Genomic DNA, 452154 nt, shown 5'->3' with positions numbered 1-452154 from the left:
GACCGGTAGGGAATGTGCACGAGAAACGTTCCGGTCAGCGACTTGAAGTACTCGCCGGCAAAATGCGCGCCGCTGCCCATGCCCGCGCTGCCGTAGCTCAGCTTCCCGGGATTCTTTTTCGCATACGCGATGAAATCGGCCAGCGTGTTCGCGGGTATGTCCTTCTTCGTGACGATCTGCAGGCCATAGGTGGCTGCCATGCTGACCGGCGCCAGCGCATTCGCGGGATCGAAGGCAATCTTCGGGTCGACCACCGGGAGGATGCTGTAGCTCGAATTGGTGAACAGCAGCGTCGTGCCGTCGCCGGGCGCCTTGATGACGGCCTCGACACCGAGCCGGCTGCCGGCGCCGGGCCTGTTGTCGATGATGATGACCTGGCCGAGCTGGCGGCCCATGTGCTCCGCCATGATGCGCGCCACCTGGTCGGTGACGCCGCCGGCCGGAAAGGGCACGACCATCTTGGTTACGTTCGGCTGTGCATGGGCCATGCTGGTCATGGCAACCATGGCGATCGCGGCAAAAAGCAAGTAAAGCCACGCGGGGCGAAGCTGTTGCTTCATTTCTGTCTCCTGGTTTTTCTGGAAGGCGTCAACCGAAGGCGGGCGCCAGCCCGTCCCAGCAAAGGTACTTGATCTCGAGGAATTCCTCGATGCCATGGTGCGAGCCCTCGCGGCCAAGGCCGCTCTGCTTCACGCCGCCGAAGGGGGCCACCTCGTTGGAGATCAGGCCGCAGTTGATTCCGATCATTCCCGATTCGATGGCCGAAGAGGCGCGCCAGATGCGGGCCGCGTCGCGGCTGTACAAATAGGCGGCCAGGCCGAATTCGGTGGCATTCGCAAGCGCGAAAGCTTCCTCGTCATGTTCGAAGCGGAACAACGGCGCAAGGGGCCCGAAGGTTTCCTCGCGAGCCACGGCCATTGCCGGCCTGGCGCCCGCGATGATCGTCGGCTCGAAGAACCGGCCGCCGAGCACGTGGCGTTTGCCCCCATGCAACACGGTGGCGCCATGGGCAAGCGCGTCGGCGATGTGCTCCTCGACCTTGGCCACCGCCGCATCGTCGATCAGCGGTCCCAGTTGCACGTCCGCTTCCAGGCCGTTTCCGACACGCAGCCTGGCCACCCGCTCCACGAGCTTGGCCGCGAAGGCGTCGTACACACCCGCCTGGACCAGCACCCGATTGGCGCTGATGCAGGCCTGCCCCGTGTTGCGGAACTTCGCTGCGACGACACCGTCGGCTGCCGCATCGAGATCCGCATCGTCGAAGACGATGAACGGCGCATTGCCGCCCAGCTCCATGGAGCACTTCTTGACCGTTGCCGCTGCCTGCGCCAGCAGCAGGCGGCCGACTTCCGTCGAGCCCGTGAAGGTGATCTTGCGCACGAGCGGATGGCTGGTGAGCGTGTGACCGATGGCGCGCGTGTCGTTGCCCGTGACCACATTGAACACACCCGGCGGCACGCCGGCGCGCTGCGCCAGTTCGGCGAGCGCCAGCGCCGTGAGCGGCGTCTGGCTGGCGGGCTTCACGACCATGCTGCAGCCCGCCGCCAGCGCCGGCCCGGCCTTGCGCGTGATCATCGCAGCCGGGAAGTTCCAGGGCGTGATCGCCGCGCAGACGCCGATCGGTTCCTTCAGCACCACGATGCGCTGGGTGTCCTTCGGTGCCGGGATCACATCTCCGCGCACCCGCTTGGCTTCCTCGGAGAACCACTGCAGGAAAGAGGCCGCGTAGTCGATCTCCACCTTCGCTTCGGCGAGCGGCTTGCCCTCTTCCAGCGTGATCAGCGTGGCAAGGTCGTCGCGGTGCCGGATCATCAACTCGTACCAACGGCGCAGCACGTCCGAGCGCTGCCTGGCCGTGGTCTTGCGCCAGGACAGGAAAGCCTTGTGCGCCACTTCGACGGCGTTGCCAGTCTCGGCCTCCTTGAAGCGTGGAAGCTCGGCCAGGACAGTGTTGTCGGCCGGGTTGCGCAGCGTATAGGTGCCGTGCGGCGTGGCGCCGATCCACTCGCCGCCCACGTGGGCGACGGCGCGAAAGAGTCCCGGGTCCTTGAGGCGTTGGCGCATGATGCCTTCCTTCAGCACGGGTGGCGGCCGACCATGTAGGCGCTGTCCGGGTCCTTGGTGACCGGCAGGCCGGACGCCACCAACCCCTGGCGCAGCATCTTCATGAGGCGGTCAGGCACACGCATCGCCGGCGCGCGCAGGGGCCCGCCATTGAAGCCTGCCAGCCAGTCCTGGTATTTCCACATCGTGCGGTTCAACACGCCGGTGCCGCCCGCGTAGCTCTGTGCGGCGGCGCCGTTGGCGCTGCGTGCCGGGTTGGCCTTCCAGTACAGCGCCATGGCGGCCTCCCACTCGCCCTTGCTCGCCAGGTCGAAGGCGCGGGGGTAGTAGGTGCTCATCCATTGCGTGTTGCTGGTGCCGGAGAAGGGAATCTTCATCACGCTCATGAGCGGAATGGCATCGCCTTCGATGGGGCAACTGATCACCACCTCGTCGCGAAAGTGGTGGTACATCTCGCACAGTCCCGCGGGCAGCGGAAACCCCTGCTCCGACTTGATGGCGGCGATGTTGGGGCAGTCCTTCAGCAGGCGGCGCACCAGCTCGACCGACATGCCGGCCGGGTGGACGCGCTCGAAGCCCCAGAGCGGAATCGGGAACAGCATCACGGCCAGGTTCGTTGCGTCGCAGAACTGCTTGGTGTAGTCGTAGATCTCCTGCTCGGTCGTCGGCCAGAACTGCGGGGGATAGGACAGCAGCACGATGTCCGCGCCTGCCTTCTCAGCGAGCTTCACGGCCTCGATGTTTTCCGCCAGCGTGCCGAAAGCCGCATGAAAAAAGAGACCCAGGCCACTGCCCGCCGTGTCGCGCGCCCAGGCCGTGAACTGCGCGTTCTCTTCGGGCGTGATCGCCACTTCCGCGCAAAGCAGCGTGTAGGTGTAGCCGAATTCCTTCGCAAGCGCGATGTCGTGGCGAATGCCCTTTTCGTTGAGCTTGCGAAGGTCTGCGGAGTAGCTGGGAATGGTGACGGCGGAGCAGCCGGCGAGGTGTTCGCGCGCCCAGGCGCGGGCGTCCTTGCGTTGATAGTTGGGCATGGTTTTCCTTGGGTTTGAATTACTTGGCCACCGGCACGATGCTGTGGGCGAGTTCGGTACCGACGCCCATGGCGCGAGCGCGCGCCAGCAGCATTTCGGCGGTGATGACGTCCTGCAGCGCGGAGCCGACGGACTTGTAGAGAACGATGTCTTCCGGCTTTCGCACGGCCCTGCCTCCCACCAGGTCGGCCAGCGAGACCAGCCTGGCGGCGAAGGCCAGGCCCGCGCGTGTCGCTGCCAGCATGTCGCCGGTGTCGTGGGCGACTTCATCGGGCATGTCGGCCACGATCAGCGACGCGCGGGCGATGGTCTCTTCATCGACCTCGCGCTGCTCGGGCAGCGTGGAGCCGATCGACACCACGGTCATGCCGGGCATCAGCCATTCACCGCGAATCACGGGAGACTCGTCGCGGCTGCGCGCGGCACAGAGCACCACGTCCGCGCCATCGATCGCTTCCCGCGCCGACGCAGCGGCTTCGATCCGGAGGCCGTACTCCGCCTGAATGGAAGAGGCAAACTTCTGCCGGTTCTCGGGCGTCGGGCTGAAGACACGAACGCGCGCGACGTCTCGAACGGCAGCCAGGGCCGCGAGAAGTCCCTTGGCTTCGAAGCCCGACCCGATCACCGCCACGTTCAGCGGCTTGCGCGGCGCCGCGGCATCGACCGCGACCGCGGCGGTGACGGCGGTGCGGATGCCCGTGATGCGGTTGCCGTCGATGAGCGCGGCCAGGCCCATCGTCTCCTGGTCGAAGAGCGAGACGAGGTAGCTGGCACGACGCGCCTTCATGCTGGCCGAGATCAATTTGCAGCCCATGTGCCTGCCGCTTGGCGACACGGCCGTGAGTCCGCGCAGCCAGGTGCCGTCGCCGCGCGCCATGGAGCGCGGCGGCACCATGGCCGCGGCCACGGTGCCGGCGTACGCAGCCCGCAAGGCATCGAAGGCAGCGCGCCAGTCGGTCAGCCGTGCAACGTCGGCGTCCGTGAGGAAAAGGGTCGGCGGCACCTGGATGGTGTCCGCGAAGAGGGGGGTGCCCAAAGCGATGTCTCCTGTAATGGACACGATCGTAGGCAGCCGCCCTCCCCCTGGCGACCCGTCGGCGACGAAAGCAGCTTTCCCGAACCGGGATATCTGGCTAGCTCTGCCGTGCCGACTTGAGCATGGCTGGCGCCATGGCCTTCAGCAGCCGCATGACTTCCCAGGTTGCCTTGGTGTGCGCACGGTGCTGGGTGATCCCGAGGACGATCGCCCGCGACAGCACGGGGCGCACGATGCGAATGGCCGCGAGCCGGCGCGCCTCGTTGGCCGTCAGCGTGCCTGCCGTGATGGCAAAGCCCCCGCCGCTCGCCGTGATCTCGTGCTGCAGCCGGATCGAGTCGGCTTCCAGCACCTGCGTGATCGTCACGCCCTTCTGCCGCGCGAGTTTCGCAAGGCGTGCGCGCAGCGGGTGCGGCTCGCTCGGCAGCACCAGGGGCAGCCTGGCCACGTCCTCGAAGTCGATCGTCTTGCGCGCTGCCAACGCGTCCTTGGCCGGCACCACCAGGTACAGCGGCAGACGCGTGAGCACGGTCTCTTCCGGCGCGGCGGTGTCTTCTTCCCGGAGCAGCAAGGCAAGGTCGAGCCGCCCCTGGACCAGCCACTCTTCCAGTTGCGCACTCGACCCTTCGGTGAGATGCAGCCGGACCAGGGGCCACGACTTGCGGACGGTGGAGAACAAGGGACCGGCCAGCATGCCGACCGTGGAGGGCAGCAGCCCGACGCGCACGTCGCCGACAGGTGTGCCGCTGCTCGTGCGCATGTCGTCGGCCAGTTGCTCCGCATCGCGGATCAACGCCGTCACGCGCGGGTAGACCTGTTGCCCGAACTCGGTCAGCACGACGCCGCGGCCCGTCCGCCGGAACAGGCGCGTGCCCGACTCCTGCTCCAGCCGCGTGATGTGCCGGCTCACCACCGACTGCTGCATGTCGAGTGCAAGCGCGGCACCGGAGACGCTACCGGCGTCCGCCACCTTGACGAACAATTGCCATTTGGGATCCAGGATGTTCTGCACGTGCGCATTGTGCACAGGACAACCACCCCACCTTGCACGCCGGGATTTGAGAACCTGTCTATGCAGCGAACGCCCCGGACAATGCTCGTGCCAGATCTTCCCGCAGATCTTCAGCGCTCTCCAAGCCGATGGAGAAGCGCAGCAGATGCCCGGCATAGCTCTGCTTGCCGCTGCGGATGCTGCCCATGTCATAGGGCATGACCAGGCTCATGGGACCGCCCCATGAGAGGCCGATTCCGAATAATCGAAGACCATCACAGAAAGCATCGAGTTGTGCAGGGCTATGGGACTCGTCGACAAGAACCGAAAAGAGTCCAGCGGCTGCGCCGCAATGCGACGCCCAGTGCTCGTGCCCGGGACAGGATTCCAGGGCGGGATGCAGGACCCTGCGAATCCCGTGCTGTTCGGCCAACCATGCGGCGAGCTCCCGCGCCGTGGCGTCGTGCAGGTCGTAGCGAGCCTTGATGGATGCCAGGCCGCGAAGCACCAGTTCTACATCGTTGGCGCCCACGCCCATGCCCAGGTCCAGGTAGGCGGTGCGGAGCTTTTCATGCAGCTTGTCGTCGTTGGTGATGATCGAGCCCATCAGGACATCGGCACCGCCTGAAGGGTACTTGGTCAGGGCGTGAACGCTGATGTCCACGCCCATCTCGAACGGCGCGAATGCGATGCCCGCCCCCCAGGTGTTGTCGAGAGCCACGACCGCGCCCGCGCTTTTGGCCGATGCCACGAGTGAGCGAAGGTCCGGAAATTCCATCGTGATCGATCCCGGCGCCTCGACCCAGACCAGCTTGGTACGCACGCTGAGCCTGGCCTGCAGATCGGAAACATCCAGGGGGTCGTAGCACTGATGCGTGATGCCCATCTGTGAAAGGGTCGCGCGCGCATGGCGCAGCGAGGGCCCATAGACATTGGTGGGCAAAAGCACCTCGTCGCCGCTCGACAGCAGGCCGAGATTGACCAGGGCAATGGCCGCCTGCCCGCTCGGGCAGAGCAGGCAGTGCCGGCCCCCTTCCAGCGTGCACAGGCGCTGTTCAAGGGTGTACGTCGTCGGTGTGCCATAGAGGCCGTAGCTGTACCCGTCGCGGTGACCGAATGCCTTGGCACGCTCGCGCACCGTTGCCGCGTTGGGAAACAAGACGGTCGACCCCTTGAACACGCCGGGGGGAACTGCCTGGTAGCCGGCCGGCGGGACGTAGGCGTGGTGGATCAGCCGGGTGCTGATGTCTTGAGACATGGCGGGAGTTCTTCATGCAGGATCGGGAGCTTCAATGTATCGGAACATGAGGCGGGCACCGGTGCCGCCGCCCCCGGCAAATCCGCACGCCGGGTTGCGCCGATGCGGCAAGGCGTCCTCACGAACGCATGTCGGCTAGCCGCGCGGCGCCGCGTCCACAGGGCCGTTGAGCCATTCCTGCTTCGACTCGAAGAGCCGATGGAGATATTCGGTGACCGCCCGGATGCGGGCCGAGTATTGGAGGTCATGGTGCACGCTCACCCAGAGCGTCCGCGTCACCTTCGCCGTGTTGGCAAGCACCGGAACCAGCGTGTCCTCCTTCACCACGGAGAACTTGGGCAGCAGCACCAGGCCGAGCCCCGACGCCGCGGCGGCCATCTGCGCCAGCATGCTGTTGGATTGGAAGCTCATCGAGGGTCTTGCGACCAGCTCATCGAGCCAGCGGACCGCGTCGAGCTGGATCAGATCGTCGAGGTATCCGACGAACTGGTGCTTGGGCAGATCGGACAGACCCGCGGGCACTCCGTGGTTCTCGAGATAGTTCGGCGAACCGTACAGGTACAACGCGAACGAGCCCGCTGGCTCGCACGCCAGGCCCTGGCCGATCGGCTTGAAAAAACTGACGAAGACATCGGCTTCCCTGCGGCTCACGTTGACGATGGAGGAAGACGTCACCAATTCCAACCGCAGCCGGGGGTACGTCCGCAGTAGCGGCGCGAGATGGCGGGCCACGAACATGGCGCCGATGCCCTCCATCATGGCAATACGCACGCTGCCCGACGGCTCCCGATCGGTTCCGCCGAGCTCCTCCTGCAGCGACAGGACGGCGCGCTCCATGTTCTCGGCCTGGAGGGCAAGGACATGGGCCAGCTCGGTGGGCTTGAGTCCAGTGCGGTGGCGCTCGAACAGCGGACCACCGAGGCAGAGTTCCAACTGCGAGAGCCTTCGGCTGACCGTGGAATGATCGATGTGAAGCTGCCTGGCTGCCTGGGAAAGACTCCCGGTCCGGTTGATATGCAGGAACAGGCGCACATCGTCCCAATCGAGGTTGGCGAGGGGTACCTTCTTGGTCGTCATGCGGCCTTCTCGTGCGTTGTCGTATGCAATCCTGCTCCATCGGCCCGGCGGGCCGGTTGTTCCTGGATAGCATTTCACAACGAGATGCGCAATACAAGGGAAAGCGAAGCGGCGCACGGCCGCTTCCCGTTTGAACCCGGCGCCTGGAAGATTGCCTGCGCGAACTCAGCCCGTCGGCTGCTCGACGTGCGCCTGGCGCCGATAAAGGAAGTCCATCAGTGCGCGCCTGCACTCCGCATAGGTCGGATCGGTCGCCAGGCTGACGCGGTCGCGCGGTCGCCCGATCGGCACGTCCAGGATCTCCCCGATACGTGCCGCGGGACCGTTGGTCATCATGACGATGCGGTCTGCAAGGAGCACCGCCTCGTCCACGTCGTGCGTGACCATGACGACGGTGCTTTCGGTTTTCTGGACGATGCCGAGCAGTTCGTCCTGCAGCTTGGCCCGCGTGAGCGCGTCGAGCGCGCCGAACGGCTCGTCCATCAGCAGGACCTGCGGTTCCATCGACAGTGCCCTGGCGATTCCGACGCGCTGCTTCATGCCGCCGGAGATTTCGCTGGGCTTCTTGTGCGCTGCCTGAGTCAGGCCGACCATGTCGAGCGCCGCCTGGGTGCGGTGATCGACCGCGGAAGCGGACTCTGCCCGAAAGACGCTGCGCACGGCCATGCGCACATTGTCGAAGCAGCTGAGCCACGGCAGGAGCGAATGGTTCTGGAACACCATCGCCCGCCGAGGGCCCGGTCCCTGGATGATCTCTCCGTCGCACGAGAGGGTTCCCGCGGTCGGCGATGCCAGGCCGGCGAGCAGATTGAGGAGCGTGGATTTGCCGCAACCGGAGTGGCCGATCAGCGCAACGAACTCGCCTCTGCGGATCTCCAGGTTGATCTCGCTGAGCGCCGGAAAATCGCCCTTGGGCGTGCTGAAGGTCTGCCGCACACCGCAGACGCGCAGAAACCCGGGCGTGGCCGTGGAGGCCGTGGAAACAGGGGAGAAAGTTGGCCGCAACATGGTCTGCCCCTTCATTCACGGAAGCTCAGGTGCTTCATCAATGCACCGAGCAACTGGTCGAGCACCAGGCCGACGACGCCGATCATCACGATGGCGACGATGATGCTTGAGATCTGCAGGTTGTTCCACTCGTTCCACACGAAGAAGCCGATGCCGCTCTGGCCCACGACCATTTCCGCCGCCACGATCACCAGCCAGGCGATGCCGATCGAGATGCGCATGCCCGTGAGGATCATCGGCACCGCCGCCGGAAAGACGATCTTGCGCGCGCGCTCCAGCGGCGTGAGTCCGATCACGCGGCCGACGTTGGTCCAGTCCTGGCGCACGCTCGCGGTGCTGTACAGGGTGTTGATCAGGATGGGCCAGATCGAACAGATGAAGATGATGAAGATCGCCGAGGCGCCGCTGTCCTTCAGCGTATAGAGCGCGAGCGGCATCCAGGCCATGGGCGAGACGGGCCGCAGCAGCTGGATGAAAGGATTCAGCGCCTGGCCCAGCCAGGGAACCAGTCCCAGCAGGAAGCCCAGGGGAACGCCGACCAGCACGGCCAAGGCGTAGCCGCTGAACACGCGCCTGAGCGAATCGAGCAGATGCCAGGCAATGCCCAGGTCGTTCTCGCCGTTGCGGCGGAATGGGTCCGCAAACAGTTCGCCGGCGCGCTTGAACACGTCGATGGGGGTCGGAATGGCCGAGCGCTCCACGGAGACACCGGGGCTCTTGCCCATCAGCTTGTCGTAGTCTGAAAGCTCCACTGGGGCGCTGCCGCCGCCGGTGGAGGCGAGTGCCTGCCAGATCGCCAGCAAGAGCAGGCCGATCGCCAGGGTGGCCAGCCAGGAGCGTGAGGTCGAGATCGCGCCTTGCATGATCAGGCCTTGCCCAGCGACTTCAGATAGTCGGCGGGACGGTCGGAGTCGAAGCTCTTGCCCAGGATGGTTTCCTTGCGGAATCCAAGCTCGGGTGCCTTGCCGCCGCGCTCCTCGATGAGGCGCTTTGCATCGGTGGCCAGCATGACCTGGCGGGCAAGGCCCTTGTAGTCCAGGTCCTCCTTGATCATGTTCCATCGGCGCATCTGGGTCAGCAGCCAGACGGCGCTCGAGTAATGCGGAAAGGGCTGGAAGTCGATGCGGCGCGGCAGGCTCTTCACTTTGCCCAAGCCATCGGCGTACTTGCCGGTCAGCACCTGGTCAACCACAGTTTCGGGTTGATTGAGATACTGCGGCTGGGCAAGGATCTTGGCCATCCCCACACGATTCGCGGGCTCGGACACATGCAGGCTCGCCGCGATGATCGCGCGGTAGGCGGCCATGAAGCTGTTCGGATGCGCCTTGATCCAGGCCTCGGTCGCCGTCACCGAGCAGCAAGGATGCTCCGGCCAGATCTCGCTCGAGACCAGGTGAATGAAACCCGCGCCTTCGTACACGGCGCGCTGGCCGCCCGGCTCCCCGCCGAAGAAACCATCGATGTTGCCCACGCGGAGGTTGGAGACGTATTCGGACGGAGGAACGACGCGGTAGGACACGTCGCGGTCCGCGTCCAGCCCTGCCGATGCGAGATAGTGGCGCAACTGGAGCATCTGATGGGATTGCTCGAACGGCACGGCAAACCTGAAGCCCTTCCAGTTCTTAGGATCGCGGTTGTCCTTGTGCTTCATCGCAAGGACCAGCGAGTTGCCGTTCTGGTTGAGCACCGTCATCACACGGGCCGGGATGGGAGCGCCGCCGATGCCGGCCGACATGGCCAGCGCAACCGGCATCACCTGCTGGGAGATGTCCAGTTCACCGTTGACCATCTTGTCGCGGATCAGCGCGATGCCGGCGATCTTCTGCAGGCTCAGCTCCAGCCCCTCGCGCGGAAAGAGTCCGAGCTGCTCCGCATAGATCAGCGGCGTTGCGCAGGTGATAGGCAGGAAGCCGACGGCGAGCCGCTTTTTCTCCGGCGCGCCTTTGCTGTTTCGCTCCTGCGCGACGGCGGCAAGCTGGGTCAGCGGCGTGAGCGTGGTGAGTGCGGCCAGCGCCCCTGCCCTCCCCAGCGTCTTCACGAAAGCCCGCCGCAGGCTGCGCTCGGGAAAGAGGCCGTGCAGCATGCCCTGGGCCATGGCGCCGGCCAGCGCATCGTCGGCGTTTGCAGGCTGCCCCGCGAGGCACTGCTCATCGTCACCGTGGGCACTGCCACAGGCGCAGAGGCCGGTGCGGGAAAGGCGAACATACTCGTGCGATGGGTCCATGGGCCCTCCAGGTGGGTTGAACGGATCAGGTCCGCGACATGGCAATGGTGAGCATGTTCCGCGCAAATAGCCCCGGGAAAATTCGCAACCCGCTGTGCGCAGATCCTGCATGGAACCGTGGAGCCCGCAAAAATGCACCTCTTGTTGCGTTTTTCGAGCATCTGTGCAGCTGTACCGGCCACTATCCTGTGGGCCTCAGCAACGCACAGCGAGTACCTGACATGAGTTCATTGCCCCGGGTGAAGGTTGCCGCCGCCCACGCAGCGCCGGTGCTGCTCGACAAGACCGCCACGACCGAGAAGGCCGTGTCCATCATCAAGGAGGCGGCCCTTCATGGCGCGCAGGTGATCGCATTCCCGGAGACGTACATCCCGGCGTTCCCGGTGTGGGCGGCCCTGTGGGCGCCCATCTACAACCACGATCTGTTCGAGGCCATGGTCGAGAACAGCGTGTATGTGCCGGGGCCCGAGATAGCCTTGATTGCCGCGGCCGCCAAGCGCTTCGGCGTGTGCGTGTCGATGGGCATCAGCGAACGCAGCACCGTGAGCGCCGGCTGCATCTGGAACTCGAATATCCTGATCGGCGAGTCGGGTGAATTGCTCAACCACCATCGCAAGCTGGTGCCGACCTTCTATGAGAAGCTGGTCTGGGCCTCGGGCGACGGACAGGGGCTTCGCGTCGCCGAGACCCGCTTCGGGCGCATCGGCGGGCTGATCTGCGGCGAGAACACCAACCCGCTCGCACGCTTCTCGCTCATGGCGCAGGCAGAGCAGATCCATGTTTCCAGCTGGCCGCCGATGTGGCCCACGCGCAAGCCCTCGGGCGGCGGCAACTTCGACAACGTTGCGGCAAACCGCATTCGGGCGTCCGCCCATTCGTTCGAAGCGAAGGCGTTCGGAATCATCTGCGCGAGCTTCATGGACAAGGCGATGCGTGACTTCCTGGTGGACCGCGATCCGGCGGTGGCAGAAGTGGTCGACGGCACGCCGCGCGCCGCATCGATGTTCGTGGACCCCACCGGCACGCAGATCGGCGACACGCTCCAGAACGAGGAAGGGATTGCCTATGCCGAGTTCGACCTGAACAAGTGCATCGAGCCGAAGCAGTTCCACGACGTGGTGGGCTACTACAACCGGTTCGACGTCTTCTCTCTGGGCGTCGAACGCCGCCGCCACGAGCCGGTCGCGTGGTCAGGGCCGTCCGATCCGCAGTTTCCGCGGCTGCTCGACGATGAAATGACCGCCGGGGTGCTGGATGAATAGCGCCGCGTTCCTTCCGCCGCTGCCCGAAGGCGTGGAGCGCTCGGTCGTCGATGGCCGGTCTCCGGGGTTCCATCTGAAGCCGCCACCTCCTCCTGCAGCGCTGCGCGACTTCATCACCTCGGATGCGCAGCTCTTCGAGACCATCCACATGGGCTCGGTGGACGTCGATGCGAAGCGCTGGCGCCTGCAGGTCGACGGGCTCGTCCGCAGACCCTTCTCGATCGGGCTGGAAGGTCTCAGGCGGCTGCCTTCGGTTTCCGTCACCGCCTTCCACGAGTGCTTTGGCAGCCCGCTGGTGCCGGCCGACGGCAACCTCTGGCGGGTCGGCAACGTCCGCTGGACCGGTGTGCCGCTGGCGGTGCTGCTTGAGCAAGCCCAACTCGAGGCGGGTGCCTCCCATGTCTGGTCGGACGGCCTCGACAGCGGCGAGTTCGGCGGCCGAAGGATGAACCGGTACCGCAAGGACCTGCCGATCTCGAAGGCGCTGTCTCACGAGGTGCTCGTGGCCTACGAGATGAATGGCGCACCGTTGACGCGCGAGCGAGGCGGCCCGGTTCGCCTCGTGGTGCCTGGCTGGTTCGGCACCAACATGACCAAGTGGCTCTGCCGGCTGTCGGTCAGAGGCCGGCGTGCGAACTCCCCCTTCACAACCGTCTGGTACAACCGCGACACCGAGCAAGAAGGCAAAGTCGATAGAGAGCCGGTGTGGGCCGTCGAGCCCAATTCGATGATCATCCATCCTGCCCCCGGCGACACCATCTCCACGGACAAGGTGGAGGTCATGGGCTGGGCCTGGAGCAACAACGGCATCGGCGGCGTGGCGCTCAGCACCGATGGCGGTGCAACCTGGCAAGAGGCCGAGGTCCGGCCCCGACGAGAATTCGAGTGGCAGCAGTTCGCGACGACGCTTGCGCTGCCGCTGACGCCGGGCCCGGTGAGCATCATCGCGAGAGCATGGGACCGCGATGGGTCGCCCCAGGCATTGGGTGGGACACGCAACGCGGCCCATTCGGTCCAGATCCAGCGGGTTCTAACGGGCTCCTAGGAAGGACTCGTTCAGCGCTCGGCTTCGCTCACCGCCCGGCGATCACCGCTGCCAGAACGCGCATCCCCTGATCGATCTCCTCCACCGTCAGGCTGGCGTATCCGAGGATCAGTCCGGCCGGCCGGGGCTGCATGCGCGAAGGCGGCTTGGCGAACAGCGGCGACACCGGGTAGACGCCCACGCCCTTGCTGCGGGCGGCAGCCGCCAGCGTGGGCTCGTCCTGCGGACGCAGGAATGGCAGCCAGAGCACCACGTGCAGCCCGGCCGCCGCGCCGATGACCGTGGCGCTCGCAGGCAGGTGGCGCGCAATGGCATCGAGCAGCGCCGCGCGGCGACGCTCGTGCTCGCGGCGCGTGCGCCGAACGTGGCGCTCGTAGGCGCCGCCGTCGATCAGCAAGGCCAGCACGCGCTGCTCCAGCACCGGTGCATGGCGGTCGGCCAGCCGCTTGGCCTGCCGGAACACCGGCACCAGTTCAAGCGGCAGCACCAGGTAGCCGAGCCGAAGCTGTGGCGACAGCGCCTTGGAGAAGGTGCCGATGTAGATCACGCGTCCATCCGTGTCGACCGACTGCAGTGCGTCGATCGGGCGCTGGCCGTAGCGAAACTCGCCGTCGTAGTCGTCCTCGACGACCCAGGCGCGGTGTGTTCTCGCCCAACGGAGCAGTTCCAGGCGCCGCCCGATGGGCAGCACACCGCCCAACGGAAACTGGTGTGAAGGCGTCACATAGGCCAGGCGGGTGTGATCGTCGTTTGGTAGCATGGCGGTGTCCAGGCCGTGGGCGTCCACCGGAATCGCCAAGGCATCCGCGCCGGTGGCCTCGAAGCACCGGCGCGCCATCAGGTAGCCGGGCTCCTCGAAAACGAAGGTGTCGCCAGGACCGAGCAGAAGCCGCGCACACAAGTCGATGGCCTGCTGCGAGCCGTGCACCATGACGATCTGCTCGGCATCGCAGGCCAGGCCTCGCGCACGCCGAAGGTATCCCTGCAGGGAGCGGCGCAGCGACGCGTCGCCTTCGGGTGCGACGTAGTAGAGCCTGCGTTGATGGCGCAGCAGTTCAGCCTGGTAGGCACGCCGCCAGGCCAGCGCAGGAAAGTCGCGAGAGGCCACAGCGCCATACAGGAAGTCGATGCGGCAGGGTTCCGCAGGAGCAAGCCCGGGCATGTCGATCGCCGCCACGCGACGGCCGAAGGCCGAGAGCGTCGGTGCAGTCCGGCCGCGCTGCTTCGGCTTCGCATCGGAATGTGCGGGCGCAGCCAAGGGACTCGCGACGCGGGCAACCCGCCCCGCCGACGTGGCAAGAAAGCCCTCGGCCGCGAGCTGCTCGTAGGCAGCGGTGACGGTGGTGCGCGACACCCCCAGGTCTGCCGCCAGGGCACGCGTGGACGGCACCTGCGCGCCCGCGGTGAGCGTCCCATCGGCGATCTGGGAACGTAGCAGGTCGTAGATGCGGCGTCCGGCCCTGTTGGCGCCGGAACTTCGGCTCGATGGCGTTGAAAACTGGTCCATGCAAAAGGAGTGAAACTGGACCTTCCCATTGTGCCGGTTTCGCGCCACAGTACCAGTTGCCCACACCATTCCCGCCCTCCCCCGATGTACCTCCCCACGCACTTTGCCGAAACAAGACCCGAGGAATTGAGCCGGATCATTCGCGACCATCCGCTGGGTGCGCTGGTCACGCACGGGACCTCGGGACTGGATGCCGATCACCTCCCCTTCGAGTTCGATCCCGACGTGGGAACGCATGGCTTGCTGTCGGCGCATGTCGCCCGCGCCAACCCGCTGTGGCGGCGCTGCCCCACCGGGACTCCGGTGATGGTCATCTTTGGCGGCGCGCAGGCCTACATCTCGCCCAACTGGTACCCGTCCAAGCACGATGCGCATCGGCAGGTGCCGACCTGGAACTACGAGGTGGTGCACGCGCACGGCGTGCTCACCGTGCACGACGACGAGCGCTTTGCGCGCGGCATCATCGCGCGCCTGACGCGGCGCCACGAGGCAGCCGAACCGAAGCCCTGGAAGATGGGCGACTCCGCACCCGAGTACATCGACAGCATGGTGCGCAACATCGTGGGCATCGAGATTGCCGTCACCTCGCTCGTGGGCAAGGCCAAGCTCAGCCAGAACAAGGAATCGCGGGACCGCCTCAATGCCGCAGAGATGTTGAAGGCGCGTGGATACGAGGAGATGTCGGAATTGATGCGCAACGCCAGCGGAGCGAGCTGACGAGGCCTGCACGACCCATGTACACGTCCACCTTCACTTTCGCAAAGGGCGAGTTCGACGACGAGTTCCATGCCCTGGACAGCGTCATTGCCCAGCTTGCCAAATCCATCCCAGGCTACCTTGGCGAGGAGACCTGGGAGAACCCTGCAGCAGGGCTTGTCTGCAACGTGTACTACTGGAAGACGATGGAGGCGCTGGAGGAACTCACCGGGCACCCGGAGCACATCGCCGCAAAGCAGCGCCAGGCGCGTTGGCTCAATGGCTACCAGGTGGTCATTGCACGGGTTGTCCGCAGCCATGGCGATGGCGGCATTCCGCATCCCCTGGCCAACTGAACATAGCATTCCGTCAGGAAACACCATGGCGATCGAAACACTTGACCGGCCGCTGCGGTATTTCCTTTGCATCGCGGAGCTGGGCTCGCTCTCCAAGGCCGCCGACAAGCTCGACCAGACACAGTCGGGATTGAGCAAGCAATTGGGCACGCTCGAATCGAACCTTGGCCAGCCCTTGTTTGTGAGGACGGGCCGCGGCGTCGAGTTGACCGAAGGTGGCACGAAACTCTACGACGCTCTGGCGCCGGCCTTCAGAGAGATCGACCGCGCGGTCGACAGCGTGCGCCGGCAAGGGGTTACGCACGGCACGGTCCGCTTGGCGACGGTTCATACACTCAGCTACTACTTCGTCGCCGAGGTGTTCTCGCTCTTCGTCAGCACACACCCGGATGTGAATCTCTCGCTGTTGAGCCGCAGCTCGCCCGAAGTCGTCGCTCTCGTCGAGAACGGCAAGGCGGACCTGGGCTTCGTCTACGACTCCGCGGTGGACTGCGGGTCCTTGGCATCGAAGCCGCTGTTCGAGGACGAGATGGCGCTTGTGGTCCTCGACAGCAGTCCCCTGGAATCCCCCCAGGACCTGTCGACGCTCGGCCTGCGCCTGGTCGGCTTTCCTGCGCACTACGCTCTGAGGAGGATGATTCACAGCGCCGGACTGCAGGCCACCTATGTTGCCGAGGCCGAAACCATAGACGCCATGCTCAAGCTCGTTTCCTCCGGCGTCGGCCATTGCATCTTGCCTTCGCGCATTCCCGACAGACTGCTTGCCGACTACGGGCTTCGCAAGGTGTCCATCGATCGCCCGGCGCTGCGCCGTCGCGTGGTGGCCATCTCCCATACGGGAAAGGCGATGGCACCGTTGACCTCGGACCTGCTCGCTTGCGTCTTGCAGGTCGCCGAACAACTGCAACGCTCGACCTGATGTTTTCGGTTCCGGGATGCTCCAATGCCGCGCTGCTACAGCAATGAGTCCAATGCCTGACGAAGGTCGGCGAGGATGTCATCCACATCTTCCAACCCGACAGACAAGCGGATGAGGTCCATCGTCACGCCCGGCGCTGAGGCGCGCGGCAGGCTCGACCTTCCGGCGCGCCAGGATCAGGGTGCCGGGATGGGTGATCAGGGTTTCGGTGTCGCCCAGGCTGATGGCCCTGGAGATGAGCTGCAACCGATCGATCATCGCAATGGCGCCGTCGCCACCGGTGTGCAGCTCGAACGAGAGCATCCCGCCTCCCGCACTCATCTGCGAGAGGCCGAGCGGCCGATCCGGGCTGCCTTCGAGATAGGCATACCGCACGAGCTTGACCGCCGGGTGGGCTTCCAGCATGCGGGCGACCTTCAATGCGCTCTCGCTGTGCTGGCGCATTCGCAGCGTCAGCGTCTTCAGTCCGCGCAGGACCAGGAAGCACAGCATGGGCGAGAGCGTCGCGCCAGTCATGTACTTGAGGCCTGCCGACCTGATGCGCTGGATCGTGGGCAGATCGCCGAGCACGACTCCGGCGAGCAGATCGCCGTGCCCGTTGATGTACTTCGTCATGGAGTGCACCACGAGGTCGGCACCGTGCTCGATCGGCCGCTGCAGCGCGGGCGAGCCGAAGGTCGAATCCACGAGCACCCGGACGCCGGGACGGCTGTGTGCCACGTCGGCCAGCGCCTTGATGTTCAAGAGCTGAGCCGTCGGGTTCACAGGCGTTTCAAAGTACACGATCCGCGTGCGATCGGACAAGGCCTCCTCGAGGTTCCCGGGTTTGGTGAGATCGACCTTGGTGACCTTCACCCCAAAGCGCGGCAAGCCCTCGTCGACCAACGAGGTCGCCGTCGAGTACATCGTGTGATGCACGATCAACTCGTCGTCGGCCGAAAGAAGCGTGAGCAAGGTGGAGCAGATGGCCCCCATGCCGGAGCCGGTGGCCAGCGCGGCCTCGGCACCTTCGAGCTCTGCGAGCCTCGTCTCCAGGAGGTGCTGTGTGGGGTTGTGCTGCCGGCCGTAGACGTACCGGTCGCTTTCTCCGGAGAACACCGCTGCCGCCTCCGCCGTGTTGTCGAAGGCGAAGGTGGACGTCATGTAGATCGGCGGAGAGACGGCGCCATAGGGATCGGATCTGTCGTGGCCATGGTGCAGCGCGCGGGTCTGGAACCCGAGGCCTTGCGAATCCTCTTTCATGCTTACATCTTTCATTCTTGAATCCGTCGATAAAAACAAACCGGCTTGCTGGAGGCGGCGGCAGCGCCTAGTGGACGATCTGGTTCAGGAACTGGCGGGCGCGATCTGTCCGCGGCTTGCCGAAGAACAGCTCGGGAACGTTCTCTTCGACGATCTCCCCGCGGTCCATGAAGATGACCCGGTCCGCCACCTTGCGGGCGAAGCCCATCTCGTGCGTCACGCAGAGCATGGTCATCTTCGTTTCCTCGGCCAGGCTCACCATGACGTCGAGCACTTCCTTGACCATCTCCGGGTCAAGCGCCGAAGTGGGCTCGTCGAACAGCATGACCTTGGGCGACATGCACAGCGACCTCGCTATCGCAACACGCTGCTGCTGCCCGCCGGACAGCTGGCCGGGGTACTTGTGCGCCTGGTCGGGAATACGAACCCGCTCCAGGTAGTTCATTGCGACCGCCTGCGCTTCGGCCAGCGGTTTCTTGAGGACCCAGGTCGGCCCCAGCGTGAGGTTCTCCAGCACGGTGAGGTGAGGAAACAGGTTGAAGTGCTGGAACACCATGCCCACCTCCCTCCTGACGGCGTCGATACGCTTCAGGTCGTGGATCAGCTCGACGCCATTCACCTCGATGCGCCCCGACTGATGTTCTTCGAGTCGGTTGATGCAGCGGATCATCGTGGACTTGCCCGACCCGGAAGGTCCGCAGATCACGATCCGCTCCCCCCTCTGCACGTTCAGATCGATGTCTTGCAGGACATGAAAGTCCCCATACCATTTGTTGACCTTCTGCAGACTGACGATGACTTCGCTCATTGATATTCCCCTGGCAGGTTAGCGCTTCAGATTCCGTTCGAGGGACCGGCTGTACCTCGATATGGAATAGCAGAAGATGAAATAGATCAGGCCGATGAACAGGTACGCCTCGACACCGAAGCCGGTCCAAGCCGGGTCCGACAGAGCCGCTTTCGCTGCTTGCGTGAGGTCGAAGATTCCGATGATCACGACGAGCGAGGTGTCCTTGAAAAGCGCGATGAAGGTGCTCACCAGCGGTGGGATCACCACCTTGAGGGCCTGGGGCAGCACGATCTTCCCCGTCTGCTGCCAGTAGCTCAATCCGATGGACTCGGCGCCCTCGTACTGGCCCTTCGGAATGGCCTGGAGTCCGCCACGGACAATTTCCGCGATGTAGGCAGCGGCAAAGAAGATGATCGCCAGCTGTGCCCTCAACAGCTTGTCGATGGCGAAGCCCTCAGGCAAGAACAAGGGCAGCATCACCGACGACATGAACAGCAGGCTGATCAGGGGCACGCCGCGTATCAGCTCGATGTATGCAACGCACATTGCCTTGATCGCCGGCATCCGGGAGCGGCGTCCCAGGGCGAGCAGGATGCCGATGGGAAAGGCAAATGCGATTCCGAACGTCGACAGGATCAGCGTCAGGGGCAGGCCGCCCCAGCGCGTGTTCTCAACAAAGGCCAGGCCCAGGAATCCGCCCCACATCAAGGTCGCCACCGCACCGATCGTGAACACCCACAACCCGACAATCTGGAGACCGGCCAGCCGGCGCGCGGCGGTCCAGACGATCGACGCCACGAGCAGCGCCGTGGCGAGCAATGGGCGCCATTGCTCGGCGTGCGGGTAGGTACCAAAGAGAATCAACCGATACTTCTCCCGGATGAAAGCCCAGCAAGCCCCGCCTGCGTCCCTGCAGGCCTGTGCGTCGGGGGCCTGGAAGCTGGCCTTGACCAACAGCCACTGCACGAGTGGCGGTGCCAGCATCAGGACGAGCCAGATCGTCAGGATCGTCAAGACCGCACTTGCCGGAGATTGGAAAAGACATTGGCGCAGCCTGGTCGCCAGCTTGGCCCGGACTCTGGGCGGCGCCAGCAAAACGGGCTGGTCCGTGTGGGTGGTGGTGCTCATCTTTCCACCAGCGCGATGCGCTTGTTGTACCAGTTCATCAACAGCGAAACCGTCAGGCTCACGGTCATGAAGGCCGCCATGATGATCAGGACGCCCTCGATCGCCTGGCCGGTCTGGTTGAGGACGGTGTTGACGACGGAAACCAGGTCGGGGTAGCCGATTGCGACGGCGAGCGAGCTGTTCTTGACCAGGTTCAGGTACTGGCTCGTCGTGGGGGGAACGATGACGCGGAGCGCCTGGGGCAAGATCACGAGCCGAAGCACGCGCGACCTGGGAAGCCCGAGCGTCTGTGCCGCCTCCCATTGGCCATGGCTCACCGATTGGACGCCGGCACGGACGATCTCCGCAATGAACCCCGCGGTGTAGGTGACGAGCCCGACCAGCAATGCGAACAGCTCGGGAGAGAGCGCCCAGCCTCCCTCGAAGTTGAACCCGCTCCGGTGAGGAATGCTGAGATGAAATTCGCGCCCTCCGAGCAGCCAGCCGACCGTCGGCATCAGCAGCAGGAACGTCAGCGCAATAGGCCACAGTCTGGCTGGGACACCGGTCTGGCGCCGTCTGGCGCGCTGCCATCGGCTGACCGCGAAGATGGCGATTGCGGCGAGCACCAGTCCCCAAAGAATTCCCGTCACGGCCGGTCCGTCCACCGATGGCATCAGCATGCCTCGGTTGGACAGGTAGATACCCGGAAGCGGATGAAAGGCCGCCTTCGGACCCGGCAGCAGTTCACCGATGACGGCATACCAGATCAACAGTTGCAGCAGAAGCGGCACATTGCGGATCAGTTCCACGTATGCACTTGCCAGCCGCGCGACGAGCCAATTGCTCGACAACCTCGCGATCCCGACAATGACGCCGAGCATCGTGGCCAACACCAATGCGACGGCGGAGACCCGCAGCGTGTTGGCGAGTCCCACGAGAATGGCGCGGGCGTAGGTGTCCGATGGGGAATACTCGATCAGCGACTCGCCGATGGCGAAACCCGCTTCTCTTTCCAGAAATGCAAAACCAGTCGCGATGTTGCGCGTCGCGAGGTTGTGCAAGGTGTTGGAGACGAGGTAGTACGCCAAGAGGGCGGCCAGCCCAACGACGACGAACTGATAGGCAAGTGCCCTGAACTCCGGGTTGTTCCAGCTGAACTTGAGCGGTGCGCGATGGTGTGAACTCATGGGGAGGTCGAGTGCCTGTCGCTCGAGCGTGGGCTAGCGAATAGGCCACCCGTACATCAGCCCGCCCTTCGTGTACAAGGCATTCAGGCCGCGATCGAGCTTCATCGGACTCCCTGCGCCCAGGCTGCGGTCGAACATCTCACCGTAGTTGCCAACCTGCTTGATGATGTTGTAGGCCCACTTGTCGTCAAGCCCGAGCCCCTTGCCCATGCCGGGCGAGGTACCGAGGATCCGCTGGATGTTGGGCGGGATGCTGCCCTTTGCGATCTCGTCGACATTCTTGGACGTCAGGTTGTATTCCTCCGCCTCCAGAAGCGCATTGAGCGACCAGCGCACGACGTTGAACCAGGCTTCGTCGCCTTGGCGCACCATCGGTCCGAGCGGCTCCTTGGACAGGGGCTCCGGCAAGATCACATACTTGTCCGTGTTTCCGAAAGCGATACGCGCCAGCGCCAGCTGCGACTTGTCCATCGTGATGCCATCGCAGCGGCCCGCCGCGAATGCGCGCTTGATCTCGTCGACGGTGTCCAGCAGCACCGGCTTGAAGCTCTGCTTGAGGCCGCGAAACCAGTCGGTGAGGTTCAGTTCGGTGGTGGTTCCCGGCAGGACGCAGATGGTGGCGCCCGCCAGATTCTTCGCACTGCTGACGTTGGCATCCTTGGTCACCATGATGCCCTGGCTGTCATAGAAGTTCACGCCAACGCCAATGAGGCCCAGGGTGGTGTCGCGCGACATCGTCTGGGTGGTGTTGCGCGTCAGGACGTCGACCTCGCCGGACTGCAGCGCAGTGAAGCGTGCTTGCGTGGTGAGCGGGATGACCTTGAACTTCGTCGCATTGCCGAACATCGCGGCGGCAATCGCACGGCAGGTGTCCACGTCGATGCCCTGCCACTCCCCCTTGCTGTCGGTGAATGCGAATCCGGGGAGGTTCGTCGAGACACCGCACTGCACGAAGCCACGCTTCTTCACCGTGTCGAATGTTTGGCCGGCATGGCCCATGCCGGAGAGACAAAGGCCGATCAGGGCGGCGGCCGCAAGGCGAACGAGTTTCATGGCGATCTTTCTGTGGGAAACGGAGTTTTTCAGCGCCGAGCGCTGGGCATGGAAAGCAGGCGGGCGAACGCGGTCCGGGACGTACATGCCGGATGCATGCCCGCCGGATGCGAGACGCAGAAGTCGGGCGGCGCTCTAGGGACGAGGCCGGCCGTCGAGCGGCGGCGCCGCGCCTGCTCCGGCCTGCCGGCACCAATAGTCGAAGGTGCTGTTCACGATCGAAGGCTTCAGCAGATAGTCGTGCGCCTCGCGGGCCAGCGTGTCGTCCACCGGCGTCAACGGGCCGAATGCGGCTTGGGCCCGCAGCTGCATCCGTGCGGCACGCTCGAGATAAACAGACAGATAGGTGGCTTCCTGTGTCGTCCTTCCGGCCGTCAGGTAGCCGTGGTTCGCCAGGATGATGGCTCGCTTCGCTCCGAGCGCCCGCGAGATGATGACGCCTTCATCATCCGCAATGGGCACCCCCGGCCACTCGGCAAGGAACGCGCAATCGTCATGCAGGGGCGTCATGTCCATCTGGGCGATGACCAGCGGCTGCCTGGCTGCAGCGAGCGCGGAGGCCCAGGGCGAATGCGTGTGGACGATGGACTGAACGTCGGGCCGCGCCTCGTACACCCATAGATGGAAACGCGTCGCGGGGTTCGGCATGCCGCTGCCCGTCAGCGTGTTCAGGTCGCCATCGACTTCAATGAAGTCGTCCGGCGTGGCTTCGTCGAAGCCGAGCCCGAACCTGAGCGTCCAGTACGCGCCTGCTCGCTCGGACCGTGCGCTGATCTGGCCTGCAAGACCCGCTTCCTGCCCCGTCATGGCAAGGATCCGGCAAGCACAAGCCAGGTTTTCCTTCAAGGTCCGGCGAGGTGACGCCAGGTGCTTGGCCATCTCCCGGGTGGCACGATCGTCGAAGTAGTCCTTGGACCGCAAGTCTTCAGCCATGTGGTGTGTCTCCATGTCTTGTAATGACACAAAGTATCCTGGGCTGCCGCACAAGAAACCATGCAGCACAGCTCATAGCAGCTATGAGCTTTGCGCGACGGCGTCGCGAATGAATGGACCTGCGCTCACTCCCACTTGAGGGAGCGCTCTACCGACATGTCCGGATCACTGCAGACTTCGATCAACACCGGTCCCTCGATGCGCATGGCTTGTTCGACGATGCCTGCGGCATCCCTTGAGTGCTCGATCCTGTACCCACGGGCACCGAATGCCTCGGCAAGTTTTGCGAAGCCCGGATTGGCCAGGTCGGTGCCGCTGACGCGATGGGGAAAGTGCCGCTGCTGGTGGGTGCGGATGGTGCCGTATGACCCATTGTTCGACACCACCACGCGCAGGTTCAGCCCTCGGTCGACCGCAGTGATCAGTTCGTTGCCGTTCATGAGAAATCCGCCGTCGCCGACGAAGGCGAGGACTTCTCGCCCCGGATGGCGCAAGGCAGCCGCGATGCCGGCCGGGACCCCCGTTCCCATGGCGCCGCAAGCCGAACCGAGCAGCCGGTTCGCCGGCGTCATCTTGAAGATGCGGTGAACCCAGGCTGCAAAGTTGCCGGAATCGGTGGTCAAGACCGCATCGCTGCTGGCGAGCCGTGCAAGCGCCATGATCGTGTGGCCCAGGACATCGTTCGCCACCACATTCTGTGGCTGCCAGCCGTGCGCACGGTCGGCCGCCGCGCGCACCCGCTCGAGCCACTGGCTCGACACCACCCCGGAGCCGCCATGGCGCAATGCGGCGCGCACGAAGCCATGCGCCGTCGAGACGATCGGCAGTTCCGCCGAAAAATGGCGCCCGATCATGGACGGATCGGGGTACACGTGAACGAACTTCTGCGCATTGGTGCCTTGCCGCGGAAAGGCGAACCCCAGGGACGACACGTCGCCCATGCGGCTGCCGATCGCGACGATCAGGTCGGCCTCGCTGAAGAGCGCGGTGTGCGCGGGCGAGGTGAAGAAGCCCAGTTGGCCCACCCAGTGAGGGTCCGTGTTGGAGTACTGGTCCTGGTTCTTGTTGGTGACGGCAACGGGAATGTTCCACCGGCCGACGAGCGCGTGGAGATCGTTGCGGAAATCATCGGTCCGGCACTCACCACCCACGATCAGGATCGGCCGGCTGGCCCTGGAGATCAGCTCGTGCACGCGCGCCGCATCCTCCAGGGTCGCCTCGGCGAATGCCACTGCGTGAACCCGCGCCGGCTGCCGCTCGACCAGCTCGGTCAGCACGTCTTCGGGCAGCTCGACGGCGACCGGCCCCGGTGTTCCCGATGCGGCCACGGCAAAGGCGCGGGCCATCACTTCGGCAACGGCCGCTGCCTTGTCGATGCGCCCCGACCATTTCAGCAAGCCGGAAAAAGCTTTGCCGGAATCGATTTCCTGGACGGCGCCGCGGCCCAGGTTGGGCGTTTCGACCTGGCCGATCAAGAGGATCAGCGGAACCGCTTCTTCGGCCGCCACGTGGACGCCGATCGCGGCATTGAAAGCCCCCGGCCCTCTGCTCGCCATGACGATGCCGGCGCGGCCCGTCAGCTTGGCGTCCGCGATCGCGGCCAGGGCCGCGGATCCTTCGTGCCGGCATGTCACCAGATCGAAGTCCTCCCGCGCGTGAAGCGCATCCAGGAGCGCAAGGAAGCTCTCGCCGGGAACGCTGAATGCGCGGTCCGCGCCGTGCGCGACCATGCTGTCGACGATGGCCTCGGCAACTCTGTAGGTCATGAACGTCCTTCTTTCAAGACGCGTTCACATCGACGACCACGCGGCCCCGGATCTCGCCCCGCATGAGCCGGGCGGCTGCATCGATCGCTTGCGGCAGCGCGATCTCGGCCGCTATGTCTTCCAGGATCGAGCCATCCAGGTCGCGCGCCAGCCGCTCCCATGCGGCGACACGGTCTGCCTTGGGCCGCATCACGCTATCGATGCCGATGAGACTTACACCACGGAGGATGAATGGCGCCACCGACGCAGGCAGGTCGAGCCCCTGGGCCAGGCCGCATGCAGCGACCACGCCGTTGTATCGAAGCTGCGCGCATACGTTGGCCAGCGTGTGGCTGCCAACCGAATCCACGGCAGCGGCCCAGCGCTCCTTCTGCAGCGGCTTGCCCGCCTCGCTCAACTCCTTGCGATCGATCAAGTCGCTGGCCCCGAGCCGCCGCAGATAGTCGGATTCGTCCATTCGCCCCGTGGACGCGGTGACCGTGTACCCGAGCTTGGCCAGGAGCGCGATCGCAACGCTTCCCACGCCGCCGTTCGCCCCCGTCACGAGCACCGGCCCATCGCCTGGCTTCAGCCCGTGCCGCTCCAGGGCCATCACGCACAGCATGGCGGTGTACCCCGCGGTTCCGATGGCCATGGCATCCCTGGTACTGAAGCGCTTCGGCAGCGGAATCAACCAGTCGCCCTTCACGCGCGCCCGCTGCGCAAGCCCGCCCCAGTGCGCTTCGCCAACGCCCCAGCCGTTGAGCACCACCGTGTCGCCCGGCTTGAATCCGGGATGGTCGCTCTGCTCCACGACGCCCGCAAAGTCGATGCCCGGCACCATGGGAAAGCTCCGGACTACGGGCCCCTTTCCGGTGATGGCCAGGCCGTCCTTGTAGTTCAGCGTGCTGTATTCGACGCGGACCGTGACGTCGCCTGGGGGCAGGCGGTTTTCATCAATCTCGGCCAGCGAGGCGCGGTAGCCTTCCGCGTCTTTTTCCACAACGATGCCTTTGAACATAATTTTCGCTCCAATAAAAAAAATCAGTGATCCGCCGCATGGCGGGGCGAGGCCTGGGCGCACGCACCCAGGCTGGACAGATATGCCTCGATGAAGGTGACCAGGGGCCGGTCCGACTGCACCAGCCTGGCTCGGAGCACGGCACCCTCCCAGGCGATCCAGAAGAACTCGGCGAGCTGCTCGACATCCAGCGTCGCCGAGATGGTTCCTGCGGACTGAGCCTCGCGCAGGCAGGAAGCCACCCGCTCCTGCCAGCCGACAAGGATGGCGTCGAGGCGTTCGCGAAAATCCACAGGCAGGGCCCCCAGTTCCTGGCTCAGGTTCCCGACAAGGCATCCCCGCGTGAAGCGGTGCTTGCGCATGCCTTGCGATGCGTCGGCAATGAAGTCGGCTAGCCGATCGAGCGGTGCACGTTCCTGGTTCAGCAGCCACCGGTCGAGCTTGCGCTTGAAGTAGTCGTCGTACGCCTCCATCACGGCCGCTCCGAACGCGTCCTTGTTCGCGAAGTAGTGATAGAACGAGCCCTTGGGCACGGTCGCCCGCTTCAGCACGGCATCCAGGCCCGTCGAACTGAAGCCCTGCTCGGTGAGCAACTCCATCCCGCATCGGATCAGTACATCACGCGTTGCCGCATACGCCGGCGAAGGCCGCCTGCCGCGCGCCACGGCCGTTCTGTGTTTTTCTGTCATGCGACAATTCTAGACCGATCGTTTAGAAATCACCCACTGCTTTCTCCTTCGCTCGCAGGCCCAAGTCTTGCTCTCGAAAACCCTGATACGAGTCCTAGTTGACACAATGTGTCCTGAGACCAATACTTCGACCACCTCCTCACTTCTGCAGAAGGAAGCCTCATGAAGCCCCACCCCATCAAGAATTGGCTTGTCGCCGCCGCCCTTGCCTGCCTGGCCACCACCCCCGCGCTGGCCGACGAGCCGTATCCGTCAAAGCCGATCAAGCTCGTTGCGGGTTTTCCACCGGGGGGGCCCACGGACATCATTGCCCGCGTGATTGCGCAGGGTCTCGGCAAAGAGCTCAACGGCACGGTCATCGTCGACAACCGCGCAGGTGCCGGCGGCGTCATCGGCGCCGATGCGGTCGCAAAGTCGAAGCCGGACGGCTACACCTTGCTCGTCGCGGTGGAGTCCTCGCAAACGCGCGGGCAAGCCCTGAATCCGACGCTTTCCTATGACCAGCTCAAGGACTTTGCCTACGTCAGAAACGTCGCCAAGCAGCGAAATCTCGTCGTGGTGAATCCCGACGTGCCGGTCAACAGCATCAAGGAGCTCATCGCCTATGCCAAGGCGAACCCCGGCAAGCTGAATTTCGGCGGCACCTTCGGCGCGACATCGCACATCGGCGGAACGCTGTTCGATGCACGCAACGGCACGCAGCTCACGTTCGTGAACTACAAGGGCGGCGCGCAACCCATCACCGATCTCATGGCCGGCGTGGTGCAGGTCGGCTTCTTCACCGAGGCGACAGTCGCCCAGCACATTCGGGCCGGAAAGATCAAGGCTCTGGCAGTTGCGGCGCCGGAGCGCTCGCCCGCGTTCCCGGACCTGCCCACGCTGCAGGAAGCCGGCAGCAAGCCGATCGATCTTTCGCCTTGGTTCGGCATTGCGGCGCCTGCCGGCACGCCGGGTCCCGTCGTGCAGAAGGTTGCGGCGGCGCTCGACAAGGTGGTGACGAGCCCCGAGTTCCTGGCGCAGCTGGAGACGCTCGGCGCCGTTCCGGTGAAGGTGTCCACACCCGACCTGTATACCAGGCAGGTGGCCAAGGAGATCGTGTTCTGGAACGATTGGGCGAAAACGATGACGACGCCCTTGACCCGCTGAGCAAGTGCCGAGTATCGATCCCGATGAACTTCTACGACCTCTACGACGAGAGACTGTCCGCGGCGGAGCGAGCGCTCGTCCAGGCCGCGAGCGACTTCTGCCGCGGCGAATTCAGCGCCCACCTCCTGGAGTCGCATACGCAGGGCCGCGCCTACGATGCCTCCTGGATCCACAGATGGGCCAAGGAAGGCTTCCTGGGACTTCAAGTGCCAAGGGAATTCGGCGGCCACGATGCCTCGTTCCTCTGCAAGATCCGCGTGGCGCAGACGATGGCGGAGCATGGCTTCGCCGCCGCCTTCGCGATCAACAATCTGCAGGGCTCCGTAACTCGCGTGGCGCGCTTCGGCTCCGAAAAGCACCGTGCCGAGCTCCTGGGCGCCATGCTGGGTGGGCGAACGCTGTGCGCCCCCGCCATGTCCGAGCCCGACGGCGGCAGCGACCTGGCCGCGCTGAAGACAAGGGCACGGCGCGTGGACGGCGGATGGCTGATCAGCGGCACGAAGTCATGGATCACCAATGGCTCGATCATCCAGTGCGCCAACCTGCTTGCAAGAGTTGAAGACCCGGTCGGCGCGGAGCCCGGCGACATCGCGTCTTTCCTGGTGCCGCTGGTTGACGGGCCAACGCTGCGAAGGGACGAACCCGTGATGCCGGGCGCCTGCTCCTTCCGCCTCGCATCCCTGGTTTTCCAGGATCATTTCGTTCCCGACTGGTGTCTGTTCGACCCGCCAGGGCAGGCGTTCAAGTCTTCCATGGCATCGGTCAATGCCGCACGCGTTCATGTCGCGGCCATGTGCGTCGCCTCTGCCAGGGCGGCCTTGGCAGAGGCGGTCGGCTACGCGGAATCAAGGCAAGCTTTCGGCAAGCCGCTGCTCAGGCACCAGGGATTCGGATGGGAGCTCGCCGAAGTTTCCCTCCGCCTGGAAGCAGCCAATGCCCTCGTGCTGCGCGCGGCGATCGCCGTGCAAACGGGAAAGGCAGCCCAGACGTTGGCCGCCCAGGCAAAAAAGTTCGCCGTCGACATGGCCGTCTGGGCACTCGATCAATGTCAGCGTTCAATGGGCGCCACCGGCGCGAGCGCCGGTCACCGCCTCGCCATGCTGTCGAGCGAAACACGGCTGGCGGCTTTCGGCGACGGCACCAGCCAGATGCTGCTGGACCGCATCGCCAAGGGCCTGGCCAAAGACTACGGGCCCTCACCCGCGCAAAAGGAATCCGATCGATGAGAAATGTGGTCGTCAAGGATGCGAACGCCGCGGTAGCGGGCTTGCGCGACGGAGACACGGTGATGGTCGGCGGCTTCGGCGGCGCGGGCGTTCCGCGCGGGATGATCGAGGCGGTGCTGGACCTCAAGGTGCGCGAACTGACCGTCATCTCCAACAACGCAGGCTCCGGCGGCCAGGACCTCTCGATGTGGTTTGGTGCACGCATCGTCCGGAAGATCATCTGTTCCTATCCGAGAAGCGCGGACGTGTTCGCCGACCAATACCGGGCCGGCGATGTCGAACTCGAGCTGGTCCCGCAGGGCACGCTGGTCGAGCGCATCCGGGCCGGCGGCGCGGGCCTTGGCGGCTTCCTCACGCCGACGGGTGTAGGCACCGTGTTCGAGAAGGGCAAGCAGAAGGTCGTGGTCGATGGCCGCGAGTTCCTTCTGGAGAAGCCCTTGCGTGCGCAGTTCTCGCTCTTGAAGGGCCGGCAGGCCGATGTGCTCGGCAACCTGAACTACAACAAGACGGCACGAAATCACTCTGTTGTGATGGCCACTGCCGCAGCGGTGGTCGCAGTGGAAGTCGACCAACTCCTGGCGCCGGGCGAGCTCGACCCCGAAGGCATCGTCACCCCCTGCATCTTCGTCGACCGCGTCTTTCTCTCGAGGCCCGCATGAACTCGCTGTCCAGACTGGAACTCGCGCGCCTGGTCGCCCACCAGCTTCCCAGGCAAGGCTTCGTCAACCTCGGCATCGGAGCGCCGACGAGGGTGGCGGACTACCTTCCCTCCGATACCTCGGTCATGCTCCATAGCGAGAACGGCATTCTCAACGTCGGGCCCAAGCCTGCCGAGGGAGAGGAAGACCTGGACCTGATCAATGCGGGGAAGATGCCCGTCACGCTTGCCCGCGGCGGCTCCTTCTTCGACTCCAGCCTGTCGTTCTCGATGATGCGTGGAGGCCACCTCGACATCGCCATCCTCGGTGCGTTCCAGGTTTCCCGGCACGGCGACCTCGCCAACTGGACCACGGGCGACCTGAATGGTGCGCCGCCCGCCATCGGCGGCGCCATCGATCTTGCCGTGGGAGCCAAGCAGATCTGGGTGATGATGGAGCACACCACGCGCGACGCGCAGCCGCGCCTGCTCGAGCGTTGCACCTTGCCCCTCACGGCGGTTGGGGTCGTGGCCAAGGTGTTCACGAACCTCGCGATCATCGACGTGACCGCCGATGGATTCGTGGTGCAGGCGCTTTTCGAAGGTGCTTCGCTTGAATCCGTACAGCAGCTCACCGGAGCGCCGTTGAAGCCGGCGTCCACGCTGCGGCGTTTCTCTTCGGACGGGGTGCTCACGCCGCCCCTTTGAGGCCGAGGTGGAGGCCGAGAGGTGACCCGCGCCCCAAGACCTACGCGGTGGCGGCAATCACGACCAGGGCCGACGCCGGTTCGTCGGTAAGCGCCGTGAGCTTGTGCGGAATGGTGGAGTCGAACTGCACGCAGTCGCCCGGCTCCAACTGCTCCTTGCGTGCCCCGATCTGCATCTCGATGTGGCCGGTGAGAACGAAGAGGATTTCCTCGCCCTCATGGTGGCTCATGATCCGGCCGCGCTTCTGGGTTTTTCCCGGGCGCACGATGAATGCCCGCATCACGCGGTCGTTGCGAAGGCCCGCGACCAGCGAGAGATGCGTCGTGGGATCTCCCGCAATGGACCCGTTGCCCCGGACGATGGAAACGACGTCTTCCTCCGGCTGTTGCCCGAAGAGCCGGTCCACCGTCACGCCCAGGGCCTTGGCAATATTGAGCGCAGATTCGATCGACGGGGTGGATATGCCACGCTCGATCTTCGACAAATAGCTGCGCGTGAGCCCTGAGTCTCGAGCCAGATTCTCCAGCGTCAATCCGCTTTGGACGCGCAGGTACTTGAGGTGTAGTGCCAAGGCTTTGAACGGGTCTGCGGCAGGCCGATCGGCTGCTCGCAAGCCACTGGAAATTGCTGCGGGTCCCGATTCTGGCACGAGTGTGTCGCCCGCTGCCTAGATGTCGAGCACCAGCCGAGGCCCCGCACACCCGGCGACGCAGACGATCACTTCATGCGCGCGCTCCTGAGCGCTCAATACCCTGTCGCGATGAATGGGCGGTCCCTCGGTCCAGCGTGTGCGGCACGCCCCGCAGATGCCGCCTGCGCATGAGACGGAAATGTCCGCGTCCATCGCCTCCAGGGTGGCAAGAAGGCCCACCTCGGGCTGCACCTCCATCGCGCGTCCGCTCCTGGCCAGCACGACGCTGTACGGCTGCGCGTTCACGGTTGGAACGAACTTCGGCGCGGTGAATCGCTCCACGTGCTTGCGGCTTTCGGGCCACTCGGCCACAGCGGATTCGAATGCGTCGAGCATTCCGGCGGGTCCGCAGCAAAATGCCTTCGCGTCCGGGCCGACGAACTCCACGATGGATTGAATGTCGGGCCGATTGACCTCGAGCGTGTTGTACAAGTGGACCCGATCACCCTGTACCGCCGGCTCCAGCATGTCGATCAGGCTCGGCTCGCCCATGCTGGCCCAGTGCAGCCGGTAGTTGGACTTGCCTTGTCGCTCCAATACCCGGATGGCTGAGATGAATGGTGTGACGCCGATGCCGCCCGCAACAAAGATGTTCATTCCGGTGGACGAGAGCTCCAGCCCGCTGCGCGGTACCGAGACACCAATGACTTCGCCGGCACGAAGCTCGTCGTGTATGTGGCGGGACCCGCCGCGCCCCTCCTCTTCGCGTTTGACTGCAACAACATATCTCCTGCTGTCGGCAGGATCGTTGCACAAGGAATAGGTACGCACGAGCCCATTGGCCAGATGGAGATCGATGTGCGCTCCGGCTCTGAAGGCAGGCAGGCGCCAACCGTCGTGGTCGGCCAAGACCAGCCGCTTGACCCCCGGCGCAGGCTCATCGATTTCACGAACGACAGCTTGAAGATGCTTGATCGCGTTCGGCATCTCACGCCTCGCGGACAGCGTCGCCCACGCGGACGACACCGCCCCTCAGAATCCGGCAATTGAGCCCCGACCTGTTGATCAATGGATCGAACACAGCCTTGCCCAGGATCTCCTCGATGTGGCGGCATGGCGTGGACAGGCGGGTGGCTTCGAGCAGCGTCTCCCCGACCCAGAACCGGCGGCCTACGAGATGGTTGAGCGGCACGCCTTGGACGGTCACGTTTCTGCGATGTTCCTCTGGCAGCATCTGGATCTTCGCATCGCGCGCCAATGCCTCCAGCGTCTCGATCTCGAACAGCGTGACCTGCCGCCCCTCCTCCGGCTTGTGGGAGTAGAAGCCGGACTCCCTGCCAATCATGTACCGGTCCCCTTCGATGCCCTTGCCAGGCACGAGCGTCAGCTGGTCGAACGCCTCCATGGGGAGGAAGGCGCGCGGCGTGATGTGAAGATATCGAACGACACCCGCCCAGGCAGGAACAACTTCCCGACTGCCGAACTGCTGTTGGTGAGTTGCTGCAGCAAGCATGTAACACGCTCCTTGGAAACGATGGCTCGACCGGCCCGATGAGGGAACCTCATTATAAGACACTTTGTGTCCCATAGGACCCGCCATGCACCACGAGAACCGGGCTCCGACAAGGCGGCGTCATTCCGCTGTCAGCGCTCCTGGTCCTTGAAAAGCCCAATGAAGAGATTCCGCATCCAGTGGTGCGCGGGATCGGACTCGAACCGTCGGCTCCAGTGCAGCGACACGGTGAAGGCGCTGCGGGGAAGCTCCGCCGGAAGCACCGCATAGCGCTTCGGCTCGATGAACCTGCGCGCGATCGCCTGCGGCATCACGACCGCGAAGTCGGTGCGCGCAATGATCGCCGGCAGCGCAAGAAAATGCGCCGAGTTGAGCACCAGCCTTCCGTCCAGCCCGAGCTGCTGAAGGATGCGGAAGGTCTCCGAATGCGAGCGCACGGCGACGTACTCCAGGCGCCGCAGGTCCTGGATGGCCACGCGGGCATTCGCCGCTTTCGTGCCCTTGGCCATCGGATGCCCTGCCCGCACCACCACCGCGTAGCGGTCGCGCAGCAGTTCGACGCGCTCCGTACCGCTGACCGAAGGCAGAAACCCGAGTGCGAAATGGATGGCACCGGTTTCGAGGGCATCGGTGATCTCCCCATGGGGCAGCGGCGTCGTGTGCACGCGTATACCGGGTGCCTGGCGGTGCAAGGCTTCCATCAGTTCCGGGAGCAGCCGGGCCTCGCCGATGTCGTTCATATGGAGCCGGACCGTCATCTTCGAGCGTGACGGATCGAAGGTGTCTTCGTCCCGCAGCACATCCTCGATGGCGGCCACTGCCGGCTGAACGACGCTGGCGAGCCGCTCGGCGCGCAAGGTCGGTCGCATGCGCCCGTTGGCGCGCACGAACAGCGCATCGCCCAAGGCAAGCCGCAACCTTGTCAGACCCTGGCTGGCCGCCGGCTGCGACAGCCCCAGCGCATCGGCCGCACGGCTGACGCTGCCCAGGCGGTACACCGCCTCGAACAGCCGGAGCAGGTTCATGTCCAGCTTTTCAGTATGCATCTGTCTTATTTTGCTTTAGATATTTCATTGTATTGATGAATACCAGCCGAACCGCAAGACTGCGGGCCTCATCTAGGAGCATTCATGGATCGACACGTCGAACTTCCCGCGCAAGCGCCTCTCCCGGCCGGCAGCACCCTGACTGTGCGAGACGCGGTTTTCAGGCTGCTGCGCGCATTCGGCATGACCAGCGTGTTCGGCAACCCGGGATCGACGGAACTGCCGATGTTCATCGACTTTCCGGAAGACTTCCGCTACGTGCTCGGGCTGCAGGAGTCCGTGGTCGTGGGCATGGCGGACGGCTACGCGCAGGCCACCCACAACGCGGCATTCATCAACCTGCACTCCGCCGCCGGCGTCGGCCATGCGATGGGCAACATCTTCACGGCCTTTCGCAACCGCACGCCGCTGGTCATCACGGCCGGGCAACAGGCGCGATCGATCCTGCCCTTCGAGCCCTTCCTCGGGTCCACGCAGGCGCCCGAGCTGCCGAGGCCGTACGTCAAGTGGAGCGTCGAGCCGGCGCGGGCCGAGGACGTTCCGCTGGCGATTGCGCGGGCCTACTACATCGCGATGACGCCGCCGCGGGGCCCCGTGCTGGTCTCGATCCCGTCGGACGACTGGGATGTGCAGACCTTGCCGGTCGACGCGCGGGAGGTCAGTCGGCATGTGCGCGCGGACCCCGACCTTCTCGCGCGCATCGCCGCGGCCCTCGATGGCGCCCGCTCCCCCGCCTTCGTGGTCGGTGCCGCGGTCGATCGGGACGAGGCCTGGAAAGAGGCGGTCGAATTGGCCGAGCGGCACAACGCCCGTGTGTACGTCGCGCCCATGTCCGGCCGATGCAGCTTTCCGGAAGATCATCCGCTGTGGGGAGGCTTCCTGCCGCCGATGCGCGAGCGCATTGTCGAGCGGCTCGCCGGCCACGACCTGGTGTTCGCGCTCGGTGCGCCGGCGTTCACCTACCATGTGCCGGGCCAAGGGCCCCACCTGCCCGAAGGATGCGAGCTGGTGCAGCTGACGGACGATCCGCAGGTGGCAGCCTGGGCTCCCACAGGAACTTCCGTGGTCGGCAGCATCCGCCTGGGATTGCTCGACCTGCTCGAGTGCAGCACGCCGCGCAATCGTCCGGCACCACCTGCCCATGTGCGGCCACCGCGCGTTGCAGAGCCGGAGCCGGGCGAGCGCCTGCCGGTGGCGTGGGTCCTGCAGACGCTGGCCGACGTGCGCGCGCGCGACAGCATCCTGGTCGAGGAAGCACCCAGCGCACGGCCCGTGATGCACGGCCACCTGCCGGTCTTCGAGTCGGAAACCTTCTACACCATGTGCAGCGGCGGCCTGGGCTTCGGCCTTCCAGCCGCGGTGGGGGTGGCGCTGGGCAAGCCTGGCGCGCGGGTCATCGCATTGGTGGGCGATGGCTCGGCGATGTATGCCATCCAGGCGCTGTGGAGTGCAGCCCAGCTGGCGCTGCCGGTCACGGTGCTGATCCTGAAGAACCGCCGCTACGCCGCGCTTTACGAGTTCGCCCGCATCTTCGGCTACCGGCCCGACGCGCATGTTCCGGGCACCGACCTGCCCGATCTCGATTTTGTTGCGCTGGCTCGCGCACAGGGCATGAAGGGGCTGCGCGTCGACACGGCGGAGCAGCTGCGTCCCGCCTTGCACCAGGCCCTGCAATCGACCGCGCCGATGCTGGTCGAGATCGAAGTGGCCTGAGAGTTTTTCGCTTTTCCAAATCTACAAGGAGACAAGACGATGGGCACGATATCGATGTTGATCAACGGCGAGGACCGCCAGGCTGCCGACGGTGCCACCTTCGAGCGGCGCAATCCGCTCGACGGCGAGGTGGCGACGATCGCGCCGGCCGCCACGAAGGCCGACGCCGTGGCAGCGGTCGAAGCCGCCGCGGCCGCGTTTCCGGCCTGGTCCCGCACGGGCCCGGGCGAACGCAGAACGCTGCTGCTGAAGGCTGCACACGCCATCGAGGCGAAGGCCCAGGCCCTGACGGATGCCATGGCCTGCGAGACCGGTGCCGGCGCCCCGTGGGCCGGATTCAACGTGCACCTGGCCGCCGGCATGCTGCAGCAGGCGGCGGGCATGACCACCCAGATCAGCGGCGAGGTCATCCCCTCCGACGTGCCCGGCAGCCTGGCCCTGGGCCTGCGCCGTCCGGCCGGCGTGGTGCTCGGCATCGCGCCCTGGAATGCGCCGGTGATCCTGGGCGTGCGTGCGATCGCCACACCGCTGGCCTGCGGCAACACGGTCGTGTTCAAGGGCTCGGAACTCAGCCCTGCGACCCACGGCCTGATCGTCGAAGCGTTCAAGGATGCCGGCTTCCCGCCGGGTGTCGTCAACTTCGTGACCAATGCGCCGGCGGATGCGGCCGAGGTGGTCGAAGCGATCATTGCCCATCCGGCGTTGCGCCGCGTGAACTTCACCGGCTCCACCCGCGTCGGCAGGTTGATCGCGCAGACCTGCGCGAAGTACCTGAAACCGGCGGTGCTCGAGTTGGGCGGCAAGGCTCCGCTGGTCGTGCTGGACGATGCCGACCTCGATGCGGCGGTCAACGGCGCGGCCTTCGGCGCTTTCGCCAACAGCGGCCAGATCTGCATGAGCACCGAGCGCATCATCGTCGACCGCCGGATCGCGGACGCCTTCGTCGCGAAGCTCGCCGCCAAGGCCGTGCAGCTGCCGCTGGGCGATCCGCGCAAGGGGCCGGTGGTGCTGGGTTCGGTGGTCGATGCGAGCACCGTCGAGCGCTGCAACGCGCTGATCGACGACGCACTTGCAAAGGGTGCGAAGCTCGTGTGCGGCGGCAAGGCCGACAGCACGCTGATGCCCGCGACGCTGCTCGACCACGTCACGCCGCAGATGCGCATCTACCATGAAGAAAGCTTCGGTCCCGTGAAACCGGTGGTGCGTGTCGACGGCGTCGACGAGGCGGTGCGCGTGGCCAATGACAACCCCTACGGACTGTCCGCCGCCGTGTTCGGGCGCGACATCGCCCGTGCCTGGGACGTCGCCAACCGCATCGACTCCGGCATCTGCCATGTGAACGGCCCGACCGTGCACGACGAGGCGCAGATGCCCTTCGGCGGCGTGAAGGATTCGGGCTACGGCCGCTTCGGCGGCAAGGCCGGCATCGACGCCTTCACCGAGTTGCGTTGGCTCACGGTGCAGACCACCGAACGCCACTATCCGTTCTGATGAACAGCAGGAGACAGCCCATGAAATCCCTGCTCGCAACCGCGGCCCTTGCACTCGGCCTCGGGCCGTGCGGCATCGCCCAGGCCCAGGACTGGCCGAAGCAGCCGATCAAGATCATCGCCAACTTCGCGCCCGGCGGCGCGGCGGACCAACTGGCCCGCGTGATCAGCGCACCGCTGCACGAAGCCCTGGGCCAACCGGTGCTCGTGGAGAACCGGGGCGGCGCTGGCGGCAACCTCGGTGGCGATTTCGTCGCCAAGTCGCCGTCCGATGGCTATACGTTCCTGATGAGTTCGGGCGGCATGGTGTCGATCAATCCGCACATCTACGCAAGGATGCCCTTCGACCCTGGGAAGGATCTCGTCCCGGTCGCATCCGTCGCACGCGTGCCGTTCTACCTGGTGGTTCGTGCCGACAGCCCGGTCAAGGACTTCAAGGGCCTGGTCGCCGACCTGAAGGCGAACCCGGGCAAGCGCTCGTTCGGATCGCCCGGCAACGGGAGCTCGCCTCACCTCGCAGCGGAGATGATGACGGGCCAGACAGGGACCACGGCCATCCACGTGCCGTACCGCGGCGCGGCGCCCGCGCTGACCGACCTGCTGGGCGGCCAGATCGACTTCCTCTTCGATCCGGGCATCAGCATCCAGCACGTCAAGACCGGAAAGCTGCGCATGCTCGCGGTGGCAAGCCTCAAGCGCGCGCCCCAGATGCCCGAGGTGCCGACGCTCGACGAACTCGGGCTCAAGGGCTTCGACGCCGACGCGGTATTCGGCCTCTACGCACCCGCCGGCACTCGGCCGGCGGTGATCCAGCGGATCAATGCCGAAGTCAACCGCGCGCTGGCACTGTCGGCTGTCAGGGCAACCATCGAAACCCTCGGCAACGTGCCGGAGCCGCTGACCCCCGCAGCTTTCGGGGACAAGGGTGCGGCCGACTTCAAGCGGCTTGGCGCCGTGATCCGGGAGCGCGGCATCCGCGCCGACTGATGCATGAAGAAGAAAGACAGCCGATGACCGCCACGCCCCGGCCCGATGCCGGCCACCCTCCCCTCATTGCCACGGACGTGCTGATCGCCGGCGGCGGTCCCTGCGGCCTGATGTTCGCCAACGAACTCGGGCGCCGCGGCATCCGCTGCCTGCTGGTCGATGCCAAACCAGGTACGGCCTTCAACCCGCAGGCCAATGCGACCCAGGCCCGAACGATGGAGCATTTCCGGCGGCTCGGGTTCGCGCACGAGATCCGTGCGCTGGGCCTGCCGGCCGACCACCCGACGGACATTGGGTACTTCACGCGCTTCGCCGGTCATGAACTGGCGCGCATCAACCTGCCCACGGCCGCCGAGGCCGCGGTCAAGGTCAAGTCGATGACCGGGTCCTGGAGCGCCGCCGAGCTGCCGCATCGCGTGTCGCAGAAATTCGTCGAGCAGGCGCTGCGCCGCCATGCGCAGGCCTGGCCTTCCGCCGATGTGCGCTATGGCTGGCGGCTGGAGCGGTTCAGCGACGAGGGTGGATCGGTGAGCGCCACGGTGCGGCCGGCCGAGGGCGGCCCTGCGCAGGAGGTTGTCGCAAAGTTCCTCGTCGGTGCCGACGGCGCGCGCAGCCTGGTGCGGCAACAGCTGGGCATCGAATGGGGCGGCGAGAGCGGCATTCGGCGCGAGTTCATGGGCGGCAAGATGTTTGCCATCTACCTGCGCGCGCCGCGGTTCCTCGACGTGCTGCGCCATCCCAAGGCCTGGATGTACGTGGCCGTCAACCACGAAAGGCGAGCCTTCATGGCCTCGGTGGACGGCGTGTCCGAGTACGCCTTCCATGCGGCGCTGCGCCCCGGCGAAGATGCCGACGGCTGGACCGAGGCCGACGCGCGCCGCGTCTTCACCGAGGCGGTGGGCGCCGACGTGCCGATCGAGATTCTCTCCATGGGCACCTGGCTCGCGGGGCACGCGCTGGTGGCGCAGCGCTTCCAGCAGGGCCGGGTCTTCATCGCAGGCGACGCGGCGCACCTGTTCACGCCCACCGGTGGACTGGGCTACAACACGGCCGTCGAAGACGCGGTCAACCTGGGCTGGAAGCTCGCGAGCGTGATCCGCGGCCAGGCACCGCTGGCGCTGCTCGACAGCTACGAGGCCGAGCGCAGGCCCTTGGCCGAGCGCAACACCGGCTATGCGCGCAAGTTCGCCGACTCGGTGGGGCTCTTCGCGGCAAAGCCTGAATTGGAAGAAGCCTCCCAGCGGGGCGATGCCGAGCGCAAGCTCGCGGGCCTGCACTTCGATGCGCATGCCCGGCTCGAATTCAATATCCCGGGCGTGACCTTCGGCGGCCGCTACGACGGCTCGCCGATCATCCTCGGCGATGGGGCCGTGCTGCCGCTCGACGAGCCGAACGCCTACACACCCACCGCCAGTCCGGGCGGGCGGCCACCGCATGCGTGGCTCGATGACGGGCGCTCGCTGTTCGACCTGTTCCACACCGAATGGACCCTGCTGGCGCTGGGGCCTGATGCCCCCGCCACCGACGCCTTCGAAGCCGCGGCACGAGGTCTGGAAATGGACCTGCGCGTCGTGAGGCTGGCACAGCCGTCCCTGCGCGAACTCTACGAAGCGCCGCTTGCGCTGGTCCGCCCGGACCAAATCGTGGCATGGCGCGGTGCGGCCCCGGACGATGCGGCAAATGTGCTGTCTCGCGTCACTTCAATCCCTTCAACAATCCCCGTCGATGCGACGGGAGGAGACCCGGCATGAAAGTCCACACCCCGCTTCTTCGCCTCGCTGCCTTTGCAATGGCCCTGGCCATGGCGCCTTCGGCATTCGCGCAGGCTTGGCCCACCAAGCCGGTCCGCCTGGTGGCGGCTTTTCCGCCGGGCACCCCGGGCGACGTGATCGCGAGGCTGATACAGCCGGCGCTTCAGGCCGCCTGGAATCAGGCGGTTGTCATCGAGAACAAGACCGGTGCCGGGGGCAACCTGGCGGCCGGGGAAGTCGCGCATGCCCGGGACGGCCACACCCTGCTGGTCGGGCCCGACACGATCCTCACCATCAATCCCCATCTCTACAGGAAGCTGGGCTTCGACCTGAGGGCTTCGCTCAGGCCGGTGACGTACTTCGCGAGCTTCAACCAGACCCTTGCCTGCAATCCCGCGGCCGATGTGCCGTCCCTCGCGAAGTTCGTCCAGTTGCCCTCGACGCGTCTGTACGCCTCCGGCGGCGCGGGCACGCCCAGCCACATGGCCATGGAGATGCTGCTGGCCACGACCGGAACCAGGCTCACCCATGTGCCCTACAAAGGTCCAGGCCCTGCCGCGCAGGACGTGATGGGCGGCCATGTGGACTGCGGCTTCATCGTCTCCTCCATCGTGCTGCCACATGTCCAGAGCGGGCGGCTGCGCGCGATCGCGGTGTCCGGCAAGGAACGATCGGGCCTGCTGCCCGAGGTTCCGACGATCGCCCAGAGCGGACATCCGGGATTCGATGCCACCTTCTTCGAGACCCTGATGGCACCGTCCAGCCTGCCGGCTGCCACGGTCGAGAAAATCCAGCGCGACGTGCGCGCCGCGCTCCAGGCGCCTGCCGTGAAGACACGGCTGGCGGAGATGGACCTGCGTGTCGAGGGCTACAGCACGCAGGAGGCAGAGCGGCGCAGCCAGGAGGACTTCGCCAAGTGGGGCACGGTCGCGCAGCGGACCCAACTGCAGCTGGACTGAAGGAGAGCCCTCATGCGCAATCTGGACCATCACACCATCACCGACGCCGTGCTTGCGCGGCAGGCAGAGGCGCCGGACCCGCGGCGGAGGCGCATCATGGACAGTCTCGTGCAGCACCTGCATGCCTTTGCACGCGAGGTGGCGTTGACCGAAGAGGAGTGGCTCGAGGGCATCGAGTTCCTGACCCGCTGCGGCCACATCACCGACGACAAGCGACAGGAGTTCATCCTGCTGTCGGACGTGCTGGGCCTGTCGATGCTGACGGTGGCGCAGAACAACGACAAGCCCGCCGGCTGCACCGAGGCGACCGTCTTCGGCCCGTTCCACGTGGAAGGCGCGCCTCGCTACGAACTTGGCGCAGACATCTCCAACGGAGCCCGGGGCATTCCGTGCCTCGTGCGCGGCACGGTGCGCGGCATCGGCGGCGAGCCGGTCGCCAACGCCCGCATGGACGTTTGGCAATCCGACGAAGACGGCCTGTACGACGTGCAGCATCCGGAGATCGACCATGCGCAGGCACGCGGCATCGTGCACGCCGACAGCGAGGGGCGCTACCACTTCCGCTCGATCCTGGCCGTTCCATACGCCGTTCCGCACGACGGCCCGGTGGGCGATCTCCTGAAGGCAACCGGCCGGCATCCGTGGCGTCCCGCGCACCTGCACTTCCTGATCGAGGCCGAAGGCTACGAGAAGCTGATCACGCACGTGTTCCGCAGCGACGATCGGTACCTGGATTCGGATGCGGTGTTCGGCGTGCGCCAGTCGCTGATTGCCGACTGGAAGCAGCAAGCCGACGGCTCCTACCTTGTCGAGTACGACTTCGTGCTGAACCCCGCCGGGCAGGAGCCTGCGGATGCCTGACATCCTGCCATTGCCGAGCATGAAGGATTTCGTCTACAACGGCCAGCCTTCGCGGGTGGTGTTCGGGGCCGGCGCCCTGTCGCACCTGGAGCGCGAGATCGAGCTTCTCGGGGCGCGCCGTGCGCTGGTGCTGTGCACGCCCGAGCAGCAGGGCCAGGCGCAGATGGTCGTCGAACGTCTGGGCGATCGCGCGGCGGGCATCTTTGCGCGCGCCGTCATGCACGTGCCCATCGAGACGGCACGCGAGGCCCGCGACGAGGCGCGGCGCCTGGGCGCTGACTGCGCCGTAGCGATGGGAGGCGGCTCGACGATCGGTTTGGGCAAGGCCATCGCACTCGACTCCGGTTTGCCGATCCTTGCGATCCCGACGACTTACGCGGGAAGCGAGATGACGCCGATCTACGGCATCACCGAGGCCGGATTGAAGAAGACCGGCAAGGACGCACGCGTGCTGCCTCGCACGGTCATCTACGACCCGGCGTTGACGCTGACGCTGCCGGTTTCCTTGAGCGTGACGAGCGGCATGAATGCGATCGCACACGCGGCGGAAGGTTTGTATGCGCGCGACGGCAATCCGGTGATGAGCCTGATGGCCGAGGAAGGCATCCGTGCCATCGCCAGGGCGCTGCCAGCCATCCGCCGGCGCAGCGACGACATCGATGCGCGCGCAGACGCGCTGTACGGTGCGTGGCTGTGCGGGACGGTACTTGGCAGCGTGGGCATGGCGCTGCACCACAAGCTGTGCCACACCCTTGGCGGCAGCTTCAACCTGCCCCATGCCGAAGTTCACACGGTGGTGCTGCCCCAGGTCATTGCCTTCAACGCACCGGCAGTGCCTGGCGCCATTTCCTGCATCGAGCGCGCACTCGGGCCGGCAGAGCCGCGCAGCGCCGCGGCCAGCCTTTTCGACCTGGCACGAGACAACGGCGCGCCGGTGGCGCTGCGGGACCTCGGCATGAAGGAGGTCGACCTCGACCGCGCTGCGGATCTCACCGTGAAGAACCCTTACTGGAACCCGCGAGAGATGGGTCCAGCGCAACGCAACGAGATCAGGCAGCTCCTGCAAAAGGCCTTTGACGGCCTACGACCCGCGTAATCAGGCTTCGTGCGCCCGGCGCGGGTAAACGCTATATGGTTGGTATTGCAACCAGTTGAGATTGCAATGAAAATTCCAGGACTCGAGACGCACATGACGGCCGAGCCTTGAACGCAATCCATCTGGAGACCCACCATGAAATTCAACCGCCGTGCCATCGCGTGTGCGCTCTTCGCCTCCGCCGCTTTGGCGTTCGCCTCCCCCGGGGCCATGGCGCAGGCGGTCAAGGTCGGCATCATCGGCCCCTTCTCCGGCCCCTTCGCCCACTACGGCTCGCTGTTCAAGGCGGCCGCGGAGAGCTATGTCGCCAGCCAGGGCGGCAAGCTCGCCGGGAAGGACGTCGAATTCATCTATCGCGACACCGGCGGACCCAATCCTGCGCTGACCAAGACCCTGGTCCAGGAGCTGCTCGTCAAGGACAAGGTCGACTACCTGGGCGGCTTCGTCTTCACGCCCAATGCGATGGCCGTCGCACCGCTGATCCAGCAGTCCAGGACGCCGACCGTGATCTTCAACGCCGCGACCTCGGCCATCACCGAGAAGTCCGAGTACTTCCTGCGCAGCAGCTACACCTTGTGGCAAGTCACCGTGCCCGCGGCGCAGTGGGCCGCGAAGCAGGGAGTGAAGAAGGTCGTCACGGCCGTCACGGACTTCGGGCCGGGCATCGACGCCGAGACGGCCTTCAAGAGCGAGTTCGCCAAGCAAGGCGGCACGGTGGTGGAGAGCATCCGCATGCCGATCGCCACCACGGATTTCGGGCCTTTCGTGCAGCGCATCAAGGCGAGCGGCGCGCAGGCGGTCTATACCTTCCTTCCGGGCGGCCCGCCCAACCTCGGCTTCGTCAAGGCCTACAACGAGAACGGGCTGGCGAAGGCCGGCGTGCAGTTCCTCGGCTCCGCCGAAACGGACGAGTACGACTTGCAGAAGTTCGGTGATTCGGCCGTGGGCTTGACGACCGCCTTCCACTATTCGGGTGCGCACGACTCGCCCGAGAACAAGAAATTCATCGCTGCGCTCAAGAAGCAGGACCCGAATGCAGTGGCCAACTATGCGTCCGTTGGCGCGTGGGACGGCATGTACCTGATCCACAAGATGATCGAGGCGACGGGCGGACAGAAGGATGGACCCAAGGCCCTGGCCGCGGCCCGCACGCTCAAGTGGGAGAGCCCGCGCGGCCCGGTGAGCATCGATCCCAGGACACGCCACATCACACAGAACGTCTACCTGCGCAAGGTCGAGAAGGTGGGCGACCAGCTCGTCAACAAGGAAATCCAGAGCTTCGGGCTCCAGACCGACTTCGGCCTGGAGAAGTGAACGGCCGGCCGCATCGCCCTGCCTGAGTTCGAACCCGTGAACACCTTCCTCAACATCCTGATCGACGGGCTGGCCTACGGCATGGTGCTGTTCGTCATTGCCGTCGGCCTGTCGGTCACGCTCGGGCTGATGCGCTTCGTGAACCTGAGCCACGGCGCTTTCGCCATGGTGGGCGGGTACTGCGCAGCCCTCCTGACGCGGGAGGCGCAGTGGAGCTTCTGGCTGGCCGTGCCAGCCGCGGTGCTCGCCACGGCGGCGCTCGGTGCCGCGCTCGAAGCCCTGGTACTTCGCCATCTCTACCGCCGCAAGGAGCTCGACCAGGTGCTGTTCACGATCGGGCTGAGCTTCGTGCTGATCGCGACCACCAATGCGCTGGTCGGCCCGCAGGTGCAGTTGATCCCGCTGCCGCCTCTGCTCGCCGGATCGGTGGACCTGGGCTTTCGCACGCTGCCGGCCCAGCGCCTGCTGGTGATCGCGGCCGGCCTCGCGGTGGCGGGCCTCGCTGCGTGGACGGTCACCCGCACGCGCTTCGGCATCTGGCTGCGTGCGGCAGTCGATCACAGCGGCACGGCGTCCGCACTGGGCATTCCGATCCGAACGGTGCAGTGCGTGAGCTTCGCGGCAGGCGCGGCGCTGGCCGGCCTGGGCGGCATCCTGGGCGCCGAGCTGATGCCGCTGGAACCCTTCTATGCGCTCAAGTACCTCGTGCTGGTGCTGGTGGTCGTCGCGGTCGGCGGCATGGGCAGCATCGCCGGGTCGCTGGCAGCCGCCGTGCTGCTGGGGGTGATCGAGACGGCCAGCAAGTACCTGGCCTCGGACTGGGGAAGCCTCTTCTTCTTCGTCGCCATGGCCGTCCTGCTGGCCTGGCGTCCCAACGGCCTGCTGAAGCAATGAACACGATGACATCCCTACCCGCGCCCAGTGCGCGATCCGAGGACGCCTCGGCACCGCGCTTCGCCCCCGCCTGGCGCGCGCCGCTCGTGGTCCTGCTGCTCGGTTTGGTGGCCTGTGCCGCCATGCCGGATCAATTGGGATTGATGACGCGCATCTTCATCACCGCCCTCTTCGTCCTTTCGCTCGACCTGGTCGTCGGTGTCGCGGGCCTGGCGACGCTCGGCCATGCCGCCCTTTTCGGCATGGGGGCGTACGCAGCGGGCATCTTCGCGCTGCACGTTCATCCGGATCCGCTGGTGGGGCTTGCCGTGGGCATTGCAGCCGGTGCGGGCCTGGCCGCGTTCTCGGGCGCATTCCTGCTGCGCTACCAGGGGTTCACCTTCCTGATGCTCACCATCGCGGTCTCGCAGATCCTGCTGAGCCTGGCGCAGAAGGCTCGCGGCTGGACCGGGGGCGACGATGGCTTGTCCGGCTTTGTCATGGGTCCGGTTCTGGGCCGATTCGACTTCGACCTCGAGGGCCGCGTCGCCGCCGTGTACGCACTGGCCGTTCTTGCCGTGCTGCTTTATGCCGCGCGCCGCATCGTCGACTCGCCGTTCGGCCTGGCCGTTCGCGGCATCCATGAGAACCGCGCGCGGATGGCGGCGTTGGGCACCCCCGTGCTGGCTCGCCTGTGGATGCTCTACACCGTCGCAGGCGCCCTGGCCGGAGCGGCCGGTGCGCTGTCGGCGCAGACCAACGCCGTGGTCGGCATGGACAGCCTGTCGTTCGCACTGTCGGCCGAGGTCCTCGTTATGCTCATCCTGGGCGGCGCAGGCCGGCTCACCGGCGCGCTGGTGGGAGCCACGGTGTTCACGGTGCTGCACCACACGGCGGCCTCCATCAACCCGTACCACTGGCTGTTCGTGGTCGGCGCGTTGCTGATGCTGGTGGTCCTCGTGTCGCCCGCCAAGGCCTGGGCCTGGCTGCGTCGCCGAGCCGGAGGTGCACGATGAGCGCGCTGCTGGAACTGCAGTCCGTCGACAAGCGCTTCGGCGGACTCCATGTGACGCGTGGCGTGTCGTTCGCCCTGCATGCCGGTGACCGTCTGGCCTTGATCGGTCCCAACGGTGCGGGCAAGACCACGCTCGTGAACCAGATCAGTGGCGTGCTGGCTTGCGACAGCGGAAAGATATCGCTGCTCGGCGAAGACGTCACGCGGCTGAGCCAGGCCCAGCGGGTGCGCGCCGGATTGGCGCGAACCTTCCAGATCACGACCCTGGCGCCGCACTTCCCCGTGCAGCGGCAGATCGAGCTTGCGCTGTTCGAACGCGAGGGGTTGACGGGCCGGATGTGGCGCAGCGTGGATGCCTATCCCACCCTGCAAGCCGAAGCGCAGGGCATCCTCACGCGCTTCGGGCTGCGCGTGCACGCCGGCACAGCGACCGAGGACCTCGCGTACGGCGAACAGCGCCTGATCGAAATGGCACTTGCCCTGGCGCTGCGCCCCAAGGTCGTTCTGCTGGACGAACCGATGGCCGGCGTGCCGAAGGGCGACGGGAACCGCCTGCTGGCGGCGCTGGACTCGCTGCCGCGCGACCTGGCCGTACTCATCATCGAGCACGACATGGACCTGGTATTTCGCTTCGCCAACCGGATCGTCGTGCTGGCCGAGGGCGCGGTGATCGCCGACGGTTCTCCCGACGCGGTGCGGCGCGACCCTCGGGTGCGTGCCGCTTACCTGGGGAATTGAAATGGCCCAGCCGATCCTGAAACTGGAAGGCGTGGTGGCCGGCTACGGTCCGACCACTGTCCTGAACGATCTCTCCTTTGAAATGAAGGCGCAAGACCGCCTGGCCATCGTCGGGCGCAATGGCGTGGGCAAGACCACGGCGCTGCGCGCCATCATGGGGCTGGTGCCATTGCGCAGCGGTACCGTCAGGTTCATGGGCCAGGACATCTCCGCGCTGGCACCCCATCACCGTGCGGAACTCGGACTCGGCTACGTGCCGCAGACGCGCGACATCTTCCCTTCGCTGACCGTCGAGGAGAACCTGCTTGCCGGCCTCAAGCGGAGGCCTCGTGGCGCCCTGGACGAGGCGTATGCATTGTTCCCGAGACTTGCCGAGCGCCGCCGCAACGGAGGCGCTCAGCTCTCAGGCGGCGAGCAGCAGATGCTGTCGGTCGCGCGGGCCTTGCTCGGCCAACCTTCGCTGCTTCTGCTCGACGAGCCACTGGAAGGACTCGCGCCGTTGATCCGCCAGGAACTGCTGCGCGCGTTCGCCAACCTCAGCGAGCAAACCGGCATCGCCGTCGTCATCGTCGAGCAGCAGGTGGACGAGGCGCTGGGCTACGCGGAGCGCGCGTTGATTCTCGACCATGGGACGGTGGTGCATGGCGGCCGCGCCGCGGAGCTCCTGAACGATCGGGAAGCGCTCGAGCGGTGGGTCGGCATGGCCGTGCATTGAAGCTCGAGGCATTGCGCATGACGAACCCAATTCCAACATCACCATGACGAATGAACTGACCGTGCGCGTCGCCCGGCGCTTGCAGGAAGCCGAGGACATCTGCAGCTTCGAGCTCGTGCCGCATGAAGGCGACGTGCTGCCCGCATTCTCGGCCGGCGCCCACATCGATGTGCATGTGGCGCCGGGCCTGATCCGCCAGTACTCGCTCAGCAACGATCCCTCGGAGCGGCATCGCTACCGCATCGCCGTGTTGCGCGAGCCGGCTTCGCGCGGCGGATCGGCGGGCATGCACGACCGCGTGCAAGCCGGCGACGTCCTCTGTGTGAGCGCCCCCCGCAACCACTTTCCGCTGGCAGCCGCGCCGCGCAGCCTGCTGCTGGCGGGGGGCATCGGCGTGACGCCGATCCTGGCCATGGCGCGCGCCTTGCACGCGCAGGGCAGTCCCTTCGAAATGCACTACTGCGGCCGGTCCGCAACCCGCATGGCCTTTCTCGACGAGATCAGGTCGTCGGGGTTTTCCGGCCGGGTGGCCCTGCACGCGGACGACGTGCCCGCCCAGAAGCTGGATGCGAAGCGCGTGCTGGCCGAGCCGCGCGAAGACACGCACCTCTATGTGTGCGGTCCGGCCGGCTTCATGGACCACGTGCTGGAGACCGCCCGCGGCCAGGCCTGGCCCGAAGCGCAACTGCATCGCGAGTACTTTGCCGGCAACCCGACCGCATTGGCCACCGATGGCAGCTTCGAGGTTCGCATCGCCAGCACCGGCCTGAGCTGCCAGGTGCCTGCGGGCCAGACTGTGATCGAGGTACTGGCCGCACATGGCGTGGAAGTGCCGTCGTCGTGCGAAGCCGGTGTCTGCGGAACCTGCCTGACGCGTGTGCTCGAAGGGACGCCCGATCACCGCGACGCCTTCCTGACCGACGCCGAGCGTGCGGCCAATGACCAGTTCACGCCGTGTTGCTCGCGAGCAATTTCTCCCATCCTTCTGCTCGATCTTTGAGCCGACCGTCTTCCCTTCCCAGGAGAGCATCCAATGACCGCGACCTGCATTCCCATCAAGAACCTGACCCGGACAGCCGATGCCGTCCGCTATCCGCTGGACCAGTGGTACGTGGCCGGCTTTTCGTCCGAGCTCACCGACAAGCCGATCGCCCGAACCTTCCTGAACCAGAAGGTGGTTCTCTTTCGCACCGGCGAAGGCCAGGTCGCTGCATTGGAAGACCGTTGCTGCCACCGGTCGCTGCCACTGTCGTGCGGCACTGTCGAAGGCGCTGGCGTGCGTTGCGGCTACCACGGACTCCTGTACGCGCCGAACGGACAGTGCATCGAGATCCCTGGCCAGGAACGCATTCCCTCCAAGGCCAGGGTCAAGGCATACCACGTCGTCGAGAAGAACAGGATCATCTGGATCTGGATGCCCCGTGAAGAAGGTGCCGAGCCCACCCGCCTGGCGTCTGACTATCCGTTTCACGACGACCCCCGCTACAAGTTCGGCAGCGGCAACTATCACTACAAGGCACCCTGGCAGCTGATCCACGACAACCTGCTCGACCTGAGCCACCTCGGCTATGTTCATCTGCACACCATTGGAGGCGACGCGAAGCTGCACATGAACGCACCGATGACGGTCAGCTCGGAAGGCGACCAGGTCAAGGTCGTTCGCCTGATGCCGGATTCCTCGCCGCCGCCCACCTATCGCGCCGCTTGGCCGTTCGGCGAAAAGTGCGAGCGCTGGCAGGAGATCGAGTTCGACCTCACGCACCTGCGCATCTGGACCGGGGCAGTGGAGCCCGGCACCGACGCCATCGACGATCCGGACCGCGGCGGCTTCCACATGCGCGGCTTCCATGGCATCACGCCCGAGACCGGGGAAACCTGCCACTACTTCTGGAGCATGTCGAGCACCAAGCACCCCGACATGCCGGACAACATCGAGGCCGTGATCCAGCAGACCGCCTTCACCTTCGATGAAGACCGCACCATCATCGAGGCCCAGTACAGGAACATGCTCGAATTCGGCGAGAAGGCCGGCTGGGTGGACATCCACGTCGACGCCGGTGCGAACCGGGCGCGGCGCATCGTCGCGGAGCTTCTGAGGAAACAGGCCACCGCCGAAGCGTCGGAGTCGTAGCACCACAATGCAACGAGCCGTGGCATGGACGATTCCCGGCTGCGTCCAGGCAGTTAAAGTTGACGTATCAACCACCCTGCCCACGTGATGCCTCGCACCAAGTCCACCCCACCGCCCGAGTCCGCTCATCAGACAGGTCGCAGCCGCCCCGGGCGTGAAGTCATCGATCTCAACAACTACGCCCCGGCCTACCTCACCTGGATCGCCAACAAGCTCTCGAGCGGGGCATCGCAGGCCTACCTGGCCGCGTTCGATGTCGGCATCGAGAGCTGGCGCGTCCTGGTGCTGCTGGCAATCGAAGGATCGATCTCCGCGCAGAAGGCCTGCGGCATCATCGGCATGGACAAGGCATCGATGAGCCGCTGCTTCAAGAGCATGCAGGCACGTGGCTTCATCGAGCTCGCGCTCGACCCGCAGGACGGCCGGGCACGCATCGCGACGTTGACGCCGGCGGGCCGGGCCATGCACGACCAGATACGCGACATCGCGATTGCGCGCGAACGCGTGTTCCTGTCGGTACTCACGCCAGCCGAGCGCAAGGTGCTCCTCGATTTGCTTCGGCGGCTGCATGAGAACCTGCCAGCGGTCGAGAGTGCAACGCGTGACCACCTGGGCCGGCATCACCCTCATGCGTTGCAACGCAGGAAGAGCGCGGAATCTGCGCCTCGTTCGGAGGCTGGGAAGCGAACGTAGCCAGCTGCGGCTTCCCCACCCTCTGCCATCATCGCGACATGAACGGCAGCCTGGCCTTGAGCAGGTCCACAAAGGCTTCCATGGCCTCGGAGTCTTTCGAGCCCCGCTTCGTGATGCGGTAGAAAGCGAGCTCGACCTTGGGCGAGGCGAGCAGGTCGATGTCGACTTGATGCCGTTTGCAGGCCGCCATGGCGAAAGTGGGCATCACGGCCGTGCCGAAGCCTGCTTCCACCATCGAGATCAAGGTGCCGAAGAAGCTCACCGACTGGCCTTCCGGGTTCTCGATGTTCAGCTTGCCGAGCTGCGCATCGATGACCTTCTGGATCGGATTGCCCGGGGGCAAGCCGATGAGCCGTGCCGACTTCAAGGCCGACCACGGCACCCGTCCGACCTCCCTCGGCGCACCTTCGGCAGGGGTCACCCGCATGAGCTGGAAATTGGCGACTTCGGTCCTCGCGAGCCCCGGCGCGGCCTTGAAGAAGAACCCGAGCCCCAGGTCCGCCTCGTTGGCCAGCACGGCCTTTTCGACGTCTTCCAGCGCGGCATCGAGCAGGCGCACCTGAACGTGGGGCTGCGTCTGCCTGAACATCGACAGCAACTGCGGCAGCAGCTGGGATGACACCAGCGGCGTGGCGGCAACGCGCAGGGTCTGGCGCGCCGCATCGCCCAGCGATTCGATTTCCTCGGTCACGCTGTCGAGTTCGGTGAGCACCCGTTCGATCACCGGCGCCAGCCGCCGCCCCGCCGCCGTCAGCTGCACCGCGCGCGTGGTGCGGTCGAACAGCCGCACACCGAGCTGCCGCTCCACCTCGCGGATGAGGATGCTCAGTCCGGCCTGGGTCATGTGCGTGAGCTCCGCCGCCCGCGTGAAGCTGCCGGTGCGGGCCACCTGGCGAAATGCGCGCATCTGCCGTGTCGTCAGATTCATATCGAGTCCTTATGAATCCATGTCACATCTAAATTTCCAATATTTTTCCATTTTCCGCCTAATGACGGACCCGGCATCCGCGGCGACGCGCCGCGGGGATTCAAAGAGAACCGAACATGAGCACCAACCAAGACGTCATCATCCTGGGCGCCGGCATCGGCGGCCTCACACTGGCCCTCAGCCTCCACCAGGCCGGCATTCCCTGCCGTGTGTACGAAGCGGTCCCCGAGCTCAAGCCGCTCGGCGTGGGCATCAACTTGCTGCCGCACGCCGTGCGCGAGCTCAGCGAACTGGGCCTGCTGCCCGCGCTGGATGCGATGGCGGTGCGCACCAAGGAAGCCGTTTTCTTCACCGAGCACGGCCAGCTGGTCTTCACGGAGCCCGCAGGCACCGCGGCCGGCTACGACTGGCCCCAGTTCTCCATCCATCGCGGCGACCTGCAGACCGTGCTGCTGGCTGCGGTGCGCGAACGGCTGGGCGATGACGCCGTGCGTTGCGGCCATCGGTGCGTCGATGTCGACCAGGACGAGACGGGCATCACCGCCCACTTTGCGGATGCCTCGGGCGAGGCGATCGCCAGCGTCCGCGGCGCGGTCGCGATCGGCTGCGATGGCATCCATTCGGTGCTGCGCAAGAAGTTCTATCCGGACGAGGGCGCGCCGCGCTATTCGGGTGTCAACATGTGGCGAGGCACCACCCGCTGGAAGCCGATCCTCTCGGGTGCAAGCATGATCCGCGCGGGCTGGCTCGCGGTCGGCAAGATGGTGATCTACCCGATCCGCGACGCGATCGACGCCGAGGGCAACCAGCTCGTGAACTGGGTCGCCGAGATCGAGGCCGAGCAGCCCGCGGTGCGCGACTGGAGCCGCGAAGGCCGGCTGGAAGATTTCCTGCCGGCGTTCGAGAACTGGCACTTCGACTGGCTGGACGTGCCGGCGCTGATCCGCGCGGCCGACTCGATCCTCGAATACCCGATGGTCGACCAGGACCCCTTGCCGCGCTGGACCCATGGCCGCATCACGCTGCTCGGCGACGCCGCGCATCCGATGGTGCCGCGCGGCTCGAACGGTGCCGGCCAGGCCATCATCGATGCGCGCTGCCTCGCCGGACACCTGAAGAAGCAAGGCGTCGGCCCCGTAGCCCTGGAGACCTACGACCAGGAACGGGTGCCGGCCACGGCCAACGTCGTGCTCACCAACCGTCGCACGCCCCCCGACGCGATCCTGCGGGAGGTCTACGAGCGTTCGGGCGGCAAGCCGTTCGCCAGCATCGACGACGTGGTGCCGCAGGCGGAACTCCAGGCCATTTCCGATGCCTACAAGCGCGTGGCGGGCTACGACCCCGCGCAGCTCAAGAAACGCCCGTCCTTCGTTTGAAGCCGGTCCAGAAGCAACCCCGACAACGATTGAAGGAGACTCCCATGGTCGCAAGATGGATCAAGACCCTGTTGCCCGCCGCGGCGCTGTGCATCGCCGCGTCGGCAGCCTCGGCCGCATGGCAGCCGACCCAGCCGATCACGCTCGTCGTGCCCTACACCCCGGGTACCGGCATCGACATGATCGCGCGCCAACTCTCCGCGCACCTGCCGGGCGCGCTGGGGCAGCCGGTCATCGTCGAGAACGTCGCGGGCGCCAGCGGCAACATCGGGAGCGAACGCGTCGCCAGGGCCAAGCCGGACGGCCACACGCTGCTGGTGCAGGTCAACACCCTCGTCATGAACAAGAGCCTGTACAAGAGCCTGTCGTACGACCCCGTCGGCGACTTCACGCCGGTCGCCCAGACCTCCTGGGGAACCCTGCTCCTGGTCGCCAACCCGAACGTGCAGAAGGCCGCCACCGTGAGCGACGTCGTGAATGCCGCCAAGGCGAGGCCCGGCCAACTGACGTACGCCACGCCCGGCGTCGGCACGCCCCATCACCTGTCGATGGCGCTGTTTCTCCAGCGCAGCGGCGCGGAGATGCTTCATGTCCCCTACAAGGGAACCGCCGGCGCCGTCACCGACCTGCTCGGCGGGCGGATCGACTACATGTTCCTGCCCGTGCATGTGGCACTGCAACACATCCAGGCCGGCAAGCTGAAGGCCATCGCCACCGGCAGCGCCAGGCGGCTGCCGCAGCTGCCCGACGTGCCGACGCTCGCGGAGGCCGGCGTCACCCCGGACAACATCGACATGTGGTACGGGGTGCTGGCCCCGAAGGGAACGCCGCCCGACGTGGTGCAGCGCCTGAACCTGGAGATCGCCAAGGTCCTCAGGCAGCCGGAAGTCGCGAAGTCCTTCGAGTCCCAGGGCATGGTCCCGGCGATCTCCACGCCCGCTGCCTTCGGCGCACTGGTCGCCAAGGATGCGCAGCGCTGGGCCGAGGTGGTGAAGAAGGGCAACATCACCGCGGATTGAATCGCGCGCGCCTTCGACGGGGCGACCCGCGAAAGACCGGCAGCTCGGCCGGGCCGTCATGAGGTGGAGAATCGGCCCCTCACCTCTTCCGACGAGCACGAGCAACCCTTGGCCACCTTCCCGACCGCCGGTGCGACCGGCGCCTCCCGCGACCTGCTGCTCAAGGTGACGCCGCCGCGCGTGCCGCGCCACCTGGTGCCGCGCGCGCGGCTGCTGTCCGGTGCCGATGCGCTGCGCGACCACGCGGTGTTCGTGGTGCGGGCGCCGTCGGGCTTCGGCAAGACCTCGCTGCTGGCGCAATGGCGGCTCGAATACCTGGCGATGGGCATGCCGGTGGCCTGGGTCTCGGCGCAGAACCACGACGATCCGGGCCGGCTGGTGCAGAGCCTGGCGCTGGCGCTGCGGGTCGCCACGGGGCGCCCGGCCTTCGGCCGCAGCGTGCTCGAGGACGACCGGCCGGGCAACCTCGGGAGCGTCACCGCGCTGCTGTCCGAACTGGCGCAGGCGGCGCTGGACGTGGTGCTGGTGATCGACGAGGCCGAGCGGCTGCCAGAGGCCTCGCGCGAGACGCTGGCCTATCTGCTGCACAACGCGCCCTCCAACGTGCGCACGCTGATCGCCACCCGCCCCGATGGCAGGCTGGACACCGAGGATCTGGTGGCGTACGGCCAGTGCCTCGAGATCGGTCCGGCGCTGCTGAAGTTCAGCCTCGAGGAAACCCTGCAGCTCGTGCACGCCCGCTTCGGCGCACGGGTCGACCGCAACACGGCCGCGCGGCTGCACCAGCTGACGGAAGGCTGGCCGCTGGGCCTGCAGCTGGCCACCACGATCATCTCGCGCGGCGCCGACCCCCACGCGGCCTTGTCGGGAATGTCCGGCATGTCCGGCGCGGCCGGCGAGCTGCAGGGCGAACTGGTGCGGCTGCTGCTGGTCAACCTGGACCCGGACGACCGCGATTTCCTGGTCCGCATCGCCGTGCTCGACCTGCTGCATCCCGAGCTTTGCCGCGTGGTGTCCGGCGCCGAGGACGCCGCGGTGCGGCTGGCACGGCTGAGCAGCGAGACGCCGGTGTTCGCCGCCGCCGAAGGGGGCGACTGGCTGCGCATGCATGCGCTGGCGCGCGACGTGCTGCGCCAGCGCTTCGGCGCACTGGACGCCGCCGAGCAGCTCGCGGCGCACGCGCGCGCTGCGCAGTGGCTGGCCGCGCACGACCTGCTCGACGAGGCGGCGCACCATGCGCTCTGCGCCGGGCAGCACCAGACCGCCTACGAGCTCGCGGAGCGCAGCCTTTACGAGTCCCTGATGCGGCGCGGCCGGCAGGGTGCCGTGCTCGAATGGCTCGTGCAGCTGCCCGCCGATGAACTCGACCGTCGGCCGCGCCTGCTGCTGGCGGCGGCGTGGACGCTCGCATCGAGCGAGCGGCACGAGGAGGCCGGCCGCTTCGTGGCGCGCATCCTGGCGCAGCCCGACGCCGGCGATGCCCTGCGCTGCGAATGCGCGCTCATCCTCGGCGGCGCCGCCGCTTTCGCGGACGACCCCGACCGCTTCGTCGCACTGCACGCGCCGTGGACCGACACCGTGCCGCTGACCGACCCGCTGCTCGTGCAGTCGCACGCCAACCGCATGGCCTACTGCGCGCTGCTCGAAGGCGAGCCCGCGCTGGCGCGCCTGCGCCAGCAGCAGGCCGCACGCGGACACGCCGGCCAGGGCATCGACTACATCCGGCGCTGGAGCGAACTGGTCATCGGGCTCAGCTATGCCTGGGAGGGGCAGGTCCTGCTGGCCGAGCGGCTGCTGCGGCCTGCCGTGGCGGGCGCCGAGGCCGAGCTCGGGCGGCGCCACCGCTTCAGCTGCAACCTGGCCGCACTGCTGGCCGCGGTGGCCTGGGAGCGCGACCTGCCGGGCGACGCCGCCACCTTGCTGGCCGACCGCCTCGACGTGCTCGAACACAGCGGCCTGCCCGAATCGCTGCTGCTCGCCTACGGGACCGCCGCGCGCATTGCCGCGGCCGAAGGCGCGGAGCACCGCGCGCTGGAACTGCTGGACGCACTGGACGCGGCCGGCGCCGCGCGGCGCCTGCCGCGGCTGCGCATCGCCAGCCTCGCCGAGCAGGTTCGCCTGCACGCGCAGCGCCACCGCGCCCAGACCTGCCGCGACCTGTGCGGGCGCATCGACGCGATCTTGGCCGACCCCGCACTGCCGCCGGGCCCGCTCTGGCGGCGCAGCGTGGAAACGATGCGGGACGTGGCCCGCGCGCACGCGGCCATTGCGGCGCGAGACTGGCCTGGCGCCGTTGCCCTGATCGCCCATGCGGACGACATGGCGCGCCAGCGCAAGCAGGGCGGCCTGCACATCGAACTGCTGGGCCTGCGCGCGCTCGCGCTGGAGCGCTGCGGCCAGCCCTCGGAGGCGCTGCTGCGCGAGGCGATGGACCTGGCGCGCGCCTACGGGCTGCAGCGCGTGTTTTCCGATGCGCACCCCGAACTCGGCGCCTGGGTCGGCACGCTCGCGGCCGAAGGCGCACAGCCCGAGATCGCCATCGCACCGCCCACGCCCTCCGCGCCCGCGCAGGCGGCGGCGCACGGCGCCGTGCTCACGCCCAAGGAAGCCGAGGTGCTGACGCTGCTGGCCCGAAACCTGTCGAACAAGGAAATAGCACGCGCCATGCAGGTGGGCGAGACCACCATCAAGTGGCATGTGAAGAACCTGTTTTTCAAGCTGGACGCGGGCACCCGCACGCAGGTGGTCCAGCGCGCGCGCATCCTGGGACTGCTCGCCCCCGAGCGCTGAGCAAGGGTTCTCCCTCCCCTCCTGGCGCGCCATCCCCTCCCACGAGGAGGGGGCGCGCAAAGCGATGGCGGCCTATTCTTGGCCCCAAGCACGGTCACCGCCCACAAGCGGCATCCCAAGACCGGCACCAGGAGACAAGACCATGGCTTCCACGATCCCGACAGGCCTCTCGAACGAGGCACCCGCCGCGCTGACGCGCGGCATCCAGGTCCACCCCGTGACCTGCGCCATTGGCGCGGAACTGCGCCAGGTGTCGCTGGCCGATGCCTCGCGCGATGCCGGCCTGGCGGCCGAGATCCGCACGCTGCTGGTCAGGCACAAGGTGCTGTTCTTCCGCCAGCAGGAACTCACGCGCGCCGAGCACGTCTCCTTCGCCCGCCACTTCGGCCAGCTCGAGGACCACCCGGTGGTCGGCAGCGATCCCGAGCACCCGGGGCTGGTGCGCATCTACAAGAATCCCGACACGCCGGTCGACCGCTACGAGAACAGCTGGCACACCGACGCCACCTGGCGCGAGAAGCCGCCCTTCGGCTGCGTGCTGCGCTGCGTCGAATGCCCGCCGGTCGGCGGCGACACGATGTGGGCCAACATGGCGCTGGCCTTCGAGAAGCTGCCCGCGCACATCCAGCAGCAGATTGCGGGGCTGCGCGCGCGCCACAGCATCGAGGCCACCTTCGGCGCCGCGATGCCGGCCGAGAAGCGCCTGGCGCTCAAGGCCCAGTTCCCCGACGCCGAGCACCCGGTGGTGCGCACCCACCCCGACACGGGCGAGAAGATCCTGTTCGTCAACGGCTTCACCACCCACTTCACCAACTTCCACACGCCGGCCAACGTGCGCTACGGGCAGGACTTCCAGCCCGGCGCCGCCATGCTGCTCGCCTACCTCGTGAGCCAGGCCCAGATCCCCGAGTACCAGGTGCGCTGGCGCTGGCAGCCGGGCGACGTCGCCATGTGGGACAACCGGTCGACCCAGCACTACGCCGTCATGGACTACCCGCCCTGCCATCGAAAGATGGAACGCGCGGGCATCGCCGGCGACGCGGTTTTCTGAGCGGGCGCCGCCGCGCCCTCCTCTTCCTCTCTTCCTCTCTTCCTTCCAGTTCTACCGAGGTCCCTGCCATGAATTTTCTCGACGGCCACCTGTTTCCCGAGCACCAGCAGCCGCTGGTCATCACCGCCGCGCCCTATGCGCCTTCGTGGGTGCCCGGCGATTTTCCAGAGGACATTCCCGTCACGATGGCCGAGCAGATCCAGAAGGCGGTGGACTGCTACAACGCCGGCGCGACGGTGCTGCACCTGCATGTGCGCGAACTCGACGGCAAGGGCAGCAAGCGGCTGTCCAAGTTCAACGAGCTGATCGCCGGTGTGCGCAAGGCCGTGCCCGAGATGATCATCCAGGTCGGCGGCTCGATCAGCTTCGCGCCCGAGAGCGAAGGCGCGGCCGCCAAGTGGCTGTCCGACGACACGCGCCACATGCTGGCCGAGCTCGACCCCAAGCCCGACCAGGTGACGGTGACCATCAACACCTCGCAGATGAACGTGGTCGAGCACTGGGACGACGCCGACACCAAGGGCACCTCGATGGAAGACCCCGAGGTCTACCGCGCCTACAAGGAGATGACGGTGCCCGCGCAGCCGGGCTGGGCCGAGGAACACATCCGCCGCCTCAGCAAGGCGGGCATCCAGAGCGCCTTCCAGTGCTACAACATCAACAGCTTCGACTCGGTCGAGCGGCTGATGCGCCGCGGCGTCTACAAGGGCCCGCTGGTGATGAACTGGGTGGCCATCGGCGGCGGCATGGACGTGCCCAACATCTACAGCCTCGCCAACTTCGTGCGCGCGGTGCCGGACGGCGCGGTGCTCACGGTGGAAAGCTCCATGCGCAACGTGCTGCCCGTGAACATGATGGGCATCGCCATGGGCCTGCACGTGCGTTGCGGCATCGAGGACAACATCTGGAACCAGTCGCGCTCCGAGAAGATGGGCACGGTGAAGCAGGTCGAGCAGCTGGTGCGCATCTCGCGCGAGTTCGGCCGCCCGATCGCAACGGCGCAAGAGGCGCGCGACATCTCCAAGATCGGTGTCTTCTACGACACCGTCGAGGAAACGCTGCTGGCCAACGGATTCGCCCCCAACCGCGCGGGCGCCCAGCAGGGCTTCCTGCGCAAGGCCGCCTGAGCGCGGCACCGAGGACGCACGATGCCCAACGACACCCCCGTCACGCCGATCTGCGACGCCATGCGCGAAGCCGGCCAATGGAACCAGGACTGGCAGCCGATGGCCGAGCTCGACGCCGACTGGACCGAGAAATTCATGGCCATGGTCAGCGCCCCGCTGAACGCCGGCGTCATCGACCCCAAGACCTTCGAGATGCTGGCCATTGCCGTCGATGCCTCGGTGACGCACATGTACGGCCCGGGCGTGCGGCGCCACATCCGCCGCGCGCTGGCGCTGGGCGTGACGCCCGAGCAGATCACGGCCGTGCTGCAGCTCACCGCCACGCTCGGGCTGCACACCATGAGCCTGGGCGCGCCGATCCTGGTGGAAGAAATGGAAAAGCACCGGCGCAGCCTCTTCGGCGACGAGAGCGAAGGCTGAACGGACCATGACCAGGATCACCACGATGACCACACCCGCACCGCATCTCTCGCGCCGCGCCTGCGTGCTGGCACTGCTTTCCGCCTGGGCCGGCGCCGGCGCCCGCGCGCAGGGCACCGCCTGGCCGAACCGGCCGATCCGGCTGCTAGTGCCGGCGCCGGCCGGCGGCGCTTCGGACATGATCGCGCGCACCTTCGGCGAGAGCCTGCGCGCAGGCACGGGCCAGGCCGTGGTGGTGGACAACAAGCCGGGCGCCGGAGGCATCCTCGCGGTGGAAGCCATGCTGTCGGCGCCGCGTGACGGCTACACCTTCGTGCTCTCGCCCAACTCGCTGGTGACCGAAGCGCCGCACAGCTACAAGTTCCGCTTCGACGTGTTCAAGGACCTGGCACCGGTCGCCGAGGTGGCCAAGGTGGCGCTGGTGCTGGTGGTCGATCCGCGCCTGCCGATCCGCAGCGTCGCCGAGATGGTGGGCTACATCAAGGCGCGTCCGGGCAAGACCGCCTACGCTTCCTACAGCCAGGGCTCGCTCTCGCACATCGAGGGCATGCAGTTCAACAAGGCCGCAGGCCTGGACATGGAACACGCGGGCTACAAGGGTTCGCCGCCCGCACTGGTCGACGTCATGGGCGGCCAGGTCCAGTTCATGTTCGACGGCATGGGCACGTCGCTGCCCCTGATCAAGGGTGGCAAGCTGCGCCCGCTGGCCGTGACGTCGCCCGCGCGCTCGCCCTTCCTGCCGGACGTGCCCACGCTCGCCGAGCTGGGCTATGCAGGACTCACCCAGACCATGGGAACGGGCGTGTGGTCCACGCCCGACGTACCCGCCGACATCCGCGACAAGCTGCGTGCCGAGCTGCTCAAGGCCGTGGCCTCGACCGCGGTGCGCGAACAGCTCCAGGCGCTGGGCATGGACACGGCCAGCCCGACGCAGAGCCTCGAAGCCTGGCGCCAGGCGCTCAGGCGCGACCACGAACACACCGGACAGGTCCTGCGCGCGATCGGCGACAAGTCCTGAGCCGCGGCAACGGCCTTTCCTTCATTCATCTTTCTCCAGGCACTCCCATGACACGCTTCTCGCGCCTCGCTTCCCTGACGATGGCCATTGCCGCTGCGCTGTACGCGCCGGCCGGCCTCGCGTTCACCGACAAGCCGGTGCGCCTGATCGTGCCGGCGCCGCCCGGCGGCACCATCGATGTCATCGCGCGAATCATCGGCGACCAGCTGTCGCAAGAAATCAAGCAGCCCGTGGTGGTCGAGAACAAGCCGGGCGCGGGCGGCGCGATCGCCGTCAAGTACGTGCTCTCGCAACCGGCCGACGGTCAGACGCTGATGGTGACGGCCAGCAACGTGCTGTCCGAGATTCCCCATGTGCTGAAGACCGGCTTCGACCCGCTGAAGGACGTGAAGCCGATCGGCATCATGGCGCGCTCGGCGCTGCTGTTCATCGCGGCGCCGCAGTTTCCGGCCAAGGACGCCAAGGAGGCCATCGCCTACGTGAAGGCGCATCCGGGGCAGGTCTCGATCGCCTCGTACAGCGCGGGCACAGCCTCCCACTACGCGGGTGCAATCCTGAACCAGAAGGCGCAGCTGGACATGCAGCACGTGCCCTTCGCCGGCTCGGCACCTGCGCTGGCGCAAGTCATGGGCGGGCAGATCCCGCTCATGTTCGACGGCACGGTCACCTCGAAGAACCTGGTCGCGGGCGGGCGTGTGCGCCTGCTGGCCGTGGCCTACAAGACGCGCCTGCCCGACTTCCCCAACGTGCCCACCATGGCCGAGATCGGCTACCCCGACCTGGACTTCAGCAACTGGACTGGCGTGATCGCCTCGTCGCAGATGTCTCCCGCGCTGACGGAAAAGATCCACGCGGTGCTCGAGAAGATCGCCGCGACGCCGGCCTTCCGCGGCCGCCTCGTGAGCGCCGGCTTCGAACCTGTCGGTCCGCGTTCGCTGGCGCAGGCCGCCGCCGAGCTGCGCGAAGAGCACGCACGCAACGCCGAGATCGTGAAGACCTTCGGCATCCAGCTCAACTGATCACCGCGCAAGGAAGAAACACCATGCCCCAAGCCATCCGATTCCATGAAACCGGCGGTCCCGACGTGCTGAAGCTCCAGGACGTCGAGGTCGGCGAGCCCGGCCCCGGCCAGGCGCGCGTGCGCCACAACCTCATCGCGGTCAACTTCATCGACATCTACTTTCGCACCGGGCGCTATCCGCTCGCCCTGCCCAATGGCCTGGGCTCCGACGCCGTGGGCGTGGTCGAGGCCGTGGGGCCCGGCGTCACCGACATCCGCGTGGGCGACCGCGTGGGCTACCTGATGGGTCCGCAGGGTGCGTATGCGCAGGTGCGCGTGATGCCGGCCGACGTGCTCATTCCGCTGCCCGATGGCATCTCGGACCGCACCGCCGCCACGCTGATGATGAAGGGCATGACGGCGCAGTACCTGTTCCGCCAGGTCTATCCGCTGCAGGGCGGCGAGACCATCCTCTACCACGCCGCGGCTGGCGGCGTCGGCCTGATCGCCTGCCAGTGGGCCCGCGCGATGGGCGTCACCATGATCGGCACCGTCAGCACCGACGAGAAGGCCGCCATTGCCAAGGCCGCCGGCTGCACCCACGCCATCGTGACCTCGCGCGAGAACATCGCCGAGCGCGTGCGCGAGATCACCGGCGGCAAGGGCGTGCCGGTGGTGTACGACTCGGTCGGCAAGGACACGCTGGAAGCCTCGCTCGACTGCCTGCAGCCGCGCGGCACGCTGGTAAGCAACGGCACCTCGTCGGGTGCCGTGGTCATCGATTCGCAGGTGCTGGCCGCCAAGGGCTCGATCTGGCTCACGCGGCCGGCGATGGTGCACTACATCCATCCGCGCCCGCACATGCTGGCCATGGCTGGCGAGCTGTTCGGCCATGTGCTGGCCGGGCGCATCGTGAGCGAGCCGCAGCAGAGCTTCGCACTCGCCGACGCGGCCGAGGCGCACCGCGCGCTCGAAGGCCGCAAGACCACGGGCGCCACCGTGCTCGTGCCCTGATCGAAGAACAACGAACCCACAAAGAGCCTCCCATGAACGGATTGATGATGGATCGGCCGCTGCTGATCTCCTCGCTGCTCACGCACGCCGAAACCCAGCACGGCGAACAGGAGATCGTCTCGCGCCGCGTCGAAGGCGACCTGCATCGCACCACCTACCGCGCACTCGGCCAGCGCGCGCGCCGGCTCGCCAACGCACTCGCGGCACTGGGCGTGGCGGGGGGCGACCGCGTGGCCACGCTGGCCTGGAACGGCTACCGCCACATGGAGCTGTACTACGCGGTCTCCGGCTCGGGCGCCGTGCTGCACACGCTGAATCCGCGCCTGCACCCGGACCAGGTGCGCTGGATCGTGGACCATGCCGAAGACCGCGTGCTGTGCTTCGACCTGAGCTTCCTGCCGCTGGTGGAAGCCATCGCGCCGCATGTGCCCGGCGTCAAGGCCTTCGTTGCGATGACCGGCCGGGCGCACATGCCCGCGTCGTCGGCGGTCCCCAACCTGCTGTGCTACGAAGAGCTGCTCGAGGCGCAGTCGCCGCAGTTCGAATGGCCGGACTTCGACGAGCGCACCGCCTCGTCGCTGTGCTACACCTCGGGCACCACCGGCAACCCCAAGGGCGTGCTGTACAGCCACCGTTCCACGGTGCTGCACAGCTATGCCGCGGCCCTGCCCGACGCGCTGGATTGCGCCAGCGCCGACACCATCCTGCCGGTGGTGCCCATGTTCCATGTGAACGCCTGGGGCCTGCCCTACATCGCGTGCATGGTGGGCGCCAAGCTGGTGTTCCCCGGCCCGTCGCTCGACGGCAAGTCGCTGCACGAGCTGTTCGAGTCCGAAGGCGTGACCGTCTCCGCCGGCGTGCCCACCGTATGGCAGGGGCTGCTGGCGCACGTCGAGAGCCAGGGCCTGAAGTTCTCGACCATGCGCCGCACCATCGTCGGCGGCTCGGCCTGCCCGCCGGCGATGATGCGCGCCTTCCAGGAGCGCCACGGCGTGCAGGTGCTGCATGCCTGGGGCATGACCGAGATGAGCCCGCTGGGCACCGCCGGCGCGCTCAAGCCCGCGCACCGCGCGCTCGATGCCGAACAGCGCATGGCCATCCAGTCCAAGCAGGGGCGCGCGGTGTTTGGTGTCGAGATGAAGATCGTCGACGCCGACGGCACCGCCCTGCCCCATGACGGCCGCAGTGCCGGCGAGCTGATGGTGCGCGGCCCGTGGATCCTCTCGCGCTACTTCAAGGGCGAGGCAGACAGCCCGCTGGTCGGCGGCTGGTTTCCCACCGGCGACGTGTCCACCATCGACGCCGATGGCTTCATGCAGATCACCGACCGCAGCAAGGACGTGATCAAGTCCGGCGGCGAGTGGATCGGCTCCATCGACCTGGAGAACATCGCGATGGCGCATCCCGCCGTGGCAATGGCCGCCTGCATTGCGGCGCGCCATGCCAAGTGGGACGAGCGTCCGCTGCTGGTGGTGGTGCGCAAGCCCGGCGAGGCGCTGGCGCGCGACGAACTGCTGCGCTTCTACGACGGAAAGATCGCCAAGTGGTGGACGCCGGACGACGTGGTGTTCGTCGACAGCATCCCGCTGGGCGCGACCGGCAAGGTGCAGAAGAACCTGCTGCGCGAGACCTGGCGCGACCACCTGCTGGCCGCGGCCTGAACCGCATCGGCGAACAGAACAACAAACCCGGAGAAGACCCCATGAAGAAACGATCCCTCATTGCCGCCGCGGCCGCCCTGGCCGCGGGCCCCTGCCTCGCCCAGTCGTCGCTCACCCTGTTCGGCGTGGTCGATGCGGGCGTGAGCCACTATCGCACCACCAGCACGTCGTACAACCCGTTGCGGCCCGCCGAGCAGCGCCAGAGCCAGACGGTGCTGTCGCCCTCGGGCAATGCGTCGAGCCGCCTCGGCTTCCGCGGCACAGAAGACCTCGGCGGCGGCCTGGCCGTGGGCTTCTGGCTCGAGGCACCGCTGAACAACGACACCGGCGGCGGCATCGCCAACTTCGGGCGCCGCTCGACGGTCAGCCTGAGCGGAACCTTCGGCGAAGTGCGCCTGGGCCGCGACTACACGGCCTCGTTCTGGAACGACGCCGTGTTCGACCCCTTCATCGTCAATGGCGTGGGCACCAACCTGATCGCCGTGGTCAACAGCAACATCGCGGCGTCGCGCGCGCTGGCCACGGGCGGCCTGTTGAACGGCGGCCTCTCGGCGGGCACCGACAGCTACCTGCGCACCAGCAACGCCGTCAGCTACTTCCTGCCGCCGAACCTTGGCGGCTTCTATGGCCAGGTGCAGTACGCGCTGCACGAGAACACCAAGGTGAGCAACCTGCCGGACAGCCCTTCCACGCGCGGCCGCTACGTGGGCGGGCGCATGGGCTGGACCAACGGTCCGGCCGACGTGGCGCTGGCCTACGGCGAGAGCACGCTGTCCAGCACCGCTGCGCTGGGCGAGAAGATCAAGAGCATGAATCTCGGCGGCTCGTACGACTTCGGCCCGGTGAAGGTGTTCGGCGAATGGTCGCGCGTGCGCGACGTGCGAAACAGCGCCACCGCGTTTCCCGGCGGCTCGCTGCGCCTGAGCGACCGCTATGACGGCCTCATGGCCGGCTTGAACGTGCCGCTGGGCGCCGGCATGCTCCGGGCCTCGTATGCACGCGTGCGCTTCGTGAACGGCCTCGACCTGCCGGACGGCAACGCGTCGGTGAACAAGCTCGCGCTGGGCTACGTGCACAACCTGTCCAAGCGCACGGCGCTGTACGCGTCGGTGTCACGCATCCACATTGCCAACGGCCGCAACAACCCGACCGTGATGGGCGTGACGCCGCTGGTGCTGAGCCTGCCGGCGATCTTTCCGCAGCCGGGCTACGCGACCACCGCCGGCATGCAGCCGCGCAGTGCCCTGGGATACGATTTCGGCTTGCGCGTGAGCTTCTGAGATCCACTAGGTGTGAAGCTTCAATAGGTTGTATCCGGTGTTCATCCGGATTGGGTTTGAGAGACTGGAAGTCGCCAAACACCCAATCCACTCAGGACGCCCAACCGGATGAACACCCATAAGCATGCCCGACTTACCTTTGCCCGCCGAATCGAGATGGTCAAACAGATGACCTTGGAAGGCCTGGATGCCGTGCGAGCCGCAGCCGCACACGGCGTCACTGCGCCAACGGCCAGGAAGTGGCTCGGTCGCTATCTGGCCGGCGGCGAAGCCGCGTTGGCCGATGCATCCTCCAGGCCCACGCGCTCGCCCAGGGCCATCGATGCAGGCAAGGCCTTGCTCATCGTCGAGCTGCGCAAACGCCGGATGCTGCAGGCTCGCATCGCACGCAGCGTAGGCGTCTCGGAGTCCACGGTCAGTCGCGTCCTGGCGCGAGCGGGCATGTCCAAGTTGAGCGACCTGGTGCCCGTCGAGGCCGTTGTCCGCTACGAGCACGAGGCGCCCGGCGATCTGCTGCACATCGACACCAAGAAGCTTGGGCGCATCGTGCGGCCCAGCCACCGTGTCACAGGAAACCGGCGCGACTCGGTCGACGGAGCAGGCTGGGAGACGCTGTTCGTGGCCATCGACGACCACGCCAGGCTGGCATTCACCGCCATGCACCCGGACGAGAAGCAAGCGCAGGCGGTCCTGTTCCTGCGCAATGCGGTGGCCTATTACGCCCGCCTGGGCATCATCGTCAAGCGGTTGCTCACGGACAACGGCCCAGCGTTTCGCTCGCGCGAGTTCAGGGCAACCTGCACGGAACTGGGCATCAAGCACAGCTTCACGCGCCCCTACCGGCCGCAGACCAATGGCAAGGCCGAGAGGTTCATCCAGTCCGCGCTGCGAGAGTGGGCCTACGGCTGGACCTACCAGAACTCGGCCCATCGAACCGATGCCCTGGCAAGCTGGCAGCACCACTACAACTGGCATCGCCCACACAGCGGCATCGGCGGCGTCGCGCCCATCTCCAGAATCAACTCGTCAAGAAACAACCTCTTGACGCTTCACAACTAGGCCGCATGCGGCGAGAGTTTCGCCCAGTCGAAACTCACGCCGATCCCCGGCGCGTCGGGCGCGACCGCACGCTGGTTCTCGATCACCAGCGGGCGCACTGTGTACTCGTCGATCGGGAAGCTGTGAATCTCCAGCCAGCCTGCATTGGGCTGCGCCGCCAGCAGGCTCACATGCAGCTCCTGCATGCCGTGCGAACACACCGGGATGCCGTGGCGGCGCGCGCGTTCGGCCACCTTCAGCCAGCCCGTGATGCCGCCGCAGTTCGAGGCATCGGGCTGGATGAACGAGAGCCCGGCCTGCTCGAACGCATGGTCGAACTCATGGATCGTGTGCAGGTTCTCGCCCATGGCCAGCGGGACGCCGGTGGCCTCGGCGATGCGTGCATAACCGCGATAGTCGTCGGGGATGGTCGGCTCCTCGAACCAGTACACGTCGAAGGGCTCGAAGCGCTTGCCCGCGGCAATGGCCTGGTCCACGCTCATTGCATAGTTGGCATCGACCATCAGCGTGACGCCGTCGCCGACGAGCGCGCGCACGGCCCGGATGCGCGCGATGTCTTCCTCCAGGTCCGGCCGACCGATCTTGATCTTGACGCCGTTCACGCCCTTGGCCAGATAGCCGCGCACGTTGTCCAGCAGCCTGTCGAGCGGGAACGCGAGGTCGATGCCGCCGCAATAGGCCTTGCAGGTGTTCGCTGCGCCGCCGGCCAGCTTCCAGAGCGGCGCCCCGGCGGCCTTGCCGCGCAAGTCCCACAGCGCGATGTCGATGGCGGAGATCGCGAACGAGGCGATGCCGCCGCGCCCCACGTAGTGCACATGCCACTCGCTGAATTCGTGGATGCCTTCGACCTCCGCCGCGTCCCGTCCGATCAGCGCAGGCGCCAGGTCGTGGTCGATCATGGCCTTGATGGCATGGCCGCCCTTGCCGCCGGTGTAGGTGTAGCCCGTGCCCTGGCTGCCGTCCTCCAGTTGCACCGTGGCGGTGACCAGCTCGAAATGCGTGTGCGCGCCATGCTTGGCGTCCGTCAAGGTTTCGGCAAGCGGAACCCTGAAGAGCCGGCACGCGATCCTTGCAATGGAACGCATGGAACCTCTCCTCGAAAACTACGATTGCGCAATGAAGACGAAGCTGCCTTCGTGCAGTTCCTCGGGCTGCCCCGGGGAGCTCGCGGCCCCCTGCACGGGGACCATGCGCAATTCGACCAGATCGCGGCCCGCAAATCCAGGAATCTCGACCGTCATGCCCGCGGTGTGGTCGTCGATCACCCGCAGCAATTGCTTGTCGGCCCAGAAGATATAGCCCGGCAATTCCTTCAGCTCGCCGATGCGGCCGGTCCTCGCTCCCTCCAGCCTGGCCGTCGAGTCCGGGGATTCGTTGGTGCAGACCCAGCGGCTGCCCACGCGTGCGCGCCAGGCGTCGGGCAGCGGCGCGTCCAGTGGCGGCAGCCGCTCGCCCAGCATGGTGCCGGCCCAGTATTGCTGGCTGCCCGAGAGCGCGTGCGACACCATGTAGGGATGTCCCTTGACCGTCGGGAAGCGAATGTAGGCGGAGGCATATTCGTCGGACCACCAGGCGCCGTCGCTTCGCTCACGCATATCCCCGATTCCCGCCACGGGCTCCCACCGGCCAGCCGGAGACCAGACGTTGAGCCTCAACGAACCGTCGCCATTGTCCAGCACCTGGAGTGGCCGCGATTCACTGGCATAGATGCCGGCGAGCTTCGAGATGTCCGCCGACGAAGACACCACCGGCGGCACCGCCCGGGCCATGCTGGGCGGCAGGGCCTTGATCGCGCCGCGCTCCTGGGCCGCGCGCAACATCGCGCCCTGCACCAGCGCCACGGCGCCGTAGTCGAAGCCGTTGCCGCTGATCATCATGGCCAGCCGCGGCTCCGGCAGCACGATGAACCGGGACGCGAAGAAAAAGGAGTCGCCGCCTTTCTGCCAGGCCTGCAAGCCCCCGGCCGCCACGCCCTGCTCCCGGACGTCGTCCCACCCGAGTCCCCAGGTCGTGGACGAAGCCGCCGGATTGGCGATGCGCACATAGGCGGCCTGGTCCACGCCCATCTCGCGGATGGCGTCCGCCGAGACGATGCGCCGGCCCTGGTACGTGCCCTGGTCCAGGAACAGGCGCGCGAGCTTCAGCAGGTCGGTGGGCGTGGAGAACGCACCGCCGGTGGCATGGCAGGGCATCATCTCCTGCGGCTGCCGCTGGCCTTCGTAGTAGGGATGCACGAAGGTCCCTTCGGGCAGGTACCCGAGGGGATAACCGGACAGGCTCATGCCCAGGGGGTCGAAGATCTCCTGCTGGACGAAGTCGGTGAAGCTCTTGCCCGTGAGCTCGCGCACCAGTGGTTCGACCAGGGTGAATCCATCGTTGCAATACACCGAGAGTTCGCCCGGCTCGTGCTTCAGGTGCGACTGCGACAGCGCATCCATCGTGTCCTGCAGGTAGCCGGGGACGGGCGCAAAACCGAAGGCGTTCCGGTAGTTGGTGCCCGGCACCCCCGATGCATGGGAAACCAGGTGGCGCACCGTGATGCGCGTGTAGTTCGGCGAGAGCATGCGGAAGGAAGGCAGCAGCTCGACGACCGGTTGCTCCAGCGCCAGCTTGCCGCGGTCGCGAAGGATCATCACGGCCAGCGTCGCGAACATCTTCGAGACCGAGCCGATGTTGACGCGCATGTCGGGCGTGGCCAGGAGTCCGCGCTCGCGGTCGGCAAGGCCGAAGGCTTCGCGCCAGATCACGCGGTCCTCGGCCAGCATGGCGACGGAGATCGCCGTGGTGGCGCTGCCGCTCTTGCCGAGGGCCGCCTGGATGGCCTCGCGGCACCAGCGCACCGCCTCGGAACTCGAGGAGTCGGCCGAGAGCGAGGCCGCGCCGCCCCCGTTCGAGTCGCCTCCGCCGCAGGCTTGCAGCAGCGGCGCGACCAGTCCTGCCGTGGCCAGGCCCAGGCAATGGCGGCGCGACATGCGCAGGGAAGAAGCGTGGAGGCTCGCGGGGTCGTGGGTTGCAGTCATGGTTCCTTTGCGTGGTGCGAGCCATCCCGCGGGTGGCTGCAACAACCTCTTCTTGTGGATCGATCGAGCTTAAGCGCTCTGCAGTGAAACGAGGCCGCCGGGAAGCGTGTTTGCGCGTCCCGGCGGATTACCAATGAAACTTGAGCGCCCGCCCGCGCGAGGGATGGCCAGAATCCCGAAGGGTCGCGATGCGCCTGAGAGACGCTCTTGAACATCGAACCCTGAACGCGCGAACGCGCCACCCACATGACACACAAGCCCCGATTCGAACTGCCGCAGCTCGCCATGGCGATGGCCTTCACTTTGTCCCTGGCCGGATGCGGCGGAGGAGGAGGCGGCGGCGGCATCGCAAGCACCCCCGGCCTCGTGCCTTCGACCGCTGCACCCGCCGCGCCCGCAACGCCCCCCGAGGCCGCCGCACCGCCGGACGCAACGGCAGCACCCGTTGCTACCAGCCCCAAACCCACCTGGCGCGGCGTGAGCCTGGCCGGCGCGGAGTTCGGCGAAAGCAAGCTGCCCGGCATCCACGGCCAGGACTACATCTACCCGGCCAACGACAGCGTCGGCTACTACAAGCGAAAGGGCATGAACCTGGTCCGCCTGCCCTTCCTGTGGGAACGGCTGCAACCGCAACTCAACCAGGAACTGGATTCGAACGAACTCGAACGATTGAAGAGCTTCGTCGCCGCTGCCACGGCCGGCGGCACCGATGTATTGCTGGACCCCCACAACTACGCGCGCTGGCACGCCAGCGTCATCGGCTCGGCCGAAGTGCCCCAGGCGGCGTTTGCCGACTTGTGGCGGCGCCTCGCGCTCCAGTTCAAGGACAACCCCCGCGTCCTGTTCGGACTCATGAACGAGCCGCACGACATGTCCACCGAGACCTGGGTCGCGGCCGCCAATGCCGGTATCGCCGCCATCCGCGCGACCGGCGCCGCAAATGTCATCACCGTGCCGGGCAACGGCTGGACAGGCGCGCACAGCTGGTTCGCGAACTCCTACGGCACGCCCAATGCCGAGGCCATGCTTGCCGTGACCGACAGCGGCAACAACCTCGTGTTCGAAGTGCACCAGTACCTCGATGGCGACAGCGCGGGCAAGCTGGACACCTGCGTCAGCGAGACCATCGGGGTCGAGCGCCTGCGCGATTTCACCGGATGGCTCAAGACCCACGGCAAGCGCGGCATGCTCGGTGAATTCGCGGGTGGCAACAACGAGACCTGCCGCCTCGGGATCACCGCGATGCTGCAGCACATGAAGGACAACGACGCGCAGTGGGCCGGCTGGGCCTGGTGGGCGGGCGGTCCTTGGTGGGGCTCCTACCCGTTCTCCATCGAACCGCAGAGCAGTGGCGATCGTCCGCAGATGAACTGGCTCACGCCCTTCCTCAACTGAACCGCAGAAAAAAAAGCGCCCGGCCCTGGGAGGGCCGGGCGCTCGCAGCGGTTATTGCCGGGTTTCGAGTGCTAGAGCAGATCGACGGGGCTGGTCGTGTTGAAGTAGTTTTCGACCTTGTTGCCCGTCTTGGCTTGAACCGGAACAATCTGCCTGCACCATGCAGCCGAATTGGCGTGGAGCGCACCGCTCGCATTGACCACGCTGCAGGCCAGCGGATCTACGAGGTCTGCCGGCGCGATGGGCGCACATGCCGTGTTGCTCGAATCGATCTTGCATGCGGCAAAAGGCTTCTTGACCGTGAATTTGTATTCGTTGCTTTTCGCATCGGTGAAGTGCACCTCCAAAGGATAAGCAGACGGCGTTCCAACTCTGAATCCCATGATTCGCGTGTTGGTTGGCATGATGACGTCGCCACCGCAATCCGCCTTCCCGCCCACCAGTGCGCAGGCACCGTACTTCTTGATCACCGGAATGTTTTCAGGGCCGTCCGGTCCACCCGTGCTTACTGAAAACCCGTCGACATAGTTGAACGCAGCTTCGTTCTCAAGGCCGTTGGTTCCGCCGACGTTGAAGACAAGTCCGTCTCCCAATTCGCTCATGAAGCCTACCGAGTCGTCGACTGAAAATCCGTAGGCAGCCATGTCGAGGTCCTTGTGTATCAGCTTGACATAAGGATTGAAAATCCGATCTGCGGGCGGCGTGGGCGTTTGATCGTAGTTGTATTGCAAGTTCTGGATATATTCCAGTTGGACCTTGGCATGATCCCAGCCCGGGGTCTCGGCCAACGCGTTCACGCCCGCGCCGCAACGTTCATTGAATGGAACCCAACCGTAGATGTGCGAAAGGGCGGTCAGGAAATTGAAGGGGGTCGGCGGGAACTCGGTCGCATCGCACGTCGAAGCGTAGAGCCCGACGTACTTTGCCTGGTTGGCCTGGAAGAACTGCTTCACCTCTTCCATGGTCGATTTCAAGTTGTCCGGGCATACGGGCTGGGCATCCACATGCTTGCTGATGTCCTCGGCACCCCAATTGACACATGCGCCCCACAGGTTCTGCATGCGTTGGACCCCCACTCCGAGCTTCTTGCTTTCTTCCGGCGTACATGCCGAAGAAAAGCCATCATTCCCGGGCACACACCTCGACGGGACCAGGGTAGGCCGCAAATTGCCGGTACCAACCGGCACGTCGGGCTCTGCGTTCTGGTCGCCCGTACGCTGTGCAAACGTGTTGTAGGCACCAGGCAATTTCAACTGGCTCAGGTTATAGACCGGCCAGAAATCGCCGTTGGTTGTCAGGAACGACCTGAGGGTTTGCCTGAAGGCATCCAAGGCTTGCGCCGACCCGCTGAAACCGATGTACGGGTTGCTTCTGACGCCGATGGCCACGGGCATATAGACGTGATCGACGTATGAAATGTTGTATCCCACGTTCTCGGGCTTCAACAACCGCTTCGGATCGCCCGGCGGGAATATGGACGCACCAAAGGTGTACTCCGACAACTGGGCGTACACGTTCTCTGGCAGCCCCACGACGCTTGAATAGGTCGTCAGGTTGCACCCGGCGGTGCAACTGATTCCGACGGGATCCGGCAGTTTGACGTCTTCGGCGGCGCGCAATCTCGCATTGTTATCGGCCAACAAGACACGTCCACCGTTCCACCAGGTGATGTAGCGGTCCTCTTCCTTGGACAGCACGCTGAAGAGTGGAAGCGTGATCGTGACCGAAGCCCCTTTCGCCAGTCCCACACCCTCGTTCACATAGAGCTTGTAGACAAACTTTGTCGGGTACGGCTTGCTGGTGTCGCGGAAACACGCCTGGATCCATTCATTCGTCGCATTCTGGCTGGTTGCCAAGACAGGATAGATCGTGCCTGCCGTGTTGTTGTTGATGGTGATGGTCTTTGCCTTGACATTCATCTTGCTCCCATCGATGTCCGTGCACGCGACGTCGGCGCCGGGTCCCGGCCCCGCAGCGGGCGGTGCCGCAGGCGGCGGGGCAGTCGGAAAGAACGCCGGCAGGCTCGCGCTGTTGTCGCCGCCCCCGCAGCCGGCCAATGCAAGCACGAGCAGGAGCGCACCGGCACCGGGCAACGATGCCGGGACACGGCGGCCCGCCATTCCTCGTATCTGGAAATTCATCTGATTCCTCGTTGAAAAATTGAGCATCTCGTGTGGACGAAACTGCGCTGGATTCTGCGGCGGCACGGCGAATAAAGGGCCCGCTTATTGCATATGAAACGAAAGCCGGTCCGGCGCCAGCCCTTCGCATGCCGCCCGGGCCACGCGGCCGAGCCGCTTTTCATGAGGGCGTGGCGCATGCGCAGGCCCGTGCTTCCCGCGGCGTCATGTCGAAGCGCTGGCGAAAGAGCTTGCTGAACACGGCCTGGTCCGAGAAGCCGCATGCATACGCGATGGCGCCGATGCTCAGGCCGCCGCTTTCGGGCTGCTTCAGGTAGCTCATGCTCTTGGCGAGGCGCTCTTCGCGCAGGGTGCCGTGCACGCTCTTGTCCTGCGAGGCGAACAGCCGATAGAGCTGGGCGCGCGAGATGCTGGTGCCGTGCGCGATGTCGGCCACGCTCAGGTCGTGGCGATGCAGGTTGCGCTGTATGTGCCGGCGCACCGCTTCCAACCGGTCGCCGGCATGCGAGCTGCCGCTCTCGGGCCGGGTCGCGAAGGCCGACCTGAGCAAGGTCTCGGAAATCCGGAAGATGCCCCCGAGCACCGTTTCCAGGTCCAGCGGGGTCAAGCCCGCACCATGCGCCGCGAGCATCTCGAGGTGCGAGGCGAGGAACGGGGCGAGCCCCAGGTGTTCGAGCGTCTCGACCGCGCGCGGCCGCGGCGGGGGTGCATGGCCCAGCAGTTCCATGAGCCGTTGCCTGGAGGGACGGATGTAGCCGAAGCGCGAGTGTTCCCAATGGCCGCGCAGCGGCTGCGAGAGATCGCACAGCAGCACGCTGCCGGCACCGAACCGGGCCTGGACGCCATGGTCCTGCTCGATGCCGAGCTGGCCCCGCTCGATCAGCCAGATGCACAGGTCGGCTTCGCGGGGCGCGCTCGAGGGCGGCCGGACCGACCGGACCTGGGAAGGCGGCACCTCGCAGTGCCCGACCGATCCCTTGGCGTCCTCGCACAGGAAGCTGCGGCCGCGCACCGATTGGTCGGACACGAGCTCCAGGTTCATCGATGCCAGGATGTGGCCCGGGAAATCGCCCTGCCGCGGCGCCGCGGCGGAAACGTCGGAGGAGAACAGGCGAAGCCCGTCCGGCGGCGGCGGCAGTCCCGCTTCGGCGGATGCGCCCGGCGTCATGGCAAGCACGGTGACCGCTCCCGGGCGGTCCGGGACGCTGGGTCCACACGGCCGGTGAGTCGAAATGGGCAGGTCACATCAGGCATGAAGACAGCGCGATTCTTTTGAACGTAATGGCCGCGCAATTCTGTTGCGTGCGAAGCGCCGCTGCAAATTACCGATGTAGTGAAGATGTACGGAAAAAAGTGCAAGTTCCGCGCTCGCAGGCAAGCGCTTTTCGCGGCCTTCTCGCGCGGGCCGCATTACCGATGAAACTTAAGCACCAGCCAGCGGGCCGGAACGCGAGAATCGAACGGATCTCGACGATGCGGTACGGCCGCATGGCGGCGCCAGGAGCTTGCGCGAAGAGTCGATCACCAACCCCCTCACCGGCTCCATGACAACAATCCCACGCGCAGCGGCCGCCGCCCTCCTCGTCCTTCTTGCAGCCTGCGGCGGTGATGGCAACGGCAGCAGCGGCGCCGCGAACCTGAGCTTCGCCGCACCGGAATGCCCCGCCGGCCAGGTGGCGCTCGAAACGGGCTGCATGGATGCGGCCCCGACGGCGGAACGGGTGCGCCGCATCGTGCGCGACGCCATGGTCGAACTCGACTTGCGATCGGCCATCGTGAGCGTGAGCGTGGGCGACACGCCGCTCCTGACCGAAGCCTGGGGCGAGTCCGCACCGGGCCAGCCGGCCACCATCGACATGCACTGGCGCAGCGGCTCGATCGCCATCGCCTACCTGACGACCGCGCTGTTGCAGTTGCAGGACCAGGGCGTGCTCGGCATCGAGGACAAGCTCTCCAAATGGCTGCCCGACTTTCCGCACGCCGACGAGATCACGCTCGCGATGCTGGCCAACTCCACCTCCGGCTATGCGGACTACGTGGACCTGAAGGTTCTCCCGCTCTATGAAGATGTGCATCGGCAATGGACGCAGGACGAGCTGCTTGCCGCCGCCTTTTCGCAGCCGATGAAGTGCAAGCCCGGCACCTGCTTTTCGTACGCGCACACTAACTTCGTCGTGCTCGGCCGCGTCATGACGATGGCCAGCGGGCGCCCGGTGGCGGACCTGATCCGCACCGGCATCCTGGAGCCGCTGGGCCTGCGCGAGACGCGCAGCGACTCGACCGCGTTCATTCCGGCGCCGGTGCTGCACGCCTTCTCCACCGACCGCGGCCAGTACGAGGACAGCACCGACTGGAACCCTTCGTGGACCATCGCCGAAGGCTCCATCATGACCAGCACCGTCCCCGACGTGATGCGCTCGGCGGCCGCGATCGCCACCGGGCGCCTGCTCTCGCCCAAGGGCTTTGCACAGTTCCTGGAGCCGCGCACCGCGTCGTTGGCACCGATGAACAGCCAGCGCTACTACGGCCTCGGCATCCTGGTGTCGAACGGCTGGATCCTGCAGAACCCGAGCTTCTTCGGCTATTCGGGCCTCATGGCCTACCTGCCCTCGCAAAAGATCGCCATCGCCGTCACCACCACGATGGGTCCGGCCTCGCCCGAAGGCAACATGTCCGACCGGCTGTACCGCCGCATCGCGGAGCGCCTTGCGCCCTCCCACGTGCCTTGATCCGCGCTTCGCGCCAGACTTTCCTCCAACCTGCCGCTCCATGACCAGTGACTTTCTCCAAGGCCTGAATCGCCGCCGCTGCCTGCAACACGCAGGCCTGGCGCTGCTGGCACCGATCATCCTGCCCGCGTGCGGCGGAGGCAGCAACGGCTCTGCGCTCGGCGCGTATTCGAGCGCCTCGGCAAGCAGCACACCCGCCGTCGACTGGGGCCGCGAGGCCATCACGAACGCCATGGCCAAGAGCGGAACCGGCGCCGTGTCGGTGGCGCTGTGGAGCAACGGCCAGGTGGTGTGGCAGGAAGCCTTCGGCTGGGCCGACCGCGAGGCCCGCATCCCGGCCGGCACGCAGACGCGCTTCAACATCGGCTCGGTCAGCAAGGTGCTGGCGGCCCTGTCCATCATGATCCTGCGGGACCGCGGGCTGGTCGCGCTGGACACACCCGTGGTCCAGTACCTGCCGGAATTCCGCATGCTGTCCGACGGCTACCGCCGCATCACGGTTCGGCACCTGCTGAGCCATTCGTCGGGCGTGCCCGGCACGCACACCCGCAACATCTTCGCGTTTGCATCGCACACCGACTACGCCGCCAATACCGAGGCCGCGCTGGCCGACACGCACCTCAAGCACGAGCCCGGCGAGCTGGCGGTGTATTGCAACGACGGCTTCACGATGATCGAGCGCGTGGTGCTGGCGATCACCGGCAGGAGTTTCACGGAGTTCGTGCGCACAGCCATCCTGGAGCCGCTCGGCATGAACCAGTCGGCCTACACCCTGGCGCCTTTCGCCGAGGGCAGTTTCGCCCACCCGTTCGACGGCAAGCAGTGGCCGGAGGAATTTGTCTCGGCCTACGCCACGGGCGGCCTGGCCAGCACGCCGGGCGACATGCTGCGCCTGGGCCGCATGTTCATCGGCGGCGGCGTGTTCGAGGGCAGGCGCATCGTCTCGGCTGCCGGCGTGGCCGACATGGGCACCAACCAGACCACCAAGCTGCTGATCAACCCGGTCCCCGAATTCCAGTTTGGCCTCGGCTGGGACAACGTGCGCCAGTTCGGCATGAACGCCGTCGGCCAGACCGCGTGGCAGAAAAACGGCGGCACCGCATTCTTCGGCAGCGAGTTCTACGTGCTGCCCGAAGCCGACATGGTGCTGATGCTGACCGGCAACAGCCTCGGCTACGGCGCCTCCGTGCTGGCCGAGCGAATCATGCTGCACGCACTGCAGGACCGCCGCGCAATCCCCTCGCTGCCCGAGCCCGTGAGCCATGCGCCGCCGGCCGCGGCCGCCGTGGCGGTGCCGGACCCCTCCGTCGCCGGTATCTACGGCAGCTACCGCGGGCCGATCCAGGCCGCCTTCGCCGACGGCCGCCTGAACCTGCGGCGCTGGGAGGCCGCAGGCTGGACGCCGATGTACGAGGGCCTTGCGCTGCGCAGCGACGGCAGGTGGTGGAGCGAGACGGGCGATGGCTCCTCGTTCCAGTTCGTCGTGCTGCGGAGTTTGCGCTACCTGATTCAGCGCCGGCCCGGCGGCAACGGCCATTACTGGGCGACGGCGCCGCTCGGACAACAGCTCGCGCCGCTGCAAGGCCCCCTTTCGCCAGCCTGGCAGGCCCGCGTCGGCACCCACTGGGAAGTGGCGAACGAAGCGCCCGATTCGGTCGCCGTGCGCGATGGCCTGCAGCGCGCCACGTTGAGCCTGCTGCCCGAACTGCCCGGCTACCTGATGTGGGCCGATGCCGACCTGTTGCGCCCGCTGGACGACACCCGTGCCGGCATGACGGTGAAGGTGCCGGTCAACGACGGCCGCGATCTCACAGAGCTGGTGTTCCGCACCGTCGATGGCGCAGAGCAGATCACCAGCAACGGCTCGATCTTTCGCCGCATCGCTGCCCCGTCCTGAAACCGTCAGGGCGCCCTGGCGCCGTCGCGTGCGGATTCGAGGGTGTCGTTGTGGAAGCGCGCGATGCCCATGAAGTTGCCCTGCCCGCGATGGTAGGTCCACTCTTCCATCGGCACGCATTGCTGCACAAGCACCTGCTGGGGCGGCATGCCGGGGTGGTACGAGGGTGCCCAGGCCATCTGCGGTCGCTGTATGCAGACGGCTTGCCTGAACATCGGTTCGCCGCAGCGTTGCAGCACCGCGAGCTTCGAATCGCCGACGCCGAAGAACCCGCCGCCGCAGTTCAGCGACTGCGCCGCAACGTGGCCCGCGTGCAGGGTCGACACGAGCAGCAGCGCCGCGGCCACGCAGGCGCGCACGATACCGCCGAGTTGGCCGGCCGGGCTTGTGCACCGTTCATTCACTGCACGCCTTCATGCGCTGGATCCTGCGCTGCCGCTCGCGGCGTTCGCTCGAGCTCAGCGAGATGCTGTTCGCGGAAACTTCTTCGTTCCTGATGTCCTGCGCCGAAGGGCATGGGCGCTGTGCGACGCGCGTGTTCTGCGAGGTCTGCACCGAGCGCACGATGCCGTCCTCGGTGTAGACATGGAGGGTGGCGCCGGGCCGTTGGTAGGTGCGCCGCTCGGTATAGCCGCCCTCGTAGTCGCCCGTGTCGACGCGCACCGGGTCTCCCATGGCCGACTGGAGCTCGCCCAGGGTCATGCCGCGGACCGGGTAGCGCCCGGCGATGGCTTCGTTGACCGATGGGCCCTGCACGCCGGGGCGTTCAGCCGGCACCGGCGGTGCTGCAGGCGAGGCGAATGTCCGCACTTCGGTCTGCTTCTCGACCGCCGCGCAAGGTACCTCCTGGAAGCTGGTTCTTCCGTCGGCGCCCTGGCACTTGTAGACGGCGGCCGCGGGAAAAGCGAGCGCAATCAAGGGCGCGGCGAGAAGGAATTTCATCCACGGACTATAGGGCCCTTGCGTGCAAAAAGCATGCTTCGACGAACGCATGTGCAGCATCGGCCGAAGCCGCGCGAGCCCACTCAATAGAGCTTCCACAGCCATGCCGATATGGTGCCGAAATCCTGGAACACCGGCGGGATGTCGTCGACGCTTGAGATCACGCCCACGTCGTTGACGGCCAGCGTGAACGCGAGGTGGCGGCCGTTCTTCGTGTCGATGTAGCCGGCCAGCGCCTGGGCCCGAAGCACCGGTCCCTTGTCCGACCCGGAAACAAAGGTGCCGGTCTTCGCATGGACCTGGCCGCGCGCGCCGGCCAGTGCCGGATCGGCCGCGAAGTCGTTCACGAACCCGAGCGAACCGTCGATGCCCAACTGCGGAAGCGCATCGCGGAACTGCGGATAGCTCGGGCGCCGGCGCATGCCCGCAAGCAGCGAAGTCACGGCTTCATTGGTCGCGGTGGTGAGGCCACCGCCGCTGCCGTCGACAAAATGCATGGTCTCGGGCGCGATGCGGAACTGGTCCGCCAGCACGGCGGCTTCGGCCACCTGCGAAGCGGCAAGGCTGCTCGCGCCGCGGGTCAGGCCGAACAGCACCAGGCTTGCGTCGGCGCCCAGGTTGTAGCTCACCTTGAGCACGTACCGGGCAAAATCCTTGTAGGGATGGGACGCCAGTTCGGCCACGCGCGTCTCGGGTGCATAGGGAGAGCCCGCCGCGAGGCTGGGCAGCCGGCGCGAGGGATTGAGGGCCACGGCCGGTGCCGAGGTCGTGACGCCGGCACGCGCGAGCGCCTCGATGAGCACGGTGCGCGCATAGGTCGACGGGTCCACGATCCGGAAGGTGCGCACGAGCGGAAAGCGGCCCGTGAACGGCGGAACGAAGTCGGATGGCAGCGTGCCCGCCACGCGGCCATGGCATTGCGCGCTGCCAAGGCATGAAGGCAGCTCCGGTTCGAGCGAGATGTCGAGCGCGCTGCCGGGAGCGCCGACCGCAAGGCCGGACTGGACACTGAAGGCCTGCGACTTCGCGCGCCAATCGACGCTCGCGTCCTTGCCGATCACGACGTCGACCACATCGTCGTTCACGAACATGGGGCCGGCCTTGAACTCGCCGCGGAAGTCGAAGTGCTCGAACAGCCGGTCGTCGACGATCACCTCGCCCGCGATCTGGCGGATGCCGGACGCGGCCACCTGGGCGGCGAGCCGGTCGAAGCCCGCGAGCGGGTCGGGCGCGGGAAGCGTCGCATTGCCAAGCGCGTTGGCTTCGTTGTGGTCCTCGTCGGGAAGCGCGAAGCTGCCATCCGGATTCGTGCGGCCGCCCATGGCCAGGTCGCCGCTCGCCACCACGACGAGATCGCCCTGGAGCACGCCGGCCCCGTCGATGGCGCCGCGGCGGTAGACCGGCGTGCGAAACACATGCTCGGGCCCCAGCGCCTCGAGGGCCAGCCCGACCGAGAACAGCTTGCGCACCGAGCCGATCAGCATCTGCTGCCCGGCGCCAAGGTCGTGGATCACCCGGCCGGTGTCGAGGTCGACCACTCTCAGGGCCCAGCGGGCGTCGCGGTACACGGGCTTTTGCAGGATGCTGGCGATCTCTGCGGGAACCGGTTGCGCCGGAAGACTGGCGGCAGAGGTGTTGCCGCCGTCGCCGCCACCGCAGCTTGTGAGCAGCATGGACGCCAGGGCGAAGACGGCGGCGCTTGCGTGGTGAATCGGTTTCATGGCCTGTTTCGGTTCAATGGAGACGATGCCGGCGATCTGCGCCGGTGCGTTGCGCTCAATGCTGCTCCTGCTCCGGCGGCCGGGACCTGGCTTGCCTCGGCGTGATGCCGAAGCGCTGCCGAAAGAGCTTGCTGAACACGGCCTGGTCGGAAAATCCGCAGGCATGCGCGATGGCACCGATGCTCAGGTGGTCGCTCTCCGCGCGATGCAGGTAGCTCCACCCCCGCTGGAGCCGCTCCTCCCGCAGCGTGCCATGCACGCTGTTGGCCTGGCCGTCGAACAGGCGGTACAGGTTGGAGCGCGAGATGTTGCTCCGCTCTGCGATCTCCGCCACGCTGAGTTCTTGCCGGTGCAGGTTGCGCTCGATAAAGCGATGGACCGCACCCAGCCGTTCGGGAACATGCGCGGCTGTCTCCTGCGGCAGAGGCACCAGCGCCGTCTTCAGCACGGCCTCGGCGGTCTGGAAGATGCTGTCGATGACGTGTTGCCGGTCGGCCGGCGCCAACATGGCACCGTGGCTTTTCAGCATGCCGAACTGCGCGCCGAGGAACGGCGCCAGGCCATGGCGAAGCGGCTCGATGCTTCGCAGCGCGCCGCCGGGTTCGCGGCCGAGCACTTGCGCGAGCCGCTGCCTGGACGGGCGCACGTAGCTGAAGCGGGCGCGATCCCAGTGGCCCCGCAGTGCATGTGCGCTGAAGCACAGGAGCATCGCACCAGCGCCGAAACTGGACGCCATGCCATTGTCCTGCTCGATGCAGAGCGCGCCGCTCTCGATCATGAGGATGGAAGTGGCGCCATCGTGCGGGCCGCGTGACGACACGGCGCCCGGGTGCTGCTCGCTGGGTGCGACGTCGCAGTGCCCGACCGCACCCCGGCCGTCCTTCCACAGCACACCTTGCGCGGCGCCAATCGATGCCAGCACATGGGCCGCCGTGCCGGCCCCGGGCTCCGCATGGGCGATGCCCTCCGCAGCCCGCAGCCCGCCGACGCCTGGAGACGGCGGCTGCTGCGTTCCGGCGAAGAATGAGGTGGCGCCGAGGGGATTCAAGGGAGTTGGTGCATCGTTTTTTTTACGATGCAAAGATAGGAGCCACCCGCCACTCAGGCAAGTGTTGCGGCTGCCACCGCACTATCCCAGCGCGCCAAGCAGCGCCGGCTAGTGACCGCGTTCCTGCCGGAAATCCGCCGGCGTCTTGCCGGTCCAGCGCTTGAAGGAGCGGAAGAAGGAATTGGGTTCCGAGAAGCCCAGCAGGTAGGCGATCTCGGTCAGGCTCGCGCGGCCGGCCGAGAGATAGCGCTGTGCCATCTCCATGCGGGCTTCGTCCAGCAGCCGGGTGAAACGCACCCCCTCCTCCGCGAGCCGGCGCTGCAGCGTGCGGGCGCTGAGGGACAGCGCAGTCGCCACGCCCTCGATGTCCGGGGCGTCGCCGCGCAACTGCTCTCGCAAGATCTCGCGCACCGCCCCCGCCGTTCGACCGCCCGCAGCGCCATGGGCCCGCAGGTCGCGCTCGGCCGCGTTGTCGAACAGCGCGGCCACGTGGGGATTGGCGCTCACGAGCGGCAAGTCGAGGTCGGCGCGCCGGAACACGATCGCGTCGTGCGGCTGGTCGAAGAGCGCCTCGCAGCCGAAGGCCTTGGCGTAGTGCGCGTGGTAGGGCGGCAGCTCCGTCAGCATCACGCGCAGCGGCACGATGGCCTGTTCGGTGAACATGCGGCCGAAGGTCAGCAGCGTCCCCATCTGGATGTCCAGCCGCGAGCGGCCGTAGGGCCGCGGCGGCCCGTCGTAGCGGATGCGGACTTCGCAGGCGTCGGCGTCCGAAACGATGTCTATCTGGCAGGCCGATACCAGTGCGTTGTAGCGCGCGATGCGTGCGAGCGCGGCGCCGAAGTCGGGGCTGGTCATGGCGGAAAACCCCACCACCCCGAACAGCTCGGCGCGCATCGGCTGCAGCCCGAGCGCCAGGCCCGCGGCGGGGTTGTCGACCGTCTCGTAGATCACGACGAAGACCCGGTCGGCCTGCTCGGGCGTGAGCGGCTTCTTCAGGTCGCCGGGCGCAAGGCCGGCGCGCACGGCCACCTTGGCCAGGTCGATGCCGGCCTTCTGCAGGCCGTCGAGCATGTTGAAAGGAAGCAGAGCCGGCGGCATGGGGTTCATCCAGGATGCTCGCTTCTCGAAGACCCGAGTCGCGCGGTGAGCCTAATGTATCCGGATATTTCCGGTCAGGTGAAGCTCAGTCTTCTTCCGCTTCGGCCGGCCGCGCCTCCCGGGGCGTCATGCCGAAGCGCTGGCGAAAGAGCTTGCCGAACACGGCCTGGTCCGAGAACCCCGAGGCGTGCGCAATGGCGCCGATGCTCAGGCGGCTGCTCTCCGGCTGCTTCAGGTAACTGAGGCTCTTGGCCAGTCGCTCCTCGCGCAGGGTGGCATGCACGCTCTTGTCCTGCGAAGAAAAAAGGCGATAGAGCTGGGCGCGCGAGATGTTGGTTCCGCGCGCGATGTCGTCCACGCTGAGGTCGTGGCGGTGGAGGTTGCGCTGGATGAAACGGTGCACCGCCTGGAGCCGGTCGGCGCCCGGCGCCCCACCGGATTCGGGCACCGGGGTGAACACCGACTTGAGCAGCACTTCGGCGGTCTGGAAGATGCCGGCGAGCACGGTGTCGAGGTCGGCCGGCGCCAGGGTGGCGCCATGGCTTGCGAGCATGTCGAGCTGGGAGCCGAGGAACGGCGCGAGACCGTGGTGCTGGATCGTCTCGGCCAGGCGCCCGCGCGCGGGCGGCGTCCGGCCCAGCACCTGCATTAGCCGCTCCCTGGACAAACGGATGAAGGCGAGCCGCGAGCGATCCCAGCGGCCGCGCAGCGGATGGGCAAGGTCGCACAGCAGGAGGCTGCCCGCGCCGAACTCCGCGGGGATGCCGTTGTTCTGCTCGAGCGTGAGCTGGCCCCGCTCGACGAGCCAGATGCACACGTCGGCATCGCGCCCCACGCCGAGGCCCGGCACGCTCGCGTGCATGTCGGACGGCGGCAGCTCGCATTGCCCCACCACGCCGGCCGTGTCCTCCCAATAGACACCGAGCCCCTGGAAGGGCTGGTTCGGCGTGATCTCCAGCCCCATCGAAGCGAGGATGCGTGCCGAGGAATCGCTGCGGCGCACGACGTGGGCCGAACCGTCGGACGTGATCAGGCGCCGGCCCATCGCAGGCGGCGCGTCCTCGGTGCCGGCAGCGCGTGCCATCAACGCGACCGGCGGGCCGGCCGGGGCCGGCTGGCGCCCCGGCTCACCGCCCCTTCCCACGACCGGGCCGCCTTTCGCACGCGAGGGCGCAGCCTTGCGCAAGTGCGCGAGAAGCAGGCACAGAGGTACGCTCGGCATGCGTTCGCTGGCGTGGGCGTCAGGGCGACCTGGTGAAGACACCGTGCGCGAGGTCCTGCGCGTAGTACTCCATCTGCACGCTGGCGGCCAGGCCCGAAGGGCCGGGCGTGAAGTCGATCTTGGAGACGGACCCCGGCTCCGCGTTTTCGCCCGACAGGTCGATCACGAAAGTGTTGCCGCTCCAGTGGCGCAAGGGGAACGTCCTGATGCCGCCCGGCCCCATCTTCAGCACCATGCCCGCGGCGCCCGCCTCGACCACCGCGTTGCCGTAGTAGCTGTTGGCATAGGTCCCGACGTAGGCGTTGGCGCCCAGGGGCGCCACCGGCTGGGCTGGCGGCGGCTGGCCGGCCAGCGAGCCCTCGGGGGCGTACAGCGGCTGCATCAGGCCCTGGTAGGCAGGGAACCAGTCGCGCGTGACCCTGCCGAACTCGACGAGATCGTCGAAGGCCGCGTTCATCGCTTCCGCGGCGCCCACAGGCGCGGCGTTGGTGACCGTGACGATCGCGACGCCGGCCGATGGAATCATCGAGAAGGCCGTGCCCGCGCCCAGCAGGAAGGCGCCCGAATGCGAGAGCTTCACGCGTCCCGACGGCGAGGTGCCGACATTGAAACCGTAGCCGTAGAAGCTCGCGCGCGTGTTCGAACTGGACGAAGGCGTGGAGACCATCTGCGCACTGATCGCGGGCAGCAAGGCCTCCGGCTTGATGAACGGACGGCCTTCATGGCTGCCGTTCTGGAGCACCATGGCCATCCAGCGCGCCACGTCGTTCACGCTGGCGCTCACGCCGCCGGCGGGCGACTGCGCATCGGGCTGCCGCTGATAGAGCGGCTGGTAGCTTCCATTGCGCATCACGTGCGGCGATGCGCGGTTGCCGCGCTGCATGAAATCGGCGAAGCGCGAGCTCGTGGACGTCATGCCCAGCGGCTGGTAGAGCGTGCGCTCGGAGAGCGTCGCCCAGTCGAGCCCCGACGCCACGGCAGCCGCTTCGGCGCCCGCGGTCAGGCCGAAATTCGTGTAGGCGTAGTGGGTGCGAAAGCCTTCGAGTGGCACATGGCGAAGCCGCTGCAGCACCTCCTGCCGGCCATAGCCCAGGTCTTCGAGTTGATCGCCCACGGACTTCGAAAGCCCCGAGCGATGGGCATAGAAATCGCCGATGGTCGCGTTCCGTCCGATCCAGTCGTCCGAGAGCGTGAAGCCCGGAAGCTTGTCCGCGACCGGCGTGTTCCAGGACACCACGTTCCTGCCCACGAGGCCCGCGACGACGGTCGCACCGATGGACTTGGACATCGATGCGAGCTGGAACACCGTGTCCGCATCGACGGGCTCGGGCGAGCCGATGCGGCGAACGCCGAAGCCCTTGGCGTACACCGTGCGGCCATCCTTCACCACCGCCACGGCCATGCCGGGCACGTTCGAGCGGCGCATCATTTCTTCGGCCAGCTCGTCGATCCTGGCGATGGCCGCGTCGACCTGTCCCGGCGGGATGGTCGTCGCGTAGGTCTGCGCGGGCGAGCCTTCGGCCGAGGGACCGGTGGCGGCGCCCACCGGCAGCACCACGGTGGCGCCATTGCCGCCAGCGCAACCGGACAGCGCGAGGCTCCCGCACGTGAAGGCAATCGACACCATCTTGCGCAGCCTGGCTGCAGGGAGCGGCTTTCCAGGCCCCACGGGATCGTCGGTTCGTGAAAGAGCAATCTTCTTGATGTTCATGGCAATGTGGGATAACAACAACGAAAAGTCTTGGGCTACGGCGATGCGGCGGGCTTGACCAGCGCGTCGAACATCGCCTGCAGGGTCTGGGGCGATTTGCTCCGGCTCTCGGCGCTCCAGCAGCCGCCGATGCGCGGCGGCACCGAGACCTGGAGCAAGGGTTCGCCCTGCGCGCCGGGCGCGCGGATGTCCACCAGCGCCTGGGCTTCGCTGAGCTGCCGGGCGGTGAGCCGCTGCCTTTCGGCGCCCATCTCCTGCTGGTCGCGCGCCAGCTTGGCGATCTGCGCCTGCGCATCGAGCAGCGCATCCTGGCCCTGCAAGTCATAGCGAACGCTGATCTTTGCGACCTTCAGCGTGTCGAGCCTCGCGCGGCTCTGCGGGAAGTCGGCGGCGCCGAAGTCGTGCGTGCCGTCGCGGAAGTCATTGACGAAATCGGCCACGCCCGTGGCACCCGGATAGCGCCGGACCAGCGTGAGGTCGCCGATCTTGATCTCGAGCGATGCCTCGCCGCACTGCGCTGGGCTCCACGCGAGCTGCTCGGTCACCGGAAAGTTGAAGTTGTTGATGACCTTGGCCGCGGCGGCGCACTTGAGCGTGAGCGTGGTGAGGTAGGGCTTCACCGTCGCTTCCGGATTGACGCCGGTCGGCTGCGCGGTGATGGTCAGCTGCAGCGGCGCCACGCGCAGCGCGTCGGCCTTCTGCTTGGCCTCCGCAAGGCGCGCGTCGATGGCCTGCAGTGCCTGGCTCGACTCCAGCTGCCGCTTCTCGCCGTCGGCCGCCCGCTTGCGCTGTGCGACTTCCAGCTGCTGCTGCGACACCATTTGCTCGACGCGCTTGTTGACCGCGCCATTGAGCATGGGCAGGAAGGCCGGCGTCACCGGCAGCGTGTAGCCCCGGGTCTCGACCATGCTGAAGCGCGTGGCATTGCGGTGCAGGAACGGCTTGGCCGCACCGTCGGCAAAGGCCCAGACGGTGCCCTGCGCGCCGAACAGCTGGTCCATGATCTGGGTCATGGAGGTCGCGCTCTGCAGCGGCCACATCACGCCGGTCTCCCAGTCTTTCTGCAGCGCGCAAGAGGCCTGCTGCTCCACGTAGCTCAGCAGCAGGTGCAGCGGGCCGCTCGCGAGTTTCCAGACCACGCCGCTTTCGGGTGTGTCGAATCCGGAACCCTGTTTCAGTTCGCTCATGGCATCGGCCGCCACCCGCAGCTTGGACGACTGCACCGCCGCATCGATGCCGTAGGCGTGGAAGTCGGCCGCCAGCGGCAGCGCCTTGCCGGCGCCGTCGAGCGCCTCGCGCATCACCGCATCGAGGCTGACGTTGTATTGGCGCAGCTGCTGGCGCAGCGCAAGGTCGCGCCGCAGCGTGTCGCGGCCCTGCGGCAGGCTGGTCGATACCTGCTGGAGCGCGCGACCGCCCACGGCGTTGATCGAACTGAACAGCGATGCCGCCTGGCTGCCGGCCACCAGCCCGCCGATGCGCGCCTCGCCCTGCAGCCGCGACAGCGTGCGCGCCAGCAGCAGCCATTGCGGCAGCTCGTCGTCGGGCAAGGCCTCGAACTCGCGCCGCAGCCGGTCGGCCAGCATCGCGTACGGGTCCTGGCCGTTGGCGACGCGCACCAGCGTGGCGCGCCACGCGTCTTCGCCGGCGATCAATTGCTCGCCGGCCGGAAAGCGCGCGGCGAACTGGTACCAGGCGTTGGCGCGCTGCAGCTTGTACCAGGCGTTGAACTGCTCGCGCGCACGCTCGAACTTCGGCCGGTCCTTGACGCTCTCGGCCATGCTGTCGAGAAAGTCGTCGATGGCCCGCTGGCCCGCGGCCGTGAAGGCCACCGGCACGCGCACCTCCGCCAGCTCCGGCGCCAGCTTGGCGTCCATCGGCCCGGCGCCCGCACGGGACAGGGGCTGCCAGAACGACGCCAGCGTGACGTCCTCGCCCAGCAAGGCATCGGCCGGCAGGTCGCGCACCCACGAGAACGGCGGCTGGCTGGCGTAGGCCTGCTGGCTCAGCAGCGCCTGCGAAGAGGCCAGGTGGCTGTCCAGGAAACCGTCGTCGGCAGGATGCCAGGCGATGTAGGACACCTCGAGCCGGGCGAGCCGGCGCACGGTGTCCGCCTTGACACCGTTCGCGGGGTCCGCCGGCAGCAATCCCGGAAGCTCGGTGAGCTGGGCTTGCGAATCGCCCGCCATGCGCCTCTGGATGTGATGGATATAGCGCACCAGGTTATGGATGCGGCCGGCCCGCAGCGCCTGCACCGGCAGCGTGCTCTTGGGGCCGGGCTCCTGGAAGGCGGCATAGCTGCCCCGCTCGACATACTTCTGGAAGTTGGACACGTAGCTGCGCTGCAGGCGCGTCTCGAGCTCGCCGACCTCGCTCGTCGCGACCATCCACTCGGCCACCCAGCGGTCGTTGCGCTTCTCGACGACGGAGAGCGATTCGCTGATGCGCTCCAGCGTGCGGGCATCCTCGTCGAGGTTGCCGACGAACTTCGCGTCCAGCGGGTAGGTGTCGCGCACCAGCGCGATCGTCTCGCGGTTGTGCTCGAACGCGGCCGCCATCAGCAGGGCCGCCGCCAGGCACAGCGCCAGCCACGCGAGCAGGCCCATGTGGCGCGTGGCGCGCCGCCAGCGGTTGACCAGCGCGGCCGGCAGGCTCGCGTTGCGGTCGGTCGGCAGGATGCGGCCGAAGAAGTCGTGCAGGAACAGGCCCACATGCGAGGCGCGGTGCGCCGGCACCGGCGGCAGGTCCGGCAGCAGCGTCGAGACCGCCCCGCCCTCCTGTGCGCCGCTGCTGAAGAACAGGCCGCGCAGGAACGGACTTTCAAAGTACGGGTGGTCGCTGAAGCAGGCGTCCAGGAACAGGCGCAGGCCCGCCTTGATGTTCTCCAGCTCGCTCGGGAACATGAGCAGCGCCGGCGTGGCGCCCGGGGCGCGCGCCGCCAGTTGCAGGCGCAGCAGGCCCAGGCGCTGGCCGATGCGGTTGAACGCGCGGTCGACGAAGCCGCTTTCGCTGTGCGGCACCAGGTAGCCCATCGCGTGATCGAGCGCACCGGGCTCCAGCCGGCCCGACCATTCTTCCCAGCCGTAGATATGGTCGCACTGCGTCACCAGCACGTAGATCGGAAAGCGCTTGTCGAAGAGGCGGATCAGCTGCTCGATGCGCTCGCGCAGCGCACGGCCCTCCTCGGCCAGGCTGTCGCGGTCGGGTTGCTGGAGGCGCCGCACGTCGATCGCCAGCACCAGGCCGTTGATGCCCTCGCGCGGCCGGTAGCGCGCGAGCTGGTCCAGCACCACGCCCCATTCCGCGCGGTCTTCGGCCGAGCCTTCGGACTCCACGTAGCGGCCGGCGCAATCGACCACCACGGCATCGTCGAAGAACCACCAGTCCACATTGGCGGTCTGCTCGATGGGCGCATTGCGGTCGATCTGCTGCAACGGGGAACTGAGCCGCGACCGCGTGAGCGCCGTCGTCTTGCCTGCGCCCGAGCGGCCGACCATCATGTACCAGGGCAGCACGTCGAGCGGGTTGCCGTGCCGGCGCAGCGCCGAGCGCCGCAGCGTGTCCGCGGCCGCCTTCCAGCGCCGCTTGAGCACCGCCTTGGGCGACATGGCTTCGGTGCGCTGGCGCTGCTCGGCCTCCGGCAGCGCGATGGCGCTGCGCGAACGCGCGGCGACCACCAGCCTGCGCGCGAAGCGATAGAAGAAGTAGAGCCCGAGTGCGCCGGACACGATGGCGATCGCGCTCCACCACGGCCAGCCGAGATAGAGCGTGACCGCCCACCCGAACACCGCGAGCAGGAAGAGGACCAGGACCCAGACGATGAACTTGCGCAGCGATTTCATCGGATCAACGGCAAGATCGCGTGGACCTGCTGCCTCAGGATCGAAAAGAAGACCAGGTAAAGGACGAGCAGCGTCAGCACCGAGATCGACAGCACCGCCACGCTCAGGCGCGACGGCATCCAGCGAGACCGGCGCACCGCGGCGCCGCGCGCAGGCTCCGCAGGCTTGGCGCCCGGGAACACCAGCGTCTCGGCCTCGGACACGCCATTGGCGCTGGCATGGGCCAGCACGCGCCGCATCGCGCGCAGCCGGATGTCGGCCAGCTCGCGGGCGTCGCCGCCATGGCCGAACCGGCCCTTGAATCCCAGCGAAAGGCACAGCACGTAGACCTCCGCCACGTCGGCGCGCCCGTCGCCCAGCTCCGCGAGCCGCTGGAAGAAGGCGACGCCCGCATTGGAGACGCCGAAGAACTGCCGCTGCAGCAGCAGGCGCTGCCAGGCTTCGGCGGCCGGCCAGTTGCAGGTGAGCAGCGCTTCGTCGACCCAGGCGGAGACTGCGAACAGCGCGCTGCGCACATCCTCTTCGGAAGCGCCGAGCGCGAGCCCGTCATGCTGCGCGGTGGCAAGCAGGGGCTGCAGGCGGGCGGCGAGCACGGGCGCGTCGTCCGCCGGCGCATCGGCGAACTGGCGCACCACCGCCAGCGCAGGAATGAAGCAGTCGACCAGTCTCATCGCCTATCTCCGCACCACGGCGATCTCGGCGCGCAGATCGGCGGGGGCGTCGATCCAGAACAGCGCCACCAGCCCGTCGCGCGTGATCGACTCCCACTGCCGGCTGATCTGCTCGATGCGGAAGTAGTGCGAGTTCGGGCGCTTGGGCAGGCCCTGCGGCGCCACCGGCAGGTGGATCAGCTCGAGCCCCGGCAGCGCCAGCGACAGCAGCTTGGCCATCTCGCCGGTGGGGCCCAGGCGCGCATCCCGCGTCACGCCTTGCGCAATGGCTTCGCGGCTGGCTTCGCTGTGGATCAGCAGGTAGAAGCGGTTGTGCTCGCTGAACAGCCGCTTGGGAAGCTCGCCGACCTGGAACTGGCCCTCCGGCTTGAGCTGCACGATGAACTCGGCGCCCACGGTGATCTCGTTGAGCATGTAGCTGATGAGCGCATGCGCCCGCGCGAAGCAGCGGCCGATCTGCCGGTGGTCGTAGGGCGGCACGCCGGGCGTCCCGTCGTCGGCCTCGCCGAACATGTTGAAGCGGTCCGAGAACGAGCTCAGCTCGCCCACCAGCTGGCGCAACACGCCATAGACCGCCCACGGGTGCAGGTTGTCGTCCTCGCTCAGGTGCTGCAGCTGCGGGCTGAAGCGGTTCATGGTGCGCAGGCCCAGCAGGAACACGAGGTCGGTCGTATCGAGGCCGCCGAGCTGCATGTCGCCCGCGCGCTTGTAGGCCTGCAGCTGCCGGGCCCGGCCCGCGAGCTCGTCGCGCACGTCGCGGATCTGCTGCTGCAGCGCCTGCGAACCCGACAAGGCGTAGCAAGGCGGCACGAAGTCGTCGACCAGCCGGATCAGGCTGCCGTCGCGCACGAGGCAGGCGATCGGCACCAGTTCGTAGTCCTGCAGGCTCTCGAGCTCGCTCTCGAAGAAGATGCGCGCCACGAACATCAGCGAGCGCACCTGCGCGGGCGGCGCGTTGGAGTAGAGGTCGGGCACTTCCTCTGCCGCGTAGGTGGTCGCATAGCGCGTGGACGCCAGCGCGGCCTCGCTCAGTTCGCCCACCGTGCTCACGTTGGAGTCGGTCGCATGCAGGCGGCGAAGCCCGAGGTAGACCGTCACCGGCCTGTCGCCCTCGACCATGTCCGCGGTGAAGGCCCGTCCCGCGATCACCGCGTTGCCCGGGTACTCGACGTACGAGCGGTCCTGGAACAGCACCCGCGCCGACTGGACCTCGATGCGCATGTTGGCGACGGCCCCACTTGAAAGCGCCAGCTCGCCCACGCCCCAGAAATGCGGCTGCAGGTTCTCCAGCGCCGGCTTGCGCTGGAACTGCTGGTGCAGGTCGGACTGCTGGAAATGCTGCGGCTGCAGGAACATGCCCTGCTGCCAGTAGATGCCGGCTTTTTCGTTCATTTTTTTCAGTGCCTGCTCAGAGTTTGCGGGCCGCCGGATCGGCGTCGCCCGTCTTGGGTGAAAGGTCGATCTCGCGGCCCCCGCCATCGAGCGGAATCCACGCCATGTCCTTCTTGGGCACCGGGTAGGTGTTGAGGCTGCGCGCGTCCACGATCGACTGCGCGCCCAATTGCAGGCGCACCGCGAGCTGCACGGGCTCGGCGCTGTAGGTGGTCGAGAACCAGCCCTTGCTGTCGACCGACAGCGGCACCTCGAAGAGCCGCGCGGTGCCTTCGGCGTCGAGCTGGTAGTAGCCCGCCACGATGCCGACATAGCGGCCCTGCTGCACGCGATCGAGCGCCAGCAGCGTGCGGCGGCCCGGCGACACCACGTAGCGGCTCAGCTGCAGGAAGGCCGGGCCGGCCTGCCCCGTTTCCAGCGCACGGGCCATCTGCTGCGGGTCGGCCACGAGCTTCTGGAACGCGGCCGAGTCGCTCATCTGGAACACCGTGAGCAGCAGTGTGTGCGGCAGGTTCTGGTAGAGGTTGAGATCGGTTGCCGCGGTGATCTCGAGCAGCACGCCGTCCTTGCCGCCGTCCCAGGCGACTTCGGCCCGCGCCTGCTTGACGGTGTTGCCGCCCATGGCCGAATTGGCCGCGGCGCAGCCTTGCAGCAGCACGACGGCAAGCGCGCACAGCGGCAGGCACCAGCGTGCGGAGAGTGGCCAGGCGTAGCTCATCGCGGCGCGCTCCTCATGTTGCGTATGAAACATGGCAGGCGCCGCGCGCGGTGGCGCAAGGCTGCGCGAGCCTCTACCATGGCGGGCACCTTCCGCCTCCGCAGTCCATGCCCCCACACTTCGCCTGCCTTGCCTCCCGCGCCGGGGCCGCCGCGGCTGCCGCCTGCGCGGCGCTGATCGTCGCGGGCTGCGCCCAAAAGCCGCAAAGCCTCCCGCCACCGGCCGCCCAGCCCGAGGTGGCCGCGCGCGCGAGCGCGCCGGAAATCGTCGACCCCGTCACGGTCGCGACCGTGCTCGAGGTCTACCGCACGCAGCCGGTCGAAAGCATCGCGCAGGATCGCTGCGGCGAAGCGATTGCACCGCCCCCGCCCAGGTCGCTGTGGTCGCGCATGTTCTCGTCCGCGCCATCCAGGAACGACGTCGAGATGCCCCCGCCGGTGTTCGTGCCCGAGATCGCCTGCGACAAGGTGGCCGTCCGGCGCTACGACCTCGCGCACTACCGCATCGCCTATCGCTTCGAAGGCGAGCTCTACATGGTCGACCTCGACTACGACCCGGGCAGCGCCGTGCGCGTGGACGGCACGGGACGCGTGCTCGGTCGCGCCGAGCTGCCCTGAACGGGGGGCGCGTTCAGTCGAGCGCGAGCAGCGTTGCCTGGGCATCGTCTTCCTCCGTGTAGGGCATCCACAAGAGCGCCTCGGGCCGGCCGCGCACCCGCGCGTAGTACGAGACGGGGCCCGCGTCGGTGGCGCCCACCGTGTTGCGCAGCGCCCAGCCCGTGAACTCGCGGCCCGCGCTCTCCAGCTTCAGGCCCGACTGCCCATAGGCGATCACGGATTTCTCCGGCAAGCCGCCGCCCGGGCCGGTGGCCTGGAAGTCGATCGACGCGCCCTCGCCCGCCACCGCGAACATCAACCCCGGCCATGCGCCTTCGGCCGGCGCGAGCTCGATCCACTGGCCGAGCTGCTCGTTGCCATGCACCGAGACGCGGTCCGGCTGCAGTCCGTCCGAGGCGCGCGCACGGTGCACGCGCGCGACCACCTTGGCGGCCCAGGCGTCGCCGGCCTCGAACACCAGCGCATCGCGCAGCTGTGCCGGCAACGCCGGACGCTCCGGGCCGGGCGCGCCGGACCAGAGCACCGCGACCGGCAGGTCCGCGCCCAGCGCAGCGCGCAGGCTCGAGGCCATCAGGTTCAAGCCGTAGCGGACCGCCGGGTCGGCCATGGCCTTGTCGTCGGCGGCAACCAGCCAGAACGACGCGCCCTGCGCGACGAAGGCATCGGCCATCGGCCGCCAGTCGAGGGTCACGACCTTCTCGGCCGTGGTCTCCCAGACGCCGCCCGCGGCACGCAGGCCATAGCGCCCGAGCGTGGCGCCCAGCGCGGCCAGGCGTGCGTCGTCGGCCGAAAGCGCGGTGACTGCAATGGTTTTCATGGTTGTGTTGTCTCCGCAGGATCAGCTCAGGATCATCACTTTCGACTGGCTCGGCGCGAGCACCGCGCCCATCGCATTGCCCGCGTTCTGCTTGGTGGGCGTCGAGAGCCGGACGGCGGGATTGCCCTCGAACTTCACCTTGGCGCTGCCGGCGATGAACTCGACCTCGCCCATGATCTTTCCGGACACCACGCCGCCGCTGGCGCCGACCTGGTCGCCGTTGGTCAGCGGAATCTTCGAGGCCTTGGTCAGCGCGGGCATGCCCGAGACCAGCACCTTGGTGGTCGGCGAATCGCCCATGGGCGGCATGCCGATGTTGGGAAAGGGCGTGGGCACCGGCCCCGCGGGCGTGGGCACGTTGCAGATGTCGGGCGTGGCCATGCACTGGCCGCCGGCAAGGGTGACTGCGAACATTTTTTTGCTTCTCCTCAGCCCAGGTCGATGCGCTGGCCGTCGATCTTCACGGTGCCTTCGGCCAGCACCGTGGCCTGGCGCGCATGCAGCTGGGCGTGGCCCTCGACCTCCCAGCGCGTGCGGCCGGCGTGCAGGTCGTCGAGCTCTTCGACCGTGCGGAAACTGCTGCGCGCCTTCTGCACCAGGCGGCCGACCTGCGAACTGAGGTTGCGCGCGAACAGCTGCAACTCGCCGATGACGCCCGTGAAGCTGCCGGCCGACGCGTTCGCGTGGCCGAAGCGAAGGTCGCCGCGAACCGCCTCCAGCGTGAGCTGCGGCGTGCGTGCAGACAGCCCGGCCGAGGCCGCGATCTCGACTTGCCGCCCTTCGATGCGCAGGCTTCCGTCCTGCGCGACGAGCCGGGCGCCACCGGGCAGCTGCACCGTCGCCGCTGCCGCTTCGGCGCGCGAGAGAACGGCCAGGATGTGTTGATGGCAAGGCAGCGTGCGCATGGCGCCTTCACGCGGCTCGGCCGACGGCATGCCGGGCGCGAGGCACAGCAGCACCACGTCGCCGTCTTCAGGCGCCAGCAGGCAGCTGGGCGCGACCTGTGCGCGCTGCTCGCCTTCGCTGCTGTGCACGAACAGCCACGCACCGGCACGGCCGCAGACCGTGCCGGTGATGAGGCGCGGCGCGGACGGCGCGCCGCCGGGCACGAAGGCTGCAAGGGAAGGATCGTTGCTTGACATGGGTGGGCTCTCAGGAAAGGGTGGCCGGCGCCGGGCGCCAGTCTTCGGCGCGCGCGCGTTCGGCATCGGTGCCGTAGCTGCCGCGGCGCACGGCGTCGGTCCAGTTTGTGCCGCGCTCGGCCACGCGATGCAGGTTCGCGCCGCTGAAGTCGGCATGGCTGCAGTCGGCGCCGGAAAGATCGGCGTTGGAGAAGTCGCTGTGGACGAACACGGCACGCGTCATCTGCGCGGCCTGGCAGCGGGCGCCGGAGAAATTCGACCGGGACGCGCGCAGTTGCGTGAGCCGCGCGCCCGCAAGGTCGGCACGCGCGAAGTCCGACATCTCGAAGCTGGCGTCGTCCAGCAACGCGCGCGCCATGCGGGCATCGCCGAAGCGCACGTGCAGGCCGGCAGCGCCGCTGAACACCGCGCCTTCGAGCGTGGCGTGCTGGAACTGGGCCTGTTCCAGCTGCGCCTTCGAAAAGTCGGCGCCGGAAAGATCGGCGCGGTTGAACTGCGCCATGCGCAGCACGCAATTGCCCAGCCGCTGGCCTGCGAGCCTGGCGCCCGCGAGGTAAGCCTGCGTGAGGTCGGTGGCATCGAAGCGCGCGGCGCCCAGCTCGGCATCCATGGCCGTGAAGCGCTGCAGCACGGCGCGGCTGAAGTCGGTGCCTTCGAAACGGCACTGGTGTGCATCGCTTTGCAGCAGCGCGGCATCGGCAAAGTTGGCGGCCGACAGGTCGCACTGGTCGAACATGGCGTGCGTCCACTGCGCGCCCGCGGCATCGGCGCTGCGCAGGCTGCACTCGCTCATCGAGATGCGACTGCCGTGCGCGGTGCGCAGCACGGCGCCTTGCAGGTCGCAGGCCTGCCACTGGGTTGCCGTGAGATTCGCGCCGGCGAGCACGGCGGCGGGCAGGCTGCAGCGCTCGAACACGGCGCCTTCGAGGTTGGCGCCTTCCAGCCGCGCCTTCGCCAGGTCCACGTTGCGCCAATGCACTTTCGAAAGATCGCGCCCGCCGAAGTCGAGGCCGGCCACGCGGGCATCGGCAAGCCGGCGGCCACCCTGCGCGATCGCGGCGAGCGCGGCATCGGCATCCGTGAAGGTCGCTGGTCCGTCCATGCTCATGCCTTCACCGCCTCGGGCCGGCCCGGGATCTGCATCAGCGTGCCTGTGGTTAGCGCGCCCATGGTGTGGGCCTGCACGATGTCGGAGCCGTAGCAGTCGCTGGCATGCAGGTTCGCACCCGCCAGCCGCGCGCCGGCAAGTTGCGCAAGGCGCAGCGAAGCGCCCATCAGGTTGGCACCCGATGCGTCGGCGCCGCCGAGCGCGGCGCGCGAGAAATTCGCGCTCCTGGCGCTGGCGCCCGCCAGCATGAGGCCGGCCGCCTGCGCGCCGCCCAGGTCGGCACGCTCCAGCGAGGCCGACTGCATGGCCGCGCCCTGAAGGTCGACGCCATCGCTCCAGGCCGCGCCATCGAGATGGGCACCGCGCAGGTTCGCGCCCGCGAACACGGTGCCTGCACCGGCCCGCGCGCCACGCAGGTTCGCGCCCGCGAGGTCCGCCTGCCGCGCGTCGGCCTGGTACCACTCCGAGCGCTCGGCATCGACCGAGCCGAGCAACGCCTTGCCGATGCGCGCGAGGTCGAAGCGCGCCGCGGTCAGGGTCGCGCCCTGCAGGTCGGCCGCCTCCAGCGCACATTCGCTGAAGTTCGCGCGCTCGGCCCGCAGCTTTGCACCACGCAGCTTCGACATCTGGCTGCCACTGAAGTCGGTCCGCGCGCACTGGGCCTCCTGCAGGTTGGCGGCCGAGAAATCGCTGCGGCTGAAATCCGCCGCGCCCAGGTTGGCGCCCGTGAGCGTGGCGCCGGCGAGTTGGCTGCCGGCCGCGCGCACCGACTGGAAGCTGGCCTTGGTCGCGTCGGCGCCCGCAAAGCTCGCCCCTTGCAGGATCGCCTTGTCGAAGCGGGTGCCGGCCAGGCGGCTGCGGTCGAAGCGTGTCTTCTCGAGGGTCGCGGCGCTGAAGTCGGCGTTGGGCAGATCGAGATCGCTGAGGTCCAGGCCGTCGAGCTTGAGTCCCGCAAAGCTCCGGCCCTGGGCCTGCCAGGCGATCACTTCCTCGCGGTTGGTGGGCGGATGCGGGGCCGGCGCTGCCGCGGCTGCTGCCGCCGCCGGGCCTGCTGCTGCGGCGGCGCCTGCGGCTGCCGACGCTGCGCCCGCAGCCGACGCAACGACCGGTCCCGCACCACCGGCCGACGCGAGCAGCGCCGAGGCTGCCGGTCCAAGCACCGACGTGGCGGCGGACCCCGCGAGCGATGAAGCTGCCGCGCTGGCAATGCCCTTGGTGTTCGATGCGTGGGCCGGGGCAGCGCTGGCAGCGGCCGGCGGCGAGGCGGTCCGCGACGCGGGAGCCAAGCTGGAAACCGGTGCCGCCAGCGCCGGAAACTGCCGCATCAGTTGCACCGCTTCGTCGCTGGCGCCGCGGCTTTGGAGGTAGTCCGCCACGTCGTTGTGGTCGATGCCGTTCTCGCGCATCAACTGCTCGGTCTGCAAGCGCATCTGCTGCGTCTGTGCCTCGATGTCCGCCAGGCTCACGTCGGCCGGCGCCGTCTCGCCCTGCCGCGATCGGATGTAGCCGTCCACGTCGGCCTGGGTGAGGCCGTTCTGGGCCAGCAGCGCCGCATGCTCCGCCTCCATCTTCTTCGTCATGGCCTCGATCTCGGCCAGCGACACCTCGCGCTGCGGCGGCGGCTGCATCATGGCGTCGATCTGCGAACGCGGGATCCCGTGTTCGGCCAGCAGGCGTTCGGTCTGCGCATTCATCTGCGCGGTCATGCGCTGGATCTCCGCCAGCTGCGGGTCCGCTGAAGGCAGTGCGTCGGCGGCTTGCGGCTTTGGCGCTCGCCCCGGCGGTGCCGAAATGTCCAGGGCGCCGGCTGGCGGTGCCGCGGTGTTCGCGTCGTGCGCCTTCGCGGCGCGGTGATCGGCAGCAGCCTTCACGGCCGCGCTCGCGAGCGCCGAAGCGCCAGCCGAAACCGCTGCATGGCCGACCATGCCCGCAACACTGGCGGACGCGCCAGCGGCAGCGGCCGACGCTGCGGCCGCGGGCATGCCGGCAGCAGCGGCAACGACACCTGCCGCTGCCGCTGCCGGTCCGGCTGCCTTGGCTGCCGCGGCGGCGGCTGCCGCTGCTGCCCCCGCCCCTCCCGGTGCCGGCGTCGGGGCCGGAAGCTGGTCGCGATAGTGGGCTTCAGGCAGCGGCGCATCGCGCATCCGGCTCCCAGTCCGCGACCACGCAGGCAACGTTCTGCGCCTCTTCGTCGTCCACGTCGAGCGTGCCGCGGTACAGCACGGCGCCCAGGCCCAGGCCCGGCATCAGCCAGACCGTCTCGGCACGGGTCTCGATTTCCTTGAACACCGCGTCGGCGCCCTTGCCGCGCAGCGCGAAGCAGCGGCCGCGCAACGCAGGCAGCGCGCTCTCGATGCGTGGCTGCTCAGGATGCAGGTGGCTCAGCTCGATGGCCTCGTTGCCCACGAAGAAGCCGGCCATGCGCTGGTCCGGCGGCGCGCTCTGGAAGTAGCCGCCGGCCGTGTCTTCGGGCAGGTGCGGCCAGGTCTTCTGAAGCCACGGTTTGCCGACGGCGCCCAGATGGCTCTGGCGCTGCGGCGCGCTGCTGTCGACGCCCCAGTAGCCGGCCGGTGCCGGATGGTCGTCCTTGAAGGTGATCGGCTGGCGCGGGTCTTCGACATTGGGCAGCGCCGGCGCGGCCTTGCCGAGCGGATTCACCGCATCGCCCGGCCCGCCGAAGGCGGTGGCCGGCACGATCGGCATGCGCGTGAAAGGCGCGGCGGACGACAGCGTGCCGAGCGCGCTCCAGCGCCGGTCGCCATGCACGATCAAGGGCTTGTCGAGGCTACCCACGCGGGCGCGCACCGCGAGCTCGCCCACCGCTTTCCCGCCCGGCGCACAGGCCTCGCCATACAGCAGGAACTCGGCCTGTGGCTTGGGATAGCCCTCGTCGAGCACCGCCGGCGCGCCGGGCACCTGCGGCAGGCGCTGCCAGAGTTCGGTTTCGGGGCGCAATGCATCGAGGCCCGGCGACGCCAGCGGGAACAGCGCGACCAGGCCCACGCAAAGGCGATCGTGGCCCTGCAGGCGCAGTGCGCGATGCACGACGGCCATGTTGTCGGGTTTGAGGATTTTCATGGACCGTTGTTTTTCATGAGGCGATGCGGGTCCATGCGTCAGCCGAGCTTGATCAGGTTGCTGTTGATGCGGGTCGAGATCGCCTTGAAATCCGCCACGGCCGTGTTCACGCTGAGCGAAATGCCCTGGCTGCTGATCTGCATGCCGACTGTCCCCTGTGTCAACGAAATGAGCTGGTTGTCGATCGTGATTCCGCTGGCCATCGGCGACAGCGCGACCTTCGCTTCGGCCTTGGCCAATGCCGCGCTCTGCTGCTTCACCAAGTCCCTGGCAACCACTTCCAAAGCCCGGTTCGTCGCCAGGGTGGCCTCCAGCGGATCGAGCACGAGCGCGTCGGCATCCAGATCCTTGGCAGTCTTGAGCGCTTGCTCGGCTGCCACCACGCTCGCACCCGCCCCTGTCAACGACAACATCGCCGCATCCAGCCCGGCCTGGGCCGCAAGGCGCTGCGGATTCATCAGCGTCCTGGGCCCGATCTCGATCGTAGGTGCCGCAAGCTGGAGCGATTGCGCATCGGCCACCAGCTTGGAAGCCGATGAGCCGAAGACGCTCTTGTCATCGGCGCCGGAGTACGCCATGCCCACCTGCGTGCCGCTGTCGCGCATGGCGCCAAAGGGCGCATCCATGCTCATCACGTCGCGTCCCCTGAAAATATGCGACCAGGCGTCCAGGTCGATGTAGCCCTCGGCCCACGCTTGGCGCCATGAGGCACGCGAGCCGGCCTTCAACTCGATGCCGCTGGTCGGGCTCATCCGCACTTCGGAGCGAACCAGGGAAGCCGGCACCGGCGGCGCGCTTTCGCCATTGACCGACTGCACGATGCCCGTTTCGCCCAAGGTCATTTCGCTGACCACCTTGAGCTGCTTGATCAGCTTCGCAATCTTTCGCGCATAGACCTGGAAGGCAGCCATCACGGCCACATTGGAGATGGCATCGAAGCCGAACTTCGTGATGATGCCGGGCCATCCCTGCAGGGTCTTGCGATCAGGATTCGAGGGAGCGGCCTGCGCCGCGGCCCTGTTCTTGAACTTGTCGTCGATCGCCTTTTCCTCGCGCCGTCTCCATGCCGCTTTCTCTTCATCGGTCTTGTACTCGGCCGGCGGCTCCTTTTTCTCCAGCGCCGCTTTCTCCTGCTTCTTCAGCTCGGCCTCGTCGGCCGCGAACTTCAGATCGGCGTCGTCCTGCTTGCTCTTGGCGCCCTTCTGGTCGATCGCCTTGTCTTCCAGCAATGCACCGTTGTCGCTGGCGTTCACGGCCATTCCGAACAAGGTGGACTGGGTGAAATTCACTGCCGTGTAGGCCGAGATCAATCCTCTCATCCACTTCAAGGAAGTCTCGAGCTTGATCGCAGACACCTCCGATGCCACCGCGCCAGCGGAGATGGTCGCGGTGCCGCTCGAAGATCCACCGAACGAACGCGAAAGCTTGACGCTGCTCGAATCATCGATCGAGACGTTCATCAGTCCGTCGGACCAGCTCCCCAACTGGCCCAGGTTCGCCTTCCAGGCGACACTGGAGGAGAGGTCGATCCCGATCTTGGTGCCTACCGACACGTCGTTGGTGAAGGCCGCGCTGATGGAGGCCTTGGTGCCCAGGGACAATGCATTCGAGGTCCCGAAGCTCATCGAGTTGCTGTGCCCGAAGGACACCGAGTCCTTGCCCCCGGTGGTCGCCTCGTAGATGCTGCCGCCCCCCTCCGGATGCACCGAGCCGATGCCGATGCTGCTCTTGTGGAACGGAGAGTTGAGCCAGATCACCTCCTTGCCCTTGGTGTCGGCCATGAGCATCTGGTTGCCGCCCTTGGTGCTGATCAGGTTGTCGTGCGGGTTGCGCTGATCGACGACGTTCGGCGTGACCGAGTTGGGCACCGCCCCGAGGATCACCGGCTGGTCCGGATCGCCATCGGCAAAGGACAGCAGCACCTCGGTGCCCTTGTGCAGCGGAAAGTGCATGCCGTGCTCGCTGCCCGCATACGGCGAGGCCATGCGCACCGGCGCGGAGCCTTTGGCCGCACCCTTCTCGGTGCGGTCGAACGGGATCTGGACCTTGTACTGGCCGTGCTCGTCGAGCTCCGCGTACTCGCCCGATCCCTCGGCGTCCACGGTGGCGCTCATGGTGCCTGCGACGCGCGGCTTGGGCGTGCTGCGCGCGGGGCGGAACTGCGTGGCCGCGGGCAGCGCCACGAAGCTGTTGCGATAGGCCGTCTGCCCTTCGCGCTCGTTGAACGGCGTCTTGAGGCCGGCCAGCAGCGCGCCGGCCTGCGAGCCTTCGTGCGTGATCTCGGTGACGAGGTAGCGGCCGTTGAAGTCGTCGCGGTAGTGCTGCGTCAGTTCCATGAAATGACCACTGCGCAGGCCAACCGCCGTAGCTTCGCCGCTGAAGGCGCGGCCACCGCAGCGCAGCTCCTCGGCACGGATCGACGCGTAGCGCTGGCCCTCTTCCTCGGTGCGGAAGTTCTCGCCGTAGAGCATCTCTTCGCCGATGCCGCTGGTCGACACCTCGGCCTGCGCCACCAGCGGCATGCTCGCGCGCCGGTGGTTGTAGTCCTGCAGCACCAGCGTTTTCGGCAGCGGCCGCGTGCGGCACACAAAGCCCTGCACCGAGTCGGGTGCTAGCCCCACGTCGAGCTCGTCGGCCGGCCGGTAGTTCACCGCCACCGCCGCTGGCGGCTGCGCCACCTTGTCGTCGATCAGCACCAGCTTGTCGGCGTCGCCGCCCTGCTCGAAGTAGTAGTAGATGCCTTCGCGTTCCAGCCAGCGCGAGACAAACGCGAGCGGCGTCTCCTGGTACTGGCACACGTAGCTGCGCGGCCGGTACTGGCCCTTGAGCTTGAGCGTGTAGTCGTTGGCGGGGTTGAGCCGGGCTCCCTTCAGGATGCCTTCGACGATCTCGGGGATCGTCTGCTCGTGCAGGTAGACCTCCGAATTGCGGTACAGCGACAGCTGCCACAGGCGCGGCACCAGCACCGCGCGGTAGAAGGTGAAGCCGCCCACCTGGTGCAGCTGGTCGAACTCGGCCAGCATGCCGGCATAGGGCGTGGCCTGCCGGGTGTCGTTGGGTGCGAGGATCTTCAGCAAGGCATTGGCCGCCAGCACGCGCGCCAGGTCGATGCGCGCATCGTCCGAGACCAGCACCAGCTCGAAGCGGTAAGGCCGCGAGATGGCCTCGAAGCCGCTCATGCGGACCACGGCGAAGGTGTCGCTCGGGCAGGCCTGGCTGCTGAACTCGAAGCGGCGGTCGGCGGGAAGGCGTTGGGCGATGGTGCTCATGGCATCAGCCCAACCTGATCAGGTTGGCGACAAAACTCATGCCCACCGGGTCCAGCTTCAGCTCCGTGCTGCCGAGCTTCATGTCGATGCTGGCACTCGCGACACTGAGCGATCCGGATGCATGGGTGAGAGAGGTGGCGGCCGCGTCCACCTGCAGGCCGTTGAGATACTCGGTCGGCGCAGGGAGTTGGGCGCGCTTCAGCTTGATCGAATTCAGCTTGTCGCTCTCTGCCTTCTGGGTATCCGAAGCGGTGTACCAAGCCTCCAGTGCCGAGCTTTTGGCAAGCTCGCTCGATGCATTTTCGTAGGTGGAGAAGAGCCTGTCCGCAACGCGGGTCGCGGCGTCCAGCAACTTCTGCGCTGCGAGCTCCTGGGCCCCCAGAATTGCTGCGCGCGGGTCAGGCACCACGAGTCCGTGGCCGACACTGATCGTTCCCGAGATGAGCGTGGTGGCGTCACCCTTCAGTTCCAGCGAAGACTTCGAGGTCTCCGCACGCACTGTCTTGTTCTGCTCGTCGATCGTGATCAATGCAGGGTTGCCTTGGTCACCGCGGCGCCCCAGTTCGACCGTTGGCGAACTCAGTGACATTGAATTTTTGGCTTCGATGCTTGCCACGCCACGGCTTTGGACCGAAAAACCATCGCTGATTGCTTCGATACCCTTGCCGCTCAGTCGGAACCGAGCGTCCTGATTTCCGCCTTCATCGAATCTCTGGTCGATGCCCTCGTCATTCAAAGTGATGCGGCTAGCGTTCTTGATCTCTTGGATCCTCTCAGCCAGCATCTTCGCGTACAGCTGAAAGCTGAGCAGCGCATTGACATTGACTACTGCATCGACGCCAAACTTGCCCAGCGCGCCTGGCCATCCCATGAGCCCGGTCTCTTGCATGGGATCCTTGCCGCTTTTCTGGTCGTCCGCGTGCTGATTCACGTCCTGAGCGGGCGCGAGGGCGCCCCCGGCCGAGCCGTTCACAGCCATCCCAAAAACAGCGGACTGCGCAAAGTTGGCCGCCGTGAATGCCCCGGCCAGCGTTCGCATGATTTTGAGATGTGTCTGCAGAGACCACATGTCCGCTCTTGCGCCGCGGCTCACACCGGCGCTCAAGGACACCGAGTTCAGCGCTGTGGTGCTCACCGCGTTCTTGAACGTCACCGCATCAGAATCGTCGATCGTCACGTTCTTGCCTACGCTCGCAAACGGCGCGAGATTCATGTTCCACTTGAACTCGTTGGCCATGTTGATGTTCAGGGATGCACCCATGGTCACCTTGTTGGCCAACGAGGCCACCAGGCTCGCCTCGGTGCCCAGCGACAGCAGGTTCTTGCTGCCGAAGTTCATGACGTTCGCATTGCCGAAGGTCACGGTATCGCTGCCGCCCTTGGTGGCCTGGAAGATGTTGCCGACCGGCGTGGGCGATGGCGCAGCCCCCTTCGCAGCCTTGTCGCCGGAAGAAGCCGGCGCCGCGGACGAGCCCAGCACGCTGGCCGCGCAACCGATGAACAACGCCGAGTCCTGGTACGGCGAACGCAGCCAGATGCCTTCATTTCCCCGCGTGTCGTCGAAGCCGATCTCGTTGCCACCCTTGGTCCGGATCATGCTCAGTTGCGGATTCGTCGAATCGACCACACTGCGGTTGTCGGAGTTCGGCACCGCCCCGAGGATCACCGGGCGGTCCGGATCGCCATCGACGAACGACAGCAGCACCTCCGCCCCCTTGTGCAGCGGAAAGTGCATGCCATGGTCGCTGCCGGCATAGGGCGAGGCCATGCGCATCGGCCTCGATCCCTTGGCGGCGCCCTTCTCGGTGCGGTCGAAAGGGATCTGCACCTTGTACTGGCCATAGGCATCGAGCTCGGCGTATTCGCCGCTGCCTTCGGCATCGATGGTGGCATTCATGGTGCCGGACACGCGCGGCTTGGGCGTGGTGCGCGCGGGGCGGAACTGGGTGGCCGCGGGCAGCGCGACGAAGCTGTTGCGATAGCTCGTGGTCTGGCGCTCGCCCTCGTTGAATGGCGTTTTCAAGCCGTCCAGCAGCGCGCCGGCCTGGGAGCCTTCGTGGGTGATCTCGGTGACGAGATAGCGGCCATTGAAGTCGGCGCGATAGTGATGCGACAGCACCATGAAATGGCCGCTGCGCAGGCCCACGGCCGTTGCTTCGCCGCTGAACACGCGCGCGCCGCAGCGCAATTCCTCGGCGCGGATCGTCGCGTAGCGCTGCCCTTCTTCTTCACTGCGGAAGTTCTCTCCATAGAGCATCTCCTCGCCCAGGCCGCTGGCCGACACTTCGGCCTTGACCTCGAGCGGGAGGTTGGCGCGGCGGTGGTTGTAGTCCTGCAGCACCAGCGTGCGGGGCAGCATGCGCGAGCGGCAGACGAAGGCCTGCACCGAGTCGGGCGCCAGGCCCACGTCGAGTTCGTCGGCCGGCCGGTAATTGACGGCCAGGGCCTCTGCCGGCTGCGCCACCTTGTCGTCGAGCAGCACCAGCCGGTCGACGCCGCCGTCCTGCTCGAAGTAGTAGTAGATGCCTTCGCGCTCGAACGAGCGCGAGACGAAGGCGAGCGGCGTTTCCTGGTACTGGCACACATAGCTGTGCGGCCGGTACGTGCCGGTGAGCTTGAGCGTGTAGTCGCGGCTGGCGCTGAACCTCGCGCCGACCAGCAGGCTTTCGACGATCTCCGGAATCGTCTGCTCGTTGAGGTAGACCTCCGAGTTGCGATACAGCGACAGCTGCCACAGGCGCGGCACCAGCACCGCGCGGTAGAAGGTGAAGCCGCCCGCCTGGTGCAGCTGGTCGAACTCGGCCAGCATGCCCGCGTAGGGCGTGGCGCGCGTGTGGTCGTCGGGCGCGAGGATGCGCAGCTGCGCCCCTGAGCCGACCATCTTCGCGAAGTCGATCGCCGCATCGTCCGAGACCAGCACCAGCTCGAAGCGGTACGGCTTCGAGATCGCTTCGACGCCACTCATCCTCACCACGGCAAAGGTGTCGGCCGGGCAGGCGTCGCTGCTGAACTCGAAGCGGCGGTCCGCGGGCAGGCGTTGGGCGACAGTGCTCATGGATGCGGCGTTCGATATCAGGGGGTGGCGTCGCCGGCAAAGCTCACCGCGAACTCACCCTGGGCGTCGACATCGAGGTGCACGACGGCGGCCGGCTCGCCGCTGCCCATGCGCTGCAGGATCTGCTGCGACATCAGCGGCAGCACGTTGCCGCGCAGGATGAAGTCGATGTTGCGCGCGCCGGTCTCCACCTCGGTGCAGCGCGCGGCAATGCGCTCGACCACCGCTTCGGCATAGGTGAAGCGCATCTTGTTGTTGCGCGCGAGCCGCTGCACGATCCGGTCGAGCTTGAGGCGCACGATGCCGCCCAGCGCCTGCGCATCGAGCGTCACGTAGGGCACGATGGTCATGCGCGCCAGCAGCGCCGGCTTGAAGTGGTTCGACAGCAGCGGCCGTATGGCGCCGGCGAGCACGGCCGCATCGGGCTTCTCGCCGCCCTGCGTCATCTCGGTGATCACGTCGGTCGCCAGGTTCGAGGTCAGAAAGATCACCGTGTTGGCAAAGTCGATTTCCTTGCCCTCGCCGTCGGACAGCATGCCCTTGTCGAACACCTGGTAGAACAGGTTCAGCACGTCCAGGTGGGCCTTCTCGACCTCGTCGAGCAGCACCACGGAATACGGGCGCTGGCGCACGGCCTCGGTCAGCAGGCCGCCTTCGCCGTAGCCCACGTAGCCGGGCGGCGAGCCGATCAGGCGGCTCACGTTGTGGCGCTCCTGGAACTCGCTCATGTTCACCACCACGGTGGATTTCTCGTCGCCGAACAGCAGGTCGGCCACGGCCAGCGCGGTCTCGGTCTTGCCGACTCCCGAAGGGCCGACGAGCAGGAAGACGCCCAGCGGCTGGCGCGGATCGTTGAGGCCCGAGCTCGCGGTCTTCACGATCTCGGCCACCTGGTCGAGCGCGGCGTCCTGGCCGCGGATGCGGCGCTTGAGCGCATCGGCCAGCCCGAGCGCGGTGCTCGCCTGGTCGCGCTGCATCTTGCCGACGGGCACGCCGGTCCAGTCCGACACCACCTTGGCCACCACGTCGGGATCGACGTCGATGCGCACCAGCGCTTCGCTTCCCTGTGCCTCGGCAAAGGCGCGCTCGGCCTGCAGCAGCGTGTCTTCCAGCGCCATCAGCGCGGGCGAACCCGCGTTGGCACCGGCTTCGCCGCGCGCCGTGCCGTAGGCGCCGCGCGCCTCCAGAAGAACCTGGGCTGCGTCGCGCTGCGCCTGCCATCGCGCGCGAAGATCGTCGGCCTGGGTGGCGAGCGTGTCCAGCAGCGTGTCGATGTCGGTGAAGCGCTGCGGCTCGATGGCCTGGCGGTTGTCCACATCCTGGCGCAGGCCCCGCTTCTCGCGTTCGAGCGCCTGCATGCGGCGCTCGGTGTCCTCGAGCAGGTCGGGCTTGGCGTTCTTCAGCACCTTGACGCGCGCGCAGGCGGTGTCGAGCAGGTCGACCGCCTTGTCGGGCAGCTGCCGGCCGCTGATGTAGCGGCTCGACAGCTCGGCGGCGGCAACGATCGCGTCGTCGCGGATCGCGACCTGGTGCACTTCCTGGTAGCGGTCGCGCAGGCCGCGCAGAATCTGCACCGCGGTCGCCACGTCGGGCTCGTCGAGCTTCACGAGCTGGAAGCGGCGCGCCAGCGCGGCGTCTTTTTCGAAGTACTTCTTGTACTCGGCCCAGGTGGTGGCGGCGATGGTGCGCAGCTCCCCGCGCGCCAATGCCGGCTTGAGCAGGTTGGCCGCATCGGAGGTGCCGGCCTGGCCGCCGGCGCCGATCAGCGTGTGGGCCTCGTCGATGAACAGGATGATCGGCGTCGCCGAGGCCTTCACTTCCTCGATCACGCCCTTGAGCCGGTTCTCGAACTCGCCCTTGACGCTGGCGCCGGCCTGCAGCATGCCCATGTCCAGGCCCAGCAGGGTCACGTCCTTGAGCATGTCGGGCACGTCGCCCTCGACGATGCGCAGCGCCAAGCCCTCGACCACCGCGGTCTTGCCGACGCCCGGATCGCCGACGCAGATGGGATTGTTCTTGCGGCGCCGCGCCAGGATGTCGACCATCTGGCGGATCTCCGCATCGCGGCCGAACACCGGGTCGATCTTGCCGCTGCGCGCCTTCCCGGTGAAGTTCTCGCAGTACTTCGCGATGGCTCCGCCGGGGGCTCCGCCTGCCTGCGCGCCCTCGCCGCCGCCGCCACCGAGCGCCGCGGCGGGGTGGCCTTCGATCGACCCCGCGCACACGGTGGGAAACTGCGACAGCAGCGTTTCCTTGACCAGCGGCGAGAGCAGCGGACCGATGCTGCCGCCCGCATAGAAGCTGGCGCGCGCCACCAGCGCCACCAGCACCGCGCCCGATCGGATCAGCGACTGCCCGAGATCGACGGAACCCAAAAGCCAGGCGTCCTGCAGCAGCTCGAGCAGCAGCGGAGAGAAGGCCGGCCGGCCGGCGTTGCCCGTGCGCATGTCTTCCAGCACGCGGTCCACGCCCTGGCGCAGCACCACCGCCTCGACGCCGTTCTGGCGCAGCAGCAGCGGCAGGTCGGCCTGCGGCTCGTCGAGCAGCCGGTGCAGCAGGTGCTCGACCGTGATCTCGTAGTGCCCGCGCGAAACGCACAGCCCGACGGCGTTCTCCAGCGATTCCTTGCAATAGCCGTCGAGGCGGCCGACGAGAGGCTTGAGGTCAACCAGCAGCATGGGAATTCCTTGTGGGCGAAACGAGTTGCGGCGCAAGCCGGAAGCGGGCGGGCGATGCGCCCATGGCCTGTTCGCCAGAGAGCCAGGTGTCCAGGCCCAGGCGCGACCATGCGGCGGCGCCGGTGCAGGCACCGCGGCCTTCGCCTTTGGCAAGGCGCAGTTCGACGGAGACCTGCAGCGGCCGGGTGAGATAGAAGCGCACGAGAAACTGCAGCGTCCGGTGCCCGTCCGCGCCGGGCAGCAGCTGCTGGAACAGGGCCTCGGGCAGTTCGCCGATCACGATGTGCAGCAGGTTGTCGCTGTCTTCGACCTGCGTGCCCAGCGGGCAATCCTCGCCGAGCACGTTGGCCTGCAGCCCGAGCCGCAGGCGCTGGTCCTGGGGAATCGGCACCCACTGCGGCTCGCACGACTCGACCTCGATGGTGGCGGGCGCGAACGCATCGGCCAGCAGCGTGCGCAGGCCCATCGCCGAGCGGGTGCGCTGCGCAAAGAGATTGAGGTAGCGCAGCAGCCCGTTGGCGCCCGGGAGGCTGTCGCGCTGCTGCGCGGAGCCCAGGCCGGCAAAGGCATACAGCATGTCCAGCGCGTCGGGATCGCCCTCTTCCACCGCGCGCAACTGGAGGCGGTACTTGCGCCATGCCTCGAACAGCTGCGGATAGAGCGCGCCATGAAGAATGTCGAGGAACTCGCGCCGGGCATGCCGCCCTTCGCGGTGGTCGTCGATCAGGTCTTCGGTGTAGAAGGTCGGCAGCGGCGACGACACGCCGTACAGCCCGAAGAAGTTGGCCGTGACGCGGTAGGTATCTCCCGTGGCGTGGGCGCCCTCGCCGCCTTCGGTGGTCTCGGGTGCCGGCAGCCGCTCGATGGCGTCGATGTCGGTGTCCGGAAAACCCAGGCTCAGGTTCGGCCGCACGCGGATGCGCGAGGCGCCCGCGCGCCGCATCAGCCGGATGGCCTGGAAATAGGAATACCGGGTGCCGCGGGCCAGCAGGTCGTCGCTCAGAGAAGGCATTGCCGCCCCAATCTCGCGGGCCACTCGAAGACCGCGCCGGTGTCGGCGTCCTTCAGCTCCAGCCGCGTGTAGGCGTTGATGGCGGCGTAGTCGCCCAGGAAGCGTTCGATCACGCAGCCGAACACATAGAGGCCGCCCAGGCTCGCGAAGTGGCTGCTGCGGCAAAGCAGGCGCAGGCGCTGGCCGCTGAGCATGCGGCGTCCGATCAGGCGCGTTTCGGGCTCCGCCTCGAGCGACTCGATGCCCGCGATGCGGTGGCGGTTGGCGATCTCGCGGCCATGGTCCTGGCGCTCCGAGAACACATACAGGTCCAGCATCATCTTGAGGTTGGCCGCATCGGCCAGCGACAGGAAGTTCAGCGAGATGTGCGAGATCATCCGCCACAGCAGGTGCTCGTCGGCCGGCGGATTGAGCTGCGGCGTCACCGCGCGGATGTTGCGAAAGCCCAGCCGCTCCGGCGAGCTGCTGGTGGGCTGGCTGATGTCGCCGAGCTTGAGGCTCTCGGGCAACTCGGCATTGGTGCAGGTGAGCGTGATCGACAAGGTCTCGGACTTGAGCGCCTGCTGCCGCGGCGTGGCGATGGAGAGGAACAGGTCCTGCCCACGGCCCACGGTGGCGGCCCGGCGCGACAGGCTGTAGCTCGCCTGTTCGCGCGCCGCCTGGCCCGTGCGCACCGGCAAGGCGGCCATGCCGAAGGGCGTGTAGAAGCGCTCTTCGCTCTCGCCCTGCGTGTAGCCGCAGACGCGGTCGACCGAGAAGATCTGGTAGTGGCCCTTCTTCTCGTTCTCCGGGCGCACCCGGTATTCGCTCGTGAGATGCTCGTTCTGGATCGGCTCGGCCGCGTGCTGGAACAGGTTGAGCGCCGGCACCACGTTCAGCAGCAGGCTGTGCTCGCGCAGCTCGGGCGCCCATTCGGGAAGGTCCGTGAGCGTGAGCCAGACGCTGAACTGCATGCCGCTGCGGCCGGTGCGCCAGCGGTCCAGGCCGCCGAGCTCCACGAACAGCAGCTTCTCGGGCAGCGCGAAGTATTCCTGGATGATGCGAAAGCCGGGGAACGCGTGTTCGGGGTAGGCCAGCATCTCGTGGTCGAAACCCGCGCAGCGCAGCGCCTGGGGGCCGAGCGCGAAGCGCGCGCCGGACTGCTGCGGGCCACCGGCCACCACCTCGACCTGCGCGACCTTCGTCATCAGCAGCATCAGCAGGTTGCTCGCCTCGGCATAGCCGGCGCCCAGGAACAGGCGGACCGACGCGGCCTGCCACTGCGAAAGGTCGATGCCCTGCAGCCCGAAGTCCATGCGCAGCGCGGGTGCGCGGCCGGCATGCTGCACCAGCTCGAAGCCGCGCAAGGCGAGCGGTTCGACCTGCAGCGCATGGCTGGTGCGAAAGCGGCAGCGCGTGCCGTCGATGGGCAACGATGCAAGCTCCACGCCCGCGGGCACGTGCATCGGCTCCGAGAGCATGCCCTTGGGCTCGAAGGCGACCAGCGTCGATGCCGGCACCGGCCGCAGGTAATGGGGAAAGAGCTGGGTCGCGAGCTCCTGCAGCAGCTCGGGAAATTCGTCGTCGAGTTTCTGCCGCGTGAGGCCATTGAGAAAAGCCACGCCTTCGAGCAGCCGTTCGACATCCGGATCGCTCGACGGTTCGGCCAGCATCGGCGCCAGCGCCGGATTGCCGCGCGCAAACTCCACCGACAGCTCGCGCAATTGCTGCAGCTGATCCTGGTAGTAGCGAAGGAAGTTGGCTTTGCTCATGAAGACGGAATTGGCGGGGGCAGCGAACGCGGCGCGCTCAACGCCTCAGGGCGTGGTCGGGCACGCTGACTTTTCCGTTGCTGCCGACGATGGTCGACAGGTGCAGCGGAATGTCCTGGCCGTCGACGTCGAGCCGCCCGTCGACATCGAAGCGAAGGGACATCGGGTCGTTGGCATCGGCATGCAGCACCACCTGCGGCGAACGCAGGCGGGGCTCGTAGCGCGTGATCACCTCGCGGATCGACACCTCGATGTCGCGCACCGACCCCGACGAGAGTCCGCCCGCGAGGTTGGTGAAATCCGGCACGCCGAACCTGGCGTCCAGCGGCACGCTGCCCTGGCGCGTGTTCAGGATGCAGCGCAGGTGCGCAATGACGGAGTCGATCAGGAGGGACGCCCGTGCGGCGTTGCTGCGCGCGGTACCGCTTTCCCAGCGGGCCAAGCGTTCGAGCAAGCGGAACTCATTCACGGGATTCGATCGACTCCCGCCGATCAGGACTTGGGAGCGAGCCAGGAGTCCTCGGCCTCGATGCCATCGGGATCGAAGGTCCAGGTGATCTTCTCGTAGGTGAAGGCCACGTCTTCCATGTGCCCCATCTGCTTGTTGTCGGGGTTCAGGCAATTGGGCGTCCACGAGCGGATGCTCGTGAGGATGGCGTTCTCCAGCTTGACGGTGTAGTACTTCTCCTCGGTGCCCTTGGGCGAGATCCGGTAGAACTCGAGCACCACCGACTTCATCTGCTCGCCCGAGGTCAGCGCCTGGAACAGCTTGGGCGACGACTTGTCGATTTCCTTGGTGACGGTGCTCGGACCGTGGACGCGCTTGCCGGTGGGCAGGCCGGTCTGCGGGCTCTTCGGGATCTCGATGGTGTGCTCGACGGCTTGCACCAGGATTTTCCCGTCATGGCCCTTGACCTTGGTCGAACCTTCGATTTTTCCCTGGTTTTGACCTTCGAGGGTCATGTAGCACGGCATTGGCATCTTTAGCTTTCTGTTGATCGGCAATTCAATTGCCAGTAATCCAGGCCCGGTAAATAAAATACGCGTCATTTCCTTGGAATTGAATTCCTCGGCGCAACCCCGGGACTGGTGAATGGCTGCGTTGGATCAATTGTCTTGCGGCGCAATGTCCGGATCATTTCGTTTGGCCATTTCCAGGTTACGCCTGAAACAATGGCCTCCGAACGCCGGATCCGGCCGTTATTTCTTTTCGAGCTTGCCCACGAGCGACAGCGTGAACGAGGCGCCCATGTACTTGAAATGGGGCCGCACCTTGAGGTCGACCCGGTACCAGCCCGGCTCGCCTTCGACGTCCACCACGTTGATCTCGGCCTGGCGCAGCGGCCGGCGGCTGCGAACGCCCTCGGCCGGGTTGTCCATGTCGGCCACGTACTGGCGGATCCAGAGGTTGAGCTCCTTCTCCAGGTCGGCCCGTTCCTTCCACATGCCGATGTTTTCGCGCTGGATCACCTTGATGTAGTGCGCCAGCCGGCTCACCACGAAGATGTAGGGCAGCTGGGTGCTGAGCTTGTAGTTGAGCTCGGCTTCCTTGCCTTCCTTGCTCTGGCCGAAGAACTTCGGCTTCTGTGCCGAATTGGCCGAGAAGAAAGCCGCGTTGTCGCTGTTCTTGCGCATCGTCAGCGCGATGAAGCCCTGCTCCGCCAGCTCGAACTCGCGCCGCTCGGAAATCAGGATGTCGGTCGGGATCTTGTTCTGGATCGCGCCCATCGACTCGTACGAGTAGATCGGCAGGTCCGACACCGTTCCGCCGCCCTGCGGGCCGATCACGTTGGCGCACCAGCGGTAGTCGGCAAAGCTGTCCGTCAGGCGCGAGGCGAAGGCGAACGCCGCGTTGCCCCAGAGGAAGTCCTTGTTCCCGCCGGTCACGCTCTCCTGGTAGTTGAATTTCTTGCTGGGCACCGTCTCGGCCCCATAGGGCGTGCGAAGCAGGAAGTGCGGCAGCGTGAGGCCCACGTAGCGCGCGTCCTGGCTTTCGCGGAAGGCGTTCCACTTGACGAACTGCGGCCCCTCGAAGACGGACGACAGGTCCTTCAGGTTCGGCAGCTGCTCGAAGGCATCGATGCCGAAGAACTGCGGGCCGGCCGAGGCGATGAACGGCGTGTGCGCCATGGCGGCGGTGCTGGCCGCGTACTGCAGCAGCTTGATGTCCTGCGCGCCGGGGCTGAACTCGTAGTTGGCCACGATGGCGCCGAACGGCTGGCCGCCGAACTGCCCGTATTCCGCGGTGTACAGGTTCTTGTAGAGGCCCGACTTGGTGACGTCCGCGGCGTCCTCGAAGTCTTCCAGCAGCGTCTGCTTGCTGACGCTCAAGATCTGGATCTTCACGTTCTCGCGGAAATTGGTGCGGTCGACCAGGAACTTCAGCGAACGCCACGCCGATTCCATGGCCTGGAACTCGGGGTGGTGGAGGATGGAATCGACCGCGCCGCAGAGCTTCTTGTCCAGCCCCGCGATCATGTCGTCCACCGTGGCCTGCGTCACGCGCTCGACGGCGTTGTTGGGTTCCAGCAGGTGCGAGATGAACGCCTGCAGGCCCTGGCGCGTGATGGGATAGGCGTCGTCGCCGGGCTTGACGCGGGCCGACTCGACAAGCTGGTCCAACAAGGACGCAGTGGCGGCGGCGGCGGCCGGCGCTTCGGCGCCGGGCTGGATCTGTTCTTCTGCCATGGTGCGGTTCGCCTTCAGTTACTTTTCTTGGATGCCGAGTTCGCTCAGCAGGCGTGCGCGTACCTGTTCGTCCTGGACCAGCTCCTGGACGCGCTTGCGGAAATCGGGGATGTTGCCGAGCGGACCCTTCAGCGCCTTCAGGGCGTCGCGCAATGCGATCAACTGGCGCAGCTCGGGCACCTTCTCGACGATGGCGTCGGGGGAGAAATCGTCGATGGAGTCGAAGCCCAGCTTCACCGGCAGCTGCGCGCCCGCTTCCGCGGTGGGATCGAGCTGGCTGTCGATGCCGATGCTGAGTTCGAGCTTCTGTGCCTTGAGGACCTCGTTGAAGTTGTCCTTGTCGACGGAGATCGGCTTCATTTCTTCGACCGGCACGTCGCTCGGGCGCAGCGTGAAGTCGCCCAGCACGAGCAATTTCAGCGGCAGCTCGACTTCGGCCTGGGCATCGCCCACGGCCGGGCGATAAACGATATTGACGCGCTCCTTCGGAGCGACTGATCCTTCGGCTGCCATTGAAATCTCCTGAAAGTTGATGGACGACACCCGCTGGAATGGCCTGAAAAAGAGCTTGCGGCGCAACTTCAGATCGCACGTTTTTTCTTTTGCGAGCGTCAAATCGGCGGTCGAAAAGCAACGTCCGGCGTCCAGGACCGAGGGGCGTCCCGAGCGCTGAAGTTTCTCGTTAAAAAGTATTTCACCGTTAGTCGATTCATCTCAACTTTTTGTCTAGGCGTCTCATCTTTCACCGAAATGTTTCAGTGCAGTTAGAGTGCGGCTCCAAAGGCAATAGTTACCGATGAAAGACTCGCGGTCCGCGGACCTCCGCATCGCAAATCCGTTGATTCCGGCCGATGCGGGCCGAAATTCCAACGCCATCCCGCCCCTCGCAAGCTCGGGCGCGGGCATGCTGGGCTGCGCCGGTCTTTCGCTGCTGCTGGGCCTTTCATACGGGTTCGCGTCGAGCGCCGGGCTCAACACCGACCCCGACACATCGCTCTCGGCCCTCGCGTGGCCGGCACCCGCCATCGGCGTGGCGCTGCTGTGGCGCCGCCGTCCGCGCGAATGGCCGGTCTACCTGCTGGCCGCGGCCGTGGCACTGGCGCTCGTGGGCCCTGCGGTGGGGCAGCGGCCGACCGCCATCGATGCGGCGCTGGCCGCCATCGGGCTGGCCGAGGTGGCCCTGGGCGCGTGGCTGGGCAGGCGCTGGGTTGCGCCCGATGGCCAGCTCGACTCGTCCGGCCGCCTGCTGCTGTTCACCCTGCTGCTGCCGGTGGCACTGTCGATGCTGCATTCGGTGCTCATGAGCGCCGTGCTGCGCTGGGGCGGCGACGCCGAATGGATCGAGCCCTGGCGGCGCATCTACGTGGCCAACGCGCTGGCCATGCTGACCCTGGTGCCCGCGCTGCTGACCCTGGGCTCGCCCGGCGTGCGTGCCGTGTTCCACGACCGCGGCAACTGGCTGCCGATCGTTTGCGCCCTTGCGTGCCTTGCACTGGCCTTCGTGCCCCACATGCATGACGAGGTGGTGCGCACCGCGCTCACCCTGCCCTTGTGCTGGGCGGCCGTGCGCAGTGGCATGCTGCTGGTGGCGCAGCTGAATGCGGCGATCTCGGTCGGCATGATCGCCCTCACGCTTGGCGGCCATGGGCCCTACGTCGAATACGGCTATGGCCTGTGGACCTTGCAGGTGGACCTGATCGGCATTGCCGTGCTGTCGCTGATGCTCGCGGTCACCATCGGCGAGCGGCACCGCCTCACCTTGCGGCTCGAACAGGGGCGGCGGTTCGAGTCACTGGGCTTTTTGGCCGGCGGCATCGCCCATGACTTCAACAACGTGCTGGGCACCATCCGCGCCTGCGCCGAGATCGCGTCCGACCGCATGCCCGCCGGCAGTCCGGGCCGCGCCGAGATCGCCCAGCTGGAGCGCGAGACCGAGCGCGGCATCGACATGACGCAGCAGATCCTGCTCGCGGCCCGGCAGGGCGACCCGGCCCGCGGCTGCGTCGACCTGGGCGACCTGGTCGACGAGGTGATGCAGATGGCCGCGCCGCTGTGCCCCGCGCACGTTCGCATCGCGCGTGCGCCCGGCGCGGGCGGCGCACCGCTCCTGGTGCTCGCCAACCGCGGACAACTGGTGCGCGCGGTGCAGAACCTGCTGCGCAATGCGGTCCAGGCCACGCGCACCCGGGTCACGCTCACGGTGGGCCGGCAGGTCTCCGCGGGGCAGCGCCACGGGCACTTCGACGTGCTGCTGGGCGACCCGCAGGCCGCGGACGGCGCGCGCGGCTGGGTCGAGGTGGCCGACGACGGTCCCGGCATCGATGCCGCGCACTGGCCGCACCTGTTCGACCCGTTCTATTCGACCCGCCTGGCGCAGGGCGGCTCGGGCCTGGGCCTTGCCATCGTGGCGGGCATTGCCAGCGGCCACGGTGGCTTCGTCGGCATGCGCACCCACGCAGGCCGCGGCACCGTCTTCCGGCTCGAAGTGCCGCTCTTCGATGCCGCGGCCACACAAGGCGATGCCGCCTTGCCAAAAATACACCAGCATGAAGGAGTGACGTCTTGAACACGCAACCCCGCGCGCCGGTCCTGATCGTGGACGACGACGGATCGCTGTGCAACCTGTTGAGCAGCTATCTCTCCGGACACGGCATCGAGAGCCACATGGCCTGCAACGTGACCGAAGCGCTCGAAGCCGCGGCAAAGCGCGAATACAGCATGGTGCTGCTCGACCTGGGCCTGCCCGACGGCGACGGCATCGACCTCACGCGGCACTGGCGCAAGGAGCACCGCTTTCCGATCATCTGCATGAGCGGACGGCAGGAAGAAGCCGACCGCGTGATGGGCCTCGAACTGGGCGCCGACGACTACGTGATCAAGCCCTTCTCGCTGCGCGAAGTGCTGGCGCGCATGCGCGCCGTGTGGCGCCGCAGCGAAGCCGTGCGCAGCCCCGTGACGCGCGGCAAGCACCCGCGCGCCTACCGCTTCGACGGCTGGGAGCTGAACCTCAACACGCGCCGGCTGTTCTCGGCCGACGGGCGCAACGTCTCGCTGTCGCCCAGCCAGTTCAACCTGATGGTGCTGTTCCTCGGCGCGCCGCGAAAGATCGTCACGCGCGAAGAACTCATCGAACGCACGCGCGCCTTCGACGACGTGTACGACCGATCGATCGACGTGCAGATGCTGCGCCTGCGCCGCAAGATCGAGGCCGATCCCAAGCAGCCCGCGCTGCTGCGCACCGAGCGCGGCGCCGGCTACTACTTCGACGCCCTGTCGGTCGAAGAGATATGGGACTGAACGAGGGACGCGACAACGTGAATCTGGAACTGTTCAACGGCATCGGGCGCCAGCCCGTCAATGCCGTGCGCCCCGCGGGCGGCGACGTGCGCGACGATCCCCGCTTCGAAGCCCTGCAGCTGGAGATCGGCAAGCTCTCGAGTCCGGGTGCCGACGGTCAGACCGACTGGCAGCGCGTGAGCCAGCTGGCGTCGGTGCTGCTGGCCGACAAGGGCAAGGACCTGCTGGTGGCGGGCTACCTGAGCGCCGCGCTGCTGCAGGCCGACGGACTCCCGGGCCTTGCCGCCGGGCTCGAGATCGTGGGCGACCTGCTCGAGCAATTCTGGGACGGCATGTTCCCGCCACTCGCGCGTTTGCGCGCACGCCGCAACGCGCTGCAGTGGCTGCTGGACCGCGCCGCGCTGAGCGCCGAGGAGCAGCAGTGGAGCGAGCTCGAGCCGCAGCCTGCCGCGCTGGTCGATGGCCTGCTCGCCGCCGCGCGCCGCATCGATGAAGTGCTGCGCGCCAAGGACGAGGAGGCACCTTCGATGCGCCCGCTGATCGGGCTGATCGAGCGGGTGCCGGTGGCGCAGGTCGAATCGGAAACGCCCGCGCCCGACCCTGCATCGGCAGCATCGCCTGCGGCCCCCGCCGCCGCGACTGCAAAGCCCGCGCCCCGCCCTGCCGCTCCGACCGAACCGGTGCTGGCGGGCAGCGGCGCCGACGCATTGCCGCCGGCCCTCGACCACCTCGGCCGCGTGGCCGACGCCATGATGTCGGCCGACCCCTGCGATGCCCGCGCCTACCGCGTCAGCCGCTTCGCCAACTGGGCGGGCCTGGACGCGCTGCCCCCTTCGGCGGGTGGCCTGACGCAGATCTCGCCGCCCATCGCGCAGGTGGCGGAAGCCCTGCAGCGCATGCAGGACGAGAGCGCGCCGCCGCAGGACGCCATCGGTTTTGCCGAGGCGCAGCTGCCGGCTTTTCCGCTCTGGCTGGACCTGCAGGCACTCGCGGCCGATGGCCTGGCCCGCCTCGGCGAGAAAGGCGCGAGCGCGCTGGCCGAGGTCGAGCGCGCGACGCGCGACCTGTTGCAGCGCTTGCCAGGGCTCGACCTGCTGTCGTTCGCCAGCGGCATGCCCTTTGCCAATGCGCGAACGGCCGAATGGATCGGCAGCCTGCCGGCGGCGGCGGATTCCGCGGCAGCGCCCGCGCGGAGCCCGCAAGCCAGGAACGACGAGCTCGGCACCGCGGTGTCGCAGGCGCGCGCACTGATTGCCGATGGCCAGCTGCAGCCGGCCGCCGCGCTGATGCAGCAGCTGATCAACCGCACGCCCGACGCACCCACGCGCCTGCGTGCGCAGATCCATCTCTGCCAGCTGCTGGGCACCGGCCGCGAGGGCCGCGTGCCGGCGGCTTTTGCGCAGCTCATTGCCGAGCAGATCCGCCACCACGACCTCGACCGCTGGGACCCGGCGCTGGCGCTCGAAGGATGGTCCGCGGCCTACGACGTGCTGCTGAACCAGCAGGACGCCGATCCGGCCGCACGCGACGCCGCGCTGTCGGCCATCGCGCGGCTCGATGCGGCGCGGGCCGTCGCGCTGCTGTGAGTCCGGGTTGCCGGTAGCAACCCCGGGCCGCGCGCACCGCGCTACAGCGCCACCGGCCTGATCTTCGCGGCCATGCCCGCTGCGCCGAAGGCCTGGAAGCGGTCGATGCACAGGTCGCGCGCAGCAGCGGTCGCTTCCTTCAGGAACTTGCGCGGATCGAACTCGCTGCGGTCGCTGCCCATGGCGCGGCGCATGGCGCCGGTCATGGCCAGGCGGATGTCGGTGTCGATGTTGACCTTGCGCACCCCGTGCCGGATGCCCTCCTGGATCTCCTCGACCGGCACGCCGTAGGTCTCCTTGATGTCGCCGCCGTGCTCACGGATCACCGCGAGCCATTCCTGCGGCACCGACGAGGAACCGTGCATCACGAGGTGCGTCTGCGGGATGCGCGCATGGATGTCCTTGATGCGGTCGATCGCGAGGATGTCGCCGGTCGGCTTGCGGCTGAACTTGTAGGCGCCGTGCGAGGTGCCGATGGCGATGGCCAGCGCATCGACGCCGGTGCGCGAGACGAAATCGGCCGCCTGCTGCGGGTCGGTCAGGAGCTGGTCGTGCGACAGCACGCCCTCGGCGCCGCTTCCGTCTTCCTCGCCGGCCATGCCGGACTCCAGCGACCCGAGGCAGCCCAGCTCGCCCTCGACCGAGACGCCGACCGCACGCGCCATTTCGACCACGCGGCGGGTCACGTCCACGTTGTACGCGTAGCTGGCGGGCGTCTTCGCGTCTTCCATCAGCGAGCCGTCCATCATCACGCTGGTGAAGCCCGAGCGGATGGCCTGCATGCACATCGACGGGCTGGCGCCATGGTCCTGGTGCATCACGATCGGGATCCCCGGGTACATCTCGACTGCCGCCTCCACCATCTTGCGCAGGAAGGGCTCGCCCGCGTACTTGCGCGCGCCGGCCGAGGCCTGCAGGATGACCGGGCTGCCGGTCTTCTGCGCGGCCTGCATGATGGCCTGGATCTGCTCCAGGTTGTTGACGTTGAACGCCGGCACGCCGTACTGGTGCTCGGCCGCGTGGTCCAGCAATTGACGCAGCGAAATCATGGCCATGGGGAAAGCTCCTGGGGATGTTGGAAATGTGGTTGCGGTCGTGTCAGTGGCGCCGGTCCTGCAGCGCCTTGACGGCCGGCAGGCTCTTGCCTTCGAGGAACTCCAGGAAGGCACCGCCCGCGGTGGAGACGTAGTCGATGCACTCCTCCACCTCGAACTGGTTGATGGCGGCGACGGTGTCGCCGCCGCCGGCCAGCGAGAATGCATCCATGCGCGCGATGGCGTTGGCCAGCGTGCGCGTGCCGTGCGAGAACTGCTCGATCTCGAAAACGCCCAGCGGACCATTCCAGACAATGGTCTTGCACTGGCCGAGCATGGCGACGAGCTGCGCGACCGACTCCGGTCCGAAGTCCAGGATCATGTCGCCCGGCGCCACGTCGGCCACGGCTTTCACTGTCGCACGTGCGCACGCTGAAAACTCGGTGGCGGTCACCACGTCGGTCGGCATGAACAGCCGCGCACCGCGCGCCGACAGCGCCGAGGTCACGGCACGCGCCGTCTCGACCATCTCGGGCTCGCACAGCGATCGCCCGACCGGATGACCGGCCGCCAGCAGAAAGGTGTTGGCCATGCCGCCGCCGACCACCAGCCATTCGACCTGCGCCGCGAGTGACTCCAGGATCGACAGCTTGGTCGATACCTTGGACCCACCGACGATCGCCGCCAGCGGCCGTGCCGGGTTCGCGAGCGCACGGCCGAGTGCGTTGAGCTCCGACGCCATCAGCGGCCCAGCGCAGGCAATGGGCGCGAGCCGGGCCAGCGCTTCGGTGGTGGCTTCGGCGCGGTGCGAGGTGCCGAAGGCATCGTTCACGTACACATCGCACAGCGCCGCCATGCGCCGCGCCAAGGCTTTTGCGTTGGCTTTCTCGCCGACATTGGAACGGCAATTCTCGAGCAGCGCCACGTGGCCGGGCGCCACGTCGAAAGGCCGTTCGATCCAGTCGCTGACCAGGTTGACCGGCGTGCCCAGCAACTCGCCAAGCCGCACGGCCACGGGCGCGAGCGACTCGCCATCGGCGAGCCCGCCTTCCTTCGGCCGTCCGAGGTGTGAAGTGACCATCACCCGCGCCCCCTGCGACAGCGCATGCCGGATGCCGGCGAGACTGGCGCGGATGCGCGTGTCGTCGCTGATGCGGCCCGACGCGTCGAGGGGCACGTTAAGGTCGCAGCGAATGAACACGCGCTGCCCGCGCAGGTCGACCTGGTCGAGCGTGTTGAACGTCATGCGGGCTCTTTCACATGAACCGGCTCGGCGTTCGCCAGCAGCCGGCGAGCCCGCTCGGCCACCACATCGGCAGTCAATCCGAACAGCTTGAACAGTTCGCCCGCAGGCGCCGATTCGCCGAAGCGGTCGATCCCGACGACATCGCCGTCTTCCCCGACGTACTTCCACCACAGGCCGGTGCTGCCGGCCTCCACCGCCACGCGCGGCAGATGGCGCGGAATCACCGATTGGCGCCAGGCCTTGTCCTGCCGTTCGAACACGTCCATGCAGGGCACCGACACCACGCGCGCGGCAATGCCCTCTTCCGCCAGCAAGGCGGCGGCGGCCAAGGCCACGCCGACTTCGGAGCCGCTCGCCAGCAGCGCGACGCATTCGTTCTGCGGGCGCCGCAGCACATAGGCGCCGCGCGCAATGGATTCGATGCGCTCTTCGTCGCCGCCCGCATGCGGCAGCGCCTGGCGCGTCAGCAGGAGGCAGCTCGGGCCGTCCACGCGGCGCAAGGCCTGGCGCCACGCGACAGCCGTTTCGGTGGCATCGGCCGGACGCCAGACATCGACCTCGGGGATCAGCCGCAGGCTCGAGGCGTGCTCCACCGGCTGGTGCGTCGGGCCGTCTTCACCGAGCCCGATGGAGTCGTGCGTGAACACGTAGACCACCGGCAGCTTCATCAGCGCCGACATGCGCACGCCGTTGCGCGCGTAGTCCGAGAAGGTCAGGAAAGTGCCACCGAACGGACGGAAGCCGCCATGCAGCACCAGCCCGTTCATGATGGCCGCCATGCCGAACTCGCGCACGCCGTAGTGCACGTGGTTGCCCGTGCCCGTGCCCTTGAGCGCGCGGTGGCCCTTCCAGTCCGTGAGGTTCGATCCCGTGAGGTCGGCCGAGCCGCCGATCAGTTCGGGCATCGCGGGCCCGACCTCGTCGAGCACCCCCTGCGACGCCTTGCGCGTGGCGACGGAGGCCTTGCGCTGCTCTGCACCCGACGCGGCCGAGGCCAACGCCGCCTCGACCTGCGCCGTGAGCGGCGCATCGTTGCGATGGCGCCGCAGCAACTCGCGCGCGAGCACCGGAAACTCCTCCGCATAGGCGGCAAAGCGCTGCTGCCAGGCCTTGTGCAGCGCGGCGCCCGATGCGCGCGCCGCCCACGCCTCTGCAATGGCCGGCGGCACCTCGAACGGAGCGGCGTTCCAGCCCAGGGCCTCCCGCGTCAGCGCAATCTCGGCATCGCCCAGCGCCTCGCCGTGCGCCTTGGCGGTGCCGGCGCGGTTCGGCGAGCCCTGGCCGATGCGCGTCTTGCAGCACACCAGCACCGGCCGGTCGGCGGTGACGGCGCGGGCGATGGCCGCGTCGAGCGCCGCGGCATCGTGGCCGTCGACGTTGCGCAGCACGGTCCAGCCGTAGGCCTCGAAGCGAGCGGGCGTGTCGTCGCTGAACCAGCCGCCGACCTCGCCGTCGATCGAGATGCCGTTGTCGTCGTAGAACGCCACCAGCTTGTTGAGGCGCCAGGTGCCCGCGAGCGAGCACGCCTCGTGGCTGATGCCTTCCATCAGGCAGCCATCGCCGAGGAACACATAGGTGCGGTGGTCGATCACCTCGTGGCCCGGGCGATTGAATTCGTCGGCCAGCAGCTTTTCGGCCAGGGCCATGCCCACCGCGTTGCTGATGCCCTGCCCCAGCGGCCCGGTGGTCGTTTCCACGCCCGGCGTGACGCCGACTTCGGGATGTCCCGGTGTGCGCGAATGCAGCTGGCGGAAGCGGCGCAGCTCGTCGATCGGCAGCGCATAGCCGCTCAGGTGCAGCAGCGCATACAGCAGCATCGAGCCGTGGCCGTTCGAGACGACGAAGCGGTCGCGGTTGATCCAGCGCGGGTCGGCCGGGTCGTGGCGCAGCCGGTGCCGCCACAGCGCCTCCGCGATGTCGGCCATGCCCATCGGCATGCCCGGGTGGCCGGAATTGGCGGCTTGCACGGCGTCCATGGCCAGTGCGCGGATGGCATTGGCGCATTGCGTGCGCAGGGCGAGGTTGTCGATCGTCATGCCGAGGGATCCTGGTGAGAGTTGTGCGGTAGCCGGCGGGTGCACGGCGCGTCAGATCGCATACGACTTCTTGCGGCGCTCCATGAGCCGCAGGATCATCGGCGTGAAGATCAGCTGCATCGCGAGCTCCATCTTTCCGCCCGGCACCACCAGCGTGTTGGCGCGCGACATGAAGGAGTCGTGCAGCATGCTCAGCAGGTACGGAAAGTCGAATCCCGCAGGGTTGGCGAAGCGGATCACCACCAGGCTCTCGTCCGGGCTCGGAATGGTGCGCGCAATGAAGGGGTCGGAGGTGTCGACCACCGGCACGCGCTGGAAGTTGATGTGCGTGCGCGTGAACTGCGGGCAGATGTAGTGCACGTACTCGTTCATGCGGCGCAGGATCACGTCGGTCACGGCCTCGGTCGAGTAGCCGCGCGTGTTCTTGTCGCGGTGCAGCTTCTGGATCCATTCGAGGTTGATCACCGGCACCACGCCGATCAGCAGGTCCACATGGCGCGCGATGTCGACCTTTTCGGTGGTCACGCCGCCATGCAGGCCTTCATAGAACAGCAGCTCGCTGTCGGGCAGCGTCTCCCACGGCGTGAAGGTGCCGGGCTCCTGCTTGTAGGGCGCGGCTTCCGTGGCGTCGTGCAGGTACTTGCGGCTCTGGCCCACGCCCGCTTCGCCGTAGTCGCGGAACAGCGCCTCGAGTTCGGCGAACAGGTTCGCGTCCTCGCCGAAGTGGCTGAAGTTCCGGTTGCCCGCGGATTCGGCCTCGGCCATCGCCACCTTCATGGTCGTCCGGTCGTAGCGGTGGAAGCTGTCGCCCTCCACGATGGCCGCCTTGACGCTCTCGCGCCTGAAGATGTTCTCGAAGGTTCGCGTGACGGACGTGGTGCCCGCGCCGGAAGAGCCGGTGATGGCAACGATGGGATGTTTGGCTGACATGGTGGCCTCGGGGAGATAAAGAAATTCTTGCGGGGCCGCTCGGGCTCGGCCCCGTGGGTGGGTGGGTGCCCTGCCGTTCAGGCCGCCGTGGCAAAGAGCCCGCGCTTGCCGAACAGCGGCGCCTGGTAGGTGTCCTGCGGCGCTTCGTTGTGATAGGCCTCCACGCGCGCCACCTCGTCCGCGGACCCGAACACCAGGCCGATGCGCTGGTGGATCGACTCGGGCTCGACCGTCATCAGGCGGCGCCGGCCGGTGCTGGCCATGCCGCCCGCCTGCTCGATCAGGAAGGAGATCGGGTTGGCTTCGTACAGCAGCCGCAGGCGCCCGACACGGCCCGACTCCTTGCTGTCGCGCGGGTACATGAAGACACCGCCGCGCATCAGGATGCGGTGCGTCTCGGCCACCAGCGAGGCGATCCACCGCATGTTGAAGTCGATGCCGCGCGCGCCTTCCTTGCCGGCCAGGCATTCGTCCACATAGCGCTTCACGGCCGGCTCCCAGAAGCGGCTGTTCGACGCGTTGATCGCGAACTCGTTGGCCTGCCTCGGAATGCGCAGGTTCGGATGGCTCAGCACCCATTCGCCCAGTTGCGGGTCGAGCGTGAAGGCGTGCGTGCCGTTGCCCAGCGTGAGCACCAGCATGGTGGACGGCCCGTAGATCGCGTAGCCAGCGCCGACCTGCTCGGTGCCCGGCTGCAGGAAGTCCTCGGGCCTGGCGTCGGCTTCGGGCGTGGGCGCGCGCAGGATCGAGAAGATGCTGCCCACCGACACGTTCACGTCGATGTTCGACGAGCCGTCGAGCGGATCGAACAGCAGCAGGTACTTGCCGCGCGGGTACTGCCGCGGCGGAAGGTACGGCTCTTCCATCTCTTCCGACACCATGCCCGCGACATGGCCGCCCCACTCGTTGGCGCGCAGGAACATGTCGTTGCTCACCACATCGAGGGTCTTCTGTTCCTCGCCCTGCACGTTCTGCGTGCTGGCACTGCCCAGCACGTCGCCCAGCGCGCCGAGCGCCACCTTGCGCGAAATCGCCTTGCAGGCAAGGGAGACGTCGGTGATGAGCGCATTGAGAGCGCCCGTGGCCCCCGGATGGCGGCGCCGTTCCTCGATGATGTACTGGGTCAGCGTGGCCTTGCCTGCAATGGGCATGATCGTCTCCTGTTTGGTTTCAATATCGGATCGTTGTCGTCGTTTCTTCATTCGGGCGCACGGTGCGCGACTCGCGCACCGCCAACAGCAGCTGCTGCGGCGTCGCGACACGCCAGGCCGGCGCCACGGCGGCCGCGTCCGACGCCGCATGGCCGCCATAGCCCCACGCCACCAGCGCCGCCGGCGACCCCGCCGCTTGCGCGGCGAGCAGGTCGGCCGGGCCGTCGCCGACCATCAGCAGGCGCGAAGGTTCCACGCCCAGCTGGCGCGCCGCGGCCTGCAGCAAAAAGGGAGCGGGCTTGCGCTCTGCAGCCGCGTCGGCACCGAAGACCCCGGCCATCGGCTGCAGCAGGCCGGCTGCATCCAGCACGGCGCGTGCCAGCGGCGTCGGCTTGTTGGTGACCACCACCATCGGCAGCGCGCGCCGCAGGCCCGCAATGAGGTCGGCGATGCCCTCGAACACGCTGCCATGCTTCAGCGGGGCCGCCAGCGTGGCCGCGTCGAAGCTCTTGCGCAGCCGTCTGCGCAGCGTCTCGCTGCCGCCGAGGTCCTGCCGCCGCAGCGCCTGCAGGATCAGCGCATCGGGGCCGTCGCCGATCCATGCGCGCAAGGTGTCCAAGTCGAAGCGTTCGAGTCCGGCTTCTTCGAGCGCGGCATTCAGGGCCACGCGGATGTCCGGCGCGCTGTCGACCAGCGTGCCGTCCAGGTCGAAGGCGATGGCGTCGATGCCGCCCAGGTCTTTCGTCATGCGGGACGCCCTTCCATGTCGCGCCGGCCCTGCAGCGCCTGCGTGCGGATCGCGTCGATGGCCTCGCGGTAGCGGCCGCCGCTGAACACCGCCGAGCCCGCCACCAGCGTGTCGGCCCCCGCGGCGCCGATGCGCGCGGCGTTGCCGGGCTTCACGCCGCCATCGACCTCGAGCCAGATGTCGCGCCCGGTCGCATCGATGCGGCGGCGCACCGCCTCGATCTTCGGCAGCACGCTCTCGATGAAGCTCTGCCCGCCGAAGCCGGGGTTGACCGACATCAGCAGCACCAGGTCGAGCTGGTCCAGCACATGGTCGAGCACCTGCAGCGGCGTGGCGGGGTTCAGCACCAGGCCGGCCTTGCAGCCGCTGGCCGCAATCAGCCGGATCGTGCGGTCGATGTGCTCGCTGGCCTCGGGGTGGAACGAGATGATCGAGGCGCCCGCCTCCGCGAACATCGGGATCAGCGCATCGACCGGCTTGACCATCAGGTGCACGTCGATCGGCACCGTCGCATAGGGCTTTATGGCTTCGCACACCAGCGGACCGATTGTCAGATTCGGTACATAGTGGTTGTCCATGACATCGAAATGGATCAGGTCGGCCCCGGCCTGGATGACGGCCGTGACCTCTTCGCCGAGCCGTGCGAAGTCGGCCGACAGCAGGCTGGGGGCGATCCGCAGGGTCTCGTTGTTCTTCTGCATCTAGCTGTCCTCGCGGTAAAGCGCCTGCACGGCATTCAATGGCGGCGCCGCACTGGCCAGGCGCAGCAGTTCCTCGATGCCGAGCCACGCGGCAGACGAGAGGCGCCCGCCGGGCTCGCCGGGCAGCGGCTGCGCGGGGTCGCCAAGGCTGGGCAACACCAGGCCCGCGCCGCTGAAGTCGCTGCCCTCGGTCCAGAAGGTGGGCGTGACCAGCGTCCAGAGGCCGGCGCCAAGGGCCGCATGCAGTCCGTTCACCGAGTCCTCGATCGCAATGGCGCGCTCGGGCGCCACGCCGAGCGTGTCGAGCGCCAGCAGGAAGATGTCGGAGGCCGGCTTCTTCGCGCGCACCTGGTCGCCGCAGGCGATCACGTCGAACATCGCGAGGCCGCGCGCGCCGAGCGTGGCGTGCAGCAGCGCGTCGATGTTGGCGGCGGTGGTGGTGCTGGCAATCGCCAGCCGCAGCCCCACGTCCTGCGCTTCCTGCAGCAGGCGCAGCACGCCGGGGCGCAGCTCGATGCCGCCGCGCCGTGCGATGCCGGTGTAGTGCCGCGTCTTGGCCGCATGGATGGCGGGCACCCGCTCGTGCAGACGCTTCCTGTCCGGTCCGCCAAGCGGCAGCGAATCGATGTACGTCTTCATGCGCTCCTTGCCGCCCGTGACCGACAGCAGCGCGCGGTACTCGGCCTGCGTCCAGTGCCAGCCGAGACCGAGCTCCTCGAACGCGAGGTTGAAGGCCATGCGGTGCACTTCCTCGGTGTCGGCCAGGGTGCCGTCCACGTCGAATACCAGGGCTTCGATGCTCATCGCGGGGCTCTTTCGGAAGGAAGATTGAAGACGCGGCTCGCGAGGATGTCCTGCGCCTGCAGCGTGCAGAGCTGCTCGCGCGTCAGGGCCTCTTCGCTGCCGAAAAGGCGCGTGGCGTGGCGCAGCCGGATGCGGTCGAGCGCGTTGCGGATCGATCGCGCATTGGCAAAGTGCGGCTGGCCGCGCCGCAGGCTCACGTAGCGCGAGAAGGTGGTGGCCGCGCCGTCGTCGAAGCTGTAGTTCAGCCGCCCCAGCATGAGCTGCGCGATCTGCATCAGCTCGGCCTCGCTGTAGTCCGGAAAATCGATGTGGTGCGCAATGCGCGAGGCCATGCCCGGGTTGCTGCTGAAGAAGGTCTCCATGCGGTCCTTGTAGCCCGCGAGAATCACGACCAGGTCGTCGCGCTGGTTCTCCATCACCTGCAGCAGGATCTCGATCGACTCCTGGCCGTAGTCGCGCTCGTTCTCCGGCCGGTAGAGGTAGTACGCCTCGTCGATGAACAGCACGCCGCCCATCGCCTTCTTGATCACTTCCTTGGTCTTGGGCGCCGTGTGGCCGATGAACTGCCCCACCAGGTCGTCGCGCGTCACCGCCACCAGGTGGCCCTTGCGCACGTACCCCAGCTGCTTGAGCACTTCGGCCATGCGCATGGCCACCGTCGTCTTGCCTGTGCCGGGGTTGCCGGTGAACGACATGTGCAGAGAGGGCGGCTGCGACTGCAGCCCCTGTTCCTGGCGCAGCTTGTCGATCAGGAGCAGCGCCGCGATGTCGCGGATGCGGCCCTTGACCGGCGCCAGCCCGATCAGCTCGGCATCGAGCTGGTCGAGCAGCGCCTTCACGCCCGAAGACTCGAACAGCTGCTTCGGCGCCGTGGCAACGGCCGCGGCGGCGGGGGTTTCGGTGGCGTCCATGCGTGCCTCTGGCAAAGTGCGTTCGACGGTTCGGCTCAGTACCGGCTGCCTTCGGGCCGCGCCTGCGCCGCGTAGCTCTCGATGCTGTAGCGGATCGTGCGGCCCGGCTCTTCGGTGCGGATGAGGCGAAAGCCCGGCTCGTTGGTCGGCCGGTTGACGATGAAGGACATCACCACCGACTCGGTGCCGTGCGTGGAGTCGAACGCGGTCACGCGGATGTACTGCTGCGGAAAGGTCTTGCGGCAGGACGCGAGTTCGAGCATGACGCCGGCGGCATCCTTGATGTCGAACATCGGGTTGCCGAACATCTCCCAGAAGGTGTTGCGCGGATGCGGGTCGTCGGTGTATTCGAGCCCGATGGCCCAGCCCTTGTCGAGGCAATACTCGACCTGGCGGCTGATCTGCTCGTCGCTCAGGTCGGGCAGGAAGGAAAAGGTGCCTTGTGTGATTCGCATGTCTGTTGCTCCTGGAGAACTGCGGAACGGGGGAACGTGTGTTCAGGCCACCGACGGCGTCGGCACGTAGTCCGACGTATCGGTGGAGGCGTAGTTGAAGGAGATCTCGCCCCAGGTGTCGAGCGCGGCCGCCAGTGGCGTGCACCACTTGGCCGCGTTGCGCAGGATCTGCGGCCCCTCGTTGGCGATGTCGCGGCCCTCGTTGCGCGCCAGCACCATCGCTTCGAGCGCCACGCGGTTGGCCGTGGCCCCGGCCTGGATGCCCTGCGGATGGCCGATGGTCCCGCCGCCGAACTGCAGCACCACGTCGTCGCCGAACAGGTCGAGCAGCTGGTGCATCTGCCCCGCATGGATGCCGCCCGAGGCCACCGGCATCACCTTGCGCAGCGCGCCCCAGTCCTGGTCGAAGTAGATGCCGCGCGGCAGGTCGACCTTGGTGTGCGTGTCGCGGCACACGTTGTAGTAGCCCTGCACCGTCATCGGGTCGCCCTCGAGCTTGCCCACGGCCGTGCCCGCATGGATGTGGTCCACGCCCGCCAGGCGCATCCACTTGGCGATGACGCGGAAGCTCACGCCGTGGTTCTTCTGGCGCGTGTAGGTGCCATGGCCCGCGCGGTGCAGGTGCAGGATCATGTCGTTCTGGCGGCACCAGTGGCTCATCGACTGGATCGCCGTGTAGCCGACCACCAGGTCGATCATCACGATCACCGAGCCGAGCTCCTTGGCGAACTGCGCGCGCCGGTACATCTCCTCCATGGTGCCGGCCGTGACGTTCAGGTAGCTGCCCTTGACCTCGCCGGTGGCGGCGCTGGCCTTGTTGACCGCGTCCATCACGAACAGGAAGCGGTCGCGCCAGTGCATGAAGGGCTGCGAGTTGATGTTCTCGTCGTCCTTCATGAAGTCGAGCCCGCCGCGGAGGCCCTCATACACCACGCGGCCGTAGTTGCGGCCCGAGAGCCCGAGCTTGGGCTTGGTGGTGGCGCCCAGCAGCGGGCGGCCGAACTTGTCGAGCCGCTCGCGCTCCACCACGATGCCGGTCGGCGGACCCGGGAAGGTCTTGACGTAGGCGACCGGAAACTTCATGTCCTCCAGCCGCGCCGCCTTCAGCGGCTTGAAGCTGAAGACGTTGCCGATGATGGACGCCGTCACGTTGGTGATGGAGCCCTCTTCGAACAGCGAGAGGTCATATGCCACATAGCAGAAGAACTGGCCCGGGTTGTTGGGCACCGGCTCCACCTTGTAGGCCTTGGCGCGGTACATGTCGCAGGCGGTGAGACGGTCGGTCCACACCACGGTCCAGGTCGCGGTGGACGATTCGCCGGCCACGGCCGCGGCCGCCTCGACCGCATCCACGCCGTCCTGCGGCGTGATGCGGAACAGCGCGAGGATGTCGGTGTCCTTGGGCTGGTAGTCGCCGTCCCAGTAGCCCATCTGCGCGTACTTCAGCACACCGGCCGAATAGCGCTTCTTGGCGTCGGTGATCTGGATTGCTTCGTTCATGTTGCCCATGGAGTGCCTCTCGAGTGAAGGGGTTTGGTGCCGTGTGGTGAAGTGAATGTAGGCCGCTTGAAAGATAAAGAAAAATTAAATCTTTTGACATTCACATTTGCTAAACCTAATATCGTTTCCATGCCCCTCACCAAGCACGCGAGCTTTCGACAGCTCGCCGCCTTCCACGCCGTGGCGCGGCTCGGCAGCGTTTCACTGGCCGCGGACGAAATGCACCTGACCCAACCCGCGGTGTCGATACAGATCGGCACGCTCGAGGAGTCCGCCGGCACGCCGCTCTTGCAGCGCACGGGCCGCGGCATCCGGCTCACCGAGGCCGGCGAGCTGCTGGCCGGCTATGCCGGCCGCATCCTCGACCTGTGGCGCGAGGCGGGCGACGAGATGGCCATGCTGCAAGGCGTGTTCTCGGGCACGCTGCGCGTGGGCGCCATCACCACGGCCGAGTACCTGCTGCCGCCCATCCTCGTGAACTTTGCCAAGGAACACCCGAAGGTGAAGGTCAAGCTGCAGGTCGGCAACCGCGACGAGATCGTGCGCATGCTCGCGGGCCAGGAGATCGACATCGCCATCATGGGCCGCCCGCCCGCGGAGCTGAAGACCGATTCGAGCGCCTTCGCCAAGCATCCGATGGCCTTTCTCGCGGCGCCTTCGCACCCGCTGATGTCGGCGGCCAGGCCCACGCTGGCGATGCTGTCGGACACGCGCATGCTGGTGCGCGAGCGCGGCTCGGGCACGCGCACCACGGTCGAACGCTTCTTCAAGGACCAGGGGCTGCCGCTGCGCATCGGCTCGGAGCTGTCGAGCAACGAAGCCATCAAGCAGATGTGCGCCGCGGGCTTCGGCATCGCCTTCCTGTCGATGCACACCTGCGTGCTCGAGATGAACGCGGGCCTCCTGGGCGTGCTGCCGGTGCCTGGCAATCCGGTGGTGCGCGACTGGTACGTGATGCATCTCGCGTCGCGGCAGCTGCCGCAGGTGGCGCTGGCTTTCGAAGACTATCTGCGCACGCACGGCCAGGCGCAGATCCAGCACCAGCTCGGCACGCTGCCGGCCGCGCGCCCCGCCGCGAAGAAGCGCGGTGCCAGGCGCGCGGCCTGATTGCGGTGCGCGGGTTCAGGCCCCGAGCTGCACCCGCACCCCGACCCATACGGCGCGCGGCGCGCCTGGCGCCACGAACTGCCCATTGCGCCAGGCATCGGGCGCCAGCACCGCACCGCTCGCATCGAAACCGTTGCGTCCCAGCTGGCCGGCGGTGGCATAGCGGCGATTGAACACGTTCGCCACCTTGGCGAACAGCTCCACGTTGCGCCCGAGCTTCCATCGCGTGGTGAGGTCGAGCAGCGCATAGCCGCCGATGCGGCCGCTGCCGCTGAAAAGATCCCCGTCGGGTGCGTGCAGGCCGTTCTCGTTGCCGCGCACCGTCTGCCGCGAGTAGGCGCGGTACTGCGCGCCGAGGGTCCAGCCGGGGGTCACGCGCCAATCGACGTTGAACTTGAGCGAATGCGCCGGCAGGCCCGGCAGGCGATCGCCGCGCCGCACCGCGATCTCGCCCTCGCCGGTGCAGGCGGGATTGGTCTCGGCGCTGCTGTTCGCCTCGGCCACCAGGCACGCCGGCGAGCCGTACCGCGCGCGCAGGTAGCTGTACGACACCGACCAGTCGACACGCTCGGTCTGCTGCGAGAGGCCGAGCTCCACGCCCTGGCGCAGCGTGCGTCCGAAGTTGCTGAAGTAGCCCCGCGACAGCCCGCTGCTGACGAACAGCAGGTCGTCCTTGTTGACCGTGCGGAACACCGATGCGTTCCACCGCAGGTCCTTGGCGAAGGTCCCGCGCAGGCCGGTCTCGAAGGTCTGCGACACCACCTGCTTGAGCGGCGGGTCGGACTGCAGCGCATTGGGCAGCACGCAGGCGTTTGCCGGATCGGAGCAGCCCAGTTCGATCGGGCTCGGCGCGCGGCTGCCCTGGCTCCAGCCCGCATAGGCCGTGAGCTGCGGCGTCGCCTGCCACGTGAGGCCGATCGCGGGATTGAACTTCCTGTAGCGCCCTTCGCCATCGAGCCGGGTCGAAAGGCCGAGCAAGGCGCGCCCGTCGTCGCGGGTGGTCACGCGGGTGTCGTTGTAGCGGCCCGAAAGGCTCAGCTGCAGGTCCGGCCGCAGCGTCACCAGGTCTGAAAAATAGAGGCTCGCGGTGCGGCTCTTGCCCGCGAGCAGCGCATCGACCTGCGCTTCTTCCTGCGGCACCACGGCGCGGGTGGCGTCCAGCAGGCCTTCGGCTTCCGTCTGCAGGAAGTGCGTTCGCGCGCGGTCGATCGAAGCACCGAAGGTGAGCTGGTGCATGCCCACGGCATAGGTCGATTGCAGCGCGACGCCTTCGCCGTGCTGGCGCGTGTAGGTGCGGTTTTCCACGCCCGAGTTCAGGCTGTCGGGCGGACTGAAATCGTCGTTCAGGTCGCCGTTGAGCGTGCTGTAGCGCGAGCGCCGCGCGTAGGCGGTCATCGAGATCGTCTGCTGCTCGTTCAGCCGGTAGCTGCCATTGAGCGTGAGCATCGACATGCGGTTGCCGGTGCGGTCGGGCCGCGTGTAGACCTGCTTGCGGTCCTGCATCAGCATCGATTCGGGCAGCAGGCCGTTGCCCACCAGCCGGTTGTCGCCATGGGTGAAGCTCAGGTCCCAGGAGAGCTTGCCGCTGTCCTGCCCGACCTTGGCGAAGAGCTGGCGCACACGCGACGGCGAATGGTTGCGCCACCCGTCCTCGTTGAGCCCGCCAAAGGAGAGAAACAGGTGCCCGCCGTTCGCCAGCTTGCGGCCGTGCGACAGCTCCGTGCTCACGCGGCCGAAGGAGCCGGCCTGGAACTCCAGCTCGGTGCCCGGATGCGTGTCGCCGCGCTTGGTCTGCAGCGACAGCGCACCGCCCAGCGTGTTGAGGCCGAACAGCGGGTTGGAGCCCGGCAGCAGCGTGATGCTCGAGATGGCCGCCTTCGGAATCAGGTCCCAATTCACCACGTCGCCGAAGGGCTCGTTGATGCGCACGCCATCCTGGTACACCGACAGGCCCTGCGGCGTGCCGAGCACCGGGCTCGCGCTGAAGCCGCGGTAGTTCACGTCGACCTGGTACGGATTGCCCTGGATCTCGTTCACGTTCACGCTCGGCATCTGCGTGGCGAGAAAGTCGGGCAGGTTGAGGCTCTGCGCGCGGCGCAGGTGCGCATCGTCCGCCGTCTGCACATTGGACGGGATCTGGTCCTTCGGCACCTCGATGCCCGGCACGGGCGTGGTGCTGACGACCTCCACGGTCGGCAGGCTGCCCGCCTGCGGCGCGCTTTCCTGCGCCTGCCCAGCCGCCGGCAAGGCGGCAGCGGCCACGGCCAGGCCGATCAGGCGGCGGTTCGTCGTCTGCTTCGATCGGATCACGGATTCTCCTCCTCAAGTGCCGGTGCGCGCGAGCCCCAGCTTCTCCACCATGGCACGCTCCTGCGCGAAGATCTCGCGGCACGATTGCGCGTACGCCTCCGGCCCGAGGTAATCGACCTCCTGGTCGTACTTGGCCAGTTCGTCCCTGAAGCGCGGATCGAACATGGCCTTCTTGAAAGCGTCGTGCAATACCGTGACCACGCCGCGCGGCAGGCCCCGCGGCCCGGCCAGGCCGAAGGGCGACTTGGCCACGATGTCGAAACCCAGCTCGCGCAGCACGGGCACCTGGGGCCATCGCCTGGAGCGCTCGCCCGAGAAGATCGCCAGCAGCCGCAGCGTGCCCGAGTCGACCGCGGGCCCGAAGCCGGTGGAGTTGACCCCGGCCATCACCTGCCCGCCGGCAATCGCATTCAGCTGCTCGGCCGTGCCCTTGTACGGCACGTGGATGTAGCGCAGGCCGCGCGCGGTGAACAGCGCCTCCAGCACCATGTGCGGCGTGGTGCCGATGCCGTTGGTGGCAATGGTCAGCTCGCCGGGCCGTGCGCGCGCGAACGCGAACATGTCCTCGAGCGAACGAAAGCCGCTCGCGGCCGCCACCAGCACGCCGAAGGTCACGCTGGACACCTGGATGATGGGCGTCACGTCGCGGATCGGGTCCCACAGCACCTTCTGCGTGTGCGGTGCGCGGAACACCGTCTGCGGCATCTGCGCGATGGTGTAGCCGTCGGGCCGCGCCTGCTGCAGCACCGGCATGGCCAGCGTGCCGCCGGCGCCGCCGCGGTTTTCCGTCAGCACCGGTTGGCCGAGCGCCACCGAGGCCAGCTCGGCCAGCACGCGCAGCGAGATGTCGGTGGCACCGCCCGCGGGCCAGGGTACCCACAGCGTGATGGCGCGCGAGGGAAACGGCTCGGTCGAAGCCGCCGCGCGCGCCAGCGCCGACGCGCCGAGCGCCAGGGCCGCCGCATCGCGCAGCCAGCGGCGCCGGCTGCAGGCACCCTGCCCGCTCATGGCGGGCCTCCGCCGCGCTTGGTCAGGCCGCCGAAGCCGCGCTGCGGGTCGTACCCCCAGCATGCGAGGCCGAAGAAAACCGCGAGGCAGCCGAGCACCACATAGGGCGCCAGGCCCGGGTCCTTGCCGTAGAGCGCGAAGCGGACCCACTCCACCGCATAGGTGAAGGGGTTGAAGCGCGCGAGCTGGTACACCCACTCGGCGCCGGATTCCTGCAGCTTCCAGAGCGGATACAGCGCGGTCGACAGGAAGTACATCGGGAAGATGACGAAGTTCATCGTGCCCGCGAAGTTTTCCAGCTGCTTGATGTGCACCGACAGCAAGAGGCCCAGCGCGCCCAGCATCAGCGCGCCCGCGGCCAGCGCCACCAGCGCGTGCAGGCCGGCCAGCGACACGAGCGGCAGCTCGGTGCCGATGAGCACGGCCACGATCACGAAGGCCAGCGCCTGCAGGACCGACAGCAGCGCCGTGGCGCACAGCTTGGAGAACAGCAGCCAGGGCCGCGGCAGCGGCGCGGTGAGCAGGAGGCGCATCAGCCCCATCTCGCGGTCGTACACCATGGCCAGGGACGACTGCATGCCGTTGAACAGAAGCACCATGCCGACCAGGCCCGGCACGATGTAGACGTCGTACGGAATGTAGGTGTCGTAGGGCTCGACGATCGCCACGCCGAACACGTTGCGAAAGCCCGCCGCGAACACCGCCAGCCACAACAGTGGACGCACCAGCGCCGACACCAGCCGGCCGGTCTGCTGCGAGAACTTGAAGAGCTCGCGCAGCACGATGGCGCGCATGGCCTGCAGCGCGTGCGCCGCGCCGCGCCGTGCGAGCGGCTCGGCGCTATCGCCCACGGGCGTCTTGGCGGGTTTCAGCGTGCGGTCGGACATAGCTTCTCCGGTGCGTCGGCGCCCAGCGTGTCGAGCACGTCGCGCGGGTGCAGCATGCCTTCGGCCGGGGCCTGCGAGATCACGCCCTGCCCGTCGCTCAGGAGCATGGGCTGGCGCAACTGGCCGTCCCAGGCGCGGAAGCTCAGGTTGGTGCCCTTGGAGCCGTCGAGCGTGCCCTTGGCGATGGCCTGGGCCCAGGCCGTGGCCGGGCCCTTGGGCGCCGCGATGGCCGCAGCGGCAAGGGCCTTGCCCGCCATCCACGCCGCCCAGTCCTGCGCGGTCATCGGGCGCCTGGCGGCCTTGGCAAAGCGCCGCGACACCTGGGGCGCGCCATAGCGTTCGAACTGCGCGTGCCAGGCCAGCGCCACCAGCCCGCCGTCGCCCACCACCGGCCGGGGCAGCACCGTGCGGTAGGGCAGCGTGCGGGCGAATTCGCCGTCGCTGTCGACCACCCACACCGCGTCGTAGCTGTTGCCCGCGGTGAGCAGCAGCGGGTTGGCCAGGTCCCGCTCGCGCGGATCGGCCGAGAGCTTGAACGGCTTGGTGGCCACCACCTGCAGGCCGTAGCGCTTGATCGAGGCCTGCACGGTGGCGGCGCGGAGGGCGTCCTGCGGACTGCCGCCCACCAGCAGGAGCAGCTTGCTCCATTTGCGTGACACCAGCGTCTGCGCCAGCGCGTCGCTGCGCATGCGTTCGCTCGGAATCAGGTGGAACAGGCGGGCCCGGCAGTCCTGCTGGCGCAGCCGGTCCGACGGGTCGCCGAGGTTCAGCACCGGCAGCTTCACGGCATCGGCCACGGCCAGCGTCCAGTCGGCCGGCAGGTCGGTCAGCAGCACCGCCGCACCGGCCTTCTCGGCCGCCACCGCCGCGGCGCGCGCCGCATCGAGCGATGCCGCGGGGGCAGTGGCCAGCGTCACCTCGGCACCGGCCGCGTCGAGCTCGAACTTCGCCTCGTCCAGGCCCACCTCGACCGCTTCGGCGAGCGGGCCGCCAGGGTGTCCGAGGTAGGCGCGCTCGACGCGCGAGCGCTCCAGCCGCGGATCGTCCGCGGGCGTGATCAGCGTCGCCTTGAGCACGGCCGCGCCCGCGCCCGAGGTGGCGGCGAAGAGCGCGGCCAGCGCCGCACCCCGGAACCGCATTGCCTTTGCGCGCATCCTCATTCGACGATCACGAGCCCATAGGGCACGCGCCCCACCGGAACGCTCTTCACCGCCTTGGCGCCCGCCACGTCGACCACCGTGACGTCGTCGCTGAGCCCGTTGACCACGTACAGCCGCGCCTGGGCCTTGTCGAGCGTGACGTTCCAGGCCCGCTTGCCGACCAGCACCAGCGCGCTCACCTTGCGGCCGGGCACGTCGACGAAGGCCACGTGGTTGGCGCGGCCCAGGCCCACGAAGGCGCGCTTGCCGTCGCTCGTCATCTGGATGCCGACCGGCGTGATGTCTTCGGCGCGCGCGCCCTTCACCTCGAACTTCAGGGTGTCGGTGACCTCGTGCGTGGCGGTGGACACGATGCTGACGCTGGCGCCCAGCTCGTTGGTGACCCAGAGCTCCTTTCCGTCCGGCGTGATCGCCATGCGCCGCGGGCGTTTGCCGACGCGGATGTTCTTCACCACCTTGCCGCTCGCGGTGTCGATCACGTGCACCAGGCTTGCCACCTCGGACGTGACGTACAGCGTCTTGCCGTCGGCGCTGACCTTGACACCCTCGGGCTCGGCGCCCACCTTGACCGAGCGCAGCTTCTTGCCGCTGGCCGCATCGATGAAGCTGGCCTCGCCCGCGTCTTCGTTGGAGACATAGATGACCTTGCCGTCCGGCGACAGGTCGAAGGCCTCCGGCTCGTCGCCGAGCGGAATGCGCCGCACCGACTTGCCGCTCGCGGGGTCGATCACGTCGGCCTGGTTGGCGTCGGTGCAGGCCACCATGATCTGGCGCTCGGGCGTGAGCTGGATATGGCGCGCGCGCTTGCAGGTCGGGATCGTGCCTTTCACGGCGAGGGTCTTCAGGTCGATCATCGTCAGCGCGCTGTCCTTTTCGCTCGACACGTAGGCGGTGCCCTGCGCCGCCGCGGCACCGCTGGCCGCGGCCAGCACCAGTGCGAGCGCGCCGGTGCTACAGGCCGCACGGATGAGCGTGCCCGGGAACGAAGGGAAAGGGACTTGCGGCATTCGATGTCTCCATTTTTTTGTCTCGGATTCTTTTTGTTTCATGCGGTGCGCGCGATGAAGCCGGCCTCCAGCGTCGCGCCGCCCAGCAGCCGGCCCACCTCCGCCGGCGTGCCGTCCGCCAGCAACGAGCCCTTGTGCAGCACGAGCACCCGGTCGGCCCCCTCGGCCTCTTCGACCCGGTGCGTGGCCCACAGCACGCACACGCCGCGCTCGCGCACGTCGGCATGCAGCGCGGCCAGCAGGTCCTGGCGCGACTTCGGGTCGAGCCCGACCGTGGCCTCGTCCATCAGCAGCACGGCGGGCCGGTGCAGGCCGGCGCGCGCAAGCTCCACCTTGCGGCGGTTGCCGCCCGAGAGTTCGCGCACCTTGCGGTCCAGGTCGGCGTCGATGTTTAGGCGCTCGCAGGCCGAGGCGATGCGCTCTTCGGCCAGGCGCCGCGGCAGGCCGTGCAGGTCGGCCTGGAACAGCAGGTTGCGCCGGATGCTCAGGTCCAGGTCGAGCGACATCTGCTGGAACACCACCCCGATGTGCCGCAGCGCAGCCGTGGCGGAACGGCGCAGCGAATGGCCCGCCACCTCGACCTCGCCCTCGTCGGCCGCGAACATGCCGGTCAGCACCTGGAACAGCGTCGACTTGCCCGCGCCGTTGGGTCCGAGCAGCGCCACGAACTGGCCCGCGGGCAAGCGCAGCGACAACGACTGCAGCGCCGTGCGCGTGCCATAGCGCTTGGTTAAGTCGATGGTTCGCAGCATGTAGGCCGATGAAGAATTTCGAGCAGTTCGGGCTCCGTGGGTACTTGCAGTTTGTATTCGATCCGCAAATTCTGTGCCTCTGCCGCGCCAAGGGTTTTCACTGTGCCGCGCTGCGCCTCGGCGACCGCGCAGGCGCCTTCGCGCTCCCTGTGCACCGGACACCCGTACTTCGCACGAGACACTTTGCGTCAAATTTGGATGCGCACAGCTTGCGGCGCTGCGCCAATGCGCCGTGCCCGGCCTCGAAGGACGCGTCGAACGCCCGGGATTTCCCTAGGTCCGAATCCACTCCGGCACGCTGCGGCGAGCCGCCCGAGGGCCGTTTTTTGCGCGCCTCCTGCGAGTGGCGCTGCGTGTCTTCGCATCGAACACAAGCCGGCCTTCGAACTGCTCCACCCTGGAACCGGCAGGCATGGATGTTGCGGACCGCAGCATTCGCCAAAGCGATCGAAAGATCCGCGGGTGCTGCCATGATCGTGTTCGAAACCCACTGAAATGTGAGGAGACATTTATGAAGTTTTCCAGGCAGATCGCCGGCCGTCTTGTACGGCACATCGGCGTCGCGATGCTGGCTCTTCCGGCTTTGGCGCTTGCCAATGCCGACGTGGAGAAAAACATCGCCAACTCCAAGAACTGGGCCACGCAAGCGGGCGATATGTTCAACCAGCGCTACAGCAAGTTGAACCAGATCACCAAGAGCAACGTGGGGAAGATGCAGGTCGCATGGACCTTCTCCACCGGCGTGCTGCGCGGCCATGAGGGTTCGCCCCTGGTGGTCGACGGGACGATGTACCTGCACTCGCCGTTTCCCAACAAGGTGTACGCACTCGACATCGAAACCCAGAAGATCATCTGGAAGTACGAGCCCAAGCAGGACCAATCGGTCATTGCCGTCATGTGCTGCGACACCGTGAACCGCGGCCTTGCCTATGCCGAGGGCAAGGTGTTCCTGCAACAGGCCGACACCACGCTGGTGGCGCTCGACGCCAAGACCGGCAAGGTGGCGTGGACGGTGAAGAACGGCGACCCGAAGGTCGGCGCCACCAACACCAACGCGCCCCACGTCTTCAAGGACAAGGTCATCACCGGCATCAGCGGCGGCGAATTCGGCGTGCGCGGGTTCCTTGCGGCCTACAACATCAAGGACGGCAAGCTGGCCTGGAAGGGCTTCAGCACGGGTCCCGACGAGGAAATGCTGATCGATCCGGCCAAGACCATGACCTGGACCGACGGCAAGCTCGCGCCGGTCGGCAAGGACTCTTCGCTGAAGACCTGGAAGGGCGACCAGTGGAAGATCGGCGGCGGCACCACCTGGGGCTGGTACAGCTACGACAAGGCGACCAATGCCGTGTACTACGGCACCGGAAACCCGTCGACCTGGAACCCGTCGCAGCGGCCCGGCGACAACAAGTGGTCGATGAGCATCTTCTCGCGCGACGTCGATACCGGCAAGGTCAACTGGGTCTACCAGATGACGCCTTTCGACGAATGGGACTTCGACGGCATCAACGAAATGATCCTGGCGGACATCAACGTCAAGGGCAAGCCGACCAAGGCGCTGGTGCACTTCGACCGCAACGGCTTCGCCTACACGCTGGACCGCGTGACCGGTGCGCTGCTGGTGGCCGAGAAGTACGACCCCAAGGTGAACTGGGCCACGCACGTGGACATGAAGACCGGCCGCCCGCAGGTGGTTGCCAAGTACTCCACGGCGCAGAACGGCGCGGACGTCAACACCAAGGGCGTCTGCCCCGCGGCGCTCGGCAGCAAGGACCAGCAACCCGCCTCCTTCGACCCCAACACCAAGCTCTTCTACGTGCCGACGAACCACGTCTGCATGGACTACGAGCCGTTCAAGGTCGAGTACACCGCGGGCCAGCCGTACGTGGGCGCCACGCTGTCGATGTATCCCACGCCGGGCAGCCATGGCGGCATGGGCAACTTCATCGCCTGGGACGCGGGCACCGGCAAGATCGTGCAGACCAAGGCCGAGAAGTTCTCGGTGTGGAGCGGTTCGCTGAACACCGCGGGCGGGATTTCCTGCTACGGCACGCTGGAAGGCTACCTGAAGTGCGTCGATGCGAAGGACATCAACAAGGAGCTGTTCAAGTTCAAGACCCCGTCCGGGATCATCGGCAACGTGTTCACCTACGAGCACAAGGGCAAGCAGTACATGGGCGTGTTCTCGGGCATCGGCGGCTGGGCCGGCATCGGCATGGCCGCGGGCATCGACCCCGAGAAGAGCACCGAAGGCCTGGGTGCCGTCGGCGGCTACAAGGAGCTGGCCCAGTACACCGAACTGGGCGGCTCCCTGACTGTCTTCGCATTGCCCAAGTGATGCGTTATCACCGAGGCGTCATCGACTCTTAGATAGACGCAACATGCGGACCGGGAGAGCACTCGACCGAGGGCTCTCCCCCCGTACTTTCAAAAGATACCGGAGACCCAGGAGCCATGAAATTTCGTAAGTCAACGTTGCTGCCTTCCCTCGTACTGCTTGCCGGCGTGGCCTGCACACTGGCCGTCGCCGCCGCGCCGGACCCGGCGCCCTACAAGGTGACCGACGGCTACAAGGTGGACCCCGAGACCATGAAGGGTTTCCGCACCTGGCGCTCCGCGGCCTGCGACCGCTGCCACGGTCCCAACCAGGAAGGCATGGTCGGCCCCTCGCTCATCAACAGCCTCAAGACCATGAAGAAGGAAGACTTCATCAAGACCGTGCGCGACGGGCGGCTCGACAAGGGCATGCAGAGCTTCGGCAACAACCCGGCCGTGATGGAAAACATCAACCAGCTCTATGCCTACCTGAAGGGCCGGTCCGACGGCGCCATCACACGCGCCCGCGTGGAAGAAAACAAATGACCGCCCGGCCGCGCGCTGGCAGGCTCTTTCCCCTCGGCGCTCGCCTGCGGGCGGGCCTCCTGGGCGCGGCATGCTGCTGCGCGGTGGTTCCCGCGCTGGCCCAGGAGACGCCTGCACGCAAGGAGTTCCGCGTCTGCCAGGACCCCAACAACATGCCCTTCTCCAACACCAAGGGAGAAGGCATCGAGAACCGCATCGCCGAGCTGTTCGGCAAGACGCTGGGCCTTCCGGTCGTCTACTACTCGTTTCCGCAGCGGCTGGCGTTCTTTCGCAACACGCTGCGCTACAAGCTGCCCGGACAGGACTACCCCTGCGACATCGTGATGGGCGTGCCGGTCGGCCTGGACGAGGTCTCGGTCACCAAGCCCTACTACCGCTCGACCTACGCGCTGGTCTTTCCCAAGGGGAAGGGCATGGACAACGTGGCTTCGGCGGAAGATTTCCTCAAGCTCGATGCGGCCAAGCTCAAGTCGCTGCGCATCGGCATCTACGACCGCTCCCCGGCCTCGCAATGGCTCAACAAGCACGGCCTGCTCGAACAAGGCGTGCCCTACAAGCTCATGAGCGCCGACCCCGCGCAGTACCCGGGCGAGATCGTCGAGAAGGACCTGGCCGAGGGCAAGCTCGATGCGGTCGTGGTCTGGGGCCCGATCGCCGGCTTCTTCGCCCGGCGCGTGAAGAACCCCGCGCTCGTCGTGTTGCCGCTCAAGTCCGAGAAGGGCCTGCGGCTGGACTACCAGATGGCCATGGGCGTGCGCTACGGCGAACGCGAATGGAAGCAGCAGATCGAAGGGTTGATCGAAGCCAAGGCACCCGAGATCCAGGCCATCCTGAAGGAATACGGCGTGCCGCTGGTCGACGCCTCGTTCGGAGTGCCCAACAACTGACCAGGCCATCCATGCGCTTCGCCATTGCTTTTCCGATTCGCCTTTCGCTCTGCGCCCTGCTCTGTGCTCCCCTGGCCCCGCATGCCGAGGCCGACAAGCGCGACTTTTCGGCCGCGGAACGCCTCTTGTTCATGACGCCGCAGCTGCAGGGGCTGCAGGCGCCCACGCTGCTGCGCTACAGCTTCGGCAAGACCGGCAGCTTCGAGGAGGCCTTTGCCGACCAGGTCACCGTGGCGCTGATCGCCAAGGCCGACGGCGGCTGCTGCGACGCCCGGGGCGTGTTCCTGAGCGGCGCGCGCAAGCTCGCGGTGCCCGAGGTGCCGGCCGCCGAGGGCAACCCCGTCATCCTGTATTTCCTGGAGCACGACGTGCGCGAGATGAAGCGCCTCACGCGCGGCTCCGAGTACCACTTCCGCAAGCGCATCCGCATGGCCATCTACCAGGATGCCGAGGTGCGCGAGGTGTCGCTGCGCTACCAGGGCCGCACGGTCAAGGGCAAGGAGATCGCGTTCAGCCCCTTCCTGGACGACCCGAACCGGCCCAGGTACGAGAAGTTCGCGGGCAAGACCTACCGCTTCACGCTGTCCGACGCGGTGCCGGGCGGCGTCTACGGCATTCGCACTTCCATTCCGGGCGAGAGCCCCGCGGCCCCGCCCCTGCTCGCCGAAGAACTCCTGATCGACGGGGCCAGGGCGCCGGCGCGCTGATGCCGCTTTTTCCTGACTCCAACGCGAACGCCATGAGAAAAACAATCCGCCTCCTGTGTCTTCTGGGCCTTCCGATGGCCGTGCATGGCGCCCCGCAGCGCGCGAATGACTTTCCCACCGTCGACCGCGTGCTGTACGTGCAGGAATGCATGGCCGCGCACCCGGACGCGGGCCGCTTCGAGATGACGAACAAATGCTCCTGCGCGGTCGATGCCATTGCCAGGGAGATCAGGTATTCGGAATACGTGGACCTGAGCACCGCCGCCAAGGCCACCACCATCGGCGGCGAGCGCGGCGGCTACATCCGCGACTCCGAAAAGCTCCAGGCCGACATCAAGCGCTACAAGGCGCTGCAGGCCAAGGTGAACAAGGGCTGCTTCATCGGCCCTCCCACCGCGCGCTGAGCGCCGGCCGGGGCACATGGCCATGACCGGGACCGCGGCACCTGTGCGCACCGGGCTCGCGGCGGCCCTGCTCTGCTGCGCCACGGCGTGGGCGGCGCCCTTCGCCTACATCACCAACCAGGGCAGCCACGACGTGTCGGTGATCGATGTCGCGTCGCAGCAGGTGGTGGCCACCGTGCCGGTCGGCCGGTCGCCCGCGGGCGTGGTGGCCTCCAGCCGCGCCGGCCGGGTGTTCGTTTCCAACCCCGACAGCAAGACGATCTCGGTCATCGACATGCGCGCCCAGAAGGTCGTGAACACGCTGGCGGCCGGCGACGGTCCGGTGGGCATCGACGCCTCGGCCGACGGCAAGCGCCTGTACGTGGCGGACTGGTACAGCAGCCGGCTGCTGGTGTTCGATGCGGCGGCCACCGATGCGGCCAAGCCCCTGGCCTCGGTCGCGGTCGGCCGCGCGCCGGCCGGCGTGGCCGCGCACACCGACGGCGCCACGGTGTTCGTGGCCGAGCGCGACGACGACAGCGTGGCCGTGGTCGATGCGCGTGCAAAGCGGGTGCTGGCGCGCGTGCGCGTCGGCAGCCATCCGTTCGCGCTGCTGCACGATGCGCCGCGCGCCCGGCTCTATGCGCTCAACGTGCAGAGCAACGACGTCTCGGTGGTCGATGTGCGCGACCCGCGCCGGCCCGCGGTCGTTGCCACCGTGAAGGTCGGCAAGGCGCCGTACGGCGCGGCGCTGGCCCAGGGCGGCGCGCTGCTGTACGTGACCAACCAGCACGAAGACACGGTCAGCGTGATCGATGCGGCTTCGCTCAAGGTGCTGCGCACCCTCCCCGGCTTCGGGTATCCCGAAGGCATCGCGGCGCACGGCGACCGCATCTATGTCGTGAACTGGATGGACGACAACGTGCAGGTGCTCGATGCCGCGAGCGGGCAGAAGCTCAAGACCATTGCCACGGGACAGAACAGCCGCGGGTTCGGCGCCTTCATCGGCGCGCCGGTGGAACACTGAATCCTCCATGCCGACCGACCTACCTTATTTCCTCATCACGGACGTTTCCATGCCGACACATCCTCCTGCCCGACGGGCCTTCTGCGTCCTTCTTGCATCCGCTCTCCTCGCGGCCTCGGCCCCTGGCCTCGCGCACGGGCCCACGCGCCAGAAGGTGAGCGAGAAAGTCACCATCGAGGCGCCGGCCGATGCCGTGTGGGCCAAGGTCAAGAACTTCAACGCGCTGAAGGACTGGCATCCGGCCGTGGCCGAAAGCCCTTCCGACAAGGGCAATGCCGAAGGTTCGGTGCGCACGCTCAAGCTCAAGGGCGGCGGCACGCTGGTCGAGACGCTCGAGAGCTACGACGACGCCCAGAAGAAGTACAGCTACCGTGCCAAGGACGGCGGCGCGCTGCCGGTGACCAACTACACCTCGACCCTCTCGGTGGTGGCCGACGGCGGCAAGTCCGTCGTCGAGTGGCGCGGCGCCTTCTACCGCGCCTTTCCGAACAACAATCCGCCGCCCGAGCAGAACGACGAAGCCGCGCTCAAGGCCGTGACCGAGGTCTACCGCGGCGGCCTGGCCAACCTGAAGAAGATGATGGAGTCGAAGTAGCCCGCGGCAGCGCGCGGCACGGGTCAACACCATGGGCAACCAGGAACAACTCGAAGACTGGCGGCGCCTCGCATTGCGCGTCGAGAGCGAAGTCGCAAAGGCGGTGATCGGCCAGGCCGGCACGATCCGGCTCATCAACGTGGCGCTGTTCGCGCGCGGCCATGTGCTGCTCGAAGGCGACGTGGGCGTCGGCAAGACCACGGTGCTGCGCGCCTTCTCGCGCGCCATCGGCGGCGACTTCGAGCGCGTCGAGGGCACGGTCGACCTGATGCCGGGCGACCTCATCTATCACACCTATGTCGATGCCGAGGGCCGGCCGCGCATCGACCCCGGTCCCCTGCTGCGCCACGGCGAGCGCCTGGTCACCTTCTTCTTCAACGAGATCAACCGGGCCCGGCCGCAGGTGCAGTCGCTGCTCCTGCGCGCCATGGCCGAGCGCACGGTCTCGGCCTTCGACCGCGAGTACAGTTTTCCGCACATGACGGTGTTCGCCGACCGCAACAAGGTGGAGCGCGAGGAGACTTTCGAGCTGGCCTCGGCCGCGCGCGACCGCTTCATGTTCGAGCTGAACATGCCCAAGCCGAGCGACCGCGCCGTCCGGAAATCGCTGGTGTTCGACACCGCCTACCACGACACCGAAAGCCTGATCGACAAGGTGGCGCCGGGCATCCTGCCGTGGGAGCGGCTCAACGCCATCGGCGCCGAGGTGCAGCGCAGCGTGCGCGCCAGCGAGACCATCGAGCGCTACGTGCTCGATGTCTGGGAAGCCACCGAGACGCCGCAGAAGTTCGGCATCCGGCTGGACAACGTGGACATGGACCGCCTGATTCTTGCCGGTGCCAGCCCGCGCGGCATGAGCGCGCTGCTGCGCGCCGCGCGCACCGTCGCCTGGCTCGAGGGGCGATCGCACCTGGAGCCGGCCGATCTTGCGGCGGTGCTGCCCTCGGTGCTCGGGCACCGCGTGTTCTTCACGCCGGTGTACGAGCTGCGCCGGGCCGAGCTGTCCGAAGCGCTCGTCACCCAGATCATGGACAAGATCGCGGCGCCCTGACCACGTCCCGACACACCGAGCCGGCCATGGAGCGCGTCGATGAATTCCACTACCAGCTGCCGCGCCGCTTCGGCGGCTGGCGGCCGGGTGCGCAGCGTGGATCGAGCCAGGGCAGCGGACAGGAATTTGCCGCCCACCGGCGCCTGTTCGATCATCCCGACCCTCGCCGCATCGACCTGCGCGCCAGCGTGCGCGACGGCCGGGGCGACTGGCTGGTGCGCATCCACCGGCTGCGCGTGGCCATTCCCGTGCACGTGGTGGTGGACGTCTCGGCATCGATGCATTTCGGCGCCGAGCGGCGCAAGCTCGACGTGGTGGCCGACCTCGTCGAGGCGCTGGGCTACAGCGCGTTTCGCGCCGGCGACACGGTCGGCCTGCTGGCCTTCGACCAGCGCGAGCGCGAAGACCTGTTCGTGCCCGCGCGCCACAGCCGCGGCAATGGCAGCCTGATGGCGCGGATGCTGCGCGAATGCCGCGCAACGCCCGGTGCCCCGCCCACGGACGCGAGCGCACTGGCGGGCCTGCGCCGCGCGACCGAACGGCTGGTCGGCCGCGGCGGACTGGTGTTCCTCGCGTCCGACTTCCACTGGCCGACCGCGGCGCTGGGCGAACTGCTCGCGCAGTTCGCCCCGGCCTGCGTGGTGCCGCTCGTGGCCTGGGACCCGGCGGAGACCGAGCCGCCGGAGGCGCGCGCGCTGGTCGCGCTGAGCGATGCCGAGACCGGCGTGCGGCGCAGCCTCTGGATGCGCGAATCGCTGCGCACGCGATGGCGCGATGCGGTCGCGGCGCGCCGCGCCGAACTCACCGCCTTGTTCAACGCGCACGGCATGCCGCCCTTCCACCTGCATGGCCGCTTCGATGCCGAGGCGCTCACGCGCTACTTCATGGAGACGGCGGCATGAAGCGGCTGCCTGCGGCCTTGCTCGCACTCGCCATGGCGGCCGGCGCGGCGGCTGCCTCCACCGTGGAGCAGCCGCGCGCCTTCGGCCACGTGATCGGCGACCTGCTCACGCAGCGCGTGCTGCTCGAGCAGGACGGCCAACCGCTGCAGCCCGCCGCGCTGCCCGCCGCGGCGCGCATCGACCTCTGGCTCGAACGCCGGCCGCCGCGCATCGAAAGCGATGCCGAAGGCCGTCGCTGGCTGGCCATCGACTACCAGGTCATCAACGCCCCGCGCGCGCTGACCGCGATCTCGCTGCCGGCGCTCAGCATCGCGACCGCATCGGGCGTGCCGCTTTCGCTGCCCGCATGGGCGGTCAGCATCGGGCCGCTGACACCGGTCGATGTGCTCGGCGAAGGCGACCTGCAGCTGCTGCGGCCGGACCGCCCGGTCGCGCCGCTTCCGACCCATGCCGCCGAGCAGCAGATGAAGCTCTCGCTGCTTGCGCTGCTGGCGGTGATCGCCGCCTGGTTCGGCTGGTGGGCATGGCGCAACAGGCGCGAGGCGCAGCAGCTTCCGTTCGCCAGCGCCTGGCGCGAGCTCAGGCGGATCGGCGACCCCACCAGCCCCGAGGCATGGCGCGTGGTGCATCGCGCGCTCAACCGCAGCGCCGGCCGCGTGGTGCATGGCGCCAGCCTGCCGCAGCTGCTGGCCGATGCGCCGTACCTGCGCCCGCTGCAGCCGCGGCTCGAAGACTTCTACCGCGAGTCGACGCGGCGCTTCTTTGCCGAGAGCGCCGGCGCGCCCGCAGCGCCCACGGCGCCCACGGCGCGCAACGCCGCCTATCCGCTCAAGCCGCTGTGCCGCGCGCTGCGCGACGCTGAAAAACGCCACGGGCATTGACGGCCATGCGCTTCGACCTCGCCCAGCCCTGGATGCTCCTGCTGCTGCCGCTCGCGCTGCTCCCGCTGCTGCGCCGGCGCAGCGACACGCTGGGCTTCTCCTACCTGGCCTGGCTGCCGTCGGACCGCATCGGCCGCGTGGTGGGTTTCATGTGGCGCGCGTTTGCGGCCGGCGCCATGGCGTTCACGGTGCTCGGGCTCGCAGGGCCGGGGCAATCGGGCGCCGTGGTCGAGCGTGCCGGGCGCGGCGCGGAGGTGCTCATCCTCATGGACCGCAGCAGCAGCATGGACGCGACCGTCCATACCAACGGCCTGCAGACGGCGGGGCGCATGTCGCAGGAGCCCAAGGCCAAGGTCGTACGCGACCTTCTGGGCGAATTCGTCGCCAAGCGGCCGGACAACCGCTTTGCCTTCATGACCTTCAGCACGGTGCCGATCGTGGCGGTGCCCTTCACGCAGAAGACCGACACCGTGCAGGCCGCGCTCGCCGCCACCGCCATCGGGCGCGGCCTGCCCGAAACACGCATGGGCGCCGCACTGCTGGCCGCCATCGAGGAATTCGAAGGCCGCGCCTATTCGGGGAGCCGCGTGATCCTGATCGTCTCGGATGGCGGCGCCCAGCTCGACGAGGCCACGCGCCAGCGCGTCCACGCCGGCCTCGCGCGCGAGAAGATCGGCCTGTACTGGATCTACGTGCGCAGCGGCCCGAACTCGCCCAACCTCAACACCGAGACGGTGTCGGCCTACGGGCTTGGCGAAGAATTGGCGCTGCACCAGTTCTTCAAGACGCTGGCCACGCCCTACCGGCTCTACCAGGTGGACGATTCCAATGCCATGGCCGCGGCCATGGCCGAGATCGACCGGCAGCAGAATTTTCCGCTGACCCTGCATGAGCGGGTGCCGCGGCGGGACCATGGCGCGGCGCTCTATCTTGCCGCGATGCTGTGCTGCGCGGGCCTGCTCGCGTGCCGTGCGGTGCAGCTGCAAAGCTGGCGGAAGACCCCGTGAAGCGGCGCACGGTGCACCTGGTCTTCGGCGTGCTGGGCCTGTGCTGCGCCGGCGCGGCGCTGGAGCGCGGCCTGCGCCTGCAGCGCACGCAAGCCCTGAACGCCGAGGTCGCCCGCATCGCGGCCACCCCGGCCGGCGCGGATGCCACGCCCGCGCCCGTCTCGGCACCGCGCCAGCTCCAGCTGGCCCAGGCCATCGCGCTGTCGAAGGCCGGGGCACACGACGCCGCGCTCAAGGGCTATGCGGCGCTGATCCAGGGCGGCGAACGCGACCCGGTCGCGCAGCAGGCGCTGTTCAACCTGGGCAACATGTACCTGCGCCAGGGCATGGCGCAGGACGCCGGCGCGCTGCCCCTGTTCGAACTGGGCAAGCAGCGGCTGCGGGACCTGCTGCGCGCCGCGCCCGAGGACTGGGACGCGCGCTACAACCTGGAGCGCGCCCTGCGGCTCGCGCCCGAAGACCAGGAAGCCTTTTCCGCCGAGCAGCAGCCGGCGCACGAGCAGCGGCGCGTGCGGGTTCCGGGCTTCGTCGCCGGAGACCTGCCGTGAAGCCGTCGCCGGTGCGCCGGTGGCTGTCGGCATCGCGGCGCCTCTTCGGCGGCACCGGCAATGGTCCGTTGCTGCTCGCGATGCTGCTGCTGGCGCTCGCGGTCTGGCCGCCGCGCGTGCAGCTGCAGCGGCCGGTGTTCAACTGGCAGGTGAGCTTCGACATCACGCAGAGCATGAACGTGGAAGACGTCGAGCTGAACCACGCGGCCGTGAGCCGGCTCACGCTCGCGCGTGCTGCCATGCGCGAGGTGCTGGGCGCACTGCCCTGCGGCTCCAGGGTGGGCTGGAGCATTTTCGCGGACTACCGGTCGGTGGTGATCCTCACGCCCGTGGAGGTTTGCAGCCACTATGAAGAACTGCTGGCCTCGCTCGAGCGCATCGACGGGCGCATGCGCTGGGCCAATGCCAGCAACGTCAGCAAGGGCGTGACCTGGGCCGTGCGCGGCGCCCGCAGCATCGGGCCGGACACGCGCTTCGTCTTCATCAGCGACGGCCAGGAGTCGCCGCCCCTGCGCATCAACGAGACCCCGCCGATGACGGACATCAAGCCCGGCGACGTGAAGGGCTGGCTGGTCGGCGTGGGCGGCGACGTGCCGGTGCCCATTCCCAAGACCGGCAGCAACGGCGAACCTGCCGGCTACTGGCGCGCCGACGAGGTGGTACAGGGATCGGCCATGGGCGGCACGCTGAACCACGAGCATCTTTCCGAGCTCAGGCAAGACCACCTGCGCGCGCTGGCCGAGCTGGTGGGCGTGAACTACCGGCGACTGAACACGCCCGAGGCGCTGATGACGGCCATGCTCGACCGCCGCTATGCCGAACTCGTGCCCACGGACACCGACCTGCGCTGGATCCCCGCGCTGCTGGCGCTCGCTCTGCTGGCGTGGCGCTTCGCGCCCGATTTCGGCTGGCTTCGCGAGCGGCGTCCCGCGCGGGGCGAGAAGAAGGCGATCGACCGCACGCCGCCGCGCGGCCTCACGCGTCCGGCGTGACGAGCGCGGCCGAGAGCCGGCGCGAGTTGGCCGGATCGCGGAACACCAGCGGATGCTCGACCGGCGCCGCCGGGTCTCTTGCGGCGGCGCGTTCCACCGCATCCACCACGCGCTGGTGGTCGGGACTCTTGGCGCACACCGGGTCGGCGGCTGCGGCATCCTGCGCCAGCAGGTAGGCCTGGCAGCGGCAGCCGCCCAAGTCCTGTTCGCGCTGGTCGCAGCTGGCGCAGGGCTCCTTCATCCAGCCGGTGCCGCGGTAGCGGTTGAAGCCTTCGGAGTCGAACCAGATGTCGCGCAGGCTCTGCGCCTTCACGTTCGGAAACTCGAGGCCCGGCAGCATCTTGGCCGTGTGGCAGGGCAGCGCGGTGCCGTCGGGCGCCACCGTGAGGAACATGCTGCCCCAGCCGTTGACGCATTTCTTGGCCTTGCCCTCGTGGTAGTCGGGCGCCACGAAGAAGATGCGCATGCGCTCGCCCAGCCGCTTGCGCCAGGCGTCGGTCACCGCCTCGGCATGGCGCAGCTGCTCGTGCGTGGGCAGCAGCTGGTCGCGGTTGACGAAGGCCCAGGAGTAGTACTGCGTGTTGGCGAGCTCGAGGTACTCGGCCCCCATCTCGTGCGCCATCTCGATGATGCGGTCGATGTGGTCGATGTTCATGCGGTGGATCACCACGTTGAGCACCATCGGCCAGCCCTGGTCCTTGATGATCTTCGCCACCCGGTTCTTCAGCTCGAAGGTCTTGGTGTGCGAGAGAAAGTCGTTCATCTCGCGCGTGGAATCCTGGAACGACAGCTGCACGTGGTCCAGCCCCGCGGCCTTGAGCGCCGCGGCGCGCTGTGCCGTGAGGCCGACGCCCGAGGTCAGCAGGTTGGTGTAGTAGCCCAGCCGCGCGGCCTCGGCAATGATGACTTCGAGGTCGTCGCGCAACAGCGGCTCGCCGCCCGAGAGGCCGCATTGCACCGCGCCGAGCTCGCGGCCTTCGCGCAGCACGCGCAGCCAGTCTTCGGTGCCGAGCTCGTTCTCCTGGGTCGCGAAGTCGACCGGGTTGAAGCAGAACACGCAATGCAGCGGGCAGCGGTAGGTCAGCTCGGCCAGCAGCCAGAGCGGCGGTCCGGGGCGCGGAGGCGTTGTGGTCATGCCGGGTCCCAGCGAAGCCAGTTCTGCTGCGCCGCCATTTCGACGAAGCCGCGCACCTCGGGTTCGAGGCCGGTGGTGTCGAAGGCCTGCTCCAGGTCGGCCACGATCTGCGCCACGCTGCGCTCCCCGTCGCAGCGCTTCATGATCTCGCCCGCGCTGCCGTTGAGCCGCACCATGCCCTCGGGGTAGAGCAGCACATGGCATTCCTGCGCCGGCTCCCACTGCAGGCGAAAGCCGGGGCCGATGCGGGGTTTGCTCTCGGCGCCGAGCATGGTCCTGTTTCCGCTCATGCCGTTCCTGCGGCCGCCACGCCGTAGCGCGTGGCCATCGCGTCGTTCATGGCCCAGAGGATGTCGAGCTTGAACTGCAGCACCTCCAGCGCGCGCTCCTGCAGCGCGCGGGTGTCGAAGTGCGCGAGCGTGATGGCAAGGCCCTGCTCCACGTCGCGCCGGGCCTGGCTCACGCGGTTGCGAAAGTAGCTCAGGCCGCCCGGCTCGATCCAGCCGTAGTGCTCGGGCCAGGTGGCCAGGCGCTGCTTGTGGATCTCGGGCGCGAAGAGCTCGGTGAGCGACGAGCACACCGCCTCCTGCCACGGCGCGCGGCGCGCAAAGTTCACGTAGGCATCGACGGCGAAGCGCATGGCCGGCACCACGTGGCGCAGGTCGAGCACTTCGTCGCGCGAAAGGCCCACCGCTTCGGCCAGGCGCAGCCAGGCCTCGATGCCGCCTTCGTCCTTGACGCCCCCGAGCTCGAAGCCGTCGTGGTCGAGGATGCGCTGCACCCAGCCGCGGCGCACCTCGAGGTCGGGACAGTTCGAGAGCACCGCGCCATCCTTGATGGGGATCGCGATCTGGTAGTAGAAGCGGTTCGCCACCCAGCCGCGGATCTGCTCGGGCGTGGCCCGGCCGCTGTTGAGCATGACGTTGAATGGATGGTGGATGTGATAGCTGCGGCCGCGCTCGCGCAGCTTGGCTTCGAATTCCTCGCGGCTCCAGGCCGGTGCGGATGCGGGGCTGCCCGCGGCCGTGCGAAAGGGGTCCTGGATTCTGTCGGCGTGCATGGTGTGGCGCTGCGGCGCTTGTCCCGGTCAGAGTTGAATGGCCATGCCGTCTTCGCACGGCTCGATGCCTGCGCGCCGGAGCGCCGCATGCTCTTCGGAATCTTCGTCGAGGATCGGGTTGGTGTTGTTGATGTGGATCAGCATGCGCCGCCGGGTGGTCGGCGGCAAGCGGGACAACCACTCGATCATTCCGCCCTCGCCCGACTGCGGCAGGTGGCCGATCTCGCGCGCATGCTTGCCGCTGACGCCCAGGCGAACCATCTCGTCGTCGGTCCAGAAAGTGCCGTCCACCATCACCGCATCGGCATTGGCCATGGCGTCGAACACGGGCGGCGTGATGGCACCCAGGCCCGGCGCGTAGAACAGGCTCTTGCCGCTCCTGCGGTCGAAGATGGTCACGCCGATGTTGTCGCCCTCCACCTGCTGCTCGCGGTGCGGCGAATACGGCGCGGCCTTGCCGGTCAGCGGCATCGCGCGAAAGCTCAGGCCGGGCACGCCCGGCACTTCGAATGCGCTGCCGTCGAGCGCGATCGCGTGGCGCGCCACGCCGCAGTAGTGCGAGAGCACGCGCAGCACGGGATTACCCTGACTCAGGTCCTCGGCGACGGGGTCGGTGCACCACAGCGGCAGCGGCGAGCCGCGCTCGCGCAGCATGAAGAGGCCGGTGGCATGGTCGACCTGCCCGTCGATCAGCACCACGCCGGCAATCGCGGTGTCGCGCATCTTGCGGGCCGGCTGCAGCACCGGGCTGCTGCGGATCTGCTCCAGGATGTCGGGCGATGCGTTGAACAGCACGCCATCGGCGCTGTCGTCGGGCCGCACGAAGATCGATGACTGCGTGCGCGGCCTGGCGCGCACCGTGCCCGCGCGCACACCGGCGCAGTTGGGGCAGTTGCAGTTCCACTGCGGAAAGCCGCCGCCCGCGGCGGAGCCCAATACGGTGATGCGCATCGAGGGACGAAAAGAAGAGGAAGAAGGTTCGAAACAACCCGCCCCGCAATGGACGGGACGGGTTGTGACGAGGCGCGCAAATCAGCGTGCGCTGACGTACATCGTGATCTCGAAGCCGAAGCGAAGATCAGTGGCCGTCGGGGTTTCCCATTTCATGTAGTGTCTCCTGCAGAGTTGCACAGCGCCACACGGCGGCTGCGGGAACTTCGTGTGCTCCAGGACGCATATTGAACCCCTGGCCCCGCAGGACCTAGCCGTGAAATCATGAATGGGACTTCATGATTTTCATGAATAGCGGCCGTGGGGCCACCGCGTACCATGACGCCCGTGCTCCCTACCGGCCTGTACCCCGAATCCCCGCCCTGGCGAACCCACGCATTGCCCGTCTCGCACGGCCATGTGCTGCATGTAGAAGAAAGTGGTGATCCGGAGGGCATCTGCGCCGTGCTGCTGCATGGCGGCCCCGGATCGGGCAGCTCGCCGCTGCTGCGCCGCTTCTTCGACCCGGCGCGCTATCGCGTGATCGCCATCGACCAGCGCGGCGCCGGCCGGAGCCTGCCGCGCGGTGCCACGGCGCACAACCGCACGGCCGACCTGCTGGACGACCTGCGCCAGGTCCGCGAACACCTTGGCGTGCCGCGCTGGCTCGTGGCCGGCGGCTCGTGGGGCGCCACGCTGGCGCTTGCGCATGCGGCCTCCGAACCCGAAGCCGTGGCGGCCCTGCTGCTGCGCGCGGTGTTCCTGCCGCGGACCGAAGACATCGCGGCCTTCTTCCAGGACACGGCCGGCCGCGCACCGGCCGCATGGGCACGCTTCGCGTCGGTGGCGCCGGCCGATCGGCGCCACGACATGCTGGGCTTTCTCGCGCACGGGCTGCTGGACGCGCCGCCAGGCGATGACGACCTGCCGCGCCGCCTCGCGCTCGCATGGTGGCGCTGGGAACAGACCCTGGCGCGCGGCACGAACCTGCCGGACGAAGCGCCCCGGCCCGCCGAACCCGACCGCGCCACGCTCAACGCGCTGCTCGACCGCTACCGCGTGCAGAGCCACTACCTGCGGCACCGCTGCTGGCTCGACACGCCGCCGCTGCTCGAGCGCCTCGGCGCACTGCCGCAGGTGCCCACCCTGCTGCTGCATTCGCGCGACGACCGCGTCTGCCGCCCCGAGGCCGCACAGGCGGTGCACGACCGCATCCCGCACAGCCGGCTGCAGTGGGTCGATGGCGCCGGACACGATCCCTCGCACCCGGCCATGGCCTTCGCGATGACCGGCGCACTCGACAGCTATGCGCGCCACGGCCGGTTCGCAGGCGGGCCGGCGCCATGACGCTGCGCCTGAAGATCAATCTCATCGTCAGCCTGCTGACGATGCTGTTCGTCACCGCGATGCTCGCGCTGCAGCTGCGCGCCATGCGCGAATCGGTGCACGAGGAAGTCGTGGCGGCCAACCGCGTGGCCGCGCAGCTGCTCAACCGCACCGCCTGGCTCTACGCAGCCCAGGGCACGCCCGCGATGCTGTCGTTCCTGCAGGGCGTGGGGCGCGTGCGCTCCAACGACATCATGCTGCTGGACAGCGACGACAAGGTCCTGTACAGCTCGCCGACCTCGGTCTACAAGGCCGGCCGCGATGCGCCGGACTGGTTCGCCAGCCTCGTCTCGCCGCCGCCCTCGAAGCTGTCGATCGCCTTTCCGGGCGGCCAGCTGGTGGTGCATTCGAACGCCTCGCGCGCGGTGCTGGATGCGTGGGACGACTTCGTGCTGCTGACGCTCAGCGCGCTGGGCTTGCTCGCGGTGGTCAATGCGGGCGTGTTCTGGCTCGTGGGCCGTGCGACGCGGCCGTTCGGCGACATCGTCGATGCGCTGAACCAGCTCGAGAGCGGGCGCTTCGACGTGGCGCTGCGCGCCCTGCCCGGCACCGAAGCCGCCGCCATCGGCGCCGCCTTCAACCGCATGGTCGGCATGCTGCAGCAGCACATCGAGACCGAGCGGCGCGCGGTGCGGGCCGAAAGCCGCCTGTCCGAAAGCCGCGAGCTGGGCCGCTGGGTCGACCAGAAGATCGAGCAGGAGCGCCGCCTCATTGCGCGCGAGCTGCACGACGAGCTCGGCCAGTCGGTCACCGCGATGCGCAGCATGGCGCTGTCGATCGCGCAGCGCGTGCAGTCGCTCGACCCGCAGGCGGAGCAGGCGGCGCGGCTGATCGCGGAAGAATCGGGTCGGCTCTACACCGCCATGCACGGCATGATCCCGCGCCTGACGCCGCTGGTGCTCGACAAGTTCGGCCTGGTGGCCGCGCTCGAAGACCTGGTGGAACGCACGCGCAACAGCCATGGCGAGGTCGAGGTCGAATGGCACCTCGCCATCGAGCTCGACCGCCTCCGGCTGGACACCGACACCGCGCTGGTGCTGTACCGCGCTGCGCAGGAAGGCATCACCAACGCGCTGCGGCACGGCGAGGCACGCCGGATCGTGCTGGCGCTCGAGGGCGACGAGCACACGGTGGACCTCACGCTCACCGACGACGGCCGCGGCCTTCCCGGCCCTGAAGCCGCAAGGGAAACCAGCGTCGGGCACTATGGCCTGCGGTGGCTCGCCGAGCGCATCGACAGCCTGGGCGGCGAGCTGCGCCTTGAACCCGCCGCGCCAAGCGGCGCCCGATTGAAGGTGCGGCTGCCCCTGCCGGCAGCCGCCACGGAGAATGCATGAACCAAGCGGAGCAGACGATTCGAGTGATGCTGGTCGACGACCATGCGCTGGTGCGCATGGGCTTTCGCATGCTGCTGGCCGATGCGCAGATCGAGGTGGCGGCCGAGGCCGACACCGGCGAGCAGGCCTGCCAGGACTATCCGCAGGTGCGGCCCGACCTGGTGGTGATGGACCTCTCGATGCCCGGCATGGGCGGGCTGGAGGCGCTGCGGCGCCTGCTGGCCCACGACCCGAAGGCGCGCGTGCTGGCGTTGTCGGCGCACGAGGACACGATCCATCCGCGCCGCGTGCTGCGCGCAGGCGCGCTGGGCTACCTGGCCAAGCGCAGCGCCCCCGAGGCGCTGATCGCGGCCGTGCGGGCCGTGGCGCGCGGCGAGCGCTACATCGACGCGACCACCGCGCAGGCGCTGGCCACGGCGCAGATCGAAGGCGAGGCCAATCCCGCCGACCTGCTCAGCGAGCGCGAGTTCTCGGTCTTCATCCAGCTCGCGCGCGGCATGACGGTGGCGCAGATCGCGAGCACGCTGAACCTGTCGCTCAGCACCGTGGGCTCGCACCTGTACCGCGTGAAGCAGAAGCTGGGCGCGGTCAACCAGGCCGAGCTGACCTGGGTGGCGCTGCGCTGGGGGTTGATCCAGGTTTAGTGCGCCCGCGCCCAAATGGCGCTTTTTGGGAGCCGCAGCCCTGGGTCGGCAGTTATGGCCATCCAGGAATTGTTGTACGCCGCCTTCGGCCGCTTGGCCGCTGAAGTGCTGAATGGCCGCACAGGCGGCGGATTTACCGCTGCCGGCCTGGATGCCGGCTTCTGTAGCGCTGTGGAGGGGTTGCACGCTGGCCGCGAGATGCCCGAAGCGGCAGCCGTGTTCTGAGTCTGGCAGTTCGCCAGCAAGCGAAAAGCGACACGGAGCGTGACAAATTGACCTCTCGCAATGGGTGCTGGCCGCCGCTCTCAATGAAAACGCCTCGCTCCCGCATACAAGTCTTCATCCTCAAAACTTGGAGATTCTCAGATGGAGCGAAAAGTCATTGTCGTGGGCGATCCACCGGCCCCGGGCGGGGCGGTGCTGCCCTATGACGGCCCCACAATGGACGTCTACGGGCATCGGATCGCGCTGATCGGCGGACGTGCCTACTGCGAAGGCTGCAACAGCGTCGGCATCATAGCTAAAGCTGGCGGCCCTCGCAGAGGCCTCTTCTACGGGGCCGAAATAGCGCTGGAAGGCGACGTGGTGATGTGCCACTGCCCGGTTCCGCCGCCGATCATTGCCACGTTGGTGCACACGGTGATCAATGATGATCTCCTAGGTGGTGGTGTGAGGGCCTTCAGCGCCAGTTTTGCAGCGCTGCCGGGTTGGTTCTCCGGGGATTCGACGAGCGTTGCCGCGAGCAAGAAGGTGGTTGATGAGTTGGTGGAGCACCCACCGGAAGCCGAGCAGACCGAAAACATCTGCCCGAACATGACAAATAGGGAGTTCTGCGATCTGATGATGAAAGTTCGAGACAGGGCGGTTGAACTCATTACCAAGAAACGTCTCCCCGAACTTCAACGTTGGAACAATGCTGACCAAGCTCGCGTCGCTCAATGGTTTGGCAACAATGACCCCTCCGTCAGAGAGTATCTACACAATGGCCTTTCGGCTTGCGAGCGGGTGTTGCGTGGTCTGGAAGGAAAGAATTTTGTGCGTTACTCGCTCACGGCTCTGAAGCATGTGGGATGCACTATCGAATCTCCGAGGGGAGTTGTCGCAGCCGTCTGCAAACCCGACACTCAATCGCGCACCATCGCCATCCACATTGACTTTTGCCAATTGCGACGGACGTCTGCAAAATTCGACTCGCAGCTATCAACACTCGTGCATGAGGTAACGCATTTCAACGATACCTTTGGCAGCTTCGACACCATCAATCACCTCGGCGCTTCTCTGCAGGCGGCAAAAACCGCACCCGAGAGCGTGAAAACCAATGCCGACAGCATTGCCGGCTACGTCGTATGGGACGAACCTTATGAAGGCTAGATTCGTCGCGCTGCTGCCCTTGATCCTGGTTGCAGGGCGAGCGGTGGCATGCAGCTATATCGTTCAAACCCAAGTGAGCTTTGAAAGCGGCTCAGCCGCGCTGGATCGGTCGCAGGTCATCAAGCTCTCGGAGTGGCTGGAGCGCTCTTACACAACTTTTCCCACGTACACGAGCGCCTCTGTAGAAGTTGGTGCGTCCGGCCCCGCTCCCCTCAAGGCAAAGGCACTGGCTGAACTGCGTGCGACCAATACCGTAAGAGCACTGCGCATGTTGTTGCGAGTCGATCTTCCGGTAGTGACAGTCGCTCAGGCATACCATTCGCCCAAGAACAGTTTCGGAGAGAGCAACGACTTCGCCTCGCTCCAACTCTATCCCGATGTCAAGGACCTGAAACTGCCGGACTGCAATCCGGTACCGAATCCCGGCGTCCAACGGTGACCAAAGGCCCAACATGAGCAATCATCGGCAGGCCGTTCTTGGATACCTGTTGGCATCGTTCCGGGCTCGTGCTGCAAATGGTCCGATGAATCAGTAGCGCTGAACAAGCAGCGGTGAGTCCATTCGCCGACTACTCATTTGGACTTTGACCATGAATTCGGCCCTACGATTGTCGGTGCCAAAAGGCAGACCCTCTCTTACAAGTAGTCGCCGCAACGATAAGGCGCGCAGTTGGACTGCGCGCTTGGTGCTGCTTTTTACGGTGCAACGAATCCTTGCAGCTACTGAAATTCAGATGAGCGCATTTGTCGCGTAGTCTGCGGCCAATTTATCGCGGGCCGCATCACCTTGCGGCTCAGCTGCGTTCGAGCACCGGCCAGCCGGCTTTCAGCGCATGCGCGCGCAGCCGCGGGTCCGGCGCGACCGCCACGGGGTCAGAGACCGCCTCCAGCAGCGGCAGGTCGCTGGCCGAATCCGAATAGAACCACGACCTCTCGAGCGCATCGAGCCGCGTGCCGTGCAGCGCCAGCCACTGCGCGACGTGTCCCAGCTTGTGCGCGCCGAAGCACGGGTCGCCGTCGATGCCGCCGTCGAGCGCATCGCCCGTCACCCGAGAGCGCGTCGCCAGCACGTCGGCCACGCCGAACACCCGGCCGAAGGGCTCGGCGATGAAGCGCGTGGTGGCGGTCACGATGGCGCAGAGGTGGCCCGCGTCCTGGTGCTTCTTCACCAGCGCACGCATCTGCGCCGGCACCTGCGGCGCGACTTCAGCCTCGAACTCCGCGGCCCATTGCCTGAGCCGGGCCATGCCGAAGCTTGCCAGCGGCAGGACGCTGACGCGATGCAGCTCGCGGATGTCGAGCGTGCCGTCCACGTACTGCTGGCAGTAGCCCAGGTAGACGGTTTCGGCATCCGCCGGCAGCACACTGCGCGCCACCAGGAAGCGGGTCCAGGCCATGCCGCTGTCGAACGGAATCAGCGTGTGGTCCAGGTCGAACAGCGCGAGCTTCATCGCAGCAAACGGAACCGGAGATCGCGTCCGGCTAGGCGGCCGAAGCCGCCGGTGCCTTCGGCTGCGCCGGCGGCCGCAGCCGGGGCGGCACCTGCGGCAGCTGCAGCTGCGCGGGCAGCACGCCGCGCAGCGCATTGCACACCACCAGCTTCTGTGCCGCCTTCAGGTCGTCCAGCGAGAGACTGCGTTCCGTGGCCTCCCAGATCGAGTCCTCGATCAGCACGCCGCGCATCACGCCGGGCAGCGCGCCGTCGGCCACCGGCGGCGTCCACCAGCGCCCGCCGATGCGCGCGAACACGGTGCTGCGCCCGCCTTCGACCAGCCGCCCGTCCTCGGTGAAGAACAGGCTGTCGAAGGCGCCGACGCGCTCTGCCGTGCGCACGCCGGCATCGTAGTGCTGGCGCACAGTGGTCTTGTGCGCGGCCAGCGGGTTGGCATTGGGAAGGCGCTGGCTTGCAATGAGCAGCTTCACCGCACCGGGAGGCAGCGGCGGCAGCGCCGAGTGCGTGATGCCGATGCGCCCATCGTGCGCAAGCGCCAGGCGCAGCCGCGAGGGCTGGTCGGGTGCCAGCGTGGGCAACGCATGGCCGAGCGCCTCCATCGCGGCCTCGCGGTCGAATTCGAAGCCCAGCACGCGCGCGCTGCGCGCCAGCCGTGCCAGGTGCCGCTCCAGGTGGCGCAGGCCTTCGCCCGGCGTGGCCAGCATGGTTTCGAAGAGCTCGAAGCCCGGGTCCAGGGCCGTGAGAAAACGGGCCTTGAGCAGGCATTCCTCGAACTCGTCGGCCGCGTTGCTGTCCTGCACGATGCCGGCACCGATGCCCAGGCGCAGCGGCCGCGCGCCCCCGGTTTCCGCACCCAGCGTGAGCGTGCGAATGGCGACCGAGAGGCAGAAATCGCCGATCGATGCGCCCTCTGCCGGCGCACCGATCCAGCCGATGGCGCCGCAGTAAAGACCGCGTGGCGTGCTCTCCAGCCGGGCGATCCATTCCATGGTGCGGTGCTTGGGCGCCCCCGTGATCGAGCCGCACGGGAACACCGCGCGCAGCAGCTCGGGCATGCCCACGCCGGGGCGCAGCGCCGCCTGCACGGTCGATGTCATCTGGAACACCGTGGCATAGGGCTCGATGGCAAAGAGCGTGGGCACCTTGACCGACCCGGTGCAGGCCACGCGGCCGATGTCGTTGCGCAGCAGGTCGACGATCATCACGTTCTCGGCGCGGTTCTTGGTGTCCACCGACAGCAGCCGGGCCATCTCGCTGTCGCCTTCGGGCGCGCCGGCGCGCGCCGCGGTGCCCTTCATGGGCCGCGCAGTGAGCACGCCGGCGTCGTTGGCGCAGGAAGAGCTCGGGCGAGCACGAGAGCACGTGCGTGACGGCGTCTTCGCCGCTTTCGGGCAACGCGATGAGCGCGCCATAGGCCACGGGCTGCCGCTCGCGCAGGCGCCGGTACAGCGCCACGGGCGAGCCGAGGCTGCGGCCATGCAGCCGGTAGGTGAAGTTGACCTGGTAGGTCTCGCCCGCGGCAATGGCCGCGTGGATGCGTGCGATGGCTTCAGTGAATTCGGCCTCGTCGATGCTGGGCTGCAGGTCCATCACGCCGGCGGGCTGCGGCTGGCCGGCGTCGGGCGCACCCTCCTGGCTCGCGAGCCAGCACGCGACTTCTGCGGCCGAGAGTTTTTCGCAATCGCGGTACATCAGCACGCGCAGGGCCGAGGCGTCGTCGGCCGCGAGCCGCGCCTGCCCGGCATGCAGCAGCTTGGCGCCCCATTCGTAGTCGGCCAGCAGCACCGCGTGCAGGCCTTGCCGCAGGTCGGCATCGACGCGCGCCCACATGCCGTCGAGCCCGGCCGCGTCGGTGCACCGGTGCTCGCGCACGAAGCCGGTGTGCAGGCGGCTGGTGGGCTGCCCGGGCGTCGAGCCGCAGTCGTCGAGGAGCGCGAAGCAAGGCACGGTCAGCTCCAGTCGTCCATGTCGTGCTTGATGCGGTGGCGGTTGGCGATCAGCTCGTCGACCGTCGGCTCATTGCGCAGCGCGCGCCGGATCGCGAGCTTGGTGGCTTCGTAGTTGGTGCGGTACATGTCTTTCTTGTCCAGGTCCTCGTGTTTCGCGCAGCGCGGATCGATCCACACCAGGCTGATGATGCACAGCGTATTGGCATGCTCCCTCGGAATGATGCCCTCGATCAGGCAGTCGACCACCGCATCGGCCGTGGCGCTCTGCACCACGCCGCCGAACAGGTCGATATTGGCCACGTCCTTGAGCGTGACCTTGGGCACCATGATGGTCGCGGGCCGCACGAGCTGGTTGCAGGCGCGGATCGCGAACATCGCGGTGTGGCCCTTGCTCTGGGCCATCATGTTGGCAAAGGCCTGGCCCACCGGGCCATCGGTCGCGCCGATGAGGATCTCGGGCATGGCGTCGGTGAACTGGCCTTCCCTCGCGAGCACGGTGGCTTCGCCGGCATGGAAAAGATAGGGATGTGTCATGGGCACTCGCGGTTGAAAGTTGGGAAGGGAGTCACAGGCACAGGATCAGCTCGCCCTTGCCGTCGGCCGACAGATCGCCCAGCCGCCGCTCGATGCGGCGTGCCGGCAGGTCGCTGAACAGGCCGCCGTGGCGCGCGAGGTCTCGCGCCAGCAGCGCCCAGAACACCGGCGTCGCGGCCCGGTTGGCAACGAAGGTCAGCGAGGTTCCGATGCCTTCCGGCAAGGCCGCACCAGCCTCCGCCAGCACGATGCTGCCGCGCCGCATGCCGAAGCCCGCATGCGCGCCCACGCGGCCGCCCACGCCGATCGTACCCGCCACCATGCGCGAACCCAGGAAGGCCCCCGCGCCGCCATGGACCAGCGCGGTGCCGCGGCGCATGCGGTCGCCGAAGCGCTCGCCCGCATTGCCGTGGACCACCAGCGTGCCGCCGCGCATGCCGTCCATGCTGCCGGGCAAGGTGCTGGCGGCAAAGTCGCCGACGTCGCCCTTGACGTCGATGCGGCCGCCGGCCATCTCGCAGGCCGCCAGGAGGCCCGCATGGCCTTCGATGCGCAGTTCACCGCCGCGCATGCAGCCGCCCGCGTAATGGCCCGCATGGCCTTCGACGTGGATGCTGCCGCCGTCCATCTGCCAGCCGATGCGGTCGAAGCGCTCCAGGCTGCCCTCAAAGCGAAGCACGCCCTCCTCGCCCGGTGCCATGTCGAACAGCTCGGCCAGCGCCAGTGTCTCGTTGCCGTGGGCCACGGGCAGCTGCTGCACCTGCGCGGCCGGGAGTGCCGAAAGCGACGCCGGCGTGATGCCGCGCAGGTCGACGCGCAACGGGGGCGGCTGGCGCAGCCTGAAATGCCATCCGCTCATGGGGCCTCTCCCGCGTTGCCGAGCAGCTTGTGCAGGTGAAAGTGGAACGGGCCCAGCTTGCCGCCATAGTTGCCGGCCGAGATGCGCAACAGCCCCCCGGCCGGGCCGATGCCGATCGCCGCTTCCATCCCCACGCGCATGGCCGCCGCCACGTCGCCCTCGGTCAATCCGTCGATCACGATCTCCATCACGCAGCCGATGTCCTGTGCGGATTCGCCGCCGCTCGCCAATTCGCTGCGGGGCACCAGGCCGACGAGGCTGGGGCAGAACGCATCGTTGGTCGAGGCGCTGAGGTTCGCATAGCGGCTGCCGACCTTGGAGCCCGAGCGCACCACGCCACCCGGAAAGGGCATGACCACGTTGCGCAGCCGCTTCATCGCCGCGACCGCGGCTTCGGCGGCGGCCAGTGCGCCGTCGGTGTCGCGTGCCAGCAGCAGCAGGTTGCCGCCGCCGACAGCCTTGACCACGGGCGTGTCTTCCTCGGCGACGAACTCGCCGTCCATCACCGGCACGCGCCAGTAGCGCACGCCGTCGATCACCTTGGAGATCTGCCAGCCGTCGCCGAAGAAGCGCAGGTTCTTGCCGAGCGCGGCCACGTCGCTGCCCATGCCCTTGGGCAGCCCCGCGAACACGGCGGTGGTCGGGCAGGTCAGCACGCACTGGCCGACGCGCCTTTCGAGCTGCTTGCCGAGTTCCTTGCCCGACATGGAAAAGATCAGCACGCTGACGCCCGGCCGCCCATCGGGTGTTTCATGCAGGCCGAGTTCGCGCTCGATGCCGGCCTCGCAGCCGCAGGCGATCACCGAGGTGGCGAAGCCCGTGGCCGAGACGCCGGCGTGGCGCGCCCATTCCATGGTGTGCGCCGTGACGAGGATGCGGGTGGCCTTCATCGGAAAGGCCTCGGCGAAGGTGTCGTCGATGACGACGCCGTTGCGCTGCACGGAGCCTGCCGCCGCCGCCATCATGGCGACGCGTCCTGGAAGCAGGCAGCCGGCAGCAGGCGCCCGCCGTTGCAGCACTGGCACAGCTCGTCATGGCCGATGGCGATGTGGTCGAAGTTGACCGAGCCTTCGGCCGCGAGATGCCGGCGCAGTCGCTTCTCGATGCCGCGGTCGTAGTCCGGCGCCACGAAGTGCGTGCCGCCCACCGGCACCGCGGTGATGCGTCCCGCGCGGGACACCAGCACGCCGTCCTTGAACACGTACTCGGGCGTGGCGAACATCGCCTCGCGGTCGGGGTTCTCGCGGTACACCGCGATGTCGGCCGCCGCGCCCTCGCCCAGGTGGCCCCGGTCGCGCAAGCCCAGGAGGCGCGCGGGGCCGGCACGCGTCATGATCGCGATCTCGTACAGCGAGAGCTCCCGCGTGATCGAGCGCAGCGCGGCCTGCGCCGCCACCTCGGGGTGCAGTTTTGCGAGCTGCTCTTCGCGAAAGCTGCGGTCCATCAACAGGCGGATCAGGTGCGGGTAGCTCGTGAACGGACCGCCGTTGGGATGGTCGGTGGTCAGCACCACGCGCCACGGGTCGTCGACCAGCAGGAAGATCTCCAGGCCTATGACCCACTGCAGCGCATTCACGTAGCTCTGCTCGCGGTAGCGGAACGGCACCACGCCGCAGCCCGCTTCGCATTCGATGTCGGCACCGATCCACTTGCGAGGATCGGCCAGGCCCGACTGCGCATGCTGGCGCATCGTGTCGCCCGAGGCCGTGACGGTCTGGCCGAACATGATCTGTCCCACGTCGATGCTGACATTCTTGTTCGCGTTCACCACTTCGGCCAGCTGCAGTGCGGCCGACGAGAACTTCTTCGGCCCCTCGGTGCCGTAGGCGTGGAACTGGATGTGCGTGAGGTGGCCGGGCAGGCCGTCGAGTGCGGCGATGGTGTCGAGCGTGGACTGGATGTTGCCGGCCACGCCCAGGTTGCTGCCGTGGATGTGCAGCGGATGCGGCACGCCCAGTTCGCGCAGCGCACGCGCGAGCGTGTGCACCACCTGCCGCGGCGTGACCTGCCAGTGCACATGGTTCTCGTCCACGTCGAGCTTGCGCTGGTTGAACTTGAAGGCCGAAATGCCGCCGGGGTTCACCACCTTCACGCCCATCGCCTTGCTGGCGTTGAGGGTCCAGCCCGCGTAGTCGCGGATGCGCTCGAAGTCCCAGCGCTCGGCCAGCATGCGCAGGAACAGCTCGTCGTTGCCGAGCATCACGTACGCGCCGTGGTCGAGGATCGGCGTGTCGCCCATCTCCATGTGCGTGTGGCGCGCGTTGCAGGCCATCATGGCCGGCTCGAAGGCCGCGGTGTAGCCCATCTCGACGTAGCGGTAGCCGGTGGCCAGCGTGCCGGGCGTGCAGGTGCCGCAGGAGGCCAGCTCCAGCAGGTTGTCGGGCAAGGCCAGCGGGTTGCCGTTGGCGCGGTGGTCCTCGGGCATCAGCATGCGCGCGAGGTTGACCTTGCCGCCGCCGATGTGGGTGTGCATGTCGATGCCGCCGGCCATCACGATGCAGCCGCTCATGTCGATCTCTTCGGTGGCCCTTTCGTGCGGCGCCAGCGCGACCATGCGGCCGTCGCGCAGGTAGAGGTCGCGCACCTCGTCGCAACCGTTGGCGGGATCGATGACGCGGCCGCCGCGCAGGCCCAGCGTGGCGGTCATTGCACGCGCTCCTTCTTCTGCGCCTTGACCGCATCCGCGAGGCGCCGGACCACGCCGGCCACGCTGGGCAAGTTGTCTTCGTACACCGGCCGCAGCGGCAGCATCACCGAGCCGTCGGTGCGGAACAGATGGCCGGCGGAGCCGATGCCCGGCGTCGAGACGGGAATGAACACGCTGTCTGCCGACCCTGCCGGCAGGCGCATGGCCGGATGGCCGAGCACGATGCAAGGTGCTTTCGTCGAAGGCGGTGCGGGTTCGGGGCCGTAGCTCGACACCCACAGCAGCGCGTCGACCGCGCCGTCGGCCAGCAGCCGCCCGGCGTCGAAGCACAGCGGCTCGTGCTCCAGCCCGAGCGGCCCGGCACGCGAACGCAGCGGCAGGCCCGAGAGCCACGCGAACACCTGGTTCACGGTGGAGGCGCCGTCGCCTCCGCCCAGCGCCAGCGAGGCCGCACGCGTGCTGCGGTTGAGGGTGCCGACGATGCGCTGGATCGCTTCGATGATGAGCGCACCTTGCGCCGGCAGGCGCGCCGATTCGTACACCAGCACCGCATAGCGAGCCGCCTTCAGGCGCGCCGCCAGCGCCGACAGGCCGGCGGGTACGCGCGCTGCGCCGGCCTGCACGCGCCCCGCCACGAGCGCCGCAAGCAGCGACACGGTGTCGAACAGGTCGCCATGCAGGGGCAGCGTCTCGATGGCCAGGTCTTCGCGTTCCCCGGCGCCGCAGCGGCGGAAGAACTCGGGGTAGTGCGCCGCGGGCTCCTCGGTCACGCAGACGATCAGGTCGGCGCGCGTGCGCACCTCCGCCAGCGTGGTGCTGAAGCCGCCGCGGTCCTGCAGCGCGCGCAGGCCCTGCATCAGCGCCGTTCCCTGGGCCGGGTCGCAGATGGCGCCGGTCTCCCAGGCCAGCGCAAAGAGCGCCCGCGCACCGGCGACGTCGGTGCCGAGGCCGCCGAACAGCGGCTGCCGGCTGGCGGCCAGCAGCGAGGCCGCGGCGGCAATGGCGGTGTCCAGGTCGCCATCGCGGCCCCCGACCTGCGGCTGCGCCGTGCGGCCGGCCGCATCGAACCAGGACAGGCCTTGGCGCGCCCGCGGGCAATCGCTGCCCACGAGCTTCAGCGGCGTGCCGGCGGGCCCGGCCTCGATCCCGAAGCTGTCGCACAACAGGGGGCAGAACGGACAGGTCCAGGGGGCATTGCCGGTCTGCGCGGCAGTGTCGGGTTCATTCATGGGCAGGCAGCCACGCAAGCCATGTGCCATTCACCCCCAAGGCCCGCGCCCGTGGGATGGCGGCCCGCTGACACACGGTTTGTGAGACATAGTGTTGCGCTTTTGGCGGTCAATGCGTGCCGGCCGGGGCCTCCGGCGGAGGCTGCAAGCGCCATCGGGGATGGCACGGTTCGTGTGTGCAGCCGGTTGATGGCATGCCTCCCCCACCCCCGTTGCGCCGCCTCCGGCAGATCAGCGGCGCACGCGCGGCAGTTGCAGGTCGTGCAGCGCGCTGGCCACGAGCCAGGCATCGGCGCCGGCCGCGCGGGCCTGCGCCAGGTCGTCCTCGCTGCGGATGCCGCCGGCACCGATGACCATGGCGGCCGGTGCCAGGCGCCTCACGTCCCGCAGGGTTTCCAGGTCGGGGCCGGCGCCCGAGCCGACGCGCTCCAGCGTCATCACGATCAGGCGTCCGGGCCACAGGTCGACCGCCTCCCAGCAGCCGGCGGGGTCGAGGCGCTGGCCGTCGCGCCGGTCCAGCGACAGTGCGGCCCCGGCATCGTTCCCCGCAAAACAGCGTTCCAGCGCCTCGCGCGAGCGCAGCGATTCGCTGCCGTACACCAGCACGATGCGGGGGGCATGGGGCGCCAGTTGGGCCCGCAGCGCCTCGCCGGCGCCGGCATCGGCCAGGCCCGCGTCGAGCCACAGTTCGACCCCGGGCAGTGCCTGCAACAAATCGACCAGCACCGCGACCTGCACCGCGCCGCCTTGCAGGGCATCGAGGTCGGCCACGTACAGCTGCCGCGCCGCACAGTGGTCGCACAGGATGCGCGCCACGGTCACCGGATCGCTGCTCGCGCACAGCGCCGACACGATCGGCCGGTAGGCCTTGCGGTCGCCGCGCACCGCCCGCACCACCTGGCCGTTCAGCAGGTCGACGACGGGGATCAGGTTCAGTTCGGAAGTCATGGGGAAGAGCCCGGAAAGTGGATGATGAAATGACGAAACGCGTGTTTGTCTATGAGTATCTCAGCGGCGGCGGCTGGAGCGACTACGGCGACGACGCGGCGGCGGACGAACTGCTGCCGCTCGGCCTGTCGATGCGCGATGCCATGGTGGCGGACCTCGTGCGCGCGGCCGATTGTTCGGTCTCTGCGGCGTCCTGCGAAACCGGGAACACCCTGCCCCGCGGCGCAGCGGCGGTGAGGCCGCTCGCCAATGAATCGGCCTTCGACTTCGTGGCGCGGCAAAGCGCGCTGCATGACCTGGTGTGGCTCGTCGCCCCCGAGACGGACGGCCTGCTGGCGCGCTTCCAGCGCACCGTGGGCAACGCGCGCTGGATGGGCTGCAGCGCCGAAGCCATCGAACTGACGGCAGGCAAGAAAGCCACGCTCGCGCACCTGGCCGCCCATGGCGTGCAGACGCCACTGGCCTTTGCAGGCGATGCCTCGATCGCGCGCTGGGTGGTCAAGCCCGACGATGGCGCCGGCGGCGTGGCCACCCATGTGCACGGCCGCCATGCGGATGCGCTCGACGACGCGGCCCGGCGCACCGAGGCCGGCGCCAGCCTGGCGCTCGAGCCGTGGATCGAAGGCGAGGCCCTGAGCCTCTCGCTGCTCTGCACGGCGCAGAATGCCGAAATGCTCAGCATCAACCGGCAACGCATCTCCATCGACCCGCACGGACGGCTGTCCTTCGATGGCGTCAGCGTCGATGCGGTGGGCCCGGACGATCCGCGCCGCGCTCCGCTGGCGTCGCTGGCCCGGCAGGTGGCACGCGCCATCCCCGGCTTGCGCGGCTTCGCGGGCATCGACCTGGTGTGGCATGCGCGGCGCGGTCCGGTGGTGATCGAAGTCAATCCGCGCGTCACCTGCGCCTACGTCGGGCTCTCGGCCGCGCTGGGCCGCAACCTGGCCGCGGAACTGCTGGCAGACAGGCTGCACGGCCGCGTTGTGCCGGATCGGGAACTCGCGCGTGCAGTCGCCTGAACGCGCCACCATCGGGTGGGACATCGGCGGCGCGCACGTCAAGGCCTGCCTGCTGCAAGGCGGCAAGGTGGCCGACGTGGCGCAATGGGGCTGTCCGCTGTGGCAGGGCCTCGACCATCTGACGCGCGCGCTGCAAGCCGCACGGGCGCGCTGGCCCGGCCTCGGCGCCGCGCGGCATGCGGTGACCATGACCGGCGAGATGGTCGATCTCTTTTCCGACCGCGAAGCCGGTGTGCGCGGCATTGCCGCGGCGCTGGCGTCGTCGCTGCCCGTGCCGTCCGACGCCCTGCACTTCTTCGCGGGCGATGCGGGCTGGTGCGCCACCGCGGCCGACGTGGCGCGGCATTGGGAGCACATCGCCTCGGCCAACTGGCTCGCCACCGCGCGGCATGCGGCGCTGGTGTTTCCCGAAGGCGTGCTGGTCGATATCGGCAGCACCACCACCGACCTGATCGCCTTCGGCAACCGGGGCGTGCTGACCACCAGCCGCACCGACGCCGAACGCCTGGTGAGCGGCGAGCTCGCCTACCACGGCGTGGTGCGCACGCCGGTCTGCGCATTGACGCAGCGCATCGCATGGCGCGGCCAGGCCAGCCACGTGATGAACGAGTTCTTCGCCACCACGGCCGACGTCTACCGCTTGTGCGGCGAGCTCGATCCCGCGCACGACCTGTACCCGAGCGCCGACAACGCCGACAAGAGCCCGGCCGCCACGTGCCAGCGCCTCGCGCGCATGGTGGGGCTGGACGAGCGAGATGCCTCCGCGGGCGAATGGTTGCAGCTCGCGCAGACCTGGCGCGCGGCGCAGGTCGAAGCCATTGCCGGGCAATTGCGCCGCGTGCTGGCCGCGCATGCACTGACGCGCGAGGCCGTGATTGTGAGCGCGGGCTGCGGTGCGTTCCTGGTGCCTGATCTCGCGGCCGCGGCGGCTTCGGAAAGCCCGGGCTTCGTGCCGCGCCGCTTTGCCGCCTATGGCGGCGACGTGGCGAAGGTCTCGCCCGATGCGGCCGCGGGCACCACCGCCTGGGCGCAGGTGTGCGCCCCCAGCGTGGCGGTGGCCGCGCTGTTCGAAAGGGAGCACGACTGATGTGGGTCGTCAAGATCGGCGGCAGCCTCTGTTCGGACCCGGTGCTGCCGCAATGGCTCGACCTGCTGACGCAGATCGGCGGCGGCCGCGTCACCGTGGTCTGCGGCGGCGGCACCTTTGCCGATGAAGTGCGGCGCGTGCAGTCGCATTGGCAGTTCAACGACCTGGCCGCGCACAACATGGCGGTGCTCGCGATGGCGCAGACGGCCTACCAGCTGCACGCGATGAACCCGGCGCTCCAGCTGGCCACGCGCAAGACCGACATTCCCGAGCTGCTGCGCCGGGGAAAGACGGCCCTCTGGCTGCCGCTCGAACTGCGCCGCGACAAGGCCGACACGCGCACCGGATGGGATGCCACATCGGACACCATCGCGCTCGATCTTGCGAAGCATCTCAATGCCGAGCAGCTGGTGCTGGTCAAGTCCTGTGCCATCGACCCGAAGATGACGCTGGCGGAGCTCGGCGATGCGGGCGTGCTGGACCGGCAGTTCGCCGATCGGTCCGACGACGCGGCGTTTCCGATCACGCTGCTGCACAAGAACCAGCTGTCGACCATGCGCTCGCTGCTGCTGGGCGAGGCCACCTTCACGCCCCGCTGACCGGCCGACGGATCGGCAAAGGTTGAACTTGAGGTTCAGGCCGGGGCCGCCTCCACCACGGGCTCGCCATGCAGCAGCGCGGCCAGTGCCGCGAGCCGCTCGGGGCAGAGCGCAGTCTTGCGGTCGGCCACGCACACCGCGCTGCGGAACCCTGCAAAGTCGGGTGCCAGCGCGCGCAGCAAGGGCATGTGCGCCACGCGCAGCGCGCCCGCGGCGCCGGCCATGCGGCCCGACGCGCGCACCTGCGCCACGAAGGCATGCAGCTCGGCCATCGGCACCGCATCGAACAGGCTGCCCGCGAGCTTGTCGGCGGTGTCGACCATGATTCCCGGAAAATCCAGTGCACAGGCGTGCGCGGTGAGCGCGGCGTCGAGCCCGCGGTCGGCAATGAAGACCGGCACCACCGGCCATCCGCAGGCCGCGAGCGCATCGAGCACCGCGAAGGCCTCGGGATCGCGCTCGATGCCGACCTTCACATAGTCGACACCGCAGGCACCGACGGCATCGACCTGCGCGCGGATGCGGTCCAGCGCATGCATCGGCAGGTCGCCGATGGTTGCGCTCACCGGCAAGGCGATGCCGTGCGCGCGCAGTGCGCCCACGATGGCATCGATGGTGGCCACGGGCAGGCCGCCCAATGCGCCTTCGCCGGGCTCCTTGAGGTCGATGAAGTCGGCCCCGCCGCGCGCCGCGGCCAGCGCTTCATCCACACTGCGCACGCTCACCAGCATGCGCGTCATGATGCGCGCTCCGGCGTGCCGGCACGATGCCGTGCCACCGCGGCGCGCAGCCACGCCCAGGCTTCATGCTCTTCGGCGCCGGCGGTCTTGTCGATCGCGATCTGCAGGTAATTCATCTCGGTTTCCACTTTCTCGAAAGGCAGCATGTGAAGCCGGCTGACCAGCACGGCCCCTTCGATCACCGCGGCCTGCGCGCGGTTGAAGCCGACGAAGGGCGCATGCGTGGCCTCGTGCACCGCCGACATGCGCAGCACGGGGCGCTGCGCGTCGTCGCGCTGCTCGGCCAGCGCGAGTTCGACATGGCGCAACGCGGCGGCCAGGCGCACGCCCGCGATGCGTTCGGCCGGCAGCGTGGGCCACGACCTGCGGCCCGTGACGCAGCCCGCGAACACGCGCGTGTCGCAGACGATGTTGAGCACCGCATGGCCGGTGGCCACGATGTTGTCGTGCGTGGTCGAGGGCTTGAACGGCATCAGCAGGATGCCGTCCTCCCGGTAGCGGATGCCCATCGGCGCCACGTGCGGTTGGCCGCCGGGCGCCACGGTGGTCACCACGGCTTCGAAGATCTGGTCGTTCATGAGGGGGATGGCGCGGTGGGGGCGCCCACGGCGCCGGGCTCGGCCGCATGGGTGGCGTTGTTCTTCGGTGTCTTCATGGTGGTTCCGGGCGCGCACCAGCGCGCAAGGTCTTCGGCCGGCCGCGGTGCGGCGCAGCCCCAGTCGAGCGGCTGGTCCTGCACATAGCGCTTGCCCAGCTGCCACGCGATCTCGGCGCGCGCAAGCTCCACGCCCATGTAGAACGCATGGTCGGCATCGTCCTGCAGCTTGAGTTGCGGCCAGAGCTCGAAGGCACCCTGCCCCAGCCGCAGGCCGTCGCGGTTGTACACGTGCAGGCCCAGCGGCGAAATCTGCACGCGGAAGTTCGGGTCGCGCACCTGCGCGGCGATCTCGCCGATCTCTTCGGGCGTGTCGGGAAACGGGTGCTTCGCATGCACCGTCATCAGCGCATCGCTCATGCCCTTGGGCAAGGTGGCGTTGCGTGCCGCCGCATGCATGATGCGGCGCGCCCAGTCGGCCTCGCTCACGGCGCGGCGCGCATGCTGGCTCACCTGCGTGGTCAGCACCGCCGCCACGTTCAGCTCAGCCGCAATGCCGAACAGCACCGCGTTGATGCCGCTGGTGTCGGCCTCGGTCAGCTCGGTGAGGTTGCCCACGCCGAGCATGATCGGCGCATCGGGGAAGCGTTCGCGCAGCCGGTGGTAGCGCACGATCGATGCCGTGAGTCCGAAGGGGATCGGATCGAGGATCGAATCGGCCAGGAAGGCGCGGCCGCGGCGCTGCATCTGCGCCACCGCTTCGTACAGCGAGTCTTCATCGGCCGGCACGCGCGGGATCAGCACCGGCGTGGCGTCGACTTCGTCGGCGATCCACAGCGTGTCGAGCGTGAGGCTCAGCAGGTAGTCGGCACCGGCCTTGCCGCCGGCCAGCAGCTCCTGTGCGTCGCTCGAATCGACGCTCACCTGGAAGCCTTCGGCCTTCAGTGCCCGCACGCTGTCGGCCAGGTGGTCGAAGCGCGTCTCAGGCAGGCAGCCCAGGTCGATCACGTTGGCGCCGTCGGCTGCCAGCTGCCGCGCGCGCTCGATGATCTCGGGCACCGTGCGCCGCGGCGCATCGACGATCTCGGCGAAGATCGCGACCTCGTACTCGCTGAGATCCACGGCACGCGCGCTGCGGTTGAAGTGCCGCGGCAGGTCTTTCAGTTCTTGCGGGCCGCGCTCCACCGGAACGCCGAAGTGCAGGCTCAGGGCCTCCACATCGCCGCGGCAGCGGCCCGGCACCATGATGCGGTCGGCCCGGCGCGGCGCGGCGCCCTCGCCTTGCGCTTCGGTCACCACGGGTGCCGCAACGCGGCGGCGGATCATGTCGGCCGTCATCAGTGCGGCCACCTGCAATCCGATCTCCCTCACCTCCCATGTGAACGGTGCCGCCTCGATGCCCGCCAGCACCCGCGCGAGGCTGGCTTGGGCGAGGCGCCCGGTCAGGAAGACGATGTGTTCCATGCGAGAGAGAGTTCCTTCATGCGTGCATCGAGCACGGCTTCGAGTTCGGCCGGCGACGAGACCACCTGGCAGAAGTCGATGCCGCGCAGCCGCTCCACGTTGTCCAGCTCGATGCGGCGCGGCCGCAGCGTGACCCAGTCGTGCGGCGACTTCGTGACCACCACCGGTTCGGTATCGCATGCAAACACGATGCCAGGAATGCCGAGCTTGCCGGCCTGCGCGAACATGTTGGTCGGCAGGGTGTCGCTGATGCCGAATGCGCACTTGGCCACCGTGTTGCTGGTGGCCGGCGCCACCACCACCGTGTGATAGACGTCGTCGTAGAGCATGCCCACCGGCACGCCGCTCGCGGTCTTGTCGCGGAACACGCGAAAGCGCTTCTTCAGCGCTTCGATGTGCAGCTTGTAGATGGGCAGCACCTCTTCAGCGGCGGCCGAGAGGAACAGGTCCACCGAGGGCAGCCGCGCCGCGAGCGCCAGCGACTCTTCGAGGAAATGGCCCGAGCCCGTGATGCACCAGGCCATGCGCGAGCGCGGCGGCGATGCGGGCAGCGGTGCTTCATCTTCTTCCGCCACGAGGGCAGCGCCGCGCGGGTCGAACTTGCCCGTATCCCGCGGCGGCTCCCCGTTCGTCGTCATCGCCCGCGAGCCCGCCGGCTCAATCGGGTGGAGAGATCTCGATGTGGAGCTTGTGGAGTTTTCGGTACAAGGTGTTGCGGCTGACATCGAGCGCCTTGGCGACGTTGCTCACGTTCCAACGATGCTGCTCGAGCATCTGCAACAGCACTTGCCGCTCGTTGGCCTGGATCGGGTTGAGTTTGACCGCAGGTGCCGCGTCGGCGGGCACAGCGTCGGATGCTTCCGCGGCTTCGGATGCAGCCGCCAGCGCAGCATGGGCCGAGACGGGCGAAGGCGCAGTCCTTGCGGCCAGCGAGGGCAGGTGTTCGCGCGTGATGGTCTTGCCGTCGGCCAGCGCGGCGGCACTGCGCAGCACGTGGCGCAACTGGCGCAGGTTGCCGGGCCAGGCATAGGCCATGAGCACGCGCTCGGCATCGTCGCCGAGCCGGCTGTCGCTGCCGCCCTCGTCCTTGAGCACGTCATGGATCAGCTCGCGCTTGTCGCTGCGGTCGCGCAGCGGCGGCAGGTCGAGCTCGATGCCCGCGAGCCGGTAGTAGAGGTCTTCGCGGAACCGGCCGTCGCGCACGAGGCTCGGCAGGTGCTGGTGGCTGGCGCTCACGAGCTGAAAATCGACCGGGTGCGTTTCCTCGGTGCCGAGCGGCGTGACCTGGCGCTCGTCGAGCACGCGCAGAAGGCGCGCCTGCAGCTCCAGCGGCATGTCGGCGATCTCGTCGAGGAACAGCGTGCCGCCATCGGCCTGCAGGATCTTGCCGCGCCGGCCGCTGCGCTGTGCGCCCGTGAAGGCGCCGGCCTTGTAGCCGAAGAGCTCGGATTCGATCAGCGTCTCGGGCAGGCTCGCGCAATTGACGGCCACGAAGGCGCCTTCGGCATGCGGGCTGCTTTCGTGGATGGCGCGTGCGAACACCTCCTTGCCCGAACCCGTTTCGCCGCACAGCAGGACCGGCGTGCGGCGCGCGACCACGCGGCGCGCAGTGTCCAGGTGCGCAACGAGCCGCGCGTCCTTGAAGGTGCGAACACCGGGTGCGCGCATGGGCATCGGCCGCAGCGGCGCTCGGAACGCATCGGCGCCTGCCTCGGCCACGATGGGAGCCGCCCCGGCGCCGATGGCACGCGTGGCGCGCGACGGTGTTGCGGCATCGGACGCCGGCCGCCGCGCCACCGCGAAGAAGCGCAGCGCCGCATTGGCGCGGTATGCCACCACCGGATGGAATGAAGAAGAAAGACTGCGTTGCACGATGTCTTCGAGCGAGGTCTGGAACAGGTCGTCGATGCGCTGCGTGCGGATCTCGTCCATCGACTGCAGGCCGAGCTGGAACAGCGCACTGCGGTTGGCCGCGAGAATCCGCCCGTCGTCGCCCACCGCGAGCTTGCCTTCGTGCAGCGTGTAGACGAACTCCGGCCGGCTGTGAAAGTGCAGCGGATGCGCATTCGAAAAACGCTTGTCGATGAGCCGGTTCTCGATCATGCGCGCCGTCATGCCGAGCAGCACCAGCACGTGCTGCTGCATCAGGCTGGAGCGGCTGGTCACGTCGAGCACGGCGATGATCTCGCCCGACGGATCGAACACCGGGACGGCCGAACAGGTGAGCTGCGTGAACTGGCTGAAGAAGTGTTCCTCGCGCCGCACGGAGATCGGGTGCGCGGCCGCAAGGCAGGTGCCCATGCCGTTGGTGCCGGCTTCGGCCTCGCCCCACATGCCGCCTGCGCGCAGGCCCATGGGCTCCGCTTCGGCAGCGAACTCGGGCGAGGACACCATGTGCACGATGACGCCATCGGTATCGGTCAGCACCACCGCGGACTCCGCATCCGCGAGCTGCTGGTAGAGCGTGGTCATCTCGTAGCGCGCGCACTCGATCACGTCGGCATGCTGGTTGCGGCGGCTCTGCAGCGCAGAGGCCGCGATGATCACTGGTTCGCGCGGCCGGCCCGGGTCGAGCTGGTACTGGTTCAGGCAACGGCTCCAGGAGCGCGTGACCAGGTCGTTGCCCTCCTCGTGGAAACCTCGCCTCACCACGTCGAGCACACGGTCAGCATGTCGATCGCCTTGTCGCAGCGTCAATGTCATTGGAGTTCTCCGGCGCGTTCCATATGTCTCGTTCTCGGCCCGTTGCATTGTTGTGCCTGCCGGCTTGCCGCGCACCGGGTGAAACACCAAGCCGAGGCAATGCCGGAGCGGGTCCGCTCTCTGGCCTGCATTTTGCGTTGATCGATGCCGCAGGGGACAGGCCCGACTGCCACCAGACACACTTTCAAACACATTCGAAGCACCAGGAGACCCACTTGAACACCAGCCCGCGTCCTTCCACCGGCCCCCTCGCCTCGCACGTGCCGCATGCCTCCGGCGCGGCCGACGCACCCGCGCCCATGGACCTGATCTTCATCGAGGGCTTCAGCGGCCAGACGGTGATCGGCATCCACGACTCGGAGCTGCATCGTCCGCAGCCGCTGGTGATCGACGTGCATGCCGGCGTGCCGCGCGCGCGTGCCTGCGACACCGACCGCATCGGCGACACGATCGACTACGGCGTGGTGCGCGAACGCCTGGTGCGGCTCATGGCCGAGCACCGGCTGCAGCTGCTCGAGGCGCTGGCCGAAGCCATTGCCGACATCCTCATCGACGAGTTCGGCGCCGGCTGGGTCCGCGTGAAGGTGGTGAAGCCGCGCAAGTTCGACGACGTGCAGGCCGTGGGCGTGCAGATCGAACGCCATGCGCCCACGCATCGCGCCTCCAAGGCCGCACCCGGTGCCACCGTGCTGAACTTCCTGGCCAGCGGCATGGTGCCTGCCAGGCGCTGAAGGTTGCAAGGCCCCGCCGCATCGCGCGGCGGCGGCGCACGCAAAAAAACCGACGCGCCTCACGCGTCGGTTCTCGCTGGTGAAGCCCGAAGGCTCAAAGGTGGGCTGCGAACGGGTGTGCCGTCGTGCCCTTCTTGTCCACCACCTCGGCGGCCGTCGGCAGGCCGGCCACTGCGCGCTGGATCGACTCGCGGGTGGCCTGGTAGTTGTAGTCCTGGATCTTCTTGTCGTCGTCGGCAAGCCAGTGGATGAACACGCCGACGCAGATGAAGAGGTTGTCCGCCTCGGCCATCGGAATGGTGCCGTCTTCCACGCTGTCGGCCACCGCCAGCGCCACCGCGCGCTGCGCGGGCCCGAACATCTGCACCGCCTGCTTGGCGCCCTTGATGGTCACTTTGTTGAACATCACGGTGGCCGGCTTGGTCAGCAGGTTGGGCGCCACCACTGCGAGCAGCGACGTGAAGCCGTCCTTGTTGTTCGTCAACGCGTTGGCGAAGGCCGTCTCGGCAGCGCTGCCGCGCGGTCCGATGATCAGGTCGATATGCGCGACTTCATTGCCGTCGCCAACGAGCGATTCGCCCACCATCAGTCGATCGATTTTTGCCATGGTTTCGAGTCTCCTCTCAGAGGTCCAAGGTGATTAGGGTCAATACGACACCGGCCAGGAAGACCAGCGCATTGCCATGGGTATCACGATCCGTGCCATGCGCCCGCCGCATCGTGCGCGGGTGCCGCGCAGGACTGGATCCAGCCCGACAGCAGCAGCGCCGCCACGGTGAAATCGGCGCTGGTGCCGGGGTTGACGCCTGCGGCCTTGAGGGAAAGGTCCCAGGCGGCAAAGCCGGGGTCGGCTTCGAGCACGCAGCCCGCGTCCGCGCGGGCCCGCCAGCCCTGCGCCGCCGCCATGACAGTCTGTGCCACGCGCTCGCCGTGTTTTCGCACAATGTGTGAATCGGGAAAGGCGCCCAGGCAGGCCAGGTAGAGCCGTTGGACCGACGCCACGGTGGCCGCGTCCGGCGGCCCGTCGGCATCGGCCGGCGCCGCCCCGCAACCCGCCGGAAAGACCGGTGCCTGGAACGCCAGCGCGAAGAGATCCGCGAAGCCGTCGCTGTACTGGCGCGCGATGAGGTCGCGGTCAGCGGCCAACGCCATGGCGGCGCGCAGGTCGATGGTGGGGGCATCGTGCACGTCCTGCTCTGCCGCGCTCCCCAAGCCGCCCGGGCGCGCGCGTGCAATGGCGCGATAGGCCGCGCTGGCGTCATGGATGTCCAGCGTGGCCAGCACGCCCTCGATGGCGCCGCGCAGGGCCGCGGGCGTCGCGGCGCCAGGGTGCTGCTCGATGGCCAGTGCAATGGGCGCACACAGCAGCAGGATGCCGAGGTTGGTGTTGCAGCCGGCCACGCCCCAGGTGGCTTCCACCGCGGCCTCGATGCGATCGCCGACGCAGAGGCCGCGCTCGAACAGGGGGCCGGCCGCGGCGCGCGCGCTGGCGATGAACATCGACGCCTGCATGCCATGGCCCGGCGAGGCCTGGCTCACGTTGCCCGGCTTGCGCACGGCCACGTCGAGCCAGCAGGCCCGAAGGAAGCAGGCCTGCGCGCGCGCGATGGCGGCCTGGCGCATCGGCATCAGGCGCGGCGCTCCGTCGCCACGCGCGCCTGCACGGCGCGATCGGCCTCTGCCAGCTTGCGGTCGATCAGGTCGTCGACGATGGCGCGCGCGATGTTGAAGCCCGTGACGCGCTGCAGCCCCTGCCAGGCGGCCACGCCGTTGACCTCCAGCACCTGGATCCTCGGCCCGCTGGCGGCCGCAATGAGGTCCACGCCCGCGTAGTCCATGTCGAGCGCGCGGGCCGCGCCTTCGGCCATCTGCGCGAGTGCGGGCGAAAGGTCCGCCGGCTCGCAGCGCGCGCCTTGCGCCACGTTGTGGATCCAGTGCGTGCTGACGCGCCGCATCGCGGTGATGGCGCGGCCGCCCACCACCATCACCCGCCAGTCGAAGCCGGGCGAGGCCATCGGCGGGACGAAGCGCTGCAGATAGGCCAGGCCCGCATAGGCGGCGATGTCGGGCATGGGATGGTGCACGCCACCGACCTCGCCCACCAGCCTGAGGCCATTGCCCTGCGAGCCGAACAGCGGCTTGAGCACCAGTGCATGCCCCGCGGCCACTTCGCGCATGGCGATGCGCCGCGCCTGCGCGGCCGATTCGGTGGCCCAGGTGGCCGGTGCCGGAATGCGCGCGGCATGCAGCAGCAGGCTGGTCATCGACTTGTCGACAGTGCGCTCGATGGCGCGCGCGTCGTTGTAGACCGGCACGCCGAGTTCGCGCAATGCGTGCAGCACGCCGAGGCGCTTGGTGACCTGCTCGAAGCTCCCGCCCGCAATGCCGCGCACCAGCACCGCATCGGGCAGCTCGCGGCCATGGCCGGGAATGACCAGGCCGTGCCAGGCCGCGGTGGTGTCGATGTTGCAGTCGGCCAGGTCCACGCAGCGCCCCACGGCGCCGCGTGCGCGCAGGGCCGCTTGCAGCTGGCGCGTGTGCCAGCCGATCTCGTCCGTCATGATGGCCACTCTCATCTCAGCTCTCCTGCAGCCAGAGCCGCTGCAGCAGCCCCATCTCGGTGGCGCCGCCGTGCCAGGTGTTGCCGCTGTCGATGTTGCTGACCCACACTTCGGCCGGTGCGAACAGCGCACCGTCGATCTTGTAGAAGTCGTAGTCGACCTCCTTGAAGATGAGCGCGAAGGAGCGGCCGTGGTCGCGTGAATTGCGCGACGGCAATGCGCGGGCCAGTTCGCGCGCCGCGGCGTCGTCGCCACGCACCGCGAGGTGCACGCGGCCGCCGTACAGGATGGCATCGTTGGTGCGGCCCATGGCCTCGACACCATCGGCACTCGGCGATGGCAGCGGCGCGGTGCCGGCGCCCTCGACGATGTCGGCCAGCGCAAAGCCCAGCTCGTGCGCCTTGTGCAGCGCCACCTCGAGCACGCGTGCCACCACCTGCGTGGTGCCCGCGAGGCTGGTGGTGGGCGTGAGGATCAGCGTGAGCGCCTCAGGGGCCAGGCCGCAATCGCGCAGGAGCTTGTCGATGACGATCTTCGGCGGTGCGCGGTCGACCTCGAGCACCAGCACGCCGCAGGGGGCATGGTCGCGGTAGCCCAGTTCGGCAAAAAGCTTTTCCTTCACCGCCAGCGCGCGTGCCGGTCCGGAGCCGAGCGAAAAGAATTTCTTGCCGCCGGTCTCTTCCTTGGTCGCCGCAAGGCTCCAGCCCGCGTACTGGCTGCCCAGGCAGGCCAGCACCGGCTGCGAGCTGCGCACGTCGAGCCACGTCGGCCAGCCTTCGGTGCCGGCGCCGCTGCGCAGGTTCACATGCCCGAGCCCGCCCATGCAGATCTCACCCACGCGAAGGCCTGCCGCCACGCTGCCGGGCGCCTCGATGCCGGCATCGACGATGTGCACGCCGGTGTCGTCGCGCCGCACCTGGAGGCCGAGCGCATCGGCGTCGGCCAGCAGGCGCTCGACCAGCGGGCGGGCCATCAGGTTGACGCTCAAGGCCGCGGGCAGGGTTGTGTTGCTCATGCGTGGGTCTCCAGTGATTGCAGCAGCCGTTCGCGGCCATCGTCCAGGCGGGCGCGCACCTGCTGCGCGCTGGCGCCGCTCGCGGTCAGGGTGCACACGGGATCGCCGGTGTCGAAACGCTGGCCCGCGGTGGGCAGGTCCCGCAGGCCCGGCCATGCGGCAAGCCGATCCGCCGCGGCCGCATCGAGCTCGATGGGCTGGCGCGCGAACACGATCTCGATGCCTTCGGGGTCCTGCGCGGGCAAGGGGGTCGATGGCAGCTCGCCATGCAGGCAGGCACGCAGGTGCGCCTGCATCACGCCTGGCGTGCCTCTGGGCCGGCGGTAGAGGCTCATGCTGGCGGGCGGCCGGGGGTTGACTTCGAGCACGCCGAGCGTGTCGCCGTCGCGCATGAAGTCGAGGCTGCAGAGCCCGCGCAATCCGAACTCGACAGTCAACGCGCGCGCGATGTCCGTCAACCGGCTCGCGAACTCGTCCGCCAGCGGCACCGGCCCCACGGCACCGCAGAACACATAGGGCCGCGCGCCGAAACGCCGCACGCTCTGCAGGTTGAAACCGAGCACATGAACGTCGCGGCCATTGGCGATGAAGGTGGCCGACATCGGCAGCCCCGGCATCTCACGCTGGAAGTAGTGGTGCGGCGAAGGCGGCTCGTCCATCTCCCAGGGTGCCTGGCGCACATGCCAGCCGCCGCAACCGTGCGCGTCCTTCATGAGCCATCCCGCGGGATCCTCCGGCGCATGCAGCAACACCTGCGGGCACGGAATGACGTGCGCCGCAAGAAAGCCGAAGAACGCCGCGGGGTCGCGCAGGCGGCGCACGCCGGCGGGCGCGGTGCCGATCAGCGGTAGCGCGGCAGCGCCCTCTTCGAGCAGGTCCGGCTCGCCTTCGAAGCCGCTGCCCGCAATCCAGCCAAGCACGGGTTCGCCGTTGGCGCCTTCTTGCGCGAGGCTGCGCAATGCGGCCATGACGCTCGCGCCATCGATCTGCAAGCTGCCGGGTGCGCCGATCGGCAACCAGCGCGAGGCGGCGCGTCGCGTGTCGGCATCGCCGAAGAGATCGAGCGCAACGACCCCGAAGCCGTCGCTGGCCGCCGCCTGGGCCATGGCGCGCGCGGAGATGGCGGCAACGGCGATCGTGGGCATGTCTGGCGGTGCGCTTCAGGCCGCCTTGGCGGCCTGCTCGACCAGGAACGCGCGTGCCACGGCAAAGGCCTCGGCAAAGCTCAGCACCTGGGCCTTTTCGGCCTCGCACATCTGCACCAGCAGGCGGTGCTGCGTCTGGTACTTGACGTTGCCCACGGCCAGCGCCCCAATGCCCACGGCCTGCGTGCCGGCCAGCGGCTTGGCGTCGTCCATCACGCCCACGCCGGCGATGCCTTCGGGCGGCACGGCGTTCACGTCGGCCGCCACCTTGAGCCGCGTCGCGGCGCCCAGCGCTTCGGCCGACACCACCTGCACGCCCGCGGCCGCGCAGGCCAGCAGCACGTCGGCATCGGCGATGGAGCGGCGAACGGCATCGGGGTCGCCGCCCGAGAGACCGTGCAGCTTCACGCCGAAGCGCTGGCCGGCTTCGTCGGCGGCCTCCTGCGCCGCGTCGATGCCGTTGCGGCTCGACAGGTAGACATCGGCCCCGGCCCCTGCAGCGATCACGCCGGCCACGCGGCCCACCGGGCCGGTGCCGCCGAGGATCACCACGCGCTGGCCTTCGAGCCCGTGGCCGTGGTTGCGCTGGAGCGCGGCCTCCACGCACGCCACCATGGCCGCGGCGGTGGTGTAGGCACCGCTCGGGTCGGCCATCAGCGAGACGACGAAGGGCTTGACCATCGAGGTGCGTGCGCGCTCGAGCATGTCGGCCGCCAGCTGCGCGTCGCGCCCGCCGATGAAGATGCCGGTGCGCGCCACGCCCTTGGGGCCGCGCGAGAAGATGGTGTCCTGCGTCAGGCCCGTGATGCGGTCGATCGCGACGCCGCAGTACGGCACGATGATCTGGTAGCCCGCGTCCGCCGCCATGTTGATGTCGAACGGGCTCATCTGCGGGCCGGGAGTGAACATGTGGAGGATGCGGGGACGTTCCATGGGGGAGAGCCTGCGTTGGAGTGGTTGGATAAAAAAATGGGCGGCGCTTCAGCGCGCGCGTGGCGGCACGCTGCGGTCGCGCACCACGGCGCCGCGGTTGCGGCCGGTCACGATGCGGATCTCGAGCGCCGGGTCGACATGGCCGCCGGCCCGCGCGGCATCGACGAGCAGCTGGGCACGGGTCTCCGAGGGCACGATCGCAAATCCCGTCGGACCCCAGGAGCTCTGCCCGATGGCGGCACCGTTGGCACGGCTCGCATCGGCGAACCATCGCATCAGCCGCGCGACCGCCAGGCTGGTGAACACACCGCCCTGTGCCGGCGCGAAGTGCTCGCCGAGCAACTGCTGCATGCGGTTGATGCCGGCGGCGAAGGGCGCGAATTCTTCGCTTGCCGCACCGGGCAGCACGCGCATCAGCACCTGGTGGCAGATATCGGCGGCCACCGACTGGGGCAATGGCGGCAATGCCGCGATGGCTTGTTTTTCGGCGCCGCCCGAGAGGCCGCGGTGCCCGGGGTCCTGGACCACGATGATGCGCCAGTCCTCCGGAAACGCGATGCGCGAGAGCAGCGGCGCCGGCAGGCCGTCGGCCGCGGGGCCGCCGTCGAGCAGCAGGCCGCCGGTGTCGAAGCCCGCGATGCCGATGCCCGAACGCAGGCCGCGACCGAGCCAATGCGCCAGCGTCGCGGTGCCCACGTCCAGGCCATGCCATTCGGCATACGCACGGCCGATGGCCGATGCGAGTTGCGTGCCGGAACCGAAGCCCGCATGCGGCGGCAGCACCTGGCCAAGGCGCAGCGAGAGCGGCGCATGGCACCCGCTGCGCTGGCGCAGCGCCGCAACGTGGGCCGCGGCACGCGGCAGTTCGGCCTCGGCGGCCGGCGTGTCGGCGGCCAGCTGGTCCGCCTCCGACGGGGACGCCGACAGTTCGAGTTCGGTCGTGAAACCGTCGATCACCACGCCCAGGCTGCCGAAGGCGCGCCCCAGGGAACCGGAAGGATCGAGAAAACCCAGATGCAGGCGCCCTGGAGCGCTCACGCTCACCGTGCGGATGCCCAGGTCGTGCCGGGGGGCGAAAGCGAGATCGGCGGTGTTCATGGGCGGGGATGGACGGCGGGGCGAAGTCATGGACCCGCTTGTCATAGCAAGGGCCGTTCCGTCGGCCCTTTCACTGGGGCGCGTCGCCGCTTCGCGTCCGCGAAGGACGGTCGATGTTCCAGGAGCGGGACAATCTGTCACGCGCCGTCCGGCGCCCGCGGCCCTCCCCGGCCCCGCGGGCACAATCGCGCGCATGCCATTCCTGAAGCACCGCCTGCCTGCATGCCTCGCGCTGGCGCTGGGGTTCGCGGCGCCCGTGGCGCAGGCCGCCGAGCCGCTGCTCCTGGTCACCTCGCCGGCCGCGCTGCAGGCCGCCGAGAAGGCGGGCGCCGGCTTTGCCCGCTGGTTTGGCGACCCGCCCGCTTCGCGCGATGGCATCGCGTCCAACCAGGCGCTGATGCGCTCGGCGGCGTGGCAGTCCGTCGCCGGGCCGCTCGCCGACAGCCTTGCGCGCATCCAGCGCAGCGACAGGGCAGGCCGGCGTCGGCATCTCGCGCTATCCGCACCGGCTGTTCGACGCGCGCTGGCTCGCGAGCCCCGATGCCTTCTTCGAACTGGTGGGCGTGGCCAACCGCATGGACCGACGTCCCTTCCAGCCAGGCGCCTGCGGAGAAACGAGGCTGGTGTACCGGCTCGCCTACCGCACGCCCGCGATGCAGTCGCGCCTGCCGATGACCGTGGCGGTCGAGCTGCGAGGCGATGCGCCCGGTGCCGATGGCAGCTGCGCCGGCAGCGCGCGCCGCTGGCAGCCGCCGCCCTCGTCGATGGCGAACGAGGCGCTCGGCCGCTGGCTGGTGTCGCCCGAAGGTCCGCTGGCGCCCTCTCGCATGTCGGCCGCACGCATCTCCCGTATCACGACCAACCTGCAGAGCGTGCGCTGGCCCTCCGCGGTGCGGCCCGACCTCGGCGGTCATGCGGAATACATGCTGCGCGCCTTCCGCTGGGCGGCTGATGCGCGGCGCTTCGAGGCGGCACCGCTCGAAAACACGCCCGACGTCGCACGGCTCAAGGCCGACGCGCCGCTGCGCAAGGAACTGCGGCAATGGCTGCGGCAGCCCGCCAACCTGCGCGCACTCGACGAGGCCACGCTGCAGCTGCCTGAAAAATTCCTCGCGACAGAATCCGTCTCGGTGGCGCCGCGCGGCCTCGAGCGGCTGGCCAACCGCCCGTTCGCCCAGGTCTTTGCGGCCGGCGAATGGCAGGCCGTGCCCGGCAGCCGCACGCTGCAATCGCCGCAAGCGGTGCTGCGCAGGCTCGACGACCTGAGCTGCGCAGGCTGCCACCAGAGCCGTGCGGTCGCGGGCTTTCATCTGCTGGGTGTCGACCGGCGCGGCACTTCGCGCACCTTCACCGCCGGCAACGCGCTCGCGCTGCCGCACTCGCCGCACCTGCAGGACGAACTCGCGCGGCGCGGCCGCTATGTGCAGGCCGCGCTCTCGGTGCCGCAGCCCGATCCGTTCCGTCCGCTGGCCGAACCGGGCGATGCGGCGGCTGCCACCGACAAGGCCACGGTCGGCGCAAGCTGCGAGCCCACGCGCATCACGCCTTCGGCCAACCCGTGGCTGGACCGGGCCGAGAAACTGCCGCGCATCGCGTGCGAAGGCGCGCGCTCCGTCTGCGAGAAGACCTCGGTCGGCTTTCCCGGCGGCATGTGCTCGGGCCCCTGCGATCCGCTCGATGGCAACGGCACCTGCGGCGCCATCGCGATCCTTGGCGACTTCAACCAGTGCCTGGCGGCGAACAGGCCCTTCGGCGAGTGCCTGGGCAAGCACACGCGGCCCGGCAACCTGCGCAGCTGCTCGGCGCAGCAGCCCTGCCGCGACGACTTCATCTGCGCGCAGGCCGAAGGGCAACCCGAAGGACGCGGCGCGTGCATCCCGCCCTACTTTCTCTTCCAGATGCGGGTGGACGGGCACTCCTGATCATCGACCGTCCCGGCCAGCATAAATATCGCTTGCAATTAGATCGCGCACGATATAACATTCGGCCCATGCCAGCCAAGCACCTTCCCGCCCAACGCGCCGCCGCCCCCCACGGCGATGCGCTGGCGCTGGACGAGCAGCTCTGCTTCGCGCTCTATTCGACCATGCTGAGCCTCAACAAGGTGTACCGCGGCCTGCTGCGCGACCTGGACCTCACCTACCTGCAATACCTCGTCATGCTGGTGCTGTGGGAACAGGACGGCGTCAACGTGTCCGAGATCTGCGCGCGGCTGTCCCTTGAAACCACCACGCTCACGCCGCTGCTCAAGCGGCTCGAAGCGCGCGGCCTGATCCAGCGCGTGCGCTCTTCAACGGACGAACGCCAGGTGATCGTGTCGCTCACCGCCGAAGGCCGCGCGCTCCGCGGCAAGGCCAAGGCGCTGCCGTCCTGCCTCGGTGCGGCCATGGCGCTGCCGCCCAAGGACATCGCCAGGCTGCGCACGCAGTTGCGCACGCTGCGCGCCAACCTCGACCGAAACGCCTGATGGACCACGCCGTCCGCCCTCCTCATTTCGAACGTCTTTTATATCGCACGCGATATTCATACGAACGATAGTTTTAATCCAGCATTCACCACCACGTAAAAAAAGGAACGCACCATGTCCGCCAACAGCAAGAATCTCTCTACCGCCCCGACCCGCCGCAGCCTGCTGGTCGGCGGCGCTTCCGTTGCCGCCGGGGCCCTCGTGGGCACCGGCTTCTCCCAAGCGGCATCCGCCGCTTCCACCACTGCGCCGAAAGCCGGCGCACTTCATGCATCTTCAAAAGGAAAGCAGCTCATGAGCAACACCATCGTCACCAAGGACGGCACGCAGCTCTACTACAAGGACTGGGGTTCGGGCCAGCCCGTCGTGTTCAGCCACGGCTGGCCGCTCAATTCCGACAGCTGGGAATCGCAGATGCTGTTCCTCGCCTCGCAGGGCTATCGCGCCGTGGCGCACGACCGCCGCGGCCATGGCCGCTCGAGCCAGCCCTGGAACGGCAACGACATGGACACCTACGCCGACGACCTCGCCACGGTCATCGAGACGCTGGACCTGAAGAACGCCATCCTGGTCGGCTTCTCGACCGGCGGCGGCGAGGTGGCGCGCTATATCGGCCGCCACGGCACCAAGCGCGTGGCCAAGGCCGCGCTGATCTCGGCCGTGCCGCCGCAGATGCTGAAGACCGTGGCCAACCCGGGCGGCCTGCCGATGGAGGTGTTCGACGGCCTGCGCGCGGCGCAGCTCGCCAACCGCTCGCAGTTCTACAAGGACGTGCCCACGGGTCCGTTCTTCGGCTTCAACCGGCCGGGCGCGAAGGTCTCGCAGGGCCTCATCGACGCGTGGTGGGCGCAGGGCATGATGGCCGGCCACAAGAACACCTACGACTCGATCAAGGCGTTCTCGGAGACCGACTTCACCGAAGACCTGAAGAAGTTCGACGTGCCGACGCTGATCGTCCACGGCGACGACGACCAGATCGTGCCGATCGCCGCCGCGGGCCTGGCATCGGCCAAGCTGGTGAAGAACAACAAGCTCATCGTCTACCCGGGCGCGCCGCACGGCCTGACGGACACGCACAAGGACAAGTTCAACGCGGATTTGCTGGCGTTCATCAAGTCCTGAGTCGGCCGAGCCCTCCCCTTGTTTCTCCCTCTCCCTCTAGGGGGCTTCTTGCCCCCTCTCCCCCTGGGAGAGGGTTGGGGTGAGGGCATCGGCTTCCACGAAACGGCCGCGCCTCTTCAGAGGCACATGCCCTCACCCCCGCCCTCTCCCAGAGGGAGAGGAAGTCAAACCCTCAAGATTCTTCTTCGTACCACCGGTCCTTCGAAAGCATCACCCGGTGGTGCCCGCACCCTGCCGGCATCATCGGAAAGCAGTTCTCTTGCGCAGCAACCTGCACGTCGAGGAAGAACGGCCCTTCGCTGCCTACGCATTCGGCAAGCGCCGCCTCGAGTTCCGCCGGATCCGACACGCGCCGCGCGCCCCAGCCGAAAGCCTTGGCGAGCGCGACGAAATCGGGCAGCGCCTCGTTCCAGCTGTGGCTCAGGCGGTTGCCGTGGTTGAGCTCCTGCCACTGCCGCACCATGCCCATGTAGCCGTTGTTGCACAGCACCAGCTTCACCGGCGCGCGGTGCTGCACGGCGGTTGAAAGCTCCTGGATGTTCATGAGCACCGAGGCGTCGCCGCTCACGCACACCGTGAGCGCGCCGGGGTGCGCGACCTGCGCGCCGATGGCGGCCGGCAAGCCGTAGCCCATGGTGCCGGCGCCGCCCGACGTGAGCCAGCGCCTCGGACGCTCGAAGCGCAGGTATTGCGCGGCCCACATCTGGTGCTGGCCCACGTCGGTCGACACGATGGCGTCGCGCCCGGCGATGGCGCGCTGCAGCGACGCCATCAGCTGCTGCGGCAGGATGGCATCGGCGCGCGGCGTGAAGCCGAGGCAATCTTCCGCGCGCCAGCGTTCGATGCGCTGCCACCAGGGCGCCAGGCGCTCGGGCGCAAAGCCGTCCGCGGGCAGCATTGCAAGAAGGGCCTCGACCACGGCGCCGCAATCGCCCACCATCGGCACGTCGACCTTCACCACCTTGTTGATGCTGCCCGGATCGATGTCTATGTGGATCTTGCGCGCGTGTGGGCAGAACTCGTCGAGCTTGCCGGTCACGCGATCGTCGAAGCGTGCGCCGACGCACACCACGAGGTCGGCCTCGTGCATGGCCAGGTTGGCTTCGAGCATGCCGTGCATGCCCAGCATGCCGATGAACTTCGGGTCCGACGCGGGAAAGGCGCCAAGCCCCATGAGCGTGAGCGTGCACGGCGCGTGCAGACGGTGCACCAGCTGCGCGAAGGCCTCGCATGCGGCGGGGCCCGAGTTGACCAGCCCGCCGCCGCCATAGAGTACCGGCCTGCGCGCCGCGCCGATCAGGTCGGCCGCCCGCTGCAGCATGGCCTTGGGCGGCAGCGCCACCCTGCCCGCGCGCAGCGCACGCAGCGGGCGAGGTTCGGCACCGTGGTCCAGCTGCATGAGCTGCACGTCCTTGGGCACGTCGAGCAACACCGGCCCGGGCCGGCCCGAGGCGGCAATCTGCAGCGCATGCCGCACCAGCTGCGGCACGTCGCCGGCCGCGCGCACCTGCTGGTTCCACTTGGTCACCGGGCGCGACATGCCGAGCGCATCGCTTTCCTGAAAGGCCTGGGTGCCGATCACGCCCGTCGCCACCTGTCCGCTGATGCACAGGAGCGGCACCGAGTCGCTGATCGCATCGAGCAGGCCGCTGATCGTGTTGGCCACGCCGGGCCCCGAGGTGACCAGCACCACGCCCACGCGCCCCGTGGTGCGCGCATAGCCTTCGGCCGCATGCACGGCGGCCTGCTCGTGCCGCACCAGCACGTGGCGCAGCCGCGGCTCGCCATGCAGCGCGTCATATAGCGGCAGCGCGGCGCCGCCCGGATAGCCGAAAAGCGTGTCGACCCCGCATTCGACCAGCGTGTCGAGCAGGGCCTCGGCCCCGTTGCGCACGCGGGCCGCGGGGTGGGCGGGGAAGGAAGTGGAAACCGGGGGAAGGTCGAGCAGTCGCATGCCGTCGATTCTTCCGGTTCTGATGCAGAATTTGCTTCCTTTTTTTGTCCTCTTTCGGCCGATCAATGAAAAATCTTCGGAAAACACCCTCCAACGGAGAAGGATCTTTCGACAAGATCGACATGGCGATCCTTCGGGTGCTGCTGCTCGACTCGCGCAAGACCCTGCAGGAGATCGGCCACGAGGTCGGCCTGTCACCCACCAGTTGCTGGACGCGCATCAAGAAGCTCGAAGCCCAGGGCGTGATCAAGCGCTACACCATCGACGTCGATCCGGCCAAGCTCGGCTATCACGACTCGGTGATCGTCCAGGTCACGCTAGAAAGCCACACCGATGAAACGCTCTACGACTTCGGACGCGTGCTGGCGACCATTCCGGAGATCCAGGAGGCGTATCTCGTGTCGGGCGACTACGACTACTACATCCGCATTGCGGTGCGCGACACGCGCGACTACGAGCGGCTGCTGCGCGAGAAGCTCTACAAGATTCCGGGCATCCGCCACAGCAAGTCGCACTTCGTGCTGCGGGTGCTGAAGGAAACCAGCGTGCCCGTCATCTGAGCGGCCGGGTCAGCGCACGAGCCAGCCGTTGATCTCCTCGATGACCTCGGTCTTGGCGCCACCCGCCAGCGCCTGCAGGCGCACGCGCGACATCAGGTAGATGAAGCGCGCCTGCGCCAGGTCGCGCTGCGCCGAGACTTTCTGCTGCTCCGCGTTCAGCACGTCGGGCAAGGTGCGGCTGCCGGCCTCGAACGACCGGCTGTTCGAGATGACGACCTGCTCGGCGGAACGCACCGCCTGTTCGAGCGCCCTGACCTTCAGCACGCCCTCCGTCACGCCGCGGAACTCGCGGTGCAGCCGCACGCTCAGGTCGCGGCGCATGGCCTCGAGGGCTTCCTCCGCACGCAGCTGGTTCGCGAGCGCCTGCCGCACCGTCGAACTCACATGGCCGCCCGAATAGAGGGGAATGCTGAGCTGCACGCCGATGGAGCGGTTGGTGTAGCGGGTCTTGATGCTGGTGATGGTGTCGCTGTCGCTGCGCGACCACTGGGCGACGGCGTCGAGGGTCGGATAGTGGCCGGCCTGGGCCTTCTCCACCTCGTTCCTGGCGGCTTCCACTTGCGCGACGAGCGACTGGAGTTCGGGGCTGCCGGTTTCAGCCTGCGCGACCCAGGCTTCGAGCTGGGCGGGCACCGGCGGGATCAGCCGCATCCTCGACGAATCGAGCGGCGCCAGCCGGTCGATCGGGCGATTGACCAGGCTCTGGATCTGCCGGCGCGTGAAGTCCAGGTTCTGGCGCGCCTCGAGTTCCTGCGCCACGTTGAGGTCCAGCGCCGCACGCGCTTCGTCGATGTCGGTGCGCGTGCCCAGGCCTGCGCCGAAGCGCTTCTCGGCGGCATCGAACTGGGTCGTGTAGGCGGTCTTCTGCGCCAGCACCAGCGCAAGATGTTCCTCGGCCAGGAGCGCCTCGAAATAGGCGCCGCTCACGCGGACGCCGACGTTCTGGGTCTCGCGTTCCAGCGTGGCCTCGGCATCGTCGACCTGCGCCCGCGCCTGGCGGTAGTCGGCCATCAGTTGCATGCGAAAGAGGGGTTGGCGCAAAGTGAGCACCTCGCTGCTGCTGGTGTAGCGCAGGTTGGCGGTGAGGAGTTGCCCCGCGCCATCCGGCGATGTTCGCTCCAGGGAGTTTCGAAAGCGCGAGACGCTCGCCGACACGCTGGGAAGCAGCTGCGCCCTGGCCTGCGGCAAGCGCTCGCGCCGCGCATCGGTGGCCGCCCGCACGGCGCGGATGGTGGAGTCCTGCACCAGCGCTTCCCCATAGGCTTCGGACAGATCGAGCGACCAGGCCTGCCCGCAGAGCAGGCCGGCAGCAGCGAAGACAAGCAGCTTTTTTTGCTTCACCTTCATTCTTCCGTCATCGAGGCTGCGATGCGCTTGGTGAGCGGATGCAAAAGGTAGACGAGCAGCGAGCGCTCTCCGGTCTTGAAGACCACCTCCACCGGCATGCCCGGCTGCAGCGAACGCTTGCCGAGCTTCTGCAGGCCCTCCGGCGTCACGGCCACGCGCGCCAGGTAGTAGCTCGCGTTGGTCTGCGGGTCGACCAGCAGGTCGCCGGAGACCGAAGCCAGCTTGCCCTGCACCACCAGCTGCGGAGAATGGGCGAAGGTCGAGAAGCGCACATCCACCGGAATGCCGGCACGCACGCGGTCGATCAGGTGCGGGGGCACCCGGGTCTCGAGCAGCAAGGGCTCGTTGGCGGGCACCACGTCCATCAGTTTCTGCCCCGGCGCAACCACGCCGCCCACGGTTTGCGCCACCAGCCCCACCACCTGGCCCGAAGCGGGCGAGCGGATCTCGGTGCGGCCCAGTTCGTCGCGCAGGGCGACGAACTTCTCGTAGTCGCCGAGCACTTCGCGGCTGACTTCGGCCTGCTGCGTTTCCACTTCCTTGTGGTATTCCTGCTGCCTGGCAATGGCACGCTGGCGAAGCTCCGCGATGGAACGCCGCGCACGGCCCATGTTGCCGATGAGTTCGGCAATGGAGGTGTTCGATTCGGCGACCTGGCGCTCCATTTCCAGCTGGCGGTTGCGCGGCGCAAAGCCCTCGCCGACCATCTTGCGCGTCTGGCCCAGTTCTTCGTGCAGAAGCGAAAGCTGCTGTCGCCGGCTGACCAGCATGCTCGAATACGCCTGGGACAACTCCTGCTGGCCCTGGATGTTCTCCTCGATCGATTGCAGGTCGGCGCGCAAGGCCGCGCGGCGCGACCTGAGCAGTTGCTCCTGGTTGAACATGTGCTGGCGGATCAGCGGGTCCGAGGCCGCCGCCTGCAAGTCCGGATGAAAGTCGATGCTGTTCTGGCCCCCCTGTTCGGCCAGCAGGCGGCCCTGTATGGCGCGAAATCCCAGGTAGCGCTGCCGCACGGTCTCGAAGCTCGCCCTGGATGCGGCGTCGTCCAGCTTGAACAGCAATTGGCCTTCCTGCACCTGGTCGCCCTCGCCCACCCGCACCTCCTTGAGGATGCCGCCGATCTGGTGCTGCACCGCCTTGCGCTTGGTGTCGATGGCCACCTGCCCCTGGCTCGGCACGCCCTCGTCCAGCGGGGCGAATGCAGCCCACACGAGGAACCCGCCGAAGCCGATCGCCAGGGCCCATGCGCCGATGCGCCCGGCGCGCCCGAAGTCGCCCCCCGAACCATCCGCATCGTCCCGCAATGGCTCGACGTCATCGATCGGCAAGGGGGTGGCAGTGACATCCCTGAGTAGATTCGGTTTGGCCATTTGAAGCTCCGGGCCTTGGATGGGTCACAAGGCGGCGTCGGGGTCATGCGGACTGCGCCAGCGCCGCCGTTCGCACGGCGGGCTGCGCGCGGCGAAGAAACGCGAGCGTGACGTCGCGCGGCCCGTCCGCCGCCAGGGCGCCATCGTTCAGGACCATGAGGCGGTCGGCCACGGCCACCGCAGCCTGGCGATGCGTCACCAGGAACACCGTTTTTCCCTTGGCCTTGAGTTCGCGCAGGGCCCGCACGAGCGCGGCCTCCCCGGCGTCGTCCAGGTTGGCGTTCGGCTCGTCCAGCACGATGAGCGAAGGATCGCCATAGATCGCGCGCGCCAGCCCGATGCGCTGCCGCTGGCCGCCGGAAAGCAGGCCGCCCGCATCGCCGATGGGCGTGTCATAGCCCTTCGGAAAGCGCAGGATCGCGTCGTGCATGCCGGCACTGCGTGCAGCCTCGATGACCTTGCGCGAATCGACCTCGCCGAGCCGCGCGATGTTCTCGGCGATGGTGCCGCCGAACAACTCCACGTCCTGCGGCAGGTAGCCCAGGTGCGGCCCCAGCGCCTGCCGGTCCCAGGCACCGATCGGTGCGCCGTCGAGCTGCACCGCGCCCGCCGATGCGCTCCAGATGCCGACCATGACCTTCGCCAGCGTCGACTTGCCCGACCCCGATGGCCCGAGCACGGCAACCACGGTTCCCGCCGGCACCGAGAACGAAATATTCTTCAGGATCGGCGTTGCGCGCCCGGGGACACCGACACAGACGCCATGCAAGCCGATGGCGCCCGTGGGCGCGGCCCGCGAAGGAACATGCCCCGGCGCGGGAAATTCGGCCAGCAGTTTCTCCAGCCGATGGAAGGCACTGCGGCACGAGACGAAGCTGCGCCAGGTGCCGACCAGCTGGTCGATGGGCGCCAGCGCGCGGCCCATCAGCACGTTGGCGGCAATCATCGCGCCCGGCGACAGCTGGCCATCGATCACCAGCAGCGCGCCCGCGGCCAGGGCCAGCGACTGCTGGCTGTAGCGGATGAACTTGCTCCACGCCGCCACGCGGCCGATGACGTCCTGCGCGCGAGAGCCCTCGGCCATGCAAGCCGCATGCTGGCGGTTCCAGCGCCGCTGCAGGTTGGCGATCATGCCCATCGATTCGAGCACCTCGATGTTGCGCAACTTGCCCTGCAGGTCGCTCATCGCGTCGCCCGCGGCCTTCTGGACCTCTTGTGCCGGTGCGACAGTCCGCCGCTGGCCGAACCACGCCAGCGCACCCTGGACCAGCGCAAACGCCAGCGACACGACGCCGAGCCAGGGATGGAGAAAGAAGATCACCGCGATGTAGATCGGCGCCCAGGGCGCATCGAAGAGCGCGAAGACACCGGGGCCGGTGAAGAACTGGCGGATGTGGTTGAGGTCTGAAAAAGGCCTGGACTTCGCGCTCGCCGGCTGGCCGAGATAGGCCTGGAAGCTCCCGTTGAACACCCGGGTGCTCAGCTGCCGGTCGAAGCGCAGGCTGGCCCGCACCAGGAGGCGCGAACGCAGCCATTCCGACAAGGCCAGCGCCACGAACAGCAGCAGCGTGATCGCCGAGACCGCGAGCAGGGTCATCTCGCTCTGGCTGGACAGCACGCGGTCGAAGATCTGCAGCATGTAGACCGTCGGCACGAGCATCAGCAGGTTGGCCAGGCAGCTCAGCGCGCCGACCAACAGGAACTCCCTGCGGAAACCCCAGAGGGCACGCGTCAGTTCGCTGCGGTTGAAGAACGAGGCTTGCTTCATGGCCGTCAACTCGCCGCTGGCGCAACGCCCACCGCATTGCCGGCCTCGCCCTGGCGCGAGACGGACTGGTTGGCGGCCTTGCGCATCCGGTCCACCGCCTGCTGGCCGGCCTGCCGCAGCGCGGCCAGCACCTCGTCGCGCGCGCCGAAGCCCTGCATCGCGCCATCGCACAGCACCAGCATCTTGTCGGCCACCGCCAGCACGCTGGTGCGGTGCGTCATCACGACGAAGGTGGTGCCGCGCGCCTTCAGCGCCAGGATGGCAGCTGCCAGCGCCGCGTCGCCAGCGTCGTCGAGGCTCGAGTTCGGCTCGTCGAGCACCACCAGCGCAGGCTGGCCGTAGAGCGCGCGCGCCAGTGCCACCCGTTGCCGCTGCCCGCCCGACAGCACCGCGCCTTCAGGGCCGATGGGCGTGTCGTAGCCCAGCGGAAGGCTCATGATCCAGCCATGCAGGTCCACGGCCATGGCGGCCGCCCTGACCTTCCCGGGCCGCACCTCGGCAAAGCGCGCGATGTTCTCGGCCAGCGTGCCCTCCAGCAATTCGACCTCCTGCGGCAGATAGCCGATGTGCGGGCCGAGCTCCGTCTTGTCCCATGCGAACACGTCCGCGCCGTCCAGCCGCACCTTGCCGCTGGCCGCCGGCCACAGGCCCACCAAGAGGCGTGCCAGGGTCGTCTTCCCCGCGGCCGAAGGACCCACCACGGCAAGCACCTCGCCCGGCGCCAGGGCGAAGCCCACGTTCCGCAGGATGGCCGAGCCGCCGCCCGGGGCCCCGGCCACCACGCTCTCGACCTGCAGCGCGCCCTTGGGCGGCGGCAAGGGCATCGTGTCCGGCCGCGGCGCGATGGCAGCCAGCAGGCTGTCCAGGCGCTGCCATGCATCGGAGGCATTGACCACCATGCGCCACTGCGCCACCAGCAGCACCAGTGGCGCCAACGCACGCCCGCCCAGGATCGAGCCGACCACCATCATTCCCGCATCGCCGTTCAGCTGGTTCCTCAGCAGCAGCCAGGCCCCCAGGCCGAGCAGCAGGGAGCCGGTGGTGACCTGCAGGAACTTGCTCAGCGCCTGGTAGCTTCCGGCGCTGTCCGAGGCCACGGCCTCGCGCTGCAGGAATTCGCGCCGCCTCGCCATCCAGCGGCGATGCACGTCGCGCAGCATGCCCATCGACTCGATGACCTGCGAGTTGCGCAGTGCGGCGTCGGCATATTGCTGCGCTTCGATCGCGCACCGGTTGGCCGACACCAGCGGCGGCCGCGTGTTCCGGTCGTTGAGCCAGCCGACGAACACCTGCAGCAGCGAGCCCACCACGGCCGACCACCCCAGCACCGGGCTGATGGCGAACATGAGCCCCATGCAGACCAGCGCCACCGGCGCCTCCATCAGCGCCAGCAGCGGCGGCGAATACAGGAACTCGCGCAGGGTGCGAAGGTCGTTGAGCGGCTGCGCGGTTCCGCCCGGCAGGCGCTTCAGGCCCGCTTCGAAAATGGCTGCGAACACGCGGTTGCGCAGCTTCTGGTCCAGCTTCCGCCCGGCGCGGTACATCACCTCGGTGCGCGCCCACTCGAGCACTTCCATGAGGCAGAAGGCGGCCAGCACCAGCAAGGTCAGCATGGCCAGCGTGAGCGCGCTGCGGCTGTTCACCACGCGCCCATACACCTCGAGCATGTAGCCGCTCGGCGCCAGCAGCAGCAGCGCGGAGCACGCGCTGAACCACGCCGCGCGCACGAAGTAGCCCCTGAGCGCCGTCACCGCCTGCCGCAATTCGCCGGGCTTTTCCTGCGGTTTCATGCCACCTCTCGGATTGGACAATCGTTACGCCTGGGCGCAGGCCGGGTCGCAAGGCGCCGCACTGCCGCGGCCCCTTGCCCGAGGGCTCGCTACGCGATCGCCTCCGTTTGCTGGGTGGTGCCGATCAGGTTCGCCACGCCGTCGATCTCCAGGTGCACGTCGAAATCGAAGCCCGCGAAGTCCGCATCGCCGTCGACCAGCTGGCCTGTGAAGTTCAGGTCCACGTCCGAGTTGATGGTGGACGACGTGATCACCTCGATCTTGATGATCTTGAACACGTCGTTGTCCGCCGTATCGGCGTAGTTCATGCCGGCCGCCGTCAGGTTCACCGCGCCATGGGTGCTCAGGCTCACGCCCGTGCCGGTGACGTCCTCGGTGCTGCTCATGACCTGCACGCCCGAGATCTTGAAGTTGGCGCTGTCGTAGTCGTCCAGGCCGATGCTCACGATCTTCTGGCCCCCGGTGCCCGCCTGGTAGTCCGTCGCCGCGTTGGCCACCAGGAGCCGGGTGGTCGTGATGCTGCTGTCGGTCTTGTTGACCAGCTTCAGCAGGACCGCCACGTCTTCTCCGTCGGTGATCTGGTCGATGGTGATGTTGATCGCGTCGGCGTAGGCCCGGTCCGTGCCGACGATGGTGGCGTCGGGCCGCGGCGGCGGGCTCACCACCGTGGGGTTGCTCACCGGATTCGACCGGTAGTAGTCGAAGTTCAGCAGCTCGCCGGCCTGCACGGTGTCGGAGTTCACGCCCAGGGTGTTGGTCGCGACATTGACGAAACCAGCGCTGATGCTGTTGAAGGTCTCGCCCGCCGTGAACACATGATCGCCGCCCGAGACCAGGTCGCTGGTGTCGCTCGGCGGCGTCGCCGCCCTGGCGGACAGCACGCCGAAGAAATCGCTGCTGTACTGCTGCACCACGATCTCGGGCGAGTTGTTGCCTTCGGTGTCGTAGTTGAAGGAGGCCTGCGGTGCACCCGTGGAGAAGGTCGTCTGTCCGCCGAAGACCTGGTCCAGGTCGAAGCTGTAGGTACCGTCGGCCTTGTTGAAGATGACCGTGCCGGTCGCCGCCTGCGTGGTCGTCGACGTGGGCCCGGCGTAGTAGTTGAAGCTGAAGTGGTAGGTGACCGTGGTGTCGGTTTCGGCAAAGTGCGAAACGGCTGCACCGGTAATGGGCCGGCCGCCGGCGGTCGTTCCGGTGAGGCCGGTCAGCACGATGCCGTCGGTCGAGGCGTTGTCCACGTCGTCGGCGCCCACGGCGAAGTTGTAGGTGCCGGCAATGGGCTGGGCGTCGTTCGCTCCGTTGAGGTCGGAGATGGCGGTCACTGTCGGGCCGTTGTCGTCGAACTTGATGTTGGCGCCGATGTTGAGCACCTTCGAATCGCTTGCCGTGTCGCCGTCGCCGTCGGTCAGCGTCACGGTGTTGGTGAGGGTGATCAAGGTATCGGCCAGCGTGGCCTGCTGCGCCGCGTAGTTGGACCCGACCCCCGGCAGCGCGTGATCGATTTCCGCGAACTGCCGCAAGGTCACCGAACCGCCCGCGCTCACCGCCACGTCGAAGATGGTGTTGCCCGCGTTGATGTCGCCGACGGCTGCTGCCGTCGAGCCGATGACGCTTCCGGCCACCAGATACAGCTTGATCGCGGCGCCATCGCTCGTGAGCCCGGATGCGCCGCCCGCCGTGGCCACGCCCAGCGCGAAGACCGAGGCGGTGGAGCCTGCGCCGTCGGCGCCATAGCTGCTGGCGGTCACGCCGAAAGCGGTCGAGAAATCCTGCACGGCGGAGTCGGTGTTGGCGCCGATGGTCTGTGCGTCCTGGACGTTGAGCACGGCCGTGTCGGTGGGCGCAGCGAGCGTGACCGACGGTCCGTGGTCGTCGAACTTGATGTTGGCGCCGATGTTCAGCACCTTCGAATCGTTCGCGGTGTCGCCGTCCGCATCGGTGAGCGTCACCGAACCGCTGAGCGTGACGAGGTCGTCGGCCATCGTGGCCTGCTGGGCCGCGTAGTTCGAGGAAGACCCCGGAAGCGCATGGTCGATCTCGGCAAACTGCTGCAGCGTCACGGAACCGCCCGTGCTCACGGCCAGGTCGAAGATGGTGTTGCCCGCAAGAATGCCGCCTTCCGTGGCGGACGTCGAACCGATGACCTTGCCGCCCACCTGGTACAGGTAGATGGTCGCGCCATCGCTCTTGAGCCCCGAGTCGCCGCCTTGCGACTTCACGCCGAGCGCAAACGCGGTGCCAATCGAGCCTGCCCCGTCGGCGCCGTAGCTGCTCGAGGTCGTGCCGAAGGCGCCCGCGAAGCTGGTGGTGGCGGTATCGGTCAGCACGCCGATGGTGTCGGCGTCCTGCGTGTTGACCACCGCGGTGTCGGTGGGTGTGGCCAGCACGATGGAGGGCCCGTCGTCCTCGAACCTCATCATCGAGCCGACTTCCGCCGTCGCGGCCGACACCTGCAGCAGCCGGAAACCGCCGATGTCGAAGTCGGCATGCGTGTTGCCCGAGGCATTGAGGGCCGCGCCGTTCTCGACCAGCACGCGGTTGTGGTCCGCCGACGTGGTGTATTCGATCGAGTAGCCGGCCTTCACGCCGGTGATCGTCGCGACGCCGCCACTGATGCTGATGGCGATGGCCGAACTCAGCGCGGCCTCGGTGCCGTTGGAGTAGGTTTCATAGACTGCGCCCGTGACGGAGTCGAGCACGCGCACGCTGGTGATCGAGATCATCTGGTCGTTCGCATAGCCGTCGATGAAGCTGTTGCCCGACTCGACCGCCGTGCTGTACGCCGTGACCTTGACCTGCGCGCTCTTGCCGCTTTGCAGCTGCACCACGTCGAAGTCGGCCGTCCGCGATCCGAACATGCCGGTGAAGTCGATGTTCGACTCCAGGTCGGCCTCGTTCTGGTCCAAGTTCGGAATGGTGACGTCGGCCCTGGCGCCAGTCACGAAGGTGAAGCGGATGCCCTCCTGCTCCGTGATCATCTGGCTGTTGGTGCCGAACGTGGTCGGGCCGCCCGCCTTGCTGGAGTTGATCGTGTCGCCGGTCGAGATGTTGATGTCGTCGGCGGTGCTGGCCGAATTGGCGCCCGACTGGTTGGCCGGGTCCTTGCCGGTCGCGATGATCGTCACGTCCGAGATGCGGCCGTTGACGATGGTCGGGTTGGCCTTGGTGAACATCAGGAACAGGTTCTGGCCCGAGGGTGCGTCCGCGAGGTTGAACTCCGCGTCCTGGCTGACGCCGACGAACACCTTGTCGAGCAGGGTGACCGCATCGTCGGCGTTGGCCGTGTCGCCGTGTGCGATCGCCTCGTACTGAACCATCCAGATCTTGGCGCCCGTCACGGGCGTGCCCGTTTCTTCCAGGTAGGCCGCGAACACGATCACGTTGCCGGCGGTCTTGCCGTAGACGACGTTGTTGTTGGTCGCATCGGTGAACAGGAAAATGCTTTCGCCATCGGCGGTATCGAGGCCGCTGTCGAAGTTATCGAGCGGAGCGCCGGACAAGCCCACGAAAGAGAGGTCGGTCACGGTGCCGGTGGCGCTGAACGTGAACGCGTTGGTGCCCGTGTTGCTCCCGTTGTAGCCGCTCACGGCGGCCTTGGTCGGGGCTCCCGCCCCCAGCGCAGTCAGCCGGGTGGTGAACGCGGCGGGCAACGAACTCGTGGCGATGTCGTTGTCGTTGGCGTCACCCGCGGGTACCGGCGTGGCGACAGGGTTCTGCAAACCGGCGGTTTCGTCCAGGGTCACTGTCGAGCCGGGTGTGAAAGTCGCGGGCATAGACGCTCCTTGTTGGTTGAAGACACGGCCGATGGAGAACGGCGCAACTCCGAACGAGGTGCGTGGGCTGGCGATGGGACCAGGTTCACGAATCAGCAAAGGGGAGAAGATGCTGAACTTCGAGCCCGCGCACTGTCCATAGGTCGAAAGTTGTCACCCAAAGGATGACGCGCCGGGCAGCGGTGGGGCCGCCAAGCCGGCACACATCTCGATACCTTGCAGGGGCCGGGAAACGGTCCGCGCAACTATGTAACCCTTTATCATTAATTCGAGGGCGCACCCGACAAGCACCCCGGGGGAAATAAATGCAACAAGTCCCACGCTCTTTGGCGGGGCTCGAAACCCTGCGCAGCGCAGATTCGCAGCCGATGCCGCCAGACTTTCGCGCCGCGCCGCCATTGGCGCCTTGCACCTTCGAAAGCTGTGTTCCAGTGCTGATCGCCACGTGCCGGGGCCGCACATCGACGCTCTTGCATTCGGGCCTGCTGGCCTCGGCGCAAGCGAGCGGCCGCATGTACCGGGTCGAGCGCGCGGAGCTGAGCGGCATCGCCGACCTGGCGGCCTGCTGCCGAAAGCGCACCCCTCGCCTCCTGCTGGTCGACATCGCCCTGCTCTCGCAGGAAGGCATGGACCAAGTGGACGAACTGCACCGCAGCAACCACCCCACCGACTGGCTCCTTGGCTGGGAGCAGCCCTCGGCGCAAGGGCTGGATGCGGCGATCCGGATCCAGGCGCGCGGCTGCGTCGAGTGGCGGGCAAGCGCAGCACAGTTCGCACAATCACTGGATGCCGTCTTTGCGGGCACGCTGGGCTTTCCGGGTCCGGTGCTGCAGGCGCTCTACCTGTCCGTGCTGCGATGGGCGGCCATCGGAGGGCACGCGGCATCGGGTGCCGCATTGACTGCCGTGCGGCTCACCGAACGGGAGGACGAAGTGCTTTCGCTGATGCAACGCGACATGTCCAACAAGCAGATCGCCGAGCGGCTCGGCATCAGCGTCAACACGGTCAAGAAGCACCTGGCCCATGTGTTCGCGAAGCAGGGGCAGCACAGCCGGCGCTGGCACCTCGCGCGGCCCGGGGTTGCAGGGCCCGGCGCGCAAAGGCCGATGCCGCTTCTGGCGCCGGCGTCCGCGCCCAGCGCCATCGATAAATTCGGGCTGGTCGCCCTGCCCGCCTACTCGGCCTCGATGCCCGCTGCCTTCACGATCCGGCCCCACTTCTGCGATTCGGCTGTCTGGAACCTGGCAAGCTCTTCGGGCGAGGTGGTGAACACTTCGGTGCCGGTGGGTTCATAGAAGGCCGCCTTCGCGGATTCGCTCTTGGCGGCCTTCACCAGCAGCTCGTTGAGGCGCTTGACCACGGCCGGGGGCGTCTTGGCGGGCGCATAGGCCGCAAACCAGTAGCCCATTTCATATCCCTTCACGCCGGCTTCCGAGATGGTGGGCACGTCCGGCGCGAGCGGCGAACGCGCCGCGCTCGACACGCCCAGCGCGCGCAGCTTGCCGCCCTTGATTTGCGGCAGGCCCGTGGCCGCGTCGGTGATCATCATGTGGATCTGCCCGCCCAAGAGGTCGGTCACGGCCAGCGTGTTGCTCTTGTAGGGCACGTGCAGCAGCTTGATGTCGGCCATCTGCTGCAGCAGCTCGCCCGCCATGCGGCTGGACGAACTGCCGCTGCCGAAGCTGTACTTGCCCGGCTCCTTCTTCGCGAGCGCGACGAACTCGGCCACGCTCTTTGCGGGGAACGAGGGGTTCACCACCATGATCTGCCCGCCCTTGCCGAGCGCCGCGATGGGCGCGAAATCCTTCACCGGGTCATAGGGCAGCTTCTTGAACAGGTGCTCGTTGGCGGCGTGCGTGGTGTTGGTGGTGATGAGCACCGTGTAGCCGTCCGGTGCGGCCTTGGCGGCCTGCTGCGAGGCGATGAAGCCGCTCGCGCCGGCCTTGTTGTCGATCACGACCGGCTGCTTCGTTTCTGCCGTGATGCTGTTGCCCAGCGCGCGTGCGATCTGGTCGGTGGCGGTGCCGGCCGCAAAGGGCACGATGAAGGTGATGGGCTTTTCCGGAAAGCCTTGCTGGGCATGTCCGAGCAGCGGCGCCAGGGCCAGCGCGGCGGCCGAAAGGGTCAGGGTACGTCGTTTCATTGTTTTGTCTCCGGATGGATGGATAGGGAAAATGGAGAGGCGACGGCTACGGCCCCGCCAGAAGATGCGCCAGCGATCGCGGCACGCGCACCGGCATGTCGAGCAGCAGGAACGACAGCGCCTTGCCATGCGCATCGAGGTTCAGCGCATCGTTGACACCGCCGTCGAGCACCGCGTCGAGCACGAAGTTCATCGCATGCAGCCGGGGCAGCAGGAAGCGCTGCACCCGCGCGGGCACACGGTGCCGAAACCGGGCCGAAACGCTTTCGGGCGTGAGCTGTTCGGCCAGCAACGCGTAGAGCTCCGGGTGCCAGGCGATCACGCTGATGTTGGAGCGGTCGCCCTTGTCGCCCGTGCGGCCATGGGCGGCGCGGTACAGGGGCACTTCGATGGAGTCCGATGCGGAATTCAGGTTCATGTTCATGCCAGGGCCTTTGCGCCGAGCAGTTCGAAGCGCACCGGCACCGCCTCGCGCGGCAGCAGGCACGACAGCGTGTTGAGCCGCGGCGTGAGCGCGGTGCGCACCCCGCCGCCGCCCGCGGGCCCGCAGGTGTAGAGCGCCATCACTTCGCGCCCGAGGCGCTCGGCCGCGGCCCGGTCGGCATGCGTGGCCGCGACGCGCAGGCGGACGTCGCGAAGGCCCGTGTCGGGCGTGTCCGCGAGCGTGCGGCCGGCATCGTCGCCCAGGATGCTCAGCGCGCCGATCAGGTCCACGCGCAGCGCCAGGCCATCGAGCCGCTTGCGCAGCACCTCCGCCGCGAGCCGCGCACGGGCCTCGGCACGCGGGCCGGCGTACGAAATCTCGCCCTCCGCAAGCCAGCCGCCCTCATGGCAGACGTTCACCTTGTAGTGGCTCGGCCGCGCATGCCCGCGCACGCCGGACAGCGCCACGCGATCCGCCGCACCCGCCTGCTGCTTCACCTCGGCCTCGCCGATGTCGGCCACGACGTCGGGCGTCAGGTAGGCGCCCGGGTCGTGCACTTCGTACAGCAGTTGCTCCTTCACGGTGGCTTCGCTCACGAGGCCGCCGGTGCCCTCGGCCTTGCCGATCGTGCAGTTTCCGTCGGCATCGATCTCGGCGATGGGGAAGCCCACGGCTTCGAGCCCCGGCACGTCCTTGTAGCCGGGATCGGCGAAGTAGCCGCCGCAGACCTGCGCGCCGCATTCGAGCAGGTGGCCCGCCATGGTGGCGCGTCCGAGGCGCAGCCAGTCGTCGGCGCGCCAGCCGAAGTGCGACATGGCGGGACCGACCGTGAGCGACGGGTCGGCCACGCGGCCGCACACGACGATCTGCGCGCCCGCGTCGAGCGCGGCGGCGATCGGCTCGGCGCCGATGTAGGCATTGGCGCTGACGATGCGCAGCCCCTCCAACTGCGCGCCCAGCGTTTCGTGCAGCAGCGCCAGGTGTTCGGGGCCCGAAAGATCGTCGCCCTCCACCACCGCGATGCGCGGCGCGCCGGCGCCGAGCGCGCGCGCCATGCGGGCGATGTGGCGTGCCGCGGCGCGCGGGTTGGCCGCGCCGAAATTGCTCACGATGCGGATGCCGTGCGCCAGGCAGCGCGCCAGCACGGGCCGGAGCATGGCGTCGAGCAGGGGCTCATAGCCCGCCTCCGGATTGTCGCGGCGGCGCAGCTGGGCCAGCGCGAGCGTGCGCTCGGCCAGCGTCTCGAAGATCAGGAAGGCGCGCTGTCCCTCGGGCCCGCGCGCGAGCCGCGCGACCAGCGTATCGACCACCGGGCCGGCGGCATCGGTGCGGTCGCCGGAAAAACCCGCGGCGCAGCCGATCAGCAGTGGAGGCGGTGCAATGGCATTCATCGGAGCCGACTTTAGGGAGCCTTCCATCATCCGTGAAATAGAAAATTCAGATCGATTGATCCAAATTGCGGATCAGATCACGCCGGGCGCGCCAATGCCGCTCCACGCACAGGCATGATGCGGCCTGACAGTCCGGCCGGAAAGCCCGAGGGCCTTCCTCACAATCCGTCCGCCGACCCCGAGGGAGCAACATCAATGAAAGCACCGCCACGCCTGCAGGCGCTGGTCGACGAAGGCCTGATCGACACCGTGGTCCGCCAGCTCATGAGCGGCAAGGAAGCCATGGTCTACGTGGTGCGCTGCGGCGACGAGACGCGCTGCGCCAAGGTCTACAAGGAAGCCGACAAGCGCAGCTTCCGCCAGGCGGTCGACTACACCGAGAACCGCCGCGTGCGCAACTCGCGCGAGACGCGCGCCATGGCCAAGGGCACGCGCTTCGGCCGCCAGGTGACCGAGGCCATCTGGCAGAGCGCCGAGGTCGATGCGCTCTACCGTCTCGCGGCCGCGGGCGTGCGCGTGCCGGTGCCCTACAACTTCCTGGAAGGCGTGCTGCTGATGGAGCTGGTGACCGACGCCAACGGCGATGCGGCCCCGCGACTGAACGACGTGGCCTTCACCGCCGAAGAGGCCGTTCAGCACCACGCCAGCCTGTTGAAGGAGGTGGTGCGCATGCTGTGCGCGGGCGTCGTGCACGGCGACCTCTCCGAGTTCAACGTGCTGCTCGCGGCCGACGGCCCGGTGGTGATCGACCTGCCGCAGGCCGTGGATGCGGCGGGCAACAACCACGCGCGGCGCATGCTGCTGCGCGACGTGGAGAACCTGCGCAACTTCTTCGGCCAGTTTGCGCCGGCGCTCTTGCGCACGCACTACGGCGACGAGATCTGGCACCTGTACGAGCGCGGCCTGCTGCGCGTCGAGTCGGTGCTGACCGGCACGCACGTGCGCGACACCGGGCCGGTCGACCTCGGCAATGTGCTGCGCGAAGTGGACGACGCGCGCGAGGAAGAAGCGGCGCGCCGCCTGCGCATGCAGCTGCCCAGGCTGTAGCGCCGGGCCTCAGGGCCGCTCGTTCTTCAACTCGCGCAATTGCTCCTCGGCGTGTTCGAGTTCTGCCCTGAGCAGCTGGATGTCGTGCTCCAGCTTGCCGATGCGCGCGGCACGGTTCATGGAAGGCTCGGATGCCTCGCAGCGCGTGCGCAGCGCGGCGAGGTTTTCGGCCAGTTGCCGCCGGCGCAGCATCTGGCCCCGGGAGCGCGCAAGGTCGATGTCCCGCTCCAGCGCGGCTTCTTCCGCCTGGCACGATGCGGCGCCCGGCGGCTCCGCCGAGGGGGCTTGCGCGAAGGCGGATGCGGCCACCGCCAGCAGCGCAGCAGCGAGGAGTCCGCGCTTCATGCGCGGCGCCTGCCGTTCCCATTGAAGTACACAGTGCCCATCGAAACCCATTGCCGCTCCCGTTCCAGCGGCAGCCAGGCCCGCCGTGCCTGATTCTGTCTCAGACCAGTTCTTCCACTCTCAGCGCCGTGATTTTTCCTGCGACCCGGGGATGTGCCTCCAGCGCATGCAGCGCAAGCTCCAGCGAGTCCTGCCGTACCGGCTGCGTCAGCACGAGCACCTGCGGCCCGGTGCCCGGGTCTTCCATGTCCGCCAGAGCCATATGGCGCACCGGCACCTGCTGCGCCGCCAGCGCGTCCGACATCGCCTCGGAGTCACCGGCCGCATGCACGGGCACGCGCAGGTAGTGCGACGAGCATGCCGCGCCGCAGGGCACCACCGGCAAGGTGCTCATGGCGTGGTGGTGAAAGCCCAGGTGCGGCACGCGCTGCGCCGCATGCGTGCCCTCCAGCCGTGCCACGTCCACCAGGTCGGCGATCACCGCCGAGGCGGTCTGCTCCGATCCGGCACCCGCGCCGTAGTACATCGTGACGCCGGCCGCATCGCCCTTGACCATGATGCCGTTCATCGACCCGTTCACATGCGCCATGAGGTGCGACGCGGGCACGAGCGCGGGCTGCACGCGCAGCTCGATGCCCGCGTCCGTGCGGCGGGCCACGCCCAGGAGCTTGATGCGGTGGCCGAGCTGTCGGGCGCAGGCCACGTCCATGCGTTGCAGGGCCGTGATGCCTTCCACCTGCACGTCGTCCAGCCGCACGGCGGTGCCGAACGCATTGGCGGCCAGCAGCGTGAGCTTGTGGGCGGCGTCGATGCCCTCGATGTCGAAGGCGGGATCGGCCTCGGCATAGCCCAGGGCCTGGGCCTCGGCGAGCGCGGCGGCAAAGTCCAGGCCCTCGCCCTCCATCCTGCTCAGGATGAAATTGGTGGTGCCGTTGATGATGCCCGCCACCCACTCGATGCGGTTGGCCGTGAGGCCTTCGCGCAGCGCCTTGACGATGGGGATGCTCACCGCCACCGCCCCCTCGTAGGCCACCGCCACGCCATGCTGCCGGGCGGCGGCGAAGATCTCGGCCCCATGCACCGCCAGCAGCGCCTTGTTGGCCGTGACCACGTGCTTGCCGTGCGCGATGGCGGCCAGCACCCAGTCGCGCGCGGGTCCGGTGCCGCCGGCCACTTCCACCACCACGTCGACACCGGGGTGCGTGGCCACGCGCAACGGGTCGTCGGTCAGTTCGACCGCACCGCCCACGATGCCCGCCGCGCGCGCCAGGTTGCGCGCCGCCACCATCACCAGTTCGATCGGCCGGCCCGCGCGGCCCGCGATCTGGGCCTGGTTGCGCGCCAGCACGCGGAAGGTGCCCGCGCCCACGGTGCCGATGCCGATCATGCCCACGCGCAGCGGGCGCAGCGCCGCAGGAAGCACGGGAAGGGATTCGAGTGACTGGACTGGATCGCGGTACATGGAAATCTCCGGATGAAAAAACAAGAAACCCAGCTGCCAGGGCTGGGTTCATTCATTCGGAGAAGAGCGATACACCAGGTGGCTGCCGAAACGGCCACCTGCGCGTGCTCAGGGGGCCGCGGTGGTAATGGTGGTAATCATTCGAGCAGCAACCCGCGACCCGTTCGCCAGCGCAAAGGCAGGCGACCCGATGCGCGCCACGGAGGCTGCGCAGACGGCGGTGGGGACGAAGTGATGGCTCGGCATGAAGGTGGGAGTGTACAAGAGCCCGCCGCGCCGGCGCCGAAGATTTTCGCGCCCAGCCTGCGGAAATTCGGGGAGCGGGCCTACAGCCGCGCCTCAGCGCCAGGCCTAGCGTGTGGCGCGTAACGAAGAACTGAATCAACCGGCATCACGCAGGAGGCAGCACATGAAGAACTTCTACCTGGAGCCCCGGATGCGGGCCACGATCGGCGGCGCCTTCTATCCGTCGGGCTACTCGATCGTGATGTTTCCGAGCGCGGAGGATGCCAACCGCATCGGCCACAAACTGATCGAAAAAGGCGTGAGCGGCGACGAGATCTACCTGATCCCGCCGGCCACCTTGCTGGCCGAGATCACGCCCACCGTGACCGAATCGGACGATCCCCTGCCCTCCGCCGGCACCGATGCCGCCACGGTGCGCGCCTACACCAAGCTCGCGCGCGAAGGGCACACTGCCCTGCTGGTCAAGACCAAAAACGAGGACGAGGCGAACCGCGTGATGGAACTGGTGCGCACCGTCCCGTATTCCATCGCGCAGCGCTACCGCACGCTCGTCATCGAAGACCTCTGAACCGCTCGCTCCCGCGCATCACGCCACCGCGGCCGCCCGGCGCACCACGTCGCGGGCCATGGCCTGCGCCAGCTCCTGTTCCCCGAGGAAGACCGTGGCAGTGGTCTCCTGGGTCAACAGCCGCGCCTCGTCCTCGTTGTGGCTGCGGATCACGGTTTCGATGGCTGGATTGAGCGTGCGCGCAATCTCCATCATCTGGCGCACGTGGATGGCATCCGGCGTCGCGACCACCAGCACGCGTGCCCGCGCGATGTGCGCCTGGATCAGCACCTCCGCGTCGGCCGCATCGCCCCACACGGCCGCAACGCCGGCCTCGCGCAGCTTCTCGACCAGTTCGCGGTTCTGCTCGGCCACCACATAGGGAACGTCATTGGCCTCGAGCTCGGCCGCAATGCGCCGCCCGACGCGGCCGTAGCCCACCAGCACGACCTGCCGGGAGAGAAAGCGGGCTTCGGTGGTGATCGGCAATTCGGCCAGCGGATGGTCGCGCGACTCGAGCCCCCGCGCGATGGGAAAACGCGCATGCAGCCATTTCTGCAGCGGCGCGATCAGGCTGAACCACAAGGGATTGGTGGCGATGGAGATCAGCGCGCCGGCCAAAATGAGGCTCTGCCCTTCGACCGGCAGCACGCCGAGCGACACGCCCAGCCCCGCCAGGATGAACGAGAACTCCCCGATCTGCGCGAGGCTCGCGCTCACGGTGAGCGCGGTGCGCAGCGGATAGCGGAACGCGAGCACCAGCGCGCAGGCGGCCAGCGACTTGCCCAGCACGATCACGCCCACCACGGCCAGCACCTGCAGCGGCCGGTCGACGAGCACCGAGGGATCGAAGAGCATGCCCACAGAGACGAAGAACAGCACCGCGAAGGCATCGCGCAGCGGCAGCGACTCTTCCGCCGCACGGTGGCTGAACTCCGACTCGCGCATCACCATGCCCGCAAAGAAGGCGCCAAGCGCAAACGACACGCCGAACAGCGCCGCCGATGCGAAGGCGATGCTCACGGCGGCCGCGATCACGCACAGCGTGAACAGTTCGCGCGAGCCGGTGCGCGTGACCTGCCAGAGGATCCACGGAAAGGCGCGCCTTCCGACCACCAGCATGAGCGCCACGAAGCCGCCCACCTGCAGGAGCGTGAGCCCGAGCGTCTGCCAGAGTGGATCGGGCGGGCCGCCCGCCGGATTGCCTGCATGGCCACCCATGGCGCCCGCGAGCGGCGGCAGCAGCACCAGCACCAGCACCATGGCCAGGTCCTCCACCACCAGCCAGCCCACGGCGATGCGGCCGGTGAACGAATCGAGAATGCCGAGGTGCTCGAGCGCCCGCAGCAGCACCACCGTGCTCGCCACCGACAGCGCGAGGCCGAAGACCAGCGCCTCGCCCCACTGCCAGTCCCACCAGAGCGCCAGCGCGCCGCCCAGCAGCGTGGCCACGGCAATCTGCGCCAGCGCGCCGGGCAAGGCGATCTTTCGCACCGCGAGCAGGTCGTCGAGCGAAAAGTGCAGGCCCACGCCGAACATCAGCAGCATCACGCCGATCTCGGCCAGCTGCGAGGCAATGCCCGCATCGGCCACGAAGCCCGGCGTGAACGGGCCGATGATCACGCCCGCGAGCAGGTAGCCCACCAGGGCCGGCAAGCGCAGCCGCACCGCCAGGAAGCCGAAGACAAGCGCCAGCCCCAAGCCGGCGGCGATGGTGTTGATCAGGGAAACGCTGTGGGGCATCGTCCCATTTTGCAGGAACGATGCCTTTCCCTCGACTTCACACGGCCATCAGCGGGTCATCATCAGGCCGTCGGGAGCCTCGTCAATCGGCCATCTTGCTGACGCGTGCGCCCTCGAGCACCTCGGGCTCCTGGGACTCGACCCAGTTCTCGTTGTTGAGCCCGGCCTGCAGCCTTGCGGTGTCGAGTTCGTTGGTCCACTTGGCCACCACGATGGTCGCCACGCCGTTGCCGATCAGATTGGTCAGCGCACGGGCCTCGGACATGAAGCGGTCGATGCCCAGGATGAGCGCGAGGCCGGCCACCGGCACGTGCCCCACCGCCGACAGCGTGGCCGCCAGCACGATGAAGCCGCTGCCCGTGACGCCGGCCGCGCCCTTCGAGGTGAGCAGCAGCACGGCCAGGAGCGTGATCTCCTGCATCAGCGTCATCGGCGTGTTGGTGGCCTGCGCGATGAACACCGCCGCCATCGTCAGGTAGATGGAGGTGCCGTCCAGGTTGAACGAGTAGCCGGTGGGAATGACGAGCCCCACGCAGGCCTTGTTCGCGCCCAGGTTCTCCATCTTCTCCATCATGCGCGGCAGCACCGATTCGCTCGACGAGGTGCCCAGCACGATCAGCAGCTCTTCCTTGATGTACTTGATGAACTTCCAGATGCTGAAGCCGTGGAAGCGCGCGATGCCCCCCAGCACCACGAAGATGAACAGCAGGCAGGTGAGATAGAACGTGCCCATCAGCTTGCCGAGCGAGAACAGGCTGCCCAGGCCGTACTTGCCGATGGTGAACGCCATGGCGCCGAAGGCGCCGATGGGCGCGAGCTTCATGATGTAGCCGACGATCACGAAGAGCACGTGCGAGCCCTTCTCGATCACGTCGAACACCAAGGTGCCGCGCCCGCCGAAGCGGTGCAGCGCAAAGCCGAACAGCACCGCGATCAGCAGCACCTGCAGGATCTCGCCCTTGGCGAAGGCATCGACCACGGTGTTGGGGATGACGTTGAGCAGGAAGTCCACCGTGCCGGTCATCTTGCCGGGGCCGGTGTACGAGGCGATGGCCTTGGTGTCGAGCGTCGCGGGGTCGATGTTCATGCCCGCGCCGGGCTGCAGGAGGTTGACCAGCAACAGCCCCACCACGAGCGCGACACTGCTCACGATCTCGAAGTACAGGAGCGCGAGCCCGCCGGTCTTGCCGACCTTCTTCATGTCCTCCATGCCCGCGATGCCCACCACCACCGTGCAGAAGATGATCGGCGCGATGATCATCTTGATCAGCTTGATGAAGCCGTCGCCCAGCGGTTTCATCGCGGCGCCGATGTCGGGGTAGAAGTGGCCGAGCAGCACGCCGATGACCACCGCGGTGATCACCTGCACGTAGAGCGAACGGTAGAGGGGGAGTTTTCTGGGCGGTGTGGTTGTTGTGTCTGCCATTTGCTTGCCTCCGGAAGAGTTGGAAACTGTAGGCCCGTTTCAGCCGTTTTCCAATCGTGGAAGCCACATTCCTCCAATGAAAAAACCCGCCGGAGCGGGTCTTTCGATCAGGTTCCAGTCAGCGCGGTCAGTGCATGTGGAGGCCGCCGTTGACCGAGAAATCGGCCCCCGTGCTGTAGCCGCCCTCGTCCGTGGCGAGCCACGAGATGATGGAGGCGATTTCGCTCGGCTCGCCCAGGCGCTTGACCGGGATGGTGGCGATGATCTTGTCGAGCACTTCCTGGCGGATGGCTTTCACCATGTCGGTGCCGATATAGCCCGGGCTCACCGTGTTGACCGTGACGCCCTTGTTCGCCAGTTCTTGCGCCAACGCCATCGTGAAGCCGTGCATGCCGGCCTTGGCGGCCGAGTAGTTGGTCTGGCCCGCCTGGCCCTTGGCGCCGTTGACCGAGCTGATGTTGATGATGCGGCCCCAGCCCTTCTCGACCATGTCGCCCACCACCTGCTTGGTGACGTTGAACATGCTGTTGAGGTTGGTCTCGATCACCGCGCTCCAGTCCTCGGGGGTCATCTTGAGGAACATGCGGTCCCGCGTGATGCCGGCGTTGTTGACCAGCACGTCGATGGGGCCGTGCGCTGCCTTGGCGGCAGAGAACGCCTCGACGGTGGATTGCCAGTCGCCGACATTGCCGACCGACGCGTGGAACTCGAAGCCCTCGGCCTTCTGCTCGGCCAGCCATTTGGCATGGTCGCGCGTCGGACCGCAGCCCGCGATGACGGTAAAGCCGTCCCTGTGCAGGCGTTGGCAGATGGCAGTTCCGATGCCACCCATGCCTCCGGTGACATATGCAACTTTCTTGCTCATAAATATTCCTTGATGTGTGCGACGCAAAAGCCTGAACGGCCGCCTTCACTCTAGCGAGTTTCAAGCCACCCAACTCTGAGGAAAACACTGAGCCAAGCTTGCAAGCAGCTGTCATTCGGCGCAGATGTGCAACCATATGCGCGACTCTGTACCTACTTGCGCATTCCTGCGCCTTCGAGGAGTTCGAAAGTATGACTCTGGAGATGTCCGGCCTTTCGGGGCCTGCCGCCGCTACCGGCCTCGAGCCGCTTCCGGTTCTCGCCGCCCGCATCGGCGCCACGCTGCGCGAGCGGCACCAGACCGTGGCCGTGGCCGAATCGTCGGCCGGCGGCCTGGTGTCGGCCGCGCTGCTCGCGATACCGGGCGCCTCGGCGTTCTTCCTCGGTGGCGCGGTGGTCTACTCGCGCCGCGCCGCCAAGGCGCTGCTGGGGCTGGTGCCGGAGGACATGGCCGACGGCATGCGCTCGGAGACCGAGCCCTATGCGAGGTTCATTGCAGGCAAGATCCGCGAGAGCCACCGCGCGACATGGGGCATTGCCGAGAGCGGCGCGGCCGGGCCCTCGGGCAGTCCGTACGGCGATGCGCCGGGCCATGTGTGCGTGGCCATCCACGGTGCGGTCGTGGCAAGCCGGACCTTCGAGACCGGCGATCCGGACCGCGTGTCGAACATGGATGTGTTCGCCCGGCAGTTGCTGCGGCTCTTCGAAGAGACGCTGCAGGCGCAATCCCCCGCGGCCTAGTCGGCCTGCACCCCGGCCGCGCGGATCACCTTCCCCCACTTCTCGGTCTCCGCCACCAGGTGCCTGCGCAGCGCCTCGGGCGTCACCTTGTCCATCGGCACGGCCTCGGTGCTGAGTTCGGCGAAGCGCTGCTTCACCATGTCGTCCTGCAGCGCGGCGCGCAAGGCGGCGTTGAGCTTATCCATCACCGCGGGCGGGGTGCCCTTGGGCGCATAGATGCCGTGCCACACCTTCACGTCGAAGCCCTTCAGCCCCTGCTCGTCGAGCGTGGGGATGTTGGGCATGCTGGACAGCCGGCGGGGCGTGGTCACGCCGAACACCTTGACCCGATTGCCGTCCTTGATGACCGGCGCGGTCTGGGTGGTCTGGTCGCACAGCAGGTCGACCTGCCCGCCCATGAGGTCGTTGAGCGCGGGACCGGCGCCCTTGTAGGGCACGGTGGTGAGCTGCACACCGATCTGGTGCGCAAAGAGCATGCCGCAGAGCTGCGACACGGCGCCGACGCCGGCGTTCGCGAGCGTGACCTTGTCCTTGTGGATCTTGACGTAGGCCAGCAGCTCCTGGAAGTTGTTGGCCGGAAAGTCCTTGCGCGAGAGCAGTGTCATGGGCACATCCATCACCTGCCCGACGTATTCGAAGTCTTTCAGCGGGTCGTAGCCGAGCTTCTTGTAGAGCGCGGGCGCGGTGGCCATGCCCATGTGGTGGATGAGGATGGTGTAGCCGTTGGGCGCCGCCTTGGCCACGCGTCCGGGTGCAATGGTGCCGCCCGCGCCCACGGTGTTCTCGACGATCACGGTCTGCCCGAGCGACTTGCCCATGGGAATCGCGAGCATGCGCGCGACCACGTCCGTGGGTCCGCCGGCCGAATACGGCACGACCATGGTGATGGGCTTTTCGGGCCAGGGGGCCTGTGCCGCCGCAGGCGCCTGCCCGCCGAGCAGGCAGGCGCCCAGGGTGGCCGCGAGCATGGCGCGCGAGGTCCGGTTCCTTGTCGATGTCATCTCGTTTGTCTCGTGTGTCGTCTTCGTGTGGAAATCCGCGGCACCCGTCAGGGCGCCGTTTGTGCAGCGAGTGCGAGCAGGCGCTCGGCCAGCCGCACGACGGGTGCGTCGACCATGCGTCCGTCGAGGCTCGCCACGCCGCCGCCGGCGGCGCGGGTCGCATCGAGCACGCGGCGCGCCCAGGCCAGTTCGTCGCTGCCCGGGCCCAGTGCCGCGTGCACCGGCGCCACCTGGTCGGGGTGGATGCAGAGCTTGGCGCCGAAGCCGCCACGGCGTGCGCGCGCGGCATCGGCCGCAAGCCGCCCGGCATCACGCCAGTCGGGCGTGACGCCGTCGATGGGAGCCGCAAGCCCCGCGCGGCGCGAGGCCAGCACCAGCGCCAGCCGCACCGGCACCAGCTCGGCCTCGCCGGCATCGCAGGCCAACCCCAGGTCGGCCTGGAAGTCGAGGTTGCCGAACGCGAGCCGCAGCACCCGGGGGGCTGCGGCGAGTTGGGCCACGGCCTCCAGGCCCGCGCCCGATTCGACCAGCGGCACGAGCGCGCCCGCGGGCCCGAGGGCCACCGCGAGCCGATGCAGGTCGTCGGCCTGCTCGGCCTTGGGCAGCATCACGCCGGCGGCGAGTCCCTCGGCCACGAGCTCGCCTGCCAGCGCGCAGTCGCCCTCGTGCCATGCGGTGCCGGTCGCATTGATGCGCACCAGGAGCCGCTCCCTTTGTCCGGCCGGCAATGCGGAGAAAGACGCGCGCAGCTGTGCGCGCGCCGCCGCCTTGCGATCGGGCGCCACGGCATCTTCCAGGTCGACGATCACGGCGCCCGCGCCACTGGCCAGTGCGCGCGCGTGGCGCTCGGGGCGGTCGGCGGGCACGAAGAGAAAGGTGCGCGCCAATGCGAGCGCGGCGTGCGTGGCCGCGCTCACACCGCGCCCGCCTTGCGCAGCGCGGCAATCTCGGCGTCGCTGCGCCCCAGGCCGCGCAGGATCGCGTCGCTGTGCTCGCCCACGGCCGGCACGGCGTCCATGCGGTAGTCGAAGGCGCTCTGGCGCCCCGGCGGCAGCAAGGCCGGAATATTGCCCGCCGGCGAGCCCACCTGCCGCCAGCGCTCGCGCGCCTGCAATTGCGGATGCGCCCAGAGCCCCGCCATGTCGTTCATGCGCGCATTGGCAATCTGCGCGGCGTCGAGCCGCTCGAGCACCTGCACGGCGCCGAGCGCGGCGAAGGTCTCCACGATGATGGCGCGCAATGCGTCGCGGTGCGCATTGCGCCGTGCGTTGCTGTCGAAGCGCGTGTCCGACGCAAGCGCCGGCTGCAGCAGCACCTTCTCGCAGAACAGGCGCCACTCGCGCTCGTTCTGCAGCCCCAGCATCACCGTGCCGCCGTCTCCGGCGGGAAACGGCCCGTAGGGATAGATGGTGGCGTGCGAGGCGGCGCTGCGCGGCGGCGGCGGTGCGCCGTCGTAGGCGTAGTACATCGGGTAGCCCATCCACTCGGCCAGCGACTCGAGCATCGACACGTCGATGTGCGAGCCCTTGCCCGTCTTGCCGCGCTGCAGCAGCGCGGCCAGGATGCCGGTGTACGCGTACATGCCCGCCGCGATGTCGGCGATGGAATTGCCCGACTTGCACGGATCCTCCGGCGTCCCAGTGACCGAGAGAAAACCCGCCTCGCTCTGGATCAGCAGGTCGTAGGCCTTCTTGTCGCGGTACGGCCCGTCTTCGCCGTAGCCCGAGATGTCGCAGACGATGAGCCGCGGATGCTTCGCCTGCAGCGCCTCGGCGCCCAGGCCCATGCGCGCGGCCGCGCCGGGCGCGAGGTTCTGCACCAGCACGTCGGCCTCGGCCACCAGCTCCTGCAGCACCGCGAGCGCTTCGGGCTGCTTGAGATCGAGCGTGAGGCTTTCCTTGGAGCGGTTCACCCAGACGAAGTGCGAGGCCTCGCCGCCCACGCGTTCGTCGTAGGCGCGTGCGAAGTCGCCGGCGCCGGGGCGTTCCACCTTGATGACGCGCGCGCCGAGGTCGGCGAGCTGCCGGGTGCAGAACGGCGCCGCGATGGCGTGTTCGAGCGAGACGACGGTGATCCCGTCCAGGGGCCTTGTCATGGGCTTGTTCTCCTTGCTTGTCATGCGAGCACGGCCGTCGCCTGCATCGTGAGCCAGCCGTCGGCGTCTTCGCCCCACAGGCTGAAGGTCTTGCCGTCGCTGCCATCGGCCGGCTTGCCGTGCAGCCGGAACGGCGCGGTGTCGAAGGTCGGCCGAACGGCGCGGAATTCGAAGCGCGCGAGCCGTGCGCCGGGCGCATTGCGGCGCAGCAGGTCGACCAGCAGCGTGGCGATCAGCGGCCCGTGCACGATGAGGCCCGGATAGCCCTCGACCTCGGTCACGTAGCGGCGGTCGTAGTGGATGCGGTGGCCATTGAAGGTGAGCGCCGAATAGCGGAACAGCAGCACGTCGTCCGGCACGATCTCGCGGCTGAAGGCCGCGTCCTTGGGTGCCGGCGTGGGCGGCGGGGCCTTTTCGCCGGGCGCCGCGGCGGCGCGGTAGACGATGTCGTGCTCCTCGGTCAGCGCCAGGCCGCGCTCATTGCGCACTTCATGGCGCACCAGCACGAACACCAGCTCGCCGCTGCGCCCCGCCTTGTGGGTGACGGACGCGATGGTCGAGGTGCGCTCCACCTTGTCGCCCACCTGCAGCGGATTGCCCGCCTCCCATGCCAGCCGGCCGCCGGCCCACATGCGGCGCGGCAGCGGCACGGGCGGCAGGAAGCCGCCGCGCCTGGCATGCCCGTCCTCGCCGATCTCGGACTCGCGATGGTGCGGGAGAAAGTAGAGCCAGTGCCAGAGTTCGGGCAGCCGCGTGCCGGGCACGGGCAGCGGATCGTCGCGGTCGAGCGTGGCGGAGAGTGCCCGCACCGGGGCCGCTGTGAGGTCGTCGGCCAGCGTTTCGCTGCGGCCTTGCCAGGCCTGGAGCTTCGCGAGCGCCTCGGCGTCGATCGCGGGGCGGGATGTGTCGGGGTTCGAAGGGTTCATTCAGTCCACCATCGCGCCGGAGGCCTTGACGATGCGCGCCCATTTGGCGAGGTCGTCCTGCAGCAGCTTCGAGAATTGCTCGGGGGTGGTGGGCGCCGCGATCTCCACGCCCTGTTGGTCGAGCTTGTCGCGCAGGTCTTTGGCGGCCAGCGCCTTGCGCGTGGCGTCCTGCAGGGCGGCCAGCACGTCGGCCGGCACCCCGGCAGGCGCGAACAGGCCGATCCAGAGCGTGCCGTTGTAGCCCGGCACCGCCTCGCCGATGGCGGGTACGTCGGGCAGCACCGGCGAGCGCTTGTCGCCGCTCACGGCCAGCGCGCGGAGCTTGCCCGCCTTGATGTGCGCAAGCGCCGAAGGCAGGCTCGCGAAGACGATCGGCAACTGCCCGCCGAGCACGTCGTTGAGCGCGGGCGCCACGCCTTTGTACGGCACGTGCTGCAGCGAGATGCCGGCCATGCTGTTGAGCATTTCGCCGAGCAGGTGGTTGAGCGTGCCGTTGCCCGCGGAGGCGTACTGGTAGTTGGCGCCCTTCTGCCGCGCGAGCTTCAGGAACTCGTTGAAATCCCTGGCCGGAAACGAGGGGTTGACCAGAAGCACGTTGGGCACCGCGCCCACGAGGCCCACGGGCCTGAAGTCCTTCACCGGGTCGAAGCCCGGGTTCTTGTAGAGCGCCGGATTGATCGCCTGGCTGCTGCTGATGGTCATGAGTAGCGTGTAGCCGTCCTTCGGCCCCCTGGCGACCAGCTGCGTGCCGATGTTGCCGCCCGCGCCCGGGCGGTTGTCGACCACCACGCTGGCGTTGTTCAACACCTCGCCGAGCTTCTGGCCCACGAGCCGGCCGACGATGTCGTTGGTGCCGCCCGCGGCCTGCGGCACGACCAGCGTGACGGGCCGCGAAGGGTAAGGCTGCGCATGGGCCGGGCCGGCGGCCATCAGCGCCGAAGCGGCCAGCGAAAGAAGCGGTAGCGCGAATGCACGGGATGCGCGGAATTTCATTGTGTGTGTCTCCATGGCTGCATGGTGCTGCGCCATGCAGCCCTCCGCAATCTGCGATTTCGGAACCCAGCCTTCTGTATTTCCGAAGGCTTGGGTACGATGGCGCATGCTTTTCGACCTGACCGACCTGCGCCTTTTCGTTGCCACGGCCGAGCTCGGCAACCTCACCCGCGCCGCCGAGCGGCAGCACCTGTCGCTCGCGGCGGCCAGCGCGCGCATCAAGGCGCTCGAAAACCAGGCCGGCCTGCAGCTGCTGCAGCGCGAGGCCCGCGGCGTGCGCCTGCTGCCACCCGGAGAAGCGTTTCTGCACCATGCGCGGCTGGTGCTGCACCAGACCGAGCAGCTGCGTGCCGACCTGCTCGAATATGGCGGCGGCCTGCGCGGCCACCTGCGCGTGTTCGCCAACACCACGGCGGTGACCGATTTCCTGCCGGAAATCCTGCCCGGTTTCCTGGCGCACAACCCGCGCATCAACGTCGACCTTCAGGAAAAACCGAATGCTCAGATCCCGCGCGGCGTGCTCGACGGCCGTGCCGACATCGGCATCGTCGCGGGCCGGGTCGACACGCTGGGGCTGGAAGCCATCCACTTCAGCACCGACCGGCTGGTGCTCGTCACCTCGCGCAGGCACCGCTTCGCGAAGCGCCGCAGGATTTCATTCGCCGAGACCCTGGACGAGGACGCGATCGGCATGCAGCAAGGCAGCACCTTGCAGGCCTTCCTGGCGCAGATCACCGACAACCTCGGCAAGCGGCAGAAGCTGCGCATCCAGCTGGGAAGCTTCGACGCCATGTGCCGGATGATCGGCAGCGGCGTGGGCATCGGGGTGGTGCCGGAGTCGGCGGCGCGGCGCAACCAGGAGAGCATGCAGCTCGCGTTGATCGACCTCAGCGATGCCTGGTGCGTGCGGGAGCGCTACCTGCTGGTGCGCGACCGGGCGGCCCTGCCTATCTATGCGCAGGCGCTGGTCGAGACGCTGTGCCGGCACTATGCCGGCGAGCAGGCTGCCATTGCGTGAGGGCGCGCCGCTCTACTGGAAACAAGGACTTGCAGGCGGATCGTGAAGAAGCGCGCGCCGTCCCCAATTTCCGTGGACAACTTTGGGGATAACTGATGTTCTTCCTTGTAAAGGCGACGCAAGTCGTTGTTTTACAAAGTAAATAATCAATTTGCCCAAAATTTAGGCGGTGCACAACGTGCGCCGCCCGAGGAAGCCCTATCGCTCGATCGTCAGCGCCACGCCCATGCCGCCGCCGATGCACAGCGAGGCAATGCCCTTCTTGGCGTTCTGGCGCTGCATCTCATGCAGCAGCGTCACCAGGATGCGGCAGCCCGACGCGCCGATGGGGTGGCCGATGGCAATGGCGCCGCCGTTCACGTTCACCTTGTTCACGTCCCAGCCCATCTCCCGGTTCACCGCGCAGGCCTGCGCGGCAAAGGCTTCGTTGATCTCGAGCAGGTCGAGGTCGGCGGCCTTCCAGCCAGCGCGCTGCAGCGCCTTGGTGGACGCGGGCACGGGGCCCATGCCCATGATGGCCGGGTCGAGACCCGCGGTGGCAAAGCTCGCGATGCGGCCCAGCGGCTTGAGGCCGAGCGATGCAGCCTTCTTGGCGGTCATCACCATCACGGCAGCCGCGCCGTCGTTCAGCCCGGAGGCATTGCCCGCGGTCACGCCGCCGGCCTTGTCGAACGCGGGGCGCAGGCCTGCGAGGCCGTCGGCGCTGGTCTTGCGGTTGATGAACTCGTCCTTGTCGAAGACGATTGCCTCGCCCTTCTTCTGCGGAATGCTCACGCCGACGATCTCGTCCTTGAACTTGCCCGCGTCCTGCGCGGCCGCGGCCTTGGTCTGGCTGCCGAGCGCGAGCTCGTCCTGCGCGGCGCGGTCGATGCCGAACTTCTTGGCCACGTTCTCGGCCGTGATGCCCATGTGGTACTGGTTGTAGACGTCCCACAGGCCGTCCACGATCATGGTGTCGACCAGCTTCCAGTCGCCCATGCGCTGGCCGTTGCGCGAGTTGGGCAGCACGTGCGGCGCGGCGCTCATGTTCTCCTGTCCGCCGGCAATCACGATCTCGCTGTCGCCGGTGGCCACGGCCTGCGCCGCGAGCATCACGGCCTTGAGGCCGGAGCCGCACACCGCGTTGATGGTGAGCGCCGGGGTTTCCTTGGCGCCGCCGCTCTTGAGCCATGCCTGGCGTGCGGGGTTCTGGCCCGCGCCCGCGGCCAGCACCTGCCCCATGATCGCCTCGCCGACCTGGTCGGCCGTAAGGTTGGCGCGCGCAATCACTTCCTTGATCACGAGGGCGCCCAGCTCGGTGGCTGCAATGCCGGCGAGCGAGCCGCCGAACTTGCCGACCGCCGTGCGTGCAGCCGAAACGATGACGATGTCTTCCATGAGGTTCTCCGTTGAAGTGATTTGAAGTGGGTGCGTGGGTTGTTGTCGGAAGACGCGGCTCAGGCCCTGGCCTTGACGTAGCGCCCCGGGGCCGGCTCGATGGCCTTGAACTTCTTGCCGTCGCCGTAGGCCCTGGGCGCCGCGACCTGCTTGCCCGCGTGGCCCTTGAGCCATTGTGCCCAGTCGGTCCACCAGCTGCCGGGGTGCTCGGCCGCACCGGCCAGCCATTCGGCCTGCGTTTTCGGAAACTTGCCGTCGTCGCGGATCCAGTGGCTGCGCTTTTTCTTGGCCGGCGGATTGATCACGCCCGCGATGTGGCCCGAGGCGCCCATGACGAAGCGCTTCTTGCCGGGCAGAAGCTGCGTGGATGCGTAGGCGCCGCCGATGGGCACGATGTGGTCTTCGCGCGAGCCGTAGATGTAGGCCGGGATGTCGATGTTGCCGAGGTCGATCTTCTCGCCGCAGACGGTGAGCGCGTTGGGCTTGGCGAGCTTGTTCTCGTGGTAGGTGTTGCGCAGGTACCAGGTGTAGAACGGGCCCGGCAGGTTGGTGGCGTCGCTGTTCCAGTAGAGCAGGTCGAACGGAGGCGGTGTTTCGCCCTTCAGGTAGTTGCCCACCACGTAGTTCCACACCAGGTCGTTCGGGCGCAGGAAGCTGAAGGTCGAGGCCAGGTCCATGCCCGGCAGCAGCCCGCCCTTGCCCAGCTGCATCTCGCGGTAGGCCACCATCGGCTCGTCGACGAAGATGTCGAGAATGCCGGTGTCGCTGAAGTCCAGGAAAGTGGTGAGCAGCGTGACCGACGCCGCCGGCTTCTCGCCGCGCGCCGCGAGCACGGCCAGCGCGGTGGAGAGAATGGTGCCGCCCACGCAGAAGCCGAGCGTGTTGATCTGCTTGCTGCCGCTGATCTCCTGCACCGTGTGGATCGCCTTGATGGCGGCGTTCTCGATGTAGTCGTCCCAGGTGGCATTGGCCAGCGACTCGTCGGGGTTGCGCCAGCTCACCACGAAGACGCGGTGGCCCTGCTCGTTGGCATAGGCGGATCAGCGAATTCTCGGGCTGCAGGTCGAGGATGTAGAACTTGTTGATGCACGGCGGCACCAGCAGGAATGGCCGCTCGTACACCTTGGCCGTGAGCGGCTTGTATTCGAGCAGCTGGAACAGCTCGTTCTCGAACACCACCGCGCCCTCGGTGGTCGCCACGTTGCGCCCCACTTCGAAGGCGCTCTCGTCGGTCATGCTCAGGTGGCCCTGCTTGACGTCGTGCAGCAGGTTCTGGATGCCCCTGGCAATGCTCTCGCCCTTCGTCTCGATGGCTTTTTTCTGCGCCTCCGCATTGAAGGCGAGCGAGTTGCTCGGCGACGAGGCCGCCATCCATTGCTCGATGGCGAAGCGCAGGCGCGCCTTGGTCTTTTCGTCGGCGTCGATGGCCTCGGCCATGTTCAGCAGCGTGCGGCCGTTGAGCAGGTACACCGCGGCCGAGAATGCCGCGAGCGGGTTGCTGCCCCAGGCATCGGAGGCAAAGCGCTTGTCGCCCTCGGGCCTGGCAGCGAAACCCTGGCGCCAGAGGTCGGTGGCGTCGGCCATGTACTGCTGCTGGATGGACTGGAGCTTTTCGGGGTCGATGGAGACCTTGGGCAGCTCGGCCATCTTGGCCCCCTGCGGCATCTGCGGCATCTGCGGGATTTGCCACAGGGGCGTGCCGCCCGTGAAGTTGAAGGCCGAAGCCCCCTGCCCGGCGGATTGCTGGAAAGATTCCAGCGCCTTGTTCCATCCCTCTGAAAGTGCCTTCTGGAAGGGCGCGAACGCGTCGGCAGCCCCCGTCGCTTGTTGCTTCATCATGTCTCCTGGTGCTCGCCTGGGTCGGTACGGATGGCTTCTCGTGTTTTGAGTATGCTGCATTTCACAAGGCGTCCACAACGCCGCCCACCCACTTACGACTGAAACTTGTTGTGTTCATCCACCTGATCGTGATCGGCTGGCTCTATGTTGCCGTGATGATGGCCGTGGCAGAGGCCACCAGCACCACGGGCAGCGTGCTGGGTGCCATCTTCACATTTCTTCTCTACGGTTTGGCCCCAGTGGCCTTGGTGGTTTACCTGATGGCCACCCCGGGCCGGCGCCGCGCGATGAGGCAGCGCGAAGCCGAGGCGCAGGAGGCGGCGCGCCTGGCGGCCGCCGCGGCGGCCGCCGAGGCCGCAGCCAACAAGGACTCAGGCCTTCCAGACCAAAGCGGCGAAGCGTCCGCTGACCCCGTCCCGCCGGTGCGAAAAGAACCGTGAAGGGTTCGCGACGGTGCACCAGCCGTCGCTGCCGTCGTTGCCATACACCGCGTCCACGCCGGCCGTTCGCAGGCGCTGGCGCGCGAGCGCGGGCAGGTCGGCGAGCCATTTGCCGGCTGCGGGGCCGGGGCGGAAGCAGCTTGCGGCCTCGGGCGCATGCGCCTCGAACGCCGCCTTGACCTCGGGCCCGACCTCGAACGCCTTCGGTCCGATGCAGGGGCCCAGCCACGCCATGACGGTGTGGGCGCCCTGCGGGGTTCCGGCACCCGGCCCGGGCGTGAAGCACGCCGCGGCGGCTTCGAGCACCCCGCCGGCAAGGCCGCGCCAGCCGGCATGCGCGGCGGCCACGCGCCGGCCCGACCCGTCGGTGAAAAGCACCGGCAGGCAATCGGCGACCATGACCGTGCAGGCGAGCCCCACGGCCGTGGCGGTGCAGGCATCGGCCGCCGTGCCGTCGTGCGTGTCGCCGGCCTCCAGCGCCACGACGCCGGTGCCGTGCACCTGCTGCAGGAAGACCGGACGCGCGCCGATGGCTTGCTCCAGCACGCGGCGGTTCGCGGCGACGTCCGCGGCCAGGTCGCCCACGTGGTCGCCGAGGTTGAGGCTTTCGTAGCGGCCGGCCGAGACACCGCCGTGCCGGGTGGTGCACACCGCCCGCACATGGGGCGGCGCGGGCCAGTCGGGCACGAGCCAGTGCGCGTCCATCGTGGCCGGCCCGGTCATGCGCTCAGGCTTCCGCGTCGGGCGCCTGCGAGGGCTGCGCGCGCTGGAAGGCGTCGAGTTGCATGCAGGCCTCGTAGGCCGCCATGGTGCGCGGCAAGCCGCTGAAGTCGCAGTCGAAGCGCTTGCCGTTGAAGATCTGCGGCACCAGGCAGCAGTCGGCCATGGTGGGCGTGTCGCCATGGCAGAAGATGCCGCCCGGGCCCTGCGCCAGCTGGCGCTCGAAGGCCAGCATGCCTTCGCGCACCCAGTGGCGGTACCAGGCATTCTTGGCCACGTCGTCGAGCTTGAGCTCCTTCACCAGGTACTTGAGCACCCGCAGGTTGTTCAGCGGATGGATCTCGCAGGCGATCGATTGCGACAGCGCGCGCACGTGCGCGCGGCCCACCGGATCGCTCGGCAGCAGCGGCGGCTCGGGGTTGGTCTCGTCGAGGTATTCGATGATGGCCATCGACTGCGAAAAGCGCTCGCCCTCGTCTTCGAGCAGCGGCACCAGCATGTCGGGCGAAATGGCCGAGTACGGGCCCGTGCGGTGGTCGCCGCGGGCGATGTGCACCGGCACGTAGTCGAACGCCAGGCCCTTGAGGTTCAGTGCGATGCGCACCCGGAACGACGCCGAGGAGCGGAAGTAGTTGTGCAGCTTCATCATTCCCGGAGCATAGCGCTCACCGGCAGCCCCGGCCTGCCTCTGGCACACTGCCGTTTTTCCCCCGTTTCGCTGAAAAGGACAGACGCAATGGCTTCCGAGTTTGTTTTCGCCCCGCCCGCCGCCGTTTCCGTTCCCGTGGCCGGCCAGGCCGCCCGCTTTCCGGTGCACCGCATCTATTGCGTGGGCCGCAACTACGAGGATCACGCCAAGGAAATGGGCTTCACCGGCCGCGAACCGCCCTTCTTCTTCATGAAGCCGACCGACGCGCTGCTGGTGGTCGACGAAGGCCAGACCGGCACCATGGCCTACCCCTCGCTCACCAAGAACCTGCACCACGAGATCGAGCTCGTGGTCGCCATCGGCACCGGCGGCAAGAACATCAAGGCGGCCGATGCGCACAAGCACATCTACGGCTACGCCGTCGGGCTGGACATGACGCGCCGCGACCTGCAGGGCGAGATGAAGAAGCAGGGCCGCCCGTGGGACATCGGCAAGGGCTTCGAGCAGAGCGCCCCCATCGGCCCGATCGTGCCCGTGGCAGAGGCCGGCGACGCCGAGAGCGCCGAGATCTCGCTGCAGGTGAATGGGGTCGACCGCCAGCGCAGCACCGTGAGCAAGCTGATCTGGAACGTGGCGGAAACCATCGAGCACCTGTCGGCCGCCTGGGACCTGCAGCCCGGCGACCTGATCTACAGCGGAACGCCCGAGGGCGTGGCCGCGGTGGTGGCGGGCGACACGCTGGTCGGCGAAGTGGCCGGCCTGCCCAAGCTGACCGTCAAGGTCGTTTGAGCCTCCACCCTCATGATCCTGCGCGTCCCCCTCAAGCACTGCAAGAACTGCGGCACCGCCGTGGTCTATCGCGTCCCTGACGACGGCGACACCAAGGAGCGCGCGGTCTGTCCGGCCTGCAGCACCATCCACTACGAGAATCCGCTGAACGTGGTGGGCACCATTCCCGTCCTGGGCGACAAGGTGCTGCTGTGCAAGCGCAACATCGAGCCGCGCTGGGGCAAGTGGACGCTGCCCGCGGGATTCATGGAGCTGGGCGAGACCGCGGCCCAGGGCGCGGCCCGCGAAACCGACGAGGAGGCCGGCGCCCACTACGAGATGCAGGGACTGTTCGCGGTGATCAGCGTGGTGCGCGTGGGCCAGGTGCACCTGTTCTACCGCGCGCGCCTGCTCGACGACCGTTTCGATCCCGGCCACGAGACCATCGAGGCCCGGCTTTTCACCGAGGAAGAAATTCCGTGGGAAGAGATCGCCTTTCGCACCGTGCGCGAGGCGCTGGAGCACTTCTTCGAAGACCGGCGGCGCGGCAGCTTCGACCGGGTGCACGAACTCAGCATTGTTTGAAACCCATGGACCAGGCACTGCGCACCCCTTTCCGCACCACCGCCCTGCTGCGCCTTGGCGCCCTCGGCTGCGGCCTTGCCCTGGCCGCGGCGGCGCATGCCGAAGTGGTGGGCGACGTGGACACCGCGTTCAAGCTCATCGGCCCCGACCACAAGATCGTGGTCGAGGCCTACGACGATCCCAAGGTCAATGGCGTGACCTGCTATGTCTCGCGCGCCAAGACCGGCGGGCTGGCCGGCGCTTTCGGCGTGGCCGAGGACAAGTCGGAGGCCTCCATCGCCTGCCGCCAGGTCGGCCCGGTGAGCGTCACGCAGCCGCTGCCCAGGCGCGAGGAGGTCTACACCGAACGGCTGTCGATCCTCTTCAAGCGCCTGCGCGTGGTGCGCATGGTCGATGCCAAGCGCAACACGCTGGTCTACCTCACCTATTCCGACCTGCTGATCGACGGTTCGCCCAAGAACAGCGTCACGGCGGTGCCCATCGACCGGGGTACCCCTATTCCGCTCAAGTAGCTGCCCCCGGCGGGCAGCTTTCGCGAGTTTGCTAGCATGCGCCGCGGTGGCTCGCAAGGCGCGCCGACCCCAAGGAACCCTCCGCAACGAAATCGTTCCAACAGAGCCATGCACCTTCAACAATTCGCTTTCCGTACCGGCGCCGCCGTTCTCCTGGCGGCCGGCCTGGCCGCCTGCACCACCCCGCTGCCGCCCCCGCGGCCCGGCGTGAACATACCGCCGCCGGTCCAGCAGCCGCAGGCCATGTTCATCCGCCCCGCGGCCGGCACCACCATTGCCCGGTTCGACGGCGTGCGCAACAAGGGCCTCGACATCGCGGGCAATGCCGGCGACCCGATCGTCGCCTCGGCCGACGGCCGCGTGGTGTACGTGGGCGGCGAGCTGCGCAGCTACGGCAACATGGTCATCATCAAGCACAACGAGACCTTCCTGACCGCCTACGCGCATGCGCAGACCATCCTCGTGAAGGAGAACGCGGTCGTGCGGCAGGGCCAGAAGATCGCCGAGATGGGCAAGAGCGACACCGACCGCGTGAAGGTGCACTTCGAGATCCGCAAGAACGGCACCGCCGTCGATCCCGAGCCCTACCTCAGCGGGCGCCTGCAGCACTAGCGCGCAGCGCGCCTCAGAGCAGGCTCTCCGGCACCAGCGGGGCGAACAGCTCCAGCTTCCAGCGCGCCCAGAAATCGGTTTCCGGTTCCACGTGCAGGATGGTGTCGGCGCCGTCCCCCGACGCCGGACTCACCCACTCGATGCCGCCGCGCGGCCCCAGCTGCAGCTGGTAGGCGCCGTCCAGGCGGATGAACCCGATCAGGCTGGTGAGCTGCTGCGCGATCTGCGGGCTGAAGATGAAGATGCCGATCTCGGTGTTGTGCAGCATCGAGCGCGGATCGAAATTCATCGACCCGATGAAGACGATGTTGCGGTCGACCACCGCCGACTTGCCGTGCAGCCGGCCGCTGGCCGAGCCGTACATGCCGAAGCGCCGGGTTTCCTCCACGCGCTTGGGGCTGAGCTCGTAGAGTTCGACACCCAGGCGCAGCATCTCGGGCCGGTAGCGGCGATAGCCGATGTGCACCAGCGATTCGTCCGTGGCCGCGAGCGAGTTGGTGACGATGGTGTAGCCCACGCCCTTCTGCCGCACGGTGCGGATCGATTCCATGCCGCCGCGTCCCGGGATCAGGTAGGGCGTGGTCTGCAGGACCTCGTGCTGCGCGCCGCGTATGTAGCGCCGCACGTTGTAGAGCACGCTGTCGGTCGACTCGTCGGCCGGCAGGCCGCGGGCTTCGTCCGTGGGGCCCAGCGCCTTGGCGGGCGCGTCGGCGTATGCCTCGGCGCGTGCCCAGGCCAGCGACAGCACGCCTTCGTCCAGGTCCTTGGCCAGCGCGTTGTTGCCCAGCAGGTCGGTGGACACGATGGGCTCGGGATGCAGCGTGTCCGGCCCGCCGGTCAGCTGCTCGAAGCGCGCGCGCAGCTGCTCGGGCGTGGCGCCGCGCATCGACACCAGTGATTCGACCGGATACACGTAAGGGCTGTTCCAGTACATGTCGAACAGCGAAGAGAGCCTCGGCACCACGGTGCCGGCCACCAGCGTGTCGATGTCGATGAAGTTGGAGCCGCCGTCGCGCAGGAAGTATTCGTTGGCGATGTTGCGCCCGCCCATCACGGCCATCGTGTTGTCCACCACGAACAGCTTGTTGTGCATGCGGCGGTGCACGCGGTCGAAGTCGAACAGCGAGGCGGTCCAGCGCGTGCCCAGCCGGTCCCGCCCCGCCGGAAACGGATTGAACATCCGCACCTCGACGTTCGGATGCGCCGCCAGGCCCGCGAACAGCGTGTCGGCGCCCGCGGTGTAGAGATCGTCCACCAGCAAGCGCACGCGCACCCCGCGCTCTGCCGCATTGCGCAGTTCGCGCAGCAGGTAGCGCCCGGTCTCGTCGTTCTGCACCAGGTAGTACTGCAGGTCGATGGAACGCTGGGCACGGCGCGCAAGCTCCACGCGCGCATGCAGCGAATACTGCGGCATCGGCAGCAGGCGGAAGCCGCTCAAGTCCTGCCCCGGCGGCGATGCCGCTGCGACCATCCGCCCCAGCAGCGTGTCGGCGCTGTCCGTGATAGCCATCGATGGCTTGCGCTCCACGCCCGCCGGCAGGCCGGCGCAGCCGCCGAGCAACAGCATGCCCAGCGCAAACAGCAGCCACAGCGCCACGGCACGGCGCAAGCCGGTTGCGGCAGTGGAAATTCGGAGGGTGAGGTTTTCTGACATCGGTTCGACGCGATGCGCAACGTGCGCAAGGTGGCCGGTTTCTACCATGAGCCCGGCGAAATCCGACGATGGAGTCCTCCTACACCATCGGCAAAGGCAAGCTGACGCATCCGCCCTTGCGCCGGGGACAGATTGGGGCCAACGAAAGCGGCATCCAGGGGGTATGCAATGACCAAGAAGAACGAACTGCTCGCGCGCTTCGGGGGCAAGCTGACGATGATCGGCTTCGGGTCCATCGGGCAGGCGCTGCTGCCCCTGCTGTTGCGCCATTTCGGCCTCGAGGCCTCGGACATCAAGATCGTGAAACCCGGCGAGGACCGCACCGGCCTCGCGAAGAAAATGGGCGTCGAAGTCATTCCCGCGCGGCTGGAAGAAGGCAATTTTGCCGCCGTGCTGGAGCCGCTGGTCCGCAAGGGCGATTTCCTGGTCAACCTCTCGGTCGATGTTTCCAGCCTCGCGCTCATCAAGCTGTGCCGCGAACGCGGGGCGTTCTACCTCGACACCTGCAACGAGCCCTGGCGCGGCCGCTACGACGACCCCGGACTCCCGCCTTCGCGCCGTTCGAACTACAGCCTGCGCGAGGAAGTGCTGGCCTGGCGGCTCGACAAGCGTGGCGGGCCCACGGCCGTGATCACGCAGGGCGCCAACCCTGGCGTGGTTTCGGCGCTTCTCAAGCAGGCGCTGCTGAACATCGCGGAAGACACCCACGCCGAACTCGAATCGATGCCGGTGGGCTACGAGGAATGGGCCGCGCTGGCGCAGAAGCTCGAAATCAAGGTGATCCACATCGCCGAGCGCGACACCCAGGTCGCGCGCCAGCGCAAGGAGCGCAACGAGTTCGTCAACACCTGGTCGGTCGATGGCTTCGTCGACGAAGGGCTGCAGCCGGCCGAACTCGGATGGGGCACGCACGAGCGGCACTGGCCGGCCGATGCGGCGCGCCATGGCTTCGGCAGCGATGCCGCCATCTACCTTGCACGTCCCGGCATCGGCACGCGGGTGCGCAGCTGGACGCCGATCGAGGGCCCGTACCACGGCTTCCTGGTCACGCATGCCGAATCGATCTCCATTGCCGACCACCTCACGCTGCGCAAGGACGGCGAGGTGGTGTACCGTCCCACCGTTCACTACGCCTACCACCCCTGCGACGACGCCGTGCTCTCGCTGCATGAAGTGGCGGGCAAGAACTGGCAGCTGCAGCACCGCCAGCGCATCGTGCGCGACGAGATCGTCCACGGCATGGACGAACTGGGCGTGCTGCTGATGGGCAATCCCAAGGGCGTCTACTGGTATGGCTCGCGGCTCACCATCGAACAGGCACGCGAACTCGCGCCCGCCAACAGCGCCACCAGCCTGCAGGTGGTGGCCGGCATCCTGGGCGGGATGCTGTGGGCCCTGCGCAACCCGGATGCGGGCCTGGTGGAACCCGACGACCTGGACCACCGCGTGGTGCTGGAGGCGGCCCTGCCCTACCTCGGCGAAGTGGTGGGCGTGTATGGCGACTGGACGCCGCTCAAGGACCGCAGCCCGCTGTTCAAGGAAGAGACCGACAAGGACGACCCTTGGCAGTTTCTCAACTTCCGGGTGACGTGATTGCTGCTGCGCAAGGAACTCGGCGTCGTCGAGAATTCATACTACGAAGCCAGCGTCGAGCGGGCCGTGCGGTTCGAGGCCGCGCGTCCGCTCGAAGGCATTGCCACGGCCGATGTCTGCGTGGTGGGCGGCGGACTTGCGGGCTTGTCGGCGGCGCTCGAGCTTGCGCTGCGCGGCTTTGCCGTGGTGCTGCTGGAGGCGCAGCGCGTCGGCTGGGGCGCATCGGGGCGCAACGGCGGCCAGGTGATCGTGGGCTTCGGCTCGGATGGCGAAGAAGCCATCGAAGACCAGTTCTCGCCCGAGGACGTGCGCCGGGCCTGGAACATCTCGGTCGAAGGACTGGACCTGATGCAGGAGCGGATCGCGAGCTACGCGATCGACTGCGACTGGCAGCCCGGCTATCTCAATCTGTCGGTCAAGCCGTCGAAGTCGCGCGCGCTCCGCGCATGGATGGACCATGTGCAGCGTGTGCACGGCTACCCACTCCAATGGCTGGGCCCGAGGGAAGTCGCAGAGCGCGTGGCCAGTGAACGTTTCCACGCCGGCACCTTCGATGCGCGCTCGGGCCACCTGCATCCGCTGAAATATTCGCTCGGCCTGGCGGGTGCGGCGCGCGCCGCGGGCGCACAGCTGCACGAGAACTCGGCGGCCCAGGTGATCGAGCGCGGGCCTCGCCCCGTGGTCAAGACCGCGCAGGGCGAGGTGCGGTGCAGCTTCGTGGTGCTGGCGGGCAACGTGTACCTGGCCGAATACGGCGACGACGTGGCGCCCGAGGTGTCGTCGCGCATCATGCCCGTGGGCACCTACATGATCGCCACCGAGCCCATGGGCAAGGACCGCGCCGATGCGCTCATGCGCGGCCGGCCAGCGGCGTCGGACACCAACTTCGTCCTCGACTACTTCCGCCTCAGCGCGGACCATCGCCTGCTGTTCGGCTCGGGCGACAGCTACAGCGCCAGGACGCCGCGCAACCTCATCGAGAAGATCCGCAAGAGCATGCTCGCGGTGTTTCCGCAGCTTTCGGACCTGGGCATCGACCACGCATGGGGCGGCTTCGTCGACATCACGATGAACCAGGCGCCGGACTTCGGGCGCCTGGGCACCAACATCTACTACCTGCAAGGCTTCTCCGGCCACGGCCTCGCGCTCACCGGCATGGCGGGCAAGCTGGCGGCCGAGGCGATCGCGGGGCAGGCCGAACGCTTCGATCTCTTCGCCCGCATCGGGCACCACGCCTTCCCTGGCGGCACCATGCTGCGCACGCCGGCGCTGGTGCTGGGAATGCTGTACTACCGCCTGCGGGACATGCTGTAGGGCGCCCCGGTCAGGCGCGCGCGTGCCAGCGCCGCCGCAAAGGGCCCGAACGCCGCGCCAGCAGCAGGCCGGCGGCGGCCAACCCGACCATTGCAATCGCCGCGGTATTGCCCGATGCCGCGCGGCCCATGTCGAGCGCGATCTCGCCGGTGCGCGGCCCCGCGAGCTGCAGCCGGCGCTTGGTCATCTGCGCGCCCAGCTCGCCGAGCCTGTCCTCGAGCAGCTTCTCGGCCGCGGGCAGCAAGATGGTTTCCTCGTCGGCCACGTGGTGCATCACGTCGCGCATCAGCGACGTCAGCGTCTCGTCATAGTCGCGCGCTTCGGGCTCCATGGTGCGCAAGAGGCCGATGAGGCGGCGCATCTCGGAGTGCTCGTCGAGCGACTTCGTGATGCGCTCGTCGTCGCAGACCTTGCGCATCTCGGGATAGAAGATTTCTTCCTCGAGCTGGGCATGGATTTCGAGCGCGGTGCAGATGGTGTTGACCAGGCCCTTCTTCACGCGCGACGGCGCGCTGGCCTTGTACTGGTGGAAAGTGGAGAGCACATGCGTGTGATCCAGGCGAATCATGTTGGTCGCCGTGGGAAACAGCCGGGAGACGATGCTTGTCATGGTGAGCTCCGGGGCGGGATAAAAAAGAAGACACCCCGGCCGGCGACCGGCCGGGAGGTGTCGGTGGCTGCTGCAGGACGGCCGCTCAGGCGGTCATGCCGGTGAGTTCTTCCATCAGCTCTTCCTTGCGCGTGGCAAGCTGATCGCGCATGGCGACCAGGTCGAGCCCCTTGGCGGCGCGTGCCTTGACGAAGATCTCGTTGCGCTCTTCCTTGACGTGGTGGTCGATGTACTCGCCCAGCACGATGACCTTGGCGTCGAACTTCTCGTCCACGTCGGTGGCCGATTCGATCTGCGCGATCAGTTCCTTGGCACTGCCATGCTCGACCTCGGCCTCGTCCAGCAGATCGGTTTCCTTGATCGCCTCGCGCAAGGCGGGGTAGAAGATTTCTTCCTCGATCTGCGCATGGACGGTCAGCTCGTTGCAGATCTGGGTTGCGAGTTCACGCTTTTTCTGCTGCGCACTGGCAGCTTTCGACTGGGTCAGCTCCTCGTACTCCTTGAACAACTTCTTGACGTTGCGGTGGTCGGTGTCGAGGAGGCTGCAGGCATCGGCTGCTGCACGCTTTGTGGAGGTGGGCATCGTGGGGCTCCGGTTGGGTTGATGGAAGCTGAACGATGGAAGGACTGAAAGCGGCACGGCGTAGGAAAGCTCCTTGTGTGCACGTAGCACGGCGCACTACCCGCGCCCGCGCTGCGCCAACAGGCAGCCCGCGGCCAATCCCACCGCGAAGAGCCCGTAGACGATGCCCATCGAGCGCCTGGAAAGATGGTGCTCGAAACCCGGCGTGAGCCGCTTGGGGGTGATCGTGTAGTCGACCGCGCAGGCCACCGCCGTGGCGGCACCAGCGCTCGCAAGCGCCGCGGGCACCGACTGGGCCGGGTGGCGGCTGGCATGCAGCCAGGCGTAGAGCAGCGCCCAGAAGATGGCGCTCGCATGGTGCGTGGCGTAGCCGATCCCGGTGTGCTTGAGGGTGGGCTCGCGCACCTCGAAGGCCTGGTCGCCCCAGAGCCAGTGGCTGGTGGCATTGGTCGGCGCCACCATGCTGCCGGCCTCGCGGCGGCCGCACAGCATCAGCGCCCCGGTGGAGGCAAGGCTTGCCAGGGTACCGGCCGCGAGCCCGGTTCGCAGCACCGGCAGCGGCCGCGGGTTTGCTGTCTTCATGGGAATCTCCTATGCAGGACTCGCGGCCACGGGCCGCGTCATGGCGCCGGTCGCCCGGGCGCCGATGGTCATCTCGGTCATCCAGGACACGAGCAGCTGCCCATAGGCTTGGCGGTGCGCCTGTTTCGAGAGCGCATGGTCGGCGTCCGAAAGCACGCGGTAGGTGGCGGACCGGACGCGCTTGAACGCGCCCAGGTAGTTCTCGATCACGGGGTGCGGCACGATCTGGTCGTGCTCCGACTCGACGATCAGCACGTCACCCGTGAACGCTTCGCAAGCGGCCAGCGCACGGTTGTCGCGCGGACCGACCAGCGTGCGCCGGTAGGCCACGAGGTCGGGCCGGCTCAGCTGCCCCTTGGGCGCCAGCCACTCGCGGTCGCGGTAGAGCGCCGGTGCCCGCAGCGCGAGCCAGCGCACCGGCCGCATGGCGCTCACCAGCGCCGCCAGGTAGCCCCCGTAGCTGCTGCCCACGATGGCGATGGCGTTGGGGTCCACGGTCGGGTGGCTGATGAGCGTGTCGTAGGCGGCGAGCACGTCGCGCAGGTTGTCCTCGCGGGTGACCTCCTGGCGCAGCGAGGCATGGCGCGCGTGGCCGCGCAGGTCGAAGGTGAGGCAGACGCAGCCGAGCGCGGCGATCTCGTGTGCGCGCGCGATGTACTGCTCCTGGCTGCCATCCCAGCCGTGGACCAGCAGAACGCCGGGCACCATGGTGGAAGCGGCAACCAGCGTTCCGGCAATGTGCTGTCCGTCTACCGATATGTCGATGAAGTTATGTCGTGTCGCTGTCATACGGCTTGTGCAATGCGTATTTGGTGAGGTGCCCCGTCTGGCTGTCGATGCCGCGGTAGTGCACCTGGGCATCGGCCGGGATCGGCGCGGCCTCACCATACGCCTCGAAGCATGAAACGCGCATCCGGTCGAGCGCCGGATCGCGCCAGAAGGATTCGATGGCCACCATCTCGGCGCCGGTTGCGCCGCCGACGCGCCACGACTGCTCCAGCACGCCCGAGCGCCGCTGGCCGCCGGCACCCGCGCCCTGCGCCACGTCGTAGTTCACGCGCGAGGCAAAGAAGCCCGGGAAGCAATCGATCACCGCCTGGTGATAGCGCCGCGCCTGCTCGATGGCCAGGCCCAGCGCCGGAGGCGGCGCGGTGCGGGCGAGCAACGCATCGAAATTGCCGCGCGCGAGCGTGAGGTCGGAGCCGCCATAGACGCTCTGCCCCGCGTTGTCCCGAGTCATGCGCTGGCGCCCGTAGTAGCTCACGACCAGCTCGTCGACGATCACCTGCCCCACGCTGAAGGTGTCGGGGTTCTCGAGGTTCTCCTCGATGACCACGCCGTTGGCCGCGATCTCGCGCTCGTCCATGGCCGCCAGGCAGGCGTCCAGCGCCTCGGCGCCGGCGACCATCGTCTGGCCGCGGCCCCCGGTGGCGCACACGGGCTTGACGCGCACCGGGCCGTTCTCCAGCAGCTGGCGCCCCGCCCATCGCGCGTCCTCCAGCGAGAACGCCGAGTAGCCTTCGAGCACCGCGTCCGACACGGCTGCTGCGAACGCCGGCGCCCAGCCTTCGGGACAGGCGGCCGCCCGTCCGGCGAGCGGATGCGTGATGGCCTTGGTGGCGACGAAGGGATAGGGAACCACCCCGCCGAACAGGTCGTGCAGCGTCGAGATGCCGAGCGAGCGCGCCAGCTGCGTGCTGGAGACGGTATCGCTCGGCACGAAGTACAGCGGCGTGTTCTCGTGCGCGCGCGAGGCGTCGTACTCGCCCGCGAAGCGGAACTGCTTCAGCGCCGCGAGCCGCTCTGCAAAATTCTTGCGCGTGGCGCGCTCGTGGTCGCTGCTGTAGGCCTGTGGATCGGCGCTCCAGACGACGACGCTGCCGCCGGTGGTGTTGAGGACCGTGTCCACGACGGCGACTCCCGGACCGAAGAAAGTGTCCATGGCGATGGCCCCGGCGTCAGCGCTGTTCCGCCGTTCCGGGCTCTGCCATCCTGCGGTGCTGTTTGGCGAGCAGCGCCGACGGGGTGACGTTGGCCATCGCGGCCTGGAGCTTGTTCTTCCAGCCCGCGACCACGTCGCCCTCGCCTTTCATCATCGCCTGGAAGCCGATCCGGGCCACCTGTGCCGGGTCGGCCTTCTTGTCGTCCTGGCCGACCTTGGTGTCGAGCATGTCGGCGCGATCGAAAAACTCCGTGTCGGTCGGCCCGGGCATCAGGCAGCTCACCGTCACGCCGCTGCCCTTCAGCTCTTCGCGCAGCGCGAACGAGAACGAATCGAGAAAGGCCTTGGTGCCGTTGTAGACCGCCTGGAAGCTGCCCGGCATGAAGCCCGCAATGGAGCCGGTGATGAGGATGCGTCCCAGGCCGCGCGCGCGCATGCCGCCGCCCACCGCATGGATCAGGTACACCGTGCCCGTGATGTTGGTGTCGATCACATGCCGCGCGTCGGCAAAGTTCTGGTCGAGAAACGCATGGCCGAGGCCGCGGCCCGCATTGGCCAGCAGCGCGTAGACCGGGCGCTGGCCCGCCGCGGCCAGCAGCCGGTCGACGCCCTCGGTGGTGGAAAGATCGGCCTGCACCGGCAAGACCTCGGCGCCGAGCGCGCGCAACTGGACGGCAGCGCCTTCGATCTCGGGTTCATCGGCGGCGATCAGCAGGTCGAAGCCCTCGGTGGCGCAGCAACGCGCCAGTTCCAGGCCGATGCCGGAGGACGCGCCGGTGACGATGGCAAAGGGCCGGTTGGAAGCGGTGGTGTTCATCGGGACAGCTCCTTGTGACCGCGCATGGTCGAACAGCTTGGGCTTCGGCGGCGCGGGATAACGCGCGTCGTGGTGAAAGCGGCCTCCTACGTCTCGCCCCGACCCCCGGCATTGGCGGCCACTTTCGCCGCATCGCGCGGCTTTCCTACGGCGCACGCAGCCGGCTTTGGCAATCGTGGGGGCTTCGCCCACCTCACCCTCGGCCCATGGCGCCCTCCCAGCCTCCCGTTCTTGCACCCGTGCCCGCCGCGGGCCGCACGGCCCTGCTGATCATCGACATGATCAGCTGCTGGGATTTTCCGGATGCCGAAAAGCTGCTGCCGGGTGCGCACGCCATTGCCGGCCGGATCAAGGCGCTGAAGGCGCGCTGCACGCGCGCCGGCGTGCCCACCATCTATGTCAACGACAACCGGGGGCGCTGGCGCTCGGACTTTCCGAAGCTGGTGGAAATGTCGCTCGCCGCGGGAGGCGCGGGCGCGGAGATCACTTCGGCGCTGCTGCCCGAGGAAGACGATTATTTCGTTCTCAAGCCCAAGCAATCGGCCTTCTTCGCCACGCCGCTCGAACTGCTGCTCGCCTACCTGAAAGCCAGCCGGCTCATCGTGACCGGCGTGGCGAGCGACCAGTGCATCGTCGCCACCGTGGCCGATGCGGGCATGCGCGACCTGGAAGCCGTGGTCCCGCGCGACTGCGTCGCCTCGCAGAGCCGGGCCCGCAACGAGCGCTTCCTGCGCCAGGCGGAGGAGGCGCTGCGCGTCTCCACCACGCCCGGACCGCGCATCCGCCTGCCGGCGCGGCGCTGAAGAAAGGAGCAAGGCCATGTATGCGCACATCCAGCTCGGCGTGCAGGACCTGCGGCGAATGACCGCCTTCTACGACGAGGTGCTGCGCCACTTCGGCATGGTGCGCTTCACCGACCTTGCGCGCGTGGGACCGGCCGGTGTGCTGTGGCGCCATCCGGGCACGCGCTGGCCGCAGTTCGTGATCGACCGACCGTTCAATGGCGAACCGTCCGGCGCGGCCAACGGATCCCAGGTGAGCTTCCTGGCCGCATCGCGCGAGGCCGTCGATGCCGCGTGGAAGAGCGCCCTGGCACATGGGGCCGTCGACGCGGGCGCGCCGGGCCTCAGGCCCCGGTATGCCCCGGACTTCTACGCGGCCTACTGCCTGGACCCCGAGAACCACAAGCTGTGCTTCGTGCACACCCCGGGTTCCTGAGGCGCGCGCCGCGCACCCAGGCCCGGTTCAGGACGCGCCGCCGCCCGCGGGGCCGCTGGCCGCCGACTGGTTCGAGCGGTCCGGCACGGCCGGCTGCGAGATGGTGTCCAGCGTCTGGCCGGCCTTGCGGGCGTCGCCCTTCACGGCGGCGTCGCCGAGCGAGAGGATGCCCACCAGCCGCTTGTCGCGGTCCACGACAGGCATGCGGCGAACCTGTCGGCTCGCCATCTGGTCCATCACCGCCTGGACGTCGTCCGTGTCGGTGCACCACTGGACATCCTTGGACATCACCTCGGACAGCGCGGTGTCCGGCGATCTTTTCTGCGCCACCACGCGAAGCACGATGTCGCGGTCGGTCACCATGCCCATCAGGCGCTGGCCGTCACAGACGGGAACGGCGCCGATGTCCAGCTCGTCCATGGCCTGCGCGGCCAGGGCCACGGAGTCGGAGGGCGCGAGCGTCCGCACGCCGCGGGTCATCAATTCGGATACACGGGTCATCGGGTTTCCTTCGCGTTGGTTCAGCGGCTGCGGTTCTCGGCGTTGCGCTTGCGGGTGGCGGCCGCCTTCTTGGCGGAGGCGGAACGTTCGGCCGCCGTGCGCGAGGCCGCAGCCGCACCACCCTTGTGGCCGCCCTTGCGCGAAGGTGCATGGTCCTCGGCCTTGCCGCGCCCGCTGCCGCTCTTCTTGCCGCCGCCGGTCTCGGCATTGACGGTGGCCCACGCGCGCTTCTCGGCTTCCTGCTTGGCCACGCCGCGATGCTCGTAGCCCTTCTCGATGTGCTCGGCCTGGCGTTTCTGCTTGTCCGTATAGGACGACTTGTCACCTCTTGGCATGTTGCTCTCCTGGTGGGTGAAGGAAAACGAATCGTGCGCCGCTCATCCGCCGCTGGGGTCGGAAGACACAGGGCTTGCGCGTCGGAGCAGTCTGGCGGGGGCCCGCTGTGGGATTGCGCCGACGGGCCGTGACGCGCATTGCACGACATTGCGGCTCCCGGCCCGCACGGAACATCGCTGCGAACGAAACGAAATGGAGTCCCGATGAAGCAAACGGTCAGTGACTTCGTGGTGCAGCGCCTGCAGGACTGGGGCGTGCGTCGCGTCTACGGCTACCCCGGCGACGGCATCAACGGCCTCATGGGCGCGCTCGACAGGGCCGGCGGCGCGATCCAGTTCGTGCAGAGCCGGCACGAGGAGCTCGCCGCCTTCATGGCCTGCGCGCATGCCAAGTTTTCCGGCGAGGTGGGCGTGTGCCTGGCCACCTCGGGTCCGGGCGCCATCCACCTGCTGAACGGCCTGTACGACGCGAAGCTCGACCACCAGCCGGTGGTCGCCATCGTGGGCCAGCAGAAGCGCAGCGCACTCGGCGGCGACTACCAGCAGGAGGTGGACCTCGTCTCCCTGTTCAAGGACGTGGCGCACGAGTTCGTGCAGATGGCCACCAGCGCGGAACAGGTGCGCCACCTGGTCGACCGCGCGATGCGCATCGCGCGCGACCGCAAGGCCGTGACCTGCGTGATCTTTCCCAACGACGTGCAGGAGCTGCCCGCCGTCCCCGTGCCGCCGCGCGAACACGGCACGGTGCACAGCGGCATCGGCGCCACGGCCCGCGCGACGGTACCGGACGGGGTGGCGCTGCAGCGTGCGGCGGACATCGTCAACGCAGGCCGCAAGGTCGCCATCCTCGCGGGCGCGGGCGCCCTGCATGCGACAGACGCGTTGATCGAGGGGGCCGATCGGCTCGGTGCCGGCGTCGCCAAGGCCTTGCTGGGGAAGGCCGCGGTGCCCGACGACCTGCCCTTCGTGACCGGCGCCATCGGCGTGCTCGGCACCCGGCCCAGCTCGCGCATGATGGAAGAGTGCGACACCCTGCTGATGGTGGGCTCCTCGTTCCCCTATGCCGAGTTCCTGCCGCCCGAAGGACAGGCGCGCTGCGTGCAGATCGACACCGACCCTCGCGCGCTGGGCCTGCGCTACCCGGCCGAACTGGGCCTGGTCGGCGACAGCCGCGCCACGCTTGCCGCGCTGCTGCCGCTGCTGGAGCCCAAGGCGCATGGCGAGTGGCGCCAGGGCATCGAGGCCGATGTGGCGCAATGGTGGCGCGTGCTCGAGGCGCGCGCCCATGTCGAGGCCTCGCCGCTGAACCCGCAGCGCGTCTTCTGGGAACTGTCCTCGCGCCTGCCCGATAAGAGTGTGCTGACCTGCGACAGCGGCACGGCCGCCAACTGGTTCGCACGCGACGTCAAGCTGCGCCGCGGCATGAAGGCCAGCCTTTCGGGCGGCCTCGCGACCATGGGGCCCGCGCTTCCCTATGCGATTGCCGCCAAGCTGGTCCACCCCGACCGGCCCGTTGTCGCGATGCTCGGCGACGGCGCCATGCAGATGAACGGGCTGAACGCACTCATCACCCTTGCCCGCATGTGGCGCGACTGGGCCGATCCGCGGCTGGTGGTGCTGGTGCTCAACAACCGCGATCTCAACCTCGTGAGCTGGGAGCAGCGCGTGCTCGGCGGCGATCCGAAATTCGACGCCTCGCAGGACCTGCCCGACTTTCCCTATGCGCGTTTCGCGGAGATGCTGGGCCTTGCGGCGCTGCGCGTGGACACGCCCGAGGCCATCGGGCCGGCCTGGGACGCCGCCTTTGCGTCCGACCGGCCGATGCTGCTCGAGATGGTGACCGACGCCGCCGTGCCGCCGCTCCCGCCCGATGTCTCGATGGCACAGGCCAAGGCCTATCTCTCGGCCCTGTGGCACGGCGACCCGGAGGCGATGCGCACCATCAAGGCCGTTGCGCGCGAGTACTGGGCCAGCGCCACCGCGTGAACGGCCGCGCGGTTCGGGTACCCATTCACTGGCCGGTCTTGACGCCGGCGCGCGCCTTCGCTTCCTCGGCGCTGGCGCGCGAAAGGCATGCAGCCCTGTCGACCTCCTGCAGGTCCCTGCATTTTTCGACAGCAATCTCGTAGTGCACCGCGACCCGCGTTTCCGCGAGCCGGCGGGCGTTGGCGTCGCTGGGGTTGCGCTGCTGGTCGAGTTCAGCCAGCGCGATCCTCTCGCGACCCTGGGCCTCCTTGACGCAGACGGTCTTTGCGGGCGCAGCCAGGAATTCGCACTGCCCCAGGGCCGCCTTGGACGTGGCGCCGATCCGGTTGCGGGCAGCGCCGTATTCGACGGTACTGGGATCGATCTCGGCCGGGTGCGGCGGCTGGACCTGCGCCCCCGCCGGCAGCACTGCCGCGCCCAGTATCCAGGCGGCGGCGAACAACGCGTGAAGTCTTTGCATGGCGATCTCCTTTGTCTGGATCCGCGTCCGGGCAGTGTGCGCGCCGCGCGGGCTCGCCCGGTAGGACGTGGCCGAGCACTTCGGGCGGCGGTGGCGCTGAATGCGGGAAGCATCCAGCGGCCCAAGCGTCGGCGCGTGCTTACGGACGCTTCGCAAGGCGTCCTACCAGTCGTTCGCCGCCGGCTCCTATATTGATTTCGACGCCGGCATTTCCGTTGCAAGAAAAACCACCGTGCGTCCAGGAGATCACACCATGAAGAAACTGCTATTGATGTGTGCCGCAGCATCCTGCCTGACCGCCTTCCAGGTGCATGCGCAAGTGACCACCACACCCTCCGCCGCGACGGATCCGGCCATGGCCGAATTCAAGGCTGCGCGCGACAAGATCGCGGCCGACTACAAGTCGGCCAAGGCGGCCTGCGACGCCATGAAGGACAACGCCAAGGACGTCTGCATGGAAGAAGCCAAGGGCAAGGAAAAGATTGCCAAGGCCGAACTCGACCAGAAGCAGAAGCCCAGCGACAGCAACGCCCGCAAGGTCGCCGAAGCCAAGGTGGAAGCACGCTACGAGGTCGCCAAGGAAAAGTGCGACGACCAGAAGGGCGACGCCAAGGATGCGTGCGTGAAGCAGGCCAAGGCCGAGGAAGCCAAGGGCAAGGCCGACATCAAGGCAATGAAGAAGTGACGAATGGCGCGCGACCCCGGCATGGCAAAGACGAACGGGTGAAGCCGTTGCAGACGCTCGCCATGTCGGACGCGCTGCGCGCCCAGTTGTCTGCCGAGAATCTGCTGGCCATCAATTCGCACGGCCAGGAGATTCTCCACGGCCTGGACTTCGACGAATCGCAGCTTTTCGTCGACTGCGGCGAACGCCCCGCAGACCCCTCCACGCAGCAGCGATGCGCCGAACTCGTCATCAAGCACGAGCGGGCGCGCCTGCGGATCGCAACCGTCGACGACGAGCGCACAGCGGGCAAATACTGACGCGGATGCGCCTCAGCGCAGTGTCGCAAGGTACGCGGCGATGTCGCGTGCGTCCTGCTCCGCCACCCCCATCTCCGGCATGGCCGTGCGGCGATCGACCTCGTGCGTGTGGCGCAACCAGCGCACCATGTTGTCCGGCGTGTTGGCCAGCTTGCCTGCAATCAGCGTACGGGCGCCGATGCCGACGAGCGGCGGCCCCACGTTCGGGAACGAACTCGTGACACCCGGAATGGTGTGGCAGGCATTGCAGGCGTACTGGTGGAGCGCGCGCGCGCCTCGTGCGACGTCGCCCGCAACGGCTGCCGATGCATTGGCCACCGCGCCGCAGGCCGCCGTGCCTGGGGCGCCCTGCACGGCTGCCGGCCCGACACGCGTCGCCTCCTCGTACTGCCTGGGGCTGAGATCGGGCAGGCGCGCGAGGAAGGCCACCACCGCCCACAGCTCGTCGTCGGACAGCCTGTACTCCCACGCCGGCATGCCGCTCATCTTGATGCCGTGCCGGGTGATCCAGTAGAGCTCCCGCGGCGCCCAGTGGTGGCGCGCGTCGACCAAGGGGCCGGGCAGCGGCTGCATGCTCTTGCCGATGTCGCCCTGCGCGACGCCCGGCGCGCCGTGGCACTGCACGCACTTGTCCCGAAAGCACGCGGCGCCGCGCAGCACCATCGCCTCGTCGTCGAGCCGCGGAGTCTCGATGCTGCGGGCCCGGAGTTTCACCGACCGGTGCATGGCGGTTTCGAGCAGCGAATGGACCGGCTGTGTGTGCTGCACCGTGGCCGCAACGTTGTAGAGCCCGCCGTACACCACCAGCGCGCCCACCGCCGCGCCTGCAAGGCCCAGCGCGGCAACAGTGAGAAGAATGGTCTTCGGCGCACCCATCGGCAGCATTCGATTGGCGGCATTGTCCGACGCGCACCAGCGCCGCCGTGTCGGCGCAGGCCGCGTTCGAATCCGCAGAATGGTGGCATGGTGGCCGCACCGTCGTACCGCGCTCCGTACCGCGCGCTCCCGCTCGCCCTGCTGGCGCTGGCGGCGCTCGCGGGCGGGTGCACGGCAGAAGAACGACCCGATCGCGCGCCCGCCGCGCAGCGCGAGCGCGGACGCCTGCTGCTGGCCCAGTACCAGTGCGGAAGCTGCCACGCCATTCCCGACGTGCAGGCCGCGCGCGGACGCACGGGGCCCACGCTCATGGCTTTCGGCCGCCGCAGCTACATCGCCGGAGAGGTGCCCAACGGCGCCGAGCATTTGGTGCGCTGGATCGTGGCGCCCGCCGCACTCGTGCCCGGCACCACGATGCCTGCAATGGGAGTCTCGCCCGACGATGCGCGCGACATGGCGGCCTACCTGCTTGCGCTCGAATGACCGCAACGAGCCAGGCGCAGCCCCAATCCGCCCTGCGCGCCGCGGGGCCCGTGGCGGACACGCTGCTCGACGTGAGCGTGGTGTTGACGGTGGGCGCCACGCTGATCTTCGCCGGCGTGATGCTGCTGCTCGCCCTTGCCGTGGGGCGCCGCAAGCGCGGCGCCATCGGCACGCGCTGGTGGATCGTCGGCGGCGGCCTGGTGTTTCCGGCCGTGGTGCTGTTGGCGCTCTTCGTCTACAGCGAATGGCACCGGCCGCCATGGCGCCCCATTCCGCCGGCGGACGCGCTGATCGTCGGCGTCACCGGCCACATGTGGTGGTGGGAGGTGCGCTATCGCGACCCCGCCACCGGGGCCGAGGTGGTCACGGCCAACGAGATCCGCATCCCGGTCGGCCGGCCGGTGTACTTCGGCCTCGGCAGCGCGGACGTGATCCACAGCTTCTGGGTGCCATCGCTCGGCGGCAAGATGGACATGCTGCCCGGCCGCGTGCAGCACCTGCTGCTGCAGGCCGGCCGGCCCGGCACCTGGCGCGGCCAGTGCGCCGAATACTGCGGCGAACAGCATGCGCGCATGGCGCTGCACGTGGTCGCGGAAGAGCCCGCGGCCTTCGATGCATGGTTGGCGGCGCAGGCCAGGCCCGCGAATGCATCCGCAACATCGTCGGCATCGAGCGAGGTGGCGCGCGGCCGGGAGGCTTTCCTCGCGCACCGCTGCAACGCCTGCCACACGGTGCGCGGCGTGAGCGAGGAAAGCCGCCTCGGGCCCGACCTCACCCATGTCGGGAGCCGGCTGCACCTGGGCGCCGGCACAGTGCCCAACGATCCCGGGCAGCTCGCGGCGTGGGTGGCCCATACGCAGCAGCTCAAACCCGGCGCGCGCATGCCCTCGTCGGGCGCGCGCATCGCCGAGGCAGACCTTCAATCGATCGCCGCCTGGCTCACGCAGCTGAAGTAGATGAAGCAGACTCTCGACGCCCTTGCCGACCTGCCGCCGCGCCCCGCCGGAGAGCGCGAGGCGCTCGAGCGTGCATGGCGCCCGCCCACCGGATGGCGGCAGCTTTCGGCGGTGAACAACACGCGCATCGGCGTGTTCTACATCGCGACGGCGATGCTCTTCTTCGTGCTGGCCGGCGTGCTGGCGCTCATGATGCGCACGCAGCTCGCGGTGCCCGACAACGGGCTGATCGACGCGCGGACCTACAACCAGCTCTTCACGATGCACGGCACCGTGATGATGTTCCTGTTCGCGGTGCCCATCGTCGAGGCGGTGGCCATCTACCTGCTGCCGGGCATGCTCGGCGCGCGCGACCTGCCCTTCCCGCTGCTGTCGGCCTATGCGTTCTGGGCCTACGCGATCGGTGGCCTCGCGTTCTTCTGCACCCTGTTCTTCGGCCAATCGCCGGACGGCGGCTGGTTCATGTACCCGCCGCTCACCAGCAAGGAATTTTCGCCCGGGCGCGGTGCCGACTGGTGGCTGCTGGGCATCGGGTTCATCGAGATCTCGGCCATTGCGGGCGCCATCGAGCTGATCGTCGGCATCCTCTTCACGCGCGCGCCGGGCATGACGCTCGCGCGCATGCCGATCTTCGCCTGGGCCATGCTGGTGAGCGCGTTGATGATCGCCATCGCGTTTCCGGCCGTGATTGCCGCGACGCTGCTGCTCGAACTGGAGCGCGCATTCGACTGGCCGTTTTTCATTCCCGCGCGCGGTGGCGATCCGCTGCTGTGGCAGCACCTGTTCTGGTTCTTCGGCCATCCCGAGGTGTACATCATCTTCCTGCCCGCGGCGGGCATGGTCTCGATGATGGTGGCCACCCTGGCGGGCACGCCGCTGGTGGGGCACCGCGCCGTGGTGCTGGCGCTCATCGGCGTGGGCGCCGTGAGCTTTGCGCTGTGGGCGCACCACATGTTCACCGCCGGCCTCGGCAACCTGTCGCTGCTGGTGGTGTCGGCCGCCAGCTTCATCGTCGCGATCCCGAGCGGCGTGCAGGTGTTCGCATGGATCGCCACTTTCTGGCGCGGCCGCGTCGCGCTCAATGCGCCCACGCTGTTCCTGCTCGGCTTTCATTTCATCTTCGTGCTGGGCGGCCTCACCGGCGTGATGGTGGCGGTGCTGCCCTTCGACTGGCAGGCGCACGACAGCTACTTCATCGTGGCGCACCTGCACTACGTGCTGATCGGCGGCATGGTGTTTCCGGTGTTCGCGGGGTTCTACTACTGGGCGCCGCTGTTCAACGGCCATTGCCTTTCGGAACGCTGGGGCCGCTGGGTGTTCGGGCTCATGTTCGGCGGCTTCAACCTCGCGTTCTTTCCGATGCACATCGCGGGCATGCTCGGCATGCCACGGCGCGTTTACACCTATGGCGCCGACCTGGGCTGGAACACGCTCAACATGCTGTCGACCGTCGGCGCCTACATCCTGGCGGCCGGCGTGCTGCTCTTCTTCATCGATGCGTTCCGCACGCTGCGCCGCCCGTCGCGCGACCACGGCGATCCGTGGCGCGCGGGCACGCTCGAATGGCTGCCGCCGCGCGAATACGGCGCACGCAGCATCCCGCAGGTGGATTCGCCCTATCCGCTGTGGAAGCAGCCGGCGCTGCCCCGAGAGGTCGAGGCCGGGGCGCACTGGTTGCCGGGCACGGCGTTCGGCGGCCGCGAAACGCTCATCACAAGCCTGCGCGACGCCCGCCCCATGCACCTGCTGCGCCTGCCCTCCGACAGCTGGTGGCCGCTGGCGGCGGCAGCGGGCACCGCGGGTTTCTTTCTTCTTCTCACGGTGGCGCAGACCCTGCTGGCCTCTGCATGCGGCGTGTTCGCCGTGGCGTGCATCCTGCGCTGGCTCTGGGATTCCGACCGCGTGCCCCCGGCCGCCACGGCCGACGTGGGCCACGGCGTGCGCCTGCCGGTCGGCGCACAGGGCCAGGCCTCTCATTCGTGGTGGGCGATGGTGGTGCTGATTGCGGTGGACATGACGATCTTCGTCTCGCTGCTGTACACCCACGTGCACCTTGCCATGGCAAGCGACGTTTGCCCGCCGCCCGGCGCCGCGTTGCCGGCGGCGCGCTGGCCCCTGGGCGCGGCGCTGCTGCTCGCGGCCGGCTCTGGCGCCATGGCACTGGCGACGCGTGCGTTGCGCACGGCGGCTTCGCGCACCCAGCGCCTGCTGCGCCTCCTCATTTCGATGGCCATGCTCTGTGCAGCCGCCTCGGCCGCGCTCGACGTCGGCGGCCACCTGCTGGCCGGCCTCGACCCGCGCGCACAAGGCTGGAGTGCATCGGTCGGCATGCTGCTGGGCTACCAGGCCTTCCACGTCGCCGTGCTGCTGCTGATGGGAAGCTACGTGCTGGCGCGCTCGTGGACCGGGCGGCTGCAGCCCCAGGCCCGCGCGACGATCGACAACACCGGGCTGATGTGGCATTGCGTGACGGCACAGGGAATCATCGGCGCGCTCATGGTGCAACTGGTGCCGCGGCTGCTGGGTTGAACAGCCGTTCTCAGGAGGCCTGCGCGCCGATCATCCAGCAGGCCGCGGTGAAGCGGACGTCGGCGCCGTGCACATAGGGCGCGAAGGCAGCGCGCATCGCGTCGATCACCTGGGTGCGCACGGGCTCCCCGGCATCCTGGAGAACCAGCCCGACCGGGCCGAGACGCGTGATGTAGCCGATCAGATCGCTCCCGGGCATGGCGCACTCGACATCGACCGGCCGGACGTCGATGCCGCCCCAGCCGCTCTCTTCGAGGATGGAAGCCACCCGCTGCCGGTCTGCGAAAGCGAACTGCCCCGGCGCACCGGGCTTGCGCGGCGGCAGGCTCGGCAGCAGCGGTGCCGCAGCGCGTTCGCCCGTCGTCATGAACGGGTTTTCCGCGGCGCTTCGCCACGCGATGGCCCGCAGGGCCGCACCTTTGCTCGCGGCATGGCGCAGGTTCCCGAAGGCCTGCACGGGGCTGTCGAAAAACATCACGCCGAAGCGCGAAACGATCAGATCGAAACTCACGGGCTCGAAGGCATGCCGCTGCACGTCGGCGCAGATGAAGCTTGCCGCCGCACCTTCGCGCTCAGCGCGCGACCGGGCCGTGGCGATCATCGGCGCCGAGATGTCGGCGCCGACGCATCGCCCGCCGGCGCCGAGCGCCCGCGCCATGGCGAGCGTGGTGGCGCCCGTGCCGCAGCCCACGTCGAGCACCCGGTGTGCGGCCGTGGCGCGTGCCTCGTGCACCAGCATGTCTTCGAACGGTGCGAACAAGCGGTCGAGCGAGGGCTGCGCATCGACCCATGCGCGCCCCGCGGGGCCGTTCCAGAGTGCTGCCTGTTCGCTGCCTGTGTGTCGATTGACGCTCATGATCGTTTTCCTTGCATGCCTGAAGCGGCGGAAGCTAGACTGTGCAACTTCAAGTCGACTTGAGGTCAAGAGGTGACGACACACCTGGACATCGCCGAAGTGGCGCAGCAATCCGGCGTTCCCGCATCGACGCTGCGCTTTTATGAAGAAAAGGGGCTGATCGCCTCGACCGGCCGGCGCGGCCTGCGCCGCCTGTTCGACGGGGGCGTGCTGGAGCGGCTGGCGCTGATCGCGGTGGGACGCTCCGCGGGCTTTTCGCTCGACGAGATTGCGCAGATGTTCGCCCCCAGTGGAACGCCGCGCATCGACCGCCGGATGCTCGCTGCCAAGGCCGACGAACTCGACCGCACCATCCGCAAGCTCAGCGCCATGCGCGACGGCCTGCGGCATGCCGCGGCCTGCCCGGCCCCCAGCCACATGGAGTGCCCGACCTTCCAGCGCATCGTGCGGGCTGCGGCATCCGGCGCCATCAAGCGATCGCCCAAGTCCAAGGCAGGCCCGGCGACTCCACTAAGATTCGCCCGCCCCTGACTCCGCCGCCGGCCGGCATCGCCCATGACGCACTCCCTGCGCCGCGTTCTCTGTGTTGTCGTGCTTTGCCTGCCGGCCTGGGTGCTGGCATCGGAGCCCTCCCGGTTCACCACCGCCTTGCGAGAGACAACCCTCGGCGGCAATGCGGCCGAGGCTTTCTTCCTTGTCGGCCTGATGCGCAGCGCCGGCGCGCCGGCTGCCGAGGTGGAGGCCTTGCGCCAGGAGCTGCTGCATGCGTACGTGGGGCAGATCACCGGCCCGGCGCCGGCACCCGCGCCCCGGCCCGGGCCCTGGGAGTCCCTGAAGCGCCGGCTGCCCGGCATGGCCCCTGCCCCTGCAGACACCATCGCCGCCGCGATCACGCGCGGCCAGGCGCGAAGCCCCGTGCTCGAGGCACCGTTTCGCGCGGCCTGGCAAGGCGCGATCAACCAGGGCCTGTCCCCGCAATGGGAGACCGGCGCCGCGCGCGCTCCCTTCTTCACCTTCGAGATGCGCGACATGCAGCCCGTCGCACCCGGCCTCTGGGCTGCGCCGACCGCCGGCGGCAAAGTGCACCTCATGCTGGCGCTGCGCCTCGTCAACACCTCGACGCAGCCGCTGCCCGTGTTCCGGCCCGGCATCGTCCTGGGCGGTGCGCCCGGCAGCGGCCTCGATGGCCTGGCCTTTGCCTGCACCTGGGATCGCCCGGAGCGCCGCCAGAGCGAGATGGAGGCCAATGCCGTGACGCTGGTGCAGCCGGGCGAAACATCCGCGCCCCTGGCTTGCGATGCGCAGCCCGCTCCCATGTACTGGCGCGACCAGTTGCCGGCGCTCATGGCCGCTGGCGCCTCCGCCAAGCCGCTCCTGGTGCCGCACGACCTGGACGACAAGCGGCGCCTGTATCACCTGGAGGCGGCGCTCGCGGCACTCGCGCCCGAGGGCGAAGAGTGGAGCCGGCAGCTCACGACGGCCCGCCAGGAGCCCGCGCGGCAGTGGGCCCCGGGCGCGAGCGCGCTGGAGCCGCCCGTCTCGAGCCGCTGGGCCGCGCAGCCCCACCAGGGCTGGAAGGGTTCGGTCGAAGCGCTGAAATACTTCCTTGGCGCCACCGTCCTCGCCCTGGGCTTGTTCGCCGCCGGGCGCGGCCTGCTTCGCCTCGGCATGCCGAAGCTCGTCATATCGGCGGGCACGCTGCTGGCCGGCGCCGGCATGACCGTGCTGGCCACCGCGAGGGTGAACAGCGGCGGCACAGGCTACGACCATCCGCTGTACACCGGCATCGCCTTGTGGAGCCTCTACTTCGGCCCTGTTCTCCTGTGCGTGCTGGCCCTGCACGGCCTCTACAAGCTGCTGGACAACGAACAGATCAGCTGGTGGGACACCGTGGCCAGCGGCTGGCGCAGCGCACTCGATCTTGCGTCCCCCACCAGCCGCGCCGAGTTCTGGGGCTTTGTCGGCCACTGCGCCTGGCTGTGGGCGCTTGCGCGCATCTGCCTCATGCCGCTGGACCGCTGGATCGGCCTCGCACTGCTGCTGCCACTCGCGACACTGACCGTGCGCCGCGTGCGCAGCATGTCGCGTGCCGAGATGACCGCGGTGGCCGTGACTGCAGCCTGCGTCGTGCTGCTGATCCTGGCCTGAGCTGAGAAGCTGCCCACGCCCGACCGGCTCCTACAGCACGACGGTGCCATGGCCGATGCGCCGCAGATTTTGAGGATCGACAGTTGCGCTCTGGGCATTGCAACCAACGCCGACATTCCCCAGAAGTGCCGGCCGGAGACTCTCCATGGCGAGCGCCAATCCCATTATTTCTTCTGAACGCGTCGAGGGAACAGCCGTCTACAACAACGCGGGCGACAAGCTCGGCAGCATCGACGATCTCATGATCGACAAGATCTCGGGCCAGGTCCGGTACGCCGTGATGGAGTTCGGCGGCTTCCTCGGCATGGGCACCGACCGCTACCCGATCCCGTGGTCCATGCTGAAGTACGACACCTCGCAGGATGGCTACGTCGTGCCGCTGGACAAGGCACAGATCGAAGGCGCGCCCCGCTACGCGAGCGACAGGGTGCCCGACTACGACGATACGTACAGCGGGACGGTGGACAAGTACTACGGGCTTTAGGAAAGCGGCGCCGCGGGCTTTGGAAGAAGCGGCGGCGCCTGGTCTGAGCAACGTGCAGTCTTGATGGCCGGCCGACGATGGCCGATAGCCGAACACGCATCGGTTGGGGGCCGTCAGTCGAAGCGCTTGTTTTCTTGCTTTCCTGCACGGCGGCCACGGGCGCCTAAGAGCAACTTGATCCCGGCGCCGATCAAGAGGCAGTCGATTGCAAGGATCGCGCTCTTTCCCAGCAACCCTGAAGCAGCGATCCGATCCATGGAACTCCAACTGAGCGGCCGCCCGCTGTTGTTCGGTGGGAATGCTCCAACTTCAGGCATGAACACATGGAACCCGTGGAGTGCAGGCAGGCCGACCAGCAAGATAGCAATGAAATGCTTCATGGGAACTACTTCCTCAACAGAACGAAGTACCAGCCGGCGTAGAGAGCAAATATCGCCAGTGCGAGCACCTGCCCGTGGGCGCACAACCTTTTGCCTTCCTCGTTGTACTTGTCCTTGCTGAAAGACCACCAGAAGATCCACCCGATCGAACGGTCTAAGCTGGAGGCTTTTTCGTTGAGGTAATCATTGGCTTTCAGGCCAAGGACGGTGTAGGTTGCTCCGACCGCTACAGAGGCGATCAGCAGGATAAAAATCCAGACAGTCATGGCAACGGCTCACCACGGGTATCAAGCGGTACATCATTGCTCATCCGTTTCAGTGGCCCGGTAAGGAATTTTGATCTACAAGTCATCCTACCTAGTGCCACTGGAACCGTGGGAAGCTGCATGAACCTCCTGGCCATCGAGGCTTACGGACGTGATCTTCCAATCCCCAGCTTTGACCAGCCTTGCAGCCAACTTGCCCGACCCCTCGGCCCCCTCCACATCGGCGGAAAACTCGGCACTTCCGCTTGGCCCGGATACACGTATCGAGTACCCGATGAAATGAAGCCGCATGCTGGGATGATCCCCGACTTGTTTTCTAATTTCGTTGGATGTCCCAACAAAAGCGACTAGCGCTTGATATGCGTCTGTTCGCAAAACGATCAAGTAGCCAGAAGCCGAAGCGAGCGGGTAGATCACGAACAGCAAAACAGCGATTAACTTCAGGATTTTCATATCACTTCCGTTGCAATAGGGGTCGCACAGCGCATGTCAATGACTCTGGAAAAATACTTACCACACCGACCTTGAGGTTCCCGCAAGCACCGGGGGCAAGAATTTCTTTGCTCATGGCCGGTGGTGCACCTGCTAGATGGTCATCGACCATCTCCCAGAGGCCACGTCCGTAGCGCACTCGCAATTCCTCCTCTTGCACCACCAATGCCGCTTCTGCCGCCCCCATCGGAATATCAAATAGCCTCACGCCGCCTTTGATGGAGGAGAGACGACCCCCAGGAGCAGGCGTGACGGGCACGGACGAATAACTGAAGCGATTCCATCCTCGCCCACGCTCCAGGAGTAATCTGGCTCCATGCCCAGTGATGCCGTGATCTCGCTCACCGGCATGGTCGTGTTTTTTATCAACAATCGAATGCTGTAGTAGTACGCAGCCTTCATAGCGACGTCGCTCAGTTCTCGCTCACTCATCACCAATCTCCCCGTTGTTTACGACCGCGATCCTGCTTCCATGGAGGCTCTCGGTCCTTACCTCGTCGACCAGATGCTTCATTGCCACCGATCATGTCGTTTGCGTTGCCGGTGTGGACCCAAGAACCGGTTGGCTGTTGAACCCAGACGTCACCGTTCGGCCCTACGCGCACGTTGTCTGCTGCACCAGCTCCGCTCTGACCTTTGATCTCCGTATGGTCTCCCGACCATCGCCACCATCGTCCAATCGGAAGAATGAATGAGCTGCCCGATCTTTTCAAGATCGCCAGTTTCAACGAGGTCCTGTGCGACCCTTCTTATTACTGCCTGTGTGATTTCCTGCACGACGATCATGTTCGTCGCCCAAACGTACAGCCCATTCGCAGTTTCGCCAGTGCTTCCCCAACGCGCCATGAGCGTCTCTAGGTTGTGAGGGTGAAAAAGGTCAGGCTATACGCGCGGCCGTCGGACAGTTCAATCCGAACATCGACGTTGTCGTCTTTCGTAGGCTCAGTGAGACCGATGGGGCATGGACGGAAAAGTCGCGTGGCGCTATCGCGGGACCCTAGGGTATGGCAATTCGATGCCGCGCTCACTACAGGTGGCTTCGTAGTGGTCCCGCGCAGCAGAGAGCTGCTCCCACAACATCTGAATCTCCGCCGCCATGTCTTCTACGTCTTCTGGTTGATTGGACTTCGCGAGACTGCGCATTTCGTCCAGACGGCGCACCAAACCATTCAGCGTATCGCCTTGGATGACCACCCCCGGATAGTTGCGCTCCGGTAGTTGTACAACTGCAAAATTAATCGGGTCGCTCAGCAGCTCAAGTGTTTTGGTCATGGCTATCTTTTTCCAGGGGGAGAAGAAATGAACGGCCTATCCGAATCTACTGTGTCGACCAAGATGTCTTGGTTGCGTCGTTCGCCAATACTTCTAGGCCCCTCCGGTAGCGAGCTTGGTACGCGTTGTGCAAACGAGCGGCGCTCCTAAGCAGGCAAGAGAAAAATCTTCTCGGCCACGATGCGAATCACATCGCCTGACTGCATCTCAATGTTCAGAATTTTCCCGTGACCAGATGAGGCCTCGCCCTCCGTCACCTCGTTGACGCTCACGCTCGGACCCCATTCGTTCATTTTCGGGACTCGCAACTCCTGGACTGCTTCAGCTACCAGCACTCTCCGTGTGAGCGTCGAGTCTTCCAATTCGATCGTGACTTGACCTGACTTCCATTCGAAATCCACTCTCACTAGGGTCCAGTCATGCAGTAGATTTTTATTCATGGGGTTCTTGGGGTGATAGGTAGATGTGCGGCGGGTGAGTTTGGCTGAACACCATTTCCATTTATATCCAATCGATTGCCGGCGGGATCATTTACATGTGCATGGTCTCCGTACACCAGTATGCGTTGCTCTCCAGTGACCGGGTCTACATACGCGCCCCTTCCTCCCTTCGGATCAGGCCCCTTTCAGAAGGTGCGGAATGCGATCTAGCGACACACGAGGTGGCGCTGTCCAAGCGATGAATCAAGGGCTCCGAAGCTGTAACGACGCGGGCTTCCGCGAACTTGGCGACAGCGATGAGGCGCAACCATTTTTGTTGCCGTAGGGTCGCCTAGTCGGAAGAATGAATGAGCCACCCGATCTTTTCAATATTGCCAGTTTCAACAAGGTCCTGAGCGACCTTCCTGATCACTGCCTCCGAGATTGACTGCACGACGACCATGTTCCTCTCCCAGACGTACAGCCCATGGGCGCATTCTCCAGTCTTCCCCCAGCGAGCCATCAGCGTCACCAAGTTAGCGACGGTGAAAAAGGCTAGGCTGTACGCGCGGCCATCAGCCAGCTCGACCCGAACATCGACATTGTCATCCTCCGTCGGCTCAGGAAAACCGGTGGGGTAGTGAAGAGAAAAATCCATCATTTCTTTCGTCCGAAGGTTTTCAGCACTTCGTTGATAACGGATTGCTGATTATCTTTGTTCGACTTTCCAAGAATCTCAGTGCCATTCGGTGTCTCGCGAAAATAAACGCGGCTCCCGTCATCGCCACGAGCTTCCGACAATCCATCCCCAATAGGCTTACTTCCTCTGCCCGGATTGGTGTTGCCGTTTCGAGGTTCGCAAACCTGTTCTTCGCCCCCGTCGGCTTGTCCTCCCCGAACGCGCTGTAGCTCCACTGCCAGACGGCTTGCCCGCTGGCATTGCTGAGTTTGCGCGGCGTGTTCAGGTGGTCGCTGTGCACCGCATAGGTGGCCCCATCGATCACCGCCGCGATCGGCACCGGCCCGTTCGCCGTCGGCAGGTAGAAGTAGCTGGCCTGCCCCGCACGGTTCGCTCCGCCGCTGCCCGCTTCGGCAGTCAGCGTGCCCTGCTCGTCGTAGACATACGCATAGCCCAACTGCTCGGCTTGGTTCGTGGCTGGGCTCCACAGCTTGGTGAAGAACGCGATCAGGCTCTGCATGAAGCCCGGGTCGGCTTCGTCGCCCTGGCCCGGCGGGTACAGCGGCTCGGTCTTGAACACGCGCTGGCCCAGCGCGTTGTGCGCGTAGCGCGTGGTCGGGCTCACGTCGGTGGCGCCGGTGGTGGCCGCGGCCAGGCGGCCTTCGGCGTCATAGGTGTAGCTTCGCAGACCCGCGGCGACCGGTGGTCCGTCACCTGTCTGAAGACCAACGGGACGATCTACAGCGGCATCGGCCCCTTAGATATCCTGCGCGAACGCGTCATCGGCTGAATCGCGACAATAGCAACTGTTCGATTTGGCCAGCTGAGACGAGGTCGTTTACAAGGAGAAGGCCATTCCGAAACGTTCTCCAGCTCGGATAACGGAATAGCCGCCAAAATCCTGAACCGTCTCCACCGTCAGTTCGCCCGCTTTGAAAGTCGCTGACTCCTTCTCATCTAAAAGGATGTCGACGTAGCCGCCATCTCTATTGAACTTGAGTCGCTTATCGCTCACGAACTCTCTGTAGACAGGATGAGTGTTTGTGTCAATCTCTGAGTCGAGCCAGTAGTACCGTACACCAACCACTCGTCCATCGAGCGCACAAAGGTGATCGTAGAAATATCCGCCAAGTGTGACGTCATCAGTTTCAGTCCAAGCTTCAGCCTCGGCTTGTTCAGCGGCTACGGGTATCAAGCGATACATCATTGATCAATCCGTTTCAGTAGTTCAAGTCTTGCTTTTTGGAGCGCAGCTGCAGCGGCGCTCCCAGTCTGCTCATAGTTGCTGACGGCGCGATTGGCCAATTCCCTATACGCGCCTATTGCCTCATCCGTCAGTCCAGCAGGGCGCGAGGGATTTTCCGCCGCCTCTTCGGCCCCTTTCATGCCGGAGCCAAAAAGGTCGCGCAACAACCGCGTCTGCTCAGGCCCGATCATGCCTTCAGCTCTTCTTGGCTGTACCGCCCGGTCCGCTGTCGTAGCTCTGGAAGTAGTTTTAGAACATCCCCCGATGGGCGCGCCATCACTCCAGGAGCACATACAAGCCTAGGGTTCGTCCGCTTGGCGTAGCACGACTCTTCGTCACGAGTTCGCAGGGCTCAGCGTCTGATGACACTCAATGTCGCGACACTCCTAGAATCCCCTGCTTTAGAAATGAGCAGGATAGAGTTTGCGTGGGTCAGTCTTAGACGGAAATTACTGCGTTTAGTCGGTCAATTTTCGGTGCCAATCAACCCTCCAAGAGATCACTTTCGACCATCAGCGCGCGACACCCGATCAACTTCCCGTTCGAGAATCCGCAATCCGTCATCCGCAAATCCGAAGAGAGTAGGATCCTTTTTCTTTTCGATTTCCCTTAGGCCATGCAGCACACCCTTTGCATACCCTTCTGGATAATTTCTAGCGATGAAGTCGCAGACGCCAAGGCACAGGTCTTCGTTTAGATAAGACTGATAGTTAGCGAGTATGGTCTCCGCCAGCTGCTCATAGTGCGATGACTGCAGTTTCTCCTTTTCAGTACCGAGGACTAGCAAAAAATTCCAGACTCCCGGCTTTGAGAAAAATTTCTCCTCTGACAGAAGCTCCAAGACGAATGCAAAGTAGTCCGCGGGAAAATGGGAAAACTCTAGAAGATCATCTTCGAAACTATCCGCAGCTCGACTGAATGCACTCTCGCATCTTTCTGGCTTTGCCAGCAAAATTTTCGCCGCGTATTCAACGAGCTTGGAATTTTCATTCATAGGAGCTTCTAGCACGGGCATTCTCTGCGGTATTGGTCTTCGAGTTCAGTGAGACGCGATACCACACAGAGGGGCAATGCGCCAAGAATGCTTGACGACGTTCTTTCGCCACATTCTCTTAATTCCCATCCTTCAAGGAATAGATTTAGCTAACTATGTGTTGAGTTTGACGGTTCCATAAAGTATCTGCATGAGCGGCTTGCACCACGAGGTCCCCGAGGCGTTTCTTTGAAAAGGTCTCGGTTGGAAGCAGATGTTGCCATAGGAGGCGGAGCAGTTCGACTTGTTCGTCCGTCAGCGCTGAAGATGCCTCAAAGTAGAAGCCCATGCGCCTAGAATTGTGGAGGCGGTGGCTGTGCACAGACTGAGTGAAGAACCAATGCACTCTAGCGCCGCTCTCTTATCCAGATGGCCAAGTCATACACGGCAAGCAAATTGCCAGGAACGGTGCGCAGTGCATCCTGATTGTTTTGATTCAAAAGCTCTCGCTGGGCTAGAGGTAGAGAATCACTCAATAAAGACTCAAGCATCTCCAGCGTCTCTTTCTCGAGCTGAGAGTTTTTGTTTGCGACTCGTCGCAGAGGTATTACTCCGAAAACGTCATTGACAACGTACATTTTCTGCCGAGATCGCTCGGCCTCTAATGTTCCGACACGTTCAACAGTTAGTTTTTTACCGTTCGCGTCGACCACCTGTACTGTCATTGAGCCTCCATCCGCGCCGGCTCGCGTGCTCGTGATGGCTAGAGGCTGTGTTAAGTCGTCTGGATTGACTATGTCGCTGTAGATAAAGATCGCAGCACATGCGGCCACCAATACGCTCGAGATCAGGAGAGATTTTTTCCACCACATTTCACTTCCTTGGACTACGTGTTACCCAACGCCCTGGAGATCCCTTAAAGCCTCCCCAATACCAGCCCCAGATGCCACCGAATCCATACCCCCCGCTCATGCGAGGTAGCATTTCTAGATAGCCATCTGGCCCAGTGACAGGTACTCCAAGTTGATCAGCTAGTTTCTGATTGAATCCGTTGTCAGCGCCGACGTAACAGGCTTTGACGGTTATCGGCATACTTGGCTGCCACAGCCCAGAAGTTCTAATGAGGTCGGCTGCCTCCTTTGGACCCAAAGCCTTAGTCAATCCGTTTCTCTGATCGGCAATTGCGGAGTCGTTCCCATGACCGTACAAGGTGAGGGTTCCAGGAATGTCAGGATCAGATGCGGCCGAACCTTGCAATGCAAAGTCGCGTGGGCCAGCGAGCACAAGCTTCTCTAAACCCGTTGGATCGAGATAGATTAAGGGATTCGCCCCAACATACCCAAACTGGTTCCACCCGCCTTTCAGCCCCATGGGATCCGGCTGGCTGTACCGCCCCGTCCTCGCGTCATAGCTCCTGAAGTAGTTGTAGAACAGCCCGCTCTCCTCATCCGCATACTGCCCCGGATAGCGCAGGTTGAACTTCACCGCCGAGACGCTGGTGGTCCCCGGGTTGGGTGTCGTGTCCAGGTTCGCGAACCTGTTCTTCGCAATCGTCGGCTTCTCCTCCCCGAACGCGCTGTAGCTCCACTGCCAGACGGCTTGCCCGCTGGCATTGCTCAGGCGTCTCGGCGTGTTCAGGTGATCGCTGTGCACCGCATACGTGGCCCCGTTGATCACCGCCGCGATCGGCACCGGCCCATTGGCCGTCGGCAGGTAGAAGTAGCTGGCCTGCCCCCCGCTGTTCGCCCCGCCGCTGCCCGCCTCCGCGATCAAGGTGCCCTGCTCGTCGTAGACATAGGCATAGCCCAGCTGCTCGGCCTGGTTCGTGGCGGGGCTCCACAGCTTCGTGAAGAACGCGATCAGGCTCTGCATGAAGCCGGGGTCGGCTTCGTCGCCCTGGCCCGGCGGGTACAGCGGCTCGGTCTTGAACACGCGCTGGCCCAGCGCGTTGTGCGCGTAGCGCGTGGTCGGGCTCACGTCGGTGGCGCCGGTGGTGGCCGCGGCCAGGCGGCCTTCGGCGTCGTAGGTGTAGCTGCGAAGCCCGTCGCTCACGAGGTCGCCGTTGGCGTTGTAGCCGTAGGCCACGCTGGTGCTGCTGGCGCCGTTGATGCTCTGGGTGAAGCCGGCCAGGCGGTTGCTGGTGGCGCCCACGGTGTAGCTGCGGCTGGTGCTCTGGGTGCCGAGCACTCTCGTGCTGGTGCTTCGGTTGCCGTTGGCGTCGTAGCCGAAGCCGGCGGTGCTGCCGGTGGCGTTGAAGCCGGTGATGCGGCCCACGGCGTTGTAGCCCACGGTCCAGGTGATATTGCTCGCGGCAACGCTGCTGTGGGTGGGGTCGGTGTCGCCTGGTGCATAGAGCTGCTGGGTCAGGCTGGTGATGCGCCCGGCGGCGTCGTAGACGTAGCTGCTGAACTCGGTGGCGGTCATGCGACCCGCGGTGTCGTAGCTGCGGCTGGCGGCCAGGCTCGGGCTGGCGAAGGCCCAGGTCCATGCGGTGGGCTGGCCCAGCGGGTTCCAGGCGATGCCGGTGACCAGAGGATTGCCGTTCAGGCTCAGGCCGGTGAGGCGGCCGGTGGCGTCGTAGCTGTGGGTGAGCAGCCCGCCGCCGTTGGGGTAGCCGATGCTGGCCAATGTGCCGTTCGGGTTGTAGCTGTAGCTGACCTGCTGCACGCTGCCATTCGCGAGTGTCTGCTTCTTCAGCGTGACGCGCCCGAAGCCGTCGCGGGTGTACTCGGTGGTGCCGCTGCGGTCGACGATCTCCGAGAGGTAGCCCTTGCTGTTGGCAGAGAGGTCGTAGCGCAGGGTGGTGGTCTTGCCGTCGGCGAAGACGAGGCCGGTGGGGCGGCCCAGGGCATCGCGGGTGATGGTGGTGGCCTGGCCCAGGGCGTCGGTGAGCCGGCTGGGCAGGCCCAGGGTGTCGTACTGGGTGCTGGCGCCGCCGGTGTCGGCGCTGGCCTCGGCGGTGGCGTTGCCCAGGGCGTCGCGCGCGTAGGTGGTGGCCACGCCCTTGAAGTCCTTGGCCTCGGTGACGGCGTCCAGGGCGTTGTACTGGAGGGTGGCGGTGGCGTTGGCCGCATCGGTGACGGCCTTGACGCGGCGCAGGCCGTCCAGGCCGTACTGGGTGCTCTGGTTCAGGCCGTTGGTGGTGCGGGTGAGTTCGCCGTTGGCGTCGTAGCCGAAGGAGTTGGCCTGGTTGGGGCCTTCGGTCTGGGCGCTCAGGCGGTTGATGGCGTTGATGGTGCGCGCGGCGTTCCAGGCCACGCTGGCGGCGCTGTCCTTGATCTGCTCGGCGGTGCGGTTGCCCATGCCGTCCAGGGTGTAGGTGCCGCTCTCGCCGCGGTTGTTGCTCCAGCCGGTGAGGCGGTGGGCGGCGTCGTGGCTGTAGGTGAGCACGAGGCCGGTGGGCAGCGTGAGGGTCTGGACGCTGCCGTAGGGCTTGTAGGTGAGCGTGGTGGTCTGGCCGCCGACGCTCTGGGTCAAGAGGCGATCGCGCAGGTCGTAGGTGTAGGTGGTGACGAGGCCGTTGGGGGCGGTTGTGCTGGCCACGCGGTTGGCGTTGTCGTAGGTGTAGGTGGTGGCGTGGCCCAGGGCGTTGGTCGCGGTGAGGACGTTGCCGCGGGGGTCGTAGGTGTAGCTGGTGGCCGCGCCGTTGGGTTCAGTCGCACTCGCCACCAGTTGCTGGGCGTTGTAGGTCCACTGCCAGAGGCGGGCCTGGTGGGTGGCGGTGTCGGTGACGGTCTTGGACAGGGTGTTGCCCAGGGCGTCGTAGGTGTAGGCGGTGGTGCGGCCTGCCTCTGTCACCAGCGCGGGCAGCGAGAAGGTGGGGTGCCACTGGGTGGTGACGGTCTGGGCTTCGGGGGTGCCGGCGGCATGGACCACCGTGGTGGGCAGGCGCCGGGCGACGTCCCAGGTGGTGGTGGTGACCATGCCTTTGAAGTCGGTCTCGGAGGTGATCAGGCCGTTGGCGTCTTGGGTGCGCGCCGATGCATCCGACTCTCCTGTGCCGGAGGGCAATGAGCCGCCTGTGACTGCGAGCTTGCCCTTGGTGGTGCTGTAGTTGTAGCTGCGGCTGGTGCCGAGGGGGTCAAGGATCGAGGCGCTGCTCGCGGTTGGGTAGCTGACCTGGTAGCGGTCGACCGTGCCGGCCAGTGCCGAGTCGATGGCGCGACCCTGGCTGTCGTAGGCGAAGGTGGCGAAGCGCGCGCCGGTCTCGTCGAGGATGCCGGTCAGGGCCTGCGGGAAGGCGATGTTCTCGTAGAGGAAGGTGCGGGTCTTCGCGTCGGGGTACGTGACGACCGAGAGGCGCCCTACGCTGTCGTAGGCGTAGCCAATGACGCGCAGGTCGGGGGTGGTGACGCTCGCCAATTGGCCTGCGGCGTTGTAGGCCAGCGCCAGGGTGCGGCCGAAGCCATTGCCGATGGTAGTGAGCTGGCCGGCCCCGTTGTAGGTGAAGACGGTGGCCCAGCCGTTGCGTGGTGCGAGGGTCTGCAGCTTGCCGTTGGCCGTGAAGCTCAAGGTGGTGTCGTCGTCGGCGCGGCGGTATGACCAGGAGCCATCGCCGTTCTGGTTGAGCGTGTCGGCGCTGTTGGTGGCGCTCCAGGTCGCGGCGCCAGTGGCCTTGAAGAAGGTGCGAAGGAAACCTTCGCCGGTGGTGATGGAGACCGCGGTCGGACTGACGGCAGGGGTGACGGTAAGGGCCATTGCGTGGTTGTGCGACCAGGCCTTACCAAGGGGGCCAACCGGGCGCGCTGCGTCGGTGCCCCAGGTGCTGCGGTAGGTGCGAACGAAGGACAGCGGCGCCGGGCCGCTATCCGTGAAGTCGGGTTCGGAGCGGAATTTCTCGGCTGTGGCAGGCAGGATGGGGTTGGGGGTGCACATGCCGGCGGCGCCGCCGAATGCAGGTTCGGGAGTCGCGGCAATACAGGCAGTCTGCGTCGCATTCTCTTGAAAGCGCCTGTCGCATTGACAACTGCTGCCGGCGAGCACGCTGTTCGTCGGGCACACAAGCACCGGCGTGATCGGAACGCCCATCTGGCTTGAATAGCCGCCGTCCGATGCTCTATAGATTGCGAAAAAGCAACCCGTTTGCACTGCCGAGAGGTACTGCAAAAAAACGGTCGGCAATGCTGCATCCTGAGCAGATATGTACTCGTGGCAGAGAGCGTCGTAGTTGGTGCCGGTCACCGTAATCGAACTGGGTCCAACTACGCCATAGATCTGGTAGCCTGAAACTTGCGGTACCAGAGCCAATGCACACAGCGGCGAGCAGAACATCACTACTGCGCACAGCACTTTCCGGGAAATCGCGCCAAGCCAGCCAAGCCCGACGACATTGTTGTCATGTGACATAGAACCCTCCTCCCAAATCTAGACTCATGGCGCAGCGTGAGATCGCTGCGCTTGCGTTGCGGCCGTACGTGAGTGGTGTCAGGAGGCCGCCATTGCAATTTGTTTTAAAGATAGCCGAGCGGTTAGGACGGGACAGCTTCAACTAAACTCGAGCGCACGACGCGGTCCATTGTTTTCTTGTAGCTAGCCTGCCGTACTATTTCGTCCCATTAGCAAACCCCGGACCTGCACAAAGGCGAAAGCGCTGCGACCCATTCGCTTGGTCTATCCCCACAAGGACTCGGGGGTTTACTCGGGAGCCGTAAGAATTAAGTGCCCTAGAACGAGTTTTTTGGCGAAGTGTGTAGAAAAGCACCAGGTACCAGTAAGTCCAACAACTCTAGTTGGATTTTCTTCTAGGAGACCTCGCCTAACTGCTCGCGCCAACAGTTTTGATCGGGCCGCGAGAGGTGCGTCTTCCTGGAACTTTTCGCACCAAGCGATGACAGCATCCCCCTCGCTGCCTGCATCTACTTGGGACAAGTACGTTCCACCGTCAAACTCCACCGCGAAGGTGTACCTATTCATCTCTTCCCCTTCATTGAATGATTGGCGAGGACCCGCAGCAGACTTGCCTCACAACCGAACAGACTCGCTAGAGTCCTGTGTGGGTGCACAAGCGGAGACGTAGCCCAACCGTTCCATCTTCCTTCGAGCCCAACGGGATAGCTTCGGGTAACGTCCCACGTTCGGCGTATAGGTTGGCTTCACCGCCGCGATGTTCGTGATCCCCGGGTTTGGCGTGATCTCAAGGTTCGCGAAACGGCAGACCAAATTCCTAATCAATCTCGTCGAGGGTCCGCCTCTGGTGGTACACGCGGCTCGGCGGCTCCCGGCATTGTCCTGAAGCCTGCCTGTACGTCTTCATACGCCGGACACTTACTGGAGCGTGTCTTAAGCGCTGCCCCAATATACTTACATGAAAGAGTCGCCTTGCGCGGAGACTTCGCGACCTCCTGATATGACGCAAGCATCCCATTCTCGAACGTCAAAACGAAAACAGCAGCCCCGCGCTGATTCCACATGGTCTGACAGCCACTGTAGTTTTGGGCGATTTCTCTTGGATAGATGAAGAGAAATTCGCCGTGAGCCACGTTCACCGCAGCAGCGCGCGGCGGTGCGGCCAGTGCGCAGCTTTCCTTCGAATGAGCAGTAGAGGCTAAGCCTGCAGTGCAGCCGAGAAGGAGCAGCAGGCGCTGAATCTCAATCTTCATTTCTGTTCTAGGACGCCTTCAAATCCTCTGCGTATCCCGAAAGAATTTTCTCGTCTAGAAAGTCCAGCCGCGTCCTCAAGCGAACAGCGTTCTCTTTTGATGGCTCCACATTGACCGGGATGAGTTGATCTGTCGAAGCTCCTTTCTCCGCTGCCTGGACCCACTCCAGCATCGCCCCAATATAAGCATCCAACGCTGTTGCGGGGTTCGGACTGTCTTCACAGGTGATGTATGCAGGCGGAAGGTCCCCAGTGATAACCCAGACCCACTCATCAACACCCTTCCGAGTCGGCACAAACCTGAAAAGGAAGACGCCAACAATTCCCGGGTAGACCAGCCCAACGTACTCTTCGGTGATCTTCTCGCACCATTCATAGTATTCAAGGAAGGCTCGAGCTTCCGTATGAAATTTCTCTATAGAGCGGGCATCAGGATCAAGCGACCCCGCATTGGTGAAGTACTTGCTCCACTCGAAAGTCGTCGACAGATCGGGCTTCATGGGTTGCGCTTTCGCGGCAAGGGTTGTTGGCCGGGTTCCAAACCGAGATCGATTCCCGGCGTGATAACCGAACGCTCTTGTGTTGAAGATTCTCTCAAAGAAACTGCGCAGATTAGTCTCGACCTCCCCTAAGCCGGCCAGCTCATCAAGCCTCGCTATCCAATGGCTTCCATCAGTTGCATTTCACTCGCCAGCAAGATTATCGTAGCGCCATAGACGGGCTCGACAACAAGTAACTTCAACACGCCGGAACTGATCGACCTGAGCTTCTCTTTCAACGGCTCCCACTCACGATCGGAGGAGCTTGGGCTTTTTCCTCGCATCAAGAAGAACAGGTTATCGGTGATTGTGGATATGTTCTCTTGAAAATCTGCTGCGGCAAAAAAATGAACCCTGTCAACAATGTTCGAGAGTCTTAACTCATCCGCGATGAAGTCTTCCACACCGGTCGCAACGATTTTCTTTCGCTGTTTGCCTTCCCAAGCGCAAGTTAGCTCTATCGAGACCTTTTTGTCTGCCGCTGAAACATGTACTGAATCAATAGTAGATTCGACCAGCGTTTCCAACCCATTCATATCAATTTCCTCCTTGTGGCCACGGGGAATAATCACGTCCAGGATGCTCTCTGGCGCCGCCTTCCCATTCGTGAACATGCGGGCGTTCATAGCCTTGATGCGGTTTGTCGAAATCCCTGACTGGCTTTCCATCCGATCCATATTCTCGCGTGCGGTGATTGCCTTCGATGACTGAGCCAGGATCAGCCCGATTGGGTACATCCTTCTTTCTACCTCCGTCCGAGAACATCCGATCACTGATTCCCTTGCACAGGTCCTGAATCATTCCCGGTATCGTGAAATCCAGCGGTGAAACCTGTCGCGGTTTCGGCCAAGAGGCTGCTGGTGGAGCAATGGGAACACCCTCTGGACTGAAAAGCTGCGGGCGATACACACATCCTCCTGGGATGTAGCAGTCCCAGTCGAGGCCAGCGCGGTCCGTTGCGCCGAGCGGATTTCCGCCGACATAGCCGAAGCGATTCCACCCTCCACCGAGGCCGATGGGATCCCCTTGCGTATACCGTCCGATGGTCGGACTGTAGGTTCTGAACCCGTTGTAGAACAGCCCCGACTCCTCATCCGCATACTGCCCCGGATACCGCAGGTTGAACTTCACCGCCGAGAGGTTCGTGGTCCCCGGGTTGGGTGTCGTGTCCAGGTTCGCGAACCTGTTCTTCGCAATCGTCGGCTTCTCCTCCCCGAACGCGCTGTAGCTCCACTGCCAGACGGCTTGCCCGCTGGCATTGCTCAGGCGTCTCGGCGTGTTCAGGTGATCGCTGTGCACCGCATACGTGGCCCCGTTGATCACCGCCGCGATCGGCACCGGCCCATTGGCCGTCGGCAGGTAGAAGTAGCTGGCCTGCCCCCCGCTGTTCGCCCCGCCGCTGCCCGCCTCCGCGATCAAGGTGCCCTGCTCGTCGTAGACATAGGCATAGCCCAGCTGCTCGGCCTGGTTCGTGGCGGGGCTCCACAGCTTCGTGAAGAACGCGATCAGGCTCTGCATGAAGCCGGGGTCGGCTTCGTCGCCCTGGCCCGGCGGGTACAGCGGCTCGGTCTTGAACACGCGCTGGCCCAGCGCGTTGTGCGCGTAGCGCGTGGTCGGGCTCACGTCGGTGGCGCCGGTGGTGGCCGCGGCCAGGCGGCCTTCGGCGTCGTAGGTGTAGCTGCGAAGCCCGTCGCTCACGAGGTCGCCGTTGGCGTTGTAGCCGTAGGCCACGCTGGTGCTGCTGGCGCCGTTGATGCTCTGGGTGAAGCCGGCCAGGCGGTTGCTGGTGGCGCCCACGGTGTAGCTGCGGCTGGTGCTCTGGGTGCCGAGCACTCTCGTGCTGGTGCTTCGGTTGCCGTTGGCGTCGTAGCCGAAGCCGGCGGTGCTGCCGGTGGCGTTGAAGCCGGTGATGCGGCCCACGGCGTTGTAGCCCACGGTCCAGGTGATATTGCTCGCGGCAACGCTGCTGTGGGTGGGGTCGGTGTCGCCTGGTGCATAGAGCTGCTGGGTCAGGCTGGTGATGCGCCCGGCGGCGTCGTAGACGTAGCTGCTGAACTCGGTGGCGGTCATGCGACCCGCGGTGTCGTAGCTGCGGCTGGCGGCCAGGCTCGGGCTGGCGAAGGCCCAGGTCCATGCGGTGGGCTGGCCCAGCGGGTTCCAGGCGATGCCGGTGACCAGAGGATTGCCGTTCAGGCTCAGGCCGGTGAGGCGGCCGGTGGCGTCGTAGCTGTGGGTGAGCAGCCCGCCGCCGTTGGGGTAGCCGATGCTGGCCAATGTGCCGTTCGGGTTGTAGCTGTAGCTGACCTGCTGCACGCTGCCATTCGCGAGTGTCTGCTTCTTCAGCGTGACGCGCCCGAAGCCGTCGCGGGTGTACTCGGTGGTGCCGCTGCGGTCGACGATCTCCGAGAGGTAGCCCTTGCTGTTGGCAGAGAGGTCGTAGCGCAGGGTGGTGGTCTTGCCGTCGGCGAAGACGAGGCCGGTGGGGCGGCCCAGGGCATCGCGGGTGATGGTGGTGGCCTGGCCCAGGGCGTCGGTGAGCCGGCTGGGCAGGCCCAGGGTGTCGTACTGGGTGCTGGCGCCGCCGGTGTCGGCGCTGGCCTCGGCGGTGGCGTTGCCCAGGGCGTCGCGCGCGTAGGTGGTGGCCACGCCCTTGAAGTCCTTGGCCTCGGTGACGGCGTCCAGGGCGTTGTACTGGAGGGTGGCGGTGGCGTTGGCCGCATCGGTGACGGCCTTGACGCGGCGCAGGCCGTCCAGGCCGTACTGGGTGCTCTGGTTCAGGCCGTTGGTGGTGCGGGTGAGCTCGCCGTTGGCGTCGTAGCCGAAGGCGCTGGCCTGGTTGGGGCCTTCGGTCTGGGCGCTCAGGCGGTTGATGGCGTTGATGGTGCGCGCGGCGTTCCAGGCCACGCTGGCGGCGCTGTCCTTGATCTGCTCGGCGGTGCGGTTGCCCATGCCGTCCAGGGTGTAGGTGCCGCTCTCGCCGCGGTTGTTGCTCCAGCCGGTGAGGCGGTGGGCGGCGTCGTGGCTGTAGGTGAGCACGAGGCCGGTGGGCAGCGTGAGGGTCTGGACGCTGCCGTAGGGCTTGTAGGTGAGCGTGGTGGTCTGGCCGCCGACGCTCTGGGTCAAGAGGCGATCGCGCAGGTCGTAGGTGTAGGTGGTGACGAGGCCGTTGGGGGCGGTTGTGCTGGCCACGCGGTTGGCGTTGTCGTAGGTGTAGGTGGTGGCGTGGCCCAGGGCGTTGGTCGCGGTGAGGACGTTGCCGCGGGGGTCGTAGGTGTAGCTGGTGGCCGCGCCGTTGGGTTCAGTCGCACTCGCCACCAGCTGCTGGGCGTTGTAGGTCCACTGCCAGAGGCGGGCCTGGCTGGTGGCGGTGTCGGTGACGGTCTTGGACAGCGTGTTGCCCAGGGCGTCGTAGGTGTAGGCGGTGGTGCGGCCTGCCTCTGTCACCAGCGCGGGCAGCGAGAAGGTGGGGTGCCACCGGGTGGTGACGGTCTGGGCTTCGGGGGTGCCGGCGGCGCTGACGACGGTGGTGGGCAGGCGCCGGGCGACGTCCCAGGTGGTGGTGGTGACCACGCCCTTGAAGTCGGTCTCGGAGGTGATCAGGCCGTTGGGGTCTTGGGTGCGTGATGACGCGTCCGACTCTCCTGTGCCGGAGGGCAATGAGCCGCCTGTGACTGCGAGCTTGCCCTTGGTGGTGCTGTAGTTGTAGCTGCGGCTGGTGCCCAGGGGGTCGACCACGGTGGCGGCCCCTGTCGACGGATAGCTCACCTGATAGCTGCTCACAGCGCCTGCGAGTTGGGTGCTGATCGCTCGGCCCGTACTGTCGTATGCGAACGTGCCCCAGCGGACACCGGCTTCATCGAGGATGCCGGTCAGCGCCTGAGGAAACGAGGCGTTCTCGTAGACGAAATTGCGGCCCTTGCCGTCGGGGTACAGGACCGAGGCCAAGCGGCCCGAGCTGTCGTAGGCGTAGGCGATGACGCGGGCATCCGGGGTCGTGACGGTGGTCAACTGGCCCGCGCCGTTGTACGCGAGCGCGAGGGTGCGGCCGAAGCCATTCGTGATGGAGGCCAGTTGCCCACTGCCGTTGTACATGTAGGCTCTGGCCCAGCCATGCCGATCCGCTTCGGTCTGCAACTTGCCGGAGCCGTCGAAGCTGAGCGTGGCGTCACCATCGGCACGGTGGTAGCTCCAGGTGCCCGAGGAGAGTTGCGTAAGGGTGTCGGCGCTGTTGCTGGCGGTCCAGGTGGTGGAGCCCAACGCCTTCCCGAAGGTGCGCACATAGCCTTCACCCGTCGTGATGGCGACGACTAGGGGAGCCGTGCTGGGTGTGGCAACCAACTTAGTGCTGAAGTTGTGCGACCACACTCTGCCAAGCGGATTGCCAATCCGGTTTGAATCACCCGCCCAGCTACTGCGGTACGTGCGCGTGAAAGACAAGGCACCAGCGCCAAAGTCAGACCAGTCAGTCTCGGATCGATATTTCTCCGCAGTAGGGAGAAAAATAGGCGCTCCCTTGACAACGCCGTCTGTTCGCAAGCACATGTTGTTCGCAGGTTCGGGAACCGCAACTGAACTGGAAGTACAGTTATCCGGCTCGGAGAAGAGATATGGAGCAGCCGGCTTTGGTCCTCGTCCTGGATAACAACCACCGCTGAGGTAGTTCCAGACGTCAGTATCCGTGCGCGTCTGACCATTGCCGAAGTCGGACGTATACGTCAACACGCACTGACCGTATTGCCTCAGAGATTGATCTGATCCTTCAGGCGACACGTAGGTAAGAGTCTTGACCGGGGGCCCACCGCTGTTTCGGAAATCACGATAGAACTCGCACACTGCCTGCGCCGTAGGAAACCTGGGGGGAGCGGATCCCCAGTTGGTCAAGATGAAATACCTCGGCTCAGCTTGCGCGAATGTGTGAGCCATAAAGGCGAACATCACTATCAAGACGCGCACCATCAGTTTCTTCCCGAGTTCAAGGTGCCTCGGCGTTCTTCGAATGTTCATCTCCATCCCTCATGCGTTCTTTTTTTCGAGGCTGCCAATCGACGTCCAACGCTTAGTTGGTCACAACGATGAGTACCTTTTGAATGGTCGATCACCCCCTCAGGTGACGCGCACTGCCATCTAGGGCACTACGTACAAGTTGTTTCAAGATAGCCGAACGGGATTTGCAGGACAACACGATTCACCATAGTTCACACTGCCCGGCACTCACCTAGCCAGAAATGAATATCAAAGTTCGCGAATTGCTGTTGTGGCGGTACGACTGTCAGTCGCGCATGTTCGCCCACACCTCGCTGATCGAATGAATCGGCTGGTCAGACCTTGAAGGCAGCCCAAGGCATGCGACAGAACGCCTCGTCCAGCGGAACAGCATTTCCCTTGAGCGAGACGGGTTCCCCGGTCAGCACGTTCTCCAGCTCCGCGCCTCCCAAGTCCCCCGGCAGCACAACCTTGGTGTCACGCCAAGCCGCCGCATCCGGCAGCACCGGCGCACTGCCATCACCACGTGCAACGCCGGCAAACAAGCGCCCTGCCATCACCACCAGCGTGCGCCCTTCGTGCCTTCGCGCAAAGGCCACCACGTGCCGCGCCAACGGCCCTTCGACTTCGAGCCCTTCGTAACCGCCTTCGCGGAAGAGCTCCGGGTGCTCGCGCCGCATGGACAGCATGCGCCAGATGAACCACAGCTTGGCGCCGCCGTCGTGCGGCGCCTCGGCCAGCGCCTGCACGCGGGCGGGGAGGTCGGGTTCGGCGGCCATCGCCTGGAGTTGACCGAGCCGGCTCGTGCGCAGTTCGTAGTCCACGGGGCGCCGGTTGTCGGGATCGACCAGGCTCAGGTCGATGAGTTCGCTGCCCTGGTAGAGATCGGGCACGCCGGGGGAGGCGTACTTCAGCAGCGTGAGCGTGAGGCCATTCCATGCGCCGAACCACGACAGGCGGTCGGCCATGCGCTGGATGTCCGCGAGGCATCCGCCCTCTTCGCGCCGCGCCAGGATGCGCTTCACCAGGCCTTGAAGCGCCTCTTCGTAGTGCGGCTCGGGCTGGGTCCAGCGCGTGTGGAGCTTGGCTTCGCGCGCGGCTTTCTGCATGTATTGCCACACGCGCTGTTCGTAGGCCGGAACGGCAGCGCTATCGAGACCGCCATGGGGCAAGGTGCCGAGCAAGGTTTGATAGAGCAGGTATTCGTCGGCGCGCGATGGTGCGGCGGTTTCCTCCTTGCCGCGGCACAGCGCGTGCCAGCGCGCAAGCGCATCGCGCCATTCGCCGGGTATTTCGGAGAGCACGTCGATGCGGTTGCGCACGTCTTCGGAGCGCTTGTTGTCGTGCGTCGAGGTCGCGAGCATGGTGTGCGGCCAGTGCCGTGCGCGGTCGGCGCTGAGCAGGTGGAACTCGGGCACGTCGAAGCCGAAATGGTCGGGCTCGCCGCCCACCTCGTTGAGCGAGCTGAGTGGAAAGTAGCGGTAGAACGAGGTGTCTTCCACGCCCTTGGCCGCGACCGGCGCGCTGAACTGCTGGAAGCGCATCGCGAAGCGGCGCACGCGCTCGGCCCACTGGGGCGATGCATCCTCGGCGGCCTCGCCCCGCAACGAGCGGCGCACGAAGGCGAAGACCGAACGGTCGGCATCGCGGCTCTGGCGTTCGGCCGATTGGGTGGCAGCATCGATGAAGTGCGCGTCCTGCGTGGACGGCGCATCGACGATGTACGTCCGGTACACCGGCATGCAGGCCGCGACCCCGGTGAGCGCGCGGCGCAAGGCGTTGAGGGTGTAGTCGCGCGTGCTGCGGTCGGCCCGCGCAATGCGGAGCAGTTCGGTGGAGAGCACGTTCAGCTCCGACGACAGCGCACTGCGCATGACCTCGCGCTTGCTCGACGCGGCCACGGCGTCGAACGGCTGCGTCTCGCCGGTGAACTCATGCCAGGTCTTGCGCAGGGCTGCGGCGGCGCGCGTATCGACCAGCACGCCGTTGGCCACGTTGGCAAAGCGGTAGCCGGTGGTGCCGTGCACATGCCACGCGGCCGGCACTTCTTCTTCAGAGGCGGCGATCTTCTCGGCCACCACGTAGAGCGGGCGCGGCGGCCGGCCGTCGGCGTCCATGGTCACGGGCAGCACGATGCCGGCGCGGCGCGCATAGCCTTCCTGCAACTGGCGAAAGTAGCGGGCGGGATCGTAGAGGCCGTCGGGATGGTCGATGCGCAGGCCGTCCACCACGCCCTCGGCCGCCAGGTCGAGCGCGAAGGCCTGCGTGGCCTCGAAGACCTCGTCGCGCTCCATGCGCACCGCCGCCAGGTCGTTGATGTCGAAGAAGCGGCGGTAGTTGATCTCGTCGGCCGCCACGCGCCAATAGGCGAGCCGATAGGCCTGCTCCTCGATGAGCTGGTGCAGCGCGTCGCGCGCCTGCGGAAGCGGCAGGTTGAGCTCGGCCACTGCCGCGAGCACCGCGCGCGCCAGCGACGGATGCTGTTGCGCCAGCTGCGCGAGGCGGGCCTTGAACAGCGCCTTGTCGCGCACGCGCTCCGTGCATTCGGCGGGCGTTTGCGCGTGCTGGCCAGGCAGGTGACCGAAGGCGGTCGACAGGCTCGCAAGCTGGGCCGACAGCGCCGGGTCCTTCAGGTGCGGCAACGCGCGCGCCAGCACCACGGGATAGGTCTCGGGCGCCAGCGGAAACCGGTGGTCGAAGTAGCGCAGCGCAAAGCTGCCCTCCTGCGCCTCGAAGTGCAGCACCAGCTCCGCGTTGGCCAGCACTTCGCCGTAGTGGCCGCCGAGCACCGGCAGCAGCACCTTGCCGGCCAGCTCCGGGTTGAGCGGCTTCCAGTCGATGTCGAAGTGATGCGCGAACAGCGAGGCCGGGCCGTTCTCCAGCACGTCCATCCACCACGCGTTGTCGGCGCCGAGCACGCCCATGTGGTTGGGCACCATGTCCAGCAGCTGCCCGAGGCCGTGCGCCCGCAGCGCCTCGACGAAGCGCGCGAATCCTTCGGCGCCGCCGAGCTCCGGGTTGATCTCGGCATGGGCCACCACGTCGTAGCCGTGCGTGCTGCCCGCTCGGGCGCGCTGGATCGGCGAGCAATACACATGGCTCACGCCCAGCTGCGCGAGGTAAGGCAGCACGCGGATCGCATCGTCGAAACCGAAGCCCTTGTGAAACTGCAACCGGTAGGTGGCCCGCGGCACCTGCGCCAGCAGCCGGTGCTGCGGCGCCGGTTCCGCACCGGCACTGCGGCGCGGCCGTGCGGTGCGCAGGCGTTCGGCCAGGCCCTGCATGGCGTCGCCCGCCACGAGCTCCTGCACGCTCGATGCGAGCTTGCGCCGCCAGTTGGGGTGCGTGTCGGTGGTGCCGGGCATGTTGGCCTGCTCCACGTCGCCGGCCACGTCTTCGAGCTGGAACACCATGAGTGCCGATGGCGCCGCGGCCAGGTAGGCATGCACGGCCTGCATGGTGCGCGGCGACGGCGTGGCATGCGCCAGCGCCTGCGCCGCCTCGTCCTGCGACAGCAGGCCCGCCTCGCGCACGGCCAGCAGCAGGCGGATGCGCTCCTGCGCGCGGGCCAGCAGTTGGGCATCGAACAGCCGCGGGTCGGGAAACAGCCCGAGCGCCAGGCGCAGGCGAAGGTCGTGGCCCGACCACCAGCCGGCCAGCGTGGCGAGGTCGTGCGTGCTGATGGCCACCAGCGCGGCCGCGGGATAGTTCTCCGGCGGCGTGAAGCCGCCGCCCTGCTGCTTCTCGAAGTACAGCAGCCGGTAAGAGAGCACATCGGCGCGCGCGAGCGCTTCGCGCATCGCGTCTTCCACCGTGCCCAAATCTTCGCCCACCACCATGCAGCGGTGGCGATGGCTTTCGACCGCCACGATGGCGAGCATCTCTTCCACCGGGTAGCGCACATAGGCACCGTCGTGCGCCGTGCGGCCGGGCGGAATCCAGAACAGGCGCATCAGACCCATGACATGGTCGATGCGCAGCGCGCCCGCATGCCGCATGTTGGCGCGCAGCATCTGCACGAAGGGATCGTAGTGATGGGTGCGCAGGCGGTCCGGCCGCAGCGGCGGCAGGCCCCAGTTCTGCCCCGCGGGGTTGAACTCGTCCGGCGGCGCGCCGATGCTCGCGCCGACCGCGAAGCAGTGCTGCGCGGTCCATGCGTCGGAGCCGCCGCGGTCCGCCGAGACGGCCAGGTCCAGGTAGAGCCCGATGCCCATGCCGAGCGCTTCGCAGCGCGCGCCGGCGCGCGCAAGCTGGGCATCGGCCACCCATTGCAGGTACTGGTGGTAGTGCAGTCGGTCGGCGTGCCGCGCCTCGAAGGCACGCACCTCGGGAGCCTCCGCGTCGCGGTACGCTTCGGGCCATGCGAGCCAGCCCCAGCAGTGCGGGTCGGCCGCGGCAAAGTGGGCCTGCAGCGCCTCGAAAAGCGCGTGCCGCCGGAGGGGCTCTCCATGGTCCGCAACGAACTGCAGGAACGCCGTGCCCCGTTCGTCCGGCACACCGGCCGGCGCCAGGTGGTGCGTGCGGAAGTGCTCGAACAGCAAGGCCAGCACCTCGGACTTTGCGGCCCAGACGCCGGCATGGTCGACCAGCGGCGCGGCACGCAATGCCGCGAGCCGGCCCTGGAACTCGGGCGATTCGACGCGGCGGCGCGCGGCATCGCAGTCCGCGAAATCCTCGATCGCTTCCACGTCGATGTACAGCAGGTTGAGCCATTGCCGGGACGACGGGCTGTAGGGGCTGGCGCGCAGCGGGTCGGTCGGGAACATCGCATGCAGCGGATTGAGCCCGACCATGTCGGCGCCCTCGGCGGCCATGCCGTCGATCAACGTCTCCAGGTCGCTGAAATCGCCGATGCCCCAGTTGCGCTGCGATCGCAGGCCGTAGAGCTGCACCGCCGGTCCCCAGACGCGGCCGCCGCCCTGCACCGCAGGCGGCCGGTAGCAGCGGCCCGGCGACGCGATCACCATGGTCTGGCCCACCAGGCCGTCGATGTGCAGCCAGTGGTAGCCCGGCGCAAGCGCTTCCGACAGATGCAGCGTGCAGCTGCCATGCGGCCACGGCTGTGCGTCGGCTTCGCCTTGCCGCGATCGCCCTTCCTCGTCGGTCAGGCGCCAGTGGAGCCGGCCGGAGAGATGCGGCAGCTGCAACGCCCACTGCGGTGTGTTCGCCTGGACCACCAACACCGGCGGCATGGCGGGCACGGGCGACGAGCCGGCCGCCTCGTCGTGCATGGCGCCCGCCTGCACGCCGAATTCGGCCAGCAGCGCGGCCAGGCTCTCGGGCGTTGCATGGCGCTGCGTTCCGAACGCATCCACATAGGCAGGCGAGATGCCGTGGTGCAGGCAGAGGCGTTCCAGCGCCTCGTTGGCGCGATCACCCGAATCATCCACCGGCAATGTCCTCCAGTGTTGCGAGCACGGCGCCGCGCGCGAGGCGCAGGGCCGAGGGGTCGGACGCATCCGCCACGGCATCGACACTGTAGATCGTGGTCCCGGGTGACGCCGTGGCTTGCGCGGAGGGCGCGGTGCCCAGGTGCGCCAGCAGATGAAGGCGCTTGCCGCCCAGGTCCCATCGGACACGGACGACACCGTTCCCGGACTCATGGCTTCCGCCATGGCGCGCGCCCGCCATGAGCGGCACCAGGACGCGATGGCGCACATCCAGCAATTGCTTCACCTCGCACAGGCGCGCGAAGTGCGGCTGCCTGCCGCGCTCACGCCAGCGCAGCTTCGAGGCAAGAAAAGTCTCGCGCGCGTTGGGGTCGGGAATGCGCGCGCGCGCCGCTTCGTCGGCAAAGGCCGCAAAGCCGCCGAACTCCGCGCGCCGCCCTTCGGCCACGGCGGAGGCCAGCTCGGGGCCGAAGTCGCAGAAGTAGAGAAACGGCGAGGACGCCGCGAACTCGTCGCCCATGAAGAACATCGGCACATGCGGCGACAACAGCAGGCAGGCGAACGCGGCGCGCACCAGCACCGGATCGCCCAGCGCGTGGATGCGCTCGCCGAAGGCGCGGTTGCCGACCTGGTCGTGCGTCTGCAGGTAGGACACGAAGGCCGCGGACGGCAACGCCGTGCTGGGTTCGCCGCGCGGCTCTCCGCCGCGAAAGGCCGAGGCCTGCCCCTGGTAGATGAAGCCCTCGGCCAGGGCGCGCGCAAAGCCGGCCGGCGGGTCGTCGGCATAGTCGGCGTAGTAGCCGTCGCGCTCGCCGGTGGCCAGCGTGTGCACCGCATGGTGAAGGTCGTCGTTCCACTGCGCGGTGCCCGCAATGGGCCGGCCGCCGGCGTCGCGCGAAAGCATCGAGGCCTGGTTGGCATCGTTCTCCAGCACCAGGTGCACATGCCGTTCGCGCGCCGGGCCGGCGTCCAGCGCCGCGCGGATTTCCTGCACGATGTGCGTGGGCGACGCATCGCGGATGGCGTGGATCGCATCCATGCGCAGGCCGTCGAGGTGGAACTCTTCGATCCAATAGAGCGCGTTGTGGATGAAGAAGTCGCGCACCGTGCGCGAGCCCGGCCCGTCGAAGTTGATGGCCGCGCCCCAGGGCGTGCGCTCCGCCGCGTTGAAGAACTCGGGGCAGCACGCATGCAGGTAGTTGCCCTCCGGGCCGAAGTGGTTGTAGACCACGTCGACCAGCACCATGAGCCCCAGCGCATGCGCGGCGGCGACCAGCACCTTGAGGTCGTCGGGCGTGCCGTAGCTCGCGTCGGGCGCGAACTGCAGCACGCCGTCGTAGCCCCAGTTGCGCGCACCGGGAAAATCCGCGAGCGGCATGAGCTCGACGGCGGTGATGCCGAGCTCCGCGAGTTCGCCGAGCCGCTCGCGTGCGGCCCGGAAGGTGCCCTCCTCGGTGAAGGTGCCGACATGCAGCTCGTACACCACGGCCTCGTGCCAGGGACGGCCGCGCCACGCGTCGTCGGTCCACTCGAAGCGGCCCGGGTCGACGACCTGGCTCGGCTTGTGGACGTCCTGCGGATTGAAGCGCGAGGCCGGGTCCGGCATGGTGGTGCCGTCCGGCAGGCGGTAGGCATAGCTGTCGCCATCGCGCGCATCGGCCAGCGTGAGGCGGTGCCAGCCGTCGGCGCCGCGCTGCATGGCGTGCGGCGCGGGCTCTCCCCCGGCTGGCGTGTGCAGCAGCACGACGCTGGCCGCCGAGGGCGCCCAGAGTGCGAAGTCGACGCCGCCGCCATGCACGCTGGCGCCGAAGGGCATGGCGTGGACGCGTTTCATGGCCGCACGTCCGGCCGGCTCAGCACCACCAGCGAGCGGCATTGCAACGGATAGGCGGGCTCCGACCACGCGGGCGCGAGCGCGGCCACGTCCTCGGTGGCGGGGGGCGGCGTGCCGCTGGCGGTGTCGAGCAGCAGGCGCCAGGTACCGTAGCGCGCGGGCGGCAGCGTGAACCGGATCTCGTCGTGGTGCGCGTTGAACAGCACCAGGAAGTCGTCGTCGTGCTGCGCCTCGCCGCGCGGTCCGCGGTCGACGATGCCGCCGCCCGACATGTACATCGCCAGGCAGCGCGCATTGCCGTCGCTCCAGTCCTCGGGGCGCATCTCGGCGCCGTCGGGCCTGAGCCAGACCACGTCGGTCACGCTGTCCGCTTCGGTCGGCTTGCCGGCAAAGAAGCTGCGCCGGCGGAACGAGGGATGGGCACGCCGCAGCGCGATCGTGCGCTCCACGAAGGTGACCAGCGCCTGCCGCTCCGGCGTGGGCGTCCAGTCGATCCAGCTGATGTCGTTGTCCTGGCAGTAGGCGTTGTTGTTGCCGTTCTGCGTGTGGCCGCGCTCGTCGCCGGCCAGCAGCATGGGCACGCCCTGCGACAGCAGCAGCGTGGCCAGCAGGTTGCGCTTCTGGCGCTCGCGCAGCCCCGCGATCTCGGGGTCGTCGCTCGGCCCTTCGGCGCCGCAGTTCCACGAGATGTTGTGGCTGTTGCCGTCGCGGTTGTCTTCGCCGTTGGCCTCGTTGTGCTTGTCGTTGTAGGAGACCAGGTCGTCGAGCGTGAAGCCGTCGTGCGCGGTGATGAAGTTGATGCTGGCGTTGGGCCGCTTGCCCGACCAGCCGTAGAGATCCTCCGAGCCGGTGAGCCGCTTGCCGACTTCGCCGATCACGCCCGCATCGCCCTTCCAGAAGCCGCGCATGCCGTCGCGGTAGCGGTCGTTCCACTCGGCCCACCCGAGCGGAAAGTTGCCCACCTGGTAGCCGCCATGGCCCAGGTCCCAGGGCTCGGCGATCAGCTTGACCCGGTTGAGCGTCGGGTCCTGGCGGATCGCGTCGAAGAAGCCGCCGAGGTTCTCGACCTTGCCGGCCTCGCGCGCCAGTGCCGAGGCCAGGTCGAAGCGGAAGCCGTCCACGTGCATCTCCTCGGCCCAGTAGCGCAGCGAGTCCATCACCAGCTGCAGCGCGTGCGGATGCTCCAGGTTCACGGTGTTGCCGCAGCCGGTGAAGTCGTCGTAGTAGCGGCGGTTCTCGTTGTTGACGATGTAGTACGAGGCGTTGTCCACGCCGCGCATCGAGAGCGTGGGGCCGAGCTGGTTGCCTTCGCAGGTGTGGTTGTAGACCACGTCCAGAATCACCTCGATGCCGGCCGAATGCAGCGTCTTGACCATGGTCTTGAACTCCTTCACCTTGCCCGAGGCGCTGTAGCGCATCTCGGGGGCGAAGTAGGCGAGAGAGTTGTAGCCCCAGTAGTTCTGCAGGCCCTTCTCGGCCAGGTGCCGGTCGTTCAAAAAGCTGTGCACCGGCAGCAGCTCGATGGTGGTCACGCCCAGGCGCTTGAGGTAGTCGACCACGGGTGCGCAGCACAGGCCGCCGTAGGTGCCGCGCAGCTCGGGCGGCACCTCGGGGTGGCGCATGGTGAAGCCGCGCACATGCAGCTCGTAGATCACCATGTCCTGCCAGGGCACCGACGGCCGGTGGTCGTCGCCCCAGGTGAAGGCGGTCTCCAGCACGCGGCCCTTGGGCACCAGCGGCGCGCTGTCTCGGCGGTCAAAGGACAGGTCCTCGCGCTTGCTGCCGACGGTGTAGCCATAGAGCGCGTCGCCCCAGCGCAGATCGCCCACCAGGTCCTTGGCATAGGGATCGACCAGCAGCTTGTGCGCATTGAAGCGATGCCCCTCCTCCGGCTTGTAGGGGCCGTGCACGCGGTAGCCGTAGGCCTGGCCGGGGCGTGCCTCGGGCAGGTAGCAGTGCCAGACGCCGTCGGTGCGCTCCCGGATCGGGATGCGCTGCACCTCATGGCGGCCCTTGTCGTCGAAGAGGCACAGGTCCACGGCCTGCGCATGCTGGGAAAAAAGCGCGAAGTTCACGCCCTCCCCGTCCCAGTTGGCACCGCGCGGATACGGGCGCCCCGGCCAGACGGCCGTGATCGAATTGCGTTGGCTGCGTGTCATCGAGTCGGTTGCAGAAAGAAAGGGATCTCAGCGCGGCGGGCGCTGGTCATGCGGGCTGGGCCTGGGCGGGAGGCTGTCCCTGGGCGGGATGGCGTCCCTCGGCGGAATGTTGTCCTTGGGCAGGCGCGGCCACCAGCGCTCGATCTGCGCCGCGGCCCAGTCCTTGCCCGCCAGGCCGAAGGCCAGCGCCAGCGCGAACACCACGCCGGCCAGCACCACCAGGAAGCTCTCGCGCACGATGTCGCCGCCGATCTTGACCTGGTCGAGCGCGATCAGGATCACGAAGGCCATGACCGCATAGCGCGCCACCTGCCCCAGCAGCACGGCATCGCGCAGCTGCGCGCCGCGAAAGTAGCTGGACACCGCCTCTCCCACGAAGCGCGCGAAGTACGAGCCGAAGGCAATCACCAGCAGCGCGACGAAGAGATTCGGCACGAACCACACCACGCGCCCGAGCAGGTCGGCGATGTAGCTCAGGCCCAGGCCGTTGAACGCCACGAGCAGCGCCGCCAGGATCACCAGCCAGTAGGCGATGACGCCGAACAGGCTGCTGGTGTCGCCGGGCCAACCGCCCTGGCGCAGGAAGTTGTCCAGCCCTGCGCGCTCGGTCAGCACATTGAAATTGATCGCGCGCAATGCCTTGGTCACCGCAAAGCGCACCGTCTTGGCAATGAGCCAGCCCGCAAGCACCACGACGAGCGCAATGGCCAGCCGGGGCACAAAGGCCCCGACCTGGTAGAGCATCGCGTTCAGCGGCTCCAGGTGAATGCCGAATCTGTCCATGTTTCTCTCCGGTGCGTGATGGCGGTTGCGGTTGCGGTAGCGGTGACGTCAAGGCGGGCGGAAGGCAGTGCAAGCATCAACCGGGCCGCTCCGCATCCAGGATCGCGAGCACGCCGTTCAGCGGCACCTGCGCCCAGTCGGTGCGGTTGTTGAGCTCGTAGCGCAGTTCGTAGAGCGCCTTCTCCAGCTCGAACAGCGAGAGCAGTTCGGCATCGATGCGCACCGCGCCGCCCTCCGCGGCGGGCGCCTCGGTGTAGCCGTCCATGAACGCCTGCCTGGCGGCCCGCTCCCATGCAGCGGCGGGCAGTGCGAGGTAGGCGGCCTCTTCCGCGCTCTGGGCCACGCGCCGCAGTGCCGACCAGCGCGCGTAGTTGAAAGAGCGCAGCATGCCGGCCACGTCACGCAGCGGCGAGCCCTTGGCGCGCCGCTCGTCGAAGCTGCGGGCGGGCTCGCCCTCGAAGTCGATGATGACGAAATCGTTGTCGCGCAGCAGCACCTGTCCGAGGTGGCAGTCCCCGTGGTAGCGGGTCTTGATGCTGCCCTGCGCCTCGGGCCTGCGCGCATCGACCGAGGCCAGCAGCGCGCCTTCCATGTCGATCAGCGCCTGGGCATCGGGCTGCGCCGCGGCGGGCAGCTGGCCCACCCGCTCCCGCAGCAGCGACAGCGTGGCGGTGGCATCGGAGCGGGCCTGCGCCACGTAGCGCGCGATGTCCTCGGCCAGCAGCGGCTCGGGGTCGAAGGCCGCGGCGCCGGTGCGCATCGCCAGCGCCTGGTGCAGCTCGGCGGTGCGCCGGCCCAGCGTCGCCATGAGCGCGAGGAAGCCCCCATGCACCGCCGACGCGTCGGGCAGCGCGCCGTTGGTGGTCGCGAAGTCGCGGAGGAACCGCTCCAGGTAGCCCAGCGTGTGGTCCCAGCCGTCGCCCTGGTTCGACACATACGACTGCACCATGGCCAGCGTCATGACGCGGCCGTCGTTGCCGGTGTATTCGAGCGCGCCGAGCACCGGAACGCAGTGCGGATAGCGTGCCACCTCGGTCAGGAAGCGGCCCATCTCCAGCTCGGGGTTCAGGCCCTCGCGCACGTGCCGGTAACCCTTGAGGAACAGCGTCTCGTCGACCGTGACCACGGTGTTGCTGCTCACGCCGCTCGGCCGGCCGACCGGCAGGCTCGCGATGTCGCGGTCGATTGCCGCAAAGGCGGCCGTGGCGCGGAACCGGAGCCGCCCGTTGGCAGTTTCCAGTTCCATGCCGCCGCGGATCGCCTGGAGCAGCGCGCGGCAGAAGGCCTCGTCGTAGAACGCATCGCCCATCAGGCCCACCTGCGCCTGCTGCCTCACCTTCGCGAGCGCGGCCTGCGCGACACCGGCCATGCGTTCTTCGTCGCGCTCTTCCCAGGCCAGCGCCAGCGGCATGAAATAAGTAGCGCCGCCGGGCGGGCCGTCGAGTTCGAGCAGCGGCAGCATCCAGCTCTGCGCGCCGGCCTCCCACACGGCGTGATCGGCCAGGCGCGCGCGTTCGATCGTCGTTCCCTTCGAGGCATACCAGCGCTGGATCTCGATGTGGCGCGGCAGCACCTCCAGCTCGAACTGGTTGCGCATCCGTTCCGACATGCCGATGCGCCACGGCATCACGCGGTCGCGGAAGAAGCTGGTCCAGCCGTCGAAAAGCACCAGCGTGGGCCACTCCTGCAGCGCCACGCCCTCCTGGTGCCAGCTCGGCATCTCGGCGTCCGACGTGAGCCGGAACCAGTAGAAACCGTACGAGGCCAGCGTGAGCAGGTACGGCAGCTCGCCGATGGGCGGGAACGGCGCGCGGCCCAGCATCTCGATCGGCACGCGGCCCTTGAATGCCGAGAGGTCGAGCTCCACCGGCTGCGCGGCGCGCGAGAGGTTGAACACCGTGAGGATGATGTCGTCGCCGTATTCGCTCAGGTAGGCCAGGATCTTGCGGTTGCCCGGCTTCAGGAAGCGCCGCTTGCCGCGCCCGAACGCATGGCTGGTCTTGCGCACGGCCAGCATGCGCTTGGTCCAGTTGAGCAGCGAGCTGCTGTCGCGCGCCTGCGCCTCCACGTTGAGCGCCTCGTAGCCGAACATCGGGTCCATGATGGGCTGCAGGTACAGGCGCTGCGGATCGGCGCGCGAGAAGCCGGCGTTGCGGTCGGGGCTCCACTGCATCGGCGTGCGCACGCCATTGCGGTCGCCCACGAACACGTTGTCGCCCATGCCGATCTCGTCGCCGTAGTAGATGATGGGCGAGCCCGGCATCGACAGAAGCATGCCGTTCATGAGCTTCACGCGGTCCAGGTCGTTCTCCATCAGCGGCGCCAGCCGCCGGCGGATGCCCAGGTTGATGCGCGCGCGCATGTCGGCGGCATACATGGTGTACATGTAGTCGCGCTCCTTGCTGGTCACCATCTCGAGCGTGAGCTCGTCGTGGTTGCGCAGGAAAATGGCCCACTGGCAGCCGTCGGGAATGTCCGGCGTCTGCTGCATGATCTCGACGATCGGGTGCCGGTCTTCCTGCGCAATGGCCATGTACATGCGCGGCATCAGCGGAAAGTGGTACGCCATGTGGCACTCGTCGCCGTCGCCGAAATACTCGCGCACGTCCTCCGGCCACATGTTGGCCTCGGCCAGCAGGAAGCGGTTCTTGTACTGCGCGTCGATGGCGGCGCGCACCTTCTTGATCACCGCATGCGTCTCGGGCAGGTTCTCGTTGCTGGTGCCGTCGCGCTCCACCAGGTAGGGAATCGCATCGAGCCGGAAGCCGTCCACCCCCATGTCGAGCCAGAAGCGCATCACCTTGAAGATGGCCTCCAGCACCGCCGGGTTGTCGAAGTTCAGGTCCGGCTGGTGGCTGAAGAAGCGGTGCCAGTAGTAGGCCTTGGCGATCGGGTCCCAGGCCCAGTTCGAGGTCTCCGTGTCGGTGAAGATGATTCGCGTGCCCTGGTAGATCTGGTCGGTGTCGCTCCAGACGTAGAAGTCGCGCTCGGGCGAGCCCGCGGGTGCGCGGCGCGCGGCCTGGAACCACGGGTGGTCGCTCGAGGTGTGGTTGATGACCAGCTCGGTGATCACGCGCAGCCCGCGCGCGTGCGCGGCGTCCAGCATCTCGCGGAAGTCGTCGAGCGTGCCGTACTGCGGATTCACGTCCTCGTACTCGGAAATGTCGTAGCCGTCGTCGCGCAGCGGCGAGGGGTAGAACGGCATCAGCCAGATGGTGTTGACGCCCAGCTCCTTCACGTAGTCGAGCTTGGCGGTCACGCCCTTGAAGTCGCCCACGCCGTCGTTGTTCGAGTCGAAGAAGGCCTTGACGTTGAGCTGGTAGATCACCGCGTCGCGGTACCACAGCGGATCGTCGCTGATGTCGATTTCGACCGTTTCGAGTGCGATGTGGGAGACAGGGGCATTCATGGGCGCGGCCTTACAGGAAATAGTCGAAGTCGCGCTCGTCGCCATGGCGTCGCCTGACGACGAAGATGTGCGCGGGAACGCTGTGCGGATCGAGCCGGATGTAGTGCCGCCCGCCCTGCCAGGTGAACCTCTGGCCGCTCAGCAGGTCGTGCATCTGGAACGCACGCGCGCGGTCCACGCCCACGCTGGCCGGCTCGAGCTCGAGCCAGCCCGACTGCACGTTGTACGGATCGATGTTGACCACGGTCACGATCACGTTGTCGCCGCCCTCCGAGGTCTTGGCGTAGGCCAGCAGCTGGTCGTTGTCGATCGGCAGGAAGCGCAGGCTGCGGTCCCATTGCAGCGCCGGGTTCTCGCGGCGGATGCGGTTCACGCGGGCGATGAACGGCGCGAGGCTCGCGGGGTCGTCGTGGTTCCAGTGGCGCAGCTGGTACTTCTCGGAGTCGAGGTATTCCTCGCTGCCGGGCGAACGCGGCAGGTGCTCGCGCAGTTCGTAGGCCGGCCCGTAGATGCCGTAGTTGGCCGACAGCGTGGCGGCAAGCACCAGCCGCGACATGAACACCGAGGCCTCGCCGCCCTGCAGCTGCTCGTGCAGGATGTCGGGCGTGTTCGGCCACACGTTGGGCCTGAAGTAGTCGACGCCCGGCGGCGTCGAGAGCTCGGTGAAATACTCGACGAGCTCCTGCTTGGTGTTGCGCCAGGTGAAGTAGGTGTAGGACTGCGAGAAACCCAGCTTGGCCAGGCGGTGCATCACCTTGGGCCGCGTGAAGGCCTCGGCCAGGAAGATCGCCTCCGGGTGCTCGCGCCGGATCTCGCCGATGGCCCACTCCCAGAACGGAAACGCCTTGGTGTGCGGGTTGTCGACGCGGAAGATGCGCACGCCCTCGCCGATCCAGTGCTCGATGACGCTGCGCAGCTCCGTCCACAGGCCGCGCCAGTCCTCGCTCTCGAAGTTGAACGGATAGATGTCCTGGTACTTCTTGGGCGGGTTCTCGGCGTACTGCACGCTGCCGTCGGGCCGCCAGCGGAACCAGTCGGGGTGCGCCTTCACGTAGGGGTGGTCGGGCGCGCACTGGAACGCGATGTCCAGCGCAATCTCCAGCCCGTGCGCCGCGGCCTGCGCGTACAGGTGCCGAAAATCCTCCGCCGTGCCGAGGGCCGGAAGGATCGACTTGTGCCCGCCCTCGGCCGCGCCAATGGCCCACGGGCTCCCCACGTCGTCGGGTCCGCTTGCGAGCGCGTTGTTCGGCCCCTTGCGCTGGACGCGGCCGATCGGGTGGATCGGCGGAAAGTAGAGCACGTCGAAACCCATGGCCGCGATGGCCGGCAGGCGCGCTTCCACGTCCTTGAAGGTGCCGTGCACGCCCGGGGTCGGGCCGGCTGAGCGCGGGAACAGTTCGTACCAGGTGCTGAAGCGCGCGCGCTCGCGCTCGGCCTCCAGCGGCAGCTCGACGGCAAAGCGCACCTCGTGCCGCCGGTCCGGGTGGCGGCGCGCGAGCATCGCGAGCTCTTCGTCGAGCGCCAGCGCCTTGAGGGTCGACACCTCCGATGCGGGATGCGCCGCCACGGCGTCCAGCTCGGTGGCCCACCGCGAGAGCGCCTGCCGGTCGGCGCCCTCGGCCCGCTCGGCCGCGGCGGCCACTTCGAGTGCGCCCACCTGCGACGCGATGCGCACGTCGTCGGCCTCGACGCGGCGCGCCATCTCGCTGCGCCAGGACTCGAAGGGATCCACCCACGCGACCACCGTGTAGAAGTAGCGCCCGAGCGCAGGGGGCGAGAAAGCAGCCTCCCACACGTCGTTGACGAGCGGCTTCATCGGCACCTCGCGGAACTCGGTCTTGTCCTGCGGCCGCCAGCAGAGCACCGCGCGCAGCACGTCGTGCCCGTCGGTGAAGCAGTGCGCCTTCACGCGCACCATTTCTCCCGCGATGCACTTCACCGGGAAGCGGCCGTTGTCCACCGAAGGAAGCACGGCGTCGATGACGGCGCGCCGGTTGCCGTCGCGCACATCGGGCATCCTCGAAGCGGCGGGCGTCTGCTGGGTTGCGAAGAGTTTTTTCATAGGGGCCGGTGCTCGAGGATCAGCGTGGAAAGCGGCGGCAGGGTCATGGACACCGACTGCATGCGGCCGTGCGAGCGCACGGGCGCGGATTCGACGCCGCCCAGGTTGCCCCAGCCCGAGCCGCCGAATTCCACTGCGTCGGTGTTGATGAGTTCATGCCAGTAGCCGCCCTGCGGCACGCCCAGAAGGTAGTTGGTGCGCGGCACCGGCGTCATGTTGCTGACCACCAGCAGCGGCGGATGGCCGTCGCGTGCCTTGCGCACGAACGCGAATACGCTGCGCTCGGCATCGTCGGCCTCGACCCACTCGAAACCCGAGGCGGTGAAGTCCTGCTGGTGGAGTGCGGGCGCGGCGCGGTACACGCGGTTGAGCTGCGCCACCAGCCGCTGCAGGCCCGAATGCCCTTCCAGGTCGCAGACCCACCACTCGAGCTCGCCGTCGTGCGTCCACTCGCGCCGCTGGCCGAACTCGCCGCCCATGAAGAGCAGCTTCTTGCCCGGGTGCGCCCACATGAAGCCGAACAGCGCGCGCAGGTTGGCGAACTGCTGCCATGGGTCGCCCGGCATCTTGCCCAGGAGCGACCCCTTGCCGTGCACCACCTCGTCATGCGAGAGCGGAAGCACGAAGTTCTCGTGGAACGCGTAGACCAGCGAGAAGGTCATCTTGTGGTGGTGGTACTTGCGGTGGACCGGCTCTTCCTTCATGTAGGCGAGCACGTCGTGCATCCAGCCCATGTTCCATTTCTCGCCGAAGCCCAGGCCGTCCATGTCGGTGGGCCGCGACACGCGCGGCCATGCGGTCGACTCCTCGGCCACGGTGATCGTGTCGGGATGCTCGCGGTACACGGCGCGGTTCAGCGTGCGCAGGAACTCGATGGCCTCGAGGTTCTCGCGGCCGCCATGGCGGTTGGGAATCCACTCGCCGTGCTGGCGCGCATAGTCCAGGTACAGCATCGACGCGACCGCATCCACGCGCAGCCCGTCCAGGTGGTAGCGGTCGAGCCAGAAGAGCCCCGACGAGACCAGGAAGCTGCGAACCTCGGGGCGTCCGTAGTTGAAGATGCTCGAGTTCCACTCCGGATGAAAGCCCTGGCGCGGATCGGCGTGCTCGTAGAGGTGCGTGCCGTCGAAATACCCGAGCCCATGCTCGTCGGTCGGAAAGTGCGAAGGCACCCAGTCGAGCAGCACGCCGATGCCGTTCTGGTGCAGGTGGTCGACCAGGTACATGAAGTCCTGCGGCGACCCGAAGCGTGCGGTGGGCGCGAAGTAGCCCGTGGTCTGGTAGCCCCAGGAGCCATAGAACGGGTGCTCGGTCACGGGCATGAGCTCCACGTGCGTGAAGCCCATCTGCTTCATGTAGGCCGCCAGTTCGTGAGCGATCTCGCGGTAGCCCATGAACTGGCCGTCCTTGCGGCGCCATGAACCCAGGTGCACCTCGTAGACGGACATCGGCGCATCGAGCGCATTGCGCGCGCCGCGCGTGGCCATCCATTCGCGGTCCTGCCATTCATAGGAAAGTTCGCAGATGCGCGACGCCGTGGCGGGCGGCGGTTCGCTGCAGAAGGCGAACGGATCGGCCTTGTCGACCACGTAGCCGGCGTGGCGCGAGCGGATGCGGTACTTGTAGGCTTGGCCCAGGGTCGCGTGGGGAACGTGGCCCCGCCAGATCCCGGTGCCGTCGGGCGCCGGAGAGAGCGGGTCGGCCTCGCCCGACCAGTGGTTCCAGTCGCCGACCACCGAGACGGATTCGGCATTGGGCGCCCAGACGGCGAAATGCGCACCGCCTTCGGTTGCCGGATGGCAACCCAACAGGTCGTACAAGCGGGAATGGGTTCCTTCCTGGAACAGGTAGGCGTCTTGTGCTTCGGGTGTTCTTGGCGGCTGGTTCGCTGGCACCGTTGTTCCTTGTTCTGGTTGGAGGCCAGCGATCCGGGGTGTTCGAGGGAACACACTTTCTCGGCTTCGACGCGACCCGACCCTCCAATTTGCAAAGAATCCGGCCCCGGTGGTTACGGCGCACACCGCCTTGCCGTGTCGGAGAGTTGCCCATACGGGCCTTGGGCGCATACAAAAAACCGCGCCTGTGCGCGGTTTTGTTCAGGCGGCGACCGACGATGCCGACGAGGCGTCCCTCCCGCTTGCGGACCTTGGCGCGGGACGAGGCAGAAAGTCTTCAACACCCAGGTCGATGGCGCGATTCGGGTTGGACCGGTATCGGCGCAGTGCGGCGGCGCCGATCGCATCGAAGTGCGCCTTGCAGGTCTCCAGCAGGCGGTCGCCGAGGTTCCTGGTGCCGAACACGTCGTGCAGGGTTTCCTCCGAAATCTGCGCGATGATGCGCGCGCCGTCGGGACCGTCGGGGTAGACCGCGAAGCGCACGCTCGCGGTGTCAAAGCAGTAGATGCCTTCGAAGTCCATGGGTCGTCTCCTGGAAGGGGAAGGATGCGGCTACATGCCGCCGGAGGGGTGGGAATCGTGGGAGCGGGTGCGTAAGACTTGCTGCAATCCATGTCCGCCGCGGCCGCCCGCGAACCAGTTCTTCAGGCCCATGTGGCGCGGCCGGGCCTGCGCCACCTCGCCCGGGTACCGGATGCGCGCCAGCTCCTCGCGGCCTTTTTCGGTGATGGCCAATACCTGTGCCGCGGGCTCGGCGCCCGACAGCTTGAGCGGGTCGGCGGGTGCCGGCACGAACGCGATCACGAGTCCGGCCTGGCGAAGAATCCTGACCCCGTCGATCTCCTTGGGCGTGCGGAACGACACGGGCAGGCGGGATGCGGCAATCTGCTTGAGCAGGTCCATCGACATGGCAAATCTCCTCTGGGTTCGATTGACGATTCAGACGCCGTTCGAAATAGGTTCTTTGCCTGTGCCTTTCAAGAGATCGGAGCATTGGTTTTTTTGCTGCGGAAAGTGGAGTCCATAGCACGCGGGCAATCGGCATGCCCACTGCATTGGCCGCGAAAAAAATCCTCTTGAAAAATCCCGAGCCCGCGCCTATTTCGCACATCGGAAGCGCTGGAGACGCCTCCGGCGCTCCGCTCAACCTTGTTTTGAAAGGAGGTTTTCGCCATGTACCGATCCCTGTTCCCGCGCGACATGTTCGCCGAAATGGATCGCCTGCAGCGCGAGATGCAGCAGGCCTTCGATCTGTCTCCGACCATCCGCGGCTTCGGCCGCAACGGCTTCCCCGCCCTGAACATCGGCGGCACGCCGCAGACGGTGGAGATCTATGCCTTCGCGCCCGGCATCGACCCGTCGAGCCTCGAGCTCAACCTGGAACGCGGCCTTCTCACCATCGCCGGAAAGCGCGAGAACGCGCTGCCGCAGGACGACGAGAAGGCCGCCATCCACATCAACGAGCGCTTCCAGGGATCGTTCCGCAGGGTACTCACCCTGCCCGACGATGCCGACCCCGATGCCGTGACGGCCAGGTACCGCGACGGCGTGCTGCAGATCTCGGTGCAGCGCCGCGCCTCGTCGCAGCCGCGCCGCATCACGGTCCAGTAAGAGACAGGACAACTGAGAAAGAGAGACGAAAGGAGAGACGACCATGACGACCCACACATCGCCCAGTGTTGCCCAACGGGCGCAGCTTTCCCGCAAGGACGACAGCGCACGCTACAGCGATGCCGCGCTGACGCCGCCAGTGGACGTGATCGAGGACAGCGGCGGCATCACGCTCTATGCCGACCTGCCCGGCGTCTCGCGCGACAAGCTCGGCCTGCACGTGGCTTCCGACACGCTGACCATCGAGGCCGAGTCCGATCTCGCGGTGCCCGAAGGCCTGGAGTCGAGCCATACCGAGGTGGGCCTGGCGCGCTTCCGCCGCGTGTTCACGCTGAGCAAGGAGCTGGACACCGGGGCCATCTCGGCGGAGCTCAAGCAGGGCGTGCTGAAGCTGCGCATTCCGAAGGCCGAGCACGCGCAGCCGCGCCGCATCGAGGTCCAGGCGGCCTGAGGACTGTGCAAGACGCTGGCGCACCGCGCCAGCGCCGCGGCGCCGCGCGCCTGACGATCGGCCGCGCTGCGCCTACGCCGATGTGAGCTTCGCCCTACAGCGTCGGTGGCTTGGCAAAAATATGGTGGCCGCAAGGACACCGGCATGGCTTTCGAATCTTTCAGCGATCGCGCGCAGGCGGGCCGCGCGCTGGCCCTGCGGCTGGTTCATCTTGCCGGCCGCTCCGACGTGACGGTGCTTGCCCTGCCGCGCGGCGGCACGCCGGTGGCGTACGAGGTGGCCAAGGCGCTGCGCGCGCCGCTCGACGTGCTGGTGGTGCGCAAGCTCGGCCTGCCGTGGAACCCCGAATTCGCCATGGGCGCCATCGCCAGCGGCGGCGAGCGGCTGCTCGACGACATGCTGCTGCGCGAACTCGGCATACCGGCCGAGGCGGTCGACGAAGTGGCGCGCGACGAGCAGCGCGAACTCGAGCGCCGCGAACGCGTCTACCGCGGCGGGCGCCCCGCGCCGGAGCTGCGCGGGCGTACCGTGATCCTCGTGGACGACGGCCTGGCCACCGGCGCGACCATGCGCGTTGCCGTGCGCGCGGTACGCCGGCAGGCGCCCGCCCGCGTGATCGCCGCCGCGCCCGTGGCGGCGCCCGAAGCCTGCGAGCTGCTGCGCGCCGAAGCGGACGAAGTCGCATGCGCCGAAGCGCCCGACCCTTTCCTGGGCGTGGGCCGCTGGTACCTGGATTTCTCGCAGACCAGCGACCAGGAAGTGTGCCGCCTGCTCGCAGACGCGAGCCGCCTCCGTCCCGTTGCAGCCTGAGGAAACGAACGATGCAGCCTTCACCCCTGTCGAAAGAAACCGAGGCCTTGCGCCTCGCGGCCCGCGCGATGGACGGCTCCGCGGACGACCACGATGCGCTGCTCGCGCTGATCGGCGATGCGCACTACGTGCTGCTCGGCGAAGCGTCGCACGGCACGCACGAGTTCTATGCGGCGCGCGCGGACATCACGCGCCGCCTGCTCGCAGAGAAGGGCTTCAACGCCGTGGCCATCGAGGGCGATTGGCCCGATGCCTACCGCGTGAACCGCTACGTGCGCGGCGAGGGCGACGATGCCAGCGCGCGCGATGCGCTGGCCGGCTTCCGGCGCTTCCCCACCTGGATGTGGCGCAACCGGGACGTGGCCGATTTCGTCGAGTGGCAGCGCGCCTTCAACGAGGCGGGGCCCGCGCAGGGCAAGACCGGCTTCTACGGGCTCGACCTGTACAGCCTGCACGCGTCGATCGAAGCCGTGCTGGCCTACTTCGACCGCAGCGACCCCGGCGCGGCGCGCGCCGCGCGCGAGCGCTACGGCTGCTTCGACCGCTTCGGCGATGGCGGGCAGGTCTACGGCCTGATGGCGGGCCTCGGAGAGTCCGACTCCTGCCGCCGCGAGGTGATCGACATGCTCGTCGAGATGCGCCGCGCTTCGGGCGATGCGTGGCGCCGCGGCGATGCGGCCAGCGAGGAAGAGGCCTTCAACGCCGAGCAGAACGCACGCCTGGTGAAGAACGCCGAGGGCTACTACCGCTCGATGTACCAGAGCGACGTGTCGTCGTGGAACCTGCGCGACCGCCACATGGCCGAGACCCTGGGCGAACTGGAGCGCCACCTGTGGCGCGGCAGCGAGCGCCCGAAGATCGTGGTGTGGGCCCACAACTCGCACCTGGGCGATGCGCGCGCCACCGAGATGGGCGAGCAGCGCGGCGAACTCAACCTGGGCCAGCTGGTGCGCGAGCGCCAGGGCCGCGACGCGGTGCTGGTGGGCTTCACCACCCATGCGGGCACCGTGATGGCGGCGTCCGACTGGGGTGCGGCCGCGGAACGCAAGCGGGTTCTCGCGTCGCGGCCGGACAGCTACGAAGGCCTCATGCACGAGACCGGCATCGCGCGCTTCATGCTGCCGCTGCGCGGCGAAGCCGGCCATTTCTTCGCGCTGCGGGAGCGCCGGCTGGAGCGCGCCATCGGCGTCATCTACCGCCCCGAGACCGAGCGCCAGAGCCACTATTTCTTCGCGCGCCTGCCGGTGCAGTTCGATGCGCTGCTGCACTTCGACCAGACCCGCGCCGTCGAGCCGCTGGACCGCGATGCGCCCGCGCCGGATGAAGAGGTTCCGGAAACCTATCCGTCGGGAAAATAGCCATCCGCCGTGGCAAGGAGTCCGCAGATGCTGCGGCAACCAAGGATCTGATCACTTACGGGCGAAAGCGGGAGCGAGGTCAGCCGAGCTGTACTTAGGCCGGCCCTGCACCCGAAACCGACAAGTGACGTGACAAATTGCCGCTCCGACACCCGCGGCTGGCTGCCGCTGCCCGGAGAAAGCCCGGCCCCCGCATACAAATCTCCAATCTCAACTTTGGGGACTCTCAAAATGATGCGAAAACAGATCGTCGTCGGCGATCCACCGGCCTCGGGCGGAGCGGTGCTGACCTACAGCGGCCCCATGATGGATGTATTCGGGCACCGTATCGCATTGATCGGCGGACGTGCTTACTGTGAAGGCTGCAACAGCGTCGGCATCATTGCCAAGGCAGGTGGCCCCCGCAGAGGCTTGTTCTACGGGGCCGAAATGGCACTGGAAGGCGACGTGGTGATCTGTCAATGCCCCGTTCCGCCCCCGCTCGTTGCGACGCTGGTTCACAACACGAACTTTGATGACATGCTGGCAGGCGCTCGCGATTTCAATGCCAGCTATGCCGCTCTGCCGGGTTGGTTCGCCGGAGACTCACCCAGCATTGCCGCAAGCAAGAAGCTGGTCGATGAGCTGGTGGAACACTCACCGGGGGCCGAGCAGACCGAAAACATCTGCCCCAATATGACGAACAAAGAGTTCGCCGCGTTGGCGATGAAGCTGCGCGACTTGGCGATTGACTACATCACGAAGAAGCGGCTGCCGGAACTAGAACGCTGGGACAAAGAGGCGCAGGCCCTTGCGACTACTTGGTTTGGTGTCGCCGACGCTTCGCTGCGGGAACACCTCCAAAGGGGGTTGGCTGCATGCGTTCGCGTGCTTGAAGGACTGGAGGCGAAGAATTTTGTGCGTTTCACGGCAGGCGGAAAATTGGTGAGTTGCGTCTTGGACAATGGAGTCGGTACTGTTGCGGCGGTATGCAAGCCCGATGTCGCGACTCATACCATTGCAATTGCGTTGCCTTTTTGCGAACTTGAGCACGACAACCGGCTTGTCTTCGGAACAGACAAAGTCCGCGACGGCGATTCCAGACTTTTGACCTTGATCCACGAAGTCACGCACTTCTATGACACATTCAGGTCGAACGATACATGGTATGGAACGGTAAAATCAAGGCGCCAAGTCAACAGCCAGAACCTGGAGGCGCTTCGGGTCAATGCGGACAGCATTGCCGGCTACATTCTTGGAGTGGATCCAAAGGCTTCAATATGAACAAGCGACGGGAAACCATTCTGAGATATTTCTTGGCATCTCTCGCCGTGATGCTCGCGCCAGCTGCGCTGGCCTGCAGCCCGATCAAGAGCATTGGCGTTGTATTCGAGCGGAACTCCGCGTTGGTTCCCGCCAAGGAGGTTCTCAAGCTTGCCAATTGGACAGCCGCACTCCGTTCGGCATATCCAAATCGTGAATCGCTTTTCCTATCCACTCAGTCGGCATTTGGCGAACGCGACGCAATCAATTTGGGTGCGAGGCGCGCCAGGAATGTTGCGAAAGTCCTCACGAAGGACTTGCAGTTCGATGTGAAGGAAGTTGATCTCCCTAACAAAGGGATTGTCGCCGCCGTGCCGGCATCCGAGGGAAGCAACTTGGTGAAACGTGTCGATATCGACTTCCTGCCGGCCTGCCCACATGAATGCCCGTGCCAAGTGGGCGACCCTCTTTATAAGGCGCCGCAACGATGAGGCGAGCGCTTGGACTGCGCGCTGGATGCTGCTGCATTTATGGGGCAACCGATCGTTGCCCTACCGAACATCCGGTAGGCGCACTTATCGAGTGATCTGCGGCCGATTTATCGCTGGCGCTTCACCACGCCACCACCGCGCGAGCCGCTACTGCGCGACGATCACGCCCTCGAGCGGCTCCAGCAGCAATTCGCCCTTGGCCGTGCCGGTGCGGCCGGCGTGGGTCGAGGCCAGCACCACGGCGTCGGGCGGTAGAAGATGCGCGGCCACGGCCGTCTCCGCGCTCGCGAAGTTCAGCAGCACCACCAGCCGGCGCGTGCCCGCGCATCGTGCATAGGCCAGCACATCGGCACCCGCGTCGAGCTGCTCGTGGCTTCCTTCGTGCAGCGCGGGCTCGCGGCGCCTGAGCGCGATGAGTTTCTTGTAGAGCGCGAGCATCGAGTCCGGATCGCCCTGCTGCGCCTCGACGTTGCGCATGCCCCAGTCACCGCCCAGCCGCAACCACGGCGTGCCGTCGGTGAAGCCCGCGGCGTGCGCGCGGCTCCACTGCATGGGCGTGCGCTGCGGGTCGCGCCCGAGGCCCTTGCCGGGCTCGTTCTTCTCGAACGGGTCCTGCACTTCGGCGGGCGGAATGGGAACGTCGGTGAGACCGATCTCGTCGCCGTAGTAAAGCGTTGGCGTGCCGCGCAGCGTCAGCAGCAACATTGCCGCGAGCCGCGCCCTCTCCTGCCCGACACGGCTCGCGATGCGCGGCTTGTCATGGTTGCCGAGTACCCAGTTGGGCGCCGCGCCGTGCGGCAATGCGGCTTCGTAGTTGCGCACGATGCGGTCGATCTCCACCGCATGCCAGGGCGCCGCGATGAGCTGGAAGTTGAACGGCAGCTGCACGCCTTGCAGCAGTCCGTCGGCCGTGCGGCCGTAGTAGGCCATGAGCCGTTCGAGCGGAAGATAGAGCTCGCCGATCAGCACGCGCGACGACGCCTCGTCGCTGAACTCGTCGACCACGCGGCGCATCTCGGCGACGATGTCCTGCATCTCGGGACGGTCGGTGGTGTAGAGCGGCAGCAGCCGGTGCGAAGGGTCCTGGCCCGGCTGCCAGGACGGGTTGTCGGGGTTGTCGCGAAAATCTTCGTCCTTGACGAGGTGGTAGAGCACGTCGACGCGGAAACCGTCCACGCCGCGGCGCAGCCAGAAGCGCAGTGCCTCGTACATGGCGCGGCGCACCTCGGGGTTGCGCCAGTTGAGATCGGGCTGCTCCCTGAGAAAGGAATGGCAGTAGTACTGGCCGCTCGCCTCGTCCAGCGTCCAAGCGGGCCCGCCGAAATTGCTGAGCCAGTTGTTGGGCGGCCCGCCACCTTGTGCGGGGTCGCGCCACAGGTACCAGTCGCGCTTCGGGCTGCCGCGGGAAGCCCGGCTCTGGGCGAACCACGGGTGCCGGTCCGAGGTGTGGTTGGGCACGAAATCCAGCACCAGCTTCAGCCCCCGCGCCTTGCACTCGGCGGCCAGTGCATCGAAGTCATCGAGCGTGCCGAAACGCGGGTCGATGTTGCAGTAGTCGGAAATGTCGTACCCGAAGTCGGCCATCGGTGAGGGGTAGATCGGCGAAATCCAGACGGCATCCACGCCGAGCTCGACCAGATAATCGAGCCGCCTCTGGATGCCGCGCAAGTCGCCGATGCCGTCTCCGTCGCTGTCCTGGAACGAACGCGGATAGATCTGATAAACGATTCCGTTCTTCCACCAAGCATCGGCCGACATCGACTGTTCCTTTCATGTTCTGCATTGCGAGGTACCTATTCATGGAAGGTTCCCCGCATGATCAACGACCTCTGGTACAAGAACGCCGTGGTGTATTGCCTGTCGGTGGGGACCTTCATGGATTCCAACGGCGACGGCTGCGGCGACTTCGAAGGCCTGACGCGGCGCCTCGAATACCTCCACGGCCTGGGCGTCACGACGCTGTGGCTGATGCCGTTCCACCCCTCGCCGGGCCGCGACGACGGCTACGATGTTTCGGACTATTACAACGTCGACCCGCGATTCGGCACGCTCGGCGATTTTGTCGAGTTCACGCATTCGGCCGAGCAGCTCGGCATGCGCGTGCTGATGGACCTGGTCGTCAACCACACCTCGGACCAGCACCCCTGGTTCCAGGATGCGCGCAAGGGCCCGACGTCAAAATACCATGACTGGTATGTATGGTCCGACAAGAAGCCGCGCCGCTTCACCGACGGTGTGGTCTTTCCGGGCGTGCAGAAATCGACCTGGAATTTCGACAAGCTCGCCAGGCGCTGGTTCTTTCACCGCTTCTATGAATTCCAGCCCGACCTGAATACGGCCAACCCCGCCGTGCAGGCCGAGATCCTCAAGATCATGGGCTTCTGGACGCAGCTGGGGGTCTCGGGCTTCCGCATGGACGCAGTGCCTTTCGTGATCGGCGCGAAGGGGCCGAAGGTCGTGCACCCGACCGAGAAGTTCGACATGCTGCGGCAGTTCCGAGAGCTGCTGCAGTGGCGACGCGGCGACGCCATCATCCTGGCCGAGGCCAACGTGCTGCCCAAGACCAACATGGCCTACTTCGGCGACGAGGGCGAGCGGCTGCACATGATGTTCAACTTCCAGGTCAACCAGAACCTGTTCTACGCCATGGCCGCAGGCGATACGCGGCCGCTGGTCAAGGCGCTGGAGGCCACGCGGGAACGGCCGGCCACCTCGCAATGGGGCATCTTCCTGCGCAACCACGACGAGCTCGACCTCGGGCGGCTGCGGCCCTCGCACCGCCAGCGCGTGTTCGATGCCTTCGGGCCCGAGAAGGACATGCAGCTGTACGACCGCGGCATCCGCCGGCGCCTCGCACCCATGCTGGGCGGCAACCGGCGGCGGCTGGAGCTTGCCTACAGCCTGATGCTCACCCTGCCCGGCACACCGGTCATGCGCTACGGCGACGAGATCGGCATGGGAGACGACCTTCGCCTGCCGGAGCGCAACTGCGCGCGAACGCCGATGCAGTGGTCCACCGAACGCCAGGGCGGTTTCACCACCTCGGACAAGCCGGTGGTTCCGGTGATCACCGGCGGCGCCTACGGATTCGAGCACGTGAACGTGGCGGCGCAGCGGCGCGATCCCGATTCGCTGCTCAACTGGATGGAGCGCGCGTTCCGCATGCGCAAGGAGGTGCCCGAGATCGGCTGGGGCGACTTCTCGGTGATTCCGCATTCGGAAAAAGCAGTGCTGGTGATCCGCTACGAATGGCGCGGCAATGCCGTGGCCTTCGTCCACAACTTCGATGCGAACCCGCTCGAGATCAAGCTCGAGGCCAGGGCATTGGGCGCGAACGGCGAACAGCTGGTCAACCTGCTCTCGAATGCGCACAGCCACGCCAATGCCAAGGGCATGCACTGCATGTTGCTCGAACCCTATGGCTACCGCTGGTTCCGCGTCGGCCCGCTCGACTACCTGCTCAAGCGCGAAGAGATGTGACGCCCGCTTGCCGGCACACGGGCCATGGGGGAATGCGCGAGGCACCCACCCCCGCGCTTCTGACACACTAGCCCCCGCAAAGCGGGCCGCACCGCGATGCTTTCTTCACGCCAATGAACTCACCAGGTCTCAGGAACATCCACTTCAGCTTGAACACGCGCCTCGGCCTCGGCGTGGCCGCGGTGGTCCTGGCGGCCACGCTGGCCATCGCGACCATTGCGTTGCAGCTGGTCAAGACCAGCATGAAGGCTTCGATCGAAAGTGAAGCGTTCGCGCGCCTGTCGGCGATTGCGAACACGGTAGACCAAAAGTTCGTCAGCCGCCGCACCCTGCTCGAGACCTTTGCGGCCAGCGCGGCCTCCAACGATTTCCCCGACCCGGCCGCGCTGCAGGCTTTCCTCGAAAGGCACGCCGCGCTGCGCAAGGCCTTCAGCAACGTCGCGTTCTTTGCGGCGGACGGCGACCTGCTCGCGAGCCTGAGCGGTGCGCAGCAGCCCGGCAGGGTGAACATCAAGGACCGGCGCTACTTCCAGGAAACGGTCGGGTCCGGGGCCAGCGTCATCTCGGAACCGTACGTCAACCGGCTCACCGGCCTCGCGCAGATCGCCATGACCGCGGCGGTGCCCGATGCCACGGGCAACGTCAAGTACGTGATCTCGGGCGCCATCGACCTGCAGGACCGCAGCATCCTGGGCGAGCTCGCCGACGTGAAGTTCGGCCAGAGCGGCTACCTGTTCATCACCACCGCGGACGGCGTCCTGATCGACCATCCGCGCATGGAGCGCGTCCTGGGCCAGGCGGGCGCCAAGGCGGCCGGCAACCCCGAGATCGAGCGCCCCATCGAAGGCTACGAGGGGGCGACGGAGGGCGTGAACCCTGCGGGCGTGCACGGCCTGTATGCCTTCAAGCGGCTGCGCGAGACGAACTGGGTCATGGGGTCGATGTACCCGAGCGCGGAAGCATTCGGCCGGCTCAATGCCATCGAGCGCTCGGCATGGCTCGGGGCGCTGGTGCTCGCCATGCTGGCCGGCGCGCTGGCCCTGGGCCTCGTGCGGCGCCAGCTCATGCCGCTCACGCACCTGCACCGGCACATGCTCGACGCGGACAACCCGGCGCTCGAACGCGCCATGCCGCGCACCTATGCGAGGGACGAGATCGGCGACATCGCGCGCACCTTCGACACGCTGATGTCGCAGCGCAAGTCGAGCGAGAAGTTCCTGCGCGACATCACCGACAACCTGCCCGCGATGGTGTCGCACGTCGATGCGCAGGGCCGCTTCACCTTCGTGAACGCGCCGCTGTGCAAGAAGCTCGACCGCGGCGCGGCCCAGCTGATCGGGCGCGAGGCGCGCAGCTTCGGCGAGGACGACGAGGCCATGACAGCCGCCATCGAGCGCGTGCAGGCCGGCGAGGCCGTGAGCTTCGAGCGGCGCGGCGAGGCGAGCCGCGGCGAGCAGGAGCGCTACTTCCAGACCGAGCTCATTCCCGACCGCGACAAGGCCGGGAATGTCCGCGGCTACTACGCCATGACGTCCGACGTGACGGAGCGAAAGCGCATCGAGTTCAGCCTGGCGCACAGCGAAGCGCAGGTGCGCATCATCGCGGACAACATCCCTGCGCTGGTGTCGCACGTCGATGCCTCGCTCAGGTACACCTTCGTCAATGCCCAGGTGCGGGCGCTGCACAAGGAGCGCGCGATGGTCGGGCGGCGGATGCCCGAGGTTCGCGGCGCGGCCGATTATTCGATCGTGGCGCCGGCCTACGAGCGCGCGCTCGCGGGCGAGACGGTGGTCATCGAGAAAGCCGGCGACCCGGCGCTGGGCATCGGCGCCCGGACCTTCAAGGCCCACTACATTCCCGACCAGGACGCGAACGGCGCCGTGCAGGGGGTGTTCGCCATGACCTTCGACATCACCGACGAGGTGAACATCCGCAAGGCGCTGACGGCACAGGAAAAGCGCCTGCGCGACCTGACCGACGCCATTCCGGCGCTGGTGGGCCATTTCGACAGCGAGGAGAACTGCCATTTCGCCAACAGCCGCGCGCGCCGGATGGCGGGCCTGGGCGACGGGCCTCTCGATGGCGTGACCCTGCGCACGGCCGTCGGCAGGGAGGTGTACAGGCAGCAGCGGCCCTACCTTCCGCTGGTGCGCGAGGGCAAGTCGGTGCGCTTCCAGGTCCAGGCACCGCTCTATGGCAAGCCGGGCTACTTCCAGGTCAACCTGATTCCCGACAAGGACGCCGAGGGCAAGGTCATCGGGTTCTACATGATGACCTTCAACGTCACGGCCCTGAAGACCGCGGAACTGCGCCAGGCCGAAAGCGAGATGCGGCTGCGCACCATCACCGACAACCTGCCGGCGCTCATCACCTACATCGATCGCGACGAGAAGATCACCTTCGCCAATGCCACCTACCGCGAATGGATGGGGGTGGACCCTGCGCGGCTGCTCGGGCGCCATGTGGGCGAGGTGGCGGGCGAAGAGCTGTACCTTTCGCGCAAGCCCATGATCGCGCGCGCGCTGGCCGGCGAGCGTGTCGAGTTCGAGGCCAAGACCCGCACCCGGGACATCGACCGCACGACCCGCGTCAGCTATGTGCCCGACATCGGTCCCGACGGCACCACGCGCGGCATCTTCTCCCTGAGCCTGGACATCACGGCCCTCAAGACCGTGGAGCGCCAGCTGATGGAGCTGGCGCGGCTGGACACGCTCACCGGCCTTGCCAACCGGCTCGCCTTCAACGAATACCTGCCCGTCGCCTTGGCGCGCGCGCAGCGCTCGGGCCATGCACTGGCGGTGCTGTTCCTGGACATCGACTATTTCAAGACCATCAACGACACCTTCGGCCACGCGACCGGCGACGGCGTGCTGGTCGAATACGCCAGGCGCCTGCTGGCCAGCGTGCGGAGCACCGACACGGTGGCCCGCCTGGCCGGCGACGAATTCGTGGTGGTCCTGGAAGACGTGCAGACGCGCGAGGCCGCCGCGGGCGTGGCCCGAAAGATCGTCGGCGAGATCAACACCGGCGCCTTCGCGATCGGCGGCCGGACTTTCCAGGTCACCACCAGCATCGGCATCGCCTTCCACCAGCCCTCGACGGCCCCCGTCTCGGACGCCGACCTGCTGGCGCGCGCCGACGCCGCGCTGTACCGCGCCAAGTCGGCAGGCCGCAACACCTTCGGGTTCTCCGACTGATGCGCTTCGCGCGGGGCTGTCTCATTTTGAGAACTTTCGTGGTGCTGCGTTGCGCCCATGCGGCGCCCGCGGCGCTTCCTTGCTGACAAGCCTCGTCGGCCCCCTCAGAATCACCCCACTGGAGATCCATTCATGTCCCCCACCGAAGTCGCCACGCCCGAGCAATTGCTGCATGCGCTGGAAGTTCAAAGCCGCATGCCGATCCTGCGCATCGGCCAGGCGCTGATGGCGCTCGGCGTGCTCACCGAAGAGCAGCTGCAAGCCGGCCTGGAGCAGCAGAAGCTCGACCGCAACGTGCCGCTGGGCGAAACGCTGGTGCGCATGGGCGTGGTCACGCGGGCCCAGCTGCAGACGGCGCTGGTGCGCAAGATGGGCTATCCGCTCGTGAACCTGCATGTGTTCCCGGTGGCGGTGGACGCCTTGCGCACCCTCAGCCATGGCGCGGCGCGGCGACTTCAGGTCATGCCGCTCATGCTGCACGAAGGGCGCCTGGTTTTGGCCCTGGACGACCCGGCCAGCCGGCACGCCGCGGTCGACGAGGTGGAGTTCATCACCCAGATGAAGGTGGTGCCGGTGATCGGCGAATGTCTGGTGCTGGACACGGTGCTCTACAAGGCCTACGGGAAGATCGGCGGCGAGGCCGCGGACCCCACCATCGTCCACGATCCGTCGCGCCCGCTGGAGTTCGACGCGGCGGGCACGAGCGAACTGCTCGTCACCCTCGAGAAGGAGGAGCGCGCGCCCGCCGTCGAAGAGGCCCCCATCGAGCAGTCGGACAACTCGCTGGTACGCATGATCAACAGCATGATCATCGACGCGCACCGTGAAGGCGCATCGGACATCCACATCGAAAGCTACCCGGGCCAGGAGAAGACCCGCATCCGGTTCCGCAAGGACGGGCGGCTGCGCACCCACCTGGAGCTGCCCGCCGCCTACCGCAACGTGGTGGTGGCGCGCATCAAGATCATGTGCGACCTGGACATCAGCGAAAGGCGCAAGCCCCAGGACGGGAAGATCAATTTCGCCAAGTACTCGCCGCAGCACCGCATCGAACTGCGCGTGGCCACCATCCCCACCGCCAACGGGCTCGAAGACGTGGTGATGCGGATCCTGGCCTCGGCGCAGCCCATTGCGCTGCACCAGCTCGGGCTTTCTCAGCGCAACCTGGCGCAGCTGACCAGCGCCGTCGAACGCCCCTACGGCATGGTGCTCTGCGTGGGGCCCACGGGTTCGGGCAAGACCACCACCCTGCACTCGGCGCTCATGCACATCAACACGCCCGAGCGAAAGATCTGGACCGCCGAAGACCCGATCGAGATCACCCAGCCGGGCCTGCGCCAGGTCCAGGTCAATCCCCGCATCGACTGGACTTTTGCCAAGGCGCTCCGGGCCTTCGTGCGCGCCGATCCCGACGTGATCATGGTCGGCGAGATCCGCGACGAGGAAACCGCCAGGACGGCCATCGAGGCCTCGCTCACCGGCCACCTCGTGCTGTCCACGCTCCACACCAACAGTGCACCGGAAACCGTGACGCGGCTGCTGGACATGGGCATGGACCCGTTCAACTTTGCCGACTCGCTGCTTGCGGTGCTGGCGCAGCGGCTGGTGCGCCGCCTCTGCACCCACTGCATCCAGAGCCGCCCGATGCGCCCCGAGGAAGTCGACGAACTGCTGGCCGACTACATGCATTCGTTCGCCGCGCACGAAGCCATGAAGGCCGAGGGCGAGTCGGTGCGCAAGCACTGGCTCGGCCAGTACGGCCGCAATGGCCAGCTGCAGGCCTTCACCAGCACCGGATGCCCGCACTGCGACAACACCGGCTTCAACGGCCGCGTCGGCATCCACGAACTGATGGTGATCTCCAGGACGGTGCGCCGCCTCGTGCAGAACGGCGCGCGCGCCGAGGAACTGCAGGACGCCGCCATGCAGGAAGGCATGCGCACCCTGCGCCAGGACGGTATCGACAAGGTGCTGGCCGGCAAGACCAGCATCGAAGAGGTCCGCGCCACCAGCAACATGTGAGGCGGCACGCGGTGGCCGCAGGGCGCTCAGCCGATCAGGCGGCGTCCCACGCCACTGGCGGCAGCGTTGCAATGGCGGGGCGCGCGAACAGGTAGCCCTGGAACAGGTCGACGCCCAGCGCCTGAAGCGCGTGGACCTCGTCGGACGATTCCACGCCCTCGGCCACCGTGCGGATGCCCAGTTCCCGGCAGGTACCGACAAAGCCCTTCACGATGCTCAGGCGCACCGGATCGTTGTGGATGTTGCGCACCAGGCCCATGTCGATCTTCACGACGTCGGGCTGGAAGCCGGCAAGCAGCTCGAAGCCCGCATAGGCGGCACCGAAGTCGTCGATGGCCGAGGTGAAGCCGAAGTCCTTGTAGGTGCGAAAGGCGGCAGCCAACCCCGGAAGGTCTGCCACGCGTTCGCCTTCGGTGATCTCGAACATCAGGCGATGGACCGGAAAGTTGCAGCGCTGCGCAGCCGCCATGGCGGTATGGAAACACTCGCACGGCCCGGCCACGTCGTTGGGCAGGATGTTGAGGCTGAGCTTCGATTCCATGCCCAGCGCGGAGGCGGTCTCGATCGCCTTCACGCGGCAAGCCTCGTGGAACGCGAACCGGTGCACCGGGTTCACGCGCGAGAACACCTCCAGCGCGCCCTCGCCCAGCGCACCGCGCACCAGCGCTTCATAGGCAAAGACTTCCCGCCGCTCGAAATCCACGATGGGCTGGAAGGCCATGACGAATCCTGCGTCTGGGCCCCAGGGAAAGCTGGCGTTGGCCGTTGCTCCGGTAATCACGGGAATGGATCCTCAGGAATGGGCCAAGGTAATTGAAAAGTGCACAGTCTCCAAATGTAACTCCTCTGTCACGGATTCCGGTGATGCCGTGGTTTAGGCACCACTCGCCAGGCACGGCGCCTACCCCTATGCAGGCAGCGCCAGTTCGACCCAGGCCGGCGCATGGTCGCTGGCACCGGGGCGACCGCGCACCTCGCGGTCCACATTCGCATCGGCCAGCAAGGGCGCGAGTTCGTCGTTCAGCAGCAGATGGTCGATGCGCAGGCCGGCATTGCGCGGCCAGCGGTTTCGCCAGTAGTCCCAATAGGTGTAGATGGGCTCGCCGGGGTGGCGGGCACGCAGCGCATCGGTCCACCCCTGCGCGAGCAGGCGCGCAAAGGCGGCGCGGCTCTCGGGCTGCAGCAGCGCGTCGTCGCGCCACGAGGCCGGGTTGTAGATGTCCGCATCCGTGGGCACCACGTTGAAGTCGCCGGCCAGTACCACCGGCATGCCGCAGCCGAAAAGGCGGGCCGCATGTGCGTTGAAGCGCTCGAACCACGCGAGCTTGTAGTCGAACTTGGGGCCGGGCTGCGGGTTGCCGTTGGGCAAATACAGGCAGCCCACGACCACGCCGTTCACCACGGCTTCGATGTAGCGGCTCTGGCTGTCTTCCGGATCGCCATCGAGGCCGCGGCCCGTCTCGATCGGTTCCTTGCCGCGCGCCAGGATCGCCACGCCGTTCCACGAGCGCTGGCCGTGGAACACCACGCCGTAGCCGGCCTCGCGGATCGCGGCCGCCGGAAAGTTGGCGTCGGGCGACTTGAGCTCCTGCAGGCAGGCGACGTCGGGACGGGACTCGGCCAGCCACTCCAGGAGGCGCGGCAGCCGGCTGTTCACGCCGTTGACGTTGAAGGTCGCGATCTTCATGGACTCCGCATCAAGAAGAACAGGCTTCGATCATGGGCCCGGCGCGGTGCCCGGCTTGTCGGAGAACATGCCCTGAGGCAGGCTGCGCCGGTCAGGCGGCCCTGGCACCTTTGTCGTACCAGCCCTGCGTCCGGTTGACCACCGCGACCACCAGCAGCATCACCGGCACCTCGATCAGCACCCCCACCACCGTGGCGAGCGCCGCGCCCGACTGGAAGCCGAAGAGGCTGATGGCCGTGGCCACCGCCAGCTCGAAGAAGTTGCTGGCCCCGATCAGCGCCGACGGGCCCGCCACGCAATGCGCCACGCCGAGCTTGCGGTTGAGCACATAGGCCAGCCCCGAGTTCAGCAGCACCTGGATCAGGATCGGCACCGCGAGCAGCGCGATCACCAGCGGCTGCCGCAGGATGGCCTCGCCCTGGAAAGCGAACAGCAGCACCAGCGTGAGCAGAAGCGCCGAGATCGACCATGGCCCGAGGCGCGCCGCCACCGCCTGGAAGTGCGCCGCGCCCTTCTTGAGCAGCTGCCGTCTCAGCAGCTGCGCAATGATCACCGGCACCACGATGTACAGGCCCACCGACGCCAGCAGCGTGTCCCACGGCACCGCGATCGAAGACAAGCCGAGCAGGAGCGCGACCACCGGCGCAAAGGCCACCACCATGATCGCGTCGTTGAGCGCCACCTGCGACAGCGTGAAGTAAGGGTCGCCCCGGCACAGCTGGCTCCACACGAACACCATGGCCGTGCAAGGCGCCGCGGCCAGGAGGATGAGGCCGGCGATGTAGCTGTCGATCTGCGTGGGCGGCAACAGCGGCGCGAACACGTGGCGGATGAAGATCCAGCCCAGCAGCGCCATCGAGAACGGCTTGACTGCCCAGTTGATGAAGAGCGTGACGCCGATGCCGCGCCAGTGCGCCTTCACCTGCCCGAGCGCGGCGAAGTCGATCTTCAGCAGCATCGGGATGATCATGACCCAGATCAGCACGCCCACCGGCACGTTGACCTTGGCCACCTCCAGCGATGCGATGCCGTGGAACAGGCCCGGCAGCCACTGCCCTAGCGCAACGCCGGCCACGATGCACAGCGCGACCCAGAGGGTGAGGTAGCGCTCGAAGAAGGCGATGGCGGGTGGGGGTGCGGAGGGGGCGGCTGCGGTGGGAGAGGCGTTCATTCTTTCAGCAGGCACAAGCTTGGGCCGCAGCCGGCAGGCACGCCTCGCCCCCGCAGCAGTTCTCGGTGAGGTACCCGATCAGCGCGTTCATGCGTTCGAACGCCGCGCGGTAGATCAGGTTGCGGCCGCTGCGCTCTTGCGTCACCAGCCCCGAATGGGTCAGCTCCTTCAGGTGGAATGAGAGGCTGGTGGCCTGCACGCCGAGCGCATCGACGAGCGCGCCGGGCGTGAGCCCCGCGGGCCCGGCCACCACCAGCGCGCGAAAGACCTGCAGGCGCAGCGGCTGCGCCAGCGCGGCCAGGGACTTGACGATCTCTTGTTCTTCCATAATTCAATAGTAGTTGCATAATTGCAGCAATGCAATCGCCACCCTCCTCCATCACGATCTTCCACAACCCGGCCTGCGGCACGTCGCGCAACACGCTGGCCTTGATCCGCAACAGCGGCGAAGAGCCGCAGGTCATCGAGTACCTGAAGGCGCCGCCCGGCAAGGACACACTGCGCACGCTGCTCGCGGCCATGAAGATGGCGCCGCGCGCGCTGCTGCGAAAGAAAGGCACGCCCTACGAAGCGCTCGGGCTCGACGATCCGAAGTGGACGGACGAGCAGCTGATCGACTTCATGCACGCGCATCCCATCCTCATCAACCGCCCTATCGTTGTCACGCCCCTCGGCACCCGGCTGTGCCGCCCCTCCGAAGAGGTGCTCGACATCCTGCCCTCGCCGCAACAGGGCGCGTTCACCAAGGAAGACGGCGAAGCGGTCATCGACGCGGAGGGCCGCCGTGTCCATCGCGCTGGGTGAGCTCCCCAACATCGACACCGCGCTGTTCGACCGGCCCTCGGCCGAGCGCCTGGCCAGCGCAGCGCCGTCGCGCCATGCACCGCGCTTCCTGCTGCTGTACGGCTCGCTGCGCGAGCGCTCCTACAGCCGCCTGCTGACCGAAGAGGCGGCGCGCCTGCTCGAGGCGATGGGCGGCGAAACGCGCATCTTCGATCCCGCCGGCCTGCCCTTGCCCGACAGCGCACCCGACGATCACCCCAAGGTGCAGGAGCTGCGCACGCTCGCGCAATGGGCCGAGGGCATGGTGTGGTGCTCGCCCGAGCGGCACGGTTCGATGACCGGCATCATGAAGGCGCAGATCGACTGGATTCCGCTCAGCATGGGGGCCGTGCGGCCCACGCAGGGCAAGACGCTGGCCGTCATGCAGGTGTCGGGCGGATCGCAGTCGTTCAATGCGGTGAACCAGTTGCGCGTGCTCGGACGCTGGATGCGCATGCTGACCATTCCCAACCAGTCGTCGGTCGCGAAGGCGTTCCTCGAATTCGATGGTGCGGGCCGCATGAAGCCGTCCTCCTACTACGAGCGCGTGGTCGACGTGATGGAAGAACTCGTGAAGTTCACGCTGCTCACACGCGATGCGGCGGACTACCTGGTCGACCGCTACAGCGAGCGCAGGGAAAGCGCCGAGCAGCTTTCGAAGCGGGTGAACCAGCGCGCGATCTAGCGCCTGCGATTTTGGCGCGCAGCAGCGTCCTACGCCGGCATGCAGGCTGTCCGACACCGGTGCGCCGCGGCTTCGGTAGCGTGGGGTGCCACGCTAGGAGGCATGCATGAATCCATCGAAGCCGAAGCAGGAGCAAGCGCCACGCGCAAAGAAGGCGCCCGCAGGCCAGCGCGCTGCGGCCACCAAAAAATCGGAGGGCCCGGTCGCCACGCCCAAGGTGAAAGAAGGCGCGTCGCTCGGCAAATCCGCCAACTCCAGCGCGGGCGGAGCGGCCGGGCAACTGACGCCCAAGGACTGAACGGCCAAGGCGCCAGGGCCGCCGTTGCCCGACAATCGGCGCCCATGAATGCCAAGCCATCGACGACGCCGCCGGGTGCGCCCCAAGCGGTGGCGCGTCCCATCCGCACCGCAGCCAGCCTGATCCTCGTGCGCGACAGCGCCCGCGGCATGGAAGTGCTGCTGCTGCGCCGGGCCGAGAAAGCCGACGACCAGAACAGCGGTGCCAGCGTGTTCCCGGGCGGCGTGGTCGACACGCACGACCGCAGCCTGCATACGATGTGCAAGGGCCTGGACGACGTGGCCGCCAGCGCGCGCCTGGGCATCCCCGACGGCGGGCTCGACTACTACGCCGCCGCGGTGCGCGAATGCTTCGAGGAGGCGGGCGTCCTGTTCGCAAGCGGCATCGATGGCGCCCTGGTCGAACTCGACCGGCTGCCTGCGGGCCGGCTCGAGGCCATGCGGCATGCCGCCGAGCAAGGCACCGATGCACTGCTTGCCATGTGCGAGCCGCAAGGCTGGCTTCTCGCGGTGGACCGGCTGGCCTATTTCAGCCATTGGCTCACGCCGCCGGGCATGCTGCGCCGTTTCGACACGCGTTTCTTCATCTCGGAGATGCCGGCAGCGCAGGACGTGAAGCCCGACGGCCGCGAAATCGTGGCGCACATGTGGCTGAAGCCGGCCGAAGCGGTGGATCCCGCGCGCGGCCTCAAGCTGATGAACGTGACGCGGCGCACGCTCGAGCAGCTTGCGGGCTGGGACAGCGCCGCGCACTGCCTGGCCCATGCGCGCGCCCTCACCGGCATTCCGCTGAACATGCCGCGCCTGGCCGACGGGCCGGAGGGGCGCCGGCCGGTGAACATCGAGGAAGCCGCCTACGCCGAGATCGGCCGCCTCGACCCCGAGGGCCGCGGCGATGCGCGCTATGCGCTCGAAGCGGGCCTTGCCACACAGCTCTCGCCCCGCATCCGTCGGATGGCCGGAGACGAAGAATCGCCACACAGCTATTTCGTCGGCGGCGATGCGGGCCAGTGGGCGCTGATCGACCCCGCACCTTCCGGCGAGGCACAGGCCGGCGCCGCACCAGGGCCCGTGCGCTGGCTGCTCTCGACCGCGGCGCGCACTGAACAAGCGGCCGCGGCACTCGAGCAGCTCCGGTCATCGGCATGGCCGGACGCCACGGTGCTGTGGCCCGGCGCCGGCGAAATGCTCGACCTTGGCGGCGCCACGCTGCGCACGCTGCAAGCCGGGCCCCCGGAAGACGGCGCCGCCGCGCGCCAGTTCCTGCTGGCCGAGGAACGTTTTCTCTTCACGGGAACAGCCCAGTCGCCGGCCGTGCCCGCGGGCGACGAGGTCGAGTGGATTGCGCCGGCCAGCGGCTTCATCGTCCGCAGCTCCTGACCGGGCCGGCTCACAACCGGCCGATGGCCGCCTTGAGCTCCTCGAGCGAGGCCGGTTTCGGCAGATGCGCATTGAAGCCGGCCTCGAGCGCGCGGCGTGCATCGGCCCGGCGGCCGAAGCCCGACATGGCGATCGCGCGCAGCTCGCGCGTGGCCGGGCGCCGGCGCACCTCGGCAATGAACTGGTAGCCGTCCATCTCGGGCATGCCCAGGTCGGACACCAGCAGGTCGTAGCCGTTCGCCTCGAGCAGCTCCAGCCCCTTTTTCGCGCTTTGCGCCACGTCGACGATCGCGCCTTCGAGCCGCAGCACCTCGGCGAACGGAACCAGCGCGTCGGCATAGTCGTCCACCGCGAGCACGCGCCAGCCGCGCAGGTCGACCCGGGCCGGGACCTCTTTGACGTCCACCTCCACATGGGCGCCCACGCGCGGCAGCCAGACGTCGAACTCCGCGCCCTGCCCGAGTCCCGCCGAATGCACCTCCACCCGCCCGCCGTGCGCGCGCGTGAGTTCCTGCACCAGCGCCAGGCCGATGCCCAGCCCGCCGTTGGGCGGCGTGGCGTCGCTGCTGGCCTGGTTGAACATGCCGAACACATGCGGAAGAAACTCCGCCGCAATGCCGCAGCCCGTGTCGCGGACCGTGAGCCGGCCGAAGTTTTCGTCGCCCGCCACGCGCACTGAAATGCGCCCGCCGTCGGGCGTGAACTTGACCGCGTTGCTGAGCAGGTTCCACGCGATCTGCTCCAGGCGCACGCGGTCGCCGTCGCAGACCACGCCGGCTTCGCAGTCGGCCTCCAGCGCGAGCTTCTTGCCCGTGGCACCGCCCACCGCGGCCTGCGCGGTGGCCTGCACCAGCTCGCCCAGGTCGACCGCCACGCGGTTGAGGCGGAGCTTGCCGGTGCGGATGCGCGAGAGATCGAGCAGGTCGTTGATGATGCGCGTCTGGCTGGCCACGGCCCGCTTGATGGTCTCGCCGACGCGCCGCACGACCGGGTTGTCGGCGGTGGCGGGCGTGTGCATCAGCAGCTCGGCGTTCATCTGGATCAGGTTGAGCGGCTGCTTCAGTTCGTGCGACATCACGGCAAGGAACTTGTCCTTGAGCTCGTTGGCCATCTGGGCGCTGAGGCTGGCCTTCTTTTCCTTGAACAGCCGATGCTCCTGCGCAAGCTCGTGCTGCTTGGTGCCCGTCATGTCGCGCGCGATCTTGGCAAAGCCTCCGCCCATTGCAGCTTCCAGCGAGGTGGTGACGCCGCTGCAGAAAAAGCGGCTGCCGTCCTTGCGCTGGTGCCAGCGCTCGTCCTCGGAGCGGCCGGTTTCGAGCGCGCGCTGCATTTCCTTTTCGGGCACGCCGTTGGCCTGGTCCTCGGCGGTGAAGATGGTTGCCAGCGGCCTGCGCAGCATCTCTTCCTCGGCGTAGCCGAAGATGCGCCGCGCACCCTCGTTCCAGGTGGTGATCAGGCCCTGGAGGTCGGTCGTGATGATGGCGAAGTCGCGCGTGGTGGCCGCCACCAGCCGCAGCCTTTCCTCGCCCGAACGCACCCGCTCCTCGGCGGCGGCCAGGTCGGTGATGTCGAAGAAGTTGAGGATCGCGCCTTCGATCTTGTCTTCCGCCGTGCGGTAGGGAAGGATCCGCGCCAGGTAGTGCCGCTTGTCCACGCTGGTCACATGGCGTTCGCTGGTGCGCAGCTCCTTGAAGGCCGCGGCCGTGTCGTCCGCGAGCTGCGGGTACTGGAGCCGGCTCGTGATGTCGAACAGCGAACGCCCGAGGTCCGACGCAATCAGGTTGAACAGGTTGCTCGCGTGCGGCGTGTAGCGCTTCACGTGCATGCCGCGGTCCACGAACACGGTGGCAATCTCGGAAGACGCGATCAGGTTCTGCAGGTCGTCGTTGATGCGGCCGCGCTCCTCGACCTTCATCTTGAGCTCGAAGTTCACCGTCACCAGCTCCTCGTTCATCGACTGGAGCTCTTCCTTGCTGGTTTCCAGTTCCTCGGTGGCGGAGCGCAGCTCTTCGTTGATGGCCTGCAGTTCCTCGTTGGAGGCCTTCAGTTCCTCGGTCGATGTCTCGGCGCCTTCGATGGTGTCCTGCAGATGCAGCTTGAGCTGGCGGATCTCACCTTCCATCTGGCCGATGAGCAGCTCGCGCGCCGTGTCGGCCGGCTCGCCGCCTTGCGGATGCATGCTGTTTTCCACCTCGTCGAACACCACGAGCGTGAGTTGGGGCGCGGCGTTGCTGTCTTCCTCCGCCTGCAGCAGCGGGCGTACCGTGATGTTGAGGAACACCTGCCGTCCGTCGTCGCGGTTCTGCACCAGCCGGGTCTCCACGCTGCGGCCCGTTTGCGCCGCCTTGAAGAGCGCGGTGCGCAGTTCCAGGCGCAGGTCGGGCCGCACGTTGTTCAGCAGGTTGTTCGACGGCTCACCGCTGGCGCGCTCCATGAAGCGGCCCACGCCGTTGGACAGGTGCAGCACGTCGTGCTCGCTGTTGATCAGCACGCTCGGCGGAGAGAACTGTTCGAGCGCGCGCTGGTGCAGTTCGGCGTAGCTCAGCCGTTCGGCGCGCTTGGGCGCGCGCAGCGCCTCCAGGGGGCCGGCAGCGCCCTGCTTGAACGGCGCATCGCTGATCAGCGGCATGTGGCGCCCCGCCGGCAACTCCGGGTTCACGCGGTAGATGCGGTTCTTCTTGTCGATCGAGGTGAAGAGGCTGCCCACCGCATCGATCGATTCGGAGGTGCCCAGGAACAGGTAGCCGCCGGGCCGCAGCGCAATGCGGAACATCTCCAGCACATGGGCCTGCGCCGCGCGGTCGAGATAGATCAGCAGGTTGCGGCAGCAGATGATGTCCAGCCGCGAGAACGGCGGATCGCGCAGCAGGTTGTGCAGCGCAAAGAGCACCGGCTCGCGCACCGAGGTGGCGATGCGGTACTGGTCCTGATCGGCAATGAAGAACTGCTGCAGCCGCGAGGCCGGGACGTCCTCGGCGATGCCCTGCGCGTACAGGCCCCGGCGGGCCGTGGCAATCGCGCGCTCGTCGATGTCGGTCGCAAAGATCTGCAGGTCGAGCGGCTTGGACTGCGCATCGAGTTGCTCCCGCAGCAGCATGCTGAGCGAATAGGCCTCCTCGCCGGTGGCGCAGCCCGCCACCCAGGCACGCACCTGCTCGCCGGGCTGCTTGCCGGCAATCAGCTTGGGGAGCGCATCGCGCTCCAGCGCCTCGAAGGCATCGGGGTCGCGGAAGAAGTTGGTCACGCTGATGAGCATGTCCTGCAGCAGCGGCGCGGCCTCTTCGGGATGGTCGTGCAGGAAGTCGCGGTAGGCCGGCAGGTCGGCCAGGCGGTTCACCTGCAGCCGGCGCTCGATGCGGCGCAGCACCGTGGCGCGCTTGTAGTGGACGAAGTCGTGCCGCGTGTACGTGCGCAAGAGCGCCATGATCTCCTGCAGCGCCTTCTCGGCCTGCCGGGCTGCATCGCCGTCATCGGGTTCCTGGACGAACGCCACCTGCTCGTCGCCGGGCATGCGGATGCGCTGGGCATTGCGCCAATGCTCGACCAGGCGCGGCCCCATCTCGGCCGCGGGCAGCACGATGTCGACCATGCCGGTGGCAATGGCCGCGCGCGGCATGCCGTCGTGCACCGCATCGTTGGGCAGCTGCGCCATCGCCACACCGCCGTTCTCCTTCACGCGCGTGAGCCCGACCGCGCCGTCGCTGCCGGTGCCCGACATCACGATGCAGACCGCGCGCTCCTTGTGCACCTCGGCCATGGTGCGGAAGAAAACGTCCACCGCCACGTGGCGGCCCTTGACGCGTTCGCTGGGCGTGACGCGCACGTAGCCGTCGTTCATGGTCAGTTCGACGCCCGGCGGAATGACGTAGACATGGTTCGCTTCCACGGGCACCGGGTGCGTGACCTGGGTCACGGGCATCGGCGTGGCGCGCTGCAGGATCTCCGGCGCATTGCTTTCATGCCTGGGCGACAGGTGCAGGATGACGACGAAAGCCATGCCCGCGTCGGCCGGCATCTGCTCGAAGAAGCGGATCAATGCCTCCAGCCCGCCCGCGGAGGCACCGATGCCGATGACCGGAAAGCTCAGCGAACTGGGCGTGAGCTTGCGTTCGTCGGCAGCGGGAGATGGCGGAGGCGGTTTCGGTGTGGGCATTGAATGTCGGTGGCAGGGCCGGAGCCCCGGGCTTGCCGTACGCTCGTTTCAGTCGCGAAATTTTGCCCCTTGTGGGCGCTGGAATACGGCCCGAGGGTCGGTTTTCCTGCATTTTTGTCCCCTGGGCGCTTGCGGGCCGGCCCGATCCCGCCGCCATCAGGGTTTTCGCGGTGTTCCTACACGCCGCATCAAAGACATCTTGCCGCCGCCCTGCACTCGCGGCGCATGGTCGCACTCCCTGCATCCGCTCTCACGAGGAACCACCATGCGACTGCAATCCATTCCTGCGCTTGTAGCCCTTGCACTTGGCGCGCTGCTCGGCGCCTGCGGCGGGAGCAACACCGCGTCCAACGTCGAATCGCCGGGCGCCGCCAAGAGCGCGAAGACCGCAACGCTGGAGGCCGGGGCCGCGGCCCTGCAGGACAAGCCGCCCATCGAGGCGCTCAACGCGTACCTCGACGGCTTCCATTTCTACAGCGGCAACATGCGGGCCCAGATGGAGGCGCACCATTACTGCGCGGTGCTGAACGAAGAGCTGATCCAGTGCGTGATCTACGACGGCAACGAGAAGGACGCAAGGCTCATGGGTGTCGAATACATCGTCAGCGAGCGGCTCTTCAGGTCGCTCCCCGCGGCGGAAAAATCGCTGTGGCACAGCCACGTGCACGAGGTCCGGTCGGGACAGCTCATCGCGCCGGGCATACCGCAGGCCGCCGAGCACGCGCTCATGAAGAAGCTCGTCGGCACCTACGGCAAGACCTTCCACACCTGGCACACCGACCTGCAAAAGGAACTCCCCCTCGGCGTTCCCCAGCTGATGATGGGATTCACCGCCGACGGCCAGGCCGACGCCGCCATGGTGGCGGCGCGCGACAAGCGGTTCGGTGTCGATTCGTCCGCCAAGAGAAAGAGCCGCGCTGACATCGCGCCGCCTGCCATTGCCGAAGGCGCGAACAGCTGGGAGCAAGGCCGTGCGGTACAGCTTGCCGACCCCACCGCTGCCGCGCACGGCCACCCTCCGCCAGCGCAGGCCGGTGCGCCCGCGGGCAAGTAGGACGAGCGCCACTGCAACATGCCGCGCGGACCGGCCGACGGCACGTCGTCCGACGCATCGCCGCCACTGCTCTGCCTAGCGTCGAAGCCATGCCACCCTCCGCCCGCACCGCACCGCCCGCCGCGCACCCGATGAAGATCGGCGTGCTGACCTTTCACCGCTGCATCAACTACGGCTCCTACTGGCAGGCGCGCTGCCTGGTCGAGGGACTGCAGCGCATGGGCCATCGCGCGCTGCTGCTCGACCATCGCTCGCACCGCGTCGACAGGGCCGAGTGGCGCTGCGCGCTGCGTCCCGTGCTGCCCACGCCGGTGCCGCCGGCGGACCGCACGCTCTATGCGCAGAAGACGCGCCGGTTCATGGAAGCCATCCACGCGCTGCCCTTGTCGCGGCGCTTTGCGCTGGAGCACCCGGAAGAGATGGAAGACTTCGACACCGTGGTGGTCGGCAGCGACGAGGTGTGGAACCTGTCGCATCCCTGGTATGCCCGCTGCGGGCCGTTCTTCGGCGAGCGGGTGCGCGCGAGGCGGCTCGTGGCCTACGCGGCCAGCTTCGGCAACTACCCGGCCGCGCATGGCTTGCCGCCGCACTGGGCAAGATTGCTGCACCGCTTCGATGGCGTGTCGGTGCGCGACGGCAATTCCCGCGCACTGCTGCACCGGGCCTTGGGACATGCCCCGGCGCTGGTGCTCGACCCCTGCCTGCAGTTTGCGGATCCAGCCCAGCCGGGCGAGCTGGACCGCAAAGGCCAGGAAGAACGCTGCCTGGCCGTCTACGGCCACAACTTCAGCCCCTGGTTTGCGTCCCGCATGCGCGCGTGGGCCCGCAGGCGGAATATGCGCCTGGTGAGCATCGGCTATCGCAACGACTGGGCCGACGCCCAATGGCTGGCCGCCGGCCCCGAAGACTTCGCACGCTTCATGGCCGATGCGGGCGCGGTGGCCACCAACTTCTTCCACGGCTGCGTCTTCGCGCTGCGCAACCGCAAGCCGTTTCTCTGCGAAGACTCGCCCTACCGTGCCATCAAGATCCGGGACCTGCTGTTTGCGCTGGGGGCTGAAGGCCACCTGGCGGATGCCGGCACGCCGGCCGCGTCTTGCGATGCCGCCCTGTCGGACCCGCCGGCTCATTCGATCGAGGCGCGCATCGCGGCGCTGCGGGCGTCCTCGGCGCAATACCTGCGGCAAGCGCTGCAGCAAGACCCGGACGCCGTCGAATCGGAGTACGCCCATGCATGAGAGGCGGCTCCACCGGAGGCCCGGCATCGCCCCAGCCGAGATCGTGCGCTCGGGCCTTTGCATCGGCTGCGGCAGCTGCGTGGCGCAGGCGCGCATGGGGCAGGCGCTGCCATCCACCGGCGATGCCGAAGCGCCGCACATGCGGCTCGACCGCCACGGCGAACTCAAGCCCGCGGGCGCAACGGCATGGTTGCAGGCCGGCCCCGAGGCCTTCGCGCGCACCTGCCCGTTCTCTCCCACGTCGCGCAACGAAACCGAATTGGCCGCCGAGCTCTTTCCCCTCGCCGCTCACGACGACCCGCAGGTGGGCCGGTTCCAGGGTGCGTATGTGGGGCATGCCGGCGAGGGCGAATTTCGTGCGAACGGCAGCTCCGGTGGCATGGTCAGCTGGACCGCCTGCGAGTTGCTGCGCGCGGGACTGGTCGACGCGGTGGCGCATGTGGTGCCGTCGGAAGGCGAGCGCTTCTTTCGCTACCGCCTCTCTCGCACGCCCGAGGAGATCGGTGCCGGCGCGAAGTCGCGCTACTACCCGGTGGAGATGTCCGGCGTGATCGAGGCGATGCGCGCCACGCCGGGCCGCTATGCGGTCGTCGGCGTGCCCTGCTTCATCAAGGCCTTGCAGCTGCTGCGGCGCGAAGACCCGTTGCTGCGCGAGCGCATCGCCTTCACGCTCGGCCTGTTCTGCGGCCACATGAAAAGCGCGCGGCTGGTCGAGAGTTTTGCCTACCAGATGGGCGTGGGGCTCGAAGACATTCGCAGCGTGGAGTACCGGCTCAAGGACGCCCGGCGGCCGGCCAACTGGTACACCGCGCGGTTCGTGCTGCACGACGGCCGCAGCGTGCAGCGCGACTGGTTCCACCTGGCGGAGGGCGACTGGGGTTCCGGCTTCTTCCAGCATGAGGCCTGCAATTTCTGCGACGACGTGGTGGCCGAGACGCCGACATCTCCTTTGGCGATGCCTGGGTCGAACCGTATGCGTCCGACGGCCGCGGGACCAACGTGGTGATCGTCCGTTCGCCGGTGCTGCATGCGCTCGTGGCAGGCGCCATCGCGTCGCGGCGCCTCACGCTCGCACCGGTCGATGCGGCGTTTCTCGTGCAGACCCAGGCGGCCGGCTTCCGCCAGCGGCGCGAAGGCCTGGCCTACCGGCTGGCTTGGCGGCGGCGTGGCGTCCAGCCGGTCAAGCGGGTGCGCCCCGGCCACGCGCTGCCCTGGCGCCGCAAGCTCATCTACCGCATGCGCGCGGCCATCACGCGCTGGAGCCGGCGCCTGTTCGCGATGGCACGCGCGACCGGCGGCCGCGCGCTGTACGTGCACTGGGCCCGCGGTGCGCTCGCGCTCTATCACGCATTGGCGTATTCGCGGGGCCGCATCGGCAGCTGGGTGGCGCGGCTCGCGCCTGACGACCGAGGCGCCTGAACCGCGCGCTCGTCCGCCGCGCTCAACCGCCGCCGACGCCGACGTTCACCTTGCCGCTGCCGCCGCATTCGGGGCAGGTTTCGCCGCCCTTGCCGCGCCCGCTGCCGCCGCACAGTCGGCACACGGTTTCACCGGTGCCGGGTGCGCCGCGCGGCGCCTCGTCGCCGGGCTCCATCGGCGGTGGCTGGACGAGATCGACCGATGCGCCGGGGTCTTCCTCGCCCGCCACAGACTCCGAGAACGCGCCGGGCCGGATCTGCTTGACCGAGTCCTTGTTCATGCCTGTGCCCCTTGCAAGAGTTGAAACGGCAACCAGCATCGGACGCGCGCGAAGGCCATGCGACAGCACGCGTCCAGAGCTACCGTCGGACGCTGCCCACACGCCGCGCGGGCATGCCGGTTGCCGAGGAAAGTGCCTGTGGCGGGACCTGCCGGAGCAAGAATGCCAGCCCTTGTCGACCCCTGCGCAGAGACACCCACGCATGCCGCGGCACCCGCCGCCGTGCGCTGGAACCTCACGCGCAACATCGCGATGACGCCGCGCGCCTTCATGCTGCATGTCGGCGCGGCGGCCGGTGCCAGCTGCGCCATCGGCGTCGGGTTCTGGGTCGCGGGCTACCCGGTGGTGTTCGGCTTCTGCGCCTGCCAGGCCCTCGCACTTGCGGCTGCCGTGGCCTGCCATGCGGCGCACGCGCTCGACGGCGAGCAGCTGGTGCTCACCGGCCGGACGCTCGAGGTGCAGTGCCGGCGCGGCTTCCGTTCGACCACCGTGCGGCTGGACCCCTGCTGGACCCGGCTCGAATGCCCGCAAGGCGCGGCACCGCCGGCGCTGTGCAGCGGCCGCATCCGGGTGCCCGTGGCGGTGTACCTGGCCGACGCGCAGCGGCGCCGGTTCGCTGCGGATTTCAGCCGCACGCTGGCGGCCGTGCGAACGGCCGGAAGCCCGGGCTGACTGCCGGGCACCCGGCTTGCCGAATGCCGTTGCCATCCATCACCGGCCGCCCGCCATGAGCTTCACCCACCATCCCCTCGACGCCCTTGCTGCCAACGACCCCGCGCCCGCCGCGGGCGCGCACGACGAGCACCATGCCCTGCCCCACGGCTGGCGGCGCTGGCTCCTGGCCACCAACCATAAGGACATCGGCACGCTGTACCTGCTGTTCAGCCTCTCGATGCTGATGGTGGGCGGCGTGCTCGCGCTGGGCATCCGCGCCGAGCTGTTCCAGCCGGGGCTGCAGCTGCTCAACCCCGAGCTCTACAACCAGTTCGTCACCATCCACGGGCTCGTGATGGTGTTCGGCGCGATCATGCCGGCCTTCGTGGGGTTTGCGAACTGGATGGTGCCGCTGCAGGTCGGCGCCTCCGACATGGCCTTTGCGCGCATGAACAACTTCAGCTTCTGGCTGCTGCCGCCGGCGGCGCTGATGCTGATCGCGCCCTTCTTCAGCGCCGACGGCGCCGCCGCCTCGGGCTGGACGCTCTACCCGCCGCTGAGCCTGCAGATGGGGCCGGCCATGGATCTGGGCATCTTTGCCGTGCACATCATGGGCGCGAGTTCGATCATGGGCGCCATCAACATCATCGTCACCATCCTGAACATGCGCGCGCCCGGCATGACGCTCATGAAGATGCCGCTGTTCTGCTGGACCTGGCTCATCACTGCCTACCTGCTGCTGGCCGTGATGCCCGTGCTGGCCGGCGCGGTGACCATGCTGCTGACCGACCGCCACTTCGGCACCACCTTCTTCAACCCCGCGGGCGGCGGCGACCCGGTGCTGTTCCAGCACATCTTCTGGTTCTTCGGCCACCCGGAGGTCTACATCATGATCCTGCCGGCCTTCGGGATCGTCAGCCAGGTGGTGCCGGCTTTTTCACGCAAGCGGCTGTTCGGCTACTCGTCGATGGTCTACGCCACCGCGTCGATCGCGATTCTTTCGTTCATCGTGTGGGCGCACCACATGTTCACCACCGGCATGCCCGTCACGGGCCAGCTGTTCTTCATGTACGCGACCATGCTCGTCGCCGTGCCCACGGCGGTGAAGGTGTTCAACTGGATCGCCACCATGTGGCAGTCCTCGCTTTCGCTCGAGACGCCGATGCTGTTCGCGATGGGATTCATCTTCGTGTTCTCGATCGGCGGACTCAGCGGGGTGATTCTTTCCATCTCGCCGATCGACATCCAGGTGCACGACACCCACTACGTGGTGGCGCACTTCCACTACGTGCTGGTGGCGGGCTCGCTCTTCGCGATGTTCGCCGGCTACTACTACTGGTCGCCCAAGTGGACGGGCGTCATGTACGACGAGCTTCGCGGCCAGATCCACTTCTGGGTGTCGATCACGAGCTTCAACGTCGGCTTCTTCCCGCTGCACTTCCTGGGCCTGGCGGGCATGCCGCGCCGCTATGCCGACTATCCGATGCAGTTTGCCGACTTCAACCTCGTCGCCAGCATCGGCGCCTTCGTGTTCGGGCTCGGCCAGGCCTACTTCGTGCTGTTCGTCGTGCTGCCCGCGCTGCGCAAGCGCGGCAAGCCGGCACCCGCCAGGCCGTGGGACGGCGCCGAGGGACTCGAGTGGGAGGTGCCTTCGCCCGCGCCTTTCCACACCTTCGAGACCCCGCCCCGGCTCGACGCCACGGCGACCCGGGTGGTCGGCTGATCCGTGTCCACGACGCAGCGTACCGGCCGGCGCGTTGCAAGACGCAGCGCAGCACCGGCAACGCCGCGCCTTCCGGTGCAAAAGGCCGATGGCGAAAAGCTCGCGCAGCTGCGCGAAGCGCACCGGCGCGGCAAGGTGGTGCTGTTCGTGGGGGCGGGCATCTCGATGGGCCTGGGGCTGCCACCATGGTCGGCGCTCATCGAGCACATGGCGCGCGAGCTCGGCATCGATGCTCGGTCGTTCGGCGACAAGGGCGGCTACCTGACCCTGGCCGAATACTTTCGCCTCCGGCACGGCAGCATCGGCCCGCTGCGCAGCTGGATGGACCGCGAATGGCACCGCAACGACGTGCGCGTGGAGAGCTCGCGCATCCACGAGCTGCTGGCCAAGGGGCGCTTCCCGATCATCTACACCACCAACTACGACCGCTGGCTGGAAGCCGCGTTCGACCACCACAAGGTGAAGTACACCAAGATCGTGAGTGTTGCCGACCTTGCCAAGCTGCACCCCGGCGCCACGCAGATCATCAAGTTCCATGGCGACCTGGAAGACGACGCGTCCATCGTGCTCGACGAGAGCAGCTACTTCGCGCGGCTGGACTTCGAGTCGCCGCTGGACATCAAGCTGCGCGCCGACGTGCTCGGACGCTCGGTGGTCTTCATCGGCTACAGCCTCGCGGACGTGAACATCCGCTATCTCTTCTACAAGCTCTCTCGGCTGTGGAAGCAGTCGGTGCCCGACGTGGCGCAGCCGGTTTCCTACCTCTTCTCGCCCTCGGCCAACGAGGTGCAGCAGGCGGTGCTCGCGCAGTGGGGCATCGAGATGATTCCCCTGGCGCGGGACGATCCGTCGAAGGCGCTGATCGAATTCCTCGAGGCCGTGGTCGGGCCGCGCTGAGGGCCGCGGCACCTAGCGGCCCGGCCCGGGATCGGCCTGGCTTTCGTCGTCGTCGGGCCTGGGCGCGTCGGTCGGCGGCGGCTGCTCGCCCGCTTCCATGCTCTGGGCGGCATTGGTGCCGATGTCGCGCGAGCCGGGATAGCCGCGGCGCTTGTTCGCCTCGCGGCCGATTTCGCTGCCCTCGGCCGGGCTGTCCTGACCGACGGCGCGGTTCTGGTCGATGTTCACGGGCGACTGTTCGGGGGTGCGGGTCATGGCTGCTCCTTGGCTCATTGATGCGGGCTTTTCTGCGGCTGGCCAGGCCATGGTGTCCCGGCCCCTGGCATGCCCTGTCGTCCCCGCGCGGCCGTTCGTGTCAGCCGCGCGCGCATGAACCCGGGCCTTGCAAAACTTGCAGCAAATGGCGGCGCGGGGCGGGCTCGGCAGCAGCGGCCATGCCATGCCATGCCGCAGGCACGCCGCGTGCCATGGAGTTCGCGCATCCATGCACTGAATTCACATGACTCGAACTCTCCTCGAAGACACCCGGGACCTGAAGCGCTGCGTGCACGATGCACGCAACGCGCTGGCTGCGATCTCGTCGGCCAGCGAAATACTCGCGCGCGTGGAGCTGCCGCAGGCGGTGCTTCGCGAGGCGGGCGTGGTGGTGGCGCGCCAATCCCGCCAGCTCTCGGCGCGGATGAGCGAACTCGTCGCCCATGCGCAGCGCGGCACCCACGCCAGCGGCCGTGCGCTGGCCGTGTCCGACGATGCCGGACTGCTGGCGGTGCTGGGGGTGCTGCTGTCGGATGCGGGCTACAAGGTCGACCTCGCCGCGAGCAGCGACGGCGGCTACAACGCCCTCATGAAGCGCGCGCCCGAGCTCGCCGTGGTCGACGTGCGCACGTCGACCGGCACGGCCCTCTCGCTGGCGCAGCGCGCACGGGGCGCCGGATTCGAGGGCCGCATGGTGGCCGTCTGGGGATCGCCGCTGGCGCAGGACCAGCAGGACAAGGGCGGCATCGCGGGATTCGATGCCGTGCTGGCGCGTTCCTTCGAGCCGGCCGCGCTGCACGCCGCGATCACCTGAACGCGGCGGCGCGGCGGCACGGCGGCCTTCTGCCTACTCCTGCTGCTGCAGCGGAGCGGCCTGCGCACGAGCGCTGAGGCTCTTGGCCCGGGCCTGGCGAGCTTCCTCGGGAGTGAATTCATGCGCGCGTCCCAACTCATGGGCCGCCCGCCCGCCCTGCCTTGCGATCTCCCTTTGCCGTTCAGGACTCATTCCGGCAAATCCGCGCCTGGAACGGGCGCGCCCTTCTTGGTTTTCCATTGAGATGTCTTCCTTCGATCCGCGAAACAGTGCGGGCCTGTGCGCGCAACCATTGCGCGCAGACCCTTTCTTCGGCAAGCGGCGTGCCTGCCTGCGCCACGGGGCGGCCCTCGATTCCCGGCACGCCGCTTGCCGCGAAAGAAGCGCGGCGGTGCACAGGGCGCGGCCGTTCCCCCAACCCTCATGTTCCAACGCAAGGAGTCCCCATGTTCTCCCACAACAAGCGATTGCAGTACACGGTGCGCGTCAGCGAGACCAATCCCGGCCTTGCCAACCTCATGCTCGAACAGTTCGGCGGCCCGCAGGGCGAGCTGGCCGCGGCCTGCCGCTATTTCACCCAGGCGCTCGGCGACGACGACCCGGGCCGCAAGGACATGCTGTTCGACATCTCGACCGAGGAGCTGAGCCACCTCGAGATCATCGGCACCATCGTCGGCATGCTCAACAAGGGCGCCAAGGGACGCCTCGCCGAAGGCGTGGAAGAGCAAGGCGAGATGTACCGCACCATCACCGGCGCAGGCAACGACAGCCATGTCACGCAGGTGCTCTATGGCGGCGGCCCCGCGCTGGTCAACTCGGCCGGCGTGCCCTGGACGGCCGCCTACATCGACACCATCGGCGAACCCACGGCCGACCTGCGCTCCAACATCGCGGCCGAGGCGCGCGCCAAGATCGTCTACGAGCGGCTGATCAACCTCACGGACGATCCGGGCGTGAAAGAAGCACTCGGCTTCCTGATGACGCGCGAGATCGCGCACCAGAAATCGTTCGAGAAGGCACTCTATGCCATCGAGCCCAACTTCCCACCGGGCAAGCTGCCCGGCGACCCGCGCTTCACCAACGTGTACTTCCGCATGTCCCAGGGCGAGGCCGACCTGCGCGGCCCCTGGAACCAGGGCGAGCGCTGGGACTTCGTGCCCGTCACGCAGGATTCGGGGCCGGTGGACGGCGGCGACGGCCTGGCCACGGTCGAGCTCGACGCCGCCGATGCGCCGGTGCTCGAGCAGATGGCCATGCGGACCCAGTCGCGCCCCGATGGCGATCCGCTCACGGGTGCGGAACTCGGCATGGGCGAAGGACCGGCCCTGTCCGGGGACGGCGATAGCACCATGCCGCCAAGAAAGTGATGCGCCGCCTCAGCTCGCGTCGAAGCTTCCCGGACTGGGGGCCTTCAACGTGAGCTTGCGCAATGCGGCGCTCGCAACGGCGAGTTCGTCGGCCTCGCGCAGCGAGCTCTCGGCGTCGCCGACACCTTCCGCCTTCTGGACCTGGGCCAGCCGCCGCAGGATCGACTCCTTCTCCTGCAGCGCCCGCAGGCCGGTCCACAGCGCAACGTCGGTCACCTGCTCCTGCGTGGCGGCCAGGCTGCGCACGCTGAAGGCATGGCCGGTGTGGCAGCGGTAGCGTACCGGGCGCTTGTCGTCCAGCTCGAACAGCACGCCCCCGCAGTCCGGGCAGCTGAACATCGACGGCTTGCCGATCGCCTTCAGGTTTTCCACGGCGCGCTCCCCCAACGCCACGGCGTTTTCGCGGCGCAGGGTGGCCGGTGCCTCGGTGGCCGGCAGGTCGCCGGTGCGCGGCTGCGCCAGGTCGAACAGGAGCCGGCCCATGCCGCGCAGCGGAACCACGTGGTCCACCTGCACTGCGGCCATCGCGCTCTGCGGCATGCTGGGCTCATGCGCTTCGGCCGGGTCCTGCACCACGGCAATGCCGCCGCAGTCCTTGATGGCGCGCAGTCCGGCGCTGCCGTCGTCGAGCATGCCCGTGAGAACCACGCCGACGGCACGCGGGCCGTAGGCCAGCGCAGCGGAGCGAAACAGCGGATCGATGGCGGGGCGGGCATGGTGTTCCTTGGGTCCGCGGGTCAGGCGGACCACGCCGCCTTCCAGCAGCATGTGATGGTCCGAGGGCGCGACGCAGATCGTCCCCGGCGCGGGCTCGTCGCCCTCCTTCGCCTCGACGGCGCGGTTGGGTCCTCGGCTGCTCAGCAGCGAAGCCAGCTGGCTGCGGTGGGCACCGATGTGCTGCACGAAGAAGATCGGCGCGGGAAAGCCGGCCGGCAAGGCCGCGACGAGATCGAGCATGGCATAGACGCCTCCGGAGGAAGCGCCGATGAAGATGGCTTGTTGATGGGGATCGGAGTTGGGCATTCCTGACAAGAAGAAGTACGGCGAATAGGGGTCTCCTCCTTGCAGGGCAATCGGCGTGCCCGGCGCGCCGGGCGGGGCCATCAGCTCCCCGGCCCGGACAATCCGTCGCGCGCCCGCAGCAGGCGCTGCACGTCGGCTGCCGCCACGGGCTTGACCAGGTGCTCGTCGAAGCCCGCCTCCAGCGCAGCAAGCCGGTCTTCGGGCTGGCCCCACCCGGTGGCGGCGACAAGGAGCATGCCGCGTCCCCAGGGCTGCGCGCGGATGCGGCGTGCCACCTCGTGGCCATCGAGCCCCGGCATGCCGATGTCCAGCACCGCCGCATCGGGCCTGAAGTGCTCGGCCACGCGAAGCGCATCGACGCCGTTGTCGGCCGTCTTCACGCTGAAGCCCGAGATCGACAGCATGCGGGCCATGCCCCAGAGGGCGTCCGTGTTGTCGTCCGCCAGCAGCACGCGCTGCGGACTTTCCTCGCCGGGGGCGGAAGCGGGCAGGTCCCTGTCCGGACCCTGCGCGGCCCCGGCTTCGGCCAGTCGCGTTTCGGCTTGCGGGATGCGCACCGTGAACCGGCTCCCGAGCCCCAGCCCCCTGCTCTCGCCCGAGACGGTGCCGCCGTGCATCTCGACGATGTTGCGCACCAGCGCCAGCCCGATGCCGAGCCCACCGGCGGAGCGCTCGTGCCCATGCACGCTCTGGGTGAACATCTCGAACATGGTGTCGACCGTGTCGGGGTCCATGCCGATGCCGTTGTCGGTCACGGAGAACACGGCGTCGTCGCCCTCGGTGTGCAGCGCGAGCCGGATCTCGCCCTTGTCGGGCGTGTACTTGGCCGCATTGGAGAGCAGGTTGGAGATCACCTGCGTGAGGCGCATGGGATCGGCATCGAGCACGATCTCGGCGTCGGCGATCTCCGCTTCGAGCCTGTGGCGGCCCAGTTCCATCAGCGGTCCGGTCGCCTCCAGCGCCGCATCGACGATGGCCTGGGCCGTGACGCGCTCGCGCCGCAGCACCAGCCGGCCCCGGCGCAGGCTGGACACGTCGAGCAGGTCGCCCAGCAGCACCTTCATGGCCGCCGCCTGGCGCCGGACCACGCGCGCCGCACGCCCCTGCTCCGGCGTGGGCAGCTGCTCGGGCGCCAGCAGTTCCGCGGCGCCGCTGATCGAGGCGAGCGGATTGCGCAGCTCGTGCGACAGCACGGCCAGGAAGCGGTCCTTGGCCGCATCCGCGGCTTCGAGCGCCTGGCGCGCGGCCTCGTTGGCGCGCAGCGCATCGAGCAGTTCGCTGCGGCTTTGCTCCACTTCCTGCTGCGCCGCGCGCTGCTCGCTCTGGTCGCGCAGCACCTTGACCATGCCGATCACCGCGCCTTCGCCGTTGTGCATGGGCATGAGGGCGCCGCTGGCCCAGAAGCGCGAGCCGTCCTTGCGCTGGTGCAGCCGGTCGTCGGCGGCCCTGCCGGCGCTGAGCGCGTTGCGCGCCTCCTCGGCCGGCGCGCCCGCCGCGCGGTCTTCCTCGGTGAAGATGATGTCGGCCGAGCGGCCGAGGATCTCCGATTCGGTGTAGCCCAGGAGCCGCTCGGCGCCGGTGTTCCAGCTCTTCACGCAGCGCTCCATGTCGACCGAGAAGATCGCATAGTCGACCGCGTTCTCCAGCATCAGCCGGAACCGCTCTTCGCTCGCGCGCAGCGCTTCCTCGGCCCCCTTGCGTTCACTGATGTCGCTGCACACGATCAGCGCCGAGTCGGGCTTGCCGCTCGCGTCGGTGAGCACCGTCACGCTGTAGTGCAGCCAGATGAAGGAGCCGTCCTTGCGCACGTTGCGGCTTTCGCTCTCGAAGGGTTCGCCATGCCGCTCGAGCCGCCCGAACAATGCCGAGATCGCCGCGTGGTCCGCCGCATGCACCAGTTCGATGGCGCGCAGGCCGACGAGCTCGTGCTCGCCATAGCCCATGAGATCGTGGTAGCAGGTGTTGGCAAAGGTGATCTCGCCGTCGAGCCGCGTCTGGGCCACGCCCACGGACGCCTGGTTGACGATGGCGCTGAAGCGCTCCTGCGACTGCCGCAGCGACTCCTGCGCGTCCTTGCGCTCGGTGATGTCCACGAAGGTGAGCACCACGCCGGCGATGCGGTCCTCGATGGTGCGGTAGGGCCGCACGCGCGCAAGGTACCAGTTGCCCGCGCTGTCGCCCACCTCGCGCTCGGTGGGCTGCAGCGTCTCCAGCACGCGGCGCGCGTCGTCTGCCAGCTGCGGATAGTCCAGCGGCGTGGTCAGGTCCGAGAGCGGGCGGCCGACGTCGGTGGCGATCAGCTTGAAGATGGCGACCGCGCTCGGCGTGAAGCGGGTCACGTGGAAATCGCGGTCCAGGAACACGGTGGCGATGGCCGTCGCGTCCATCAGGTTCAGCATGTCGCTGTTGGCCTGGCCGAGATCGTCCACCTTGCTCTTGAGCTCGTGGTTGACGGTGGTGAGCTCCTCGTTGATGGACTGCAGCTCCTCGCGGCTGGTCTCGAGCTCTTCGGTTGCCGAATGGAGCTCTTCGTTCATGGCGTGCAGCTCTTCGTTGCTCGCCTTGAGCTCCTCGGTCGAGGTCTCGTACTGCTCCACGGTCTCGCGCAGCTGCGACTTGAGGCGCCGCACCTCGCGCTCCAGGTGCTCGGCGATCGGCTCCGCGTCCACGCGCGGCACCACGATGCTGCTGCGGCCGCTGGCCGTTTCGCCCTTGCGCAGCAGCACCATGAAGCCGCCGAACTCTTCCACCGGCATGACGTGCAGCGACACCTCCACCTCGGCGGTCGGGCCCAGCCGCACCCAGACGGGCGCCACGTCCACGGGCTCGCGCCTTTCGTTCACGTGATAGAGCGCGGTCTGCAGCTCGGCCTTCAGGTCGGGCACGATGGCGCGCAACACGTTGCGCGACGGCTCGCCGCCGCTGAAGTGCAGGAACGGCGTTGCCGCGGGGGAGATGTGCAGCATCTCGTGGTCCGCGTCCAGCAGGATGGACGGCGGCGCCAGGCGGTCGAGCAGCCGCAGGTGCAGCTCGGCCCAGCTCATGGCGCGGCCGTCGGCCATCGGCGGTGCCGTGCGGCGCTGCAACTGCGCGAAGGCCGCGCCGGGAATCACCGGCGGCGGGCGCTTGAGTTCCAGCGCCAGCGCGGTGCTGCTGCGGCCCTCGGGGATCGGCAACGCGGCCTTGGGCGCATGGCGCTGGGCGTAGATGCGGTGCTTCTTGTCGATCACCGAGAACAGCGGGCTTTCCTCGTCCACCGCTTCGGAGGCGCCGAGGAAAAGCCGCCCGCCGGGCAGCAGCGAGAAATGCAGCGTGTCGAAGACGCGGGCCTGCGCGTCCCGGTTGAGGTAGATGAGCAGGTTGCGGCAGGTGGCCAGGTCGATGCGCGAGAACGGCGAGTCCTTCAGCACGTCGTGCACGGCAAAGAGCACCATCTCGCGCAGTTCGCGGCGCACGCGGTAGCCGCGCTGCTCGCGCACGAAGAAGCGCCGCAGGCGTTCCTCGGAAACGTCCGCCTCGGCCACCGTGGGGTAGACGCCTTCGCGCGCGGCCTGCACCGCGTCTTCGTCCAGGTCGGTGGCAAAGATCTGGATCGACGGCGGGCTTTCGAGCGTGCGGGCATGCTCGGCGAGCAGCATCGCAATCGAATAGGCCTCTTCGCCGGTGGCGCAGGCCACCACCCAGACGCGCACGGTGTCGGCCGCCGTCTTGTTGCGGAACAGCTCGTGCACCATGCCTTCGAGGGCGGCAAAGCATTCGTTGTCCCGGAAGAAGTTGGTCACGCTGATCAGCATGTCCTGCAGCAGCGCGCCGGCCTCGCCGGGCCGCGTGCGCAGGCAGTCGAGATAGGCCGTGAGGTTGCTCACGCCGTTCACCTGCATGCGGCGGCCGATGCGGCGCAGCACGGTGGCGCGCTTGTAGTTGGCGAAATCGCGTCCGCTGCGGCTTTGCACGAAGGCCAGCACTTCGCGGAACGCCGCTTCGTCGAGGTCGGCGGCGGGCGGCGCGTCGTCCTTGCCGTCGCCCGGCACCTGCTCGGGGGGCAGCCTGAGCTGCCGCTCGATGCGGTAGTAGGCATGGATGCGCGCGCCGATTTCACGCGCGGGCAGGACCCAGTCGATCATCCCCGTGGCGATGGCCGACTGCGCCATGGCACCGTGCTGGGCCTCCTGCGGTTCCTGCGCGATCGTCAGGCCGCCGCGCTCCTTGATGCGCTTGACGCCGATGGTGCCGTCGCCGTCGGGGCCGGAAAGCACCACCGCGATGGCGTGGGGCCCGTGCGTATCGGCCAGCGTGCGAAAGAAGTAGTCGACCGCCACGTGCCGGCCCGGTCCCGGCGGCAGCGCCGCCAGCTCGATGTGCTCCCCGCGCGTGCGCAGCGACTTGCCGGGCGCAATGGCATACACGGTGTTCGGCTGGATGCGCTCCCTGCCGGCCACCTGCACCACCCGCATGGGCGTGGACCGCCGCAGCACCTCGGCCAGCGCGTTCTCGTTCGCGGCCGGCGCGGAGAGCACGACCACGAACGCCATGCCGGTGTCGGCAGGCGTGGCCTCGAAGAAGGCGCCCACGGCATCGATGCCGCCCGCGGAGCCGCCCAGGCCCACGACCGGCAGCATGCGGTAGCCGCGCGACGGCACGGCATCGTCGAGCTGGTCGGCGAGTTCTTCCTCGGCGCGGTCGGGATTCATGTCATTCAATGCGCTCTCCTTGTTGCAGTGGCAAACGGCGTACCGGCCTTCGGCGCCGCCGCCGGTCGGCACGCAGTTTGCCGGACCGCCAGTGCCTTGCGCGAGACCTTCGCCGAGCGGAAACCCTCACGCACCGGAGACACGCAAATGAACGAACTCAGCAGCTATTTCGTCCGCCATCCCCAGGAAAACCCGGCGAACTATCTGGGCACGGATTTCGATCCCGCCGGCGCCGCCGCCTATCGGCTGCGCCTTCGCGTCTGGAAGGAGCGCCGCCGGGCCGGAATACCGGCGGCCGGTCCTTCTTCACGCGGCCGCCGGCTTGCGCCGGCCCGCCCACAGTCGCCTTCCTCTCATTGCTGGTACTCCTTCAGCCGGTTGTAGAGCGTCTTCATGCTGATGCCCAGCAGCGCCGCCGTGCGCTCCTTGTGCCGCCCGCAGCGCTCGTAGGTGGCCAGGATGACACGGCGTTCCACTTCCGCGAGCTGGGTGCCGACCTCGACCACGATCTGGTTCTCCCCCGCGCCCGACAGCGCGGCCGCGGCAGCGCCATTGCGATGCCCATCGGGCGGCATCGGCGCCAGCGCCGGGCCTTGCGCCGCCTCGGGTTCGGGCCGGAGGCCGGCGCCGGGCCCCGGGTCTTCGACCGGCGGAAGCCATTCCTCGTCGATCTGGTCGCCGGACGCCATGACCCAGGCGCGCTGCACCACGTTGCGCAATTCACGCACGTTGCCCGGCCAGCGGTGCGACGCGAGCCGCGCCAGCGCACCGGGCGTGAAGCGCTTGCTGCCGCCTTCCTGGCGCCCGAGGTCCTGCAGGAAGCTCGCGGCGATGAGCGCGATGTCGTCGCCGCGCTCGCGCAGGGGCGGCAGCGCAATGGGAAAGACGTTGAGGCGGTACAGCAGGTCTTCCCGCATCTTGCCGCGCGCCACCGCCTCGGCGGCGTCGCGGTTGGTGGCGGCGATGATGCGCACGTCGGTCTGCTGCACCTGGGTGGAACCGACCCGCATGAAGGTGCCGCTCTCCAGCACGCGCAGCAGCTTGACCTGCAGCTCGAGCGGCATTTCGGTCACCTCGTCCAGGAACAGCGTGCCGCCGTGCGCGCGCTCGAAGAAGCCCTGGTGCTGGCGCTCGGCGCCCGTGAAGCTGCCGCGCTCGTGGCCGAAGATCTCGCTTTCGACCAGGTGCGGCGACAGCGCGCCGCAGTTGACGGCAAGAAAGGGCTGCTCGCGCCGCCGGCTCAGGTCGTGCACGGCGCGGGCCACCAGTTCCTTGCCGGTGCCGCTCTCGCCATGGATGAACACGGTCACGGCCGTGCCGGCCACCCGGGAAATCTGCCGGTAGACGCGCTGCATGGGCTGCGAGCGGCCGATGAGATGGCCGAAGCGCCCGGTCTCGCGCCAGAGCTCCTGCACCTCGTCGAGCTCGGCACGCAATTGCGAGGGCGCGATCAGGCGCTTGAGCAGCCCCTTGAGGTGCTGCGGATTGATCGGCTTCACCAGATAGTCGGCGGCGCCCAGGCGCAAGGCCTTGATCGAGGTCTCCAGGCTCGCCTGGCCCGTCATCAGCACCAGCATGGTGTCGTTGGCGATGTCCGGGTCGTGCAGCAGGTCGAAACCGTTCCCGTCGGGCAGGTGCAGGTCGAGCAGCAACAAGTCGGGCCGCTGCATGGCGATGAGCTTTCGCGCGGCGCCAATGCTGTGCGCACACATGACCGTGTGCCCTTCGCGCGCGACCAGCGCGGCGATCATCTTCGCCGAGTCTTCGTCGTCTTCAACTATGAGTGCGTGACCCACCTTCGTTCCTGGCGTGATGCCTGTGTTGCGCAGCCAGCTGCTTCGCTGCGACCCTGTCAAAACCTGCGCCGGACCGGTGCTCCGACCCGTCTCGCTCCAGTCGGGATGCTGCGCCTGGAACGCGCGCTCAGCGGACGGCTCAATCGTTCAAGTCCTGTGCGAAATCGTGCACTTGCTCTGTCAGCGAGGTCATACGCGCGACCTGCCTTTCGAGCACCTGCATGGCTTCGCATCGCGTGGCGCTGTCCTCCGCGGTGCGCAACAGCTCCAGCGCCACGGCCATGGCGCCGATGGGGCTGCGCAGGTCGTGCTCGAGGCGTTTCGCGCGAAGCGCATGCCGCGCCTGCCGCTCCTGGTGAAGCGCGAGCATCCGGGCCGATTCGGCGGCACGCGCTTTTTGCCGCCACGCGAGGCCGAACCCCACGAGTGTGGCAGTGCACAGCCCGACCAGCGCGGCCGTGCCCGCCGCACCCTCCCTGGCATCTCCCGACGTTTTTTTCATGTGCGAAGTTTGTGACAAATATGCCTTCGTTGTCTGCCCGGGGATAACCGCAAGATTTACCGCAAGGCTTCCACGACCGGCGAGGCGGCCGCGAATTAAGTTAGAACTTTGGTACTCTTTATTGGCTTTTCGCCGGAGGATGTGGCTTGGCACGACCGTTGCGCAGCATTCCGGCCACCGGGGATCGGAGGCGCTACGGAGAACCATGAACACGTCGATCGTCTTGCAAGCCCGCCAGGTGCAGGCTCCCGTCTTTTCGCCCCGGCTGCAGCAGGCCGTGCGGCTGCTCCAGATGTCCTCGCAGGAGTACGCCCAGGCGCTGCGCGATGCGGCCGAACTGAACCCCTTCCTCGAGATCGATGCGCCGCCGCAGGAAGGCGCCACGGAAGCCGCGCCCTCCGAGAACGAAGCCGCCGCTGAACATTTCGAGGCCGCCGCCGCCTTCGACCGCATCACCGCGGCGCCCGCCTCGGGCGAGCGGCACCTGTCGCACGACGAAAGCGTCGACCTGATGCAGCGCGTGCCCTTGCCCGATTCGCTGCGTGCCCATCTGCACGGACAGCTCGGCGTGCTGCGACTTTCGGCGCGCGAGCTGGCCTTTGCGCGGGCCGTGGTCGAGGCGCTCGATGACGACGGCTACCTGCGCATCTCGCTTGCGGACATCGGCGCGGCGCTGGGCGAAACCGGCGGGGAGGCCGAACGCGAACTTCGCACGGCGCTGCGGCGCGTGCAGGCGCTCGAGCCCGCGGGCGTCGCGGCGCGCGACGTGGCCGAGTGCCTCTGCCTGCAGCTCGATGCCCACGCCGACCGCGCGGACGGCAGGATCCGCCAGCTCGCGCGCCGGATCCTCGAGGAACACATCGGCTGGCTCGCGGCGCGCGAGACCGGCAAGCTCGCGAAGGCGCTGGCAGCGACCGCGCGGGATGTCCAATCCGCCATCGACTGCATCCGCCGCCTGGACCCGCATCCGGGCTGGCAGTTCGGCGAGACCGCCGCGCGCATCGTGATACCCGACGTGACCGTGAAGAAAGTGCGCGGCACCTGGAAGACCTCGCTCAACACCAGTGCCCTGCCGCGCGTGAAGCTGAACACGGCCTATGCGCAAATGTTCGAGAAGCACGGCACGAGCCAATGCCCCGCCATGAAGGAATGCCTGGAGCAGGCGCGCTGGATGGTCGGCGGCGTGTCGCAGCGCGCCTCCACCATCCTGGACGTGGCGCGCGCCATCGTCGCGCGGCAGAAGATGTTCCTGGAGCACGGCCCGCTCGCCATGAAGCCGCTCGGCCTGCGCGAGATCGCGGAGGAAGTGGGCGTGCATCCGTCGACGGTGTCGCGCACCGTGCACAACAAGTACATGGCGACGCCGGCCGGCGTGTTCGAACTTCAGCACTTCTTCTCGCGCGGGCTGAACCATGCGGCGGGCGGTGCCAGCGCGCCGGTGGCGCTGCAAGGCCTCATCCGCGAACTCATCGCGGTGGAAAAACCCGTGGCCCCGCTGAGCGATGCGGCGCTGGCGCGCCAGCTGGCGCAACAGGGCTTCCGCATTGCGCGCCGCACGGTCACCAAGTACCGCCAGAGCATGAACATCGACCCCTTCGAACGCCGCCGTGCCCAAGGCACGGACGCGGGAACGCCGGCATGGCCCGCATGACGCCGCGCATCTCTGCGCCGAACGAACAACAAGGAATCCCCATGTCCATCGAATTCCTGCGCGCGCTCGCCAAGTGCCGCGCGCCCCTCACCTTGACCGATCCGCAGGAGATCAACAACCTGCTGGTGCTGCGCGCGGCCGGCCTCGTGGTGGCCCTGACGCTCCGGCCCGAAGCCGGCGGGCGCGAGGTGGCCCGGTTTCTCACGCTCACGCCCGACGGCCACAGCCTGCTCGACCTGTCGCGCGAGAACCCGCCCCGCCAGTTCGGCGAAGCCGGCGCGCCGGGAAAGCTGTTCCGCAACGAAGCCTCCGCACCGCAGGAGCACGCCCGATGAATGCGCAGCGCCGCATCTTCGTGTACCGGGGCTGGCGCTTCGCCTACAGCGCCACCCCCATGGGCACGGGCGTGTACCGCCCCGTGGTCGTCTGCCTCGGCCAGGGAGCGGACGAACAGGAAACCATGCTGCCCGACGACACCGACGAGATCGGCTACGCCACCGAAGCCGAGGCGCTGCGCCATGCGCAGCAGCAGGCGATGCGCTGGGTGCACGACCGCACGGGAGACGGCCAGGGGCAGTTCTGAACGCGCGCGGTGAATGCCGCACTCAACGGCGCGCGCCTGTCAGCGCCGTGGCGCTGCGCGTCATGCAGGCAGCGCGGCCTTCCGCGGTGATGGCGGTGACGATGGCGCGTGCGATACGCCGCTCGCCCGTGCGCAGGATGACCGTGGGCTCCGTCATGGCCTGGAGCAGCGAAGCGCTGCGCAGCGCGAGGATCTTGTGAATGTCGTCGGGTTCGGAGCACACGACGGGCATCTGCCGGCGGGACAGGAATTCGAGCAGTTCATAGCACTCGCTGGCATGGCTCATGCGCGATGGCGATCTTTTCATGAGAGGACACCCAAGGCGTTGTGAAGAGAAAGGAGGACGCCGCGGAAGCGGCAAGCGGCATGCCTGCGCGGCCGCGGGCACGCGCGTTGCCACACGAGGGGCGGACACCCCGCCCTTTTGGGCGGGCCCGAAAACACCATCCCTCAAGGAGCACATCGACATGACCATTCAAAGCACGGCCGTGCGGCTCGGCGTTGCCGCGATCGCCGCCTGCGCCTTCACGGCCACCACCCTTCCCGCCGCGGCGCAGAGCGCCGGCACGCGCAGCTCGGCGAACGCGAAGGCCGACCAGGCGGGCAAGTCCTCGAAAGCCGACGAGCGCATGATGAAAGACATTGCGCAAGCCAACATCGCGGAGATCGAGACCGGAAAGCTGGCGCAGGAAAAGGCCTCGAACGGCGAGGTGAAGAAGTTCGCCCAGACCATGGTGGACGACCACACCAAGGCGCTGACCGAACTGCAGGACATCGCGTCGAAGAAAGGCGTGCAGCTCCCGACCGAGACCGACACGAAGCACAAGGCGTCGGCCACCGCACTGAAGGCCCTGAACGGCGACAGCTTCGACAAGCGCTACATGTCGACCGTGGGTGTTTCCGACCACAAGAAGACGCACGAGATGCTGCAGAAGGTGGAGCGCAGTGCGAACGACCCGGACCTCAAGGCCTACGCCGCGAAGACGCTGCCAGTGGTGCACGGGCACCTGACCACCGCACAGCAGATTGCCGGCGCCAAGGCGAAATGACGGGTGCCTAGCGGGTTTCGCCGGGCGGGCGCTCGATGCGGTCGAGCACGCGCTCCGGCGAGACGTTCTTGCTGAGCTCGTCGAGCTCGGGATCGTGTGCGGCGGGAATGTCCATGCGCTTGGCGATCTCGGCCACCAGCGTGACGATCTTCGTGATCTCGTGCTCGCCCAGGAGGCTGATCTGCAGATCCAGGTCGGCGCGCTGGTCCGCCAGCGCGGCCATGCGGTTCTGGCTGATCATCACGAAGGTCGAGATGAAGATGGCCTCGACCGAGGCGACCATGGCGAGCACCACGAAGGTCGGGTCGAAGGCGCGCACCATGGGCACCCACCCCAGGTTGATCACGATCCATCCGCCGTAGATCAAGAGGTGCAGGTAGACGAACTTCATGCTGCCCGCAAAGTGGGTAATGGCATCGGCGATCCTGTCCTGCAGCCCGGTCGATATGCGCTGCTGCTCGCGCCGGCGCACCAGCGCGGCGATGTTGCGGTCGATCACGCCCGCGACGGGCTGCTCCTCGCCGTGGCCGGGCCGCGCGGGGTCAGCCGCTGCCACGGATCGCTCCGGTGGCGGACTCGAACTGCGAGGCGTAGATGCGGCGGGCATCCTGTGCCTTGGCATCGGGCACGCACAGGTAGATTTCATGGCCCGGACGCGCCTCGATGCGCAGGCCGCTGGAGCGCAGCATGGCTTCCACACCGGCATGGTTGGGCGCCCACCAGTTGGTCGGGTCGTTGGCCAGCCGGTGCTCGATGAAGGCCATGCGCGGCCAGCCGCTCTCCAGCAGCGGCGTGCGGTCTTCGATGCTGCAGTCCGCGGTCTCGGTATAGACCGAATCGCCGGGCATGGTGAGCGTCTGGAACATCATCATGCGGCGCGTGCGCGCGGCCAGCAGGTCGAGCGCCAGCAGCGGATAGCGCAGGTGATAGAAGACGCCCATGAACCAGACCAGGTCGAAGCTTTCGTCGGAGTGCGCGAGGTCGTACACCTGCATTTCGCGAAACTCGACCTGCGACGCCATGCCGAGCTGGCCCGCGGCCCACCGCGCCTGCGCGAGGTAATGCGCATCGACGTCGATGCCCACGACCGAGGCACCGCGCCGCGCCAGCTCGAAGCTGTAGAAGCCGGCGTTGCAGCCGACGTCGAGCACGCGCCATCCGCGCAGGTCATCGGGAACGAAGGGCTTGATCTCCTGCCACTTGAAGTTGGGAAAGTCGCCGCCGAGAAAATGCCTGGGCAGCGTCTGCACGCCGCCCGGCAGGTGCAGGTTGTGGAACCAGGGGCCGAGCGCGTCGATCTCCCGGCGGATGGCATCGGCACCACCGGCAGTGGTTGGGGCTGCAGGTCGGCGATCGTGCATGCGTGGGCCTCCTTTGCGTTCAGGCCGGCTCGCGCACCCGCAGCAGCGCGCGCGCATGGCCTTCGAGTTCCGCGGCGCGATGCGCGGCCGTGTGTTCCGACAGGATGCGCCGGCGGGCGCGCTCGCCCACGGCGCGGCGCTCCGCGTCCGGCAGGTCGCGCAGCAGCGCCAGCACCTCTTCGGGCGTGTCGGCCAGGAAAATTTCCTCGCCCGGGACCAGCAGCGACTCGATGCCGTCCCAGCGGTCGCTCACGATGGGCGTGCCGCAGGCCGCGGCCTCGAAGATGCGCACGCTGGGCGACCAGCCGGCGCGGATCATGTCGGCCCGCGTGACGTTGAGCGTGAAGCGCTGCCGGTTGTAGAAGGCGCGGTGCTGCGCCGGCGGCAGGTGCGCCGTGTAGCGCACGTTGGGCGGCCACGCGATGCCTTCGGAGTACTGCGCCCCCGCGACCTCGAAGCGCCCCGCGGACCAGCGCCGCGCCGGCTCCAGCAGCAGGGCTTCAAGCGTCGGCTGGCGGTCGTCGCTGTAGGTGCCCATGTAGCCGAGGTCGCAATCCTGCGCCACGGCTTCGGGATGGTAGACCTCGGGATCGACGGAGCAATAGAGCACGCGCGCGGCGGGCGAGCCGAACTCGCGCTCCAGCCGTTCGAGCGTCGGTCCGCCGGTGAACGACAGGTACAGGTCGTAGCCCGCGACCTGGCGCGCCGCCAGGTACGGCGTACCGCCGCTGCGCGCGAGCGCCGCCAGCGTGACGGGCGTGTCGATGTCGTAGAAGGCGCTGCGGCCCGGCGCCTGGGATTGCACCCAGTCGCCCACGGCCACGCCGTCCGGCACGAAGGAGCCGACGATCACCAGGTCCGCCGCCGCGATGTCCGCTGCATGGTCGCGCTGTAATCCGGCCAGGTCGGTGTACAGCGCGGTGCGCCCGAACGGCGGCTCGGGCAGGTCGCGGTGCCCGGCGTACCAGGGCACGTCGCGTTCGAGAAACAGCACGTCGTGCCCGCGCCGCGCCAGCTCGCGCACCAGGCCGCGGTAGGTGGTGGCGTGGCCATTGCCCCACGATGAGGTGATGGAGAGACCGAGGATGACGATGCGAAGGGCCGTGGTGCTCATGCGGTCACCCCCAGCGGGCGCACGGCATCGCGGCCTTCGAGCAGCGCCTCCAGTTGCGCGGCGCGGTGCGCATAGGTGTGCTCGGCCAGCACGCGCCGCAACGCGGCATCGCCGATGCGGCGGGCCTTTTCCATGTCGAGCGCGCACACATGGGCCGCCACTTCCTCGGCGTTGGCGGCCACCAGCACTTCCTTTCCGGGTTCGAGGAAGTAATCGATGCCTTCCCACGCGTCGGTGATCACGCAGGCGCCGGCGCCGGCTGCTTCGAACACCCGCGTGGCCGGCGAGAAGCCGTAGCGCGCCATGCTCTCGCGGCTGATGTTCAGCACGGCCTTGGGCGAACGGTTGAACGCGTTGTGGTCGGCCGTGTAGACGTGGCCGAGGTGGCGCACGTTGGCCGGCAGCGCCTTGTCGCCCCAGCCGCTGCCGCCCAGCAGGAAATAGCGCCCGGGCGACAGGGTGGCCGCACGCAGGAGGAACTCGTCCACGCGCGCTTCGCGATCGGGCAGGCGGTTGCCGAGGAAGCCGAGGTCGGCCACGTAGCGAAGGTCCGCGCCCACCTTGTAGTGGGTGGTGGGATCGAGCGCGTTGTAGATCGGCGTGCACTCGCGCGCGCCCAGGCGCCGGTAGGCCTGCACCACGCGATCGCCGCCGCCATAGGTCAGCACCATGTCGTAGCGCGGGATCAGCGCATGGAAGGGGTCGCTGGGGTTGGCCTGCAGGCGGTCGAGCGTGGCGGGCGCATCGACGTCCCAGAAGATGACGCGCGTGGACGGGCCTTGCAGGTCGAGCACGCCTTTCTCGAGCGCCGCGTCGAACACGCCCACGCCGCTGGCCTTGATCACCAGGTCGGCGCCGCGAGCCTCCTTGAGCGTTTGCAGCGCGTCGCAATCGTTCCTGCCGTAGTAGACGATCACCTCGGCCCAATCGGGCGTCTCGATGTCGCGATGCTGCTGGCGGCCGAAGGCGTCGGGCTCGAAGAAGCGCACCCGGTGGCCCCGCTCGTGCATCGAGCGCACGATGCCGCGGTAGTAGGTGGCGGCGCCGTTCCAGTAGGCCGAGACGAGGCTCGAGCCGAAGATGGCGATGTCCAGTTTTTTCTTCATGCGGCAATGCTCCGGAGGTGGATGGGTTGGGCTTCGAGTTCGGCATGGATGGCCAGCAGTTCGTCGACGCGATGCGCGCAGGTGTGGCGCGCGAGCACCGTGTCCAGGCCCTGCTCGCGCAGTGCGCGCGCCAGGTCCCTGTCGTGCAGCACGTCGCGCAGCCTCTGCCGCATCGCCGCACCGTCGTTCGCCACCAAAAAATCGCGGCCCGGCGTGAACAAATCCTCGGCGTCGTGCCAGGGTGCGCAGACCAGCGGAATGCCACAGGCCAGCGCTTCGAACACGCGGATGGTCGGGATACCCGGCAGCGCCTCGACGTACGGCCTGCGCGGCACATGGACCGTGACGCGATGACACGAAAAGACTGTCGGCGCCCGATAATTCGGCAGCCAGCCAGCATAGCGGATACCGGCCGCGCGAAGCCGCTCCAGCGCGCGGTCCGGATAGCGCACGCCATGCACGCGCGCCTTCAGGCCGAGGTCGCGCACGGGGCCCAGCAGGAACTCGTCGAGCTCCGCTTCGCGCTCGCCGTCGCCCCAGTTGCCGATCCACACGAGGTCGCCCTCCTCCGCCTCGTTCGTGAGCGGATGGAAGTGCCGCGTATCGGCCGCCTCGTGCCACGTCCAGGCGCGGCGCGCCCAGCCCTTGCGGCGGTACAGGTCGCGGATCACGTTGCCGAAGGCCAGCACGCCGTCGTAGTGCGAGAGGTCGTAGGCCGCCATGCTCTTCTCGTCGGTCACGCTGCGGTGGTGCGTGTCGTGGAAGAACAGCCGGTAGCGCCCGCCGCCATGGCGATGCAGGCCGATGCGGCGCACCAGCGCGTGGTCGTTCCATTCGTGCACCAGCACCACGTCGGCGCCCTCCAGCGCCACGTCGAGATCGAGCGTTGCGGGGTCGCAGGCGGTGCTGTGCAGTTCCGGATACACGCGCGCGAACGCCTCGATCGGCGCATGGCCGTGCTCGGCTTCGAGGTTGACGCGACTCCATGCATCACGCGGCTCGTACACCGCGAGCTCATGGCCGCGCGCCAGCAGTTCGCTGCAGATGCCGCGCAGGAAATGTGCGTTGCCGTGGTTCCAGTCGGACACGAGCGAATGGCAGAACATCACGAAGCGCATGCGGACTCCTCGGGTTTGCGGCGCGGGCGCGCAGCGGTTGCCGCACCCGGCGCGAGCAGCCGCGCGTAGGCCGACAGATAGGCATCGACCATGCGCCCGGGCGTGAAGCGGCGCGCACGGTCCAGGGCCTTGCAGCCCATCTCCTGCAGCAGCGCCGGCTCGCCGATCAATCGCATCAGCGCCGCATGCAGCGCATCGTGGTCGTCGGGCGGCACATACAGCGCGGCGTCGTCCCAGACTTCGCGCAGGCTCGGAATGTCGCCCAGCACGAGCGCACAGCGGGACAGGCCGGCCTCGAGCGCCGACAGCCCGAAGGGTTCGTAGCGCGCGGGCAAGGCATAGATCGAGGCGCGCGCGAACCGCGCGGCGAGCGCATCGGGCGCCAGCTCGCCGAGCCACTGCACGCCCGGCGGCATGGCGGTCTCGCGTGCGGCGGCGCCCGGCGGCGATGCGGGCCCGGCCACGCACACAGGCCATGGCAAGCGCGCGCCGACCGCCTGCAGCGCGGCGATGTTCTTGGCCGCGTCCCACAGCCGGCCGGCCGAGAGCACCAGGGGCTCCTTCGCGCCGGGTGCGAACATCGTGCCACTGCGGCCGTTCGGCAGGACGCAGCCTCCCGCCGCATAGCCGTAGTCCAGCGCCAGCGAGGAGAGCATCGCCGCGGTCGGTGCGCCGACCAGGCCGGCGCCGTCGAGTCCCTGCCGCACCGCATGGCGGTAGGTGTTCCATTCGGCGGGCGCGGGCTGGCCGTGCACCGCACGCCACCACGAGGCCACGCAGGAATGCGCGACCACGAGCCTCGGCGCGGCGAACGGCAACGCGCCGAAGGCGAACTGGTTCAGGTGCACGATGTCCGGGCGCACGGCCGCTTCGAGCCCGAGCAGCCAATCGCCGGCACGCCGCACGTCTTCCCACGGCGCGTCCATCCATTCGAGCCGCCAATGGCCCTCGTGCATTTCCACAGTGGAAAGCGCCGCCGCCTGCCGGCGCTGCACCGGCGTGAGCGGCGCGCCCATGGTGGCCAGCGACACGCGCACGCCGCGCTCGCCGAGCGCAGCGGCGAGCTCCAGCGCATGGCTCCAGACGCCGCCCACCGTGTCGGCGGTCATCAGCACATGGCGCGGGCGTTCAGCGTTCATAGATGGCATCCAGCACCGCCGCGACTTCTTCGAGGCGTTCGATCCGGGGATCGAATGCGCCGCCGTTCGCAAGCGCGCGCGCCCAGTGCACGGCCGCGCGTCCGCCCCAGTCGTCGGGCGGCGACGCGAGCGGCGTGGTGCGCGTGCCCTCGAAGCGCTCGGCGACGAAGTCGTAGAAGGAACCGCCGACGTTGCGGAATGCCGCGCCGCCGCGCGTGCCATGGAAGCTCGCCTCAATCACGGCGTCGCGCCCGGCCGGCAGGTTCCAGGAGCACGCGAGCCGCACCACGGCGCCGCCCGCGAGATCGATCTGCGCCACGGCATGGTCTTCGACCACCGAGGACGAAGGCAGCACGAGGCGCCGGCCTGCCGCATGCAGGCGGCTCGACACCGCCGCCACGCGCGGAAAGCCCAGGGTCCAGAGTGCGAGGTCGATCATGTGGATGCCCAGGTCGATCACGCAGCCGCCGCCCGAAAGCACGGGGTCGCGAAACCAGGGCTTGTCGGGCCCGTAGGCGTTGTGGAATACAAGGTCGACGGCGTAGACCTCGCCGATCTCCCCGGCCGACACGAGGTCGCGGATGCGCTGCATGCCGGCAGTGCGGCGGTACGACAGGTCCACGTCCAGCAGCCGGTTCGCGCGCCGGGCCGCCTCGATCACGCCGCGGGTCTCGGCGGCGGTGCGCGCGAGCGGCTTCTGGCAGAACACCGCCAGGCCGCGTGCGAGCGCCGCCTCGGCCTGCTGCGCATGCAGGGCGCTGGGCGTGGCGATCACGATGCCGTCGAGCGCATGGTCCAGCAGCGCATCGAGCGAATCCAGGCGCAACGCGCCGGGCGCGAGCGCAGACGCGGCTTCGGAGGTCCGGGCATCGGCGTCCGCCACGGCCGCGATCTCGGCGCAACCGTCGCGTGCAATGGCTTCCATGCGGTTGCGGCCGATCCATCCCACGCCAAGAAAACCCAGTCTCGGCTTGCGCAGCCGCCCAGCCGATTCGCCTTCGGCGCCGCGAGCCGGCACCATGCCCAGCGCGTCCATGGCGTTCGGCGCCCTCATGTCGTCACCACCGCTTTGAGGAAACCGTCGGGCCGGGTGCGCGTGAGTTCGAGTGCCTCGCCGAGCCGGTCGAGCGGCAGGCGGTGCGTGAAGAGCGGCGCGGGGTCCAGCACGCCCGCCGCCATCATGTCGACGGCTTCGCGGATGCCCTGCACGTACATGCGCGGGTCGCGTTCGTGGGCATTGACCACGTCGATGCCGCGCCAGTTCCACATCTGCATGTTCACCTGGCGCGTGCCGTCCTGGTGATAGCCGGCGACCACGAGCCGCCCGCGCTCGCCGGTGAGCTCGCCGGCCAGGTCCAGCGGCCACTGCAGCCCGACCGCCTCGATGGTGCGCTCGCACATCGACCCGCCCGTGAGGCGCTTCACTTCATCGAGGATGCGCCAGTGGTCGTCCATCGCGATGGTGTGCGCGGCGCCGGCCTGGCGCGCCACGTCCAGCGCAAAGGGCCGGCGCGAGATGGCGATGACCCGCGCCCCCGCCTGCGCGGCAAGCCGTGTGAGGATCGCGCCGAGAAAGCCGATGCCGACGATCGCCACCGTCTGTCCGGCCTGGATGCCGCTGCGGCGGAAGATGTTGACCGCGCAGCCCAGCGGCTCGCCGGGCATGGCCACGCCGGCCAGCGATGCAGGCAGCGGCACCACCGCGCCGGCATCGGCCACGTCGTACTCGGCATGCGCACGGTAGGTGAGCGCGGCCACGCGGTCGCCGATGGCAAGGCCTTCGACGCCCTCCCCCACTGCCGCCACGCGGCCCCAGCCCTCGTGTCCCGGCGCACCCGCGGGCTGCGGGTAGTCGAACCATTCGCGGCCCTCCCACAGCGGCAGGCTGGAAGCGCAGACCCCCGAGCCTTCGAGCTGCAGAAGCACCTGCCCGGCGCCCGGCTCGGGTCTTTCCACACGCTGCAGGATGGCTTGTCCTGGCGAGGCGATGACACTCGCGAACATGCTCACCTCCCGGTCAACGCGAACAGCGGGCGCCGCTGGCCGGCCTTGCGCGCCGGCGCCGGCTGGGCCCGCATCTGCTGCAGCCAGCGGTGCAGCCGCTCGATGCCCTCCTTCGCGCCGACCGCGGGCCGCCAGCCCGTGGCGGCCTCGAAGCTGCGCGTGTCGGACACGTAGTAGCGCTGGTCGCCGGTGCGCCAGTCCTCGTGCGCCGTCGTGGGGCGCCGGCCCTCGAGCCGCTCGATCTGGTCGAGCAGGTCCAGCAGGCTGATCACGTTGCGCGGGCCGCCGCCGATGTTGAAGGCGCCGCCCGCCAGCTTGCCGATGTGGTGCTGCGCGAGCACGAAGGCATCGACGAGGTCGTCGACGAACAGGATGTCGCGCACCTGCCTGCCGTCGCCGAACAGCGTGATGGGCTCGCCGTCGAGTGCGCGCAGCAGGAAGTGCGCCACCCAGCCCTGGTCCTCGGTGCCGAACTGGCGCTGCCCGTAGATGCAGCTCATGCGGAACACCACGGTCTTCATGCCGTAGCTGCGCGCGTAGTCGTGCACGTACTGGTCGGCCGTGCCCTTGGAGCAGCCGTAGGGGCTGTGGAAGTCGAGCGGCCGCGCCTCGGAAATGCCGTGGCTCGCGATGTCCTCCGCCACCGGCTGGTAGCGCTGGCCCTCAAGTTCCAGCACGACGTCTTCCAGGCCGCCGTAGACCTTGTTCGTCGAGGTCATGAGCACCGAGGGCGGCACCCGCTGCGCGCGCGCCGCCTCGAGCACGTTGAGCGTGCCCAGCGCATTGACCGCGAAGTCCTCGCGCGGATCGGCCAGGCTGGTCGTGACCGCCACCTGCGCGGCGAAATGAAAGACATGGTCGGCCCGCGCCACGGCGCGTTCCACGGCCGCGGCATCGCGGATGTCCGCCACCATCACGTCGAGCCCGGCCGCATGGTTCTCTTCGAGCCACGCGAGATTGCGCTCCACGCCCGGACGCGAGAGGTTGTCGAGCACCAGCACACGGCGGCCTTCCGACAGCAGCCGGTGCGCCAGGTTGGCGCCGACGAAGCCTGCGCCACCGGTGATGAGCGTGACACGGTCCTTGCCGTCGAGGGCGCGCCGGGAAGGGAGCACTGCGTCCCGGCTGTTCATATGGCCAACCCGCGCGCGGAAAGCTCTGCGCTCGCTTGCGCCACACGGTCCACCGCGGCCTGCCCTTCGAGCCAGGCCGCGAGCTCGGCCAGGCCGTCTTCCAGGCTCACGCGGGGCGAGTAGCCGAGCACGCGCCGCGCCTTGGAGATGTCGGCATAGCAATGCCGTATGTCGCCGACGCGGTACTTGCCGGTGATCTCCGGCATGAGGTTTTCCTTGCCGACGGCCTCGGCCACGCGCTGCGCGATGTCGCGCACGCTGTAGGCCTCGCCGCTTCCGATGTTGAACACCTCGCCGGCGGCCGCGGGCATCTCGAGCGCGAGCCGCGAAGCACGCGCGATGTCGTAGACGCTCACGAAGTCGCGCTGCTGCCAGCCGTCCTCGAAGATCTTCGGCGGGCTGCCGTTCAGCAGCCGCGAGGCGAAGATCGCGAGCACGCCGGTGTAGGGATTGGACAGCGCCTGGCGCGGCCCGTAGGCGTTGAAGAAGCGCAGCGCCGCGGTGGGAATGTTGTAGGCGCGGCCGATCATCAGGCACATGCGCTCCTGGTCGAACTTGGACAGCGCATACACCGACGCCAGCGCCGGCGCCTTGTCTTCCGGCGTGGGCGCGGGCACCAGGGCCACGCCGTCCTCGTCGCGCCACTCCCAGTCGCCACGCCGCAGCTGCTCCAGCGTGCGCTCCTGCACGGTGCGAAGCTCGCCGGCCGCGGTGCGGTAGAGCCCTTCGCCATAGAGGCTCATGCTCGAGGCCACGATCAATTTCTTCACCGGCCGCTCGATGAGCGCCTCGAGCAGCACGGCGGTACCGAGGTTGTTGATGCGCGTGTAGTGCGCCACCTCGTACATGCTCTGCCCCACGCCCACGGCCGATGCGAAGTGGTAGACCGCATCGATGCCCTCGAGCGCCTTGCGCACCGCCGCGGCATCGCACACATCGCCGACGGCGAGTTCCACATCCGCTTCGAGATAGTCGGGCCTTCGTCCGCTGTCGCCGTGCACCTGCGGCGCAAGGTTGTCGAGGACGCGGACCCGGTAGCCGTGGGAGAGGAGTTCGTCCGCAAGATGCGAGCCGATGAAGCCGGCGCCGCCGGTGATGAGGATGTGCTGCGACATGAAGACCCTTTTTCTTCGAGTTCAGATCCGCCGTCGGGGCGCCGGGAGTGAGCTCCACATGCTTTTCCAACGCCTTGGCGAGCCTTGAAATTCGTCGAAAGGATGCCGCGTCCATGTGCGAAGGTACTTACCTGTGTGTAGGCGCGATGCCCTGTTACTCCACTGCAGAGTTGGCTCTGTGCATTGAAGCGATTTCGCGTGCGCGCCGCGCGCAAAACCGGCGTAGATTGGCGAGCAACAAAGCGTCCATGCTGCTTCGCGCGCTCGCAGCGGCATTCAAGAAAAAGGGTTCCAGCATGAACAAGATACGTGTCGCAATCGTCGGTGTGGGCAACTGCGCCTCCTCGCTCGTTCAGGGCGTCCAGTTCTATGGCAACGCCGAGGGCAGCGACTTCATTCCCGGGCTGATGCACCTGGACCTCGCGGGCTATCGCCCGTCGGACATCGAGTTCAGCGCGGCCTTCGACGTGCATGCGCACAAGGTCGGCCGCGACCTCGGCGAAGCCATCTATGCGGAGCCCAACAACACCATCCGCTTTGCCGATGTGCCCAGGCTCGGCGTCACGGTGCAGCGCGGCCCTGTGCACGACGGCATCGGCACCTACCTGAAGGACGTGGTGCCGCTCGCACCGGGCAAGGCCCGGAACGTCGCAAAGATCCTGAAGGAGACGCGCACCGACGTGGTGGTGTCCTACCTGCCGGTGGGCTCCGAGAAGGCCACGCAGTGGTATGCGGAGCAGGTGCTGGAAGCGGGCTGCGCCTTCGTCAATTGCGTGCCGGTGTTCATCGCCTCGCGGCCCGAATGGGAGCGGCGCTTTGCCGAGCGCGGCCTGCCCATCATCGGCGACGACATCAAGTCGCAGGTGGGCGCCACCATCGTGCACCGCATCCTCACCGACCTGTTCAGGAAGCGCGGCGTGCGGCTCGACCGCACCTACCAGCTGAACTTCGGCGGCAACACCGACTTCCTCAACATGCTGGAGCGCGAGCGGCTGCTGTCCAAGAAGATCTCGAAGACGCAGGCCGTGACCAGTCAGCTGGGGCACCCCATGAAGGGCTCCGACGTGCACGTGGGGCCGAGCGACCACGTGCCGTGGCTGGCCGACCGCAAGTGGTGCTACATCCGCATGGAGGGCACGACCTTCGGCAACGTGCCGCTGCAGTGCGAGGTCAAGCTCGAGGTGTGGGATTCGCCGAACTCGGCCGGCGTGGTGATCGACGCAGTGCGCTGCGCGAAGCTCGCGATGGACCGGGGCGTGGGCGGCGCGGTGCTCGCGCCTTCGAGCTACTTCATGAAGTCGCCGCCGCAGCAGTTCACCGACGACGAGGCCCGCGAACTGGTCGAGGCTTTCATCCGCGGCGACGCCGAAGCCGCCGCGCCGCCCGTGCCGCGGCCGCGCATGCACCAGCCCGCCGCACGTCACGCCAAGGGGAGCAAGCTCGCATGATCGAGGCGGTCAAGTTCTGGAACGAACCCAACAACAAGTCGCACTGGGACCTCGAACTCGACCCCGGCTGGTCGGCCTACTCGCAGATGGTCAAGTTGGCCTCGCAGGCGGTGCGCGCCGAGAACGCCACGCTCACGCAGGTGCTGGGCGGGATCTCGCCGATCGATGCGCACTTCATGGCGGGGCTGCGCGACCGCGGCGTGCTCGACGGTCTCGATGCGGTCGCGGTGCACGGCTTTCCGCTCGACTGGAACAACTGGCAGATCCACGAGTGGCCCACGCGCATCGCGGAGATCGAAGCCGTCACGCACCTGCCGGTGTGGGTGACCGAGGTCGGCGTCTCGACCTTCGGCGCCGAGGAGGTACAGGAGTTCGGCCTCAGGCGAACGGCCGAACTGCTGATCGGCCGCGTGCCGCGCATCTACTGGTATTCGCTGTACGACCTGCCGCAGGCCTGGCCCGCCACCACGCGGCATCGCGAGGCCGAGGGCTCCAGCTACTACCGGCACTTCCACATGGGGCTGCTGCGCGAAGACGGCACGCCCAAGCGCGCGTGCGAGCAGTTCGCGGCCTGCACACCGGCCATGGGCATCTGCCAGTGGTTCCACTTCGAGGACCACCGCCTGGACGATGCGGTGCGATGGCTCGAGCGCCTGGGCGTGCGCCACCTGCGCACGGGCCTGAGCTGGGCCGACAGCTTTCGCCCGAACGCCGAGCAGTGGTTCGACCGCCAGATGCGCGCGATCGAAGATTTCGACGTCACGCTCACCTTCTGCTTCACGCCCGAGCACCGCGGCATCGCGCCGCACCACACGAGCCCGCCGCAGCAGCCGGAGGAGTTTGCCGAGTTCTGCGCGGCGATGGTCCGGCGCTACGCGTCCAGCCGGGCGTGCACGGTGATGCCGTTCGCCGATGCCGGCACCACGGCACCGCCGCGCGCGCCGGCACGCTGAACCACGGGAAGTTCGCCGGCCGAGAGCAGGCCGTCGAAGTACTCGATGGTCTTGCGCAGGCCCTCCTCCAGCTGCACGCTGGGCTGCCAGCCGAACATCTCCTTGGCGAGCCGGATGTCGGGCCGGCGCTGCAAGGGATCGTCCGACGGCAGCGGCGCGAACGCGAGCTTCGACGACGAGCCCGTGAGACGGATCACCAGCATCGCGAGCTCGCGCACGGTGAACTCCACCGGGTTGCCGATGTTCACCGGGCCCGCGCCTGTGCTGGACTCCATGAAGCGCTCGAGCCCCTCCACCAGGTCGTCGACGAAGCAGAAGCTGCGTGTCTGCAGGCCCTCGCCGTAGATGGTGATCGGATTGCCGCAAAGCGCCTGCACGATGAAGTTCGACACCACGCGGCCGTCCCGCGGATGCATGCGCGGACCATAGGTGTTGAAGATGCGCGCCACGCGGATGTCCACGCCGTGCTGGCGGTGGTAGTCGAAGAACAGCGTCTCGGCGCAGCGCTTGCCCTCGTCGTAGCAGCTGCGCACGCCGATGGGGTTGACCTTGCCCCAGTAGCTCTCGGGCTGCGGGTGCACGTCCGGGTCGCCATACACCTCGCTGGTCGAGGCCTGCAGGATGCGCGCATGCACGCGCTTGGCGAGGCCCAGCATGTTGATGGCGCCGTGCACGCTGGTCTTGGTGGTCTGCACCGGATCATGCTGGTAGTGCACCGGCGACGCGGGGCACGCGAGGTTGTAGACCTGGTCCACTTCCACGTACAGCGGCAGGGTCACGTCATGGCGCATGAGCTCGAAGTGCGGATTGCCGAGCAGGTGCTCCACGTTGCGCCGCGTGCCGGTGAAGAAGTTGTCCACGCACAGAACGTCGTGGCCCTGCGCCAGCAGGCGCTCGCACAGGTGGCTGCCCAGGAAGCCTGCGCCTCCGGTCACGAGGATGCGGCGTTGGGTGTTGTAGATGCGCATATCGTTCTCCTTGTTCCTTTTGTTCATTTACGCGCCGCACGGCGGGATCATTTCAGCGCCCGATGGCCAGGTAGTCGAAACCCTGCGAGCGGATCTCCGGGTCGTAGAGGTTGCGGCCATCGAAGATCAGCGGCTGGCGCAGCGCCGTCTTCAGCGCGCTGAAGCTCGGGCTCTTGAACGCCTTCCAGTCCGTGAGGACCACGAGCGCATCGGCGTCCTCGGCCGCCTGCATCGGGTTGTCGACATAGCTGAGGCGCGCCAGCAGCTCGGGCATGCCGTCGAGGTCGCTGGCAAGCACGCGGCGCGCCTCGGGGATGGCCACCGGATCGTGGGCGACCACCTCCGCCCCGCGCACCAGCAGGGCCTTGATCACGATGCGGCTCGGCGCTTCGCGCATGTCGTCGGTGTCGGGCTTGAAGGCCAGGCCCCAGATGCCGAAGCGCCGTCCGCGCAGGTCTTCGCCGAAGCGGCGCACGATCTTCTCGATCAGCACCAGCTTCTGGGCGTCGTTCACCGCGCGCACGGCCTCCAGCACGTGCAGCCGCTGGCCATGCGTGGCGGCGGTGTGCACCAGCGCCTGCACGTCCTTGGGAAAACAGCTGCCGCCGTAGCCCAGGCCCGCATAGAGAAAGCTGTAGCCGATGCGGGGATCGGAGCCGACGCCGCGGCGCACCTGCTCGATGTCGACGCCCACCTTCTCGGCGAGGTTGGCGAGTTCGTTCATGAAGCTGATGCGTGTGGCGAGCATCGCGTTGGCGGCGTACTTGGTGAATTCGGCCGCCTTCACGTCCATGTGGATCATGCGGTCGCGCTGGCGGTTGAACGGCGCATACAGGCGCGTCATCACCTCGCGCGCCTGGCGTCCCTCCTCGCCGGGTTCGGTTCCGACCACGATGCGGTCGGGCCGCATGAAGTCGTCGACCGCGGCGCCTTCCTTCAGGAACTCCGGGTTCGACACGATCGCCACGGGAACGCCGTGCAGGCCGCTGCCGGCCGCGTGGTCGCCATTGCTGCGCCGCTGCGACAACTCTTCCTCGATGGCGGCGCGCAGCTTGCCGGCAGTGCCCACCGGCACGGTCGACTTCTCCACCACCACCTTGAAGCCTTGCATGTGGCGCCCGATGCTGCGGCCCGCCGCGATCACGTACTGCAGATCGGCGCTGCCATCCTGGCCGGGCGGCGTGCCGGCCGCGATGAAGATCAGGTCGCCATGGTGCACGGCGCGCGCAACGTCGGTGGTGAAGTGCAGGCGCCCCGTGCGCACGTTGCGTTCGATGAGCTGCGGCAGTCCCTCTTCGTGGATCGGCACGCCACCCGACTGGAGGATCTCCACCTTGCGCTGGTCGACGTCGAAGCAGAAAACTTCATTGCCGAGCTCCGCCAGGCAGCTGCCCGTGACGAGACCCACATAGCCGGTACCGAGGACTGAGATTTTCATGAAAGGGGGCGGTGAAGTTCGCAGTTGCGTGTGGTGTAAGCGTGTTGAAAAAACCTAGCAGATTTTTTTCGGAGAAGGAACAGGACACCACCGTGGACCGAGGTTGATCCCATTGATGAGCAGGGCCTTGCCGCACACGCAGAAGCGAACGCCGACTGCACCGGGCACGCCGATTGCCGAGACACTCATCCGATGATGGCGATGAAGACGTGGAAACCCAATTTCAGCTGGATCACGCAGCAGCTCGCGGTGGGCGGCAGCTTTCCGTCCGAGCGCGCGCAAGAGCTTGCGAGTTCGTACGGCATCCGTGCGGTGGTCGACCTGCGCGAAGAGGCCAGGGACGACGAGGCCCTGCTCCAGCGGCACGGGATCACGCTGCTGCACCTGCCGACCGAGGACATGTGCGGCGTCGATGCTGCGCAGCTCGACCATGGCGTGGCCTTTGCCGATGCCGCGCTCGACCGCGGCGAACGCGTGCTGATCCATTGCGAGCACGGCATCGGCCGCTCGGCCACGCTCGCGCTCTGCGTGATGGTGTGGCGCGGCGAGGCGCCGCTGGATGCACTCGAACGCATGAAGAGCCGCAGGGCCCTGGTCTCGCCCTCGCCCGCGCAGTTCGCCTGCTGGAGCGAATGGCTGCGCCGCCATCGCGAACTTCAGCGCAAGGCCTGGGACATCCCCGATTTCGACGCGTTCCAGGCCATTGCATACCGCGACCTGCGGGGCCGCTGATGCTCGTCTATGGAGACGCCACGCGGCGGGAGCCGGTCGCGCGCAAGCTGGCGCGGCTGCGCACGCAGCTCGCGGCGGCGCGCGCCATGCCCCCCGGCATCGGGCGCCATGGCGTGCTCGTGGATGCCTTGATCGAGGCCGGCGAACTGGCACAAGGCCTCGCGGATGCGCGCTTCGAGGCCGAAGGAAAGCAGGATGCGCGTTCGCCCGAAACGGATGGCGCCATGGCATTGGCGATGGCCATGGCCGCGCTGTGCGCGAAGTCCTGGACCTCCGCTTTCTCAGGGCCCCTGCAAATGCTCGATGACCCGGTCACGCCGTGCGCGGCCGTGCTGCCTTCCATCGACATCGACGTGAAGCAGCCGGAAGGCTATGCGTTCTACGCGCTGTATCCCGAAAGCTACTTCGTCGCGGCGCAGCGGATGCAGCGCCGGCCCTGGCGCGTCATCGGGCTCCGAAGCATCGGCACCAGCCTGGCGGCCATGGTGGCGGTTGCACTGGGGGACCGCTCGCCCATCACCGTGCGGCCGACCGGCCACCCCTTCGATCGCCGTGTCGCCTGGCGCGGTGCACCGCTTTCGACGCGGGATGCGCATCACGCCATCGTCGACGAGGGGCCCGGTCTCTCGGGATCGTCGATGGCGGGCGTGGTGCGGCAGCTGCAGGGCGAAGGCGTGCCGCCGGAGCGCATCCATCTCTTTCCCGGCCACGGCAACGGGCCCGGCGCGCAGGCGAGCCCCGGCACGCGCGCGTTGTGGGCGCAGGCTCCGATGCATGGGGTGAGCACGGACGAACTGATCCTGCAGGCGGCCGATCCGGCCCATCGGCTGCAAAGCTGGGTCGAAGCCATCGTGGGCCCGCTGCACACGCCGCTCTTGGAAGTGACCGGCGGCGGATGGCGCGGTGCGCATGCAGGCGGCGAGCTTGCGCCGGCTCACCCGTGGCAGGAGCGCCGCAAGTTCCTGGCCCCCGCGCGCGACGGCAGCTGGCTCGTGAAGTTCATCGGGCTCGGACACGGCGCACGCGAGCGCTTCGGTTGCGCCAGGGCACTTGCGGAGGCGGGCTTCTCTCCCGCGGTGGCGGGGCTCTGCCACGGGTTCATGGTGGAGCGCTGGCACGGCGGCATGGCACCGCTCTCGGCGGGCCGCCTGGGTGACGCCGCCCTGCGTGCCCGGTTGGTCGCGCACCTGGCGCGCTACATCGCTTTCCGGGCCCGCACGTTTCCGGCGCCGGATGAAAGCGGCGCCTCCTTGCAGGCCTTGTGCGACATGGGCCGGCAGAACTGCAGCGAAGCCCTGGGCACCCACAGTGCGCATGCTTGGGACGGCTTCGCGCGCGACGCCACGCGGCTGGGGCATCGCGTGCAGCGCGTGCGCACCGACAACCGCATGCACGCATGGGAGTGGCTGGCGAGCAGCGCGGCCATCCTGAAGACCGATGCGGTGGACCATCACGCGGGCCACGACCTCGTCGGCTGCCAGGATCCGGCCTGGGACGTGGCAGGCGCCGCGGCCGAGTTCGGGCTTGCCGACTCCGAGGTGGCGCGGCTGCGCGACGGCCTCTTGCAAGAGGGCTGCGCGATCGACGCGGAACTGCTGGCCTTCTACATGCCCGCCTACCTCGCGTTCCAGCTCGGCCACTACGAAATGGCCGCGCAGGACGCCCGCGTTGCCGTCGAGCGGTCACGCCTCGCGGCCCAGCGCGAGCGCTATGCGTGCGCGTTGCGCCGTCATCTGGCACTGCGCTGAAGCCGCGCGCGAAAACCCCAGGAGGTGCTGCCGTGGTCCCCATGCAAAGCTATCGCTCCAAGGTGGCGGGGGTCTGGATCGTGCTGGCGCTTTCCTGCCTGCTGGCCTACATCGCGGCCCTGGCATTGCGCGGGCAAGACCCCGCCCTGTCGCATCTGATGCGCAGCCTTGCCACGGCCGTGGCCCTGGCCTTCGTCTGCATGGCGGTTCCGTGCCGCTATACGCTGCGGACCGAGGCGCTCAGCGTGCAGGCTGGCTTCTTCATTCGCCACATCCCGTACGCAGAGATCCTGGAAGCGACGCCGGCGCAAGGCTGGGCGTGGGCGCCGGCGCTGTCGTCCGACCGCATTCTTCTTCGCTGCGCCCATGGCGACTTGTGGGTGTCGCCGGTCCGGCAGCAGGAGTTCCTCGCCGACCTGCTCGAGCGATTGCCGGCGCGCCAGGCCCCGGGCCGCTTGTAGTCTGCGCAACCTGCCCACATGAGAAAGGTTCCTACGCAGCGCCAGCGAGGCCAACCGGAATCTTCGAGCCAGGTGGACAACACCAGCTCGACGACCTGGTTCACGTGGGTGCGAGTTTGGCGGCGGCCGTGGTGGCCGCCGCCTTTTTTGCGGGCATTTTCCTCTTGGTCGAAGATGACGACGCTTGATCTGCTGTTTGCGCGCGGTCCCCGGATGCGTCCGTTGCGGCGCGGCGTGGGTTTTGCCATTGTGGCGGTCGGCCTGGGCCTCCTCGCGTTCGAAGCGGTGGAAGCGATTGCGAGCGGCGATGCGCGCGTGCGCGGCGCCCTGGTGGGCGGCAGCCTTGCGGCACTGGCCACGGCGCTGGGCACGATCCCGGTGCTGCTGTCGCAGCAATTCTCCCAGCGCATCTACGACAGCATGCTGGGCTTCGGCGCGGGCGTGATGCTGGCGGCCACCTCGTTCTCGCTGGTGATTCCGGCCCTGCAGGCAGCGCGCTTGCAAGGTGCAGGGTCCTGGGGTGCGGGCGGCATCGTGGGTGCGGGCGTGCTGCTGGGTGCCGCACTGCTGCTGGCCATCGACCGGCTGGTGCCGCACGAGCACTTCGTGAAAGGACTGGAAGGTCCCAAGGCCATGAAATTGAAGCGGGTCTGGCTCTTCGTGCTGGCGATCGCGCTGCACAACCTGCCCGAAGGCCTGGCCATCGGCGTCGCCTTCGCGGGCTCCGATCCGGTGGCGGCCGGCGCGCTGGCGACCGGCATCTCGATCCAGGACGTTCCCGAAGGCATGGTGGTGGCGCTCGCGCTGCGCGGCGTGGGCTATGGGCGTCTCCTGTCCGTGGGCCTGGGCGTTGCATCGGGCCTGGTGGAACCCGCCATGGCCGTGCTGGGCGCGACCGTGGTCACGCTGATGGCCAGCCTGCTGCCGTGGGGGCTGGCGCTCGCAGCCGGGGCCATGCTGTTCGTCATCAGCCACGAGATCATTCCCGAATCCCACAGGCAAGGACACGAGGCGTTCGCGACCGGCGGATTGATGCTCGGCTTCGTGCTGATGATGGTGCTGGATACGGCGCTGGGCTGAGACCGAGGATGCCGGTCGTTCCAGAAGAACACGAAAGGAACATCCATGACCGCACTGGACCATTTGAACCTGGACGTCCTGCTGGCGCGCAGCGTGCTGCTGCGCGCAGACTACATGCGGGTGCAGAAGCGCATCAATGAAGCGCTCTCGCGCAGGAAGAGCGATGCCGCGAATGTCCCCGGCGACGAGGACTTCGACCAGCTCGTCAGGGCCATGAGCCGGTCGTTCTCGGCCGATGCGCGCTATCTCTCGAGCCTTTCCTGCGCGGTGCAGGGGATCATCGAGCGCGCGAAAGCAGCCGCCTGATCAGGCGCCGAGCGCGGGCTTGGCGATCATCAGCCAGAACAGCGCGAGGAAAAGAAAGAAGGCCGGCACGCCCAGTGCCACCCAGCACTTGAAGAAGAACCAGTAGCGCGGGCCCAGTGGCACGCCCTCGCGCGCCGCTTGGGCCGCCAGGTCGCGCAGCCGCATCTGCAGCCACACCACCGGCAGCCAGCACGCGATGGCCAGCGCATAGCAGGCCAGCGAGGCCATGAGCCACGGCGTGGACAGCGGCATGCCCATGCGGTGCACGAGCCAGAGCCCCGTGGCCGGCTGCAGCACGGCCGTGGTGGCGGTGAAAAGCCAGTCGGCGCGCACCACCATGCGCGACACCACCGCCACCGCCCGCACGTCGCGCGAGAGCGTGGTGGCCAGCAGGTAGAACGCCGATCCGATGCCGGTGCCGAACAGCAGGGTCGACGAGATCACGTGCACGTATTTCAGGACGAGGTATTCCATGGCGGGTTCAATCCGGTGTGGGCATTGCGCGACCCTTGGAGCGCGGGGGCGGCTCCATCGCCCAGAGCAGCGCGATGGCCGCGCACATCGGCAGGTTCTTGGAGAGCGGCCCGAACGGGTGCAGCCAGAATTCCGGCATCGCCCAGCTGATGGCCGCCGTGTAGAAACCGATCAACGCCAGCTGCAGCGGCCACAGCACGCGGGCGCGCCAGGCCGCCGGCAGGGCCAGCGTGCCGATGCCCAGCGCCAGGTCGAACACCGCCGCGCCGTCGAGCAGCAGTTCGGCCCACGCGCCGCTGGCCCCCACGCGGGCCAGCAATGCGAGGCTCTGGTCACGCGGATAGAGCCCGATGGACACCACGAAGGTCCAGATCCATACCAGCGCCACCGATGCGCGCAGCAACGGCAGCATCCATGCCAGCCAGGACGCGCGGCGCAGCGCCTCGGCACGGTGGGCGGGAACGAAGGCGCGATGCGAGCGCGGCGCGCGGCGCAGCCAGTGCGCGAAGTCGTCTGCGGGCGCGGTGTTGCCACGCAGCAGCATGCCCGCCGTGTCGGCATCGAGAAAGCTCGCCTCGAACTGTCCGGCCAGCCGCGCGCCGAAGCGGAACAGCCCTTCCGGGACCGGCAGCACCCATGCGGCGCGGGCATGGCCGAGCTGCACCCGCAGGTCGGCCAGGTAGCCGCGAAAGCTCACCGGCTCTGGGCCCACGAACGCGATGGTGCGGCTGCCCACGGGCTGCGCTTCGGCCAAGGCCAGCACGCCGGCCACCACGTCGTCCAGGTGAACCGGCTGCACTTGCTGCCGGCCACCGCCCGGAAGGACCAGCAGCGGCATCACGGCCAGCGCGGCAAAGAGCCCGGCGCTCGCACCGTCGTCGCCCCACACGAGCGAAGGCTGCACGATGGCCGATGCGACCCGGCATTGCCGCAGATGGTGGTCGGCCTGGCCCTTGCTGCGGTGATAGCCGCTGGCGGCGTCGGTTGCGGCGCCCAGCGCGGAGACCTGGATGACCAGCGCCACGCCGGCCGCAGCGCAGGCCTCGAAGAGTTGCACCGGGCCGCGGTGATGCACGGCATCGAACTCGCCCGCATGCCGCTCGCGCAGCACCCCGGCCGCATTGATGACGATATCGCCGCGGCGCAAGTGCCCGGCCCAGAACGAAGCCGGCGGAGCCTGGGCCAGGTCGGCGCAGATCCATTGCGTGTGCGCCTGCGGCCAGGTGGCCTGCGCGCGTGCGCTCCCGGGGTCGCGTGCGGTGCACAGCAGGTCGGCGCCGCGGTGGGCCAGGGCTTCGGCGAATGCGCGTCCGAGGAAGCCGGATGCGCCGACGATCACCACTCTCATCGCTCGTCTTTCGCGGTGCCGCGCCAGCCCCGGGCTTCAACGGCCGGCCGGACGGTTCGCCACCGCACAGCCCAGCGCAAGACCGACCGCGAAACTCGCGTACACCGCGGCCAGCGAGGCTTTGGACAGGTGGTGCTCGAAGCCCGGCGTCAGGCGCCTGGGCGTGGCCAGGAAGTCGACGGCACATGCGACACCTGCCGCCATACCCGCGCCCGACAACGCCGCGGGCAGCGATTGCGCGGGCCGCCGGTTGGCATGCAGCCAGGCATAGAGCACCGCCCAGAAAGTTGCGGAGCCGTGGTGGATGGCGTAGCCGAGCACCGTGTGGCGCAGCGTCGGCGACTTCCTGAACAACGCCTCGCGGTCCCATATCCAGTGGCTGATGGCGTTGTGGGGCGCCGAGGAGCTTCCCGCCTCGCGGCGGCCGCACACCGCCAGCGCCATGCTCGATGCCACGCTGGCGAAGGCGCCGGCGATGAGGCCGGTTCTGAGGACCGAACTCGCCGGGCTCCGGACGGACGTGTTCATCGGGCGATCTCCTTGCTTCATGCGCGGAGCTTGGACGCTCGGGGCTGCCCGGCGAGTGCGACGCGGAGCACGGCAACGTAGGCCTGCATCGCCGCGCGGCCGTCTCCAATGGCTGACGCACGGGGCCGCCGTGGCCGGCGATCTGGCGCCTCGCTGTTCTGTGTTTTCGCGACAGGCTTCCAAGCCGCCGTCCGACACCCTGTGCTATCGCCCCGGCGCAGCGTTCGGAAAAAACCGCACGGAAGGAAGACCGAGATGATCGAGAGAATGAAGGCTCAACAAGCGAGGAACGACGAGCGCGACAACCGGCGCGTCTTCCGGTGGGGCATTGGCGCGGCGATCTTCGTCTTCTTGCTGGCGCTGGCCTACAACTTCCTGACGCAGACGAGGGAGGAAGGCCCGGTCAAGCCCGAGACGCCGACACAGAGTGCGCCTGCGGGCACAGCGCCGCAGGCATCGCCGGAAAATACCGCACCAGCAAGTACCCCGGCCAAGTAGCGGTGCGGCGCAAGGCGCCGCGCCTCAGGAAGCCTCTTCCCAGCTCAGGAGGCCCATTTGCGTGGCCTCGCGGACCGCTTGCGTGCGCGACTTGACGTCCAGCTTGCGGTAGATGCTCTTGAGCTGGGCCTCGATCGTGTTGATGGAACGGTGCGTGTCCTCGGCGATCTGCCGGTTGCTTTGCCCCTCGGAAATGAGCCGCAGCACCTTCAGTTCGCGCGGCGACAAGAGGCCCTTCGAGGCCGCGGCGGGCCTGGGTTCGGCCGTCGCAGGCAAGGCGTCGAGGATGCGCCGCGCAATTGCCGATGCCGCCGGGGAGTTGCCGAGCTCGATCGATCGCATCAGCGAGGCGAGGTCCATGGCGTTGGCCTTTGCGAACATGTCGCGCACGGCGCCCGCGGCGGCTGCGGAGTTCACGCGCCAATCGTCGTTGGCCGCGGCACGCGGGAGCCTGCCGATCGCCGGCCCCCCCGCCTGCTGCCAGGAGGGATGCCGCTTGATCGTCGATTCGGTGTGCGTGATGGACATTTTCAATTGCTCGCCAGCGTTGGCGATCCGCAAGACTGGAACCTGGAGGCCGTCAACCTGCAAGTTCCTGGAACATGGATGAGACTGAATCGATGCTACGGAGAACGCCGGCTCCTGGCATCCGCTTTCGGGCCGCAGATGTGGCGCGCGTCACAAATTGGACAAAGTTGATACAACTTCAGGAACACGGCCGCGGCGCGCAGCCCCGGGGTTCGCGCGGCTCCAGGTCGTCGGGCGGCAGGTCGAAGTCGGTCGCCGCGAAGTCCGCGGGCACGTGCACGCCGTCGTCGTCGCGGCGCACAAGGCCGCGGTTCTCCATGTCGCGCATGGTCTTGTTGACCACCTCGCGCGAGAGGCCCGAATAGGACGCGATCACCGACTGGGTGATGCGCTTGTCATACGCGCCGGTCGTGGCGGGTGCCAGCTGCGTCAGCTGATGGAGCACGCGGCCCACGAGGTCTTCGGAGGACAGGGCGGAAATCCTCCGGAGCTGGCCGCGCATCAGGTTCATTCGCTTCATCGCGATATCGAGCAGCGCCATGGCCACGTGCGGGTGCCGCTCGCAAAGTTTTCGCATGGCGGAAATTGGAATGAGGTACACCGACGAAGGCAGCGCCGCGATCAGCGTCTGGGTGGACTGGTGGCGGTCTTCGGAAAGGGAGGAGCCGAGAAAGAAATCGTCCCGGCGGATGAACTCGGTGGTCACGTCGCCGCTGCCGGCGCGGCCATGCGCCACCACGCGCAAGAGGCCGCTGGCGACGCAGTAGAAGCGGTCGGTCCATTCGTCCACGGCAAGAACGGTTTCATTGCGCCGGTAGGAACGAAGCTCGCTGGCCTGGACCAGCGCCGCGCGTTCTGCAGGCGGCAGGCCCGAAACCAAAGTATTCAGATACATGTCCCGATGATGCGGGAAAGCCCCATGGGCGCCTACCCATGAATTAGGGATGACCCCTGGGACAACCCGGGAACACGCCTGACCTTGTTACAAATCAGCCTTCTTTCTTCAACGCACGCTGGCGCTCCCCGGCATCGGGAACGCTCTCCTGCAAGCCGCCGATGTGCGTCGATGCGAATTCCGCCCCCACATGGATGCCCTGCCCGTCGCGCCAGACCAGGCCTCGGCTTTCGAGGTCGCGCATGATCTTGTTGACCAGTTCGCGCGAGAGCCCCGAATAGGAGGCGATCACGGCCTGGGTGATGCGCTTGTCGAACCCGCCGGTGCTTGCGGGTGCGAGCTGGGTCAGTTGGTGAAGCACCCGCGCCACAAGGTCTTCGGACGAGAGCGAAGAGACCTTCTGCAACTGGCCGCGCAGCATCCTGATCCGCCTCGCCGCCATCTCGAACAAGGCCATGGCCACGTCGGGATGGGCTTCGCAGAGCCTGCGCATCGCGGGGATGGGGATCAGGTACACCGAGGACGGCAGCGCGGCGACCAGCGTCTGCGTGGCCCTGTGGCGGTCCTCCTGCAGGGTGGCGCCGAGGAAGAAATCGTTCCGATGGATGAAGTCGGTCGTCGCGTCGCCATCCGGGCCGCTGCCATGCTCCACCACGCGCAGGAGCCCGTTCGTCACGAAGTAGATGCTTCCGGTCCACTCCTGCGCCGCCAGCACGTTGTCGCTGCGGCGGTAGGAACGCAGCTCGCTGCATTCGATCAATGCCGCGCGTTCGGTCGGGGGCACATTGGCCATCAGCGGATGCAGGTACATGAGGTGTCCATATTGCGTCCGGGGACACGGAATCCAGCCCATTATTGACGCTCACACGCCCTGGAGGTGTCCATCGGTAAACCGTGCCGGGCGGCACGGACCGCTAGGGCAGGTTCTCGCGGAAGATCACCTGGCTGCGCGTGGTCTCTACGCCGCCGAGCGCCTCGCGCTTGTCGCGCAGGTTGGCGAAGATGCGCACGCAGTTCACGAGCGTGGTGTGCGGGCTCTGCGTGATCACCGCGTCCATACTGCCGTCGATCAGGAGCGTGCGCGTGTCGGGGGTGAGGCCGTGTCCGATGAAGACCACCTTCTGCTCGCGCCCGGCCTCCTTCAGTGCGCGCGCAACGCCGTCTGACGCACCGCCGATGTTGTAGATGCCGCCCATGTCGGGGTACTGCTCCAGCAGCGCGCGGGTCTGGCGGTAGTTCTTGCCGGCATCGTCCTGCCCTTCGCGCAGGCCCACCACTTGGAGTTTTGGAAACATCTCGTCGATGACGTGGAGGAAACCGGCCTCGCGCTCCTCGTGCGCCTTGTAGCTCAGGCTGCCCGCGATGAGCGCGACCTTGGCGGCGCGCGCGCCGATGAAGCGGCCGATGAGATAGCCCGCGGTGCGCCCGGCCGCGCGGTTGTCGAGCCCCACGAAGGCGGCGCGCTCCGAATTCGACAGGTCTGAAATCAGCGTGACCACCGGCACCCCGCGCGCAGCGAGCGCCGCCACCGCCTCGCGCACCGCGGGGTGCTCCAGTGCCATCATCGCGATGCCGTCGCAGCGCTGGCCATGGCGACGCAGCGCATCGGCCAGCTCGTGCGGGTTGAAGCTCTCGATGAAGACGGTGCGGCACTGCACGTTGAACGGCGCCCAGTGCTCCTGCGAATAGCCCACCATGTCGCCCAGCATGCGCAGGAACCGGTTGGTGCCCGCGGGCAGCAGGAACACCAGCCTGAGGGGCGGCGGCGTGAGCGCGGCGTAGAGCTCGGGCCCGGGCAGGTAGTCGAGGTCGCCCGCGGCCTTGAGCACGCGCTGCACGGTGGCGTCGCGCACGCCGGGGCGCCGGTTGAGCACGCGATCGACGGTGGCGGTCGACACCTGGGCGGCACGCGCGATGTCGACCACGCGGGCGCGGCGCGCATCGGTTGGAGGGTTCTCCCGCATACATCAAAAACCATCAAGCCAGAGTTTGACCTGGATCATGCAGGCTTTTATCTTCACTGGGCCCCGATTACAAGGATGCATCAGATTGCATCAACCGCATCACGGAGACAAGACATGACATCGCTGACCCGCCGCAGTGCATTGCGCACGCTTTCCGCCCTCCCCGCAGCCGGCATCGCGGCGGCCTTGCCGCGCATCGCGCGCGCGGCCGAGTTCTCCTACAAGTACGGCAACAACCTGCCGCTGACGCATCCGCTGAACATCCGCGCGCAGGAGGCGGCCGACCGCATCGCCAAGGAAACCAAGGGCCGCGTCGAGATCAAGATCTTTCCCAACAACCAGCTGGGCGGCGACACCGACATGCTGGCCCAGGTGCGCTCGGGCGGCATCGAGTTCTTCACGCCCTCGGCGCTGGTCATTGCCACGCTGGTGCCGGTGGCAGCCATCAATGCGGTGGGCTTTGCCTTCAACGACTACGCCCAGGTCTGGTCGGCCATGGACGGCAAGCTCGGCGCGCATGTGCGCGGTGCCATTGCCAAGTCGCGGCTCTACGCCTTCGAGAAGATGTGGGACAACGGCTTTCGCCAGACCACCAGCAGCAAGGCGCCGGTCACGAACGCGAAGGACATGGACGGCCTGAAGATCCGCGTGCCGGTGAGCCCGCTGTCGATCTCGATGTTCAAGGGCCTGGGCGCCGCACCCGCGAGCCTGCAGTTCAGCGAGGTCTACTCCGCCCTGCAGACCAGGATCGTCGATGCGCAGGAGAACCCGCTGCCGATCATCCAGGTCGCCAAGCTGTTCGAGGTGCAGAAGTTCTGCTCGCTCACCAACCACATCTGGGACGGCTACTGGTTCATTGCCAACGGACGTGCCTGGGAGGCACTGCCCGACGACCTGAAGACCATCGTCGCGCGCGCCATCAACGACGCCGGCATGCAGCAGCGCGACGACATCAGGAAGCTCAACGAGTCGGTCGTCGGCGACCTGCAGGCCAAGGGCCTCACCATCAACCGCCCGGTGGCCGAGAGCTTTCGCGCCAAGCTGCGCGAATCGGGTTTCTACGGCGAGTGGAAGGGCCGATTCGGCCCCGAAGCGTGGGCGCTGCTCGAAGGCGCGGTCGGCAAGCTGGCCTGACCGTCCATGGTGCATGAATCGACTTTCGAGGCCGCCCCGTTCGTGGGCGCGGGGCCGTCGGCCAACGCACTGAGCGGCATGGCGGGCCGCGCCGACCGCGTGCTGGGCGGCGTGGTGGAGGCGGTAGCCGCACTGCTGGTGCTGGCCGAAATCGGCGTGCTGTTCGCGGGCGTGGTGTCGCGCTATGTGTTCCATGCGCCGCTGGTGTGGTCGGACGAGCTCGCGTCCATTCTCTTTCTCTGGCTGTCGATGCTGGGCGCCGTGGTGGCATTGCGGCGAGGCGAGCACATGCGCATGACCGCGCTGCTGCAGAAGGTGGCGCCTTCGACGCGCGCGATGCTCGATGCCTTCGCCATCGCGGCCTCGATCGCTTTCCTGGTGCTGATCATCTGGCCGTCGATCGACTATGCACACGAAGAGTCGTTCATCGTCACGCCCGCATTGGAGATCAGCAACGCCTGGCGCGCCGCGGCCATTCCGGCCGGCATCGGCATCATGGTGGCGATGGCGCTGCTGCGTTTGCTGCGCGTGTGCACCGGGCGGCAGATCGCGGTGGCGGTGCTGGGCATGGCCGCGTTGGTCGGCGCCTTCTGGCTCGCTGCGCCGCTGTTCGGCGCGCTCGGCAAGTTCAACCTGGTGATCTTCTTCGTGGTGGTGGTGGCCGCCACCGTGCTCTCGGGCGTGCCCATCGCTTTCTCTTTCGCGCTGGCCACCTTCGGCTACCTGGCGCTGACCACGCGAACGCCGCTGCTGGTGATGGTGGGCCGGCTCGACGAAGGCATGTCGCACCTCATCCTGCTTGCAGTGCCGCTCTTCATCTTCCTGGGTGCACTGATCGAGATGACGGGCATGGCGCGCGCCATGATCCAGTTTCTTGCGAGCCTCTTGGGCCATGTGCGCGGCGGCCTCTCGTATGTGCTGATCGGCGCAATGTACCTGGTGTCGGGCATCTCGGGCTCCAAGATCGCCGACATGGCGGCCATCGCGCCCGTGCTGTTCCCGGAGATGGTCAAGCGCGGCGCCAAGCCCGGCGACCTGGTGGCGCTGCTCTCGGCAACGGGCGCGCAGACCGAGACCATTCCGCCGTCGATCGTGCTCATCACCATCGGCTCGGTCACGGGCATTTCGATTGCCGCGCTGTTCACCGGCGGGCTGCTGCCGGCGGTGGTGCTGGGCGCCGCGCTGTGCGTGGTGGTGTGGTGGCGCTACCGGCGCGAAGACCTCAGCGGTGTGCAGCGCCACAGCAAGCGCGAGATCGGCAAGCTGCTGCTGGTTGCGCTCCCGGCGGTGCTGCTGCCGTTCGTGATCCGCGCCGCCGTGGTCGAAGGCGTGGCCACCGCCACCGAGGTGTCGACCATCGGCATCGTGTACTCGGCGCTGGTCGGGCTCTTTGTCTACCGGCAGTTCGACTGGAAGCGGCTCAAGCCGATGCTGGTCGACACGGCATCGCTCTCGGGCGCGATCATCTTCATTGTCGGCTGCGCCACGGCCATGGCCTGGGGGCTCACGCAATCAGGCTTCTCGCAAGACCTGGCGCGCGTGATGGGCGCGCTGCCGGGCGGTGCCTACGGCTTCCTGGCGGTGTCGATCGTCGCCTTCATCGTGCTGGGCAGCGTGCTCGAGGGCATTCCGGCCATCGTGCTGTTCGGGCCCCTGCTGTTCCCCATTGCCAAGGCCGCGGGCGTGCACGAGGTGCACTACGCGATGGTCGTCATCTTCGCGATGGGCATCGGCCTTTTCGCGCCACCCTTCGGCGTGGGCTACTACGGCGCCTGCGCCGTGAGCAAGGTCAACCCCGACGAAGGCATCCGGCACATCTGGGGCTACATCGCCGCGATGCTGGTGGGCCTGGTGATCGTGGCCGCCTTCCCGTGGTTCTCGACCGGCTTCCTGAAGTTCTGACAACAACACACTCACATCAACGGAGCCAACCGCAATGAGTCGATTCCTCGGCGAGATCCGCCAGCTGGGCTATGTCGTGCACGACATCGAGGCCGCCATGGACTACTGGAGCACCACACTGGGCGTGGGCCCGTGGTTCTACAACCCGAAGGTGCCCATCAGGAACTACCGCTACAAGGGCGAGGCGCACGAGCCGCACAACTCGGTGGCGCTCGCCAATTCGGGCTACGTGCAGGTGGAGCTCATCCAGACGCGCAACGACGTGCCGTCGATGTACCGCGACTTCCTGCAGGCTGGGCGCACCGGGCTGCAGCACGTGGCCTACTGGACGGCCGACTACGACGCCGACCTGGCGCGCCTCACCGCCCAAGGCTTCAAGCCCGTGATGAGCGGAGAGGTGGGTGAGCGCGGCCGCTTCATCTACTTCGACACCGAATACCACCCCGGCACGGTGATCGAGCTCTCCGAAGTCGCAGGCCCCAAAGGCAAGATGTTCGACCTGATCCGCAGTGCCTCCGAAGGCTGGAACGGCAGCGAACCGGTGCGGCCCTTCCCCGACCTGAGCAAGCTGTGAGCACGTCGATGGCGCCTGCCGAACGCATCCATGCGCGCTACCTGATCGAAACCCCGCTGGAGCCGGCCGCGGTGGCCGAGGTGATGGCGGGCGAGCAATCGTGCGGCACCTTCACGCGTGTCGAAGGCGAGACCGATGCGCTGCGCGAACGCGCGCGGGCCACGGTCGAGGCCATCACCGAGCTTGCGCCTGCCGAGGCGCCCGCCCTGCCGAACGCGCTGCTCGAACGCAAGGGCACGCGCGGGCCGTGGCGGCGCGCGCATGTCGACATCTCGTTTCCGGTGGCGAACATCGGCGCCAACCTGCCGACGCTCGCGGCCACGGTGTCGGGCAACCTGTACGACCTGGGCGAGGTGACGGGCCTCCGGCTCGAATCGCTGCGCCTTCCTGCTGCCTACCGTGCACGCTTCGAGATGCCGCGCGCCGGTGTCGCGGGCACGCGGCGCACGACCGGTGTCGCAAGCGGTGCGCTGGTCGGCACGATCATCAAGCCGAACGTGGGACTCTCCGCGGCCGAGACCGCCGGGCTGGTTGCAAGGCTCTGCGCCGCGGGCGTCGACTTCATCAAGGACGACGAGGTCTGCGCCGACCCCGCGCATGCGCCGCTCGCCGAGCGCGTGCCGGCCGTGATGGACGTTGTGCGCGCGCACCAGCAGCGCACCGGCAAGCATGTGATGGTGGCGTTCAACATCACCGACGAAACCGATGCTATGAAGCGGCATGCCGACCTCGTCGAGCGCGAAGGCGGATCGTGCGTGATGGCCAGCCTCAACTGGTGCGGGCACGCCGGCATCCAGACCCTGCGGCGCCACACCGGGCTGGCACTGCACGGGCATCGCAACGGCTATGGCGCGCTGTCCAGGCATCCGCTGCTGGGCATTTCGTTCCAGGCCTACCAGACGCTGTGGCGGCTTGCGGGCGTGGACCACATGCACGTGCACGGCCTGCAGGGCAAGTTCTCGCAGCCCGATGCCGAGGTCATCGAATCGGCACGCGACTGCTTCACGCCGCTCACCGATGCCGCGGACGACCGCGTGATGCCCGCGTTCTCGTCGGGCCAGTGGGCCGGCACCGTGCCCGCAACCTGGGCCGCCATCGGCAGCGACGACCTGCTCTTCATGGCCGGCGGCGGCATCCTCGCGCATCCGGACGGTGCGGCGGCCGGCGTCGCCAGCATCCGCCAGGCCTGGTCGGCTGCGCGCGCGGGCACCGCGCTGGACGAAGCGGCGCGCAGCGCGCCCGAGCTGGCACGCGCCCTCTCCTTCTTCGGCAAGCCATGAGCACGGCTCCGGCCATCGTCTACTACGGCGATGATTTCACCGGCGCTACCGACACGCTCGGCACCGCGGCACGCGCCGGCTTGCGCACCCTGCTGTTCCTGAAGACGCCCGGCGCCGCGCGGCTCGCACAGGCCGGGCCGCTCGACGTGCTGGGCATCGCGGGCGCCGCGCGCGCCATGTCGCCGGAAGCCATGCAGGCCGAACTGGCACCTGTCGCCGCCCTGTTCCGATCGCTGGGCGCGCGCGTGCTGCACTACAAGACCTGCTCGACCTTCGACAGCGCGCCGCACATCGGCTCGATCGGCGCGGCGGTGCGCGCGCTGCGAGGCGCGGTCGAGCAGCCGTCGACCGCGATCGTGGGCGGCCAGCCCAACCTCGGGCGGCATTGCCTCTTCGGCAACCTGTTTGCCGCAGCCGGTGCCGGCGGCGAAGTGTTCCGCATCGATCGGCATCCGACCATGAGCCGGCACCCCGTCACGCCGATGCCTGAGGCGGACCTGCGGCTGCACCTGGCCGAGCAGGGCCTGGCCGATGTGCGTTCCATCCCTTTCACGGTGGCCTCGCAGGGGCCGGATGCGCTCGGCGAGGCATTGCGGCGCACGTTGCGCGCACCCGCATCCGGTGGCGCCCCACCCGGCGCCGTGCTGTTCGACGTGGCCGATGCCGCGCAGCTTGCCGCCATCGGCGAAGTGCTGTGGGCGCGGGCGCAGCGTGCCACGCTGCTTGCCGTCGGTCCGAGCAGCGTGGTCGATGCGCTGGCTGGCGCGCTGGGCACGCGCAACGTTGCTACGCCTGCGCCACGGCAAGTCGCGCCCGCACGCGGTGCGGTGCTGGTGCTGGCCGGCAGCCTCTCGCCCGTCACGGCGCGGCAGGTGGCGGCGGCAGCGTCCTTCGATGTCGTGTGGCTCGACGCCGCCGGACTCGCAGGCCGGAATGCAGCCACGTTGGAGCGCCACGCCCAAGAGATCGCGCAGGCCTTGGCGCAGGGCCGCCATGTGCTGGCTTGCACGCGACCCGGCGGACATCCGCTTGCCCTGAACCCGGTCGATGCCCGCGCGCTCTCCCTGGCCGGCGGCGAGCTGCTGGCCAGGGTGCTGGCCATGGCGCCGCTGCAGCGCATCGGCATTGCCGGTGGCGACACCTCGAGCCACGCCGTGCAGGCGCTCGACGCATGGGGACTCTCCTATGCGGCGGACATGGGTGCCGGTGCATCGCTGTGCCGCGTCCACAGCGACCTCGCGTCACTCGATGGCGTGGAGATCATGCTGAAGGGCGGCCAGATGGGTTCCGAGGACGTCTTCGAGCGGCTGGTGCGGGGCTGCGCCGCCTGACCCACTTGGCGATCCACCCCTGGGTACCCTGTTTTGAGGCGGCGGCCTACATCGCGGCCCGCCATTTGGACGCGAGACGGCCGACTCCCCGGTATTAATGTGAACTTTTCACATACAGATTGTTTTTGCCCGCGGAGCCACCGCGATTCGCAATAGCGATGGGAAGACTTTGCCGTCAGGACATTGGGCCGGCACCTTGGCAGTGTGGCGCCGCCCCTCGGAGAATCGAAATGCCGCTCTTTCTTTTGTTGAGGCTGCAACGGGTGCAGCTGCCTGTTCGCGTCACCGATCCGGACGAAGTCCGGCAAGTCTCGGTGCTTGTGGCCACCGGCCTGGTCGATGCCGACTTCGCCACCATCAAGTCCCGGGTGCGGCACGCCGTGATGCGCGTAGCCACAGTCACGCGCATCACGGAAGATGGCCTGGCCGAGATCGCAAGCACGGGCAAGACCCCCGCGCCCCCACAGGCCTTCATTCGCTTCGCCGGGGGATTGCGGCTGCTCTGATCCGGTCAAGCCGCGTTGCGGCGCAGGAACATATGCGTGGCCCGCTCGCCGGCTACTTGCCGGTCGCAGCGGTAGCCCAGCGCCGGAAGGTCCAGCCCTGCGAACAACGACTCGCCCTTTCCCAGCAGCACCGGCCGCACGGCCAGGTGCAGCTCGTCGATCAGCCCGGCCTTCAGGTACTCGCGCATGGTTGCGACGCCGCCGCCCACGCGCACGTCGCGCGCGCCCGCGGCGGCCTTTGCCAGCGCCAGGGCCTCATGGATGCCGCCAGTGACGAAATGGAAGGTGGTGCCGCCCCGCATCGCCAGCGGCGCACGGGCATGGTGGGTCAGCACGAAAACCGGAACGTGGTACGGCGGCTCGTCGCCCCACCAGCCCTTCCAGTTCTCGTCGGGCCAGGGACCGCGCACCGGTCCGAACATGTTGCGTCCCAGGATCCAGGCACCCATCTCCGCAAAGCCTTGTTCGGCCATGTCGTTGTCGACGCCGGTCTCGCCGTTGGCCGCGCCGGTTTGCTGCATCTGCTGCCAGACGCGCGTCGGAAAGAACCAGTCCATCAGTTCGGGACCCCGGACGCCCAGCGGATGTTGCAGGCTCTGGTCAGGGCCGGCGGCGAAACCATCGAGCGAAACGCCGAAGCTGCGCACGAGCAAGCGGGTCATGGTGTCGGTCTCCTGCAGGAAGAGCGCCAGTCTATCCATAGTCACAGTGGCAGACCTATTCCCAGCGCCCTTGATACGAGAAGGTCGGCAACTTCCAACCGAACCGAATGGCTTGCATGCGCAGCGCAAGGCCCACGGCGAAGCTGAACGTGGTGTTCAATGCGGGATTGAGGTCGAACGAGCGCAGGAGCAGAAAAAGGCAGCAGACCACCAGCGACACACTGGCATAAAGCTCGCGCTGGAACACGACAGGTATCTGGTTGCACAGCACGTCACGCACCACACCCCCGCAGATGCCCGTGATCATTCCAGCCATGACCACCACCGGCAGCGCATAGTCCAGGCGTAGCGCGATGTCACAGCCGATCAGCGAGAACGCAACCAAGCCCATCGCGTCGAGCGCCAGGAAAAGGCGTTTGAGCTTGTGCATGTGGGCAGCGATCAGCGTTGTGAACAGCCCCGCAGCAATCACCAAGCCGACGTATTCGGGGTGTTTCGTCCACCCGATAGGAAAGTTGCCCAGGATCACGTCGCGCACGGTCCCACCACCGAGCGCGGTGACGAAGGCGATCACCGCGACACCGAAGATGTCCATGCTGCGGCGCCCCGCCGCCAGCGCACCGGACATGGCTTCAGCCACGATGGCAACGACATAGATGAAGGTCATCATCATGCGGACGCCTCCGGCAAGAGGGGGCCGTGCCGCATGGCACTAACGATGAAAATGATAGACACAGAGGAACTCATGTTGCCGCTTCTTCGCGAGCAGCTTCAGGGCCGCGAGGCGCCGCCCACCGGCGACGACCTCGAAGTCCCCATCGTCGCCGAAAGGAATTACGGTGAGGTTCTGCAGGAGGCCCAGACGCCGGATGCTTGCCGCCAGCGCAGCGATCGACGTGCGCGCCTTGCGGCGCACGTTGCGCTTGGACGGCCGCGCGCGCAGCCGTGACAACGGCACCAGCACCATGTTCTGCGCAGGCATGGTCGCTTCAAAGGTGGAAACTTCTGGCGGATCAACAGTATTCATGATCGAACTCCTGTCCCATGTCGGGACGTTGGAAAACAAAACTGGAAAGAAACGAAAACCGGAACTGGATTCAGGGCGTGGGTCTGTGCAAAGGCGCTCTCCTTGGGTGTTGGGCTCCGCAGGGGCCGCGAAGCCCTTTCGCGGCCATACAGGCCGACTGGGGCCGGCGCGGGTGCGCCGTCAAGGGAGAACAGCGAAGGCGCTGGCGCGGCCCGCAGGCGAAGCCGAGGACACGGGCGCCGCAGCGGCCCTTGACGGGAGGAGCGCCCGCAGAGGCCAGGCAAGCCGCAGGCAGCGGCGCGCAGGTGGCGGGTACCGCCACTGGAGAGATGAGATCGAGGGAATCGGCCGGCACCGGCCGCCGGCCAGATGCACGCGCGCAGCGCGCATGCGAGTAGGAATAAAAAGGGGCCGAAGCCCCCTTCTCCCTTCTGCTACATCAGCCCGTGCTCTGCCATCGAATAGATGACGCAGCCGCCGACGATCAGGTGATCCAGCACCCGCACGTCCACCAGCATGAGCGCGGTCTTGAGGATCCGCGTGAGCGCTTCGTCGGCTGGTGACGGCTCTGCCTGTTGGGTCAGAGATCGGCGGAATTCAACAACGTGACAAAGAAAACACTCAAACCTAGTGGAAAAACGCAAGTTGATCGTGGCGACCCCGTGTCGCGATCAGGCTGAGCGCAGCGAGGTCGGTGCCTGACCAAGCACGTCAATGATTCCGACCAGATCTTCAAGATCTTCCGCGTGGCAGGGAATTGGAGTCGGCGCAAAACATCCTGCCATTGCTGTCGAGTTGCGGACTGACCGCGCACCAGACGTGGGTCGCCGCGCCCTTGCGGCACCGATTACAGGTCACGGGCTAGATCGACCACCGGCCGTCCGTTCTCATCGACCAAGCCGTTCTTCTTCAGCGTTTCCCTAGGATCTCTGAAAGATTCGCTTCACAGGTCCACCATCAGCACGTCGCCGTGCGCACGTGAACAGCACGGCAGGAACGCTTCGTTTCGGACCTTTTCCTGCGAGGTAAGGAACGAGTCACGATGGTCCACAATGCCTTCGAGCACTGGCGTCAGGCACGATCCGCACACTCCCTGCTGGCACGAAAACGCGACCTCGATGCCGCAGCGGGTCAAGGCCTGCAGCGCGCTCTCCGCGGCGGCGACGGTGATGCGTTTGCCGCTTCGCACGGCGATCAGCTCGAACGCGCGATCGCCACCGGACGTCGGCGCCACCGCCGCCGCCTGGAAGTACTCGTGATGCAGTCTCCTTTCATCCCAGCCGGCTGCCCGCGCGATGCCCAGCACGTGATCCATAAAGCCCTGAGGTCCGCACACATAGAGGTGCGCACCGGACGGTTGCGAGGCGAGCACGGCTCCGCCGTCGAAGGCGCTCTGTGCCTCGTCGTCCGAATACAGGTGTACCGCGTGCGCGAACGGCGCGCGCTGCAGTTCGTCGGCGAAGGCCATGCGGTCTCTCGATCGCGCGCAGTAGTGCAGCGCGAAACGCGCGCCGCTCGCATGCAACGCAGCGGCCATGCTCATGAGCGGTGTGATGCCGATTCCCCCTGCAATGAGAACCGAGCAGGAACTGTCCGGCCGTAGCGGGAAATTGTTCCTCGGCGCCGAGATCCGCAACGCGCTGCCTTCCCGCAGTTGCACATGCATCGCCTCGGACCCGCCGCGCGACGAGGCGGCGCGCAGCACCGCGATGCGATAGCTCCGCGGCGCACGGCTGGGCCCGTCGAGCAACGAGTACTGCCGCACGAAGCCGCTCACATGAACGTCGATATGCGCGCCGGCCTCGACGGCCGGCAGCGGTGCGGCGCCCGCCGCCCCGATCTCGAAGACACAGATGTCCCTCGCGACCTCCGCTCGGGCGACAATCCGCGTCTCGATCAGCGCAGCCTGCGTCATTCCGCACACACGCGGTTAGACAGCGTGCCCACACCTTCCACCTCGACCTCCACCACGTCGCCCACGCGCATGTACAGCGGCGGCTGCCGCTTGAAACCCACGCCGCCGGGCGTACCGGTGACGATGACGTCGCCGGGCTCCAATGCGGTAAAGGTCGAGATGTAGGCCACGAGGCTCGGCATCGAGAAGATCAGCTGCTCGGTGGTCGCGTGCTGCACCGTCTCGCCGTTCAACCGCGTGGTCAGGGCCAGCACCTGACCGTCGGCTATCTCGCCGCGCGTCACCATCCACGGGCCGAAACCGCCGGTCGCAGGAAAGTTCTTTCCGGGCGTCCATTGGGTGGTGTGAGCCTGCCAGTCGCGCACCGATCCGTCGTTGTACGGGGCATAGCCCGCGACGTGTGTCCATGCGTCTTCCTCCCGGATGCGTCGGCCGCCCGTGCCGATCACGATGGCGATCTCGCCCTCGTAGTCAAAGCAAGCCGACTCGGACGGCAGCACCAGAGGCTGGCCGTGACCGGCCTGCGAGGACGCCACGCGCAGGAAGATGGTCGGCTGGCCGGTCCTCTCGCGCTTAGCCTCGACGCGGTGCGCCTCATAGTTCAGGCCCACACAGAAGATGCGCGGCGCATCGGGCACGACAGGCAGCAGGCTGACGTCGCGCAGCGCGACATCCAGCAGGGCGCCCTCGGCCAGTGCCTCGATCCCGGGCAGCCCGAGTTGCGACAGCGCGCTGGGAAGGGTCGGAAACCGCCCCTGTGAAGCGGCCTGGAGATCGGCGATACGTTCGCCGACGAGCGCGCCCCAGCGCGCCTGTCCCTGATGGGAATAGCTCAGAAGTTTCATGGTCGGAAAAGACCCCTCTCCTCGAGGGGCGTGCGGAGGAAAAAGAAGAGAACTGCGCGGAGCGGCTACTCGGCGGTGATGCCGGCCGACTTGACGATCTTTCCCCACTTGTTGAACTCCGCGAGGAAATAGGTCTTGAACTGATCGGGCGTGCCGCCGCGCACGCTGGCGCCCTGGGAGGCCAGGATTTCCTGCAGCTCCTTCTCCTGGAGCGCGGCATTGGTCTCGTGCGACAGTCTGTCGATGATGGGGCGCGGCGTGTTCGCGGGCGCAAGCAGGCCGAACCAGGTGCCGGCCTCGAAGTCGGCGACGCCAGCCTGCTGCATGGTCGGCACCTGCGGGAACTGCGGTGACCTCTGCGTCGAGGTGATCGCGATGGCGCGAAGCTTGCCGCCCTTGACCAGCGGTGCCGAGGTGCTGAAGACGTCGAACATTAGGTCGATCTGGCCGGCGACGAGATCGACCAGCGCCGGTCCGCTGCCCTTGTACGGCACGTGCACCATGTCCACGCCGGCAAGCATCTTGAAGTACTCGCCCGCGAGGTGGGCGGCGCTGCCGTTGCCGAACGAGCCGTAAGAGAGCTTGCCGGGTTTGCCTTTGGCCTCGGCGATCAATTCGCTGACGCTGTTGACCTTGAGCTCGGGCTTGACTACTAGCAGCAGCGGCTGCGTCGCCACCAGCGTGATCGGATAGAAGGACTTGATTGGGTCGTAGCCGAGCTTGGGATAGACGTGCGGGGTTACCGCGAGCGGGCCCGCGGCGCTGAACAGCAGCGTGTAGCCATCGGCGGGCGCCTTGGCCACGAAGTCCTGCCCCAGGGTGCCGCCCGCGCCGGGGCGGTTCTCGACCACCACCGGCTGCCCTAACCGCTCGGACAGCGACTTGGCCATCAGCCGCCCCGTCTGGTCGGTCGAGCCCCCCACCGCATAGGGAATGATGAGCTTGATGGGCTTGCTCGGATAGGTGTCGGCGCGGGCGGTGGCGGCGCCGAGGAAGGCGCATGCGGCTAGGGCCAGCACTGCGGGCCATCGGAATCTCGTGGGGGTCATTGTTTGTCTCCTGGATGGGTATCTAAACGCGAAACGTGCAGCTACTTGACGATGGCTTCCACCTCCGAGCCTTCGGCGACGGTATGCGGCGCCCTGGCCGGCACGCGGCCGACGGTGTCGCCGAAGCGTTCGAGCATCACCTGCTCGAACGACACGCCCTCCGAGGCGAACCAGCTACCCGAACGCAGCCGGTAGGCTTCGTGCTTCAGCGGCGCCTCGGGCTCGATGCCGCGCGCGAGCGCCTTGGCGCCCGAGAGCACCGTGCGCCGGAAACGCACTACGGCGGCATCGGAGGGCGAGAGATGCTCCCGCGTGCGGTCGCTGATACGCCCCTGGCTGTCCTGGATCATCGCGTCCTGCTCGGCAACGCCGCGCACGCCGGTGAAGCTGATGTGCTTCTGGTGTGTGCGGTCGATCAGGTACTCGTTCGAGCGATTTCGGATCGGGATGTAGTTGGCGTCGACTTCAGCGATGACGCCGTGGCCTTCCTTGAACTTCGCGACCTCTTCCTCGCCCAGCGGCCGGTCGGGGTTCCAGGCGTAGGTGTAAATCCAGCAGTTCTCGTCGTCGATCGGCACCCAGGTGTAGCCGAAGTGGGTTTCGCCGGGCAACGTCGAGGGCGTGGTGCTGTGCGAGGGCAGCGCGAACTGCGCGCTGCGCCAGTAGCGCGCGCCGCCCTCTGCGCGCCGCGCGCCGCCCACCACAAATCCGACCTCGTGCTCGAGGATCGAGAACTGCGGCAGCGGGTCTTCGCGAATCCAGCGCAGCCGCTTTTCGTCGGCGGGTGCGTCGGCGTTTGCATTCGACGGCACGCTCGGCGCCGGCATGTGCAGGAACGAGAAGTGCGAGGTGTCGAGCGCACCTTCGATCGACTGAGCCCAATTGCATTCCTGCAGTTTCTTGGTCACATACCGGTGCGATTCAGGCAGATCTGCGAACTCGAGCTGCGGCACTTGAGGCAGTTCCCGCTCCCAAGGGTCGGGGCCCATGTAGGCCCAGACGATCCCGCCGTGCTCGCGTGTCGGGTAGGCCTTCAGGCGCAGCGTGTCGTGGTAGCTCGCGCCGGGCGGGACGTTCGGCAGTTCCACTGGGCGACCCTGCAGGTCGAACTGCCAGCCATGGAACACGCAGCGGATCGCGCAGTTCTCGTTGCGGCCGAAGTACAGGTCGGCGCCGCGGTGCGGACAGCGCGAGTCGACCAAGCCGACCACGCCATCGCTGTTGCGGAACGCGACCAGCCGTTCGCCCATGATGTTCACGCGCATCGGCGCGCCATCGGCTTCGGGCAGTTCGCGCGAAAGGGCCACCGGCTGCCAGAAGCGGCGGAAGAACTGCCCCATAGCTGTCTCGGCCCCGGTGCGGGTGAGCATGTCGTTGTCGGCTGCGCTGAGCATCTTCGGGTCTCCTTTAATTCGTTGTTGCAGCGGTTTTCGTTGCAGCGGTTTTCGTTGCATCGGTGTTCTCCGCGGCCGCATCACGGCGCGCACGCGGATCGCGGATGCCATGGCCCGCGGCCCACGCCAACGTGTCCAGCGTGTGGCCCGACGGCGCGTACTCGCAGCCGATCCAGCCCTTCCAGTCCATTTGTTCGATGAGTTCGAACAGGTAGAGAAAGCGGATCTCGCCTGTGCCCGGCTCGTTGCGGCCCGGCACGCTGCCGACCTGGATATGACCGATGTACGGCCACACCGCCTTCAACCGTTCGGCGATGGCGCCCTGCTCCATCTGGATGTGGAAAGTGTCGAAGCACAGCTTCACGTTGTCACGGCCCAGCGCCTGGACCACCTCCACGCCTTCTTCGATGCGGTGGTACAGAAAGTCGGGAAAGCGCGCGCGGCAGCAGGGCTCGAGGATCAGCGTCAGCCCGGCCATACGCGCCTGGTCGGCAGCCCAGCCGATGTTGTCCTTGAAGAGGTCCATGCAGCGAGCCCGGTCCATGCCAGGGGCAATGTTGCCGGGCATCACGTGGATCATCGGCCCACCGACCTGAGAGGCGTACTCGATGGCGGTGTGAATGCTCTGCCTGAATTTCTGCTCGGCGCCCGGCAGCGCCGCATACCCACGCTCGCCGGCGTCCCAGTCGAAAGGTGAGAGGATCTGCACCAGCTGCAGGCCGTTGGCGTCGAGCCGGGCCGCGATCTCGCGCGCCGGGTACTCGTAGGGGAAGGCGACCTCCACGCCCTGGAAGCCCGCCTTGGCGGCGGCTTCGTATCGTTCGAGCATGGGGTATTCGGTGAAGAGCCACCGTAGGTTCGGATCGAATCGGAGCATCGTGTCTATGTGCGTTTATTTGCGGGATGAAGGGCATCGTAGGTAGCCGGCATTGCTAAGACAAGCTAGACTTTTTAATGTCGAAGTGAGCTTGTCTTATGAATATCGGAAACGTCACCTTCCGCCAGCTGCGCGCCTTCGTCGCCATCGCCGATGCCGGAAGCTTCGCCGCAGCGGCCGGCCGACTGCACCTCACGCCTTCGGCGCTGAGCCTGCTGATCCGCGATCTCGAACGGAACATGGGCGTGCGCCTGTTCGATCGGACCACGCGCTCCACGGCGCTCTCGCTGGCGGGCAGCGAGTTCTATCCGCTCGCACGGCAGGTGCTCGACGACCTCTCGCGCGCGCTGGAGAGCACGCAGGACCTGGAGCAAAAGAAGCGCGGCACGGTACGCATCGCATGCACGCCTCTGTATGCCGCGACCACGTTGCCCGAGATGATCCTTCGCTACCGCCGCCGGTACCCTGCCATCGCGGTCTACGTGCTTGACTCGCTCAACCAGCAGGCCACCGCGCGGGTGGTGAGCGGCGAGGCCGACCTGGGCATCGCACCGCAACGCCAGACGCCGCCCGAGCTGACACAGCAGAGCCTCATGCGTGACCGCATGCGCCTGGTGTGCCGCCCCGACCACCCGCTCGCCGCGCGAAGCCGCGTGAGTTGGGCCCAGGCACTGCAGCATCCTTTCGTGAGTCTCACGCCCGATTTCACGAACCGCCTGCAGGCCGACCTCTTCAAGCACTCGGCCTCGCTCGCGCTGCACCCGGCGCACGAGGTCTCGTTCATCACGACCGCGCTTGGCATGGTGAGGGGCGGCTTCGGTATCACAGCCCAGCCGAGCCAAGCCTTGCCGTTGCTCGAGTCCTTTGGCCTTGTCTCGCGGCCTCTTCTGTCGCCGACCGTCGATCGGCACCTGTCGCTCTTCTGTCCGCGCGCGCGAGCTCTGTCACCCGCAGCAGAAAGCTTCAGAGACTTTTTGATCGGAGAGTTATTGGAGTCCGACGACGGCCTGTGAAGGGGTCAGATGCTCAGGGAAAGCTCTCGAGTTCTCCTCCCGACGCGCCGGAAAAAAAGTACAACATCAAAACGACAAATACAACGCGACAAAGCGAAACTCGACACAGTTGCCTCGATCACCATGAATGAGGTTTCCGGGGTCGGGCGAAAACTGGGAACGGGAACGGAGCATCTCAATGCTCGTACCTCACAAGGTCGCGGCCTTCAGCGGCGACATGGCGCGATGATCTCCTGCCCGATGACCAAATCACGGCGGCCTCACCGACGATCTGGCAAGGCAGTCCGAGTACCAGCGCATCGAACTGCGGCCAGCTCAGTGTCAGCGTTCCATTGATATTTTTTCGCCAAGTGAACTTGCCGCTGTTCAACAGCCTTGCCAACCATCCGCGGGTTGGCGAAGAGGTAGACATAGTGCGGGCGTGCAGGGCCGAACACCAACACAACTCGGGTCAGAGCAGCCTCGGTGCCGGCACGCATGTCCCGCGGTTGCACCGCCATCCCAGATGGACTCGGCGCGGATCACAACGCAAGATCTCGCGAAGCCAGGCGGCGCTCGCCGCTGCGGCCGCTTGACGGCCAGTTCACGACCACTGTGGTCGCGCCGCGCTTGAGTTCGATCCGGATGTCAGGTGCTGCCGGCGAAGGGGTCGCACCGAGATGCACGGGCACGAGCGCCGCCTTGGCGTGATCCCGCTGCATGTCCATAGTCGTCTCGCCAGAGTCGGCGCTGGGCAACCGTTGACCGCCTTGCTCGATCCATCGGCGCAACAGGTTCGCATTGATTCCATTGGCCAATGCCACTGAGGCGATCGACGCGACGGACCGAGAGTAGGCGGCGACCAGGTTTGCCTTGAACCCCGGTTTGACGACACCTAAGCTCGTTCAATAGGTACGCGACACTCAGCGTGCCCTTACCTTGCCCGTGGCCGGAGCGCCACTTACGCACGAGATCGGCGTTCAGCCCATGCGCGATGGCAACCTGGAGATCGCGAGGCAAGTCGCACTTGGTGCCTAACGCACTTCGTTAATGTAGACGTGGTCCTTGGTTAACGCACGTCGCACGCCCACGATAGTTGGAACGTTGGACTGATCGAAAGCAACTTCCTCGATCATCATGATGGCAGCAGGTGTCTGTATACCAAGAAGCCTAGCATCATCAGCCGAGGCGAGTTCCGCGCTGAGTTCTTCTCTCACTGCCGAAATTTTAATCCCGTACCGCTCGACAAGATAGGTGTAGACGAGTTGAGGAACGTCTTCGTTCTTAAGGGGAAAATCCGGCACGCGTTCAGCCGCCAGAATGAAAGTGTCGAGCATTACCGGCTGTGCGTTCACCAAGCGAAGTCGCTCGAGTCGAATAACGTCCGCGTCGGCGTCCAGTCCAAGCTTTTCCTGCACCACGGAGTTCGCCTTTTCACGCACTACAGCAAGCACCCGAGCTTCGGAATGGACCAGCGAGCCGTCTCGTCTGTGCAGTCGGAAGTACTTAAAGAAGTACCTCAGTCCTCGGTGTGCAGTGCGCCCGGTAACGACAGTTCCGGTCTTGCGTCGACGGCTCAACAGCCCCTCTGCTGCGAGATCAAGCAGAGCGCGCCTCACTGTTCCGACTGCGACACCCATGGTGTTGGCCAGCGAGATCTCGCTGGGCAACACATGACCTGGGGGCCAAGCCCCCAGGTCGATGGCCTCGGAAATCTGGCGCTTGACTACTTCGTGCAGCGGCGAACTCGACAGTTCAGTGATGCGCTGCACAGGCGAGTTATCGCCTGCTGCCTGCGCGGATCGTTCTTCGACTTCGAGCATCTGTTCCCGTCCGGTGACTCAACTGTAATGTTTATATTTTGCCAGTAATAGGTCGCACGTTTGTGCTCGGTCGATGGCCTAGTTGTGAAGCTTCAATAGGTTGTATCCGGTGTTCATCCGGATTGGGTTTGAGAGACTGGAAGTCGCCAAACACCCAATCCACTCAGGACGCCCAACCGGATGAACACCCATAAGCATGCCCGACTTACCTTTGCCCGCCGAATCGAGATGGTCAAACAGATGACCTTGGAAGGCCTGGATGCCGTGCGAGCCGCAGCCGCACACGGCGTCACTGCGCCAACGGCCAGGAAGTGGCTCGGTCGTTATCTGGCCGGCGGCGAAGCCGCGTTGGCCGATGCGTCCTCCAGGCCCACGCGCTCGCCCAGGGCCATCGATGCGGGCAAGGCCTTGCTCATCGTCGAGCTGCGCAAACGCCGAATGCTGCAGGCTCGCATCGCCCGCAGCGTGGGCGTCTCGGAGTCCACTGTCAGTCGCGTCCTGGCGCGAGCGGGCATGTCCAGGTTGAGCGATCTGGAGCCTGTCGAAGCGGTCGTGCGCTATGAACACGAGGCGCCCGGCGATCTGCTGCACATCGACACCAAGAAGCTTGGGCGCATCGTGCGGCCCAGCCACCGTGTCACAGGAAACCGGCGCGACTCGGTCGATGGAGCAGGCTGGGAGACGCTGTTCGTGGCCATCGACGACCATGCAAGGCTGGCATTCACCGCCATGCACCCGGACGAAAAGCAAGCGCAGGCGGTCCTGTTCCTGCGCAATGCGGTGGCCTATTACGCCCGCCTGGGCATCATCGTCAAGCGGTTGCTCACGGACAACGGCCCAGCGTTTCGCTCGCGCGAGTTCAGGGCAACCTGCACGGAACTGGGCATCAAGCACAGCTTCACGCGACCCTACCGGCCGCAGACCAATGGCAAGGCCGAGAGGTTCATCCAGTCCGCGCTGCGAGAGTGGGCCTACGGCTGGACCTACCAGAACTCGGCCCATCGAACCGATGCCCTGGCAAGCTGGCAGCACCACTACAACTGGCATCGCCCGCACAGCGGTATCGGCGGCGTCGCGCCCATCTCCAGAATCAACTCGTCAAGAAACAACCTCTTGACGCTTCACACCTAGTCGCCTACGGGGGGCCGAATCCGCCACCGCCGGGCGTCTGGATCTCGAAAACGTCGCCCGAGTGCATTTCGGCCTGGCCGATGTGGTCCAGCACCTCGACTGTTCCGTCCCCTCGAAACACTCGGTTTAATCCAGTTCTTCCCGTCTCTCCACCGCCTGCTCCGAAGGAGCCTTGCCTGCGTCCGTTTGACAAGATGCTTGCGGTCATCGGCTCCAAGAACTTGATTCGCCGCACGCCGCCGTTTCCACCGAACCAACGCCCTCTTCCACCCGAGTTCGCAAGGATTTCGAAGCTTTGCAAGCGCACGGGGAAGCGAAACTCTAGGATCTCTGGGTCGGTCAGGCGCGAGTTGGTCATATTGGATTGAACAACACTCGTTCCGTTGAAACCGTCCACCAGGACGCCATCCTTGTCCAGGATGCCGCCAGCGCCCGAGCCGCCGGCAATAGTCTCGTAGTACTGATAGGTGCTGTTGCCAAAGGTGAAGTTGTTCATCGTGCACTGGCTTCCCGCAGTCGTGCCCAACGCGCCATACAACGCATTTGTGATGCAGGTAGAGGTTTCGACGTTGCCAGCAACGACTGACGCCGGGTACACCGGGTTGAGCATGGATCCCTCTGGCACGATCACCTTCAACGGCTTCATGCAGCCGGCATTGAGAGGGATGTCGTCGCCGACGAGCGATCTGAACACATACAACACCGCTGCCATGCACACCGCACGCGGCGCGTTGAAGTTATTCGATTGCTGACCGGACGTGCCGGTGAAATCGATGACAGCATTTCGGGCTGCGATGTCGACGTCGATTCGTACCTGGATTTGCGCGCCGTTGTCCAGCGGGAGTGTGAACGTCCCACCCCTTAGCTTGCTGATGACACGTCGCACAGCTTCTTCGGCATTGTCCTGTACGTGACCCATATACGCCTCAACGACATTGAGCCCGAACTGATCGACCATCTTCTCTAGTTCGCGCATACCCTTCAGATTGGCGGCGATCTGGGCGTGGATGTCGGCAATATTCTGCTGTGGATTTCGGCTGGGATACTTGCCGCTCTTCAGCAAGTCGATGAGTTCGGCCTCACGGAACACGCCGCCCGAGACCAGTTTGAAGTTGTCGATGCGAACGCCTTCTTCGTCAATCGATTTCGAGAACGGGGGCATCGATCCTGGCGTCGTGCCGCCGATGTCGGCATGGTGACCACGGGATCCAACGAAAAATGAAGGCGCGGAGCGATCCTCATTCAGATATACGGGCGTGATGACCGTCACATCGGGAAGGTGCGTGCCGCCGTGATACGGATCGTTGAGGGCATAGACGTCGCCCGGCGCCATGTGCCCTCCATTCTTCCGGATGATTGTCTTGATGCTCTCGCCCATCGAGCCGAGATGAACCGGCATATGCGGCGCATTGGCGATGAGATTGCCCTGCGCGTCGAACAGCGCACACGAGAAGTCCAGTCGCTCCTTGATGTTGACGGAGTACGCTGTATTTTGCAGTTGGAGACCCATCTGCTCTGCGATGTTCATGAAGAGATTGTTGAAGACCTCCAGCAAGACCGGATCCACCCTGGTGCCCAGAGCGTACGTCACCTTTCTTGGTAGTCGCCGTTCCATCTCGATGTGATCGAGCGCGGTGATCCTTGCTTCCCATCCGGGCTCCACCACCGTCGTCGCGTTCTTCTCCGCAACTATGGCCGGTCCGCCAATCACATCGCCCGGCCGCATGTCCTCGCGCAGGATCAATGCTGCCTGGTGCCACTCACCGCTCGAGAAGACACGAATCGTATTCCTGCGAGGAGTATCTCTCACGGCGTTAAGCGGACGCGCCTCCTCATGGGCTTCATCACCTGTCACGACGGCTTCAACCGACACGGCTTCGACGATGAGACCCTTGCCTTCCATCAGAAACGAGAAACGCTGCCGATAGGCGTGTTCGAAAGCCGATCGGACCGCGGCGATACCGCCGGCCGGCACGACCAGTGCCGAGTCACTTCCTTCGTAGCGCACGTGGATGCGCGGGTGAAGAACCGTGGCGCCCCCGGGCACCTGTTGGCGCACGAGCTCCGAACGCGCAACCTCTGCGAGCGCATCCAATTTATCGTTGATCTCCGCCAGCGAAGATTCAGCAAGAGGCAATTCCACGGCTTGCTCGCGCATGACACTCTGGTCGGCCAGTCCCATTCCATAGGCCGAGAGTACGCCAGCCATCGGATGCACGAACACTTTGCTCATGCCCAGGGCGTCTGCCACGAGACACGCATGCTGCCCACCGGCACCGCCGAAGCACTGCAACGTATAGCGCGTCACATCGTAGCCGCGCGCCACCGAGATTTTCTTGATCGCGTTTGCCATCTGCTGCACGGCGATCTCGATGAATCCCTCGGCAACCGACTCAGGCGTACGGCCTGTTTGGGTGGCCAATGCTTCGAACCTGGACTTGACTGCATCCAGGCTCAAAGGCTCGTTGGCGTCTGGGCCAAAGAGCTTGGGAAAGTAGTCCGGCTGGATCTTCCCGAGCATGACGTTGGCATCGGTCACGGCAAGCGGACCTCCGCGGCGGTAGCTTGCCGGGCCCGGATTGGCTCCGGCGCTTTCCGGGCCGACACGGAATCGCGAACCGTCAAACTCGAGGATGGATCCGCCGCCGGCTGCCACGGTATGGATGCTCATCATCGGCGCTCGCATCCGGACGCCCGCGACCTGAGTCTCGAACTCGCGCTCGAACTCCCCGGCGTAATGTGAGACGTCGGTCGATGTGCCGCCCATGTCGAATCCAATCACCTTCTCATGGTCGGCCAGCGCGGCTGTACGCGCCATCCCAACGATTCCGCCGGCTGGGCCAGACAGAATGGCGTCCTTACCTTGGAATGAGCGAGCGTCGGTCAGGCCGCCCGAGGACTGCATGAAGAACAGTTTGACGCCTGGCATCTCACTAGCCACTTGGTCGACGTAGCGCCGCAGAATCGGGGAAAGATACGCGTCCACCACGGTGGTGTCACCGCGGCTCACGAACTTCATCATCGGACTGGTTTCGTGAGATGTGCTGATCTGCGTAAAGCCAGACGCCTCGGCCAGCCGCTTGGCCGCCATCTCGTGTGCGGTGAAACGGTAGCCATGCATGAAAACAATTGCGACGCTTCGCAGGCCCGCGGCATGTGCTTGCAGGAGCTCGGCACGTAAGGCGGCTTCATCCAATGCTTTGACTATCTCGCCGCGCGCGCCGACGCGCTCGTCGGCCTCGATGACGCGGCTGTACAGCAGCTCCGGCATGACGATGTGACGATCGAACAGGCGGGGGCGATTCTGGTACGCAATCCGCAGCGCATCTCGGAATCCTCGGGTGGTTACCAGCAGCGTTGGCTCACCCTTGCGCTCCAGCAATGCGTTCGTCGCCACCGTCGTGCCCATCTTCACGCACTCGACCTGGTCGGGGGTCACTGGCACGCCAGCTGTCAGGCCCAGCAGATGCCGGATCCCAGCCACCGCTGCATCACGGTACTGCTCAGGGTTCTCCGACAGCAACTTGTGTGTGACAAGCGAACCGTCCGGACGTTTGGCGACAATGTCTGTAAAGGTGCCTCCGCGGTCAATCCAGAACTGCCATTTTTTGGTCGAGGCTCCGCGTTGAAGATCATTTGTCGGTGTAGTCATCGTGGTCGATCGGAAATGGTGAGTTACTCGGTTCCGCAGATCTCGAGGATTGCGATCATGTAGATTCGGATCATGTCCAGGTAGTCGGCAATGTCGACACGTTCGTCGGGCATCGTGTTGTAGCGACCGCCGGGACCGCAAACCACGCCTTCCATTCCGGCTGCCGCATACAAATGACCCGCGTCCGTTCCGAAGAACCCAGCGGGCTTGATGGCGCCAGTCGGTTGTTCCGTGCCGCGCACTTTCCTGAATGCCGCGTTGACGACCTTGACGATGCGAGAGTTCTTGTCGACCTCGAAGGGCGGCATGGTCGGGCGCCCCGTGTGCTTCTCGGCGAAGACGGTGGCTTTCAGACCATGATGCTCTTGCTCGAGCGTGTCCAGCAATCGCCGCAGGTCGCCCAAAGCATCGGCTTCAGTCTGGCCCGGTGCGTAGCGACACACGCCACGCAAGCGAACAAAGTCCGACACCTGCGGCGGACGCCATCCGTGCAGGTCCCTGCCTAGTGCGCCATTGACGATGCCGACGTGGCCGCGGTTGATCGATCGATGCTCCTCGCTCTTTGCGTTGCTGAAGGTCATGGCATTGATTCGCGGGATCAATGCGCACGCTGCCGCAATGGCATCGACTGCTTCTTCGCGCTTGGACAGATGGCGAGTGACACCTGTCAACTCGATCGTGTACGACAGCGAGGCTGCGTGCATCGTTACCGCGGACAGGTCGGTCGGCTCGCTGTTGATGAAGTAGTCTGCACGTACGCCCTGCTGAATGGCCGCCAGTGTCCCGACGCCCCCCTGAAGCTCGCCGACCACGAAGGTGAGCACGACGTCGCCCTTGACCCTGACGCCGGCGTCGATCAATGTCTTCACCGCGCAGAAGTACGCAGCATCACCGGCCTTCATGTTCGACACACCGATGCCATAGATGAACTTGTCGTCCACCGTGCCGGCCCATGGGTCGACCGTCCACCCCTCCGAGACGGGGTTCGTGTCGAGATGGCCGTTGAACAGCAGGCTCTTTCCGCCGCCGGTGCCCTTCCAGGTGCCGATTGCGTTCACGCGGGTTTCGTTGACGGAGGTCAGAGCTGCCTCGAGGCCGAGGGAGCGCATCTGCTCGACCATGTATTGCGCCAGCACGCGCTCGTCATCGGTTTCTGGATAGCTCTTGTGCTGCACCATCCTGGCGAGAAACTCGAGGGCAGCGGACTCGTCAACATGGTCCAGCAACTGATCAACGTTCATGGGGCAACTTCCAATTCAGGAGCAAGGCTGGCGTAGTCGCCAACCGGAGTGGGTACGGCGTCGAGCAAGGAGCGCGTGTAGGCATGCCGCGATGGAGAATCCACCTCGGCGGATTCGAGGAGGTCGACCAGGTCGCCCCGGTACATGACGGCGATGCGATGGGCAATCTGGCGCACGAGGTTCAGGTCATGGGTGATGAACAGGTAGGCGGTGCCGAACTGCTTTTGCAACTCGATGAGAAGCTCAACCACCGACGCCTGCACGGAGACGTCGAGCGCCGAGGTAATCTCGTCGCAAATAACCAGTTTGGGACGTGACGCGAATGCGCGGGCAATTGCGACCCGTTGCTTCTCACCGCCCGAGAGCTGATGCGGGAAGCGGTTCATGTACTCACGCGGCAGGCGTACCTGTTCCAGGAGGTCGCCGATGATCTGTGTGTATTGGCCTGACGGCGTGTCGGTGTACAGCTTCAACGGTCGCGACAGGATGTCTCGCACGCGTTGGCGCGGATTGAGCGAGGCGTCGGGGTGCTGGAAGATCATCTGCACATCCCGCCGGTAGAGCTTCCCCATGTCCTTCGCGCCGTCAATCTGTTTGCCTGCGAAGAAGAGCTGGCCCTCGAAGGGACTGAGGCCGGTCAGGGCCTTGGCCAACGTCGACTTGCCGGAACCGGACTCACCCACCACGCCGAGAATCTCACCGGGCTTGACCGCAATGCTGATGGCACGGTTGCCGACGACGCTGGCTTTGCGCTTGCCGAGCAACCTGGCGAATGCCGAGACGCCGCCATAGGTCACGCTCAGCGCTTTGGCTTCGACCAACGCTTGGCCGCCGGTCTTTGGGGGGGGCGCCAACGAGGCGGTGATCGGGCCGAGGCACGGCGCCGATCAGCCGCTTCGTATAGGGATCGGCTGGATGGGTGAACACCTGTTCCACGTCGCCTTGCTCGACGATGACGCCTTTGTGGATCACTGCCACCCGGTCGGCCACCTGGGAGACCAGTGCAAGGTCGTGCGAGATGTACAGTGAGGCAACGTGCGTTTCGGCCTGGAGCTCGGCGAAAAGATCAAGGATCTGCCGTCCAGTGATGACATCCAACGCGGTGGTCGGCTCGTCGAAGATGATGCATTCCGGCCTGCACGCGAAGGCTGTGGCGATCACGACGCGCTGCTTTTCTCCACCGGACGCTTCGTGTGGGTAACGGCGCATCATCCCCGTCGGGTCCTTGAGGCCGACGCGGTGGAGCATGGCAATGCCCTCCACGGCTGCCTGCTTGCGGGTCAGGTTTCGATGCCGGACCAACACTTCCGTCAGCTGCTCCCCGAGCGACAGGGTTGGATTCAGAGAGGTACTCGGATCCTGGAACACCATGCTGATGCGGCGCCCTCGAATGGAATCGATTTGCTTCGGAGTGACCTTCAATAGGTCTTCGCCGACCAGCTTGATGCTCCCGCTTGTCTCGATGGCGTTACCCGCGAGGTAGCGCATGATCGACCAGGCGAGCGAAGTCTTCCCGGAGCCGGACTCGCCAACGAGGCCGAGCACTTCGCCGCGATCGATCGTTAGGTTGAGATTGGCCAGTGCATGGAAGCGACCGTTCGGTGTCGCATAGTCGAGCGAGTAGTCTTTGACTTCAAGGACGTGATCCATGATAGGCCTCAGGTTTTGGGGTTGAGGGCATCACGAAGACCGTCGCCCAGAAGGTTGAAGCCGATGGCGACCATCGCCACGGCGGCGCTCGGCCAGAGGATCATCCAAGGGCTCAAGTGCATGAACTTGCGAGCCTCGGCGGCCATCAGGCCCCACTCGGACGCGGGAGGTTGTGCGCCTAAGCCGAGGAAGCTCAGCGTCGCGAAAAGCATGACCGCGAAGGCCACGCGGATCGTCATCTCGACAACGACGGGCGCCACCACGTTCGGCAGCATCTCACGCAGGACGACGTACAGACTTGATTCGCCGCGTGCGATTGCGGCACTGACGAAGTCCTGCTTGCGGATCGCCAGCGCCACGGAGCGGGTGATGCGGGTCATGCTCGGCACGAACGCGATGGCAATGGCCAGCACCGCGTTGATCTCGCCCTTGCCCATCAGGTTGACGATGAGCAGCGCGAACAGCAGGCTCGGGATGGCCATGACAGCGTCGATCGTACGCATCACGATCTCGTCGAATCGACCGCCGAGGAAGGCGCACAAGGTCCCGATGAAGGCGCCGATCAAGCTGCCGATGGCAGTGGCCATGAACGCCAGAACGACCGTGGCGCGAGCGCCGTAGAGAATTCGGCTCAGCAAATCCCGTCCGTACTGGTCGGTGCCTAGCCAGTTTGCCGCGCTGGGTCCCTTGTAGCGCGACAGCGGTGCCATGTCGTCGGGACTGTGAGGCGCCAGATAAGGGCCGAACAGCACCATCACCATGACGAGCCCGATGATCAGCATCCCAAGCTTGCCTTGCGGCGAGCGCATGAGGCGCGCGAAGAAATGGTTGGATCCGAGCTTTCCCGCCGAAGAAGACGCGACGCTGGGCTTTTCGCTCTGGAGCGGTGTGGCAATATCACTCATACTGAATCCTCTTGTCGAGCGCCGCGTAGGCCATATCAGCGACGAAGTTCACGACGCAATAGGTCGCGGCCATGATGAGGGCACCGGCCTGGATGGCGGGCAGATCACGGTTCTGGATGGCAACGATCAGTTGGCGTCCGATGCCTGGGAGTGCAAAGATTTCTTCAACGACGATGACCCCACCCAGGAGGTAGCCCACGTCAAGGGCAACGATCGTGATTGTGGGTAGAAGCGAGTTGCGCAAGCCGTGCTTGAAGAGGACCGCATGTTTCGACAGGCCCTTGAGACGGGCCGACCGGATGTAGTCCATGTGCAGCACATCAACCAGCTCGGAGCGGACCATCCGCGACACGTGCGCAATCAAGATGACCGAGACCGTGATCACAGGCAGCGCCAGATGCCGAAGTCCGCCGGAAAAGCTCTCCGAAAGCGGGATGTAGCCGGTCGCGGGAAGGATCTGCCAGAAGTCGGCAAAGACCAGCACCAGCAGCGTCGCCGTCACGAACTCTGGAAGCGACACGCCGACGTACGACACGACGCTCACAAGTACGTCGGCAATCTTGCCGCGGCGCACGGCCGCGATGATGCCCAGCGGGACGGCGATCATCAGCATGAAGCTGATCGACAGGAAGGCCAGGGTCAGCGAACGACCCAATGCCTCCATCATCACCGGAGCGACGGCTTGCCCGGTGCGCATCGACTCGCCGAAGTCACCGCGGATCGCTCCGGTGAACCAGTGCAGGTATTGCTGCCAAAGCGGGGCATCGAGACCCAACTGATCTCGCAACGCCTGCAGCGCATCGGGTGTGGCGTTTTCACCCAGCATCATCACCGCAGGATCGGCGGGCAATACCTGGGTAATGACGAAGACAAGGATCGACACGACGAGGAGCGTGTAGACGCTCAGTCCGATCCGTTTGAGGAAGTAGCTTAGCGACATGGTTGCTCCAAGCGAGGGCGTGCTTTAGGCGCGCTTCGGGGCGCCGTCACCCAGCGAAACGTAGTCGAGACGGTAGACCAGGCCACGCGGGTTGACCTGGTAGCCCTCGACATAGCTGCGCTTGGCGCGAAGCAGATCGAAGTACACCGGAATGATGGAAGGCACTTCGTCCGTCATGAGTCTTTGCGCTTCGGCGTACAACTCGGTGCGCTTCTTCGTGTCCGCCGTCGCGCGTGCGTCGGCCACCAGCTTGTCGAAGATCGCGTTGTTCCAGTGCGTCTCGTTCCAGGAAGCGTTCGACGTGTACAACAGAGAGAAGATCGAATCGACGGTCGGCTGCATGTTGTAGAAGCCGACGTAGAAGTTGCCTTTCTTCCAGACCTGTTCCAGATAAGTGGCATGCGGCATCGTCTGCACATTGATGTTGAAGCCAGCAGGCTTGGCCATTTCTCGAAGGGCAACGGCCATTTGCGTGCGGATCGACGGATTGTCGGATGCGATCAGTGTGACGGTGAGGCCCTTGTCGTGGCCCGCTTCGGCCAGCAGCTTCTTCGCCTGCGCAATGTCCCGCTTGCGCGGCGGCATTTCCTTGTAGAAGGAGTAGGACGGACTGACGGGGTTGTCGTTCGCAACGGTGCCGTAGCCTTCGGCGACGAAGTCCACCATTGCGGGGCGGTCGACGGTCAATGCGAGCGCCTTGCGGACCCGCACGTCGTTGAATGGTTTCTGGTTGCACCCGAGATTGATGTTGCAGAACACGCCCGACGGCAGCTTCAGGGCGTTCACACCAGATGCAGCCTTTAAACGCGCGAACTCAGCGGGCTGCACCAGCGCCATCAGATCGGTATCGCCAGCGATCAGTGCGGAACCCTCGGCTGTCGCGTCTGGATATACCCGGACTTCAATGCGATCGAGGTAGGGGCGCGCCTTGTCGTAGTAAGCCTCGTTGCGCGCGACAACAACTATGCGCTCCGGCTCGAAGGTCACGAGCTTGAAGGGCCCTGTGCCGATGGCTTCGCGATTGAGTCTGTCCAAGCCTTTCTGCAGCACGGACGCCGGAACGATCTTGGCGCTCGGGAATGCCAGAGCGACGGGCAGATCCGCGTAGGGCGACGACAGGACGAACACCACGGTGCCCTTGTCAGGAGCGCTCACGCTCGCGATCGGGCCGATGTTCTGGCGACCCGGCGAGGCCGTCTTTGCATCCAGGATGGCCTGAAAGCTCGCGACAACGTCCGCGGACGTGCAAGCCGAGCCGTCATGAAACACGAGGCCGGAGCGCAGCTTGAAGGTCCATTGAGTGAGATCGGGAGAACTGGTCCAGGACTGGGCGAGATCGGCCTCGGGGGCCATCGTCGGGCCAATCCGGGTGAGCCCGGAGTACAGGAGTTCGGCAACCAGGTATTCCGGCGTCACGCGCGCCACCAAGGGGTTCAGCTTGTTGACAGCCTGGTTGATGCTGACGCGCAGCGTGCCGCCGCGCTTTTGCGGGCCGGCAGCAAAGGCCGATGACATGGGAAGAGACAGCGCAGCCAACGAGGCGGCGGCCCCGAAGAAATCGCGACGGTTCGCAGCAACAAGGGTGTTCATGTGGAATCGCTGAGTGGGTAGTTGCCCTCGGGAAGCGGAGTGCAAATGCGCTGGCAAACGGAGGTATCCGTCTGGCCATGTGCATTACTATAAAGTTTATTGTTTTTTGAAATAGAGGGGAAACAGCGTCTTGACAGATTGACTTATTTCACGTATCCAACGAGATGCACTCCCGTCTTGGACGGCGCACTGCGACCACGTGGGCGACTAGGCGATGGAATCGCGTCGGTTCTTGACGAAGCGTGGCCACGCCGCCACCCCACGGGGCACTACGTGTTGCTGCGACGAGGGCCGCGAGATTGACGGGGTCAATCACCGCCTGCGCAATGTGTACCTACTGCTCCGGAGTCGGCCGCCGAGCGGGACGCAACCAATACATTGAGCATGACGTTCACGCTTTACGCGCGCTCACCGGCCCGCAACGAACCTTTCTGAGTAGAAAAAGAAGTTGCCTCACTATCGCCAGTCGACGCCACAGCGCCTAGGACCAATGAGCAGCCTGGAGGACCTCGAGCAGTACGCGTCGCACTTCTGCGATGGCTGCATCGCGCAGTGCATCGGTTCGCCACCCGACTTCCACCGCGTAGCGCGGCATAGTCAACGGACAGGCAAACATCTGCAGTCCCGTTCGCGCCGCGATCGCCGAGGCGGCATGTTTGGGAATCGTCGCGATGGCGTCGCTGCCAAACAGAAGGTGAGGAAGCGCGGCGAAGTGCGTCGTCGAGGCGACCACGCGGCGCGGTCGCCCGATGGCCGCAAGCACCTCGTCCACCACGCCGATGAAGCCGCCGGAGGAAATGAGCAAGTGGTCTCTGCGGACGTACTCCGGCAAGGTCAATCCTCGTGTGGACGGTGCATACGCAGGATCCATAAGGCACGCGTAGCGGCCCTGGCCAATCGCCTCGTGGCCAAGCAGAGGAGAGGATAGGCCGCCCGACACCACAGCGACATCGGCGAGCCGCGCTTGCAGCATGTTGCCCACCACCAGGCTGTGCGTCTGGCGGAACGCCAACCGCAATCCGGGTGCTCGGGCCGCCACCGCATCGATGAACAGCCGTCCGAACGCAACCTCGAAGTCGTCTGACAAGCCGACAACGATCGAGCGGCCGTGGAAGTCATTGCCACCGCTGCGGCTCATGGACAAGCTCTGGCGACACTTGTTGAGCCCCTCGCTGATCAGAGGTTTGAGTTCTTGCGCCCTTAGCGTCGGCACCAGGCCGCGGCCGGTGCGAGTAAAGAGTTGATCGCCATAGGTCTTGCGCAGCCTTGCAAGGGCCGCGCTCACAGCCGATTGAGTCAGCCCCAATCTCACCCCCGCTCGCGTAGCGCCGCCCTCTTCGTACAGGGCTTCGAAGACCTTCAGAATGTTCAGATCAACAGCGCTGATATCAATCATGGTCATATCAATCACAAGCAGAACGGTGTTGATTGATTTTGCCGTGGATTCAATACTCGCAATATTCCTTCACACATTCCATCTCCCATGGCCAAAACCAAAGTAGCCGCGCTTCAAGTCGGCGCTCTTCTCACTGGAAAAAAAACTACTCTGGACCTCGTGCTGGGCTTCGAGGAAGGGATTATTGAATCGGGCGCGTCCGTGGTGGTGATGCCGGAAGCACTGCTGGGGGGCTATCCGAAGGGCGAGATCTTCGGCACGCGCCTGGGGTATCGGCTTCCGGAGGGGCGTGAGGCCTATGGACGCTACTACAACAATGCCATCGACGTTCCCGGGCCGGAAACAGATGCGCTCGCGGACCTCTCGCGCCGGGCAAAGGCTAGTCTGGTGGTCGGCGTGATCGAGCGCGGCGGCAATACCCTCTACTGCTCCGCCCTGTTCTTCGAGCCTGATGGCGGGCTGATGGCTAAGCATCGCAAGTTGATGCCGACCGGCACCGAACGCCTGATCTGGGGCCAAGGCGACGGTTCAACGCTTCCGATCGTTGATTCAGCCGCAGGTCGCCTGGGTGCTGCCATCTGCTGGGAAAACCACATGCCACTGCTGCGGACGGCAATGTATGCGAAGGGGGTGCAGATCTGGTGTGCACCGACGGTGGACGAGCGCGATATCTGGCAATGTTCCATGCGCCACATCGCGCACGAGGGACGCTCCTTCGTGATCAGTGCGTGTCAAGTGCAACAGTCGCCGTCCCAACTTGGAATCGAGGTGCCGAATTGGGAGCCATCCCGCCCCCTGATCCGCGGAGGCAGCCTGATCGTCGGACCGTACGGCGATGTGTTGGCTGGTCCCCTCTTCAACGAGGTCGGGCTGGTCGTAGCCGAGATCGACACCGAGGAACTAGTGCGCGCGCGATACGACTTCGACGTGGTGGGGCACTACGCACGACCGGACGTTTTCACATTGAGCGTGGACACGAGGCAGAAGCGCCCGGTCGAATTCAACTGAGCCTGAGGCAATGAGCGCACAGTTGCCGATGTTGATCGTCCAGATGGGACGCCCGCCGCACGACGTGAGTGAAGCGCTGGGCGAACAACCGGACTGGTTCCTCGCCGCGCTCGCTCCCGCGAACCTCGACCTGCTGGTGGTGCGCCCGCACATGGGCGAGCCGTTGCCGCAACCGGGCAGCTTTGCTGGCGCGGTCGTTACTGGCTCATGGCACATGGTGACCGATCTCCATGACTGGAGTGAACGCACGGCCGAGTGGATCCGCCAGCTGGTTGCTGCGGATGTGCCGCTGCTCGGCGTCTGCTACGGACACCAACTCATGTCCCACGCCCTTGGCGGAGTTGTGGGCTACCACCCGGGAGGTCGGGAACTGGGCCTCCAGACAATTCGAGTGCTGCAGGAGGGTATCAACGACCCTCTCTTGGCAAGCATCCCCGGCGAGTTTCCGGCACTACTGACGCATGCGCAGACGGTGCTGGTCAAGCCACCCGGCGCAGTGGTCCTGGGTGCCTCGGAACATGATGAGCACCAGATTCTTCGCTACGGCCCAAATGCCTTTTCAATTCAGTTTCATCCGGAGTTCACGCCGGCGATCATGTCGTTGTGCATCCAGCGGCGCAAAACCATTTTTGAACAAGAAGGCGCAGACGTCGAACAGTTGCTCTTCAAGCTTGCGCCTACGCCCGATGCACATGCGATTCTCGTGAAGTTCGCCATAACAGCCGCACAGGTCTCGACTGACTCGCGGTAACTTTGGCGACCTCGGCGACCTCCAGCGGACGGGATTACAGAGGTGTGCTCGCACCTTCCCGCAGAGATCGAACGAGCTGCAGGCTACGTGGCGATCCGCGCGTTGAACCCTATGCGGTGGCGGCAATTACAAAGGACCCACGCCGGTTCGTCGGTGAGCGCCGTGTGCGACTTCGACTCCACAATTCCGCACAAGCTCGACATCGAGCAGTCAGTGCAAATCGAAGGCATTTCGCAATTTGCAAGCGCGCAGAAACCTTTGCACGCCATAGTCAGTTAGGAAGATTTGCCAACGCGGTTCGTTTTTTCACTGGCGATGGCGTGAACAAGCCGAAGTAAAGACGGCTGCAGAATCCGAACCTCGAAATCGCGACGCGGGATCGCGAGTTGCGCCATGATAAGTCCGCTAACACAGTTCAACACGAAAGCATAATCCAAGTCTGGATCGCTGGATCCAAGTTTCAAAAAGCTATCCCGCATCAGGCGGGAGTGGATCTTTCCCCATTTCACTAGTACGCTACCCAACTCGAGGTCACGTGACCCAGCGAGCGTAAGTTCGGTGATCGCCATGCCCATTGCATGGTCATTGACCATATATTTGATGTTGTGCTCCGCAAGCACCGTCGCGAACTGATCGGCATCATCTGCGCACTTCACAAGTTTAGGTGTGACGAGAGTAATGTTGTTTGCAATTCGACGGCAAACATCCTCAGCGAGTGCGCACATCAGAGCACTTCGGGAGCCGAAGTAATAGTTGACCGAGCCATGACTTGCATTGGCTTCGACTGAAACCGCTCGCAAGGTTACAGCGTGATGCCCGTCGCGAACCAACACACGAAGCGCCGCTGCGATCAAGTCTTTGTGACGCTGAGATCCACGCGCGCTCAGTGGCAAATCTGGTTCAGCAAAGGCACTCACAGAAGGCTCTTAAAAGTCGTTTGGACCAATCAGCTTAGCAGAAGAAAACGCAGGTCCTGACTGCGCGGTAAGGATGGTGCGTGCGCACCGTACCTGTCCATACCCGCGCTCGCGCTTCGCATTGCCTCCTTGAGATCACTCCATAGACGCCATCGCGACAGCGCTCGGGTAAGTACTAGTTCCGTCCGATCCCGCGGCAGCTAGATTACCCAGACCGAAACTTATCCACTTGGAGTACTTTCTTGATGACATCAACGAGCTTCACGCGGCGGCACTTTGCCCGCATCGCGACCTGGGCAGTGGCTGGGTTAGGTCTTTCAAGACACGCACTTGCGCAAAACCAGCGGCCTGCGCTGAAAGGCCAAGTGGTGAAAATCGCGGTGATCGAACCCTTGTCCGGGCTGATGGGCTCCGTCGGCACAAGCCTGCTGAAGTCGTATCAGTACCTAGCGGAACAATTCAGCGCCTCCAATCCCGCGGGCGTGAAATTCGAGATTGTTGGCTTCGATAACAAGTTGAGTCCAACCGAAACTCTCGGAGCGCTTAAGAGTGCGATGGACCAAGATATTCGATTCATTGCGCAAGGCACCGGTTCAGCGCCGGCGCTGGCGTTAATCAACGCGATCGAGAAGCACAATCAGCGCAATCCAGGCAAAGAGGTCATTTACCTGAATCATGCCGCGACCGACCCCGAATTGACCGGCAGCAACTGCAGCTATTGGCATTTTCGCTTTGAGGCTGACACCGCCATGAAAATGGAGGCGTTGACGAGCTTCATCAAAGACCGGCCATCGGTCAAGAAGGTCTACCTGATCAACCAGAATTATTCCTCTGGCATTCAGATTGCAGAGGCCGCCAAGGCGGGTTTGCGAGCGAAGCGGCCCGATGTCGAAATTGTTGGCGACGACCGTCATCCGCTTGCGCAGATACGCGATTTTTCACCCTACATGACAAAAGTTCGCGCTTCCGGGGCGGACACGATCATTACAGGAAGCTGGGGAACAGACCTTTCACTGCTGATCAAGGCCGCAGAAGAAAGTGGCTGGAAAGGCACTTTCTACACCTACTACGCCGTAGTCGCAGGCACCCCAACAGCCCTGCGCCAAGTTGATGACAATCGCGTTTTTCAGGTCGCCTACAGCCACTACAACATGGGCGGTCAAATGAACGTCTGGATGAAAGAATTCCAAAAACGATTCAACGAGGATTTCTACACGCACGGTGTTGCGCTGGTCTTCGAGTTGTTGAGCAAATCAATCCAGCAGGCGCAATCTGCGGAAGTGCTTCGCGTCGCAGAGCAAATGGAAGGCGCCAAATTCAAGGGCTTCAACGGCATGGTCGAAATGAGAAAGTCGGACCATCAACTCCAGCAGCCGTTGTTTGTAACCGTCTGGACAAGCGTCAGCGCTCAAGTTCCCTACAGCGCCGAAGGCACCGGGAAGACATTCGCTCCCGTTCGCGAGTTCACCGCTGACGAGGTTTCACGACCTTCAACCTGTCGAATGGCTCGCCCCTGAGCGACCTTCAACATCGTCAAGTCAAAAAATTTTACCCTGAACTACTCCACTTGGAGCACAAGTGCGAAACCATGAATCACTATTCCAACACGCTTTTTGATCTTGAAGGTTCCACCGCTCTCATTACGGGCGGGTCACGAGGCATCGGACTTCAAATTGCCGAAGCGCTCGGGAGTGCCGGTGCGCGGCTCATGCTGACCGCCAGAAAGGAGGCCGAACTCGAGGCTGCAGCCGCCCATCTGCGAAAGCGTGGCATCGAGGCTTCCTGGATCGCGGCTGATTCGAGCGACCCGTCCGAAGTTCAGCGCGTTTGCAGCAGGACTTTCGACACGCTCGGTCATTTGGACATCTTGGTCAACAACGCGGGGACTTCCTGGGGTGCCTCGGCTGAGACCCACACGCTTCAGGCATGGGACCGCGTCATGAACCTCAATATCAGAAGTCTTTTTCTGTTTAGCCAACAGGCTGCCGTGGGAAGCATGATCCCGCGCAAGCGCGGTCGCATCATCAACATCGCCTCAATTGCTGGGCTCGGCGGGAATCCGGCGCCGATGGAATGCGTCGCCTACAACACCAGCAAAGGAGCCGTCATCACGTTCACCCGTGCACTTGCTGCCGAATGGGGCAAGCATGGAATCAACGTCAATGCGATCTCTCCCGGGCTGTTCCCAAGCAAGATGGCCGATGGGGTGATTGCAGCGTTCGGTGAGGAAAGAATCATCAGCACCACGCCTCTTGGACGTCTGGGCGACCCAGACGACCTCAAAGGCGCTGCTCTTTTGCTGGCTTCTGCAGCCGGAAAACACATGACCGGCCATGCCATTGTCGTCGATGGCGGCACCAGTGCGGTGATCGGCGCGTGAATGCAGAAATCCCTATTCGCCCACGAACGAAAGATTACCCATGACGTTTGATTACGAACCATCCCAGTTGACGCAGCGTGATGAACTGCTCTACGCATGCCAAGAGTTGACCCCCATCCTACAGGCGGCAAACGACACCGTAGAAAAAGAACGACATCTGCCGAACGAACTTGCCGAAAGACTGGCTCAGGCCGGCCTCTATCGAATGTTCGTTCCACGCGCGCTCGGCGGTCTGGAGGCGGACGTGCATACATTTGTGGCCGTCGTAGAAAAGCTGGCGCAAGCCAATGCTGCGGCGGCATGGTGCACGTTTATCTCGAACACGTCGACCATCATCGGGGGCTATCTCCCCAGTCCCGAAGCGAAATTACTCTTCGAGAATCCGAACATCAAAATGGCCGGCGTATTTGCGCCGCGCGGGACTGCGGTCCGCACGGTCGTCGACGGGGTACCCGGCTTCCTGGTGAATGGCAGTTGGATGTGGGGCTCCGCCTCGTACAACGCTGATTTCATCACCGGTGGGTGCATGATTTTGGGCGAGGATGGAAAGCCAGAAAAATTGGCGGACGGAACACTTGAAAATCGTTCCATGGTTTTTCGGGCGGAGCAAGTATCGATAGCCGACACGTGGCACACGCTCGGTTTGCGCGGAACAGGGAGCAATGAATACAGCGTCAAAGATGCGTTCGTCCCTGCCGGCCTGTCGGCATCCATCCTGACCGACGTGCCGATCCCAGGTGCGTTGTTCAAGTTTCCGGTGTTTTGCATTCTGGGCGTCGGCATTGCGGCGGTGGCGCTCGGCATTGCGCGTCTGGCCATCGACAGCCTGATTGAGCTCGCAACAAAAAAGACGCCCCAAGGCAGCGCCCGTCTTCTGGCAGAGCGCGCCTCAACTCAGCAGCATGTCGCTAGGGCGGAAGCCCAGCTTCGCTCCGCACGAGCTTTCTTGATTGACGCAGTTGACCGTGCATGGTCGGCGTCCACCGACTCGGGGGAGATTTCTGTAGCGCTACGCCGAGATCTTCGCCTGGCGACGACCCACGCAAGCGAAGAGGCGGTCCAAGTCGTCACCCGGGTGTATTCCTGTGCGGGCGGCAGCGCGATCTTTGACGACTCTCAACTACAGCGCTGCCTGCGCGATGTCTTGACCGCGTCCCAGCACATGATGGTCAGCGAGTCCACGTATGAACTCACGGGCCGGCTGTATCTCGGCCTTCCGACGAACGCCGCAATGCTCTGAGGACGCAAATGACAATGCCTGAAGACTGGCTCAGCCGGTTGAAACTGCCACTCCTGATCGCACCGATGTTTCTGGTGTCGACCGTCGAACTGGTAGTGGCTGCATGCCGCAAAGGTGCGATTGGGACCGTTCCGGCGGCGAATGCCAGGACCGTTGAAATCTTGGACGAGTGGTTTCATCGGATTTCAACTCAGCTGGGACCGGCCGATGCGCCGTGGGGCGTGAACCTCCTGGTCCATAAAAGCTATCAGCGGCTCGATCAAGACCTTGAGGTAGTGGCGCGCTATCGGCCACCCCTCATTATTACGGCCCTCGGAAGTCCGAAAGAGGTCATCGAATGCGTGCATTCGTATGGCGGACGGGTGTTTGCCGATGTGAACTCTGTTCAACATGCCCGAAAAGCCGTCTCGCTGGGAGTCGACGGACTTGTCCTGGTCGCTGCCGGCGCGGGGGGACACACCGGGATGATGAGCGCCTTTGCAATGGTTCCCGCCATTCGAGAGTTTTTCAGCGGGACGCTCGTCTTGGGCGGGGGAATCATCAATGGGTCAGGTATTCGGGCTGCCGAAACGCTCGGCGCGGACCTCGCGTCCATGGGTACGGCGTTCATCGCTTGCCCCGAATCCATGGCCAGCGACTCGTACCGTCAGATGCTGCTGGACTCAGACATCGACGATCTGATCCTGACCAAGGCTGTTTCTGGCGTGCCGGCGTATTGGTTGCGCAAGAGTCTGGCCGCGGTCGGCATCAATGCAGACGAACTCGCCTCTGCCGAGCCGGTGCACAACGCGGATATCGAGCGTTGGACGAAGGTGTGGTCAGCCGGCCATGGCGTGGGATCGCTCAATGCGATTGAGCCGACCGCCGGTTTGGTGGACAGGCTGATCCGCGAGTACTGGTCCGCCGTTAAAAGCGGACCCCAACTGCAGTGTTTCGAGGCCGCATGATGACCAATTCCTCGCCACGCATCCTTGGCATTGGGGGTGGAACAAGACCTGGTTCAAGTGCCGAGCGCTATCTGCAGCTTGCACTGAGCGCCGCTGAAAAGGCGGGGGCAACCACAACCTTTCTCGGTGCCCATTCGCTTCGTCTACCGCTTTATGAACCTAGCGCGGCCGCCGACGGCGCAGCACAGCAGCTCGTTGAAGAATTACGCAGAGCAGACGGCATCATCATCGCATCGCCTGGCTACCACGGCACCGTGTCAGGGTTCATGAAGAACGCGCTTGATTACGCCGAGGAAACAAGAAGCGATAAGCGCCCCTATTTCAGCGAACGAGCAGTCGGGTGCATGGCCGTCGCGGGGGGATGGCAGGCAGCCGTCGGAACGATGGCTTCCTTGAGGGAGATCGTGCATGCCCTGAGAGGGTGGCCCACCCCAATGGGCGTCGCCATCAACATCTCCGAAGCCCCGCTCGATTCCGCAGGCACATGTCAATCGACTTCCGTTGTGCAGCAGATTCAGCTCATGGCCAGCCAAGTCGTTGAATTCGCGAATCTTTCGACCCATCGGCAACTTTAAACATTCGAACCCTGGAGATATCCCATGACCGACCTTTCGCAACTTTCCAACAAGCAGTTCGTTCTCAGGCAGCGTCCCAGTGGGCTGCCCAAAGAAAGCGACTGGCAGCAGGTAAAAACGGCAATCAAGGCGCCAGAGAAAGGAAAGGTGCTTGTGGCGGTCACCTTTATTTCTGTGGACCCCGCCATGCGGTCGTGGATGAATGAAGGCAAGTCCTACATGGAGGCCATCGCTATCGGTGATGTCATGCGGGCCGCCGGGGCAGGTCTGGTCCTGCAGTCCGAGGATGCGAGATTCACTGTCGGTGACGCGGTGCTAGGTGCTTTCGGTGTCCAAGAGTTCGCGACCATGGACGCCAACGATCTCACGAAGATCGATATTTCAAATGTGCCAGCAACGGCTTACATGGGCGCCCTCGGCACGCCTGGTTTTACGGCGTACTTCGGTCTTCTTGAAATAGGAAAACTCAAATTCGGCGACACGGTCCTGGTATCTGGCGCCGCAGGCGCCGTGGGTTCGGTGGTCGGCCAGATCGCCAAGATCAAGGGATGTCGCGTCGTCGGTATTGCGGGCGGGGCAGAGAAATGCGCTCACCTTGTGAACAACCTGGGGTTTGATGCTGCCGTTGACTACAAACAGCCTGACGCACGCACTCAGTTGTCAAAAGCATGCCCGGAAGGGGTCGACGTCTACTTCGACAACGTCGGCGGCGAAGTACTTGATCTGGCTCTCGGTCGCATTCGCCGCGGTGCGCGTATTGTGGTTTGCGGCGCCGTCTCGCAGTACAACAATGTAGCCCGTGGCAGTGGGCCAAAGAACTACATGTCTTTGCTCATGAACAGAGCCACGATGGAGGGATTCGTCATCTTCGATTATGAAAAGCGTTATCCCGAGGCACTGCATGCGTTGCGAGGTTGGCTGGCCGCCGGCTGGATCAAGTCTTACGAAGATGTGCTCGAGGGTATCGATACCTTCCCCACTGCCCTCCAGCGCATGTTTGAGGGTGGAAACACCGGAAAAATGCTCATCAAGCTCCCGGCGACCGCTGGCCTTGCGGCAACTGCGAAGTAGCGGGGGCGACTCATGAACAATCGCCCGTGGCTGGAGTGGTATCCGCCTCATGTTCCTCACGCCATCGAGCCCTTGAAGGAGTACCAGACCCTTGGCGACTTCTTCAGTGGTTTGTTTTATCGATTCAGCGACCGCATTGCCATTCGTCACGAAAGCAGTGAACTCAGCTATTCAAATCTGGATTCATTGAGCCTGGGAATTGCAGCGTATCTGCAAACGCTGGGACTCGAATCGGGGACAAAAGTAGCCGTCGCTCTTCCCAATTCACCTCAGTACGTGATAGCGGCGATCGGTGTGATTCGAGCGGGGATGGTATTGGTCAACGTCAATCCCGCCTACACCGCTCGGGAGTTCCTGCTGCAAGTCTCGGACGCTCAAGCCGAGGCGGCCATACTGCTCGACAGTCAGTTCGATGCAGTGAGGGACGGCCTCCCCCAGACCCAGGTTGACCACTTGATTCTGTGCAACCTGCGCGTTGCCTTGGAACCCACACGAGAAAGCCTTCGCGCAGACCTTGCCGGCGTCAAATCAGTCATCGATATGCCTCAAGCACTCTCGCAGGGGATGTCCGCGACGTACTCAGTACCCAAGCTGGACAAGAATGACACCGTGGTTCTGCAATATACCGGCGGGACCACGGGGGTTTCCAAGGGAGCAATGCTCTCGCATGAAGGTCTACTGGCCAACACAGCTCAGAACTCCGCCTGGTTCCAGCCCGCATTGGCGGACATACCAGTCCCCGTGTTCGCATGTGCATTGCCGCTATATCACATCGTTTCCTTCATAACACTTCTGGCGAGCATCAAACTGGGGGGGACAATGCTCCTGATTACCGATCCTCGTGATTCGGCAAAGATGCTGGCGAAATTGCGTGAAGCGCCATTTCACATGCTGCCCGGCATCAACACGCTGTTCAGCAACTTGATGAATGATCCTGAGTTCGACACAGTCGATTGGCGACATCTCAAGGTGACAACAGCTGGCGGAATGGCCACGCAGCGTCCCATCGCCGCCCGATGGCTCGAAAGAACGGGTTGTTCCATCAGCGAGGGATACGGGCTTTCCGAGACATCCGGAACGGTGAGCTGCAACCCGCCTCACGGCGATATCCGCCAAGGAACCGTCGGGCCGCCGGCCCCGTCAACTGAAGTACTGATCGTTGACGAAAAATTCGAGACCCTGCCGCTGGGAGAGATTGGACAAATTGCAGTCCGAGGCCCGCAGCTCTTCAAAGGCTACTGGCAGCGCGACGCAGAAACTGCTCGGTTCATGACGAAGGACGGTTTTTTCCTGACAGGCGATCTCGGCTGCATTGATGAACACGGCTATCTGTGCATTTCTGGTCGAGAGAAGGAAATGATGCTCGTGAGCGGTTTCAACGTCTATCCCAGCGAGATCGAAGCCGTGGCCATTGAAATGGACCAGGTGCTCGAGTGCGCGGCTGTCGGCGTTCCTGATGAGCTCACGGGAGAAGCCGTGAAGCTGGTTGTGGTGCCTCGCAGTGATGCCCTCACTGAAGAGGCGATAAGGCAACACATGAAGGCCAACCTCACCGCGTATAAGCGGCCGAAGATTATCGAATTTCGGACGAAGCTTCCTCGGTCGGCCGTCGGGAAACTGCTGCGCGCTTCGCTGGGTGCCGCGCTGTGACATTGACGATAGGCGTGCCTGCCGAGACGACGGCCGGCGAAACCCGTGTGGCCGTTACGCCCGAGACGGTGAAGAAACTTGTCGCCTCCGGGCACGCGGTTCGCGTGCAGTCCGGGGCCGGCGTTGCAGCCAGCGTGACCGACGCCGCCTACCAGGCGGCCGGCGCTGAAATCACCGACGTGGCCGGCGCCTTCGGGGCCGACATGGTGCTCAAGGTGCGCTCGCCCGACGATGCGGAAACCGCGCGCATGAAGTCCGGCACCGTCGTCATCGGCATGCTCAACCCCTTCGATGCGCCCGGGCTGCAGCGCCTGGCCACGGCCGGCCTCACCGCCTTCGCCCTCGAAGCCGCGCCACGCACCACCCGCGCCCAGAGCATGGACGTGCTCAGCTCGCAGGCCAACATCGCGGGCTACAAGGCCGTGATCATGGCGGCCGACAAATACCAGCGCTTCTTCCCGATGCTCATGACCGCCGCCGGCACCGTGAAGGCCGCGCGCGTGGTCATCCTGGGCGTCGGCGTGGCGGGCCTGCAGGCCATCGCCACCGCCAAGCGCCTGGGCGCCGTGATCGAGGCTTCGGACGTGCGCCCGAGCGTCAAGGAGCAGATCGAATCCTTGGGCGGCAAGTTCATCGAGGTGTCCTACGACACCGATGAAGAAAAAGAAGCCGCGGTCGGCGTGGGCGGCTACGCCAAGCCCATGCCCGCCAGCTGGCTCGCGCGCCAGCAGGTCGAGGTGGCCAAGCGCGTGGCGCTGGCCGACATCGTCATCAGCACCGCGCTCATCCCGGGACGTGCCGCGCCCACGCTCATCACCGAGGACATGGTCAAGGCCATGAAGCCGGGCTCGGTGATCGTCGACATCGCGGCCGGCAAGGGCGCGGATGGCGTCGGCGGCAACTGCCCCCTGTCGGAAGCCGACAAGACGGTGGTCAAGCACGGCGTGACCATCGTCGGGGAGACCAACCTGCCGGCGCTCGTGGCGGCCGACGCGTCGGCGCTCTATGCGCGCAACGTGCTCGACTTCCTCAAGCTCATCGTCACCAAGGAGGGCGGCCTGAAGATCGACCTCGAGGACGACATCGTCGCCGCCTGCCGCGTCGCGCACGACGGCCAGGTCACGAAGAAATAAGCCAAGCCGCCCCCGGCACCCCCGCGAGGAGAAGAAATCATGGATCCCGTTTCCCACACCGTCATCAACCTCATCATCTTCGTGCTGGCCATCTACGTGGGCTACCACGTGGTGTGGACCGTCACGCCCGCGCTGCACACGCCGCTCATGGCCGTGACCAACGCCATCTCGGCCATCGTGGTCGTGGGCGCCATGCTGGCGGCCGCGCTCACCGAAACCACCCTGGGCAAGACCATGGGCGTGCTGGCCGTCGCGCTGGCGGCAGTGAACATCTTCGGCGGCTTCCTCGTCACGCGGCGCATGCTCGAGATGTTCAAGAAGAAGGACAAGAAGGCCGCGGCGCCCAAGGCCGAGTCGGGAGCCGCCCAATGAGCATGAACGTCGTCACGCTGCTGTACCTGGTTGCCAGCGTCTGCTTCATCCAGGCCCTGAAGGGCCTGTCCCATCCCACCACCTCCATCCGCGGCAACCTCTTCGGCATGGTTGGCATGGCCATCGCGGTGGTGACCACCGGCGCGCTGATCTACAACCTGTCCGGCGGCCACCTCATGGGCCTGGGCTGGGTGCTGCTCGGGCTGGTGGCCGGCGGCGGCTACGGCGCCTACCGCGCCAAGACGGTCGAGATGACCAAGATGCCCGAGCTGGTGGCCTTCTTCCACAGCATGATCGGCCTGGCGGCGGTGTTCATCGCGGTCGCGGCCGTGGTCGAACCCGCGGCCATGCTCGAAGGCATCGCCAAGGGCGCACCCATTCCCGCCGGCAACCGGCTGGAGCTGTTCCTGGGCGCGGCCATCGGTGCCATCACCTTCAGCGGCTCGGTGATCGCCTTCGGCAAGCTCTCGGGCACCTACAAGTTCCGCCTGTTCCAGGGCGCGCCGGTGCAGTTCAAGGGCCAGCACATGCTGAACCTGGTGCTCGGCCTGGCCATGATCGGCCTGGGGCTGGTGTTCATGGCCACCGAAAGCTGGCCGGCCTTCTTCGCGATGCTGGCGCTGGCCTTCGTGATGGGCGTGCTCATCATCATCCCGATCGGCGGCGCCGACATGCCGGTGGTGGTGTCGATGCTCAACAGCTACTCGGGCTGGGCGGCCGCGGGCATCGGCTTCAGCCTGAACAACGCGATGCTGATCGTGGCCGGTTCGCTGGTGGGCTCGTCGGGCGCGATCCTGAGCTACATCATGTGCAAGGCCATGAACCGCTCGTTCTTCAACGTGATCCTGGGCGGCTTCGGCGGCGAGGCGGTCACCGCCGCCGGCGGCGCCAAGGAACAGCGCCCGGTCAAGAGCGGCAGCGCCGACGACGCGGCCTTCGTGCTGGGCAATGCCGAGACGGTGGTCATCGTGCCGGGCTACGGGCTGGCGGTGGCGCGCGCGCAGCATGCGGTGAAGGAGCTGGCGCAGAAGCTCACCGAGAAGGGCATCACCGTGAAGTACGCGATCCACCCGGTGGCCGGGCGCATGCCGGGCCACATGAACGTGCTGCTGGCCGAGGCCGAGGTGCCCTACGACCAGGTGTTCGAGATGGAGGACATCAACGGCGAGTTCGGCCAGGCCGACGTGGCGATCATCCTGGGCGCCAACGACGTGGTGAACCCGGCCGCGCTCACCAAGGGCAGCCCGATCTACGGCATGCCGATCCTGGAGGCCTACAAGGCCAAGACGGTGATCGTGAACAAGCGCTCGATGGCAGCGGGCTATGCGGGCCTGGACAACGAACTGTTCTACATGGACAAGACGATGATGGTCTTTGGCGATGCGAAGAAGGTCGTTGAGGACATGGGTAAGGCTGTTGAGTAAAGCCCCCGTTCCGCGCATCCCCATGTCTGACCATTTCAAAGGCCCATCGATGACCCTCTCCCTCCAAGACAAGATTGCCGTCGTGACGGGCGCAAGCACCGGCATCGGTCTGGCCATTGCCAAACGGTTTGCAGCCGAAGGCGCGAACGTCGTAATCACCGGCCGGCGCCAGAAAGAACTTGACGTCGCGGTCGCTGACATCGGGGATCAAGCCTCCGGCATTCGCGCGGATGTCTCCAGCCTGCAGGATCTCGACGCCCTCTTCCAGACCGTCAAGCAACACCATGGACGCATCGACGTCTTGGTCGCGAATGCGGGAGGCGGCAGCATGGCTCCGCTTGGCGCGATCACGGAAGAGTTGTTCGACCAGACGTTCAGCACCAACGTGAAGGGGGTGCTCTTCACCGTTCAAAAGGCACTTCCTCTGTTGGCGGATGGCGCGACAGTCATCTTGGTTGGTTCTACCAGTTCGATACATGGCGTACCTGCATTCAGCGTCTACAGCGCATCCAAGGCGGCAATTCGGAACTTCGCTCGCAGTTGGATTCTGGATCTCAAAGGTCGCAACATTCGGATCAATGTCCTCAGTCCCGGACCGACGAAGACGCCTGGACTGGTGGGCCTGGTGCCGCTCGAACACCAGCAGGGACTGCTCGACGGTTTTGCAGGCCAGATCCCGATGGGCCGGGTTGGAGAACCCGATGAAATCGGCAAGGCCGCAGTCTTCCTGGCTTCGGACGCCTCGAGCTTCGTCACCGGCATCGAGCTGTTCGTCGACGGTGGCATTGCGCAGATCTAGCGACGAAGCTTACGAACGTCGTATTCACGCGGCGCTTCACCGCTGCACCCCAGCCTCTTCCACTTCCTCGAAGGACCCGACCATGAAACTCGACAACGCCACCGTCCTCATCACCGGTGCCAATCGCGGCATCGGTCTCGCCTTCGCCCGCGCTGCTCTGGCCCGCGGCGCGCGCAAGGTCTACGCTGGAGCGCGCGACCCCGCCAATGTCACGTTGGCCGGCGTCAAACCGATTCGACTCGACGTCACTCGGCCCGAAGACATTGCCGCGGCGGTACGCGATTGCGGCGACGTCACGCTGCTGATCAACAACGCCGGTATCGCGACGCTCGGGGGATTACTCGCCGAGGGCAGCGTCGAGGCCGCCCGCGCCCAGTTCGAGACCAATTTCTTTGGCCCGCTGCGTATGGCTCTTGCCTTCGCGCCAGTGCTCGCCGGACACGGTGGCGGTGCGATCCTGAACGTCCTGTCGCTCGCGAGCTGGATAACGGCACCCCGTCTCGCAACCTATGCCGCCACCAAATCGGCCGCCTGGTCACTGACCAACAGTCTGCGTCACGAGTTGCGCGCCCAGGGCACCCAAGTGCTGGGCCTGCACATGGGGTTCGTCGACACTGACATGGCACGCGGCAACGATCAGCCCAAGTCCAGCCCGGACGAGGTGGTGCGCCGCAGCCTCGACGCCCTCCAAGCCGGGGCCGAAGAGGTGCTCGCCGACGAGATCACCCGGCAGGTCAAACAGGGCTTGTCGGCCGAGCCAGGCGTCTACCTTCAGACGACCTAAGGCTGAACTGCTTTCCGGCAAGCCACTGCCCGGCACCTACCCTATTGAACGGCAACACGAAACCATAGTCATGACAGAAGCTCAAACCGGCACCAGGCCCATCTCCGGGTCTCATGCGTTCGACGTCGCCGCCCTGCGGGCGTATCTCGAGGCGCGGGTCGACGGTTTTCAGGGGCCGGTCACGGTCGAGCAGTTCAAGGGCGGGCAATCGAACCCAACCTACAAGCTCAACACGCCGGAGCGCTCTTTCGTGATGCGCTGCAAGCCCGGCCCGGCGGCGAAGCTGCTGGCCTCGGCGCATGCGATCGATCGTGAATTCACCGTGATGCGGGCGCTGCGCGCAACCGACGTGCCGGTCCCGGACATGTACCTGCTGTGCGAAGATGAATCCGTGATCGGCTGCGCCTTCTACGTGATGGAGTACATGTCGGGCCGCGTGATGTGGGACCAATCGATCCCCGACGCCGACAGCACGCGACGCAGCCAAATCTACGACGAGATGAACCGCGTGGTCGCCGCGTTGCACAACGTGGACGTCAAGGCGGCGGGTCTCGAGAACTACGGCAAGCCGGGCAACTACTTCGAGCGCCAGATCGGCCGCTGGACGAAGCAGTACCAGGCTTCGATCACGCAGCCGATTCCCGAGATGGACAAATTGATGGACTGGCTCCCTGCGCACATACCGGCCAGCGCGCGCGACGAGAGTCAGGTGTCGATCGTGCATGGCGACTACCGGCTCGACAATCTGATGTTCCACGCCACCGAGCCCCGCGCGATCGCGGTGCTCGATTGGGAGCTCTCGACCATCGGCCATCCGCTGGCCGACTTGAGCTACCACTGCATGTCGTGGCACATCCAACCGGGCTCGACCCTTGGCATTCGCGGCCTCGACCTTGCCGCCCTCGGCATACCCGACGAGAAGAGCTATGTGCGCCGCTACTGCGAGCGGACCGGCCGCGCTGACCCCGACGCAGTGATGGCCGATTGGAACTTCTATCTCGCCTACAACATGTTCCGGCTCGCCGGTATCCTGCAAGGAATTGCCAAACGTGTGGAGACGGGGACCGCGTCGAGCGCACAAGCAAGGCAAGCGAGCGCCGGTGCGCGGCCGCTTGCGCAGATGGGTTGGGCGCTCGCGCAATGCGCTTGAACGAGCGGGCGCCTACTTCACAGATCACGTCCTCGATGACCGCCTTCGCATCGTCGAGCACCTTGGAAGACCAAGGAGGCGGTGGAGTTCGCGACGCTCGTAGGGGTGTCCTGGTTCAACCACCATCGCCTGCTCCAACCGATCGGCTATATCCCGCCTGCAGAAGCTGAGGAAAACTATACCGCCAACTCGCCACGATGGCGGCATGCCTTGAACTAACTGGCCACCACGAAATCCGGGGCGATTCAGGACCGATCATTTCTCGCCGTTCGCCTCGGGCTGAGCGGATTTCAACTCCGTGTACTCGGGGTCGAACGCCTGTACACGAGAACTCGGCTTCTTGTTGAACAGCAGGCGCAGCACGTCTGGTCGCGAGTAGTGACCTGTCGGGTCGTAAGCGGCCTTGGCGACGCCGATGGAACCCAAGTCGATGTCTGCATACAGCAGACCTTCCTCGGTTTCCGGCAGGGGCTTGCAAAGCGGCCTTGCGTCGGGTCCGTAAATCATCGCGAATCCGCCTCCTTCGAGCAGAAGTTCGCGCTTCTGGGGCGAATCGACAAGCATCTCAATCATCGACTTGGAGACGGTCGCGCAAGGCGCAAGCACGTAACATTGGCCCTCTAGCGCATAGATCTGGCTTGCCGCGTTGTTGGCTTCGGCGCTGAGCTGGAACGCTGCGCCCCGGTAAACCGAGAAGCTGGGCCAGGCGGCCACATGGAGCTGCTCGTTCTGCGAGTACATGGCGTACTTGGTCAACGGCTGGATGTGCTCAGCGCAGCAGAGCGCGCCGACGCGCCCTAGCGCCGTGTCGTGCACTGCCAAGTGGCTGCCGTCACCCTCGCCGAAAACGGTCCGCTCTGCGTGCGTGGGCTTGAGCTTGCGTCGGGTGGCGACCACCTCGCCAAGGTCGTCGATGATCGCTTGCGCCAGGTAGAGCGTGCCGCCCGAGCGTTCGCTGAAGCCGAGCACCACGTGAATCTTGTACTGAGCAGCCGCAGCCCGCAGCCGGTCCCACTGGGAGCTGCCAATGACGAGCGCGTTCTCATAGTAGCGCTGCACAAACTGCATGCCCCAGGCCGGCGAGTCGAGCCAGATCCACCACGGATAGCCAGGTAGCCAGACCTCCGGGAAGGCAACGAGAGAAGCGCCGCCTTCCGCCGCCTGGCGGATGTAGTCGATGGCCTTGTTGACACCTTTGTTGAGGTCTAGAAATGCGGGTGCAGCCTGGACGGCCGCCACTTTGTACTGAGTCTTCGAGGAAGAAGTCATCGACGGCATCTTTCGGTAGGGAATGTGGGACGGGACTCTAAGAGCGACGCTGCGTCTTCCCCTATCCATGCCGCTGTTGTTACGGATCGAGCTAGTCGATACCGTCGGCAGGGGGAGACCCCCGCCATCCATCAATTTAATCTATGTGTAACGCAAGTCACATCGATTGGCTCTCTGCCACTCCGCTCCTAAAGTCCTCCCACTTGATCGACCCGCCATCGCCACCGAACGGCGGGCCTTACGAAAAATAGCCGACGCCTCGAGGCTGCCGGCCGGAGACACAAAGCCATGGAGCGATCTTTCGCCGAAGAAATCAAACGCCTCTCGCTGGGCGCCGACGAGTTATTTCATGGCGAGGGCATCCTCGCCGTCACCAAGGCGCTGCTGCAGTCGGGCGTGAGCTACATCGGCGGATACCAAGGCGCGCCGGTGTCGCACCTGATCGACGTGCTCGGCGATGCGCGCGGGCTGCTCGACGAGCTCGGCATCTACTTCGAGAACAGCGCCTCCGAGGCCGGCGCGGCCGCGATGCTCGGCGCCTCCATCAACTACCCGGTGCGCGGCGCGGTGACGTGGAAGTCCACCGTGGGCACCAACGTCGCCTCGGACGCGCTCTCCAACCTCGCCTCTGCCGGCGTGAAGGGCGGCGCACTCGTGATCCTGGGCGAGGACTACGGCGAGGGCTCCAGCATCATCCAGGAGCGCACGCACGCCTTCGCGATGAAGTCGCAGATGTGGCTGATGGACCCGCGGCCCAACCTGACATCCATCGTCGATGCCGTCGAACGCAGCTTCGAGCTCTCCGAAGCAAGCCAGACGCCGGTAATGCTTCAGCTCCGCATCCGCGCCTGCCACGTGCACGGAAGCTTCGTGTGCAAGGACAATCGCGCACCGGCCATCTCCACGCGCGACCTCATCGAGAAGCCGCACTTCGACTTCGCGAACATCAACCTGCCTCCGTCGATCTATGCGCAAGAGCGCATGAAGGTGGACTCGCGCTGGCCAGCTGCGCTCGACTTCATCCGCCGCGAGCGCCTCAACGAGCGCTTCGACGGTGACTGCGGCGACATCGGCCTGATCCTGCCCGGCGGCCTCTACAACGGCACCATCCGCGCGCTGCAGCAGCTCGGCCTGGCCGACGCCTTCGGCCACAGCCGCATTCCGCTGCAGGTGCTCAACGTGGTCTACCCGATGGTGCCCGACGAGCTGGTGGACTTCTGCGCCGGCAAGCGCGCGGTGCTGATGGTCGAGGAAGGCCAGCCCAACTATATGGAAGACGCGCTGCATGCCATCCTGCGCAAGGCCGGCTGCGACACGCGCCTGCACGGCAAGGACATCTTCCCGATGGCCGGCGAATACACCGGCGAAGTGCTGGTGCGCTGCATTTCCGAGTTCGTTCAGCAGGCGCAGCCGCAGGCACTGGGCGACGACGGCGTGGCACAGGTCGGCGACGCCGCCGCGCCGCTGGCCACGCTCAAGCCGCAGGCGGTGCAGGCGCTGGGCGTGCCGGTGCCGAACCGGCCGCCGGGTTTCTGCATCGGCTGCCCCGAGCGTCCGGTGTTCGCCGCCATCAAGCTGATGCAGAAGGAGCTCGGCGCGGTCCACGTGAGCGCCGACATCGGCTGCCACACCTTCGGGACGCTGCCGCCCTTCAACACCGGCAGCACGGTGCTCGGCTACGGGCTGGGGCTGGCCAGTTCCTCGGGCGTGGGCCCGCTCATGGGCAACCGGGTCGTCAGCATCATGGGCGACGGCGGCTTCTGGCACAACGGCTTCACCAGCGGCGTGGTGAATGCGGTCTACAACGGGCAGGACTCGGTGCTGGTGATCCTGAAGAACGGCTACACCTCGGCCACCGGCACGCAGGCCATTCCTTCTTCTCCCACGCAGCCGGCGGCACGGCCGCTCACGCTCGATATCGAAGCCGCGCTCAAGGGCGTCGGCGTCGCGTGGGTGCGCAAGGTCACGAGCTACAACGTCGCCGAGATGCGCGACACGCTGCAGGAGGCCATGACCACCGAGCAAGGCGGCCTGAAGGTGATCATTGCCGACGGCGAATGCCAGCTCGAGCGCCAGCGCCGCATCAAGCCGGTCAATGCCGCCAAGCTCAAGCGCGGCGAGCGCGTGGTGCGCACGCGCTTCGGCATCGACGACGACGTGTGCACCGGCGACCACTCCTGCATCCGCCTGTCGGGCTGCCCCTCGCTCACCGTCAAGCCCAACCCGAGCGCGCTGCGCACCGACCCGGTGGCCACCGTGAACCAGGGCTGCGTGGGCTGCGGCCTGTGCGGCGAGAACGCGCATGCCGCCATTCTGTGCCCCTCTTTCTACAAGGCGGAGATCGTGCAGAACGCCGGCACCTGGGAGCGCCTGCTGCATCGGCTGCGTGGCGGCGTCATCGGCCTGATGGCCGGCAAGGCGCGCGACCGCGCGGAGGCGCTCGCCGCATGAACACCGCGCGCAAACCCACCCCGCGCATCGTGACCGTGCTGGTGGCCGCCATGGGCGGCGAGGGCGGCGGCGTGCTGGCCGACTGGTTGATCTCGGCCGCCACGGCGCACGACTTCCTGGTGCAGAGCACCTCGGTTCCTGGCGTCGCGCAGCGCACCGGCGCGACCAACTACTACATCGAGATCTACCCCGTGCCGAGCGCGCAGCTCGGCGGCGCGCGGCCGGTGTTCTCGCTCACGCCGAACCCGGGCGACGTGGACATCGTCGCGGCCTCCGAGCTCGTGGAGGCCGGGCGTGTGCTGCAGGGAGGCTTCGTGCATCCGCAGCGCACCACGCTGGTGGCGTCGCTGCACCGCGAGTACGCGGTGTCGGAGAAGTCGGCGATGGGCGACGGCCGCTACGACGGCCAGCGCGTGACCGAGGCGGCGCAGCGCCTCGCGCAGCGCACTTTCCTGTTCGACATGCGCGCGCTGGCCTGGCGCAACGGAACGGTGATCAACACCGTGATGTTCGGCGCGATGGCCGGCAGCGGTGCCCTGCCCTTCTCGCGCGAAGCCTGCGAGCAGGCGATCCGCGAATCGGGCAAGGCCGTGGAAGCGAGCCTCAAGGGGTTTGCTGCGGGCTACGACCATGTGACGGGCACAGCGAGTGCAGCGTCTGCCGAACAAGGCACGGTCGCAGCCTCTGCGCTCCATCCGCGCGCCCAGGCGATGCCCGAGCCGTTGCGCAAGTTGGTGAACCATGGCCTGCGGCAGGTCACCGACTACCAGGATGGACGCTACGCCGATCTCTACCTGCATCGCGTCCAGGCCGTGTGTGAATCCGAGCGCGCCCACGGCGGCGACTTCCCCGTGACGCGCGAAACCGCGCGCTACCTCGCACTGTGGATGAGCTACGAGGACGTGATCCGCGTTGCCGACCTCAAGACCCGCGGCGACCGGCTGCAGCGGGTGCGGAAGGAAGTCGGCGCGCGCGAAGGCGAGCCGCTGCGGCTGACCGAATACCTCAAGCCCGGGCTCGACGAGATCTGTTCGCTGCTGCCCACACGCGCCGCCGACTGGCTGCGCGCACGCCTCGCACACAAGTCCCACAAGCTGAGCATCGGCCTGCACATGCGCACCGACACCGTGCGCGGCTTCGCCATGTTGTGCGCGCTGCGTTCCCTGCGGCCGCTGCGCCGGCGCACTTCGCGCTACGCCTTCGAGCAGGCCATGATCGAACGCTGGCTCGAGGCCGTGCGGCGCGCGCTCGCGCTCAGCCCGCGGCTGGCCTTCGAGCTGGCGCTGTGCGGCAACCTCGTCAAGGGCTACGGAGAGACCAGCGAGCGCGGCCACCGCAACCTTGTTGCCGTGCTCGACGACATGCAGGCCACGATGGCCTCGGCCGCGCACGATGCCGGTTCGCTCGAACAGGCCGCCGACCGCGTGCGTTCGGCCCGCGAAGCCGCACTGGCCGACCCCGAGGGCCGTACGCTGGCGCGCGCACTCGGCCTGCCGGCGCCGGAGGCGCGCGCCCACCCCATCCACATCGTGCGGCGAAGACCGGCGCGCTGAAAAGATTCCCTCACGCAGAACCATCAGGAGACAAAAAATGAAAATCGCCAAGTTCCCCCACCTTCGCATCGGCCGCCGCGCCGCCGCTTCCCTGCTGGCCGGCGCCGCGCTGCTGCCACTGGCTGCCGCCGTGCACGCGGCCGATCCCATCAAGATCGGCGCGGTGGTCTCCGCCACCGGCCCGGCCTCGTTCCTCGGCGACCCGCAGCAGAAGACGCTCGCAATGTACGTGCAGAAGATCAATGCTGCCGGCGGCGTGCTCGGCCGCAAGCTGGAGCTGGTGCTGTACGACGACGCCAGCGACGCCAACAAGGCCAACGCCTTCACGCGCCGGCTCATCATGCAGGACGAGGTCGACGTCATCGTCGGCGCCTCGACCACGGGCTCCACCATGGCGATGGTGCCGCAGGCGGAAGCGGCGAAGGTACCGATGATCTCGCTCGCCGCAGCCTCGGTCATCGTCGAGCCGGTGAAGTCCTACGTCTTCAAGATGCCTCACTCCGACCGCATGGCGGCCGAGAAAGTGCTCGGCGAAATGAAGCGCCGTGGCTTCACGCAGTTCGCCCTGCTGTCCGACACCGGCGGCTTCGGCAAGTCCGGCCGCACCGAGACGCTCAAGCTCGCCGGCACGCTCGGCATGAAGGTGGCCGAAGACCAGACCTACGGCGAGAAGGACACCGACATCACGCCGCAGCTCACGCGCATCAAGTCCTCGCCCGCGCAGGCGATCCTCGTGTTCGGCACGGGCCAGGCGCCGGCCATCATCGCGCGCAACTACCAGCAGCTGGCCATGAAGCAGCCGCTGTACACCACGCATGGCCAGGCCTCGACGGAGTTCATCCGCATCGCGGGCAAGTCGTCCGACGGCATCCGCATGCCCTCGCCCGCCTTGCTGATCGCGCAGGCGCTGCCCCATGGCGACACGCAGAAGAAGGTCAGCGTGTCCTATGCGAAGGAATTCGAATCGCAGGCCAGGATGGACGTGTCCACCTTCGGCGGCTACGCGCATGACGCGCTCTTCCTGCTGGTCGACGCGATCCAGCGCGCGGGCGGCACCGACAAGCAGAAGCTGCGCGACGCGATCGAGGCCACCAAAGGCTTCGTCGGCGTGAGCGGCATTTACACCATGTCGGCCGCCGACCACATGGGCCTCGACGTGTCGGCGTTCCGCATGGTCGAGGTGCAGGGAGGCGCGTTCAAGGAAGTGCGCTGAGGCCGTGCGACCCTGCAGAAAAGGACACGCATGAAGCTCAATGCAAACGACCACCGTCGCCACGCGCGCCGGCGGCTGCCGCGCTTCGTCTTCGACTACGTCGACGGCGGCGCCGAGAACGAAGACTGCCTGCGGCGCAACACCATGGACCTGGCCGGCCTGCACCTGTTGCCCACCGCCCTGCGCGACACGCGCCATGCCGACACCGACATCACGGTGTTCGGCCGGCGTTGGTCCGCGCCGACGGGTGTGGCGCCGATCGGCTTCTCGGGGCTGGTGCGGCCGCACGGCGACACGCTGCTGGCCTGCGCCGCGGCTTCTGTCGGCGTGCCGCATGTGCTGCCCACGCCCTCCAACGACCGGCTCGAGGCGGTGCGCGAAGCCGCGCTTGCGCGCAATCCCGATGCCGTGCAGTGGATGCAGCTGTACGTCATGGGCGACCGGACGATCGCCGAACAGCTGGTGCGGCGCGCGCGCCACGCGGGCTATGGTGCGCTGGTGCTGACGGTGGACGCCACTGTCAGCGGCCTGCGCGAGCGCGACGTGCGCAACGGTTTCAAGCTGCCCTTTCGCTTCACGCTCTCGACGCTGCTTGACCTCGCACTGCATCCGTCCTGGTCTCTGGCCATGGCGATGCAGGGCCGTTCGCCCTCCTTCGTCAACCTCACGGAATCGGACGATGGCGCCACCTCGCCGAAGGTGCAGGCCGCGCTGCTGTCGCGCACCATGGACCGCACGCTGGTGTGGGAGCACCTGGCCTGGCTGCGCCGGCTGTGGGACGGGCCGCTGGTCATCAAGGGACTGCTCCATCCGCACGATGCCGAACGCGCCATCGCGCACGGTGCGGACGCCATCGTGGTGTCGAACCATGGCGGCCGTCAGCTCGATGCAGCGCCCTCCACCATCTCTGTGCTGCCGCGCATGGTCGATGCGGTGGCGCAGCGCATTCCCGTGTTCGTGGATGGCGGTTTCCGCCGCGGCAGCGACGTGGTCAAGGCGCTGGCCGCCGGCGCTACTGCCGCCTTCGTCGGCCGCCCCGCTGCCTGGGGCATGGCCACGGAGGGCGAGGCCGGCGCGCGCAGCGTGCTGGCCGCGCTGTCCGAGGAGATCGCCCGCACCATGATCCTGATCGGAGCCGACCGCGTGGCCGACATCTCAGCGCAGCACCTGCTCGCCAACCCCCAAGCCGGAGACCGCCGTGGCTGACCTCATGCAATTCGTTTTCTCGGGGCTCACCACCGGCGCGATCTATGCGCTGGCCGCGCTGGGCTTCTCGCTGATCTACAACGCCAGCGGCGTCATCAACTTCGCCCAGGGCGATTTCCTGATGCTCGGCGCGATGATCACCGCCGCCATGCTGGGTGCCAACCTGCCGTACGGCCTGGCCATTGCGGGCGGCGTGCTGGCCACCGTGGCGGCGGGCCTGCTGCTCTACCGGCTGGCGATCAAGCCGGCCGGAGAGGCCAGCGTGGTGTCGCTCATCATCATCACCATCGGTGCTTCGATCTTCATCCAGGGCGTGGTGCAGATCGTGCTTGGCAAGAACCAGCAGACGCTTCCGCCCTTCAGCGGCGACGCGTCGCTCTCCGTTCTCGGCGCCTATGTGCTGCCTCAGAGCCTGTGGGTGCTGGGCACGGCGGCGGTGCTGGTCGCCCTGTGCTTTGCGTTCTTCCGCTTCACCATGATTGGCAAGGCGATGCTGGCGGTGGCCGCCAACGCGCTGGCGGCGCGCGCGGTGGGTATCCCCACATCGCGCGTGCTGCAGCTATCCTTCGGCCTCTCGGCGCTGCTGGGCGCCGTGGCCGGCGTGGTGGCCGCACCGATCACCACCACCGTCTACGACATCGGACTCATGCTGGGCATGAAGGGCTTCGTCGCGGCCACGCTCGGCGGCCTCGGCAGTGCGGGCGGCGCGGTAGTGGGCGGGCTCATCGTCGGGCTGCTGGAGGCGCTGATGGCAGGCTACGTGTCGTCGGCCTACAAGGACGCGGTGCCCTTCGTGCTGATCGTCTTCATTCTGCTGGTCATGCCGCACGGGCTGTTCGGTGCCAAAACCTCGGAGCGCGTATGAAGGCAGGCACGCATGCACTCTTGCGCCCCTCCCTGCTGGTGCTGGCATTGGTGCTCGCGCTGCTTCCGCTGGCCATGCCTAACAACTACGTGATCGATGTGGCCGTGCGCATCGCGCTCGCTGCCGTCGCCGCCATCGGGCTCAACCTGCTGATGGGCTTTGCCGGCCAGATCAGTATCGGGCATGCGGCCTTCGTCGCCATCGGCGCCTACGGCAGCGGCATCGTGACCGTGCGCTTCGGCTGGCCGCCGCTAGCGGCCATCGGGGGCGCGGCCCTTGGCGCGGCGGTTGTCGCCTGGCTGATCGCCAAGCCGATCCTGCGGCTCAAGGGACATTCGCTCACCATGGCCACACTGGGCCTGGGCGTGATCGTCAACATCGTGTTGATCAATGAAGTGGACTGGACCGGCGGGCCCGACGGCATGCCGGTGCCGCCGCTGGTGATCGGCGGCTTCGCGTTCGCGAAGGTGCTGCACTGGTATACGCTGGCGGCGGTGCTGCTGTGGCTGTCGGTGCTGCTTTCGCTCAACCTGTACGAATCACCGGGCGGGCGCGCGTTGCGAGGCCTGAACGGCTCGGAGGTGGCGGCGCGCGTGATGGGGGTGGACGTGGCGCGCTTCAAGGTGCGTGCCTTCGTGCTCTCGGCTGTGTTCGCGGCTGTGTCGGGCAGCCTCACGGCCCACTATCTGGGCTTCATCAGCCCCTCGCTCGCCGCCTTCGCCCACTCGGTGGAACTGGCGACCATGGTGGTGCTCGGCGGCATGGCCTCGACCTTCGGGGCGGTGCTGGGCGCGGCCCTGCTCACCGCCCTGCCGCAACTGCTGGGCGGGCTGCACGGCTACGAGATGGTGTTCTTCGGCCTAGTGCTGATGCTGACCATGATGTTCCTGCCCAAGGGCCTCGTGCCCTCCATTGCGCTCAAGCTGCGCAGGAAGGCCTGAGATGCTCGAAGTGAAGAACCTCTCCAAGTCCTTCGGCGGCGTGCACGCCATGCAGGACGTGAGCTTCACGGTGCGCGCCGGCTCGGTGCACTCGGTGATCGGGCCCAACGGTGCGGGCAAGACCACACTGTTCAACCTGATCAGCGGCGTGTACGAACCCACGCGCGGCGAGATCCTGCTCGACGGCGAGAACGTGGCAGGCCTCGCACCCGACCAGCTGGCGCGCCGCGGCATGAGCCGCACCTTCCAGAACCTGCAGGTCTGCATGAACATGACCGCTTGCGAGAACGTGATGCTCGGCGCGCACCTGCGCACGCGCAGTTCGCTGCTGGGCGGCATGACGGGCACCACGCGCCGTGCGGACGCCGCGCTGCGCGAGGAGGCACTGCGGCTGATCGACGAGGTGGGTGTTGGCCGGCACGCGCATGCCCACGCCACGCAGCTGTCCTTCGGCCTGCTCAAGCGACTGGAGATTGCGCGCGCGCTGGCGAGCAAGCCTCGCCTCCTGCTGCTCGACGAACCCGCCGCAGGCCTGAACGACACCGAGACGCACGAGATCACCGAACTCATCCGCCGCATCGCGGCCTCGGGCGTGACGGTGCTGTTGGTCGAACACGACATGAAGCTGGTGATGAACATTTCAGACCACTTGCTGGTGCTCGACTACGGCCGCAAGCTCGCCGAAGGCACGGCCGCCGAAGTGCGCGCGAATCCGCAGGTGATCGCGGCTTATCTCGGCACCGAGGCGGCGAGCGAAGCCGTTGACATTGCGGAGGCCGCATGAGCAGCGCAAGTACCGACAGCAGCGCCGCGCTCGAAGTGCGCGGCCTCTTCGCCGGCTACGGCCGCATCGAGGCGCTGCATGGCATCGACCTGCGGCTCGGCCGCGGCGAACTGGTGGCGCTGATCGGCGCCAACGGCGCGGGCAAGACCACGTTGCTGCGCGCGCTCTCCGGCCTTATCAAGCCCAGCGCGGGCAGCGTGAGCCTGTTCGGCCGAGAGATCGGCCGCGAGAGCGCCGACTCGCGCGTGCGTGCCGGGCTGTCGCAGGTGCTGGAAGGCCGGCAGGTCTTCGGACCACTTTCCGTGCAGGACAACCTCCTGCTGGGCAGCTACACCCGACCCGAACGCCGCCAGCAGCGCATGGAAGAGATGTACGTCCTGTTTCCCGTCCTGCAGGAGAAGCGCCTGCTTGCCGCCGGCACGCTCTCGGGCGGCCAGCAGCAGATGCTGGCCATCGCCCGCGCGTTGATGAGCGAGCCCAAGGTGCTGCTGCTCGATGAACCTTCGATGGGCTTGGCGCCGCTGCTGGTGAAGGAGATCTTCGGCGTGATCGCGCGGCTGAAGGCACAAGGCATCCCGATCCTGCTGGTGGAGCAGAACGCGCACGCCGCCCTGTCGGTGGCCGACGTCGGCTATGTGCTGGAAACCGGCACCATCACGCTCGGCGGCCCGGCCGCGCAGCTGCTGCGCGACGAGCGCGTGAAGGCCGCCTACCTCGGACTGTGAAGGAGAAGCGAATGAACATGCCCATCGATCCCGGCCTGTTGATCACCGACGTGCAGGCGCGCGCGGTCAACGTGCCGCTCGAGCACCCCGTGCGCACCAGCGTCGGCGTGGTGGCGACCGCCCCGCTGGTGTTGATCGACCTGCACACCAACCAGGGAGCCGTCGGCCATGCCTACGTTTTCACCTACACGCCGCTCGCCCTGCGGGCCACGCGGCGCATGCTGCTGACGCTGGGCGGCGTGCTCAAGGGCCAGGCGCTCGCGCCCGTCGACCTCGACCAGTTGCTCTCGCAGCGGCTGCGCCTGCTCGGCCGCACCGGCATAGCGCTGATGGCGAGCGCCGGGCTCGACATGGCGGCCTGGGACGCGCTGGCCAAGGTGCGCGGCGTGCCGTTGGTCGAACTGCTCGGCGGCACTCGCCGCGCCATCGCGGCCTATGACAGCCACAGCATGGACGGCCGGGAACTGGGCATGGCGCGCGCCGAACGGGCGATGGCGCAAGGTTTCCAGGCCATCAAGACGAAGATCGGCTATGCCACGCTGGCCGAGGACCTGGCCATCGTTCGCGCGCTGCGCGGCGTGATCGGCGACGACACGCAGCTGCTGGTCGACTACAACCAGGGCCTGACGGCCATCGAGGCGGTGCGCCGCATCCGCGCGCTGGAGGACGAAGGCATCGGCTGGGTCGAGGAGCCGACGCTGCAGGAAGACTACGCCGGCCACGCGCGCATTCGCGAGCAGGTGCGCCTGCCGATCCAGATGGGCGAGAACTGGTGCGGCCCCGAGGAGATGGCCAAGGCGCTGCAGGCCGGTGCCTGCGACCTGGCCATGCCCGACGCAATGAAGATCGGCGGCGTGACCGGCTGGCTGCGCGCCGCGGCGCTGGCGCAGTCGCACGGCGTGCCAATGTCGAGCCATATCTTCCAGGAGGTCAGCGTGCAGCTGCTGGCCGTCACGCCGACACGCCACCTGCTGGAGCGTATGGACCTTGCAGCGCCGGTGCTGGCGCGGCCCCTGGCCTTTGCGGACGGCACCGCCATTGCGCCGCCGGAGCCGGGCACGGGCATCGCATGGAACGAGGAAGCTGTCCGGCAATACCTGGTGTAGGCCACCGCCCCCACACAAAGCTTGCACGATCTCGTCGACCAACAAGATTCTCGAAGGCCTGGACGTTCCGCGGAGGCGATGGGTGGGCGATCGCCGCTTGCTGGGCGGTCCAATGCTCAGAGCTTGCTCAGCGTCTGTACGATCTCGTCGACCAACCAGCGGTGGGCCGCGCTGTACTCCTGCCGCGCATGCCAATGGGCCTGCACCTTGAAGTCCGGCAGCGGCACGGGCAGCGGCAGCGACTTCAGCCCGCCCTGCAACACATAGAGGCTTGCCACCCGCGAAGGCAACAGCACCAGCAGGTCGCTCTGCGACAGCAGCTGCGGCAGCACGGTGAATTGGGGCACGCGCGCCACAATGTTGCGGTTGATGCCGCGCTCGGCCAGCACCTCCTCGATCAAGAAGTGGCCCGAGCGCGGCGACGACACCATCACGTGCCGCGCCGACGAGAATTCCTTCAGGCTCATGCGCTCGCCGATGGTCGGATGGTTGGCCGACATCAAGCACACGTAGTGTTCACGAAACAGCAGCACGCTGTGCATCGGAGATGCGAGCACCGGGATGTTGCCGATGGCCATGTCGAGCCGCCCGACCGACAGGTCTTCGCCCAGCGCATCGGGAATCTGCACGATGTCGATCTCGATGTGCGGCGCAGCCTCCTGAAACCTGCGCAACAGCGGCGGCACGAAATACAGCACGCCGATGTCCGACATCGCAAGGCGAAAGCGCCGAGTCGAGCGCAGCGGATCGAAGGTGGTGTTCTGCTCGAGGGTGCTTTCGATGGTGGTCAGCGCGTCCCGGTAGCGCTCGAACAGCTGCTCCGCCAGGCCGGTGGCTATCAGGCCATCACTGCTGCGCATGAACAGGCGGTCAGCATACATCTTGCGCAGCTTTGCCAAGCCGTAGCTTATGGTCGGCTGCGTAACGTCGAGCCGCTCCGCCGCTTGCGTCACGCTGCGCGTTTCATAGATCGCGACGAACACGCGAACGAGGTTAAGGTCCAGATGACTCATGATTCTTGCCAGAGGCTGGAATGTGCCATAGACCGGGGGGGTCAGACCACCAGGTGCGCTTCCAGCGTCTCGCGTGTCAACTCGCTGGCCGGCCCCGCCAGCGAGCATTCGCCATGGTCGATGGCCAGGACGTCGTCGGCCACGGACAGAAGGAACTCCAGGTTCTGCTCGACGATGACGAACGACGCACCCTCGGCCTTGCGCGCACGAACCAGCCGCGCCATGCGCTCGATGTTTTCGGGCTGCACGCCCTCGGTGGGTTCGTCGAGGATGCTGAGCGGCGCACGCAGCCCGAGGGTACGCGTGAAGGAGAGCAACTTGCGCTCGCCGCCGCTGAGCAAACCGGCGCTCTGCTGCATGCGCTCGGCCAGGCGCGGAAATGCCTCGAGGCAGGCGCCGTAGCGTTGGCCGTCGCGGCTGCGCAGGTGCAGCCAGAGGTTTTCTCTCACACTGAGGTCGCCGAAGACCACGCCCTCCTGCGGTGCATAGGCCATGCCCGCGGCCAGCCGCTGCTGCGGCGGCACGCGGGCCAGGTCGCGCCCCGCGAGCATCACCCTGCCCCGCTGCAGCGGAAGAAAGCCGCTGAGCGCACGCATGAGCGTGGTCTTGCCCACGCCGTTCCGGCCCAGCACGGCGAGCACCCGCCCCGTGCCGACAGCACCCGCTAGGCCGCGCAGCATCATGGTGTCGCCGTAGCCGCAGACCACGTCGTCAAAAACCAGCAGCGGCGTGCTCATTTGCGCGCTCCCGCATAGACCGCCCGCACGGCGGGGTCGGCCTGGATCTGTGCCAGCGGGCCGCGCGCCAGCAGCTTGCCCTGGTGCAGCACGTAGACGTCGCCACCAATGGCGGCCACTGCGCTGATGTCGTGCTCGATGACCAGCGCCGCCGCGCCCAGGCGTCCGGTCGCAGTCTTGATCGCTTCGATCATGTGGTGCGTCTCCGCGGGCGACAGGCCGGCACAGGGTTCGTCGAGCAGCACGAGGCGGGGCTGCGGCAGCATGGTCATGACGAACTCCAGCGCCTGCCGCTCACCCTGCGAGAGGCTGCCGGCCGGCGCCTGCAGTTGCCTGCCGAGTGCGGGAAAGAGCGCGAGCAGCTCACCGCGCAGCGGGCTGTCCCATGCCAACGGCGCACGCTGCAATGACGCGGCGGGATGCAGGCGACCTGCCCATAGCGCGACATCGAGGTTCTGGCTCACGCTCAGGCCGGGAAAGACCGAAGGAATCTGCAGCTTGCGCCCCACGCCCTGCCGGGCCACGCGCCAGGCGGTGGCACCCGAGACGTCGGCGCCGTCCAGCCGGATGCGCCCGGCGCGCAGCGGCAGGCGGCCGGTCATCACGTTGAAGGCCGAGGTCTTGCCCGCGCCGTTGGGTCCGATCACGCAGCGCAGGCCGGGGCCTTGCAGGTCGAACGTGAGGCCGTCGAGGATGCGCACGCCGCCTTGGGCGGACTCGACCTGCTCGAACGCGAGGCGCACGTCGGCCCCCTGCGCCCTCACCTCCGGTGCCAGTGTCTTGTGCGCCTGCGGAATCTCTTCTGCGCGCGCCGAGAACCGCCGCCCCAACCCGGCCAGCCCATCGGGCAGGAACCGCACCACCAGAATGAAGATCGCGCCGACAGCCACCTCCCAGTAGGCAAAGTGGTCGCGCAGCTCCGACGACGCATAGCCGACGAACACGGCGCCGAGCAGCGCGCCCAGCGGACTGGCCTTGCCGCCCACCGCGGCCCAGATGACGAACTCTGTGGACAGCACGAAGCCCATCGTCAGTGGTGTGACGATGCCCTGGTGCAGGGCGAACAGCGCGCCGGCCAGGGCCGCGAGCATCGCGGAGAACGCGAAGGCGACGGCCTTGATGCGGTCGGTGGCGTAGCCGAAGAGCTGCAGCCGCTCCTCGTTTTGCGCCAGCGCGGTCCACAAGAGGCCCAGCGGCCGCCCGAGCATGCCCGCGATCAGCAGCGTGCTGCCCAGCGCGCAGGCCGCGACCACCCAGTAGAAGCTGCTGTAGCGCTCGGTGCCGGGCAGCTCGGGAATATCGGCCATGCCGTTGAAGCCGCCGGTGACCGCGCTCCATTGCTGCACCGCGAGGAAGCCGAGCATCGTCATCGCCAGGGTGATGAGCGAGAAGAACGGCCCGCTGCGGTGGCTGCGTGCGAACACCAGCCGCGCCGCCACGTAGGCCAGTGCGGCGGGTGCGAGCAGCGCCAGCGGCAAGGCAGCGAACCAGGCCGGCTGCTGCTGTGCCGCTTTCAACATGCCGCCGGCCAGGTAGGCGCCCAGGCCGAAGAACAGCGCATGTCCCAGCGGCAGGAAGCCGAGCCGCCCCCAGCACAGCGCCACGCCCTGTGTCGCGATGCCGTAGATGAGAAACAGCGCGATCTGGTAGGCGACGAAATCGTTCGACACGAAGGGCAGTGCCACCAGCCCCGCGCCCAGCAGCCACGGCCCGGCCGCTCGACTGCGCCACCCGCGCCATCTGCGCGCGGGAGCCCGCGGTGCGGCGGCGGCCCGCGAAGCATCAACGGCGTCCAAAGAGTCCATTCGGTTTCAACCAGAGAAAGAGGATCGAGAGAATCAGCACCACCGCATAGCCGCTGGTCTGGCCCGCGATGCTGCTGACGGCGGACTGGGTGCCGCCGATCACGCCCACGCCGCCGCCGAAGCCGCCGAGCGTGCCGAGCCCACCGACCACCAGCACGAAGAAGGAATCGAGCAGGTAGTCGACGCCGATGCCGGGCTCGATGCGCACCAGCGGTGCCAGCAGCACGCCGGCGGCGCCGGCCAGCACCACGCCGATGACGAAAGTCTGCGAGGCCAGCCGGCGCGTGTCGATGCCCAGTGCCTGCGCGAGCACCGGATTGCCGGTCATCGCCCGCACGCGCAGCCCCATGGTGCTGCGCCGATACCAGAGCGCAAGGCCGATCATCAGCACCACCGCCAGCGCGATCAGTGCGAGCCGGTAACCCGGGTACTGCACGCCGCCCAGGTCGACCGGCGCGCCCAGCGTGCTCTCGACGTTGCGGTAGCCGCGCCCGTACACCGCCTCGACCGTCTTGCGCATGACCATCGCCAGGCCCCAGGTGGCCAGCAATGTGTCGAAAGGCCGCGCATACAGCGGTCGGATCAGCCAGCGCTCCACCGCATAGCCCAGCACGCCGCACACGAGCATGGCCAGCGGCATGGCCGTGGCGATAGGCCAGCCCCAGGCCTGCACGGTCACCACCGCGTAGGCACCCAGCATCACGAACTCGCCGTGCGCCATGTTCATCACGCCGAGCAGGCCGAACACCACCGCGAGGCCGAGCGTGGTGAGGCCCAGCGTCGCCAATTCGTAGGCCAGGTTCAGCGCGTGCAGCAGCCAGCTGGTGTCCATCGCGCCGTCACGCCTTGCAGGATTGGCCCGACGCGATGCGCGCGAAGGTCTTCACGACGCGAAAGCCCTTGTCGCCCACGTCGGCGAGATAAATGTCCTGGTCGACATGCCGCGCATGCATGGTGACGGCGCCGCGCGGGCCGTTGTAGCTCGCGCCTTCGCTGGCCGGTTCCAGCTTCGCCACGTCGAGCGACTTGGCGCGCGCAGTCATCGCCTCCAGCATCAGGAAGCCTTCGTAGACCGATTCGGCCAGCCCGTTCAGCGCGGGCGCCTGCGCGCCGAACCGCTTGAAGTAGGCGTCCGAGAAGGCCTTGGCCGCCGGCGTCTCGATGTTGGCGAAATAGCCCGCGCTCGAATACAGGTTGCGCGCGTTGGCCAGGCCGATGCCGGCCAGCGTGTTCTCCTCGATCAGCGTGCCGAGGCGGATCGCCTTGTCGGCCAGCCCGAAGCTCGCGAAGGCCTTGTTGAAGCCGACCGAGGCACCGCCCACCAGCGACACCAGCACCGCGTCAGCGCCGCTTTCGCGGATGCGGGCCAGGCTCGAATCGAAGTTGTCGGCGGTGAACGGCAGGTACTCGTCGCCGACGACCTGGGCGCCGGTCTGGGCGATGTAGCCCTTGGCCGCGGCGTTGGTGTTGCGGCCCCAGATGTAGTCGTTGCCGATCATGTACCACTTCTTCGGCTTGCGTTCCGAGGCCAGCCATGGAATCACCGGCGCGAGCTGCTGCGCGGGCGTCTCGCCGTTCAGGTAGGTGCCGCGCGCGCATTCGCCGCCTTCGTACACCGGCGTGTAGAAATACGGCACCTGTCCCTTGAAGAGCCCCACCAGCGCGCCGCGCACCGCGCTGTCGTGCATGCCGATCACCGCCTGTGCGCCCTGCCCTTTCCAGAGCTTGAGCGCGGTCTGCGACGCTTCGGCGGGCGGCAGCCCGGCATCGCCGAAGAGCGCGTTGATGTTGCGGCCGAGCACGCCGCCGCGGGCGTTGATCGTCTGCACGGCCAGCTCGGCGCAGGCCTTGGCCGAGGGGCCGAAGAGTCCGGCCGGCCCGCTCATCGGCAGCATGACGGCCACGTTGAGCGGCGATGCCGCGCGCACGGCCGAAGAACTGGCAGCCGCGGCGGCCGCAAGGCCGTGGAGAAAGGTACGACGGTCCATGAGAACTCCTGGTTTGAAACGAAAGACGGGGGGCCGGCCGGCGCGCTCAGCGTCGCCAGGGCGCCGAGGGCAGCGCGGGCAACACCGCCTCGATGGCGACGGCCAGCGCCAGCAGACCGCGGTCGCTGCCTGCCGGACCATCGAGTGCCAACCCCACGGGCAATCCGTCCGCCAGGCCTGCGGGCAGGGTCACGCCGGGAATGCCGGCGTTGCTGCCCGGATCGGTGTTGCGGATGAAGGCAGCGAAGGTCGGGTGCTCCTGCCCGTCGAGCAGCACCGTGAGGTCCCGGCCGATCGGCGCGGCCGTCAATGGCGTGGTGGGGAACAGCAGCGCCCTCACCCCATGCGCGGCAAAGGCTTCGGCATAGACGGCCTGCAACGCACGGCGCGCCTGCAGCGCCTGCTGGTAAGCCGCCTCTGGCACCGCGCCCTCGCCCAGCAACGGCTGCACGATGGCTGCGACGTCGGGACTGCCGATGGCCTCGACCAACTGACGCAGATCGACGCCGCGCTGCGCGTAGTGCAGGTAGTCTTCCATGTCCCTGACGAACTCGTAGAGCGCAATCGGAAATCCGGCCGCTTCGTTGAACCCGGCGAGCGTTGGCAGCGGCACCTCGACCAGCTGCGCACCCGCGGCGCACAGCCGATCGACCGCGCCCTGCGCCACCGCGCGCACGCCGGAGTCGACGCCTTCCCAGAAGCCCGGCCCCGGAATGCCCAGGCGCACGTCCTGCAGCGATACGGGGGCGAGCGGCCGCGCGCCGCCTGCGAGCACGCCGTCGAGCAGCGCGCAGTCCTCGACGCTGCGCGCGATGGACCCGGCCGTGTCGCGGGTGAGCGAGATGGGCGCGATCCCCCGGCCCGGCACGCGGCCCGTCGTCGGGCGCAAGCCGGTCACGCCGCACAGCGCGGCGGGCACGCGCACCGAACCGCCCGTGTCCGTGCCGATGGCCGCGGGCACCAGCCCCGCCGCCACCACCACACCCGAACCGCCGCTGCTGCCCCCCGGGATCCTGGACGGGTCCCAGGGATTGCGGGCTGCGCCGGTGATGCGGTTGTTAGTAGTGACGCCGAACGCCAGTTCGTGCATGTTGGTCTTCCCCGCTACTAGCGCACCTGCAGCGCGGAGCCGCCGCACCACTTCCGCGTCGCGGGCTGGGCACAGACCATGCAATGCGCCGGTACCCGCACCGCTCGGCAGCCCTATCGAATCAATGTTGTCCTTCAGTGCCACCGGTACGCCGAGAAGCGGAAGCTCTTCGCCGGCCGCGATGCGAGCGTCGGCGGCCAATGCCTGGGCGCGCAGCGCTTCCGCGTCGAAAGCCACATATCCATTGAGATCAGCTTGCGCTTCGGTACGGGCAATGAGGATGTCGGCAAGCTCCGCGCTGGTGATGGCGCGGCTCTGAAGCCGACGCCGCAGGTCCGCAACACCAAGTTGAGCGAGATCCATGGCTTTTTCCTTTGTTGAATCAGCCAATGCTAGGAATAGGGAGCGAAATCCACACCTATCACGATAGATAGGGTCACGAGAATCCTGTCGTAGGGGTCCGCCCCGATGGGCCACGGCGCCCAGGCAGGTAGGATGATTCAATCGGTCTCGCACGGTCCTCGCTTTACTAGAACCATGTTTCTCGCCACTGCACAGGCTCGCGCTCTCGGGGACATCATGCGTCTGCTGGCCGAGGCCGACAACGCTGATACGCTGCGCCAGGACCTCGCTCTGCCGATGCTCGATCTGCTGCGAGCTGACACCTACGTCTCGTTCACCTGGAGCAAGTCGACGCAACGCTTCTACCGAGTTCGCGCGTTGAACATGTCACTCGAGAACCTGCGCAGTTGGGACGAGTACTACCGCTTCATCGACCCGCTCACCATTCCGATGATGGAGCGACGTCATCCAACTCTGGCGACCCAAATCCTTTGCCAGAGCGATTTGGCGCGAACAGAGTTTTTCAACGACTTCCTAGCCCGCGACCATATGCATTGGGGTGTCAACGTCTATGTTTTCGCGCATGGTCAATGCGCGGGCGACATGCGGATTTGGCGTCGCCGAGAGCGCGGCAACTTCGACGGCAACGAGATCGACTCCCTCCGCCTTGTCGAGCCCGCATTTGCCGCGGCGCTCGCGCGCCTGCAGTGGGAGACCAATCCAGTGCTGTCCGCGCCAGCGCGCGAAAGTGCGAGCGAACTGTTGCAGCGCCGGTCAGCACTGAGCCCGCGCGAGGCTCAGGCCGCTTCGCTGGTGCTTTCCGGCTGCCCCGACAAACTGATAGCCAAAAATATGGCGGTGGGCTTACCGACCGTGCGCTTCCATTTGGCGAATGCGTTCCGCAAGTTGAGGGTCGCGAACCGAACGCAGCTTGCAGCGCGTGTTCTTGCGATGATTGAACCGCTTTAGGCCGCTACCTAGCCCTCTTGCACTGGCACTCTCCCCGCAAAACGCTTCCCCCTTTTCAGCCTACGACTTGGCAAACTCCCTCCCCGATCATCGTCAACGGAGCGACCCGCGTCCTACTCTGCACAGTAAATATCATCCGGTTGGACACAAAGGTCAGTCGTCGTCGCGACCATCCCTGTCGTGGGCTCGACCTGGACCCTGACGGCACGAGTAGCTGCTGGCGCTTATGGGGTCGCCACGCCCAGAGTAGGCCGGGTACTCCGGGTACGCGCACAAAGGCCTTGAGAAAGTTGCAGTTTCAACTCCTTGCGGCCCAGTGTTGTCATTGTTCGGCCGCTCCCACGCAATCACGGGATTTCGATAAGACCCGGGCTCCACGCCCTCCTCAACCCATTTCGCCATTACGTGCAGCAACTCCGAGGCGTCGGCGCCACGCCCACCTCGACAGTGCGGCATGCCCGGCACCATATAAAGCTTCGCGTTCTTGTGGGTCGCGTTTGGTTCTACCCTACGAAGAGACTTGTAGAAATTAAGGCTCGTATAAGGCGGCACCTCCATGTCTTCCCATCCATGAAACAGCATGAGCTTCTTACCCTTCTTCAGGTATTTCACGATACCGGCTTGGTCGCCAGTCATGTTGTAGACGTCGTCTAATACAGTCTTCACTTGAGCGAACTGCGTTGGGATGTCGAACGAAAGAGGGTCAACAGCAGTCGGTCTGCGGAATGCCATTTGTAGAAATCCGGAAGGAAGTGCAACCACATTCCCCCATTTTCCAAAATTTCCCGCCCGAGACCAAGGCGCACCGATCACTTTTCCATCGAGAACAAGCTCGCTGGCATGAGCATCGATGTTCGCAATCTCGCCTTCTGTCAAGCAGCTTTCTCCGCTTCCGCTCTGACATTGCATAGATCGAGCAATTTGCTTAAAGGGGCACGCCTCAACATTGCTGATCAAGCCGTCTTTTACACCATCCAAAGCATCACATGCTTCAATCGTTTTTTCGTAGAGGGCGTCGCCCTTGGGCCGTGACAAGCCGATGCCCAACTGAACAGTTCGACTCCACTTCGCTGTGAGGCCTGGCATGTCGGCTCCTTTCACATCATCATCTGCGTGGCCCCACACCCCATCCCCACCAATGACGCCGTCATAGTAGTCGCCAAAGTTTGATGCGACAACGGATGCGTTTTTCCCTCCGTTAGAGCAACCTGCGAAGTAGTGAAAGTTTGCATCGCGACCATAGTAGGCTTTTACCAGCGTACGACCCACTAGATCCGTGTCATACATCTTCGCCGTTGCATAGCTCAAAGTAAGTCCGCGATCGACCGAAAAGCTAGCGGCCGCATACTCTGTATTTCGATGACCTCCATTTGACGCGATCACCGCGAATCCAAAGTTCACCGGGTCCTTGCTTGTCGAGACCATCGGACTACTCGGGACGCTAAGGTTGGGAATACTTCCATCGAAGCCGCCGCCACCGTACTGAACGTACCTCCCCTTCCAGGTTTCAGGAAGCCGAATTTTGATGTCATGCTGGGGGGCGACCGTCGCAGCGACCTCGCAATACTGGCCTCCTTCCGGGGTTGATAGATACTGCGCACTCGTGATAGTGGTGTTGTCGATCTTCAACTGCATAAGAGAACCGCAGCTTGCCGCCCCTGGGGCAGCACTCGCAGCAAAGCTCAGAAGCACAATAGCGCCGCTGCCCAATGCCTTTACTGCGACATGCCGAGTAGTGGCTACGGCACCCCTCCTCGGCTTATCTTGGAGAACGTTCATTTCCAACTGCAATCGACATTGAAAGCTTTTCATTGTGTCTCCCGGATAGTTTTTGGCCTCCAATGGCGGAAGGTAGGTGCCATCGAATTCGAGCCAGACTATCCGAACGGAAGTTGCAGCCCCATCCACATTCTGTTTGTTACGCATAGACTGCGTCGATTTCCAAGGAGGGATCACCAGACGGAGGAAGACTGGTTTCGTGCGACCGTCATGCCAGTCACCTGCTTCGATGTTATCTATGTGCAACAAAGATATGTTCGATGAACTTTGGTCCGGGCGCCTTTAGAGTGCCGTACTGCTGCTGGCCGATGCAGTTGCACCGCGGCACAACAGAGAAGGCGACAACATGGCGAAGAGTAGGACGCCCTGGTTGGGAAACTGCGCGATGCTTGTTGGCATCGCGCTTGCATTCTCCGCGTGTGGCGGAGGTGGTGATGGAAGCAGTGTTAGAGACAGTGGCATACTCAAGTTGAGTGCTGACTCTACTCAGGAGGTCCAAGTTAGTAGGCCCCCAGGTGATCTCGATGAGGAGGGCTTGCCAACGCCCTGGCCGAGACGATCAACCGACTCTACAAGGCCGAGGTGATCCATCGTCGAGCACCCTGGAAGACCAAGGAGGCGGTGGAGTTCGCGACGCTCGTACGGGTGTCCTGGTTCAACCACTATCGCCTGCTCCAACCCATCGGCTATATTCCGCCCGCAGAAGCTGAGGCAAACTATTACCGGCAACTCGCCAGTCAGACCGCCACGATGGTGGCACTAACTGGCCTCCACCAAAGCCGGGGCGATTCAGTGCCACGTCTAAGCGAGTTTTACCCGCAGCCTTCGAGCTCGTTCTTGAAATGCACGGGCACCCCCTTCTAGGATGGAGCACACAGCTTCTCGAATCTCGCGGTTTTCAAGACCGCCGCTCTGATACGTGATGGACGGCAGACCGTCCGGCCGATGTTGGTCGCAGCGCGCAACAACCACCTGATCCACGTCGGTGTTCACGACCAGGTTTGCGTTGTGGGTGACAACAATAATTTGCCGGCGCTTTTTTGCTTCGCAGAACGCCGGAACCAGCTCCTCAAAAACGGACTGCGGATCCAAGTGTTCCTCAGGCTGGTCGATGATCAACGGCCGTTTATCGTGAGCATCCAAGCAAGGTAGAGAAGCAAAAGCACGATCCCACGGGTGCCGGGTGAAAGTCGCTCAATGTCGACCTCTTCGTATCGCAAACCATAACCAACCTGGATGTGGTCCGTGCTGTACAACCGTTGGCCGAAATCACCGGCCCACTGCAGAGGCGGCACGTCGCTAAGCTGTTGCTGTCGAAAAGTCTGACTGAAACTCGAGACGAACAGGCGCATTGCTTCGGCAGCATCTTCAGCTGTGCCGTTACGCCAGACGCCACCGAGATGCTCCGCAGCTTCCTTGAGCAGGTCACCAGTTCGAAGGCTTGCTTTTCGAAGATCGAGAAGTCGCTCCCCTTGTTCTGCCCACGCCTTCAGATCAACTTGACGGCGCACCGAGAACGAGAGCTTCTTTACAGCACTCGGCCCCTGCGCGATTCGGTCGCTGAGAGGAGCATAGAGCTGCGTCAGTTCGGTCTCTTCGTCAAGTACTGCTGTGAAAATACCCTTGTAGGCCGCGATGCGGGCGGTACGAAGTACCACCAGCATGTCCTCAGCTTTTATCGCGCGTTCTATGTCGAGGTTCAACTTCGCGAGAGCAGTATCCGCGCGGGTGATCTTTTCCGTCAGAGCTCGATAACGTCTGCTGTTTTGAGCATCGATGCCTGCTAGCGTCTGTAGCCGATCTCGTTCGCGGATCAACAAGCTAAGGCTTTGGGTCGACAGTAGGGCTCCGTCAGGGATACGAGGCCGCCGGGGGAGCCGTCGATTTGCAACAGATGAGGTCAGCAATTTTTTTTGAGCCTCGACATCATCTCGCTCATGCGGGCGTGGAATGCGCCTGGTCACCGGTCGGATCGCGTACCTCAATCGTCCAGTCCACTAGCTTGGCCACAAGTTCATGCGGGCCGCAGCGCGGTCGGAGCAGCGATTGAGCATCGAGACGATCATCCGGCATGAGCGCGCCGCTGATCGGGACAATAGCCACCGCCAACGTCACAGCTGTCGTTCATTTCGACACCACTGTTCCATGATGCGGGCTTGGTCAGCCCAAATCCTTGTGCGGATTGACGAGGTACTTCTCGCCGGTCGACGCCTTGCTGTAGACCGCGATGGCGTCGAGCTGCAGCGCCTCGACCATCGACACCTCCCGCGTGTAGTGGCTTGCAAATGTTGTCTTGAGTTCGGATGCCGCGCGTTGCTTCAGCCGCTCGACCTCGGCCGCGCCGACCTTCTGCAGAAACGGGAACAGCAGCCAGCCGCCCATGCCCCACGTCATGCCGAAGCCGCGGGTGAATTCCGTCGCCCCCCGGTCGAGGCTGCCGTAGATGTAGACCTGCTTGTGCACGGTCGATCCGTAGCGGTTGTATTCCTTCGCGTTGCGGTTCGCGGCGGCCTCCATCGCCATGAGGATCTGGCCGGCCAGCTTGCCGCCGCCGATGGCGTCGAAGGCCAGCGTTGCGCCGGTCTCGGCCAGCGCATTCGTCAGGTCGTCCATGAAGGTCGGCGACGTGCTGTTGCAGACATGCTTCGCGCCGAGTTCGCGCAGCAGCGTCTCGTGCTCGGGCTTGCGCACGATGTTGACGAGGCCGATCCCGTCTTTCAGGCAGACCTTGTTAAGCATCTGCCCCAGGTTCGACGCCGCCGCGGTGTGGACCAGCGCGGTGTGGCCTTCCCGCTTCATCGTCTCGATCATGCCGAGGGAGGTGACCGGATTGACGAACCATGAGGCGCCCTCGGCGGCTGTCGTGCCCTCGGGCAGTGGCAGGCACTGCCCGACGTTGACTGCGCAGTACTGCGAATACATCGCGCCCCCGATCACGCCCACAGTCTTGCCGAGCAAGGCCTGCGCGGCCGGTGAACGCCCGGCGCCGACCACGACGCCGGCGCCTTCGTAGCCGACCGGCACCGACTCGTTCAGACGGCCCGCCACGGCCGGCAGCATGCGCGGCGGCACGGTGGCGGTGATGACCGGCCGGTCGGCCGTGCCGGAGGCCCTCGCGGTCGACATATCGGCCATGCCGAATAGCACCATCAGGTCCGACGGATTCATCGGGGCCGCGTCGATGCGCACGAGCACCTCGTCGGCTTTCGGTTCGGGCATCGGCACCTCGGCGAGCGAGAGTTCAAGCTCGCCGCCGGTGCGGACGATGGAGCGGAGTTGCAGCGGCATGTGAGTGTCTTGTGAGTTGGACGAAGTCGGGTTCATGGAAGCTGAACGCCTCCGATCACCAGGACTCGCGGAAAGGCCTCACTTCGGTGAGGAACGACCAAGCCGAGCGCGGCTGGTGGGTTACGTGCCAGACTTCTTCGGCGATGTCGGACGGCTTGATGAAAAACTCGTCCGGCTTGTCCGCCATCCGCGCGCGGGCCCAAGGCACGTCGATGACTGCGTCGATCATCATGAAGGACACGTGCACGCCCCGGGGCCCCATCTCCCGGGCGATGGACTCGGCCAGGATGCGCTGCGCCGCCTTGCTCGGCGCGAAGCCCGCAAAAGCGGCCTTGCCACGGACGGCCGAGGTGTTGCCTGTGACCAGCAAGGCGCCGCCCCCAGCTGCTTCCATTCGCGGCGCCGCCCACCGGGCCAGGTGCAGCAGGGCCATGACATTGATCTGGAAATTCTGCTGGAGGACTTGCGGATCAATGTCGAGGAAGTTGCCGAAGGCCCCACCCACGGCGTTGTGGATCACCACCTTGGGGACGCCGGCACGTTGCTCGATGGCGTCGAGGGCGGCCGCTAGCGCCGCAGGGTCGGCCGCATCGCAGGGGACCGCAAAGGCGTTCGGAAGTTCGCTCTCGAGATCGGTCAAGCGCTCGGCCGTGCGCGCGAGCATGGCGACCTGATAGCCGCCATCGTGGAACCGCCGGACCATTGCCGAGCCGGTGCCCGGTCCTACGCCGGTGATGATGACAAGCGGCTTCATGCGGCCTGCTCCAGACGAGCTTGCACGAAGTGCAGGCGGTCGTTACCGAAGAACATATCGTCTCCGACGAACAGGGTCGGCGCGCCAAACACGCCGCGCGATGCCGCCCCGGCGGTTGCCTCGTCCAAGAGGGCCTGCGCGGCCGGCGAGTCCATCCGCGCTTCCAGGGTCTCCGCGTCGAGCCCCGCGGCGCCAAGGAGGGTCGCGACTTCGCCTGCCGTCCCCAGCGGCGCCGGAACCGACCAAAACGCTTTGAAGATCGCGTCCACCGCCGCAGGCATGGCGCCTAGTTGCCCGGCCACGAGCGTGGCGCGCAACAGGCGGCCGGCGTCGATTTCCGAGCCATGGGGATGCCGGTTGAGCGGAACCCCATAGTGGGCAGCCCATCGGCCCATGTCGGTCATTACGTAGCGCCCTTTGGGTGCGCAAGTGATACTCGTCGGCACGTTCCCCACCGCTCTCATCAGCGCCCCAATTTCGAATGGACGAAAGTCGATCTCGACATCCATCTTTCGAACCTGAGACAGTGCCAGGAAGCTGTAGGGGCTGCGATAGTCGAAGTAGAAGTCGATCGTTTTCATTGGGGGTTCCTTTGAGAGTCCGTTGTTGTGAATGTTGTTGATCGTTCGCGGGCGGCTCCGCGCTCCGTTTTGAACTTTGCGAAATAGGGGCCGAACTCGGGCCCGAAGGCCGGATCATTCGAAGGCGGTCGAAATGCGTCAGGGTGCCGTGAAACCGCTCGCGCGCGTTGTCCAGGAACCGCGCCTTGCCGAACGCAAGCAGCGCTTCGCTTCGACTCAGCATGCAAGGTTCTGAACTCACAGCGGACGTCCACGCTCGCGCCGATGAGGCATTCACGACCTACACGACTGGGATCGACTGGCCCTGGAGCCTGCCCGCCAGGCGCTGGTCGGCGAGGGGGTGAGCTTGGCCGCCATCTGCTTCGCCTGTGAACTCGCGCCATACGAGGATTGGGCAGGTAGGAAAAGATCCGCACGTCGGCCATTGCGCTGTCTCCAGGGCGCCGCCAAGCCGGTGGCGCAGTTGTTGGTCCAGAGGTCTGTGGGGTCCGCGGTTGCCGACGCCCTCCACTGTTCAGACCCTATTCTGCATGACGATCATCATCCTGTCTGTCGCATTGGTTCGCCAGAGGATGTTTCAACTGCACTGGTTTACCCGGAGACGGGATGCATCCCAGCAGGGATGCGACGCCATGGTCCTTGCTGGTCGCGTTGCTGGTGCTGAGCGCGCGCCAAAGGAAACGCTGCACGCCCAAGGCGCGACTCAGGCTTTGTTCTGACTGCCTGAGAGCGCCCGCACATTGGGCTCGTTAACCGCCACCAGCTGCTCGCGCACGCTGCGGAGCAGGTCGTCCGAACGGGCAGGGTCTGTCATCGCCCGCGACAGGGCCAGAGCACCCACCATGGCGCTGACGGCCAACATCGCTCTGGAATCGTCGTCGTCGCCAAGGTGGCGCCGAGCGGCGGAAATATAGTCCTCGATGGAGCCGGCCATGATCGACTTGGACTGGTCATCGGCGCGTCCGACATCGGAGATCAACGCCGAGACTGCGCACCCAGTGCTGCGGGAGTCCCGATGCCTGGTGCTCAAATAGTCGCTGACGAAGCCCGCGAAGCCGAGCGGACGCGCTGATTTCTGCCTCACCGCCGACCGACGCACACCATCAACTAGGGCGCGCCTGAGCGCCTGGGCGAGCAAGTCCGCACGAGAGGCAAAATGACCGTAGAAGCCGCCATGCGTGAGGTTCACGCTCTTCATGAGCTTGCCCACGCTCACCGACTCGAGTCCGCCGTCTCGAATCTGGTCGGCGGCCTCCTTCAGGATCCGCTCTCGACTTTGCGCTTTCTCGGCCTGCGAATGTCCCAAGGCAAATGCCCCCATGCAATCCGACCATCTGGATGACGGTCGACATCCCATTGTAGACATCGGTGATCGGGCGATGCATTCGGCCCTGGCGCATTGCTTGCGCCTCCGCTTCAAGCCACCGAGAGCAGCCCTCGAACCAACTGCTGCGGCATGGACAGAAACGGACTGTGATCCGAGTCCAGTTGCAGCACCTGCGTCTTGTTGGCAGGCGTCGCGGTGTCCGCCTGCGCCACCATCATGTCCTGCATCGCCGGCGGGATGGTGTTGTCGGCGCCGGTCCGGATATAAGTACGCGGGATGGCTCCCCAGCGCTGCACCGACGTCGCAATTGGCGTGACCATTGCACCGATCGAAATATCGGGCGACAGCAGATTGAGCGCGGCGCGCGCTGTTGCAGCGTCAACTTTCCCGTAAAACAAGTTGATGAGCCCCGCTCGATAGCTTTCGTCCGTGGATGCGGGGTCGAGTCGCAGAGCGCCAGTAACCCCAGGATCGCTGCGCAGCAGCGGCGTCAAAAGCGATGGGGGCGCCTGTTCATCAGGGGGGAATGCCACCATCGGCTGGCCGTCCTTGGGCATGAATGCCGCGAGGTAGACCAGGCGCGCAATCTTGCCGGGGCCCAGCAGTTCGGCGGCAGCATGGATTGCACCACCGCCCATGCTGTGACCCACGACGATCGGCGCCGGGAAGCCGGCGGCCAGCAGGGATTCAACGGCATTGGACACTGCCCGAGCGTAGTCGGCCAACGTGATGCCCGCGACCGGTGAGGGCTCAGTTGCCAGTGCCGCCGTGCGGGGTTGAACGTCGAACGCCGCCGGAAATGCCGCATTGAGGCCATGCCCTGGCAAGTCAATCGCCAGCACCGGGTGGCCGGCGGCAGCCAGCAATGGGCTGATCTTGCCCCAGCACCAGGTGCCGTGCCAGGCGCCGTGAACCAGCAGGAATGGGCTTTTTGGCGCAAGCACGCGCGCCGGTTCTGCCTGCGTTCCGGAGCAGCCGGCCAGGGCCGCGCCGGAGGCTGCGAGGGCAGATGAAATGATGGCGCGTCGAGAATGAAGCATCGCGATGTCTCCGTGGAATGGGTTCTGGAGCATCGGTGGTGTGCGGCATTGGCTCTACTGCCTCAGTGCAATTCAGCGGACTGCGTGCAAGCAAATCGGCGAATTGGGATTACGCTCTTGTGAGTCGACTACTGCTGAACCATCGTCGTTACCAGTGAGCTCCATAACACCGTTCCCTCTCATCGAGTTCGATCATGGAGGCACAAGCTTGCAGGGCTTCCGTGTGGCGGACAGCCATGATGTTGACGAATCGCCCCTGCAAACCGCGCCCTTCTTTGGCGAAATCCGGCTTCAGCGGCTGCGGCGTGACGATGTGTTCCATGGCACGCTCGACTGCGTGCCAATGGGACCGGTGTCATTCAACCGCACACGCTGGGGAGCGCGTGTTTCGCTTCAGCCTCTATCAGAGGCCTTGCAGGGCTACTACCTGATCAGCCTGCCGACTCGAGGAGCCGCGCAAGTACGCCAGGGCGGCGACTTGCACCAGCTGGTTGCGCACAGTCCGGGCGTGTTCAGTCCAGTTCGCGCCTTCTCGATGGAAGTGCACGAGGGATATGACCAGCTGCTGATCCGCGTTGATAGCTCATTGATTGCAGATGCCTGGCAGGGGCTGACCGGCCGGCCGCTGACGGCACCCTTGGTTTTCGACATTTCCCTGCCTGCGCGACCGCCGCTGATCCAGGCGTGGCACGGTATCGTCGCCCTGGCTGGCATCGCGTCGGCGCTCCCGCTTGCCGGCAAGGCGCGGCAATTCGCGCAAGCATCGCTGGCGGACGCTTTGGCCTCGCTTCTGCTGACCCAGCATGCCCACAACCAGCAATCCGCGCTTCATGCAGATGCAACCTTTTCAGCTTCGTTGCGGGTTGTCAGGCAGGCCGAGGAGCTGATGATGCGGCGGCTGCAAGCCCACGTTTCGGTGAACGAGCTTTGCATCGAATGCGGCGTGTCTCGCCGCACGCTGTTCGCCGCCTTTCAGTCTTGCCACGGTGTAGGTCCGATGACGTGGCTACGAGAAAGGCGGTTCGAAGCGGCTCGGGGCGCGCTGCAAAAGCCGAGCCGCGGCGGAATTCGCGTGGCCGACATCGCTCTCGAGTACGGCTTCACTCATGTTGGCGACTTTGCCGGGGCCTATCGACGGAAATTTGGCGAGGCGCCATCACAGACGTTGAGGCGCGGCTGGGCATACGCCTGAGACTCCGCATGGAGATTCCGAAGAATGCTCGCTATGTCGGGATGGAAGTACGGCGCATCGACCTTTCACCCGACGTTGTGATCGTCCACGCCATCAGAGCGGTACGAGCCGGACACGCAAACAATGCAGAACGTGAGCACGTGGAGAAGTCATCCTGCCGCCGCTTTTTTCGAACGCCTGAACCTTAAGTTGGCAGAACTGCGACTCCGTTTGGCATGGCCTAGGGGCGGTTGTGATGCGTGCGCCCGCACGTGAGGCGAATAGCCGCGCCGCTCACCGGGCTACGCGGACCGACATCGCACCTATCCCCTGCACCGAGGCGTTCAGCACATCGCCGGGGGCCACCGGCCCGACGCCGGCCGGGGTCCCCGTCATTTGTTCGCCTTGCCAACGCTCAGTATCCTTCGAATCTCGTCCGCCACAAGGTCCACGAGCGCATGCGTTGCAGCGCTCAGAGGCTTGCGCCGGTCGCTGACGCGGACCACATGGCGCACGATGCGCGGCGACAGAATCGGGCATATGGCCAATGTGCCCTCATTGACCGCGCGCTGCACCACGATGCGCGGCAGAATGGTCGCGAATCGCGTTTCCTCGACGAGCCGCACGATGGTGCTCAGAACGTCGACCTCGAATTTGGGTGCAAGCACAATTCCCTCCTGGCGAGCCGCCGCTTCCAACACACCGCGCAAACCGTGTCGGCGCGTCGGCAGGATCAGGTCCAGGCCGAGTTCGGCCAGTCGCGCAAGGCGCACGTTGGGAGGCAGGCGCGGGCCGTGCTCCACACTCGTTACGAGCAGCATGTCTTCCTCGGCGAGCGATTCCGTGGCCAGCGACAGCTTGGCCCGCGGCTCGTTGATGATCGCGACGTCGAGTTGTCCGCTTGTTACCCAATCGATCAGCATGGCACTGTAGCCGACGGATACGGTGACCTCCACATGCGGGTAGGCCGCGTTGAATCGCGATAGCGCGTCGGCCAGCACGCTTTCGGCCACTGAGGAAATGAGCCCCAGCGAGACGTGGCCGGTCACGGCCTCGCTGCGCTGCGCAAGTTGCTCGCGCGCATTGTCGATGTTGCGCACGATCGGCAGAAACAGCCGGTACATCAGGCGTCCGTGTGCGGTGGGCGACATGCCCCGACGTTTGCGCTCGAACAAGGGCTGCCCCAGCTCTTCCTCCAGCTTCGCGATCTGCATGCTCAGCGTCGGCTGGACGACGTCCAGCCGCTTGGCGGCCTGTGTCATCGAGCCGTCTTCGAACAGCGCAAGGAAGTACTGGATTTGCCTCAGGTCCACGGTGGCCTTCTTGGAAATTGCCCCGCTGACCGGGCTCGCAAGGGAGGGCAATTGTAGAAGGCCGGTGGCACGCCGCGATGCGGGCTCAGGCCGTGCCGACCTGCTGATAGATGTGCTTGATCTCCTGGAAGTCGATCAGCGCATCGTACCCATGCAGCCGGCCAAGCCCGCTGCGCCGATAGCCACCCGTCTCGGCTTCAGCGAAGAGCTTGTTGTGGTCGTTGATCCAGACCGTGCCGTTGCGCAATGCACGCGCCACCCGCATGGCACGTGCGCCGTCGCGCGTCCAGACGCTGGCCGACAAGCCGTACTCCGAGTGGTTGGCGCGGGCGATGGCTTCGCGCTCGTCCTCGAAGCGTTCCAGTACCAGCAGCGGGCCGAAGATTTCCTCTTGCACGAAGAATGCATGCGTATCACGATGCGCGACGAGGGAAGGGTGGACGAAGTTTACGTCGCGCCGCCCGCGCAGCAGCACCGCATCGGCCGCCGCCAGCGCGTCGTCGATGCGCTGGCTGACTTGTTGGGCGGCGTGCGCGTCGATCAGCGGGCCGATCTGCGCGCCCGGCGTCAGCCCCGGTGCCACGCGCTGCGCAGCCAGTGCTTCGGTCAGCGCCTTTTGCATGGCGCTGTAGTGGTGTGCATGGACGAGCACGCGCCGCGCCGCTGTGCACTGCTGGCCGCTGATGATGGTCGCAGCCGCGGCAATCGCACCGGCCGTCTTCTCGACGTCGGCATCCTCGAACACAAGGCAGGCCGACTTGCCGCCCAACTCCAGGGACAGCTTCTTCATGGTGGGCGCCGCCGCAGCCATGATGCGCTGACCGGTGGCGTTCGAGCCTGTGAAGCTCAACACATCCACCTGCGCGCTCTCGGTCAGATACTGCGCGACCGCATGACCGTCTTCGCTCACCAGATTGACCACGCCGGGCGGCAGACCCTCGCAGGCATGCAGTGTCTCTACCACCCGCGCGGTGATCAACGCCGTCTGCGGCGCCGGCTTGATCACCGCCGTACAGCCCGCTGCCAGCGCGGGGGTCAGCGACCGAATCAGCAGTACCACCGGCGCGTTCCACGGGACGATGATGCCGGCCACGCCGGCGGGCTCTTTCAGCAACGTGGAATACGCGCCAGGCTCCACCTCGAACACATGGCCCGGCATGTAGCGCGTCAAGCCTGCGTAGTAGCGGATCTCCGACACGGCACCGGCGATCTCGCCGCGCGACTGCGCCAACACTTTGCCGTTCTCGCGCGTGAGCAGTACGGCCAAGACTTCAGCTTGAGCTTCCAGGCGATCGGCCCAGCGCAACATCACCATTTGGCGCAGCCGCGGATCGTGCGCCCACTGCGGCTGCTCGAACGCGCGGCGCGCGGCGGCCACGGCGGCTTCGGCGTCACTGCACTGCGATGCGGCGTGGCGCCCGAGCGGTGTGCCATCGGACGGATCGTTGCGCTCGCCCCATGCGCCGCAAGCCGCTGGCTGCCAGTGACCGTCGATGAGGTTGAGAGCGTCTTGTTGGATGGTCATGCTGCGGTGATGTGGTTTTGTTGAATAACGCGCTTCCACAGCGACTTTTGGCTTTCGACGAAGCTGTGGAATTGGGCGGGCGTGCCGCCGTCGGGCACCACACCCTGCTGGGCGAAGATTTTCCTCACGTCGGCCATTTCGAGGATGCTGTTCATTTCGCGATTGAGCTTGTCGACCACCGGCTTCGGCGTTCCTGCGGGCACCACGATGCCGTGCCAGGACGACACCTCGTAGCCCGCGACGCCGGCCTCCGCCGCAGTGGGTATCTCCGGCATCAGCGGCGAACGCTGCGCGCCGGCAATGGCCAGCGGACGCACCTTGCCGGACTGGATGAACGGCAGCGCATTGGGCAGCAGGTCCATCGCCACCGCCACTTGGCCTCCGGCTAAGTCAGTCAACATCGGCGTGCTGCCCTTGTAGGGAATCTGGTTCATGCGAATACCAGCCAGATTCTCGAACAGCACCATGGCCAAGTGGTTCGATGAACCCGGGCCCGAGGTGCCGTAGTTGATGGCGCCCGGCTTCGCCTTGGCGGCCGCCAGCACGTCGGCCGCGCTGCGATAGGAACTTCCCGCGTGAGCGACCAGCACCATCGGCGATCGCCCCGCCAGGATCACCGGGTCGAAGGCCTTGTCGGTGTCGTAGGGGAGCTTGTAGAGCCACGGGTTGGCCGCAAACGGAAATTGCACAACCAGCAGCGTGTAGCCGTCCGGCGGCGACGTCGCCACGGCCTGTGTGCCGATGGTCGTGCCGGCACCGGGCTTGTTGTCGACCACGGCAGGCTGCTTCCACACCGCGGTGAGGTGCACTCCAACAATGCGTCCCAGCGTATCGTTGAAGCCGCCCGCGGGGTACGGCACCACGATGCGCAGCGGCTTGATCGGGTAGCTGCCGGCCGCATCGGGCCGCGCCCAGAGCGTGGGGGCGAACGCGCTCCCGAGCAAGGCGGCAGTAGCGCCGCGACGTGATACCGGCATAGTGTGTCTCCTTCTTCGGGCAACGCGCAGGCGCTCGTCGAACGCCCTCTCTCATCGGGCAGTGGCACATCGGGTGCGCCCGCAGTGCATCGGCCGCTCAGTCGGCCAATGCGAGCGCTTCCTGCGCCAAGTCTTTCTCGACGTACTCGCGGAAAAGCTCCGCGGTGTACAGCAGCCGCATCTGCGCACCCACTTCGCAGGCCTTCAGACAGGCTGCCTGGAGTTCGGGCGTGTCGGCATGTTCGACCACGATCTGGTAGCCACGCTCGCCGTGGATCTCGTCTGACACGATGTGCAGATCGAAGAATTCGACCTCTTCGTCCGTGAACTTGTACTGCTCGCGCAGTGTGGGCGCCTGCTTGCGGTAGATGGACGGGACCTGCGATTCGAGTCCCACGACGATGCCGGCCACCGCGATGATCGGGTTCTCGCGCATCGACATCGAATAGCACCAGCTTTGCAGACCGCGCGTGGAGGGGCAGCATGTTGTCGGGATCGGTCACGCGAGCACGCGACGAACCGCAGGCTTCGGCAAAGCGGATCAGCAGGTCGGTGTGGCGGTCACCGCCGATCTCCTCCTCGTACATGTTCGCCAGCATGAAGTCCTTCACGTCGATCAGGCGCGCTGGCGTGCGCGAGTAGATGAAGCCCAGATAGTCTGCGAACGGTCCCACGTAGTGGTAATGGTTCTCCGCCCAGCGGGCTAGATGCTTGCGCGAGAGTCGGCCTGCAGCCCACGCCATGCTGAAGGGCGATTTGTTAGCGCTCTTTCCACGCACCGTTTCCTCCAGCGCGTGGCGGAAGTCTTCTTTGCTCATTAATGCCGTCATGGATTGTTCCTTCGTTGGTATGAACACGGTCCGCGGCAACTGCGAAGCACGCGGCACAAAGCCCCTGGAGGGGATGGCGTGATCCTACGTATGCGCGATGCAAATTTGCAATTCATATCAATGTTATTGATGTCTTGCATTGGCGGTCGTGATGTTGTTTGACGCGGTGGCGGCTTCGCTTGGACATTAGTCACCAGGCATTCGGTCTGCGAGAACCACGGCCGATTCGCCCCTCCACCGGCAACCATGGAACAGGTGCTCATGCCCAAAGTTGTGATCAGAAAAGACGGCCAGTGCTTCGAGGGCGAGGTGCGGCCGAACACCAACCTCGTCGTGCGCGCCGGCATCAAGCAGTTTCCTTTTCCGCACCTCACCTACGGCTGCGGCATGGGCAAGTGCTCCAAGTGCATGTGCAAGGTGCTGCACGGCGGCGAACACCTGGCCGCGCCCAACTGGAAAGAGCAGAAGCAGCTGGGCGATCAGCTCGATGCGGGCTTCCGGCTCGCCTGCCAGCTGTGGATCCATCACGACATCGAACTGAGCCAGGACGAGACGGCGCTCGCCTGACGCCATTCCAGAAACCCATGCAAAACGCGTATGTCATCCTCACAAACAAGGACGGCCAGTTCCGCACCGAGCTGGGCGACCGGCCTTCGCCCCGTCGAGAGCCACGACTATTTCTTCTATGGCCAGCGGCGCGCGCGCTTCGTCATTGCCGAGCTCGAACGGCCGGTGAAGGTCGCGATCGTGGACGAGGGCGACCCGCCCACGCGCAACCTCGTCCCCTCCAAGTTTCTTCCGCAGTTCGACACGCTCAAAGCCGCGCGCGAAGAGCTCGCGCAGTTGGTCAACTTCGGCCACCTCGACGTGCGCCTCGTGCGCATAGACGCGCAGGAGCCCGTCCGCCCATGATCAGCGTCACTTTCATCACCAATGCCAACAAGGTGCTGGCTGCGCCGGAAAACAGCAACCTGCTGCGCGTGTCGCTGCGCGGGCAAGGCGGCATTCCTTTCAAGTGCGGCGGCGGCGTGTGCGGCACTTGCAAATGTCGCATCGAGAGCGGCCTGGAGCACACCGACGCTGTCAAGCCGAAAGAACGCAAGCACCTTTCGGAAGCGGATTTCGAACAAGGCTTTCGCATGGCGTGCCAGACCTTCGTGAACGGGGACATCAGCGTCTCGTGGTAATTCCCATTCAGGCACCGGCGCACGTTCGCCGCGCCGACAACATCGAGCATCTATCCATGACAGACCCCGACAATTTCCCTGTGCGCGTGCTGGCGCGTACCCCCATCGCCACTGACACGATGGCTTTCTTCCTGGAACGCCCTGCCGGCTTCGACTTCGAGGCGGGCCAGTTCGTCAGCCTCCAGCTGCCGGATTTCGATGCGCCGGAAGACGGCTCGGACGACGGCGAGCGCATGCTGTCGATTGCCAGCGCCCCCCATGATCCGCACCTCATGGTCGCGATGCGCATGCGCGATACGGCATTCAAGCGCCACCTCTCGCGATGCGCCCTCGGTGCCGACGGCGCCTTCGTGAGCCTGAGCCCGGCCATGGGCGATTTCGTGTTGCCCGAAGACCCGCGCCAGCCGCTCGTGATGCTCGCCGGTGGCATCGGCATCACACCGTTCTACAGCATGCTGCGCCACCTGCAACATCAGGCTGTCAGCGGCAAGGCGGTGCCGCCAGTCACACTGCTCTACGGCAACCGCACGCACGGACTCGCCGCCTGGTGCAGCGAGCTCGCGCAGCTGTGCGCCGACCTGCCGCGACTACGCGTTGTGCATGTGATTGCCGAGGATAAACGCGCGCCCCCTTCATCGGGCGGCCAGGACGCACTCGTCTGGCGCGACGGCATGATCGATGCCGCGCTCATCCAGCAGGAAGTGCCCGACTGGCAGGCCTGCCGCTACTTCATCGTCGGCCCGACCGCCATGGTCGCAGCCATGCAGGACTGTCTCGATGCCTGCGGTGTGCAGCCCGAGCAGGTGGCGATCGAGTTCTTCGCCGGCTACTGATCCCATCTTCTTCAAGCGCTCAGAATTTCTCCCATGCAGATCACCGCGCAGAACATCGCCCTCCCCTCAGGGGCCGGCAGCATCCAGGTGCATCGCCACGGCGACGCCCGCGCGCCCGCCGTGTACATGGCGCACTCCATCCTCTCCAGCAGTGCCATGTGGTCCAAGCAGGCGCAGCTGCTGGCCTCGCGCGGCTGGCATGTGGTGTGCGCAGACACGCGCGGCCATGGCGGCTCGGTGGCCCACGAAGCGCCCTCCTCCATGCAGCATCTGGTGGCCGACACCGTCGCGGTTCTCGATGCACTCGGCATCGCGAAGGCGCACTACGTCGGGCTGTCGTTGGGTGGCATGAGCGGCTTCGGCCTGGCGCTTGCGCATCCCGACAGGCTGGCGAGCCTGTGCCTCTGCGATGCGCGTGCAGACACACCACCGGAGGCGTCCGCACCCTGGAACGAGCGCATCGCCATCGCCGAGCGCGAAGGCTGCGCAGCACTCGCGCAACCCACCCTCGAACGCTGGTTCGGCCGCGACTTTCTCGATGCACATCCTGACACCGCGCAGCGCTTGCTGCAGGTCGCGGCGTCGACATCGGTGGTCGGATTTGTCGGATGCGCGCGCGCCATCCAGGGACTCGACTACCTGGCCCGGGTGTCAGAGATCGCGCTGCCCACAACCCTGATCGTGGGTGCGAACGATGGGGTTCTGCCACAAGCGATGACCGAGATCCATGGGCGCATCTCCGGATCCGTCCTCGAGGTCATCGCGCAGGCGGGACACCTGCCCAACATCGACCAGCCTGAGGCATTCGACGCCGTGCTGATGCGGCACTTTGGCGCGCCCGCATAAAGGCGGAGGCTTCAAGGCCGCGCCGACAACGCCTCGACGCTTGCCACGCCCGTCCCAGTGAAGGATTGTCATTCACGTATAAGCCACACAATGGATCGGGCCAGACGCGTTGTCTCCGTGCGATTTTCCGGATACATGCTGGCCAGCGCCGCCACCAGCGCCTGCGCGGATCGGCGCGAGATCGACTTCTTGACCGCCGATGCGCCTAGGTCCAGTTGCCGTGGCGACCGAAAAGCTGCCACTCATTGGCGCGAATGAAAAGGCGAAGCTCAATGCGTCGATCGCAGGACATGGCCGCAGCCATGCGCACGCGCCAGGTCGCAGCCCTCACGCGCAGCCAAGCGCCACATAGCGCGCCAGGTGATGGTCCTCGTCGCCGAGCATGTGATTGGTCAGCACCAGGCCCTTGGCCAGGTGTGACAGCGGGAGCTCCCACGTCATGCCGATGCCGCCATGCATCTGGATGCACTCCTCGGCCACGCGCGTCCCGACGCGGCCTGTGGTCACCTTGGCGGCCGACAACGCTCGCTCGCGCGTGACGCGGTCGGCCGATTGCAGCGCGTTTGCCGCGTTGATGACGGCTGAGCGCGCCTGCTCGATACCCAGCCACAGATCCACCATGCGGTGTTGCAGCGCCTGGTTGCTGCCGATCGACTGTCCAAACTGCTTACGGGTGCGCAGGTAGTCGAGCGTGAGTTGCTTGGCGGACTCCATCGCGCCCAATGCTTGTGCGCTCAGCGCCAGCACGCCGGCGCCCAAGGCGCCTTCGATGGTCGGAAAGGCTTGGCCTTCGGTGCCGACCAGCGCATCGGCCGGCAGATGCACGCCTTCCAACGCGATATCCGCGCCCCGGCCACCATCGGCCAGGGGGTAGCCGCGCAGCGTGATGCCCGGAGTTGCAGCGGGCAGCACGAACAGGCTGATGCCCGTGGGGTCGTCGCCGCAGCCCGATGAGCGGGCCGAAACGATGAAAAAGTCGGCCTGCTCCGCATGGCGCACCACGCATTTCAGGCCGTCGAGCTGCCAGCCACCATCGGTCGGCCGCGCACGCGTCGTCACGTGCGAAGCCTCGTAGCGGGCCTCGGGATCGGCGTGCGCAAGAACGGCCAGCGTGCTGCCGGCCACGATGTCGCGCCGCAGCGCACGCTGCACATCCGTTTTCGCTTCGGCCAGCACCGCAGCGGCCATCAGCGCAGCGAGCAAGGGCTCCAGCACCATCGCGCCGCCCAGCGCCTCGAACACCAGTGCGATGTCGAAGCCGCTGCCGCCCAGGCCACCGTCGGCCTCGGCGAAGAGCGCCCCGAGCGCCCCCAGATCGACGAGATGCCGCCACATTTCCATGCTGTGCCCCTCGCCCGATTGCGCAATGCGCTGGCGCTGCGCGAAGTCGTAGTGCTGCGACAGCAGGCGTCGCAGCGCATCGTCCAGCATGCGCCGTTCGTCGGTCGGTTCGAAGTTCATGCGGCGTCCTTCATAGCCCCAGCACCGTCTTGGCGATGATGTTGCGCTGGATCTCGTTAGAGCCCCCGAAGATCGAGAGCTTGCGGTTGTTCAGGTACTGCGCGGCCGCGCTCACCGATTCGGCGGGCGCGCCGGCCAAGGCTTCGGCATCGCCGAGGTGCGGCAGTGCATGCAGGCCGACCGCGCGGCGGACGAGCGCGGCGAGTTCCTGGCGGATCTCGCTGCCGAGCAGCTTCAGCGCTGAGCTTTCCACGCCCGGGCTGCCGCCGTTGGCCACAGCGGCCGTCACGCGCAGGTTGGTCGTCTTGAGGTTTTCCAGGTCGATCTCCACGCGCGCCATGCGCGCCGCGAAGGCCGGGTCGCGGTCCAGCGGCTGGCCGCCGCTCATGACCTTTGCCGCCACGATCTTCAGGCGCTGCAGCGCAGCCACCGAAAAGCCGATGCCCGCGTTGCGTTCGTGAGTAAGCAGGTATTTGGCGCAGGTCCAACCATCGTTCTCTTCTCCGACGAGGTTGTGCGCTGGCACTCGCACGTCGGTGAAGAAGACTTCGTTCACCTCGTGCTCGCCGTCCAGCGTGACGATGGGCCGCACCTCGACGCCCGGCGAGCGCATGTCGATCAGCAGGAAGCTGATGCCCTGCTGACGGCGCGCGTCCTTGGATGTCCGCACGAGGCAGAAGATCATGTCGGCGTACTGCGCGAGCGTGGTCCAGGTTTTCTGGCCGTTGACGATGTAGTGCGCGCCCGCTGCATCGTGCCCGCGCACCGCCGAGGTCTTCAGCGCCGCCAGGTCGGAGCCCGCGCCGGGCTCCGAGTAGCCTTGGCACCACCAGTCTGAGCCGTCGAGGATGCGCGGCAGCCAGTGGCGCTGTTGCGACTCGGTGCCGTACCGGATCAGCACGGGCCCGAGCATAAGGAGCCCGAAGGGAACGACGCGTGGCGCGTCCGCCAGCGCACATTCATACTCGAAGATGAAGCGTTGCACTGCGTTCCAACCCGGTCCGCCGTGCTCGCGCGGCCAGTGCCCCGCGAGCCATCCACGCGATTGCAGGATGGCATGCCATTGTTGCATCTCGTCCTTGCGAAGCGTGCGACCCTCGGCCACCCGCCGGCGCAGCGCTGGCGGCAGGTACTCGGCCAGAAAGGCGCGGACTTCCGCGCGGAAGGCCTCTTCTTCAGGAGTGAAGTTCAAGTCCATGTCGGTCTAGCGAAAAATCTCGAAGAGGCCGGCCACGCCCATGCCGCCGGAGACGCACATCGTGACCACCGCGTAGCGCGCGCCGCGGCGGCGCCCTTCAATGAGCACGTGTCCAGCAAGGCGCGCACCGGTCACGCCGTAGGGATGGCCGATGGAGATGGCACCGCCGTCGACGTTCAGGCGCTCGTCCGGAATGCCCAGGTGCTGCTGGCAATAGAGCGACTGCGAGGCGAAGGCCTCGTTCAGCTCCCACAGGTCGATGTCGTCGATCGCGAGGCCGTGGCGCGCCAGCAGCTTGGGCACCGCGAACACCGGCCCGATGCCCATTTCGTCGGGTTCGCAGCCCGCCACGGCCAGTCCGCGAAAGGCCCCCAGCGGCGCGAAGCCGGCGCGTTCGGCATCGCGCGCTTCCATCAGCACGCAGGCGGCCGCCCCGTCAGACATCTGCGAGGCATTGCCGGCCGTGACGAAGCGATCGGGCCCGTTAACCGGCAGTAGCCGCGCCAGCGCCTCGTATGTGGTGCCGTGCCGGTTGCAGTTGTCGGCGTCAATTGTCGCCTGGCGGTGCGACACCGCGCCGGTGGTCTTATCCTGCACAGCCATGGTGGCGGTGACGGTGACGATCTCCTCGGAGTAGCGGCCCGCGCGCTGTGCCGCCTCGGTCTTTTGCTGGCTCAGCATCGCAAAGCGGTCTTGCGCCTCGCGCGTGATGCCGTAGCGCGCGGCCACGATGTCGGCGGTCTCGATCATCGACATGAAAAGTCCGGGCTGTTGCGCGAGCAGCCACGGATCGGCATCGCCGGGCCCCGGGTCGCGCGGCGCAATGCGCGAGATGCTTTCGACCCCACCGGCCACGACGACCGACATGCCGTCCACGACGATGTTGCCCGCCGCCATCGCGATGGCCTGAAGACCGGAGGCGCAGTACCGGTTGATGGTGGCGCCGCCCACGCCGATCGGCAGGCCGGCGCGCAGGGCAGTCTGCCGCGCGACATTGCGCCCCGTGGTGCCTTCTGGAAAGCCGCAGCCCAGGATCAGGTCTTCAATGCGCTCTGGGTCGATGCTCGATCGGTCCACGGCTGCGCGGACTGCGTGCGCCGCAAGCTCGGGGCCGGGTGTGATGTTGAATTCGCCGCGAAAGGACTTGGCCAGCGGCGTGCGGGCGGTGGAAACGATGACTGCTTCGCGCATGGTTACCTCCTCTTTAACTATTCGAGCGTGATGCCGCCGATGCTGCGGATCAGCTGGCCCCAGACCACGCCGTCCTGCTGCACCGTCTTTGCAAAATTGGCCGCCGAGGGGTCGCCGATGTCGTAGCCGATCTGCGCGAGCGCGGTGCGCATGTCATCGGTTTTCATCACCTCAGCGAAATCCTTCACCAGCGCCGCGACGAGCGGCTTGGGCATGTTCGCGGGCCCGAAGATGCCGAGCCACCCAACCAGCGGCCCGAGAGTCGGATATCCGGCCTCGGGGAAGGTCGGGATGGTCGGGAACGACGCCAAGCGGTGTGTGCCGGTGATGGCCAGTCCGCGCAGGCGGCTACCGGGCTGCAGAAAGGCGGCGGCCGACCCCACGTCGCACACAACCGCACTCAGCTGTCCCCCGATCAGGTCATTGATGGCCGACGCGCAGCCTTTGTAGGGCACATGAACCATGGTCACGCCCGCGGCATGCTTGAAGGCCTCGCCAATCAGGTGACCGAGCGATCCATTGCCGTAGGAGCCGTAGCTCATGGTGTTCGGGCTGCTCTTGGCCGCGGTCACGAACTCGGCCATGGTCTTCGCGACGTTGTCGGCATTGACCAGCATCACGAGCGGCGTCACGCCGATTTGCGCGATCGGCGTGAGGTCCCTGGTCGCATCGTACGGCAGCTTCTTCATCAGGTGCGGGAGCACGGTGATGGTGGAGCCCGCCGCCAGAATAAGCGAGCTGCCGTCTGGCGCGGAGCGCACGATGTTGTCCACGCCGAGTACACCCGAGGCACCGGGCCGGTTCTCCACGATCACGGGCTGGCCAAGCACGGGCGCCATGCGGGTCGCCAGCCGGCGCGCGATGGTGTCGATGCCCCCGCCGGGCGGCACGGTGACGACGATGCGCGCGGGCTTGGTCAGCATGGCAGCACCAGGGGTAGCGGGGGCGCCCTGCTGCGCCCAGCCCGCTGCCTGCAGCGACACTGCGGCGGCGAGGCCCAGGGCAGCCCGCAACGCGGCCCGCGTCCAGGAAGTATTAGTCTTCATTTTTTATCTCCTGCTGTTGATTCGATGGATGCGGCTCAGGCAGCGATGGCCTCACGGCCCAGCATCTGGCCGAGCGCGGCGTCGTATTCGGCCGCCAGCCGTTCGACCAGTACGGCGGTCGGCACCACACGGTCGATGGCGCCGATGCCCTGGCCGCAGCCCCAAACGTCCTTCCAGGCCTTGGGCTTCATGCGGCCTGAGCCGACATTCATGCTGCTGACGTCTCCGTCCGCCAGGTTGTCGGGGTCGAGCCCCACGGCGACGATCGAAGGGCGCAGATAATTGCCGTGAACGCCGGTGAAGAGGTTGGTGTGCACCACGTCGCGCGCCGCGCTGTCGACGATCATCTGCTTATAGGCCGCCGCAGCGTTGGCCTCCTCGGTAGCGATGAACGCCGAGCCCATGTAGGCCAGGTCGGCGCCCATCGCGCGCGCTGCCAGGATCGAGCGGCCACTGGCGATGGCGCCCGACAGCACGAGCGGGCCGTCGAACCACTGCCGTATTTCCTGCACAAGTGCAAAGGGCGACTGCGTGCCCGCATGCCCGCCCGCCCCCGCCGCCACCGCAATCAGCCCATCGGCGCCCTTCTCGATCGCCTTGCGTGCGAACGCGTTGTCGATGACATCGTGCAGCACGATGCCGCCATAGGCGTGAATGGCGTCGTTCACCTCCGGCCGCGCGCCCAGTGAGGTGATGACGATCGGCACCTTGAAGCGCGCGCACACCTCCAGGTCGTGCTGCAGCCGGTCGTTCGAGCGGTGCACGATCTGGTTCACGGCAAAGGGCGCGCTGGGCTGCTCAGGATGCGCGTGGTCGTGCACCGCAAGCGCATCGGTGATGCGCTGCAGCCAGTTCGCGAGTTCTTCCTTGGGCCGCGCGTTGAGCGCCGGGAACGAGCCGACGATGCCTGCCTTGCATTGCGCGATGACGAGTTCGGGCGTCGAGATGATGAACAGCGGCGAGGCGATCAGCGGCAGCCGAAGCCGTAGTGAAAGAACCTGTGGAAGCGCCATGCGAAGACTCCTGGAATCGGTTGGACGGGCATGCCGACGGTGCGCGTCCGTGCGGGCGCGCATCGGCCAAAGGATGTTTCAGATGCGGCGGGTCTGCTCGCGCCAGTACGGTTCGCGCAGCAGGCGCTTGAAGATCTTTCCGGTGTCCTCGCGCGGGAGCTGCGCATGGAACTCGATCACGCGCGGCACCTTGAAGTTGGCGATGTGCGCGCGCAGGAAGTGCTGGATGCTGGCCGCATCGAGTTGGGCGCCGGGGCGCAGCTGCACCGCCGCGGCCACGCTCTCGCCGAACTCCTCGTCGGGAATGCCGAACACCGCGCAGTCGGCCACCCCCGCCAAGCCCTGCAGCACGGACTCGACCTCGGCCGGGTAGATGTTCACGCCACCCGAGATGATCATGTCGTTGCCCCGGTCGCAGATGTAGAGAAAGCCCTCCTCATCCAGGTACCCCACATCGCCAAGCGCGACCAGGCCGTCGCGCTCCATCGCGTCGCGCGCCGCCTGGTTGTTCACGTAGGTGAAATCGGGCAGCGCCGGCTGGCGCACGTAGATGGCGCCGATCTGCCCCGGGGGCAGCTCGCGGCCCTGGTCATCGACGATGCGCAGCCGCGCCGGGCCGAGTGCCTGGCCGACTGAGCCGGGATGGGCGAGCCAGGTGGGCGAATCAATGAAGGTCACGTACCCGGTTTCACTGGCGCCGTAGGCCTCGGTGATGACAGGGCCGAACCAGTCGATCATGCGGCGCTTGACGTCAGGCGCGCAGGGCGAGCCGGTGGAGGTGACGTGGCGCAACGTGGCCACGTTGAAACGCGCGCGTTGCGCATCGCTCAGAGCGAGCAGCCGGCGGTACATGGTGGGCACCAGGTAGGCGTGCGTGACGGCGTGCCGCTCGATCAGTTCGAGTGTGCGCAGCGCGTCGAAGGTGGGCTCCAGGATCAGTGTGGCCCCGGCGTCGCAAGCCTGTACCAGATACATGGTGGAGGCGCTGTGATAGATGGGCGCGCACAGGATCGCGGTCACGCCCGGTGCCATTCCCGAGGCGATCCGGCCAATTCGGCGCGACTCTAGCTCCAGCGCATCGCGCTCCTGCGGCGCGAGCGCCAGCCGTCGCACACCCTTGGGCTTGCCGGTGGTGCCCGATGTGTATTGCACCGATCCGAAGTGCAGGCGCGGGCGCGCTGCCATCGGCGGCACGCCGATGCCGAACTCGATCCAGCGCACGGCGCGGCCGCTGGCGTCGGCCTGCGGGCTTTCTTCGTCGGCCGGCACGGCGACGATGGCCACGCCGGTCGGCACCCCGGCCACCACCTGCGCGAGCAGTTCGTCATGCACGAAAAGCATCGCGGCGCCGCTGTCCTCAAGCATGTAGGCCGCCTCAGGCGGCTTGCAATGCCAGTTGAGCGAGACGAAATAGACGCCTGCGCGGCGGCAAGCCAGGATCAGCGCCGCATAGGCCGGGCAATTGCGCATCATCATGGCCACGGTCTGCCCGTGCGCCACGCCGGCCGCCTCTAGGCCGGCGCACAGGCGTTCGACCTCGGCCTCCATCCATTCGGCGGTGAAGGTACGTCCTGAAAAAACGATCGTCGGGTAGCTCACTTCCGTTGTCTCCTCGGTGTTCTCGTTTGTCTCAGCGGCATTGCAACGCCGCCAGTGCCGCGCCCGCATGGCGCGCGCCGATGGTCATGGCGCGGCGCAGGTACAGGCCTGCGTCGTGCTCATCGGCAAAGCCGATCGCGCCATGGAACTGCACCACCTCTTTAGTCACCCGCAGCGCCGCAGCGCTGGCGCGATGCACGGCGGCCGCGGCAGCCCAGCCTTCCTTGCGGGTGCTGGTCGCGCGCGCTGCCTCGTGCACCAGCGCGCGCGTGGCGGTCACGTCGACATGGCAGGCTGCGGCACGGTGCTGCAGCGCCTGGAAGCTGCCGATCGGCACGCCGAACTGACGGCGCAGACGCAGGTAGTCGAGCGCGAGAGCAAGGGCCGCGTCCATCAGGCCGCAGAGGTAGGCAGCATCGCCGAGCCACGCGAGGTGCCGGCCGTGTCGCCAGACGGCCTCGCCCGCAATGCCCGACAGCACCTGCGGCGCATCGGTCCAGGTGGCCCGGCCGACGTGCAGATCGGCCAAGCGGCTGCCATCCACGGCGTGGCGCACGGTAAGCGCAACACCAGGTGCGCCGGGCTCCAGCAGCCGCGCACTGAACTCGTGCCCCAGTCCGCAAGCCACCAGCCAGTGCGCGGCCGCGTCGCCGTCGGGTACAAAATGCGCCGCGAGGTCGGCATCGGCGGACTCGGCGGCATCCACCAGCACGACATGCGCCAAGCCCTCGATCAGCGTCCGCAACGTCGGTGCGGCGATCTCGCCGGCCTCGGCCAGCACCGCACCGGCGGCCATGCCCATCGTGAGCGGCGGCGCCAGCAACGCGCGGCCACCTTCTTCGGCAACCACGCACAGCGCTGGCGCCCCCAGCTGCAGGCCACCCGCCGATTCGGGGACCGCAATCGCAAGCCAACCGAGTTGAGACATCGCTTTCCATGTGGCAGGCTCCCACACCGGCTCGCCTTCGTGCACCCGGCGTGCCCGTGCCGGGCCGCCGAACGAAGCAGCGGCGTCCGCGGCGCTCTCGGCAATCATGCGCAGGGACGCGCTGTGTTCGGCATTCATGATTGGGCTCCGGCAACCGGCAGGCCGAGCACCCGCGTCGCGATGATGTTGCGCTGCACTTCGCTGCTCCCGCCATAGATGCCCAGGCGGCGTGCCTGCAAGAACATCTCGGTGGCATCGAGCAGGTCCTCACCCCGGCGAACCGGGTCTCGCAACGCGGCGGCGGGTCCCGCCACGCGCTGAACGAGGTCGAGCAACTGGTGCACGGCATCCGTGGCCAGCAATTTCAGGTACGAACTGTCAGCTGCGATGCCCTGTTCGGCGGCTTCTGCCGCTTCCAGATAAGCGGCAATGAGCGTCTCGACCTCCACCTCAACCAGTGCGGCGGCTTCATGCACGCTGGGCGGCACGCGGTCCGCAGGCGTGGCGCGCAGCATCATGCGCAAGCGCTCCAGCGCACGCAGAGCCTGGGCCGGCGAGCCAATGCGCAGTCGCTCCTCGCTCAGCACTGCGGTGGCCACCTGCCAGCCCTTGTCGATCTCTCCGACGATATTGTCGAGCGGCACTACCACGTCGTCAAAGAACACCTCGGCAAACTCGTCGTCGCCCGCGATGGTGCGGATCGGCCGGCGCCGGATGCCCGGCGTCTTCATGTCGATCAGCACGAAGGTGATTCCGTGTTGCGGCTTGCCGGCAGTGGTAGTGCGTACCAGCGCGAACATCCAGTCGGCATGGTGGCCCCAGGTGGTCCATATCTTGTGGCCGTTGATGACGAGCCTGTCTCCGTCCGGGCCGCCGCGCACCTCGGCGCGCGTGCGCAGGCTCGACAGATCCGAGCCCGCCCCCGGCTCCGAATAGCCCTGACACCAGATGGCGTCGCCTGAAAGAATGGCCGGCAGGTGGCGTTGTTGCTGCGCCGGCGTACCACGCGCGATGAGCAGTGGGCCGATGTGGTTCAGGCCCTGCGTCGGAAAGTCGGGCGTACCCGCGCGTGCCATTTCCTCCATGAGGATCACCTGCTGAACGGCGCTGGCACCCATGCCACCGTGCGCTCGCGGCCAATGCGGCGCAATCCAGCCGCGCTGCGACAGCGCACGGTACCAGGGCATACCCTCGATCGGCAGCGGCCGAAAGGTCCGGTGGCGCAGCGCGTCGGGCGCGTGGGTCGCGAGCCAGTCACGTACCTCGTTCCGGAAGGCCGCATCGGCGTTTGATTCGGGTCTGAGCATCTTGGCAATGACGGCGGCCTCAGAGGCTGCCGATCTCCTGGTAGACGTGTTTGATTTCAAGAAAGTCGTGCATGCCTTCGGCGCCGTGAAGCCGGCCGAATCCGCTTTCCTTGTAGCCACCGACCTCCGCTTCCGCGAAGAGCTTGTTGTGCGCGTTGATCCATACGGTGCCGCAGCGAATCTCGCGCGCGATGCGCTGCGCGCGCGCGTTGTCGCGCGACCACACGCTCGCGCCCAGCCCGAAGCGCGTGGCATTGGCCAGCGCGACCGCGCCACGATCGTCGTCGAAGACCTCCAAGGTCATCAATGGCGCGAAGTGTTCGTCCTGGACGGCGGGCGTTTGCGGGTCGTCGACTTCCACCAGGGTGGGCGACACGAAGGCACCGTGCCTGGGAAGACCCCGCACGGCCCCCCCTCGTACCACCAGACGGTGGCGCTCACCCAGTTCGTCGACCAGGCGCAGGATGCGGTCGCGATTCGCAAGATCGATCACTGCCCCCATCGCGTTCTCGGCGAGGTGACCTGGGCCCACACACAGCGCGCGCATGGCCGACGCCATGGCATCGCGGAAAACCGCATACACACGGCGGTGCACAAGCACCCGGCTGGCGGCAGTGCACTGCTGTCCCGATAGGATGACGCCGGCGGCGAGGATCTCGCGCACCGCGAGGCTAAGGTCGGCGTCCTCGCACACCACGCAGGGGGCCTTGCCGCCAAGCTCCAGCGACAGGCGCTTGAGCTGCGGCGCGGCCGCCGCCATGATGGCCTTGCCCACGGCGGTGCTGCCGGTGTAGCTCAGGACGTCGATGCCCGGCGAGGCGACGAAAGCCTGCGCCACGGCGCTGCCCGCCTCGTGCACGATATTGATCGCGCCAGGCGGCAGCCCCTCGGTCTCGGCCATGCGCTGCGCCACGCGGTGCATGAAGAGCGCGGCCTGCGGCGCCGCCTTGACAACCACCGTGCAGCCGGCCGCCAGGGCCGGCGCGAGCGAGCGCACGAAGAGGATCAGGGGCGCGTTCCACGGCACGATGATCGCCACTACACCCGCGGCTTCATGCGTGATGAGCGAGCGCACACCTGGTGCCGGCTCGACCACGCGGCCGGCCGCGCTGCGGGCCATGCCCGCGTAGTAGCGCAGCTCCGAAGCCGCGCCCTCGACCTCGCCGGCCGACTCGCGCAGGACCTTGCCATTTTCCAGCGTCAGCAGCAGCGCCAGCGATGCTGCATCGGCAGCGAGGCGCGCCGCCATGTCCAGCAACACCTGCGCCCGTAGCCTCGGGCTGTGGCGCCAGGGGGTGGTCTCGAAGGCGTGGCGCGCCGCGTCAATCGCGGCCTGCGCCTCGGTCACGCCGCCATCCGGCGCCTGGCCTAGCAGGGATGCGTCAGCCGGATTGATCGACGTGAAGGCGCGGCCTGAAGGCAGCCACTGGCCGCCGATCCAGTGCGCTGCCTGCGTGTCCCACGGCACCGCGGTGCCGCTCATACCACGCGCGGCGCCAAACGCGCCAGCGCCATCTCGCGCAATTCGGCTTTCATCACCTTGCCCATGCCGTTTCGCGGAAGTGCATCGACAAAGAAGACGTATTTGGGCTTCTTGTAGCTGGCAATACGGGATTTCGTGTGCTCCTGCAGCGCCTGTTCGCTCAGCGTGCAGCCCGGGTGGCGCTCAACGAACGCGGTCACCGCCTCGCCGAAGATCTCATCGGGGACGCCCACCACCGCGGCATCGGCCACCTCGGCGTGCTCTATCAGCACCTGCTCGACCTCCTTGGTGTATATGTTGAAGCCGCCGCTGAGCACCATGTCCTTCTTGCGATCGACGATGTAGAGGTAGCCATCGACATCGAAGCGGCCCATGTCGCCGGTGTGGACCCAGCCTTCGATGATGGTCGCAGCGGTGGCGTCGGGGCGCCCGAAATAGCCCTTCATGGTGGTAAAGCTCCCGGCCTCGCCCGAGCGAACAAGGATCTCGCCCACCTCTTCTACCGACACCTGCTGGCCCTTGTCGTCCACCAGCTTGACCTGCACGCCCGGCGTGACGCGCCCCACTGACGCGGGGTGGGTGAACTGCTCCTCGTGGTCGAGCACTGTGACCGAGCCGACCTCGGTCATCGCGAAGAAGGAATGCAGCCGCGCCTGCGGCAGATAGCCGATCATGCGGCGCTTGAGCTCCACCGGAAACGCCTCGCCAGTGACGATGATGTGGCGCAGGCTGGCGCAGCGCGCGGCCTCCTTCTCGAGCACCGGCATCAGCATGCGGGCCACGGTGGGCACCATGCCCGCAGCGCTAACCTGCTCGCGCTCGATGGTCTCGACCGCGGCCTGCGCGTCGAAACGCTCCATCACCACCAGCTTGGCGCCCAGGCACATCGAGTTCATGAGCCGGGCCAAGCCCGTGCGGTGCGCCAGCGGCGTGGTCACTAGGAACACGTCGTGCGCCGTGACGCCCCACTCCACCGCGTTCACGAAGGCGTTGCCAATCACGAAGTTGGCGTGCGTGAGGACCGCGCCCTTGGGCTTGCCGGTCGTGCCCGAGGTGTAGAGGATCATCGCGTCGTCGGGCGACAGCGCGAGCTCTGGCAGGCGCTCGTCGGAGTGGGTTCGAAGTATCTCGAACGACTCCGCGCCGGCCACGTCGCCGCCCACCGCCACGCGGCGGATGCCCATGAACTCGGCCGACAGCGCTTCGATCGCCTCGGCGCTCTCGGCATGAAACACCAGCACGCGGGCCTGGCTGTCCTGTGCAAAATAAACCAACTCGCGCGGGGTGTTGCGGGTGTTGACCGGGATCACCGTGGCGCCGACCGAAAAGGCCGCGTACATGATTTGCACGAATTCGACGCAATTGGGCAGGTACACGACGATGCGGTCGCCCTGGACCACACCGGCGCGCCGCAGCCCAGCGGCCAGAGAGCGCGAGCTCGACAGCAACTCGCCGTAGCTCAGGCGCTGCGCGCCCACGACCACGGCCGGCTTCGCCGGCGTGCGCAGGGCGTGCGCCGCCATGAAGTGTTCGAGACGCATGGTGCTCCTAGGCGAGTTCGAAGGCGGGGTATGGCTGCTCGGGCGTCAGATGGTCCACCGCCAGCTTCACGCGCTTGCCGATCGCCAGATCCGCCGGCGCGCAGTTCAGCACGTTGGCGATGATGCGCACGCCCTCGTCGAGCTCGACCGTTGCGACGCACAGCGGGATGCGGCCTTCGACGCCCGGACCGGGAATGCGCACCACGGTGCAGGCGTAGATGGTGCCGGTGCCGGCGACTTCGCGCCACTCGAGCGTGCGGCGCCCGGTGAAGCCGCTGACCGGCTTCGGGTAGTGCTGGAAACGCTTTGCGACGGTACAGTACTGCAGCACCAGCTTGCCTTGCGCGATGCCGTCCCAGAAGGGCTTGCTGTCGACGTAGACGCCCTGCTTCGGCACGGGTCGGACCGGCGCGGCCGGGGCGGTGGTGGGGGTGGTATCGCTCATGTTTTTCATGCCTCCAGGACCAAGGCCGAACTGGTGCCCCAGTTGCGACCGTAAGGGATCACGCCGATGCCAGTGACCAGCGCGTTGCGCGGGTCTGGCACCTGGCGGCTGCCGCCTTCGCCGAACATCTGCCGCACGGCTTCGGCCAGGTTGAGACCGCCGCTGGCCAGGCCGGGCTGGCCGGCCGAGATCTGGCCGCCGCCGGTGTTGAGCGGCAGGTCACCGTTGAAGGACAGGTCGGTGCGCAGCGTGTAGGCCGATCCTTCGCCACGCTCGCAGAAGCCGAAGGCCTCGAACTGCATCATCACGGCAATGGTGAAGTCGTCGTAGGGCTGGAACATGCGCACGTCCTTGGGCGCAAGTTCGGCCTTGCGCAGCACCTCGGGGCCAATCTTGGTGAAGCCGGACAGGGTGATGTCGGCCAGCGGGTCGGCGCCGTTGAAGTTGGTGACCTCGCCGTAGGCCACCGGATAGACCATCTTCTTCAGGCCGAGGCGCTTGGCGTTCTCCTCGGTGGTGACGATGAAGGCGTTGGCGCCGTCGCAGAACATCACGCTGTCGAGCACACGCAGCGGGTCGGAGATGACGCGCGACTTCAGGTACTCCTCCATCGTGAGTTCCTTCTGGAACTTCTTGTAGCCGTTGGGGTTGTGCAAAGCGTGGGCGCGTTGGGTGATCGCGATCTTGCCCAGCGCCTCGGGGTCGAGCCCGTACTGGTGGATGTAGCGGCTCATCAAGAGGCCGAAGGTCGCGGGTGGGCCCTGCACGCCGGGCGGGTCCTGGAACTCGCTGCGGTAAGCACCGTAGTTGGAACGCCAGTCGGAGCTGGGCGCGTCGGACGACATCACGACCGCCAGCTTGCACATGCCGTCGCGTATGGCCGACATGGCGCGCGCCACGCCGCCGGTGGCTGAGCAGCCGCCGATGCCGCCGTAGTTCAGCCAGGTCGGCGTGATGCCCAGTGCCTCGGTCATGTAGACCGCGAAGAAGGGGTTCTGCGCCTCCGACAGCGCGGTGGTCACCGACAGTCCGTCGATCTCGCTCTTGTCGATGCCGGTGCACTCCAGCAGCTGGTCGAGCGCTTCGCCCGCCAGGTCGTAGGCACTGCGGCCGGTCTTGAAATCGATGGCGGTCTCGGCGTAGCCGCCTATCACGATGTCTCTCTTCTTCATCTCTTACTCTCCTCGGAAATCGGGGGTCCGCTTCTCACGGAAGGCACTCAAGCCCTCCTGGCGGTCCTGGGTGAAATACAGCATGAAGGACACGTCGCCTTCGGCGGCCATGCCTTCGGCCAGCGGCAGGTCCATCCCGCGATCGATCACGGCCTTGGTGAACATCACCGACAGCGGTGCGTTGCCGGCGATGGTGCGTGCCAGCTCGCGCGCCTTGTCGATCGCCTTGCCGGCCTCAGTCACGTGGTTGACCAAGCGGTACTCGCGCGCCTCAGCCGCGGTGATGCGCCGGCCGGTCCACATGAGTTCCTTGGCGAGCGCCGGGCCGATGAGGCGCGGCAGCGTTTGCGTGCCGCCGCCGCCAGGCATCAGACCCAGGCGGATCTCCGGCAGGCCGAACTTGGCGTTGGCGCCGGCGACGATCATGTCGCCGACCAAGGCCAGCTCCAGGCCGCCGCCGAGCGCGAAGCCCTCGATGGCGCTGATGATGGGCTTGCTGTAGCCGGGCAGCGAACGGAACAGCTCGTTGACCTTGCGCGAGCGCCGGCGCTTGCGATAAAAGTCGAAGTACTCGTTGTCGCCGATGGTGAATTCGCTGGTGTCGATGCCAGTGCAAAAGGCCTTGTCGCTGCCGCGCAGGATCACTGCGGCGATCTCGCGGTTCGACTCCGCCTCGCCCAGTGCGTCGAGGATTTCCTCGGCCGTGGTCTCGCGCAACGAGTTCATTTTCTCGGGACGGTGGATGGTGATTTCCAACCAGCCTTCTACCTGCTCGACGATGATGTCCTGGTAGCTCATTTTGAGGATCCGCTTTCTTACTAGTGGTGTGTTGAGGAGATAGGGGAAGCCAGCGGCGCTTCGCCGCCGATGGCGCGCTCCACCTGGCGGTGCATGTGCGCCATGCATTGCGCGTCCTGGCGCTGTTCGGCGCTGATCGCGAGTTCG

The 452154-nt window shown here is 66.9% G+C and carries 406 protein-coding genes and 10 pseudogenes (2 of these 416 only partly in view); 171 read left to right on the top strand and 245 right to left on the bottom strand.

The features are described 5' to 3' along the window. The 10 genes from ABID97_RS13395 to ABID97_RS13350 all read right to left on the bottom strand — a co-directional run. Positions 1 to 560, bottom strand: partial view of a Bug family tripartite tricarboxylate transporter substrate binding protein gene (locus tag ABID97_RS13395; protein WP_354398953.1) — the 5' portion only. Its footprint begins 409 nt before the window's first position; only the first 560 of its 969 coding nucleotides appear in the window; the start codon lies at positions 558 to 560; its stop codon lies off the left edge, out of view. Between the two features lie 28 nt (positions 561 to 588). Further along, complete coding sequence (locus ABID97_RS13390) at positions 589 to 2064, bottom strand: NAD-dependent succinate-semialdehyde dehydrogenase (RefSeq protein ID WP_354398952.1); 1476 nt, start codon at positions 2062 to 2064, stop codon at positions 589 to 591. 11 nt (positions 2065 to 2075) lie between these two features. Continuing rightward, positions 2076 to 3095, bottom strand: a complete 1020-nt coding sequence (locus ABID97_RS13385) for a dihydrodipicolinate synthase family protein (protein WP_354398951.1) — start codon at positions 3093 to 3095, stop codon at positions 2076 to 2078. Between the two features lie 19 nt (positions 3096 to 3114). Next, the gene (locus ABID97_RS13380; protein WP_354398950.1) at positions 3115 to 4131 is read right to left on the bottom strand and encodes an ornithine cyclodeaminase family protein; all 1017 of its coding nucleotides are present in this window, start codon (positions 4129 to 4131) and stop codon (positions 3115 to 3117) included. A 97-nt stretch (positions 4132 to 4228) separates the two neighbouring features. Next, positions 4229 to 5143, bottom strand: coding sequence for a LysR family transcriptional regulator (locus tag ABID97_RS13375; RefSeq protein WP_354398949.1), 915 nt, complete (start codon positions 5141 to 5143; stop codon positions 4229 to 4231). 58 nt (positions 5144 to 5201) lie between these two features. Beyond that, on the bottom strand, positions 5202 to 6380 hold the full coding sequence (locus tag ABID97_RS13370; protein WP_354398948.1) for a PLP-dependent transferase: 1179 nt from the start codon (positions 6378 to 6380) through the stop codon (positions 5202 to 5204). A 135-nt stretch (positions 6381 to 6515) separates the two neighbouring features. After that, entirely contained in the window at positions 6516 to 7457 is a 942-nt protein-coding gene (locus tag ABID97_RS13365; protein ID WP_354398947.1) for a LysR family transcriptional regulator, read from the bottom strand. Positions 7458 to 7622: 165 nt separating this feature from the next. After that, complete coding sequence (locus tag ABID97_RS13360; RefSeq protein ID WP_354398946.1) at positions 7623 to 8465, bottom strand: ABC transporter ATP-binding protein; 843 nt, start codon at positions 8463 to 8465, stop codon at positions 7623 to 7625. 11 nt (positions 8466 to 8476) lie between these two features. Beyond that, entirely contained in the window at positions 8477 to 9328 is an 852-nt protein-coding gene (gene ntrB / locus ABID97_RS13355) for a nitrate ABC transporter permease (RefSeq protein WP_354398945.1), read from the bottom strand. A 2-nt stretch (positions 9329 to 9330) separates the two neighbouring features. Continuing rightward, positions 9331 to 10800, bottom strand: coding sequence for a CmpA/NrtA family ABC transporter substrate-binding protein (locus ABID97_RS13350; RefSeq protein WP_354398944.1), 1470 nt, complete (start codon positions 10798 to 10800; stop codon positions 9331 to 9333). Positions 10801 to 10910: 110 nt separating this feature from the next. On the opposite strand from ABID97_RS13350, the gene ABID97_RS13345 reads away from it, so the two are divergent. Both ABID97_RS13345 and ABID97_RS13340 read left to right on the top strand, forming a co-directional pair. Next, complete coding sequence (locus tag ABID97_RS13345; protein WP_354398943.1) at positions 10911 to 11951, top strand: carbon-nitrogen hydrolase family protein; 1041 nt, start codon at positions 10911 to 10913, stop codon at positions 11949 to 11951. Next, a complete protein-coding gene (locus ABID97_RS13340) occupies positions 11944 to 12996 on the top strand; it encodes a molybdopterin-dependent oxidoreductase (RefSeq protein WP_354398942.1) in 1053 nt (350 codons plus the stop codon). The genes ABID97_RS13345 and ABID97_RS13340 overlap by 8 nt, the downstream gene beginning before the upstream one ends. 28 nt (positions 12997 to 13024) lie before the next feature. On the opposite strand, the gene pdxR is transcribed toward ABID97_RS13340, so the two are convergent. Further along, positions 13025 to 14503, bottom strand: a complete 1479-nt coding sequence (gene pdxR / locus ABID97_RS13335) for a MocR-like pyridoxine biosynthesis transcription factor PdxR (protein WP_354398941.1) — start codon at positions 14501 to 14503, stop codon at positions 13025 to 13027. An 84-nt stretch (positions 14504 to 14587) separates the two neighbouring features. Here pdxR and ABID97_RS13330 point away from each other — a divergent pair, with 84 nt between their 5' ends. From ABID97_RS13330 to ABID97_RS13320, 3 genes are read left to right on the top strand one after another with little or no spacing between them, the layout of a single operon-like run. After that, entirely contained in the window at positions 14588 to 15220 is a 633-nt protein-coding gene (locus tag ABID97_RS13330; RefSeq protein WP_354398940.1) for an FMN-binding negative transcriptional regulator, read from the top strand. A 17-nt stretch (positions 15221 to 15237) separates the two neighbouring features. Then, positions 15238 to 15555, top strand: a complete 318-nt coding sequence (locus tag ABID97_RS13325) for an antibiotic biosynthesis monooxygenase family protein (protein WP_354398939.1) — start codon at positions 15238 to 15240, stop codon at positions 15553 to 15555. Positions 15556 to 15586: 31 nt separating this feature from the next. Next, entirely contained in the window at positions 15587 to 16474 is an 888-nt protein-coding gene (locus ABID97_RS13320; protein ID WP_354401761.1) for a LysR family transcriptional regulator, read from the top strand. Between the two features lie 35 nt (positions 16475 to 16509). Here the strand turns inward: ABID97_RS13320 and ABID97_RS13315 are convergent, their stop codons facing one another. The 10 genes from ABID97_RS13315 to acuR form a co-directional block, all read right to left on the bottom strand. Then, positions 16510 to 16581, bottom strand: a complete 72-nt coding sequence (locus ABID97_RS13315; protein ID WP_354401760.1) for a hypothetical protein — start codon at positions 16579 to 16581, stop codon at positions 16510 to 16512. After that, a complete protein-coding gene (locus ABID97_RS13310) occupies positions 16553 to 17716 on the bottom strand; it encodes a trans-sulfuration enzyme family protein (protein WP_354398938.1) in 1164 nt (387 codons plus the stop codon). Before ABID97_RS13310 ends, ABID97_RS13315 begins: the two co-directional genes overlap by 29 nt. A gap of 67 nt (positions 17717 to 17783) precedes the next feature. Then, the gene (locus ABID97_RS13305) at positions 17784 to 18524 is read right to left on the bottom strand and encodes an amino acid ABC transporter ATP-binding protein (RefSeq protein WP_354398937.1); all 741 of its coding nucleotides are present in this window, start codon (positions 18522 to 18524) and stop codon (positions 17784 to 17786) included. Between the two features lie 18 nt (positions 18525 to 18542). Beyond that, the gene (locus tag ABID97_RS13300; protein ID WP_354398936.1) at positions 18543 to 19634 is read right to left on the bottom strand and encodes an amino acid ABC transporter permease; all 1092 of its coding nucleotides are present in this window, start codon (positions 19632 to 19634) and stop codon (positions 18543 to 18545) included. After that, a complete protein-coding gene (locus ABID97_RS13295; protein ID WP_354398935.1) occupies positions 19631 to 20803 on the bottom strand; it encodes an amino acid ABC transporter permease in 1173 nt (390 codons plus the stop codon). Before ABID97_RS13295 ends, ABID97_RS13300 begins: the two co-directional genes overlap by 4 nt. 33 nt (positions 20804 to 20836) lie before the next feature. Continuing rightward, a complete protein-coding gene (locus ABID97_RS13290) occupies positions 20837 to 21856 on the bottom strand; it encodes an amino acid ABC transporter substrate-binding protein (protein ID WP_354401759.1) in 1020 nt (339 codons plus the stop codon). Positions 21857 to 21991: 135 nt separating this feature from the next. Continuing rightward, on the bottom strand, positions 21992 to 22789 hold the full coding sequence (locus ABID97_RS13285) for an aldolase (protein WP_354398934.1): 798 nt from the start codon (positions 22787 to 22789) through the stop codon (positions 21992 to 21994). A gap of 125 nt (positions 22790 to 22914) precedes the next feature. Further along, complete coding sequence (locus tag ABID97_RS13280) at positions 22915 to 24555, bottom strand: thiamine pyrophosphate-dependent enzyme (RefSeq protein ID WP_354398933.1); 1641 nt, start codon at positions 24553 to 24555, stop codon at positions 22915 to 22917. A gap of 13 nt (positions 24556 to 24568) precedes the next feature. After that, positions 24569 to 25555, bottom strand: coding sequence for an acrylyl-CoA reductase (NADPH) (gene acuI / locus ABID97_RS13275; protein WP_354398932.1), 987 nt, complete (start codon positions 25553 to 25555; stop codon positions 24569 to 24571). A 23-nt stretch (positions 25556 to 25578) separates the two neighbouring features. Then, positions 25579 to 26244, bottom strand: a complete 666-nt coding sequence (gene acuR / locus ABID97_RS13270; protein WP_354398931.1) for an acrylate utilization transcriptional regulator AcuR — start codon at positions 26242 to 26244, stop codon at positions 25579 to 25581. Between the two features lie 162 nt (positions 26245 to 26406). Between acuR and ABID97_RS13265 the strand changes: the two genes are divergently transcribed. Genes ABID97_RS13265 through ABID97_RS13250 form a run of 4 tightly spaced genes read left to right on the top strand, consistent with a single transcriptional unit; the run spans position 26407 to position 29961 of the window. After that, positions 26407 to 27390 carry a Bug family tripartite tricarboxylate transporter substrate binding protein gene (locus ABID97_RS13265; RefSeq protein WP_354398930.1) on the top strand — a complete coding sequence of 328 codons (984 nt, stop codon included), beginning with the start codon at positions 26407 to 26409 and terminating at the stop codon, positions 27388 to 27390. 23 nt (positions 27391 to 27413) lie between these two features. Beyond that, on the top strand, positions 27414 to 28616 hold the full coding sequence (locus ABID97_RS13260; RefSeq protein WP_354398929.1) for an acyl-CoA dehydrogenase family protein: 1203 nt from the start codon (positions 27414 to 27416) through the stop codon (positions 28614 to 28616). Further along, on the top strand, positions 28613 to 29275 hold the full coding sequence (locus ABID97_RS13255) for a 3-oxoacid CoA-transferase subunit A (RefSeq protein ID WP_354398928.1): 663 nt from the start codon (positions 28613 to 28615) through the stop codon (positions 29273 to 29275). The genes ABID97_RS13260 and ABID97_RS13255 overlap by 4 nt, the downstream gene beginning before the upstream one ends. Beyond that, the gene (locus tag ABID97_RS13250) at positions 29272 to 29961 is read left to right on the top strand and encodes a 3-oxoacid CoA-transferase subunit B (protein WP_354398927.1); all 690 of its coding nucleotides are present in this window, start codon (positions 29272 to 29274) and stop codon (positions 29959 to 29961) included. Before ABID97_RS13255 ends, ABID97_RS13250 begins: the two co-directional genes overlap by 4 nt. 40 nt (positions 29962 to 30001) lie before the next feature. On the opposite strand, the gene ABID97_RS13245 is transcribed toward ABID97_RS13250, so the two are convergent. From ABID97_RS13245 to ABID97_RS13230, 4 genes are all read right to left on the bottom strand, one after another. Beyond that, positions 30002 to 30532 (bottom strand): helix-turn-helix domain-containing protein, encoded by a 531-nt coding sequence (locus tag ABID97_RS13245; protein WP_354398926.1) that lies wholly within the window; start codon positions 30530 to 30532, stop codon positions 30002 to 30004. Positions 30533 to 30628: 96 nt separating this feature from the next. Then, on the bottom strand, positions 30629 to 31579 hold the full coding sequence (locus tag ABID97_RS13240) for a PDR/VanB family oxidoreductase (RefSeq protein ID WP_354398925.1): 951 nt from the start codon (positions 31577 to 31579) through the stop codon (positions 30629 to 30631). Between the two features lies 1 nt (position 31580). Next, positions 31581 to 32105: an MOSC domain-containing protein gene (locus tag ABID97_RS13235; protein WP_354398924.1), complete on the bottom strand. Its 525-nt coding sequence runs from the start codon at positions 32103 to 32105 to the stop codon at positions 31581 to 31583. 131 nt (positions 32106 to 32236) lie between these two features. Further along, complete coding sequence (locus ABID97_RS13230; RefSeq protein WP_354398923.1) at positions 32237 to 33151, bottom strand: LysR family transcriptional regulator; 915 nt, start codon at positions 33149 to 33151, stop codon at positions 32237 to 32239. Positions 33152 to 33235: 84 nt separating this feature from the next. Between ABID97_RS13230 and mdlC the strand changes: the two genes are divergently transcribed. The 15 genes from mdlC (at position 33236) to ABID97_RS13155 (ending at position 49487) form a co-directional block, all read left to right on the top strand. Continuing rightward, a complete protein-coding gene (mdlC, locus tag ABID97_RS13225) occupies positions 33236 to 34864 on the top strand; it encodes a benzoylformate decarboxylase (protein WP_354398922.1) in 1629 nt (542 codons plus the stop codon). Between the two features lie 39 nt (positions 34865 to 34903). Beyond that, complete coding sequence (locus ABID97_RS13220) at positions 34904 to 36355, top strand: aldehyde dehydrogenase (protein ID WP_354398921.1); 1452 nt, start codon at positions 34904 to 34906, stop codon at positions 36353 to 36355. Between the two features lie 20 nt (positions 36356 to 36375). Continuing rightward, the gene (locus ABID97_RS13215) at positions 36376 to 37341 is read left to right on the top strand and encodes a Bug family tripartite tricarboxylate transporter substrate binding protein (protein ID WP_354398920.1); all 966 of its coding nucleotides are present in this window, start codon (positions 36376 to 36378) and stop codon (positions 37339 to 37341) included. A gap of 23 nt (positions 37342 to 37364) precedes the next feature. Continuing rightward, positions 37365 to 39092, top strand: coding sequence for an FAD-dependent oxidoreductase (locus ABID97_RS13210; RefSeq protein ID WP_354398919.1), 1728 nt, complete (start codon positions 37365 to 37367; stop codon positions 39090 to 39092). Then, entirely contained in the window at positions 39089 to 40051 is a 963-nt protein-coding gene (locus ABID97_RS13205) for a Bug family tripartite tricarboxylate transporter substrate binding protein (protein ID WP_354398918.1), read from the top strand. The genes ABID97_RS13210 and ABID97_RS13205 overlap by 4 nt, the downstream gene beginning before the upstream one ends. Positions 40052 to 40063: 12 nt before the next feature. After that, complete coding sequence (locus ABID97_RS13200) at positions 40064 to 40912, top strand: intradiol ring-cleavage dioxygenase (RefSeq protein ID WP_354398917.1); 849 nt, start codon at positions 40064 to 40066, stop codon at positions 40910 to 40912. Between the two features lie 19 nt (positions 40913 to 40931). Continuing rightward, on the top strand, positions 40932 to 42008 hold the full coding sequence (locus ABID97_RS13195; RefSeq protein WP_354401758.1) for a maleylacetate reductase: 1077 nt from the start codon (positions 40932 to 40934) through the stop codon (positions 42006 to 42008). A 135-nt stretch (positions 42009 to 42143) separates the two neighbouring features. Further along, a complete protein-coding gene (locus tag ABID97_RS13190) occupies positions 42144 to 43322 on the top strand; it encodes an ABC transporter substrate-binding protein (RefSeq protein ID WP_354398916.1) in 1179 nt (392 codons plus the stop codon). Positions 43323 to 43358: 36 nt separating this feature from the next. Beyond that, complete coding sequence (locus ABID97_RS13185; protein WP_354398915.1) at positions 43359 to 44216, top strand: branched-chain amino acid ABC transporter permease; 858 nt, start codon at positions 43359 to 43361, stop codon at positions 44214 to 44216. Positions 44217 to 44221: 5 nt separating this feature from the next. Continuing rightward, entirely contained in the window at positions 44222 to 45211 is a 990-nt protein-coding gene (locus ABID97_RS13180) for a branched-chain amino acid ABC transporter permease (protein WP_354398914.1), read from the top strand. Further along, complete coding sequence (locus ABID97_RS13175; RefSeq protein WP_354398913.1) at positions 45208 to 45948, top strand: ABC transporter ATP-binding protein; 741 nt, start codon at positions 45208 to 45210, stop codon at positions 45946 to 45948. The genes ABID97_RS13180 and ABID97_RS13175 overlap by 4 nt, the downstream gene beginning before the upstream one ends. 1 nt (position 45949) lies before the next feature. After that, the gene (locus ABID97_RS13170; protein WP_354398912.1) at positions 45950 to 46663 is read left to right on the top strand and encodes an ABC transporter ATP-binding protein; all 714 of its coding nucleotides are present in this window, start codon (positions 45950 to 45952) and stop codon (positions 46661 to 46663) included. A 43-nt stretch (positions 46664 to 46706) separates the two neighbouring features. After that, entirely contained in the window at positions 46707 to 47663 is a 957-nt protein-coding gene (locus ABID97_RS13165; RefSeq protein WP_354398911.1) for a PDR/VanB family oxidoreductase, read from the top strand. Positions 47664 to 47696: 33 nt separating this feature from the next. Then, complete coding sequence (locus tag ABID97_RS13160; RefSeq protein ID WP_354398910.1) at positions 47697 to 48794, top strand: Rieske 2Fe-2S domain-containing protein; 1098 nt, start codon at positions 47697 to 47699, stop codon at positions 48792 to 48794. Positions 48795 to 48881: 87 nt separating this feature from the next. Next, positions 48882 to 49487 (top strand): MarR family winged helix-turn-helix transcriptional regulator, encoded by a 606-nt coding sequence (locus tag ABID97_RS13155; RefSeq protein WP_354398909.1) that lies wholly within the window; start codon positions 48882 to 48884, stop codon positions 49485 to 49487. A gap of 28 nt (positions 49488 to 49515) precedes the next feature. On the opposite strand, the gene ABID97_RS13150 is transcribed toward ABID97_RS13155, so the two are convergent. Then, positions 49516 to 50415 (bottom strand): LysR family transcriptional regulator, encoded by a 900-nt coding sequence (locus ABID97_RS13150; RefSeq protein WP_354398908.1) that lies wholly within the window; start codon positions 50413 to 50415, stop codon positions 49516 to 49518. Between the two features lie 116 nt (positions 50416 to 50531). Here ABID97_RS13150 and ABID97_RS13145 point away from each other — a divergent pair, with 116 nt between their 5' ends. From ABID97_RS13145 to ABID97_RS13090, 12 genes are all read left to right on the top strand, one after another. After that, positions 50532 to 51791: a flavin-dependent oxidoreductase gene (locus tag ABID97_RS13145; RefSeq protein ID WP_354398907.1), complete on the top strand. Its 1260-nt coding sequence runs from the start codon at positions 50532 to 50534 to the stop codon at positions 51789 to 51791. A 44-nt stretch (positions 51792 to 51835) separates the two neighbouring features. Then, positions 51836 to 52810, top strand: coding sequence for a Bug family tripartite tricarboxylate transporter substrate binding protein (locus tag ABID97_RS13140; protein ID WP_354398906.1), 975 nt, complete (start codon positions 51836 to 51838; stop codon positions 52808 to 52810). A 108-nt stretch (positions 52811 to 52918) separates the two neighbouring features. Beyond that, on the top strand, positions 52919 to 55600 hold the full coding sequence (locus ABID97_RS13135) for a winged helix-turn-helix domain-containing protein (RefSeq protein WP_354398905.1): 2682 nt from the start codon (positions 52919 to 52921) through the stop codon (positions 55598 to 55600). A gap of 202 nt (positions 55601 to 55802) precedes the next feature. Beyond that, on the top strand, positions 55803 to 56651 hold the full coding sequence (locus ABID97_RS13130) for a TauD/TfdA dioxygenase family protein (protein ID WP_354401757.1): 849 nt from the start codon (positions 55803 to 55805) through the stop codon (positions 56649 to 56651). A gap of 68 nt (positions 56652 to 56719) precedes the next feature. After that, entirely contained in the window at positions 56720 to 57778 is a 1059-nt protein-coding gene (locus ABID97_RS13125) for a beta-keto acid cleavage family enzyme (protein WP_354398904.1), read from the top strand. Between the two features lie 21 nt (positions 57779 to 57799). After that, a complete protein-coding gene (locus tag ABID97_RS13120) occupies positions 57800 to 58198 on the top strand; it encodes a carboxymuconolactone decarboxylase family protein (RefSeq protein WP_354398903.1) in 399 nt (132 codons plus the stop codon). A gap of 25 nt (positions 58199 to 58223) precedes the next feature. Next, on the top strand, positions 58224 to 59216 hold the full coding sequence (locus ABID97_RS13115; RefSeq protein WP_354398902.1) for a Bug family tripartite tricarboxylate transporter substrate binding protein: 993 nt from the start codon (positions 58224 to 58226) through the stop codon (positions 59214 to 59216). 47 nt (positions 59217 to 59263) lie between these two features. Next, the gene (locus ABID97_RS13110; RefSeq protein ID WP_354398901.1) at positions 59264 to 60235 is read left to right on the top strand and encodes a Bug family tripartite tricarboxylate transporter substrate binding protein; all 972 of its coding nucleotides are present in this window, start codon (positions 59264 to 59266) and stop codon (positions 60233 to 60235) included. 23 nt (positions 60236 to 60258) lie between these two features. Further along, a complete protein-coding gene (locus ABID97_RS13105) occupies positions 60259 to 61230 on the top strand; it encodes a quinone oxidoreductase family protein (protein WP_354398900.1) in 972 nt (323 codons plus the stop codon). Between the two features lie 32 nt (positions 61231 to 61262). Then, positions 61263 to 62891 carry a 3-(methylthio)propionyl-CoA ligase gene (locus tag ABID97_RS13100; RefSeq protein ID WP_354398899.1) on the top strand — a complete coding sequence of 543 codons (1629 nt, stop codon included), beginning with the start codon at positions 61263 to 61265 and terminating at the stop codon, positions 62889 to 62891. 41 nt (positions 62892 to 62932) lie between these two features. Continuing rightward, positions 62933 to 64171 (top strand): porin, encoded by a 1239-nt coding sequence (locus ABID97_RS13095; protein WP_354398898.1) that lies wholly within the window; start codon positions 62933 to 62935, stop codon positions 64169 to 64171. Between the two features lie 108 nt (positions 64172 to 64279). Then, positions 64280 to 65230, top strand: a complete 951-nt coding sequence (locus ABID97_RS13090) for an IS481 family transposase (protein ID WP_354398897.1) — start codon at positions 64280 to 64282, stop codon at positions 65228 to 65230. Here the strand turns inward: ABID97_RS13090 and ABID97_RS13085 are convergent. Together ABID97_RS13085 and ABID97_RS13080 are read right to left on the bottom strand one after the other, a co-directional pair. Then, a complete protein-coding gene (locus ABID97_RS13085) occupies positions 65227 to 66315 on the bottom strand; it encodes a mandelate racemase/muconate lactonizing enzyme family protein (RefSeq protein WP_354398896.1) in 1089 nt (362 codons plus the stop codon). The two genes, ABID97_RS13090 and ABID97_RS13085, sit on opposite strands and share 4 nt — an antisense overlap. An 18-nt stretch (positions 66316 to 66333) precedes the next feature. Then, positions 66334 to 68250 carry a serine hydrolase domain-containing protein gene (locus tag ABID97_RS13080; protein ID WP_354398895.1) on the bottom strand — a complete coding sequence of 639 codons (1917 nt, stop codon included), beginning with the start codon at positions 68248 to 68250 and terminating at the stop codon, positions 66334 to 66336. A gap of 246 nt (positions 68251 to 68496) precedes the next feature. On the opposite strand from ABID97_RS13080, the gene ABID97_RS13075 reads away from it, so the two are divergent. Beyond that, on the top strand, positions 68497 to 69645 hold the full coding sequence (locus tag ABID97_RS13075) for a glycoside hydrolase family 5 protein (RefSeq protein ID WP_354398894.1): 1149 nt from the start codon (positions 68497 to 68499) through the stop codon (positions 69643 to 69645). A 71-nt stretch (positions 69646 to 69716) separates the two neighbouring features. On the opposite strand, the gene ABID97_RS13070 is transcribed toward ABID97_RS13075, so the two are convergent. Both ABID97_RS13070 and ABID97_RS13065 read right to left on the bottom strand, forming a co-directional pair. Then, entirely contained in the window at positions 69717 to 71786 is a 2070-nt protein-coding gene (locus ABID97_RS13070; RefSeq protein ID WP_354398893.1) for a hypothetical protein, read from the bottom strand. A 160-nt stretch (positions 71787 to 71946) separates the two neighbouring features. Next, entirely contained in the window at positions 71947 to 72954 is a 1008-nt protein-coding gene (locus ABID97_RS13065) for a helix-turn-helix domain-containing protein (RefSeq protein WP_354401756.1), read from the bottom strand. Positions 72955 to 73330: 376 nt separating this feature from the next. Here ABID97_RS13065 and ABID97_RS13060 point away from each other — a divergent pair, with 376 nt between their 5' ends. Then, positions 73331 to 74515: a serine hydrolase domain-containing protein gene (locus ABID97_RS13060; protein ID WP_354398892.1), complete on the top strand. Its 1185-nt coding sequence runs from the start codon at positions 73331 to 73333 to the stop codon at positions 74513 to 74515. A gap of 40 nt (positions 74516 to 74555) precedes the next feature. Next, positions 74556 to 76412 carry a serine hydrolase domain-containing protein gene (locus ABID97_RS13055; protein ID WP_354398891.1) on the top strand — a complete coding sequence of 619 codons (1857 nt, stop codon included), beginning with the start codon at positions 74556 to 74558 and terminating at the stop codon, positions 76410 to 76412. Between the two features lie 5 nt (positions 76413 to 76417). Here the strand turns inward: ABID97_RS13055 and ABID97_RS13050 are convergent, their stop codons facing one another. From ABID97_RS13050 to tssJ, 11 genes are all read right to left on the bottom strand, one after another. Beyond that, positions 76418 to 76816 (bottom strand): DUF2845 domain-containing protein, encoded by a 399-nt coding sequence (locus tag ABID97_RS13050; protein ID WP_354398890.1) that lies wholly within the window; start codon positions 76814 to 76816, stop codon positions 76418 to 76420. Continuing rightward, complete coding sequence (locus tag ABID97_RS13045; protein ID WP_354398889.1) at positions 76809 to 77354, bottom strand: DUF4124 domain-containing protein; 546 nt, start codon at positions 77352 to 77354, stop codon at positions 76809 to 76811. The genes ABID97_RS13050 and ABID97_RS13045 overlap by 8 nt, the downstream gene beginning before the upstream one ends. A gap of 83 nt (positions 77355 to 77437) precedes the next feature. Further along, the gene (locus ABID97_RS13040; protein ID WP_354398888.1) at positions 77438 to 79075 is read right to left on the bottom strand and encodes a D-alanyl-D-alanine carboxypeptidase/D-alanyl-D-alanine-endopeptidase; all 1638 of its coding nucleotides are present in this window, start codon (positions 79073 to 79075) and stop codon (positions 77438 to 77440) included. A gap of 55 nt (positions 79076 to 79130) precedes the next feature. Beyond that, positions 79131 to 80123, bottom strand: coding sequence for a helix-turn-helix transcriptional regulator (locus ABID97_RS13035; RefSeq protein ID WP_354398887.1), 993 nt, complete (start codon positions 80121 to 80123; stop codon positions 79131 to 79133). A 108-nt stretch (positions 80124 to 80231) separates the two neighbouring features. Beyond that, positions 80232 to 81221 (bottom strand): AraC family transcriptional regulator, encoded by a 990-nt coding sequence (locus ABID97_RS13030; RefSeq protein ID WP_354398886.1) that lies wholly within the window; start codon positions 81219 to 81221, stop codon positions 80232 to 80234. Between the two features lie 85 nt (positions 81222 to 81306). Beyond that, complete coding sequence (locus tag ABID97_RS13025) at positions 81307 to 82305, bottom strand: helix-turn-helix domain-containing protein (protein WP_354398885.1); 999 nt, start codon at positions 82303 to 82305, stop codon at positions 81307 to 81309. A gap of 157 nt (positions 82306 to 82462) precedes the next feature. Continuing rightward, complete coding sequence (locus ABID97_RS13020) at positions 82463 to 84154, bottom strand: serine hydrolase (RefSeq protein ID WP_354398884.1); 1692 nt, start codon at positions 84152 to 84154, stop codon at positions 82463 to 82465. Between the two features lie 35 nt (positions 84155 to 84189). Further along, positions 84190 to 87996 (bottom strand): type VI secretion protein IcmF/TssM N-terminal domain-containing protein, encoded by a 3807-nt coding sequence (locus tag ABID97_RS13015; protein ID WP_354398883.1) that lies wholly within the window; start codon positions 87994 to 87996, stop codon positions 84190 to 84192. Beyond that, a complete protein-coding gene (locus tag ABID97_RS13010) occupies positions 87993 to 88667 on the bottom strand; it encodes a DotU family type IV/VI secretion system protein (RefSeq protein WP_354398882.1) in 675 nt (224 codons plus the stop codon). The genes ABID97_RS13015 and ABID97_RS13010 overlap by 4 nt, the downstream gene beginning before the upstream one ends. Positions 88668 to 88670: 3 nt before the next feature. Beyond that, entirely contained in the window at positions 88671 to 90059 is a 1389-nt protein-coding gene (gene tssK / locus ABID97_RS13005) for a type VI secretion system baseplate subunit TssK (RefSeq protein ID WP_354398881.1), read from the bottom strand. A gap of 16 nt (positions 90060 to 90075) precedes the next feature. Beyond that, positions 90076 to 90777, bottom strand: coding sequence for a type VI secretion system lipoprotein TssJ (gene tssJ, locus ABID97_RS13000; protein WP_354398880.1), 702 nt, complete (start codon positions 90775 to 90777; stop codon positions 90076 to 90078). A 107-nt stretch (positions 90778 to 90884) separates the two neighbouring features. Here tssJ and ABID97_RS12995 point away from each other — a divergent pair, with 107 nt between their 5' ends. Continuing rightward, the gene (locus tag ABID97_RS12995; RefSeq protein WP_354398879.1) at positions 90885 to 91394 is read left to right on the top strand and encodes a hypothetical protein; all 510 of its coding nucleotides are present in this window, start codon (positions 90885 to 90887) and stop codon (positions 91392 to 91394) included. 13 nt (positions 91395 to 91407) lie between these two features. On the opposite strand, the gene ABID97_RS12990 is transcribed toward ABID97_RS12995, so the two are convergent. The 15 genes from ABID97_RS12990 to tssB all read right to left on the bottom strand — a co-directional run bounded on the left by ABID97_RS12990 (position 91408) and on the right by tssB (position 112505). Further along, positions 91408 to 92211 carry a hypothetical protein gene (locus ABID97_RS12990; protein WP_354398878.1) on the bottom strand — a complete coding sequence of 268 codons (804 nt, stop codon included), beginning with the start codon at positions 92209 to 92211 and terminating at the stop codon, positions 91408 to 91410. 21 nt (positions 92212 to 92232) lie between these two features. Then, positions 92233 to 92625, bottom strand: coding sequence for a DUF4150 domain-containing protein (locus tag ABID97_RS12985; protein WP_354398877.1), 393 nt, complete (start codon positions 92623 to 92625; stop codon positions 92233 to 92235). 14 nt (positions 92626 to 92639) lie between these two features. Further along, positions 92640 to 93353, bottom strand: coding sequence for a DUF3540 domain-containing protein (locus tag ABID97_RS12980; RefSeq protein ID WP_354398876.1), 714 nt, complete (start codon positions 93351 to 93353; stop codon positions 92640 to 92642). A gap of 10 nt (positions 93354 to 93363) precedes the next feature. Continuing rightward, positions 93364 to 94461, bottom strand: a complete 1098-nt coding sequence (locus ABID97_RS12975; protein WP_354398875.1) for a pentapeptide repeat-containing protein — start codon at positions 94459 to 94461, stop codon at positions 93364 to 93366. Further along, positions 94458 to 96605 carry a pentapeptide repeat-containing protein gene (locus ABID97_RS12970; protein WP_354398874.1) on the bottom strand — a complete coding sequence of 716 codons (2148 nt, stop codon included), beginning with the start codon at positions 96603 to 96605 and terminating at the stop codon, positions 94458 to 94460. Before ABID97_RS12970 ends, ABID97_RS12975 begins: the two co-directional genes overlap by 4 nt. Further along, positions 96583 to 97539 (bottom strand): DUF2169 family type VI secretion system accessory protein, encoded by a 957-nt coding sequence (locus ABID97_RS12965; RefSeq protein ID WP_354398873.1) that lies wholly within the window; start codon positions 97537 to 97539, stop codon positions 96583 to 96585. The genes ABID97_RS12970 and ABID97_RS12965 overlap by 23 nt, the downstream gene beginning before the upstream one ends. Before the next feature lie 38 nt (positions 97540 to 97577). Further along, positions 97578 to 100808, bottom strand: coding sequence for a type VI secretion system tip protein TssI/VgrG (gene tssI / locus ABID97_RS12960; protein ID WP_354398872.1), 3231 nt, complete (start codon positions 100806 to 100808; stop codon positions 97578 to 97580). 4 nt (positions 100809 to 100812) lie between these two features. Next, positions 100813 to 103863 carry a type VI secretion system Vgr family protein gene (locus tag ABID97_RS12955; protein ID WP_354398871.1) on the bottom strand — a complete coding sequence of 1017 codons (3051 nt, stop codon included), beginning with the start codon at positions 103861 to 103863 and terminating at the stop codon, positions 100813 to 100815. A gap of 17 nt (positions 103864 to 103880) precedes the next feature. Then, positions 103881 to 106541 carry a type VI secretion system ATPase TssH gene (gene tssH, locus ABID97_RS12950; protein ID WP_354398870.1) on the bottom strand — a complete coding sequence of 887 codons (2661 nt, stop codon included), beginning with the start codon at positions 106539 to 106541 and terminating at the stop codon, positions 103881 to 103883. Continuing rightward, positions 106528 to 107553, bottom strand: a complete 1026-nt coding sequence (gene tssG / locus ABID97_RS12945) for a type VI secretion system baseplate subunit TssG (protein ID WP_354398869.1) — start codon at positions 107551 to 107553, stop codon at positions 106528 to 106530. The genes tssH and tssG overlap by 14 nt, the downstream gene beginning before the upstream one ends. Next, the gene (gene tssF / locus ABID97_RS12940) at positions 107541 to 109304 is read right to left on the bottom strand and encodes a type VI secretion system baseplate subunit TssF (protein WP_354398868.1); all 1764 of its coding nucleotides are present in this window, start codon (positions 109302 to 109304) and stop codon (positions 107541 to 107543) included. Before tssF ends, tssG begins: the two co-directional genes overlap by 13 nt. Before the next feature lie 37 nt (positions 109305 to 109341). Beyond that, positions 109342 to 109758, bottom strand: a complete 417-nt coding sequence (tssE, locus tag ABID97_RS12935; protein ID WP_354398867.1) for a type VI secretion system baseplate subunit TssE — start codon at positions 109756 to 109758, stop codon at positions 109342 to 109344. A 38-nt stretch (positions 109759 to 109796) separates the two neighbouring features. After that, positions 109797 to 110285, bottom strand: a complete 489-nt coding sequence (locus ABID97_RS12930) for an Hcp family type VI secretion system effector (protein ID WP_354398866.1) — start codon at positions 110283 to 110285, stop codon at positions 109797 to 109799. Positions 110286 to 110504: 219 nt separating this feature from the next. Then, positions 110505 to 111992 (bottom strand): type VI secretion system contractile sheath large subunit, encoded by a 1488-nt coding sequence (gene tssC, locus ABID97_RS12925; protein ID WP_354398865.1) that lies wholly within the window; start codon positions 111990 to 111992, stop codon positions 110505 to 110507. Positions 111993 to 112010: 18 nt separating this feature from the next. Continuing rightward, positions 112011 to 112505 (bottom strand): type VI secretion system contractile sheath small subunit, encoded by a 495-nt coding sequence (tssB, locus tag ABID97_RS12920; protein ID WP_354398864.1) that lies wholly within the window; start codon positions 112503 to 112505, stop codon positions 112011 to 112013. Between the two features lie 19 nt (positions 112506 to 112524). On the opposite strand from tssB, the gene ABID97_RS12915 reads away from it, so the two are divergent. From ABID97_RS12915 to tssA, 4 genes are all read left to right on the top strand, one after another. Further along, positions 112525 to 112665 (top strand): hypothetical protein, encoded by a 141-nt coding sequence (locus tag ABID97_RS12915; protein WP_354398863.1) that lies wholly within the window; start codon positions 112525 to 112527, stop codon positions 112663 to 112665. Between the two features lie 123 nt (positions 112666 to 112788). Next, entirely contained in the window at positions 112789 to 114558 is a 1770-nt protein-coding gene (locus ABID97_RS12910; protein WP_354398862.1) for an ATP-binding protein, read from the top strand. Continuing rightward, positions 114555 to 115289, top strand: coding sequence for a response regulator (locus tag ABID97_RS12905; RefSeq protein WP_354398861.1), 735 nt, complete (start codon positions 114555 to 114557; stop codon positions 115287 to 115289). The genes ABID97_RS12910 and ABID97_RS12905 overlap by 4 nt, the downstream gene beginning before the upstream one ends. Positions 115290 to 115306: 17 nt before the next feature. Further along, positions 115307 to 116875, top strand: coding sequence for a type VI secretion system protein TssA (tssA, locus tag ABID97_RS12900; RefSeq protein WP_354398860.1), 1569 nt, complete (start codon positions 115307 to 115309; stop codon positions 116873 to 116875). Positions 116876 to 116916: 41 nt separating this feature from the next. Here tssA and fba read toward each other — a convergent pair whose 3' ends face one another. The 11 genes from fba to ABID97_RS12845 form a co-directional block, all read right to left on the bottom strand. After that, positions 116917 to 117930 (bottom strand): class II fructose-bisphosphate aldolase, encoded by a 1014-nt coding sequence (gene fba, locus ABID97_RS12895; protein WP_354398859.1) that lies wholly within the window; start codon positions 117928 to 117930, stop codon positions 116917 to 116919. Positions 117931 to 117973: 43 nt separating this feature from the next. Further along, the gene (locus ABID97_RS12890) at positions 117974 to 119155 is read right to left on the bottom strand and encodes a phosphoglycerate kinase (protein ID WP_354398858.1); all 1182 of its coding nucleotides are present in this window, start codon (positions 119153 to 119155) and stop codon (positions 117974 to 117976) included. Next, positions 119152 to 121191 (bottom strand): transketolase, encoded by a 2040-nt coding sequence (gene tkt, locus ABID97_RS12885; protein WP_354398857.1) that lies wholly within the window; start codon positions 121189 to 121191, stop codon positions 119152 to 119154. The genes ABID97_RS12890 and tkt overlap by 4 nt, the downstream gene beginning before the upstream one ends. A gap of 51 nt (positions 121192 to 121242) precedes the next feature. Then, positions 121243 to 122121 carry a phosphoribulokinase gene (locus tag ABID97_RS12880; RefSeq protein ID WP_354398856.1) on the bottom strand — a complete coding sequence of 293 codons (879 nt, stop codon included), beginning with the start codon at positions 122119 to 122121 and terminating at the stop codon, positions 121243 to 121245. A gap of 77 nt (positions 122122 to 122198) precedes the next feature. Next, a complete protein-coding gene (locus ABID97_RS12875; protein ID WP_354398855.1) occupies positions 122199 to 123272 on the bottom strand; it encodes a class 1 fructose-bisphosphatase in 1074 nt (357 codons plus the stop codon). Between the two features lie 19 nt (positions 123273 to 123291). Beyond that, on the bottom strand, positions 123292 to 124020 hold the full coding sequence (locus ABID97_RS12870) for an HAD-IA family hydrolase (protein ID WP_354398854.1): 729 nt from the start codon (positions 124018 to 124020) through the stop codon (positions 123292 to 123294). Beyond that, entirely contained in the window at positions 124017 to 124721 is a 705-nt protein-coding gene (gene rpe, locus ABID97_RS12865; protein ID WP_354398853.1) for a ribulose-phosphate 3-epimerase, read from the bottom strand. The genes ABID97_RS12870 and rpe overlap by 4 nt, the downstream gene beginning before the upstream one ends. Continuing rightward, on the bottom strand, positions 124722 to 125525 hold the full coding sequence (locus tag ABID97_RS12860) for an HAD-IA family hydrolase (RefSeq protein ID WP_354398852.1): 804 nt from the start codon (positions 125523 to 125525) through the stop codon (positions 124722 to 124724). It abuts the gene before it with no gap. Then, a complete protein-coding gene (gene cbbX, locus ABID97_RS12855) occupies positions 125522 to 126436 on the bottom strand; it encodes a CbbX protein (RefSeq protein ID WP_354398851.1) in 915 nt (304 codons plus the stop codon). The genes ABID97_RS12860 and cbbX overlap by 4 nt, the downstream gene beginning before the upstream one ends. Positions 126437 to 126471: 35 nt before the next feature. After that, the gene (locus ABID97_RS12850; RefSeq protein ID WP_354398850.1) at positions 126472 to 126891 is read right to left on the bottom strand and encodes a ribulose bisphosphate carboxylase small subunit; all 420 of its coding nucleotides are present in this window, start codon (positions 126889 to 126891) and stop codon (positions 126472 to 126474) included. 42 nt (positions 126892 to 126933) lie between these two features. Beyond that, on the bottom strand, positions 126934 to 128400 hold the full coding sequence (locus tag ABID97_RS12845) for a form I ribulose bisphosphate carboxylase large subunit (protein ID WP_503012770.1): 1467 nt from the start codon (positions 128398 to 128400) through the stop codon (positions 126934 to 126936). Between the two features lie 120 nt (positions 128401 to 128520). Here ABID97_RS12845 and ABID97_RS12840 point away from each other — a divergent pair, with 120 nt between their 5' ends. Next, a complete protein-coding gene (locus tag ABID97_RS12840; protein WP_354398848.1) occupies positions 128521 to 129498 on the top strand; it encodes a LysR family transcriptional regulator in 978 nt (325 codons plus the stop codon). A gap of 15 nt (positions 129499 to 129513) precedes the next feature. Here the strand turns inward: ABID97_RS12840 and ABID97_RS12835 are convergent, their stop codons facing one another. The 6 genes from ABID97_RS12835 to ABID97_RS12810 are packed head-to-tail and all read right to left on the bottom strand — an operon-like array spanning position 129514 to position 136622. Beyond that, on the bottom strand, positions 129514 to 131808 hold the full coding sequence (locus tag ABID97_RS12835; RefSeq protein ID WP_354398847.1) for a TonB-dependent receptor: 2295 nt from the start codon (positions 131806 to 131808) through the stop codon (positions 129514 to 129516). Positions 131809 to 131820: 12 nt separating this feature from the next. Then, a complete protein-coding gene (locus ABID97_RS12830) occupies positions 131821 to 132816 on the bottom strand; it encodes a tripartite tricarboxylate transporter substrate binding protein (protein ID WP_354398846.1) in 996 nt (331 codons plus the stop codon). After that, the gene (locus ABID97_RS12825) at positions 132813 to 133703 is read right to left on the bottom strand and encodes an ABC transporter permease (protein WP_503012769.1); all 891 of its coding nucleotides are present in this window, start codon (positions 133701 to 133703) and stop codon (positions 132813 to 132815) included. Before ABID97_RS12825 ends, ABID97_RS12830 begins: the two co-directional genes overlap by 4 nt. Continuing rightward, complete coding sequence (locus tag ABID97_RS12820; protein ID WP_354398845.1) at positions 133685 to 134863, bottom strand: type 1 periplasmic-binding domain-containing protein; 1179 nt, start codon at positions 134861 to 134863, stop codon at positions 133685 to 133687. The genes ABID97_RS12825 and ABID97_RS12820 overlap by 19 nt, the downstream gene beginning before the upstream one ends. Next, entirely contained in the window at positions 134860 to 135870 is a 1011-nt protein-coding gene (locus tag ABID97_RS12815) for a PQQ-dependent catabolism-associated beta-propeller protein (protein ID WP_354398844.1), read from the bottom strand. Before ABID97_RS12815 ends, ABID97_RS12820 begins: the two co-directional genes overlap by 4 nt. 38 nt (positions 135871 to 135908) lie before the next feature. Beyond that, on the bottom strand, positions 135909 to 136622 hold the full coding sequence (locus ABID97_RS12810; protein ID WP_354398843.1) for a lanthanide ABC transporter ATP-binding protein PedB/LutE: 714 nt from the start codon (positions 136620 to 136622) through the stop codon (positions 135909 to 135911). Positions 136623 to 136630: 8 nt separating this feature from the next. On the opposite strand from ABID97_RS12810, the gene ABID97_RS12805 reads away from it, so the two are divergent. The 14 genes from ABID97_RS12805 to ABID97_RS12740 all read left to right on the top strand — a co-directional run bounded on the left by ABID97_RS12805 (position 136631) and on the right by ABID97_RS12740 (position 148464). Then, positions 136631 to 137116, top strand: coding sequence for a hypothetical protein (locus ABID97_RS12805; RefSeq protein WP_354398842.1), 486 nt, complete (start codon positions 136631 to 136633; stop codon positions 137114 to 137116). A 71-nt stretch (positions 137117 to 137187) separates the two neighbouring features. After that, positions 137188 to 138960, top strand: a complete 1773-nt coding sequence (locus ABID97_RS12800) for a methanol/ethanol family PQQ-dependent dehydrogenase (RefSeq protein ID WP_503012817.1) — start codon at positions 137188 to 137190, stop codon at positions 138958 to 138960. A 116-nt stretch (positions 138961 to 139076) separates the two neighbouring features. Beyond that, positions 139077 to 139484 carry a c-type cytochrome gene (locus ABID97_RS12795; RefSeq protein ID WP_093011263.1) on the top strand — a complete coding sequence of 136 codons (408 nt, stop codon included), beginning with the start codon at positions 139077 to 139079 and terminating at the stop codon, positions 139482 to 139484. Further along, positions 139481 to 140371, top strand: coding sequence for a substrate-binding domain-containing protein (locus ABID97_RS12790; protein WP_354398840.1), 891 nt, complete (start codon positions 139481 to 139483; stop codon positions 140369 to 140371). Before ABID97_RS12795 ends, ABID97_RS12790 begins: the two co-directional genes overlap by 4 nt. A gap of 11 nt (positions 140372 to 140382) precedes the next feature. Further along, on the top strand, positions 140383 to 141078 hold the full coding sequence (locus ABID97_RS12785; RefSeq protein ID WP_354398839.1) for a hypothetical protein: 696 nt from the start codon (positions 140383 to 140385) through the stop codon (positions 141076 to 141078). 32 nt (positions 141079 to 141110) lie between these two features. Next, the gene (locus tag ABID97_RS12780) at positions 141111 to 141482 is read left to right on the top strand and encodes a hypothetical protein (RefSeq protein WP_354398838.1); all 372 of its coding nucleotides are present in this window, start codon (positions 141111 to 141113) and stop codon (positions 141480 to 141482) included. Positions 141483 to 141504: 22 nt separating this feature from the next. After that, positions 141505 to 142488: a YVTN family beta-propeller repeat protein gene (locus ABID97_RS12775; protein WP_354398837.1), complete on the top strand. Its 984-nt coding sequence runs from the start codon at positions 141505 to 141507 to the stop codon at positions 142486 to 142488. Between the two features lie 154 nt (positions 142489 to 142642). Then, positions 142643 to 143083: an SRPBCC family protein gene (locus ABID97_RS12770; RefSeq protein ID WP_354398836.1), complete on the top strand. Its 441-nt coding sequence runs from the start codon at positions 142643 to 142645 to the stop codon at positions 143081 to 143083. Positions 143084 to 143114: 31 nt separating this feature from the next. Beyond that, the gene (locus ABID97_RS12765; RefSeq protein WP_354398835.1) at positions 143115 to 144134 is read left to right on the top strand and encodes an AAA family ATPase; all 1020 of its coding nucleotides are present in this window, start codon (positions 143115 to 143117) and stop codon (positions 144132 to 144134) included. Between the two features lie 26 nt (positions 144135 to 144160). Beyond that, positions 144161 to 145036: a DUF58 domain-containing protein gene (locus tag ABID97_RS12760; protein ID WP_354398834.1), complete on the top strand. Its 876-nt coding sequence runs from the start codon at positions 144161 to 144163 to the stop codon at positions 145034 to 145036. Beyond that, positions 145033 to 145917, top strand: coding sequence for a calcium incorporation protein MxaA (locus ABID97_RS12755; RefSeq protein WP_354398833.1), 885 nt, complete (start codon positions 145033 to 145035; stop codon positions 145915 to 145917). Before ABID97_RS12760 ends, ABID97_RS12755 begins: the two co-directional genes overlap by 4 nt. Before the next feature lie 5 nt (positions 145918 to 145922). Next, positions 145923 to 146924: a vWA domain-containing protein gene (locus tag ABID97_RS12750; RefSeq protein WP_354398832.1), complete on the top strand. Its 1002-nt coding sequence runs from the start codon at positions 145923 to 145925 to the stop codon at positions 146922 to 146924. Continuing rightward, positions 146921 to 147472 carry an MxaK protein gene (locus tag ABID97_RS12745; RefSeq protein ID WP_354398831.1) on the top strand — a complete coding sequence of 184 codons (552 nt, stop codon included), beginning with the start codon at positions 146921 to 146923 and terminating at the stop codon, positions 147470 to 147472. The genes ABID97_RS12750 and ABID97_RS12745 overlap by 4 nt, the downstream gene beginning before the upstream one ends. An 80-nt stretch (positions 147473 to 147552) precedes the next feature. After that, entirely contained in the window at positions 147553 to 148464 is a 912-nt protein-coding gene (locus tag ABID97_RS12740; protein ID WP_503012816.1) for a vWA domain-containing protein, read from the top strand. Here the strand turns inward: ABID97_RS12740 and pqqE are convergent. From pqqE to pqqA, 5 genes are all read right to left on the bottom strand, one after another. Continuing rightward, positions 148448 to 149599 (bottom strand): pyrroloquinoline quinone biosynthesis protein PqqE, encoded by a 1152-nt coding sequence (gene pqqE / locus ABID97_RS12735; protein WP_354398829.1) that lies wholly within the window; start codon positions 149597 to 149599, stop codon positions 148448 to 148450. The two genes, ABID97_RS12740 and pqqE, sit on opposite strands and share 17 nt — an antisense overlap. After that, a complete protein-coding gene (gene pqqD / locus ABID97_RS12730; protein ID WP_354398828.1) occupies positions 149596 to 149889 on the bottom strand; it encodes a pyrroloquinoline quinone biosynthesis peptide chaperone PqqD in 294 nt (97 codons plus the stop codon). Before pqqD ends, pqqE begins: the two co-directional genes overlap by 4 nt. Continuing rightward, entirely contained in the window at positions 149886 to 150659 is a 774-nt protein-coding gene (pqqC, locus tag ABID97_RS12725; protein ID WP_354398827.1) for a pyrroloquinoline-quinone synthase PqqC, read from the bottom strand. Before pqqC ends, pqqD begins: the two co-directional genes overlap by 4 nt. A 27-nt stretch (positions 150660 to 150686) precedes the next feature. Continuing rightward, entirely contained in the window at positions 150687 to 151610 is a 924-nt protein-coding gene (pqqB, locus tag ABID97_RS12720; RefSeq protein WP_354398826.1) for a pyrroloquinoline quinone biosynthesis protein PqqB, read from the bottom strand. Between the two features lie 81 nt (positions 151611 to 151691). Beyond that, positions 151692 to 151766: a pyrroloquinoline quinone precursor peptide PqqA gene (gene pqqA / locus ABID97_RS12715; RefSeq protein ID WP_010100094.1), complete on the bottom strand. Its 75-nt coding sequence runs from the start codon at positions 151764 to 151766 to the stop codon at positions 151692 to 151694. 162 nt (positions 151767 to 151928) lie between these two features. Between pqqA and ABID97_RS12710 the strand changes: the two genes are divergently transcribed. The 6 genes from ABID97_RS12710 to ABID97_RS12685 all read left to right on the top strand — a co-directional run bounded on the left by ABID97_RS12710 (position 151929) and on the right by ABID97_RS12685 (position 156766). Continuing rightward, entirely contained in the window at positions 151929 to 152936 is a 1008-nt protein-coding gene (locus ABID97_RS12710; protein ID WP_354398825.1) for an alpha/beta fold hydrolase, read from the top strand. Next, entirely contained in the window at positions 152933 to 154312 is a 1380-nt protein-coding gene (locus ABID97_RS12705; protein WP_354398824.1) for a histidine kinase, read from the top strand. The genes ABID97_RS12710 and ABID97_RS12705 overlap by 4 nt, the downstream gene beginning before the upstream one ends. Continuing rightward, positions 154309 to 154956 carry a response regulator gene (locus ABID97_RS12700; protein ID WP_354398823.1) on the top strand — a complete coding sequence of 216 codons (648 nt, stop codon included), beginning with the start codon at positions 154309 to 154311 and terminating at the stop codon, positions 154954 to 154956. Before ABID97_RS12705 ends, ABID97_RS12700 begins: the two co-directional genes overlap by 4 nt. A gap of 54 nt (positions 154957 to 155010) precedes the next feature. Then, entirely contained in the window at positions 155011 to 155181 is a 171-nt protein-coding gene (locus ABID97_RS12695) for a hypothetical protein (RefSeq protein ID WP_354398822.1), read from the top strand. Positions 155182 to 155322: 141 nt separating this feature from the next. After that, positions 155323 to 156327, top strand: a complete 1005-nt coding sequence (locus ABID97_RS12690) for a M35 family metalloendopeptidase (protein ID WP_354398821.1) — start codon at positions 155323 to 155325, stop codon at positions 156325 to 156327. Then, positions 156317 to 156766, top strand: coding sequence for a hypothetical protein (locus ABID97_RS12685; protein WP_354398820.1), 450 nt, complete (start codon positions 156317 to 156319; stop codon positions 156764 to 156766). Before ABID97_RS12690 ends, ABID97_RS12685 begins: the two co-directional genes overlap by 11 nt. A 355-nt stretch (positions 156767 to 157121) precedes the next feature. Here ABID97_RS12685 and ABID97_RS12680 read toward each other — a convergent pair whose 3' ends face one another. The 8 genes and pseudogenes from ABID97_RS12680 to ABID97_RS12645 all read right to left on the bottom strand — a co-directional run bounded on the left by ABID97_RS12680 (position 157122) and on the right by ABID97_RS12645 (position 165946). After that, complete coding sequence (locus ABID97_RS12680) at positions 157122 to 157778, bottom strand: HAD family hydrolase (protein ID WP_354398819.1); 657 nt, start codon at positions 157776 to 157778, stop codon at positions 157122 to 157124. A 31-nt stretch (positions 157779 to 157809) separates the two neighbouring features. Further along, positions 157810 to 159727: pseudogene (pabB, locus tag ABID97_RS12675) on the bottom strand (aminodeoxychorismate synthase component I). Positions 159728 to 159729: 2 nt separating this feature from the next. Then, positions 159730 to 160263, bottom strand: a complete 534-nt coding sequence (gene fae / locus ABID97_RS12670) for a formaldehyde-activating enzyme (protein ID WP_354398818.1) — start codon at positions 160261 to 160263, stop codon at positions 159730 to 159732. A gap of 31 nt (positions 160264 to 160294) precedes the next feature. Continuing rightward, positions 160295 to 161122 (bottom strand): formylmethanofuran dehydrogenase subunit C, encoded by an 828-nt coding sequence (locus ABID97_RS12665; RefSeq protein ID WP_354398817.1) that lies wholly within the window; start codon positions 161120 to 161122, stop codon positions 160295 to 160297. Continuing rightward, positions 161119 to 162084, bottom strand: a complete 966-nt coding sequence (gene fhcD, locus ABID97_RS12660; RefSeq protein ID WP_354401754.1) for a formylmethanofuran--tetrahydromethanopterin N-formyltransferase — start codon at positions 162082 to 162084, stop codon at positions 161119 to 161121. The genes ABID97_RS12665 and fhcD overlap by 4 nt, the downstream gene beginning before the upstream one ends. Continuing rightward, positions 162084 to 163769, bottom strand: coding sequence for a formylmethanofuran dehydrogenase subunit A (locus ABID97_RS12655; RefSeq protein WP_354398816.1), 1686 nt, complete (start codon positions 163767 to 163769; stop codon positions 162084 to 162086). Before ABID97_RS12655 ends, fhcD begins: the two co-directional genes overlap by 1 nt. Then, a complete protein-coding gene (locus ABID97_RS12650) occupies positions 163766 to 164998 on the bottom strand; it encodes a molybdopterin-binding domain-containing protein (RefSeq protein WP_354398815.1) in 1233 nt (410 codons plus the stop codon). Before ABID97_RS12650 ends, ABID97_RS12655 begins: the two co-directional genes overlap by 4 nt. 231 nt (positions 164999 to 165229) lie before the next feature. Further along, positions 165230 to 165946 carry a HisA/HisF-related TIM barrel protein gene (locus ABID97_RS12645; protein WP_354398814.1) on the bottom strand — a complete coding sequence of 239 codons (717 nt, stop codon included), beginning with the start codon at positions 165944 to 165946 and terminating at the stop codon, positions 165230 to 165232. A gap of 29 nt (positions 165947 to 165975) precedes the next feature. Between ABID97_RS12645 and ABID97_RS12640 the strand changes: the two genes are divergently transcribed. The 3 genes from ABID97_RS12640 to ABID97_RS12630 are packed head-to-tail and all read left to right on the top strand — an operon-like array spanning position 165976 to position 168651. Further along, positions 165976 to 166965, top strand: coding sequence for an ATP-grasp domain-containing protein (locus ABID97_RS12640; protein WP_354398813.1), 990 nt, complete (start codon positions 165976 to 165978; stop codon positions 166963 to 166965). Beyond that, on the top strand, positions 166952 to 168052 hold the full coding sequence (locus tag ABID97_RS12635) for a hydantoinase/oxoprolinase family protein (protein WP_354398812.1): 1101 nt from the start codon (positions 166952 to 166954) through the stop codon (positions 168050 to 168052). The genes ABID97_RS12640 and ABID97_RS12635 overlap by 14 nt, the downstream gene beginning before the upstream one ends. Then, positions 168052 to 168651, top strand: a complete 600-nt coding sequence (locus ABID97_RS12630) for an amino acid kinase family protein (protein WP_354398811.1) — start codon at positions 168052 to 168054, stop codon at positions 168649 to 168651. The genes ABID97_RS12635 and ABID97_RS12630 overlap by 1 nt, the downstream gene beginning before the upstream one ends. A 35-nt stretch (positions 168652 to 168686) precedes the next feature. On the opposite strand, the gene ABID97_RS12625 is transcribed toward ABID97_RS12630, so the two are convergent. The 5 genes from ABID97_RS12625 to ABID97_RS12605 all read right to left on the bottom strand — a co-directional run bounded on the left by ABID97_RS12625 (position 168687) and on the right by ABID97_RS12605 (position 174153). Next, positions 168687 to 169391 (bottom strand): (5-formylfuran-3-yl)methyl phosphate synthase, encoded by a 705-nt coding sequence (locus ABID97_RS12625; RefSeq protein ID WP_354398810.1) that lies wholly within the window; start codon positions 169389 to 169391, stop codon positions 168687 to 168689. Beyond that, positions 169388 to 169969 (bottom strand): DUF447 domain-containing protein, encoded by a 582-nt coding sequence (locus ABID97_RS12620; RefSeq protein ID WP_354398809.1) that lies wholly within the window; start codon positions 169967 to 169969, stop codon positions 169388 to 169390. The genes ABID97_RS12625 and ABID97_RS12620 overlap by 4 nt, the downstream gene beginning before the upstream one ends. Next, on the bottom strand, positions 169966 to 171450 hold the full coding sequence (locus ABID97_RS12615; protein WP_354398808.1) for a DUF6513 domain-containing protein: 1485 nt from the start codon (positions 171448 to 171450) through the stop codon (positions 169966 to 169968). Before ABID97_RS12615 ends, ABID97_RS12620 begins: the two co-directional genes overlap by 4 nt. Next, positions 171429 to 171974, bottom strand: coding sequence for a flavoprotein (locus ABID97_RS12610; protein WP_354401752.1), 546 nt, complete (start codon positions 171972 to 171974; stop codon positions 171429 to 171431). Before ABID97_RS12610 ends, ABID97_RS12615 begins: the two co-directional genes overlap by 22 nt. Positions 171975 to 172107: 133 nt before the next feature. Continuing rightward, positions 172108 to 174153, bottom strand: coding sequence for a sigma-54-dependent Fis family transcriptional regulator (locus ABID97_RS12605; RefSeq protein ID WP_354398807.1), 2046 nt, complete (start codon positions 174151 to 174153; stop codon positions 172108 to 172110). 299 nt (positions 174154 to 174452) lie between these two features. On the opposite strand from ABID97_RS12605, the gene ABID97_RS12600 reads away from it, so the two are divergent. Beyond that, positions 174453 to 174884: a dihydroneopterin aldolase gene (locus ABID97_RS12600; protein ID WP_354401751.1), complete on the top strand. Its 432-nt coding sequence runs from the start codon at positions 174453 to 174455 to the stop codon at positions 174882 to 174884. A gap of 94 nt (positions 174885 to 174978) precedes the next feature. Here the strand turns inward: ABID97_RS12600 and fae (ABID97_RS12595) are convergent, their stop codons facing one another. From fae (ABID97_RS12595) to ABID97_RS12565, 7 genes are all read right to left on the bottom strand, one after another. Beyond that, complete coding sequence (gene fae / locus ABID97_RS12595; protein ID WP_337310663.1) at positions 174979 to 175491, bottom strand: formaldehyde-activating enzyme; 513 nt, start codon at positions 175489 to 175491, stop codon at positions 174979 to 174981. An 83-nt stretch (positions 175492 to 175574) separates the two neighbouring features. Next, positions 175575 to 176513, bottom strand: coding sequence for a triphosphoribosyl-dephospho-CoA synthase (locus tag ABID97_RS12590; RefSeq protein WP_354398806.1), 939 nt, complete (start codon positions 176511 to 176513; stop codon positions 175575 to 175577). After that, a complete protein-coding gene (locus ABID97_RS12585) occupies positions 176513 to 177460 on the bottom strand; it encodes an ATP-grasp domain-containing protein (protein WP_354398805.1) in 948 nt (315 codons plus the stop codon). Before ABID97_RS12585 ends, ABID97_RS12590 begins: the two co-directional genes overlap by 1 nt. A 1-nt stretch (position 177461) precedes the next feature. Further along, entirely contained in the window at positions 177462 to 178460 is a 999-nt protein-coding gene (gene mch / locus ABID97_RS12580; RefSeq protein ID WP_354398804.1) for a methenyltetrahydromethanopterin cyclohydrolase, read from the bottom strand. Beyond that, positions 178457 to 179605, bottom strand: coding sequence for an ATP-grasp domain-containing protein (locus ABID97_RS12575; RefSeq protein ID WP_354398803.1), 1149 nt, complete (start codon positions 179603 to 179605; stop codon positions 178457 to 178459). The genes mch and ABID97_RS12575 overlap by 4 nt, the downstream gene beginning before the upstream one ends. A gap of 15 nt (positions 179606 to 179620) precedes the next feature. Further along, positions 179621 to 180538 carry an NAD(P)-dependent methylenetetrahydromethanopterin dehydrogenase gene (locus ABID97_RS12570; protein WP_354398802.1) on the bottom strand — a complete coding sequence of 306 codons (918 nt, stop codon included), beginning with the start codon at positions 180536 to 180538 and terminating at the stop codon, positions 179621 to 179623. 48 nt (positions 180539 to 180586) lie between these two features. Next, entirely contained in the window at positions 180587 to 181636 is a 1050-nt protein-coding gene (locus ABID97_RS12565; protein WP_354398801.1) for a beta-ribofuranosylaminobenzene 5'-phosphate synthase family protein, read from the bottom strand. A 446-nt stretch (positions 181637 to 182082) separates the two neighbouring features. Between ABID97_RS12565 and ABID97_RS12560 the strand changes: the two genes are divergently transcribed. The 3 genes from ABID97_RS12560 (at position 182083) to ABID97_RS12550 (ending at position 185225) form a co-directional block, all read left to right on the top strand. After that, positions 182083 to 183558 carry a hypothetical protein gene (locus ABID97_RS12560; protein ID WP_354398800.1) on the top strand — a complete coding sequence of 492 codons (1476 nt, stop codon included), beginning with the start codon at positions 182083 to 182085 and terminating at the stop codon, positions 183556 to 183558. Between the two features lie 68 nt (positions 183559 to 183626). After that, positions 183627 to 184103 carry a MarR family winged helix-turn-helix transcriptional regulator gene (locus ABID97_RS12555; RefSeq protein WP_354398799.1) on the top strand — a complete coding sequence of 159 codons (477 nt, stop codon included), beginning with the start codon at positions 183627 to 183629 and terminating at the stop codon, positions 184101 to 184103. Positions 184104 to 184217: 114 nt separating this feature from the next. Further along, positions 184218 to 185225: an alpha/beta fold hydrolase gene (locus ABID97_RS12550; RefSeq protein WP_354398798.1), complete on the top strand. Its 1008-nt coding sequence runs from the start codon at positions 184218 to 184220 to the stop codon at positions 185223 to 185225. Positions 185226 to 185397: 172 nt separating this feature from the next. Here the strand turns inward: ABID97_RS12550 and ilvB are convergent, their stop codons facing one another. After that, positions 185398 to 187179, bottom strand: a complete 1782-nt coding sequence (ilvB, locus tag ABID97_RS12545; RefSeq protein ID WP_354398797.1) for a biosynthetic-type acetolactate synthase large subunit — start codon at positions 187177 to 187179, stop codon at positions 185398 to 185400. 65 nt (positions 187180 to 187244) lie between these two features. Here ilvB and ABID97_RS12540 point away from each other — a divergent pair, with 65 nt between their 5' ends. Next, a complete protein-coding gene (locus ABID97_RS12540) occupies positions 187245 to 187739 on the top strand; it encodes an Lrp/AsnC family transcriptional regulator (RefSeq protein WP_354398796.1) in 495 nt (164 codons plus the stop codon). 9 nt (positions 187740 to 187748) lie between these two features. Here ABID97_RS12540 and ABID97_RS12535 read toward each other — a convergent pair whose 3' ends face one another. The 5 genes from ABID97_RS12535 to ABID97_RS12515 all read right to left on the bottom strand — a co-directional run bounded on the left by ABID97_RS12535 (position 187749) and on the right by ABID97_RS12515 (position 197784). Beyond that, positions 187749 to 189086, bottom strand: a complete 1338-nt coding sequence (locus ABID97_RS12535) for a TolC family outer membrane protein (protein WP_503012768.1) — start codon at positions 189084 to 189086, stop codon at positions 187749 to 187751. Continuing rightward, positions 189083 to 190456 (bottom strand): HlyD family type I secretion periplasmic adaptor subunit, encoded by a 1374-nt coding sequence (locus ABID97_RS12530; RefSeq protein ID WP_354398794.1) that lies wholly within the window; start codon positions 190454 to 190456, stop codon positions 189083 to 189085. Before ABID97_RS12530 ends, ABID97_RS12535 begins: the two co-directional genes overlap by 4 nt. A gap of 43 nt (positions 190457 to 190499) precedes the next feature. Further along, the gene (locus ABID97_RS12525; RefSeq protein WP_354398793.1) at positions 190500 to 192224 is read right to left on the bottom strand and encodes a type I secretion system permease/ATPase; all 1725 of its coding nucleotides are present in this window, start codon (positions 192222 to 192224) and stop codon (positions 190500 to 190502) included. Positions 192225 to 192229: 5 nt separating this feature from the next. Further along, positions 192230 to 194014: a type I secretion system permease/ATPase gene (locus ABID97_RS12520; protein WP_354398792.1), complete on the bottom strand. Its 1785-nt coding sequence runs from the start codon at positions 194012 to 194014 to the stop codon at positions 192230 to 192232. Positions 194015 to 194103: 89 nt separating this feature from the next. Beyond that, positions 194104 to 197784 carry a DUF5801 repeats-in-toxin domain-containing protein gene (locus ABID97_RS12515; RefSeq protein ID WP_354398791.1) on the bottom strand — a complete coding sequence of 1227 codons (3681 nt, stop codon included), beginning with the start codon at positions 197782 to 197784 and terminating at the stop codon, positions 194104 to 194106. A 305-nt stretch (positions 197785 to 198089) separates the two neighbouring features. On the opposite strand from ABID97_RS12515, the pseudogene ABID97_RS12510 reads away from it, so the two are divergent. Next, positions 198090 to 198827, top strand: a pseudogene (locus tag ABID97_RS12510) (response regulator transcription factor); the annotation flags it as partial. A gap of 131 nt (positions 198828 to 198958) precedes the next feature. Here ABID97_RS12510 and ABID97_RS12505 read toward each other — a convergent pair. The 3 genes from ABID97_RS12505 to ABID97_RS12495 are packed head-to-tail and all read right to left on the bottom strand — an operon-like array spanning position 198959 to position 201742. Beyond that, complete coding sequence (locus ABID97_RS12505; RefSeq protein WP_354398790.1) at positions 198959 to 199927, bottom strand: Bug family tripartite tricarboxylate transporter substrate binding protein; 969 nt, start codon at positions 199925 to 199927, stop codon at positions 198959 to 198961. Positions 199928 to 199973: 46 nt separating this feature from the next. Beyond that, the gene (locus ABID97_RS12500) at positions 199974 to 200345 is read right to left on the bottom strand and encodes an AtuA-related protein (RefSeq protein WP_503012767.1); all 372 of its coding nucleotides are present in this window, start codon (positions 200343 to 200345) and stop codon (positions 199974 to 199976) included. Between the two features lie 2 nt (positions 200346 to 200347). Further along, positions 200348 to 201742 carry an acyclic terpene utilization AtuA family protein gene (locus ABID97_RS12495; protein ID WP_354398788.1) on the bottom strand — a complete coding sequence of 465 codons (1395 nt, stop codon included), beginning with the start codon at positions 201740 to 201742 and terminating at the stop codon, positions 200348 to 200350. A 195-nt stretch (positions 201743 to 201937) separates the two neighbouring features. Here ABID97_RS12495 and ABID97_RS12490 point away from each other — a divergent pair, with 195 nt between their 5' ends. After that, positions 201938 to 202789, top strand: a complete 852-nt coding sequence (locus ABID97_RS12490; RefSeq protein ID WP_354398787.1) for a PA4780 family RIO1-like protein kinase — start codon at positions 201938 to 201940, stop codon at positions 202787 to 202789. Between the two features lie 9 nt (positions 202790 to 202798). Here ABID97_RS12490 and ABID97_RS12485 read toward each other — a convergent pair whose 3' ends face one another. Together ABID97_RS12485 and ABID97_RS12480 are read right to left on the bottom strand one after the other, a co-directional pair. Further along, on the bottom strand, positions 202799 to 203134 hold the full coding sequence (locus tag ABID97_RS12485; protein ID WP_354398786.1) for a DUF1090 family protein: 336 nt from the start codon (positions 203132 to 203134) through the stop codon (positions 202799 to 202801). A gap of 100 nt (positions 203135 to 203234) precedes the next feature. Further along, on the bottom strand, positions 203235 to 204596 hold the full coding sequence (locus ABID97_RS12480; RefSeq protein WP_354398785.1) for a homoserine dehydrogenase: 1362 nt from the start codon (positions 204594 to 204596) through the stop codon (positions 203235 to 203237). Between the two features lie 409 nt (positions 204597 to 205005). Here ABID97_RS12480 and ABID97_RS12475 point away from each other — a divergent pair, with 409 nt between their 5' ends. Beyond that, entirely contained in the window at positions 205006 to 205410 is a 405-nt protein-coding gene (locus tag ABID97_RS12475; protein ID WP_354398784.1) for a hypothetical protein, read from the top strand. An 18-nt stretch (positions 205411 to 205428) separates the two neighbouring features. Here ABID97_RS12475 and ABID97_RS12470 read toward each other — a convergent pair whose 3' ends face one another. From ABID97_RS12470 to phbB, 3 genes are all read right to left on the bottom strand, one after another. Beyond that, positions 205429 to 207132, bottom strand: a complete 1704-nt coding sequence (locus tag ABID97_RS12470; RefSeq protein WP_354398783.1) for a cation:proton antiporter domain-containing protein — start codon at positions 207130 to 207132, stop codon at positions 205429 to 205431. 82 nt (positions 207133 to 207214) lie between these two features. Beyond that, positions 207215 to 208558: a dicarboxylate/amino acid:cation symporter gene (locus ABID97_RS12465; protein WP_354398782.1), complete on the bottom strand. Its 1344-nt coding sequence runs from the start codon at positions 208556 to 208558 to the stop codon at positions 207215 to 207217. Between the two features lie 127 nt (positions 208559 to 208685). Beyond that, positions 208686 to 209423, bottom strand: a complete 738-nt coding sequence (gene phbB, locus ABID97_RS12460) for an acetoacetyl-CoA reductase (protein WP_354398781.1) — start codon at positions 209421 to 209423, stop codon at positions 208686 to 208688. A 191-nt stretch (positions 209424 to 209614) separates the two neighbouring features. Between phbB and ABID97_RS12455 the strand changes: the two genes are divergently transcribed. Continuing rightward, complete coding sequence (locus ABID97_RS12455) at positions 209615 to 210163, top strand: CinA family protein (protein WP_354398780.1); 549 nt, start codon at positions 209615 to 209617, stop codon at positions 210161 to 210163. Here the strand turns inward: ABID97_RS12455 and ABID97_RS12450 are convergent. The 5 genes from ABID97_RS12450 to ABID97_RS12430 are packed head-to-tail and all read right to left on the bottom strand — an operon-like array spanning position 210160 to position 215178. Further along, positions 210160 to 211164, bottom strand: a complete 1005-nt coding sequence (locus ABID97_RS12450; protein ID WP_354398779.1) for a tripartite tricarboxylate transporter substrate-binding protein — start codon at positions 211162 to 211164, stop codon at positions 210160 to 210162. The two genes, ABID97_RS12455 and ABID97_RS12450, sit on opposite strands and share 4 nt — an antisense overlap. A gap of 47 nt (positions 211165 to 211211) precedes the next feature. Then, the gene (locus tag ABID97_RS12445) at positions 211212 to 212081 is read right to left on the bottom strand and encodes an HpcH/HpaI aldolase/citrate lyase family protein (protein ID WP_354398778.1); all 870 of its coding nucleotides are present in this window, start codon (positions 212079 to 212081) and stop codon (positions 211212 to 211214) included. Further along, complete coding sequence (locus ABID97_RS12440; RefSeq protein ID WP_354398777.1) at positions 212078 to 213259, bottom strand: CaiB/BaiF CoA transferase family protein; 1182 nt, start codon at positions 213257 to 213259, stop codon at positions 212078 to 212080. Before ABID97_RS12440 ends, ABID97_RS12445 begins: the two co-directional genes overlap by 4 nt. Positions 213260 to 213279: 20 nt before the next feature. Next, positions 213280 to 214185 carry an HTD2 family dehydratase gene (locus ABID97_RS12435; protein ID WP_354398776.1) on the bottom strand — a complete coding sequence of 302 codons (906 nt, stop codon included), beginning with the start codon at positions 214183 to 214185 and terminating at the stop codon, positions 213280 to 213282. Then, on the bottom strand, positions 214186 to 215178 hold the full coding sequence (locus ABID97_RS12430) for a tripartite tricarboxylate transporter substrate binding protein (protein WP_354398775.1): 993 nt from the start codon (positions 215176 to 215178) through the stop codon (positions 214186 to 214188). Between the two features lie 106 nt (positions 215179 to 215284). Here ABID97_RS12430 and ABID97_RS12425 point away from each other — a divergent pair, with 106 nt between their 5' ends. Further along, positions 215285 to 216196 (top strand): LysR family transcriptional regulator, encoded by a 912-nt coding sequence (locus ABID97_RS12425; protein ID WP_354398774.1) that lies wholly within the window; start codon positions 215285 to 215287, stop codon positions 216194 to 216196. Between the two features lie 198 nt (positions 216197 to 216394). Here the strand turns inward: ABID97_RS12425 and ABID97_RS12420 are convergent, their stop codons facing one another. Beyond that, the gene (locus ABID97_RS12420; RefSeq protein WP_354398773.1) at positions 216395 to 217573 is read right to left on the bottom strand and encodes an acetyl-CoA C-acetyltransferase; all 1179 of its coding nucleotides are present in this window, start codon (positions 217571 to 217573) and stop codon (positions 216395 to 216397) included. 59 nt (positions 217574 to 217632) lie between these two features. Beyond that, positions 217633 to 219409: pseudogene (phaC, locus tag ABID97_RS12415) on the bottom strand (class I poly(R)-hydroxyalkanoic acid synthase). Positions 219410 to 219420: 11 nt separating this feature from the next. Here phaC and ABID97_RS12410 point away from each other — a divergent pair. Beyond that, positions 219421 to 219852, top strand: coding sequence for a hypothetical protein (locus ABID97_RS12410; protein WP_503012766.1), 432 nt, complete (start codon positions 219421 to 219423; stop codon positions 219850 to 219852). On the opposite strand, the gene pgeF is transcribed toward ABID97_RS12410, so the two are convergent. After that, complete coding sequence (gene pgeF / locus ABID97_RS12405; RefSeq protein ID WP_354401748.1) at positions 219784 to 220557, bottom strand: peptidoglycan editing factor PgeF; 774 nt, start codon at positions 220555 to 220557, stop codon at positions 219784 to 219786. The genes ABID97_RS12410 and pgeF overlap by 69 nt on opposite strands. 22 nt (positions 220558 to 220579) lie before the next feature. Then, the gene (maiA, locus tag ABID97_RS12400) at positions 220580 to 221218 is read right to left on the bottom strand and encodes a maleylacetoacetate isomerase (protein ID WP_354401746.1); all 639 of its coding nucleotides are present in this window, start codon (positions 221216 to 221218) and stop codon (positions 220580 to 220582) included. A 90-nt stretch (positions 221219 to 221308) separates the two neighbouring features. Here maiA and ABID97_RS12395 point away from each other — a divergent pair, with 90 nt between their 5' ends. From ABID97_RS12395 to ABID97_RS12380, 4 genes are all read left to right on the top strand, one after another. Next, positions 221309 to 222010, top strand: a complete 702-nt coding sequence (locus ABID97_RS12395) for a fumarylacetoacetate hydrolase family protein (protein WP_354398772.1) — start codon at positions 221309 to 221311, stop codon at positions 222008 to 222010. A gap of 12 nt (positions 222011 to 222022) precedes the next feature. After that, positions 222023 to 222574, top strand: a complete 552-nt coding sequence (locus ABID97_RS12390) for an NUDIX hydrolase (RefSeq protein WP_354398771.1) — start codon at positions 222023 to 222025, stop codon at positions 222572 to 222574. 5 nt (positions 222575 to 222579) lie between these two features. Beyond that, entirely contained in the window at positions 222580 to 223086 is a 507-nt protein-coding gene (locus ABID97_RS12385; protein WP_354398770.1) for a CreA family protein, read from the top strand. A gap of 108 nt (positions 223087 to 223194) precedes the next feature. Continuing rightward, complete coding sequence (locus ABID97_RS12380; protein ID WP_354398769.1) at positions 223195 to 223698, top strand: murein hydrolase activator EnvC family protein; 504 nt, start codon at positions 223195 to 223197, stop codon at positions 223696 to 223698. Between the two features lie 13 nt (positions 223699 to 223711). On the opposite strand, the gene ABID97_RS12375 is transcribed toward ABID97_RS12380, so the two are convergent. Further along, the gene (locus ABID97_RS12375; RefSeq protein ID WP_354398768.1) at positions 223712 to 225352 is read right to left on the bottom strand and encodes a phospholipase D family protein; all 1641 of its coding nucleotides are present in this window, start codon (positions 225350 to 225352) and stop codon (positions 223712 to 223714) included. Between the two features lie 168 nt (positions 225353 to 225520). Between ABID97_RS12375 and ABID97_RS12370 the strand changes: the two genes are divergently transcribed. Both ABID97_RS12370 and ABID97_RS12365 read left to right on the top strand, forming a co-directional pair. Beyond that, complete coding sequence (locus ABID97_RS12370; protein WP_354398767.1) at positions 225521 to 226945, top strand: homospermidine synthase; 1425 nt, start codon at positions 225521 to 225523, stop codon at positions 226943 to 226945. Beyond that, positions 226946 to 228259: an NAD(P)/FAD-dependent oxidoreductase gene (locus ABID97_RS12365; RefSeq protein ID WP_354398766.1), complete on the top strand. Its 1314-nt coding sequence runs from the start codon at positions 226946 to 226948 to the stop codon at positions 228257 to 228259. It begins immediately after the preceding gene. A gap of 10 nt (positions 228260 to 228269) precedes the next feature. On the opposite strand, the gene ABID97_RS12360 is transcribed toward ABID97_RS12365, so the two are convergent. From ABID97_RS12360 to ABID97_RS12335, 6 genes are all read right to left on the bottom strand, one after another. After that, on the bottom strand, positions 228270 to 228869 hold the full coding sequence (locus ABID97_RS12360; protein WP_354398765.1) for a hemerythrin domain-containing protein: 600 nt from the start codon (positions 228867 to 228869) through the stop codon (positions 228270 to 228272). Positions 228870 to 228954: 85 nt separating this feature from the next. Further along, positions 228955 to 229452, bottom strand: a complete 498-nt coding sequence (locus tag ABID97_RS12355) for a hemerythrin domain-containing protein (protein ID WP_354398764.1) — start codon at positions 229450 to 229452, stop codon at positions 228955 to 228957. Positions 229453 to 229548: 96 nt separating this feature from the next. Continuing rightward, on the bottom strand, positions 229549 to 230034 hold the full coding sequence (locus tag ABID97_RS12350; protein WP_354398763.1) for a hypothetical protein: 486 nt from the start codon (positions 230032 to 230034) through the stop codon (positions 229549 to 229551). A gap of 9 nt (positions 230035 to 230043) precedes the next feature. Continuing rightward, positions 230044 to 230823 carry an alpha/beta hydrolase family protein gene (locus ABID97_RS12345; RefSeq protein ID WP_354398762.1) on the bottom strand — a complete coding sequence of 260 codons (780 nt, stop codon included), beginning with the start codon at positions 230821 to 230823 and terminating at the stop codon, positions 230044 to 230046. Then, positions 230804 to 231976, bottom strand: a complete 1173-nt coding sequence (locus ABID97_RS12340) for a DUF3182 family protein (RefSeq protein ID WP_354398761.1) — start codon at positions 231974 to 231976, stop codon at positions 230804 to 230806. Before ABID97_RS12340 ends, ABID97_RS12345 begins: the two co-directional genes overlap by 20 nt. Before the next feature lie 16 nt (positions 231977 to 231992). After that, complete coding sequence (locus ABID97_RS12335; RefSeq protein WP_354398760.1) at positions 231993 to 232793, bottom strand: SDR family NAD(P)-dependent oxidoreductase; 801 nt, start codon at positions 232791 to 232793, stop codon at positions 231993 to 231995. A gap of 206 nt (positions 232794 to 232999) precedes the next feature. Between ABID97_RS12335 and ABID97_RS12330 the strand changes: the two genes are divergently transcribed. Together ABID97_RS12330 and ABID97_RS12325 are read left to right on the top strand one after the other, a co-directional pair. Further along, positions 233000 to 233596: a cysteine hydrolase family protein gene (locus tag ABID97_RS12330; RefSeq protein WP_354398759.1), complete on the top strand. Its 597-nt coding sequence runs from the start codon at positions 233000 to 233002 to the stop codon at positions 233594 to 233596. A gap of 16 nt (positions 233597 to 233612) precedes the next feature. Then, positions 233613 to 234011: a VOC family protein gene (locus ABID97_RS12325; RefSeq protein ID WP_354398758.1), complete on the top strand. Its 399-nt coding sequence runs from the start codon at positions 233613 to 233615 to the stop codon at positions 234009 to 234011. Between the two features lie 27 nt (positions 234012 to 234038). Here ABID97_RS12325 and ABID97_RS12320 read toward each other — a convergent pair whose 3' ends face one another. Then, a complete protein-coding gene (locus ABID97_RS12320) occupies positions 234039 to 234512 on the bottom strand; it encodes a CBS domain-containing protein (RefSeq protein WP_354398757.1) in 474 nt (157 codons plus the stop codon). Positions 234513 to 234532: 20 nt separating this feature from the next. Next, on the bottom strand, positions 234533 to 234847 hold the full coding sequence (locus ABID97_RS12315) for a plasmid stabilization protein (RefSeq protein WP_354398756.1): 315 nt from the start codon (positions 234845 to 234847) through the stop codon (positions 234533 to 234535). Between the two features lie 204 nt (positions 234848 to 235051). Here ABID97_RS12315 and ABID97_RS12310 point away from each other — a divergent pair, with 204 nt between their 5' ends. Next, complete coding sequence (locus ABID97_RS12310) at positions 235052 to 236833, top strand: thiamine pyrophosphate-requiring protein (protein ID WP_354398755.1); 1782 nt, start codon at positions 235052 to 235054, stop codon at positions 236831 to 236833. A gap of 25 nt (positions 236834 to 236858) precedes the next feature. Here ABID97_RS12310 and ABID97_RS12305 read toward each other — a convergent pair whose 3' ends face one another. Further along, positions 236859 to 237293 (bottom strand): hypothetical protein, encoded by a 435-nt coding sequence (locus tag ABID97_RS12305; RefSeq protein ID WP_354398754.1) that lies wholly within the window; start codon positions 237291 to 237293, stop codon positions 236859 to 236861. Positions 237294 to 237546: 253 nt separating this feature from the next. On the opposite strand from ABID97_RS12305, the gene ABID97_RS12300 reads away from it, so the two are divergent. Then, positions 237547 to 237978, top strand: a complete 432-nt coding sequence (locus ABID97_RS12300; protein WP_354398753.1) for a hypothetical protein — start codon at positions 237547 to 237549, stop codon at positions 237976 to 237978. Next, on the top strand, positions 237975 to 238277 hold the full coding sequence (locus tag ABID97_RS12295) for a hypothetical protein (RefSeq protein WP_354398752.1): 303 nt from the start codon (positions 237975 to 237977) through the stop codon (positions 238275 to 238277). The genes ABID97_RS12300 and ABID97_RS12295 overlap by 4 nt, the downstream gene beginning before the upstream one ends. A 12-nt stretch (positions 238278 to 238289) precedes the next feature. Here the strand turns inward: ABID97_RS12295 and ABID97_RS12290 are convergent, their stop codons facing one another. Next, positions 238290 to 239153: a c-type cytochrome gene (locus ABID97_RS12290; RefSeq protein WP_354398751.1), complete on the bottom strand. Its 864-nt coding sequence runs from the start codon at positions 239151 to 239153 to the stop codon at positions 238290 to 238292. A gap of 87 nt (positions 239154 to 239240) precedes the next feature. Between ABID97_RS12290 and ABID97_RS12285 the strand changes: the two genes are divergently transcribed. From ABID97_RS12285 to ABID97_RS12275, 3 genes are read left to right on the top strand one after another with little or no spacing between them, the layout of a single operon-like run. Then, positions 239241 to 239636 carry a c-type cytochrome gene (locus ABID97_RS12285; protein WP_354398750.1) on the top strand — a complete coding sequence of 132 codons (396 nt, stop codon included), beginning with the start codon at positions 239241 to 239243 and terminating at the stop codon, positions 239634 to 239636. Next, entirely contained in the window at positions 239633 to 240592 is a 960-nt protein-coding gene (locus tag ABID97_RS12280; protein ID WP_354398749.1) for a cytochrome c oxidase subunit II, read from the top strand. The genes ABID97_RS12285 and ABID97_RS12280 overlap by 4 nt, the downstream gene beginning before the upstream one ends. Then, positions 240593 to 243121 (top strand): cytochrome c oxidase subunit I, encoded by a 2529-nt coding sequence (locus tag ABID97_RS12275; protein ID WP_354398748.1) that lies wholly within the window; start codon positions 240593 to 240595, stop codon positions 243119 to 243121. 10 nt (positions 243122 to 243131) lie between these two features. Here ABID97_RS12275 and ABID97_RS12270 read toward each other — a convergent pair whose 3' ends face one another. Continuing rightward, positions 243132 to 243977, bottom strand: a complete 846-nt coding sequence (locus tag ABID97_RS12270; RefSeq protein WP_354398747.1) for a class I SAM-dependent methyltransferase — start codon at positions 243975 to 243977, stop codon at positions 243132 to 243134. 72 nt (positions 243978 to 244049) lie between these two features. Here ABID97_RS12270 and ABID97_RS12265 point away from each other — a divergent pair, with 72 nt between their 5' ends. The 3 genes from ABID97_RS12265 to ABID97_RS12255 all read left to right on the top strand — a co-directional run bounded on the left by ABID97_RS12265 (position 244050) and on the right by ABID97_RS12255 (position 246609). Further along, positions 244050 to 244508: a helix-turn-helix domain-containing protein gene (locus ABID97_RS12265; protein WP_354398746.1), complete on the top strand. Its 459-nt coding sequence runs from the start codon at positions 244050 to 244052 to the stop codon at positions 244506 to 244508. Between the two features lie 24 nt (positions 244509 to 244532). Then, complete coding sequence (locus tag ABID97_RS12260; protein WP_354398745.1) at positions 244533 to 246125, top strand: hypothetical protein; 1593 nt, start codon at positions 244533 to 244535, stop codon at positions 246123 to 246125. 145 nt (positions 246126 to 246270) lie between these two features. After that, on the top strand, positions 246271 to 246609 hold the full coding sequence (locus ABID97_RS12255) for a PRC-barrel domain-containing protein (protein ID WP_354398744.1): 339 nt from the start codon (positions 246271 to 246273) through the stop codon (positions 246607 to 246609). Positions 246610 to 246722: 113 nt separating this feature from the next. Here the strand turns inward: ABID97_RS12255 and ABID97_RS12250 are convergent, their stop codons facing one another. The 27 genes and pseudogenes from ABID97_RS12250 to ABID97_RS12125 form a co-directional block, all read right to left on the bottom strand. Continuing rightward, on the bottom strand, positions 246723 to 246989 hold the full coding sequence (locus ABID97_RS12250; RefSeq protein ID WP_354398743.1) for a hypothetical protein: 267 nt from the start codon (positions 246987 to 246989) through the stop codon (positions 246723 to 246725). 5 nt (positions 246990 to 246994) lie between these two features. Next, entirely contained in the window at positions 246995 to 247255 is a 261-nt protein-coding gene (locus ABID97_RS12245) for a hypothetical protein (RefSeq protein WP_354398742.1), read from the bottom strand. Between the two features lie 87 nt (positions 247256 to 247342). After that, positions 247343 to 247708 (bottom strand): Coa1/Tim21 domain-containing protein, encoded by a 366-nt coding sequence (locus tag ABID97_RS12240; RefSeq protein ID WP_354398741.1) that lies wholly within the window; start codon positions 247706 to 247708, stop codon positions 247343 to 247345. A 243-nt stretch (positions 247709 to 247951) separates the two neighbouring features. Further along, positions 247952 to 248179 carry a hypothetical protein gene (locus ABID97_RS12235; protein ID WP_354398740.1) on the bottom strand — a complete coding sequence of 76 codons (228 nt, stop codon included), beginning with the start codon at positions 248177 to 248179 and terminating at the stop codon, positions 247952 to 247954. Between the two features lie 552 nt (positions 248180 to 248731). Further along, complete coding sequence (locus ABID97_RS12230) at positions 248732 to 249019, bottom strand: DUF6959 family protein (protein ID WP_354398739.1); 288 nt, start codon at positions 249017 to 249019, stop codon at positions 248732 to 248734. A 146-nt stretch (positions 249020 to 249165) separates the two neighbouring features. Continuing rightward, the gene (locus ABID97_RS12225) at positions 249166 to 249459 is read right to left on the bottom strand and encodes a hypothetical protein (RefSeq protein WP_354398738.1); all 294 of its coding nucleotides are present in this window, start codon (positions 249457 to 249459) and stop codon (positions 249166 to 249168) included. Beyond that, entirely contained in the window at positions 249456 to 249575 is a 120-nt protein-coding gene (locus ABID97_RS29525; RefSeq protein WP_503012765.1) for a hypothetical protein, read from the bottom strand. Before ABID97_RS29525 ends, ABID97_RS12225 begins: the two co-directional genes overlap by 4 nt. A 215-nt stretch (positions 249576 to 249790) precedes the next feature. Further along, positions 249791 to 250096: a hypothetical protein gene (locus tag ABID97_RS12220; protein ID WP_354398737.1), complete on the bottom strand. Its 306-nt coding sequence runs from the start codon at positions 250094 to 250096 to the stop codon at positions 249791 to 249793. A 22-nt stretch (positions 250097 to 250118) separates the two neighbouring features. After that, the gene (locus ABID97_RS12215) at positions 250119 to 250742 is read right to left on the bottom strand and encodes a hypothetical protein (RefSeq protein WP_354398736.1); all 624 of its coding nucleotides are present in this window, start codon (positions 250740 to 250742) and stop codon (positions 250119 to 250121) included. A gap of 213 nt (positions 250743 to 250955) precedes the next feature. Continuing rightward, on the bottom strand, positions 250956 to 251324 hold the full coding sequence (locus ABID97_RS12210) for a hypothetical protein (protein ID WP_354398735.1): 369 nt from the start codon (positions 251322 to 251324) through the stop codon (positions 250956 to 250958). Beyond that, positions 251321 to 251554: a hypothetical protein gene (locus ABID97_RS12205; RefSeq protein ID WP_354398734.1), complete on the bottom strand. Its 234-nt coding sequence runs from the start codon at positions 251552 to 251554 to the stop codon at positions 251321 to 251323. Before ABID97_RS12205 ends, ABID97_RS12210 begins: the two co-directional genes overlap by 4 nt. A 308-nt stretch (positions 251555 to 251862) precedes the next feature. Further along, a complete protein-coding gene (locus tag ABID97_RS12200) occupies positions 251863 to 252357 on the bottom strand; it encodes a hypothetical protein (RefSeq protein WP_354398733.1) in 495 nt (164 codons plus the stop codon). A 386-nt stretch (positions 252358 to 252743) separates the two neighbouring features. Then, entirely contained in the window at positions 252744 to 253208 is a 465-nt protein-coding gene (locus tag ABID97_RS12195) for a hypothetical protein (protein WP_354398732.1), read from the bottom strand. Position 253209: 1 nt separating this feature from the next. Beyond that, positions 253210 to 257211 carry an RHS repeat-associated core domain-containing protein gene (locus tag ABID97_RS12190; protein WP_354398731.1) on the bottom strand — a complete coding sequence of 1334 codons (4002 nt, stop codon included), beginning with the start codon at positions 257209 to 257211 and terminating at the stop codon, positions 253210 to 253212. Positions 257212 to 258942: 1731 nt separating this feature from the next. Next, positions 258943 to 259434 (bottom strand): hypothetical protein, encoded by a 492-nt coding sequence (locus ABID97_RS12185; RefSeq protein ID WP_354398730.1) that lies wholly within the window; start codon positions 259432 to 259434, stop codon positions 258943 to 258945. 155 nt (positions 259435 to 259589) lie between these two features. After that, on the bottom strand, positions 259590 to 260009 hold the full coding sequence (locus tag ABID97_RS12180) for a hypothetical protein (RefSeq protein ID WP_354398729.1): 420 nt from the start codon (positions 260007 to 260009) through the stop codon (positions 259590 to 259592). 1 nt (position 260010) lies between these two features. Beyond that, on the bottom strand, positions 260011 to 263751 hold the full coding sequence (locus ABID97_RS12175; RefSeq protein ID WP_354401745.1) for an RHS repeat-associated core domain-containing protein: 3741 nt from the start codon (positions 263749 to 263751) through the stop codon (positions 260011 to 260013). 60 nt (positions 263752 to 263811) lie between these two features. Continuing rightward, positions 263812 to 264015: pseudogene (locus tag ABID97_RS12170) on the bottom strand (DUF6531 domain-containing protein); the annotation flags it as partial. A 776-nt stretch (positions 264016 to 264791) separates the two neighbouring features. Next, positions 264792 to 269846 (bottom strand): malto-oligosyltrehalose synthase, encoded by a 5055-nt coding sequence (locus tag ABID97_RS12165; RefSeq protein WP_354398728.1) that lies wholly within the window; start codon positions 269844 to 269846, stop codon positions 264792 to 264794. Further along, positions 269839 to 271680, bottom strand: a complete 1842-nt coding sequence (gene treZ, locus ABID97_RS12160) for a malto-oligosyltrehalose trehalohydrolase (protein WP_354398727.1) — start codon at positions 271678 to 271680, stop codon at positions 269839 to 269841. The genes ABID97_RS12165 and treZ overlap by 8 nt, the downstream gene beginning before the upstream one ends. Next, positions 271677 to 273839, bottom strand: coding sequence for a glycogen debranching protein GlgX (gene glgX, locus ABID97_RS12155; protein ID WP_354398726.1), 2163 nt, complete (start codon positions 273837 to 273839; stop codon positions 271677 to 271679). The genes treZ and glgX overlap by 4 nt, the downstream gene beginning before the upstream one ends. 27 nt (positions 273840 to 273866) lie before the next feature. Then, entirely contained in the window at positions 273867 to 274622 is a 756-nt protein-coding gene (locus ABID97_RS12150; RefSeq protein ID WP_354398725.1) for a mechanosensitive ion channel family protein, read from the bottom strand. A 76-nt stretch (positions 274623 to 274698) separates the two neighbouring features. Beyond that, complete coding sequence (gene treS / locus ABID97_RS12145) at positions 274699 to 278031, bottom strand: maltose alpha-D-glucosyltransferase (protein WP_354398724.1); 3333 nt, start codon at positions 278029 to 278031, stop codon at positions 274699 to 274701. A gap of 10 nt (positions 278032 to 278041) precedes the next feature. After that, positions 278042 to 280093 carry an alpha-1,4-glucan--maltose-1-phosphate maltosyltransferase gene (locus ABID97_RS12140; protein WP_354398723.1) on the bottom strand — a complete coding sequence of 684 codons (2052 nt, stop codon included), beginning with the start codon at positions 280091 to 280093 and terminating at the stop codon, positions 278042 to 278044. Then, positions 280090 to 281988 (bottom strand): 1,4-alpha-glucan branching protein GlgB, encoded by a 1899-nt coding sequence (gene glgB, locus ABID97_RS12135; RefSeq protein ID WP_354398722.1) that lies wholly within the window; start codon positions 281986 to 281988, stop codon positions 280090 to 280092. The genes ABID97_RS12140 and glgB overlap by 4 nt, the downstream gene beginning before the upstream one ends. Positions 281989 to 282189: 201 nt before the next feature. After that, complete coding sequence (locus tag ABID97_RS12130) at positions 282190 to 282510, bottom strand: hypothetical protein (RefSeq protein ID WP_354398721.1); 321 nt, start codon at positions 282508 to 282510, stop codon at positions 282190 to 282192. 30 nt (positions 282511 to 282540) lie between these two features. Next, on the bottom strand, positions 282541 to 282897 hold the full coding sequence (locus ABID97_RS12125) for a hypothetical protein (RefSeq protein WP_354398720.1): 357 nt from the start codon (positions 282895 to 282897) through the stop codon (positions 282541 to 282543). Positions 282898 to 283161: 264 nt separating this feature from the next. Here ABID97_RS12125 and ABID97_RS12120 point away from each other — a divergent pair, with 264 nt between their 5' ends. From ABID97_RS12120 to ABID97_RS12095, 6 genes are all read left to right on the top strand, one after another. Continuing rightward, positions 283162 to 283599, top strand: a complete 438-nt coding sequence (locus ABID97_RS12120; RefSeq protein WP_354398719.1) for an Hsp20/alpha crystallin family protein — start codon at positions 283162 to 283164, stop codon at positions 283597 to 283599. A 43-nt stretch (positions 283600 to 283642) separates the two neighbouring features. Beyond that, positions 283643 to 284050 carry an Hsp20/alpha crystallin family protein gene (locus tag ABID97_RS12115; RefSeq protein ID WP_354398718.1) on the top strand — a complete coding sequence of 136 codons (408 nt, stop codon included), beginning with the start codon at positions 283643 to 283645 and terminating at the stop codon, positions 284048 to 284050. 144 nt (positions 284051 to 284194) lie between these two features. Next, the gene (locus tag ABID97_RS12110) at positions 284195 to 284860 is read left to right on the top strand and encodes a phosphoribosyltransferase (RefSeq protein WP_354398717.1); all 666 of its coding nucleotides are present in this window, start codon (positions 284195 to 284197) and stop codon (positions 284858 to 284860) included. 11 nt (positions 284861 to 284871) lie between these two features. Then, entirely contained in the window at positions 284872 to 286218 is a 1347-nt protein-coding gene (locus ABID97_RS12105) for an erythromycin esterase family protein (protein ID WP_354398716.1), read from the top strand. A 231-nt stretch (positions 286219 to 286449) separates the two neighbouring features. Further along, positions 286450 to 287481, top strand: a complete 1032-nt coding sequence (locus tag ABID97_RS12100; protein WP_354398715.1) for a M35 family metalloendopeptidase — start codon at positions 286450 to 286452, stop codon at positions 287479 to 287481. Then, positions 287478 to 287951, top strand: coding sequence for a hypothetical protein (locus ABID97_RS12095; protein ID WP_354398714.1), 474 nt, complete (start codon positions 287478 to 287480; stop codon positions 287949 to 287951). Before ABID97_RS12100 ends, ABID97_RS12095 begins: the two co-directional genes overlap by 4 nt. Before the next feature lie 147 nt (positions 287952 to 288098). Here ABID97_RS12095 and ABID97_RS12090 read toward each other — a convergent pair whose 3' ends face one another. Beyond that, on the bottom strand, positions 288099 to 289709 hold the full coding sequence (locus tag ABID97_RS12090) for an alpha-amylase family glycosyl hydrolase (protein ID WP_354398713.1): 1611 nt from the start codon (positions 289707 to 289709) through the stop codon (positions 288099 to 288101). Between the two features lie 57 nt (positions 289710 to 289766). Between ABID97_RS12090 and ABID97_RS12085 the strand changes: the two genes are divergently transcribed. From ABID97_RS12085 to ABID97_RS12075, 3 genes are all read left to right on the top strand, one after another. Then, positions 289767 to 291431, top strand: coding sequence for an alpha-amylase family protein (locus ABID97_RS12085; RefSeq protein ID WP_354398712.1), 1665 nt, complete (start codon positions 289767 to 289769; stop codon positions 291429 to 291431). A 149-nt stretch (positions 291432 to 291580) separates the two neighbouring features. Further along, the gene (locus ABID97_RS12080) at positions 291581 to 294628 is read left to right on the top strand and encodes a sensor domain-containing diguanylate cyclase (protein WP_354398711.1); all 3048 of its coding nucleotides are present in this window, start codon (positions 291581 to 291583) and stop codon (positions 294626 to 294628) included. A 132-nt stretch (positions 294629 to 294760) separates the two neighbouring features. After that, positions 294761 to 296650 carry a GspE/PulE family protein gene (locus ABID97_RS12075; RefSeq protein ID WP_354398710.1) on the top strand — a complete coding sequence of 630 codons (1890 nt, stop codon included), beginning with the start codon at positions 294761 to 294763 and terminating at the stop codon, positions 296648 to 296650. Between the two features lie 34 nt (positions 296651 to 296684). On the opposite strand, the gene ABID97_RS12070 is transcribed toward ABID97_RS12075, so the two are convergent. From ABID97_RS12070 to ABID97_RS12055, 4 genes are all read right to left on the bottom strand, one after another. Next, complete coding sequence (locus ABID97_RS12070) at positions 296685 to 297371, bottom strand: EAL domain-containing protein (protein WP_354398709.1); 687 nt, start codon at positions 297369 to 297371, stop codon at positions 296685 to 296687. A gap of 186 nt (positions 297372 to 297557) precedes the next feature. Further along, on the bottom strand, positions 297558 to 298337 hold the full coding sequence (locus ABID97_RS12065; RefSeq protein ID WP_354398708.1) for an exodeoxyribonuclease III: 780 nt from the start codon (positions 298335 to 298337) through the stop codon (positions 297558 to 297560). 91 nt (positions 298338 to 298428) lie between these two features. Then, positions 298429 to 299508, bottom strand: a complete 1080-nt coding sequence (gene arsB, locus ABID97_RS12060) for an ACR3 family arsenite efflux transporter (protein WP_354398707.1) — start codon at positions 299506 to 299508, stop codon at positions 298429 to 298431. 4 nt (positions 299509 to 299512) lie between these two features. Beyond that, positions 299513 to 299836: an ArsR/SmtB family transcription factor gene (locus ABID97_RS12055; protein ID WP_354398706.1), complete on the bottom strand. Its 324-nt coding sequence runs from the start codon at positions 299834 to 299836 to the stop codon at positions 299513 to 299515. 29 nt (positions 299837 to 299865) lie between these two features. On the opposite strand from ABID97_RS12055, the gene arsC reads away from it, so the two are divergent. The 4 genes from arsC to ABID97_RS12035 all read left to right on the top strand — a co-directional run bounded on the left by arsC (position 299866) and on the right by ABID97_RS12035 (position 302692). After that, positions 299866 to 300312: an arsenate reductase (glutaredoxin) gene (gene arsC / locus ABID97_RS12050; protein WP_354398705.1), complete on the top strand. Its 447-nt coding sequence runs from the start codon at positions 299866 to 299868 to the stop codon at positions 300310 to 300312. Beyond that, positions 300299 to 301015, top strand: a complete 717-nt coding sequence (gene arsH / locus ABID97_RS12045) for an arsenical resistance protein ArsH (RefSeq protein ID WP_354401743.1) — start codon at positions 300299 to 300301, stop codon at positions 301013 to 301015. The genes arsC and arsH overlap by 14 nt, the downstream gene beginning before the upstream one ends. A 106-nt stretch (positions 301016 to 301121) precedes the next feature. Beyond that, complete coding sequence (locus tag ABID97_RS12040) at positions 301122 to 301313, top strand: hypothetical protein (protein ID WP_354398704.1); 192 nt, start codon at positions 301122 to 301124, stop codon at positions 301311 to 301313. Positions 301314 to 301357: 44 nt separating this feature from the next. Continuing rightward, positions 301358 to 302692: an NUDIX hydrolase gene (locus tag ABID97_RS12035; protein ID WP_354398703.1), complete on the top strand. Its 1335-nt coding sequence runs from the start codon at positions 301358 to 301360 to the stop codon at positions 302690 to 302692. Between the two features lie 10 nt (positions 302693 to 302702). Here the strand turns inward: ABID97_RS12035 and ABID97_RS12030 are convergent, their stop codons facing one another. Next, positions 302703 to 306845: a CheR family methyltransferase gene (locus ABID97_RS12030; RefSeq protein WP_354398702.1), complete on the bottom strand. Its 4143-nt coding sequence runs from the start codon at positions 306843 to 306845 to the stop codon at positions 302703 to 302705. Between the two features lie 265 nt (positions 306846 to 307110). Here ABID97_RS12030 and ABID97_RS12025 point away from each other — a divergent pair, with 265 nt between their 5' ends. From ABID97_RS12025 to ABID97_RS12015, 3 genes and pseudogenes are all read left to right on the top strand, one after another. Then, positions 307111 to 307899 carry an OBAP family protein gene (locus tag ABID97_RS12025; RefSeq protein ID WP_354398701.1) on the top strand — a complete coding sequence of 263 codons (789 nt, stop codon included), beginning with the start codon at positions 307111 to 307113 and terminating at the stop codon, positions 307897 to 307899. 89 nt (positions 307900 to 307988) lie between these two features. Further along, positions 307989 to 309137, top strand: coding sequence for a polysaccharide pyruvyl transferase family protein (locus tag ABID97_RS12020; protein WP_354398700.1), 1149 nt, complete (start codon positions 307989 to 307991; stop codon positions 309135 to 309137). Then, positions 309130 to 310556 (top strand): annotated as a pseudogene (locus ABID97_RS12015) (Coenzyme F420 hydrogenase/dehydrogenase, beta subunit C-terminal domain). The gene ABID97_RS12020 and the pseudogene ABID97_RS12015 overlap by 8 nt, the downstream one beginning before the upstream one ends. A 22-nt stretch (positions 310557 to 310578) precedes the next feature. Here the strand turns inward: ABID97_RS12015 and ABID97_RS12010 are convergent. Then, a complete protein-coding gene (locus ABID97_RS12010; RefSeq protein ID WP_354398699.1) occupies positions 310579 to 310836 on the bottom strand; it encodes a hypothetical protein in 258 nt (85 codons plus the stop codon). Between the two features lie 162 nt (positions 310837 to 310998). Here ABID97_RS12010 and ABID97_RS12005 point away from each other — a divergent pair, with 162 nt between their 5' ends. The 3 genes from ABID97_RS12005 to ABID97_RS11995 all read left to right on the top strand — a co-directional run bounded on the left by ABID97_RS12005 (position 310999) and on the right by ABID97_RS11995 (position 314110). After that, positions 310999 to 311508 (top strand): DUF2244 domain-containing protein, encoded by a 510-nt coding sequence (locus tag ABID97_RS12005; protein ID WP_354398698.1) that lies wholly within the window; start codon positions 310999 to 311001, stop codon positions 311506 to 311508. Positions 311509 to 311563: 55 nt separating this feature from the next. After that, on the top strand, positions 311564 to 313213 hold the full coding sequence (ctaD, locus tag ABID97_RS12000; protein ID WP_354398697.1) for a cytochrome c oxidase subunit I: 1650 nt from the start codon (positions 311564 to 311566) through the stop codon (positions 313211 to 313213). 75 nt (positions 313214 to 313288) lie between these two features. Beyond that, positions 313289 to 314110 (top strand): SIR2 family protein, encoded by an 822-nt coding sequence (locus ABID97_RS11995; protein ID WP_354398696.1) that lies wholly within the window; start codon positions 313289 to 313291, stop codon positions 314108 to 314110. A gap of 12 nt (positions 314111 to 314122) precedes the next feature. Here the strand turns inward: ABID97_RS11995 and ABID97_RS11990 are convergent, their stop codons facing one another. Then, positions 314123 to 314365, bottom strand: coding sequence for a hypothetical protein (locus tag ABID97_RS11990; RefSeq protein ID WP_354398695.1), 243 nt, complete (start codon positions 314363 to 314365; stop codon positions 314123 to 314125). Between the two features lie 244 nt (positions 314366 to 314609). Here ABID97_RS11990 and ABID97_RS11985 point away from each other — a divergent pair, with 244 nt between their 5' ends. After that, entirely contained in the window at positions 314610 to 315179 is a 570-nt protein-coding gene (locus tag ABID97_RS11985) for a hypothetical protein (RefSeq protein WP_354398694.1), read from the top strand. A gap of 33 nt (positions 315180 to 315212) precedes the next feature. On the opposite strand, the gene ABID97_RS11980 is transcribed toward ABID97_RS11985, so the two are convergent. Next, entirely contained in the window at positions 315213 to 315419 is a 207-nt protein-coding gene (locus tag ABID97_RS11980) for a KGG domain-containing protein (RefSeq protein WP_354398693.1), read from the bottom strand. A gap of 206 nt (positions 315420 to 315625) precedes the next feature. Between ABID97_RS11980 and ABID97_RS11975 the strand changes: the two genes are divergently transcribed. Beyond that, on the top strand, positions 315626 to 316546 hold the full coding sequence (locus ABID97_RS11975) for a manganese catalase family protein (RefSeq protein ID WP_354398692.1): 921 nt from the start codon (positions 315626 to 315628) through the stop codon (positions 316544 to 316546). Positions 316547 to 316555: 9 nt separating this feature from the next. Here ABID97_RS11975 and ABID97_RS11970 read toward each other — a convergent pair whose 3' ends face one another. Together ABID97_RS11970 and ABID97_RS11965 are read right to left on the bottom strand one after the other, a co-directional pair. After that, positions 316556 to 317569, bottom strand: coding sequence for a chemotaxis protein CheB (locus ABID97_RS11970; RefSeq protein WP_354398691.1), 1014 nt, complete (start codon positions 317567 to 317569; stop codon positions 316556 to 316558). Between the two features lie 80 nt (positions 317570 to 317649). Then, complete coding sequence (locus tag ABID97_RS11965) at positions 317650 to 322260, bottom strand: PAS domain S-box protein (RefSeq protein WP_354401742.1); 4611 nt, start codon at positions 322258 to 322260, stop codon at positions 317650 to 317652. A 147-nt stretch (positions 322261 to 322407) separates the two neighbouring features. Here ABID97_RS11965 and ABID97_RS11960 point away from each other — a divergent pair, with 147 nt between their 5' ends. After that, positions 322408 to 322644: a hypothetical protein gene (locus ABID97_RS11960; protein ID WP_354398690.1), complete on the top strand. Its 237-nt coding sequence runs from the start codon at positions 322408 to 322410 to the stop codon at positions 322642 to 322644. Here ABID97_RS11960 and ABID97_RS11955 read toward each other — a convergent pair. Together ABID97_RS11955 and ABID97_RS11950 are read right to left on the bottom strand one after the other, a co-directional pair. Further along, positions 322614 to 324056 (bottom strand): sigma-54-dependent transcriptional regulator, encoded by a 1443-nt coding sequence (locus ABID97_RS11955; RefSeq protein ID WP_354398689.1) that lies wholly within the window; start codon positions 324054 to 324056, stop codon positions 322614 to 322616. The two genes, ABID97_RS11960 and ABID97_RS11955, sit on opposite strands and share 31 nt — an antisense overlap. Before the next feature lie 139 nt (positions 324057 to 324195). After that, positions 324196 to 324558: a histidine kinase dimerization/phospho-acceptor domain-containing protein gene (locus ABID97_RS11950; RefSeq protein ID WP_354398688.1), complete on the bottom strand. Its 363-nt coding sequence runs from the start codon at positions 324556 to 324558 to the stop codon at positions 324196 to 324198. A 205-nt stretch (positions 324559 to 324763) separates the two neighbouring features. Here ABID97_RS11950 and rpoN point away from each other — a divergent pair, with 205 nt between their 5' ends. Genes rpoN through ABID97_RS11935 form a run of 3 tightly spaced genes read left to right on the top strand, consistent with a single transcriptional unit; the run spans position 324764 to position 326792 of the window. Continuing rightward, a complete protein-coding gene (rpoN, locus tag ABID97_RS11945) occupies positions 324764 to 326209 on the top strand; it encodes an RNA polymerase factor sigma-54 (RefSeq protein WP_354398687.1) in 1446 nt (481 codons plus the stop codon). A gap of 41 nt (positions 326210 to 326250) precedes the next feature. After that, positions 326251 to 326544 (top strand): hypothetical protein, encoded by a 294-nt coding sequence (locus tag ABID97_RS11940; protein ID WP_354398686.1) that lies wholly within the window; start codon positions 326251 to 326253, stop codon positions 326542 to 326544. Next, entirely contained in the window at positions 326541 to 326792 is a 252-nt protein-coding gene (locus ABID97_RS11935; RefSeq protein ID WP_354398685.1) for a hypothetical protein, read from the top strand. The genes ABID97_RS11940 and ABID97_RS11935 overlap by 4 nt, the downstream gene beginning before the upstream one ends. Positions 326793 to 326814: 22 nt before the next feature. Here the strand turns inward: ABID97_RS11935 and ABID97_RS11930 are convergent, their stop codons facing one another. Continuing rightward, a complete protein-coding gene (locus ABID97_RS11930; protein ID WP_354398684.1) occupies positions 326815 to 327099 on the bottom strand; it encodes a hypothetical protein in 285 nt (94 codons plus the stop codon). 160 nt (positions 327100 to 327259) lie between these two features. Between ABID97_RS11930 and ABID97_RS11925 the strand changes: the two genes are divergently transcribed. After that, positions 327260 to 327841, top strand: a complete 582-nt coding sequence (locus ABID97_RS11925) for a DUF4142 domain-containing protein (RefSeq protein ID WP_354398683.1) — start codon at positions 327260 to 327262, stop codon at positions 327839 to 327841. Between the two features lie 7 nt (positions 327842 to 327848). Here the strand turns inward: ABID97_RS11925 and ABID97_RS11920 are convergent, their stop codons facing one another. Genes ABID97_RS11920 through ABID97_RS11875 form a run of 10 tightly spaced genes read right to left on the bottom strand, consistent with a single transcriptional unit; the run spans position 327849 to position 337931 of the window. Then, complete coding sequence (locus ABID97_RS11920; protein WP_354398682.1) at positions 327849 to 328397, bottom strand: DUF1003 domain-containing protein; 549 nt, start codon at positions 328395 to 328397, stop codon at positions 327849 to 327851. Continuing rightward, a complete protein-coding gene (locus tag ABID97_RS11915; protein WP_354398681.1) occupies positions 328384 to 329202 on the bottom strand; it encodes a TIGR04290 family methyltransferase in 819 nt (272 codons plus the stop codon). Before ABID97_RS11915 ends, ABID97_RS11920 begins: the two co-directional genes overlap by 14 nt. Before the next feature lie 19 nt (positions 329203 to 329221). Next, entirely contained in the window at positions 329222 to 330316 is a 1095-nt protein-coding gene (locus ABID97_RS11910) for a CgeB family protein (protein WP_354398680.1), read from the bottom strand. Further along, entirely contained in the window at positions 330313 to 331422 is a 1110-nt protein-coding gene (locus ABID97_RS11905; RefSeq protein WP_354398679.1) for a CgeB family protein, read from the bottom strand. The genes ABID97_RS11910 and ABID97_RS11905 overlap by 4 nt, the downstream gene beginning before the upstream one ends. Then, entirely contained in the window at positions 331419 to 332540 is a 1122-nt protein-coding gene (locus ABID97_RS11900) for a CgeB family protein (protein WP_354398678.1), read from the bottom strand. Before ABID97_RS11900 ends, ABID97_RS11905 begins: the two co-directional genes overlap by 4 nt. Further along, on the bottom strand, positions 332528 to 333679 hold the full coding sequence (locus ABID97_RS11895) for a glycosyltransferase family 4 protein (RefSeq protein WP_354398677.1): 1152 nt from the start codon (positions 333677 to 333679) through the stop codon (positions 332528 to 332530). The genes ABID97_RS11900 and ABID97_RS11895 overlap by 13 nt, the downstream gene beginning before the upstream one ends. Then, complete coding sequence (locus ABID97_RS11890) at positions 333669 to 334733, bottom strand: Gfo/Idh/MocA family protein (RefSeq protein ID WP_354398676.1); 1065 nt, start codon at positions 334731 to 334733, stop codon at positions 333669 to 333671. The genes ABID97_RS11895 and ABID97_RS11890 overlap by 11 nt, the downstream gene beginning before the upstream one ends. Beyond that, entirely contained in the window at positions 334730 to 335683 is a 954-nt protein-coding gene (locus ABID97_RS11885) for an MDR/zinc-dependent alcohol dehydrogenase-like family protein (protein ID WP_354398675.1), read from the bottom strand. The genes ABID97_RS11890 and ABID97_RS11885 overlap by 4 nt, the downstream gene beginning before the upstream one ends. Positions 335684 to 335685: 2 nt before the next feature. Next, positions 335686 to 336816, bottom strand: coding sequence for an NAD-dependent epimerase/dehydratase family protein (locus ABID97_RS11880; RefSeq protein WP_354398674.1), 1131 nt, complete (start codon positions 336814 to 336816; stop codon positions 335686 to 335688). Then, a complete protein-coding gene (locus ABID97_RS11875; protein WP_354398673.1) occupies positions 336813 to 337931 on the bottom strand; it encodes an NAD-dependent epimerase/dehydratase family protein in 1119 nt (372 codons plus the stop codon). The genes ABID97_RS11880 and ABID97_RS11875 overlap by 4 nt, the downstream gene beginning before the upstream one ends. A 296-nt stretch (positions 337932 to 338227) precedes the next feature. Between ABID97_RS11875 and ABID97_RS11870 the strand changes: the two genes are divergently transcribed. Together ABID97_RS11870 and ABID97_RS11865 are read left to right on the top strand one after the other, a co-directional pair. Next, positions 338228 to 339379 (top strand): inositol-3-phosphate synthase, encoded by a 1152-nt coding sequence (locus ABID97_RS11870; RefSeq protein ID WP_354398672.1) that lies wholly within the window; start codon positions 338228 to 338230, stop codon positions 339377 to 339379. After that, the gene (locus ABID97_RS11865; RefSeq protein ID WP_354398671.1) at positions 339376 to 340332 is read left to right on the top strand and encodes a glycoside hydrolase family protein; all 957 of its coding nucleotides are present in this window, start codon (positions 339376 to 339378) and stop codon (positions 340330 to 340332) included. Before ABID97_RS11870 ends, ABID97_RS11865 begins: the two co-directional genes overlap by 4 nt. On the opposite strand, the gene ABID97_RS11860 is transcribed toward ABID97_RS11865, so the two are convergent. After that, positions 340251 to 341300 carry a UDP-glucuronic acid decarboxylase family protein gene (locus ABID97_RS11860; RefSeq protein WP_354398670.1) on the bottom strand — a complete coding sequence of 350 codons (1050 nt, stop codon included), beginning with the start codon at positions 341298 to 341300 and terminating at the stop codon, positions 340251 to 340253. The genes ABID97_RS11865 and ABID97_RS11860 overlap by 82 nt on opposite strands. Before the next feature lie 52 nt (positions 341301 to 341352). Further along, positions 341353 to 342738, bottom strand: coding sequence for a UDP-glucose dehydrogenase family protein (locus tag ABID97_RS11855; RefSeq protein WP_354398669.1), 1386 nt, complete (start codon positions 342736 to 342738; stop codon positions 341353 to 341355). Between the two features lie 201 nt (positions 342739 to 342939). Here ABID97_RS11855 and ABID97_RS11850 point away from each other — a divergent pair, with 201 nt between their 5' ends. From ABID97_RS11850 to ABID97_RS11830, 5 genes are all read left to right on the top strand, one after another. Continuing rightward, positions 342940 to 343470 (top strand): protein-tyrosine phosphatase family protein, encoded by a 531-nt coding sequence (locus ABID97_RS11850; RefSeq protein ID WP_354398668.1) that lies wholly within the window; start codon positions 342940 to 342942, stop codon positions 343468 to 343470. Next, complete coding sequence (locus ABID97_RS11845) at positions 343470 to 345218, top strand: hypothetical protein (RefSeq protein WP_354398667.1); 1749 nt, start codon at positions 343470 to 343472, stop codon at positions 345216 to 345218. Before ABID97_RS11850 ends, ABID97_RS11845 begins: the two co-directional genes overlap by 1 nt. A 41-nt stretch (positions 345219 to 345259) precedes the next feature. Beyond that, positions 345260 to 345679, top strand: a complete 420-nt coding sequence (locus ABID97_RS11840; protein ID WP_354401740.1) for a PH domain-containing protein — start codon at positions 345260 to 345262, stop codon at positions 345677 to 345679. A gap of 174 nt (positions 345680 to 345853) precedes the next feature. Continuing rightward, complete coding sequence (locus ABID97_RS11835) at positions 345854 to 346759, top strand: ZIP family metal transporter (protein ID WP_354398666.1); 906 nt, start codon at positions 345854 to 345856, stop codon at positions 346757 to 346759. A 45-nt stretch (positions 346760 to 346804) separates the two neighbouring features. Beyond that, positions 346805 to 347065: a hypothetical protein gene (locus tag ABID97_RS11830; protein WP_354398665.1), complete on the top strand. Its 261-nt coding sequence runs from the start codon at positions 346805 to 346807 to the stop codon at positions 347063 to 347065. Here ABID97_RS11830 and ABID97_RS11825 read toward each other — a convergent pair whose 3' ends face one another. The 3 genes from ABID97_RS11825 to ABID97_RS11815 are packed head-to-tail and all read right to left on the bottom strand — an operon-like array spanning position 347066 to position 349415. Further along, entirely contained in the window at positions 347066 to 347539 is a 474-nt protein-coding gene (locus ABID97_RS11825) for a DUF2269 family protein (RefSeq protein ID WP_354398664.1), read from the bottom strand. Between the two features lie 7 nt (positions 347540 to 347546). Further along, positions 347547 to 348887 (bottom strand): SDR family oxidoreductase, encoded by a 1341-nt coding sequence (locus ABID97_RS11820; protein WP_354398663.1) that lies wholly within the window; start codon positions 348885 to 348887, stop codon positions 347547 to 347549. Between the two features lie 36 nt (positions 348888 to 348923). Beyond that, the gene (locus ABID97_RS11815; RefSeq protein WP_354398662.1) at positions 348924 to 349415 is read right to left on the bottom strand and encodes a hypothetical protein; all 492 of its coding nucleotides are present in this window, start codon (positions 349413 to 349415) and stop codon (positions 348924 to 348926) included. 255 nt (positions 349416 to 349670) lie between these two features. On the opposite strand from ABID97_RS11815, the gene ABID97_RS11810 reads away from it, so the two are divergent. Continuing rightward, a complete protein-coding gene (locus tag ABID97_RS11810; protein WP_354398661.1) occupies positions 349671 to 349913 on the top strand; it encodes a hypothetical protein in 243 nt (80 codons plus the stop codon). A 24-nt stretch (positions 349914 to 349937) separates the two neighbouring features. Here the strand turns inward: ABID97_RS11810 and ABID97_RS11805 are convergent, their stop codons facing one another. From ABID97_RS11805 to ABID97_RS11790, 4 genes are all read right to left on the bottom strand, one after another. After that, positions 349938 to 350441, bottom strand: a complete 504-nt coding sequence (locus ABID97_RS11805) for a helix-turn-helix transcriptional regulator (RefSeq protein WP_354398660.1) — start codon at positions 350439 to 350441, stop codon at positions 349938 to 349940. A 178-nt stretch (positions 350442 to 350619) separates the two neighbouring features. Continuing rightward, entirely contained in the window at positions 350620 to 351336 is a 717-nt protein-coding gene (locus tag ABID97_RS11800) for a Crp/Fnr family transcriptional regulator (RefSeq protein WP_354398659.1), read from the bottom strand. Between the two features lie 94 nt (positions 351337 to 351430). Beyond that, complete coding sequence (locus tag ABID97_RS11795; RefSeq protein ID WP_354398658.1) at positions 351431 to 352147, bottom strand: Crp/Fnr family transcriptional regulator; 717 nt, start codon at positions 352145 to 352147, stop codon at positions 351431 to 351433. A 103-nt stretch (positions 352148 to 352250) separates the two neighbouring features. Beyond that, on the bottom strand, positions 352251 to 353300 hold the full coding sequence (locus ABID97_RS11790) for a LacI family DNA-binding transcriptional regulator (RefSeq protein WP_354398657.1): 1050 nt from the start codon (positions 353298 to 353300) through the stop codon (positions 352251 to 352253). A 114-nt stretch (positions 353301 to 353414) separates the two neighbouring features. Between ABID97_RS11790 and ABID97_RS11785 the strand changes: the two genes are divergently transcribed. The 6 genes from ABID97_RS11785 (at position 353415) to ABID97_RS11760 (ending at position 360027) form a co-directional block, all read left to right on the top strand. Continuing rightward, a complete protein-coding gene (locus ABID97_RS11785; RefSeq protein ID WP_354398656.1) occupies positions 353415 to 354434 on the top strand; it encodes a TRAP transporter substrate-binding protein in 1020 nt (339 codons plus the stop codon). Positions 354435 to 354440: 6 nt separating this feature from the next. After that, the gene (locus ABID97_RS11780; protein ID WP_354398655.1) at positions 354441 to 356336 is read left to right on the top strand and encodes a TRAP transporter large permease; all 1896 of its coding nucleotides are present in this window, start codon (positions 354441 to 354443) and stop codon (positions 356334 to 356336) included. A 34-nt stretch (positions 356337 to 356370) separates the two neighbouring features. Next, positions 356371 to 356910, top strand: a complete 540-nt coding sequence (locus ABID97_RS11775) for a VOC family protein (RefSeq protein WP_354398654.1) — start codon at positions 356371 to 356373, stop codon at positions 356908 to 356910. A gap of 8 nt (positions 356911 to 356918) precedes the next feature. Continuing rightward, the gene (locus tag ABID97_RS11770) at positions 356919 to 358190 is read left to right on the top strand and encodes a ribulose-bisphosphate carboxylase large subunit family protein (protein ID WP_354401739.1); all 1272 of its coding nucleotides are present in this window, start codon (positions 356919 to 356921) and stop codon (positions 358188 to 358190) included. Continuing rightward, positions 358187 to 359521 (top strand): four-carbon acid sugar kinase family protein, encoded by a 1335-nt coding sequence (locus ABID97_RS11765; protein WP_354398653.1) that lies wholly within the window; start codon positions 358187 to 358189, stop codon positions 359519 to 359521. Before ABID97_RS11770 ends, ABID97_RS11765 begins: the two co-directional genes overlap by 4 nt. A 230-nt stretch (positions 359522 to 359751) precedes the next feature. Continuing rightward, positions 359752 to 360027, top strand: coding sequence for a hypothetical protein (locus ABID97_RS11760; protein ID WP_354398652.1), 276 nt, complete (start codon positions 359752 to 359754; stop codon positions 360025 to 360027). 5 nt (positions 360028 to 360032) lie between these two features. Here the strand turns inward: ABID97_RS11760 and ABID97_RS11755 are convergent, their stop codons facing one another. The 9 genes and pseudogenes from ABID97_RS11755 to ABID97_RS11715 form a co-directional block, all read right to left on the bottom strand. Then, positions 360033 to 360689 (bottom strand): dihydrofolate reductase family protein, encoded by a 657-nt coding sequence (locus tag ABID97_RS11755; RefSeq protein WP_354398651.1) that lies wholly within the window; start codon positions 360687 to 360689, stop codon positions 360033 to 360035. A 55-nt stretch (positions 360690 to 360744) separates the two neighbouring features. Next, on the bottom strand, positions 360745 to 361359 hold the full coding sequence (locus tag ABID97_RS11750) for a trimeric intracellular cation channel family protein (protein ID WP_503012815.1): 615 nt from the start codon (positions 361357 to 361359) through the stop codon (positions 360745 to 360747). Between the two features lie 78 nt (positions 361360 to 361437). Beyond that, a pseudogene (locus ABID97_RS11745) lies at positions 361438 to 361716 on the bottom strand (ParB N-terminal domain-containing protein); the annotation flags it as partial. Between the two features lie 434 nt (positions 361717 to 362150). Continuing rightward, positions 362151 to 362288, bottom strand: a pseudogene (locus tag ABID97_RS11740) (JAB domain-containing protein); the annotation flags it as partial. Positions 362289 to 362659: 371 nt separating this feature from the next. Then, positions 362660 to 363631, bottom strand: a complete 972-nt coding sequence (locus tag ABID97_RS11735; RefSeq protein ID WP_354398649.1) for a PDR/VanB family oxidoreductase — start codon at positions 363629 to 363631, stop codon at positions 362660 to 362662. Then, positions 363628 to 364476, bottom strand: a complete 849-nt coding sequence (locus ABID97_RS11730) for a fumarylacetoacetate hydrolase family protein (RefSeq protein ID WP_354398648.1) — start codon at positions 364474 to 364476, stop codon at positions 363628 to 363630. The genes ABID97_RS11735 and ABID97_RS11730 overlap by 4 nt, the downstream gene beginning before the upstream one ends. Before the next feature lie 65 nt (positions 364477 to 364541). Beyond that, complete coding sequence (locus ABID97_RS11725; RefSeq protein WP_354398647.1) at positions 364542 to 365525, bottom strand: Bug family tripartite tricarboxylate transporter substrate binding protein; 984 nt, start codon at positions 365523 to 365525, stop codon at positions 364542 to 364544. A 41-nt stretch (positions 365526 to 365566) separates the two neighbouring features. Beyond that, complete coding sequence (locus tag ABID97_RS11720; protein WP_354398646.1) at positions 365567 to 366919, bottom strand: Rieske 2Fe-2S domain-containing protein; 1353 nt, start codon at positions 366917 to 366919, stop codon at positions 365567 to 365569. Positions 366920 to 366932: 13 nt separating this feature from the next. Continuing rightward, positions 366933 to 367748, bottom strand: coding sequence for a hydroxypyruvate isomerase family protein (locus tag ABID97_RS11715; protein WP_354398645.1), 816 nt, complete (start codon positions 367746 to 367748; stop codon positions 366933 to 366935). Between the two features lie 146 nt (positions 367749 to 367894). Here ABID97_RS11715 and ABID97_RS11710 point away from each other — a divergent pair, with 146 nt between their 5' ends. Next, positions 367895 to 368809: a LysR family transcriptional regulator gene (locus tag ABID97_RS11710; RefSeq protein ID WP_354398644.1), complete on the top strand. Its 915-nt coding sequence runs from the start codon at positions 367895 to 367897 to the stop codon at positions 368807 to 368809. A 521-nt stretch (positions 368810 to 369330) separates the two neighbouring features. On the opposite strand, the gene ABID97_RS11705 is transcribed toward ABID97_RS11710, so the two are convergent. Next, positions 369331 to 369612, bottom strand: coding sequence for a hypothetical protein (locus tag ABID97_RS11705; RefSeq protein ID WP_354398643.1), 282 nt, complete (start codon positions 369610 to 369612; stop codon positions 369331 to 369333). A 210-nt stretch (positions 369613 to 369822) separates the two neighbouring features. Then, positions 369823 to 370611 (bottom strand): GntR family transcriptional regulator, encoded by a 789-nt coding sequence (locus ABID97_RS11700; RefSeq protein ID WP_354398642.1) that lies wholly within the window; start codon positions 370609 to 370611, stop codon positions 369823 to 369825. Positions 370612 to 370791: 180 nt separating this feature from the next. On the opposite strand from ABID97_RS11700, the gene ABID97_RS11695 reads away from it, so the two are divergent. Further along, entirely contained in the window at positions 370792 to 371742 is a 951-nt protein-coding gene (locus tag ABID97_RS11695) for an IS481 family transposase (RefSeq protein WP_354397515.1), read from the top strand. Between the two features lie 4 nt (positions 371743 to 371746). On the opposite strand, the gene ABID97_RS11690 is transcribed toward ABID97_RS11695, so the two are convergent. The 8 genes from ABID97_RS11690 to ABID97_RS11655 form a co-directional block, all read right to left on the bottom strand. Next, positions 371747 to 375394, bottom strand: coding sequence for a hydantoinase B/oxoprolinase family protein (locus ABID97_RS11690; protein ID WP_354398641.1), 3648 nt, complete (start codon positions 375392 to 375394; stop codon positions 371747 to 371749). Positions 375395 to 375417: 23 nt separating this feature from the next. Continuing rightward, positions 375418 to 376635 carry a M20 family metallopeptidase gene (locus ABID97_RS11685; protein WP_354398640.1) on the bottom strand — a complete coding sequence of 406 codons (1218 nt, stop codon included), beginning with the start codon at positions 376633 to 376635 and terminating at the stop codon, positions 375418 to 375420. Continuing rightward, a complete protein-coding gene (locus ABID97_RS11680) occupies positions 376632 to 377432 on the bottom strand; it encodes an ABC transporter ATP-binding protein (protein WP_354398639.1) in 801 nt (266 codons plus the stop codon). The genes ABID97_RS11685 and ABID97_RS11680 overlap by 4 nt, the downstream gene beginning before the upstream one ends. Beyond that, a complete protein-coding gene (locus tag ABID97_RS11675; protein ID WP_354398638.1) occupies positions 377332 to 378285 on the bottom strand; it encodes an ABC transporter ATP-binding protein in 954 nt (317 codons plus the stop codon). The genes ABID97_RS11680 and ABID97_RS11675 overlap by 101 nt, the downstream gene beginning before the upstream one ends. An 8-nt stretch (positions 378286 to 378293) precedes the next feature. Next, the gene (locus ABID97_RS11670) at positions 378294 to 379190 is read right to left on the bottom strand and encodes an ABC transporter permease (protein ID WP_354398637.1); all 897 of its coding nucleotides are present in this window, start codon (positions 379188 to 379190) and stop codon (positions 378294 to 378296) included. Beyond that, positions 379183 to 380130 (bottom strand): ABC transporter permease, encoded by a 948-nt coding sequence (locus ABID97_RS11665; protein WP_093012329.1) that lies wholly within the window; start codon positions 380128 to 380130, stop codon positions 379183 to 379185. The genes ABID97_RS11670 and ABID97_RS11665 overlap by 8 nt, the downstream gene beginning before the upstream one ends. A gap of 24 nt (positions 380131 to 380154) precedes the next feature. Further along, entirely contained in the window at positions 380155 to 381720 is a 1566-nt protein-coding gene (locus ABID97_RS11660) for an ABC transporter substrate-binding protein (protein ID WP_354398636.1), read from the bottom strand. Positions 381721 to 382201: 481 nt separating this feature from the next. Further along, entirely contained in the window at positions 382202 to 383122 is a 921-nt protein-coding gene (locus ABID97_RS11655; protein ID WP_354398635.1) for a LysR family transcriptional regulator, read from the bottom strand. Between the two features lie 81 nt (positions 383123 to 383203). Here ABID97_RS11655 and ABID97_RS11650 point away from each other — a divergent pair, with 81 nt between their 5' ends. Both ABID97_RS11650 and ABID97_RS11645 read left to right on the top strand, forming a co-directional pair. Continuing rightward, positions 383204 to 384124: a carbon-nitrogen hydrolase family protein gene (locus ABID97_RS11650; RefSeq protein WP_354398634.1), complete on the top strand. Its 921-nt coding sequence runs from the start codon at positions 383204 to 383206 to the stop codon at positions 384122 to 384124. Positions 384125 to 384134: 10 nt separating this feature from the next. Further along, positions 384135 to 384875 carry a glutamine amidotransferase gene (locus ABID97_RS11645; RefSeq protein ID WP_354398633.1) on the top strand — a complete coding sequence of 247 codons (741 nt, stop codon included), beginning with the start codon at positions 384135 to 384137 and terminating at the stop codon, positions 384873 to 384875. Between the two features lie 275 nt (positions 384876 to 385150). Here the strand turns inward: ABID97_RS11645 and ABID97_RS11640 are convergent, their stop codons facing one another. Then, positions 385151 to 385792, bottom strand: coding sequence for a TetR/AcrR family transcriptional regulator (locus ABID97_RS11640; protein WP_354398632.1), 642 nt, complete (start codon positions 385790 to 385792; stop codon positions 385151 to 385153). A 245-nt stretch (positions 385793 to 386037) separates the two neighbouring features. On the opposite strand from ABID97_RS11640, the gene ABID97_RS11635 reads away from it, so the two are divergent. From ABID97_RS11635 to ABID97_RS11575, 13 genes are all read left to right on the top strand, one after another. Beyond that, positions 386038 to 387309, top strand: a complete 1272-nt coding sequence (locus ABID97_RS11635) for a branched-chain amino acid ABC transporter substrate-binding protein (RefSeq protein WP_354401738.1) — start codon at positions 386038 to 386040, stop codon at positions 387307 to 387309. 71 nt (positions 387310 to 387380) lie between these two features. Continuing rightward, complete coding sequence (locus tag ABID97_RS11630) at positions 387381 to 388172, top strand: SDR family oxidoreductase (protein WP_354398631.1); 792 nt, start codon at positions 387381 to 387383, stop codon at positions 388170 to 388172. A gap of 40 nt (positions 388173 to 388212) precedes the next feature. Beyond that, complete coding sequence (locus tag ABID97_RS11625; protein WP_354398630.1) at positions 388213 to 389412, top strand: acyl-CoA dehydrogenase family protein; 1200 nt, start codon at positions 388213 to 388215, stop codon at positions 389410 to 389412. Between the two features lie 14 nt (positions 389413 to 389426). Next, positions 389427 to 390359: an NAD(P)H-dependent flavin oxidoreductase gene (locus tag ABID97_RS11620; protein ID WP_354398629.1), complete on the top strand. Its 933-nt coding sequence runs from the start codon at positions 389427 to 389429 to the stop codon at positions 390357 to 390359. Continuing rightward, positions 390356 to 390934, top strand: coding sequence for an NADPH-dependent FMN reductase (locus tag ABID97_RS11615; RefSeq protein ID WP_354398628.1), 579 nt, complete (start codon positions 390356 to 390358; stop codon positions 390932 to 390934). The genes ABID97_RS11620 and ABID97_RS11615 overlap by 4 nt, the downstream gene beginning before the upstream one ends. 24 nt (positions 390935 to 390958) lie before the next feature. Then, on the top strand, positions 390959 to 392005 hold the full coding sequence (locus ABID97_RS11610) for an NADP-dependent oxidoreductase (RefSeq protein WP_354398627.1): 1047 nt from the start codon (positions 390959 to 390961) through the stop codon (positions 392003 to 392005). Between the two features lie 12 nt (positions 392006 to 392017). After that, a complete protein-coding gene (locus tag ABID97_RS11605) occupies positions 392018 to 393655 on the top strand; it encodes an AMP-binding protein (protein WP_354398626.1) in 1638 nt (545 codons plus the stop codon). Between the two features lie 2 nt (positions 393656 to 393657). After that, positions 393658 to 394788, top strand: coding sequence for a Re/Si-specific NAD(P)(+) transhydrogenase subunit alpha (locus tag ABID97_RS11600; protein ID WP_354401737.1), 1131 nt, complete (start codon positions 393658 to 393660; stop codon positions 394786 to 394788). A gap of 39 nt (positions 394789 to 394827) precedes the next feature. Then, a complete protein-coding gene (locus ABID97_RS11595; RefSeq protein WP_028259109.1) occupies positions 394828 to 395160 on the top strand; it encodes an NAD(P) transhydrogenase subunit alpha part 2 in 333 nt (110 codons plus the stop codon). After that, complete coding sequence (locus tag ABID97_RS11590; RefSeq protein ID WP_354398625.1) at positions 395157 to 396584, top strand: NAD(P)(+) transhydrogenase (Re/Si-specific) subunit beta; 1428 nt, start codon at positions 395157 to 395159, stop codon at positions 396582 to 396584. Before ABID97_RS11595 ends, ABID97_RS11590 begins: the two co-directional genes overlap by 4 nt. A gap of 49 nt (positions 396585 to 396633) precedes the next feature. Then, entirely contained in the window at positions 396634 to 397383 is a 750-nt protein-coding gene (locus ABID97_RS11585) for an SDR family NAD(P)-dependent oxidoreductase (RefSeq protein ID WP_354398624.1), read from the top strand. Positions 397384 to 397465: 82 nt separating this feature from the next. Further along, entirely contained in the window at positions 397466 to 398167 is a 702-nt protein-coding gene (locus ABID97_RS11580; protein WP_354398623.1) for an SDR family oxidoreductase, read from the top strand. A 70-nt stretch (positions 398168 to 398237) separates the two neighbouring features. Then, complete coding sequence (locus tag ABID97_RS11575) at positions 398238 to 399317, top strand: phosphotransferase (RefSeq protein WP_354398622.1); 1080 nt, start codon at positions 398238 to 398240, stop codon at positions 399315 to 399317. A gap of 255 nt (positions 399318 to 399572) precedes the next feature. Here the strand turns inward: ABID97_RS11575 and ABID97_RS11570 are convergent, their stop codons facing one another. Beyond that, on the bottom strand, positions 399573 to 400586 hold the full coding sequence (locus ABID97_RS11570) for a carbon-nitrogen hydrolase family protein (RefSeq protein ID WP_354398621.1): 1014 nt from the start codon (positions 400584 to 400586) through the stop codon (positions 399573 to 399575). A gap of 288 nt (positions 400587 to 400874) precedes the next feature. Between ABID97_RS11570 and ABID97_RS11565 the strand changes: the two genes are divergently transcribed. Genes ABID97_RS11565 through ABID97_RS11525 form a run of 9 tightly spaced genes read left to right on the top strand, consistent with a single transcriptional unit; the run spans position 400875 to position 411430 of the window. Next, positions 400875 to 403037, top strand: coding sequence for a thiamine pyrophosphate-dependent enzyme (locus tag ABID97_RS11565; RefSeq protein WP_354398620.1), 2163 nt, complete (start codon positions 400875 to 400877; stop codon positions 403035 to 403037). Next, a complete protein-coding gene (locus ABID97_RS11560; RefSeq protein ID WP_354398619.1) occupies positions 403034 to 404590 on the top strand; it encodes an indolepyruvate oxidoreductase subunit beta family protein in 1557 nt (518 codons plus the stop codon). The genes ABID97_RS11565 and ABID97_RS11560 overlap by 4 nt, the downstream gene beginning before the upstream one ends. Before the next feature lie 37 nt (positions 404591 to 404627). Beyond that, positions 404628 to 405803, top strand: coding sequence for an ABC transporter substrate-binding protein (locus tag ABID97_RS11555; RefSeq protein WP_354398618.1), 1176 nt, complete (start codon positions 404628 to 404630; stop codon positions 405801 to 405803). Positions 405804 to 405833: 30 nt separating this feature from the next. Further along, on the top strand, positions 405834 to 407009 hold the full coding sequence (locus tag ABID97_RS11550; RefSeq protein WP_354398617.1) for an alpha-hydroxy acid oxidase: 1176 nt from the start codon (positions 405834 to 405836) through the stop codon (positions 407007 to 407009). After that, a complete protein-coding gene (locus ABID97_RS11545) occupies positions 407002 to 407874 on the top strand; it encodes a branched-chain amino acid ABC transporter permease (protein ID WP_354398616.1) in 873 nt (290 codons plus the stop codon). The genes ABID97_RS11550 and ABID97_RS11545 overlap by 8 nt, the downstream gene beginning before the upstream one ends. Beyond that, on the top strand, positions 407871 to 408815 hold the full coding sequence (locus ABID97_RS11540) for a branched-chain amino acid ABC transporter permease (protein WP_354398615.1): 945 nt from the start codon (positions 407871 to 407873) through the stop codon (positions 408813 to 408815). Before ABID97_RS11545 ends, ABID97_RS11540 begins: the two co-directional genes overlap by 4 nt. A 1-nt stretch (position 408816) precedes the next feature. Next, positions 408817 to 409599: an ABC transporter ATP-binding protein gene (locus ABID97_RS11535; protein WP_354398614.1), complete on the top strand. Its 783-nt coding sequence runs from the start codon at positions 408817 to 408819 to the stop codon at positions 409597 to 409599. Next, on the top strand, positions 409596 to 410324 hold the full coding sequence (locus ABID97_RS11530; RefSeq protein ID WP_354398613.1) for an ABC transporter ATP-binding protein: 729 nt from the start codon (positions 409596 to 409598) through the stop codon (positions 410322 to 410324). The genes ABID97_RS11535 and ABID97_RS11530 overlap by 4 nt, the downstream gene beginning before the upstream one ends. A gap of 11 nt (positions 410325 to 410335) precedes the next feature. After that, a complete protein-coding gene (locus tag ABID97_RS11525; RefSeq protein WP_354398612.1) occupies positions 410336 to 411430 on the top strand; it encodes an enolase C-terminal domain-like protein in 1095 nt (364 codons plus the stop codon). Positions 411431 to 411546: 116 nt separating this feature from the next. On the opposite strand, the gene ABID97_RS11520 is transcribed toward ABID97_RS11525, so the two are convergent. From ABID97_RS11520 to iaaH, 6 genes are all read right to left on the bottom strand, one after another. Beyond that, a complete protein-coding gene (locus ABID97_RS11520; RefSeq protein ID WP_354398611.1) occupies positions 411547 to 412443 on the bottom strand; it encodes a LysR family transcriptional regulator in 897 nt (298 codons plus the stop codon). A 41-nt stretch (positions 412444 to 412484) separates the two neighbouring features. Beyond that, positions 412485 to 413180 carry an ABC transporter ATP-binding protein gene (locus tag ABID97_RS11515; protein ID WP_354398610.1) on the bottom strand — a complete coding sequence of 232 codons (696 nt, stop codon included), beginning with the start codon at positions 413178 to 413180 and terminating at the stop codon, positions 412485 to 412487. Beyond that, a complete protein-coding gene (locus ABID97_RS11510; RefSeq protein ID WP_354398609.1) occupies positions 413177 to 414865 on the bottom strand; it encodes a branched-chain amino acid ABC transporter ATP-binding protein/permease in 1689 nt (562 codons plus the stop codon). The genes ABID97_RS11515 and ABID97_RS11510 overlap by 4 nt, the downstream gene beginning before the upstream one ends. Positions 414866 to 414962: 97 nt before the next feature. After that, positions 414963 to 415817 carry a branched-chain amino acid ABC transporter permease gene (locus ABID97_RS11505; protein ID WP_354398608.1) on the bottom strand — a complete coding sequence of 285 codons (855 nt, stop codon included), beginning with the start codon at positions 415815 to 415817 and terminating at the stop codon, positions 414963 to 414965. Positions 415818 to 415824: 7 nt separating this feature from the next. Then, a complete protein-coding gene (locus ABID97_RS11500; protein WP_354398607.1) occupies positions 415825 to 416973 on the bottom strand; it encodes a substrate-binding domain-containing protein in 1149 nt (382 codons plus the stop codon). Between the two features lie 46 nt (positions 416974 to 417019). Beyond that, complete coding sequence (gene iaaH / locus ABID97_RS11495; protein WP_354398606.1) at positions 417020 to 418426, bottom strand: indoleacetamide hydrolase; 1407 nt, start codon at positions 418424 to 418426, stop codon at positions 417020 to 417022. A 174-nt stretch (positions 418427 to 418600) separates the two neighbouring features. Between iaaH and ABID97_RS11490 the strand changes: the two genes are divergently transcribed. After that, entirely contained in the window at positions 418601 to 419374 is a 774-nt protein-coding gene (locus tag ABID97_RS11490; protein ID WP_354398605.1) for a helix-turn-helix transcriptional regulator, read from the top strand. Positions 419375 to 419527: 153 nt separating this feature from the next. On the opposite strand, the gene ABID97_RS11485 is transcribed toward ABID97_RS11490, so the two are convergent. Next, complete coding sequence (locus ABID97_RS11485) at positions 419528 to 421300, bottom strand: tannase/feruloyl esterase family alpha/beta hydrolase (protein ID WP_354398604.1); 1773 nt, start codon at positions 421298 to 421300, stop codon at positions 419528 to 419530. A gap of 393 nt (positions 421301 to 421693) precedes the next feature. Between ABID97_RS11485 and ABID97_RS11480 the strand changes: the two are divergent. Then, positions 421694 to 422017: pseudogene (locus ABID97_RS11480) on the top strand (hypothetical protein); the annotation flags it as partial. Here ABID97_RS11480 and ABID97_RS11475 read toward each other — a convergent pair. The 4 genes and pseudogenes from ABID97_RS11475 to ABID97_RS11460 all read right to left on the bottom strand — a co-directional run. Then, positions 421955 to 423027, bottom strand: a pseudogene (locus tag ABID97_RS11475) (AAA family ATPase); the annotation flags it as partial. The pseudogenes ABID97_RS11480 and ABID97_RS11475 overlap by 63 nt on opposite strands. A 286-nt stretch (positions 423028 to 423313) precedes the next feature. Next, positions 423314 to 424441 carry a zinc-binding dehydrogenase gene (locus ABID97_RS11470; RefSeq protein ID WP_354398603.1) on the bottom strand — a complete coding sequence of 376 codons (1128 nt, stop codon included), beginning with the start codon at positions 424439 to 424441 and terminating at the stop codon, positions 423314 to 423316. A 55-nt stretch (positions 424442 to 424496) separates the two neighbouring features. Next, a complete protein-coding gene (locus ABID97_RS11465; RefSeq protein ID WP_354398602.1) occupies positions 424497 to 425195 on the bottom strand; it encodes an SDR family NAD(P)-dependent oxidoreductase in 699 nt (232 codons plus the stop codon). Continuing rightward, entirely contained in the window at positions 425192 to 425776 is a 585-nt protein-coding gene (locus tag ABID97_RS11460; RefSeq protein WP_354398601.1) for a 2-hydroxychromene-2-carboxylate isomerase, read from the bottom strand. The genes ABID97_RS11465 and ABID97_RS11460 overlap by 4 nt, the downstream gene beginning before the upstream one ends. A 530-nt stretch (positions 425777 to 426306) precedes the next feature. Between ABID97_RS11460 and ABID97_RS11455 the strand changes: the two genes are divergently transcribed. Next, positions 426307 to 426495 carry a hypothetical protein gene (locus tag ABID97_RS11455; protein WP_354398600.1) on the top strand — a complete coding sequence of 63 codons (189 nt, stop codon included), beginning with the start codon at positions 426307 to 426309 and terminating at the stop codon, positions 426493 to 426495. Here ABID97_RS11455 and ABID97_RS11450 read toward each other — a convergent pair. Together ABID97_RS11450 and ABID97_RS11445 are read right to left on the bottom strand one after the other, a co-directional pair. Then, complete coding sequence (locus ABID97_RS11450; RefSeq protein ID WP_354398599.1) at positions 426480 to 427097, bottom strand: TetR/AcrR family transcriptional regulator; 618 nt, start codon at positions 427095 to 427097, stop codon at positions 426480 to 426482. The two genes, ABID97_RS11455 and ABID97_RS11450, sit on opposite strands and share 16 nt — an antisense overlap. Positions 427098 to 427192: 95 nt before the next feature. Next, positions 427193 to 428143, bottom strand: coding sequence for an alpha/beta fold hydrolase (locus ABID97_RS11445; protein ID WP_354398598.1), 951 nt, complete (start codon positions 428141 to 428143; stop codon positions 427193 to 427195). 208 nt (positions 428144 to 428351) lie between these two features. Here ABID97_RS11445 and ABID97_RS11440 point away from each other — a divergent pair, with 208 nt between their 5' ends. Continuing rightward, entirely contained in the window at positions 428352 to 429335 is a 984-nt protein-coding gene (locus tag ABID97_RS11440) for an AraC family transcriptional regulator (RefSeq protein ID WP_354398597.1), read from the top strand. Positions 429336 to 429706: 371 nt separating this feature from the next. On the opposite strand, the gene ABID97_RS11435 is transcribed toward ABID97_RS11440, so the two are convergent. The 4 genes and pseudogenes from ABID97_RS11435 to ABID97_RS11420 form a co-directional block, all read right to left on the bottom strand. After that, complete coding sequence (locus ABID97_RS11435) at positions 429707 to 430627, bottom strand: LysR family transcriptional regulator (protein ID WP_354398596.1); 921 nt, start codon at positions 430625 to 430627, stop codon at positions 429707 to 429709. A gap of 85 nt (positions 430628 to 430712) precedes the next feature. Beyond that, a complete protein-coding gene (locus ABID97_RS11430; RefSeq protein WP_354398595.1) occupies positions 430713 to 432152 on the bottom strand; it encodes an aldehyde dehydrogenase family protein in 1440 nt (479 codons plus the stop codon). Continuing rightward, positions 432149 to 433129 carry a Bug family tripartite tricarboxylate transporter substrate binding protein gene (locus ABID97_RS11425; protein ID WP_354398594.1) on the bottom strand — a complete coding sequence of 327 codons (981 nt, stop codon included), beginning with the start codon at positions 433127 to 433129 and terminating at the stop codon, positions 432149 to 432151. The genes ABID97_RS11430 and ABID97_RS11425 overlap by 4 nt, the downstream gene beginning before the upstream one ends. 97 nt (positions 433130 to 433226) lie before the next feature. Beyond that, positions 433227 to 433959: pseudogene (locus ABID97_RS11420) on the bottom strand (iron-containing redox enzyme family protein). Between the two features lie 261 nt (positions 433960 to 434220). On the opposite strand from ABID97_RS11420, the gene ABID97_RS11415 reads away from it, so the two are divergent. Genes ABID97_RS11415 through ABID97_RS11395 form a run of 5 tightly spaced genes read left to right on the top strand, consistent with a single transcriptional unit; the run spans position 434221 to position 436825 of the window. Continuing rightward, complete coding sequence (locus ABID97_RS11415) at positions 434221 to 434526, top strand: 2Fe-2S iron-sulfur cluster-binding protein (protein ID WP_354398593.1); 306 nt, start codon at positions 434221 to 434223, stop codon at positions 434524 to 434526. A gap of 30 nt (positions 434527 to 434556) precedes the next feature. Next, positions 434557 to 434871: a ferredoxin gene (locus ABID97_RS11410; RefSeq protein WP_503012764.1), complete on the top strand. Its 315-nt coding sequence runs from the start codon at positions 434557 to 434559 to the stop codon at positions 434869 to 434871. Beyond that, complete coding sequence (locus ABID97_RS11405) at positions 434868 to 435146, top strand: 2Fe-2S iron-sulfur cluster-binding protein (protein WP_354398592.1); 279 nt, start codon at positions 434868 to 434870, stop codon at positions 435144 to 435146. Before ABID97_RS11410 ends, ABID97_RS11405 begins: the two co-directional genes overlap by 4 nt. 56 nt (positions 435147 to 435202) lie before the next feature. Further along, positions 435203 to 435979, top strand: coding sequence for a ferredoxin--NADP reductase (locus tag ABID97_RS11400; RefSeq protein WP_354398591.1), 777 nt, complete (start codon positions 435203 to 435205; stop codon positions 435977 to 435979). A gap of 33 nt (positions 435980 to 436012) precedes the next feature. Next, positions 436013 to 436825, top strand: coding sequence for an alpha/beta fold hydrolase (locus ABID97_RS11395; RefSeq protein WP_354398590.1), 813 nt, complete (start codon positions 436013 to 436015; stop codon positions 436823 to 436825). Between the two features lie 327 nt (positions 436826 to 437152). On the opposite strand, the gene ABID97_RS11390 is transcribed toward ABID97_RS11395, so the two are convergent. From ABID97_RS11390 to ABID97_RS11325, 14 genes are all read right to left on the bottom strand, one after another. Further along, a complete protein-coding gene (locus ABID97_RS11390; RefSeq protein WP_354398589.1) occupies positions 437153 to 438286 on the bottom strand; it encodes an acyl-CoA dehydrogenase family protein in 1134 nt (377 codons plus the stop codon). A gap of 10 nt (positions 438287 to 438296) precedes the next feature. Then, a complete protein-coding gene (locus ABID97_RS11385; protein WP_354398588.1) occupies positions 438297 to 439484 on the bottom strand; it encodes an acyl-CoA dehydrogenase family protein in 1188 nt (395 codons plus the stop codon). Between the two features lie 6 nt (positions 439485 to 439490). Further along, entirely contained in the window at positions 439491 to 440675 is a 1185-nt protein-coding gene (locus ABID97_RS11380; RefSeq protein WP_354398587.1) for an acetyl-CoA C-acyltransferase, read from the bottom strand. Between the two features lie 17 nt (positions 440676 to 440692). Beyond that, entirely contained in the window at positions 440693 to 441721 is a 1029-nt protein-coding gene (locus tag ABID97_RS11375) for a Bug family tripartite tricarboxylate transporter substrate binding protein (RefSeq protein ID WP_354398586.1), read from the bottom strand. Between the two features lie 35 nt (positions 441722 to 441756). Next, a complete protein-coding gene (locus ABID97_RS11370; protein ID WP_354398585.1) occupies positions 441757 to 442734 on the bottom strand; it encodes an NAD(P)H-dependent flavin oxidoreductase in 978 nt (325 codons plus the stop codon). Between the two features lie 78 nt (positions 442735 to 442812). Then, complete coding sequence (locus ABID97_RS11365; RefSeq protein ID WP_354398584.1) at positions 442813 to 444333, bottom strand: AMP-binding protein; 1521 nt, start codon at positions 444331 to 444333, stop codon at positions 442813 to 442815. 31 nt (positions 444334 to 444364) lie between these two features. Further along, positions 444365 to 445399: an acyl-CoA dehydrogenase family protein gene (locus ABID97_RS11360; protein ID WP_354398583.1), complete on the bottom strand. Its 1035-nt coding sequence runs from the start codon at positions 445397 to 445399 to the stop codon at positions 444365 to 444367. After that, a complete protein-coding gene (locus ABID97_RS11355; protein WP_354398582.1) occupies positions 445396 to 446568 on the bottom strand; it encodes an acyl-CoA dehydrogenase family protein in 1173 nt (390 codons plus the stop codon). Before ABID97_RS11355 ends, ABID97_RS11360 begins: the two co-directional genes overlap by 4 nt. Positions 446569 to 446587: 19 nt before the next feature. Continuing rightward, entirely contained in the window at positions 446588 to 448051 is a 1464-nt protein-coding gene (locus ABID97_RS11350) for an aldehyde dehydrogenase family protein (RefSeq protein ID WP_354398581.1), read from the bottom strand. Beyond that, entirely contained in the window at positions 448048 to 449592 is a 1545-nt protein-coding gene (locus ABID97_RS11345) for a class I adenylate-forming enzyme family protein (RefSeq protein ID WP_354398580.1), read from the bottom strand. Before ABID97_RS11345 ends, ABID97_RS11350 begins: the two co-directional genes overlap by 4 nt. A 7-nt stretch (positions 449593 to 449599) precedes the next feature. After that, positions 449600 to 450037: a Zn-ribbon domain-containing OB-fold protein gene (locus ABID97_RS11340; protein WP_354398579.1), complete on the bottom strand. Its 438-nt coding sequence runs from the start codon at positions 450035 to 450037 to the stop codon at positions 449600 to 449602. 5 nt (positions 450038 to 450042) lie between these two features. After that, entirely contained in the window at positions 450043 to 451209 is a 1167-nt protein-coding gene (locus ABID97_RS11335; RefSeq protein WP_354398578.1) for a thiolase family protein, read from the bottom strand. A gap of 3 nt (positions 451210 to 451212) precedes the next feature. After that, on the bottom strand, positions 451213 to 452007 hold the full coding sequence (locus ABID97_RS11330; RefSeq protein ID WP_354398577.1) for an enoyl-CoA hydratase/isomerase family protein: 795 nt from the start codon (positions 452005 to 452007) through the stop codon (positions 451213 to 451215). Positions 452008 to 452027: 20 nt separating this feature from the next. Continuing rightward, a protein-coding gene (locus ABID97_RS11325; RefSeq protein WP_354398576.1) for an ABC transporter ATP-binding protein crosses the window boundary here: on the bottom strand, positions 452028 to 452154 show its final stretch. Its footprint extends 659 nt past the window's final position; only the last 127 of its 786 coding nucleotides appear in the window; its start codon lies off the right edge, out of view; its stop codon occupies positions 452028 to 452030.

This window comes from Variovorax sp. OAS795, assembly GCF_040546685.1.
GTDB lineage: Bacteria > Pseudomonadota > Gammaproteobacteria > Burkholderiales > Burkholderiaceae_C > Variovorax.
This window is presented reverse-complemented; position numbering and strand designations above follow the sequence as displayed.

What these genes read in the sequence shown, in the direction of transcription:
- ABID97_RS13390 (WP_354398952.1), bottom strand. Translation starts at nt 2,064, where the DNA reads ATGCGCCAACGCCTCAAGGACCCGGGACTCTTTCGCGCCGTCGCCCAC.
- ABID97_RS13385 (WP_354398951.1), bottom strand. Translation starts at nt 3,095, where the DNA reads ATGCCCAACTATCAACGCAAGGACGCCCGCGCCTGGGCGCGCGAACAC.
- ABID97_RS13370 (WP_354398948.1), bottom strand. Translation starts at nt 6,380, where the DNA reads ATGTCTCAAGACATCAGCACCCGGCTGATCCACCACGCCTACGTCCCG.
- ABID97_RS13365 (WP_354398947.1), bottom strand. Translation starts at nt 7,457, where the DNA reads ATGACGACCAAGAAGGTACCCCTCGCCAACCTCGATTGGGACGATGTG.
- ABID97_RS13360 (WP_354398946.1), bottom strand. Translation starts at nt 8,465, where the DNA reads ATGTTGCGGCCAACTTTCTCCCCTGTTTCCACGGCCTCCACGGCCACG.
- ntrB (WP_354398945.1), bottom strand. Translation starts at nt 9,328, where the DNA reads ATGCAAGGCGCGATCTCGACCTCACGCTCCTGGCTGGCCACCCTGGCG.
- ABID97_RS13350 (WP_354398944.1), bottom strand. Translation starts at nt 10,800, where the DNA reads ATGCAGGATCTGCGCACAGCGGGTTGCGAATTTTCCCGGGGCTATTTG.
- ABID97_RS13345 (WP_354398943.1), top strand. Translation starts at nt 10,911, where the DNA reads ATGAGTTCATTGCCCCGGGTGAAGGTTGCCGCCGCCCACGCAGCGCCG.
- ABID97_RS13340 (WP_354398942.1), top strand. Translation starts at nt 11,944, where the DNA reads ATGAATAGCGCCGCGTTCCTTCCGCCGCTGCCCGAAGGCGTGGAGCGC.
- pdxR (WP_354398941.1), bottom strand. Translation starts at nt 14,503, where the DNA reads ATGGACCAGTTTTCAACGCCATCGAGCCGAAGTTCCGGCGCCAACAGG.
- ABID97_RS13330 (WP_354398940.1), top strand. Translation starts at nt 14,588, where the DNA reads ATGTACCTCCCCACGCACTTTGCCGAAACAAGACCCGAGGAATTGAGC.
- ABID97_RS13325 (WP_354398939.1), top strand. Translation starts at nt 15,238, where the DNA reads ATGTACACGTCCACCTTCACTTTCGCAAAGGGCGAGTTCGACGACGAG.
- ABID97_RS13310 (WP_354398938.1), bottom strand. Translation starts at nt 17,716, where the DNA reads ATGAAAGAGGATTCGCAAGGCCTCGGGTTCCAGACCCGCGCGCTGCAC.
- ABID97_RS13305 (WP_354398937.1), bottom strand. Translation starts at nt 18,524, where the DNA reads ATGAGCGAAGTCATCGTCAGTCTGCAGAAGGTCAACAAATGGTATGGG.
- ABID97_RS13300 (WP_354398936.1), bottom strand. Translation starts at nt 19,634, where the DNA reads ATGAGCACCACCACCCACACGGACCAGCCCGTTTTGCTGGCGCCGCCC.
- ABID97_RS13295 (WP_354398935.1), bottom strand. Translation starts at nt 20,803, where the DNA reads ATGAGTTCACACCATCGCGCACCGCTCAAGTTCAGCTGGAACAACCCG.
- ABID97_RS13290 (WP_354401759.1), bottom strand. Translation starts at nt 21,856, where the DNA reads ATGAAACTCGTTCGCCTTGCGGCCGCCGCCCTGATCGGCCTTTGTCTC.
- ABID97_RS13285 (WP_354398934.1), bottom strand. Translation starts at nt 22,789, where the DNA reads ATGGCTGAAGACTTGCGGTCCAAGGACTACTTCGACGATCGTGCCACC.
- ABID97_RS13280 (WP_354398933.1), bottom strand. Translation starts at nt 24,555, where the DNA reads ATGACCTACAGAGTTGCCGAGGCCATCGTCGACAGCATGGTCGCGCAC.
- acuI (WP_354398932.1), bottom strand. Translation starts at nt 25,555, where the DNA reads ATGTTCAAAGGCATCGTTGTGGAAAAAGACGCGGAAGGCTACCGCGCC.
- acuR (WP_354398931.1), bottom strand. Translation starts at nt 26,244, where the DNA reads ATGACAGAAAAACACAGAACGGCCGTGGCGCGCGGCAGGCGGCCTTCG.
- ABID97_RS13265 (WP_354398930.1), top strand. Translation starts at nt 26,407, where the DNA reads ATGAAGCCCCACCCCATCAAGAATTGGCTTGTCGCCGCCGCCCTTGCC.
- ABID97_RS13260 (WP_354398929.1), top strand. Translation starts at nt 27,414, where the DNA reads ATGAACTTCTACGACCTCTACGACGAGAGACTGTCCGCGGCGGAGCGA.
- ABID97_RS13255 (WP_354398928.1), top strand. Translation starts at nt 28,613, where the DNA reads ATGAGAAATGTGGTCGTCAAGGATGCGAACGCCGCGGTAGCGGGCTTG.
- ABID97_RS13250 (WP_354398927.1), top strand. Translation starts at nt 29,272, where the DNA reads ATGAACTCGCTGTCCAGACTGGAACTCGCGCGCCTGGTCGCCCACCAG.
- ABID97_RS13240 (WP_354398925.1), bottom strand. Translation starts at nt 31,579, where the DNA reads ATGCCGAACGCGATCAAGCATCTTCAAGCTGTCGTTCGTGAAATCGAT.
- ABID97_RS13235 (WP_354398924.1), bottom strand. Translation starts at nt 32,105, where the DNA reads ATGCTTGCTGCAGCAACTCACCAACAGCAGTTCGGCAGTCGGGAAGTT.
- ABID97_RS13230 (WP_354398923.1), bottom strand. Translation starts at nt 33,151, where the DNA reads ATGCATACTGAAAAGCTGGACATGAACCTGCTCCGGCTGTTCGAGGCG.
- mdlC (WP_354398922.1), top strand. Translation starts at nt 33,236, where the DNA reads ATGGATCGACACGTCGAACTTCCCGCGCAAGCGCCTCTCCCGGCCGGC.
- ABID97_RS13220 (WP_354398921.1), top strand. Translation starts at nt 34,904, where the DNA reads ATGGGCACGATATCGATGTTGATCAACGGCGAGGACCGCCAGGCTGCC.
- ABID97_RS13215 (WP_354398920.1), top strand. Translation starts at nt 36,376, where the DNA reads ATGAAATCCCTGCTCGCAACCGCGGCCCTTGCACTCGGCCTCGGGCCG.
- ABID97_RS13210 (WP_354398919.1), top strand. Translation starts at nt 37,365, where the DNA reads ATGACCGCCACGCCCCGGCCCGATGCCGGCCACCCTCCCCTCATTGCC.
- ABID97_RS13205 (WP_354398918.1), top strand. Translation starts at nt 39,089, where the DNA reads ATGAAAGTCCACACCCCGCTTCTTCGCCTCGCTGCCTTTGCAATGGCC.
- ABID97_RS13200 (WP_354398917.1), top strand. Translation starts at nt 40,064, where the DNA reads ATGCGCAATCTGGACCATCACACCATCACCGACGCCGTGCTTGCGCGG.
- ABID97_RS13195 (WP_354401758.1), top strand. Translation starts at nt 40,932, where the DNA reads ATGAAGGATTTCGTCTACAACGGCCAGCCTTCGCGGGTGGTGTTCGGG.
- ABID97_RS13190 (WP_354398916.1), top strand. Translation starts at nt 42,144, where the DNA reads ATGAAATTCAACCGCCGTGCCATCGCGTGTGCGCTCTTCGCCTCCGCC.
- ABID97_RS13180 (WP_354398914.1), top strand. Translation starts at nt 44,222, where the DNA reads ATGACATCCCTACCCGCGCCCAGTGCGCGATCCGAGGACGCCTCGGCA.
- ABID97_RS13175 (WP_354398913.1), top strand. Translation starts at nt 45,208, where the DNA reads ATGAGCGCGCTGCTGGAACTGCAGTCCGTCGACAAGCGCTTCGGCGGA.
- ABID97_RS13170 (WP_354398912.1), top strand. Translation starts at nt 45,950, where the DNA reads ATGGCCCAGCCGATCCTGAAACTGGAAGGCGTGGTGGCCGGCTACGGT.
- ABID97_RS13165 (WP_354398911.1), top strand. Translation starts at nt 46,707, where the DNA reads ATGACGAATGAACTGACCGTGCGCGTCGCCCGGCGCTTGCAGGAAGCC.
- ABID97_RS13160 (WP_354398910.1), top strand. Translation starts at nt 47,697, where the DNA reads ATGACCGCGACCTGCATTCCCATCAAGAACCTGACCCGGACAGCCGAT.
- ABID97_RS13155 (WP_354398909.1), top strand. Translation starts at nt 48,882, where the DNA reads ATGCCTCGCACCAAGTCCACCCCACCGCCCGAGTCCGCTCATCAGACA.
- ABID97_RS13150 (WP_354398908.1), bottom strand. Translation starts at nt 50,415, where the DNA reads ATGAATCTGACGACACGGCAGATGCGCGCATTTCGCCAGGTGGCCCGC.
- ABID97_RS13145 (WP_354398907.1), top strand. Translation starts at nt 50,532, where the DNA reads ATGAGCACCAACCAAGACGTCATCATCCTGGGCGCCGGCATCGGCGGC.
- ABID97_RS13140 (WP_354398906.1), top strand. Translation starts at nt 51,836, where the DNA reads ATGGTCGCAAGATGGATCAAGACCCTGTTGCCCGCCGCGGCGCTGTGC.
- ABID97_RS13125 (WP_354398904.1), top strand. Translation starts at nt 56,720, where the DNA reads ATGAATTTTCTCGACGGCCACCTGTTTCCCGAGCACCAGCAGCCGCTG.
- ABID97_RS13120 (WP_354398903.1), top strand. Translation starts at nt 57,800, where the DNA reads ATGCCCAACGACACCCCCGTCACGCCGATCTGCGACGCCATGCGCGAA.
- ABID97_RS13115 (WP_354398902.1), top strand. Translation starts at nt 58,224, where the DNA reads ATGACCACACCCGCACCGCATCTCTCGCGCCGCGCCTGCGTGCTGGCA.
- ABID97_RS13110 (WP_354398901.1), top strand. Translation starts at nt 59,264, where the DNA reads ATGACACGCTTCTCGCGCCTCGCTTCCCTGACGATGGCCATTGCCGCT.
- ABID97_RS13105 (WP_354398900.1), top strand. Translation starts at nt 60,259, where the DNA reads ATGCCCCAAGCCATCCGATTCCATGAAACCGGCGGTCCCGACGTGCTG.
- ABID97_RS13100 (WP_354398899.1), top strand. Translation starts at nt 61,263, where the DNA reads ATGAACGGATTGATGATGGATCGGCCGCTGCTGATCTCCTCGCTGCTC.
- ABID97_RS13095 (WP_354398898.1), top strand. Translation starts at nt 62,933, where the DNA reads ATGAAGAAACGATCCCTCATTGCCGCCGCGGCCGCCCTGGCCGCGGGC.
- ABID97_RS13090 (WP_354398897.1), top strand. Translation starts at nt 64,280, where the DNA reads ATGAACACCCATAAGCATGCCCGACTTACCTTTGCCCGCCGAATCGAG.
- ABID97_RS13085 (WP_354398896.1), bottom strand. Translation starts at nt 66,315, where the DNA reads ATGCGTTCCATTGCAAGGATCGCGTGCCGGCTCTTCAGGGTTCCGCTT.
- ABID97_RS13080 (WP_354398895.1), bottom strand. Translation starts at nt 68,250, where the DNA reads ATGACTGCAACCCACGACCCCGCGAGCCTCCACGCTTCTTCCCTGCGC.
- ABID97_RS13075 (WP_354398894.1), top strand. Translation starts at nt 68,497, where the DNA reads ATGACACACAAGCCCCGATTCGAACTGCCGCAGCTCGCCATGGCGATG.
- ABID97_RS13070 (WP_354398893.1), bottom strand. Translation starts at nt 71,786, where the DNA reads ATGAATTTCCAGATACGAGGAATGGCGGGCCGCCGTGTCCCGGCATCG.
- ABID97_RS13065 (WP_354401756.1), bottom strand. Translation starts at nt 72,954, where the DNA reads ATGACGCCGGGCGCATCCGCCGAAGCGGGACTGCCGCCGCCGCCGGAC.
- ABID97_RS13060 (WP_354398892.1), top strand. Translation starts at nt 73,331, where the DNA reads ATGACAACAATCCCACGCGCAGCGGCCGCCGCCCTCCTCGTCCTTCTT.
- ABID97_RS13055 (WP_354398891.1), top strand. Translation starts at nt 74,556, where the DNA reads ATGACCAGTGACTTTCTCCAAGGCCTGAATCGCCGCCGCTGCCTGCAA.
- ABID97_RS13045 (WP_354398889.1), bottom strand. Translation starts at nt 77,354, where the DNA reads ATGAAATTCCTTCTCGCCGCGCCCTTGATTGCGCTCGCTTTTCCCGCG.
- ABID97_RS13040 (WP_354398888.1), bottom strand. Translation starts at nt 79,075, where the DNA reads ATGAAACCGATTCACCACGCAAGCGCCGCCGTCTTCGCCCTGGCGTCC.
- ABID97_RS13030 (WP_354398886.1), bottom strand. Translation starts at nt 81,221, where the DNA reads ATGCCGCCGGCTCTGCTTCCTTTCAACATGCTCGACGGCCTGCAGAAG.
- ABID97_RS13025 (WP_354398885.1), bottom strand. Translation starts at nt 82,305, where the DNA reads ATGGCACGCGCTGCCGGCACCGAGGACGCGCCGCCTGCGATGGGCCGG.
- ABID97_RS13020 (WP_354398884.1), bottom strand. Translation starts at nt 84,154, where the DNA reads ATGAACATCAAGAAGATTGCTCTTTCACGAACCGACGATCCCGTGGGG.
- ABID97_RS13015 (WP_354398883.1), bottom strand. Translation starts at nt 87,996, where the DNA reads ATGAAATCGCTGCGCAAGTTCATCGTCTGGGTCCTGGTCCTCTTCCTG.
- ABID97_RS13010 (WP_354398882.1), bottom strand. Translation starts at nt 88,667, where the DNA reads ATGAGACTGGTCGACTGCTTCATTCCTGCGCTGGCGGTGGTGCGCCAG.
- tssK (WP_354398881.1), bottom strand. Translation starts at nt 90,059, where the DNA reads ATGAACGAAAAAGCCGGCATCTACTGGCAGCAGGGCATGTTCCTGCAG.
- tssJ (WP_354398880.1), bottom strand. Translation starts at nt 90,777, where the DNA reads ATGAGCTACGCCTGGCCACTCTCCGCACGCTGGTGCCTGCCGCTGTGC.
- ABID97_RS12995 (WP_354398879.1), top strand. Translation starts at nt 90,885, where the DNA reads ATGCCCCCACACTTCGCCTGCCTTGCCTCCCGCGCCGGGGCCGCCGCG.
- ABID97_RS12990 (WP_354398878.1), bottom strand. Translation starts at nt 92,211, where the DNA reads ATGAAAACCATTGCAGTCACCGCGCTTTCGGCCGACGACGCACGCCTG.
- ABID97_RS12985 (WP_354398877.1), bottom strand. Translation starts at nt 92,625, where the DNA reads ATGTTCGCAGTCACCCTTGCCGGCGGCCAGTGCATGGCCACGCCCGAC.
- ABID97_RS12980 (WP_354398876.1), bottom strand. Translation starts at nt 93,353, where the DNA reads ATGTCAAGCAACGATCCTTCCCTTGCAGCCTTCGTGCCCGGCGGCGCG.
- ABID97_RS12975 (WP_354398875.1), bottom strand. Translation starts at nt 94,461, where the DNA reads ATGAGCATGGACGGACCAGCGACCTTCACGGATGCCGATGCCGCGCTC.
- ABID97_RS12970 (WP_354398874.1), bottom strand. Translation starts at nt 96,605, where the DNA reads ATGCGCGATGCGCCGCTGCCTGAAGCCCACTATCGCGACCAGCTTCCG.
- ABID97_RS12965 (WP_354398873.1), bottom strand. Translation starts at nt 97,539, where the DNA reads ATGAAAATCCTCAAACCCGACAACATGGCCGTCGTGCATCGCGCACTG.
- tssI (WP_354398872.1), bottom strand. Translation starts at nt 100,808, where the DNA reads ATGAGCACCATCGCCCAACGCCTTCCCGCCGACCGCCGCTTCGAGTTC.
- ABID97_RS12955 (WP_354398871.1), bottom strand. Translation starts at nt 103,863, where the DNA reads ATGAGCACTGTCGCCCAACGCCTGCCCGCGGACCGCCGCTTCGAGTTC.
- tssH (WP_354398870.1), bottom strand. Translation starts at nt 106,541, where the DNA reads ATGCTGCTGGTTGACCTCAAGCCTCTCGTCGGCCGCCTCGACGGCTAT.
- tssG (WP_354398869.1), bottom strand. Translation starts at nt 107,553, where the DNA reads ATGCCTTCTCTGAGCGACGACCTGCTGGCCCGCGGCACCCGGTATTCC.
- tssF (WP_354398868.1), bottom strand. Translation starts at nt 109,304, where the DNA reads ATGAGCAAAGCCAACTTCCTTCGCTACTACCAGGATCAGCTGCAGCAA.
- ABID97_RS12930 (WP_354398866.1), bottom strand. Translation starts at nt 110,285, where the DNA reads ATGCCAATGCCGTGCTACATGACCCTCGAAGGTCAAAACCAGGGAAAA.
- tssC (WP_354398865.1), bottom strand. Translation starts at nt 111,992, where the DNA reads ATGGCAGAAGAACAGATCCAGCCCGGCGCCGAAGCGCCGGCCGCCGCC.
- tssB (WP_354398864.1), bottom strand. Translation starts at nt 112,505, where the DNA reads ATGGCAGCCGAAGGATCAGTCGCTCCGAAGGAGCGCGTCAATATCGTT.
- ABID97_RS12915 (WP_354398863.1), top strand. Translation starts at nt 112,525, where the DNA reads ATGGACGACACCCGCTGGAATGGCCTGAAAAAGAGCTTGCGGCGCAAC.
- ABID97_RS12910 (WP_354398862.1), top strand. Translation starts at nt 112,789, where the DNA reads ATGAAAGACTCGCGGTCCGCGGACCTCCGCATCGCAAATCCGTTGATT.
- fba (WP_354398859.1), bottom strand. Translation starts at nt 117,930, where the DNA reads ATGGCCATGATTTCGCTGCGTCAATTGCTGGACCACGCGGCCGAGCAC.
- ABID97_RS12890 (WP_354398858.1), bottom strand. Translation starts at nt 119,155, where the DNA reads ATGACGTTCAACACGCTCGACCAGGTCGACCTGCGCGGGCAGCGCGTG.
- tkt (WP_354398857.1), bottom strand. Translation starts at nt 121,191, where the DNA reads ATGACGATCGACAACCTCGCCCTGCGCACGCAATGCGCCAATGCCATC.
- ABID97_RS12880 (WP_354398856.1), bottom strand. Translation starts at nt 122,121, where the DNA reads ATGTCAGCCAAACATCCCATCGTTGCCATCACCGGCTCTTCCGGCGCG.
- ABID97_RS12875 (WP_354398855.1), bottom strand. Translation starts at nt 123,272, where the DNA reads ATGCCCATTGCAGGCAAGGCCACGCTGACCCAGTACATCATCGAGGAA.
- ABID97_RS12870 (WP_354398854.1), bottom strand. Translation starts at nt 124,020, where the DNA reads ATGACGAAAGACCTGGGCGGCATCGACGCCATCGCCTTCGACCTGGAC.
- rpe (WP_354398853.1), bottom strand. Translation starts at nt 124,721, where the DNA reads ATGCAGAAGAACAACGAGACCCTGCGGATCGCCCCCAGCCTGCTGTCG.
- ABID97_RS12860 (WP_354398852.1), bottom strand. Translation starts at nt 125,525, where the DNA reads ATGAGCATCGAAGCCCTGGTATTCGACGTGGACGGCACCCTGGCCGAC.
- cbbX (WP_354398851.1), bottom strand. Translation starts at nt 126,436, where the DNA reads ATGGACGCCACCGAAACCCCCGCCGCCGCGGCCGTTGCCACGGCGCCG.
- ABID97_RS12850 (WP_354398850.1), bottom strand. Translation starts at nt 126,891, where the DNA reads ATGCGAATCACACAAGGCACCTTTTCCTTCCTGCCCGACCTGAGCGAC.
- ABID97_RS12845 (WP_503012770.1), bottom strand. Translation starts at nt 128,400, where the DNA reads ATGGGCAACATGAACGAAGCAATCCAGATCACCGACGCCAAGAAGCGC.
- ABID97_RS12840 (WP_354398848.1), top strand. Translation starts at nt 128,521, where the DNA reads ATGCCCCTCACCAAGCACGCGAGCTTTCGACAGCTCGCCGCCTTCCAC.
- ABID97_RS12830 (WP_354398846.1), bottom strand. Translation starts at nt 132,816, where the DNA reads ATGAGCGGGCAGGGTGCCTGCAGCCGGCGCCGCTGGCTGCGCGATGCG.
- ABID97_RS12825 (WP_503012769.1), bottom strand. Translation starts at nt 133,703, where the DNA reads ATGTCCGACCGCACGCTGAAACCCGCCAAGACGCCCGTGGGCGATAGC.
- ABID97_RS12820 (WP_354398845.1), bottom strand. Translation starts at nt 134,863, where the DNA reads ATGAGGATGCGCGCAAAGGCAATGCGGTTCCGGGGTGCGGCGCTGGCC.
- ABID97_RS12815 (WP_354398844.1), bottom strand. Translation starts at nt 135,870, where the DNA reads ATGCCGCAAGTCCCTTTCCCTTCGTTCCCGGGCACGCTCATCCGTGCG.
- ABID97_RS12810 (WP_354398843.1), bottom strand. Translation starts at nt 136,622, where the DNA reads ATGCTGCGAACCATCGACTTAACCAAGCGCTATGGCACGCGCACGGCG.
- ABID97_RS12805 (WP_354398842.1), top strand. Translation starts at nt 136,631, where the DNA reads ATGAAGAATTTCGAGCAGTTCGGGCTCCGTGGGTACTTGCAGTTTGTA.
- ABID97_RS12800 (WP_503012817.1), top strand. Translation starts at nt 137,188, where the DNA reads ATGCTGGCTCTTCCGGCTTTGGCGCTTGCCAATGCCGACGTGGAGAAA.
- ABID97_RS12795 (WP_093011263.1), top strand. Translation starts at nt 139,077, where the DNA reads ATGAAATTTCGTAAGTCAACGTTGCTGCCTTCCCTCGTACTGCTTGCC.
- ABID97_RS12790 (WP_354398840.1), top strand. Translation starts at nt 139,481, where the DNA reads ATGACCGCCCGGCCGCGCGCTGGCAGGCTCTTTCCCCTCGGCGCTCGC.
- ABID97_RS12785 (WP_354398839.1), top strand. Translation starts at nt 140,383, where the DNA reads ATGCGCTTCGCCATTGCTTTTCCGATTCGCCTTTCGCTCTGCGCCCTG.
- ABID97_RS12780 (WP_354398838.1), top strand. Translation starts at nt 141,111, where the DNA reads ATGAGAAAAACAATCCGCCTCCTGTGTCTTCTGGGCCTTCCGATGGCC.
- ABID97_RS12775 (WP_354398837.1), top strand. Translation starts at nt 141,505, where the DNA reads ATGACCGGGACCGCGGCACCTGTGCGCACCGGGCTCGCGGCGGCCCTG.
- ABID97_RS12765 (WP_354398835.1), top strand. Translation starts at nt 143,115, where the DNA reads ATGGGCAACCAGGAACAACTCGAAGACTGGCGGCGCCTCGCATTGCGC.
- ABID97_RS12760 (WP_354398834.1), top strand. Translation starts at nt 144,161, where the DNA reads ATGGAGCGCGTCGATGAATTCCACTACCAGCTGCCGCGCCGCTTCGGC.
- ABID97_RS12755 (WP_354398833.1), top strand. Translation starts at nt 145,033, where the DNA reads ATGAAGCGGCTGCCTGCGGCCTTGCTCGCACTCGCCATGGCGGCCGGC.
- ABID97_RS12750 (WP_354398832.1), top strand. Translation starts at nt 145,923, where the DNA reads ATGCGCTTCGACCTCGCCCAGCCCTGGATGCTCCTGCTGCTGCCGCTC.
- ABID97_RS12740 (WP_503012816.1), top strand. Translation starts at nt 147,553, where the DNA reads ATGCTGCTGCTGGCGCTCGCGGTCTGGCCGCCGCGCGTGCAGCTGCAG.
- pqqE (WP_354398829.1), bottom strand. Translation starts at nt 149,599, where the DNA reads ATGACCACAACGCCTCCGCGCCCCGGACCGCCGCTCTGGCTGCTGGCC.
- pqqD (WP_354398828.1), bottom strand. Translation starts at nt 149,889, where the DNA reads ATGAGCGGAAACAGGACCATGCTCGGCGCCGAGAGCAAACCCCGCATC.
- pqqC (WP_354398827.1), bottom strand. Translation starts at nt 150,659, where the DNA reads ATGCACGCCGACAGAATCCAGGACCCCTTTCGCACGGCCGCGGGCAGC.
- pqqB (WP_354398826.1), bottom strand. Translation starts at nt 151,610, where the DNA reads ATGCGCATCACCGTATTGGGCTCCGCCGCGGGCGGCGGCTTTCCGCAG.
- ABID97_RS12710 (WP_354398825.1), top strand. Translation starts at nt 151,929, where the DNA reads ATGACGCCCGTGCTCCCTACCGGCCTGTACCCCGAATCCCCGCCCTGG.
- ABID97_RS12705 (WP_354398824.1), top strand. Translation starts at nt 152,933, where the DNA reads ATGACGCTGCGCCTGAAGATCAATCTCATCGTCAGCCTGCTGACGATG.
- ABID97_RS12700 (WP_354398823.1), top strand. Translation starts at nt 154,309, where the DNA reads ATGAACCAAGCGGAGCAGACGATTCGAGTGATGCTGGTCGACGACCAT.
- ABID97_RS12695 (WP_354398822.1), top strand. Translation starts at nt 155,011, where the DNA reads ATGGCCATCCAGGAATTGTTGTACGCCGCCTTCGGCCGCTTGGCCGCT.
- ABID97_RS12690 (WP_354398821.1), top strand. Translation starts at nt 155,323, where the DNA reads ATGGAGCGAAAAGTCATTGTCGTGGGCGATCCACCGGCCCCGGGCGGG.
- ABID97_RS12685 (WP_354398820.1), top strand. Translation starts at nt 156,317, where the DNA reads ATGAAGGCTAGATTCGTCGCGCTGCTGCCCTTGATCCTGGTTGCAGGG.
- ABID97_RS12680 (WP_354398819.1), bottom strand. Translation starts at nt 157,778, where the DNA reads ATGAAGCTCGCGCTGTTCGACCTGGACCACACGCTGATTCCGTTCGAC.
- fae (WP_354398818.1), bottom strand. Translation starts at nt 160,263, where the DNA reads ATGACACATCCCTATCTTTTCCATGCCGGCGAAGCCACCGTGCTCGCG.
- ABID97_RS12665 (WP_354398817.1), bottom strand. Translation starts at nt 161,122, where the DNA reads ATGAGCGGATGGCATTTCAGGCTGCGCCAGCCGCCCCCGTTGCGCGTC.
- fhcD (WP_354401754.1), bottom strand. Translation starts at nt 162,084, where the DNA reads ATGGCGGCGGCGGCAGGCTCCGTGCAGCGCAACGGCGTCGTCATCGAC.
- ABID97_RS12655 (WP_354398816.1), bottom strand. Translation starts at nt 163,769, where the DNA reads ATGACCGCCACGCTGGGCCTGCGCGGCGGCCGCGTCATCGATCCCGCC.
- ABID97_RS12650 (WP_354398815.1), bottom strand. Translation starts at nt 164,998, where the DNA reads ATGAATGAACCCGACACTGCCGCGCAGACCGGCAATGCCCCCTGGACC.
- ABID97_RS12645 (WP_354398814.1), bottom strand. Translation starts at nt 165,946, where the DNA reads ATGACTTCCGAACTGAACCTGATCCCCGTCGTCGACCTGCTGAACGGC.
- ABID97_RS12640 (WP_354398813.1), top strand. Translation starts at nt 165,976, where the DNA reads ATGACGAAACGCGTGTTTGTCTATGAGTATCTCAGCGGCGGCGGCTGG.
- ABID97_RS12630 (WP_354398811.1), top strand. Translation starts at nt 168,052, where the DNA reads ATGTGGGTCGTCAAGATCGGCGGCAGCCTCTGTTCGGACCCGGTGCTG.
- ABID97_RS12625 (WP_354398810.1), bottom strand. Translation starts at nt 169,391, where the DNA reads ATGACGCGCATGCTGGTGAGCGTGCGCAGTGTGGATGAAGCGCTGGCC.
- ABID97_RS12620 (WP_354398809.1), bottom strand. Translation starts at nt 169,969, where the DNA reads ATGAACGACCAGATCTTCGAAGCCGTGGTGACCACCGTGGCGCCCGGC.
- ABID97_RS12615 (WP_354398808.1), bottom strand. Translation starts at nt 171,450, where the DNA reads ATGGAACACATCGTCTTCCTGACCGGGCGCCTCGCCCAAGCCAGCCTC.
- ABID97_RS12610 (WP_354401752.1), bottom strand. Translation starts at nt 171,974, where the DNA reads ATGGCCTGGTGCATCACGGGCTCGGGCCATTTCCTCGAAGAGTCGCTG.
- ABID97_RS12605 (WP_354398807.1), bottom strand. Translation starts at nt 174,153, where the DNA reads ATGACATTGACGCTGCGACAAGGCGATCGACATGCTGACCGTGTGCTC.
- ABID97_RS12600 (WP_354401751.1), top strand. Translation starts at nt 174,453, where the DNA reads ATGGACCTGATCTTCATCGAGGGCTTCAGCGGCCAGACGGTGATCGGC.
- fae (WP_337310663.1), bottom strand. Translation starts at nt 175,491, where the DNA reads ATGGCAAAAATCGATCGACTGATGGTGGGCGAATCGCTCGTTGGCGAC.
- ABID97_RS12590 (WP_354398806.1), bottom strand. Translation starts at nt 176,513, where the DNA reads ATGCCGATGCGCCAGGCCGCCATCGCGCGCGCGCAGGCCTGCTTCCTT.
- ABID97_RS12585 (WP_354398805.1), bottom strand. Translation starts at nt 177,460, where the DNA reads ATGAGAGTGGCCATCATGACGGACGAGATCGGCTGGCACACGCGCCAG.
- mch (WP_354398804.1), bottom strand. Translation starts at nt 178,460, where the DNA reads ATGAGCAACACAACCCTGCCCGCGGCCTTGAGCGTCAACCTGATGGCC.
- ABID97_RS12575 (WP_354398803.1), bottom strand. Translation starts at nt 179,605, where the DNA reads ATGCCCACGATCGCCGTTGCCGCCATCTCCGCGCGCGCCATGGCCCAG.
- ABID97_RS12570 (WP_354398802.1), bottom strand. Translation starts at nt 180,538, where the DNA reads ATGGAACGTCCCCGCATCCTCCACATGTTCACTCCCGGCCCGCAGATG.
- ABID97_RS12565 (WP_354398801.1), bottom strand. Translation starts at nt 181,636, where the DNA reads ATGAACACCGCCGATCTCGCTTTCGCCCCCCGGCACGACCTGGGCATC.
- ABID97_RS12555 (WP_354398799.1), top strand. Translation starts at nt 183,627, where the DNA reads ATGCCAGCCAAGCACCTTCCCGCCCAACGCGCCGCCGCCCCCCACGGC.
- ABID97_RS12550 (WP_354398798.1), top strand. Translation starts at nt 184,218, where the DNA reads ATGTCCGCCAACAGCAAGAATCTCTCTACCGCCCCGACCCGCCGCAGC.
- ilvB (WP_354398797.1), bottom strand. Translation starts at nt 187,179, where the DNA reads ATGCGACTGCTCGACCTTCCCCCGGTTTCCACTTCCTTCCCCGCCCAC.
- ABID97_RS12540 (WP_354398796.1), top strand. Translation starts at nt 187,245, where the DNA reads ATGAAAAATCTTCGGAAAACACCCTCCAACGGAGAAGGATCTTTCGAC.
- ABID97_RS12535 (WP_503012768.1), bottom strand. Translation starts at nt 189,086, where the DNA reads ATGAAGGTGAAGCAAAAAAAGCTGCTTGTCTTCGCTGCTGCCGGCCTG.
- ABID97_RS12530 (WP_354398794.1), bottom strand. Translation starts at nt 190,456, where the DNA reads ATGGCCAAACCGAATCTACTCAGGGATGTCACTGCCACCCCCTTGCCG.
- ABID97_RS12525 (WP_354398793.1), bottom strand. Translation starts at nt 192,224, where the DNA reads ATGAAGCAAGCCTCGTTCTTCAACCGCAGCGAACTGACGCGTGCCCTC.
- ABID97_RS12520 (WP_354398792.1), bottom strand. Translation starts at nt 194,014, where the DNA reads ATGAAACCGCAGGAAAAGCCCGGCGAATTGCGGCAGGCGGTGACGGCG.
- ABID97_RS12515 (WP_354398791.1), bottom strand. Translation starts at nt 197,784, where the DNA reads ATGCCCGCGACTTTCACACCCGGCTCGACAGTGACCCTGGACGAAACC.
- ABID97_RS12505 (WP_354398790.1), bottom strand. Translation starts at nt 199,927, where the DNA reads ATGAAACGACGTACCCTGACCCTTTCGGCCGCCGCGCTGGCCCTGGCG.
- ABID97_RS12500 (WP_503012767.1), bottom strand. Translation starts at nt 200,345, where the DNA reads ATGAACCTGAATTCCGCATCGGACTCCATCGAAGTGCCCCTGTACCGC.
- ABID97_RS12495 (WP_354398788.1), bottom strand. Translation starts at nt 201,742, where the DNA reads ATGAATGCCATTGCACCGCCTCCACTGCTGATCGGCTGCGCCGCGGGT.
- ABID97_RS12490 (WP_354398787.1), top strand. Translation starts at nt 201,938, where the DNA reads ATGAAAGCACCGCCACGCCTGCAGGCGCTGGTCGACGAAGGCCTGATC.
- ABID97_RS12485 (WP_354398786.1), bottom strand. Translation starts at nt 203,134, where the DNA reads ATGAAGCGCGGACTCCTCGCTGCTGCGCTGCTGGCGGTGGCCGCATCC.
- ABID97_RS12480 (WP_354398785.1), bottom strand. Translation starts at nt 204,596, where the DNA reads ATGTACCGCGATCCAGTCCAGTCACTCGAATCCCTTCCCGTGCTTCCT.
- ABID97_RS12475 (WP_354398784.1), top strand. Translation starts at nt 205,006, where the DNA reads ATGAAGAACTTCTACCTGGAGCCCCGGATGCGGGCCACGATCGGCGGC.
- ABID97_RS12470 (WP_354398783.1), bottom strand. Translation starts at nt 207,132, where the DNA reads ATGCCCCACAGCGTTTCCCTGATCAACACCATCGCCGCCGGCTTGGGG.
- ABID97_RS12465 (WP_354398782.1), bottom strand. Translation starts at nt 208,558, where the DNA reads ATGGCAGACACAACAACCACACCGCCCAGAAAACTCCCCCTCTACCGT.
- phbB (WP_354398781.1), bottom strand. Translation starts at nt 209,423, where the DNA reads ATGAGCAAGAAAGTTGCATATGTCACCGGAGGCATGGGTGGCATCGGA.
- ABID97_RS12455 (WP_354398780.1), top strand. Translation starts at nt 209,615, where the DNA reads ATGACTCTGGAGATGTCCGGCCTTTCGGGGCCTGCCGCCGCTACCGGC.
- ABID97_RS12450 (WP_354398779.1), bottom strand. Translation starts at nt 211,164, where the DNA reads ATGACATCGACAAGGAACCGGACCTCGCGCGCCATGCTCGCGGCCACC.
- ABID97_RS12440 (WP_354398777.1), bottom strand. Translation starts at nt 213,259, where the DNA reads ATGACAAGGCCCCTGGACGGGATCACCGTCGTCTCGCTCGAACACGCC.
- ABID97_RS12435 (WP_354398776.1), bottom strand. Translation starts at nt 214,185, where the DNA reads ATGAACCCTTCGAACCCCGACACATCCCGCCCCGCGATCGACGCCGAG.
- ABID97_RS12430 (WP_354398775.1), bottom strand. Translation starts at nt 215,178, where the DNA reads ATGAAATTCCGCGCATCCCGTGCATTCGCGCTACCGCTTCTTTCGCTG.
- ABID97_RS12425 (WP_354398774.1), top strand. Translation starts at nt 215,285, where the DNA reads ATGCTTTTCGACCTGACCGACCTGCGCCTTTTCGTTGCCACGGCCGAG.
- ABID97_RS12420 (WP_354398773.1), bottom strand. Translation starts at nt 217,573, where the DNA reads ATGGAAGACATCGTCATCGTTTCGGCTGCACGCACGGCGGTCGGCAAG.
- pgeF (WP_354401748.1), bottom strand. Translation starts at nt 220,557, where the DNA reads ATGGACGCGCACTGGCTCGTGCCCGACTGGCCCGCGCCGCCCCATGTG.
- maiA (WP_354401746.1), bottom strand. Translation starts at nt 221,218, where the DNA reads ATGAAGCTGCACAACTACTTCCGCTCCTCGGCGTCGTTCCGGGTGCGC.
- ABID97_RS12395 (WP_354398772.1), top strand. Translation starts at nt 221,309, where the DNA reads ATGGCTTCCGAGTTTGTTTTCGCCCCGCCCGCCGCCGTTTCCGTTCCC.
- ABID97_RS12390 (WP_354398771.1), top strand. Translation starts at nt 222,023, where the DNA reads ATGATCCTGCGCGTCCCCCTCAAGCACTGCAAGAACTGCGGCACCGCC.
- ABID97_RS12385 (WP_354398770.1), top strand. Translation starts at nt 222,580, where the DNA reads ATGGACCAGGCACTGCGCACCCCTTTCCGCACCACCGCCCTGCTGCGC.
- ABID97_RS12380 (WP_354398769.1), top strand. Translation starts at nt 223,195, where the DNA reads ATGCACCTTCAACAATTCGCTTTCCGTACCGGCGCCGCCGTTCTCCTG.
- ABID97_RS12375 (WP_354398768.1), bottom strand. Translation starts at nt 225,352, where the DNA reads ATGTCAGAAAACCTCACCCTCCGAATTTCCACTGCCGCAACCGGCTTG.
- ABID97_RS12370 (WP_354398767.1), top strand. Translation starts at nt 225,521, where the DNA reads ATGACCAAGAAGAACGAACTGCTCGCGCGCTTCGGGGGCAAGCTGACG.
- ABID97_RS12360 (WP_354398765.1), bottom strand. Translation starts at nt 228,869, where the DNA reads ATGACAAGCATCGTCTCCCGGCTGTTTCCCACGGCGACCAACATGATT.
- ABID97_RS12355 (WP_354398764.1), bottom strand. Translation starts at nt 229,452, where the DNA reads ATGCCCACCTCCACAAAGCGTGCAGCAGCCGATGCCTGCAGCCTCCTC.
- ABID97_RS12350 (WP_354398763.1), bottom strand. Translation starts at nt 230,034, where the DNA reads ATGAAGACAGCAAACCCGCGGCCGCTGCCGGTGCTGCGAACCGGGCTC.
- ABID97_RS12345 (WP_354398762.1), bottom strand. Translation starts at nt 230,823, where the DNA reads ATGACAGCGACACGACATAACTTCATCGACATATCGGTAGACGGACAG.
- ABID97_RS12340 (WP_354398761.1), bottom strand. Translation starts at nt 231,976, where the DNA reads ATGGACACTTTCTTCGGTCCGGGAGTCGCCGTCGTGGACACGGTCCTC.
- ABID97_RS12335 (WP_354398760.1), bottom strand. Translation starts at nt 232,793, where the DNA reads ATGAACACCACCGCTTCCAACCGGCCCTTTGCCATCGTCACCGGCGCG.
- ABID97_RS12330 (WP_354398759.1), top strand. Translation starts at nt 233,000, where the DNA reads ATGGCGCCCTCCCAGCCTCCCGTTCTTGCACCCGTGCCCGCCGCGGGC.
- ABID97_RS12325 (WP_354398758.1), top strand. Translation starts at nt 233,613, where the DNA reads ATGTATGCGCACATCCAGCTCGGCGTGCAGGACCTGCGGCGAATGACC.
- ABID97_RS12320 (WP_354398757.1), bottom strand. Translation starts at nt 234,512, where the DNA reads ATGACCCGTGTATCCGAATTGATGACCCGCGGCGTGCGGACGCTCGCG.
- ABID97_RS12315 (WP_354398756.1), bottom strand. Translation starts at nt 234,847, where the DNA reads ATGCCAAGAGGTGACAAGTCGTCCTATACGGACAAGCAGAAACGCCAG.
- ABID97_RS12310 (WP_354398755.1), top strand. Translation starts at nt 235,052, where the DNA reads ATGAAGCAAACGGTCAGTGACTTCGTGGTGCAGCGCCTGCAGGACTGG.
- ABID97_RS12305 (WP_354398754.1), bottom strand. Translation starts at nt 237,293, where the DNA reads ATGCAAAGACTTCACGCGTTGTTCGCCGCCGCCTGGATACTGGGCGCG.
- ABID97_RS12300 (WP_354398753.1), top strand. Translation starts at nt 237,547, where the DNA reads ATGAAGAAACTGCTATTGATGTGTGCCGCAGCATCCTGCCTGACCGCC.
- ABID97_RS12290 (WP_354398751.1), bottom strand. Translation starts at nt 239,153, where the DNA reads ATGGGTGCGCCGAAGACCATTCTTCTCACTGTTGCCGCGCTGGGCCTT.
- ABID97_RS12285 (WP_354398750.1), top strand. Translation starts at nt 239,241, where the DNA reads ATGGTGGCCGCACCGTCGTACCGCGCTCCGTACCGCGCGCTCCCGCTC.
- ABID97_RS12280 (WP_354398749.1), top strand. Translation starts at nt 239,633, where the DNA reads ATGACCGCAACGAGCCAGGCGCAGCCCCAATCCGCCCTGCGCGCCGCG.
- ABID97_RS12275 (WP_354398748.1), top strand. Translation starts at nt 240,593, where the DNA reads ATGAAGCAGACTCTCGACGCCCTTGCCGACCTGCCGCCGCGCCCCGCC.
- ABID97_RS12270 (WP_354398747.1), bottom strand. Translation starts at nt 243,977, where the DNA reads ATGAGCGTCAATCGACACACAGGCAGCGAACAGGCAGCACTCTGGAAC.
- ABID97_RS12260 (WP_354398745.1), top strand. Translation starts at nt 244,533, where the DNA reads ATGACGCACTCCCTGCGCCGCGTTCTCTGTGTTGTCGTGCTTTGCCTG.
- ABID97_RS12255 (WP_354398744.1), top strand. Translation starts at nt 246,271, where the DNA reads ATGGCGAGCGCCAATCCCATTATTTCTTCTGAACGCGTCGAGGGAACA.
- ABID97_RS12250 (WP_354398743.1), bottom strand. Translation starts at nt 246,989, where the DNA reads ATGAAGCATTTCATTGCTATCTTGCTGGTCGGCCTGCCTGCACTCCAC.
- ABID97_RS12245 (WP_354398742.1), bottom strand. Translation starts at nt 247,255, where the DNA reads ATGACTGTCTGGATTTTTATCCTGCTGATCGCCTCTGTAGCGGTCGGA.
- ABID97_RS12240 (WP_354398741.1), bottom strand. Translation starts at nt 247,708, where the DNA reads ATGAAAATCCTGAAGTTAATCGCTGTTTTGCTGTTCGTGATCTACCCG.
- ABID97_RS12235 (WP_354398740.1), bottom strand. Translation starts at nt 248,179, where the DNA reads ATGAGTGAGCGAGAACTGAGCGACGTCGCTATGAAGGCTGCGTACTAC.
- ABID97_RS12230 (WP_354398739.1), bottom strand. Translation starts at nt 249,019, where the DNA reads ATGACCAAAACACTTGAGCTGCTGAGCGACCCGATTAATTTTGCAGTT.
- ABID97_RS12225 (WP_354398738.1), bottom strand. Translation starts at nt 249,459, where the DNA reads ATGAATAAAAATCTACTGCATGACTGGACCCTAGTGAGAGTGGATTTC.
- ABID97_RS12220 (WP_354398737.1), bottom strand. Translation starts at nt 250,096, where the DNA reads ATGGATTTTTCTCTTCACTACCCCACCGGTTTTCCTGAGCCGACGGAG.
- ABID97_RS12210 (WP_354398735.1), bottom strand. Translation starts at nt 251,324, where the DNA reads ATGATGTATCGCTTGATACCCGTAGCCGCTGAACAAGCCGAGGCTGAA.
- ABID97_RS12205 (WP_354398734.1), bottom strand. Translation starts at nt 251,554, where the DNA reads ATGATCGGGCCTGAGCAGACGCGGTTGTTGCGCGACCTTTTTGGCTCC.
- ABID97_RS12200 (WP_354398733.1), bottom strand. Translation starts at nt 252,357, where the DNA reads ATGAATGAAAATTCCAAGCTCGTTGAATACGCGGCGAAAATTTTGCTG.
- ABID97_RS12195 (WP_354398732.1), bottom strand. Translation starts at nt 253,208, where the DNA reads ATGTGGTGGAAAAAATCTCTCCTGATCTCGAGCGTATTGGTGGCCGCA.
- ABID97_RS12190 (WP_354398731.1), bottom strand. Translation starts at nt 257,211, where the DNA reads ATGTGCACCCCCAACCCCATCCTGCCTGCCACAGCCGAGAAATTCCGC.
- ABID97_RS12185 (WP_354398730.1), bottom strand. Translation starts at nt 259,434, where the DNA reads ATGAAGCCCGATCTGTCGACGACTTTCGAGTGGAGCAAGTACTTCACC.
- ABID97_RS12180 (WP_354398729.1), bottom strand. Translation starts at nt 260,009, where the DNA reads ATGAATGGGTTGGAAACGCTGGTCGAATCTACTATTGATTCAGTACAT.
- treZ (WP_354398727.1), bottom strand. Translation starts at nt 271,680, where the DNA reads ATGAAACGCGTCCACGCCATGCCCTTCGGCGCCAGCGTGCATGGCGGC.
- glgX (WP_354398726.1), bottom strand. Translation starts at nt 273,839, where the DNA reads ATGACACGCAGCCAACGCAATTCGATCACGGCCGTCTGGCCGGGGCGC.
- ABID97_RS12150 (WP_354398725.1), bottom strand. Translation starts at nt 274,622, where the DNA reads ATGGACAGATTCGGCATTCACCTGGAGCCGCTGAACGCGATGCTCTAC.
- treS (WP_354398724.1), bottom strand. Translation starts at nt 278,031, where the DNA reads ATGAATGCCCCTGTCTCCCACATCGCACTCGAAACGGTCGAAATCGAC.
- ABID97_RS12140 (WP_354398723.1), bottom strand. Translation starts at nt 280,093, where the DNA reads ATGAAAAAACTCTTCGCAACCCAGCAGACGCCCGCCGCTTCGAGGATG.
- ABID97_RS12130 (WP_354398721.1), bottom strand. Translation starts at nt 282,510, where the DNA reads ATGGACTTCGAAGGCATCTACTGCTTTGACACCGCGAGCGTGCGCTTC.
- ABID97_RS12125 (WP_354398720.1), bottom strand. Translation starts at nt 282,897, where the DNA reads ATGTCGATGGACCTGCTCAAGCAGATTGCCGCATCCCGCCTGCCCGTG.
- ABID97_RS12120 (WP_354398719.1), top strand. Translation starts at nt 283,162, where the DNA reads ATGTACCGATCCCTGTTCCCGCGCGACATGTTCGCCGAAATGGATCGC.
- ABID97_RS12115 (WP_354398718.1), top strand. Translation starts at nt 283,643, where the DNA reads ATGACGACCCACACATCGCCCAGTGTTGCCCAACGGGCGCAGCTTTCC.
- ABID97_RS12110 (WP_354398717.1), top strand. Translation starts at nt 284,195, where the DNA reads ATGGCTTTCGAATCTTTCAGCGATCGCGCGCAGGCGGGCCGCGCGCTG.
- ABID97_RS12105 (WP_354398716.1), top strand. Translation starts at nt 284,872, where the DNA reads ATGCAGCCTTCACCCCTGTCGAAAGAAACCGAGGCCTTGCGCCTCGCG.
- ABID97_RS12100 (WP_354398715.1), top strand. Translation starts at nt 286,450, where the DNA reads ATGATGCGAAAACAGATCGTCGTCGGCGATCCACCGGCCTCGGGCGGA.
- ABID97_RS12095 (WP_354398714.1), top strand. Translation starts at nt 287,478, where the DNA reads ATGAACAAGCGACGGGAAACCATTCTGAGATATTTCTTGGCATCTCTC.
- ABID97_RS12090 (WP_354398713.1), bottom strand. Translation starts at nt 289,709, where the DNA reads ATGTCGGCCGATGCTTGGTGGAAGAACGGAATCGTTTATCAGATCTAT.
- ABID97_RS12085 (WP_354398712.1), top strand. Translation starts at nt 289,767, where the DNA reads ATGATCAACGACCTCTGGTACAAGAACGCCGTGGTGTATTGCCTGTCG.
- ABID97_RS12075 (WP_354398710.1), top strand. Translation starts at nt 294,761, where the DNA reads ATGTCCCCCACCGAAGTCGCCACGCCCGAGCAATTGCTGCATGCGCTG.
- ABID97_RS12070 (WP_354398709.1), bottom strand. Translation starts at nt 297,371, where the DNA reads ATGGCCTTCCAGCCCATCGTGGATTTCGAGCGGCGGGAAGTCTTTGCC.
- ABID97_RS12065 (WP_354398708.1), bottom strand. Translation starts at nt 298,337, where the DNA reads ATGAAGATCGCGACCTTCAACGTCAACGGCGTGAACAGCCGGCTGCCG.
- arsB (WP_354398707.1), bottom strand. Translation starts at nt 299,508, where the DNA reads ATGAACGCCTCTCCCACCGCAGCCGCCCCCTCCGCACCCCCACCCGCC.
- ABID97_RS12055 (WP_354398706.1), bottom strand. Translation starts at nt 299,836, where the DNA reads ATGGAAGAACAAGAGATCGTCAAGTCCCTGGCCGCGCTGGCGCAGCCG.
- arsC (WP_354398705.1), top strand. Translation starts at nt 299,866, where the DNA reads ATGCAATCGCCACCCTCCTCCATCACGATCTTCCACAACCCGGCCTGC.
- ABID97_RS12040 (WP_354398704.1), top strand. Translation starts at nt 301,122, where the DNA reads ATGAATCCATCGAAGCCGAAGCAGGAGCAAGCGCCACGCGCAAAGAAG.
- ABID97_RS12035 (WP_354398703.1), top strand. Translation starts at nt 301,358, where the DNA reads ATGAATGCCAAGCCATCGACGACGCCGCCGGGTGCGCCCCAAGCGGTG.
- ABID97_RS12030 (WP_354398702.1), bottom strand. Translation starts at nt 306,845, where the DNA reads ATGCCCACACCGAAACCGCCTCCGCCATCTCCCGCTGCCGACGAACGC.
- ABID97_RS12025 (WP_354398701.1), top strand. Translation starts at nt 307,111, where the DNA reads ATGCGACTGCAATCCATTCCTGCGCTTGTAGCCCTTGCACTTGGCGCG.
- ABID97_RS12020 (WP_354398700.1), top strand. Translation starts at nt 307,989, where the DNA reads ATGCCACCCTCCGCCCGCACCGCACCGCCCGCCGCGCACCCGATGAAG.
- ABID97_RS12010 (WP_354398699.1), bottom strand. Translation starts at nt 310,836, where the DNA reads ATGAACAAGGACTCGGTCAAGCAGATCCGGCCCGGCGCGTTCTCGGAG.
- ABID97_RS12005 (WP_354398698.1), top strand. Translation starts at nt 310,999, where the DNA reads ATGCCAGCCCTTGTCGACCCCTGCGCAGAGACACCCACGCATGCCGCG.
- ctaD (WP_354398697.1), top strand. Translation starts at nt 311,564, where the DNA reads ATGAGCTTCACCCACCATCCCCTCGACGCCCTTGCTGCCAACGACCCC.
- ABID97_RS11990 (WP_354398695.1), bottom strand. Translation starts at nt 314,365, where the DNA reads ATGACCCGCACCCCCGAACAGTCGCCCGTGAACATCGACCAGAACCGC.
- ABID97_RS11985 (WP_354398694.1), top strand. Translation starts at nt 314,610, where the DNA reads ATGACTCGAACTCTCCTCGAAGACACCCGGGACCTGAAGCGCTGCGTG.
- ABID97_RS11980 (WP_354398693.1), bottom strand. Translation starts at nt 315,419, where the DNA reads ATGGAAAACCAAGAAGGGCGCGCCCGTTCCAGGCGCGGATTTGCCGGA.
- ABID97_RS11975 (WP_354398692.1), top strand. Translation starts at nt 315,626, where the DNA reads ATGTTCTCCCACAACAAGCGATTGCAGTACACGGTGCGCGTCAGCGAG.
- ABID97_RS11970 (WP_354398691.1), bottom strand. Translation starts at nt 317,569, where the DNA reads ATGCCCAACTCCGATCCCCATCAACAAGCCATCTTCATCGGCGCTTCC.
- ABID97_RS11965 (WP_354401742.1), bottom strand. Translation starts at nt 322,260, where the DNA reads ATGAATCCCGACCGCGCCGAGGAAGAACTCGCCGACCAGCTCGACGAT.
- ABID97_RS11960 (WP_354398690.1), top strand. Translation starts at nt 322,408, where the DNA reads ATGAACGAACTCAGCAGCTATTTCGTCCGCCATCCCCAGGAAAACCCG.
- ABID97_RS11950 (WP_354398688.1), bottom strand. Translation starts at nt 324,558, where the DNA reads ATGAAAAAAACGTCGGGAGATGCCAGGGAGGGTGCGGCGGGCACGGCC.
- rpoN (WP_354398687.1), top strand. Translation starts at nt 324,764, where the DNA reads ATGAACACGTCGATCGTCTTGCAAGCCCGCCAGGTGCAGGCTCCCGTC.
- ABID97_RS11940 (WP_354398686.1), top strand. Translation starts at nt 326,251, where the DNA reads ATGTCCATCGAATTCCTGCGCGCGCTCGCCAAGTGCCGCGCGCCCCTC.
- ABID97_RS11935 (WP_354398685.1), top strand. Translation starts at nt 326,541, where the DNA reads ATGAATGCGCAGCGCCGCATCTTCGTGTACCGGGGCTGGCGCTTCGCC.
- ABID97_RS11930 (WP_354398684.1), bottom strand. Translation starts at nt 327,099, where the DNA reads ATGAAAAGATCGCCATCGCGCATGAGCCATGCCAGCGAGTGCTATGAA.
- ABID97_RS11925 (WP_354398683.1), top strand. Translation starts at nt 327,260, where the DNA reads ATGACCATTCAAAGCACGGCCGTGCGGCTCGGCGTTGCCGCGATCGCC.
- ABID97_RS11915 (WP_354398681.1), bottom strand. Translation starts at nt 329,202, where the DNA reads ATGCACGATCGCCGACCTGCAGCCCCAACCACTGCCGGTGGTGCCGAT.
- ABID97_RS11910 (WP_354398680.1), bottom strand. Translation starts at nt 330,316, where the DNA reads ATGAGCACCACGGCCCTTCGCATCGTCATCCTCGGTCTCTCCATCACC.
- ABID97_RS11905 (WP_354398679.1), bottom strand. Translation starts at nt 331,422, where the DNA reads ATGAAGAAAAAACTGGACATCGCCATCTTCGGCTCGAGCCTCGTCTCG.
- ABID97_RS11900 (WP_354398678.1), bottom strand. Translation starts at nt 332,540, where the DNA reads ATGCGCTTCGTGATGTTCTGCCATTCGCTCGTGTCCGACTGGAACCAC.
- ABID97_RS11895 (WP_354398677.1), bottom strand. Translation starts at nt 333,679, where the DNA reads ATGAACGCTGAACGCCCGCGCCATGTGCTGATGACCGCCGACACGGTG.
- ABID97_RS11890 (WP_354398676.1), bottom strand. Translation starts at nt 334,733, where the DNA reads ATGAGGGCGCCGAACGCCATGGACGCGCTGGGCATGGTGCCGGCTCGC.
- ABID97_RS11885 (WP_354398675.1), bottom strand. Translation starts at nt 335,683, where the DNA reads ATGTTCGCGAGTGTCATCGCCTCGCCAGGACAAGCCATCCTGCAGCGT.
- ABID97_RS11880 (WP_354398674.1), bottom strand. Translation starts at nt 336,816, where the DNA reads ATGAACAGCCGGGACGCAGTGCTCCCTTCCCGGCGCGCCCTCGACGGC.
- ABID97_RS11875 (WP_354398673.1), bottom strand. Translation starts at nt 337,931, where the DNA reads ATGTCGCAGCACATCCTCATCACCGGCGGCGCCGGCTTCATCGGCTCG.
- ABID97_RS11870 (WP_354398672.1), top strand. Translation starts at nt 338,228, where the DNA reads ATGAACAAGATACGTGTCGCAATCGTCGGTGTGGGCAACTGCGCCTCC.
- ABID97_RS11865 (WP_354398671.1), top strand. Translation starts at nt 339,376, where the DNA reads ATGATCGAGGCGGTCAAGTTCTGGAACGAACCCAACAACAAGTCGCAC.
- ABID97_RS11860 (WP_354398670.1), bottom strand. Translation starts at nt 341,300, where the DNA reads ATGCGCATCTACAACACCCAACGCCGCATCCTCGTGACCGGAGGCGCA.
- ABID97_RS11855 (WP_354398669.1), bottom strand. Translation starts at nt 342,738, where the DNA reads ATGAAAATCTCAGTCCTCGGTACCGGCTATGTGGGTCTCGTCACGGGC.
- ABID97_RS11850 (WP_354398668.1), top strand. Translation starts at nt 342,940, where the DNA reads ATGAAGACGTGGAAACCCAATTTCAGCTGGATCACGCAGCAGCTCGCG.
- ABID97_RS11845 (WP_354398667.1), top strand. Translation starts at nt 343,470, where the DNA reads ATGCTCGTCTATGGAGACGCCACGCGGCGGGAGCCGGTCGCGCGCAAG.
- ABID97_RS11840 (WP_354401740.1), top strand. Translation starts at nt 345,260, where the DNA reads ATGCAAAGCTATCGCTCCAAGGTGGCGGGGGTCTGGATCGTGCTGGCG.
- ABID97_RS11835 (WP_354398666.1), top strand. Translation starts at nt 345,854, where the DNA reads ATGACGACGCTTGATCTGCTGTTTGCGCGCGGTCCCCGGATGCGTCCG.
- ABID97_RS11830 (WP_354398665.1), top strand. Translation starts at nt 346,805, where the DNA reads ATGACCGCACTGGACCATTTGAACCTGGACGTCCTGCTGGCGCGCAGC.
- ABID97_RS11825 (WP_354398664.1), bottom strand. Translation starts at nt 347,539, where the DNA reads ATGGAATACCTCGTCCTGAAATACGTGCACGTGATCTCGTCGACCCTG.
- ABID97_RS11820 (WP_354398663.1), bottom strand. Translation starts at nt 348,887, where the DNA reads ATGAGAGTGGTGATCGTCGGCGCATCCGGCTTCCTCGGACGCGCATTC.
- ABID97_RS11815 (WP_354398662.1), bottom strand. Translation starts at nt 349,415, where the DNA reads ATGAACACGTCCGTCCGGAGCCCGGCGAGTTCGGTCCTCAGAACCGGC.
- ABID97_RS11810 (WP_354398661.1), top strand. Translation starts at nt 349,671, where the DNA reads ATGATCGAGAGAATGAAGGCTCAACAAGCGAGGAACGACGAGCGCGAC.
- ABID97_RS11805 (WP_354398660.1), bottom strand. Translation starts at nt 350,441, where the DNA reads ATGTCCATCACGCACACCGAATCGACGATCAAGCGGCATCCCTCCTGG.
- ABID97_RS11800 (WP_354398659.1), bottom strand. Translation starts at nt 351,336, where the DNA reads ATGTATCTGAATACTTTGGTTTCGGGCCTGCCGCCTGCAGAACGCGCG.
- ABID97_RS11795 (WP_354398658.1), bottom strand. Translation starts at nt 352,147, where the DNA reads ATGTACCTGCATCCGCTGATGGCCAATGTGCCCCCGACCGAACGCGCG.
- ABID97_RS11790 (WP_354398657.1), bottom strand. Translation starts at nt 353,300, where the DNA reads ATGCGGGAGAACCCTCCAACCGATGCGCGCCGCGCCCGCGTGGTCGAC.
- ABID97_RS11785 (WP_354398656.1), top strand. Translation starts at nt 353,415, where the DNA reads ATGACATCGCTGACCCGCCGCAGTGCATTGCGCACGCTTTCCGCCCTC.
- ABID97_RS11780 (WP_354398655.1), top strand. Translation starts at nt 354,441, where the DNA reads ATGGTGCATGAATCGACTTTCGAGGCCGCCCCGTTCGTGGGCGCGGGG.
- ABID97_RS11775 (WP_354398654.1), top strand. Translation starts at nt 356,371, where the DNA reads ATGAGTCGATTCCTCGGCGAGATCCGCCAGCTGGGCTATGTCGTGCAC.
- ABID97_RS11770 (WP_354401739.1), top strand. Translation starts at nt 356,919, where the DNA reads ATGGCGCCTGCCGAACGCATCCATGCGCGCTACCTGATCGAAACCCCG.
- ABID97_RS11765 (WP_354398653.1), top strand. Translation starts at nt 358,187, where the DNA reads ATGAGCACGGCTCCGGCCATCGTCTACTACGGCGATGATTTCACCGGC.
- ABID97_RS11760 (WP_354398652.1), top strand. Translation starts at nt 359,752, where the DNA reads ATGCCGCTCTTTCTTTTGTTGAGGCTGCAACGGGTGCAGCTGCCTGTT.
- ABID97_RS11755 (WP_354398651.1), bottom strand. Translation starts at nt 360,689, where the DNA reads ATGACCCGCTTGCTCGTGCGCAGCTTCGGCGTTTCGCTCGATGGTTTC.
- ABID97_RS11750 (WP_503012815.1), bottom strand. Translation starts at nt 361,359, where the DNA reads ATGATGACCTTCATCTATGTCGTTGCCATCGTGGCTGAAGCCATGTCC.
- ABID97_RS11735 (WP_354398649.1), bottom strand. Translation starts at nt 363,631, where the DNA reads ATGACGCAGGCTGCGCTGATCGAGACGCGGATTGTCGCCCGAGCGGAG.
- ABID97_RS11730 (WP_354398648.1), bottom strand. Translation starts at nt 364,476, where the DNA reads ATGAAACTTCTGAGCTATTCCCATCAGGGACAGGCGCGCTGGGGCGCG.
- ABID97_RS11725 (WP_354398647.1), bottom strand. Translation starts at nt 365,525, where the DNA reads ATGACCCCCACGAGATTCCGATGGCCCGCAGTGCTGGCCCTAGCCGCA.
- ABID97_RS11720 (WP_354398646.1), bottom strand. Translation starts at nt 366,919, where the DNA reads ATGCTCAGCGCAGCCGACAACGACATGCTCACCCGCACCGGGGCCGAG.
- ABID97_RS11715 (WP_354398645.1), bottom strand. Translation starts at nt 367,748, where the DNA reads ATGCTCGAACGATACGAAGCCGCCGCCAAGGCGGGCTTCCAGGGCGTG.
- ABID97_RS11710 (WP_354398644.1), top strand. Translation starts at nt 367,895, where the DNA reads ATGAATATCGGAAACGTCACCTTCCGCCAGCTGCGCGCCTTCGTCGCC.
- ABID97_RS11700 (WP_354398642.1), bottom strand. Translation starts at nt 370,611, where the DNA reads ATGCTCGAAGTCGAAGAACGATCCGCGCAGGCAGCAGGCGATAACTCG.
- ABID97_RS11695 (WP_354397515.1), top strand. Translation starts at nt 370,792, where the DNA reads ATGAACACCCATAAGCATGCCCGACTTACCTTTGCCCGCCGAATCGAG.
- ABID97_RS11690 (WP_354398641.1), bottom strand. Translation starts at nt 375,394, where the DNA reads ATGACTACACCGACAAATGATCTTCAACGCGGAGCCTCGACCAAAAAA.
- ABID97_RS11685 (WP_354398640.1), bottom strand. Translation starts at nt 376,635, where the DNA reads ATGAACGTTGATCAGTTGCTGGACCATGTTGACGAGTCCGCTGCCCTC.
- ABID97_RS11675 (WP_354398638.1), bottom strand. Translation starts at nt 378,285, where the DNA reads ATGGATCACGTCCTTGAAGTCAAAGACTACTCGCTCGACTATGCGACA.
- ABID97_RS11670 (WP_354398637.1), bottom strand. Translation starts at nt 379,190, where the DNA reads ATGAGTGATATTGCCACACCGCTCCAGAGCGAAAAGCCCAGCGTCGCG.
- ABID97_RS11665 (WP_093012329.1), bottom strand. Translation starts at nt 380,130, where the DNA reads ATGTCGCTAAGCTACTTCCTCAAACGGATCGGACTGAGCGTCTACACG.
- ABID97_RS11660 (WP_354398636.1), bottom strand. Translation starts at nt 381,720, where the DNA reads ATGAACACCCTTGTTGCTGCGAACCGTCGCGATTTCTTCGGGGCCGCC.
- ABID97_RS11655 (WP_354398635.1), bottom strand. Translation starts at nt 383,122, where the DNA reads ATGACCATGATTGATATCAGCGCTGTTGATCTGAACATTCTGAAGGTC.
- ABID97_RS11650 (WP_354398634.1), top strand. Translation starts at nt 383,204, where the DNA reads ATGGCCAAAACCAAAGTAGCCGCGCTTCAAGTCGGCGCTCTTCTCACT.
- ABID97_RS11645 (WP_354398633.1), top strand. Translation starts at nt 384,135, where the DNA reads ATGAGCGCACAGTTGCCGATGTTGATCGTCCAGATGGGACGCCCGCCG.
- ABID97_RS11635 (WP_354401738.1), top strand. Translation starts at nt 386,038, where the DNA reads ATGACATCAACGAGCTTCACGCGGCGGCACTTTGCCCGCATCGCGACC.
- ABID97_RS11630 (WP_354398631.1), top strand. Translation starts at nt 387,381, where the DNA reads ATGAATCACTATTCCAACACGCTTTTTGATCTTGAAGGTTCCACCGCT.
- ABID97_RS11625 (WP_354398630.1), top strand. Translation starts at nt 388,213, where the DNA reads ATGACGTTTGATTACGAACCATCCCAGTTGACGCAGCGTGATGAACTG.
- ABID97_RS11620 (WP_354398629.1), top strand. Translation starts at nt 389,427, where the DNA reads ATGCCTGAAGACTGGCTCAGCCGGTTGAAACTGCCACTCCTGATCGCA.
- ABID97_RS11615 (WP_354398628.1), top strand. Translation starts at nt 390,356, where the DNA reads ATGATGACCAATTCCTCGCCACGCATCCTTGGCATTGGGGGTGGAACA.
- ABID97_RS11610 (WP_354398627.1), top strand. Translation starts at nt 390,959, where the DNA reads ATGACCGACCTTTCGCAACTTTCCAACAAGCAGTTCGTTCTCAGGCAG.
- ABID97_RS11605 (WP_354398626.1), top strand. Translation starts at nt 392,018, where the DNA reads ATGAACAATCGCCCGTGGCTGGAGTGGTATCCGCCTCATGTTCCTCAC.
- ABID97_RS11595 (WP_028259109.1), top strand. Translation starts at nt 394,828, where the DNA reads ATGGATCCCGTTTCCCACACCGTCATCAACCTCATCATCTTCGTGCTG.
- ABID97_RS11590 (WP_354398625.1), top strand. Translation starts at nt 395,157, where the DNA reads ATGAGCATGAACGTCGTCACGCTGCTGTACCTGGTTGCCAGCGTCTGC.
- ABID97_RS11585 (WP_354398624.1), top strand. Translation starts at nt 396,634, where the DNA reads ATGACCCTCTCCCTCCAAGACAAGATTGCCGTCGTGACGGGCGCAAGC.
- ABID97_RS11580 (WP_354398623.1), top strand. Translation starts at nt 397,466, where the DNA reads ATGAAACTCGACAACGCCACCGTCCTCATCACCGGTGCCAATCGCGGC.
- ABID97_RS11575 (WP_354398622.1), top strand. Translation starts at nt 398,238, where the DNA reads ATGACAGAAGCTCAAACCGGCACCAGGCCCATCTCCGGGTCTCATGCG.
- ABID97_RS11570 (WP_354398621.1), bottom strand. Translation starts at nt 400,586, where the DNA reads ATGACTTCTTCCTCGAAGACTCAGTACAAAGTGGCGGCCGTCCAGGCT.
- ABID97_RS11565 (WP_354398620.1), top strand. Translation starts at nt 400,875, where the DNA reads ATGGAGCGATCTTTCGCCGAAGAAATCAAACGCCTCTCGCTGGGCGCC.
- ABID97_RS11560 (WP_354398619.1), top strand. Translation starts at nt 403,034, where the DNA reads ATGAACACCGCGCGCAAACCCACCCCGCGCATCGTGACCGTGCTGGTG.
- ABID97_RS11555 (WP_354398618.1), top strand. Translation starts at nt 404,628, where the DNA reads ATGAAAATCGCCAAGTTCCCCCACCTTCGCATCGGCCGCCGCGCCGCC.
- ABID97_RS11550 (WP_354398617.1), top strand. Translation starts at nt 405,834, where the DNA reads ATGAAGCTCAATGCAAACGACCACCGTCGCCACGCGCGCCGGCGGCTG.
- ABID97_RS11540 (WP_354398615.1), top strand. Translation starts at nt 407,871, where the DNA reads ATGAAGGCAGGCACGCATGCACTCTTGCGCCCCTCCCTGCTGGTGCTG.
- ABID97_RS11535 (WP_354398614.1), top strand. Translation starts at nt 408,817, where the DNA reads ATGCTCGAAGTGAAGAACCTCTCCAAGTCCTTCGGCGGCGTGCACGCC.
- ABID97_RS11530 (WP_354398613.1), top strand. Translation starts at nt 409,596, where the DNA reads ATGAGCAGCGCAAGTACCGACAGCAGCGCCGCGCTCGAAGTGCGCGGC.
- ABID97_RS11525 (WP_354398612.1), top strand. Translation starts at nt 410,336, where the DNA reads ATGAACATGCCCATCGATCCCGGCCTGTTGATCACCGACGTGCAGGCG.
- ABID97_RS11520 (WP_354398611.1), bottom strand. Translation starts at nt 412,443, where the DNA reads ATGAGTCATCTGGACCTTAACCTCGTTCGCGTGTTCGTCGCGATCTAT.
- ABID97_RS11515 (WP_354398610.1), bottom strand. Translation starts at nt 413,180, where the DNA reads ATGAGCACGCCGCTGCTGGTTTTTGACGACGTGGTCTGCGGCTACGGC.
- ABID97_RS11505 (WP_354398608.1), bottom strand. Translation starts at nt 415,817, where the DNA reads ATGGACACCAGCTGGCTGCTGCACGCGCTGAACCTGGCCTACGAATTG.
- ABID97_RS11500 (WP_354398607.1), bottom strand. Translation starts at nt 416,973, where the DNA reads ATGGACCGTCGTACCTTTCTCCACGGCCTTGCGGCCGCCGCGGCTGCC.
- iaaH (WP_354398606.1), bottom strand. Translation starts at nt 418,426, where the DNA reads ATGGATCTCGCTCAACTTGGTGTTGCGGACCTGCGGCGTCGGCTTCAG.
- ABID97_RS11490 (WP_354398605.1), top strand. Translation starts at nt 418,601, where the DNA reads ATGTTTCTCGCCACTGCACAGGCTCGCGCTCTCGGGGACATCATGCGT.
- ABID97_RS11485 (WP_354398604.1), bottom strand. Translation starts at nt 421,300, where the DNA reads ATGCGTAACAAACAGAATGTGGATGGGGCTGCAACTTCCGTTCGGATA.
- ABID97_RS11470 (WP_354398603.1), bottom strand. Translation starts at nt 424,441, where the DNA reads ATGCCGCTGCAACTCCGCTCCATCGTCCGCACCGGCGGCGAGCTTGAA.
- ABID97_RS11465 (WP_354398602.1), bottom strand. Translation starts at nt 425,195, where the DNA reads ATGAAGCCGCTTGTCATCATCACCGGCGTAGGACCGGGCACCGGCTCG.
- ABID97_RS11460 (WP_354398601.1), bottom strand. Translation starts at nt 425,776, where the DNA reads ATGAAAACGATCGACTTCTACTTCGACTATCGCAGCCCCTACAGCTTC.
- ABID97_RS11455 (WP_354398600.1), top strand. Translation starts at nt 426,307, where the DNA reads ATGACGATCATCATCCTGTCTGTCGCATTGGTTCGCCAGAGGATGTTT.
- ABID97_RS11450 (WP_354398599.1), bottom strand. Translation starts at nt 427,097, where the DNA reads ATGGGGGCATTTGCCTTGGGACATTCGCAGGCCGAGAAAGCGCAAAGT.
- ABID97_RS11445 (WP_354398598.1), bottom strand. Translation starts at nt 428,143, where the DNA reads ATGCTTCATTCTCGACGCGCCATCATTTCATCTGCCCTCGCAGCCTCC.
- ABID97_RS11430 (WP_354398595.1), bottom strand. Translation starts at nt 432,152, where the DNA reads ATGACCATCCAACAAGACGCTCTCAACCTCATCGACGGTCACTGGCAG.
- ABID97_RS11425 (WP_354398594.1), bottom strand. Translation starts at nt 433,129, where the DNA reads ATGCCGGTATCACGTCGCGGCGCTACTGCCGCCTTGCTCGGGAGCGCG.
- ABID97_RS11415 (WP_354398593.1), top strand. Translation starts at nt 434,221, where the DNA reads ATGCCCAAAGTTGTGATCAGAAAAGACGGCCAGTGCTTCGAGGGCGAG.
- ABID97_RS11410 (WP_503012764.1), top strand. Translation starts at nt 434,557, where the DNA reads ATGTCATCCTCACAAACAAGGACGGCCAGTTCCGCACCGAGCTGGGCG.
- ABID97_RS11405 (WP_354398592.1), top strand. Translation starts at nt 434,868, where the DNA reads ATGATCAGCGTCACTTTCATCACCAATGCCAACAAGGTGCTGGCTGCG.
- ABID97_RS11400 (WP_354398591.1), top strand. Translation starts at nt 435,203, where the DNA reads ATGACAGACCCCGACAATTTCCCTGTGCGCGTGCTGGCGCGTACCCCC.
- ABID97_RS11395 (WP_354398590.1), top strand. Translation starts at nt 436,013, where the DNA reads ATGCAGATCACCGCGCAGAACATCGCCCTCCCCTCAGGGGCCGGCAGC.
- ABID97_RS11390 (WP_354398589.1), bottom strand. Translation starts at nt 438,286, where the DNA reads ATGAACTTCGAACCGACCGACGAACGGCGCATGCTGGACGATGCGCTG.
- ABID97_RS11385 (WP_354398588.1), bottom strand. Translation starts at nt 439,484, where the DNA reads ATGGACTTGAACTTCACTCCTGAAGAAGAGGCCTTCCGCGCGGAAGTC.
- ABID97_RS11380 (WP_354398587.1), bottom strand. Translation starts at nt 440,675, where the DNA reads ATGCGCGAAGCAGTCATCGTTTCCACCGCCCGCACGCCGCTGGCCAAG.
- ABID97_RS11375 (WP_354398586.1), bottom strand. Translation starts at nt 441,721, where the DNA reads ATGAAGACTAATACTTCCTGGACGCGGGCCGCGTTGCGGGCTGCCCTG.
- ABID97_RS11370 (WP_354398585.1), bottom strand. Translation starts at nt 442,734, where the DNA reads ATGGCGCTTCCACAGGTTCTTTCACTACGGCTTCGGCTGCCGCTGATC.
- ABID97_RS11360 (WP_354398583.1), bottom strand. Translation starts at nt 445,399, where the DNA reads ATGAATGCCGAACACAGCGCGTCCCTGCGCATGATTGCCGAGAGCGCC.
- ABID97_RS11355 (WP_354398582.1), bottom strand. Translation starts at nt 446,568, where the DNA reads ATGCTCAGACCCGAATCAAACGCCGATGCGGCCTTCCGGAACGAGGTA.
- ABID97_RS11350 (WP_354398581.1), bottom strand. Translation starts at nt 448,051, where the DNA reads ATGAGCGGCACCGCGGTGCCGTGGGACACGCAGGCAGCGCACTGGATC.
- ABID97_RS11345 (WP_354398580.1), bottom strand. Translation starts at nt 449,592, where the DNA reads ATGCGTCTCGAACACTTCATGGCGGCGCACGCCCTGCGCACGCCGGCG.
- ABID97_RS11340 (WP_354398579.1), bottom strand. Translation starts at nt 450,037, where the DNA reads ATGAGCGATACCACCCCCACCACCGCCCCGGCCGCGCCGGTCCGACCC.
- ABID97_RS11335 (WP_354398578.1), bottom strand. Translation starts at nt 451,209, where the DNA reads ATGAAGAAGAGAGACATCGTGATAGGCGGCTACGCCGAGACCGCCATC.
- ABID97_RS11330 (WP_354398577.1), bottom strand. Translation starts at nt 452,007, where the DNA reads ATGAGCTACCAGGACATCATCGTCGAGCAGGTAGAAGGCTGGTTGGAA.